Origin of the sequence: Vibrio sp. Isolate30, assembly GCF_022397975.1 — a bacterium.
GTDB lineage: Bacteria > Pseudomonadota > Gammaproteobacteria > Enterobacterales > Vibrionaceae > Vibrio > Vibrio fortis.
In genome coordinates, this window is sequence record NZ_JAKEUS010000001.1 from 287,942 (window position 1) to 749,314 (window position 461,373).

The 461,373-nt window shown below is 44.9% G+C and carries 392 protein-coding genes and 1 pseudogene (2 of these 393 only partly in view); 192 read left to right on the forward strand and 201 right to left on the reverse strand.

The window, feature by feature from the left end:
- The 6 genes from L1D60_RS01360 to L1D60_RS01385 form a co-directional block, all read right to left on the reverse strand.
- Positions 1-2,216 carry the 5' portion of a polysaccharide lyase 6 family protein gene (locus L1D60_RS01360; protein ID WP_239839382.1) on the reverse strand. The gene continues 457 nt to the left of window position 1, outside the view, so only the first 2,216 of its 2,673 coding nucleotides appear in the window; its start codon is at positions 2,214-2,216; its stop codon lies off the left edge, out of view.
- Between the two features lie 435 nt (positions 2,217-2,651).
- A complete protein-coding gene (maiA, locus tag L1D60_RS01365; RefSeq protein WP_239839383.1) occupies positions 2,652-3,341 on the reverse strand; it encodes a maleylacetoacetate isomerase in 690 nt (229 codons plus the stop codon).
- Positions 3,342-3,355: 14 nt separating this feature from the next.
- Entirely contained in the window at positions 3,356-4,393 is a 1,038-nt protein-coding gene (locus L1D60_RS01370; protein ID WP_239839384.1) for a fumarylacetoacetate hydrolase family protein, read from the reverse strand.
- A 9-nt stretch (positions 4,394-4,402) separates the two neighbouring features.
- A complete protein-coding gene (locus L1D60_RS01375; RefSeq protein ID WP_239839385.1) occupies positions 4,403-5,533 on the reverse strand; it encodes a homogentisate 1,2-dioxygenase in 1,131 nt (376 codons plus the stop codon).
- Positions 5,526-6,599 (reverse strand): 4-hydroxyphenylpyruvate dioxygenase, encoded by a 1,074-nt coding sequence (gene hppD, locus L1D60_RS01380; RefSeq protein WP_239839386.1) that lies wholly within the window; start codon positions 6,597-6,599, stop codon positions 5,526-5,528. Before hppD ends, L1D60_RS01375 begins: the two co-directional genes overlap by 8 nt.
- A 346-nt stretch (positions 6,600-6,945) precedes the next feature.
- On the reverse strand, positions 6,946-9,321 hold the full coding sequence (locus tag L1D60_RS01385) for a response regulator (protein WP_239839387.1): 2,376 nt from the start codon (positions 9,319-9,321) through the stop codon (positions 6,946-6,948).
- An 86-nt stretch (positions 9,322-9,407) separates the two neighbouring features.
- Here L1D60_RS01385 and L1D60_RS01390 point away from each other — a divergent pair, with 86 nt between their 5' ends.
- Positions 9,408-10,166: a transporter substrate-binding domain-containing protein gene (locus L1D60_RS01390; RefSeq protein WP_239839388.1), complete on the forward strand. Its 759-nt coding sequence runs from the start codon at positions 9,408-9,410 to the stop codon at positions 10,164-10,166.
- 75 nt (positions 10,167-10,241) lie between these two features.
- Here the strand turns inward: L1D60_RS01390 and L1D60_RS01395 are convergent, their stop codons facing one another.
- On the reverse strand, positions 10,242-10,790 hold the full coding sequence (locus tag L1D60_RS01395) for an NADAR family protein (RefSeq protein WP_239839389.1): 549 nt from the start codon (positions 10,788-10,790) through the stop codon (positions 10,242-10,244).
- A gap of 205 nt (positions 10,791-10,995) precedes the next feature.
- Positions 10,996-11,190 (reverse strand): hypothetical protein, encoded by a 195-nt coding sequence (locus L1D60_RS01400; RefSeq protein ID WP_032553733.1) that lies wholly within the window; start codon positions 11,188-11,190, stop codon positions 10,996-10,998.
- A gap of 363 nt (positions 11,191-11,553) precedes the next feature.
- Between L1D60_RS01400 and L1D60_RS01405 the strand changes: the two genes are divergently transcribed.
- Genes L1D60_RS01405 through L1D60_RS01415 form a run of 3 tightly spaced genes read left to right on the forward strand, consistent with a single transcriptional unit; the run spans position 11,554 to position 13,793 of the window.
- The gene (locus tag L1D60_RS01405; protein WP_239839390.1) at positions 11,554-12,378 is read left to right on the forward strand and encodes an ABC transporter ATP-binding protein; all 825 of its coding nucleotides are present in this window, start codon (positions 11,554-11,556) and stop codon (positions 12,376-12,378) included.
- Positions 12,379-12,387: 9 nt separating this feature from the next.
- A complete protein-coding gene (locus L1D60_RS01410) occupies positions 12,388-13,320 on the forward strand; it encodes an ATP-binding cassette domain-containing protein (RefSeq protein ID WP_239839391.1) in 933 nt (310 codons plus the stop codon).
- Complete coding sequence (locus L1D60_RS01415) at positions 13,317-13,793, forward strand: transcriptional regulator (protein ID WP_239839392.1); 477 nt, start codon at positions 13,317-13,319, stop codon at positions 13,791-13,793. Before L1D60_RS01410 ends, L1D60_RS01415 begins: the two co-directional genes overlap by 4 nt.
- A 384-nt stretch (positions 13,794-14,177) precedes the next feature.
- Here the strand turns inward: L1D60_RS01415 and L1D60_RS01420 are convergent, their stop codons facing one another.
- A complete protein-coding gene (locus L1D60_RS01420; protein ID WP_239839393.1) occupies positions 14,178-16,151 on the reverse strand; it encodes a replication initiator protein RctB domain-containing protein in 1,974 nt (657 codons plus the stop codon).
- A gap of 1,309 nt (positions 16,152-17,460) precedes the next feature.
- On the opposite strand from L1D60_RS01420, the gene L1D60_RS01425 reads away from it, so the two are divergent.
- The 4 genes from L1D60_RS01425 to L1D60_RS01440 all read left to right on the forward strand — a co-directional run bounded on the left by L1D60_RS01425 (position 17,461) and on the right by L1D60_RS01440 (position 23,961).
- Positions 17,461-18,678: a ParA family protein gene (locus L1D60_RS01425; RefSeq protein WP_239839394.1), complete on the forward strand. Its 1,218-nt coding sequence runs from the start codon at positions 17,461-17,463 to the stop codon at positions 18,676-18,678.
- Between the two features lie 5 nt (positions 18,679-18,683).
- Entirely contained in the window at positions 18,684-19,658 is a 975-nt protein-coding gene (locus tag L1D60_RS01430; RefSeq protein WP_239839395.1) for a ParB/RepB/Spo0J family partition protein, read from the forward strand.
- Positions 19,659-19,745: 87 nt separating this feature from the next.
- Positions 19,746-21,890, forward strand: coding sequence for a GNAT family N-acetyltransferase (locus tag L1D60_RS01435; protein WP_239839396.1), 2,145 nt, complete (start codon positions 19,746-19,748; stop codon positions 21,888-21,890).
- A gap of 394 nt (positions 21,891-22,284) precedes the next feature.
- Positions 22,285-23,961 carry a FapA family protein gene (locus L1D60_RS01440; protein ID WP_239839397.1) on the forward strand — a complete coding sequence of 559 codons (1,677 nt, stop codon included), beginning with the start codon at positions 22,285-22,287 and terminating at the stop codon, positions 23,959-23,961.
- A gap of 89 nt (positions 23,962-24,050) precedes the next feature.
- On the opposite strand, the gene L1D60_RS01445 is transcribed toward L1D60_RS01440, so the two are convergent.
- From L1D60_RS01445 to L1D60_RS01470, 6 genes are all read right to left on the reverse strand, one after another.
- On the reverse strand, positions 24,051-26,165 hold the full coding sequence (locus L1D60_RS01445; RefSeq protein ID WP_239839398.1) for a type I secretion system permease/ATPase: 2,115 nt from the start codon (positions 26,163-26,165) through the stop codon (positions 24,051-24,053).
- 15 nt (positions 26,166-26,180) lie between these two features.
- Positions 26,181-28,091, reverse strand: coding sequence for an EAL domain-containing protein (locus L1D60_RS01450; protein ID WP_239839399.1), 1,911 nt, complete (start codon positions 28,089-28,091; stop codon positions 26,181-26,183).
- A gap of 5 nt (positions 28,092-28,096) precedes the next feature.
- A complete protein-coding gene (locus tag L1D60_RS01455) occupies positions 28,097-28,768 on the reverse strand; it encodes a transglutaminase-like cysteine peptidase (protein ID WP_239839400.1) in 672 nt (223 codons plus the stop codon).
- Positions 28,769-28,830: 62 nt separating this feature from the next.
- Positions 28,831-30,222, reverse strand: a complete 1,392-nt coding sequence (locus L1D60_RS01460; protein ID WP_239839401.1) for an HlyD family type I secretion periplasmic adaptor subunit — start codon at positions 30,220-30,222, stop codon at positions 28,831-28,833.
- A 111-nt stretch (positions 30,223-30,333) separates the two neighbouring features.
- Entirely contained in the window at positions 30,334-31,623 is a 1,290-nt protein-coding gene (locus L1D60_RS01465; protein WP_239840426.1) for a response regulator, read from the reverse strand.
- 48 nt (positions 31,624-31,671) lie between these two features.
- Positions 31,672-33,489: an ATP-binding protein gene (locus L1D60_RS01470; RefSeq protein WP_239839402.1), complete on the reverse strand. Its 1,818-nt coding sequence runs from the start codon at positions 33,487-33,489 to the stop codon at positions 31,672-31,674.
- A gap of 167 nt (positions 33,490-33,656) precedes the next feature.
- Here L1D60_RS01470 and pdxH point away from each other — a divergent pair, with 167 nt between their 5' ends.
- Positions 33,657-34,292, forward strand: a complete 636-nt coding sequence (pdxH, locus tag L1D60_RS01475; protein WP_032553753.1) for a pyridoxamine 5'-phosphate oxidase — start codon at positions 33,657-33,659, stop codon at positions 34,290-34,292.
- A gap of 169 nt (positions 34,293-34,461) precedes the next feature.
- Here pdxH and L1D60_RS01480 read toward each other — a convergent pair whose 3' ends face one another.
- The 3 genes from L1D60_RS01480 to L1D60_RS01490 form a co-directional block, all read right to left on the reverse strand.
- Entirely contained in the window at positions 34,462-35,199 is a 738-nt protein-coding gene (locus L1D60_RS01480) for a helix-turn-helix transcriptional regulator (RefSeq protein ID WP_345772860.1), read from the reverse strand.
- Positions 35,200-35,642: 443 nt separating this feature from the next.
- The gene (locus L1D60_RS01485) at positions 35,643-37,472 is read right to left on the reverse strand and encodes an SUMF1/EgtB/PvdO family nonheme iron enzyme (protein ID WP_239839404.1); all 1,830 of its coding nucleotides are present in this window, start codon (positions 37,470-37,472) and stop codon (positions 35,643-35,645) included.
- A gap of 144 nt (positions 37,473-37,616) precedes the next feature.
- Entirely contained in the window at positions 37,617-38,720 is a 1,104-nt protein-coding gene (locus L1D60_RS01490) for a PEGA domain-containing protein (protein ID WP_239839405.1), read from the reverse strand.
- 469 nt (positions 38,721-39,189) lie between these two features.
- On the opposite strand from L1D60_RS01490, the gene L1D60_RS01495 reads away from it, so the two are divergent.
- The 5 genes from L1D60_RS01495 (at position 39,190) to L1D60_RS01515 (ending at position 46,407) form a co-directional block, all read left to right on the forward strand.
- Complete coding sequence (locus L1D60_RS01495) at positions 39,190-40,014, forward strand: AraC family transcriptional regulator (protein ID WP_239839406.1); 825 nt, start codon at positions 39,190-39,192, stop codon at positions 40,012-40,014.
- A gap of 185 nt (positions 40,015-40,199) precedes the next feature.
- Positions 40,200-43,349: a bifunctional proline dehydrogenase/L-glutamate gamma-semialdehyde dehydrogenase PutA gene (gene putA, locus L1D60_RS01500; protein ID WP_239839407.1), complete on the forward strand. Its 3,150-nt coding sequence runs from the start codon at positions 40,200-40,202 to the stop codon at positions 43,347-43,349.
- A gap of 11 nt (positions 43,350-43,360) precedes the next feature.
- Positions 43,361-44,065, forward strand: coding sequence for a 1-pyrroline-5-carboxylate dehydrogenase (locus tag L1D60_RS01505; RefSeq protein ID WP_239839408.1), 705 nt, complete (start codon positions 43,361-43,363; stop codon positions 44,063-44,065).
- Positions 44,066-44,175: 110 nt separating this feature from the next.
- Entirely contained in the window at positions 44,176-45,702 is a 1,527-nt protein-coding gene (gene putP, locus L1D60_RS01510; protein WP_239840427.1) for a sodium/proline symporter PutP, read from the forward strand.
- Between the two features lie 462 nt (positions 45,703-46,164).
- Positions 46,165-46,407: a hypothetical protein gene (locus L1D60_RS01515; RefSeq protein WP_239839409.1), complete on the forward strand. Its 243-nt coding sequence runs from the start codon at positions 46,165-46,167 to the stop codon at positions 46,405-46,407.
- A gap of 99 nt (positions 46,408-46,506) precedes the next feature.
- On the opposite strand, the gene L1D60_RS01520 is transcribed toward L1D60_RS01515, so the two are convergent.
- The gene (locus L1D60_RS01520) at positions 46,507-46,677 is read right to left on the reverse strand and encodes a hypothetical protein (protein ID WP_239839410.1); all 171 of its coding nucleotides are present in this window, start codon (positions 46,675-46,677) and stop codon (positions 46,507-46,509) included.
- Positions 46,678-46,960: 283 nt separating this feature from the next.
- Here L1D60_RS01520 and L1D60_RS01525 point away from each other — a divergent pair, with 283 nt between their 5' ends.
- Complete coding sequence (locus L1D60_RS01525) at positions 46,961-47,449, forward strand: Lrp/AsnC ligand binding domain-containing protein (RefSeq protein WP_239839411.1); 489 nt, start codon at positions 46,961-46,963, stop codon at positions 47,447-47,449.
- Positions 47,450-47,533: 84 nt separating this feature from the next.
- On the opposite strand, the gene L1D60_RS01530 is transcribed toward L1D60_RS01525, so the two are convergent.
- The gene (locus L1D60_RS01530) at positions 47,534-48,241 is read right to left on the reverse strand and encodes a DUF445 domain-containing protein (protein ID WP_239839412.1); all 708 of its coding nucleotides are present in this window, start codon (positions 48,239-48,241) and stop codon (positions 47,534-47,536) included.
- A gap of 204 nt (positions 48,242-48,445) precedes the next feature.
- Between L1D60_RS01530 and dmeF the strand changes: the two genes are divergently transcribed.
- Both dmeF and L1D60_RS01540 read left to right on the forward strand, forming a co-directional pair.
- Positions 48,446-49,363: a CDF family Co(II)/Ni(II) efflux transporter DmeF gene (gene dmeF / locus L1D60_RS01535; protein WP_239839413.1), complete on the forward strand. Its 918-nt coding sequence runs from the start codon at positions 48,446-48,448 to the stop codon at positions 49,361-49,363.
- 9 nt (positions 49,364-49,372) lie between these two features.
- Positions 49,373-49,789, forward strand: a complete 417-nt coding sequence (locus L1D60_RS01540) for a MarR family transcriptional regulator (RefSeq protein ID WP_239839414.1) — start codon at positions 49,373-49,375, stop codon at positions 49,787-49,789.
- 192 nt (positions 49,790-49,981) lie between these two features.
- Here L1D60_RS01540 and L1D60_RS01545 read toward each other — a convergent pair whose 3' ends face one another.
- A complete protein-coding gene (locus L1D60_RS01545; RefSeq protein ID WP_239839415.1) occupies positions 49,982-51,832 on the reverse strand; it encodes an ABC transporter ATP-binding protein in 1,851 nt (616 codons plus the stop codon).
- A 433-nt stretch (positions 51,833-52,265) separates the two neighbouring features.
- Here L1D60_RS01545 and L1D60_RS01550 point away from each other — a divergent pair, with 433 nt between their 5' ends.
- On the forward strand, positions 52,266-53,240 hold the full coding sequence (locus L1D60_RS01550; protein WP_239839416.1) for an arginine deiminase-related protein: 975 nt from the start codon (positions 52,266-52,268) through the stop codon (positions 53,238-53,240).
- Positions 53,241-53,298: 58 nt separating this feature from the next.
- Here L1D60_RS01550 and L1D60_RS01555 read toward each other — a convergent pair whose 3' ends face one another.
- From L1D60_RS01555 to L1D60_RS01575, 5 genes are all read right to left on the reverse strand, one after another.
- Complete coding sequence (locus L1D60_RS01555; protein WP_239839417.1) at positions 53,299-53,922, reverse strand: acetyltransferase; 624 nt, start codon at positions 53,920-53,922, stop codon at positions 53,299-53,301.
- A gap of 150 nt (positions 53,923-54,072) precedes the next feature.
- A complete protein-coding gene (locus L1D60_RS01560) occupies positions 54,073-55,695 on the reverse strand; it encodes a phosphoethanolamine--lipid A transferase (RefSeq protein ID WP_239839418.1) in 1,623 nt (540 codons plus the stop codon).
- A 248-nt stretch (positions 55,696-55,943) separates the two neighbouring features.
- On the reverse strand, positions 55,944-56,522 hold the full coding sequence (locus L1D60_RS01565; RefSeq protein ID WP_239839419.1) for a porin family protein: 579 nt from the start codon (positions 56,520-56,522) through the stop codon (positions 55,944-55,946).
- Positions 56,523-56,768: 246 nt separating this feature from the next.
- The gene (locus L1D60_RS01570) at positions 56,769-58,244 is read right to left on the reverse strand and encodes a Na+/H+ antiporter NhaC family protein (protein WP_239839420.1); all 1,476 of its coding nucleotides are present in this window, start codon (positions 58,242-58,244) and stop codon (positions 56,769-56,771) included.
- A gap of 17 nt (positions 58,245-58,261) precedes the next feature.
- On the reverse strand, positions 58,262-59,605 hold the full coding sequence (locus tag L1D60_RS01575; protein ID WP_239839421.1) for a glutamine synthetase family protein: 1,344 nt from the start codon (positions 59,603-59,605) through the stop codon (positions 58,262-58,264).
- 343 nt (positions 59,606-59,948) lie between these two features.
- Here L1D60_RS01575 and L1D60_RS01580 point away from each other — a divergent pair, with 343 nt between their 5' ends.
- The 9 genes from L1D60_RS01580 (at position 59,949) to L1D60_RS01620 (ending at position 69,868) form a co-directional block, all read left to right on the forward strand.
- Entirely contained in the window at positions 59,949-60,695 is a 747-nt protein-coding gene (locus L1D60_RS01580; protein ID WP_239839422.1) for a gamma-glutamyl-gamma-aminobutyrate hydrolase family protein, read from the forward strand.
- Positions 60,696-60,711: 16 nt separating this feature from the next.
- Positions 60,712-61,269 carry an HTH-type transcriptional regulator PuuR gene (puuR, locus tag L1D60_RS01585; RefSeq protein ID WP_032553788.1) on the forward strand — a complete coding sequence of 186 codons (558 nt, stop codon included), beginning with the start codon at positions 60,712-60,714 and terminating at the stop codon, positions 61,267-61,269.
- A 36-nt stretch (positions 61,270-61,305) separates the two neighbouring features.
- Positions 61,306-62,790 (forward strand): aldehyde dehydrogenase, encoded by a 1,485-nt coding sequence (locus L1D60_RS01590; RefSeq protein WP_239839423.1) that lies wholly within the window; start codon positions 61,306-61,308, stop codon positions 62,788-62,790.
- 31 nt (positions 62,791-62,821) lie between these two features.
- Positions 62,822-64,099 carry an FAD-binding oxidoreductase gene (locus L1D60_RS01595; protein WP_239839424.1) on the forward strand — a complete coding sequence of 426 codons (1,278 nt, stop codon included), beginning with the start codon at positions 62,822-62,824 and terminating at the stop codon, positions 64,097-64,099.
- A 25-nt stretch (positions 64,100-64,124) separates the two neighbouring features.
- Positions 64,125-64,991: an N-carbamoylputrescine amidase gene (gene aguB, locus L1D60_RS01600; RefSeq protein WP_239839425.1), complete on the forward strand. Its 867-nt coding sequence runs from the start codon at positions 64,125-64,127 to the stop codon at positions 64,989-64,991.
- A 9-nt stretch (positions 64,992-65,000) separates the two neighbouring features.
- On the forward strand, positions 65,001-66,083 hold the full coding sequence (gene aguA / locus L1D60_RS01605) for an agmatine deiminase (RefSeq protein ID WP_239839426.1): 1,083 nt from the start codon (positions 65,001-65,003) through the stop codon (positions 66,081-66,083).
- Positions 66,084-66,170: 87 nt separating this feature from the next.
- Positions 66,171-67,598, forward strand: coding sequence for an NAD-dependent succinate-semialdehyde dehydrogenase (locus tag L1D60_RS01610; RefSeq protein ID WP_239839427.1), 1,428 nt, complete (start codon positions 66,171-66,173; stop codon positions 67,596-67,598).
- Between the two features lie 15 nt (positions 67,599-67,613).
- Entirely contained in the window at positions 67,614-68,885 is a 1,272-nt protein-coding gene (gene gabT / locus L1D60_RS01615; RefSeq protein ID WP_239839428.1) for a 4-aminobutyrate--2-oxoglutarate transaminase, read from the forward strand.
- A gap of 326 nt (positions 68,886-69,211) precedes the next feature.
- A complete protein-coding gene (locus tag L1D60_RS01620) occupies positions 69,212-69,868 on the forward strand; it encodes a Qnr family pentapeptide repeat protein (protein ID WP_239839429.1) in 657 nt (218 codons plus the stop codon).
- Between the two features lie 55 nt (positions 69,869-69,923).
- On the opposite strand, the gene L1D60_RS01625 is transcribed toward L1D60_RS01620, so the two are convergent.
- The 6 genes from L1D60_RS01625 to L1D60_RS01650 all read right to left on the reverse strand — a co-directional run bounded on the left by L1D60_RS01625 (position 69,924) and on the right by L1D60_RS01650 (position 76,580).
- Positions 69,924-70,268, reverse strand: coding sequence for a hypothetical protein (locus L1D60_RS01625; protein ID WP_239839430.1), 345 nt, complete (start codon positions 70,266-70,268; stop codon positions 69,924-69,926).
- A 182-nt stretch (positions 70,269-70,450) separates the two neighbouring features.
- A complete protein-coding gene (locus L1D60_RS01630; RefSeq protein ID WP_239839431.1) occupies positions 70,451-71,236 on the reverse strand; it encodes an EAL domain-containing protein in 786 nt (261 codons plus the stop codon).
- A complete protein-coding gene (locus L1D60_RS01635; protein WP_239839432.1) occupies positions 71,230-73,131 on the reverse strand; it encodes a methyl-accepting chemotaxis protein in 1,902 nt (633 codons plus the stop codon). Before L1D60_RS01635 ends, L1D60_RS01630 begins: the two co-directional genes overlap by 7 nt.
- A gap of 333 nt (positions 73,132-73,464) precedes the next feature.
- Positions 73,465-75,096: a YadA C-terminal domain-containing protein gene (locus L1D60_RS01640; protein ID WP_239839433.1), complete on the reverse strand. Its 1,632-nt coding sequence runs from the start codon at positions 75,094-75,096 to the stop codon at positions 73,465-73,467.
- A 136-nt stretch (positions 75,097-75,232) separates the two neighbouring features.
- A complete protein-coding gene (locus L1D60_RS01645) occupies positions 75,233-75,703 on the reverse strand; it encodes a TetR/AcrR family transcriptional regulator (protein WP_239839434.1) in 471 nt (156 codons plus the stop codon).
- A 145-nt stretch (positions 75,704-75,848) separates the two neighbouring features.
- Positions 75,849-76,580 (reverse strand): UTRA domain-containing protein, encoded by a 732-nt coding sequence (locus L1D60_RS01650; RefSeq protein WP_239839435.1) that lies wholly within the window; start codon positions 76,578-76,580, stop codon positions 75,849-75,851.
- 211 nt (positions 76,581-76,791) lie between these two features.
- Here L1D60_RS01650 and L1D60_RS01655 point away from each other — a divergent pair, with 211 nt between their 5' ends.
- From L1D60_RS01655 to L1D60_RS01680, 6 genes are read left to right on the forward strand one after another with little or no spacing between them, the layout of a single operon-like run.
- On the forward strand, positions 76,792-77,874 hold the full coding sequence (locus L1D60_RS01655) for an ABC transporter substrate-binding protein (protein WP_239839436.1): 1,083 nt from the start codon (positions 76,792-76,794) through the stop codon (positions 77,872-77,874).
- 28 nt (positions 77,875-77,902) lie between these two features.
- Positions 77,903-78,769, forward strand: coding sequence for an alkaline phosphatase family protein (locus L1D60_RS01660; protein WP_239839437.1), 867 nt, complete (start codon positions 77,903-77,905; stop codon positions 78,767-78,769).
- On the forward strand, positions 78,766-79,668 hold the full coding sequence (locus tag L1D60_RS01665) for an ABC transporter permease (RefSeq protein WP_239839438.1): 903 nt from the start codon (positions 78,766-78,768) through the stop codon (positions 79,666-79,668). Before L1D60_RS01660 ends, L1D60_RS01665 begins: the two co-directional genes overlap by 4 nt.
- The gene (locus tag L1D60_RS01670) at positions 79,668-80,453 is read left to right on the forward strand and encodes an ABC transporter permease (RefSeq protein WP_239839439.1); all 786 of its coding nucleotides are present in this window, start codon (positions 79,668-79,670) and stop codon (positions 80,451-80,453) included. Before L1D60_RS01665 ends, L1D60_RS01670 begins: the two co-directional genes overlap by 1 nt.
- Positions 80,453-81,472 (forward strand): ABC transporter ATP-binding protein, encoded by a 1,020-nt coding sequence (locus L1D60_RS01675; protein WP_239839440.1) that lies wholly within the window; start codon positions 80,453-80,455, stop codon positions 81,470-81,472. Before L1D60_RS01670 ends, L1D60_RS01675 begins: the two co-directional genes overlap by 1 nt.
- A gap of 1 nt (position 81,473) precedes the next feature.
- Entirely contained in the window at positions 81,474-82,133 is a 660-nt protein-coding gene (locus tag L1D60_RS01680) for an HAD family hydrolase (protein ID WP_239839441.1), read from the forward strand.
- Between the two features lie 93 nt (positions 82,134-82,226).
- Here L1D60_RS01680 and L1D60_RS01685 read toward each other — a convergent pair whose 3' ends face one another.
- The gene (locus L1D60_RS01685) at positions 82,227-83,090 is read right to left on the reverse strand and encodes a MurR/RpiR family transcriptional regulator (RefSeq protein WP_017057730.1); all 864 of its coding nucleotides are present in this window, start codon (positions 83,088-83,090) and stop codon (positions 82,227-82,229) included.
- A gap of 89 nt (positions 83,091-83,179) precedes the next feature.
- Positions 83,180-84,454 (reverse strand): amino acid deaminase, encoded by a 1,275-nt coding sequence (locus L1D60_RS01690; protein ID WP_239839442.1) that lies wholly within the window; start codon positions 84,452-84,454, stop codon positions 83,180-83,182.
- Between the two features lie 176 nt (positions 84,455-84,630).
- Here L1D60_RS01690 and L1D60_RS01695 point away from each other — a divergent pair, with 176 nt between their 5' ends.
- The 15 genes from L1D60_RS01695 (at position 84,631) to L1D60_RS01765 (ending at position 103,064) form a co-directional block, all read left to right on the forward strand.
- Positions 84,631-86,064 carry a D-aminoacylase gene (locus L1D60_RS01695; protein WP_239839443.1) on the forward strand — a complete coding sequence of 478 codons (1,434 nt, stop codon included), beginning with the start codon at positions 84,631-84,633 and terminating at the stop codon, positions 86,062-86,064.
- 85 nt (positions 86,065-86,149) lie between these two features.
- On the forward strand, positions 86,150-86,542 hold the full coding sequence (locus tag L1D60_RS01700) for a RidA family protein (protein ID WP_008216122.1): 393 nt from the start codon (positions 86,150-86,152) through the stop codon (positions 86,540-86,542).
- A 206-nt stretch (positions 86,543-86,748) separates the two neighbouring features.
- Positions 86,749-88,263, forward strand: a complete 1,515-nt coding sequence (locus L1D60_RS01705) for a sodium:solute symporter family protein (protein WP_239839444.1) — start codon at positions 86,749-86,751, stop codon at positions 88,261-88,263.
- 90 nt (positions 88,264-88,353) lie between these two features.
- Positions 88,354-89,301, forward strand: coding sequence for a sugar kinase (locus L1D60_RS01710; protein ID WP_239839445.1), 948 nt, complete (start codon positions 88,354-88,356; stop codon positions 89,299-89,301).
- Positions 89,302-89,321: 20 nt separating this feature from the next.
- On the forward strand, positions 89,322-89,954 hold the full coding sequence (locus L1D60_RS01715; RefSeq protein ID WP_239839446.1) for a bifunctional 4-hydroxy-2-oxoglutarate aldolase/2-dehydro-3-deoxy-phosphogluconate aldolase: 633 nt from the start codon (positions 89,322-89,324) through the stop codon (positions 89,952-89,954).
- Positions 89,955-90,092: 138 nt separating this feature from the next.
- Positions 90,093-92,543: a family 20 glycosylhydrolase gene (locus L1D60_RS01720; RefSeq protein WP_239839447.1), complete on the forward strand. Its 2,451-nt coding sequence runs from the start codon at positions 90,093-90,095 to the stop codon at positions 92,541-92,543.
- Positions 92,544-92,780: 237 nt separating this feature from the next.
- The gene (locus L1D60_RS01725; protein ID WP_239839448.1) at positions 92,781-94,460 is read left to right on the forward strand and encodes an LruC domain-containing protein; all 1,680 of its coding nucleotides are present in this window, start codon (positions 92,781-92,783) and stop codon (positions 94,458-94,460) included.
- A gap of 10 nt (positions 94,461-94,470) precedes the next feature.
- Positions 94,471-94,911: a hypothetical protein gene (locus L1D60_RS01730; protein WP_239839449.1), complete on the forward strand. Its 441-nt coding sequence runs from the start codon at positions 94,471-94,473 to the stop codon at positions 94,909-94,911.
- A gap of 320 nt (positions 94,912-95,231) precedes the next feature.
- Entirely contained in the window at positions 95,232-95,834 is a 603-nt protein-coding gene (betI, locus tag L1D60_RS01735; protein WP_239839450.1) for a transcriptional regulator BetI, read from the forward strand.
- Positions 95,835-95,901: 67 nt separating this feature from the next.
- Positions 95,902-97,362 carry a betaine-aldehyde dehydrogenase gene (gene betB, locus L1D60_RS01740; protein ID WP_239839451.1) on the forward strand — a complete coding sequence of 487 codons (1,461 nt, stop codon included), beginning with the start codon at positions 95,902-95,904 and terminating at the stop codon, positions 97,360-97,362.
- 27 nt (positions 97,363-97,389) lie between these two features.
- Positions 97,390-99,102, forward strand: a complete 1,713-nt coding sequence (gene betA, locus L1D60_RS01745; RefSeq protein WP_239839452.1) for a choline dehydrogenase — start codon at positions 97,390-97,392, stop codon at positions 99,100-99,102.
- Between the two features lie 97 nt (positions 99,103-99,199).
- Positions 99,200-100,165, forward strand: coding sequence for a choline ABC transporter substrate-binding protein (locus L1D60_RS01750; protein WP_239839453.1), 966 nt, complete (start codon positions 99,200-99,202; stop codon positions 100,163-100,165).
- A gap of 60 nt (positions 100,166-100,225) precedes the next feature.
- Positions 100,226-101,068 carry a choline ABC transporter permease subunit gene (gene choW, locus L1D60_RS01755; RefSeq protein ID WP_239839454.1) on the forward strand — a complete coding sequence of 281 codons (843 nt, stop codon included), beginning with the start codon at positions 100,226-100,228 and terminating at the stop codon, positions 101,066-101,068.
- A 2-nt stretch (positions 101,069-101,070) separates the two neighbouring features.
- Complete coding sequence (gene choV / locus L1D60_RS01760; RefSeq protein WP_239839455.1) at positions 101,071-102,279, forward strand: choline ABC transporter ATP-binding protein; 1,209 nt, start codon at positions 101,071-101,073, stop codon at positions 102,277-102,279.
- Positions 102,280-102,566: 287 nt separating this feature from the next.
- Positions 102,567-103,064 carry a MarR family transcriptional regulator gene (locus L1D60_RS01765; RefSeq protein ID WP_239839456.1) on the forward strand — a complete coding sequence of 166 codons (498 nt, stop codon included), beginning with the start codon at positions 102,567-102,569 and terminating at the stop codon, positions 103,062-103,064.
- A 74-nt stretch (positions 103,065-103,138) separates the two neighbouring features.
- Here the strand turns inward: L1D60_RS01765 and L1D60_RS01770 are convergent, their stop codons facing one another.
- Positions 103,139-105,475 carry a bifunctional diguanylate cyclase/phosphodiesterase gene (locus L1D60_RS01770; RefSeq protein ID WP_239839457.1) on the reverse strand — a complete coding sequence of 779 codons (2,337 nt, stop codon included), beginning with the start codon at positions 105,473-105,475 and terminating at the stop codon, positions 103,139-103,141.
- A gap of 473 nt (positions 105,476-105,948) precedes the next feature.
- Between L1D60_RS01770 and L1D60_RS01775 the strand changes: the two genes are divergently transcribed.
- Complete coding sequence (locus tag L1D60_RS01775; RefSeq protein ID WP_239839458.1) at positions 105,949-107,265, forward strand: AarF/ABC1/UbiB kinase family protein; 1,317 nt, start codon at positions 105,949-105,951, stop codon at positions 107,263-107,265.
- Positions 107,266-107,348: 83 nt separating this feature from the next.
- On the opposite strand, the gene L1D60_RS01780 is transcribed toward L1D60_RS01775, so the two are convergent.
- From L1D60_RS01780 to L1D60_RS01790, 3 genes are all read right to left on the reverse strand, one after another.
- The gene (locus tag L1D60_RS01780) at positions 107,349-107,978 is read right to left on the reverse strand and encodes a bifunctional 4-hydroxy-2-oxoglutarate aldolase/2-dehydro-3-deoxy-phosphogluconate aldolase (protein ID WP_239839459.1); all 630 of its coding nucleotides are present in this window, start codon (positions 107,976-107,978) and stop codon (positions 107,349-107,351) included.
- 4 nt (positions 107,979-107,982) lie between these two features.
- Positions 107,983-108,942 carry a sugar kinase gene (locus tag L1D60_RS01785; protein WP_239839460.1) on the reverse strand — a complete coding sequence of 320 codons (960 nt, stop codon included), beginning with the start codon at positions 108,940-108,942 and terminating at the stop codon, positions 107,983-107,985.
- A gap of 113 nt (positions 108,943-109,055) precedes the next feature.
- Positions 109,056-110,489, reverse strand: coding sequence for a PTS transporter subunit EIIC (locus L1D60_RS01790; protein WP_239839461.1), 1,434 nt, complete (start codon positions 110,487-110,489; stop codon positions 109,056-109,058).
- A gap of 260 nt (positions 110,490-110,749) precedes the next feature.
- Between L1D60_RS01790 and L1D60_RS01795 the strand changes: the two genes are divergently transcribed.
- Complete coding sequence (locus L1D60_RS01795; protein ID WP_239839462.1) at positions 110,750-111,949, forward strand: enolase C-terminal domain-like protein; 1,200 nt, start codon at positions 110,750-110,752, stop codon at positions 111,947-111,949.
- A 228-nt stretch (positions 111,950-112,177) separates the two neighbouring features.
- On the opposite strand, the gene L1D60_RS01800 is transcribed toward L1D60_RS01795, so the two are convergent.
- On the reverse strand, positions 112,178-112,885 hold the full coding sequence (locus L1D60_RS01800) for a GntR family transcriptional regulator (RefSeq protein ID WP_239839463.1): 708 nt from the start codon (positions 112,883-112,885) through the stop codon (positions 112,178-112,180).
- A 187-nt stretch (positions 112,886-113,072) separates the two neighbouring features.
- On the opposite strand from L1D60_RS01800, the gene L1D60_RS01805 reads away from it, so the two are divergent.
- Complete coding sequence (locus L1D60_RS01805; RefSeq protein ID WP_239839464.1) at positions 113,073-113,618, forward strand: glutathione peroxidase; 546 nt, start codon at positions 113,073-113,075, stop codon at positions 113,616-113,618.
- 9 nt (positions 113,619-113,627) lie between these two features.
- Positions 113,628-114,074, forward strand: a complete 447-nt coding sequence (locus L1D60_RS01810) for a DUF3429 domain-containing protein (RefSeq protein WP_239839465.1) — start codon at positions 113,628-113,630, stop codon at positions 114,072-114,074.
- Positions 114,075-114,116: 42 nt separating this feature from the next.
- Here the strand turns inward: L1D60_RS01810 and L1D60_RS01815 are convergent, their stop codons facing one another.
- Positions 114,117-114,683 (reverse strand): sugar O-acetyltransferase, encoded by a 567-nt coding sequence (locus L1D60_RS01815; RefSeq protein WP_239839466.1) that lies wholly within the window; start codon positions 114,681-114,683, stop codon positions 114,117-114,119.
- Positions 114,684-114,796: 113 nt separating this feature from the next.
- Positions 114,797-115,795, reverse strand: a complete 999-nt coding sequence (gene add / locus L1D60_RS01820; RefSeq protein WP_239839467.1) for an adenosine deaminase — start codon at positions 115,793-115,795, stop codon at positions 114,797-114,799.
- 125 nt (positions 115,796-115,920) lie between these two features.
- Here add and L1D60_RS01825 point away from each other — a divergent pair, with 125 nt between their 5' ends.
- The 4 genes from L1D60_RS01825 (at position 115,921) to L1D60_RS01840 (ending at position 120,264) form a co-directional block, all read left to right on the forward strand.
- Complete coding sequence (locus L1D60_RS01825) at positions 115,921-116,856, forward strand: LysR family transcriptional regulator (RefSeq protein WP_239839468.1); 936 nt, start codon at positions 115,921-115,923, stop codon at positions 116,854-116,856.
- A gap of 124 nt (positions 116,857-116,980) precedes the next feature.
- Positions 116,981-118,447 (forward strand): glutathione synthetase, encoded by a 1,467-nt coding sequence (locus L1D60_RS01830; protein ID WP_239839469.1) that lies wholly within the window; start codon positions 116,981-116,983, stop codon positions 118,445-118,447.
- Positions 118,448-118,689: 242 nt separating this feature from the next.
- Positions 118,690-119,199, forward strand: a complete 510-nt coding sequence (locus L1D60_RS01835) for a TetR/AcrR family transcriptional regulator (protein WP_239839470.1) — start codon at positions 118,690-118,692, stop codon at positions 119,197-119,199.
- A gap of 9 nt (positions 119,200-119,208) precedes the next feature.
- Positions 119,209-120,264, forward strand: coding sequence for an alcohol dehydrogenase family protein (locus tag L1D60_RS01840; protein WP_239839471.1), 1,056 nt, complete (start codon positions 119,209-119,211; stop codon positions 120,262-120,264).
- A 106-nt stretch (positions 120,265-120,370) separates the two neighbouring features.
- Here the strand turns inward: L1D60_RS01840 and L1D60_RS01845 are convergent, their stop codons facing one another.
- A complete protein-coding gene (locus L1D60_RS01845; protein ID WP_239839472.1) occupies positions 120,371-121,453 on the reverse strand; it encodes an HDOD domain-containing protein in 1,083 nt (360 codons plus the stop codon).
- 215 nt (positions 121,454-121,668) lie between these two features.
- Between L1D60_RS01845 and L1D60_RS01850 the strand changes: the two genes are divergently transcribed.
- Positions 121,669-121,983 carry a hypothetical protein gene (locus L1D60_RS01850; RefSeq protein WP_239839473.1) on the forward strand — a complete coding sequence of 105 codons (315 nt, stop codon included), beginning with the start codon at positions 121,669-121,671 and terminating at the stop codon, positions 121,981-121,983.
- A 62-nt stretch (positions 121,984-122,045) separates the two neighbouring features.
- Here the strand turns inward: L1D60_RS01850 and L1D60_RS01855 are convergent, their stop codons facing one another.
- Complete coding sequence (locus L1D60_RS01855; protein ID WP_239839474.1) at positions 122,046-122,945, reverse strand: homocysteine S-methyltransferase family protein; 900 nt, start codon at positions 122,943-122,945, stop codon at positions 122,046-122,048.
- 184 nt (positions 122,946-123,129) lie between these two features.
- Positions 123,130-123,939: an SDR family NAD(P)-dependent oxidoreductase gene (locus tag L1D60_RS01860; RefSeq protein ID WP_239839475.1), complete on the reverse strand. Its 810-nt coding sequence runs from the start codon at positions 123,937-123,939 to the stop codon at positions 123,130-123,132.
- 231 nt (positions 123,940-124,170) lie between these two features.
- On the opposite strand from L1D60_RS01860, the gene L1D60_RS01865 reads away from it, so the two are divergent.
- On the forward strand, positions 124,171-125,550 hold the full coding sequence (locus L1D60_RS01865) for an MATE family efflux transporter (RefSeq protein WP_239839476.1): 1,380 nt from the start codon (positions 124,171-124,173) through the stop codon (positions 125,548-125,550).
- Positions 125,551-125,667: 117 nt separating this feature from the next.
- On the opposite strand, the gene L1D60_RS01870 is transcribed toward L1D60_RS01865, so the two are convergent.
- On the reverse strand, positions 125,668-126,567 hold the full coding sequence (locus L1D60_RS01870) for a DMT family transporter (RefSeq protein WP_261904976.1): 900 nt from the start codon (positions 126,565-126,567) through the stop codon (positions 125,668-125,670).
- 204 nt (positions 126,568-126,771) lie between these two features.
- On the opposite strand from L1D60_RS01870, the gene L1D60_RS01875 reads away from it, so the two are divergent.
- The 4 genes from L1D60_RS01875 to L1D60_RS01890 all read left to right on the forward strand — a co-directional run bounded on the left by L1D60_RS01875 (position 126,772) and on the right by L1D60_RS01890 (position 130,488).
- A complete protein-coding gene (locus tag L1D60_RS01875) occupies positions 126,772-127,161 on the forward strand; it encodes a VOC family protein (protein ID WP_239839477.1) in 390 nt (129 codons plus the stop codon).
- A 34-nt stretch (positions 127,162-127,195) separates the two neighbouring features.
- Positions 127,196-127,720: a hypothetical protein gene (locus L1D60_RS01880; RefSeq protein ID WP_239839478.1), complete on the forward strand. Its 525-nt coding sequence runs from the start codon at positions 127,196-127,198 to the stop codon at positions 127,718-127,720.
- A gap of 238 nt (positions 127,721-127,958) precedes the next feature.
- Positions 127,959-129,398 carry a 6-phospho-beta-glucosidase gene (locus tag L1D60_RS01885; RefSeq protein WP_239839479.1) on the forward strand — a complete coding sequence of 480 codons (1,440 nt, stop codon included), beginning with the start codon at positions 127,959-127,961 and terminating at the stop codon, positions 129,396-129,398.
- 94 nt (positions 129,399-129,492) lie between these two features.
- Positions 129,493-130,488, forward strand: a complete 996-nt coding sequence (locus tag L1D60_RS01890) for a LacI family DNA-binding transcriptional regulator (protein ID WP_239839480.1) — start codon at positions 129,493-129,495, stop codon at positions 130,486-130,488.
- A 102-nt stretch (positions 130,489-130,590) separates the two neighbouring features.
- On the opposite strand, the gene L1D60_RS01895 is transcribed toward L1D60_RS01890, so the two are convergent.
- Positions 130,591-131,580, reverse strand: coding sequence for a zinc-binding dehydrogenase (locus tag L1D60_RS01895; RefSeq protein ID WP_239839481.1), 990 nt, complete (start codon positions 131,578-131,580; stop codon positions 130,591-130,593).
- A gap of 248 nt (positions 131,581-131,828) precedes the next feature.
- Between L1D60_RS01895 and L1D60_RS01900 the strand changes: the two genes are divergently transcribed.
- A complete protein-coding gene (locus tag L1D60_RS01900; protein WP_239839482.1) occupies positions 131,829-132,389 on the forward strand; it encodes a sugar O-acetyltransferase in 561 nt (186 codons plus the stop codon).
- A gap of 59 nt (positions 132,390-132,448) precedes the next feature.
- Here the strand turns inward: L1D60_RS01900 and L1D60_RS01905 are convergent, their stop codons facing one another.
- Positions 132,449-133,636, reverse strand: a complete 1,188-nt coding sequence (locus tag L1D60_RS01905; protein WP_239839483.1) for an MFS transporter — start codon at positions 133,634-133,636, stop codon at positions 132,449-132,451.
- 164 nt (positions 133,637-133,800) lie between these two features.
- Here L1D60_RS01905 and L1D60_RS01910 point away from each other — a divergent pair, with 164 nt between their 5' ends.
- Entirely contained in the window at positions 133,801-134,682 is an 882-nt protein-coding gene (locus L1D60_RS01910; RefSeq protein ID WP_239839484.1) for a LysR family transcriptional regulator, read from the forward strand.
- A 58-nt stretch (positions 134,683-134,740) separates the two neighbouring features.
- On the opposite strand, the gene L1D60_RS01915 is transcribed toward L1D60_RS01910, so the two are convergent.
- The 5 genes from L1D60_RS01915 to L1D60_RS01935 all read right to left on the reverse strand — a co-directional run bounded on the left by L1D60_RS01915 (position 134,741) and on the right by L1D60_RS01935 (position 140,128).
- On the reverse strand, positions 134,741-135,652 hold the full coding sequence (locus L1D60_RS01915) for a LysR substrate-binding domain-containing protein (protein ID WP_239839485.1): 912 nt from the start codon (positions 135,650-135,652) through the stop codon (positions 134,741-134,743).
- Positions 135,653-135,804: 152 nt separating this feature from the next.
- Positions 135,805-136,992 carry a GGDEF domain-containing protein gene (locus L1D60_RS01920; RefSeq protein WP_239839486.1) on the reverse strand — a complete coding sequence of 396 codons (1,188 nt, stop codon included), beginning with the start codon at positions 136,990-136,992 and terminating at the stop codon, positions 135,805-135,807.
- Positions 136,993-137,057: 65 nt separating this feature from the next.
- Positions 137,058-137,816: a helix-turn-helix transcriptional regulator gene (locus L1D60_RS01925; RefSeq protein WP_239839487.1), complete on the reverse strand. Its 759-nt coding sequence runs from the start codon at positions 137,814-137,816 to the stop codon at positions 137,058-137,060.
- A 294-nt stretch (positions 137,817-138,110) separates the two neighbouring features.
- Positions 138,111-138,605, reverse strand: a complete 495-nt coding sequence (locus L1D60_RS01930) for a DUF4402 domain-containing protein (RefSeq protein WP_239839488.1) — start codon at positions 138,603-138,605, stop codon at positions 138,111-138,113.
- The gene (locus tag L1D60_RS01935) at positions 138,602-140,128 is read right to left on the reverse strand and encodes a cytochrome c peroxidase (protein ID WP_239839489.1); all 1,527 of its coding nucleotides are present in this window, start codon (positions 140,126-140,128) and stop codon (positions 138,602-138,604) included. Before L1D60_RS01935 ends, L1D60_RS01930 begins: the two co-directional genes overlap by 4 nt.
- 164 nt (positions 140,129-140,292) lie before the next feature.
- Between L1D60_RS01935 and L1D60_RS01940 the strand changes: the two genes are divergently transcribed.
- The 4 genes from L1D60_RS01940 (at position 140,293) to L1D60_RS01955 (ending at position 144,928) form a co-directional block, all read left to right on the forward strand.
- Positions 140,293-140,742, forward strand: a complete 450-nt coding sequence (locus tag L1D60_RS01940; protein WP_239839490.1) for a hypothetical protein — start codon at positions 140,293-140,295, stop codon at positions 140,740-140,742.
- An 81-nt stretch (positions 140,743-140,823) separates the two neighbouring features.
- Positions 140,824-141,339 (forward strand): hypothetical protein, encoded by a 516-nt coding sequence (locus tag L1D60_RS01945; RefSeq protein ID WP_239839491.1) that lies wholly within the window; start codon positions 140,824-140,826, stop codon positions 141,337-141,339.
- Positions 141,340-141,418: 79 nt separating this feature from the next.
- Complete coding sequence (locus L1D60_RS01950) at positions 141,419-142,231, forward strand: hypothetical protein (RefSeq protein WP_239839492.1); 813 nt, start codon at positions 141,419-141,421, stop codon at positions 142,229-142,231.
- Between the two features lie 111 nt (positions 142,232-142,342).
- Positions 142,343-144,928 (forward strand): hypothetical protein, encoded by a 2,586-nt coding sequence (locus L1D60_RS01955; protein WP_239839493.1) that lies wholly within the window; start codon positions 142,343-142,345, stop codon positions 144,926-144,928.
- Positions 144,929-145,022: 94 nt separating this feature from the next.
- Here the strand turns inward: L1D60_RS01955 and L1D60_RS01960 are convergent, their stop codons facing one another.
- The 7 genes from L1D60_RS01960 to L1D60_RS01990 all read right to left on the reverse strand — a co-directional run bounded on the left by L1D60_RS01960 (position 145,023) and on the right by L1D60_RS01990 (position 152,167).
- On the reverse strand, positions 145,023-145,664 hold the full coding sequence (locus L1D60_RS01960) for a response regulator transcription factor (RefSeq protein ID WP_239839494.1): 642 nt from the start codon (positions 145,662-145,664) through the stop codon (positions 145,023-145,025).
- Between the two features lie 220 nt (positions 145,665-145,884).
- A complete protein-coding gene (locus L1D60_RS01965) occupies positions 145,885-147,756 on the reverse strand; it encodes an alpha-amylase family glycosyl hydrolase (RefSeq protein WP_239839495.1) in 1,872 nt (623 codons plus the stop codon).
- 158 nt (positions 147,757-147,914) lie between these two features.
- Positions 147,915-149,036, reverse strand: a complete 1,122-nt coding sequence (gene ugpC, locus L1D60_RS01970; RefSeq protein WP_239839496.1) for a sn-glycerol-3-phosphate ABC transporter ATP-binding protein UgpC — start codon at positions 149,034-149,036, stop codon at positions 147,915-147,917.
- A gap of 168 nt (positions 149,037-149,204) precedes the next feature.
- Positions 149,205-149,687, reverse strand: a complete 483-nt coding sequence (locus tag L1D60_RS01975) for a glycosidase (RefSeq protein ID WP_239839497.1) — start codon at positions 149,685-149,687, stop codon at positions 149,205-149,207.
- A 26-nt stretch (positions 149,688-149,713) separates the two neighbouring features.
- Positions 149,714-150,115 carry a hypothetical protein gene (locus tag L1D60_RS01980; RefSeq protein WP_239839498.1) on the reverse strand — a complete coding sequence of 134 codons (402 nt, stop codon included), beginning with the start codon at positions 150,113-150,115 and terminating at the stop codon, positions 149,714-149,716.
- Positions 150,116-150,133: 18 nt separating this feature from the next.
- The gene (gene lpxD, locus L1D60_RS01985; protein ID WP_239839499.1) at positions 150,134-151,141 is read right to left on the reverse strand and encodes a UDP-3-O-(3-hydroxymyristoyl)glucosamine N-acyltransferase; all 1,008 of its coding nucleotides are present in this window, start codon (positions 151,139-151,141) and stop codon (positions 150,134-150,136) included.
- A gap of 21 nt (positions 151,142-151,162) precedes the next feature.
- Positions 151,163-152,167, reverse strand: a complete 1,005-nt coding sequence (locus tag L1D60_RS01990) for a porin (protein ID WP_239839500.1) — start codon at positions 152,165-152,167, stop codon at positions 151,163-151,165.
- A gap of 408 nt (positions 152,168-152,575) precedes the next feature.
- Between L1D60_RS01990 and L1D60_RS01995 the strand changes: the two genes are divergently transcribed.
- From L1D60_RS01995 to L1D60_RS02020, 6 genes are read left to right on the forward strand one after another with little or no spacing between them, the layout of a single operon-like run.
- On the forward strand, positions 152,576-153,802 hold the full coding sequence (locus L1D60_RS01995) for a maltose ABC transporter substrate-binding protein (RefSeq protein WP_239839501.1): 1,227 nt from the start codon (positions 152,576-152,578) through the stop codon (positions 153,800-153,802).
- Between the two features lie 10 nt (positions 153,803-153,812).
- Positions 153,813-155,096, forward strand: coding sequence for a sugar ABC transporter permease (locus L1D60_RS02000; protein ID WP_239839502.1), 1,284 nt, complete (start codon positions 153,813-153,815; stop codon positions 155,094-155,096).
- 1 nt (position 155,097) lies between these two features.
- Complete coding sequence (locus L1D60_RS02005; RefSeq protein ID WP_239839503.1) at positions 155,098-155,931, forward strand: sugar ABC transporter permease; 834 nt, start codon at positions 155,098-155,100, stop codon at positions 155,929-155,931.
- A gap of 17 nt (positions 155,932-155,948) precedes the next feature.
- Positions 155,949-157,724 carry a glycoside hydrolase family 13 protein gene (locus L1D60_RS02010; RefSeq protein ID WP_239839504.1) on the forward strand — a complete coding sequence of 592 codons (1,776 nt, stop codon included), beginning with the start codon at positions 155,949-155,951 and terminating at the stop codon, positions 157,722-157,724.
- Between the two features lie 5 nt (positions 157,725-157,729).
- Positions 157,730-158,647 (forward strand): ROK family protein, encoded by a 918-nt coding sequence (locus tag L1D60_RS02015; RefSeq protein ID WP_239839505.1) that lies wholly within the window; start codon positions 157,730-157,732, stop codon positions 158,645-158,647.
- A 58-nt stretch (positions 158,648-158,705) separates the two neighbouring features.
- Positions 158,706-159,500, forward strand: coding sequence for a TrmB family transcriptional regulator (locus L1D60_RS02020; protein WP_239839506.1), 795 nt, complete (start codon positions 158,706-158,708; stop codon positions 159,498-159,500).
- Positions 159,501-159,568: 68 nt separating this feature from the next.
- Here L1D60_RS02020 and L1D60_RS02025 read toward each other — a convergent pair whose 3' ends face one another.
- From L1D60_RS02025 to L1D60_RS02035, 3 genes are all read right to left on the reverse strand, one after another.
- Complete coding sequence (locus tag L1D60_RS02025) at positions 159,569-160,066, reverse strand: hypothetical protein (protein WP_239839507.1); 498 nt, start codon at positions 160,064-160,066, stop codon at positions 159,569-159,571.
- A 78-nt stretch (positions 160,067-160,144) separates the two neighbouring features.
- On the reverse strand, positions 160,145-160,609 hold the full coding sequence (locus tag L1D60_RS02030; RefSeq protein WP_239839508.1) for an ASCH domain-containing protein: 465 nt from the start codon (positions 160,607-160,609) through the stop codon (positions 160,145-160,147).
- A gap of 96 nt (positions 160,610-160,705) precedes the next feature.
- Positions 160,706-161,239 carry a dihydrofolate reductase family protein gene (locus L1D60_RS02035; RefSeq protein ID WP_239839509.1) on the reverse strand — a complete coding sequence of 178 codons (534 nt, stop codon included), beginning with the start codon at positions 161,237-161,239 and terminating at the stop codon, positions 160,706-160,708.
- Positions 161,240-161,332: 93 nt separating this feature from the next.
- Between L1D60_RS02035 and L1D60_RS02040 the strand changes: the two genes are divergently transcribed.
- The 3 genes from L1D60_RS02040 (at position 161,333) to L1D60_RS02050 (ending at position 165,497) form a co-directional block, all read left to right on the forward strand.
- The gene (locus L1D60_RS02040; protein ID WP_239839510.1) at positions 161,333-161,899 is read left to right on the forward strand and encodes a TetR/AcrR family transcriptional regulator; all 567 of its coding nucleotides are present in this window, start codon (positions 161,333-161,335) and stop codon (positions 161,897-161,899) included.
- 304 nt (positions 161,900-162,203) lie between these two features.
- Entirely contained in the window at positions 162,204-163,787 is a 1,584-nt protein-coding gene (locus tag L1D60_RS02045; RefSeq protein ID WP_239839511.1) for an ATP-binding cassette domain-containing protein, read from the forward strand.
- A gap of 177 nt (positions 163,788-163,964) precedes the next feature.
- Positions 163,965-165,497 carry a phospholipase D family protein gene (locus tag L1D60_RS02050; protein ID WP_239839512.1) on the forward strand — a complete coding sequence of 511 codons (1,533 nt, stop codon included), beginning with the start codon at positions 163,965-163,967 and terminating at the stop codon, positions 165,495-165,497.
- A gap of 103 nt (positions 165,498-165,600) precedes the next feature.
- Here L1D60_RS02050 and L1D60_RS02055 read toward each other — a convergent pair.
- The 5 genes and pseudogenes from L1D60_RS02055 to L1D60_RS02075 all read right to left on the reverse strand — a co-directional run bounded on the left by L1D60_RS02055 (position 165,601) and on the right by L1D60_RS02075 (position 172,974).
- Positions 165,601-167,783: pseudogene (locus tag L1D60_RS02055) on the reverse strand (TonB-dependent receptor).
- A gap of 335 nt (positions 167,784-168,118) precedes the next feature.
- The gene (locus tag L1D60_RS02060; RefSeq protein WP_239839513.1) at positions 168,119-169,075 is read right to left on the reverse strand and encodes a GntR family transcriptional regulator; all 957 of its coding nucleotides are present in this window, start codon (positions 169,073-169,075) and stop codon (positions 168,119-168,121) included.
- A gap of 208 nt (positions 169,076-169,283) precedes the next feature.
- A complete protein-coding gene (fhuB, locus tag L1D60_RS02065; protein ID WP_239839514.1) occupies positions 169,284-171,281 on the reverse strand; it encodes a Fe(3+)-hydroxamate ABC transporter permease FhuB in 1,998 nt (665 codons plus the stop codon).
- 17 nt (positions 171,282-171,298) lie between these two features.
- On the reverse strand, positions 171,299-172,189 hold the full coding sequence (locus tag L1D60_RS02070) for an iron-siderophore ABC transporter substrate-binding protein (RefSeq protein WP_239839515.1): 891 nt from the start codon (positions 172,187-172,189) through the stop codon (positions 171,299-171,301).
- Positions 172,190-172,206: 17 nt separating this feature from the next.
- Positions 172,207-172,974 carry an ATP-binding cassette domain-containing protein gene (locus L1D60_RS02075; protein WP_239839516.1) on the reverse strand — a complete coding sequence of 256 codons (768 nt, stop codon included), beginning with the start codon at positions 172,972-172,974 and terminating at the stop codon, positions 172,207-172,209.
- A 151-nt stretch (positions 172,975-173,125) separates the two neighbouring features.
- Between L1D60_RS02075 and L1D60_RS02080 the strand changes: the two genes are divergently transcribed.
- The 4 genes from L1D60_RS02080 to L1D60_RS02095 all read left to right on the forward strand — a co-directional run bounded on the left by L1D60_RS02080 (position 173,126) and on the right by L1D60_RS02095 (position 177,204).
- Complete coding sequence (locus tag L1D60_RS02080; protein ID WP_345772851.1) at positions 173,126-174,337, forward strand: MFS transporter; 1,212 nt, start codon at positions 173,126-173,128, stop codon at positions 174,335-174,337.
- Positions 174,338-174,864: 527 nt separating this feature from the next.
- Entirely contained in the window at positions 174,865-175,737 is an 873-nt protein-coding gene (locus L1D60_RS02085; protein ID WP_239839518.1) for a radical SAM protein, read from the forward strand.
- A gap of 175 nt (positions 175,738-175,912) precedes the next feature.
- On the forward strand, positions 175,913-176,149 hold the full coding sequence (locus tag L1D60_RS02090) for a YdcH family protein (protein WP_150869889.1): 237 nt from the start codon (positions 175,913-175,915) through the stop codon (positions 176,147-176,149).
- Positions 176,150-176,310: 161 nt separating this feature from the next.
- Positions 176,311-177,204, forward strand: coding sequence for a LysR family transcriptional regulator (locus tag L1D60_RS02095; protein WP_239839519.1), 894 nt, complete (start codon positions 176,311-176,313; stop codon positions 177,202-177,204).
- 86 nt (positions 177,205-177,290) lie between these two features.
- Here L1D60_RS02095 and L1D60_RS02100 read toward each other — a convergent pair whose 3' ends face one another.
- The 6 genes from L1D60_RS02100 to L1D60_RS02125 form a co-directional block, all read right to left on the reverse strand.
- Positions 177,291-178,100: an SDR family NAD(P)-dependent oxidoreductase gene (locus L1D60_RS02100; protein WP_239839520.1), complete on the reverse strand. Its 810-nt coding sequence runs from the start codon at positions 178,098-178,100 to the stop codon at positions 177,291-177,293.
- A 195-nt stretch (positions 178,101-178,295) separates the two neighbouring features.
- Positions 178,296-179,855: a glycerol-3-phosphate dehydrogenase gene (gene glpD / locus L1D60_RS02105; RefSeq protein ID WP_239839521.1), complete on the reverse strand. Its 1,560-nt coding sequence runs from the start codon at positions 179,853-179,855 to the stop codon at positions 178,296-178,298.
- 237 nt (positions 179,856-180,092) lie between these two features.
- Positions 180,093-180,878 (reverse strand): DeoR/GlpR family transcriptional regulator, encoded by a 786-nt coding sequence (locus L1D60_RS02110; RefSeq protein WP_239839522.1) that lies wholly within the window; start codon positions 180,876-180,878, stop codon positions 180,093-180,095.
- 202 nt (positions 180,879-181,080) lie between these two features.
- Positions 181,081-182,607 (reverse strand): glycerol kinase GlpK, encoded by a 1,527-nt coding sequence (gene glpK / locus L1D60_RS02115; protein WP_032550592.1) that lies wholly within the window; start codon positions 182,605-182,607, stop codon positions 181,081-181,083.
- Positions 182,608-182,666: 59 nt separating this feature from the next.
- Positions 182,667-183,521, reverse strand: coding sequence for an MIP/aquaporin family protein (locus tag L1D60_RS02120; RefSeq protein WP_239839523.1), 855 nt, complete (start codon positions 183,519-183,521; stop codon positions 182,667-182,669).
- A gap of 556 nt (positions 183,522-184,077) precedes the next feature.
- Positions 184,078-184,509 (reverse strand): PACE efflux transporter, encoded by a 432-nt coding sequence (locus tag L1D60_RS02125; protein ID WP_239839524.1) that lies wholly within the window; start codon positions 184,507-184,509, stop codon positions 184,078-184,080.
- Between the two features lie 121 nt (positions 184,510-184,630).
- Here L1D60_RS02125 and L1D60_RS02130 point away from each other — a divergent pair, with 121 nt between their 5' ends.
- Positions 184,631-185,512 carry a LysR family transcriptional regulator gene (locus L1D60_RS02130; RefSeq protein WP_239839525.1) on the forward strand — a complete coding sequence of 294 codons (882 nt, stop codon included), beginning with the start codon at positions 184,631-184,633 and terminating at the stop codon, positions 185,510-185,512.
- Between the two features lie 103 nt (positions 185,513-185,615).
- Here L1D60_RS02130 and arsB read toward each other — a convergent pair whose 3' ends face one another.
- From arsB to L1D60_RS02145, 3 genes are all read right to left on the reverse strand, one after another.
- Positions 185,616-186,671, reverse strand: a complete 1,056-nt coding sequence (gene arsB, locus L1D60_RS02135) for an ACR3 family arsenite efflux transporter (protein WP_239839526.1) — start codon at positions 186,669-186,671, stop codon at positions 185,616-185,618.
- A gap of 129 nt (positions 186,672-186,800) precedes the next feature.
- Positions 186,801-187,139, reverse strand: coding sequence for a winged helix-turn-helix domain-containing protein (locus L1D60_RS02140; RefSeq protein WP_239839527.1), 339 nt, complete (start codon positions 187,137-187,139; stop codon positions 186,801-186,803).
- Positions 187,140-187,274: 135 nt separating this feature from the next.
- On the reverse strand, positions 187,275-187,799 hold the full coding sequence (locus tag L1D60_RS02145) for an HPP family protein (RefSeq protein WP_239839528.1): 525 nt from the start codon (positions 187,797-187,799) through the stop codon (positions 187,275-187,277).
- 141 nt (positions 187,800-187,940) lie between these two features.
- Here L1D60_RS02145 and L1D60_RS02150 point away from each other — a divergent pair, with 141 nt between their 5' ends.
- On the forward strand, positions 187,941-188,480 hold the full coding sequence (locus tag L1D60_RS02150; RefSeq protein WP_239839529.1) for a TetR/AcrR family transcriptional regulator: 540 nt from the start codon (positions 187,941-187,943) through the stop codon (positions 188,478-188,480).
- 55 nt (positions 188,481-188,535) lie between these two features.
- Here L1D60_RS02150 and L1D60_RS02155 read toward each other — a convergent pair whose 3' ends face one another.
- Genes L1D60_RS02155 through L1D60_RS02165 form a run of 3 tightly spaced genes read right to left on the reverse strand, consistent with a single transcriptional unit; the run spans position 188,536 to position 191,981 of the window.
- Positions 188,536-190,164: a M48 family metallopeptidase gene (locus tag L1D60_RS02155; protein ID WP_239839530.1), complete on the reverse strand. Its 1,629-nt coding sequence runs from the start codon at positions 190,162-190,164 to the stop codon at positions 188,536-188,538.
- Entirely contained in the window at positions 190,164-190,541 is a 378-nt protein-coding gene (locus L1D60_RS02160; RefSeq protein ID WP_239839531.1) for a hypothetical protein, read from the reverse strand. The genes L1D60_RS02155 and L1D60_RS02160 overlap by 1 nt, the downstream gene beginning before the upstream one ends.
- A gap of 30 nt (positions 190,542-190,571) precedes the next feature.
- Complete coding sequence (locus tag L1D60_RS02165; RefSeq protein WP_239839532.1) at positions 190,572-191,981, reverse strand: CHASE2 domain-containing protein; 1,410 nt, start codon at positions 191,979-191,981, stop codon at positions 190,572-190,574.
- A 297-nt stretch (positions 191,982-192,278) separates the two neighbouring features.
- On the opposite strand from L1D60_RS02165, the gene L1D60_RS02170 reads away from it, so the two are divergent.
- Positions 192,279-193,076, forward strand: a complete 798-nt coding sequence (locus tag L1D60_RS02170) for a Cof-type HAD-IIB family hydrolase (RefSeq protein ID WP_239839533.1) — start codon at positions 192,279-192,281, stop codon at positions 193,074-193,076.
- Positions 193,077-193,158: 82 nt separating this feature from the next.
- Here the strand turns inward: L1D60_RS02170 and L1D60_RS02175 are convergent, their stop codons facing one another.
- The gene (locus L1D60_RS02175) at positions 193,159-194,361 is read right to left on the reverse strand and encodes an MFS transporter (protein WP_239839534.1); all 1,203 of its coding nucleotides are present in this window, start codon (positions 194,359-194,361) and stop codon (positions 193,159-193,161) included.
- Positions 194,362-194,445: 84 nt separating this feature from the next.
- Between L1D60_RS02175 and soxR the strand changes: the two genes are divergently transcribed.
- The 3 genes from soxR (at position 194,446) to L1D60_RS02190 (ending at position 196,985) form a co-directional block, all read left to right on the forward strand.
- Entirely contained in the window at positions 194,446-194,892 is a 447-nt protein-coding gene (gene soxR, locus L1D60_RS02180) for a redox-sensitive transcriptional activator SoxR (RefSeq protein ID WP_239839535.1), read from the forward strand.
- A gap of 134 nt (positions 194,893-195,026) precedes the next feature.
- Positions 195,027-195,677 (forward strand): DsbA family oxidoreductase, encoded by a 651-nt coding sequence (locus tag L1D60_RS02185; protein WP_239839536.1) that lies wholly within the window; start codon positions 195,027-195,029, stop codon positions 195,675-195,677.
- A 111-nt stretch (positions 195,678-195,788) separates the two neighbouring features.
- The gene (locus L1D60_RS02190) at positions 195,789-196,985 is read left to right on the forward strand and encodes a crosslink repair DNA glycosylase YcaQ family protein (RefSeq protein ID WP_239839537.1); all 1,197 of its coding nucleotides are present in this window, start codon (positions 195,789-195,791) and stop codon (positions 196,983-196,985) included.
- Here the strand turns inward: L1D60_RS02190 and L1D60_RS02195 are convergent.
- On the reverse strand, positions 196,974-197,858 hold the full coding sequence (locus tag L1D60_RS02195) for a LysR substrate-binding domain-containing protein (RefSeq protein ID WP_239839538.1): 885 nt from the start codon (positions 197,856-197,858) through the stop codon (positions 196,974-196,976). The genes L1D60_RS02190 and L1D60_RS02195 overlap by 12 nt on opposite strands.
- A 112-nt stretch (positions 197,859-197,970) precedes the next feature.
- Between L1D60_RS02195 and L1D60_RS02200 the strand changes: the two genes are divergently transcribed.
- From L1D60_RS02200 to L1D60_RS02215, 4 genes are all read left to right on the forward strand, one after another.
- Positions 197,971-198,264, forward strand: coding sequence for an antibiotic biosynthesis monooxygenase (locus L1D60_RS02200; RefSeq protein WP_239839539.1), 294 nt, complete (start codon positions 197,971-197,973; stop codon positions 198,262-198,264).
- 3 nt (positions 198,265-198,267) lie between these two features.
- A complete protein-coding gene (locus L1D60_RS02205) occupies positions 198,268-199,245 on the forward strand; it encodes a Gfo/Idh/MocA family oxidoreductase (RefSeq protein WP_239839540.1) in 978 nt (325 codons plus the stop codon).
- Positions 199,246-199,456: 211 nt separating this feature from the next.
- Complete coding sequence (locus L1D60_RS02210) at positions 199,457-199,795, forward strand: Fis family transcriptional regulator (RefSeq protein WP_239839541.1); 339 nt, start codon at positions 199,457-199,459, stop codon at positions 199,793-199,795.
- Positions 199,796-199,862: 67 nt separating this feature from the next.
- Positions 199,863-200,141, forward strand: coding sequence for a hypothetical protein (locus L1D60_RS02215; RefSeq protein ID WP_239839542.1), 279 nt, complete (start codon positions 199,863-199,865; stop codon positions 200,139-200,141).
- A gap of 5 nt (positions 200,142-200,146) precedes the next feature.
- Here L1D60_RS02215 and L1D60_RS02220 read toward each other — a convergent pair whose 3' ends face one another.
- From L1D60_RS02220 to ulaR, 3 genes are all read right to left on the reverse strand, one after another.
- Complete coding sequence (locus L1D60_RS02220; protein WP_239839543.1) at positions 200,147-200,389, reverse strand: hypothetical protein; 243 nt, start codon at positions 200,387-200,389, stop codon at positions 200,147-200,149.
- A 68-nt stretch (positions 200,390-200,457) separates the two neighbouring features.
- Positions 200,458-201,525: an L-ascorbate 6-phosphate lactonase gene (gene ulaG / locus L1D60_RS02225; RefSeq protein WP_008215922.1), complete on the reverse strand. Its 1,068-nt coding sequence runs from the start codon at positions 201,523-201,525 to the stop codon at positions 200,458-200,460.
- A gap of 122 nt (positions 201,526-201,647) precedes the next feature.
- Positions 201,648-202,403 carry an HTH-type transcriptional regulator UlaR gene (gene ulaR / locus L1D60_RS02230; RefSeq protein ID WP_239839544.1) on the reverse strand — a complete coding sequence of 252 codons (756 nt, stop codon included), beginning with the start codon at positions 202,401-202,403 and terminating at the stop codon, positions 201,648-201,650.
- A 341-nt stretch (positions 202,404-202,744) separates the two neighbouring features.
- Between ulaR and L1D60_RS02235 the strand changes: the two genes are divergently transcribed.
- From L1D60_RS02235 to L1D60_RS02260, 6 genes are all read left to right on the forward strand, one after another.
- Positions 202,745-204,577 carry a PTS ascorbate-specific subunit IIBC gene (locus tag L1D60_RS02235; RefSeq protein WP_239839545.1) on the forward strand — a complete coding sequence of 611 codons (1,833 nt, stop codon included), beginning with the start codon at positions 202,745-202,747 and terminating at the stop codon, positions 204,575-204,577.
- Between the two features lie 72 nt (positions 204,578-204,649).
- Positions 204,650-205,117, forward strand: coding sequence for a PTS sugar transporter subunit IIA (locus L1D60_RS02240; RefSeq protein WP_008215917.1), 468 nt, complete (start codon positions 204,650-204,652; stop codon positions 205,115-205,117).
- Positions 205,118-205,126: 9 nt separating this feature from the next.
- Complete coding sequence (locus L1D60_RS02245; protein WP_152469916.1) at positions 205,127-205,825, forward strand: L-ribulose-5-phosphate 4-epimerase; 699 nt, start codon at positions 205,127-205,129, stop codon at positions 205,823-205,825.
- 20 nt (positions 205,826-205,845) lie between these two features.
- A complete protein-coding gene (locus L1D60_RS02250; protein WP_239839546.1) occupies positions 205,846-206,667 on the forward strand; it encodes a pyridoxal phosphatase in 822 nt (273 codons plus the stop codon).
- 4 nt (positions 206,668-206,671) lie between these two features.
- Positions 206,672-207,319: a 3-keto-L-gulonate-6-phosphate decarboxylase UlaD gene (locus L1D60_RS02255; RefSeq protein WP_008215914.1), complete on the forward strand. Its 648-nt coding sequence runs from the start codon at positions 206,672-206,674 to the stop codon at positions 207,317-207,319.
- An 8-nt stretch (positions 207,320-207,327) separates the two neighbouring features.
- Positions 207,328-208,209 carry an L-ribulose-5-phosphate 3-epimerase gene (locus tag L1D60_RS02260; RefSeq protein ID WP_239839547.1) on the forward strand — a complete coding sequence of 294 codons (882 nt, stop codon included), beginning with the start codon at positions 207,328-207,330 and terminating at the stop codon, positions 208,207-208,209.
- Between the two features lie 110 nt (positions 208,210-208,319).
- Here the strand turns inward: L1D60_RS02260 and L1D60_RS02265 are convergent, their stop codons facing one another.
- Positions 208,320-208,529 (reverse strand): hypothetical protein, encoded by a 210-nt coding sequence (locus tag L1D60_RS02265; protein ID WP_008215911.1) that lies wholly within the window; start codon positions 208,527-208,529, stop codon positions 208,320-208,322.
- Between the two features lie 243 nt (positions 208,530-208,772).
- On the opposite strand from L1D60_RS02265, the gene L1D60_RS02270 reads away from it, so the two are divergent.
- From L1D60_RS02270 to L1D60_RS02280, 3 genes are all read left to right on the forward strand, one after another.
- Positions 208,773-209,378: a beta-phosphoglucomutase family hydrolase gene (locus L1D60_RS02270; protein WP_239839548.1), complete on the forward strand. Its 606-nt coding sequence runs from the start codon at positions 208,773-208,775 to the stop codon at positions 209,376-209,378.
- Between the two features lie 33 nt (positions 209,379-209,411).
- Positions 209,412-210,077, forward strand: a complete 666-nt coding sequence (rpe, locus tag L1D60_RS02275; RefSeq protein ID WP_239839549.1) for a ribulose-phosphate 3-epimerase — start codon at positions 209,412-209,414, stop codon at positions 210,075-210,077.
- 246 nt (positions 210,078-210,323) lie between these two features.
- Positions 210,324-210,461, forward strand: a complete 138-nt coding sequence (locus L1D60_RS02280; RefSeq protein WP_162884311.1) for a hypothetical protein — start codon at positions 210,324-210,326, stop codon at positions 210,459-210,461.
- Between the two features lie 158 nt (positions 210,462-210,619).
- Here the strand turns inward: L1D60_RS02280 and L1D60_RS02285 are convergent, their stop codons facing one another.
- From L1D60_RS02285 to yiaK, 13 genes are all read right to left on the reverse strand, one after another.
- Positions 210,620-211,831, reverse strand: a complete 1,212-nt coding sequence (locus tag L1D60_RS02285; RefSeq protein WP_239839550.1) for an MFS transporter — start codon at positions 211,829-211,831, stop codon at positions 210,620-210,622.
- Positions 211,832-211,901: 70 nt separating this feature from the next.
- Entirely contained in the window at positions 211,902-212,225 is a 324-nt protein-coding gene (locus tag L1D60_RS02290; RefSeq protein WP_239839551.1) for a hypothetical protein, read from the reverse strand.
- Between the two features lie 9 nt (positions 212,226-212,234).
- The gene (locus L1D60_RS02295) at positions 212,235-213,104 is read right to left on the reverse strand and encodes an L-ribulose-5-phosphate 3-epimerase (protein ID WP_239839552.1); all 870 of its coding nucleotides are present in this window, start codon (positions 213,102-213,104) and stop codon (positions 212,235-212,237) included.
- A 9-nt stretch (positions 213,105-213,113) separates the two neighbouring features.
- Positions 213,114-213,872, reverse strand: coding sequence for an IclR family transcriptional regulator (locus tag L1D60_RS02300; protein ID WP_239839553.1), 759 nt, complete (start codon positions 213,870-213,872; stop codon positions 213,114-213,116).
- A gap of 7 nt (positions 213,873-213,879) precedes the next feature.
- A complete protein-coding gene (locus tag L1D60_RS02305; protein ID WP_239839554.1) occupies positions 213,880-214,545 on the reverse strand; it encodes a 3-keto-L-gulonate-6-phosphate decarboxylase UlaD in 666 nt (221 codons plus the stop codon).
- Entirely contained in the window at positions 214,538-216,031 is a 1,494-nt protein-coding gene (locus L1D60_RS02310; RefSeq protein ID WP_239839555.1) for an FGGY-family carbohydrate kinase, read from the reverse strand. The genes L1D60_RS02305 and L1D60_RS02310 overlap by 8 nt, the downstream gene beginning before the upstream one ends.
- Positions 216,031-216,519, reverse strand: a complete 489-nt coding sequence (locus tag L1D60_RS02315) for a YhcH/YjgK/YiaL family protein (RefSeq protein WP_239839556.1) — start codon at positions 216,517-216,519, stop codon at positions 216,031-216,033. The genes L1D60_RS02310 and L1D60_RS02315 overlap by 1 nt, the downstream gene beginning before the upstream one ends.
- A gap of 8 nt (positions 216,520-216,527) precedes the next feature.
- A complete protein-coding gene (locus L1D60_RS02320; RefSeq protein ID WP_239839557.1) occupies positions 216,528-217,370 on the reverse strand; it encodes a Cof-type HAD-IIB family hydrolase in 843 nt (280 codons plus the stop codon).
- Between the two features lie 10 nt (positions 217,371-217,380).
- Complete coding sequence (locus L1D60_RS02325) at positions 217,381-218,073, reverse strand: L-ribulose-5-phosphate 4-epimerase (protein ID WP_239839558.1); 693 nt, start codon at positions 218,071-218,073, stop codon at positions 217,381-217,383.
- Positions 218,074-218,175: 102 nt separating this feature from the next.
- On the reverse strand, positions 218,176-219,150 hold the full coding sequence (locus L1D60_RS02330; RefSeq protein WP_171368936.1) for a DctP family TRAP transporter solute-binding subunit: 975 nt from the start codon (positions 219,148-219,150) through the stop codon (positions 218,176-218,178).
- A 21-nt stretch (positions 219,151-219,171) separates the two neighbouring features.
- Positions 219,172-220,452: a TRAP transporter large permease subunit gene (locus L1D60_RS02335; RefSeq protein WP_061032108.1), complete on the reverse strand. Its 1,281-nt coding sequence runs from the start codon at positions 220,450-220,452 to the stop codon at positions 219,172-219,174.
- On the reverse strand, positions 220,452-220,940 hold the full coding sequence (locus L1D60_RS02340) for a TRAP transporter small permease (RefSeq protein ID WP_116871241.1): 489 nt from the start codon (positions 220,938-220,940) through the stop codon (positions 220,452-220,454). Before L1D60_RS02340 ends, L1D60_RS02335 begins: the two co-directional genes overlap by 1 nt.
- A gap of 24 nt (positions 220,941-220,964) precedes the next feature.
- The gene (gene yiaK / locus L1D60_RS02345) at positions 220,965-221,966 is read right to left on the reverse strand and encodes a 3-dehydro-L-gulonate 2-dehydrogenase (RefSeq protein WP_239839559.1); all 1,002 of its coding nucleotides are present in this window, start codon (positions 221,964-221,966) and stop codon (positions 220,965-220,967) included.
- A 401-nt stretch (positions 221,967-222,367) separates the two neighbouring features.
- Between yiaK and L1D60_RS02350 the strand changes: the two genes are divergently transcribed.
- Both L1D60_RS02350 and L1D60_RS02355 read left to right on the forward strand, forming a co-directional pair.
- The gene (locus tag L1D60_RS02350) at positions 222,368-223,537 is read left to right on the forward strand and encodes a glycerate kinase (RefSeq protein ID WP_239839560.1); all 1,170 of its coding nucleotides are present in this window, start codon (positions 222,368-222,370) and stop codon (positions 223,535-223,537) included.
- 168 nt (positions 223,538-223,705) lie between these two features.
- On the forward strand, positions 223,706-224,578 hold the full coding sequence (locus L1D60_RS02355; protein ID WP_239839561.1) for a patatin family protein: 873 nt from the start codon (positions 223,706-223,708) through the stop codon (positions 224,576-224,578).
- Positions 224,579-224,640: 62 nt separating this feature from the next.
- Here L1D60_RS02355 and L1D60_RS02360 read toward each other — a convergent pair whose 3' ends face one another.
- The 3 genes from L1D60_RS02360 to L1D60_RS02370 form a co-directional block, all read right to left on the reverse strand.
- Positions 224,641-225,639, reverse strand: a complete 999-nt coding sequence (locus L1D60_RS02360) for a 2-hydroxyacid dehydrogenase (RefSeq protein WP_239839562.1) — start codon at positions 225,637-225,639, stop codon at positions 224,641-224,643.
- A gap of 123 nt (positions 225,640-225,762) precedes the next feature.
- Positions 225,763-226,545 (reverse strand): ferredoxin--NADP reductase, encoded by a 783-nt coding sequence (locus L1D60_RS02365; RefSeq protein WP_239839563.1) that lies wholly within the window; start codon positions 226,543-226,545, stop codon positions 225,763-225,765.
- A 201-nt stretch (positions 226,546-226,746) separates the two neighbouring features.
- The gene (locus L1D60_RS02370; RefSeq protein ID WP_239839564.1) at positions 226,747-227,124 is read right to left on the reverse strand and encodes a hypothetical protein; all 378 of its coding nucleotides are present in this window, start codon (positions 227,122-227,124) and stop codon (positions 226,747-226,749) included.
- Between the two features lie 422 nt (positions 227,125-227,546).
- On the opposite strand from L1D60_RS02370, the gene L1D60_RS02375 reads away from it, so the two are divergent.
- Together L1D60_RS02375 and L1D60_RS02380 are read left to right on the forward strand one after the other, a co-directional pair.
- Complete coding sequence (locus tag L1D60_RS02375; RefSeq protein WP_239839565.1) at positions 227,547-229,580, forward strand: TonB-dependent receptor; 2,034 nt, start codon at positions 227,547-227,549, stop codon at positions 229,578-229,580.
- Positions 229,581-229,802: 222 nt separating this feature from the next.
- Positions 229,803-230,690, forward strand: coding sequence for an acyltransferase (locus L1D60_RS02380; RefSeq protein WP_239839566.1), 888 nt, complete (start codon positions 229,803-229,805; stop codon positions 230,688-230,690).
- An 84-nt stretch (positions 230,691-230,774) separates the two neighbouring features.
- On the opposite strand, the gene L1D60_RS02385 is transcribed toward L1D60_RS02380, so the two are convergent.
- The 3 genes from L1D60_RS02385 to glgX form a co-directional block, all read right to left on the reverse strand.
- Entirely contained in the window at positions 230,775-231,512 is a 738-nt protein-coding gene (locus L1D60_RS02385; protein ID WP_239840429.1) for a tRNA (adenine(22)-N(1))-methyltransferase TrmK, read from the reverse strand.
- Between the two features lie 134 nt (positions 231,513-231,646).
- The gene (locus L1D60_RS02390) at positions 231,647-233,404 is read right to left on the reverse strand and encodes a diguanylate cyclase (RefSeq protein ID WP_239840430.1); all 1,758 of its coding nucleotides are present in this window, start codon (positions 233,402-233,404) and stop codon (positions 231,647-231,649) included.
- Between the two features lie 249 nt (positions 233,405-233,653).
- Positions 233,654-235,630: a glycogen debranching protein GlgX gene (gene glgX, locus L1D60_RS02395; protein WP_239839567.1), complete on the reverse strand. Its 1,977-nt coding sequence runs from the start codon at positions 235,628-235,630 to the stop codon at positions 233,654-233,656.
- A 434-nt stretch (positions 235,631-236,064) separates the two neighbouring features.
- Here glgX and L1D60_RS02400 point away from each other — a divergent pair, with 434 nt between their 5' ends.
- From L1D60_RS02400 to L1D60_RS02410, 3 genes are all read left to right on the forward strand, one after another.
- Positions 236,065-237,387, forward strand: coding sequence for a carbohydrate porin (locus L1D60_RS02400; protein WP_239839568.1), 1,323 nt, complete (start codon positions 236,065-236,067; stop codon positions 237,385-237,387).
- Positions 237,388-237,467: 80 nt separating this feature from the next.
- A complete protein-coding gene (locus L1D60_RS02405) occupies positions 237,468-238,334 on the forward strand; it encodes a MalM family protein (protein WP_239839569.1) in 867 nt (288 codons plus the stop codon).
- A gap of 62 nt (positions 238,335-238,396) precedes the next feature.
- The gene (locus tag L1D60_RS02410) at positions 238,397-239,236 is read left to right on the forward strand and encodes an alpha/beta hydrolase-fold protein (RefSeq protein WP_239839570.1); all 840 of its coding nucleotides are present in this window, start codon (positions 238,397-238,399) and stop codon (positions 239,234-239,236) included.
- Positions 239,237-239,295: 59 nt separating this feature from the next.
- On the opposite strand, the gene L1D60_RS02415 is transcribed toward L1D60_RS02410, so the two are convergent.
- The 3 genes from L1D60_RS02415 to L1D60_RS02425 form a co-directional block, all read right to left on the reverse strand.
- Positions 239,296-242,076, reverse strand: a complete 2,781-nt coding sequence (locus tag L1D60_RS02415) for an amylo-alpha-1,6-glucosidase (RefSeq protein WP_239839571.1) — start codon at positions 242,074-242,076, stop codon at positions 239,296-239,298.
- A 78-nt stretch (positions 242,077-242,154) separates the two neighbouring features.
- Positions 242,155-243,333 (reverse strand): maltose/maltodextrin ABC transporter substrate-binding protein MalE, encoded by a 1,179-nt coding sequence (gene malE, locus L1D60_RS02420; protein ID WP_239839572.1) that lies wholly within the window; start codon positions 243,331-243,333, stop codon positions 242,155-242,157.
- 367 nt (positions 243,334-243,700) lie between these two features.
- Positions 243,701-245,332 (reverse strand): alpha-glucosidase, encoded by a 1,632-nt coding sequence (locus tag L1D60_RS02425; RefSeq protein ID WP_239839573.1) that lies wholly within the window; start codon positions 245,330-245,332, stop codon positions 243,701-243,703.
- Between the two features lie 195 nt (positions 245,333-245,527).
- On the opposite strand from L1D60_RS02425, the gene L1D60_RS02430 reads away from it, so the two are divergent.
- Entirely contained in the window at positions 245,528-246,445 is a 918-nt protein-coding gene (locus tag L1D60_RS02430; protein ID WP_239839574.1) for a LysR family transcriptional regulator, read from the forward strand.
- Between the two features lie 103 nt (positions 246,446-246,548).
- On the opposite strand, the gene pulA is transcribed toward L1D60_RS02430, so the two are convergent.
- Complete coding sequence (pulA, locus tag L1D60_RS02435; protein ID WP_239839575.1) at positions 246,549-250,967, reverse strand: pullulanase-type alpha-1,6-glucosidase; 4,419 nt, start codon at positions 250,965-250,967, stop codon at positions 246,549-246,551.
- Between the two features lie 334 nt (positions 250,968-251,301).
- Complete coding sequence (locus L1D60_RS02440; RefSeq protein ID WP_239839576.1) at positions 251,302-253,071, reverse strand: alpha-amylase family protein; 1,770 nt, start codon at positions 253,069-253,071, stop codon at positions 251,302-251,304.
- A 146-nt stretch (positions 253,072-253,217) separates the two neighbouring features.
- On the opposite strand from L1D60_RS02440, the gene L1D60_RS02445 reads away from it, so the two are divergent.
- Positions 253,218-253,604: a DUF1294 domain-containing protein gene (locus L1D60_RS02445; protein ID WP_239839577.1), complete on the forward strand. Its 387-nt coding sequence runs from the start codon at positions 253,218-253,220 to the stop codon at positions 253,602-253,604.
- Between the two features lie 33 nt (positions 253,605-253,637).
- On the opposite strand, the gene L1D60_RS02450 is transcribed toward L1D60_RS02445, so the two are convergent.
- A complete protein-coding gene (locus L1D60_RS02450; RefSeq protein WP_239839578.1) occupies positions 253,638-254,222 on the reverse strand; it encodes a LysE family translocator in 585 nt (194 codons plus the stop codon).
- Between the two features lie 128 nt (positions 254,223-254,350).
- Here L1D60_RS02450 and L1D60_RS02455 point away from each other — a divergent pair, with 128 nt between their 5' ends.
- The 5 genes from L1D60_RS02455 to L1D60_RS02475 all read left to right on the forward strand — a co-directional run bounded on the left by L1D60_RS02455 (position 254,351) and on the right by L1D60_RS02475 (position 259,324).
- Positions 254,351-254,791 carry an Lrp/AsnC family transcriptional regulator gene (locus tag L1D60_RS02455; protein WP_032550543.1) on the forward strand — a complete coding sequence of 147 codons (441 nt, stop codon included), beginning with the start codon at positions 254,351-254,353 and terminating at the stop codon, positions 254,789-254,791.
- A 27-nt stretch (positions 254,792-254,818) separates the two neighbouring features.
- On the forward strand, positions 254,819-255,748 hold the full coding sequence (locus L1D60_RS02460; RefSeq protein WP_239839579.1) for a LysR family transcriptional regulator: 930 nt from the start codon (positions 254,819-254,821) through the stop codon (positions 255,746-255,748).
- Between the two features lie 563 nt (positions 255,749-256,311).
- A complete protein-coding gene (locus L1D60_RS02465) occupies positions 256,312-257,499 on the forward strand; it encodes a tetratricopeptide repeat protein (RefSeq protein WP_239840431.1) in 1,188 nt (395 codons plus the stop codon).
- Between the two features lie 280 nt (positions 257,500-257,779).
- Positions 257,780-258,100, forward strand: coding sequence for an MFS transporter (locus L1D60_RS02470; protein ID WP_239839580.1), 321 nt, complete (start codon positions 257,780-257,782; stop codon positions 258,098-258,100).
- On the forward strand, positions 258,101-259,324 hold the full coding sequence (locus L1D60_RS02475; RefSeq protein ID WP_239839581.1) for an efflux RND transporter periplasmic adaptor subunit: 1,224 nt from the start codon (positions 258,101-258,103) through the stop codon (positions 259,322-259,324).
- Positions 259,325-259,497: 173 nt separating this feature from the next.
- Here the strand turns inward: L1D60_RS02475 and L1D60_RS02480 are convergent, their stop codons facing one another.
- The 9 genes from L1D60_RS02480 to malT form a co-directional block, all read right to left on the reverse strand.
- Positions 259,498-260,514, reverse strand: coding sequence for an AraC family transcriptional regulator (locus L1D60_RS02480; RefSeq protein ID WP_345772852.1), 1,017 nt, complete (start codon positions 260,512-260,514; stop codon positions 259,498-259,500).
- Between the two features lie 407 nt (positions 260,515-260,921).
- Positions 260,922-261,455 (reverse strand): DUF4136 domain-containing protein, encoded by a 534-nt coding sequence (locus L1D60_RS02485; protein ID WP_239839582.1) that lies wholly within the window; start codon positions 261,453-261,455, stop codon positions 260,922-260,924.
- A gap of 303 nt (positions 261,456-261,758) precedes the next feature.
- On the reverse strand, positions 261,759-262,979 hold the full coding sequence (gene sstT / locus L1D60_RS02490; RefSeq protein ID WP_032550540.1) for a serine/threonine transporter SstT: 1,221 nt from the start codon (positions 262,977-262,979) through the stop codon (positions 261,759-261,761).
- A 383-nt stretch (positions 262,980-263,362) separates the two neighbouring features.
- Positions 263,363-264,430 (reverse strand): ribosome small subunit-dependent GTPase A, encoded by a 1,068-nt coding sequence (rsgA, locus tag L1D60_RS02495; protein WP_239839583.1) that lies wholly within the window; start codon positions 264,428-264,430, stop codon positions 263,363-263,365.
- A gap of 451 nt (positions 264,431-264,881) precedes the next feature.
- Positions 264,882-265,337, reverse strand: a complete 456-nt coding sequence (locus tag L1D60_RS02500; RefSeq protein WP_239839584.1) for a copper chaperone PCu(A)C — start codon at positions 265,335-265,337, stop codon at positions 264,882-264,884.
- Positions 265,338-265,392: 55 nt separating this feature from the next.
- Positions 265,393-265,983 carry an SCO family protein gene (locus tag L1D60_RS02505; RefSeq protein WP_239839585.1) on the reverse strand — a complete coding sequence of 197 codons (591 nt, stop codon included), beginning with the start codon at positions 265,981-265,983 and terminating at the stop codon, positions 265,393-265,395.
- Positions 265,980-266,417, reverse strand: a complete 438-nt coding sequence (locus L1D60_RS02510; RefSeq protein ID WP_239839586.1) for a hypothetical protein — start codon at positions 266,415-266,417, stop codon at positions 265,980-265,982. The genes L1D60_RS02505 and L1D60_RS02510 overlap by 4 nt, the downstream gene beginning before the upstream one ends.
- Before the next feature lie 213 nt (positions 266,418-266,630).
- Complete coding sequence (locus L1D60_RS02515; protein WP_239839587.1) at positions 266,631-267,551, reverse strand: DUF368 domain-containing protein; 921 nt, start codon at positions 267,549-267,551, stop codon at positions 266,631-266,633.
- 546 nt (positions 267,552-268,097) lie between these two features.
- Positions 268,098-270,806: an HTH-type transcriptional regulator MalT gene (malT, locus tag L1D60_RS02520; RefSeq protein WP_239839588.1), complete on the reverse strand. Its 2,709-nt coding sequence runs from the start codon at positions 270,804-270,806 to the stop codon at positions 268,098-268,100.
- 567 nt (positions 270,807-271,373) lie between these two features.
- Here malT and L1D60_RS02525 point away from each other — a divergent pair.
- The 3 genes from L1D60_RS02525 to glgB all read left to right on the forward strand — a co-directional run bounded on the left by L1D60_RS02525 (position 271,374) and on the right by glgB (position 278,495).
- Positions 271,374-273,827 carry a glycogen/starch/alpha-glucan phosphorylase gene (locus L1D60_RS02525; RefSeq protein WP_239839589.1) on the forward strand — a complete coding sequence of 818 codons (2,454 nt, stop codon included), beginning with the start codon at positions 271,374-271,376 and terminating at the stop codon, positions 273,825-273,827.
- A gap of 131 nt (positions 273,828-273,958) precedes the next feature.
- Complete coding sequence (gene malQ, locus L1D60_RS02530; RefSeq protein WP_239839590.1) at positions 273,959-276,139, forward strand: 4-alpha-glucanotransferase; 2,181 nt, start codon at positions 273,959-273,961, stop codon at positions 276,137-276,139.
- Between the two features lie 175 nt (positions 276,140-276,314).
- The gene (gene glgB / locus L1D60_RS02535) at positions 276,315-278,495 is read left to right on the forward strand and encodes a 1,4-alpha-glucan branching protein GlgB (RefSeq protein WP_239839591.1); all 2,181 of its coding nucleotides are present in this window, start codon (positions 276,315-276,317) and stop codon (positions 278,493-278,495) included.
- 78 nt (positions 278,496-278,573) lie between these two features.
- Here the strand turns inward: glgB and L1D60_RS02540 are convergent, their stop codons facing one another.
- The 6 genes from L1D60_RS02540 to L1D60_RS02565 form a co-directional block, all read right to left on the reverse strand.
- Positions 278,574-279,044: a TetR family transcriptional regulator gene (locus L1D60_RS02540; RefSeq protein WP_239839592.1), complete on the reverse strand. Its 471-nt coding sequence runs from the start codon at positions 279,042-279,044 to the stop codon at positions 278,574-278,576.
- A gap of 161 nt (positions 279,045-279,205) precedes the next feature.
- The gene (locus tag L1D60_RS02545; protein ID WP_239839593.1) at positions 279,206-280,045 is read right to left on the reverse strand and encodes an energy-coupling factor transporter transmembrane component T; all 840 of its coding nucleotides are present in this window, start codon (positions 280,043-280,045) and stop codon (positions 279,206-279,208) included.
- Positions 280,042-281,736: an ABC transporter ATP-binding protein gene (locus L1D60_RS02550; RefSeq protein ID WP_239839594.1), complete on the reverse strand. Its 1,695-nt coding sequence runs from the start codon at positions 281,734-281,736 to the stop codon at positions 280,042-280,044. The genes L1D60_RS02545 and L1D60_RS02550 overlap by 4 nt, the downstream gene beginning before the upstream one ends.
- Before the next feature lie 7 nt (positions 281,737-281,743).
- Positions 281,744-282,292 carry an ECF-type riboflavin transporter substrate-binding protein gene (locus L1D60_RS02555; RefSeq protein WP_239839595.1) on the reverse strand — a complete coding sequence of 183 codons (549 nt, stop codon included), beginning with the start codon at positions 282,290-282,292 and terminating at the stop codon, positions 281,744-281,746.
- 283 nt (positions 282,293-282,575) lie between these two features.
- Complete coding sequence (locus L1D60_RS02560) at positions 282,576-283,706, reverse strand: HlyD family secretion protein (protein ID WP_239839596.1); 1,131 nt, start codon at positions 283,704-283,706, stop codon at positions 282,576-282,578.
- Positions 283,706-284,104, reverse strand: coding sequence for a DUF3302 domain-containing protein (locus L1D60_RS02565; protein ID WP_239839597.1), 399 nt, complete (start codon positions 284,102-284,104; stop codon positions 283,706-283,708). Before L1D60_RS02565 ends, L1D60_RS02560 begins: the two co-directional genes overlap by 1 nt.
- A gap of 179 nt (positions 284,105-284,283) precedes the next feature.
- Here L1D60_RS02565 and L1D60_RS02570 point away from each other — a divergent pair, with 179 nt between their 5' ends.
- Positions 284,284-285,171 (forward strand): DMT family transporter, encoded by an 888-nt coding sequence (locus L1D60_RS02570; protein WP_239839598.1) that lies wholly within the window; start codon positions 284,284-284,286, stop codon positions 285,169-285,171.
- A gap of 77 nt (positions 285,172-285,248) precedes the next feature.
- Here the strand turns inward: L1D60_RS02570 and L1D60_RS02575 are convergent, their stop codons facing one another.
- The 4 genes from L1D60_RS02575 to deoD form a co-directional block, all read right to left on the reverse strand.
- Positions 285,249-286,829, reverse strand: coding sequence for a GGDEF domain-containing protein (locus tag L1D60_RS02575; RefSeq protein ID WP_239839599.1), 1,581 nt, complete (start codon positions 286,827-286,829; stop codon positions 285,249-285,251).
- A complete protein-coding gene (locus L1D60_RS02580; protein WP_239839600.1) occupies positions 286,810-288,297 on the reverse strand; it encodes a hypothetical protein in 1,488 nt (495 codons plus the stop codon). The genes L1D60_RS02575 and L1D60_RS02580 overlap by 20 nt, the downstream gene beginning before the upstream one ends.
- 190 nt (positions 288,298-288,487) lie before the next feature.
- Positions 288,488-289,957 (reverse strand): lactate dehydrogenase, encoded by a 1,470-nt coding sequence (locus L1D60_RS02585; RefSeq protein WP_239839601.1) that lies wholly within the window; start codon positions 289,955-289,957, stop codon positions 288,488-288,490.
- A gap of 81 nt (positions 289,958-290,038) precedes the next feature.
- Positions 290,039-290,749 carry a purine-nucleoside phosphorylase gene (gene deoD / locus L1D60_RS02590; RefSeq protein ID WP_032550517.1) on the reverse strand — a complete coding sequence of 237 codons (711 nt, stop codon included), beginning with the start codon at positions 290,747-290,749 and terminating at the stop codon, positions 290,039-290,041.
- Between the two features lie 342 nt (positions 290,750-291,091).
- Here deoD and L1D60_RS02595 point away from each other — a divergent pair, with 342 nt between their 5' ends.
- Complete coding sequence (locus L1D60_RS02595; RefSeq protein WP_239839602.1) at positions 291,092-292,060, forward strand: L,D-transpeptidase family protein; 969 nt, start codon at positions 291,092-291,094, stop codon at positions 292,058-292,060.
- A 118-nt stretch (positions 292,061-292,178) separates the two neighbouring features.
- Here the strand turns inward: L1D60_RS02595 and L1D60_RS02600 are convergent, their stop codons facing one another.
- Positions 292,179-292,445, reverse strand: a complete 267-nt coding sequence (locus tag L1D60_RS02600; protein WP_239839603.1) for an Lpp/OprI family alanine-zipper lipoprotein — start codon at positions 292,443-292,445, stop codon at positions 292,179-292,181.
- A gap of 362 nt (positions 292,446-292,807) precedes the next feature.
- Here L1D60_RS02600 and L1D60_RS02605 point away from each other — a divergent pair, with 362 nt between their 5' ends.
- Positions 292,808-294,139, forward strand: coding sequence for a DEAD/DEAH box helicase (locus L1D60_RS02605; RefSeq protein WP_239839604.1), 1,332 nt, complete (start codon positions 292,808-292,810; stop codon positions 294,137-294,139).
- A gap of 53 nt (positions 294,140-294,192) precedes the next feature.
- Here L1D60_RS02605 and L1D60_RS02610 read toward each other — a convergent pair whose 3' ends face one another.
- Entirely contained in the window at positions 294,193-295,440 is a 1,248-nt protein-coding gene (locus tag L1D60_RS02610) for an SGNH/GDSL hydrolase family protein (RefSeq protein WP_239839605.1), read from the reverse strand.
- Between the two features lie 464 nt (positions 295,441-295,904).
- Between L1D60_RS02610 and L1D60_RS02615 the strand changes: the two genes are divergently transcribed.
- The 7 genes from L1D60_RS02615 to L1D60_RS02645 all read left to right on the forward strand — a co-directional run bounded on the left by L1D60_RS02615 (position 295,905) and on the right by L1D60_RS02645 (position 306,450).
- A complete protein-coding gene (locus tag L1D60_RS02615) occupies positions 295,905-296,846 on the forward strand; it encodes a triacylglycerol lipase (RefSeq protein WP_239839606.1) in 942 nt (313 codons plus the stop codon).
- 28 nt (positions 296,847-296,874) lie between these two features.
- The gene (locus tag L1D60_RS02620) at positions 296,875-297,747 is read left to right on the forward strand and encodes a lipase secretion chaperone (RefSeq protein ID WP_239839607.1); all 873 of its coding nucleotides are present in this window, start codon (positions 296,875-296,877) and stop codon (positions 297,745-297,747) included.
- 183 nt (positions 297,748-297,930) lie between these two features.
- Complete coding sequence (locus L1D60_RS02625) at positions 297,931-299,943, forward strand: prolyl oligopeptidase family serine peptidase (protein WP_239839608.1); 2,013 nt, start codon at positions 297,931-297,933, stop codon at positions 299,941-299,943.
- Positions 299,944-302,088 carry a TonB-dependent hemoglobin/transferrin/lactoferrin family receptor gene (locus L1D60_RS02630; RefSeq protein WP_239839609.1) on the forward strand — a complete coding sequence of 715 codons (2,145 nt, stop codon included), beginning with the start codon at positions 299,944-299,946 and terminating at the stop codon, positions 302,086-302,088.
- A 9-nt stretch (positions 302,089-302,097) separates the two neighbouring features.
- Positions 302,098-304,416 carry a proprotein convertase P-domain-containing protein gene (locus tag L1D60_RS02635; RefSeq protein WP_239839610.1) on the forward strand — a complete coding sequence of 773 codons (2,319 nt, stop codon included), beginning with the start codon at positions 302,098-302,100 and terminating at the stop codon, positions 304,414-304,416.
- 4 nt (positions 304,417-304,420) lie between these two features.
- Positions 304,421-305,890, forward strand: coding sequence for a DUF1566 domain-containing protein (locus tag L1D60_RS02640; protein WP_239839611.1), 1,470 nt, complete (start codon positions 304,421-304,423; stop codon positions 305,888-305,890).
- A 2-nt stretch (positions 305,891-305,892) separates the two neighbouring features.
- Entirely contained in the window at positions 305,893-306,450 is a 558-nt protein-coding gene (locus L1D60_RS02645; protein ID WP_239839612.1) for a DUF1566 domain-containing protein, read from the forward strand.
- 132 nt (positions 306,451-306,582) lie between these two features.
- Here the strand turns inward: L1D60_RS02645 and L1D60_RS02650 are convergent, their stop codons facing one another.
- The gene (locus L1D60_RS02650) at positions 306,583-308,226 is read right to left on the reverse strand and encodes a methyl-accepting chemotaxis protein (RefSeq protein WP_239839613.1); all 1,644 of its coding nucleotides are present in this window, start codon (positions 308,224-308,226) and stop codon (positions 306,583-306,585) included.
- A 438-nt stretch (positions 308,227-308,664) separates the two neighbouring features.
- Between L1D60_RS02650 and L1D60_RS02655 the strand changes: the two genes are divergently transcribed.
- The 5 genes from L1D60_RS02655 to L1D60_RS02675 all read left to right on the forward strand — a co-directional run bounded on the left by L1D60_RS02655 (position 308,665) and on the right by L1D60_RS02675 (position 314,677).
- Positions 308,665-309,486 carry a phosphate ABC transporter substrate-binding protein gene (locus L1D60_RS02655; protein WP_239839614.1) on the forward strand — a complete coding sequence of 274 codons (822 nt, stop codon included), beginning with the start codon at positions 308,665-308,667 and terminating at the stop codon, positions 309,484-309,486.
- A gap of 96 nt (positions 309,487-309,582) precedes the next feature.
- Positions 309,583-310,512 (forward strand): phosphate ABC transporter permease subunit PstC, encoded by a 930-nt coding sequence (gene pstC, locus L1D60_RS02660; RefSeq protein WP_239839615.1) that lies wholly within the window; start codon positions 309,583-309,585, stop codon positions 310,510-310,512.
- Between the two features lie 16 nt (positions 310,513-310,528).
- Positions 310,529-311,392: a phosphate ABC transporter permease PstA gene (gene pstA, locus L1D60_RS02665; protein WP_239839616.1), complete on the forward strand. Its 864-nt coding sequence runs from the start codon at positions 310,529-310,531 to the stop codon at positions 311,390-311,392.
- Positions 311,393-311,499: 107 nt separating this feature from the next.
- Positions 311,500-312,249: a phosphate ABC transporter ATP-binding protein PstB gene (gene pstB / locus L1D60_RS02670; protein ID WP_032550501.1), complete on the forward strand. Its 750-nt coding sequence runs from the start codon at positions 311,500-311,502 to the stop codon at positions 312,247-312,249.
- Positions 312,250-312,532: 283 nt separating this feature from the next.
- Positions 312,533-314,677 carry a GGDEF domain-containing protein gene (locus L1D60_RS02675; RefSeq protein ID WP_239839617.1) on the forward strand — a complete coding sequence of 715 codons (2,145 nt, stop codon included), beginning with the start codon at positions 312,533-312,535 and terminating at the stop codon, positions 314,675-314,677.
- Positions 314,678-314,802: 125 nt separating this feature from the next.
- Here L1D60_RS02675 and L1D60_RS02680 read toward each other — a convergent pair whose 3' ends face one another.
- The 6 genes from L1D60_RS02680 to L1D60_RS02705 are packed head-to-tail and all read right to left on the reverse strand — an operon-like array spanning position 314,803 to position 321,727.
- A complete protein-coding gene (locus tag L1D60_RS02680) occupies positions 314,803-316,461 on the reverse strand; it encodes a BatD family protein (RefSeq protein ID WP_345772853.1) in 1,659 nt (552 codons plus the stop codon).
- The gene (locus tag L1D60_RS02685; RefSeq protein WP_239839619.1) at positions 316,455-318,407 is read right to left on the reverse strand and encodes a VWA domain-containing protein; all 1,953 of its coding nucleotides are present in this window, start codon (positions 318,405-318,407) and stop codon (positions 316,455-316,457) included. The genes L1D60_RS02680 and L1D60_RS02685 overlap by 7 nt, the downstream gene beginning before the upstream one ends.
- Positions 318,400-319,377 carry a VWA domain-containing protein gene (locus L1D60_RS02690; protein ID WP_239839620.1) on the reverse strand — a complete coding sequence of 326 codons (978 nt, stop codon included), beginning with the start codon at positions 319,375-319,377 and terminating at the stop codon, positions 318,400-318,402. The genes L1D60_RS02685 and L1D60_RS02690 overlap by 8 nt, the downstream gene beginning before the upstream one ends.
- Positions 319,374-319,841, reverse strand: coding sequence for a DUF4381 domain-containing protein (locus tag L1D60_RS02695; protein WP_239839621.1), 468 nt, complete (start codon positions 319,839-319,841; stop codon positions 319,374-319,376). Before L1D60_RS02695 ends, L1D60_RS02690 begins: the two co-directional genes overlap by 4 nt.
- Positions 319,831-320,763: a DUF58 domain-containing protein gene (locus L1D60_RS02700; protein ID WP_239839622.1), complete on the reverse strand. Its 933-nt coding sequence runs from the start codon at positions 320,761-320,763 to the stop codon at positions 319,831-319,833. Before L1D60_RS02700 ends, L1D60_RS02695 begins: the two co-directional genes overlap by 11 nt.
- Positions 320,764-320,770: 7 nt before the next feature.
- Positions 320,771-321,727, reverse strand: coding sequence for a MoxR family ATPase (locus tag L1D60_RS02705; protein WP_239839623.1), 957 nt, complete (start codon positions 321,725-321,727; stop codon positions 320,771-320,773).
- Positions 321,728-322,133: 406 nt separating this feature from the next.
- Between L1D60_RS02705 and L1D60_RS02710 the strand changes: the two genes are divergently transcribed.
- Together L1D60_RS02710 and L1D60_RS02715 are read left to right on the forward strand one after the other, a co-directional pair.
- Positions 322,134-324,050 (forward strand): methyl-accepting chemotaxis protein, encoded by a 1,917-nt coding sequence (locus tag L1D60_RS02710; protein WP_239839624.1) that lies wholly within the window; start codon positions 322,134-322,136, stop codon positions 324,048-324,050.
- A gap of 133 nt (positions 324,051-324,183) precedes the next feature.
- Positions 324,184-324,381 carry a hypothetical protein gene (locus L1D60_RS02715; RefSeq protein WP_032550492.1) on the forward strand — a complete coding sequence of 66 codons (198 nt, stop codon included), beginning with the start codon at positions 324,184-324,186 and terminating at the stop codon, positions 324,379-324,381.
- Positions 324,382-324,667: 286 nt separating this feature from the next.
- Here L1D60_RS02715 and malK read toward each other — a convergent pair whose 3' ends face one another.
- On the reverse strand, positions 324,668-325,780 hold the full coding sequence (malK, locus tag L1D60_RS02720) for a maltose/maltodextrin ABC transporter ATP-binding protein MalK (RefSeq protein ID WP_239839625.1): 1,113 nt from the start codon (positions 325,778-325,780) through the stop codon (positions 324,668-324,670).
- A 685-nt stretch (positions 325,781-326,465) separates the two neighbouring features.
- On the opposite strand from malK, the gene malE (L1D60_RS02725) reads away from it, so the two are divergent.
- The 3 genes from malE (L1D60_RS02725) (at position 326,466) to malG (ending at position 330,203) form a co-directional block, all read left to right on the forward strand.
- Complete coding sequence (gene malE / locus L1D60_RS02725) at positions 326,466-327,650, forward strand: maltose/maltodextrin ABC transporter substrate-binding protein MalE (protein ID WP_239839626.1); 1,185 nt, start codon at positions 326,466-326,468, stop codon at positions 327,648-327,650.
- Between the two features lie 79 nt (positions 327,651-327,729).
- Positions 327,730-329,301, forward strand: coding sequence for a maltose ABC transporter permease MalF (gene malF / locus L1D60_RS02730; protein WP_239839627.1), 1,572 nt, complete (start codon positions 327,730-327,732; stop codon positions 329,299-329,301).
- An 11-nt stretch (positions 329,302-329,312) separates the two neighbouring features.
- Positions 329,313-330,203 (forward strand): maltose ABC transporter permease MalG, encoded by an 891-nt coding sequence (gene malG, locus L1D60_RS02735; RefSeq protein WP_239839628.1) that lies wholly within the window; start codon positions 329,313-329,315, stop codon positions 330,201-330,203.
- Positions 330,204-330,656: 453 nt separating this feature from the next.
- On the opposite strand, the gene L1D60_RS02740 is transcribed toward malG, so the two are convergent.
- From L1D60_RS02740 to L1D60_RS02755, 4 genes are all read right to left on the reverse strand, one after another.
- Entirely contained in the window at positions 330,657-330,902 is a 246-nt protein-coding gene (locus L1D60_RS02740; RefSeq protein ID WP_239839630.1) for a hypothetical protein, read from the reverse strand.
- A gap of 168 nt (positions 330,903-331,070) precedes the next feature.
- The gene (locus L1D60_RS02745) at positions 331,071-331,565 is read right to left on the reverse strand and encodes an acyl-CoA thioesterase (protein WP_032550487.1); all 495 of its coding nucleotides are present in this window, start codon (positions 331,563-331,565) and stop codon (positions 331,071-331,073) included.
- A gap of 301 nt (positions 331,566-331,866) precedes the next feature.
- A complete protein-coding gene (locus L1D60_RS02750) occupies positions 331,867-333,489 on the reverse strand; it encodes a peptide ABC transporter substrate-binding protein (protein ID WP_239839632.1) in 1,623 nt (540 codons plus the stop codon).
- Positions 333,490-333,705: 216 nt separating this feature from the next.
- Positions 333,706-334,599 carry a DMT family transporter gene (locus L1D60_RS02755; RefSeq protein WP_239839633.1) on the reverse strand — a complete coding sequence of 298 codons (894 nt, stop codon included), beginning with the start codon at positions 334,597-334,599 and terminating at the stop codon, positions 333,706-333,708.
- A gap of 99 nt (positions 334,600-334,698) precedes the next feature.
- On the opposite strand from L1D60_RS02755, the gene L1D60_RS02760 reads away from it, so the two are divergent.
- The 3 genes from L1D60_RS02760 to L1D60_RS02770 all read left to right on the forward strand — a co-directional run bounded on the left by L1D60_RS02760 (position 334,699) and on the right by L1D60_RS02770 (position 338,360).
- Positions 334,699-335,487: a helix-turn-helix transcriptional regulator gene (locus tag L1D60_RS02760; RefSeq protein ID WP_239839634.1), complete on the forward strand. Its 789-nt coding sequence runs from the start codon at positions 334,699-334,701 to the stop codon at positions 335,485-335,487.
- 156 nt (positions 335,488-335,643) lie between these two features.
- Positions 335,644-336,885 (forward strand): anaerobic sulfatase maturase, encoded by a 1,242-nt coding sequence (locus L1D60_RS02765; RefSeq protein ID WP_239839635.1) that lies wholly within the window; start codon positions 335,644-335,646, stop codon positions 336,883-336,885.
- Positions 336,882-338,360: a sulfatase-like hydrolase/transferase gene (locus L1D60_RS02770; RefSeq protein ID WP_239839636.1), complete on the forward strand. Its 1,479-nt coding sequence runs from the start codon at positions 336,882-336,884 to the stop codon at positions 338,358-338,360. Before L1D60_RS02765 ends, L1D60_RS02770 begins: the two co-directional genes overlap by 4 nt.
- Positions 338,361-338,422: 62 nt before the next feature.
- Here L1D60_RS02770 and L1D60_RS02775 read toward each other — a convergent pair whose 3' ends face one another.
- The gene (locus L1D60_RS02775) at positions 338,423-339,094 is read right to left on the reverse strand and encodes a Crp/Fnr family transcriptional regulator (protein WP_239839637.1); all 672 of its coding nucleotides are present in this window, start codon (positions 339,092-339,094) and stop codon (positions 338,423-338,425) included.
- A 287-nt stretch (positions 339,095-339,381) separates the two neighbouring features.
- Here L1D60_RS02775 and L1D60_RS02780 point away from each other — a divergent pair, with 287 nt between their 5' ends.
- Positions 339,382-340,554, forward strand: a complete 1,173-nt coding sequence (locus L1D60_RS02780; RefSeq protein ID WP_239839638.1) for a PatB family C-S lyase — start codon at positions 339,382-339,384, stop codon at positions 340,552-340,554.
- A gap of 26 nt (positions 340,555-340,580) precedes the next feature.
- Here the strand turns inward: L1D60_RS02780 and yidZ are convergent, their stop codons facing one another.
- From yidZ to L1D60_RS02815, 7 genes are all read right to left on the reverse strand, one after another.
- Positions 340,581-341,534 (reverse strand): HTH-type transcriptional regulator YidZ, encoded by a 954-nt coding sequence (gene yidZ / locus L1D60_RS02785; RefSeq protein WP_239839639.1) that lies wholly within the window; start codon positions 341,532-341,534, stop codon positions 340,581-340,583.
- Positions 341,509-342,693 (reverse strand): MFS transporter, encoded by a 1,185-nt coding sequence (locus tag L1D60_RS02790; RefSeq protein ID WP_239839640.1) that lies wholly within the window; start codon positions 342,691-342,693, stop codon positions 341,509-341,511. Before L1D60_RS02790 ends, yidZ begins: the two co-directional genes overlap by 26 nt.
- Positions 342,694-343,457: 764 nt before the next feature.
- The gene (locus L1D60_RS02795) at positions 343,458-344,570 is read right to left on the reverse strand and encodes a lipocalin-like domain-containing protein (RefSeq protein ID WP_239839641.1); all 1,113 of its coding nucleotides are present in this window, start codon (positions 344,568-344,570) and stop codon (positions 343,458-343,460) included.
- Positions 344,570-347,068 carry an ABC transporter permease gene (locus tag L1D60_RS02800; RefSeq protein WP_239839642.1) on the reverse strand — a complete coding sequence of 833 codons (2,499 nt, stop codon included), beginning with the start codon at positions 347,066-347,068 and terminating at the stop codon, positions 344,570-344,572. Before L1D60_RS02800 ends, L1D60_RS02795 begins: the two co-directional genes overlap by 1 nt.
- A complete protein-coding gene (locus tag L1D60_RS02805) occupies positions 347,055-347,774 on the reverse strand; it encodes an ABC transporter ATP-binding protein (protein ID WP_239839643.1) in 720 nt (239 codons plus the stop codon). Before L1D60_RS02805 ends, L1D60_RS02800 begins: the two co-directional genes overlap by 14 nt.
- A gap of 213 nt (positions 347,775-347,987) precedes the next feature.
- Positions 347,988-348,608 (reverse strand): heme-binding beta-barrel domain-containing protein, encoded by a 621-nt coding sequence (locus tag L1D60_RS02810; protein WP_239839644.1) that lies wholly within the window; start codon positions 348,606-348,608, stop codon positions 347,988-347,990.
- A 189-nt stretch (positions 348,609-348,797) separates the two neighbouring features.
- Complete coding sequence (locus tag L1D60_RS02815; protein WP_239839645.1) at positions 348,798-349,181, reverse strand: hypothetical protein; 384 nt, start codon at positions 349,179-349,181, stop codon at positions 348,798-348,800.
- Positions 349,182-349,868: 687 nt separating this feature from the next.
- On the opposite strand from L1D60_RS02815, the gene L1D60_RS02820 reads away from it, so the two are divergent.
- From L1D60_RS02820 to L1D60_RS02835, 4 genes are all read left to right on the forward strand, one after another.
- Positions 349,869-350,957, forward strand: a complete 1,089-nt coding sequence (locus tag L1D60_RS02820) for a hypothetical protein (protein ID WP_239839646.1) — start codon at positions 349,869-349,871, stop codon at positions 350,955-350,957.
- Positions 350,954-352,885, forward strand: coding sequence for a DUF3857 domain-containing protein (locus tag L1D60_RS02825; protein WP_239839647.1), 1,932 nt, complete (start codon positions 350,954-350,956; stop codon positions 352,883-352,885). Before L1D60_RS02820 ends, L1D60_RS02825 begins: the two co-directional genes overlap by 4 nt.
- Before the next feature lie 325 nt (positions 352,886-353,210).
- Positions 353,211-354,596, forward strand: a complete 1,386-nt coding sequence (locus tag L1D60_RS02830) for a TldD/PmbA family protein (RefSeq protein ID WP_239839648.1) — start codon at positions 353,211-353,213, stop codon at positions 354,594-354,596.
- Positions 354,596-355,939 carry a TldD/PmbA family protein gene (locus L1D60_RS02835; RefSeq protein WP_239839649.1) on the forward strand — a complete coding sequence of 448 codons (1,344 nt, stop codon included), beginning with the start codon at positions 354,596-354,598 and terminating at the stop codon, positions 355,937-355,939. Before L1D60_RS02830 ends, L1D60_RS02835 begins: the two co-directional genes overlap by 1 nt.
- A 110-nt stretch (positions 355,940-356,049) precedes the next feature.
- Here the strand turns inward: L1D60_RS02835 and L1D60_RS02840 are convergent, their stop codons facing one another.
- Positions 356,050-356,628, reverse strand: a complete 579-nt coding sequence (locus L1D60_RS02840) for a hypothetical protein (RefSeq protein ID WP_239839650.1) — start codon at positions 356,626-356,628, stop codon at positions 356,050-356,052.
- A gap of 188 nt (positions 356,629-356,816) precedes the next feature.
- Entirely contained in the window at positions 356,817-358,415 is a 1,599-nt protein-coding gene (locus L1D60_RS02845) for an isocitrate lyase (protein ID WP_239839651.1), read from the reverse strand.
- A gap of 131 nt (positions 358,416-358,546) precedes the next feature.
- Between L1D60_RS02845 and L1D60_RS02850 the strand changes: the two genes are divergently transcribed.
- From L1D60_RS02850 to L1D60_RS02860, 3 genes are all read left to right on the forward strand, one after another.
- Entirely contained in the window at positions 358,547-359,500 is a 954-nt protein-coding gene (locus L1D60_RS02850) for a LysR family transcriptional regulator (RefSeq protein WP_239839652.1), read from the forward strand.
- Between the two features lie 115 nt (positions 359,501-359,615).
- Positions 359,616-361,802, forward strand: a complete 2,187-nt coding sequence (locus L1D60_RS02855; RefSeq protein WP_239839653.1) for a malate synthase G — start codon at positions 359,616-359,618, stop codon at positions 361,800-361,802.
- Between the two features lie 344 nt (positions 361,803-362,146).
- Positions 362,147-362,719: a malate synthase gene (locus tag L1D60_RS02860; protein ID WP_032550467.1), complete on the forward strand. Its 573-nt coding sequence runs from the start codon at positions 362,147-362,149 to the stop codon at positions 362,717-362,719.
- Between the two features lie 93 nt (positions 362,720-362,812).
- On the opposite strand, the gene L1D60_RS02865 is transcribed toward L1D60_RS02860, so the two are convergent.
- The 3 genes from L1D60_RS02865 to L1D60_RS02875 all read right to left on the reverse strand — a co-directional run bounded on the left by L1D60_RS02865 (position 362,813) and on the right by L1D60_RS02875 (position 365,501).
- Positions 362,813-363,742, reverse strand: a complete 930-nt coding sequence (locus L1D60_RS02865; RefSeq protein WP_239839654.1) for a M14 family metallocarboxypeptidase — start codon at positions 363,740-363,742, stop codon at positions 362,813-362,815.
- Between the two features lie 378 nt (positions 363,743-364,120).
- Complete coding sequence (gene pyrC / locus L1D60_RS02870) at positions 364,121-365,149, reverse strand: dihydroorotase (protein ID WP_239839655.1); 1,029 nt, start codon at positions 365,147-365,149, stop codon at positions 364,121-364,123.
- 193 nt (positions 365,150-365,342) lie between these two features.
- Positions 365,343-365,501, reverse strand: a complete 159-nt coding sequence (locus L1D60_RS02875; RefSeq protein WP_032550463.1) for a YqaE/Pmp3 family membrane protein — start codon at positions 365,499-365,501, stop codon at positions 365,343-365,345.
- Positions 365,502-365,719: 218 nt separating this feature from the next.
- Here L1D60_RS02875 and L1D60_RS02880 point away from each other — a divergent pair, with 218 nt between their 5' ends.
- Complete coding sequence (locus tag L1D60_RS02880; RefSeq protein WP_239839656.1) at positions 365,720-367,561, forward strand: hybrid-cluster NAD(P)-dependent oxidoreductase; 1,842 nt, start codon at positions 365,720-365,722, stop codon at positions 367,559-367,561.
- Positions 367,562-367,719: 158 nt separating this feature from the next.
- Here the strand turns inward: L1D60_RS02880 and nadE are convergent, their stop codons facing one another.
- Positions 367,720-368,550, reverse strand: coding sequence for an ammonia-dependent NAD(+) synthetase (gene nadE, locus L1D60_RS02885; protein ID WP_239839657.1), 831 nt, complete (start codon positions 368,548-368,550; stop codon positions 367,720-367,722).
- Positions 368,551-368,657: 107 nt separating this feature from the next.
- Between nadE and L1D60_RS02890 the strand changes: the two genes are divergently transcribed.
- Together L1D60_RS02890 and L1D60_RS02895 are read left to right on the forward strand one after the other, a co-directional pair.
- Complete coding sequence (locus L1D60_RS02890) at positions 368,658-369,179, forward strand: nicotinate-nicotinamide nucleotide adenylyltransferase (RefSeq protein WP_239839658.1); 522 nt, start codon at positions 368,658-368,660, stop codon at positions 369,177-369,179.
- Positions 369,180-369,206: 27 nt separating this feature from the next.
- Positions 369,207-369,692, forward strand: a complete 486-nt coding sequence (locus tag L1D60_RS02895; protein ID WP_239839659.1) for a hypothetical protein — start codon at positions 369,207-369,209, stop codon at positions 369,690-369,692.
- Positions 369,693-369,802: 110 nt separating this feature from the next.
- On the opposite strand, the gene L1D60_RS02900 is transcribed toward L1D60_RS02895, so the two are convergent.
- Positions 369,803-370,429, reverse strand: a complete 627-nt coding sequence (locus L1D60_RS02900) for an AraC family transcriptional regulator (RefSeq protein ID WP_239839660.1) — start codon at positions 370,427-370,429, stop codon at positions 369,803-369,805.
- 176 nt (positions 370,430-370,605) lie between these two features.
- On the opposite strand from L1D60_RS02900, the gene L1D60_RS02905 reads away from it, so the two are divergent.
- Entirely contained in the window at positions 370,606-371,712 is a 1,107-nt protein-coding gene (locus L1D60_RS02905) for a 1-acyl-sn-glycerol-3-phosphate acyltransferase (protein WP_239839661.1), read from the forward strand.
- Positions 371,713-371,825: 113 nt separating this feature from the next.
- Here the strand turns inward: L1D60_RS02905 and L1D60_RS02910 are convergent, their stop codons facing one another.
- Positions 371,826-372,425 carry a hypothetical protein gene (locus L1D60_RS02910; protein ID WP_239839662.1) on the reverse strand — a complete coding sequence of 200 codons (600 nt, stop codon included), beginning with the start codon at positions 372,423-372,425 and terminating at the stop codon, positions 371,826-371,828.
- A gap of 139 nt (positions 372,426-372,564) precedes the next feature.
- On the opposite strand from L1D60_RS02910, the gene L1D60_RS02915 reads away from it, so the two are divergent.
- Complete coding sequence (locus L1D60_RS02915) at positions 372,565-372,828, forward strand: DUF1496 domain-containing protein (protein ID WP_239840433.1); 264 nt, start codon at positions 372,565-372,567, stop codon at positions 372,826-372,828.
- Between the two features lie 29 nt (positions 372,829-372,857).
- On the opposite strand, the gene L1D60_RS02920 is transcribed toward L1D60_RS02915, so the two are convergent.
- Entirely contained in the window at positions 372,858-373,157 is a 300-nt protein-coding gene (locus L1D60_RS02920; protein ID WP_239839663.1) for a YfcZ/YiiS family protein, read from the reverse strand.
- A gap of 529 nt (positions 373,158-373,686) precedes the next feature.
- Between L1D60_RS02920 and L1D60_RS02925 the strand changes: the two genes are divergently transcribed.
- Positions 373,687-374,148 carry a TetR/AcrR family transcriptional regulator gene (locus L1D60_RS02925; protein WP_032550453.1) on the forward strand — a complete coding sequence of 154 codons (462 nt, stop codon included), beginning with the start codon at positions 373,687-373,689 and terminating at the stop codon, positions 374,146-374,148.
- Positions 374,149-374,415: 267 nt separating this feature from the next.
- On the opposite strand, the gene L1D60_RS02930 is transcribed toward L1D60_RS02925, so the two are convergent.
- From L1D60_RS02930 to L1D60_RS02955, 6 genes are all read right to left on the reverse strand, one after another.
- Positions 374,416-375,198, reverse strand: coding sequence for a heme ABC transporter ATP-binding protein (locus L1D60_RS02930; protein WP_239839664.1), 783 nt, complete (start codon positions 375,196-375,198; stop codon positions 374,416-374,418).
- Positions 375,198-376,235: an iron ABC transporter permease gene (locus L1D60_RS02935; RefSeq protein ID WP_239839665.1), complete on the reverse strand. Its 1,038-nt coding sequence runs from the start codon at positions 376,233-376,235 to the stop codon at positions 375,198-375,200. The genes L1D60_RS02930 and L1D60_RS02935 overlap by 1 nt, the downstream gene beginning before the upstream one ends.
- Before the next feature lie 35 nt (positions 376,236-376,270).
- Entirely contained in the window at positions 376,271-377,182 is a 912-nt protein-coding gene (locus tag L1D60_RS02940; RefSeq protein WP_239839666.1) for an ABC transporter substrate-binding protein, read from the reverse strand.
- Positions 377,183-377,301: 119 nt separating this feature from the next.
- The gene (locus L1D60_RS02945; RefSeq protein WP_239839667.1) at positions 377,302-377,718 is read right to left on the reverse strand and encodes a biopolymer transporter ExbD; all 417 of its coding nucleotides are present in this window, start codon (positions 377,716-377,718) and stop codon (positions 377,302-377,304) included.
- A gap of 2 nt (positions 377,719-377,720) precedes the next feature.
- Positions 377,721-378,410, reverse strand: coding sequence for a MotA/TolQ/ExbB proton channel family protein (locus tag L1D60_RS02950; RefSeq protein WP_239839668.1), 690 nt, complete (start codon positions 378,408-378,410; stop codon positions 377,721-377,723).
- Positions 378,411-378,413: 3 nt separating this feature from the next.
- Positions 378,414-379,235: an energy transducer TonB gene (locus tag L1D60_RS02955; protein WP_239840434.1), complete on the reverse strand. Its 822-nt coding sequence runs from the start codon at positions 379,233-379,235 to the stop codon at positions 378,414-378,416.
- Positions 379,236-379,396: 161 nt separating this feature from the next.
- Here L1D60_RS02955 and hutW point away from each other — a divergent pair, with 161 nt between their 5' ends.
- From hutW to L1D60_RS02975, 4 genes are all read left to right on the forward strand, one after another.
- Positions 379,397-380,806 carry a heme anaerobic degradation radical SAM methyltransferase ChuW/HutW gene (gene hutW, locus L1D60_RS02960; RefSeq protein WP_239839669.1) on the forward strand — a complete coding sequence of 470 codons (1,410 nt, stop codon included), beginning with the start codon at positions 379,397-379,399 and terminating at the stop codon, positions 380,804-380,806.
- A gap of 21 nt (positions 380,807-380,827) precedes the next feature.
- Complete coding sequence (gene hutX / locus L1D60_RS02965) at positions 380,828-381,349, forward strand: heme utilization cystosolic carrier protein HutX (protein WP_239839670.1); 522 nt, start codon at positions 380,828-380,830, stop codon at positions 381,347-381,349.
- Positions 381,350-381,465: 116 nt separating this feature from the next.
- Positions 381,466-381,996 (forward strand): heme utilization protein HutZ, encoded by a 531-nt coding sequence (gene hutZ, locus L1D60_RS02970; RefSeq protein ID WP_239839671.1) that lies wholly within the window; start codon positions 381,466-381,468, stop codon positions 381,994-381,996.
- A gap of 134 nt (positions 381,997-382,130) precedes the next feature.
- A complete protein-coding gene (locus tag L1D60_RS02975; RefSeq protein ID WP_239839672.1) occupies positions 382,131-382,667 on the forward strand; it encodes an ATP:cob(I)alamin adenosyltransferase in 537 nt (178 codons plus the stop codon).
- Between the two features lie 31 nt (positions 382,668-382,698).
- Here the strand turns inward: L1D60_RS02975 and L1D60_RS02980 are convergent, their stop codons facing one another.
- Entirely contained in the window at positions 382,699-383,625 is a 927-nt protein-coding gene (locus L1D60_RS02980) for a chemotaxis protein (RefSeq protein WP_239839673.1), read from the reverse strand.
- Between the two features lie 181 nt (positions 383,626-383,806).
- On the opposite strand from L1D60_RS02980, the gene ppiC reads away from it, so the two are divergent.
- Positions 383,807-384,085 carry a peptidylprolyl isomerase PpiC gene (ppiC, locus tag L1D60_RS02985; protein ID WP_032550441.1) on the forward strand — a complete coding sequence of 93 codons (279 nt, stop codon included), beginning with the start codon at positions 383,807-383,809 and terminating at the stop codon, positions 384,083-384,085.
- 278 nt (positions 384,086-384,363) lie between these two features.
- The gene (locus L1D60_RS02990) at positions 384,364-385,767 is read left to right on the forward strand and encodes an alpha-amylase family glycosyl hydrolase (RefSeq protein ID WP_239839674.1); all 1,404 of its coding nucleotides are present in this window, start codon (positions 384,364-384,366) and stop codon (positions 385,765-385,767) included.
- A gap of 122 nt (positions 385,768-385,889) precedes the next feature.
- Here L1D60_RS02990 and L1D60_RS02995 read toward each other — a convergent pair whose 3' ends face one another.
- The 4 genes from L1D60_RS02995 to L1D60_RS03010 form a co-directional block, all read right to left on the reverse strand.
- On the reverse strand, positions 385,890-387,761 hold the full coding sequence (locus L1D60_RS02995; protein ID WP_239839675.1) for a methyl-accepting chemotaxis protein: 1,872 nt from the start codon (positions 387,759-387,761) through the stop codon (positions 385,890-385,892).
- Between the two features lie 421 nt (positions 387,762-388,182).
- Positions 388,183-389,553: a YjiH family protein gene (locus tag L1D60_RS03000; protein WP_239839676.1), complete on the reverse strand. Its 1,371-nt coding sequence runs from the start codon at positions 389,551-389,553 to the stop codon at positions 388,183-388,185.
- A 227-nt stretch (positions 389,554-389,780) separates the two neighbouring features.
- Entirely contained in the window at positions 389,781-390,455 is a 675-nt protein-coding gene (locus L1D60_RS03005) for a YoaK family protein (RefSeq protein WP_239839677.1), read from the reverse strand.
- Positions 390,456-390,560: 105 nt separating this feature from the next.
- The gene (locus L1D60_RS03010; protein WP_084181840.1) at positions 390,561-390,980 is read right to left on the reverse strand and encodes a GFA family protein; all 420 of its coding nucleotides are present in this window, start codon (positions 390,978-390,980) and stop codon (positions 390,561-390,563) included.
- A 94-nt stretch (positions 390,981-391,074) separates the two neighbouring features.
- Here L1D60_RS03010 and L1D60_RS03015 point away from each other — a divergent pair, with 94 nt between their 5' ends.
- The 3 genes from L1D60_RS03015 (at position 391,075) to L1D60_RS03025 (ending at position 393,632) form a co-directional block, all read left to right on the forward strand.
- Complete coding sequence (locus L1D60_RS03015) at positions 391,075-391,713, forward strand: hypothetical protein (RefSeq protein WP_239839678.1); 639 nt, start codon at positions 391,075-391,077, stop codon at positions 391,711-391,713.
- A 126-nt stretch (positions 391,714-391,839) separates the two neighbouring features.
- Positions 391,840-392,139, forward strand: a complete 300-nt coding sequence (locus L1D60_RS03020; RefSeq protein ID WP_102398393.1) for an isoamylase early set domain-containing protein — start codon at positions 391,840-391,842, stop codon at positions 392,137-392,139.
- A 218-nt stretch (positions 392,140-392,357) separates the two neighbouring features.
- The gene (locus L1D60_RS03025) at positions 392,358-393,632 is read left to right on the forward strand and encodes a peptidoglycan DD-metalloendopeptidase family protein (RefSeq protein ID WP_239839679.1); all 1,275 of its coding nucleotides are present in this window, start codon (positions 392,358-392,360) and stop codon (positions 393,630-393,632) included.
- A 91-nt stretch (positions 393,633-393,723) separates the two neighbouring features.
- On the opposite strand, the gene L1D60_RS03030 is transcribed toward L1D60_RS03025, so the two are convergent.
- Both L1D60_RS03030 and L1D60_RS03035 read right to left on the reverse strand, forming a co-directional pair.
- Positions 393,724-395,607 (reverse strand): GGDEF domain-containing phosphodiesterase, encoded by a 1,884-nt coding sequence (locus tag L1D60_RS03030; protein WP_239839680.1) that lies wholly within the window; start codon positions 395,605-395,607, stop codon positions 393,724-393,726.
- A 124-nt stretch (positions 395,608-395,731) separates the two neighbouring features.
- On the reverse strand, positions 395,732-396,625 hold the full coding sequence (locus L1D60_RS03035) for a LysR family transcriptional regulator (protein WP_239839681.1): 894 nt from the start codon (positions 396,623-396,625) through the stop codon (positions 395,732-395,734).
- A 107-nt stretch (positions 396,626-396,732) separates the two neighbouring features.
- Here L1D60_RS03035 and L1D60_RS03040 point away from each other — a divergent pair, with 107 nt between their 5' ends.
- The 3 genes from L1D60_RS03040 to L1D60_RS23520 all read left to right on the forward strand — a co-directional run bounded on the left by L1D60_RS03040 (position 396,733) and on the right by L1D60_RS23520 (position 398,707).
- The gene (locus tag L1D60_RS03040) at positions 396,733-397,941 is read left to right on the forward strand and encodes a multidrug effflux MFS transporter (protein ID WP_239840436.1); all 1,209 of its coding nucleotides are present in this window, start codon (positions 396,733-396,735) and stop codon (positions 397,939-397,941) included.
- A gap of 62 nt (positions 397,942-398,003) precedes the next feature.
- Positions 398,004-398,354, forward strand: a complete 351-nt coding sequence (locus L1D60_RS03045) for a hypothetical protein (RefSeq protein ID WP_239839682.1) — start codon at positions 398,004-398,006, stop codon at positions 398,352-398,354.
- A gap of 218 nt (positions 398,355-398,572) precedes the next feature.
- On the forward strand, positions 398,573-398,707 hold the full coding sequence (locus L1D60_RS23520; RefSeq protein WP_255232076.1) for a hypothetical protein: 135 nt from the start codon (positions 398,573-398,575) through the stop codon (positions 398,705-398,707).
- 151 nt (positions 398,708-398,858) lie between these two features.
- Here the strand turns inward: L1D60_RS23520 and L1D60_RS03050 are convergent, their stop codons facing one another.
- From L1D60_RS03050 to L1D60_RS03060, 3 genes are all read right to left on the reverse strand, one after another.
- Entirely contained in the window at positions 398,859-399,476 is a 618-nt protein-coding gene (locus L1D60_RS03050; RefSeq protein WP_239839683.1) for a glutaredoxin, read from the reverse strand.
- Positions 399,477-399,618: 142 nt separating this feature from the next.
- Positions 399,619-400,494, reverse strand: a complete 876-nt coding sequence (locus tag L1D60_RS03055; protein ID WP_239839684.1) for a DMT family transporter — start codon at positions 400,492-400,494, stop codon at positions 399,619-399,621.
- Positions 400,495-400,648: 154 nt separating this feature from the next.
- On the reverse strand, positions 400,649-401,635 hold the full coding sequence (locus L1D60_RS03060) for a porin (RefSeq protein WP_239839685.1): 987 nt from the start codon (positions 401,633-401,635) through the stop codon (positions 400,649-400,651).
- A 368-nt stretch (positions 401,636-402,003) separates the two neighbouring features.
- Between L1D60_RS03060 and L1D60_RS03065 the strand changes: the two genes are divergently transcribed.
- Complete coding sequence (locus L1D60_RS03065) at positions 402,004-403,011, forward strand: succinylglutamate desuccinylase/aspartoacylase family protein (protein WP_239839686.1); 1,008 nt, start codon at positions 402,004-402,006, stop codon at positions 403,009-403,011.
- A gap of 227 nt (positions 403,012-403,238) precedes the next feature.
- Here the strand turns inward: L1D60_RS03065 and L1D60_RS03070 are convergent, their stop codons facing one another.
- From L1D60_RS03070 to L1D60_RS03085, 4 genes are all read right to left on the reverse strand, one after another.
- Entirely contained in the window at positions 403,239-403,958 is a 720-nt protein-coding gene (locus L1D60_RS03070; RefSeq protein ID WP_239839687.1) for a DsbA family protein, read from the reverse strand.
- A 67-nt stretch (positions 403,959-404,025) separates the two neighbouring features.
- Complete coding sequence (locus L1D60_RS03075) at positions 404,026-404,580, reverse strand: protein disulfide oxidoreductase (RefSeq protein WP_239839688.1); 555 nt, start codon at positions 404,578-404,580, stop codon at positions 404,026-404,028.
- 6 nt (positions 404,581-404,586) lie between these two features.
- Positions 404,587-406,599 carry a protein-disulfide reductase DsbD domain-containing protein gene (locus L1D60_RS03080; RefSeq protein ID WP_239840437.1) on the reverse strand — a complete coding sequence of 671 codons (2,013 nt, stop codon included), beginning with the start codon at positions 406,597-406,599 and terminating at the stop codon, positions 404,587-404,589.
- A gap of 816 nt (positions 406,600-407,415) precedes the next feature.
- Positions 407,416-407,664, reverse strand: a complete 249-nt coding sequence (locus L1D60_RS03085; RefSeq protein ID WP_239839689.1) for a hypothetical protein — start codon at positions 407,662-407,664, stop codon at positions 407,416-407,418.
- 231 nt (positions 407,665-407,895) lie between these two features.
- Here L1D60_RS03085 and L1D60_RS03090 point away from each other — a divergent pair, with 231 nt between their 5' ends.
- The gene (locus L1D60_RS03090; RefSeq protein WP_239839690.1) at positions 407,896-409,500 is read left to right on the forward strand and encodes a mechanosensitive ion channel family protein; all 1,605 of its coding nucleotides are present in this window, start codon (positions 407,896-407,898) and stop codon (positions 409,498-409,500) included.
- 245 nt (positions 409,501-409,745) lie between these two features.
- The gene (locus L1D60_RS03095) at positions 409,746-410,516 is read left to right on the forward strand and encodes a RecX family transcriptional regulator (protein ID WP_239840439.1); all 771 of its coding nucleotides are present in this window, start codon (positions 409,746-409,748) and stop codon (positions 410,514-410,516) included.
- On the opposite strand, the gene L1D60_RS03100 is transcribed toward L1D60_RS03095, so the two are convergent.
- On the reverse strand, positions 410,506-411,300 hold the full coding sequence (locus tag L1D60_RS03100) for a LuxR C-terminal-related transcriptional regulator (protein ID WP_239839691.1): 795 nt from the start codon (positions 411,298-411,300) through the stop codon (positions 410,506-410,508). The genes L1D60_RS03095 and L1D60_RS03100 overlap by 11 nt on opposite strands.
- 506 nt (positions 411,301-411,806) lie before the next feature.
- On the opposite strand from L1D60_RS03100, the gene L1D60_RS03105 reads away from it, so the two are divergent.
- Entirely contained in the window at positions 411,807-412,841 is a 1,035-nt protein-coding gene (locus L1D60_RS03105; RefSeq protein ID WP_239839692.1) for a porin, read from the forward strand.
- Between the two features lie 137 nt (positions 412,842-412,978).
- Positions 412,979-413,284, forward strand: coding sequence for a hypothetical protein (locus tag L1D60_RS03110; protein ID WP_239839693.1), 306 nt, complete (start codon positions 412,979-412,981; stop codon positions 413,282-413,284).
- 228 nt (positions 413,285-413,512) lie between these two features.
- On the opposite strand, the gene L1D60_RS03115 is transcribed toward L1D60_RS03110, so the two are convergent.
- Positions 413,513-415,360, reverse strand: coding sequence for a M3 family metallopeptidase (locus L1D60_RS03115; protein ID WP_239839694.1), 1,848 nt, complete (start codon positions 415,358-415,360; stop codon positions 413,513-413,515).
- A 476-nt stretch (positions 415,361-415,836) separates the two neighbouring features.
- Here L1D60_RS03115 and L1D60_RS03120 point away from each other — a divergent pair, with 476 nt between their 5' ends.
- From L1D60_RS03120 to dbpA, 3 genes are all read left to right on the forward strand, one after another.
- Positions 415,837-416,427 carry a hypothetical protein gene (locus L1D60_RS03120; protein WP_239839695.1) on the forward strand — a complete coding sequence of 197 codons (591 nt, stop codon included), beginning with the start codon at positions 415,837-415,839 and terminating at the stop codon, positions 416,425-416,427.
- A 140-nt stretch (positions 416,428-416,567) separates the two neighbouring features.
- Positions 416,568-417,476, forward strand: coding sequence for an aldo/keto reductase family oxidoreductase (locus tag L1D60_RS03125; protein ID WP_239839696.1), 909 nt, complete (start codon positions 416,568-416,570; stop codon positions 417,474-417,476).
- A 374-nt stretch (positions 417,477-417,850) separates the two neighbouring features.
- The gene (gene dbpA / locus L1D60_RS03130) at positions 417,851-419,230 is read left to right on the forward strand and encodes an ATP-dependent RNA helicase DbpA (RefSeq protein WP_239839697.1); all 1,380 of its coding nucleotides are present in this window, start codon (positions 417,851-417,853) and stop codon (positions 419,228-419,230) included.
- 75 nt (positions 419,231-419,305) lie between these two features.
- On the opposite strand, the gene L1D60_RS03135 is transcribed toward dbpA, so the two are convergent.
- Complete coding sequence (locus L1D60_RS03135; protein ID WP_032550409.1) at positions 419,306-419,479, reverse strand: hypothetical protein; 174 nt, start codon at positions 419,477-419,479, stop codon at positions 419,306-419,308.
- A 246-nt stretch (positions 419,480-419,725) separates the two neighbouring features.
- Here L1D60_RS03135 and L1D60_RS03140 point away from each other — a divergent pair, with 246 nt between their 5' ends.
- Entirely contained in the window at positions 419,726-420,565 is an 840-nt protein-coding gene (locus tag L1D60_RS03140) for a DUF6279 family lipoprotein (protein ID WP_239840440.1), read from the forward strand.
- On the opposite strand, the gene L1D60_RS03145 is transcribed toward L1D60_RS03140, so the two are convergent.
- The 4 genes from L1D60_RS03145 to L1D60_RS03160 all read right to left on the reverse strand — a co-directional run bounded on the left by L1D60_RS03145 (position 420,566) and on the right by L1D60_RS03160 (position 424,624).
- Complete coding sequence (locus L1D60_RS03145) at positions 420,566-421,198, reverse strand: 3'-5' exonuclease (RefSeq protein ID WP_239839698.1); 633 nt, start codon at positions 421,196-421,198, stop codon at positions 420,566-420,568. It abuts the gene before it with no gap.
- 34 nt (positions 421,199-421,232) lie between these two features.
- Positions 421,233-421,625, reverse strand: coding sequence for a PPC domain-containing DNA-binding protein (locus L1D60_RS03150; RefSeq protein WP_239839699.1), 393 nt, complete (start codon positions 421,623-421,625; stop codon positions 421,233-421,235).
- A 72-nt stretch (positions 421,626-421,697) separates the two neighbouring features.
- Positions 421,698-422,891 (reverse strand): DEAD/DEAH box helicase, encoded by a 1,194-nt coding sequence (locus L1D60_RS03155; RefSeq protein WP_239839700.1) that lies wholly within the window; start codon positions 422,889-422,891, stop codon positions 421,698-421,700.
- A 110-nt stretch (positions 422,892-423,001) separates the two neighbouring features.
- Positions 423,002-424,624, reverse strand: coding sequence for an NAD(P)/FAD-dependent oxidoreductase (locus L1D60_RS03160; protein ID WP_239839701.1), 1,623 nt, complete (start codon positions 424,622-424,624; stop codon positions 423,002-423,004).
- A 238-nt stretch (positions 424,625-424,862) separates the two neighbouring features.
- Between L1D60_RS03160 and fdxA the strand changes: the two genes are divergently transcribed.
- The gene (gene fdxA / locus L1D60_RS03165; RefSeq protein WP_239839702.1) at positions 424,863-425,186 is read left to right on the forward strand and encodes a ferredoxin FdxA; all 324 of its coding nucleotides are present in this window, start codon (positions 424,863-424,865) and stop codon (positions 425,184-425,186) included.
- A 103-nt stretch (positions 425,187-425,289) separates the two neighbouring features.
- Here the strand turns inward: fdxA and L1D60_RS03170 are convergent, their stop codons facing one another.
- From L1D60_RS03170 to L1D60_RS03180, 3 genes are all read right to left on the reverse strand, one after another.
- Entirely contained in the window at positions 425,290-426,024 is a 735-nt protein-coding gene (locus L1D60_RS03170; protein WP_239839703.1) for an RNA methyltransferase, read from the reverse strand.
- 148 nt (positions 426,025-426,172) lie between these two features.
- Positions 426,173-427,225, reverse strand: coding sequence for an aldo/keto reductase (locus L1D60_RS03175; RefSeq protein ID WP_275665577.1), 1,053 nt, complete (start codon positions 427,223-427,225; stop codon positions 426,173-426,175).
- Between the two features lie 291 nt (positions 427,226-427,516).
- Positions 427,517-427,657, reverse strand: a complete 141-nt coding sequence (locus L1D60_RS03180) for a hypothetical protein (protein WP_239839704.1) — start codon at positions 427,655-427,657, stop codon at positions 427,517-427,519.
- Between the two features lie 347 nt (positions 427,658-428,004).
- Between L1D60_RS03180 and pepT the strand changes: the two genes are divergently transcribed.
- The 3 genes from pepT (at position 428,005) to L1D60_RS03195 (ending at position 430,718) form a co-directional block, all read left to right on the forward strand.
- Positions 428,005-429,237 (forward strand): peptidase T, encoded by a 1,233-nt coding sequence (pepT, locus tag L1D60_RS03185; protein ID WP_239839705.1) that lies wholly within the window; start codon positions 428,005-428,007, stop codon positions 429,235-429,237.
- 78 nt (positions 429,238-429,315) lie between these two features.
- A complete protein-coding gene (locus L1D60_RS03190; RefSeq protein ID WP_239839706.1) occupies positions 429,316-429,783 on the forward strand; it encodes a DM13 domain-containing protein in 468 nt (155 codons plus the stop codon).
- A 92-nt stretch (positions 429,784-429,875) separates the two neighbouring features.
- Positions 429,876-430,718 (forward strand): mechanosensitive ion channel family protein, encoded by an 843-nt coding sequence (locus L1D60_RS03195; RefSeq protein ID WP_239839707.1) that lies wholly within the window; start codon positions 429,876-429,878, stop codon positions 430,716-430,718.
- A gap of 161 nt (positions 430,719-430,879) precedes the next feature.
- Here the strand turns inward: L1D60_RS03195 and L1D60_RS03200 are convergent, their stop codons facing one another.
- Positions 430,880-431,323 (reverse strand): cytidine/deoxycytidylate deaminase family protein, encoded by a 444-nt coding sequence (locus L1D60_RS03200; protein ID WP_239839708.1) that lies wholly within the window; start codon positions 431,321-431,323, stop codon positions 430,880-430,882.
- A 261-nt stretch (positions 431,324-431,584) separates the two neighbouring features.
- Between L1D60_RS03200 and L1D60_RS03205 the strand changes: the two genes are divergently transcribed.
- The 3 genes from L1D60_RS03205 (at position 431,585) to L1D60_RS03215 (ending at position 436,880) form a co-directional block, all read left to right on the forward strand.
- Positions 431,585-432,724 (forward strand): efflux RND transporter periplasmic adaptor subunit, encoded by a 1,140-nt coding sequence (locus tag L1D60_RS03205; RefSeq protein ID WP_239839709.1) that lies wholly within the window; start codon positions 431,585-431,587, stop codon positions 432,722-432,724.
- An 11-nt stretch (positions 432,725-432,735) separates the two neighbouring features.
- On the forward strand, positions 432,736-435,888 hold the full coding sequence (locus tag L1D60_RS03210; RefSeq protein ID WP_239839710.1) for an efflux RND transporter permease subunit: 3,153 nt from the start codon (positions 432,736-432,738) through the stop codon (positions 435,886-435,888).
- Positions 435,889-436,178: 290 nt separating this feature from the next.
- Positions 436,179-436,880 carry a MaoC family dehydratase gene (locus L1D60_RS03215; protein ID WP_239839711.1) on the forward strand — a complete coding sequence of 234 codons (702 nt, stop codon included), beginning with the start codon at positions 436,179-436,181 and terminating at the stop codon, positions 436,878-436,880.
- Positions 436,881-436,948: 68 nt separating this feature from the next.
- Here the strand turns inward: L1D60_RS03215 and L1D60_RS03220 are convergent, their stop codons facing one another.
- Positions 436,949-437,764 carry a phosphate ABC transporter substrate-binding protein gene (locus tag L1D60_RS03220; RefSeq protein ID WP_239839712.1) on the reverse strand — a complete coding sequence of 272 codons (816 nt, stop codon included), beginning with the start codon at positions 437,762-437,764 and terminating at the stop codon, positions 436,949-436,951.
- A gap of 235 nt (positions 437,765-437,999) precedes the next feature.
- Here L1D60_RS03220 and L1D60_RS03225 point away from each other — a divergent pair, with 235 nt between their 5' ends.
- Positions 438,000-438,362, forward strand: coding sequence for a DUF3024 domain-containing protein (locus tag L1D60_RS03225; protein ID WP_239839713.1), 363 nt, complete (start codon positions 438,000-438,002; stop codon positions 438,360-438,362).
- Between the two features lie 34 nt (positions 438,363-438,396).
- On the opposite strand, the gene L1D60_RS03230 is transcribed toward L1D60_RS03225, so the two are convergent.
- Positions 438,397-439,236 carry an AraC family transcriptional regulator gene (locus L1D60_RS03230; protein WP_239839714.1) on the reverse strand — a complete coding sequence of 280 codons (840 nt, stop codon included), beginning with the start codon at positions 439,234-439,236 and terminating at the stop codon, positions 438,397-438,399.
- Positions 439,237-439,408: 172 nt separating this feature from the next.
- A complete protein-coding gene (rnb, locus tag L1D60_RS03235; protein ID WP_239839715.1) occupies positions 439,409-441,415 on the reverse strand; it encodes an exoribonuclease II in 2,007 nt (668 codons plus the stop codon).
- A 388-nt stretch (positions 441,416-441,803) separates the two neighbouring features.
- Between rnb and L1D60_RS03240 the strand changes: the two genes are divergently transcribed.
- Positions 441,804-443,756: a DEAD/DEAH box helicase gene (locus L1D60_RS03240; protein ID WP_239839716.1), complete on the forward strand. Its 1,953-nt coding sequence runs from the start codon at positions 441,804-441,806 to the stop codon at positions 443,754-443,756.
- A 211-nt stretch (positions 443,757-443,967) separates the two neighbouring features.
- On the opposite strand, the gene L1D60_RS03245 is transcribed toward L1D60_RS03240, so the two are convergent.
- Complete coding sequence (locus L1D60_RS03245) at positions 443,968-445,569, reverse strand: bifunctional diguanylate cyclase/phosphodiesterase (RefSeq protein ID WP_239839717.1); 1,602 nt, start codon at positions 445,567-445,569, stop codon at positions 443,968-443,970.
- Between the two features lie 387 nt (positions 445,570-445,956).
- On the opposite strand from L1D60_RS03245, the gene L1D60_RS03250 reads away from it, so the two are divergent.
- The 3 genes from L1D60_RS03250 to L1D60_RS03260 all read left to right on the forward strand — a co-directional run bounded on the left by L1D60_RS03250 (position 445,957) and on the right by L1D60_RS03260 (position 448,293).
- Positions 445,957-447,153: an acetate/propionate family kinase gene (locus tag L1D60_RS03250; protein ID WP_239839718.1), complete on the forward strand. Its 1,197-nt coding sequence runs from the start codon at positions 445,957-445,959 to the stop codon at positions 447,151-447,153.
- 462 nt (positions 447,154-447,615) lie between these two features.
- Positions 447,616-447,753 carry a hypothetical protein gene (locus tag L1D60_RS03255; protein ID WP_239840442.1) on the forward strand — a complete coding sequence of 46 codons (138 nt, stop codon included), beginning with the start codon at positions 447,616-447,618 and terminating at the stop codon, positions 447,751-447,753.
- Positions 447,754-447,945: 192 nt separating this feature from the next.
- On the forward strand, positions 447,946-448,293 hold the full coding sequence (locus L1D60_RS03260) for a transposase (protein WP_239839719.1): 348 nt from the start codon (positions 447,946-447,948) through the stop codon (positions 448,291-448,293).
- A 235-nt stretch (positions 448,294-448,528) separates the two neighbouring features.
- Here the strand turns inward: L1D60_RS03260 and L1D60_RS03265 are convergent, their stop codons facing one another.
- Positions 448,529-450,088, reverse strand: coding sequence for a methyl-accepting chemotaxis protein (locus L1D60_RS03265; protein ID WP_239839720.1), 1,560 nt, complete (start codon positions 450,086-450,088; stop codon positions 448,529-448,531).
- A 523-nt stretch (positions 450,089-450,611) separates the two neighbouring features.
- Between L1D60_RS03265 and L1D60_RS03270 the strand changes: the two genes are divergently transcribed.
- Together L1D60_RS03270 and L1D60_RS03275 are read left to right on the forward strand one after the other, a co-directional pair.
- Positions 450,612-451,889, forward strand: a complete 1,278-nt coding sequence (locus L1D60_RS03270) for an EAL domain-containing protein (RefSeq protein ID WP_239839721.1) — start codon at positions 450,612-450,614, stop codon at positions 451,887-451,889.
- A gap of 97 nt (positions 451,890-451,986) precedes the next feature.
- Positions 451,987-452,517, forward strand: a complete 531-nt coding sequence (locus L1D60_RS03275; RefSeq protein ID WP_239839722.1) for a Crp/Fnr family transcriptional regulator — start codon at positions 451,987-451,989, stop codon at positions 452,515-452,517.
- Positions 452,518-452,591: 74 nt separating this feature from the next.
- On the opposite strand, the gene L1D60_RS03280 is transcribed toward L1D60_RS03275, so the two are convergent.
- Both L1D60_RS03280 and L1D60_RS03285 read right to left on the reverse strand, forming a co-directional pair.
- Complete coding sequence (locus tag L1D60_RS03280) at positions 452,592-453,431, reverse strand: patatin family protein (RefSeq protein WP_239839723.1); 840 nt, start codon at positions 453,429-453,431, stop codon at positions 452,592-452,594.
- A gap of 235 nt (positions 453,432-453,666) precedes the next feature.
- Positions 453,667-454,233 carry an XRE family transcriptional regulator gene (locus L1D60_RS03285; protein WP_239839724.1) on the reverse strand — a complete coding sequence of 189 codons (567 nt, stop codon included), beginning with the start codon at positions 454,231-454,233 and terminating at the stop codon, positions 453,667-453,669.
- 101 nt (positions 454,234-454,334) lie between these two features.
- On the opposite strand from L1D60_RS03285, the gene L1D60_RS03290 reads away from it, so the two are divergent.
- The 3 genes from L1D60_RS03290 (at position 454,335) to L1D60_RS03300 (ending at position 457,143) form a co-directional block, all read left to right on the forward strand.
- Entirely contained in the window at positions 454,335-455,522 is a 1,188-nt protein-coding gene (locus L1D60_RS03290; RefSeq protein WP_239839725.1) for a benzoate/H(+) symporter BenE family transporter, read from the forward strand.
- A 116-nt stretch (positions 455,523-455,638) separates the two neighbouring features.
- Entirely contained in the window at positions 455,639-456,505 is an 867-nt protein-coding gene (locus L1D60_RS03295; protein WP_239839726.1) for a lipopolysaccharide kinase InaA family protein, read from the forward strand.
- A gap of 32 nt (positions 456,506-456,537) precedes the next feature.
- Positions 456,538-457,143 carry an HAD family phosphatase gene (locus L1D60_RS03300; protein WP_239839727.1) on the forward strand — a complete coding sequence of 202 codons (606 nt, stop codon included), beginning with the start codon at positions 456,538-456,540 and terminating at the stop codon, positions 457,141-457,143.
- A gap of 41 nt (positions 457,144-457,184) precedes the next feature.
- Here L1D60_RS03300 and L1D60_RS03305 read toward each other — a convergent pair whose 3' ends face one another.
- The 3 genes from L1D60_RS03305 to L1D60_RS03315 all read right to left on the reverse strand — a co-directional run.
- Positions 457,185-458,672 carry an SgrR family transcriptional regulator gene (locus L1D60_RS03305; RefSeq protein ID WP_239839728.1) on the reverse strand — a complete coding sequence of 496 codons (1,488 nt, stop codon included), beginning with the start codon at positions 458,670-458,672 and terminating at the stop codon, positions 457,185-457,187.
- A 66-nt stretch (positions 458,673-458,738) separates the two neighbouring features.
- Positions 458,739-459,746: a Gfo/Idh/MocA family oxidoreductase gene (locus tag L1D60_RS03310; RefSeq protein WP_239839729.1), complete on the reverse strand. Its 1,008-nt coding sequence runs from the start codon at positions 459,744-459,746 to the stop codon at positions 458,739-458,741.
- A 163-nt stretch (positions 459,747-459,909) separates the two neighbouring features.
- Positions 459,910-461,373, reverse strand: the 3' portion of a protein-coding gene (locus L1D60_RS03315; protein ID WP_239839730.1) for a PAS domain-containing methyl-accepting chemotaxis protein. Its footprint extends 84 nt past the window's final position; 1,464 of the gene's 1,548 nt are visible here — the last part of the coding sequence; its start codon lies off the right edge, out of view — the gene reads right to left on this strand; the stop codon is at positions 459,910-459,912.

A 461,373-nucleotide genomic window follows, 5' to 3' on the forward strand; every position in this document is an offset into this window, starting at 1 on the left:
TCATGTGTTGATTCGCCATACTTAAAGCGGATTCGAGCGGAACCATTACTGCCTACCGCATCACTGAAGGCACTGTCACCAGAGCTCCCAACATCACCTTTTCCTTCTGAACTGCCCTCATAAACAGCCCAGACAGTGCTGGTTCCTCCATCAGCTCGCCATTGGCCTAATTGATGGTCAGCAATGTCTGCAAATACGGTAATACTCTCAGGTAAACTGAGTTTCAATGACGCAACTTTATCTTCCTGAGCAGTAAACTCTTCGCTGACCCAAGTATAATCACCAACATCTTGCCCCTGTACCGTTACTTCATCGCCTAGCGAGAGTTGATAGGCCCCCTTAACAAACGCAGAAATTGCATAGCGGGTGTTCGCTTCTAAAGCAACATCTTGGCTTACCACACTGTTAGATTGAAGCTGTAGACTGCTATCTCGAGAGAATGCTTGCTCTCCTGTCACTGTCGAAGCATTCTGATAACTCCAGTTACTAAGGCCTTCATCAAAAGCGGGATTCTGTAGTGCGACTTCTATCATTATCGCTTGAGGTTTAACTAAGCTATAACTCAATGGCCCGACATCATGGTAGCTAAGAGGTTGGTAAATCACCGAAGAGGTGAGAGATTCATCGGCACCAACGGTAGTGGTTTCACTGCGCTCTTGACCATCAAGATCAATCACTACATCACTAAACTCCCCCTTTTCATAATCAGTAATTGCATCAAGGTTAGGTGAGTTCAACGAAGGGCGATAAATCCCTTTTTGATCCTGCACCAAGTTTGCACTATAGAATTCAAAGCCAGGCTCGGTAACTTTGAGAGTATCGCTGTCAGCAAACTCTTGCCCAAACACAACATTACCCGTCACGTGTGTCGATACATCAAAACCTCGCTCCGATTGCGTCAACACTGGGCCGATAGCCATATCAACCAAGTTGTTCGCTAAATAAGCCAATTTAGGCGCTGTCGATTTGCTACCACCATCGATGTTTAAGCTATTAACGCTGTCGACAATGGTATTGTGAGCCACGTGAACATTCTCGAATTGTTGGTACCCGTTGTCACCATCACCTGCCCCATCCGAGCCCATTAGCACAATGCCGCCATGATGAGTGGTATTTTTATAGCGAACACCTTGAATGTAGTTGTTGGTCACCACATGATCGCCATCGACCAAGCGCAGGCCACCGGCAAACGGATAGTCCTGACTCAAGATGAAGTTATTACTAATGGTAGCGCCGCTGCCATGACGCGTAGTGATAGAGCCGTAGCTATTTAAGACCGTGTTGAAACTGATTGTGTTGTTGGTCCCTTTGTTTGACACCACTTCCGCTTCGCCCTGAATATTTTCAAACACGTTGCGAACAATCAATGAGTCACCGGCATACTGATGAGTATCACTCAAGCCAGTACGAATAGCTTCATAATTGTTGTCACTGCTCTGAGCGTACATCTGACCTTCCGCAGGCGCTCGGTTCGCAATATAGTTGTTATAAACAATAATGCCTTGCGCAAGTTCCGCGAGTTGGGTCTCTTCGTCCCAATCACCAGAGACCCAACGGTTAAAGGAGATCATTGGAGATGCGGTGGTTTTTCCACTTATAATACTATGATCGAGCCAATTATTCTTACCATAAATATGTACCCATTCACCCGATGTACTGTCTCCCGATGTGATGCCTTGATCAGCATCGACGTCGATGATTGCGATTTCGGTAATACGACAGTTGTGACAAAGGTTATGAGTACCAAAGCGTGTAGCAATCAGATTACTGCTGCTACTCGTCGCACCATCAAACACGAAACCTTGTAACTGTACATAACTACCACCCATCGCAATTTTTGCATTACCTGTAATCACCGCTTTACCTGGGTTTTGGGCTGCGACTTTAATCGGGCTCTCTTTTGAACCGGTACCACCATATGTAATCTCCAGGTCGACATACTCACCGTCGGCTAAACAGAGTGTGGTGCCCGCAGCCATATCCTGGGATACCGCGTTTTCGAGCTCCGACGTCGACCCAAATACTTCAGAACATTGAACAGAAGGTACCGTTAATATGTCTTCTGGCAACAGGTCTGATAATACGTCATTCGACCCTCCCGGCACTTCAGGCGGCGTGGTTTCTTCGCCATTGCCATTGGGTGTTGTTGTAGAATCTTCACTACAACCAACGCCCAGAATCAACATCAACACCACACTCAACTTAGATAACTTCATCGAACAGCTCCATTGCTTACATTGTCATTTGTATTACAATGTTACAAATAACAATAACTATCCGTGACACGATCCGCAAAGTCATTGGCTTGGTCTATTTTTCATACAAATTGTGAAGCCATCCAACTGACACTTATCTCCACTAAACGGCTCTCGAGTCCATGTCTACGAATGTACTAACAGGTACAATATGAGCGGATAAGTCTTTGTTCTAACAACAAGTTAATGGCTTTCGTTGGTGCTATACGACGCGCTTTGAATTGATAGGTGTCTTTATTGACAGAAGTGCTAACGTAGAAGTGGTTTGGGGAGAGCAAAGACCTACATTGAAGATTAGGTCATGCATCCCCCAGATAGACTGTGAATTCCGCCGGATAAAGAGTGTATTACGCCGGAATCAGGATGAATTAAGTCAGTTTCAGATCTTTATTCTCTTTATGGGGATGAAGCAGCATCCGCCTGATTCTCTGGCATAGCATCAATGAACGCAGGCAACTGGTTACACGCAGCAACGATCGAGTTAATCAGCGGATAGGGCGACATATCAAGGTCAAAGCGTAAGGCATTGTAGACTTGCGGCACTAAACAAATATCAACGATACAAGGCGAATCCGTGAGGCTATACAGAGAGTCGCCATGTACTTTTCTGTGCTTCGCCAGCTTCTCTTCTAGTGCACAGAAACCTTGGCTCATCCAATGATGAAGCCAAGCCATTTTCGCCTCGTGAGCGCACGACAACTCACCCTCCAAATACTGCAACACACGCAGATTGTTAAGAGGGTGAATTTCCATCGCAATATCCTGAGCCATCGCCAACGCTTGATAACGAAGCGGTGTTTGCTCAGGGATCAACAAGGTATCTGGACTACTCTCACACAAATAGTTTTCGTCCAAGTATTGCAAGATTGTCAGCGATTGATTGAGTTGGACGTCACCATCCACCAGCACCGGCACTAGTTCACTGGCATTGAGTTCGCGATATTGCGGAGCATGCTGCTCGCCACCATTGCGCACCAAATGCACCGACTTAGACTCATAGTTGAGTTGCTTTAGGTTCAATCCAATGCGCACTCGATAAGCCGCCGAAGAGCGCCAATACCCGTAAAGTTTGATCCTCTCACTCATTGCTTACCCTCTTACTAGGAACCTTGATACTGGACGACTTGTTGATCGATCGCACCGAAGATCGACTGCCCTTCCCTGTTTAGCATCTCCAACTTGATGGAGTCACCAAAGGTCATGAAGCGTGTTGTCGGTTGACCATCACGAATCGTCTCAATCATGCGCACCTCTGCGATACACGAATAACCTACGCCGCCTTCTTGAATAGACGTGCCATGATCTGTGCCCTGTTTATTCGAGACGGTTCCAGAGCCAATGATGGTGCCTGTCGACAACGGGCGTGTTTTCGAGGCGTGCATCACGAGCTCAGCAAAATCAAACGTCATATCAACCCCAGCATTAGGACAACCAAAAGGCTCATTGTTGTAAGTAGAGATCAGAGGTAGGTGAACTTTACTCTGTTGCCAGTCTTGACCGAGTTCATCAGGAGTCACCGCGACTGGCGAAAAAGCGGATGACGGCTTTGATTGGAAAAAGCCAAAACCCTTGGCGAGCTCAGCCGGAATCAAACCTCGCAAAGAGACATCATTCACCAGCATCAACAAACGAATCGACGCCTCTGCCTGAGATCGGCTCGCGCCCATCGGCACATCACCAGTAATCACAGCGACCTCTCCTTCAAAATCTATCCCCCACTCATCACTGGCAAACTCAATGTCGTCGCGCGGGCCAATGAAGGAGTCAGAGCCACCTTGATACATCAGTGGATCGCTCCAAAAGCTCTCTGGCATCTCAGCGCCACGCGCCTTTCTGACCAGTTCAACATGGTTAACATAAGCACTGCCATCCGCCCATTGATAAGCGCGTGGCAGCGGTGACTCGCAAGTCGCCGCCTCAAAGGGTTCGCTGCCTTCGACTCTCTGGTTATTGAGTGCTTCATACAATTCAACCAGTGACGACTCAACCTGTTGCCAATGATCCATCGCCATCTGCATCGTCGGAGCTAGATGCAAAGCATGGAAGATTTCTGTCGCAGGAACACATTGTGATAGATCTCGACTCACGACCATCAATAGCCCATCGCGAGTCCCGTTTTTCTTCGTTGCTAGTTTCATCCTTGCTCCCTACCTCTCTTGCCAACTGTAGACATATTGTTTGTTCTCTACCGCGTCTAGTTCATCAGAAAATGATAGAGCGTGGCGTGTATCAATCATGACGGCGACTTCATCTGTGAAGGTTTTCTTATGCTCCAACCCTGCTTTGAATGCCTTAGGGTGAGGGCCATGCGAAAAACCTGCAGGATGGAACGTCACCATCCCTGCTTCAATGTTGTCGCGACTGAAGAAGTCACCCGCATGGTAGAAGAGCACTTCGTCGTAATCATCGTTGTTGTGATAAAACGGCACCTTAAGTGCGCCGGGGTCGCTCTCTATCGGACGCGGCACAAAAGTACAAACCACAAACCCCGCTCCAACAAAGGTAGTGTGAGCAGATGGCGGTAAGTGGTAACGGTGCGACATTAAAGGTCGGATATCGCGCCAATTAACCTTCACAACCGCTAGGTCACCATGCCAGCCAATCGCATCTAATGGATTGAATGGATAAGTGATCACACTCGTCTGGTCATGGCGCTTCACATGCACTCGCGTCTCGTTTTCTGAGTATTGAGCCTGAAACGCCTCATCGATTGAAGGCACCTCAAGCACCGCAGGATCGAACACCGCGTGGTTACCCACCATGCCCTTCTCTGGCAAGGTATACGCCGCATCGGTGTTTTCAATCATCAAGATAAACATCGGCTCATTCGGCTCTAAACGCCAGCTGGTGGAGCGCGGGATCATCACATAGTCGCCATCTCTTACCTCTAAGTGGCCATAGTCACAATAAAGATGCGCACTGCCTTGATGGATGAACAACAACTCATCGCCATCGGCATTACGAACTAGGTGCTCCATATCGCTATCGACTCTCCACACCCGTATCTTGCAATTGGCGTTGTGTAACAGGTGTGGTACTTGCCAAGGAGATGTCTGGCTGGCGGCTTCAACACGGCTAAAATCAAAGGCTCTAGGACGCAGATCGCCCTCCCACTCCGACCAACCAGTCGGGGCATGCTGATGATGAAAATGCGCAGCAGGGCCAAAGAAGCCGCTTCGCCCCGCTTCTCGCTCATAGATTGCCTCTTTGGGAAAATCAGCGTGTGCTTGCTTCGAGCACGTACCCTCACGGTGAGGAAAAGGGATCCATTTACTCATCGGTCAATACTCCGCGTCGGATCTGATCCTCTTCAATCGATTCAAACAGCGCTTTAAAGTTACCTTCACCAAAGCCCTCGTTCCCCTTGCGCTGAATGATCTCAAAGAACACTGGTCCAATAACGGTTTGAGTAAAGATCTGGAGCAAAATGCCATCTTTCGTCGGTGCGCCATCAATTAAGATACGTAAATCTCGAAGTTGGCTGGTATTTTCGCCGTGGCCTTTTACGCGCTGGTCGACTTTCTCGTAGTAAGTGTCAGGGGTTGGCATAAAGTCCATGCCTCGGTCGCGCAGAGTAGACACCGTTTGATAGATATCATCGGTCGTCAGGGCGATGTGTTGGATCCCCTCACCGTTATATTCGCGAATGAACTCTTCAATCTGAGATTTGTCATCAGAGGACTCGTTGATTGGGATACGGATCTTGCCACACGGAGCGGTCATAGCTCGACTGACAAGACCTGTAAGCTTACCTTCAATGTCAAAGTAGCGGATCTCTCTGAAGTTCCCAATGCGCTCATAAAAGCCGGACCATAAATCCATATTGCCTTGTTTGACGTTGTGGGTCAGGTGATCAATCTCGTACAAACCCACATCTGCACCGGCTAACCTCTGATCCGCGTCATCGTAGAAGCGGAAATCGACATCATAAATACTCTGCTTTCCGTAGCGGTCAACAAAGTACAGAAGGCTCTCACCGATGCCATAAATCGCAGGGATGCTAAGCTCCATTGGACCAATGTCTGTGATGTACTCCTCTCCCCCATTGTTCAGCGCCTGTTGTAGCGCAGCACTGGCATCGTGAACGCGAAAAGCCATGCCGCACACTGACGGGCCATGTACTCTCGCAAACTCCTCAGCTTGGCTGTGAGGTTGCGCATTAACAATAAAACTGATGTCCCCTTGTCGATACAGCCACGCCTCTTTTGAGCGGTGCTTGGCAATCTCGGCAAAACCCAGTGACACAAACAGCGCCTTAAGTTGTTCTATCCCTTCATCATTAGCTGCTGTGTACTCAACGAATTCAAAACCATCCGTACCTAACGGGTTGTAGCTATCGACCATGTTTCTCTCCTTGTGAAAATTGAAGCACGCAGAACGTGCCTAACTTAAACGTGGAACAGAATTCGAAATATTGAAAATCTTCAATTAAATCAGTCAAAACGACAAGTTACCCCGAAAAATGTAAACAAGATGTTACACCCAATAGTAAGGGCTCTGAAAGTCAAACCAATCAAGCGATTGAACACTAAAAGCGTGGTTTACAAGACAGGCCAAGTGTGAATGAATTGTTACAATAGGATGATTGATTAAGTTTGTTGTCAAACGGATCAGAGCATAACGCGCACAAAAAAACGGGCCATACAAACAGTCTTGTATGACCCGTTGGTGTGTCTAGACGTGAGAAGATCTAAATGATTTGCTGCTCCACTCCATCTTTGTCTTGTGCTTGCTTTGGCTGACTCAAGAACTTCTCAGCAGCGGCCAACAGCTTATGCTGGTTAACAGGCTTGGCGATGAACTCATCCATCCCTGCCTCAAAGCAAAGGTGCTTGTCTCTTTGCACCACGTTAGCGGTTAGGGCAACAATGGGTACATGTCGCTCAGAGCCCTCTTCGATGGCACGAATCAACTTGGTTGCTTCAAAACCATCGAGTACTGGCATCTGACAATCCATAAAGACAATTTTGTAGTCCGCCTTTTGATACATCTCAACGCCGATCTTACCGTTTTCAGCAATATCTACCTCAAGCCCCAGCTTTTTGATCATCATCTTGGCGACTTGTTGATTCACTCGCGAATCTTCAACCACCAGCGCTTTGCCTTCAAATTGCGGCAGTGGTGCTTGCTCTGCTTGAGATTCTGCTTCAGGAGACGGTTGCTCAGTCGAAACAGACTTGAATGATACTTCACCTCGGTTGGCATAAGTGAAGCCCTTCTCAGAAGCGCGGTTTGAGAGGACACGGTTCACCGTCCACTTTAATTGGTTATCGTGGTAAGGACGCGCAATATACGCCACATAACCCACTTGCTTAGCTCTCTGCTCGTCCTCAAGGTGTGGATCTGCGGATATCATCACAAGGAGTGGGCACTGGTCTTTGAATCGTTGCGTTAAGGTCTCCGCTAATTGGAATCCATCAACGGATGGCATTACCTTATCAATCAATATTAAATCGTAAGGGGTATTTTTCTCTAGCGAAGCTGCCACTAATTTAACGGCCTCTTCAGCACCATCACAACTGACCGACTCGCAACCGAACGCTTTCAGTTGAGCGGAAGTAATGCGCATATTGAGCTGACTGTCGTCCACTAGCAACACCGAGACCTTGTTCATATCTACTTGGGTTTGTGTCACTTCACTGCACACATCAAAGTCAGCGGAGAAGTAGAACGAGCTGCCCTTACCTTCAATACTGTACAGTTCCAGCTTAGAGTCCATCAATGTGACAATTTTCTCACAGATCGCCAGACCAAGTCCGGTACCGCCATAGTTTCGAGTGGTACTGCCATCAGCTTGTTGGAACTTCTCAAAAATGCTGACCTGCTTATCCTCCGCAATCCCGATCCCGCTGTCTTTCACTTCAAACTTAATTCGAACCTTGTCGCTGTTTGGGGCGCCATTCAATGATGGCTCTAAGAACAAGGAGAGCGTCACATGACCTTGTTCCGTGAATTTAATGGCATTGCCGACTAAATTATTCAGCACCTGACGCAGTTGAGTTCCATCGCCTTTGATCACCGCTGGAATACGCGGGTCGGTTACCAATTGGAAATTCAACGATTTTTGTTCAGCTTTAATACGGAATGTCGACTCTACATCATCAATAATATTAGCAATCCGGAAAGGCTCTGATTGTAAGTCGAGATGCCCAGCCTCAATCTTAGAGTAATCGAGTATATCGTTGATAAGGTCTAAGAGCGTCAATGATGAAGTGTTGAGCATGCGAACATACTCTTTTTGCTCTTTGGGCATATCCATATCCGCCAACAACGATGATAAACCGATGATCCCATTCATTGGCGTGCGTATTTCATGGCTCATATTCGCCAGAAACTCACTCTTGTTTTGGTTAGCGACTTCAGCGGCTTCCTTTGCCTGCTTTAATTCTTCATATTGCTGACGAATACGTTCGATTGACTGGTTATAGCTATACTCAAGTGTGGTGATTTCATCAGAGTAGGTATGTCCAACCGGTGCTAGCTTTTGCGGGCCAGCTTTCTGGTCTTGTTCATCAATTTGAGAAGAGATGGTCATCAAACGTCGAACGACAAGGCGATAAACAACGGTCAGACACACAAGTGATAGCAGGAATACCTTCACTGCCTCAAATACGGCCAGAACCAATACTCGATCAACAAAATCATCCAGAATAAGGTTAAGGTCTGACTGCACTGTCAATGTCGCGAGCGGGTATTCTTTCCCCCCCATCTTGTAAACCATATCCCAAGTTTTGGAATAGGCTCTACCGACAATGGGTTGCCCTAACTCAGTCACAACTTGGTTATCGTCTTCAATAAGAAGATAGCTGACCGTAGGTAGCTGAAACACACTCTCTGCTTGTACTTGCAGTTGATCGCGATCCTCAACCCAAAGGCTTGAGGTTAATCCAGGAAGGTGACCCGTTTTTACTTGGTCAATTTGAGTGCTGATGTAAGAAACGCGATCTTGGTACTCAACATATAGGCTGAGCCCTGTCACAATAACAGTGAACAAAGTGCTGATAGCGATAATAATCCCGATGAGTTGTCGAGATAATCCGATATAGCGCTTTCCTTGTTTCACCATAGATAAGTTCCGTTTATTAAGTTTAGTAAATTACTATTACTCAACTAGTATAATAGTAGTCGTCCTACAAATAACCAGGGAAGGTTATGAAAAAATATCTTCTTTCAACTGCAATAGCAGCTTTATTTTCAAGTGGTTACGCGTTCTCATCCGAACCACTCCATTACTACATCATTGCAAGCCAAGCTCAACCTTTTCAAATAGAAAAAGAAGGCGGTGCGCATGAAGGCATGGTGACAGACATCGTCAAGGCCGTCTTCGAAGACAGCAACTACGACATCAACTATCACACCTACCCATTCAATCGCATGATCTCTAAGCTTGAAGCTCGAGAAAACGACAACTGGGTAACCTATGGCAGCCCAAGCTGGGGAAATATCCAAGCTGAGAACCTCTCAGACATCCCAATTTACAATGTAAAACACGCTCTACTAAGCAGCAGTAAGAAACCATTTGAGTTCAATAGCATCGACGATCTAGAAGGCAAGGCAGTGGTACTGCTGCTGGGGTTTGAATACCCAAACCTTGATCCTTATATTGCCGAAGGCAAACTCAATGAAATTCGAGTGAAAGACTATACTGCCGCCTTCCGTGTTCTGAATCGAACTCCTGGAGACACTGTGTTTGTCGAAATGGAGTCACGAATCAAGTACAACCTCAACGATCAAAACCTTGATATCAATGACTACCAGCTACAAAGGTTTGGTTCGGTAATTAATGATTACCCTATTCACCTCGCCTTTGACCCTCAAATGAAGCCTGAACTGCAATCATTTATCAATCAGCGCTTAGTAGAAATGAGAGATAATGGGCAACTTGATGATATTGTTAACAAATACCTTTAATTTACCCACATACCTTTGATCAACCTTTGTAAAAATGAAGCCTCAAGTCTCACTTGGGGCTTTTTAGTATCGTGATTAGTATTGCGCCTTGAAGCTTTCTCTTGGACGTGCAAACAACAGTGGTACAGAAAACAAATCTCGCTCACGGTGTGTTTCCATAGGCTTTAAACAGACAGGCTGAGCATTAAGCTGGCTGCGCACGCTCATCAAGATTCTACCAAGATGATTTTCCCCCTTGCCATCTCCCCCATCTCCCCAAAAGCTATCTTTGTGGGAATGCTCTTTGATCACTGAATCACCCGTATTGATAAGAAACAACGCGAAGCAAGGATTCTGTTTGAATTTCTCCGTCACGATAAAGCGCATAACGTCCACACGAATGTCATACCAATCGTCACGCACTTGCGCGTCAAAGTCACGACTCAGTGAAAAAGCTTCTGCGGGCGAGCTTGCTGTGTAAATCTGTTGCCTCAGCTTTTCACAGGTAAACTTCATTGCTTGATAATAGTGCTCGCTGGTGGCCCACACCTTATCTCCCACACGAATTGGGCAAGCCGCAAAATTTGAAAGGTAACCATTTGGATCTTCGGGCTCATAAAACAGAACCTCTTTGTGACTCGCCATTGTCTACTCCTCACCAACAGTGCATCTCAGCGCCTATCTTTTCTTTTAAAACTAGTGCTGCGTAATGGTAGTGTCAAATAGGGGGAGCTTATGATTTATGAGTCTGTGAATGGGGTTCACTAAAGTGGTAGGAATAGAGTGCAGTACAATGGAACATGAGACAGATAGAGCAGCATTGCGCTGCTCTAAAAGAACTGATCAAAGATCAATGAATCAAGCCTAATTCTCTCGCTTCTTCAAGGCTCAAACCGCTTTCTCTAATTTCTCTAAGAGCCTCAATACGACGGCGAGCTTCAGCCGATTTCATCTGTTTCTCTGGTTTTAGGGATACTTCTTCATCACCATCCCACTTGTTTGCGATATTCGTCATTTCATCATGGTTGATTGAATTAATGGACATGTTTTCCTCCGAAAAGCACCATGTAATGGACAGGTAATCTGTAGCAAATGCCATTTCTGTTGTTAAGAATTTCTGTACCGAAATGTGATGATTCCGACGCTTCATAAAGCTAATTAACAAATGCCTCATTTATACTTTGCCAAGCCGAATTTATGCCATTACATTTAAAAGATTCCCCATAAGAAATGTGGTTTGATCTAACTCTCACTTTCGTGGCCTCCCAGACGACTTGCTCCCCTGAAATTTCCTGCAAACGGATACAAATTAATTACGAGTCACTTCAATATTTCTGAGCTCTTTGCTTTCCCTATAAGTACAACATGATATTGATAATAATTATCAATATCATAACGAGCGATAACTATGTCCAGTGAACTAAAAAGCGCGCCACTGATTGAGGTAAAAAACCTCTGTGTCGACTACATCACCGACGATGGTGACTTCAATGCGGTTAAGTCTGTGAGCTTCCATATTGGCAGAGGAGAAATCTTTGGCCTTGCCGGTGAATCAGGGTGTGGCAAAAGCACCATCGCCTTTGCCATTAACCGCCTGCACAAGCCGCCTGCCTTTATTTCTGGTGGCGAGATCTTGTTTAATGGACAAGATCTATTGAAACTCTCCGATTCTCAACTCAACACATTACGCTGGAGCGAGATTGCCATGGTATTCCAAAGTGCCATGAACTCTCTAAATCCAGTATTGACCATCCAAGAGCAGTTCGCCGATGTACTTCGTCATCACAAAGGAATGAACGACGAGCAAGCTAAAGACCGCGCCGAGAAGCTGTTAGATCTGGTCAACATCCCTCGCAATCGTCTTCCTGAGTATCCTCACCAGTTCAGTGGCGGGATGCGACAACGCCTAGTTATTGCCATTGCACTAGCATTGAATCCCAAGCTAATCATAATGGACGAGCCAACAACCGCGCTTGATGTGGTAGTACAGCGGGAGATCTTGCAACAGATACACCAACTAAGAGAAGAGTTCGGTTTCTCTATCCTATTCATCACCCATGACTTGGCGCTAATGAGCCAATTGTGCGATCGCATTGCCATTATGCGCTATGGCCAGATTGTCGAAGTCAACGATGCCCATGAAATCCGTAACAACCCACAGCACGAGTACACCCAAAAGCTATGGAGTTCATTCCCAAATATTCACGAACAGTCACACGCGATTGCGAGCTAGGAGATCATGATGCAGAAACCAATTATTCAGGTTAAAAACGTCGTTAAAGAGTTCACGGTCGGTGGTGGGCTGGGCAAAGAAGAGATTTTCAGAGCACTACATGGCGTCAGCTTTGACCTCTATGCGGGGAAGACTTTGGCGCTGGTGGGTGAATCAGGTTGTGGTAAAAGCACCTGTGCAAGATTGATGACCAAGGTCTACCCTGCCACCGAAGGTGAGATTTTGTTTAATGGTCAGGACATCTCTACGCTTAAAAGCCGTAAGGAGATTCTAGATTACCGCAGCAAGGTACAAATGGTATTCCAAGACCCATTTGGCTCACTCAATCCGACTCACACCATAGAGCACCATCTAACTCGCCCGCTTAAGATTCACAAACAGGTAGACTCAAAACAAGCGCTTGAGAGCCGCCTCAAAGAGTTATTAGATCTGGTCGAGCTTCCTATCGAAACTTTGGCTAAGTACCCACATGAGCTCAGTGGAGGCCAAAGACAGCGTGTTAATCTAGCAAGAGCACTCGGTGTGGGCGCACAAGTGATTTTGGCTGACGAGCCGACCTCAATGCTCGATGTATCAATTCGTTTGGGCGTATTAAACCTCATGCAAAGAATGAAGAAGGAGCTCGGTATCGGTTTCCTTTACATCACCCACGATCTCGCGACCGCTCACTACATAGCAGAAGAGACCGCGGTCATGTACAAAGGGCAGATCGTCGAGTGGGGATCAACTCAATCGATCCTAACCAACCCACAGCACCCTTACACCAAGCTGCTGATTTCAGCAGTACCGGATCCCGATCTTCCATTTGGCGAACTGGTAAAAAATGAACCAAACTATTCAGTAGATGCCGACCTCGTACGCGAGCGGAGCAGTATTATTCAGCATCAAGTGAATCAAGTTGCTGAAAATCATTTTGTAAAACATTGGGATAGTGTTGCATGAGTGAATTAGACGCATGGTTAGAGAGCATCGAAACTTGGTATCGCTCTCGAAAGCATGATCAAGTAAGCAAACTCGAAAGTCTGATCTTAACGCCTCCAGATGCGATCTGGGGGCCGTTGATCAACGACAAGCAGAGTAAGGCGATTGCATGTTGGCTCGATGGCTGTTTACGAGTTTATACCCACTACAAACAATCCACTATCGACCAGTCAGATAAAGCCTTTCAATTCGTGATGTTTGCTTATAGTAAGCTGCAAGCGGTATCGAGTGATGCTGCGGCGGAAACAGAACTGCGCGACTGGTGCACAAAACGTATGCAACATTTATGCGTGCTTGCGCTCGAATTTGCTAACCAGCAACAAGACCCACGTTGGCAAAGCGAGTCGGAAAGATTGATCGAATCCCATGTAAAATTCATGACTCATCACCCGCATAACGGTGATCAAGTGAATCAACCGTCTTACGTTCATTGATCGCGGAAAGATGATCAAGGAAATCACGGCTAATTTCGGATCTCACTCTTGATCATGCTTTCGATACTGAGACCAGAACAACGCCCAATAATCACTTTGATGGCAAGTTTAGCCACTGATTTTTAGGCAAAAAAAAAGCGAGCTCCAGTGGAACTCGCGAAAAATCTATTCAGTATGATGTAACAAAATATGAGCCAATCTATTAATCATAAGAAAGGACAAAAGGTTGTCTATTCGGGATAAATAATAACCAGTGGCATCAAGCTCAATGTCAGTGAATTGTCAGCGTTAGGTGCGTTTACCATCAATATCCAATCAATTTCATGAAACGATTCATCGAGTCACTATTTCGCCAACTTCTAGCCTATTCAGAAGCACATCAACTTAGTGACCGATGGCCATCTCATCTAATGCTTGAAAGACGTTCTCGTCCAAGTGCCCTTCATGAATCTGCTTACACACTTTTCGTCTTACAGCCAATCCGGAGATCAAGCGTTCGATCGACAGGTGTTTGTTGGTATCACGATCGTTATACAGTTCAATGGTGCGGCTTAACGTTTCGTAAGGAATCACTTCCTCTGCCACTCTCAACCAATCAAGCTTCTCTACAAGCTCTGAGCACTCTTCTTTAATTGAAGCGTGTGAATGTCCTGTCATAGCGGAAAGAGCCGTTATACTGCGTTCTAGAGCCTCTGGAGAGGTATATCGAGAAAGAGTAATGGTGATTTCATCAGCATTGATCTCAACAGAGTGCTTTCTCAGCTTAACTCGACGCCCCAACTTGCCGCGCGGTGAAGGCGCTTTTCGCTGAATAGGCTCGAACTCTCCATCGATAATTTCTGACAGCTCTTCTAACTTCTGTTTCGACACCATTTCATTGCGCAGAGGGTTTGGCAATGTTGGCGCCATGTTGCGCTTACCCGCATTGGTGGTACGAGCACGTGAATAGCGAAGAACTTCTTCCACATTGCACTTAATATCAACCTGGTAATCGACCGTTTTATCTTTTTCGATCATTGAGGTGATCGTTAGATGGTAACCCCATAAATTGACTAAGAATGTATCGTCTTGATCGCTGACTTCACCCAATTTCCTTAATTCTCGGATCAAATCCATCGAAAAACGACGCCAATCGATGTTTCTCGCAAGTTTTTGGTTCAGTTCACTCAACAACATGCAATCGGAATGACGACGCGCCATACGGCTTCTGAAGTAAGAGTAGAGCTGGAATACCAAGGTATGCTGCTTCAGAATTTCAGGCGGAAACAGGAAGAAGTAATCGCGAGTAAGCAGTTCTTCGTAAAACGAAGGTTCCCAAACAAGAATGTACAGATTAGGTTTAATGCGAATTTCACCGTCAGCGCCCTCTGTTGGTGCCTCTTCTGACGCTGTGATAGTACGCGCTAGAAAGCGGAATCGGTCACTCTTGAAGCCCTCTGGCATATTCTCGCTCAGCCAGCGACCGGTCAGTTCATGCAATTGAAAATCGGTAAATTCGATACGATCAATACTGTCGCGAATGGAGTCGCGTGCTGGGCCACTGTCTTTCTTACCACGAAGAGAAAGAATATCCGTAATGTACAGTGGCGTTTTGTTAGGTGTTGATTTTGCATCAAGATGATAATCATCTTGGTGGTGATCATGATACTGCACCGTAAGCGTAAACAGTGCAAACAACGTCATAAGATCGTCAACAGTCATGATATTTTTCGATGATCTTGTCTCGATCACAGCTCGTGTTCCTGAGATCGAAACCATCGATTTTTGATAACTTTTACGAGTGCGTGGTGGCGCTAACGCTTGATCGATAATACCAGCCCAGTTAGTCGGTGAGACGATAAATTGATCCGCCTCGTCCTTCATCGTTGGTGGCGTATTTAAGCCGTGCTCGTTCAGCAAACGCTTATTCACTTTCGTTTGAGCCAATGCTTTAGAACGTTTCTGTTTCTCGCTCTGTTTTACGCTTTCAGTGACTAAGCTAGTTGCACCGAGTACTGAGATTAATTGATTCGGATTAACAAAGCGATGAAGCATGGTTTTTCCGGCTAGACCTTCTTCGAAGCGAACCGGGATCTGTTTGAAAAGGCCAATATTAACGGCTGCTCGTAGTCGTTGTTGAAGTGCGGCACGAGTGACTTGACCATCTGTAGCATCAATGATTTCAGTTGTGGATACATAACCATCTTTACTGCTAAAACCACGCAGGGAGATCAGATTAAGGAGCTCAACAATACTTTTGGTAACGCCCTTAAAGTGTTGATACTGCTCTATCCATTCTACTGCGCTTTCTGATACCTCAAATAAATGACCATCTTTGTGGCTTCTTGCCTTAATCAGTAATTTTTCATCTGGTTTCATTTTTGATCCGTATCACACTAGCCGTAATTTCACTATAGTTCCTGAAGAATAAAGAAAAAATGATCATAAATAAAGAGAATTTATTATCTTTTAAATAACTGATCTTTTTGATTAATCTGATCTTAATTGATTAAGTGATCTAATGATCTGGCGGCTAATACCCTTGTAAGTTGCTGAATAATAGAGATAAAAAAATATAGCACTGGAAAGCATGATCATATAACTATCGAAAACATGATCAAAGTAATTCGGAAAGCATGATCAATAAACGCCAGAACGATGATCACTAAGTTATTGTAACTATGATCATTATCGTTCCGAAAGCATGATCATTAGCACTCTACAGCTTATCCACAGAAGGGAATGAGTTCGTCGCCTATGGAACTGAATTGTGAATAGAATTCGTCACACATGATTAGGAACGATGATCATGGAAAGGGGAATTTGCTGTGGTTTTGCTCGTCATTGCCGAATATTTCGCCTTGTTTGAGGTTTAAGGACCTAATCTTCCATTCAAGCCAATCGTTGGCACTGTTGGGGAAGCATGATCACGAAATAAAGTGACATTTGTATTTCAATTATATGTTGATTGAATTTTCAGGCCAAACCTCGAAATTAGGGCTCAAACCCCAGTCTATCTACATTCTTCCGTAATTTAGACTCAGAATTACATGCTTCCGGAGCTATATACACTTGATCATTTTTCCGAAGATGGATCTTATTGAAAAGCACAATGGCTTGATCAAGAGATGGGTTAATATCCCTTGATCATGCTTCGTCGACCGTGGTTTTGTGGAACAATGAAATGGTGACTCTCCTTGATCATAGTTCCGTTCTGACAGTGCTAGATGCGTCCAATATCGCGTTTGCCACGATTTCTATTTAATTGCTCATGAAGGCTTGATTGAACTGTGACTCTATAGAATTCTGTTCAAAACCTCAAAACCTCAAAACCTCAAAACCTCAAAACCTCAAAACCTCAAAACCTCAAAACCTGTTTTTTCAATAGAAATCACATTCACCGTAATCTGTGCTTGAATTTCAATCGTTCCGAAGAAAATGCACTAAAATTCATTTACATTGTAAATTGGTGACAATGTAACATTTTAAAAGTGGCTAGTTGGGTGACGCATTATCGTGGATATTTGGGGTGATTTTTTGTTCAGCTGTCATCATTACTTAGCACACAAAACAACACAAGCAATCAATTTTATGTGATTTTACTCATAAATGGATGTTCATGTTTTTGTTGGATTTGTCCTTATTTGCTGTACAATTCTTACTAAGTTAACCATAACGGAAATTGGCAATGAAAAGAGAACAAACGATTGATAAGCTCTATCAGCTAGCCGAACAGACTCAACAAGTTCAGGCTGACAGAATTGAGATCATCTTAGAGGAGCGAAGTGATGAGCACTTTCCTCCAATGTCTAAGGCAATGATGGAGACACGCTCAGGTCTAACTCGTCGTAAACTAGACGAAGCGATCACTAAGCTTGAATCGGAAGGCCATCAGTTCACAAAAAATAACGCCAACCATTACTCGATTTCTCTTACCGAAGCACACATGCTAATGGATGCTGCTGGGGTAGCTAAGTTCCACGAACGCAAGAAACACGCAGACAATAAACCTTGGATTATTAACGTTCAGAACCAGAAGGGTGGCACGGGTAAATCAATGACAGCGGTACATTTAGCTGCTTGTCTCTCTCTTAACTTGGATAAGCGTTACCGTATCTGTTTGATTGACCTTGATCCACAAGGCTCTTTGCGTCTGTTTTTGAACCCACAAATCAGTGGTACGGAACACGACAGTATCTATTCGGCTGTTGATATCATGTTGGATAATGTGCCAGAAGGCCAAGAAGTGGATTCGGCGTTCTTACATAAAAATGTTCTACTTCCAACGCAGTACCCGAACTTGAAAACGGTGTCTGCGTTCCCTGAAGATGCGATGTTCAACGCGGAAGCATGGCAGAGTCTGTCTCAAGACCAATCTCTCGATATTGTTCGTCTATTGAAAGAGAAACTGATTGATAAAATTGCTGATGATTTTGACGTGATCATGATTGATACCGGTCCACACGTTGACCCGCTAGTATGGAATGCAATGTACGCGTCTAACGCTCTATTGATCCCATGTGCTGCTAAGCGTCTTGATTGGGCATCAACCGTTAACTTCTTCCAGCACCTACCGACGGTTTACGAAATGTTCCCGGACGATTGGAAAGGCCTTGAGTTCATTCGCTTGATGCCAACCATGTTTGAAGATGACAACAAGAAACAGGTTTCTGTATTAACAGAAATGAACTACCTGTTGAATGATCAAGTTATGATGGCAACTATTCCTCGTAGCCGCGCATTTGAAACGTGTGCCGATACTTACAGCACGGTTTTTGATTTAACGACAAGTGATTTTGAAGGCGGTAAAAAGACACTGGCTGTCGCTCAAGATGCCGTTCAAAAGAGTGCTCTCGAATTAGAGCGTGTATTACACAGTAACTGGCCTTCACTTAATCAGGGATAATCAACATGGCAATTAAAACATCTGACTTAAATGCAAAGCTATTTGGTAAAGCGAATAAGCGCCGAGTAGCGACTCCTCAAGAAGCTCAAACGGCAGCAAAAGAGCAGGCTCAAGTGATTGAACTGGCTGTTGCTGGTGAACAAATGGTGTCTTTTGAGCTTGTTCGTATTCCTGCTGACCAAGTGGCAACACAGACCGTAGTCTTTGAAGAGAATGCGCGTGAGCAATCTTTTCTTAACGAACACGCACTTTCTGACGTTTTAACCACACTGAAAGAGCGTGGACAACAATACCCAGCTGTTGGTCGCAAGAACAAAGATGGCAAGATTGAGGTTCTAGACGGTAGCCGTCGTCGTATGTCTTGTATTCTTGCGGACAAAGAGTTCCTTATCTATATCGCAGAGAACATTAACGGCGAACACGCAAAGTTCCTTTCTGACGTTGCGAATGCACACAAGCCTCTGTCTCTTTATGAGAAAGGTAAAGAGATGCAAGCTAAGTTAGACAAAGGCGAAGCTGAAGATCAAAAAGCATTGGCGAAAATGTTCCAGTGTAGTGAAGCGTTAGTGAGTGGCGCATTAAAAGCAGCCTCGCTTCCATTGGAGTTGCTACAAGCTTACCCAAATGTAAGTGACTTGGGTCGTCCAACTATCGTAAAACTTCACAAACAGTTTGGTGCTTTGAATGAAGAGCAGCAACAAAGCTTACTGACTAAATGTGATGCTACTGATGGTTTTGTTTGGCAGCGTAGCGACGCACAAGGTGTTACGCGTTTGACAAAAGATGTGACTGAAACGCTAGAGAACTGGATTTCTGAACTAGCGCCAGCACCAGCGAAAAAGGCCACACCAAAAGTTGAGTTGGTTAAAGGTCGCGCTTCTTATAGCCGTAAAGGTGCCAACCTAGCGTTGAACCTTAAAAAAGTGGATGATGCGACGATGGAAGAGATCCTCGCTTTTGTTCAATCTAAGCTTAACTAAGCTCCTAGTAAATCAATTAAAAGCCGCTTGATGCGGCTTTTTCTTTACCTGTGATAAACTGTGTTGAGATGAACGTGGACACAATTTATGACGACTCTTCCTTTCTTAACTCAACTCTCGACGATTGCCTTTCATAATAACCACCGCTACGGCGTTCTACTCGAAGGCGATGAAGCGTGGCAATCCAATGAGCTGCAGTCTTATCTCACTTATTTAAATAACTCAAACTCAGATAACTCCAATTTAGATGGCAACAAGGCGTTCGTTTTGGGTGACCTGAATATGCCCGGCGTTACTACGATTGCGTTTAATAAAGGGCAGCAGTTACTGGGCCAAGAGTGCCAAGTTTTGATTTGTGATTTTAAAGCTGGATTTGATGCAAACAGCTTTACCGCTGCGTCAGGTGCGTTAGTTGGAGGAGGGCTTCTTTTTATTATTCCACCAACAGATTGTGATACGACTTTTTCAAAAACTGATGGGGCTTTAAATAACAATCCGTTCGCCTCTTCAAGCAATAAAGCGTTGTCTGATGTTTGGCTAAAGCTTCAGTTTGATAAGCTCATCGGTTTATCTCAGCAAGCTCCGTCAAAAGAGTCGGAACCTCCCACACTAACTGACACGATATTTGCACCTGATGGCTTCGATAAATACGCGCAACAAAAGCACGCGATTGAAGCGATAGAAAAGGTCATGTTTGGTCATCGTAAACGCCCCTTAGTTCTAACGGCTGATCGCGGTCGCGGTAAAAGCTCAGCTCTGGGGATCGCTTCGGCCAATATTATGAAGTCAAAAGACTGCGTTACTATCGTCGTCACAGCGCCCAACGTTAAGGCTGTTCAACCTCTGTTTGAACACGCGCAACAGCAACTACCGAACGCTTCGATGGAGAACCGTCATACACTCGTTAGCGGCAAAAGCAGAATCGTTTTTGTTGCACCTGACGAAGTACTCAGAACTCAGCCTGATTGTGACCTTCTGTTGGTTGATGAAGCGGCTGCAATCCCACTGCCAATGTTGAAGCGTATGGTCGAGCGTTATCATCGTATGGTTTTCTCAACCACGGTGCATGGTTATGAGGGGAGTGGGCGTGGCTTTGGTATCAAGTTTGAAAAGTGGCTCTCTGAGCATCGTCCGAATTGGCGCTCATTTAAACTTGAACAACCTATACGTTGGAACGTAAACGACCCTTTGGAAGATTGGCTGTTTGAGACTTTCTTACTGGATTCTGATATCAACGTGTTGCCTAAAGATGTTGAGCTTAACTCTGATGAATTGTCCTGGCATCAATTTGATAAGCAGGTGTTACTCGGCAACCCGACAATACTGGCTCAATGTTTTGGCTTGTTAGTCAGCGCTCATTATCAAACGTCTCCCAATGATTTGATTCAACTTTTGGACAACCCAGAAATGTCACTGCATGCACTGTTTTCAAATCAGCAGTGTTTGGGTTGTGTTTTGACGGTTGAAGAGGGCGCTTTGGATGATGAGCTTATCAAAGACGTTCAACTTGGAAAGCGTCGCCCTCGCGGTCATCTGGGACCAACACTTATCGCTAATCATTTAGGACTCCATCAGGCTGGAGTTGAGAAATGCCTTAGGATCATGAGAATTGCTGTTCACCCTGATATTCAAGGTCGTGGAGTAGGGCAGCAAATGATTGGTCATTTAGTGAGGTCAAATATTGATTTTGATTATTTGGCAACGAGCTTTGGTGCGACTCACGAGCTTATCGATTTTTGGTGTAGCAACGACTTTGTCTCTGTTCATCTTGGCCATCAGCGCGATCAATCTAGCGGCTGTCATTCACTATTGATGTGCCGAGCTTTGAATGAAAACAGTCATGATTGGATTGTTCAGGGAAATCTTCACTTTGACTCGAGCTTGCGTTATCTGTTGTCGACGACATATGCGTCATTGGAGCCTTCTATCGTACGTTCATTGATTGCCTCTCAACTTGGCAATTCGTCGAGTATAGACAATTCTTCTTTGCTTGCTCACTACGTTGAGGGCGGAAATGGTTTTGACAGTGTCGGCTTTATGCTTGAGAACTTAATCTACGGCTTGGATAAATCGAGCCTTCAACAAGTGACAGACTTGTTGCTTTGGAAAGTTGTTCAGAAAAAGTCATGGAGTCAGTGTTCTGAATTGGCCAATCTTGCTGGTCGCAAGCAAACTGAATCCGCTCTTCGTCAGGATCTTGGATTGCTGCTTTCAAATTTACAGTGTAAATAGAGACAGCCTCTAATCCATCCGACTCATCGATTTACAGTGTAAACTGAACTAGGACTCAATTTACACTGTAAACTCGCTTTTCATATCGGCTGTTTTGCCCTTCCTTTGCCAACTTGAATTATTGCTGATTTGTACTAGCGGCAATAAATTCACTCCCCTGATTCTCTCTCATAGACCTACCTGACAGTGTCCACATTATCAGCCATAACTGACGGTGGTTAGATCGATTTAATGCGTTAAGTCAATAAGTTGCTAATTGAAGTGTAGTAGCTCAATATTGAGAATATGTTCAGTAAAGTGACTTATCCCTTGTTATTGAGAAAGGAATATGTTCACAAAACAGTATCTTCTATAAACTTAAATCATACTTTTTTGCTAAGGAAGTGGCAGTCGTATGTGGGACAACATAGTTACATTGTCTGAGGATGGAAAAGAAGTGATTGCGCGGTTGCAATCAGGCTTTGTCGTGGACAGCACTTTTGACCAGAAAGAATTACCGGCATCACTGGCGAAATTGGAAGCCCAGCAATTCTATCCTTTAGAAGATGAAGTTATTCGCTTTGTTAACTTAGCAAAAGAGGGCAAAGGAGAAGCATACGAAGGCGTCGCTGTAGCGCAAATGCGTAATGCCAGTATGGTTGTAGAGTTGTCTGATGATGAGATGCTTGCCAGTATTACTGTCACCGGCGCTTATGCAGGGCGAGGGCTAAGAGGCGCAGAGATTGTACACGCGCTTGCTCAGGCTCACGTAACCAAAGGCATCAATAAACTCGCACTGAAAAAGGTGCTGGTGATGAGCAACAAACTTAAGGCGGGAGAGAAGTTTACCCAAGCGGTGGCGCAAGGCAAACAGCCAGTAAAAGGCAAAGATGCAAAGTTTGAAGCTCTCGTGCCTGACATTACCCACCAAGTTCTCAAACCGCGCAGTAAAGACTCTGGCAAAATTGATATGCGCGATCTGGGTGAAACCATCACCGTCGGTGAAAACGACCCCGTGATGAGGCGAACGCCAGCGACAAAAGGCACCGCTGGTTTCACTGTTCAAGGAAAACTCCTACCTCCACTTCCGGGAAAAGATAGTCTGCTAAAACCTGGAAAAGGAACGACTATCTCATCTGACGATCCAAATCTTCTTGTCGCCAACTGCTCTGGATTACCACTCATTAAAGAACGCACCATTGAGGTTGATGAGGCCTTGTGTCTAAACAGCGTGAGTGTGGCAACGGGTCACGTGAAGTTTAAAGGCAATGTGTTTGTCTCTGGCAATATCGATCCTGGCATGGTGGTTAAGGCAACAGGCAGCGTGACTGTCGGTGGCTTTATTGAATCTGCCGAGGTGCAGGCTCAAGGGGACATCAAAGTTGCGAAAGGTATTATCGGCCATACCGTCAAAGAGGGTGAGTGCAAAAGTTGTAAAGTGCTGACTAAGGGTTCAATTGAAGCGAGCTATGCTCAGTATTCGGAGCTGCAAGCGGGTACTGATATTCGACTGTCCGTTCATAGCATGAGTAACGAGATACGTTGTGGTCATGATTTGATTGTCGTCGATGGTATGAAAAAGCATGGTACCTTGAGCGGCGGTGAAGCCAAAGTTGGAGGTAAGGTCGAATGTGTGTTCCTCGGCGTTGAGGGCGATACAGCAACCAAGGTTCACTGCTTTGCCCGTTATGATGGCTATAAGCAGAAAATGACGGAACTGAGGGACGTGTATAAGACCGCACAAGAGAAAACAATGGATGTAATTCGACAAGAATTGGAGTTCAAAAAGAGACCCAAGGCGGAGCGTACTGACGAAGAAGCTCAGCGCATAGAGTCGATGAAAGAGCAAAACAATCAAGCCATTGAGTCAACCAAACAACAAATAGATAACTTGGAAGCTGAGTTTGATACCTTACTTGAAGAGTGCACGGTAGAAGCGCATGAAAAGGTTTATACCCGCGTAACCATTCAGTATGGAGATGAGACAGTTACCACTAAGCGCACTCACGGCGGCAGCGTATTCTCGTTTAATCAATACGAGATTCAATGTTCCTTCAAAATGGAGAAAGAAGACATTGGGGAGCAGCTATAGCAATAGCACTCACTTCTTCTTACTAGAGCAAAACAAGAATAAAAAAAGGAGCCAATGGCTCCTTTTTGCGTTCTATTAAGAGAGTCTATTTAGCTGACTGCTCTTACTTTACCTTGCTTCAGATCCGACAGTACTTTGGCTTTCGGTCCGTCAGCGATGATGCAGCCTTTCTCCATTACAATCACGCGGTCTACTACATCTAACATCGACGTTTTATGCGTGATTAGGATAAGTGTTTCACTTGGCAACAGCTGATTAAGCTGGTGCTTGATGTGCATCTCTGAGCGGTTATCCATAGCACTGGTTGGTTCATCCATTAACAGTACTGGAGGACGACCTAAGAAAGCACGAGCGATAGCTACGGCTTGACGTTGACCACCTGAAAGTAATCCGCCGCCTTCACCCACTTGACGCTCTAAGCCCGCAGGGTCTTGCTGAGTAAAGTTTGTCACACCTGCTCGGTTGGCAGCATCCATGACATCACGGTCGTCTACCAATGGACGACCCAGTGTAATATTGTCACGAACTGAGCCATAGAACAGGTTACTGTCTTGCGGCACGCAGCCTATATTGCGACGTACGTCGACGTGGTGTAGTTGCTCCATATCGGTATCATCAATGCGTACATGGCCTTCTGTCGGCTTATACAGGCCCATAATGAGACGTTCTAGCGTTGTCTTCCCTGAACCAATACGACCGATGATTGCGACCTTCTCTCCTGGGGTAATGGTCAGGCTGAGATCACGCACCGAAGCGATAGGTGAGTCAGGGTAGTGGAAGGTCACTTTATCTAGAGCGATATGACCCTGAATGATAGGACGATGGATATAACGCTTACCTTCTTCTTGTTCATCAGGCATAGCCATGACTTGCTCAATCAACGTCATTGAAGACTTAGCTTGGTTGTAGCGAGTCGATAAGATAGACAGTTGAACTAATGGACCAATCGCTCGTCCGCTCAACATCGTTGCTGCAATCAAACCACCCATAGTGAGATCGCCTTCGGCAATCAAGTAAACACCAAAGATGATCATACCCACGTTGGTACTTTGCTGAACAAAACCAGCGGTGTTTTGAATGCTGTCTGTAATTCTTCGGCTCTTAATATTCCAGTTTGCCATGTGTGCAACGGCTTCTTCCCAACGGAACTGGAATTGGCTTTGCGCGCTGAAGAGTTTAACCGTTTCTAAACCCGCTAAGCTTTCGATAAGGTTCGCGTACTTTTGGGAAGCGAGGCGAGAGCCTTCTTCAATGGTACGGCGCAGCGGCCCCTGAATGATGATGGCGTAGATGACCAAAATCACTACACCAACAATTGGTACGTAAACCAGATCGCCGGCCATTAGCCAAATCAGCGTTAGGAACAGAATTGCGAAAGGGAGATCAATCAATGAGCCAATCGTAGCGGAAGTGAAGAACTCACGAATCGATTCGAATTCCTGCAAGTTCTTTGCGAAAGCACCGACGGAAGCGGGTTTAGCTTCCATACGAATCCCCAAAACTTTGCTAAATAGCTTGGATGAGATCAGGATGTCGGACTTTTTACCTGCAATGTCGATGAAGTAGCTGCGCATTAACTTAAGTAGGAGGTCGAACGTGAACACCACAAAGATACCACTCGCCAGTACCCAAAGCGTCTCAAAGGCGAGGTTGGGAACCACCTTGTCGTACACCAAGCGCGTAAACATCGGCGCGGCAATCGCAAATAGGTTTATCAGAATTGAGGCGATTAATACATCACGATAGATCTTTTTGGACTCCCAGATCGTGCCCCAGAACCAGTGGCCGTGACGTGTTTTTAGAATCTCAGGCGAGCGCTCATCGTAACGAAACTGCTTTTTAACTAAGAAGTAGCGGCCAATGAATTGTGCTTTCAACTCTTCCAAAGGAATGAGAATCGGCACCATGCCACTTTCAGCGGTGATGATTTCCGCTTCTTGTTTCTGAAAATCAATTCGGTTGAGAACGCACGCTTCACCCTGCTTGAGAAGCAGTACCGCTGGCAGAATCAGCTCTGGAATACTCTCAAGGTTTGCGCGGTTCTCCTTAGCAACTAGCCCCGCACGCTCAGCAGAGCGAGGAAACAAGAAAGGAGTAAGTTTGCCATCTGCAAGAGGCAGCCCATTAATGAGCGCCTCTGGAGAGTTTGCTAGACCGTAGTATCGGCTGACGTATATCAGCGAATTCAGTAATGGATCTTGCATTAAATACCCACCTTACTACTTATCAACGATGAAGCCTTGGAATACTTCAACGTAGTTATCTGACAATGTATCAAGCTGTGTTTGAGTCTCGATACGTGAGGCGATGGTAGTGATACCCAAGTTGTGGGCCGTTCTGGAGATCGACGTTAGGGTGAATTTCTGTTTTTCATCGTCCAAGTTGTGGGTGTAGAGGTAATCCAACTTAACGTAACCTGGACGGAACTCATTAATGTATTCCAGAGACTGGAAGTTACGACCGTAATTATCCACACCGAATACTGCGTTTGTATTGCGTATTGCAGTGCACAGCAGTGCCGTGTAGTGCGGTTCATTAACAAAACAGTTCTCAGGGATCTCAAAATGCAGCATGTGGCTGATAGACGCATTCTTGCTAAGCGTCTCACCAACCCAACGGATGAAGCTTGGCTCAGAGATGCTGCTTGCTGAGATGTTGATAGCCACAGGCGTGGTGATCTCTTTGGCATGTAGCTTCTCAATCATCTTCTCGATTACGTACTGATCGAGCTCATGGCTGGCACCGAGTTGCTCAAGCGCAAACAGGTATTGAGCAGCGCTGTAGCGAACTCCATCCTTTTCAATTGCTGAGAACACCTCTTGGTGGAAGGTTTTACCAAAGCTGTTATTGGCAGCTTGCAGACGGAAGGTGAAGAGATCGTTGATGATCGCTTCTTCAACCAGTGTACGCCACTGTTGTTTGCCCATCACTGCGCCGTGATCATCAGCAGTTATGTAGCCGTAGGTCATCTCACGGTTTGCTTTTGCTACTGAGAGTGCATTATCCACCAGCGACATGATCTCTGTGCTGGTCTTGCTTTGGCTACTGTGAGTTACACCGAGTGAGATATTCGCGCGAGCGGTTCCCGTTGGATCTGAGCCCAATCCTTGAACACAGTTAACGATGCTGTCAGCAATGAGTTTAAGTTCGCTTTCATCAATATTTGGCAAGATAAAGCCGAACTCATCTTTTGAAATACGCGCCATGGTGAGATCTGGTGATGAGATAGAGGCTTGTAGGTGCTCTGCTAAGTCGTGGACTAACGCGTCGCCTTCTTGGTAGCCCTTATCATCGTATTCGTCGGCAATAAATTGAGCCTGAAGAACCGCTAAGCCACCGACACTGGATTCGGCCAACCATTGATTAAGCTGAGACATGTAGTAAGCGCGGTTACCGAGTTGCGATACAGGATCGATATAAGCGCGCTCACGTAGACGTTGTGCTTCTTGCGCTTGGTTTTTGAAAGCCTGTTCAACCTGAGTAGACATATGGTTAATGCCATCGACAACCAGGATCAGATCTTTGGTTTTTGGTCGCGCGAGGGGTTCACCAAACTGGTTTTTCGCGATCTGGTTCATTTTAGCGATGATCAAGTCCAGTGGTTTCAAGGAGCGTTTTACGATCCATGAAATCGCCAATAAGCCAATTACAAAGATGAGAGCAAAGACGGTGGCTAAGCGAGTAAAGGATTGCCAAAGCTGTGCGTATGCCGGGCCAGGATGGCTAACAATTTCCACTTCGGCTAACTGCATCCAACCACTGGTGATAACACGACGGTCATGAATTGGTTCAAACAGATCGAGTGAAGTAAACCAGCTTGGTACAGCGCTCGGTTTTACCGGATACGAACGTAGAATATCGTCGCCACTATCAAGGAAGATAAGTCTCACGACGGAGTAGGAGCTGCCATCAAACAATGCATTGATGACTGACTCAACCGCGATCGGGTCTTTGTCCTCAAGGTAAGGAGCTAGCGCTAAACCAACGGTATTGATGGTGTTGCTTACCTCAGAGCGTTGTTGTGCCTCTAGGTGGCCTCGAGTGGTATTAAATTCGATCATAAATACTGATGTCATCAGCAATATAAAGACCGCTACCATCCCGACTACAAGCTGTTTATATAAAGTCATTGTACCTACTCATCGTAATTGATAATGGGTTTGTTTAATTTTAGAGAGCGCTCGCGCGAACGAAGATCGTTCCACAAGCTCAATCTGGATGATTTACCTGCAAGCTGTCCGTTTCCTGCTGAAGACTTCATTAGCCATAGGTTTTTACCGTTAAAGCTGTATACCGGTAGTAAGTCTCGGCGTGTTGACGCTCGCTTAATTTCTGGATTTAGGTTATCCAAAATGACTGGTTCTGCACTGGGTGTGGAGTAGTAGGCCAGCACCATGTGGAACTGGTTGAGCTCCAACGCTTTTACGTAGACCAGTCTCAGTTTTTTGTCAGGGACACCAAGCTCCAGTAGCGAGAAGTATTTGGCGATGGTGAAGTCTTCACAATCACCTGCATTACTGCCCAGAAACTCGAGCGGTGTGGCCCAGTAATCTTTCTTGCCCCACAAAACAATATCGTCGACAAAGTAGAGCTGGTTGAAGAATCGATTGACCGATTCCAGTTTTTCAGTCTCACTTTGTGTGCTAAACAGCGCGATGTTCGAGCGCCAAGTCTCGACTCGTTTAGCGGCTCGTTGCCCATAGGTTTCAGAGACCGCACTTACCCAGCGTTGCTCAGTTGTGTTCAAAGCAAATGAAGCACAAGACGATATCAGAGCGAGTAACGCAATCGCGGAACGAAGCTTCATTAGTAAACTGCCTTGTTACTGTGGCAGTCATCTGCGTTAAAAGGGGTAAACATCACACCCCCTTACTCTTTCAATGCATTGTTTTGAGCGCTAAGTATCGGCTTCAACATGTAATCTAGAACGGTTCTTTTGCCAGTAATAATGTCAACTGACGCCGTCATACCCGGAATAATCGGCAGCTCTTCATTGTGTCCAAAGCTGTACTTTTCGGTGCGCACACGCACGATGTAAAAGCTATTACCCTCTTCATCTTGAGTGGTGTCGGCACTGATGTGTTCCAGCACGCCTTCTAGGCCTCCGTACTTAGTGAAGTCATAAGCGCTGAACTTAACAATGGCGGGTAACTCTGGACGTAAAAAGGCGATGTCTTGTGGGGCGATCTTAGCCTCCACAAGCAGTGAATCTTCAGTTGGAACAATTTCGACAATATCCATACCTGGTTGGATAACACCGCCAACGGTATTGATACCTAAGGTTTTGACGGTACCTGTGACAGGGGAGATAACTACCGTTCGATTGACTCGGTCTTCCAAGCCAACAGCGGATTCGGTAAGAGCAGAGAGCTTATCTTGCGCTTGGTTTAGCTTCTCTTGCTGTTCAGAGCGGAATTTCAGTGCTGCGTCGACGCGGCTGAGCATGGACTCTTTGATGGCCGAGCGCAGTACAGGTATTTTTAGTTCGCTAGAGGTTAGCTCACGACGCGTATCGTTCACTTGGCGCTGCAGTTTAAGCAGCTCAATACGTGGCACCACACCCTCGTCAGCGAGCGGCTTGGTGATATCTAACTCTTTGCGAGCAAAGTTGTAGCTTTGACGTAGGTTGTCGACACGGGCTCTAACCTCGACTAAATCTTGTTGCTTCTGCGCGACTTGTTGTTCAAACACAGACAGTTGGTTACGTAGATTGTTAAGGTCTTGGCGGTATTCTGCTTTTTGACGTTGAATCAAGTCCGGTTGACGTTCAATAAACTGTGGTGGGAAGGCCAATTTTCCGTAGTTGAGGGTGACACTCTGTTTCCAGTTATCGACAGAGAAGTTTTCATCAATCACCACACTGGTGAGAGAGGCAGAAAGCATCAATACGCTTGCCGTAAGGTTAGCCACCTGCTGTTCGCGTTCACGGAAGTCAGAACGAAAACGCGTATCATCGATTAGGAGCAGTTGTTGACCTTTTTGTACCTGTTGACCCTCTTTTACTAAGATCTCTTTAACTAAGCCACCTTCGAGGTTTTGGACAACTTGAATTTGAGAGGAGGGAATGACTTTACCTTGGCCGACAGTTACTTTGTCAATCTCTGCCCAAGCTGCCCATCCGATCGCAGCAACAAAGAATAGAACGATAACCCACAACATTATCCGCGCGCTGGTTGGCGTGTTGAGTAACAGTGCCGCTGTTTTATCATCGACATACTCAAGTTCGGTATCGTTCAGCTTGTTGTAACTTTGTTGGCTCATAACAATCCTTGTCTGCGAAATTTAGTGCAAGCCTATTGAGTGTATTCTTACTTCTAAGAAATGTTAAGATCTTGTTCCCATAAAGCGTTGTATTTATAAATATTTAATCAACTATCGATTTTTGAAATCTGTTTTATCCAATTGGTGCTTACGCAGCTTGTCATAAAGTGTTTTACGAGAGACTTGCAGTTCTTGTTGAACCTCTTTGAGCATGCCTTGGTGACGGTGCAACGCTTCTATCAAAATGATCTGTTCAAAGTTGTCCGTTCGTTCACTTAATGAGAGCTGCTTGATTTGTGTGTCGGACGTCTCTTCGTCTTCACCATTCTGACCTTGTTCCGAATCTTCTGGCTGCTTTGCTTGTGTGAGAACTCTAAGCTCGGCCTCTTGGCGCAATTGACGCAAGTTCTCAGGCCACGGCTTGGCGATCAGCCTCTCTATGTCTTGTTTGGTGATGATCGGTGGCGGCAACTGATATCGACTCGCTGCACCTCGCGCAAAATGCTTAAACAGCGAACCGATGTCTTCGGGTCTTTTGGCGAGTGGCAACAGCTCAAATTGACGAAACTCCCCCTTAATTGTAGCGGGTACAACCGTAGATGCGATAATGATACCAGTTGCATTTGAATTGCACTCGTTTTCATGAAGCAGCGTTGATTTTACTTGCTTGAACCACTCCCATTGCTGAGACATTAATACTTCTGTTTCATGGATATAGAGAGTTCCTCCACGATGCTTTACACAGAGTTGCTTGAGAAACTCGCAAAAGGTCTCTTGATCCGATTTAGGCAGGTTGAACGCTGCGATAGGGTAGAGTTCTCCTCTTTGTTGGCTGTGCAAATCGTGGGTGTACTGCGCTGTAATGCGCTTGCCCGTTCCAATGTCCCCTTTGAAAATGATCATCGGGTCTTTGGTTATATCGAGTGTGATTAAATCACGTCTCAGCGCGACCATAGAAGGCGACTGACCAATCAGCTTAGGACCGACATGGGTCTGCATCGCTAACTCTTTACGCAGGAGGTTGTTCTCTTCAACCAGAGCCAATTTATCTGCAGCCTTGTGAATCGCAGCCATCAGAGCATCAACAACAAACGGCTTTTCAAGAAAGTCACATGCGCCCACTTTCATTGCGGTAACGGCGGTTTGGACATCACCATGTCCTGTTAGAACAATCACTTGAAAATTTGGATTGTGCTTTAAAAGCTGCTCAGTAAATTGAATGCCATCCATCACTGGCATATGTATATCGGTGATGACGACTCCCACCTGGGTCAACGGGATTTGTTTTAACGCCTCTACAGCGTTGGGGAAGCAGCGAACCTCAATGCCTTCAATGAGCATTGCTTGTTCTACGGAATCTCGAATCGCAGGTTCGTCGTCAATAAAATAGAGTGCAGGCATGGTTGTCAAAGCGACATTCCTTGTTATCAGTCATTATCATCAGCACTCTTAATCAGTGCTTGAGGTGTTATTGCATGCGTTGTGCAAGGGAATTCTTAGTGAGAATACCATGCCACAAGGCTCGCGCCGCGTTGCTGTGATGGTGCCGTGATACGCTTCAATAATCCGCTTTGAAATCGATAGACCAAGCCCTAGCCCCTCTGGTTTAGTGGTGAAGAAGGGGTCAAACAGTTGCGATAACTTTGACTCGGGTAAGCCGACACCATTGTCCCAAATATCAAGAACGCAAACTTGAGATTCGAGCCTCCACTCAAGGCCTATCTGAGGGCTAGGTTGCTGATGCAGAGCTTGGGCGGCGTTGTGAATCAAATTCACTAACACTTGCTCTAACTCGGTTGGGTGGATCGCGATCTGGATATCGTCACTGATCGAGGTCATTCTCAGTGTAATCCCGTGTTTGATCAGTAGTGCACTCAAGATCCCAGTGGCATTGTTGACCGCTTGATGAAGGTTGGCGGTGTGGTTCTCTTGTTTGGTCACTTTACGGGTAAAGACTTTTAAACGCGCGATGATGTCGGTGATGGATAAATTGAGCGCGAGCATTTTTTCCAAATTGCCTTTCACCATATCATTGTGTCCTATTTCAAGGAGCTTGAGACTGTTTTCGCTGTAAGTTCTTAAGGCGGCTAGCGGCTGATTTATCTCGTGGTTGATACTCGCGGAGAGTTCACCCAATACGGCGAGCTTGGCGGTTTGTGTCAGCTCTTGCTCGGTCTGTTTGAGTTTGCTTTGAGACTCTTGGTATTGATGTATGGTCTGCTGTAGCTGCTGATTTGATTGCTGAAGGTAGAGGGTACGCTTGTTGACCGTCTCTTCGAGCTTATGGTTGAGCGTGGTGAGCGCAACTTTAGCCTTGTAGGTTTGACGCCATGACCAAGCGATCAACAATACGAGGCTGTATATCACCAAGAATATCACGTCGATTTGCATGACTTTTTTCATCTCAGTGTCGCGGCCTTTTAGAGCAACAACTTGATATTGCTGGCTACTGGTTGCTGCGGGGTAGATGTTGAATGCGCCCATTTGACTCATTTTTTGAGACGGTAATGCGGTATTGGCTTGCGGTAGATTGAGAAAGTCGTCAATCAAGGTGATTTTATCTAGCCCATATTGACGCTGTTCGGCAATCTGTTGTTGCTGAGTGGGAGTCAACGGTTGCAGCGAGTGGTAGAGCCATTGTGGCTGGCTTGAGAGAAATACGACCTGGTTGTTGTCGAGCACCACAATGTCGAAGCCATCGCTGGTTAGTATCTCTTCAATGTTTTCTAGACTGACTTTTACCGTCAACACGCCAACAATCTCTTGTTTCACGTATAAGGGAGAAGAGAGAAAGTAGCCGCGAACGTTCGATCTCGCACCAAGCCCTACGTATTGAGAGCTGAGACCGTTGATCGCTTGCGTGAAGTAGGGGCGAAACGCAAAGTTTTCACCAACAAAGGTCTTCGGGTCTTGATAGTTACTCGATGCGACAACGGTGCCGCTATCATCGTGGATATAAATAGTGTCGGCCAAGCTTTGGCTCGCCCAGTCTTCTAGCAATAGGTTGAGTTGCTGTGCGGAAGTTTGCTCTGAAAAATACCCGAGTATGCGAGGGTCGTGACTCAAAATCGCAGGCACTTGTTTGAACTTGGCGATCTCAGAGTCGAGCTGAAGATTGGCTTTGTTCGCTGCCTCTTGCAGTTGTTCTCGAACCAGTCGCTGCTGATACTGCTCGGCCAACAAATGTGTGGCAGCAAAGCCCGCAGCGCCGAGTGACAGTGAAGCGATAACAAAAGGGGTGAAAAAACGGGATATTTTGTTGGCCAAGGTGAACTCAGAGCTGGTTGAAAGTGTATATAGATTAGCAACATGGCTACCAAAGTACCGAGATCTTGGTAACACCGAACCCAATAGCCAACACAATCAGGGAGCATGGGCTTGAATTTCCCCAAGCGAAAGCGCAGAATCACAAAAAAATGAAAAGGAGCAACGAAATGGAACTGAAAGATATTCGCCGTGAATATGCTCAGGGTGGATTAAGACGCAAAGATTTAGCGGCTGATCCAATTGACCAATTTAACCTTTGGCTTGAGCAGGCTATCGAAGCCAAACTTACCGACCCAACTGCGATGACGGTTGCTACGGTCGATAAGGACGGCCAACCTTTTCAGCGTATTGTGTTGCTTAAGAATGTCGATCAACAAGGTTTCGTTTTCTACACTAACTTAGGCAGCCGTAAAGCGCAGCAGTTAGAGCACAACAGTAAGATCAGCCTACACTTCCCTTGGCACCCACTTGAGCGCCAAGTACACATTACTGGTACCGCAGAGAAGCTGAGTGCTGTCGAGAACATGAAGTACTTCTCTTCTCGTCCAAAAGAGAGTCAACTGGCGGCAATCGCAAGTAAGCAGAGCAGCCGTATTTCGGCGCGTGGCATCTTGGAAGGTAAATACCTGGAGCTGAAACAGAAATTTGCTAAGGGTGAAATTCCAGTGCCAAGTTTCTGGGGTGGCTTCCGTGTTCGAGTTGACAGCATTGAGTTCTGGCAAGGCGGTGAGCACCGTCTGCACGATCGTTTCCTGTTCTCTCGCCAAGATAACCGCTGGGACATCGACCGACTTGCGCCATAGTTAAGCTCATCGAACAGAGTTTATTAAAACTAAATACATAAACACCGCGCTGTAACCTTAAAGGTTAGCGCGGTGTTTTTTATGGCTTTTGAGAGGAGACAGTAGAAAGAGAACAACCAATATTCATCAAGCGTTGTGAGTCATATTGGGTGCATGTTGAACATCATGACTAATTCGTCACCGTCACTTCACTGTGCAGTACCACAGAAATCTGCCTATTGAGCAAGCTTTCGGGAATCACGGACCCAAGACCTGAGTCCAATGCAAACTCAATCAATTGGCTCTTACTGTTAGCATCAAATTTTTGCTTGAGGCGTGCCACGTGTCCCTCAACCGTTTTGATCGAAATCGTCAGGATCTGTGCAATGTACTGAGGCTTCTTTCCAAATAGCAGTAAAAATAGTACTTCGGACTCACGTGAAGTGAGTTTTTTATTGAGCTTTGATTGCCTTGGCTCTGAGCCCGCAATCGAACCATCGCATTTCTTGGCACTGGTCGCTTGGCAAACCCAGTGACCCACCTCCAAAATGGCAGTGTCGGTCAGTTCTTGACCATAGAAGATGGTTCCCTGTACTTCACCGTAGTCGTCGAGCCAAGGTGTTTTGGTAAAAATATGGGCGTGCCAACGGCCATCAGGGTAAGGATGAATATCTAGAATTTTTAAAGTCTTACGTGTTTCCATCACGTATTTATCTTGCGCTCTGAAGTCCTGCGCACATTCCGTTGTTTGGCTTGGCATATCGAAGTCTGTCAAACCTGCGCAGTTTTGGCTGTCGGTTAAACCGATCAGTCGATTATAGGCCTGGTTAGCGTAAACAAAGACAGAATCAGTATCTTTGCATCCCCAGCAGCCCGGTAATTGTTCAAACAGAGAGCGTTGTATTGAGTTAAGTGTTTTCGACAAAATATTATCTCAGCTTCGGAACTAAGTTAATGATATCAGTTTCTTATAACGCTGTATCGAAAATTAGTGGGATCCGTTCGAAACGATGATCAAGGGAACGATGATCAAGGCTGGGAAGGGATCTTAGGTTGGGGGACGGGTGAAATGATATTAAGAATTGAGTCGCAAGAGCATATTTAAGGCAAAAAAAAGCCAGCCTGAAGACGGGCTGGCTAAAGACAAGTTCTGCCTTGTCGACGTGTAGAAGATTTCAGATTAATCCACGAGGGTCATGCAAATTAACCTGAGGTATCAGTGAGATACCCAGAGTGACTTACTACTCTGTCGACAAATTTACTCCTAGGAGTGCAAATGCATAAGGGGGGAATTCCCCTATAAACCAGACTCAATGCGACAAATGAGAGTTTAGAGTCCGGTTTTGTGTCACTGAGCGAGTCATCGAAGACTTATAGCTCTCGTAATACCCTAAAGCCTAGGTGATTGGCCGCGGTTGTTGGCGGAACGTACAGTTCAGTGAAGACCTTCGCCTCTTCTGGAGAGAAGCTCCACGCACCACCTTTCGCGATGCCTTTCTGGTTGGTTGTCCACTCCCAAACATTACCTACCATGTCGTAGAACCCAGTTGGAGTCGGTAAGAATGATTTCACTGGCGAGGTGCTCACGTTTGACCAAGGCGTTCCTGCCCAGCCTGTATTGGCTTTGCCTGAGTGAAATTCGTTACCCCACCAGAAGTTGGTGTCTTGGCCTGCACGTGCTGCCGCTTCCCACTCCTGTGGAGTAGGTAGACGATAGGTAAAGCCTGTTTTTTTAGATAACCAACGCGTGTAAGCCTTGGCATCGTTTTGACTGACACAGACCACAGGTGAGCTGTCAGCTTGCTTAAAGCCAGGGTTTCGCCAGTAACTATTAGACACGGCGGTGATCTCGGTATTGGCGAAGGTGTCGCAAGTGTTCATTAACTCTGCGTCTGTTTGGTAGCCAGTACTATCGATGAAGGCTTTAAAGTCTTGAACTTGGGTTGGTGTTGCCGCGAGAGCAAATGGCTTTTTGATCGTCACTTGTTTGGCATTATTCTCACCTAACAGGTAGCGACCCGCGCCAACAACAATCATTTCTGGGCTTTGGTTATCATCACCCATAGGGTCAGCAAACTTGCTGCCGACGTTGAGCTTATTTTGCTTAGCTTGTAGTACGGCTCTTAGGTTGTGATCGCGCGTGATTTTCAGCTCTTGATGGAAAGAGAGATAACCCTCTTTTTCAATCGTCACCATGTGCTGGCCTGTTGGTAACATTACTTCAACTGGAGTGCTACCGTAGTTAACACCATTGATAGTTACCTTGTCATTGTACTGGTTTGAACGAACCACCAAGTTAACCCAAGCGACCTCTTTTTGTTGGTCGTCGGCTTTCTGGTCGGTTTCTGTAAAGCAGTGAGATGATTGAATGCCAAGCAGGCGACAAGGTGTGTTCTTGTCAGGACGAGTTTCTAGGCTTGCGGTGATGTTTGCTTGGTAACGGTTTTCGGCACCAAACCCTGAGCTTGTTACTTTGTGTTGTAGAACGTGAATGTTGAGCGATGTCGATGCCAAATGCTCTTTCGCTTTTTTTGATTCTGTAGCGTTGTCGATCACACTGTTCTGGAACTGCTCGACAGCTTTTTGAAGCGCCAATGTCACCGTTTGATCCGAGCACTGCGCTAGTGTCATATCATCGCTGCAGCGGTTGGTAAAACTAACTGTTTTCTCCTCAGCTTTGGTGATTTCACCTCTGAGTCGGTCTGCTCTCGCTCGCAGTTTATCCTTGTTCAGATCTGCGATTAACGCTTCAATTGCACTCTTTTCTGTTTGGAAAGCCTCTAGCTCCATCATCAACGCTTGTTGCTTTTGCTCTGAGTCAGAAACAGCAAGTTTTCCCTCTTTTACCAATTTCCAAGCATCTTGGAACTGGTTTTGAGCGGACGATATATCGAAATCGGGCTCATCAATCATGCGAGTGTAGTCTTGCTCTAGGCTTGCCTTCGCCACGGTAAGCTTTTGCTCAGATTGTTCAAATAACTGAGTAAGACGGGCGATTTGCTGTGCTTGAATGTCAACTTGGTTCTGTTTTTCCGCAATCTTCTTCTCGACAGCCGCCAAATCGGCATGTTTGTCGAAAAGTGAGCTTTCAATGTTGATGACAGAGGCGGTGACTACGGGTGGTGTCTCTTCAGCGACAACAGCTGGAGTCATTAAACTAGGAGCAAGTGCAAACAATAGAGTGGGTAAACCTTGGCGCATGGTGGGCTACTTCATTCGTAAATGGGTGAATCAAATGTGTAAGCGAAAGCCATATTGGCTGCAGTTGAGTTGTATCACTATCAACACAATGGAGAGTTTTATATCGGCTTAGTTCTGTAATAGCACTAAGCCGATAGACAGGTTTTAGCTTTCCTTGTTTGGAAGAAGCTTAACCCAGATAGTATCGCTGCCGTTGACGGTTACTGTGCGGTTGTAAGATTCGTAACCTTGTTTTGATACAGTGACTTGGTGGCGACCGCTTGGTAGCGCAACCTGAAGAGGTGTACTGCCATACTTGATGCCGTTGATGGTCACAGAGTCATTGTATTGGTCAGAACGCACGGTCACGTTGGCCCATTGCTTATTGTTCTTGTCAGTCGCTGCCGCGTCACTGCCCGTTAAACAGTAGCGTGTTGATACGTTCAACAGGTTACATGCGGCAATGGCTTCTGGTTTTGCTTGCAACTGAGCTTGCATTTGCATGAAGTACGAGTTGTTACCAGAGAAGCCACTCTTGATCGGTTGGCTGTCTTGAACATGGATATTCAGTTGAACACCCTGTAAGTTTTGTTTCGCTAATGTGCTTTCTGTGAGCTGCTCAAGCAACTGGCTCTTGAACGTTTGAACCGCTTTTTGGTTGGTTAGGTATTTACCTTGAGCCGTACACTCACCCAGTGTCATTGTCGACGCACAAGTGGTGGTGTAGCTGGTTTCTAGAACTGCACTTTCGCGTAGTTCTGTTGCAATACGTTTTACACGTGCTTCAACTTTTAGCTCTTTTAGATTGGCCAACTCATTGTTCAGACGTGCTTGCTTTTGCTTGATTTGAGAAAGGTGAATTTCGCTCTCGTTGATCGCTTGTTGGTTGTCTAGCTGAGCCGATTGATTTTCTTTAACGGCTGCCCAAGCATCTTGGTAGCTTTTCTGAAAAGAGATGAGATCGGTTTCTGGATCTTCGAGTAGACGGCTGTATTGTTTATCGAGTGCAGACTTGGCTCTATTACGTTTTGCCTTGAGTTCTTCACCCTCACGCACCAATTTGCTGTTCTTGTTTTGTAGCTCTTTTAGTGTCTCAGTAGCCGATACTTGTGTCGCTGAAATACGCTCAATATCTGAGTTCTTGTCGGTGAGTTTTGCATCGATAGCTGAAACGGGATCGACTTGATTCAGTTCTTCAGCTGATACCGATGCAGATACCCAAAGAGGGGATAGCGCAAGCAAAAGCGCTGAAATTCGAAAGTTAGTCATAGGTCCCTGCAACTTATAGATTGAAATTGGCTCGGTGATAAAGTGTCTACTTCCTAGTTGTAAGTCACTAGTTTATTAGCAATTAACACAGTACCCGACTTTATACCGTTTTATTCCCTTGCAATCTACTCAAATAGGTAGACTTATTACTAATTTTTATAAATTGAAGGTGATTTATTTGAGCTATATACGAAAATTTTCCGTAATGCTCTATCGATGAGATTCTCAATTATGAGTCAAGCAGAGCAGGAGTGGCGGCTCATTTTACTCTGGGTACTAAAAGTTGGTTTTACACTCCCCGTAGTTTATACACTCTTGATCATCTTTCCGGAGGCATGATCACCGTGATCGCAGTAATGATCATTTGGTTATTGCGTGTGCTAAATGACTCTCATGATCATTTACAAATTCATCTTAGGCTAAAATCAGAGTATTATTCCCGATCTGTAACTATCAAAACTGTTTCGACATGCCAAAATTACCCATCATGCCCAATCTCGATCTTTCACCGCTAGGCTTATCAGGCCCTCGCCCTGCTGAGATCGTGACTCTGCCATCTCATATGGACTGTCACGAGCATCAGTATTCGCAAGTGGTGATTGGGCTAAAAGGGCAAGCCGAGTTTGAAGTCAGTGGTAAGGGCAATTTAGTCGGGCCGGGTCAAGGTTGTGTGGTAACGGCTTGCTCTGATCATGCTTTCGGTGGTGTGGTTGGACAGTCGGACATCTTGGTGTTGAATATGCCTCTGCCAAGTAATGATGACCCTTTGATGTTAGAGAAAATCAATCAGCTCGCATCGTCCAATGTTTACTTTCAATTGGATGGGCAGATCCAAAAGCTGATTCAGATGCTTGTGCAAGAGATGCAAGCGAACCCAGATGATCTGTTGCTCAGCCGCGCCTGCAATGACACTGTGATCGCACTGTTGCAGCGTCATATCTCCGAATTTGAAACGTCCGTTAAAGAGTCACGCTTTGATCTTGAAGCGCTTGATCGCTATATCGAGCAGCATTTAGCAAATAAGATCTCAGTGGCGCAATTGGCGGGTAGCGTGTTTTTAGGTGAGAGCCAGTTCCATATGCTGTTTAAAGAGCAGATGGGCATTACGCCACATCAATATGTGCTAGGTAAGCGAATTGACCGCGCTCGCCGCTTAATTGAACAAGGAAACCTTAGCCTCGGTCAGGTTGCTGAGTTGGCTGGTTTCTCTGGTCAATCCTCCTTTACCCACACTTTTTCCCGCCTTCAGGGGATGTCACCATCTCAATACAAAAAGCAAATAAGTGTTAAATAGTGAAACAAAACGGCACATTCGTTTGAAGTTTCATATGTGATGATGTTTTTGTTTTGTTAATAAAGCGAGTTTTTAGCAAAAAACTCGGAGTTTTTGACAAGTATTCCTTATATACTCTCAATACACTGCAGCCATTGTAGAAATCTCGGACGTTTTTTGTTCGGGTGTGAGATTAAGGAAAACGCATGTTTACAGCTACTGATGTGTTAAAACCAGAGTTCAACGAGCAATCGCTTGGTGAGCTGTGGTCGCTTATCTCACCATTATATATGGTGGATGAAACCCAATGGCTAGAGCAACTTCTGCCGCTAGCTACGCCTTCTGAGTCTGAAAAGCAACAAATCACGGACAAGACAACCTCGCTTATCGAAACGATTCGTGCAGACAAAACATCGATTCAAATGATCGATGCGCTGCTGCTTGAATACAGCTTAGATACGCAAGAAGGTATTTTGTTGATGTGTCTTGCAGAAGCACTAATGCGTATCCCTGATGCTGCCACTGCTGATGCATTGATTCGTGACAAGCTCAGCGTTGCTGACTGGAAATCTCACCTGAAGAACTCTGACTCTGTGTTTGTGAATGCATCCACTTGGGGTCTGATGCTAACAGGCAAGGTTGTGGGTCTTTCATCGAATGAGCAGAGCCCAGCTCAGGCGGTAAACCGTCTAGTGAACAAACTTTCAGAGCCTGTGATTCGTAAAGCGATGCACCAAGCGATGAAAGTAATGGGTCATCAGTTTGTTTTGGGTCGCAGCATTGCTGAGGCACAAAAGAACGGCAAACCAATGCGTGACAAAGGCTTTACCTATTCATACGACATGCTAGGTGAAGCTGCATTAACGACAGCTGACGCAAACAAGTACTTTAAAGATTACCTAATGGCGATTGAAGCTGTAGGTCGAGACAACTATGTTTCTCCAAAATCGAATGTTTCATCAAAATCTAGCCCAGCGCCATCTGTCTCTATCAAGCTTTCTGCACTTCACCCTCGTTACGAAGTGGCGAATGAAGAACGTGTATTGACTGAGCTGTGCGACACGCTAGAGCAGCTACTGCGCCGCGCGATTGAGCTTGATGTTGCGATTACCATTGATGCAGAAGAAGCGGACCGTTTAGAGCTGTCTCTGAAACTGTTTGAGAAGCTTTACCGCAGCGAGCTTGTGAAAGGTTGGGGTAAGTTTGGTCTGGTTATTCAAGCATACTCTAAGCGTGCACTACCGGTATTGGTTTGGTTAAACCGTTTAGCAAAAGAGCAGGGCGATCTGATCCCACTGCGTTTGGTAAAAGGTGCGTACTGGGATAGCGAGATCAAATGGTCGCAACAAGCGGGCTTTGATAACTACCCAGTTTACACACGCAAAGAAGCGACCGATGTTGCTTACTTAGCATGTGCGCGTTACCTGCTAAGCCCAAGTGTTCGTGGCAATATTTTCCCGCAGTTCGCGAGCCACAACGCGCACACCGTTTCTGCTATTGCAGTAATGGCAGACCACAAAGACTTTGAATTCCAACGCCTGCACGGTATGGGTGATTCCCTGTACAACCACGCGATGGAAGCTTACCAACAGTCAGTGCGTATCTACGCGCCAGTCGGTAGCCATAAGGATCTACTTCCTTACCTAGTACGTCGTCTACTTGAGAACGGTGCGAATAGCTCGTTTGTACACCGCTTAGTTGATGCTCGTTGCCCTGTGGCAGAGCTAACTCAACATCCAGTAGACATGCTTTTGGCGTTCGATACGTTGAACAACACTAAGATCCCACTGCCACCATCGGTATTCCCTGAGCGTAAAAACTCTTACGGTGTGAACATTGATATCGAAAGTGAAGCGCACAGTTTTGAAGAGCAAGTTAAAAGCTTCTTGGATAAACAGTGGACTGCTGGCCCGATCATCAACGGTGAAGCTCTTGCCGAAAGCATGATCAAGGCAGATCAGAATGTTGAACAAGTAACAGCGCCTTACGATCGTCGTATTAATGTGGGTCAGGTGGCTTTTGCAAACCTTGATCATGTTTCCGAAGCGATCAGTGGTGCCGATGCGGCGTTCGCAGATTGGAATGCGACTTCTGTTGAGGTTAAAGCGGCGGCTCTTGAGAAGCTGGCTGATCTGATGGAAGAGAATCTAGCTGAGCTGGTGGCAATTTGTCATCAAGAAGCGGGTAAGACGATTCACGATAGCATCGATGAAGTGCGTGAAGCAGTAGACTTTTGTCGTTACTACGCAAAACAAGCAGACAACCTACAAGAATTCGAACTGAAAGGCTTTGATGGCCAAGTTCGTTTGGCGTCTCGTCAAGGTCGTGGTGTGTTTGTATGTATCAGCCCTTGGAACTTCCCATTGGCGATCTTCCTTGGCCAAATCACAGCGGCATTGGTTGCAGGTAACACTGTGGTAGCGAAACCAGCAGAACAAACCAGCTTAATCGCTGCTCGCGCGGTCGAGTTGATGCAGCAAGCAGGTTTCCCTGCAGGCACAATTCAGCTTCTACCAGGTCGCGGTGCAGAAATCGGTAGCGCACTGACCAGCCATGATGCGATTGCAGGTGTGGCATTTACTGGCTCTACGCCAACGGCTCAACGTATCAATGTGTCATTGGCAAGCCGCACAGCTAAGCCAGTACCATTTATCGCGGAAACTGGCGGTCAGAATGCAATGATCGTCGATAGTACTGCACTTCCAGAGCAGGTCGTACGTGACGTTATTCGTTCAGCGTTCGCGTCTGCAGGTCAGCGTTGTTCTGCACTGCGTGTGCTTTACATCCAAGAGGACATTGCCGATCGCGTTGTTGCTCTTATTCAAGGTGCAATGAACGAGCTGAGTGTGGGTATCCCGCATCTGCACAAAACTGATGTTGGCCCTGTTATCGATAGCAATGCGAAACAGAAGCTCATGACTCACCTTGAGAACATGACTAACACACAGAAGCGTGTTGCTCAGTTAACGCTAAGCGATGCGTGTGAACATGGTGACTTTGTTCCACCAAGCGCTTTCGAGATCAACGATATTAGCTGCCTAACTGAAGAGCAGTTTGGCCCAGTGCTACACATTGTTCGCTACAAAGCGAGCGAGTTGGCACAAGTGGTTGAGCAGATAAACCAAACAGGCTTCGGGCTGACTATGGGTATTCATAGCCGTAACGAAACCACTTACCGTTGGATTGAAAAACACGTGCGTGTGGGTAACTGCTACATCAACCGTGACCAAGTTGGTGCGGTGGTTGGTGTGCAGCCATTCGGTGGTCAAGGTTTATCAGGAACAGGACCGAAAGCGGGTGGACCACACTACCTATACCGCTTCACCGATGTTCACTTTTCTCAAGCGCAAGCATAAGGAGCGATATCATGGTTCATCAAGTGACAGGTTTTTCCGATGCATTTCAAGCGTGGGAACAGTGGAACCTAACCGATTTTGATCACAAGAGTGCTCAAATTCTGGCATTAAAATCTGAGATCGAGAGTCAATCAGCGCCATTGGCGTCGGTGGCTGGCTATCACATCGAGCAGGCCTCTTCTCTATTAGAAAAAGAGCACCTACTCGTAGGGCCTACTGGTGAGACTAATGAGCTATACGCGGCTGGCCGTGGTGTGGCTTTGGTTATCGTTGATGAGACTCAATATTCACTGCCAAAGCTGCAAACAGCGACAGCAATGCTGACTGCAGCACTTATCGCAGGTAACAGCGTGATTGTGTGTAGTGATGATACTCAGTTCAACACCCTGATCGCGGATGCAGCAAAACAAGCGAATCTGCCATCAAACCTTGTTCAAACGACATCGTTCGATGCGTCTCAACAGCTACTAGCTTGTGACGTTCGCAGCGTGGCGTATGTGGGTAATCCACAAACTGAACAAGCGATTAATTTACAACTTGCTAAGCGAGACGGCGCTATCGTCGGTTTAGTGTCTGAAACGGATCTGACAGCAATGCATGTTGCTCACGATCCACACCTATCGTTGCGCTTTATTACCGAGCGTACACGAACCATAAATATAACAGCCGTGGGTGGTAACGCGACCTTGCTCGAGCTTGGAAGTGAAGCCCACTAACCTTCAACACCACTGATTACTGGAGGCAACTTCGGTTGCGCCAAGACATCAGGAACCCTATCTGACAAAACTTGGCCAACATTATGTTGGCTAAGTTTTATTGGCTAGGCATGGAAGGATTTTTTCTAAATGAGGACTATCAAATGATAGAAAACAGTTTTGCAATAACATCGACGTTCATTGCGTATCTAATTATGATGCTGGCAATCGGGGTTATTGCTTACAAACGTACATCTAACTCAACAGACTACTTTCTTGGTGGTCGTGCTCTAGGCCCTTGGCCTGCAGCACTTTCTGCTGGTGCGTCTGATATGAGTGGCTGGCTACTACTAGGCTTGCCGGGCTACGCATACGCAGCAGGTTTTGAAGCGTTCTGGTTGGCTGGTGGCCTACTAGTGGGTACTTGGGCTAACTGGCTAATCAGTGCTAAGCGTCTTCGTACTTACAGCATTACAACAGATGCATTGACGCTACCTGAGTTCCTATCTCGTCGTTTCAATGATACGTCTAAGCTGATCCAAACAATTTCTGCTTTCTTCATTCTTCTCTTCTTCCTTTTCTACACGAGCTCAGGCTTAGTAGCGGGCGGTAAGTTGTTTGAAACAGTATTTGGCTTAGATTACACCACAGCGGTTATCATCGGCACTGTATGTGTTGTGTCGTACACGCTATTTGGTGGCTTCCTAGCGGTATCTTGGACTGACCTTGTACAGGGTCTACTGATGTCTGCAGCACTACTTATCGTGCCAATCGCAGCGATGAACGGTGGCCTTGGTCAACTGTCTAGTGATCTGCACAACATTAACCCAGAGCTACTAACGCTGTGGAATGATGCAAAGGGTGAGCCTCTATCAGCTATCGCAATCATCTCTCTAGCGGCATGGGGTCTAGGTTACTTTGGTCAGCCACACATCCTAGCGCGTTTCAAAGCAACACGTACTAACAAAGACCTAGGCACAGCACGTCGTATCGCAGTGGTATGGACTGCACTGTCTATGGCGGGTGCGATGTTAGTTGGTTTGGTTGGTCTTATCTACGTGACCAACTCTGGTGCACCTAAACTGGATGATGGCGAGAAGATCTTTATGCTTCTTGTTAACGCAATGTTCCACCCAGTAATCGCTGGTATCCTATTGGCAGCTATCCTAGCGGCAATCATGAGTACTGCGGATTCACAACTTCTTGTATCTTCATCAGCAATGGCAGAAGACCTTTACAAGCAAGTTCTGAAGAAAGATGCGACATCTGAAGAGATCGTTCGTGTAGGTCGCTTTGCGGTAATCATCATCTCTCTTATCGCGCTATTCCTAGCGATGACGCCAGACAGCTCTGTACTTGGCCTTGTGTCTTACGCTTGGGCTGGTTTTGGTGCTGCATTTGGTCCAGCTATCGTGATGAGCCTGTACTGGTCTCGTATGAACCGTAACGGCGCTCTAGCGGGTATCGTTGTGGGTGGTGTGACTATCGTACTTTGGAAACAGTTCACGGGCGGTTGGTTCGACGTGTACGAAATCGTACCGGGCATCATCTTCTCTACGATCTCTATCGTGGTTGTAAGCCTAATTACTGGTGAGCCAGAAGAGTCTGTTAAGAAGCAACACGAGAAATTTGAAAAGCAATTAGTTGAACTAGACTAATTCTTTACACGCCAATCTATTGAAACAAAGAGTCACTTCGGTGGCTCTTTTTTTATGTCTGTACCTATCCATTGAAAAGTCATGCTGTTCTCTAAGATATGGCTTGTGAAGGTTCGTATGAACGGAGGGATGGTTTATATCTTTCGGCTCATCATTTTTTCTTAGCAGCTCAGAAGATGAATGTTCGATGTAGGTCTCAAACTAACAGAACGACAAATTAGAATTGTCTTTTCGATGACTTTCTAAACAAGTTTACATTGTAAATTATCGGCGCTTTGTGACCGAGTCTTTCATAGGGCTGAATGAATACTAAGCTCGCCTTGGTTCAAAAAACAGTTTACCGATACGGTGTTTTTTTGAACTTAGCCCTCATTTTTATAAATCATACGGTGAATGTTTGAACTGAATTGGACATGATGTGTCAATTGTCAGTAATGAGGACAAGCCGGATAGGATAAAGGTATGCCAGATCTATATTGCAAAACGTGTAAGAAAACCACTCACCACAAGTCGATCATGAAGCGTTGTGAGATCGCGCCGGAAACCTTATCAGGCCGTATGTTGTTGCTTACCTCAAAACTGTTTAGTGGCACTCAGTACTATGATATGGAAGTTCAACACTTTTGCAGAACATGTAATTGCCGAGCTGAAGATCTTCCTCAGAAAGAGAACGAAAATGTTGCTGCGCAAGTTGGGCTTGCTTAACTTTTGAACGCTCGTCTCTGAGAGAGTTACCTGATTTTAAAGACGATACGGCTACGGGAATAGCCATTAAAAAACCTCCACGAAGGAGGTTTGATGTGCTTAAGCGGCTTGCTTGAAACCTTCTGGTTCAACGGGAAAGCCATCTAATTTAACTTCCCAGCCGTAGCTTGAATATTCGTTTGCAAGTGCTTGTGCGACATCTTTAGATACGGTTGCTCGAGTCCATAAGCCAATGCCGTAAGGTTTGTATGCGATTTCTTGTGTTTTCATATATAGAGTCATCCTTTCTCTTTGTGCAATCTATTATTCACACACCCCTCAATAGATACTTTTCTCTATAGCTCAACTTATTTGTTAAAAAGGTCAATTTTATAACATTATATTAACAGCGTGAAATTGAATTTATAAGCTGTCGGTATGTGTATTTGTGTTTATATCTTTCATGTAAATATAGCGTTGTCGATCGGTTTTAAATTCTGTGAGCCGTGCTCTGCTGGTTTTGGTTAAGCATGGAATATACTCACCTTATATTGAGACTGTTTATAGAGATGTTATGCCTCAACACCAATTGGATCGTATCGATAAAGAGATACTTCGAATCTTACATATGAAGGGCCGACTGCCTGTGGTTGAACTGGCCAAGCAGGTAAACCTGACAACCTCACCATGTTCAGATCGTTTGAAGCGTTTGGAGAAAGAGGGTTATATCACAGGCTATCACGCAGAACTGTGCTCAGAGAAGCTAGGCCTTGATGTTCAGGTGTTTATTCATATCCGTCTGGATCAAACCAGCTTTTCGATTTTTGATAAGTTTGCACAGGCCGTCGAAATGATGCCTGAAATTGAAGAGTGTTATTCGCTTTCTGGTGACTTCGACACAATGATCAAAGTGCGTGTAAAAGACATGAAGGCGTACCAGTCGTTTATGTCTACCAAGCTTGGAACGCTACCGGGCGTCATTCAGACCAGGAGTGAAGTGGTTATCGAAGAGCATAAAAAGGGGTTTGGCGTAAATCCAGAATTGCTTGCCACCTTGGGCTAGACCGAATTTAAGTTATTGTCACGGAAATAAAAAATGGAAGCCACACGGCTTCCATTTTACGTTCTAAAAGAGAAGATTAACGGTTTATAGAGTAATTGCCGCTGAGATAACGCCAATCACACCACCGAAAACACCACCCCAAACGACAAGCCAGCCTAGGTGCTCTTTAATCATCTTCTGCACCATCTCTTTCACGAGTTTTGGTGTTAGTTCGCTTAGGCGCTGATCGATAATGGCTTCAATGTTTTCTTTGATTTCATCCATCATTGCTGGAGATTCAAACTGCTCTTTCAGGGCATTTTTCACCGAGTCGCTCTGTCCGATCTCAATGATTGAAGTCTGCATCTTTTCTACAAATGGTTCTTTCAATGGCTGAAGCGCTTCTGTGCCGCCGAGCATTGCCAACATTCCGCCAAATTGAGAATTGGCGATCACTTCCACCAAGGAATCGAATGCAGGGTTAAGGTCAATCTTCTTGATCACTGGCTCTAGGTTCAGCGATTGCCCACCCGCCATTTCACTACTCAAGAAGCGGTCGATGTTACTTTCAGTAAAGAACTGTTCCATCATCAACTGCTTGATTGCAGCCTTAAATTGCTCAAAGCGCGCTGGAATCACACCAGAACCATACAATCCCGGCACTTTCTCAAACAGCATGTGAATAGCAAGCCAGTTGGTAATCGCGCCAGAAAATGCGAATAAGCCTGCGTAAAGTAAGTATTGGCTAGCCGTAAAGTAGCCCGCTGCTAGCAAAGCCAAAGCTACCGCATTAGTGATAACACTCTTGTTCATAGTTGATCTCTAGATTAAGTCTTGCGCGCATTTTAAAAAAAATTAGGAGAGAAACAAATAGAAAGCATCAAGGTTGTTCATGGATTTAGGCTATTTATGGGTTTACTGGCTTGTCACGGATTATCGTTTGATCGTTGACTTTGTTTGATAGTCAAACTACATTGATAGACAAGTATTTTGATTGTCAAACTAAACGGAATAACAATGAACCCTCAAGTTAAGCATTCGCACCACTTTTCTGCGCGTAACCAAACTGGTGAGCGACGGACTTTTTATGTCTTGTTGTTAACGGTGATTACTATGGTGGTGGAGATTGGGGCAGGGACGATATATGGCTCAATGGCGCTGTTAGCAGATGGCTGGCATATGGGGACCCACGCCGCCGCGTTTTGTATTACGCTGTTCGCGTATCGTTACGCGAAGAAGCATGAAAACAGCGAACGCTTTTCATTTGGTACAGGTAAAGTCAGTGTTTTGGGTGGCTACACCAGTGCCATTGCATTAGGGATCGTAGCGTTACTGATGTTTACTGAGTCTGTACATCGTTTGTTAAACCCACAAGCCATCCAGTTTAACGAAGCGATAGCGGTGGCGATTATTGGTTTAGCCGTGAATGTGGCAAGTATGTTTTTGCTGGGTGATCATCACCATCACGACCATCACGACCATCACGACCATCACGACCATCACGACCATGACCACAGCCACCATCATCATGATCACAACCTGAGAGCCGCTTACATGCATGTGTTGGCCGATGCGCTAACCTCTTTGCTGGCGATTGTGGCGCTGCTGTTTGGTAAGTTCTATGGCTGGAATTGGTTAGATGCGATCATGGGGATGGTCGGCGCGGTTGTTATCTTAAAGTGGACCATGAACCTACTCAAACAGACGAGTCCAATCCTGCTAGATGAAAGCATTGACTCAAACTATCGTCAGCAGATTATTGAAGAGCTTGCTCCGGATGCGGAGGTGATCGATCTGCACATATGGAGAATCAGCGGCCATCACTATTCAGCCGCGATTGCGTTGCAATCTGATGGTGACTTAACGGTGAATGACTTTAGGCAACGACTGGCGAAGTTTGATAAGATTAACCATCTTACTCTTGAATTAAATTAGTCATTTGCCATGCAAAACCTTGAACACCTAAGTCAGCTTATTACCGAATTCTACGACAAGATGTCTTCTTGGGAGCAGTCGGTTGTGAAAGATACGGGTTACTCGCTCGCTCAGGTACACACTATAGAGGTGTTAGGTGTTCATGGTGCTTTGCGTATGAAAGAGCTGTCTGAGAAGCTTGGAATCACGACAGGAACGCTAACGGTTCAGATCGAAAAGTTGGTCAAAGCGGAGTTAGTTAAACGTTGTGAACACCCAACAGACAGGCGCGCTATCGTGGTTGACTTAACTGAGGCAGGGCAGGAGATTCATACTCAACATAATCAGTTGCATCTCGATCTTGTGAATGACTTAACCAGTGGGATGTCGTCGGAAGAGACACAGATTCTGACGGCGTGCTTAGAGAAAATGAATCGTAAGTTCTAGTTGATAAAAAGCTAGCCAATAAAAAAGGCTAGCCTCCCCCCGAAGTCTAGCCTTATTCCAGAACGCGCAAGCGAAGCGTCTTTGTCTGTTAGCCATAGTATATAATTACGACATAACATTCTGCTACGTCCAATTTACGTCTATCTAACAAATTAGTGTGAATCGCCCCGCATATTTAAAACTGGATACAAATTAAGCGTTGGACGCTTGTTCCAGATCATCTCCGATAAAGCCACCGGTTTGGTGATTCCACAGTTGAGCATAGATGCCATCTTGTGAAATCAACTCTTGGTGCGTGCCTTCTTCTACGATGTTGCCCTGGTCGAGTACAATCAAACGATCCATCGCTGCAATCGTCGATAAGCGGTGCGCAATCGCAATCACCGTTTTACCTTCCATCAACTCAATCAGGCTCTCTTGGATTGCCGCTTCGACCTCAGAATCGAGCGCTGAAGTTGCCTCATCCAGTACCAATAACGGTGCATTCTTAAGAAGTACACGAGAAATCGCGATACGTTGACGCTGGCCACCAGACAGCTTCACACCACGCTCACCCACTTGAGCGTCGTAACCTAAGTTGCCGAACGGGTCGGTTAAGGTTTCGATAAACTCATGTGCATGCGCCTGTTTGGTTGCTGCATACAATTCCTCATCGGTTGCATCTGGACGACCATAAAGGATGTTGTCTTTGATAGAGCGATGCAGTAGCGAGGTGTCTTGTGTCACCATACCGATGTTGCTACGCAGCGAATCTTGAGTCACTTCCGCGATCTCTTGCCCATCAATTAAGATGCGACCTTTTTCAACGTCATGGAAGCGAAGTAGTAGGTTAACCAGCGTAGACTTACCTGCACCAGAGCGACCCACTAGGCCGACTTTTTCACCCGGTTTGATATTAAGGTTGAGGTTGTTGATTACCCCTTTGTTCTCACCGTAGTTAAAGCTGACATTATCAAAGTGGATACCACCTTGTGGCACTTTCAGCGGCTCTGCATTTGGTTTGTCTTGAATCGCAATCGGCTTGGCGAGTGTCTTCATGCCATCAATCACGGTACCCAAGTTTTCAAATAGGCCACCGATCTCCCACATGATCCACTTCGACATACCATTGATACGCAGTGCCAAACTGACCGCAATAGCAATTGCACCAACGGTGATCGCATCATCTAACCATAGGTAAATTGAGATGCCTGCAATGCTGAAAACCAGTAGGTAGTTAGCAAACTCAACCCACACGTTAAAGCCAGTGACTAAACGCATTTGGCGATAAACCGTATCAAGGAAGCCTTCCATTCCCTCTTCAGCGTATTCTGTCTCACGCTTGCTGTGTGAAAACAGCTTAACCGTCGCGATGTTGGTGTAGCTGTCCACGATTCGACCTGTCATCAAAGAACGTGCGTCAGCTTGCTCTGAAGAGACGTCCTTCAGCTTAGGCACGAAATGCAGCTGAATACCGATGTAAACGAACAGCCAGATCAGCATCGGAGCCATCAATCGCCAATCGGATTCTGCGAGCATAAACAGCATGGCCGTGAAGTAGACCGTTACGTAAACAAATACGTCGACCATTTTTGTGACCGTTTCACGCACCGCGAGAGACGTCTGCATTACCTTGGTTGCGACACGTCCGGCAAAGTCATCTTGATAGAAGGAGAGACTCTGCTTAAGAAGGTAGCGGTGAGCAAGCCAACGGATCGACATTGGGTAGTTGCCCAGCAAAGTTTGGTGAAGCAAGAGTGAATACACAGCGATCATTATTGGCATGACGACCAATAGTAGAATCCCTAAACCAATCAGAGTGGATTGATTGTCCGCTAGGAAGGTCTCTTTATTGCTGGTCGATAACCAATCCACGAGCTGACCCATATAGCCGAATAGGGCAACTTCGATGATCGCGATAGTCATACTCATTAAGCCGAGGAGCAGTAACGGTTTTTCAAAGCCGCGTGTGTAATGGCGACAAAAAGCCAATATGCCGCTTGGGGGCTGTATTGGTTCGTCTTTCGGGAAGGCCTCGGTAAAGCCTTCAAATTTCTTAAACATAGATTTCCCTTAGTCAACCTCTGCATCTGTGTGCAAAGTTGTAATTATTGTGGTGATGTTACGTCACGAGTAAAACAAGTCTATGACACCGCAATAAGCGAAATCATAGTTATATTTGAATGAGTTAGGGTTGATGTGAAATGAGACGTTGACTGACTGCCGCGGAATCAACGTGTTATGCAACAGGGGTATCCTAACGCTAATTGGATTAAATTGTAACCAAAACTGACACTTAGCGTAATATTCCTGTTTGAATAGAGTGCGATAAATGAACTGAGGGTAGCGATTGATATAGTGCAGTAAAAATTAGTGAGGATCTGCCATTTGGCAGGAATTATTGAGGTTAGCTAATGAAATTATCAATAATTCAGTGAATTTTCTCGTAACAACCTGTTTACAATTGTCGGGTAAATTCCAGATAGGGACAGTTGAGATGTTAAACCTACATGAAAAATCACTACAAACAACGAATGTACAAAATGCAAACTGTGTAGTGATGGTGCCACCTAAAGAGTTTCGTTTTAACGAAGAGACTGCGCGCGACAATGAATTTCAGCAGCGCGTTAACCTGACTCAAGACGAAGTGAAGTCACAAACCATGGCTGAGTTTAAGGCGATGGTTAAAGAGCTTCGTAAAGAGGGCGTACAAGTAGTCGAGTTTGATTATCCTGAACTTGGTGTTGAAACACCGGATGCGGTTTTCCCAAATAACTGGTTTAGTACCGTTAGTGATGGCAGCTTATACACCTTCCCAATGGCGTGTGAAAACCGCCAACATGAAGTGAAGCCTAATGCTCTCATCGAAGCACTTGAAGCTTCAGGCCGCATTGTAAACCACGTGGATACACTCGAATCCTATTTGCAGCAAGGCGCTTACCTTGAAAGCACAGGTGTTATGGTGATCGACCACGTTAACAAAACTATCTATGCTGCACTCTCTCAGCGCTGTGATAGAGAAGTGTTGGAAGACTACGCTAAGCGTATCGGTTATTCACGAGTGGTATCTTTCCAAACGGCGTTGCCTTCTGGTCACCCGATTTACCATACCAATGTGATGATGGCGATTGGTGATAACTTCTGTGTTATTTGTGATGAAGTGATTCCAGAGTTTGAGCGTCGTTTTGTCGTGAAGTCTCTTGCGAAAGACAAACAAGTGATCTCTATTTCGATCGATCAGATGAACCGTTTCTGTGGCAATATCCTGCAGCTTGAAACTGTGAATGGCGATAAAGTGATTGCGATGTCTCAGTCGGCTTTTGATGCGTTCTCACCTGCGCAACGTGCTCAGTTAGCGACTCACGGAAAACTGCTGCCATTCAATGTAAAAACCATTGAAGACATTGGCGGAGGTTCGGTTCGATGCATGCTGGGTGAAGTGTTCTTACCCACGCGAGTAAATCGCCTGTAAGTTGTAAGCATAAAAAAACCACTTCACGACGAAGTGGTTTTTTTGTACCTGAATTATCTCAACGAAAGCTTTTATGCTCTATGAAATGACTAGAGCGCTGTACCACCTCTTTTGAATACACGAGTGCCGTGTGGTTGAGATTGAGCGCGCAGGTGTCTGTTGCTCCTTTGAGATTCGCGTCTTCAAGCGTTACGGTACCATCCCCATGGTTCTTACCTAATACGATTCGTCCTACGCCTGCATCATAAGTGCCTGTAATCACACCAATCGGCACGTCGATATCGTAGTCACCCAATCCATCGTTGAGGATGTGTTTGGTTGATCCAAAAATGAATCCAAGACCGTGGTTAGAGAGCGTTTTAGCGATAGTAGCACCATTGTGTGGTGTACCAGCGGTAATGATGCACGTATCAGCAAACTTGGGCTGGTAATGCTTAAAGTAGTGACGGATCAGCAAGCCGCCGAGTGAATGTCCAAAGAAGTAGACCTCATCATTTTCATCAAAACGGGCTGTGACAAATCGATTCAGTCGCTTAGAAGCCGATGGAAAGCGCAATGAGTTATAGGCAAATTTATGGGTTTGAAAGCCGCGTTTTCTGAAGTTTCTATCTAGATACTGCATGATCAATGCAGGCATATAGAGGCCGTGAATTAATATTATGTGCTTGTTTTTATTGTTCATTTCACCTCCACTTGTTTCTATGTTCAGTATATTGAGTCGTCATTGCAAACTCAATAAAAGTTGCCTTCGTTAAGAGGAGGTGAGTGAGCTTTGAGGAATAAGGAGCAGAGAGGGCCTACATGGTAAGCCCTCTGTTGATCATGATGTTAGTTAGCGACAAGGCGCAAAGATGTCTTGGTTTTCTCGATACTCTGATGTCTCAACATCCATGATGCCTAACAGTGAATCGAATAAATTGTCATGAGAAAAGTTCTGCTCTTTGGCTGCTTTTCTTAAGCATGTCTGGTTTATGCCTTTTTGCTCGGCAAACCCGTCTGACATCCATACCATCATTGGGACATGAGTTTGTTCTTTGGGTGCTAATGAGTAAGGCATACCATGCAGATAAATACCGTTCTCTCCTAAAGATTCACCATGATCAGAGATGTAGATTAAGGCGACATTATATTGGTCTTCGAGAGACTTTAAGTTGTCGATCAACTCAGATAGGAAGAAGTCGGTATATAAGATGGTATTGTCGTAGCTATTGACCACCTCTTCGTTGGTACAGTTTTCGATGTCTGCACGTGGGCAATCAGGTACAAACTTCCTATGCTCCTCTGGGTAGCGCTCGAAGTACGTTGGCCCGTGGGATCCTGAGATGTGATAAAAGAGAATATTGTCACGCTTGAGGTCTGCTGTATCTTGCGCGAAGGTTTCGAGCATTGCTGTGTCATAACAGACCTCGTTGTTACACAAAGGGTCGCTATCTTGTGGCGTTAACGTCATCTCTTTAATGTGGTGCGCCACGCTTTTATCTCCGCCATCGTGCTCGCGCCAAATGGAGTGGATACCGGCTCTAGCCATAATATCAACGACATTATCTTGGTTGTAGGCGATCTCTTTGCTGTAGTTACTGCGATTCATGTTGGAGAACATGCAAGGAACAGAAACGGCTGTCGCGGTGCCGCACGACTGAACATTTTGGAAGAAGATTGGGTTATGGGGCTTGGTATGAGCATTGGTTGCTTTGTCGTAGCCGTGGTACTGATAGTTATAGACACGCGCAGTTTCCCCTAAAACAAAGGCCACTAGGGTCGGCTTTAGATCACCTGTCTGGGCTGGTTTTAGCGTTGCATCAAGGCCAAGCTGTTTGTATGGGATCGGCTCTTTGATGTAGGTGTTGTTGATGTATTTCGTGGTGGCAGCAACGTACTCGGTTGGGATGATCATTTTTTTGATGTACGAGTGATTGCGACCAAATGAGACATAGTCTTTGTAAAAAAACGCGGCGACGAGCGCAACAACCAATAACGATCCGACTAAGCTGACTGCCTTCCACGTCAAGAAATGGCGCCATGATTGTATTTTTAGTGTGGTGCACGCTAGCAAAGCCGCGGGCACACCGCCCATAAGTACAAACCACAAAATGGAATATGCACTGATGTAACTCCCAGCTTCATGACTGTTGGTTTCGAAGACATTTTCAACCATGCCGTAGTCGACCAAAATGCCATAGTTGAACATAGCGTAACTGACTAGGCTGGATGAGATTAATAACGCAATAAAGAACCAGCGAGCAAACTTGGGCCAGTTGAATAGGTGAAAGATAAATAAGAAAGCGGCAAAAAAGAACACGGGTATTGAGAGAATAAAACCTGTGCTTTCAGATTGCGATGCGCTGATTAAGTTAAAGAGCTCGCGAGTTAAAGGGACATTGACAATCACCACATAATAGATGGCAAGAAGGAAGGGAAGAGTGTTGAGTGATAAATGCAAATGTAGCTTTTTCATGGACATATTTCCTAAATGTCATGGTCTCTTTTCGTGCATAAAGCCGTCAGAGAGGGTTCAATGATTACGCATTACCAAGGGTTGCTATCAGTTTAGACCGCAGTTTCTGTCATCCGCAAAAATGTGCTTTTGTGAGTCTATACAGCTGACTAATGACCTCTAAGTAGTCAGCTGTATAGACTTTATTGACGGGCAGACACCAGCTTAAAAACCGTGCTGCCACTCTGTGCTGGGCTATTTCTGTGGGATTAGAAGTTGTAAGAAACGCCTAAGCTGACACTGCTGAACGTGACATCATGGCTATCCATGCGCACGGTGTTGCCAGCAATGGTTATTTTGTCTTCAATGTTGACCGTATCTGCTTGAGAGATTGCACGTAATGTCAGGTTTTCCATCGGTGAATATTCAACCCCGACACCAAAATGCAGACCTGTGCCGCTGTCGTCTCCGGCAAACGCACTATCGGTCGCATTCAAGTCAACATAACTTAATCCGACCAGCACAAATGGGCGGATGCTGTTATCAAACGTATATCCAAGGTTTGCAGATGCAGAAAGCGAAGTTGGGGACATCATCTTGGTACCACTTTGCTTGTAATCAGCATAATCGGTATAGCCCAGTTCGACACCAACGATACGGTTAAACTGGTAGCCACCATAGAGAGTGTATCCAGTACCTTTGGCGTCTAAGCTGCCAGCTCCATCAGTATCAGATTTCTGAAAAGCGCCAATACCAGCACCCACGTAAGTGCCACCATCAACTTGGGCTGCGAAAACGGGTGCAGACATTAAACTTAATGCAATTAGAGCGGATGTGAATTTATTCATGACGTAAATCTCTCTACTGTTTTGTGATGTTCGTCATGTTATTAAATATGATTAATTTATAAAACCATCAGGAATGGAATCTATCCTTGCAACACATTGTTCTATAATATTGCGATTATTTTGGGGGAAAGTGACGCTAAATGTCATTAAAGTTATAAAAGTTGTTTTGATAAATAAGCTTGAGTGACAAGAGAGATCAAAAAATGCCAGTATTGCTACTGGCATTTTGTATGTTTAATTAAAGGGTTAACCGATTACTAAGAAGAAGATAGCCGTCGCGATGATACCGATCAGTGCGTATGGGAACTGAGTTGTTGCGTGCTGCATCGATGTACACCCCGAGCCTTGTGCTGACAGAACCGTTGAATCACTGAAGAAACACGAATGGCTGCCTGCCGCCGACGCGGATAGTAGTGCTGCTACCGTTAGATGCAGTGGCACACCAAGCTGTTCACCAAGTGGTAATACGATTGGCATCGCTACAGCGAATGTACCCCATGAAGATGCTGTTGCGAATACTAGCGCACCAGTGATCATGAAGATGATCGCAGGGAAGTAAGATGCAGATAAATAAGGGCTCACCGTTTCGATGACATACTGCGTTACACCCAAAGAGTCGTTAACCGATTTCAGCATGAAGCCGCCAATTACCGTAGCCAGTGGCAACAACATCACTTTGATACCGTCGTAGACTGCTTCGAACATGTCGTTCATCGAGATCAGACGCTGCACACCGTAGAAACAGATAGTAAAGATGATTGCGACAAACACACCTGCTAGTAGATCGATACCGAAGTACCAGCTTGCGGCAACCAACACCACCATTGGCAATAGGAAGTTTATGAGACCCATGGTTGGGTTTGTGTGCGCTGAGATGTCGGCGCCAAAGTCGATATCTGTTGCGCCATCTGGGCGAACTTGACCTTTTTTCGCTCGCTCTTCAGCGGCTTTCATCGCGCCTAAGTCAGGCAGTTTTTCCATTGCAACCAGAAGTACAATTGCCAATGTTACCCAGCCGTATGCCATGTAAGGAATCGCTTCGATGTACGCTTTGATGCCTTGGCCAGCTTCAGCAACGCCATTTGCTTCCAGCAGTGAACTAAAGAAGATAGCCCAAGTTGAAATCGGAACCAGAATACAGATAGGTGCAGCGGTCGAGTCCACAAGGTAAGAGAGCTTCTCACGTGAAATATTGTAGCCATCCGTGATTTTCTTCATCGAAGCGGAGATAGCAATCGCGTTCAGATAGTCATCAATGAAGATCAGAATCCCGAGGAAGAAGGTCATCAGCATAGACTGCTTACGGCTTTTCACCTTAGTCACCAGCATATCGGAGAAGCTTAAGATACTGCCCCCTTTCTCAAGAATCGCAATCAAGCCTCCCATTAGGCCACAAACAAGCACGATCCATGCGATGGTTTCGTTCATCATCACATCCATAGAGATGCCAACGATCTGCTCCACTGCTTCGGCAGGGTTCAATAGCAGCACACCAGCAATTGTGCCGCTAAATAGTGCTTCTACGGTGCGGTGTGTCGTGAGTGCGAACACCAACACCAGAGCCGTTGGAAGCAAACTCATCCACCCGTAAGCTTCTCCTTCTTGGTGGTTCAATCCAATTGAAGTGAAGAACACGAACGTCGCCACCACCAATAGGGATACCATGATGTGTTGAGTGTTGATCTTCAGCGGCGCGTCCAACGCCTTGGTTTGCGTAGTCATACGTATATTTCCTTTATTTATGCTGAGTGCAACATCCATTCGATTTCTAATGGGGTGATTTCGCGTTCAAAGTCGGCGAGTTCACTCCGTTTGCAAGCTAAATATAAATCGATAAAGTCTCTAGAGATGTACGGAGCCAGCTCACTGCGTTCTAGCTGGTCGAGTGCCTCTGACATACGCAGTGGTAGGTCAATTGCATCATCACTGAGGGCTTTAGGACATTGGTCTTTGGTATAGTTTTCACTCGCTAATACCGCGGAAAGTACTACTGCAGCGAGAATATAAGGGTTAACGTCAGCTCCTGCTATACGATGTTCTATTCGGCGATTTTTACTATCGCTGATGGGCACACGCATAGCAACACCACGATGATTTTCTCCCCAGTCGGCTTTCGTAGGTACGTAAGCGCCAGGAACAAAGCGGCGGTAAGAGTTTACGTTAGGACAAATCAATGCCATGGAGTCGGATGTTTGAGCTAGCATCGCAGCCATGGTTTGATAAAAGAGGTCACTGGTTTCGCCATCGGCTTGGCTAAAGTGATTGTTGCCGAGTGCATCCACTAAGCTAAGGTGAATGTGCATGCCATTACCGGCTTGGTCGCCAAATGGCTTAGCCATGAATGTGGCATCAAAACCGTGCTGGTGGGCAATCTGGCGGATTAGACGCTTGGCGATGATCACTTCATCACACGCTTTGAGCACATCTTTTGAGTGGTTAAAGTTAATCTCAAACTGTCCCGGAGCGGATTCCGAGAGTGCACCAGAGGTATTTAGCCCCTGTTCTTGTGCGACCTTGTTAAGGTCGGAGAGAAAATCAGCATAGTCATCGAGGCCGTCCAAGTCATACACCTCGGTATCTTTCTCGCGCGATTTTTTGGTTGGGTTAATCGCGGTTTGCAGCGCGCCCATCTCGCCACGTTTTTTGTCGATGAGGTAGAACTCAAGTTCTAAGGCAACGCATGGGTACTGATCTTTAGCGTGCAGTTTCTCGAGCATGTCTTCGACGATATTACGAATGAATAGCGGGCTTGGCTGCTCTGCTGTTTCGTCCATCATGCTCAGTAATACCTGACCGACTTCTTCTTTCGCCGTTGGCATCAGCGTATCGGCAACCGGGAAACAGATGTTATCTGGCTCGCCTAAGTCTTCACCCAGCCCTGCACTCTCCACCACATTGCCTTTGGTATCGAGAGTAATAGTAGAAAGTGGCAGCGCTACTCCTTTGCTTAACTTCTCTAGTGCACTGACCGGAATTCTTTTTCCTCTTGGTGTGGCATTAATATCGGTGAAAATGAGATCAACAAACTCGATGTTGGGCCATTTTTGTCGAAAATTTTTAACTTCCTGTAGATACAATTCCATTGAGTTCTCCAACTAGCCTCTGTACAGCAAACTTAAATCAACAAAAAATAAACAATTTAGTTGTATTGATAAGACTAAAGTCTAAGGTTTTTGTTTTATTTGCTTAAAATACAATGGTTTATTTTGATTTTCTTTCAAGTTGTAAATTTTATGAAAGATGTTTTTGTTAACTATTTTGTAACAGGTGATCGGTTTTTGCTCAATATAATGAGCAAAATTAGCTGTTTTTTTGACCAGAAAGGAGGCGTTGGTCACGATTTGGTCAGAATATCGAACATCGGTGTTGATAATTTTGTACATGGTTTGTAGTGTAAGTGTTAAATAAATCGAGCACGGAAGTAACATGTCTACACAAAGCAAACCCATTATTGGAATTGTTAGCTGCGCGAAAGAGTTGGGTGGCTATCAAATACAAGCTGTTAACGACTTCTACTTAGCGGCAGTAAAAGATTTCGGTGGGCTACCACTGATGCTAGCGCCAGATATGTCGAGTGAAGATATCGAGCGAATTCTAGAGTTGTGTGATGGCTTTTTATTTCCGGGAAGTCACTCGAATGTCGCACCACACCACTATAACGCGACGCATCAAGAAGCAAAGAAAGATGAAGCGCGAGATGAGCTCTCTTTTTCATTGCTACGCAAAGCGATTGATAAAGACATCCCTTGTTTAGGGATTTGCCGAGGCTTTCAAGAGATGAATGTGGCGTTGGGTGGTTCGTTAAATCCTGCGGTTCACGATTCAGGTTTTAATGACCATAGAGAGATCCAAGTCGACGATTTTGAAGAGAAATACGCCCCTTCTCATGCGGTATTGGTGCAAAAGCAGAGTCTATTTGAGAAATGGCTGACAGAGAATCACTGGGAAACCACCGTCTTTTTTGAAGTGAACACCCTTCATAATCAAGGTGTTGACCAACTGGCACCACAACTTCAAGTAGAGGCAAAAGCGCCTGACGGTTTGGTGGAGGCATTCAGCCTACCAGGGCAAAAATTCTTTGTTGGCGTGCAGTGGCACCCAGAATGGAAAGCAAAAACCAATCATTTCTCACAAATTTTGTTCAAAGAATTTATGATGGCTGCCTCTCTATAAGTTAGGAGCCAGATAAATGGACAATCAAGAGATTGGTAAAAATATTGTTCAGTTACGAAAAGAACATGGATTGTCACAACGAGAATTAGCCGAGCGAGCTGGCATCACACATAGTGCCATCTCCTCTATTGAGAACGCTAAGGTCAGCCCTTCAGTGAGCTCGTTGCAAAAAATAGTGAACGTTTTTTCGTTGTCGCTATCGGAGTTTTTCACCTTCGAAAAACCTGCGAGCGATGAAGTAAAAGTGGTCGTTACCCCTGATGAGTTGGTGGAAATGGGCAGTGAGTCCGTTTCAATGAAGTTAGTCACCAACGGCAGTAAAGAGCAAGTCATCGGGTTTTTAATTGAAGAGTATGCCCCACATGGCACAACCGGTGCGGCAGAAATTAAACATGAAGGCGAAGAGATCGGGACCATTCTTGAGGGTGAAATCACGCTTGAGTACAAAGACCAATCTTATGTCCTTAAACAAGGTGAGTCGTACGTCATTGATACCACTCAGCCGCACAAGTTTACAAATCACACAGACAAGGCTTGTCGAATGATAAGCGCGCATACGCCAACCACATTCTAAGTGGGCCTTGCCTTGTTGTGATAACAAGGAGAGCGTATGAAAACCCAAGAACAATGGATTGAATTACAAAACAGTCTAAACATCGAGAATCGAGCATTTATTAACGGTGAGTATACTCTTGCTATCAGCGGCCAAATGCTTGATGTCGTTAACCCAGCAACGGACGAGACGCTTACGGAGATCGCTCGTTGCCAAGAAGAAGATGTTGATCTTGCGGTAACATGCGCTCGTCAAGCCTTTCAAGCGGGTGAATGGAGCAACAGCGCCCCATCTCATCGTAAAGCGGTTCTGAGCTTGTTCGCCGATCTTATTGATGAACACTGTGAAGAGTTGGCTCTATTAGAAACGCTCGATACCGGTAAACCTATCAACCACAGTGTCTCTACAGATATACCGGGTGCCGCAGGATCTTTGCGTTGGTACGCTGAAGCGATTGATAAAGTCTACGGTGAAGTCGCGCCAACCGAAAAAGATGTTCACGCTTACATTTCTCACCAACCGATCGGTGTTGTTGCTGCAGTAGTTCCATGGAACTTTCCGTTGTGGCTAGCCTGTTGGAAGCTTGGCCCGGCGCTTGCCGCGGGTAATAGCGTTATTCTCAAACCCTCAGAAAAGTCCTCTTTGACGGCGATCTTCCTTGGCAAACTGGCTAACCAAGCCGGCCTACCACGCGGTGTATTTCAAGTGATCACCGGTTTTGGCCATGAAGCTGGAGATGCTCTTGCGAAACACGACGATGTCGATTGTATTGCCTTTACCGGTTCAACCCGCATTGCTGGTCAACTTATGGTTCGCTCTGGTGAGTCCAACCTAAAGCGTGTCTTCGCTGAAGCGGGCGGCAAGAATGCCAATATCGTTTTTGAAGACTGTGACGACCTTGACCGCGCTGCGGCAGAAACGGCGGGCGGCTGTTTCTATAACCAAGGCGAAGTGTGCGTAGCGGCGACTCGATTGCTGGTTCATGAAAGCATCAAAGATCAATTTGTTGAAAAAGTGATTGAAGCGTCTAAAGCCTTTACGCCTAAGGATCCTATGGATACCACTTGTTCTATGGGCGCGCTTATCGACCAAGGGCACAAAGCCAAGGTGTTGGAGTACATCCAACTTGGTCAAACCGAGGGGGCAACCCTGCGCTGTGGTGGTGATGTCGATGGCAAAGGTGCTTTTGTTGAGCCGACTATTCTCGACAACGTCGACAACAAAATGCGTATCGCGCAAGAAGAGATCTTTGGCCCTGTATTGTGCGTGATTCCTTTCAAAGATGAGCAAGAGGCGATCGCCATTGCTAACGATTCGAAATATGGCCTAGGTGCCGCTCTTTGGAGCAGCAATATTAATCGCGTTCACCGCGTAGCAAAGCAGCTTCAAGCGGGTTCGGTCTGGGTCAATAACTACAACGAAGGTGACATGACTGTCCCATTTGGTGGCTTCAAAATGAGTGGTAATGGTCGCGATAAATCACTGCATGCCATAGAGAAATTCACTGAAACCAAAACCACTTGGATTCGCCTACACCCTTAAGCTTGCTGACGAATAATAAAGGAATAGAACAATGAATAAGCATACGGATTCGTTTTACGCGCACTCAGTACCAAACATGCCAGATTTCCCGCAACTTCAAGACAACATCGAATGTGATGTGTGCGTGGTTGGCGCTGGTTTTTCTGGTTTATCTTCAGCGCTGCACTTGGCAGAGAAAGGCTTCAAAGTGGTAGTGCTAGAGAGTGCGAAAGTTGGTTTTGGCGCAACCGGTCGCAACGGCGGTCAGATCGTTAACAGCTACAGCCGAGATGTTGATGTGATTGAGAGCCGTTACGACCAACCCCAAGCCAAAGCACTGTGTGACATGATCTTTGAGGGTGGCGACATTATTCGCGGCCTTATTGATAAGTATGATATTGAGTGTGATCACAAACGTGGCGGCCTGTTTACGGCACTGAACAAAAAGCAACTAGCAGGCTTAGAGCACCACAAGAAAAACTGGGAGCGCTACGGTAATGATCAACTGACTCTGCTTGATGCCAATGAGGTAGAAGCGGCAGTCGGTACCCAGGTTTACACGGGTGGTCTACTCGATATGCGTGGTGGTCACATCCATCCGCTGAAATTGGCTCTTGGTGAAGCAGCAGCGTTTGTCTCTTTGGGTGGCCAAATTTTCGAACAATCTGCAGTAACGTCACTAGAAAAAGGTGTAAACCCAGTGGCAAGAACGGCACAGGGCAGCGTGAAGTGCAAATACCTTGTACTAGCAGGTAATGCTTACCTTGGTGGCCTAGCACCAAACATCAGTAACAAAGCGATTCCGTGTGGTACGCAAGTGGTGGCGACAGAACCGCTTACTGACGAGCAACTCAAGCAGGTGCTGCCAAGTGACTACTGTGTTGAAGACTGCAATTACCTATTGGATTACTTCCGCCTAAGTGCGGACAAGCGCCTATTGTTTGGTGGTGGCGTAGTGTATGGCGCACGTGACCCACAGAATATTGAAGCCTTGATTCGTCCTAAGCTAGAGAAGGTTTTCCCTCAGTTGAAAGGGATCAAGATTGATTACACTTGGACGGGCAACTTCCTTCTAACTTACTCGCGTATGCCTCAGTTTGGTGCATTCGACGACAACATTTATTACCTGCAGGGCTACAGCGGCCACGGCGTAACTTGTACTCACCTAGCAGGCAAACTATTGGCAGAAGCCTTAACCGGACATGCAGAGCGATTTGATGCCTTCGCCGCATTGAAACACTATGCCTTCCCAGGCGGCCGCCACTTCCAAATCCCATTCACAGCAGTGGGTGCAGCGTATTACAACCTAAGAGACAAACTGGCTATCTAATCCAGATACAGATAAGGAACATCGAATGAGTAGAGTAGTGAAATTTGCAGCCTTACAACTGACTAAGAGCTGGGATCTGGAAGATAACCTCAACAAAGCCAAGCAAGCGATTCGTGAAGCAGCAAGCAACGGCGCTAATGTGATTCTGCCACAGGAGCTGTTTGCAGCGCCTTACTTCTGTAAAAAGCAGGAAGCAAAGTACTTCGAATTGGCTGAAGAGACCGAGAACTGTTTACTGATTAAAGAGATGAGCGCACTGGCTAAAGAGCTAGGAGTGGTGATTCCGGTAAGCTACTTTGAAAAAGCGGGTAACACCTTTTTTAACTCCTTGGTGATGATCGATGCGGATGGCACGGTACTCGACAACTACCGAAAATCTCATATCCCAGATGGCCCGGGTTACAGTGAAAAATACTACTTCAGCCCGGGTGATACTGGCTTTAAGGTGTGGAAAACCAAGTTTGGTACCTTTGGTGCAGGCATCTGTTGGGATCAATGGTTCCCTGAATTGGCTCGTAGCCTCGCACTGCATGGCGCAGAAGCAATCTTCTACCCAACCGCCATCGGTAGCGAACCGCAAGATCCAACCCTAGATTCTCGTGACCATTGGCAACGCACAATGCAGGGCCACTCAGCGGCGAACTTGGTACCAGTGATTGCGTCAAACCGCGTAGGTACTGAAGTCGATGATGGCATTGAAACAACCTTCTACGGCTCGTCTTTCATCACTGACCATACCGGTGGCAAGCTCGCTGAAGCTCCGCGTGAAGGTGAAGCTATCATCTACGCAGAGGTAGACCTAGCTGCAACTGCGCAGGCGCGTCACTCATGGGGACTATTCCGCGACCGTCGACCAGATCTGTACGGCAGTGTAGGCAAATTGGCGGTATAAGGAGGCACTATGCAGCTATCAACCACGCCTCGACAAGATGGCTTCTACTTTCCGGCTGAGTTTCAACCGGTGAGTGAAGTGTGGCTTGCTTGGCCTGAGCGAAAAGACAATTGGCGTGAACAAGCGCTGCCTGCACAGCAGACCTTTGCTCGCATTGCCAATGCGATTTCGGAAGTAACCAAGGTGTGTGTGGCGGTTAGCTGTAAGCAGTTTGATAAAGCTCGTGCTCTGCTTCACTCCGATGTGCGATTGGTCGAGATCCCATACAACGATGCTTGGATGCGAGATATAGGCCCAACGGTCGTAGTGAACGCCCAAGGTGTTCGTCGTGGTGTCAGTTGGCAGTTTAATGCGTGGGGCGGTGACTACAACGGCCTTTACGATAACTGGCAGCAAGACGACCTAGTGGCGAGTTCGGTGTGCGACATCATCGGTCTTGACCACTATCGCGCTCCGTTTGTTCTGGAGGGTGGTGCCATTCATACCGACGGTGAAGGCACGCTTTATACAACGCAAGAGTGTTTGCTTAGTCCGGGGCGTAACCCAGAGATGAGTCAGCAAGAGATAGAAGCGAACCTCAAAGAGTATCTTGGTATCGATAAAGTCATCTGGCTTCCGAAGGGATTGTTTAACGATGAGACCGACGGTCATGTCGATAATCTGATGCACGTGATTGCGCCGGGTAAGGTGGTATTGAGCTGGACTGATGATCCAAGTGACCCACAGTTCGAACTGTCACGCCAAGCCGAACAAGCGTTGCAATCGCAAACCGATGCGCAAGGTAGACACATTGAAGTGATTCGTTTGCCGTTGCCGGGGCCTTTGCATTACAGCGAGGTTGAAGCCAGCGGTGTTGATAAGAGTGAAGGTATGGTACGTGACGCTGGAGAAAGGCTAAGTGCCTCTTATGCAAACTTTCTTATCGTAAATGAGTATGTCTTTTTACCTCTGCTCGATGATACAACCGACTCGCAGGCGATAGAGATACTGCAACAGGCAATGCCTGAGCATCAAGTGATAGGGATCCCGTCACGTGAGGTGTTATTGGGTGGTGGCAATATTCATTGTATTACCCAGCAGATCCCTGCTTAACCATCATCAATTAAAATTACTAATAGCCGCGGGTGACTGAATCAGTCAGAGAAGAGCGGCATCGTTTAGCTGTCAAAAGGAATCACCATGCAACAAATTAACAACCAAACATTGCTGTCGTTTATGGTGTCGGACCAAGAGCAGGGCATTGCTGTCACTAACCCTGCGACTGGTGAAGTGCTGGGTTATGCCCCTGTCTCTTCAGAGCAAGCCATTTTAGATGGTGTTGAGCGTGCGAGTGTCGCGCAAAAAGAGTGGGCGGCAAGGCCAGCGAAGGCTCGTGCTGCTCTATTGAATAAGTGGTATCAACTGCTACTTGAAAACAAAGAAGACCTTGGCCGTTTAATGACGCTAGAACAAGGTAAACCGCTGGCAGAAGCGCAGGGCGAAGTACTCTATGGCGCGAGCTTTATCGAATGGTTTGCCGAAGAAGCCAAGCGTACTTATGGCGAAACGATCCCTGCCCCAAGTGGTGATAAGCGTCTAGTGACCATTAAGCAGCCAATTGGTGTTGCATGTGCGATTACGCCATGGAACTTCCCAATTGCAATGATCACTCGCAAGGCTGGGCCAGCACTGGCCGCGGGTTGTAGCTTTATCGTCAAACCATCGGATTCTACACCTCTATCTGCGTTTGCTGTTGCGGAGCTGGCGTACCAAGCCGGTATTCCTCACGATGTGCTGCAGGTGACTTTGGGTGAAAGCTCTCGTCAGATCGGCGCGATTTTTACCTCTCACCCACTGATTCGTAAGTTCTCGTTCACGGGTTCTACACAAGTCGGTAGTGTTTTGATGCAGCAGAGCGCGCACGATATCAAACGCACCTCAATGGAGCTTGGTGGCAACGCGCCATTTATTGTGTTTGATGATGCAGATATTGACGCTGCTGTTGCAGGTGCGATGGCATCGAAGTTTCGTAATGCAGGTCAAACGTGTGTTTGTGCCAACCGATTCTATGTTCACAGCAAAGTCTACGATGAGTTCGTAACCAAATTTGATGCAGCGGTACAGCAGCTCAAGGTTGGCAACGGTTTAGATGAGGGCGTGAACATTGGCCCTGTGATCAGCGAGTCAGCGAAGGCGGGTATTCAAGCACTGATTGATGGCGCAATTGAACAAGGCGCGCAGCCGGTTTCAGAAGTACCGACCCTTGACGGCCTGTTCATGCAGCCGGTGGTACTAAAGAACGTCACTCATGACATGCACATTGTCTCGCAGGAGATCTTTGGCCCTGTCGCACCAGTGATTGCATTCGATAACGATGAGCAACTGATCGAGATGGCAAATGACACCATCTACGGTCTCGCATCTTACTTCTACAGCCAAAACATCCATCGCGTCTGGAAGATCGCAGAAGCGCTAGAGTACGGCATGGTCGGCATTAATGAAGGCATGATTTCTACCGAAGTGGCTCCGTTCGGTGGGGTAAAACAGTCCGGTATCGGGCGTGAAGGGGCAAAACAAGGTATCGATGAGTACATGGACATCAAATATCTCTGCTTTGGCGGCAACTAACTTAAGGACAAGACAATGACAAACCAACAACTACACCAAAGAAGAAGCCAAGTAATCGCTCAAGGTATGGGCGCACTTTATCCCCTTTACGTTGAGAAAGCAGAGAATGCCCATGTGTGGGATGTAGATGGTAATAAATACATCGACTTTGCCGCAGGGATTGCAGTAACCAATACCGGTCACTCGAATAAGCGCATCAGTGACGCTGTAAAAGCGCAGCTGGATAACTTTTCTCACACGTGTGCAATGGTGACGCCTTACGCTTCGTTCGTTGAACTGGCGGAAAAGCTGACTGAACTTGCACCTGGCGATAGCGAAAAGAAAGCGATTTTCCTAACCACGGGCGCAGAGGCAGTAGAGAACGCAGTGAAAGTCGCACGCGCTCATACTGGTCGCAGTGGCGTTATCGCATTCAAAGGTGGCTTCCACGGTCGTACAAATATGACGATGGGTCTGACAGGTAAAGTTGCGCCATACAAAGCGGGCTTTGGTCCTTTCCCGAATGAGATCTTCCATGCACCCTACCCAAATGCATTTCACGGTGTGAGCACCGAGCAGAGCCTGCAAGCCCTTGAAGACCTGTTTGCATGTGATATCGAACCATCGCGCGTAGCAGCGATCATCTTCGAACCTGTGCAAGGTGAGGGCGGTTTCTACAAAGCACCTGCTGAATTTGCACAAGGGCTACGTGAAGTGTGTGATAAGCACGGCATCATGCTCATTGCCGATGAAATTCAAACTGGCTTTGCGCGTACCGGTAAAATGTTTGCTACGGAATACCTAGGCATTGAACCAGACATGATGACGATGGCGAAAGGCATCGCAGGCGGCTTCCCTATCTCTGCTGTGGTAGGTAAAGCGGATGTGATGGACTCGGCACTGCCGGGTGGCCTTGGTGGTACATACGCAGGCTCACCACTAGGCTGTGTTGCTGGTCTTGAGGTTCTAAAAATCATCGAAGAAGAGCAGTTGTGTGCGAAAGCGATGGGCATTGGTGAAGTGGTTAATGCTCGTATGACGAAACTTCAAGAGTCTGTACCTGCAATTGGTGAAATCCGTACTACGGGTGCGATGATGGCGATTGAGTTTGCGTGTCCTGAAACGGGTAAACCTCTGCAAGATCTCACTAAAGCCGTAATCAGCAAAGCTCAAGAGAATGGGTTAATTCTGTTGTCTTGTGGCGTGAAAGCTAACGTAATTCGCCTGCTGCCACCATTGACGATCGAGTCTGAGGTTCTTAGCGAGGGTTTGGATAAGCTCGAGAAGATCATTCTTGAAGTCGCGTAACTCAAGTTATTCATTTTAATTCAGAAAGAGCACCATTGAGTGCTCTTTTTTTGTGCGGATTTACAATGTAAATGGGACTTTTCACGAGTTTACTAATGTTTGAGAGTTTTTGAGTATCGCTGCTTTCTGTACGCCTCTCTGTTTGATTAAACTTTTTTCTGCAAAGGTGCATAGGGAAATTTGAAAAACACCCAGTTAAAGACGCTTCTAGGCGCCTTAAATTGGCTATTTTGGGGTGTTTTAAATTGTTGTTTTTAAAGGTTTTTAAAATCGTGACTTGGTATCGAACCAATGTTACGTTTCGGGGACGCAAACAAGGAGCGGCCATGAAAACCAAAAACCATACTTATCATCAGCATGATTTCTCCCATCAAGATCTGAGCTATTTGGCTTTTGAGTCCTGTACTTTTTTAGAGTGCAACTTTCAAAGCGCTCAACTAAAAGAAACCACGTTTAAACACTGCCAGTTTATTGAGACTTCCGACATGGAAGGGTGTCAGTTTAACTCTGCTGATCTGAGAGATGCGAGCTTTCAAGACTGCAAATTGGCGATGGCCAACTTCAGCAATGCTAACTGCTTTGGTATTGAATTCCGGAGTTGCGATCTAAAAGGTGCGAATTTTTATCGCGCTAACTTTGCCAACTATGTGACGCAGAAAGTCTTCTTCTGCTCGGCTTATATCACAGGCTGCAATTTGTCCTATACAAACCTAGAGAGCGCCAACTTAGAGAAGTGTGAACTGTTTGAAAATCGTTGGATAGGTGCGCATTTGGTGGGAGCGTCGATGAAAGAGTCGGACTTGAGCCGCGGTGTTTTTTCAGAGGATGCTTGGACTCAATTTAGCTTTCAAGGTGCGAACCTATGCCATGTTGAGCTTGAAGGATTAAACCCGAAAAGAGTAGATATGACAGGCGTTCAAATTGCAGAGTGGCAGCAAGACCAGCTGCTTGAAGCGATGGGCATTGTTGTGATGCCTGATTAAATGTACTGCTGGCGAAACGAAAATTAGCGGCTCAAACTCTGATTTCTATCCGTAATCAGTTAGGGGCATTGTTGCGATAATCTGGCTCGGATAGGTTCTCTGCAAAGCCGATTTCACCGATGATATAGAGAGCACTGCCAATTGCATCTAGGGTTTCATTGGAGTTTCTTTCAGGCACGTTAACCACGGTGATATTACTGTAGTCGTGAGACAGTGAGGTCGCATCGGAAGGAGCGTAGCTGTTACACACGATGCTTTGACAATTATGCTGTTGCGGTGGCGCGCTTGGTGAGTTTTGAGTCGTCAGGTTTTGAATTGAATCTATATCGAATACATCTGAACCCTCTGCACTTAGTGCGTATCCCGAAAACACTAGCAATAATGATGCAATTACTCTCATCGTAAAATCCAACTCTATTCATAACCCACACCGATAATAGCGAAATCGAACTTTAATTGCACAGTGTTTTTTATAAGTTCGGTTTGATTGTCTATTGTTGGGTTGACCATTTTCTACATCATCTTAAGTTTTTGTTGTTGGCTGGAATGAAGGTTTGTGGAGCAGGGTTGTCGAGGATTCGTTTAGCGAATGGGGGAAAGCCCAAAGTTACGGGTAGGCTTTCCTAGGTAATAGCCTTGTCCCCATTCGGCACCCACTTGTTTGGCTATCTGCAGGTCGGAAGACATTTCGACGCCCTCCATTACGATCATTCGCCCATGAAGCATGAAACTCTCTTTGATGTCCGGGAGAGATTGAACAGGGTGGTTTCGAAGTTGTCGCAAAATGCTTTTGTCGAGTTTGACGATTTGTGGATTAACCTGCTGAACCCTAGGTAGGTCTGAATTTCCGGAACCGAAGTCGTCGATAGCAAGAAGGCACCCGTGACTGCGCAGCTGAGCAAGTTGCTGCTCTAATGGAATCCGTGAATCGGAAACTTGCTCAACGACTTCGATAACAAGGTTTGAAAAGTCATAACGGCTGTTGCTAGCATCATTTTGCTGTACACAATTGAACATGGTTTGCCAGACCCTTGGGTGTCGATGAAGGTACGCAATACTTGCTGGATTAAAATTGATGAACAACTTACCAGAGATCTTATCTTTGTATTTTCGATAGTTAATTGCATGTAGCGTTGCAGCGATCAGATCCATTTTTATGCGTGTGAGCCGAGATAAGTTTGAATTAAACAACTGCTCAGGAGAAATACTCTCACCTCCTGCGTCGGTGCAACGCAGGAGAGCTTCATGCCCAATCAAGGTGTGTTGATTAAGCTCATATATCGGCTGAAACACGGAAAGTACCTGATACCTTCCAAGTGAAAGCGTGTAACCTTGTTCGTCTTCAAGTAGCGATTGAATGCTTAACACTGCGGTGCCTTTGTTTCGTTCTGAAGTTTAAAGCGTTCGAGAATACGTTGCTGCTTAGCTATTTCAGCAAGCTGAGTATTCATATGCTGATTGGTCTTTTCTGTTTGGGTGATGACTTGTTGTCCGAGCTTGGTAATTTTTTGCGTATTCTTACTCACTTCAAATGACACTAAGCTTTGTTGTTCTGTCGCTGTTGCTACTTGCCCAGTGAATTCCGAGATATTACTGATATTTTCTTTTACCAAGTGCAGGGTTGTACTGGCTTGTCGCGCACACTCCACAGCATCGCTCACGTCATGTTCGCTTACTAAAATCGCCTCAGCCATCAGGCTGGTACCTGAACGAAGCTGCTGGATTTTGTTGTGGATCTCTTTCGTTGATTCTTGAGTGCGAAGAGACAACAAACGTACGTGATCTGCAACGACAGCAAAACCTCGCCCCGCTTGGCCAGCTCTAGCTGATTCAATGGTTGCATTCAACGCGAGTAGGTTAGTTTGATTCGCAATTTCACTGATGACATCAAGAATGCTACCTATGCTGTCTGTTGCGGCGATTAAGGTGTCAGATTGGTTGGACACTTTCGCCATGTTAGAAGAGAGCCTTTGAATGCACTGCTCGGTTTGGACGACGACATCCACTCCATTCAATACGTTCTTATCCGCCTCTGTGGCATTTTGAGCCGCGTGTTGAGTATGTTCAGCGGTGTCTTGCGCTGCAGCGGCCATTTGCTCTATCGCCGTCGCAAGGCTATTCAGTTCTGCGATTTGATGATTGATATGGTGATCGGTTTCGAAGGACGCAGACTGTGTCATCTCAGCGTGATTCTGTAGCGTGGTCGAGACACTTTTTGAGTCCAACATTTGTTGCTGTAGATTGGCAATAAAGTGATTAAAGTTGTGCGCCAGTTTGGCGAACTCTGTATCAGTATCCGTTTTTAAGCGCTGAGTAAGATCAGCGTCGCCAGACGCAATATTTTCAAGGGCGGCGTTCAAATCATCAATGGGTCTAAACAGATAGCGAATCGCCCAGTACAAAGACAGAATAACAAGGATGAGGGAGATACCAGTCAGACCCAGCAAGTCAGTGCTTAACTTAGTGAGGTCGGCAAAGACCTTCTGTTCATCAATGACAGCTCCGATGTACCAATCTTCCCCTTCAATTTTTTTCAAACTGACTAGGTGTTTTACGCCGTTGAGTTCTAGTTCTGTGACCCCTTGTTTTAGATGTACACCCGGAACAAATTCCGAAAAGGAGTGGCCATTGTAGTGATTGTTCGGGTGTGAGATGACCGTACCATCATTGGTCATCATAAACAGGTAGCCAGAGCCAAATAGATCGGTTTGATTAATCAGCTCTGCCAACGGTTTCAAAGAGACATCAAACACGACGTTTCCGATAAATTGGTTAGATTTATCAACCAATGAAGAGGCAACGGAAATGATCATCTGATTGGTCGACGAATCGATATAAGGTCTTGTGATTACAATGTCATTAGAGTGGCTAGCCTCTTGGTACCAAGGTCGATTTCGCACATCATAACCAGCTTCTGGGATCCAACCATCATTTGAGATCAGGGAGCCGTCGTGCTCGTAGCCAATGCCGACAGCCTGAAAACTCTTCGTGAGCGAAGGCGTTGAGATCGCCTCTAGGGCCAACTGGCGATTTGAAGCGTCAATGATATTTAAAGAGTGCGTTACGGAGTTAACGAGCTCTCTTTTTGCGCGAAGCTCATGGGTCACAGTGAAACTGATGCTTTTTGTCAGCTCATGGACACTGGTTTCCACTTGGCTTTGAAAGGTTGAATTTGTGGCTTGTTGCTGAACATAACCGACGAGTGAAGCAACGGTGACAAAGAGCAGGCTTGAAGCAATAATGATTTTTGACTGGAATTTCATGAAGTGCGATTGATTTTACAAATGGTTTAACCGCATATGATATATAGAGCAAACGTGAATAATGGTTATACCTTTTATAACTAATGGTTACATACGTCCTCTGTCCTTATCTTGTGTTAACCAATGCTATCAATGTGAATCATCACCGAATCGGGGCGCCAATATTCAAACTCATTGATTGTTCATCTAGTTAGTATCAGTTCACCAGCTGTTAGTGATCGGAGTTTCCAGTATTTAATCAATTTTGAGGTTATTTCGGAACTTTGATAGAAGTCAGTAATTACAAAAAAACCGCCCTGACGGGCGGAAACATAAGTTTTTTTAGGTGGTTACTTAGAAGACGTATTGTACACCTGCACCGCCTGAAACTTCAGAATAAGAGCCTGTAGTTACGTTAAGGGTCGCAGATGCTGACCAGTTTTCTGTAAAACTATGTGCAGCACCAAGAGCTACAGCTCCTGATTCTCCTGCGTAACCCACGCCGACACCAATGGCTGTTTGACCTTCACCAGAAAGGTATGGGCGAGCGTTGTTTACAGCATGAACACCGGCCATTACACTGTCCATTTTTTCATCTAGACGGTCAATTTCACCAAACAAAGTTTGAACGTCATTCTCGATACTAGCCATTGCAGAAGCACCTTGAGCGTATAGTTCCTTAATAGAACCGTATGCTTCTTCACCGCGCTCTTCTAGTTTTTGTGCAACTGCTTTAGCTACTTTTCCGTCCGGGATGATAACCGGATCTTCAATACTACGATGTTCTTCTATCTTCTCTTTGATTTCAGCTTTACGCGAATCAATATGATCGCGAACCTTACTCAGCTTTTCGCCTGGTAGTTTTGGTGGTGTTTCTTCACCTGGAATAGGTTCTACTGGCGTTGGTTCTCCTGGAGTAGGATCTACGATTGGACTTGTGTTGTTCTCATTATAGTGTTCAACCATAGCTGTCTTAATGATGTTTAGTTGCTCAGCATCCAACTCAGAAAGGTTGATAGAGCGTTGCTCACCAGAGACCTGATCCGTAAATGTTAGTGTTTTTGAGCCATCTTTTTGTGTTTCGATGTAAGCATTACCATTGCTATAGTTGTTCAAATGCTCATTAAACTTGGCGATATTTTCGTCGCGCATGTTTGGGTTTCCAGGCAATGGTTCTACAGGAGTAGGGCCACCCGGCACGATTGGATCTACAATCGGTGCTCCCCCAACTAGAATATCCTTTGCTATATCTTTGGCGGTATCTAGATCAAAGTTTTCATCTAACGGTAAACCTATTTTTTCGCCCGTCTCAGGGTCATTCCATACTAATACAAATTCACCATTTGCAGATTGTTGGATATGAGCATCTTTTCCGTGAAGCATTGCTTTGTTATTGAAAAGTTCTGCTTTTTGCTCGTTAGTTAGCTCAATTGGATTGATGCCAAATCCAGGATCAATAGGGTCAATAATAGTGTCGATAGGCTCAATAATCACGTCACCATGGTTGCCTTTAACGTAATCTACTGCCGCTGCTTTAAATTCATTTTTGAGCTCTTCGTTGCGGTGACCCATCTCCCATTCACCATCTTCATTCTTTCTTGCGACTGTGAAAGATGCGGTGCCATCCGGTGCAACAAGACTAATTGATCCATCAGATTCTACTAAATTCCAATCTGTACGCTTGTTGAAAGCTTGAATGAAGTTGCTACCACGTTCTTTAATTGGCTCATTGCCATAGCCAGGATCGATTGGGTCGATGACAACGTCAATAGGGTCAACACCGAACCCTGGGTCAACAGGATCGATAACAACATCAATTGGATCAACACCAAAACCAGGATCAACTGGCTCAACGATTACATCAATTGGTTCAATCACAATAGGTTGATCAATAGGCTGAATTGGGTCTGGTGAAGGAATGCTCATTTCTGCAGCTGCGTTGAAAGAAGCAGTTGCAATTAACGTAGCTAAAATAGTTTTTTTCATATTACCACCTAATAAGTACTAGTACGTATTTAATTTCTAAAAAAAGCACTTATCGTGCCAGTGCTTGAGATGAACTTTATTCGGTACTAATACGTATTGCAAGCGGTATTTTTGAGAATGTTATTATTCCATTGTTTTAATTGAATATTTTTTTGTACATCATTTCGCCAAACACTGACTTTATTGCTGTTTCAGCCTCTTCCTTTGTCATGTTTTGCTCTAATAGATGATGAATATTTACGATGGCACCACGAGAATAAGGGCTGCTACCATCCTTTATAATGTTTTCTAGGAGCATATTTACTAGTTCTTGAAAGATATGATTTTCAGGATCGTCATAAGCACTTAGCCATGACTGAACAAATGATTCTTTTGAGTGAAAATTAAGTAACGGTACTACCATTGGTAAAACCTTGCCTTGCAGTGCAGTAGCAAACATTATGTTGCTAGAGTAATAAGCTTGAATACTGCTTTTTCTCGTATTGAACTCTTTTGCCAATCTGTCATACGTAACAGCGCCCCATCCCTCTTCCAAAAAGATGGACAAAATCTTCTTATCCATGGCTTGTTTCTTTTGTGCTTTTTGCTCCGCTGTAATTCTAGCCATTGTTTTCCCTTTAAATTCAATACACAAGCATCATACGCTCATACTCTCAATTAGTTCTAGTACTAATTAAGAGTATTCTTAAATTTTATACGGATTTGATGAGTTTTAGACCGTGCATGGTTAGATGTTGGAGGATACACCAAGCTTACGCACCAATGCTATCAATGTGAATCATCACCGAATCGGGACGCCAATATTCAAACTCGCAATCCATCAGCTCGCCGTCTTGCTTGTAATTGACTCGGCAAATTTTTAGTACCGGTTGACCCTCTGAGAGATTGAGTGCTTTAGCTACGTGTGCTGGCGCTGAGGTGGGTATCACATCAAACCGTGAACGCTGGGTTTCATAGCCATAACTCTGTTTATAGATGTCGGTGAGTGACATCCGGAGATCGTTCGAGAGGATCTCTGGAAACAGATTGGCGATCAGTACATTCTCAACAAATAGCACCACTCTACCGTCGATGTAGCGCAGTCTTTCAATGACATGAATGGGAGTAATCCCCTCGACTTCTAGTGCCTTGGCGTTCTCTCCGGCCGCCATTTCAGAGCGAGTGTTGATGAGTCGAGTTTCGGCAATCCGGTTCTGGTCTCGAATCATTTGATGAAAGTGGCAGCGTGATAAGGGGTTGTAACGGATACGCTCAGACGACACAAACCAACCGCGTCGATCTTCTCGGTATATTAATCCTTCGGTTTCAAGCGAGATAAGCGCATCTTTAAGCGTGATGCGCGTAGTCGAAAAGAGTTCGCTGAGCTCTCTCTCTGAAGGGAGTTTTTGCCCCTGTTTGTAGATGCCAGACTGTATCTGTTCTCGGATACTGTGTTTGATTTTTCCTAATTGTGTTTGTGAGTGGTTGTTGCCTGGCATTCTCATCGCTGATCTAGTCCATGATTCGTTGTTGTTACCAGTATAAGTCGGCTGTTTAACAGTAATGTGACAGCTAATCCTGCTTAAATGTCGCGCTGTTGAAATAGTTTTGCCATATAAATGCATTCGAACTGTCAAGGAAGTTGTCATAAACCGTAACAATTGCCCTTTAGCATGCAAAGTGAACTTACTGACCTAGTCCAGAAGGATAGAGACAATGAAAACTTTGCTTTGCCGCTCAATCGTAACGCCATCAAAATTGATTGGTGCAACCTTGATGACAGCGACCATTTCAATGCCAGCAATGGCTACTGACACGGATTTAAATGCACTAGTAGAAGCGGCTCAAAAAGAGGGAGCAGTTTACAGTGTGGGTATGCCTGATAGTTGGGCTAACTGGAAAGACACGTGGGCTGACCTAAAGGAAAACTACGGGCTAAAGCACCAAGATACTGATATGAGCTCGGCTCAAGAGATCGCAAAATTTGAAGCGGAGAAGCGCAATGCGACTGCAGATATCGGTGATGTAGGCTTTGCGTTTGCACGCGTTGCGGTAAAGAAAGATGTGACTCAAGCATACAAGCCATCAACTTGGGACGACATTCCTGAGTGGGCTAAAGACAAAGATGGCCACTGGGCTCTGGCGTACACTGGCACTATCTCATTCATCTCAAACAATAATCTTGTGAAAAATGCACCTAAGTCTTGGAGCGATATCCTTGAGGGTGATTACAAAGTGACGGTTGGGGATGTAGGCGTTGCAGCACAGGCGAATAACGCGGTATTGGCGGCAGCGTTCGCCAATGGCGGAGATGAAACGAACCTAAAACCGGCGATCAAGTACTTCGCTGAACTCGCAAAACAGGGCCGTCTGTCATACACAGATCCAAACATGGCGAACCTAGAAAAGGGTGAAGTTGAAGTCGCGATCATGTGGGACTTCAACGCGTTGAACTACCGTGACAAGATCGACCGCGAGCGCTTCAGCGTTAACATTCCACAAGATGGTTCAGTGATCTCGGGCTACACCACCATCATCAACAAATACGCGAAAAACCCAAATGCGGCGAAACTGGCTCGCGAATACATCTTCAGCGACCAAGGTCAGATCAACCTAGCAGAAGGTTATGCGCGTCCAATCCGTACTAATGTGACTCTGCCTCAATCGGTACAAGATAAGCTCATTGCTAACGAAGAGTACGGCAATGTTCACCCTGTGTCTGACTTCTCTGCATGGGAAAAATCAGCACGTCGTCTGCCACGTCAATGGCAAGAAAGCGTTCTGATTCATCAGCAATAAGTTCCGTTTGTTAGCAAGAGAATAAGTCATGAGCAATAAGGTCATCCTTGTTGTTCTAGATGGACTGAATTATCAGGTAGCTCGTGATTGCATGGGCTACCTTAACGGTCTTCTAGAACTGAGTAACACACCAACCTGCGAAAGCGATTCGCAAAATAATCTGACGCCATCACAAGCGAAGTTACGAGCGACGCTTTATCTGATGCAGTGTGAGCTGCCTTCTATGTCACGCCCACTTTATGAGTGCATCCTAACGGGTGTCCGCCCTGTAGAGAGCGGTATTGTTAATAATCAGATTGTCCGTCTTTCCAATCATGATTCGATCTTTAGCTTGGCCAAAGCTCAGGGGAAAACTACCGCTGCGGCTGCTTATCACTGGGTGAGTGAACTGTATAACCGCGCACCATTTGATCCAGTGCGCGATCGATTTACTCACGATGAAACGCTCAATATTCAACACGGCTGTTTCTATCACTGGGATCACTACCCAGACGAGGCGCTGTTTCTTGATGCTGAGCATCTGCGTTTAACTTATCAGCCAGACTTCTTGTTGATTCATCCAATGAACATCGACGATATGGGCCACAAGTATGGCTTAGATTCGCGTCAGTATCGTAACAGTGCGCGCGGCGCCGATATCTTGCTGTCGAACTACATTAAAGGTTGGGTTGAAGAGGGTTATCAAGTCATTGTTACCAGCGATCACGGTATGAATGACGACCTTTCTCATGGTGGGATTTTGGCCGAAGAGCGTGAAGTTCCTTTCTTTGTGATTGGCGACAAATTCACTCACCAAGAGTGCCAAATTAAGCAGACTGATATCTGCGGTACCGTGTGTCAGCTCCTCAACCTAGAACACAATAAATCTTACACTCAGGAATTGTTAGCCCTATGAGCAGTCCTGCCATCACGCAAAAACCGAATTCATTAAAAGCCAATACGTCTAAGCCTGTGCAGTCTTGGTTTAAGCGCTTCAAGCCTGTGTTATGGCTAGCTCCATTTGCGCTGTTTTTCTATCTGTTCCAATTGGCGCCTATGGTTTGGGTGCTGATCAACAGTTTCTTTTATGAAGGCGAGCTGTCGCTTGAAAACTACATTGAGGTGTTTGATTCCGCCTTCATGATGCAAGCATTCAGCAACAGCCTTTGGTTATCTTTGTGGTCGAGTGTGTTCGGCCTAGCGATCGCGACACTGTTGGTTTCCTCTTTGCGCCGTGTCGATTGCAAAATTCGCGATGGGGTAATTGCTTTTACCAATATGAGCAGTAACTTTGCTGGTGTCCCGCTCTCTTTCGCTTTCATCATCATCCTTGGAACCAACGGCGCGCTCACGTTGCTGCTTAAGCAATATGGCTTGTTGGGGGATTTTGACCTGTATGGAAAGTGGGGATTGCTGGCGATCTATACCTACTTCCAGATCCCTCTGGCTGTGCTTTTGTTGTATCCGGCCTTTGATGCATTGAGCGATGACTGGCAAGCGGCTTCGGCGCTGCTTGGCGCGAAAACTTGGCAATATTGGCTCAAGGTTGGCCTTCCGGTGCTTTCTCCAGCTCTATTTGGCACCTTTATTATTCTCATCGCTAATGCGATCGGCGCGTACGCCAGTGTCTATGCACTTACTTCTGGTAACTACAACGTGATAACCATTCGAATCGCAAGTTTAGTCTCGGGCGATCTGTTCCTTGAGCCTAATCTGGCGGCGGCGATTTCAGTGATTCTGATGGTAATGTTGGCATTCATTACCGTGATCAACCAATGGCTTATCAGTAAGAGTTATGCAGGGAAAAAAAGCTAATGCAAAACGTTAATACGCGCTTTCACAAAATGGTGGTTTTCTCGATTGTTAGCATCATGCTGATTCCGATCTTAGCCACCTTTATCTATTCAATTTCATCTCGTTGGGGAGCGACCATACTGCCTGATGGCTTTACTTTAGACTGGTACATCAGCCTGTTGACAGACCCGCGTTTCTTGCAAGCCTTTGGTCGTTCGCTGTTTATCTGTATTGCGGCGCTAACATTGAGTGTGGTGCTGATTCTTCCGGCGATATTTGTGGTGTTCTACTACTTCCCTAAGCTCGATAAGCTAATGAACATCATGATCTTGCTGCCGTTTGCAGTGCCTCCAGTCGTCTCGTCGGTTGGGCTGTTGCAGCTTTATGCTGACAGTGAAATCTCGTTGATTGGCACACCTTGGATCTTGATTGGTACCTACTTCACCATCGCTCTGCCATTTATGTATCGTGCGATTGCCAATAGTTTTCAGGCGATCAATTTGCAAGACCTGATGGACGCCGCACATCTACTAGGAGCAAGCACCACCAAGGCCTTTTTGTTGATCATTCTGCCAAATCTCAAGAAGGGGTTAATGGCATCACTGTTTCTCTCGTTCTCGTTTTTATTGGGTGAGTTCGTGTTTGCCAATATCTTGGTCGGAACCCGCTACGAGACGTTACAAATCTATCTATACAACATGCGTCAAACCAGTGGCCACTTCACTTCAGCCTTGGTGATGACCTATTTCCTATTCATTTTCTTACTGACTTGGATGGCAAGTCGTTTTAGCCGTGGAGTCAAATAATGAGTTATGTAAACGCACACAATTTAACGAAAAGCTTCGGTGACAACACCGTGTTTGAAGACATTCAATTTACGATTGAAAAAGGCGAGTTTATTACCCTGCTTGGCCCCAGTGGTTGTGGTAAATCTACCTTGCTACGCAGTTTGGCGGGGCTGAATCCTGTTGATGGTGGTGAGATATGGGTTAACGGTGAAGAGATCACCCATCAAGCACCACAGCAGCGTGGTATTGGTATGGTCTTCCAATCTTACGCGCTGTTTCCAAACATGACGGTAGAGGGAAATATCGCGTTTGGCCTGAAAATGAAAAAGTTATCGGGCGATGAGATCAAACGTGAAGTGGCCAAAGTGATTGAGCTGGTGGATCTAAAAGGCAAAGAGAGTTTTTATCCACACCAATTGTCGGGTGGGCAGCGCCAGCGTGTCGCCTTGGCGAGAGCCTTAGTGGTTAAGCCTCGTATTCTGTTGTTGGATGAGCCGCTATCGGCGTTGGATGCCAAGATCCGTAAGCATCTTCGTCAGCAGATCCGTGATATTCAGAAAGAGATGGACCTGACGACCATCTTTGTTACTCACGACCAAGAAGAGGCGATGATCATGTCTGACCGCATCTTCTTGATGAACAAAGGTGAAATCGTACAAGCGGGCACACCAGAAGAGATCTACACTCAACCTGCTAATGAGTTTGTTGCCGGATTCATGGGCCACTACAACTTGGTTCAAGCGAATAAAGCCAAACAGCTTTTCGATATCGATACCGACTGGAAGGTGGCAATTCGCCCAGAGTCAATTTACGTGAAAGAGCAGGGCAGACAGTACGGAACCCACATTTCAGCACCGAAAACGGGAACCATCCGCAATCACCAACTGCTGGGCAACGTGATTCGTTACCAAGTGAATGTGGATGATTGTGAGCTGACCGTCGACCTTCTCAATCGCTCCTCTGAGCGTCTACTCGCAAACGGAAGTGAGTTAGAGTTGCTGTTTAATCTAAATGAAATTCAACCTGTGAGAGCCTAAGATGTCTAAGCCTTTGTATGTTTTTGATATGGACGAAACCCTAGTCAACGGCGATGCTGCGATGCTATGGAATGCGTTCTTAGTCGAAAAAGGTATTGTGAGTGACCCAAGCTTTATTGACGAAGATCAGCGCCTTATGGGCTTATATAGCCAAGGTGAACTCGACATGGAAGACTACCTAGCATTCGCCATGGAGCCTCTTGCTAATCTGACGACACAACAGGTGAATACGCTGGTGGAAGAGTGCGTTGAGAGCAAAATACTGCCCAAGCTGTTTACTCAAACCTTACCGCTTATTGAGCAACTTAAGCGCGATGAAATTGATATGTTGATCATCTCTGCCAGTGTAACTTTCTTGGTTGAAGTGGTCGGTAGAAAGCTAGGCATAGAGCATGCGTTAGGGATCGATCTGGTCGAGAAACAAGCGCGTTATACATCGAAGATAAAAGGTGTACCGAGTTACCGAGAAGGTAAAGTAACTCGTTTAGAGCAGTGGATTGCAAAGCAGTCTAATCGCTACACTGACATTCATTTTTACACTGACTCGATCAATGACTTACCGCTTTGTGAATATGCGGACTACACCTATCTGGTTAACCCGTGTCCACGTTTACGAGCATTAGCCGACAGGCCAAATTGGCAAATCCTCGATTGGGATTAAATTTGGCTCTCTACTTAAACAAAAACTCCGACGCTAAGTCGGAGTTTTTGTTTGTCATAGGTTCGCTTTACTAAGACGTTGTGATGGCTAGCACTAATCACCGAGAGGCTGTCGGTCGCCTCCGCCACGGTAGGAGTCTAAAGCAACCTTCAAGCGGCGCAGTTTATCGCGCGAGCGGTTTTTGTGATTGACTGCCATGCCCATTGAAAGCACATCCACTAACGCCAGCATTGCGTAGCGAGATGCCGATGGTTTGTAGATGAAATCAGTTTCCATATGCTTGATAGGTAACAAGATATCTGCAATCTGTGCTAGTGGCGTATCTTGTGGGGTAATCGCGATGATCTTAAGCCCGTATTGCTTCGCTAACTCGGCGGTTTCGGTGATAACGGGTGTAAAGCCAGTCGCGGAAATCATCACCATCACATCATTGGCATCGGCTGTTGCGGCAACCATGCGTGACATTAAGCCATCGTTGTACGACACCACCGGGTAGCCTAAACGAAACAGTCGGTGCTGCAGCTCTTGAGAGGCGATGGTTGAACCGCCACCCATGCCGATTGCGATGATCTGTCTGGCGTTGTGCAGCCAACTTACCGCAGTTTCAACGTCTTGTTCTTTAAATAGAGTGCGGTTGATGTCTAGGCTCTGCTTGATCGATTCGTAGATACCTTGATAGCCAGTTTGGTTAACCGGTTCAAGAATAAAGCGCTGGCCCACCGTTAGGGTTTGAGCAAGCTTGATCTTCATATCACGTACGTTGTTACAGCCAATCGCCTTAGCAAAACGGGTAATGGTAGCTTCACTGACTTGCGCGTTTTCAGCGAGTTCTGTAATGCTGGCTTTGGCGGCAAAATCAATGTCATCCATGATCAGCTTGGCGACTTTTTTCTCGGCATCACGAAGAGCGGGAAAACGCTCCGTTATCTGTGAAATGATATCTACTTCTAAACTCAAGAATCTTGATCCTTTGTTGATGGGGCTAAGCCTTAGCCCCGTTAGTATATCTGAATGCTTCGCTGATTCTAGCTTATTGAAAAATTGAGCTAGAAGCAGGTCTCTACCCAGTTTGTGACCTGATAGTCGTCATCGCTAATAGCAATGTAACGCCACTTATCGAAAGTCAAACACGGGTGTGAGGTTGAGAACGCAATCATGTCTCCCACTTCAATCTCTGAAGAGCCGTCCGTTTCCACAAAGGTATGTTGATCCATCACGGCTGTTGCTGTCAGGCCCTTTACTGAAATAGCTTCGCCATTGCGATATCCGCGTTCAGCAATAGGTAATCCCGCGTCGAAGGCCACATCACGCTTACCTAGCCCAATCACCAGTTTGGTTGGCTCTGCACGAGAGATAACATATGCCCAAACCTCAAGTGCTGATTCTAAATCTCCTCCCAGTTCACACGCGTAACCTTGGTTTACTTGCGCGCGCTGCAACACTTTGCTTTGAGCATCTAGGTAGATCCCAGTATCGTGAATGGCATAGCAACCTGGGCGGATGATCGCCAAGTAATCGGTTAGGTTCGCCAAGCACTCTGCCACCACATCATACCAAGCCGATCCCGCGCCAGTGATGATTGGTTGTCCCGTGATCAGTCCATCTGATTCAAGGCTTTCGACAGAGCTTAGTGCTTGCTTTAAGAAGGCACGAATATCTTGCTCGGCATTGTCGCCATGAATCACACCTTCGTACACTTCGATGCCCGCAAGAGAAAGTGCAGGCGCGTCTTGAATGGTTTGTGCAAGCTCTAGAACCTCTTGTGGTGAGCGACAGCCACAGCGCCCGCCTGGTACTCCAAACTCAATCAGAACCTTTAGCGTTTGCTCTGTATTAGCGAAGTGTTGACTCAGTTGTTGCACGTTCACTGGTGAATCGACACAGCAGTAAAAGTCGACGTCGAACTCACTAATAAGCTGTTCGATGATCGCAATATTGGTTTTACCCACCAATTGGTTAGCCATGATGATTCTTTTTGCACCCGCCATGGCTGCAATCTCTGCTTGAGCAGGTGTCGCAACAGTAATTCCCCAAGCGCCATTTTCTAACTGCTGACGAAAGAAATCAGGCGTCATTGATGTTTTACCGTGTGGTGATAATTTCACCTGATGATGATTGGCGAATGACTGCATCCAATTCAGATTATTGGTTAAGGCTGATTGTTTGATAATTGCTACCGGAAGCGAAATATCTTCATCGACCAGTCGATAAACACCGTTCTCAGTTTGTGATACTGCTCTCCCTTTTTGGCCTCTTTCAGTCAAGACGAAACAATCTTTTTGATACTTTATAACATCTTTTTGTGCAGGGTTATGTTTCATTGCTGATTCCTAACATGATTTAAGTGGTTGTTATTTAATGTTTAAATCTATCTTGTGTTTATTTTATGATAGAAACTATCACACAAATTAAAATATTATGTGTGTTTTGTCACTGAAAATAATCGGCTGGATTTTTAATATAGATCCATCAACAGAGTGGATTGAGAGAGTGAGAAATGTTGTTCGATACGATAATTAAAAATGTAGAGGTGTTCGATGGCACCGGCGAACAATCGTTTTGTGCCGATGTAGCAATCCGAGATGGAAAAATCGCCGAAATTGGCAGCATTGATCATGAAGATTGTGGCCAGTTGGTTGAGGGAGCAGGCTTAGCATTGGCTCCTGGATTTATTGATGTACACACACACGACGACACCAACGTCATTCGTTACCCAGACTGCTTACCAAAGATCAGCCAAGGTGTGACAACCGTGATTGTTGGTAACTGCGGTATCAGTGCGTCACCAACGGTTTTAGCTGGTGATCCACCAGATCCTATGAACCTTTTAGGCGCGCAGGCTGATTTCAAATACCCAACCTTTGCCGCGTATGCACAAGCGGTGGAGCAAGCACAACCTGCAGTAAACGTAGCAGCCTTGGTAGGTCACACCACGCTACGTAACCAAGTGATGGATGATCTACAACGCACTGCAACGGAAGATGAAATTGCAGAGATGCAAAACAACCTTGATTTAGCGATGGAGCAAGGCGCATTAGGTTTGAGTTCAGGCTTGGCTTACGCAAGTGCGAAACAAGCGAACGCCAATGAAGTCATGCAGTTAGCCAAAGTGCTGTCTAGCCATGGCGGCATCTATACCACGCATATGCGTACCGAATTCGAAGAGATCTTAAGCGCGATGGAAGAAGCGTTTGAAACCGGCCAATACGCAAAAGTACCGGTTGTTATCTCTCACCTTAAATGTGCAGGGGCGGGCAACTGGGGCAGGACCGTTGAAGTGCTTGATTTAATGGATAAGGTTTCAGAGCACCAAGATGTGTCTTGCGACTGCTACCCATATTCAGCGAGCTCCTCAACATTAGATTTGAAACAGGTGACGGACGATTTCGACATCTTCATCACTTGGTCTGAAGCAAAACCAGAACATGCAGGCAAAACCCTGAAGCAGATTGCTGACGAGATGAACCTACCACTGATGGATGCGGCGAAAGCACTTCAACCAGCCGGTGCGGTTTACCACTGCATGGATGAGAATGACGTAAAGCGCGTCTTGAAATACAAGCTGACCATGGTTGGTTCCGATGGTTTGCCTAATGACCCACATCCACACCCGAGATTGTGGGGTACCTTCCCGAAAGTGTTAGGCCACTACTGCCGAGATGAAAAACTGTTCTCGCTACCAGAGGCGATTCACAAAATGACGGGAATGTCGGCAGAGCGTTACAACTTGTCTGGTCGAGGCGAAATTCGCCAAGGTGCATTTGCTGATTTGGTTTTATTTGATCCAAACAATATTAAAGACACAGCAACATTTGAAAATCCTATTTCAGTTGCTCAAGGAATAGAAAGTGTATTTGTAAATGGTGAGTTAACTTACCAAAAAGGAAAAGTAAGAAATAATCGTTCTGGCGTTTTTATTTATCGTAATTAATTGAATCAACGGAAATAAAACGACGAATTAATTTAAATATATTGGAAAGCAACCAATATTATCTATAAAGAAGTGGAGTTAAAAAATGACTATTAAACGTTACGGTGTTGAAGGCGGAACAGGTACAGGCGGACAACATTTACCATTTGCACGCGCAACAGAAGCGGGTGGTTTCCTATACGTTTCTGGCCAGACACCGATGACAGATGGTGAAGTAGTTGAGGGTGGCATTATTGACCAGTCTCGCCTAGCAATCCAAAACTGTGTCGATATCATGACTGAAGCAGGCTACGGCCTAGAAGACGTAGTACACGTAAAGGTTGTACTAACGGATTCTCGTTACTTCCAATCTTTTAATAAGGTATTCAAAGAGTTCTTTGGAGCTAACCCACCGGCTCGTATCTGCATGGTGTGTGACCTAGTTGTAGACGTGAAAGTTGAAGTAGATGTGACTTGCTACCGCGCTGACCGCGTATAGTAATAACCTAATCACAATAACCTACTTAGAGAGTATTGGGGCGTAGTCATCCCTGTTATTATTCCTTAATACTCTCACCCTACATTTATAAAAATTGCTTTAATTAAAATATACAAAATAAATAAAGCAATTATATGAAATATAAAATGAATGAATCATAAATAAAAGCTCTAGAATGAGCTTAATATTTCACTGAGAGGTGTCAAATGAACAGCACTCTTTTTCTTACAGGCTTCGGCGTGTACGTATGTTTTTTAATTTGGTTAGGCTGGTTTGTCTCGCGTAATCAAAAATCTGGCGAAGATTTCTTATTAGGTGGCCGTGGCCTGCCACTATTTTTAGTACTTGGTACAACGGTAGCGACGATGGTCGGTACGGGTTCAAGTATGGGTGCGGTTGGCTTCGGCTACGCAAATGGCTGGGCTGGTGCTCTGTACGGAATTGGCGGTGCTGTTGGCATCCTATTGCTTGCGTTATGGTTTGCTCCGGTTCGTAAGCTGAACTTCATGACAATGAGTGAAGAGCTCGCGTATTACGTGGGAGCCAACCGAATCGTGAAAAACGTGGTTGGCCTACTCATCTTTATCGCGTCCATCGGCTGGTTAGGTGCACACATTTTAGGTGGCGGCATGTACCTAGCGTGGATTGCTGACATCGACCTGAACCTTGCGAAGATCATTATTGCAGCGGCATTCACTATCTACGTTGTTATCGGTGGTTACACAGCGGTTGTATGGACCGATACTATCCAAGCAATCATCCTTTTTGCTGGTTTCATCTTGATGGCGGTAATGTCTGTGAACCACATTGGTGGCATGGATAACCTTTACGCTGCGATGGACCCTGCTGCTACAAGCTTTTTAGCAATCGATAAACTAGGCATTCTGCCTGCTGTTTCTCTGGCTGTGGTTATCGGTGTTGGTGTTCTGGCAACGCCTTCATTCCGCCAACGCATTTACTCTGGTAAAGACGTTTCAACTATCCGTCGTTCATTCGTGGCTTCTGGTGTGTTGTACCTTTTCTTCTCTATCATTCCAGCAATTATTGGTATGGCGGCACACGCTATCGACCCAACGTTGGATAACCCTAACTTCTCGTTCCCTTACATTGCAGCAACGGTACTTCCAGTTGGTGTTGGCATGATTGTTCTTATCGCTGGCCTATCTGCAACCATGTCGAGCGCAAGCTCAGATGCGATTGCTGGTGTGTCTATCCTGCTGCGTGACGTATACGTGATGTTCACAGGCCGTGTACCAAACAAAGAATCAATGATGAACTACTCTCGCCTAGCTTTGGTTGTGGTGATTGGTTTTGCACTGCTGTTCGCATTGACGTCAAACGACATCATTGGCTACATCACTAAGATGATTTCAACGGTTATGTCAGGCATGTTCGTGTGCGGTATGTTGGGACGCTTCTGGAGCCGTTACAACTGGCAGGGTGCGATTGCAACACTGGTTGGCGCCTCTATCGCTTCTTTCACTGTAATGCTAAGCGCAGACCTAACAGCCTTCTGGGGCAACCCAGTGATTCCATCTTGTCTATTCGCACTAACAGCGGGTGTGGTAGTAAGCCTATGTACACCAGCTAACCAAGTGACTCCTGAAATGGCAAAAGCGATTCTTGACGACGAGCGTGCTCTGATGGAGATGGAAATGTCTGAGACTGGCGTCCTTGAAGAGGAAGCTGCACCTCAACGCCCTGCAAATCAAACAAGCTAAACCTAGTCTCCACAACGGGTTTGCCAAGTTCTGGCCCTGCTTGTCTGCAGGGCCCTTTCCCCAAATTATCTCTCTATTTTAGGATCGGCTATGCCTGCATCTTCTCATTTCAATATTGCTTTTTTTGGCGAATGTATGGTCGAAATCAGCGGCTCTCCATTAACCAAAAAGTTTGGCGGTGACACGCTAAATACTGCGCTTTACCTCTCTCGCTTAACTCAAAATAAAGACCTATCAGTGCATTACGCGACAGGTCTTGGTAGCGATGAACTGTCTCAAAATATGATTGATAGCTGGCAGTTAGAAGGTATTCAAACCAATTTCGTAGAGCGCATTGCGAACAAGCTTCCTGGTCTCTACATGGTTGAAACCGATGAGACTGGTGAACGACACTTTCACTACTGGCGCAACGACGCGGCAGTCAAATCTTACTTCCAAACTGACGATCTGAATAAGCTTGAAATCGCGCTGACAGAGAAACAAGTCGACGCGGTTTACATCAGCGGTATCAGTATCGCGATTTTAGATGACACCTCACGTGAACGCCTGTTGAAAGCCATTGGCGTATTCTCAAATCAAGGCGGTAAGGTGATTTTCGATAACAACTATCGCCCACAGCTTTGGACGACTGAGCAAGCCCAACATTGGTACGCCAAGTTATTGCCATTAGTAGACATCGCGTTGATCACCGAGGACGACGACCTACTGGTTTGGGGTAATTCTGAGAGCGTTCAACAACGTTGCCTGCGCTTGGGTTGCCAAGAGATCGTTATCAAACGTGGCTGTGAGCCATGCAAAATCGTTCAGGTAGAAAGCGGCAAGGTAGTAGAAAGCTACGTATCAGCGAGACCTGTTGCGAATGTTGTTGATACGTGCGCTGCCGGAGACTCCTTTGCGGCGGGCTATCTGGCTGCACGTTTAACTGGCGAGAGTGCTACCGAAGCAGCTGAACTTGGTCACCAACTGGCTTCTACCGTTATTCAATATTCAGGCGCCATCATTCCGGTAAGCGCTATGAACCACTTAATCAAAAAATAGAAAGATAAAGCGAAATTATTATGTCTCAAGAGATGATCAACACACTTAAGCAATTCAAAGTTATCCCTGTTATTCAAATCAACAAGGTGGAACACGCGATTCCATTAGCAAAAGTGTTAGTAGAAAACGGCCTGCCAGTCGCAGAAGTGACGTTCCGTACCGAAGCGGCAGCGGACTCGATTCGTGCGATGCGTGATGCCTACCCAGAGATGTGCATCGGTGCTGGCACGGTATTAACCCCTGAGCAGATCGACCTTGCGAAAGAGGCGGGCAGTGAGTTCATCGTAGCGCCAGGTTTGAATCCAAACACGGTTAAACGTTGCCAAGAGATCGGCATGCCAATCGTTCCTGGCGTAAATAACCCAAGCCAAGTAGAGCAAGCGTTGGAGCTCGGTCTTAACTTCTTGAAGTTCTTCCCAGCAGAAGCGTCTGGTGGCATCAACATGGTCAAATCTCTGCTAGCGCCTTACGTTGATGTGTCGTTAATGCCTACTGGCGGTATCGGCAAGCATAACGTCAATGACTACCTAGCCGTCGATCGCGTGGTGTGCTGTGGCGGTACTTGGATGGTTTCTCCAAAAATGATCGAAAACGAGCTGTGGGACGAGATTGCAGTGCTGGTTCGTGAAGCGGTTGAGCTGGTTAGCCAGTAATACGTTTGTGGGCTCGTTCGTTTTTAATAGGCGATAGGCTTTGAGCTCACGACAAACAGCAGCAGTGGCTGATGATTCTGTTTTGTGAATCGCCTCCGATAAACAAAACAGAACCCCCGTTATATAGGAAAACTAATAATGAAAAAAACTATATTGTCTCTATTAATTTCAGGTTCACTAGTATCCCCAATGGCGTTAGCAATGGCTCCGAATACCGATCTTAATTTAATGCCGTACCCACAAAAGGTTGAACTACAAGCTGGCCAAGTAAAGGTAGACGGTGACTTCAAGGTTTACATCAAAGGCTTTAATTCTGATCGCGTTGAGTACACGGCAAAACGCTTTGTCGACCGTTTGGTACGCCAAACCGGTATTCCGATTCTGAATTGGCAGGTTGATAGTGCAGACCGAGCAAATCTGATCATTGATATCGACGCAGCTCCAAAGTCTGAAATTCAAAACATCGACTCTGTAGAGTCTTACAAGATCACCACTCAGGGTGAACAAATCACGCTGAGTGCCCCAAGTCCTTATGGGGCTATTCACGGTATCGAAACCCTTTTGCAGCTCGTTGAAACGACAGCGACTGGCTACCATATCCCTGCCGTTACGATTGTTGATGAACCTCGCTTTCGGTGGCGCGGTGTTTCTTACGATACCTCTCGTCACTTTATTGAATTTGATGTGTTGATTCGTCAGCTAGATGCGATGGCTTCTGCGAAAATGAACGTGTTCCATTGGCATTTCTGGGATGATCAAGGTATCCGCATTCAAACGGAATCTTGGCCGCGTCTATGGTCAGAAACCACCGATGGTGACTACTACACCAAAGACCAAGTTCGTTACTTAGTTGAGTATGCTCGTAACCTTGGCATTCGTGTGATTCCAGAAGTCTCACTGCCGGGACACTCATCTGCTGTGGCGCATGCTTACCCACGCTTAATGTCGGGTGGCGAAGGTCAAAGCTATGACCAAGAGCGCGGTTGGGGCGTGTTTGAGCCATTGATGGACCCTCTAAACCCAGAGCTTTATGAAATGCTGGGTGACGTGTTTGATGAAGTGACCGAGCTATTCCCAGATGAGTACTTCCACATTGGTGGCGATGAGCCGAATTACTCCCAATGGATCAACAGCGAAAAGCATCAGAAATTCATCGAAGAGAACGGCATTGATGGCGAGCGCGGTTTGCAGTCTTATCTCAACGTAAAAGTTGAGAAGATGCTGGAAGAGCGTGGTAAAAAGATGACAGGTTGGGATGAGATTTGGCATAAAGATCTGCCGACGTCTATCGTGATTCAAAGCTGGCAAGGTCACGACAGTATCGGCCGTGCAGCGCAAGAGGGCTACGCAGGCATTCTCTCTACCGGCTACTACTTAGACCAGCCTCAGCCAACAAGCTACCATTACCGCAATGACCCAATGCCAACGGGAATCACGGTTGATGATAAGCTTCACAGTGGCGAGAAGTTCGTGACTTACCAATGGCAAAAGCCGCGTTCTAAAGGCAGCCCACGTAAGGGAAGGCTTACTATCATTGAAGCCAAAGACGGTACTTTCCGTGCGTTCAGTGATTACAACGGCAAGTCTCGCGAAGAGATTTATATCCTCGATTATGTGCCGGGCAAAACCTTTATCGGCCACTTCGATAACTTTATGTCGTACACGGAATTTAACCTGAACCTCAATCCAAATGGGTTCTCCGAGGGCAGCTACCAATTGATTGGTAACGTGCGCTGGCCAACGACAGGTGAAGTGATTGCAAGCAGTGATATCGAAGGCAGTGTAATCCCTGAGCCAAATGGTGGTTACCCTGCAGAGCTCACCGATAAAGAAAAAGATCTTATCTTAGGTGGCGAGATCACCATGTGGCTAGAGAACAAAGACAGCCTTACGGTAGAAAACTACCTATGGCCTCGCAGTTACGCGATCGCGGAACGTTTCTGGTCAGATGCTGAACTGACTGATGAACGCAGCATGTACAAACGTATGAAAGCGATGGACACATGGTCGGAAATCTCTGTAGGCCTACGTCACCACGCGGATGCCGATATGTTGTTGAAGCGCATTGCCAAAGGTCAAGACATCCAAGATCTGCGTGTTCTTTCAAAGTACACCGAGCCAGCACAATATTATGCTCGTAACTGGGAGAAGTGGAACTCAACAGAGCCTAAGGGCACTTTGTACAGTCAATACGAGCGCCTAAACCGCTTTGTTGATGCACTGCCAGTAGAAAGCTACGCGGTGTATGAGATGCAAGATTTGGTTAACGAAGTCGCGACAGGTAATCAACAGGCATTGGAGCAGCTTACTGAGCATTATCAGCAAGCAAAATCGGCTGCACTTGCCGCTGAAACTATCTTTGCCGCTAACGTCTCTTCGGTAGAGACTGTGGTGGTGGCAGAGAAAACGGTCGAAGTTGCCGATCTTGCGCTCACCTTGATTGCTAAAGCGAAAGCGGGTGAGCAAGTTCGAGAAGCAGACATCAACGCCTATCAAGCGATTCTGTCTGATGCTGCAAAGATCTACGATGAATCGATCATTGCGATTGTTCGTCCAACGGAGCGCTTGTTGAAACACTTAACTCAGTAATGAATCTTCTCATTTAATAGAAATGTAGCCGCCCAATTTACAGTCGGGCGGCTTTTTATTTTAACTGCCAACTATCCCCCTCCGGATTCGTCTCTTTTAGGACGTCAACTTCATTCTCAAAATGAGAAAGCTCTCTCCAATGTTGCTAACGTAATGAAATTAAAAGACTAATTTTTAGGCATCATCCTTGCTCTCTTCTACTTTACACATTTACCGTCAGTTGAGAGAGGGAACGCAATGAGAATATGGAATGCACTGGTCATGTCAGGCTGTATGATCCCCAGCCTAGCGCTTGCACTTACCACGTCAGATTTTATTTTTGAGTCAGGCGCTGACAGCTCGAATTACTCCGCAAAAGGCAAACCGAATGACACCTATTCGATAGCCGATACACTACCCCATGACACTTTAGACAATGTTTACTCAATGCTGCCCGAAGGAGCTTATGTCAACAGTGCCTTCATCGCACCAGAGCGTTACTCAAACATCGATATTGATGACGAGCTAGGTGGCGAAGCGTTTGCTTCTGCCAAGGTGACGTTTCTAAACGAAGGGGCAGGCTACCGCAATGCGTTAGGCTATTTTGTTTATGACACCAATAACCCTCCAGCGTCGATCGATGACATTACTGCCCACACCATTATCTTTCCTAACAGCTCAAAAGCGCCAGATGGTGAGATGGTCGAAGGGGATACCATAGATTTAGACGTTGAACTGACGGCGGGGCAAACCTTAGCCTTCTTCGTGATCCCTAATGGTTGGGGGTGGTCGGGTTCTTATAACAACATTGAATCACTGGGCAGTTGGGGAACGCCATTCTATAGCTACTCTGAACTCAATCCAGAAACGACAGCAAGCCTGCGAAGACATAATGTTGCCTTCATTGATACAGAGAATGAGTTCTTCGTTTTAGGTTTTGAAGATTTACACCGCACGGGGGGGGATCATGACTTCAACGACCTACTGTTTACCGTTGAAATTACACCGTTTACTGCGGTTGATGGGGTTAACACCGATGGTTCGACAGACTCTAAATATGAGCCATTAGTGCAGCAAGACAGTGACATCACCATCACATCTGTTTATCCGAGTGGCAATGAGTATGCGACGATCGCGTTCGAGGATAGATGGCCATTGATGGGCGACTACGATTTCAATGACGTGGTTTGGCGTTACCAAATAACAGAACAGTTAAACGGCCAACGTGAGCTAAAAAACATCAGCTTTGATTACACCTTACAAGCGATGGGAGCTGGATTTTCAAACGGTTATGGTATTCATCTACCGGGTGTTGATCCAAGTAATATCGCTAACGCAACCCTGATGCGTAATGGTGTAGCAGTAACGCACTCGATTGTGAAACATGGCACGAGCGATGCGGTGTTGATTGTCTCTGAAGACCTTAAAGTTGACCTTCAAAACCTAGGTGAACTTACTGAAAGTTGTACCTTCTATCGCACGCAAGTCGACTGTTTGGGGACGCAAACTGTTGGCGCACTGCAATACCAACTCTATGTCGAATTCGCCACTCCTGTACCGCGTGACATTGTTGGCTACCCTCCCTACGACTCGTTCATTTTTGCCGCTAAGTACATGTATCACGGCGACTTTACCAATGAAGCTCCTGGGTTCACTTGGCAGACTCATTTAAAACAGTTTGCGGGTACCAATGACATGAACAACGCTTTCTTCAATACTCACGATGACAAGTCGGACAATATTGCTTCATTTACTACCGAAAACAATATGCCTTGGGCGATCAACATCCGTGACGAATGGGATCACCCAATTGAATACACAGACATTTGTGAGGCTTACCTAACCTTTGATGATTGGGTGGAAGCGAGCGGTGAGAGCCATGGTGAGTGGTATAAAACCGCGGTAGAAAGTACCTCTGTATCAGCAACGGGCGAGTAAGGAGAGCGTCATGAAAACATCTATTAAATCAGTCAGCCTACTTGCGATTCTAGCCCTTACCGCATGTGGAGGTGGCGGCGGAGGTGGCGGTGGTTCAACGGCTCAACCTACTGCGACCGTTGCTGCAGAAGATATCGTCGCTTCGCGTGACTTCTCGTTTGATGTCGGTGAGAAAATCACCTTATCAATTGATTATTTAGGGGAAACCAAGGGAGCGTTACACCTCTACTCAAAAGCGGCCTTTGTAAAAGCCGATGGTGAAGCGATTCCAGATCCCGTTTCGCGCATCACGACGATCTATCCAGATCTCACCGATGAGGTTGAGCTAGAGGTCAATTCGAACTGGGACTCACTCTATGTACGCTGGGTACCGATGACCAGTAGCGAGTCAGAACAGACGTGGAGCATTTCCCTAGGAGAGCCGAGCAACAGTTATCACCTTACCTTTTAATTGATCATTGTTTCACTTCAAATCGAGCGGAGAGTACGACGTTGTACTCTCTGTTTTTGTGCATTGTCTCTTAATGTCCTCTGATTAATTATTGAACAACTCTTATCAAAAACAATCGACTAATAAACATCATACCTCAAATCTTTTGGTTATTTATTTAGAGTACTAACTGTTGGTTAACTCTTTGTTTTTATGTGATTTGTTTTGGGTTTTTGGTCTGCCTTGTAACTATTTTGTTAAAATAATCATTTGAACCCTAACTAGTTTTCTGTCATTTTATAATTAATTGAACGTTCAATAAAAAATAAAAGGACTCACAAATGCCCAAGGTTGGGATGCCAGATATCCGAAAACCACAGCTAGTACAAGCCACAATGACGGTGATCGATCGCGTCGGTTTGCACTCGGCCAGTATTGCTTTGATCAGTAAAGAAGCTGGCGTATCTACTGGAATTATCAACCACTATTTCGGTGGCAAGCATGGGCTACTTGAAGAGACGATGCGCGAGATCTTGCGCCAATTGTCAGTAACCATCACCAATGCTCTGAAAGAGCTTCCCGTCAATGCTCATCAACTAAGAATCAATGCCATCATCAACGGCAATTTCGAAGGCTACCAAGCGGAGAACAAGGTCGCGAAAACCTGGTTGGCGTTTTGGTCTTACTCAATGCATGACGCTCAGCTTAAAAGGCTGCAGCGAGTGAATGAGAAACGCCTTATTTCTCATTTGCTTATCGAGCTAAAAGCCCTTTTAGAACCTGAACAAGCTGAATTGGTGGCGCACGGTATCGCATCCTTAATTGACGGTATTTGGTTGCGTGGGACGCTCAACCCCGAAGGCATTGATGCAAGCAAAGCACGTGCAATCATTAATGATTATCTCGATAAGCAGCTGACGTTTTACGCACTGAACGTCGATTAGTACGCTAAAAATCTCATAATTTTAATGGGCCAACAGAGCCCAAACATAGACAAAGTTAGAAACTCAAATGGAAATGAACTCTTTATACATAGATGGACAAAGCGTTGCCGCGACCTCGGGGGAAACCTTTGTTAGCACTAACCCAGCTAATGGTGAGCCGATCGCGATTGTTGGCCAAGCATCTCAATCCGACCTCGATAAAGCTGTTGAATCGGCCAAGCGCGGCTTTGCTGTGTGGTCATCAATGACCGCTGTGGAACGCAGTCGTATTTTGATGAAGGCGGTAGAAATACTTAGAACACGAAATGATGACCTTGCAAAGCTTGAGGTTGCAGATACTGGCAAGCCACTGCAGGAAGCGATTGAGGTGGACGTCGCCTCTGGTGCTGACGTGATCGAGTACTACGCGGGCCTTGCACCTACACTGCAAGGTGAGCAGCAACCGCTTAGCGAAAGTCAGTTTTTCTATACCCGTCGCGAGCCTCTAGGTGTGTGCGCGGGGATTGGTGCTTGGAATTACCCAATTCAGATTGCGATGTGGAAATCTGCACCCGCATTAGCCGCGGGTAATGCAATGGTGTTCAAGCCTTCAGAAGAGACTCCGCTTACGGCGCTAAAATTGGCGGAAATCTTTACCGAAGCGGGTCTGCCTGATGGCGTGTTTAACGTTGTTCAGGGTGATTACCGAGTCGGCCAAATGCTGACTGCTCATCCAGATATTGCCAAAGTCTCTTTCACTGGTGAAACCGGTACCGGTAAAGCGGTAATGGCCGACAGCGCTAAGACCCTTAAGTCTGTCACCATGGAACTTGGCGGTAAGTCACCAATGATCATCTTTGATGATGCCAAGCTCGATGATGCAGTGTCTGCAGCCATGGTCGCTAACTTCTACACCCAAGGCGAAGTGTGTACTAACGGTACTCGTGTTTATGTTCATGAAAATATCTACCAAGAGTTTGTCGACCAACTTAAAGCACGTACTGAAAAGCTCGTAATCGGTGACCCAATGGACATCGAAACGCAAATTGGTGCGCTCATCTCCAAACAACACCTATCTAAAGTTCTTGAAGCGATTGAGATGGCTAAGCAGTCTGGCGCAACACTCCTGACTGGCGGCTATCAGGTGACGGACAACGGCCTTGCTAATGGCAACTTTGTTATTCCAACCGTATTTGTTGATTGCGACGACGACATGCCTCACGTACAGCAAGAGATCTTCGGTCCTGTGATGTCGGTGCTCAAATTTACCGATGAAGATGATGTGATTCGCCGAGCGAACGATACCCATTACGGCTTGGCAGCGGGGGTATTTACCCAAAACCTAGCGAGAGCTCACCGCGTTATTCATCAAATGCAGGCAGGGATTTGTTGGGTTAACACTTGGGGTGATTCACCAGCAGAGATGCCAGTCGGTGGTTACAAGCTTTCTGGTATTGGGCGCGAAAATGGCCCTGAAACCCTACTTCACTACACCCAAACCAAGAGCATTTTGATTGAGCTAGGTGACTACGCTAGCCCTTATGCATAACGCTTAACCCCTCACGGAGAACAGAACATGGAACAACGCTACGATTATATTATCGTCGGCGCGGGTTCGGCCGGCTGTGTGTTGGCCGATCGGCTAACTGAAAGCGGTCAACATAGCGTTTTATTGCTAGAAGCTGGTGGCACGGATAAGAGCATTTTTATCCAGATGCCGACAGCCCTTTCTTACCCGATGAACACGGAAAAGTATGCTTGGCAGTTCGAGACTCAGCAGGAGTCCGGGCTTGATGGCCGTCAACTGCATTGTCCTCGCGGCAAGGTATTAGGTGGTAGCTCGTCGATCAACGGCATGGTTTACGTGCGTGGTCACGCTTGCGACTTTGACGAGTGGGAAGAGCATGGTGCAAAGGGTTGGAACTACCAAGCGTGTCTACCTTATTTCCGCCGTGCTGAATCTTGGAATCAGGGCAGTGATGTCTATCGTGGTGGTGATGGCCCTGTTGGAACCTGTAACGGTAACGACATGGCACTGAACCCTCTTTATCAAGCATTTATTGATGCGGGTAAAGATGCGGGCTACCCAGAAACCAAAGACTACAACGGTTATCAGCAGGAAGGTTTCGGTGCTATGCATATGACGGTAGATAAAGGGGTACGAGCCTCAACATCTAACGCATATCTACGTAGAGCACTAAAGCGGTCCAACCTCACCCTTATTAGGGGCGTGGTGGTTCGAAAGGTATTGCTAGAGCAAGACTCCAAAACATGGAAAGCAACCGGTGTTGAGTTTGAAAAATCTGGCAAGGTTCAAACGGCTTCTGCATCGAAGGAAGTGATCTCTTCAGCTGGTTCTATTGGCTCTGTTCAACTACTTCAGCTATCCGGCATTGGTCCGAAAGCGGTGCTAGAAAAAGCGGGTGTAGAGCTAAAGCATGAACTCCGTGGCGTCGGTGAAAACCTACAAGACCATCTAGAAGTGTATTTCCAGTATCACTGTAATGAACCTATCACGCTCAACAGTAAATTAGGGCTCGTTAGCAAGGGCATGATTGGCGCAGAGTGGATTTTAACTCGCAAAGGATTAGGTGCGACTAACCACTTCGAATCTTGTGCCTTTATTCGCTCTCGCAAAGGTCTGAAATGGCCAAATATTCAATATCACTTTTTGCCTGCAGCGATGCGCTACGATGGGCAAGCGGCCTTTGATGGTCATGGTTTTCAAGTCCATGTTGGCCCGAACAAACCCGAAAGCCGAGGGACAGTGGCAATCACTTCAGCCGACCCACACGCGAAACCTGAAATCATTTTTAACTACATTTCGACAGAACAAGACCGTCAGGACTGGCGCGATTGTATTCGTCTGACGCGCGAAATTCTCTCTCAACCGGCGATGGATAAATTCCGTGGTGAAGAGATCCAACCGGGTGCTGATGTCACCACTGATGAAGCGATTGATGAGTGGGTAAAACAGAATGTTGAGAGTGCCTACCATCCGTCTTGTGGGTGCAAGATGGGCGCAAATGACGACCCAATGGCCGTGCTGGACGAAGAGTGCCGAGTACGTGGTGTGGCTAACTTACGCGTGGTCGATTCGTCGGTATTCCCAACCATCCCTAACGGGAACTTGAATGCGCCAACCATCATGGTTGCCGAGCGCGCCTCGGATTTCATATTGGGTAAAACGCCACTGGCTGCAACCGATGTACCCGTTTGGATTGCACCTCAATGGCAAGACACTCAGCGCGAAAACGAACCGTTAAGAGCATTAATCAACGAAAGCTAATTACATATCGAGAATCGGTCGCGCATAAAGACCGAGCAAAAAGTATGAGTCAGAAACCACATCGACGTGGTGAAAAGGAAGAATAAAAGGAATCACTATGACAATTATCCGCACCGTGACTAAAAAGACATTAGCCGCTTCGGCCATCAGTGTATTGGCGTTGAACGCACACGCTGCCGTCGAGCCTCAACAGTGTGAGAACGTGCGCTTTGCAGATGTTGGCTGGACCGACATTACGGCAACGACTGCAGTAACCACCGAGCTGCTAAAAGGACTTGGCTATCAAACTAAAACAGATCTGCTGTCTGTACCTGTTACTTACTCTTCAATGGCGAATGGCGATATTGATGTATTCCTTGGCAACTGGATGCCAACGATGGAAGGCGATATTGCTAAGTACCGCGAAGCAGGAACTGTGGAAACTGTGCGTGCCAACCTTGAAGGTGCGAAGTATACATTGGCTGTTCCAAAGTATGTTTACGATGCTGGCGTAAAGAGCTTTGCTGACCTCGCTAAGCACGCAGACAAGTTCAAAGACCGTATCTATGGCATTGAGCCTGGTAACGATGGTAACCGTCTAATCCAATCGATGATCGACTCAGATGCATTTGGCCTAAAAGACTTTAGCCTTGTTGAGTCGAGCGAAGCGGGCATGGTTTCACAAGTGTCGCGCGCGGCACGTCGCAACCAATGGATTGTTTACTTGGGTTGGGCTCCTCACCCAATGAACAGCAACGTTGAGATGGAATACCTAGACGGTGGCGATGACTTCTTTGGTCCGAACTACGGTGGCGCGAATGTCTACACAAACGTGCGCGCGAATTACTTATCTGAGTGCTCAAACGTCGGTCAGCTTCTGAAAAATCTAGAATTCTCTCTGGAGATGGAAAACGAGTTGATGGAAGCCATCCTTAACCAAAACGTTCAACCAAACAAGGCTGCTCAACAGTGGTTAAACAGCAACCCACAACAAGTGGAAGCGTGGCTTGAAAACGTCAAAACGTTGAAGGGTGAATCTGCTTCAGAAGCCGTGTCTGCTTATTTGAAACAAGTAAAAGCTTAACGTTAATTTCCAAAATGGTGAGTTGCGTTTGGCAACTCACCAAAAATCAAAGGCAATATTGTGAATTTTATTACTGAAAACAAAATCCCAGTCGGTCAATGGATGGAAGCTGGTGTTGATTGGCTAACGATCAATGCTGCGGGACTGTTTGATGCCATTTCGATTTTTCTAGAGACGGTTATTCTGTTTCTGGTGGATGTGTTTAAGTGGATGCCGCCGGCTCTGCCGATTTTAATCACCGCGGCTCTCGCGTGGTATCTACATCGTAAGATCTCTTTGGTTGTGTTTGTCGTCGCGGCCCTGCTGACCATTCTTAACCTTGGCTACTGGCAAGAAATGCTGGAAACCTTTGTCCTCGTGTTTGCGGCGACAACGATTTCCGTATTAATTGGCGTTCCAGTCGGCATCATGGCAGCCCATCGCCCTTGGCTGTACACAGTCTTAAGGCCGATTCTTGATTTAATGCAGACGGTTCCAACCTTTGTGTATCTAATCCCGACCTTGGTGTTGTTTGGTCTTGGGATTGTGCCGGGGCTCATCTCGACCATTATTTTCGCTATCGCGGCACCGATTCGCCTGACCTATTTAGGGGTAACTAAGGTGCCTGAAGAATTGGTCGAAGCGGGCAAGGCATTTGGTGCTAGCCGAATGAAACTCTTGATGAAAGTTGAGCTGCCTGCGGCTCTGCCAAGCATTATGGCTGGTGTGACTCAATGCATTATGTTGTCACTGTCTATGGTGGTGATTGCTGCATTAGTCGGGGCAGATGGTTTAGGCAAACCAGTCGTTCGCGCGCTCAATACTGTAAACATTTCTCAAGGCTTTGAAGCGGGACTCGCTATTGTTCTTGTAGCGATCATTCTTGACCGCCTATGTAAAACACCGAACCAAAAGGAGGCTTAATCATGAGTCATGACAAGCAAAGAATGGATGCGATTACCATTAAAAACCTCGATGTTGTGTTCGGTGATAATACGCAACTAGCACTTGAAAGGCTCGACCAAGGTAAGTCTCGCCAAGAGATCATCGACGAGACAGGGCAAGTGGTTGGCGTGGATAACGTTTCATTGAATATCCAAGAGGGTGAGATTTGTGTGCTGATGGGGCTTTCTGGCTCTGGCAAGTCATCCCTTTTACGCGCCGTAAATGGCTTAAACTCAATTAGCCGTGGTTCTTTAGAAGTGAAAGATGGTGACAAGCAGGTCGATCTTGCCCAGTGCGATGAAGCGACACTTCGTCAACTGCGTACTCATCGCGTATCTATGGTGTTCCAAAAGTTTGCGTTAATGCCTTGGTTGACTGTGTTGGATAACGTGGCCTTTGGTCTAGAAATGCAGGGAATGGCAAAAGATGCACGTCGAGCTAAAGCACGTGAGCAGCTAGAAATGGTTGGTCTTGCTGAGTGGGAAACCAAATTCCCACATGAGCTCTCTGGCGGTATGCAGCAGCGTGTCGGCTTAGCAAGAGCGTTCGCGATGGACACCGATATTTTGCTGATGGATGAGCCTTTCTCGGCGCTCGATCCTCTGATTCGTGCTCAGTTGCAAGATGAACTGATTTCACTGCAAAACAAACTGAATAAAACCATCTTGTTCGTAAGTCATGATTTAGATGAAGCCTTAAAAATTGGTAACAACATTGCGATCATGGAATCGGGGAAACTGATTCAACATGGCAAACCCGAAGAGATCGTATTGAAGCCAAAAACTGAATATGTGAAGGACTTTGTTGCTCACACCAACCCGCTGAATGTGCTCAAAGGGCGCTCTTTGATGCAGCCTTTAGCTGACTTAGAACAGCAAGACCAAAGCTGGAAAGTATGTACGGCAAAAGATGTGTGGATAGAAGAAGTTGAAGGTGCTCTTAGCATTAAAGGGGAGAATGACCTCAGTCTTCATAGGTGGCAACCGTCGGACGTAGACACGCTGGATATCGAGCCGTCGACTTTGGTATTGGCGAGCCCAGAGATTGGAATGCGCGATGCTATTAAACTTAAGCAGCAGAGTGACTACCCTATCTTGCTTGTTGAGGGACAACAGCTCGTGGGAATTCTAGACGATAGTGAATTCTATAGTGCGCTCACGGGTGACTTCCAGCTCAACGATGCGGCTTAACCTACCTAGCAGACAAATGAGAGAGCCGATTTAGGCTCTCTGATACGCACTTCAGCCATATACCAATCCGCCTCTTATCCTATGTGATCTCACAAAAGTGCCACGCTACATAGGTTTAGGGTTTGAGAAAAGATTGAGAATAGTAAGAACATAAGTACAATGCGGAAAAATCAATGAAATAATCCATCAATTTACAGTGTAATTTCTATCATGTTGCTCGTATGACGGCGATGATTTTTGTTGTACTGTAAAATCACTCACAGCATATAAGTACAAAGGTCTGCATCTTGGACAAACATGACGAAATACTGGTCGCTATTCGCCAAATTATTCGCGCTATCGATTTACACTCGAAGAAGCTGAGTAAAGAGTATGGTTTGACTGGCCCTCAATTGATTTTAATGAGAGCAATCCAAGAGATGGGCAATGTGACGATCAAAGAGTTATCGAATCACACCAATGTGAGTCAAGCAACCACGACCACCATCATCGATCGTTTAGAGCAAAATGGCTATGTACAGCGTGTGCGCAGTGTCGCTGACCGACGTAAGGTGCACGCCAATCTAACCGAAAAAGGCCAAGAGCTGCTAAACAGTGCGCCACCACCTCTTCAAGACAACTTTGTTAATAAATTCCAGAACCTAGAGCCGTGGGAGCAAAGCTTGTTGCTGTCTTCAATGCAGCGAATTTCTTCGATGATGAACGCTGAAGATATTGATGCAGCACCTGTATTGCAGTTAGAAGGCATTACCAATACGGTGAAAACGGACGACTCCGCTAAGTAGTCCTTTACTGATGTTTTAGACACACCTATTAAACGAAAGACCACGCATCATCGCGTGGTCTTTTTTATTGCTTGCTAGTCACTCTGGAACTTAGCTATCAGAGCTAATACGTCATCTTCCGTAACTGGGGTGCCGTAGTAGTAACCTTGCAGGTAGTTACAGCCTAAACGGGTGAGGAAGGTTTCTTGCTCCTTAGTTTCCACACCTTCAGCGACGACTTTGAGAGAGTAATTTTTGGCGAGACGATAGAGCACATTCACCATCTCTTGCTTAGATGGGTTGTTGTTTAGTATCTGGTCAACGAAGGACTTGTCGATTTTTAAGGTATCGAACGGATAGCGAATCAATTGATTGAAAGACGTAAAGCCCGTACCAAAATCATCGATGGCTAGGTCTACACCGATCTTTTTCAATTCAAACAACACATCCAATTCCGTTGTTTCGTCGGGAACAAATGCAGTTTCAGTCACTTCAAATTCGATGTTCTCCGCAGGTACTCCGGCACTGATTAGCATGCGATTAACATCGGCAGGAAATCCCGGCGACATTAACTCAAGGCTAGATATGTTAATCGCAAATTTGAGTGAACGATTTCCTCTGTCGATCAGTCGTTTTGCCGCCATTAAGCCATTGCTGATCACCCACATATCAATGTCACGAATCATGCCCGTGCGTTCGGCACAAGGGATAAACTCGTCTGGTCCAATATTCTGCTGAGCGAGCTCAGGGCAGCGCAGTAACAGTTCAAACCCACGCAAGGTTTTAGAAGATGCATTGATGATTGGCATGAATGAAAAGCTGAACCCATCTTCGTTGAGTGCTTTGATTAGGGTCTGCTCAATCAACAGCTCTTTGGCCACCACTTCTTCGAGATCGGAGTTATAGAAGTAGTGACGAGCGTCAGACTCTTTGGCGACATACATGGCTCTGTCAGCTTGGATCATCAAAGAGTCAGTAGTGAGGTTCTCGTTATGCTCATTGATTTCAACCACCCCTAGACTGATGCCAACACGGTAGCGTTGATCTCCAAGGAAAAAGTTGGATTCGAACTGCGCTTCAATGCTTTCAAGTACGCTCAAAATGTCAGAGAGTCGCGTGATACCGTAGGTGTATATCGCGAACTCATCGCCACTGAGTCGAGCAAATAGATGAGATTCAAATAGACGCCCGCGTGAGCGCTGTAGAATTTGTTGAGTGGATGAGGCAAAGCGTACAAGAAGTTCATCACCCGCATCGTGACCATAGTTGTCGTTTACCGCTTTAAACTTATCGAGGTCAATATAGATAAGATAGCTGGTACCGTGGTGTTCTTCGGATAGCAATTTTTTTAAGTTCTGCATGAAGAAAGTGCGGTTGTCGAGGCCTGTAAGTGCATCGGTTTCTACTAGAGTTTTGACGCGTTCAAACACCGATTGATAGCTTGGATCTATCTGGTCTTCTTTATTCGTTTGATTACCCTCATCGGGTTTTAGGGTGTTGAGCTCTCTGGTGTATGCCTGTAGAGGTTGTAACACTTGACGATAAAATAGAAAGTAACCGCCGCTAATCAAAAGCAGTGTAATCGCTAAGGTAACGCCGCCTATGGAGATCTTGGCTTGGTTGAGTTGGCTTTGGTAGTTCTCAGGGAAAACATGCAAAGAGGCTGAGATAAATGGGTCAGTATGTTTGAAAGCGACGCCGTCAGAATAATCCACATCCATCTTCATGGCGTGATTATCAAAGGCGTGATAGTTGGTGAGTGCGGCAACTAATGGCTCTGATTCGTGTGCGGAAAACTTGCTCCGTTCTACGCCAGTCAAGAATCGATAATCAAAAGAAAAACCGAATGGTAACTGCTCTTTTAATGTGGCTTTGAAGCTGTCGAATACCGAAATTGGTAAGATGAGAACTGCAATACGATCGGGGTAACCATCAAGGGTGTGAGCTGTGATCGCGTAGAGCTTACCATCGATGATAGAGAGCTTTTCTGAATTGTTCGGATCAGACAAATAGGTGCGGCCTGTATCAAGGAAAAGCTGGTTTGATTGGTGTTTTAAAGTTTGCACTGAACTTGCAATGAGATTGGACTGTGAATCGATGATCGCAAACGAATAGGAATTGTTGGTGTTATAGTCAAACCGCGTGCTACTTAATTGTGTATCGATTGATGCAAACGCGTCATACACTGTTCGATTCAAATCTGCGCGTTTTATAAAATTTTCTCTTTCCGCAATGTTGTTTAAGAAGGCCTTTTGATCTCTTAGCTCTTCTCCCATCTGCTTCACCACAAATTCAAGCTGTACACACCACTTACTCACGATCTGATTTTTAATTTGATGTTCGTAAGACAAGTAGTAAGCAACACCACTTGAAAAGACAATAATGAAAATAGCGGGTATAAAAATGCGTGCGGCTTTGTTCGTTAAATCCATACAACACTCCAATCTTGCCATCGTCCATCCATGGCCAATGGCTATTATGCTACCTTGCACATAGTTCAAGTTAGGTCAGATCTCCGACCTTTGCAAAGGGATTTAACAGAGAATTTAAGCCTGTGACTGAATATCACATTTCTATTGTTTAAATTTAAACGCTAATCGATAGATTTATTAATTTTCAATGCCTTACGGTGCCTGGTCTGATCGGGTAAATGAGTTTTTCATCAATGCTTTGATCCTGTTTGAAAGCAAAATTACCTCTTCTTCAGGTAGTCCCCCGCTTCAATCACCACATCGATTAACGACTGCAAGTGACTCCTTGATTTGATAGGGTATTTTATAAACGTTCCACAATTTGAGTGTGTCGCTTTTTGGGATGCGTAGAGCTCATGTAAATAATCGCTTTGGCAATCATCCAAAGCACGGTTTTGTTCGTATACAGAGCAGTTAACTATGAGAGAGTTTTTATGTCAGCAAAAGAAAGGAATATTCCAACCCACCGTATTTCTCGCTTCGGTAAGTTTGCATCTTTGGCGACTCGTGTTGCGGGTAACGTGTTAACGGAAGGAACAAAGCAGATAGTGCAGGGTAATCGCCCCAAAGCGCGAGACTTATTGCTGACACCTCAAAACATCGGACGATTGACCGAGCAGCTTGCGCACTTGCGTGGAGCAGCCATGAAGCTTGGGCAGATGTTATCGATGGATGCTGGCGATGTGCTTGAGCCTGAATTGGCAGATATCTTGAGTAGGCTTAGATCGGATGCTGATCCTCTCCCTTCTAAACAACTGAACCACGTACTGGAAAGCTCTCTGGGAGCTGATTGGAAGTCTGAATACATCGCGTTTAACTTCAAACCTATCGCCAGTGCCTCCATCGGGCAGGTGCATCAAGCGTACAGCGATGCGGGCGATAAACTGGCTGTAAAGGTGCAATACCCAGGGATTCGGAAAAGCATCGATAGCGACGTTGATAACGTTGGCACCTTGTTAAAAGTTGTCGGATTGATTCCTGAATCAGTGGATTACAAGGGCTTGTTGGAAGAAGCGAAAAAGCAGCTGCATGATGAAGCGGACTATCAACGAGAGGCACAATTCGCGATACGTTACCATCAAGCGCTGCAGGCCGATGCTCATTTTGTTGTACCCAAAGTTCATCTACCAAGTTCTTCTGATGCAGTACTTGCGATGGAGTTTATTGAGGGGAAATCGGTCGAATCGGTAGAGCATGCGTCACAGGAAACACGCAATTTTGTGATGACGAGTCTGCTTGAACTGCTGTTTAAGGAGCTATTTGAACTCAAGATGGTGCAAACCGACCCTAACTTCGCTAACTATCTCTACAACGAAAAAACCAACCAGATCGGCTTGCTCGATTTTGGAGCGACGCGAGAATACAGCGACAAATTCAGTAACGGTTATCGTCAGGTGTTTCGCTCTGTGATTGAAGGTGATGAATCCGCTCTTAACCGAGCTTTGGAAGACATTGGCTTCTTTAGCGACACCATTGTTGATAGCCAACGACAAGCGGTATTGAACCTCGTGAAAATGGCCTGTGAGCCTATGTTGGTTGAAGGTGAGTATGACTTTAAGAGCAGTGACCTTGCTAAGCGACTGCGAGAGGCGGGAACGATTTTGAGTATGGAGCAAGAGTATTGGCACACGCCTCCAGCTGACGCCTTGTTCCTTCATAGAAAGATTGGAGGCATGTATCTGCTGGCTGCGAGAATTGGCGCCAATGTTAATATCCGACGGCTGGTGGAGCCTTATCTAAACAGTCGGTAGAGGTACAAGTGAAATGGCTGTTCGTTGAATATTGAGAGTCGAGTAAAAAGGCCAGAACCTAACAGGATCTGGCCCTTCCTCATTTAGCGTTTTACTTGTTCAACAATTTCGCGGGTTAAGCGAGCAATCTCATCCCATTGTTGGTTCTCTACCAACTTCTTATCCACCATCCATGTGCCTCCACAAGCAAGCACTTCTGGCACTGCTAAATAGTTGTCGATGTTACTTGGTGTAATTCCGCCTGTTGGCATCAGTCGGATATTGCCGTATGGACCAACCAATGACTTGACCATGCTAATGCCACCAGAAGCCTCTGCAGGGAAGAATTTGAGTGTTGTTAACCCCATTTCTAAAGCAGCCTCGACGGTACTTGGGTTGTTCACTCCAGGGATGATGCCGATACCAATTTCTTGGCAAGCCTTAACTGTATTTGGGTTAAAGCCAGGTGACACGACAAAAGTCGCGCCCGCCTCTTTAGCAGCCAAAGCTTGCTCGCCATTGATGATAGTCCCAGCGCCGATAAGCATGTCAGGTTGCGCTTCGCGCAGTAGGCGAATGGCCTTAACCGCCGCGTCAGAGCGGAAAGTGATTTCAGCCGCAGGTAGGCCGTTTTCTGATAACACCTTGCCGAGTGGAATAATATCTTGCGCGTTGTCGATGGCGATAACTGGAATTACTTTTAGTGCTTTTAATTGATCGTTAATAGTTGGCATGAGTTTATTTCTCGATAAGAGTAGAAAGATTGTCTGTGACAGATTGTGGGATGATTGCCCCATGATGCTGGATGACTAACCCAGCCAGCGCGTTACCATATTGACACGCTTGTGCAACGCTTCCGCCCGTTAGGTAACGTGCAAGGAATCCGCCATTGAATGAGTCTCCCGCAGAGGTCGTATCAACCACGTTGGTGACCGGTTTTGTTAGGATAGAGACAGGATCTTGGTTTGGATTTTCGCTGATTAAGCAGCCCTCAGAGCCCATCTTAACGACCACGATTTGTACGCCGAGTTTATGCAGCCTAGCAATGGTGTCTTGGGGAGTTTTGTCTTGCCAAATCAATTGTTCGTCATCGAAGGTAACAAGTGCAATGTCGGTCGCTTGATAAGCAAGTAAGTACGCTTCTTTGGTTGCTGAGATGCTTTCCCAAAGTTTCGGGCGGTAATTGCTATCGAATGCAGTCTTAACCCCGTTGTTACGCAACTTGTCTATTTTGGCTAGCAGTTCAACTCGGTCTGAGTTAGGCAAAATAGCCAGAGAAATGCCGCTGAAAAAGACCATGTCAGCATTACTTAGCTGAGTCATTACATCCGTAAATTTTGGGTGTTGAACCATATAGCTCGCCGCGGAGTCATTGCGCCAATACAGAAAGGTGCGCTCGCCCTCATCGTCCAATTGAATTAGGTAGAGCCCTGGAGAGCGCTTTGGGTCGCCCAGTACCAAGTCGATTGATATCCCTTCATTTTGCCAACGACGGGTCATTTCTTGGCTGATTGAATCGGTGCCAAGCGCGGTTACGTAGCTAGTACGAACTTGAGAAAAAGCCACATCTTGTTTGAGGCTGCGGTTCAAATATATCGCAGCGTTCAGTGTGTCTCCGCCATAGCTTTGGAGCATGTTGCCAAAGGGCGCACCATTGAGCTCAATCATGCATTCGCCGATGATTGCGATATGGGTCATAGAATAAACCTTAGAAAGAAAAACTTAGAATGAAGGTTAGAAAAATAAAGCGTGATCATCAGGAGCGACGATCACGCTTGGCTCGTTTAACCCCACAGTGGTGAGGCAGGGGGTTACTTATTATCGAGCTTGACAAGTAGCATGGTCAGAACATAAGAGAGTGCGAATACACCTACTACACCCATCAGTGCTTGAACAAAGTTCTGAGTACCGCTAGCTAGGTAAGCAGGCAAGCTGAATACCGAAGATAGAATGTAGCTCGTTAGGTGAGTGTCGATCGTTACAGAGATAGCACCGAATACGCCCGCAGCTAGACTCGCAGTCATCATTGCTTTGGTGTACTTGGTTAGAACACCAAACAGAGCCGGCTCTGTGATACCTAAGATAGCTGTGACACTTGAACCTGCAGTAATTGAAGACTGCTCTTTAGACACATACTTACGTTGTTTGTGCCAGATAGCCATGGTTGCGCCTGCAATCGCCATGTTACCCAGACACATGATTGGCATTAGCAAGTCTTTGCCGTACAACGCGAAGTTGTTGAGGCTGATTGGCGTCATACTATGGTGGATACCAAACACAATAGTGATCGGGCGAGTTAGACCAAAGATAAAACCTGTTAGGGTAGGCGAGATCTCAAGCAGTGAGCTCATCACCCAACCAGCGCCGTTACTTAGCCAGATACCTGCAGGACCAACAAAAGAGAGTGTGATTGTTGAAGTCACGGTAAACGCAAGTAGGGGGGTAAAAACCGGTTTCGCGGAAGATGGTACTAGACGGTCAACAAGAGGAGTCACCTTAGATAGCAACCAAATCGCTAAAATAGCTGGTACGATCGCCCCGCCGTAGTTCAGCAGTTCGATAGGCACAACACCAAGCACTGTTAGTTCTGGCGCAGCGCCAGCGTCTTTAAGTAGCGTTGCTTTCTCAACCAGCAGTGGCGCTAGCATGGCTGAAGAAACTGCCAGTGCGATGTATTCATTAACCTTAAACACCTTAGCTGCAGAGAAAGAGACCAGCATAGGTAAGAAGAAAAACACAGCCACAGAGATAGAGCGGAAGAAGTACACCGTATCTGAGGTTTCAGAGATAACATTGGTCGCGATAAGCCCTGATAGCAGACCCATTAGCATACCTGCACCCGCGATAGCTGGTACCACTGGGCCAAAGATACCAGCGACAATACGCATCACGCCTTGGAACAGTTTGCCTTTTTCTATTTCGTCAGTAACAGAGTTGTCAGCTTGTTGCGTGCCTGACAGCGCGTTAAACCATTTTTCAACTTCTACGCCGATGATCACTTGAGTTTGACCTTGTTGGCTTACCATGCCTTTTACGTCTGAAATCGCTTTGACAGCATCTTCATCAGCCAAAGACTCGTCTGCCAATTTGAATCTCAATCGAGTCATACAGTGAGTGATACTCACAATGTTATCTTCACCGCCAAGAGCGGAGACTAATAACTGTATATTTTCATTAAAACTTTTCTTTTTGGGTGATGACTTTGAGTTATTAATAACAGCATCATTCTTTTCAACAATTTGCATACAACACCTGTTACTGGGAGATATTTAACTCGAGCAATCATAGCGATAAGCGTTTTTAATCCAATGGGATAAAAAGAGATCCCAATCACAATTAAATTTCTAATAATTTATTTTTTACCATTTTTCGGCAATTGGTATGTTTTGTTTGTGAAAAAAAATCACTTAACGTACCAATTATTTTTGACCAAAATTTAGCGCTTGAAATGTGGTTTTTAACACGGTTAGATAATAGGAGTTGACTAAGTTTAGGTTATTTAATTGTGAAAGAAACTATTATATCTGACGTCCAATGCGTTATTACAAAACCGGATAGACATAACCTCATTACCGTAATCGTTGAAACGAATGAGGGTGTGACTGGCTTTGGTTGTGCGACATTCCAGCAAAGACCATTAGCTGTAAAAACCATGGTTGACGAATATTTAAAACCTATTCTCATTGGGAAAAATGCCAATAATATTGAAGACTTATGGCAAATGATGATGGTCAATGCATATTGGCGCAATGGCCCTGTTATTAATAATGCGATATCTGGCGTTGATATGGCATTGTGGGATATTAAAGCAAAACTTGCTGGTATGCCGCTGCATCAACTATTTGGTGGTAAGGCTCGCGATGCTATTCCAGTGTATACACATGCAACCAGCGATACGATGGAAGGTATTTATGACCTAGTCGATTCATTTTTAGATAAAGGCTATCGTCATATCCGTTGTCAATTAGGCTTCTATGGTGGTGTACCGACACAGCTACATGCGACTCAAAACCCGACTGAAGGTTCGTATTACGACCAAGACCAGTACATGGACAATACCTTAACCATGTTTAAGTCGTTGAGAGAGAAATATGGCAATAAATTCCACATCTTACATGATGTGCACGAGCGTCTTTTCCCAAATCAAGCTATTCAGTTTGCCAAAGAAGTTGAGCAATACAAGCCTTACTTTATCGAAGATATTTTGCCGCCAAACCAAACGGAGTGGCTCGATAACATTCGCAGCCAGAGCTCGGTATCATTGGGCTTGGGTGAGCTGTTTAACAATCCTGAAGAGTGGAAATCTCTGATTGTTAATCGCCGTATTGATTTCATCCGTTGTCACGTTTCACAGATTGGTGGAATTACACCAGCTCTGAAACTGGGGCATCTATGTCAGACCTTCGGTGTGCGTATCGCATGGCACTGTCCGCCAGACATGACGCCAATCGGCGCAGCAGTAAACACTCACTTAAATGTGCACCTACATAATGCTGCCATTCAAGAGCATGTAGAGTATAACGCTAACACTCATAAAGTATTCCCGAACGCAGCAGAACCTGTTGATGGTTACCTATACGCTTCAGAGGTGGCTGGTATCGGTGTCGAAATGGATCGTGAAATGGCACAGGAATTCCCAGTGATGTACCGTCCTCACGAGTGGACACAAAGTCGACTCCCAGATGGTGCAATCCATACACCATAGCAATCACCTTCAAATCAAATAGCCACGTTCAGTGGCTATTTTTTTATGTAAAGTAAAACTGAGATTATTAGTAGTGATGATTAGTATTCGCTTTGTGAATAATTAAAGATAGTTACATTATTTATTCTATGTGTAATATTGAACAGTGTATATTAACGATTGTTATAATTCTTATTGTTATAAATTTAATGAAAATCAATTCAATTACAGAGTTAGATATTATAAAGGTTATTTCTTATCTCTATAGCTCATGCTTTCGCTATTAAATGGTGTGTGATAGGTACATTGGTAATTGATGTCGATAATATCACTGACGATAAACAGTTCACCTGAAGCCAAGAACCCACGATTGGTAATATTCATTGCTGCAGCGTTTTTCTTACAGCCAAGTAACTCAGCATCATCTTTTGATGCGTTTACTGCCTGATAAGTGGTGAGGTAGCTGTCGATTTCAAGTCCGATAGATAATGCATGCTTCTGAATGGAGCTTTCGATGATATCGGTGTTCATCTCGGGGAATATACGAACGGGTATTCTTGCTCCTTCTACTTGCACAACTTTATTGTTGATCAATCGTAGGCGTCTAATTTTCCAGATGTACTCATCATCTGTGAGTGAAAATATCTGCTGTTCATGTTGATCTGGGAGGGTTTTATTAAGCTGAAGCTTTTTGTAGGAGATCTCTTCGAAGCTGTTTTCAGTAATTGAGTTGTAAACAAGCGGTGTGCCGATAAGTGCGGTATTAACGAAGTAACCCGAACCCACTTTAGATTTGACCATGCCAATCGCTTCGAGCTTAGCCAAAGCCTTACGAATCGTAAATCGAGACAGCCCATAGATTTCAGAGAGTTCTCTTTCTGCAGGGAGCTTATGGTTGATGCTGTTCTGGCAGATCTTACTAACAATATCTTGAACAACTAATTCATACTTCTTCATTCTCAGAACCCAAAAATACTCATCATGACTAAATTATAGTTAACTAAATCAGAGACTCAGCGCACTGCGTGTGGCTCAAAATTCTAACACATAAGGTGAAACAGAATGGTGGGAAATAACGGTGGAAAGTGATCAAAAGCCGACCTTAGTGAGTAAAACTAAGACTACCAATCATTGAGATACACGGATGAATAAATATCAACTTAGCTTGGCAACACTCTGTCTGAGCGCGCTACCATTTGTGGCTAATGCGTCATCATGCCCCGATATACTAAAAGGCTCACAACGTCTCTTGAACTCTACTGATGAAGTCAATTTGTGCGAAGAGTTTCATGGCAAGACCATACTTGTGGTCAACACCGCAAGCCAATGTGGATTCACTTCTCAGTTTGGTCAGCTTGAAGCACTCCATCAAGAGTACAAAGATAAGAACTTCACCGTGGTTGGGTTCCCAAGTAACGACTTCCGACAAGACAAAGGCAGCGAGGCAGACAGTGCCAAAGTTTGTTACCTAGATTATGGGGTGACCTTTCCGATGATGGCGCGTTCTTCTATCTCAGGGCCTGAAGCTAACCCTGTGTTCAGTGAGATCAAGAAGCAAGCAGGCGTTTCTCCGCGCTGGAATTTCTACAAATACCTGATTGATAAAGAAGGTAAAGTGGTCGGGACATTCGGAAGCTCGACTTCACCCTCTAGCGCCACCTTGATAAGTGCCATTGAGCAACAATTGTAGGGAGGCAATATGTCACAAACAAGAAGCACCATGCTAAGGCTAGGGTATCTTGGCCTCATACCTTTTGCGTTCGGTCTGTTGTTGATGTTGTTAGACGCTCAATTTTTCTCTTTGGCGGGCGACCAGCTCTTTGTCAGCTACAGTGTTGTCATTCTGAGCTTTCTATCTGGTGTGTTGTGGGGAAGGGCCATTGACTACCCAGAACAAAGCTTGAGCCGCAAAGCACTATTGTTGAGTAATTTTTTTCTGTTGATTGCATGGGCTGCGTTATTGCAAGGGACAGGCAGCACCAGCTTAACCATCATCGTACTAGCAGCGGGCTATATCGCAGTCTGGTTCTCCGAACACAAGCTCAAACCCAAACCACAGAACCAACTCCCCGAAGGGTACATGGGTATGAGAGGAGTCCTAACTACTAGTGTCGTGGTGATGCATGGAGCTGCTTTGCTAAGTTAATAAAAACGGCCATCGAAATGATGGCCGTTTTTCTTGGTGTGTTTAGGTAGTTTGCTTTTCAACATCGAGCCTGCGAATCAGTTTTGCAGGCGTTCCGCCATAGAGACAATCAGGTGGTACATCGCTGTTAACTACTGAGTTGGCTGCTATCACTGAACGGGCTCCAATCGTGACGCCTTGGTTGATCACGCAGTTGCCACCAATCCAAGCGTCGTCTTCAACTGTAATAGGCTGGCAAAAGGTTTCCCATTTACGGCGGCTTCGATAATTCAATGAGTGAGAAGCGGTATAGAGCTGTGCACTTGGACCTATCATCACATTATTGCCGATCTTAATGTTCGCACCATCCAGCATCACTACATTCATATTGATGAAGGTATCGTCACCGATTTCGATGGTCTTGCCGAACTCACAATGAAAGGGAGCACGCACAATACTTTTGCCCACTTTACCAAATAGATTGGCCAGCAAGCGGTCTTGCTGAGAAGCATCGATGCTTCGGTTAAATTCAGAGAGAGCGTGCAACGCATGAGTACGCATTTGGTCGATTTCTTGATCAGCGCCATCGAAGATCTCGCCTGACAACATTTTTTCGAGTTCTGTTTTCATCTCTGTACCACTCATTAGTCAATATTGAATATAGAGTAACGACAAATAGGTAATAAAAAAGAGAAAAGCTTTCGCCTTTCTCTTCCGGATTTATTCGAGTTATTGAGCTCTAATTAGATTTGATCTGCAAAACTCATTAGGTGTTGTTTCACTTCGTCTGAAGCAAACGCGTTTTCTACAGAGTACTTGTAGATTTGTGCGTAATCTTCTTTAGTTAGGTCGAATGTTTCACATACACGCTTAACTTCGTTAGTCATGGTTGTGTTCGATACTGTGCGGTTGTCAGTGTTGATAGTTACCACGATCCCGTCTTTCTGGAACTCAGAGATAGGGTGGTCGCTGAACTTGTGAATACACTTAGTCTGAACGTTACTTGTAGGGCAAGTTTCTAGTGCAACCTGCTTCTCTTTCACGATGTTGTACGCATCTTCGTTACCTTGGATGTGAACACCGTGACCAATGCGCTCTGCATCTAGTAGCGTTACTGCGTCGTAAACGTTTTGACCGTGCCACTGCTCACCAGCGTGAACTGTCACGCGGTAGCCTTTTTCGATAGCGTATTTAGTGTACTCTGGGAATTCTGCACAGAAACCTGGCTTTTCACCGCCTGCGATATCAAATGCAACGACACCTTTGCCTAGGTAAGCTTGGCCCGCATCAATAACGTCTTTGATTGAATCTTTCGGGAACATACGAAGAACAGAAAGGATGTAGTTACCTTTAATGTCGTATTTCTCTTCTGCACGCTTCATGCCTTTTACTGCGCTCGCGATGATTGCATCAAGAGATAGGCCTTTGTTTACGTGAAGAATTGGTGCAAAACGTACTTCTAGGTATTTTACGTTTTCAAGCGCTGCATCTTCGTATAGCTCGAAAGAGATGCGCTCGATCGCTTCTTCAGTTTGCATCACTTTAAGTGGCAGGCTGAAACACGCAAGGTACTCATCCAGGTTCTTACAGTCTTCTGGCACAGTAAGAGACTCAACTACGGCATCACGGTCTGCAGGAAGCTCAATATCGTATTGCTTTGCAAGATCAATGATGGTGTCTGGACGAACGCTTCCGTCTAGGTGGCAGTGAAGATCAATCTTAGGGAGTGCTAGAAAGTTCATGAGTATTCCTTAGTTCTATTATTCTTGAGTAGTTAACTCATAGGTTATATGGGTCTAAATTACCAACTTCATGATATGATTGAAAGTGACATAAAATCATTTTTGATGTGAATCTGAGGAATATCATGGTTGATGTGAAGCGATTACTGAAATGCGATATGAATCTTTTGCTCTGCTTACACGTTTTACTTGAAGAGCGCAGTGTAAGCAAGACCGCACAACGAATGTTTCTCAGCCAATCTGCGGTGAGTAAACAACTCACAAAGCTAAGAACTCTGTTTGATGATCCCCTATTCGAGCGTGAGTCGAAAGGCCTATTTCCGACTCCTAAAGCTCTGGAGATAGCCCCGAAAGTGCATCAAATACTTCTGCAAGTAGAGCAACTTACCGTACCTGCAGATTTCGACCCACTGGGCAGTGAACGCACCTTTAACATCGATCTCGTCGAAACCGCTTATACCGCGATCTATCCTAAATTTATGCCCAATGCACTCGCTCAAGCGCCAAACATTACCATCAATAGTACAACTTGGACGGGTGAAACCTATAAACGTTTATTAAAGCGAGAGGTGGATTTTGGTATTGGTATTTTCGAGTTAGACGAGCGGGCAAGTACTCATGTTCATAGTATCCCCTCGGATCTGAATTACGTTGAATTGCTGCAAGACTATTCAGTCTGTTTGATGCGTCAGGATCACCCCGCACTGAAAGAAGAGTGGAATTTAAAGACGTTCCTCAAATACCGACATATCCAGTTGGTCACGGGTGGCGTCGGTGATTGGTTGTTACTAGAAATACTGCAAGCGAAGCAGCTTAAGATCAATAAAGCGGCCAACGTTTCTGATATAACAAGCGCCGTTAAACTCTGTAAGCAAAGTGATCTGTTGATGTGTTATCCCTACAACTCGGTAAGGGACTATATTGAAAGCGGTGAACTGGTGATGAAAGAGATTCCGATGGAGTTGGTACCTGGTGGATTGTTCTTATTGTGGCACCGTTACTACGACTCTGAGCCAAGCCACAAATGGCTCAGAGAGTTGATTATCGAACAGACTCGATAAACATCCATCACTTTGAGCGAACTCTCACTTTAAAACGAAGGGACGAAAATAATTTTACTGTTTTTCGTCTTTTGGGAATAAGCGTCGTCTTACCTTGGGTGCTCCTAGTAAGTAAAGAAACAATATGAAAACCAATACTCAATCGTTAGTTCCACAACAACTTCTGCAAGAGGCTTGCGAGTGGGCGATTATGCACGGCGTCGCGTTTCGACAACCTGATAATACAGCGCGGCACTGTCCATTCAGCATTGCGCCGATGACCATGACGCGTAAAAGCTTCGACCATTTGAAGCGTGTTGTCCCATTGATCACCAAGCTGATTAATAATGTATCGGAAGATCACGACTTCTTGCAGTCCTCTTTAAAGGACATGGCCAAAGCTGATCCATTTTTTGGCCGTTTAATGGCACTACATCGTCAAGCTCATGGCGATAACACTCAGCGACTGTTCCCCGCTCGCAGACCACTGTTGTTGATGCGGACTGATTTTATGGATGATCGAGAACATGGAGCTAAAGTTGTTGAGTTTAACGGCATTGCGGCAGGAATGGGCCCCTTTGGTCAAAAAGCCACAGAGCTGCACGAGTTTTTGCAGAACCAGTGGCCACAACATTTTTCATCGTGGTTAGAGCAACCATCGGCCATCCCAGCTGACAATAAAGGGCTTGAGCAGTTAGCACTAGGCATCGCAAATGCGGCTAATAAGATCAAACACCATTTTGATGAGTCGGGTAGACCGACGTTTTTAATGGTGGTGCAGAACAACGAAGACAATGTCTACGATCAGCATTTGTTAGAAATAGAGCTACAGAAACAGGGCGTGAGAACGGTACGTCGCACATTTGAACAATTGAGCTGTCAGCTCAGCAGTGGTGAAGGTGAGCGCTTGCTGCTCAAAGATGTTGGTGGTGTTGATGTTGTGTACTTAAGAGCAGGATACCAATATTCGGATTATTGGATGCCTGAACTCAATGAAGATGTGTGTTGCCAAACTCTTAGCCAGACTCGTCTGTTCATAGAGCAGCACTATGTGGCGATGAATGCCACCATCAGTCAACAATTGGCGACCAGTAAAACGATGCAGATGTTGTTGACCATGATGCCTTCGAGTGAATATTTGCGCTGGGGGTTAACTCTTGAAGAGGCAGAGTTGGTTCAGAGTGTGCTGGCCGATATGAAGCCCATCAGTGAAGCAACGATCGCTTGGTTCAATGAACACGCAGATAAGCAAAACTGGGTGCTGAAAAATCAAGGAGAGGGCGGCGGTCACTGTGTGTTTGGTGATGAGGTGTCGAAAAAGCTACAGCAGTTAAATCCAAATGAATACGATGCTTGGGCATTGATGCAGAGAATCTACCCTCATGAGCGCGATAAGCCAACACTGGCGGTTAGAGATTCTAAAGCCAAGTTAGTCAATGATTTAGTTAGTGAAATCGGCTTGTTTAGCATCTATTTCGAGGGGGAACCTATGACTCAAATGAACGGCTACGCAGGCTATTTGATTCGCAGCAAACCCGCCAGTGAAAACGAAGGTGGTATCCACAGTGGACAAGGGATCCTTGATTCATTGATGTTGATTGACGAGCCATAAATTACCTCTCGATGAGATCATTCAAGAAGCCAAAATCTGTGCGTGGATTTTGGCTTTTTCTTTTTTATCTCCGCCCAAATCAACATGATGTGGCGAATCTGGATTACACAATCATCGAATCGTGAACGAAACACCGCTATTGACATGGGTAGAATGATCGTTCTACTCTTGTGGGTAGAACAACCATTCTACCTTTGTGAGTGCGTTGATGTATTTCCTCTGAAACGTATCGAGATTGCTCTATGTTGAAAGAACAGATAGCCGCAGCTCTTGAAGTTGCATTTAGCCAACACGGCTTTGCTGAACCCAGTGTTGCTCAATTAAAAGCGGCATGCGGAGTGAGCCTAAGAACCTTGTACAAACATTACCCATCGAAAGAGGCAATGATTGTTGGCGCTCTTGAACATCGTCATCAGCGTTATTTGAGTTTATTGCTCGAAGAAGCCCCACAAAGTGCAGAAGGGAGCATCGAACACGTGTTCACGCGCCTTCAAAATTGGATGGAAGAGTATGCTCCACATGGTTGTTTGTCGATGAACGCCATCGCCGCGTTCCCTGATAATGAGCTGATCAACCAAGCGGTACTCAACCACAAGCATGAAGTACGTGCCTTGTTGGGGCAATTAAGCCAAAACGAAGCGTTATCAACCCCATTATTTTTATTGCATGAAGGCGTCTCTAGCGCATGGCCAGTGTTGGGCCAAGCAGCCGTTGCTTCTGCGAAAAAGACAGCTAAAGCACTGTTAAACTGAGGATTCATTATGATTTTTGATGTACCAGCAAGGATGAAAGCCGTTGAAATGTTAGGCCATGGCGGAGAAGAAATGCTGCAATATCGAGAGGATGTCTCGGTGCCAACTCCTGAGCCTAACGAAGTTCTGATTAAGGTGATGGCGGCAGGCGTCAATAATACGGATATTAACACCCGTATTGGGTGGTACTCGAAAAGCGAGGACTCTGATGATGCAAGTTGGTCCGGTGAATCCTTGAAATTTCCACGCATCCAAGGTGCGGATGTGTGCGGTATGATCGTCGCAGTGGGTGAGCAGGTGGATGTTTCACGTATTGGCGAGCGTGTGATGATTGAGCCATGCCTTACAGAAGTATACGGTCGAGATCTGCCTCAGCCTTGGTACTTTGGTTCTGAGTGTGATGGTGGTTTTGCTGAATACACTAAGGTCGCATCCAAGCACGCGTACGCGGTTCAAAGCGAGATGTCTGATATTGAGTTAGCTTCGTTTCCCTGTTCATATTCAACTGCCGAGAACATGCTTACTCGCGCGCACGTTGTTGAAGGTGACCGTGTCCTTATCTCTGGTGCTTCTGGTGGTGTGGGCTCTGCCGCGATTCAGCTGGCCAAAGCGCGCGGTGCGTATGTGATTGCGATAACTAGTCCAAGTAAAAACCAGCAGTTGCTTGAACTCGGTGCCGATGAAGTCATCCCTAGAGATGCGAATCTTGTTGAGGCATTGGGTACGAATAGTGTCAATGTGGTGATTGATTTGGTGGCCGGTGACCAGTGGCCGCAGTTTTTGGAAGTGTTAAAGCCCGGCAGTCGTTATGCCGTATCAGGCGCGATTGGCGGTGCGATGGTAGAGCTAGATGTGCGTACGCTTTATCTTAAAGACTTAAGCTTCTTTGGGTGCACAGTGCTTGAGCCTGAGGTATTTCAAAACCTGATTAATCGAATCGAGAAGCAGCAGATTCGTCCGATTGTTGCTGAGTCATTCCCGCTGGCTGATACCCACAAGGCACAACGAGAGTTTTTGAAGAAAAACCACGTGGGTAAGATTGTCTTGGAAGTTTCAGAGCGCTAAATATGAGCGGTTGACTACCTATAAAAACTTACAAAGGGGCTCAATTGAACCCCTTTGTTGATTTATTTAGCGATGATGTTTTTACTAGGGCTTTCTGCGTGATGACTTATGACGCGACGTTGAAGTCAACTGCTTCAGCTTTGATTGTCTCAACAATCGCCAATGCTCTCGGTTGTGTGATGCGTTGTTCACTCCGTTTCTCGAAAGTCTCAAGATCAATGATTCCTGACTGCAGCAACGACTGCAACTCACTCAGATAGTTGGCTTCTAACACGGTAATAGCCAATGGCGTAGCCGCAAATTTCTGCGATTCTTGATACGCGATCGCTAACAGCACCGACTCCGGCAGTTCCCAGAATTTGGCGAGCGTGTAGGTCAACTTAATCGCATAGCTATTGATTAATCGCTTAAACGCCGTGGAATTTGGTGGCACATTTGGGTCGACATGACTAAAGGCTTCCACCATTACTTGGAAGATGATCATCTTACCTAAGTTACGAATAAGTCCAACGAAATATGCCGTCGATTCGTCTTCACTCGAGACGCTATCTTTCAGCAGTTTTCTTGAATAACACGCTGTACGTAAGCTGTGATCCCAGATCTTTTCACCAAATTGTCGCCAGTAGATGTTTACTGTTGGCGAGAACTCTTTCAGGTAGGCGTTAATTACCCCCTCAATTAGGCCTTGTGAGCCCATATTCATGAAGGCGGTTTTTAGGTCTGTGACCTCTTTTTCAGAGCGGCGATAGCGCGCGCTGTTTGCAAGCTTGATCATATCAGCCGCCATGCTTGGCTCTTTATCGATCACTTTTAACAGAGCTTCTACATTGAATTCGTCACTTTTCAGCTCACTCATTAAAGTGGTGATTGAAGCAGGCATCACTGGAAGCTCAGTAAGCAGTGCCTTTGGTGACAGCAGTAGCTTTTCGATACGAGCAGCAACGAAGTCACTGAATGGATCTGACTCTGTGTTCAATCGAGATTCACCAAACAGGTAGTTAAGAAAGTCAGCATCGTGCGGACTAAGCGGCTTATCGGCTCTTAACGTGTGTTGGGGTGCTGGTGGCTGGCTAGTCTCTGAGTGTTTCTGTTGAGAGATGCTTTCAACGTTGTTGACTGATTCTGGAGAGGTTTTTAATGGTTGCCCCTTCAAAGAAGGGAATAATGCTTGCAACACTCTTTTGAACATTGAGTGGGATCCTAAAAGAAAATCATAATGCGAATCTATACCCACAATTATCTCATAGGAATTGTATAAATTAAATCAATGAGAGTCTTTGAGATTACAAACCCTTACGAATGGTTACTTAAATGTTAAGGACGGTCCGATATAGTGCGCCTGAGTGTTAATAATTAAAAAATCAATAACACCGTATTGGGATAATAATTTAGAGAGAGATTTTCATGCTTGTCTTTACAGCAGATTCACTAAACTTGGTTTTGGACTTACTGAAAACAGCCGACTATACGCAACACAACATTTACTTTAATGATGGTCAGCATCAACAACAACTGGCAGGTTTCGAGATTCAGTATGAAGATTTCGAATGCAACGGTATGTTCCAACGCCTAGAAGTTGGCTACCGCATGAAGATGGCTTCGGGAGCAGTGGTAGGATTCTGTTTCAACAATGGTGTGTTGAAAATGGAGCCAATGAAAGCTGTCGCACCGAAGCAGGATATCGGGACACCGAGCAAAATTGCAGAGTACAACTTTTAGTTTCCTACTTTAGCGCAATCCTTTTATTAAGCTGGGTCCATATGCACCCAGCTTTTTTCTTATCAGCGGGATAGACTTAACTTCCATTCGCTCAGTGCTTGAATGTGCTTTGGACCAATGCCACAACAACCTCCGATGATAGTTGCACCTAGCTCATACCAACGTTTGGCATAAACTAAATAGTCCTCTGGTGACAACTCTCGCATACATTGCAATGTATCGTTCGCTTCATGTTCACTGCTGATCGGCGCAAAGTTATTTGCATAGACACCAATCTCGATTGAGCTATCTAACTCTCTCAGTACCTGTTTCGCATCTATGATTGCTTGCTCTATCACTTCAGGAACCGAGCAGTTAAAGAGTACTGCCGCTGCATCCGATTGAACTGCCAATTTGATAGCGTGGCTGACAGCTTGTCCTGAACGTAGCATAGCCGTCGAGCCAGATTCGTCGTTAAGGCTGAACGCGTAGTAGCAAGGCTTGTTTGACTCTTTCAATACGTCATGAATTGCACTGAACTCTTCGAGGCTGCACAACGTCTCTACGATCCACAAATCCACATAGGGTGCTTGTGCATCATATAAGGTTTGTACAATGGGTTTTGCTTGCTCTGCCTTAAATAGATCGGGACGGTAGCTACCAAATGGTGGTGGGATGGCACCCGCAACCGCCACTGGGCTCTTCGCTGCACTTGCGACTGATTGAGCAAGTTTTCCAGACAGTTCTGCGAGTTCAAAGCCTTGTTCAGCAAACCCTTGTTCGCCGAGATGGAAGGGAACACATGCATAGCTATTGGTGATGATCAGCTCCGCACCTGCATCGATAAAATGTTGATGCGCTTGGGTAACAAATTGCGGGGCTTCGATAAGTGCTTGAGCACTCCAAAGTGGTTGTGAAAAAGGAGCGCCTATCTCTTTGAGCTCCCTGCCCATACCACCGTCTAATATTGTGAGTCTGTTCATAGTCATGCTCATATCCGTGACAGAAATTCTAGCGACACCATATCAGACACAATAGGCGAAAACTACGTTACGGTTGTACTCGAATTAAACTATTGCCTTCGTGACATCGAAGAATGGTGAACGGTTCATGGAAGTTGAGACAACAAAGAGGAAGGTAGCGGCACATCTGTACCGCTATGTTGAATTAGACTTTCGCTTCAATCAGGCGGTCTAGCGCCTCTACCAGTTGTTGGTTTTTGTGGTTGTCGAGAGCATCGGCGTGAGGGGGCTTAAATAGCCCGGAGTCATTATCAAAGTATTGCCCCGATACATCAGCAAATTCATCCGATAGTGCGGCTCTGCATAAGATGTCTGCACCGATGGCTAGGTCGTTGCCATCCAAGCCATAGGCCTCTTTGACCAGTTTACTGCCCAAAAACGAAGCTGGATTAACGGCAATGACCGATGGTCCATTTCCCGCGAGTGATTGAGCCAGTTCCATAGACCACATGTTAAGAGCGAGTTTGCTTTGCGCATAAATGGGGCCATGAATGTCACCAGCATTGGGGCTAGTGAGCGCATTAAGATCGACCGAAGCTTGCGCTGCTGAAGATAGGTTGATGATGCGGCCATTGGCATCGAAAAGAGGAATCAGCAAACGAGTGAGTCGGTAGGGGGAGATAGTATTGACCACGAAACGTGTGTCTAGATTGTCTTTTGTCGTTACTTCTGAAACGCGGTACACGCCCGCATTATTAATGAGAACATCTAGTTTACGGTGATTGCGGATCACCTGCTGAGCGAACTCCTCGACTTCTGCCAATACCGATAAGTCTGCAAGGTATTGTTCAATTTTCGCCTGTTTAGAGAGGCGGCTTAAGCTGGCAGCGACGCGTTCTAACTTGACGCGGTTTCGGCCGTGAATGAGTAGGTGGTGTCCTTGCTGAGCCAATTCTCGTGCGGTCTCCAAGCCAATCCCATCGGTCGCTCCTGTGATAAGAATTATTTTTTGCATTATTAACCCTTCAAAAAATAGCTGGAGTAACTTTTATAACAAAGATCACCTGCGCAAAGTTTTTGTCGTGTCACACGGTTACAGAGGAGGGTTGGTTAAATAATGCACAGATCACGAATGGTGCAAAGATTATATACAAAACGTTGAAACTCATTCAGGAATGTTGGCGCTAATCTTTCTCCGTGTGCTCCGTATACTGCATGTTGAGAAAACAGAAGAAAGAGCCCAACTATGCCGCTAAGCCTGCCAACCACTATGCGCATTGTGATTGAGAAAACCTTGCCGTTAACGGTAGGGGTTTTTGCGATCATGATGGTTCAACTTGTGGACTCGATTTTTATTGGGATGTTGGGTGTCAATGAGCTCGCAGTGCACGGTATTACTTTGCCATTTCAGGCTGCATTTACGGGCGTTCAAGTTGGAATGGGCGTTGCAGCAACCTCGATTATTTCACAGGCCGTCGGGGCGAAAAATCGACGCAAAGCGAGCTCGATGGCGACGTTGTCCGTGGGTGCTGGCATGGTCGCGACTGCGCTGCTGTGCTTTTCTTTAATTTTAGCGAGTGACTGGGTATTCCACTCGTTTATTGCTGATGTTCCTCAACAGCAATATCAATTATTGCTTGCGGTATTCAACCAGTATTGGCCTGTTTGGTTGATGAGTGCTCTGAGTGTGGCGCTGCTCTATTTGATGACTTGTATCTATCGTGCGAATGGCGATACCAAAACCACAGGCAGCATGTTTCTTGGCGCGAGCATCATTAACTTGATCCTCGATCCGATTCTGATTTTTTGGCTCGATATGGGCATTGTTGGTGCCGCGGTTGCTTCAACCTTAGGCTATCTGACGTGTTCGGTTTATATGTTGGTTAAAGTACAAGGTCGCGGTTGGTTTGGCTTATCTGATGCTAGCATCCAGCAGATAAAACAAGATGCTTCCGAGTTGGTGAGAACGGTTATTCCGACAACCATGAATCAGATTTTGCCATCAGTCAGCACTTTTTTCACCATGTGGTTAATTGCTCATATGGGCACCAGCGAAATGGCGTTTTGGAGCTTATTATCGCGCGTTGAAAGCTTTGTTCTGGTGATGTCATTGGCGTTAACTATGTCGATTCCACCAATGATTGGGCGTTATCTTGGAGCCAAACAGCACCATAAAATTCCCGGGTTGTTAAAAGCTTCTGCACAGTTCTTACTGACTTTCCATATTGTGATAGCTGTCGTCTTGGCATTAAGTAGCGGCTTACTTGCCTCCATGCTGTCGGACGAAACGACCATTCGTCACTGGTTTGAAGTCAGTTTGTTGTTCATTCCATTTAGCTTTGGTCCGCTGGGTTTGTGTATGTTAGTGGCATCTGTGTTCAATGCGCTGGGTTTGCCTAAACAGGCTTTGAATGTGTCATTTGCTCGACTTTTCATTTTCTACATTCCTGCACTATGGATAGGCGCGTCTACGGGAGAGATGATCTACGCCGTTGTCGCAGCGTCTTGCGCGAATGTCTTAGCCGGTGGTTTTGCTTGGATGCGATTACGCCGTTACGTTAAAGAGAACATCGAAACGAAAGCCACCAAAACTCCATGTCAAGGTACGTTGAGAACGGAGTGCTAAGGTATACATTTAAAGGGATGGCGTTGATTTTTTAACTTCGATTCAAACAGTGATCCAACAAAAACGGCCTCTGATATAGAGGCCGTTTTTGTATTGATGTTAATGAGTACCTATAGCTTACGAAGGCTGTTTAGCTCTGCGTCTCTTAGCAGCTTGAAGCATCGCGTAAGGAGATAAGCCCGTAACTAACATGGTGCCGATGATGACAAATACCGATCCAAAAATAGTGTTAATGCCAATATGTTCGCCCAAGAACAAGTGTCCCCACAAGATACCAAACACTGGGATCAAGAAGGTAACCGAAAGTGCTGGCGATGGTCCAAGTTCATTAATGAGGTTGAAGTAGAGTAGGTAGGCTAAACCTGTACATACTGCACCTAATAAGATCACTGAGGTAGCGATGGTTAGGTCGGGCGCTTCTCTTACTGGAATAAAGAATACAAACGGTAGCACCAGCAGTACTGATGCCCACATGCTGCCGTGTGCATTGCTGAATGCTTCTACTTTTGGTGCCGTTTTGGTGTAGTTAGAGGCGATGCCATAGCTCAGTGCTGCCCCGACAGCTGCACCAATAGGAATGATCGCTTCGCTGCCAATATTGACCGCATCCCACCCAACTAAGATACCCACACCTGCGACGCCGAGTCCAAGCCCAAGAACAACGCGTTTTTCGAGCGGGGTCTTGGTCCAAACTGCACCAATAATGGCTGCCCATATTGGAGCGGTAGAGTTAAGAATCGACAAGGTTGAGGCATTAAGCGTCTGTGCCGCGTAGGCAAACAACAGAAAAGGCAGCGCCGTATTGAACAAGCCCAGGATAAAGAAGTGCCGGGTATGCTCGGTAAACTTGAGTGTTTTCTTGAGGTAAATCGATACGATCAATAGCGTCAGTGCCGCAAAAAGCACACGAGCCTCGATTAGCATTGCGGGGCCAAGTGGTGTTGCGGCTATCCGCATGAAAAGAAAAGAGCCACCCCAAATTGAGGCGAGTATCAGTAATTTAGCGAAACTTAGCATGGCTTATGACTCAAGCGTTCAAAAAAGCGACTATGGAGCAATTACCCGTAATACACAAGCCAATGTTATAAAAATGTTGTCCAGCTCATCTTCAAATTCATCATGTTAATTTAGGAACAAAATTCCCTCATTCTGTTCTGTTTTATGTTCCGGTTTCTGGCCTTAATCTATCTATCGTTGATTTAACGATTAGGAATAGATGCCATGAAAATCGAACACATAGCGATTTGGACTAAACAACTAGAAGTACTGAAACGATTTTATGAAGATTACTTTGGTGCGACGTCTAACCAGAAATACCATAATCCAACTAAAGGTTTCTCTTCCTACTTCCTATCTTTTGATAGCGGCAGTCGTTTGGAGATCATGGAGATGGACTCGGTACCTGAATCGAAAGATGATATTTACGATCAGTTTACGGGTTTCATCCATATGGCCGTTTCACTGGGTTCAGAACAGGCAGTCGATGATTTAACCCAACGCTTGGTTAAAGATGGTTATGAGCGATTAGATGGCCCGAGAAGGACTGGCGATGGCTATTATGAGAGCTGTGTCCTCGATCCTGATGGCAATCGCTTAGAACTTACCGTTTAATGTAGGTCTTAACTGAGCGAATTGAGGTGTTTCAATGAAGAAGCGTATTTTGGCTGTGATTTTTAGTGTTGGCCTTGTGGGGTGTGCGACCTCAGAGGTAACGCAAGTAGCTGCGCCTGATACAAGGCTCGAACCATCTCAACCGATTGGCTACATTGGCTTCAAGGATCATCAAGACTGGGCTATCAAATTCAATGATTGTACGGTTTACGATCTAACCGGAGCTCAACCGTATCAATGGTTCGATCGCACTTCTGAGTCTGTAAGTTGTTATACCTTTAAGCCAAACGATGCTATTACACCTTTGGCTGTTTATTCTAATGCAAGTTTCGAAAGCGATCAGCTTACTTCGATTGACCGCTTTCAAGAGTTACAGGTGTCGGATTCTGGCTGGGGCCGTTTTCCTGTTGTCTATGAGACAAACGGCACCAATTGGTTCAGAGTCAAAGAAGGCTGGATTCACCTCACCCTGGCTGATCAAACGCTCGTACAGTTTTATCCTGGAGTTCAAGATCAATCTGGCAAGTCACAACACGACCAATATTTTCTCCAACATTAAACCCAGCTCCAACTTGCAGACAAAATGCCCCTCGCTCAGTGCGTATGGGGCATTTTTGTTTGTCTAAATGATCGATGTAGCATCATTGGGTTTCACTTAGATCAACAAAAGATCAAAAAACATATTGTTGAAACCGGTTTCAAGGTGTATCTTTTTGCTATCTTGAAATCGGTTTCAGAGTTGCAGTTGGCTCTCTAATCCTGATCTTTTTCACGAATAACTTGTAGCGAGTAATGGTATGAATAACGAATTTCCAAACGATTTTTTATGGGGCGGTGCGGTTGCAGCGCATCAGCTAGAAGGCGGCTGGGATGCAAATGGTAAGGGTGTTAGCGTTGTTGATGTATTAACGGCAGGCGCACATGGTGTACAACGTCGAATCACTGATGGCGTAATCGACGGTGAAAACTACCCAAACCAAGTGGCTGTGGACTTCTACCATCGCTACAAAGAGGACATTAAGTTATTCGCCGAGATGGGCTTTAAGTGCTTTAGAACCAGTATTGCGTGGACACGTATTTTTCCAAATGGCGATGAAGCCGAGCCGTGCGAAGCGGGATTAGCGTTTTACGATGATCTGTTTGATGAGCTTCTGAAATACGATATTCAGCCAGTTGTGACCTTGAGCCACTTTGAAATGCCTTACCATCTAGCCAAAGAATATGGCGGCTGGATGAACCGCAAAGTGATCGATTTCTTTGTTAAGTATTCGATCACAGTGATGGAGCGTTACCAGCATAAAGTGAAATACTGGATGACGTTTAACGAGATCAACAACCAGATGAACACCTCGGCGGATATCTTCGGTTGGCTGTGTTCTGGCGTGAAGTTTCCACAATGCGAAAAGCCTCAAGAAGCCATGTATCAAGCGGTTCACCACCAGTTTGTTGCGAGTGCGTTGGTGGTTAAGAAGGGGCACGAGATCAACCCAGACCTTCAGATCGGTGCAATGTGTGCGATGGTGCCTTTCTACCCTCGATCTTCAAAACCTGAAGACATCATGGTGGCACAACAAGCGATGCGCGACCGTTATTTCTTCTCGGATGTGATGGTTCGCGGCCATTATCCAAGCTACGCAAAACGTGATTGGGCAATCAAAGGCTTTAATATCAAAATGCAGCCTGAGGATGAGCAGATCTTGAAAGAAGGCAAAGCGGACTACCTCGGCTTTAGCTACTACATGTCGAACACTTTGGATTCGTCTTCTCATCAATCGACAGAAGAAGCGATGGACGGTGGTCATGAAAACTCGGTGGAGAACCCGTTTATCAAGTCGAGCGATTGGGGTTGGCCGATTGATCCAACAGGTCTGCGCTACTGCTTAGCTTCTTTGTACGAGCGTTATGAAGTGCCGCTGTTTATCGTTGAAAACGGTTTTGGTGCGGTTGATACCATCGAAGAGGATGGCAGCATCAATGACGACTACCGCATCGCTTACCTTGGCGATCACATCAAAGAGATGAAAAAAGCTGTTGCGATTGATGGCGTTGATCTCATGGGTTACACCCCTTGGGGCTGTATCGATTTGGTGTCATTCACTACAGGTGAGATGAAAAAGCGTTACGGCTTCATTTATGTCGATAAACACAATGACCAATCAGGCACACTTGAGCGCAAGCGTAAGAAGTCTTTCGAGTGGTACAAGGGCGTGATTGCATCTAATGGTGCCTCTATTTAGAATGCCTGCAATTAAACGGTAGGGATCTGTCGTTTCACTAAGCAATACAATGAGTCGGCTTAGGTCGGCTCATTTTCAATAGAAGGGTAAGTTGATGGTAACCATGCTTGACGTTGCAAACCGCGCCGGTGTTTCAAAGTCGACGGTGTCGCGTGTGTTGAACGGCAAAAATATCGTAAGACCCGACGTTGTTAAAAAGGTCTTTGATGCGATACAGGAGACGGGTTACCGACCAAACTTATTAGCTCAGCAATTGGCGACCAAGAAGACCAACTTCATCGGCTTTGTCATCACCAATGAGTTGTTCAACGGCCCTTACTTTTCTTCTTTGATGTATCACGCCGCTTCTTACAGCGAAAAATCGAATCATCAGTTGGTGATCACCGATGGTAAACACAGCGCAGAAGATGAGCGTAAAGCGATCAATTTTCTTCTCGATATGAAATGCGCGGGCATCATCATCTATCCTCAATGCTTAACGGAAAGCGAGATCGCTCAGATCATCGAAAGCACGGATATACCGATTTTGGTGCTTAACCGAGAAATGCCTTCGAAGCCTGAGCACGCGATTACCACCGATCACTACCACAGTGCTTGTGTGATGATGGAGCATGTTATTGAACAAGGTCATCAGCAAATCGCTGTGATCCGAGGTAAGGCGGGTTCATCGACCGATGAGCAGCGTTATCAAGCTTACTCAGATGTACTCACTAAGCATGGTATTGCGTTGGATGACTCGAAAGTTGTTCAAGGTGATTGGACGATGGAGAGTGGTTACCGTGCCGCGCAGGCTTTAGTGGAAAGCAAAGTAAACTTCACGGCTATCTTGTCTGAAAACGACGATATGGCGATTGGTGCGATGAAAGCGCTAACGGAGCTGGGATATTCATTACCTCAAGATATCTCTATTGTCGGCTTTGATAACAGCAAAGTGGGTGAGTTCCTCACGCCAAGCTTAACGTCCGTCAGTGTTCCACTAGAACAGATGACTCAAAAAGCCATCCTCAAGATCGTGGGAGAGTCAGAACAAGCCGATGCTATCAACACCACAGGCAGCCTTGTGATTCGAGACTCGGTGTTCAGTCGGTAAGCTTCTCGAGCTTAAAGGAGTGCCTAGAAGGTTCGCAATACGAAACGCTTCTAGGCTGGGGATGTTCGATTATGTGTAGAAAAGTGGGCAAAAGTTCTTAAGCTAATCACTGATCTTTGCAATAACTTTCCCTACGGTGCGTTGGTTTCGTATATCCAGTAGAGCGTTACCAATTTCATCGAGTGTGATCACTTTGAGGTTGGGAACGACAATGTTACCTGATTCAACTAAAGCATTAACGGCGTTGCCTGCATCGACTAAGGTTTTCATGCCTTTAGTACCATTTACATGGCCGGAGCCTAGGCTAAGCTGGTGGAAGCTGAGACCTTTAAGGAAAGCATTGTCATAGCGCTCTGGTGTAGCGATTTGAACCAACTCAACCATTTCACCTTCAAATGCCAACACATCGGCAGCGAGCTTATCGTTATCACCTCCGACACAATCCAAGGCAATATCGACCCCTTGCCCTTGTGTGAGAGCCATTATTTCGGCCACTACGTCGGCATTGCGGTAATCAATCACATGAGTCGCACCGAGTTGGCGCACAACCTCATGGTTTGCTTGGGAGCAGGTTGTAATAATGGTTTTTACACCAAGTGCTTTGGCAATTTGAATCGCAAAGCTGCCTACACCACCTGAACCACCAGTGATGAGTAAACTCTCTTTGTTGCTGGCATGAAGTTTATCCACCAAAGCGCGATAAGCCGTCCAAGCGGCACAAGGAATGGCTGCAGCAGATTCTGGTGAGATAGCAGGGTGTTTTACAAGCGTGCGGGAATCTTGAACAGCGAACTCGGCAAAACCTCCATGGGCGCGACGCATATTTCCGTGATAGAGGACTCGATCGCCAACTTGCCAATTTTCCACACGGTTACCAACCGAGACGATTTCTCCAGATACATCTAATCCACCGACAAACTGATCATTCATATCTGCGACCATGCCATGCCAAAGGTTGATTTTTGCATCTACAGGATTGAGTGCGACAGATACGACCCTAATCAGTACATCAAATTCACTTTCTAAATTGGGTGTTGGGAGTTCGGATACAGAGAATGTGTCGCTTAATTTTTGGTAGGTGATTGCCTTCATTATCGCCTCTATTCCATCTGGTATTATCATTAGAATAGCTCGCATTTAATAAAATCATAATTATTGATTGTTTGGCTTATCATTACGTTTTGTTATCTACTGATGTGGTCAATTCAGCCGATTTATTGGTTGCCCGATATCTATTTTTAACGGTCAAATTGAATCGCAAAACTGTGCGCAGCGTTGATTATTGTGTCAGTACAAGCCTCTATAATCGGCGAAAAGTTTTTGGTAAGTAGATAAAGAAAATGAAAACAGAAAAACAGAAGATGTTGGCTGGAGAGCCTTATCTCGCTTGGGATGAAGAGCTTTACGCGGAACGTATCGAGTGTCGTAAGGTTCTCCAAAAGCTCAACAACAGTATTCCGGATAGTGAAGAGTGGCGTTCTGCAATTGATACTCTTATCCCTGACTCTGAAGGTGCTTATTTAGAACCCCCATTTCGCTGCGACTATGGTTCAAACATTAAGCTGGGTAAGAACTTTTACGCCAACTTTAACTGCGTAGTGTTGGATGTTGCAGAAGTAACGATTGGTGACAATGTCCTTTTCGCTCCTAACGTACAAGTGCTAACAGCGGGTCATCCACTCGATGTGAAGAGTCGTGTTGATGAAGGCGTTGAGTTCGGTACGCCAATTACCATTGGTGATAATGCTTGGATTGGTGCAGGCGTGATCATTTGCCCTGGCGTAAACATTGGAAAGAACAGTGTGATTGGCGCAGGTAGTGTGGTGACTAAAGACATTCCAGACAATGTGGTTGCGGTCGGTAACCCATGCCGAGTGTTAAAGCCTATTGATAACGAATAGTCGAACCGTTGGATAGATAAAGCCCGAACTGAGATTCGGGCTTTATTTTATTTACTCTTTTAGATGCTAGATGGGACGGCTTGCTCAGTTTGCTTCTTGTCTAATAAGCCACTGAATCTCGTTAGTGCCAGTGCAATCAATACAATCACTGCACCAATCCAAGGTGTGTTCATCAAGCCTGACTCTGCGACAATGATACCGCCGCCCCAAGAGCCAAGCGCGATGCCAACGTTAAACGCTGCGATGTTCAAGCCTGATGCTACGTCGACGGCATCTGGCGTGTATTTCTCTGCCAGCTTAACAACGTAGACTTGCAGCCCTGGAACATTGCCAAACGCGAACGCACCCCAAACTAAAATCGTTGCCACTGATGCGTATGGGTTAACTGCAGTGAAGTTAAACACAACCAGTACCGCCGCAAGGCCAGAAAAAATAACCGTTAGCGCTTTGATTGGCCCCATTTTATCGGCCATTTTGCCACCCCAGATGTTACCGACAGCCACTGAAACACCATAGACCAACATGATTAGGCTAATCGCACTTGAGTCAAAACCAGATACGTTCTCTAGGATCGGAGCAAGGAACGTAAACGCGGTAAATGTGCCACCGTATCCCAATGCTGTGATTGCATAAACCAGTAATAATCTTGGCTGAGTTAGAACTTTTAGTTGAGCTGACAGTTTAGTCGCTGGTGGCTGTTTTAGGTTGTTTGGTACGAGTAGCGCACTACCGACCAAAGCAATCAATCCAAGCAATGCCACGATCAAGAAGGTTGCTTGCCAGCCGAACGTTTGGCCAATATATGTACCCAGTGGAACCCCAGTAACCAGCGCTACTGTTAGGCCCGTGAACATAATTGCGATTGCACTTGCGGCTTTCTCTTTTGCGACCAACCCCGTTGCGATGGTTGAACCAATAGAGAAGAACACGCCGTGAGCTAGACCCGTTAATATGCGTGCAGCGATTAAGGTGTTATAGCCAGGTGCTTGCCAAGCGAGCAAGTTACCTATCACAAACAGAGACATGATGGTGATAAGCACCAGTTTTCGATTCCATTTACCGGTAAGTGCAGTCAGCACTGGCGCACCGACAGCGACACCCAATGCATAAAGGCTAACAAGTAGACCTGCAGAGGGCAGGGATACGTTTAGATCAGTCGCCATGGTTGGTATTAAACCAACGATAACAAACTCTGTGGTTCCTATGGCAAAGGCGCTGAGCGTCAATGCGAGTAAGGCTAAAGGCATAGTTATTTCTCTCAAAAATGATGGTTTAAAATGGAGCTCATTTGATGGCTCGTTTTGTTGGCGAGGATTATGAGAGAAATATCCTTTGCCAAAAACAGTGTGATTGACAAATTACTTTTGTTATAAATGCAATAGTTGTTCTGTTGATGGCTTAGGAGATTCCCGTGTTAACGCGATCGGATGATTTAGAAATTATGCTTACTGTCGTCGATAGCGGCGGTTTTTCTGCTGCGGCGCAGACGCTCGATATTCAAGTCGCGAGAGTCTCTCGAAGTATTAGCAAGATAGAGAGTCAGCTAGGTGTTTCCCTGTTCAACCGCACTACGCGACGCGTAGAGTTAACCGAAGAGGGGCGACAGTTTGTTGATTCTATTCGAGCGGGTTTAAGAATCATTCAGGAGGCAGAAGAGGAGATCGTTTCACGTGGGGAGTTGCCTAAAGGTCGGCTTAGGGTCGATGCAGCCAGCCCGTTCGTGTTCCATCAATTAGTGCCGTTAGTGAGTGACTTCAATGAAGCGTATCCAGATATTGAGCTAGAACTGACTTCCAACGAAGGGTTTGTTGACTTAATTGAGAAGCGAACCGATGTAGCAATACGCATTGGTCGGTTAACAGATTCCACACTGCATGCTCGTCCATTGGGAAAAAGCGCCCTATATATGGTCGCCTCTCCTAGCTACTTAAGTAAGCGTGGTATTCCACAAAGTGCAGAAGAGTTGTCCAGCCATCAAACCGTGGGTTTCACGGGCGCTAAGGTGCTTAACCATTGGCCACTTCCTAATCAAGGCTATGTTGAACCAACCATCACGGCTAGCAATGGAGAAACAGTGCGTCAATTGGTATTGGCAGGAAATGGTATCGCTTGTTTGTCTGGGTTCATGATACAGAGAGATATTTCAGAAGGGCGCTTAATCCCTGTATTAGAGGGTGTAAAGCTAAGAGACACAGAGCGAGAGAGAGTGAACGCAGTCTTCTACAAATCTTCATCAGTCTCCAAACGTATCTCAGCGTTTATTGATTTTATTCAACCAAGACTAAGCCTCTAATAATAAACTAGAAGAGTCATTAGCCGCCCGAAATCTGGAGCAAGGAGTGTTAGCTCATTTAGCTACAATAGCTTGCTTCAGAAATCAGATCTCTTAGCCAGCGATGCCCTATGTCATCGTGTTGAGCTGGATGCCAAAACATCGCGACTTTTATACTTTCTGAAATGAACTCACAGGGTAGGAGTTTTAAATCTGAACATTGAAGGTATTTATTAAGTAACCGCTTCGGGAACAAACCAACATGGTGGCTATTTTCAATAATACTCATCATTTCAACGATGCTGTTCGCGCTCCAAGCCACATCTCGTTGTTTCAGGATACTCTCATAGTCCAACCCTTTGCCATGCAAGTAGGCTTGATTTTGATTGGACGTTGTATGCACGACATGTTTTTCTGACAAAAATTGCTCAAGCGATACAGTTGGGTTCGTTAGGCGAGGGTGATTTACGTGGCATAGCACACATATCTCTTCTCTTAAGATCTCTTGCGACTTGAGCTCTGGGTATTGCCCATGCTCAATATCTATCGATAAATCATAGTGATTTCTCAGCAATGAACTCATGTCGTTGTTAGGCAGGTTTGAGTCTGCTTTAACTTTAATATTGGGAGCGTGAGCGAATATACGGTTTGAAACGGCCGGTAATATACTGAGCCCCAAGACAGATACCGTTGAAATCATGAACTTCCGAGAGCTAGTTTCTGCATTGAAGTTTGAAAGAGGTGGAGCTGTGAGTTTGATTTGATGAACGGCGGCGGACAGTTGGGGATAAATACTATTTGCTAGCTTGCTAGGTGAAACACCATGACTTTCACGAAAGAAAAGAGGGTCATCAAATAGAACTTTAAGCTTGTGGAGGCTCTGACTAACAGCGGGCTGGCTCATGTTTAAACGATGAGCGGCTTTACTAAGGCTTTGCTCTTCCATAACAGCAACGAAGATGGGTATTAGATTGAAATCTGAGTGCTTCATAAGTCGATTTAGATTTGAGGCTATGAACAAATATCTTGGACTTTGTACACCAGTCAGTGGCTAGTGGGAGTACCATTTAGTCGAGAGTATTACAATTTTGACTCTGTTTTGTAGACTTTGCAGTCATTTATACAAAGTCTATGTGGCTAAGCCTAAATGTAACTCTGTACTAAGTTTCGCCCTTGTCTCTTGGCTTGGTAAAGCATCTCATCTGCAATTGATACGACTTCTTCAATAGGTTGATTAGGTAACATTACTGCGAGTCCTAATGATGCGGATATCCCTCCCTTAGACATGATATGAAGCCGTTCATCTTCGGCAATTTTTTCTCTCAGCCTCTCGGCTAATTTCTTAGTATCAGACAGTGTTTGAGATTTAACGATGACAATGAACTCATCGCCGCCAATGCGGTAGCATTCGTCATTGCTTCGCACATTATCAGCCAAAATGCTTGCGACTCTGATTAGGATATCGTCTCCGGTTGGGTGGCCATATTGATCATTGATATCTTTAAAATGATCGAGGTCGATAACAATCACGCAGATACACGCATGTTTAAGGTGGTCGTGTTTTAATCTTACGTTCGCCGATTGTAAGTAAGCTCGATTCTTAAGCCCAGTCAAGGAGTCTGAAGCCAGCTCTATGTTGGTATTGTGTTGATATTGTGCAAACGTCGCTAAGAGAATATAGCTAGCAAGAAGAAGTAATAGGATCTCTACCAAGCTTTGCAGCTCATTTTTTAGCTCGATAGCCGAACTGGTCATGTCATCGAAGATGAGAACATTTCCATTGAAAGCTGGTAACGGTACTTTAATCAAATGAAAGTACCGATCTTTCTGCGAGTCTAATTTGTATAAATCGAGTGAAAGCAGGGATACAGGAGTTACTTTGAGTTGTATTGTTTTTTCTGATTGAGGCGAGAATGAAGAAGAAAAGACAACGTGAATGGGTTTTCCAGAAAGTAAGTAATATTGATTTTTTTGGTCTTGAAGTATGATGCTTTGTGCATTTGAAGGGGGAATTTTTTCAAAATAATAATTTAATTTGAAGCGACTTTCTAGATCTTGTAGAAAGTCTTTACTTACCTTCCCTGCGTTAGGTTCTTTACTTTCTAAAAACGTGAATTTCTCAAGGTCAGCAAGAAGATTCTTAAAAAAAGAGAGGTTGTAATCGATATTGTTTATAATGAGGTTTGAGATTAAATCCTCTCTTTTCTCTTTTTCAATTTCGATTGTTCTTACTAAACTATGAATACTATTGTAGTGGAATAACAGTATTAGTAAGCTTAGTGAAGATATCAGTATGTTCCTTTTTATAATCAGAAAGTTAAGAATATTCATGATGGTTTATCCTTTAACCATTAATTAACTGACAACTTAAATTCGATTAAACTTTTTTGCTGACTTTAAGAATAAACTCCTCGGCTATGACAATTTATTGTCCATTGAGCTTGAGAGAATCTCGATATCAGTTGGTTTTGACTATGGCAGTGAGTCTTATGAAGAATACTCTTGATTTGAGTTCGTACGGTTTCCTTTGATACGTTTCTAATGCTGGATATCTCTGGCCCAGTGAATCCTTTTATCAATAACTCTAAAACGTTGAATTCTGATTTGGTTAACGTTGAAGTAATATCTACATTCTTAGGCTCGGAGTACTTTTTCCAGTAATGCAACATAGTGTTGTGGGCAACCCATGAGTTGGACCAGGCTGTCATAATATTAGCTACCAGTTGTAGGTGCTTAGTCTGATGTTCAGATAATGATTCAACGCTGTGAAAGATAGCTACCATTCTATGTTCGTAGTTTAGGGGAGAAAATATAGAATATTTACTCAGTTTATTAGTGATTATTGACAGCTTTTCGTGGTCAAATATTCGATTCTCCAAAACATTGTCATAGGTAAAGTGCAAAATGTTTTTCTCATGGCACATGGCGGCGTCAAGATAGCTTTCAATGCTCTCCGATATTCTTTTGCTAATGGATATTCTCTTTGAAATACTCTCCAAACTTTCAAAAACGATGTCCTTCCCTTCGGACAAAATGATTAGGCTCACATGTTCAACGCCAACTTTTTCTAACCCTTCACGAACTTCACTTTCCAGTTCGTTCGGAAGATAGGAGATGTTTGGATTTGTAAATTCATTATTATTTTTCTTAGCCATACAGTAGCCAACACTTGTTTTAATTATATTGATATCATACGTCTTTATATTAATTCATTTTGTTAGATTACTATCATCACCCTATTGGGTGAAATTTAAATAAAATTTAACAAAGTGATGAATTAAATGATTGAGATCAAATTACATTCGATTTCTTACTTTTTATGATTAACTATAAATAATTTTTAAGCAATGCTATATCCCTAATATCAGATATAAGTTGGACGATCAGTTTGATTTTGCCATGATAAGGCAACACATTATTTTAGGCTTTGTTTTAAATGAAAGCTTAAACTATCGACGATCAGTATAACGGACTGAAATTGAGAAGTGACTTTCGATACCTCCTATATTTTTGAGTGAGTACCACTCAATGGTCGCTCCTATTTTTATGTCTTTGCAACCAGATACAGGTAGTTGCCCCTTCCAGTTGTCTAAATTGCTAGTGAAGTCTCCTATGGAGAGCGAGCTTGCTTTGGATGACTTCAAACTAACGTAAGTTGGCAGTTCAAGTAGGAAGCCTTGGTTAGGTTCGCCACATAAATAGAACATGGCTGGCTTAATGCGCTCCAATGCTCTTATGTTTCTTTCGGTGACTTGCCCTGATGGGGAGATGGTAATCGTACCTTTTTGATTTCCACCTCTAATTAGCTTGCCAAAATCGAAGCTTTCAACTTGTTTTAATTGAAGTCTCTTTAACTGACGGCCTTCCGTATTAATAGACGCACATGAATCAGATATCAGTCCGAAAAAAGAGAAACACGCGAGCAATGTATTCATGGTTTTCATAATAACTCTCCTGACTCGTTGACGGCTCTAAGCATGTTTTCATCAGGATCATTGATGACTGAGGAGTCGTAAAGCCAAGGGGTCATACACTCTTTATTTAAGATACATGGATCGGTCAGTGTATGCAGGAACGCTTCTATGTCTTCAATTTCGTCGTTAGTAAGAGTGATCGAAATAGGGTGCTGCAGTTCAAATGTTTGACGTGCAGAGAGTGACTTTTGGGTGTGTTCTTTAGCTAGGGGGTAGAGGTCCATACAGCTCGCTAAGCGAGATAGTTGGTCGCTTTGACACCATTTATATTCTTGAAAGTAAGTAAAGAATGATGGCAACGGATCCGCAGAATACTGAATAACTTCTTTTAGCGTGTTGAAACTTCCAGCGTGACCATAAGGTGCTGTTTGGGCAACGTTAAGCAGGGTTGGGGTACGGAACTTGTAGATGTCTTCAATATCATTTGTTACTCGGTATCTTCCAAAGTCATCGGTATTTCCATTACTGTCTGCAACGCCATCCCCCTTTCCATGACCAATTTGTGGGAAGCCTAGCGGGTGGAGCTTTTCATCGGAAAATAAAAGGCCACTATGACAACTCACGCAGTGTGCACCTCCATTTTGTTTTTCTGCATAGAAGAGAATTGCCCCGCGCTTTTGCTGTGTTGTGAGTGCAGATATGTCCCCTTTTAAGTAGGCAAACCATGGGTTATCAACAAACAGCATTGTTCGTTGGAATGCACTGAGGGCTAATTGGATATTTTCAGGGGTGATAATTTCACTGGCGCTTGCTGATGGTTGGTTGAAGACCGTACGAAACATATCGGGCCAATGGCTGAATGCAAGCTGAGGGTCACCATCATCTGGGGCGTCAGCTAACCGCTTGGCAAGGTGTTTTCGTAGTTCATCATTCGATGCCGTTTGTTTAAAATATCCGCGCATCTCCTCTGCAGATGTCACAGGGAACGCGGCTTGGGCGAATAGCAGCTCGTCACCGGCGCTGAGATCAGGTTGACCATCGGGTGTATTAATTTGTTTTAGCCCAGAGTTGTGGACAACTTCAACCCGTCCGTCCCAGAACAGAGTTTTTTCCCAAAGCGCGATATTGAAAACGGTCAGTGCATTTCTAGGGACTGTTGGTGCCGAATGATCAGTCGTTGTTCTTCCTAAGCCTAACAGATTGGGTAGTTCTGCTCCGACACCTACAGACAGGTTTAAATTATCCCCACCTCCAAGTAACGGATGGTGGCAGGTTACACAAGCGCTATCTTCTTCTCCACCCAGGGACTTGCTATAAAACAGTGTTTTCCCCAACTGTGCTAATGGAGAATCTATGTTGGGAACGGATAAATTACTTAAAGAGGTAAGAGAAAGCTCATTTTTTTCTATGAGTGTTCTTAACTGTATGTCTTCATTATTTTCCGGTTCTCTATCTGAGCATCCAGATATAAAAAACAATATAGAATAAAAGACGATGAAATAACAAAAGTATTTCTTTGAATTCATTTCTAACACTGCGATTGAACTAACCATAGCGGGACCTTAACGTAAGATAGTTGCCACGCTTTAACTCTAATTAATTCTAGCTATTTTAAATCACCCGAAAAGGGTGATGAAAATTTAGTGGATGATTTCATAATTCCTAATGTCAACAGTTTGATTGACATAACAATAAGTCGGAAATAAGGAAATTTATTATGAAAACTAAATATATCGTTGTCAGTATGGGTTTGGCTTTAGCTTCTTCTTCTTTTGTCGCTAACGCTGATTGGGATTCATCAAGCGCAGATGCAACAGTGACTGCAGATGTGTTAAACCAACTTACAGTGACAGCACCAACAAATGGTAATAATGGTGTACTGGGTAAAGTGCTGATCGATACACAAACTAAAGCGCAGTTAGACTTCAACGTTGAAGCGACGAAAGGTTATGAGCTTCAGTTCCAAGCCATTGTTCTAGATGGTTGTAAGGGTACTGGCGATGCTATGGGAGAAGATGGTGCCGTTGTGCTTGATAATCCAAATGCCTATAACATGACTCCTACGCAAGATGACTTCATTGAACCCGTTCACTATACATACCATTCGCCTAAAGTAGCTAAAATTGGTGCAGAATGTATGGTTAATTTGGCTGCAACATATATGTGATGACAAAGTTATTGACATTAATAGCGCGAGATTACGTGACATTGTACGTGAATAAGCGCAGATAACATTAAGGATAGTGTTATGAAAAAATTATTAATTGCTATAGCCGTTGCATCATCAATTCCTATGCTTGCAATTGCTGAAGATAATGCTGACTGTGAAGTAGGTGGCGATGTTTTAAACCCTATTTCGTTAACTGAAAGCCAAGCAGCTTCGTTTGGTAAGTTTCCAGTTTCAAGTAAAGATCGTCATATCACTTTAAGTACTGACGGGAAAGTATATGAGGGTCTTTGGTTCTTGAAATCTGTGCCTGCAATTGGCTCTGTACCGGGTCAATTTAAGTACAAAGGAACGAAAGGACAGCGTTCTCAAATTGATATGGGTGCATTCGCGAGTTGTACTGGTGGTATTGCTACATCTGAGGTGGCAGCAATATATCGTGCCCCTGTTGAAGGTGAAGAGTGGTGGAAATGGCCTTGGGAATATAACGGTGAGAAAGAAGAGTTCTCATTCCCGGTTGGTGTCACCATGCGTATCGAAGGTGGCAAAACAGGTCATATTAGCTGCAGCTACACGCTAACGGCAAAATATATTTAATCTATAAAAGGAGCTTCAAACTACTGAAGCTCCAATTTTATTATTTATAACTCTATATTACGCATATTAAGGAAGTATTATGTTTAATAATTACGTAGTTATTTTGTTTCTATTCTGCTTTACAAACTTTAGTCATGCTGGTGTCAGCTTAAGTCACTACCGAATAGAATTTGAGCCCAATCAGAGATTACAACATTTATATTTATTTAACCCAAGTGAGGAAGCCCAGACTTATCGTATTAGTTTTGTAGACATGGAGATGAAGCCAGATGGCAGATTAGAAGAATCCGAGGGTGTTATAAATTCAGCCCAAAAATATGTAAGGATATCGCCAAGGCAGATAAAAATTGCACCGAATGGAAATCAAACCATTAAACTGCTCGCTAGAAATAGCCACAGATTAGACGTAGGAGAGCTAAGAAGTCACCTATTGTTAACTGAGGTTCCAAAAGAGACCTCTAACGATATAAATCAAGCCTTAAAAAACAGTTTGGGTGATGATGAAGTAAGTGTTGGGCTGCAGATGACAACGTCTTTATCTATTCCTGTCTTCGTTCGAAAAGTCCCATCAACCAATACCCGAGTAGCTTTAGATTCGTATTCTTTTGTTAAACAAGACAATCAGTTGTCATTAAACATGCAATTCAATCGATACGGTAATACGAGCGTGTATTCTGACATCGATGTTTATGCTGGTAATAATAGCGAGCCTATTGCGATGCTTAGAAGTATGGGCTTTTACTATCCACTACCTCAACGCATGGTTAACTTAAATTTGGATAACTGGGATGGTCATAGCCCTTTGAAATTGGTTGTTAAAAGACATGGCACTGAGCAGGTCTTTGTTAGTGAGGATCTGAGTTTAGTGTCCGCTCTCGCTGCTATACATTGATCAGCGGGGTGGGTAGCCATGAGATGTTTTTGGGCGGAAGTGATTAATTATAAGCAGAGATCACTTTTCGCTCTTTTTTCAAGGTTGTTAGCTCTCATTACGTTGTGGCTCATGTACATCACATCAGCTCAAGCGATCACAAACGAGTTGATAGATGATGAACCTATTATTTTGGAGCTACACCTTGCAAGAAGAGTGTTAAACGAAGCTGTTCTGGTTTATCCAAGAGAGGGAACATTGCTAGTCCCATTGGGTGAACTATCTCGCTCTCTGAAGTTAGCTATTGACGTTGATCCTGGGGCAGGTGTTGCAGAAGGTTGGTTTGTTCGAGAAGACCAAACCTTTGCGCTAAACCTTACACGCAATGAAGTGATAGTTAATGGTGATACGTCTACTCTATTAGAATCGGATTACTTGCAAGAGTTTGATGATATTTACATAAACAAGACTCTGATTGAAAAGTGGTTTCCAATCGATTTGGATTTAAAACTGTCTGATTTGACTCTCTATGTAAATTCAAGAACTCCACTTCCCTTAGAGCAACAAATAGAGCGTGAAAAAAGAGCTAGAAATCTGAGTAACAACAGCACCAATCAGGCGACATATCCTCTTGTTGAAGGAGAGTATCAGTGGTTGTCTTTCCCGTTAATGGATATCACGCTCGATACCTACCTTGACTCAGACAATCGTTGGGATACAGATTACAGTGTGTTTGCTAGCGGTGATTTAGCAAAATTAACGAGTGAGTTTTATCTCGCAGGTTCGATCTCAGAAGGAAGTGTAACAAGTAGTCGCTGGTCTTTAGGCCGACGCCATCCAGAAGATACCGGGATTCTAGGGACGACTGAGTTTCAGATTGGTGATGTCTTTACACCCAGTATAGAGCATCTGAGTAGTAGTTCTGAAGGAAGAGGGGTGTATTTAGCGAACACCGATTTGTCTAGCGCGACAGAGTTCGATAGAACGACTTTACGTGGCCCATTAACGACAGGCTGGGAAGTTGAGCTGTATGTAAATAATCAGTTGATAAGCATGCAGACAGCGAACGATCGAAGTGATGGCTTGTATGAGTTTTCCGACGTTAATTTATTATTTGGTCGGAATGAGATAAAACTTATTTTCTATGGTCCAGAAGGGCAGCAACAGGAACAGGTTGATGCTATCTATATTGGTTCAGAGCAGCTGAGTCCAGGAAAATGGTCTTATCAAGTCGGTGCGAATCAAGCCGATGTACCTGTTATTGATTTAACCAGCGTTGATCAATATTCCGATCCAAATGGTCAGTTGCATTTCAGTACACGGTTTGAATATGGCGTTAGCCAGAATCTGACTATGAATCTTGGCTATGTCTCGCTCTATGATCAAGATGACAGCTTGCGGCTGAATATGTTCAGTATTGGCGCAACGGGAGGGTTCTGGGGGCTATACAATCAAGTTAATTGGTTGATAGACAACGACCGAAACAACGGCTTGGACTGGCAACTCCAAACTCGCTTGTTCTCGACCAACATTAACCTTAAACACTTAGAGTTGTGGGGATTAGATACACAAGATTTGCCCCGCGATGTTTATGAGTATGCGCGCCAATCGGAAATTCGACTAGACGATAGCTTCGGTCCTCTAGGGCTCAGTTTGACCGTTGATCGTGAAGAGTTAAAACAGAGAACAGATCCGGACTATGCAAAAGACCAATATCGCGTAGAGCAACGGACCTCACTTTCGACAAGCTATTTTCAAACCTCTAACACTCTTAATTATGAGTTGTATTATTCGCGTGAGAGTCAATTTAGTGGGGATATTGCGTTGACTAAGCGTTTGTTTGACTGGACCTTCAGAACATCGGTTGACTATGACATAGAGCCCGAAAGCAACATCACTAGCTACAGCCTTGATGCAAGTTGGCGTTCACCCAATGGATACAGTGTTGGTATCGATACTAACTATGATACGGAGAGTGAAACTACAGACTACGGCTTCCGTGTTAGTAAACGATATCAGAATATTGACTTTGGTATTGAAGCTAATGGTGATGACGAAGGCGACTACGATGTACATCTTTCAATGGCGTTTAGTCTGGGTTATGTCGATAAAACCGATCATCTATATGTCCGCTCGGACACGTTAGCGACAACAGGAGGAGTAGAGGTACGAGCTTTTAACGATTCAAATGGCAATGGAGTATTTGATTCTGGCGAGCAACTGATTTCGGATATTGCGTTCAACAATGGCGACGTCACCGAACGTGGGGTGCTGTTGATGACGGATCTGAGCACCACCGAAAGCAAAAACATCTTTATTGATGATCAAAAAATGCAAGATCCTTATCTATACCCAATGATTGAGGGACTGAGTGCCTTAGGACGTCCCGGTATTATCCAAACTTTTGACTATCCTTTTATTGCCACTGGAGAAGTGGATGGTGATGCCTATTTGTTCAAGAATGGGGAGTTTCAGCCGATCGCTGGAGCAAAACTTCAACTGGTTGATCAGAAAGGACGAGTCGTCAGTGAGCGAACCTCTGAATATGATGGCTTTTTCTTTATGGATAAAGTCCCTTTAGGTGACTATCGATTAAGGGTTGACCCAGAGCAGGTTCAACGCCTCAATCTAAAGCCAATCCCCGAACATCAAATATCTCTAAAGAACTCTGGTGATTTTGTAGGGCCAATTCGAATAGAGCTTATTGTTAACAACTGATCGTCGAGATTTTTTATTAAGCGCTTCTGCCTAGTTCAATGGAGCAGAGGACAAAGGCAGTCCGTGATGAAATTTTGATACCCCGCTAAACTCGTTATAGCTGAGATACTTTATTGATAAATGCATGCCGAGAATGGCAATCTGTTTTCATCATGATGTTCTTAATATGAGTTTTCACGGTATTAAGGCTAATAAACATGTGTGAGGCGATTTGCTTGTTACTATATCCATGCAATAGATGGTGCATGACTGCTTGCTCTTTTTTTGTAAGATCGAAATTTTCCGAGACAGATTGAATAAACTCTTGATGGTAGTAATGATCAATCGTGTTGATGATAAAGGAGTCTAAGGCTCGACGTGGGAACCATAAACCTCCATCCAGTGCAATATCGATGGCTTTCATCAAGTCATTGTTTGTGCAGCCACAATTTAATACACCTCGCCAACCATGTTGCAAGTGTTGGATAAGTACTTCAACCTGACTACTAGGGCTATCGACCAAGAGGCAGATATCATTTGAGCAATTCTTATTTGGGTACTGTTTTAGGAATTGCACTGCTGAGCTATCGTGCACGAGATAGAGATGCTGATAACGGTCTTTCGTGCAATTTGCAGCCTGGTAAGGAGGCTTATTTTGATAGCAAAGGCATATATGTTGCGTGATATCAGTTTCTTGAAGTGGTGTGAATCCAAGGATATGAAATACGATGTGATCTACTGGCGTTGTAATTTCCATATTAACTCGCTGACGTTTGTCGTTTAGTTCATTTACATACTTCGTTCCATATCATCATATTTTTATGTAACAATGTTCACATCACCCACTCGGGTGACAGTTTAGAAAGATGGTGAGTTAAATTGCGCTAGATCAATTTACATACAATAAAAAATCCCGCACAAAAGTGCAGGATTTTAGTGGTGTAACATCCGCTATGACATTAAGTCATCAATAGGGATCAGTTTTTAGTATGTAGAACAATGACTTCATTCTGATCAAGGTTGAATGTCGCACTGCCATTTGCAACCACGACTTGGTCGCCACCTAGTACGTTGTCGTATGTACCGTTTGCTAAACCAAGGTTGATGGCGTTGACTGAAGTAGAGTTGCCTAAGTTCATCGCTACTACAACGACATCGTCGCCTGCGTTACGCTCATAAACCAGTACATCGTTACTTATCCAGCGCTCAATGTAAGAACCTTGTTGGATTGCAAAGCTCTCTTTACGTAGTTTGCTGAGCTTTTTGATCATTTGATATGCCGGTGTTGTTTTATCGAAACTTGGCATCATTTCACGGTTGTATGGGTCATTACCTTGCTGACCAAACCCATTGGTTGTGAAGTTTGCTGCGTAGTGCTCGGTACCATAGTAGATACATGGAATACCACGAGATGTCATGATCAAAGCCAAACCCAGCTCAACACGATCTTGAGCGAATGGGATACTTTGACGACCACCCCATTTGTCTTTACCTGGACCAAAGTTAGTCGCATCAGAACGCAGTACAGTAGATAGACGAGGTGCATCATGGTTATCTAAAAAGATGACCTGCCAATCACTACTTGTGAACTTCTGGTCTCTCAGCTTCATGTAGTTGTTAATAGCGTACATGCCTGTACCGTTATGGTTTAGCAGCGCGTTTTCGATGGTATTTCTTAAACCAAAATCGAGCAGAGCAGAGCCTGATGTGTTCGCGAAGTCGATAGACGCAAAGTTTGAACCGGTCGCATCTGCACCGGAATCCATCCACTCACCAAAGAAGTAGAAGTCTTTTCCTTGGCTCTGTTTGGCATAGGCATTGATTTGACCAGTAAAGTCTTGGATAAACTCTTTGTCCATATGCTTCACCGCATCAATGCGGATAGCGTCAACGCCTAAATCAACCCAGAACTTGGCACCGTCAATCAGGTATTGACGTGCTGGGCCGTCTTTTCTTTGGTCAAAGTCGGTTAGGTTGAATAAAGTCTTGTTACGAACCGCCCATGCATCATCCCATTCCCAGTTTTGGCCGTTAGCGGCGATTGCGCCGTTGCGGTGGTAATAGCCGCTGCTGTCGTTGTTGTAGTCGGCAAGACGAACGCCATTTTTATAAAGAGCGCCATATTCCCCTTCATCATCTGGGTTAGAGTGGTTAGGCGCATAGTCCAGCACGAGCTTCATGCCGTAGCTGTCCATTTTCGCTTTTAGCGCTTTAAAGTCGTCAACCGTACCTAAGTGTTCATCAACCTTAAAGAAATCACGTCCCCAGTAACCGTGATAGCCAGCGCCGCCACGACTGTCTGGTACGTTAATGTTATCCGCTGGTGGCGTGATCCAAATAGCAGTGATGCCCATATCATGCAGGTAATCCAGCTTTGCAGTGAGACCTTTTAAGTCGCCGCCGAAGTACTTTTTGAAATCTGACTTGTCAGCCGAGTACATGTTGGCACCAGTGGACGTATTATTGGTTGAGTCGCCATCATGGAAGCGGTCAAGAAATACGAAGTACATGGTTTCATCACGCATATCGAACGGAAGCTTTTCATGGACAATAACGGTGTTGGTGTCGTCGTAAAAGTTGATTTCATAGGTTTTGTTCGGATCGACAACATAGTTATTGATCGGGTAGTTCTCTGACCAATCACCAAAACGATCGACTTTAAAACTCGGTGGGTTATTCGCATCGCCAGTATTGAACTTCTTAACAATTTGCCAGTGGTTCGGTTTGATCTTTACCATGGATTCGGATTGCCAATCATTGGCAGTGCCACGGAAATACGCTTGATTCCAATCTGCAGCGGCAGGTAAAGAAGCGAGCAATACTGAAAGAAGTACTATTTTGTTCTTCATGTTATCGTCCTGTTTCACTTATTAGATAAATTTAGGGTGCACAAAGCCGATCCAGATATTCTCTGAATTAGGCTTAATTATTGGGTTTTAATTTTTTGAAAATATAAGCCACCCCAACACATCAAATAAGAGGCAGCTTTTGTTTAGCGATTAGGCACTTACAGCGTTAGGTTCTGCTCTGTTTCTGCATCGAAAATATGGCAGAAAGCAGAATCAAAATTAAAGCGAATATTCTTACCAATATCTGATGTGGATATAGTTTGGTTATTAACTCGCGCCACCACCTCATTTTCACCAATTCTGAAGTAGAGGTATTTTTCATTACCTAAGTTCTCTACAACGGTGAGTTCACCGTCGTGTACATTGATTGTCTCGTCATCGCTTGCGAGATTGATGTGTTCCGGGCGAATCCCCAGACATACGGGTTTATCTATGTGATTCAGAAGTTTTTGTTGCTTGTCTTTTGGAATGATAATGCGCGCGCCTGGAGCGAGCTCAACATAAACATCTTCGCCCAGTTGACATAGCTTGGTGTTGATAAGGTTCATCGCAGGAGAACCAATAAAACCAGCGACAAACTTGTTTTCTGGGTAGTTGTATAAGTTGGCTGGCGTATCCACTTGCATGATGTTGCCTTGGTTGAGAACGCAGATACGATCGCCCAACGTTAACGCTTCTGTTTGGTCATGCGTTACGTAGATCATGGTCGCTGGATTGCCTTCTTCTTTCAACGATTGGTGCAACTGTGCAATCTTAACGCGCATAGAAACACGCAGTTTGGCGTCTAAGTTAGATAAAGGCTCATCGAATAGAAAAACATCGGGCTTACGTACAATAGCACGACCTACTGCAACACGCTGACGCTGACCACCTGACATCTCTTTGGGTTTGCGGTAAAGCAAGTCCGTAATCTCAAGCTTTTCAGCGGCTTCTTCAACGCGCTTTTTGATCTCGTCTTTTGGTCGCTTCTGCATTTTGAGGCCAAAAGCCATGTTGTCGAATACGGTTTTGTGCGGATAAAGGGCGTAGTTTTGAAACACCATCGCGATGCCACGATCTTTCGGAGGGAGATCATTCACTACTTTGCTGCCGATACGAATATCACCACCAGAGATGCTCTCTAGGCCCGCAATCATTCGCAAAGTTGTTGATTTTGCGCAGCCTGATGGGCCGACAAATACCATGAACTCACCTTCATGAATGTCTAGATCAATGCCATGCACAGCTTTGAAGCCATTGTCATACTCTTTTTCTACTTTGCGTAGGCTAACTGTTGCCATTTGATACTCCGCATAGGGTTATACAATCAAGTGATGTAGCATATTGATTCACATGATTTTATTAGATTAAAACTGTTGATTCAGAAAGGCGTTTTCGGCTGACAGCGACTTGCTCAATGAACAGAGATAGAGAGCGAATATGGGCGATTCGCTCCCTCAATTTTGTAATTACTTACACGCTTTTAGCAGAGCTCGGACTGGCTTTTTGTCTTGTCCGATTTCAATGCTCCATAGGTACTTTCCATCCTCAGGAATAGCAACGGTGGTGTTCTTTGCGAAGCCGCCTCGTTTGAGCTCTTTCTCGTACCCTGCAACCATCTCTTTACCTGCAGCAGTAAATTGTGGATTCCAGCTCATGGTGGCAAATTGTAGGCTGACATTACCGGCCTTCTCTTCACTCACAACTTGGTAGATACCGTTGCCTTTGTGAGACATTTGACGGTTTTCCATGTGCATCCATTGGCCATCAGGGAATGTACCAACAACATAGAGTGACGGTTTAATCGGGCCACGCTCTTCAACACTTGGTAGGTTACAGTTAGCAAAAGGACCGGTAGCCATAGCTTGTGCACCTTCGGTGCTGTCTGATGTGCTAGCACATCCCATGAGTGCTGATGAGAGCAGGGCAGTAAGCAGCAAAGTACGTTTCATCGTCAATTTCCTTTATCTTATTCGCGTTATATTGTTAAGTTTCGACTGGTTTCATAATCGAAAATATGACCAAAATAGGTATCGAAATTAATGCGAAAAGACTTTCCGATATCACTTTGGCGAATTAATTTTTTTGTTCTGAATAGTATTTCTTTATGACCAATGGCTAACAGGATTTCAAAGCTGTTATCGGTCTTTCTATAATCGATGAGTTGACCGTTGATAGTATTAAGCTGCTCGTTGTCTTCTGCTAAATAGACAAAATCAGGTCGAATACCAAAATAAACTTTTTCATCGATGTATGAGGACAGGCACGCTTGCTGCTGCTCGGGTATATTCAATGATGTACCCGGTTCGAGCTCGATATACAGTTCTTTGGTATTTGATCTAATGTAAGCATCGACCATGTTCATGGCTCTGTCCGTCATTGCTAATTCTCGCTAACGTTACAAGCTAAACAAACGTGCGATAAACCCCTTCGATTTGGTCGGAGTCTCCGCTTTATCTGGGTTTGATTTTTTGTTGGTTAGCTTGTTGAGTGTTGCCAGGTTTTTGTAGTAGCTGCGAGCATCCTTTGCTGGGTATCCGAAGATATCGCTATGTGCAGGGAAAGAGTGGCTCACGCCTGATTTTGCTTTGATGACCGAGTTCTTTCCGATGGTTAGGTGCCCAGCGGTGCCTGCTTGACCATGCACGATAACGTTGTCTTCCAACGTTGTGTGTCCAGCGAAGCCTGTTTGCGATACCAATAGGCAATGCTGACCAATTTTACAGTCATGGCCAATTTGAACTAAGTTATCGATTTTGGTACCTCGACCAATTACGGTATTACCCAGCGTGCCTCGGTCGATGGTGTTGTTGCATCCAATTTCTACGTCGTCTTCGATAATGACGCGGCCAATACTCTCTACGCGCTGGTATCGAGTTTGTTTACCTGTCATATATTCAAAGCTGTAGTTGCCAATGGAGTTGTTCGAATCAATCGTGACATTGTTGCCGATGATGGTGCCTTCTTTGATCACGGTATTGGCATGGATTGCCACGTTGTCGCCAATGGTGACGCCATTCATGATCTTCACACCAGGCATAAAGTGGCAGTTGTCTCCGATTTGACAGTGCTTACCAATGTATACATCTGGGATATCAGAAGTGTTGCCTTGATCAAACAGTTGGTACTTATGCACTTTGTAAAAGCGCATCAGTTGGTTGAGTTTATCGGCATCCAATTCATCAATAACGATTTTGGTTTTTGCCGATGACTCAAGAATCGCTCGTGGTCCAATAATCACATCCGCTAAAGTTTCAGAAATGCCTTTGAGATCGGATTTGGCAAATACAATCGCAAGCCCACCTTTTTCATCGCTTGAAACCGGACGAATCAACGATATTTCTACCGTGTTATCACCAACGATTTCTCCACCAACGACCTGAGCTATTTCTGAAACTTTGAGCATATTATTCGACCTATCAATTAGTTAGAAGCGATATAGAGCTTGTAAGAATAGTGTGTTCTGTTCAACTACTTTTTCGTCACCAGCCAATTGTGCAGAGTTCGACGTCTCAGTATCTTTCGCCCATTCGTATTCCGCTTTCATCAACCAGTCTTCACCCACGGCTTGTTCGTAGCCGATGGTCGCTTTACGAATGTCTTTGAAGTAGTCGTCGTTGCTGCCGATGCCGTTGGTTTCGTTTTCACCGATACGAGCTCGAACATACATGGTGCCGGCATCATCAAAGCTGTATTGAACAATCGGTTCCACATACTTCTCAGTGAAATCGCTGACTTTAGTGCCGTTTCTCTCGTTCTCTTTGATTTGGTAGAAGAACTCAACACCCAGCTCCCAGTTACCTAAGCGCTTGTATGGTTTGAACAGTAGGCTATAGCCTTCCTCTTTAGTTTTGCCCCACTCACTCTTATCTTCATCATTTAGTAGATACTCGAGGTTAGAGTAGAAACCCGCACCGAAGTCATTGCTCCAGTAGGTGAGGTAAGGTCTAAAGCTGTGTTCAACCGTAGTATGTCGTAAACCACTTGTACCCGATGTGCTGTAGATCTGACTGCGTGAGTATTCGATGTCATAAACCGTACCTACTCCCCAGCCTGAACCAAAGTTGAAGCCTTTATCAAGAGACAGTAGGTGAATGTAACCATCTTCAGTTTCGCTGTATCCCGATTGCTCTTTTTTACGATCTTCCAGCTTAAAAGCGTAAAGGGTCGAGAAGTTCCACTTTGAGTTTCGGTAGAACAGGCTCACCACTTCATGTGTACGCGTCTGCTCAGTTATTTCAGCTGCGCCCCACAGAGCCCAGTTAGTCGTCGTTTTGTATTCATACTCAACAGACGATCCAACATGCCCACCAAAGTTCAAAGCGTCATCAAAAAAGGTGTCTTCAGGAGCAAAGCCTCGATCGCTAGCAAAAGCAGTGGTACTCACAAGCAAGGTGTTGGCTATCACTACAGACAATAATGTTCGTTTCACAGTATTTCCTTATTATTCCGGCATTGGATTTATTTCGATAATTCTGGCCATGAATTTAGTAGTTCACGTTGAACGCCTAATTATTGTTCTTTATTTATTTTTATTTTTCTTCCCATAGAAATTGGTTATGTGATCTCGCTCACTCTCATGGGTGGATTTTATTGATCATCATCACGAATAGTATTGTTTTCATCGATATAGCTATCAGAATGAGCTTATTTCTTGCTGTTAAGCCTGATTCAGACTGGTGTTATATATAATCATGCGTATGGTTAGTAATTACGCATTTATGGTGATCTAAGTCACAAAGGTGGTTCTGATTTGAACAAATCGTATTGACTTGTTTAGGGCGAGATATAACCTAGTAGTATCTTATGGACTACTAAATTTAACTTGTGCGGTGTGAGTATGAAAGAAAAGCTATTTAGAACAACGCTATTGGCCTCGCTATTGATGTCTGGGTTGGCTAGCGCTGAAGAGATAACACCAGAGAAGGGTGCCGAACTACTCATTTGGACGGATAAAACGACCGTTGAATACATGGAGTATGCAGCAGACTCTTTTAACCAAGAGTTCGGCTACGATGTCGACTTTTCGTTTCGTGGACTCGCACCTATCGATTCTGCTTCTCGTTTAATTCAGGACGGTGGCTCAGCTCGAGTGGCTGATGTGGCAGAAATTGAGCACGATTTGCTGGGACGTTTGGTTGTTGCGGGTGGTGCTATGGAGAACCTGGTTTCTTCAGAGCGCATTGATAGCACGTTTATGCAAAATGCCATCAGCGCTTCTAAGTCTGAAGGTGTGAGCTACGGTTTTCCTGTTAGTTTTGCCACTACAGCACTTTTCTATAACAAAGACTTGCTTCCGAAAGCTCCAGAGAGTTTTGAGGAGATTATTGAGTTTTCGGAATCATTCAATAATAAGCAAGAACACAAGTATGCATTGCTTTGGGATATCCAAAACTACTACGAGTCGCGCATGTTTGTAACTTTGTATGGTGCATATGAGTTTGGTAACAACGGCACCGACGCGAAAGATATCGGCATTGACTCAGAGGAAGCTCAAAAAGGGTTAGAGGCAATGAAGAGCTTGCGCGTAGCAAACAGTTCTAACCCAATTGATATGCGTAACCCGCAAGTTCGCCGTGGTCTCTTTGGCGAGGGCAAGGTGGCAGCGATTATTGATGGCCCATGGGCGATTCAAGGTTACAAAGATTCTGGTGTGAATTTTGGTGTGGTACCAATGCCAAAACTGGAAGGCCAACAGCCACGCACCTTCTCAACCGTTCGACTTGCAGTGGTCTCTTCTTACACCGAGTATCCAAAAGCGGCTCAATTGTTCGCCGACTACCTATCAACAGAAACCATGCTGAAGAAGCGTTACCAAATGACCCAATCGATTCCACCCGTTCAATCGGTGATGGAAGAGATCATTGTTAATGCGGATGAAGCGACTTACGCGATCATCACTCAAGGTTTCTACTCTGATGCGATGCCTTCATTACCGGAGATGGGCTTTATTTGGTCACCAATGGCCAGCGCAATTACCGACTTGTGGGTAAATGATAAGTCACCAAAAGCTGTTCTTGACCGCGCTCGTTCAATTATTGCTGAACAGATTGAACTACAAGAGTAGAAGAGGATCTATGTTGTTATCTGAGACTAAGGCAGCTCCTAAGTTGCCTGCTGCTCTCCTTATCATGGGGAGCACACAGATCTTAAAGGGACACTGGTTGAAAGGCGGGATTTTTCTCGCCATCCAACTGATTACGTTGCTTATTTTCCCTGAAATTGTGGAGTCGTTAAAAGGCCTTGTGACTTTGGGTGACGTTGCTCAAGTACGTAAAGGCTTTACCATCACACAAGGCGATAACTCAATCTTTATGTTGGTTGAGGGTGTGATTGCGCTGCTCTACTCATTCTTGTTTATCTGCTTGTACGTGTCGAATGTGCGCGATGCACAACTGACTCAGCCGTCAAAACTGTCTCTTAGTGAACAACTGAAAGATATCTATGATCGCAAGTTTGCGTTCATTATGTTGTCGCCTACGTTTATCGCAAGCATCGCATTCATCATCATGCCGATCATTATTACGGTGATGGTGTCTTTTACCAACTATTCAGCACCACATCATATCCCGCCGAAGAACTTAGTCGATTGGGTTGGGTTTAAGAACTTCTTTGCGCTGTTTGAGTTGAAGATCTGGTCGAGTACCTTCTTCGGTGTCGCTTCATGGACAGTAATGTGGGCATTCTTCGCAACGGTCTGTACTTGTGGCTTCGGCTTTTTGTTGGCGCTGGCACTGCAGAACAAGAAGATAAAGGCGAAAAAAGCGTGGCGCTTTGTCTTCATTCTTCCTTATGCGATTCCTGCTTTTGTCACTCTCTTGATGTTCCGCTTGTTACTTAACGGCATTGGCCCAGTGAATGCAGCGCTGAACAGCTGGGGCTTTGATTCTGTCGCTTTCTTGTCTGATCCCTTCATTGCCAAGATTACAGTGATTGCGGTGAGTGTTTGGGTCGGGGCACCTTACTTCATGCTGCTGATTGCAGGGGCATTAACCAATATTCCTGAAGACCTATACGAAGCAAGTGAAGTGGATGGCGCGAGCAAGTTTCAACAGTTCTGGGAAATCACCTTGCCGATGGTGCTTCACCAAGTTGCGCCATCTTTAGTGATGACGTTTGCCCATAACTTCAACAACTTCGGAGCGATTTTCCTACTGACCGAGGGTGGACCAATCAACCCTGAATATCGCTTTGCAGGGCACACCGATATCTTGATTACTTGGATCTACAAACTGACTCTCGACTTCCAGCAATATCAAATCGCGTCAGTTATCTCAATTGTGATCTTCTTGTTCTTGTCGGTTATCGCGATTTGGCAATTCCGCCGCATGAACTCATTTAAAGACGATGTAGGTATGTAAGATGGATAAGTTTATTGGCAAAGTTGGGACCGTAATTGTTTATCTGTTCTTAACGGCAAATGCACTGCTGGTTCTTGGCCCGGTTATTTGGACAGTGCTTGCATCGTTCAAGGTCGGTAACAACCTTTTCAGCTCTTCGTTTACGGGCATTGAGTTTACTTTGGATCACTACCGCGCGCTGTTCACCGATACGCCGTATTTTGAGTGGTACAAAAACACGTTTTTCTTGGCAACCGCCAACATGATTATCTCCTTGGTTGTGGTCACACTCTCGGCGTTTATCTTCTCTCGTTACCGTTTCAACGGTAAGCGAAACATCATGATGAGCATCTTGGTACTTCAGATGTTCCCGGCTTTCCTATCGATGACAGCGATCTACATTCTGCTCTCAAAAATGGGGCTGATTGATACCTACGCTGGGCTGTTGTTTGTTTATGTCACAGGCTCTCTACCATTCATGATCTGGCTGGTTAAGGGTTACTTCGATGCGATTCCAACATCGCTTGATGAAGCAGCGAAGATTGATGGTGCAGGGCATATGACCATCTTCTTGGAGATCATCCTTCCTCTTGCCAAGCCTATCTTGGTGTTTGTTGGCTTGGTGTCGTTCACAGGCCCTTGGATGGACTTCATATTGCCAACCCTGATTTTAAGAAGTGAAGAGAAGATGACACTGGCTATCGGTATCTTTAGCTGGATCTCATCGAACTCAGCAGAAAACTTCACTTTGTTTGCAGCAGGTTCTCTATTGGTAGCCGTGCCAATCACCTTGTTGTTTGTTGCAACACAAAAACACATTACAACCGGCCTCGTCAGCGGTGCAGTAAAAGAATAAAAAGCTAGGAATACATAATGATTACAAAAAGTGCGCTTACACACTCGGCAAAGAGTGCGGATAGTTACGCCTACGATAATGAGACATTGCATCTGAGATTACGTAGCGCGAAAGGCGAAATTGAGCGTGTCGCTCTATGGATAGGTGACCCTTACCACTGGGCTGAAGGCGGTTTAGATGGCGGTAACTTGGGTGGCAGTGACGCTCACGGTTGGGTTGGGGGTAACGAAGTCCCGATGAGCCACGAGGGTGAAACGGAGCACCACGATCATTGGTTTGCGGCTTTCAAGCCACCTAAGCGTCGTAGCCGATATGGCTTCATCCTTTATGGTAAAGATGGTGAGAAAATCTTGTTTGGTGAGAAGCGTTGTGCAGACCTTTCGGATCCAAGCAAAGCAGAAGTGGAGCTGAGCAATCTCAGTAACTTTTTCTGTTTCCCATACATCAACCCGCGCGACGTTTTAAAAACGCCAGACTGGGTGAGAGATACGATTTGGTATCAGATTTTCCCAGAACGTTTTGCCAACGGTAGACCGGATATTTCGCCGGCTAACGTACAGCCGTGGGGAACAGAACCAAAATCCGATAACTTCATGGGCGGTGATTTATGGGGCGTGATTGAGAAGCTCGATTACTTGCAAGACTTAGGCGTGAATGGCTTGTACTTGTGCCCAATCTTTACCGCCAATGCCAACCACAAATATGACACAGTTGATTACTACAACGTTGACCCTCACTTCGGTGGCAACGAGGCGTTTAAAGCATTAGTTGAAGCGGCTCATCAGCGTGGCATGAAGGTGATGTTGGATGCGGTCTTTAATCATATCGGCGCTCAATCACCACTTTGGTTAGATGTTGTCGAGAAAGGTGAAAAATCCAAATACGCCGATTGGTTCTGGGTCAATCAGTTTCCGGTCTACCCTGATACGCCCAAAGATCAGTGGGACTTCTGGAACCTAAACTACGAAACCTTCGGCAATGTGGCAGAGATGCCAAAACTCAACACAGAGAACGAAGAGTGTCGTGCTTATCTACTTGATGTTGCACGCTATTGGGTTGAAGAGTTCAAGATTGATGGCTGGCGCTTAGATGTGGCAAACGAAGTCGACCATGCCTTTTGGCGTGACTTTCGCACCGTTATCAAAGGCATCAATCCGGATTGCTATATTCTGGGTGAGATTTGGCACGAAGGGATGCCTTGGCTACGAGGTGACCAGTACGATTCATTGATGAATTACCCATTAACTCAAGCGATTACCGACTACTTTGCTCTGTCTGCGATGGATAAAGATGGCTTTAAAAACGCGGTTAATACGTCGTATCTGGCTTATCCGAGAAACGTTAATGAAGCGATGTTTAACCTGCTCGATAGCCACGACACGACACGTATTTTATCTCTGTGTCAGGGTGATAAGCGTCGAGCCAAGTTAGCTTACTTGTTCATGTTCACTCAGGTGGGCGCACCATGTATTTACTACGGTGGTGAAATTGGCATGGATGGCGGGCGTAGCATGGGCAGCGAAAATAACCGCAAGTGTATGGAGTGGGATGAAAGCAACCACGACTTAGACTTTAAGCGCTTTATTCAGCAACTTATCGCCATGAGAAAGAACAACCCAGAGTTTAATCAGCCAAACCTGGAGTGGGTTCCAGTACAAGATGAAAACTGTATCGCGTACCGACGCTCTGATTATTTGTTCATTCTCAACAACAGTGACCAATCTAAGTTGGTTGAGTTGGACGGGCAAGTTTATGCGCTTGATGCGTTTGGTTACGTGATTGAGAAAGCGTAACGCACATGAGTGACTCTGTTGTTATGGGGATCTCTATTGATCCCCAATCCATCCATTCTGTTACGAACACCTCCTCAGGGCGAGAAGTGTATCGTAATGTCCAAAACTGTCCGGATGACTCACCCAAATTATTGGAGTGCTTGAAGCAGTTAGTCTCAAGTACGGTTTGGCGATTCGGGAAGATAACAACAGTCGTCATTAGTGTATGTGAGCACCTACATACCTTTCGTGGCAGCAGTAACAATAGGTTGTCACTCGTAAATGCAGCTCAGCTAGCCATAGACTTAAGCAACCATTTTGGCTTTGATTGCTCGATAGTGAATGCTTCACAAGCGGGCTTCGCTTCGGATAGCAACTTGCTTAATGCTGTCGACGGCGCGGCTTTGAGTGTGTCGCTCGATGTAGGCTGTAGCTTAAGTTTCTATAAAAATGGCAAGTGGTCTACACAATCACTGTGTCGCCATTGGGCGCACTCACCACTGCCAGATTTTCAGTGGCTGATTGATGGTTTGACGCCGGTATGTCGCTGCGGTCGAGAGGCGTGTATCGAGCAGTTTTTATCGATAGAAGGCATTGAGCGTCAATATCACCAGGTGGTGCTTCAAGACAAATCCTTGGCGGATATCTTCTCAGGTGTGGAGGAGGCAGATACCCATTCGACTCGGGTGTACCGAGCCTTTATCGATCAGTTGGCGCGTAGCTTATTGTCGCCGATTGAGGAGTTAGCGCCCAAGCAGCTCGTTCTTTCTGGATTCGCAACCGCATACCCTTCGCTCAACAAAGAGCTCAAGGTTGCCTTGTCTCGGTATCACTCATCAGAATCGCTACCTGTCATTATTCAAAACTCACAGGATAGCTTTGTATTTGCCTACGGTGCGGCTCTCATGGCAATAAAAAATAACAACAATCATTTACGCTCATAGTTGCAGTAATGGTAATCTTAGCAGGAAGAAAGTATTGAATAGTTTCAGAGGACAACCCGTGTCAGAGTTAGTGATCAAATTAATGGATTTTGGATTCACCAAAACCGATGCACTTGTTTACATTAATTTGCTTAAGAATGGTCGTGCGAGTGGGTATAAGATTGCTAAAGAGATCGCTCTTTCTCGCTCATCAGTCTACTCATCGATTGATAATCTATATACCAATGGCTACATCTTTATGTCTGATGGCGATACCAAAGAGTATGAAGCCAAGTCACCAGAGTTGATCTTTAGCCAAATCGAAAAAAAGACCGTTGAAAATATCAATATTCTCAAGACTGAACTATCAAAGATGATGCTTCAAGAAGAGAAGGAGTTCGTCTACAACCTAACTGGGTTCGAAAACCTTCTTCAGAAAGCGAAAGAGATCATCAATCAAGCGAATTTAGAAATTTACCTCAATACGGATTTCAATTTAAACCTGTTCGAAAAAGAGTTGTGTGACGCGATTGAACGTGGTGTTCGAGTGATAGGCTTTTCGTTCAATAAGATGGCTAAGCCACACGAAAAAATTGAGCTCTACTCGCGTTCTGAGAACGAAGAGACAGAATACCCTTCACACCGATTTATGTGTGTTGCCGATATGAAGTTGGCACTGATGTTCTCTCACCGTGAAGAAACTCTAGGCTTGTATTCGAATAACCGACTGATTGTTAAGATGATTGCTGAGCATATTCACAGCGATATTTATCTTACTGAATATGAGCGCCTAGAGCCTGAAAAGCGAGTTCGTGTTAATACCATCCACGAACAACACAACTCGATGGTTCTGGATGACCTAAAGAAACAATAATTGAAAAGCCGCGTATCCACGCGGCTTTTTTGGCAAGGTATTTTAGGACGAGATACTGATTTAAGCGGCTAAAACCCACCTGCCCATGCATCGAAGTCGTCGATGTTTTGCAGCTCTTCTTTGCTTCTGGGTGCAGGGTAGTAGGGTAGGGCTAACCTAACTTCTGAAGGCTGCAGTTCCCAGTCTGGCGTCATTTTCAGGCGTTTCAATTCGCCTTCTAGTCTAACGAACATGTAGTAACCATCGGCGTGCGTATTGGCATAACTGGCAACGGTGGCGATTTCGCCACTTGGAAGCTTCACATCACGGCCAAGAGGATAGAGTTGATGAAGGGCAAAGCTCACCTTAGGATCTTGCAGCTTACCTTGCTTGAATCGCTCCAAACCAATGGCGGTGGAGGTGGTACGAGGCTTCCATCCCGTGAGAAACAGACCGCTTAACGTATCTTTGAATGGCTTACCTTTGCGAGTGCCTTCATTGCTGATGAACTGAACCAACAGTGAATCTCCGGATTCTTCCAGTATTTCAAGAAATTGTTCACCAGTTCGATCGACAAGAAGCTTCATAAGGGCAGTACCATTTGAGAGATGTGCTCCAAATGGTACTGATAAAATAGCGAATTTAACAGTGTGTCGTGTTGTTATTTATTGATATACCACATGGAAACGCTCAAGAACCAACATCATATCTTGCTGAGGTTCAATCTTGAGCTCATCACACTCTTTCGAAAAGAAATTCCAATGCGCTTCTCTCCACCATTCTAAAGACAGGTCACCTTCACCTTCTGCCTTGGCAAATTCTGCGGTTACTGCGTTGTAAGGGCATTGAGTAACGGTGTCTATTTCAATAATGCAGATCGGATTGCCATGCCAATCGGTCACCACTTGCAGGTGACCAACGGTAGGCATCGGCTCTTCTCCAGATTCATACCAATAGGCCATGCTGCAAGTTGCGGTTTTCTTACCCTGCTTAATAAGTTCTGCGCACAAATTGGCATTGTATTCGTCGCCGCAGAAATAGTCGGAGCTGAAAGAGTGGTACTTGAGACGTGTCTGTTCTGAGAGCGAATTGAGAAATTTGTCTAAATAGCGTTGTGATTTGTCGTCCATGAGAGCCCACTGGTTTGAGGTGAATACGTTATGTATGATTTCACGTAGAGTACCACAACTCAGTTAGGCTCAAATAACCTTACTTACTTCAGAGTGTTAGCGCTTTCTGATGAACTGGCTTTGTACAATTTTCCCCAAATAAGTCTCACTGTTTTTCAACTCAAAATGGAGGGGAGATGTAAGCTCACCAAACAGTGGAGAGCCACCACCAAGTAGAATAGGAATGGTGGTGATGATCATCTCATCAATCAGATCTTCTTTTAAGAAGCTCTGAATCGTCACACCGCCATCAATGTAAAGATCCTTTAATCCCTGTTTATTGAGATCGCTGACGATGGTGCTGAGATCTCCTTTCACCAAGAACACTTTACCCTCAAGTTCAGCAGGCACTTCCGTTAGTGTGTTGCTAAGTACATACACAGGCTTGGTATAAGGCCAGTCAATGCCAAAACTCAGAACGATGTCCATTGTATTACGGCCCATAACGAGAGCGTCCACACGTTCCATTAGCGCGTTATAACCTAAGTCATCATTGTTTGGGTTAGGAACGGATTGTAGCCAATCTAGGCCACCTTCTTTGTCTGCGATATACCCATCAAGGCTGGTTGCAATAAACACGATGTTCGACATCTTTTACTCCAAATCTAGGCCAGAGCTTGGCTTCTTGTTAAAGATAAATTAAAATATTCTACAGTGTAGAATTAAAGTTTATGGAGAGATCCCATGAGTGTCAAGGATCAAAAACGTGGTCGTCCAAAAGTGGGGGATCGTCAGCTCAGTGCCGAGGGGATTTTAGCTACGGCCAAAGTGATGATGCGAGAAGGCGGCAAGATCCCGAGCATTCGTGCGCTCGCGACCCAACTGGGTGTGGATGCAATGGCCATCTATCACTACTTCAAAAACAAGAGTGAGCTGCTTGAAGCGATTACAGTCTCACTGATGCAAGAGATCGTGGAGCCTGATGAGCAGCTTGATTGGAAAGACAACATTTATCGACTGAGTACCAGTTACTTAACGATTCTAAATGATCACCCAGGGCTGCTAGAGACGCTCCTAACGATGAAGTCATTAAGCCCAGTAGAGGTATTTAGCCAACGATTTGAAGCATCGATAGCATCTCTTAATTTATCGGAAGAACAGAGAAACACCGGGCGAGATTTGTTGGTCGACTATCTTCACGGCTACGCACTGGCGCTGAACTGTAACCCAGACCGAACCGAGTTAACCGCCGAGATGATAGAGAAACCAATAGAGCTTTATTACTTAGCTTTGTTGGCTCTAAACAAATAGTCATTTCTGCAATCACTGCTTTGCTTGTACTAGGCTTGCTTTTTGTCTTTAAAGTGGTGAAAATGTAACCATCATTTCTCGAGGAGTTTACGCCAATATGAATCACTAAACCTGTTATCCACTTATTACATTTTTTTGGATTTACAGGGTTAGTAGGCGTAGCTCACTGTCGTCATATCTATCAAACCGTTATATAACTCACGATCGTTTTTAAACGATGGATTTGCTTAGAGTTACTGCATTTATCGGTTCACATTCGTAACGTGCTGCTGCGGCTGATGTCCCTGTTTACAGGAGGCAATACATGCCATATTTACAAGCAAGTAATATCAGCCATCAATTTAGTAATGGCGACGTCATTTTTGAAAATCTCTCATGTGTTATGACCGACTCTCGTGTTGGCCTTATCGGGTCAAATGGTGCGGGTAAGTCGTTGCTCGCAGCTATGCTATTGAAACTGACAGCGCCCTATGAAGGAACAGTGTCAGAGCCAAAAAGCTTCGTCTTTTATCAACAACAAACAGAGCATCGTTTTAATGATGGCGAAACCATCGCGGAGTTCTTAGGTGTATCTAAAATATTGAGTGCGTTAAAGAAAGTTGCGTCTGGGGATTGTGACCCATATTGGTTTGAAGTAGTTGGGGACAATTGGAATTTAGAGCAGCACTTGAAAGATGATTTGTTGCGTTTGGGTTTACCTACACAACCGGATTTTTTATGCGAGCAGCTTAGTGGCGGTCAACGAGCAAAATTACTGTTGTGGCAAGCGTTTGATAGTGAGTGTGAGCTCTTAGTGCTAGATGAACCTTCAAACCATTTAGATTACGAGTCAAAGCAATGGCTTATGGATGCCATGCAGCACTTCAATGGAGGGATCTTGTTGATCAGCCACGATCGAGAGTTGCTGAGAAACATGAATGAGATCTGGGAGTTATCAACCTTAGGCTTACGAACTTTTGGCGGTAATTATGACGATTACGCAGCGCAAAACGAAGCGGAGCAAAAGGCGGTAGAGCGTCAACTCAATCACAATCTCAAACAGCAGAAGTTGCTAGAAAAGCAAGCGCAGCGTAATCGCGAGAAAGCAGAACAGAGAGCAGCGCAAGGAGCCAAACAACGAAAAAATGGAAGTCAGCCAAAAATCTTGATGGATGCCAAGAAAGGGAAAGCGACCGCGAATATGGCGAATCGCCTAAGAAATGAGAATTTGCGGCGCACGCATTTAGACGATAAAGCGCAACGCTTAGAAGCTAGATACGCGAAAAGCCAATCTCAATCTCTGTATTTGGGACAGAGCGATGTACGAAGCAAAAAGGTGCTGTCTGTAATTAATGGCAGGCTACCGTTTTCTGAGCATGATCCAATCACCTTTCAGCTTTACTCTAATAGTAAACTTTATCTTGAAGGGAAAAATGGCATCGGGAAATCAACCTTGTTGAACGTACTGCGTGGAAAACAATCTTTAGTCGATGGTGAGTTACAAGTTAGCGCCCCGGTGTGTTATCTCGATCAGCATTTTGGCGCGATTAATCTCGACCTCTCAATGCTTGATAACCTGACTCAAGCGTGTCCTAACTTGAGTATGAGTGAGGCTCGGACTTTGCTCGCCGGCATTGGTTTTCGTCGTGACAGTGTTCATCGCAGTGCTCAAGTTCTTAGCGGTGGAGAAAAGATGAAGTTGGCGATGCTCATGGTGAGTCATCAAGTCAACCAACCTATTTTGTTGCTCGATGAACCCGATAACCATCTCGATATAGAGTCGAAAGTCATACTGGCGAAGGCGCTCGCGCAGTATCAAGGAGGGTATATTCTGGTGAGTCATGACCTAGACTTTGTTCACGAATCTGGTGTTGAGCAAACTCTGAGATTGAGTGCTCTTCATACCTAGCAATGCTTCAAAAGCCCGCTGAAACAGTGGGAGCTGAGATATTGGCTCCCATTTATTGCGCAATCAGTGGGGGAAAGTGGAAAGTTTGGTATATATTTCATTAATAAGGACTTATAAACTTGGTCTCCCCTGAACCGTCAGGACTTGTAGATCAACCACCACTAAGGAATGGAATTAATGCTTGCGCGCAAACGCATCAGTCTCTCTTTGTTACTCATTGCTACGCTAGGTGGCTGTTCTTCGTTACCAGAACAAGTAAATCATGCTCAAGAACCGGTTGTGGCACCACAGCAAGGTGTGCTTTGGAATGTGAGTCATCAACATCCAGCACAGCCGAATGAAATTGGCCATAGTGCGGTACTTATCCAAGAAGCGGGTTGGGATGCTTTGGCTCAACGTATCGCGCTGGTGGAGAGTGCTGAACATAGCATCGATATTCAGTACTACATTTGGAACTCCGATAATACAGGAGGCTACCTTGCTAGCCGTTTGTTAGCGGCGGCTGAAAGAGGCGTAAAAGTGCGTGTGATGCTTGATGACATCAACCTCAACGAACGCGAAGCACTGCTCAATGCCTTAGATGCTCACCCCAATGTAGAGATCCGTATTTTTAACCCGACACCAAGTCGTAGTGGTTTTTCAAAGTGGTTTAGCTTTCTATCCGATTTCTCGCGTTTGAACCGACGCATGCACAATAAATCGTTCACAGTCGATGGCGTATTCTCAGCTGTTGGCGGACGTAATATTGGTGATGAGTATTTTGATTACTCTGATGAGATTAACTTCCGAGATAGGGATGTGTTGGTTCGAGGCGAGGTTGTCACAGAGATCCAAAGCAGCTTTGTCGAGTACTGGAACAGTCAATGGTCTTACCCAGTTGAGATGCTAGGTGATGCCGATTCTACCGACCTCTCTCTTCTGGATCAGGCCGTACTGCCTCGTTATAAAAATTATCCAGATCTGCCTATCGGGCAAGAAGCATCTCAGCGTTTCTTAAGTGAGTTGGCGCCACAGATGACATGGGTTGAGGCACACTTTGTTTATGATCGCCCAATCCCTGTCGATGCAGGTGAAACCAACCAGCCAAAAGAAACGGCAGTGATACTAGGTGAGCTGGCAGAGCAGTCAAAGAAGGAAATTTTGCTCGAGTCGGCCTACTTGGTGTTTGATGACGGTCAGCTTGAAGAGTGGCAGATGTTGAATAATCAAGGTGTTGAGATTAAAGCGTTGACCAACTCGATGGCTTCAAATGATTTGGTCACTAACCACTCTGCCTATGCGGGAAGACGCCAAGATATGCTTGAGCATGGCATTGAGCTGTTTGAGCTGCGACCAGATTCTGGACTTTGTGAGGTATCCACTAAAGATGCAGATAAATGTGCGCCGAAAACCGCTTATGGTCTGCACGCTAAGTCGGTGGTGTTTGATAATCGTGTCGCGAGCATTGGATCGTTCAATTTTAATCTACGCTCAACGTACCTAAATACGGAATCGGTACTGTTAATAGACAGCCCTGAAGTGGCAACGCAATTGGCGGACACGATCAACGAGGCGATGGATATTAACAACAGCTGGCGCTTAGACTTGGAAGACGGCGATGTACGTTGGTACTCCAGTGATCAAAGTTGGGATAAAGAGCCAGAAACCGGCAAATGGGAGCGAGCGCAATCTGGATTCTTGCAGTTGCTACCTATAGAAAAATATTTATAGCGACAATATGCTTGAATAGAAATGAATGTAACAAAGGCTCCTTCTGTAGGAGCCTTTTTCATTGTTTAGATAGTTAACTTAGAACTGAGTTTTTATCGTTAACTTAGAACTTAACCTGGTAGTTCAAAGTGTAAGTACGACCGCGGCCACGGTAGTCATAAGCGGCTGATTCATAGTGTGTTGCGTAAAGAATCTGCGCACGTTGACCCCAAATCGTGGTGTAGTCTTTGTTAAGCAGGTTTTGAATACCGAAACCTAGACTGCCCACTGGTAGTTGGTAAGTACCAACAAGGTCGAAGACAGTGTAACCATTGAGTTTGTTATCGCTGTCATCTTCATAGTCAAACATGGTTTGGCTTTGAACCTTCAAAGATAGATCTGCTTCGTACCAGCCTGCCCAAGCGTTCGCTTTTGATGTGCTCGCTTCACCTGCAGATTGATCTTCCCAGCCGTTATCGCCTTTCACTTCGGAAATAACGTAGTGGCCAGATGCACCCAGCTGAACGTTCTCATGTACCCAGTAAGAAGCAAGCGCCTCTAAGCCATAAACACGTTTCTTGTCGTCGATCTCTTCGATTAACAATGTGTTTTTGTTGTACTTAACATTCTTATCAGACTGAGAGTAGTAAGCCGCTGATTGCAAGCTTAGGTCGCCAGTGTCTAGGCGGTAGCCGAGTTCAAAGCTGTTGGTCTTGATACCTGACATCTTAGAGTCATTCACATTGATGCTGTCATTAAGCGTCCAATGATCGCCGACCAAGGTGTAGTTGCCTTGACCGTAGTACTTAGCGGGATCGGCGAGATCAAAGCCTTGTGAGAAGTTAGCCCAAACTTGTGAGTCACTGTTTAGGTGATATACCGTGCCTAAGTTGAAAAGACCCACACCGTAATCCGTTTCACCGCCAGGAACTGCGTCTGCGCTAGTACCATTACCTGCAGCGATCTGTTTTTGCTGTTGGTAGCCAACGAAGTCATCAATCGTGTTCTTCATGTATTGGTAACGGAAGCCACCTTCTACAGACCAATCATTCGTGATGTCGAAGCCTGCTTGAACAAATCCCGCGATAGACGCGACTTCAACGCCCGGATAGCGTCCGACTTCAGCGAAAGTCTTGTTGATGAGGTTACCCGAATTGTTAGCAATGGTCGGATCGTAAAGCGCTTGGTTGCTTTCGAGCGTGTCTTGGTAAGCGTCCTTTCGAGCGTGTCTTGGTAAGCGTCCACACCATAAACGATGTTGAAGCGACCGAAGTCTTTCGCCAATGCCGCTTTTAGAGAGAGCACATCAGTGATTTGCTGACCAGAAGATTGAAAATAAGGTGTATAAGTTTGGTCTTCTTTACGATATGACGCTTCAGCAATTAGCTGGTGGCCAAGGAACTGCTCATCAATGTATGACGCACTCAGCATGATACGCTCGGTGCCATGTTCTCTATCTGAATCAAAACCTTTGCGAACGTCAACGAAGTCACGCCCAACAATGTATAAGCCATATGGAGAGTCTTGTTGGCTGTCGTAATACTGAGCTAGGAAGTTGAGCTTTTTTGTCTCTGAGACATTAACGCCAACAGTCGTTAGGAAATCGAGCGTTTTATTGAATTGCAGAGATCCTTGAGAAATATCCGGTGTAACGATATCGCCATTCGCGTCAAAGAAACCTTGAGTTTCAGTGTAGATAACAGACGAACGTGCTTGAACAGTTTCATTGCCGCCCGAGATCGATTGTCCAACTTTGTAGTCAAAATCTTCGCCCGAGTTGAAGCCTGATGTACCGCCAACAAAGGATTCAAACTCAATCTCTTCACCATCTGCTTTTTTGGTGATGATATTAATTACACCGCCGGAAGCACCAGCACCGTAGATTGATGTTGCGCCGGATAGCACTTCGATACGTTCAATATTGAATGGATCGATAGAGTCGAGGTGGCGGCTGATTTGACGTGAAGATTGCAGGGACACGCCATCAATCATCACTAGCATTTTTCTACCACGTAAGTTTTGACCGTAGTTAGTACGAGCACCGCTGCTCACATCCAGAGATGGGATCGCACTTGCTAGGATTTCGCCTAAGGACTTACCGCCTCGGTATTCCTGCTCGATCTGTTGTGGTTCGATGTACCAAACTGTACCTGGAATATCGCTAATGGCTTTTGGGGTGCGGCTAGATACAACTACCATTTTCTCGTCGGTGGTGTGATCTTGCGCTTGGGCTGTGAATACGGAACTTACCGCCGCTACTGCTAGAGCGACTGTGGAAAGTTTGAAACTTCCTTTTTCGGTTTTCATTTTATTCTCTGCAATTATCAATGAAAGGCTGCACACATTTCTTTGGCGTGATGACTTTATTTTTATTGTTTTTATTGAGAATCAAGTGGTTGAACTTAGACCAAGCGCATGCTTGCTTTTTGTTTTTGATTCTAAATAAGAATCATTATTATTGTGTTTTTGTTGCGAAAAAACAATATGCAAATGCGATTTATTTTCAAATGCAACAATAGACGAGTAGGCATGAGCCAGTTCTTGAGATACTAAAACTGTATTAAGTTTATGATTTTAATTGTTATTTTTTGGGTTTTACAAAGAAGAGAGGAGGGCGACATAATGCAGTGCCGCCCTGTTGATTAATTGTTTTTTAGAGAAATACTGTTGATGATCTGCTCTCGTTGCTCTTGAGATACATTCATCACGTCTTGGTAGGTACGCTTCATAACTCGAACGTCATTTTCAAGTAACTGAGCGAGCTTCTCCGAAGCTGCTTGGTTATTCCCTTCTAAAACGAGATCCATGATGTCTAGACGTCGTTGGCATGAGCGGCTGACAGAAGACTGGATGTGCATAGAGACTAAATCGGTCGCCTTACGCAGTCGGTTTTGCTGCTGCATCATACCGAGCAAAAATCGGTTTCCTGAACTTGCGGCGAGAATTTCATGGAAGTCGGCACTGAGCGTGAAAAGCTGGCTAGCGGTGATGGAGTCTGGATTATTGATTGCTTGAATATGGCGCTCACGACACTTCTCAAACGCGTCACGTTTTAGCTTCCACGTCGGTTCAAGCAGGCCAGCTGGCTCAAAAATCAAACGGCATCGGTAACTTTCGGCATGCCTTTCAAGAGAGTTGAGTACCCCATCTAACTGCCATTTGTAGCCAGGGCTGCGTCGGAAAATGGCATCGCTTTCTAACAGTCTGAGGACAGATTGTATCTCGCCACGATTGGCACCATAGCGTTGCTGGAGTTCATTTTCCGAAAACGAATCGCTGATCTCGCCGAAAAAGATATCCATCAGCAATCTCAGGTAAAGCTGCTCTTGGCGGGCTTGCTCTTGGTTGCTTTGCTCTGCAGTTTCGATATCACAAGCATCGATCTGCAGCACAAACCCCTTGTATGGAACGGATTTGGCCACACCTTGATCGGACAAGTGTTTGAGCACAGCTCGCATCGGAGTACGAGAGACCTCGAACTGCTGAGCAAGCGATGATTCATTCAAACTGCTGCCTGCAATGGCGTTTTCTTCTTTGAGTCGTGTTATCACTTTGAAGAGGAGATCTCGTTGAAGTCGTGTGATTGCTGATGTGTCCATATCGTCCAAGATTGTTCTGGGTACCGTTACACCAACGTAACTTATTACACCCAAGGTAAATGGTTGTGCTCATGGTAAACAGAAACACGAGCGAATACCATAAATTGTGTTTTTGTTGCAGAAATACGACGTGTTGCTTTTAAAAGAAAAGCCCAGTGATTCATTAACCACTGGGCTTGTTTGGTGAGTATTGTATTGTGAAAAGAGTTTAGCGTCTCATCAGGTAGAGGAAGTAACCACCACCAATCAGAGATGCGAGCAGCCCTGCTGGAAATTGCCAAGGGAACCAAAGGGTTCTGCCGATCCAATCTGCGCAAACCATGATGATTGCCCCCAACAATGCCGCGGTCAGCATCTGCGGTACCGCGCGATATTGGTGCAGCGAGCGTGCCATATGCGGTGCGAGCAATCCGATAAAACTCAAAGGGCCGATGACAATCGTACATAGTGTGGTGAGTGCCGCAACGAGCAGTAACAGAACTAGGCGCACTAAGGTCGTGTTCATGCCCAAACTGGTGGTGGTGACTTCGCCCAAATTAATCAGTTCTATCCAGCGATTCAGTGAGATAGCGAGTGAACCAACCATCAACACACCGAACGCGAGAAGTACAACATCATTCTCAGCAACGAGATAGGTAGAACCGGATAACCAAGTCAGCAGTGCGGTGGCGTTCTCGTTACCAGAGCTCATTGCGATTCTGAGCAGAGCATCCAATCCGGCACTCAATGCAATACCGGTTAGTAAGGTTTGAGTGGGTGCAAAGTTATGTTTTCGGCCCATCAACCAGACAATACCGGTCACCGATGCAGCCCCCAATGTGCCTAGTATCATCTGTTGTTCACGCCCAATAGCACCGCCGATGAGAGTGCCTAGCACCAGTGCCAAAGCCGCGCCTGAACTGATGCCGAGGACTTCGGGACTTGCCATTGGGTTGTTTGATATTCGTTGGATGATGGTTCCGGCAAACGCCAATCCAATACCTGCGAACAATGCAACAAGCACTCTTGGTAAGCGAAGCTCAAGCAGAGATGAATCTAACTCTAAGCTCCAACCAAGCTGGTTTCGTCCGAGTGAGATTGAAACCATACACACCAAGATAAGCACCAACAACATGGCAACTAACACTTTGCTGATGGCGATATGTTTGAAATGTTCGACATGCTCACTGCGGCTTTTCAGCTCTGAGTTCAGCTTAGTGCGTTGCAATAACCAGAGTAGAAACGGCGCACCAAGCAGAGCTGTCATAGCTCCGGTGGGTAGCAGCTCACCACCGACACCGGAAAATGGTTGGATTAACAGATCAACCGTTAACAAGGTAACACCACCGATCACTCCACTGGTCAGGATCTGTTTTGCTAGCGCTCGCACTCCTAACATGCGCGTAATCGCAGGAGCAACAATACCGATAAACCCAATAATTCCAACTTCGCTAACCACAGCTGCGGTGATAAAAATCGATAAGGATAAGCACAGTAGTTTGATCTGTTTGATGTTCACGCCCAGTGATGTGGCGACGTTATCGCCAAACTGCAGTGATGCCAACGGGCGCTGAAGTAGCAGGAGTAGTAAGGTTGGAATGCAGACCAGCGGAAGAAGAATCTGAGCACTCGACCAGTCGTTTTGATTGAGGACGCCAGCTCCCCAGACAAACAAACTAGTGAGCTTCTGTTCGTTCAACATCAGCAACATGGTATTGAGTGAACCCAAAAACAAGCTCACGACCATGCCTGATAACACCATGTGCAGAGGTGAATAACCGCGTGTCGAGCTCAATAAGAAAACTAACCCAGTGGCTAAGCAGCCTCCGATAAATGCCGGTAAAAAGTTTGGTAAAGCAAGACTTGCAGGCAGCAATAGAATACCCAACACCATGCCCAATTCTGCACCCGCCGCCACGCCGAGCGTTGTCGGAGAAGCAATTGGGTTTCGCAATACAAACTGCATTACGCAACCTGCGACTGCAAGAGCAAATCCGCAAATCAGAGCGACAGTCAAACGGGGCAGATAGGTTAAGTTGGTGATGATGTGCTGATAGTTTGATGCGTCATACCTAAATAGCGTATCCCCAATCAGCCCCAGACCTTGGGAGTATGGTGCGGTGATCTCAAGCAGTGAACCAATAATTAAAATCGCAATGACGAATAGCCCTGCTGTTTTGAGTTTTAATACGCCTGCCTTTGGCGTTAAAGTGTTGGTTGTGATCATGGTTGCTGATTTGACGGTTAGTTGGTCAACTGCTCGGTGATGTGGTCACTAAACCTTTGAGCGGCAATCAGTCCACCAAATGTCCAAATTGCAGGCAGTTCATAAACCGAATCATTGCGAGTGAAAGCCATAGCTTGCCAAAGTGGAGAGCCGGTTAGCTTGTTGCGTTCGTTGTCGGTAAGCGGACCAAATATCATCACGTTGGCGTTTTGATGTTCTGCGATTTTTTCGATTCCCGCGGTGCTAAAGCCCCAAAGGTTTGTTTGTTCATTCCAGTCGTTGTTCAGACCCATAGCATGGATCGTGTCTTGAGCCAGAGAGCCTGTACTGTGAATACGCAGTGTTTTGTCATTGATGAAACGAGTGAAAAGTAGCGGTTTTTCAGCGTTTCCTGCCACATTAACTTGCTTACCATTGGCATTTAGCCTCCGCTCAGTGGCGGTGATGACCTCTTGGGCTTGCGCTTCACGGTCAAACAATTGGCCGAGCGAGCGCGTTACCGATTTCGCAGACTCAAGCGGCTGTTTTTCTTCGCTGTAGATGCTGTAAACCAGCACCGGTGCAATTTTGTTGAGCTGCTCATACGCAGCCGCCATGTGCTTGCTCATTAAAATAACATCAGGTTTTAACTTGGTGAGCAGCTCTAGGTTTGGTTCTCGGCGGGAACCGACATCGACCGCACCCTCGTTGAGTTGAGGTTCTACTACCCATTGTTGATAGCCTTTTGCATCAGCAATGCCTTCCAGTTCAATGCCCAAGCTCAGTACTGTCTCTGATAGCGCCCAGTCTAGAGCGATGACTTTTTGGGGGGTAGTTTCAAAGTGGGCGGTTCCCATTTCATGAGTCAGTTCTAATGCGTGTGCGTTGAACACCAAGGCGGACAAGAGAAGCGTAACGATTTTTTTCACAACAGAATCCTTTTTGTTTAGGGAATGTAGCTGATCGGTTGACCGGTTACTGGGTGATTGAAGAGTGCGAGCTCCATTCCATAGATCTTGGTGAGCGTCTCTGGGGTCATCATCTGTTGAGGTGTACCAGACGCAATGACCTTGCCAGAGTGGAGTGCAATCAGATGGTCGCTGAACTTGGCCGCCATGTTCACATCATGCAGCACCATGATGACCGTCAGGCTCAATGACTGATTAAGCTCACGAATCAATGCTAAGAGCTCATGCTGGTGGGCAACATCGAGTGCCGATGTGGGTTCATCAAGCAAGATGCATTGACTCTGTTGGGCTAACAACATCGCGACCCAAGCTCGTTGCCTCTCGCCTCCGGAAAGCGTGGCGACGAATCGTTGAGAAAATTCGCTTAGGCCCACTTTTTCAATCGCTTCATCGACGATCGCGTAGTCATCTTTGCTGTAACGCCCAAAAGCGCCTTTCCAAGGGTAGCGACCAAAGCAAACCAACTCGCGCACCGTGACACCATCGGTGATTGGTGGGTGCTGTGGTAGGTAAGCGACTTGGTGTGCAAACTCAAGGTGGTTGAACGATGAAAGTGGCTTTTGATTAAAGGAAACTTGCCCTTGAGTCGGGCTATTTTGACGGCTTAATAACTTAATTAAAGTCGACTTTCCGCACCCATTATGGCCGAGTAATGTCGTGACTTTATTAGGCTCAAAATTCAAGCTCGTTGGAGAAAGAATTGTCTTACCGTCGATTTCAAATGATGCATTGGTAAGCTGATACATAATGAAATATGAAGTTGAGTTATAGGGAAAGAGCCGTTAATGTTAGCATATTGAAATTAAAATGATAATTATTCACATAATCAATAATAATAAATTCTGAACTGGCGTTTTTCATTTCGAGTTTATTTGCTCTTATTTACGCCCTTAAATTATGCTCGCAATAAATAATAAAAAGTTTCACCTAATGTCGATTGGCCTTATTTCCGCCCTGATGGGAATTGGGCAAAACGGCTTGCTTGTATCACTGCCTTTTCTGGTTGAACGGTCTGCTTTTGATCTGCCTACCTGGTCTGCTTTGATTGCTGTGGGCAGCTTGCTCTTTCTTCCTTCAGCCCCATTTTGGGGGCGATATAGCGATAAACATGGTCCAAATAGAGTAGTTATCCAAGCATTAGTCGGGATGACCATAAGTTTTCTGTTGCTTGCGGTGTTCTCTATGGTGAGCCTATCAGGGAATATTAATGTAACGTTATGTTTTTTAGGGCTAATTGTCGCAAGGGTTATTTATGGGTGCACAGTGTCGGGAATGGTACCCGCGAGCCAGCATTGGGCAATAATATTGTGTGGTGAACAACACCGTTTAAAGGCAATAACTGCAGTCAGTATTGGATTAAGTAGTGGGCGATTGTTAGGTCCTGTTGTTTCTATTTTAGCGCTCAAGTTGAACCCTTTTGCTCCGTTATTCTTGATGGTTTTGTTGCCATTTATCGCCCTTATTCTCGCGTTAATATTACCTATTCCTACCGTCGATTCTTCTCCTTCTTATAATAAGAAAAGCCAACCTTGGTTACCGAATAAAAGCTTATCTCCGTACCTTATTAGTGGGTTGTTACTTTGTGCGTCGGTCGCACTGTTGCAATACAGTTTATCGCCTTTGATCTATTCATTTACTGAATGGCCCTCTGAGAAGCTCAGCGATGCTATCGGTGTACTATTGAGCATTAGTGCCGCAATGACACTGTTTTCACAGGTGTGGATTGTGAAAAAAGAGAAAGTGACGACTCGAATGATGTATTGGGTTGGCTCAATCGCCTTTCTGGTCGGCATGTCGTTGTTCACCATTCCCCAGTTATTGATTTTTGGATTGGCGATGGCGGTTACGTCCGTTGGCGCTGCGTTACTGGTCCCTGCTTACACAGCGTCAGCAACAGATAAGTGGAGCTGCTCGCCGGGGGCAGTGGCTGGTTATATCTCTATGTCTCACACCATAGGTTATGGAGTCGCGGCAATGTTGGCGTTTAGCGTGGTGATTGAGCCGCTTTACCCTATCTATCTCTGTATCTTTTTTTCGATAGTGATTGTCGCTTTGGCATATTGGACAAGAGCAAAGAAAACACAATCAGTGAGCGAAAGTTCGGCCTAACTTTGACTTAAATGCCTTGCGCCATAAGTTATCTCTTTTGGTGTGAGCCTGTTTAGCTTCAGTAGAGGCGAATAAATGAGTTCATTTTTTGTATCCCCATCTTCAGTTTTTCTTGGTGCGATGAAAGTTTTTCCATTCTCGCTAGGTCGGTTATAGATGGAGTCTATGAATTGTATTTTTTATCAAGCTCTATCGAATGATTATGGAGGTCAAATTATGAAATGGTTGTTTCTATCTTTAACTATACTGTTTGCTGCTGGGTGTCAGTCGACCGCGTCGTCTTCGACAGAAGATGGCAGCGTTTGGGAGCATACAGGTGGTTGCGACAACTAACTTTTCTTTGCTCTTTTCTGTCGCAACGAAATAAATACCCTCGCTTTCTGTTGGGGGTATTTTATTTAAAATCTATAAACTGATTCCATATCAGCATCTATTATCAATTTAATTCCTCATTGTTAGACTTCTCCACAACAAAACAGCGCTCCGCCAATTGGCGACATTTAGAGCGCGTAACTGGAGACACCACTATGCAATATGAGGGAAAAATCTATCGCCCTTGGATTGAGGCTCGCAGCATCCTGATTCAAACCACACTTGGATGCAGCATTAATACCTGTACGTTTTGTAGCATGTTTGATGATAAGCGCTTTAAGGTGCGCGATATCGAAGATGTGTTCAAAGATATTGAAGAAGCGCGTCAGATCTACCCATACGTAGAGTCGATTTTCTTGACGGATGGCAATGTCATGGCAGCGCGCACCGATTACTTGTTGAAGGTACTAAACAATCTCAAGCATACTTTTCCAGAGAGCCAAAGAATCTCTCTGTATAGTGGACTGAACGATTTTCGTCGTAAGAGTGTCGCGGAGCTGAAAGAGCTCAAAAGTGCGGGTCTTGATATGGCTTATTGCGGCTTAGAATCCGGCGATCCAGTGGTACTAGACCGCATTAAAAAACGCATGAGCCAAGAGCAAGCGATTGAAGGCATGGCGATGGCCAAAGAGGCCGGAATCGAAGTGCTGTTGTCGTTCATCTTTGGCCTAGGTGGTCGTGAACGCTCGAAAGAGCATATCATCGAGACCACTCGAATTTTGAACATCACCAAGCCGGAACACATTGCGCCAATGGCCCTTGCGATTCAACCGGGAACCGTGATGGAGCAAGAGGTCAAAGACGGTACGTTCGTTATGCCGACGCAATTACAAATCCTTGAAGAAGAGAAATATCTACTCGAAAACTTAGAGATAGATACCTTCTACTGGGGCGATCACGGCAACAATATTGTTCCTCAAAAAGGGTATCTGTTGGATTCTCGTGAGCAATTTTTAGCACGCATAAATCATGCTATCGACAGCAACCCAATGGCAGCAGAAAACATCATTCAAACCTATTCTTGGTAATGACAAATGGCGGGAGCAAGGTAGTTGCTCTCGTCTAATTTAAATACTATTTGTGTCTAAATATTGTTCGATGCTGTGTGCTGGATCTCATCGTTTTTGGTACTCAGTTGCTAAGGTATTTATGACACATTCTCTAATTTCAGCCTGAAGGCTCTACAAAAGGAAAGAGGTCTCTATGCTAGGTGAAAACCACTCTCTTGTTCATGAATTTCCAGAAATGAAAGATAAAATTGCTCAGCTTGCGGAGGATAACGAAAACTTTGCGACTGACATGAAAACCTACAACGACTTAGATAAAGAGATTCGTAAATTAGAGCTAAACGGCTCGCCGATTGAAGATGGTCAAATGCACCAAATGAAGCACGACCGTTCAGTGCTTAAAGACTCGCTTTATGCGCGACTCACCGCCTAACTAAATTAGTTACAAAGCAAACACTATGACTAAGCTCCTTCGGGAGCTTTTTTTGTGTCTGAAGTAGCAGAACTTGTACGGTATAGAGATTGTATTACTTTAGAAACCAAGCATAATGTTTAGTATTAAATTATGACTTTCAAGGTTTTGTTGGTAATCAGATGAATATTGAACACCTGAAATTGTTTGTTCGCTTAGCTTCAACCCATAACATCAGTATGGCTGGTCAAGAGTTGGGTCTTTCCCCTGCGGTGGCAAGTTCGCACATTAGCAAGCTCGAAGACAATTTGGGTGTGCGCCTTGTGCATCGTACCACCCGCAAAGTCTCTTTGACCGAAGAAGGGCAGGCGTTTCTGCCACATGCGGAAGAAGTGTTATCGAGTGTCGATGCCGCTCGCTCGGCAATTGGGGTCGGCAGTGACTCTCCAACCGGTACGCTTAGAGTCACTGCGTCGGCATCATTTGGTCGCTTGCACTTAGTTCCTGCGTTGGCAGGGTTCATGGAAGCTTATCCTGGGCTGAAGGTTGATCTGAGATTATCCGACACTGTGGTGGACATGGTTGAGGGTGGGTTCGATATTGCGATTCGTATATCTGAGCTTAAAGACTCTTCATTGATCGCACGAAAGCTTGCGCCTGATGATCGTATTATCTGTGCATCTCCAGATTACTTAATCAAATATGGTAAGCCAGTCACTCCGCAAGACTTAAACGATCATCGATGTATCAGTTTGATCGGGTTAGAGAGTTGGACATTCCAGACAGAAACTGGGCCTGTTACTGTAAAAGCGAATGGTCCATTTCGTACCGACAACGGTGAAGCCCTAAGAGATGCAGCCATTGGTGGGATTGGCCTCGCGATTGCCTCAACATGGTGTGTTTACGATAAGCTAAAAAGTGGTGAGCTTGTTCGCGTGTTAGACGACTACCCGCTTACCTCTGAGCCATCTATTTGGGCCGTCTATCCTAGCTCGCGTCTATTGGCTCCGAAAGTCCGTGCCTTTATCGATTACTTCTCTGAACATTATGGAACCCCACCTTATTGGGATTTGTAACCTCAGAGCGATAGTCAACATGTTAAAAAGCCCGCACTGACTTTAATGCAGTGCGGGCTTTGTTGTATTTGTAAGTAGAAAATTGTTTACGCTAACTTTTCTGAAAGCGTGCGCTCAATTGACTCTACCACCAGTTGCGATTTATTGCCTCGAGTGGCATCTGGGTGTGGGTTAGCAAATACGCCATTGTCATTATCGAAATATTTGCCATGAGCCTCGGCAAACTCGTCTGACAGCGATGCGCGCACTAAGATATCTGAACCAATACTTAAGTCGCCCCCTGCAATCCCGTAAGCATCTTTCACCATTTTACTCCCTAGCAGTGATGCTGGATTTACCGCGACCACCATTGGTCGTTCACCTGCCAGTTCGTTGGTCATTTCACGAGTCCACATGGTGATAGCAAGTTTACTTTGTGCGTAAGCCTCGCCGTCTGACAGCGGTTTACGACCTTCTAACGCATCAATGCTGACCGGTGCTTGAGCAGCAGAAGACAGGTTCACGACGCGGCTTGAGCTACCCAACAGTGATAATAAGCGCTTGGTCAGGTGGTAAGGCGCTAGGGTGTTTACCACAAAACGCACATCTAAATTATCGCTGGTGACTGGGGTTGACGTATTGAAGACACCCGCATTGTTGATCAGCACATCGAGTCTAGATTGCTCAGCCAGTACTTTGCTTGCTAATGCTTCGACGTCTGCCAATACCGATAAGTCTGCCACATAACTTTCAATTGTTGCGGAATTTGAAATACTCGCGAGCTTTTGTTCAACGTCTTTTAGTTTTTGCGGATTACGACCGTGCAACAGAACGTGATGACCTTGTTCAACGAGTGTTTTGGCTGTTTCGAAGCCGATGCCATCAGTAGCGCCCGTAATCAGAATAACTTTTTGCATGGTATCTATTCCTTATTGAAACGCTGAATGAGCAAGCGTTTATGTGTTTGGTTTCGTTGGAATAAAGCATAGCAAGGTTTTGAAAGGGTGATAATTAACAGGCTGGTGAAAACACTCTTTAGATTTTGTTGAAAATAAAAAAGCTTAGTCGAGGGATGACTAAGCTTTTTGGTTACTTGAATTGTTCAGGAGCAATTAGCTTACTTGAGAAAAACTCACTACCTTCTGCTCAAGTGTGGTCTTTAAATAATCGGCCACCATTTGCTGTTCCTCTTGGCTCATGTAGAGTCCAAGTTTGGTACGACGCCACAGCATGTCTTCTGAAGTCTGAGACATCTCTTGCGTAATGAGGTAGTCGATTTCACGCTGGTAGACACCGTGTGCTTCTGAAGAAAACTTCTTACCAAGATCCTCTTCACAAGTCGCACCTGCTAACAGATCCCACGTCTGCGTACCAAACTGCGTGATGTAACGAAGCAGTAGCCCTTTTGAAGCCCAAGGGTACTTAGAGTTCATCATCTCAGCCAGCTGTTCACGGCTACAGCTAAAGTTACCACCCGGTAGCGTATCGGTTGCTGTCCATGCTGGACCCATATTCGATAAGAATGGTTCTAATTTCTTCAATGCCGCTTCACCAAGCTTACGGTAAGTGGTGAGTTTGCCACCAAATACAGACAGTAATGGTGCTTGGTCAAGTTCAGCATCAAGCTCAAGAGTGTAGTCACGCGTGATCGCTTGTGGAGAGTCAGACTCATCATCACACAATGGTCTCACACCGCTGTATGTCCAAACCACATCCTCAGTCGATATTTGCTTAACAAAGTGCTGATTTACGATGTCGATTAGGTAATCCACTTCATCGTCCGAGATCGCTACTTCGCGAGGATCGCCTTTGTACTCAACATCTGTTGTGCCGATGATCGAGAACTTATCTAGGTAAGGGATCATAAAGACAATACGATTATCTTTGTTTTGAAGAATATACGCTTGAGGTTCGTCGTGAATACGAGGAACGACAATGTGCGAACCTTTGATCAGGCGAATATTACGCGGTGACTCCTGCTCAAGGCCATCATCAAAGAACTGTTTCACCCAAGGACCAGCCGCATTGACTAGCGCTTTCGCTTTACGTTCGAATGTTTGGTCAGTCATCACATCACGAATCGTTACGACCCATACACCGCATTCTCTGCGTGCTGCTTCTACGCGACAGTAGTTGCGTGTTTCAGCGCCATTCTCTTTTGCTGCGAGTACGTTGAGCAGTACCATTCGAGCATCATCAACCCAACAGTCTGAGTATTCGAAGCCGATTTTCATTTCAGGTTTCAATAAGCCTGATTGCGCTAGGTTGACTGTCTTACTTGCTGGAAGTGTGGTTCGTTTACCCAAATTATCGTAAAGGAATAGGCCACAGCGAATCATCCACGCTGGGCGCAAGAATGGGCGATGTGGTAAACGAAAACGCATAGGTTGTGCGATGTGCGGCGCTTTTCTTAGTAGAACTTCACGTTCTGCGAGCGCTTCTGATACCAAACGAAACTCGTAGTGTTCTAGGTAGCGTAAGCCACCGTGAATTAGTTTTGAACTTGCAGAGGATGTAGCAGAAGCGTAGTCATTCGCTTCGTATAAGCCTACTGTTAGACCACGTCCAGCTGCATCAGCTGCGATACCTGCGCCATTAATACCACCACCGATAACGATCAAATCTAAAGTGGAGGTTGAACCATTATTTGTATTATGTTGTTGAGCACTCATGATTTTGACCTCTTGGTGAGCGAACGAGCATTTTTGAAACTCATTGAATCCTACTTTAACTTTCGTTTGTGGTCACTATTTATTTTCGTTTATGAGCGTTTAATGTGATTTGAACATAAAAAAACCTCTATCCGATATCGAATAGAGGTTTTTATTAACAATTGATTAAAGTGTAGACTGGTTTTTTGCGTAAGCGAACATATTTGAGTGCAAATGATAAATTCGCGAAATCAATGCCTATTCTGAAGGTGCAGAGCGAGTTTCAATCACTTCCAATGGGATTTCAGCTTCTTTAAGAATGGTGTGAATCTCTTCAGGTGGCTGCTGGTTGGTGAAAACCATATGCGCCTGGTTAATATTGCCCAATTTCACCATTGCGTTACGACCGAACTTAGAGTGGTCCACTGCAATGAAGATACTGCGGCTGTTCTCAATAATGGCTTGTTTTACTCGTACTTCGTGATAATCAAAATCGAGCAGTGAGCCGTCGAAGTCGATGCCACTGATCCCTAAGATGCCAAAGTCCAAGCGGAACTGTTTCACGAAATCGAGTGTCGCTTCGCCCATGATTCCGCCGTCTTTATTGCGAACTTCCCCGCCCGCTAGAATCACTTTGATTTCAGGGTTAGCCAGTAGAATGGTCGCGACATTGATGTTGTTCGTTACAACGCGCAGCTGCTTGTGGTTTTTATTCAGCGCTCGAGCGACAGCTTCCGGTGTGGTACCAATATCGATGAACAGCGTCGCGCCATCAGGAATGTGTTTGACTACCTCGTCGGCAATGATGTCTTTTTCGTTGAAATTAAGCGTCTTACGAGTGTTGTAAGAGGTGTTTTCCGAGCTGAGAGGGATGGTGGCACCACCGTGATAACGGCGGATTTTGTTGCTGTCTGCGAGCTCATTGAGGTCGCGTCGAATGGTTTGCGGGCTTACATCAAACTTCTCGACCAGTTCGTCGGTGCTGACGTATCCCTGTGTTTTCACCAGATCGACAATCTGCTGGTGCCTTGGTATCTGTTTCACTTACTGCTCCCTTGTGCCTAGAATGTGTTCTAGAACACCACTTTCGAAAATATATACTCGCTCTATTGTGCGCGAATTGGCGCGATGTGAGAAGTTTCGATGCTGAGTTATCGGGGCTAAAACGCAAAAAGAGCACGACATGCGTGCTCTTTTGGAGTTTCGTTTGGTGATTTTGGTTAAATCACACCCGATTTATAACGAATTAATCTTCGTTTTCTTCATCGTCGTGAAGTTCAGACCATACTTGTGCACACTTGATAGCACGTTTCCAGCCTTTGTAGCGACGGTTACGCTTCTCTTCATCATGGTGAGGTTCGAATGTGCGATCAAGAACCGCTTTGTCTTGAAGCTCGTCGATGCTGTCCCAGAAGCCGACGGCAAGACCTGCAAGGTAAGCTGCACCTAGTGCTGTTACTTCGGTGACTTCAGGACGGTGAACTTCTGTATCCAGAACGTCAGATTGGAACTGCATTAAGAAGTTGTTCGCTACCGCACCACCATCAACACGTAGGTTCGCTAGTTTGATGCCTGAATCCGCTTGCATTGCGTCCAGTACGTCGCGAGTTTGGTAAGCGATGCCTTCCAGTGTCGCACGAATGATGTGGTTCGAGTTAACGCCACGAGTAAGGCCAACAATCGTACCGCGAGCGTAAGCATCCCAGTATGGCGCGCCTAGACCGGTAAATGCAGGAACAACGTAAACACCGTTTGATGTATCTACTTTTGTTGCGAAGTACTCAGAGTCTTTTGCATCAGCGAGTAGCTTCATTTCATCACGCAGCCATTGGATAGATGCGCCACCCATGAATACAGCCCCTTCCAGTGCGTAAGCTGGTTCGCCTTTCGGGCCACAAGCTAGTGTCGTCAGTAGGCCGTTTTTCGACGTTACTTTCTCTTGGCCTGTGTTCATTAGAAGGAAACAACCCGTACCGTAAGTGTTCTTCGCTTGACCCGCTTCTACACACATTTGACCGTAAAGTGCTGCTTGTTGGTCACCTGCGATACCAGCGATTGGAATACGAGTACCACCTTTACCACCTAGGTTAGTTTGGCCGTAAACCTCAGAAGAGCGTTTCACTTCAGGCATCATTGAAGCAGGAATACCCATCTCGTCTAGTAGCTTGCTGTCCCAACATAGGTCATTGATGTTAAACAGCATGGTACGTGATGCGTTAGTGTAATCCGTTACGTGAACGCGGCCTTGAGTCATCTTCCAAACTAGCCAAGTATCCACTGTACCAAACAGTAGCTTACCTGCTTCAGCGTCTTCGCGAGCGCCTTCAACGTTGTCTAGAATCCATTTTACTTTGGTACCCGAGAAGTACGGGTCAAGGACTAGGCCCGTATTGTCACGTACGTAATCTTCTAGGCCACGTGCTTTTAGATCTTCACAGATGTCAGCGGTACGACGACATTGCCATACGATTGCGTTGTAAACTGGTTTGCCTGTCTCTTTGTTCCAAACAATCGTTGTTTCACGTTGGTTGGTGATACCGATACCAGCAAGCTCGTCACTGCGGATACCAGCTTTCGCTAGTGCTTCTACTAGAGTTGAGCTTTGTGTTGCCCAAATCTCCATTGGATCGTGCTCTACCCAGCCTGCTTTTGGATAGATTTGAGTAAACTCTCGTTGAGAAGAGCTAACAATGTTCGCATCATGGTCGAGGATAACAGCGCGAGAGCTTGTTGTGCCTTGGTCTAGCGCTACAATGTATTTTTGCTCGGTCATGGTAAGAATCCTTTTTGTTTCGTTATTTATATTTTAGTAAATGTTGGAAGGCTTAGGAGTTAAGCACGAGCTTGTTCAGCTTCTTCTTCTGTTTCACATTGATTCGGGATAGTACAACCTTGGCCCGTTGCTGGTAGGTATGCGGCGATAGCTTTCGGGTATAACCAGCCACCAAAACACGCACCTGCAATTGGAGCAAGAATTGGAACAATAAAGTAAGGGATGTCACGAGCACCGCTCAGTGCGTAGTCCCAACCTGCAAAGTAAGCAAATAGTTTAGGACCAAAGTCACGCGCTGGGTTCATCGCGAAACCGGTTAGTGGACCTAAAGAGCCACCAATTACAGCAATCAGAATACCGATAAGTAGTGGGTTCATTGCACCGCGAGAAGCACCGTTGTTCTCATCGCCAAGCGCAAGAATGGCAAACATTAGAACAGCCGTAATCACGAATTCCACAGCAAAAGCGCCAAAGAAAGAGAGGGAAGCGTGTGGGTAAGTCGAGAAAATACCAGCTGTTGCAAGTGCATCTTGGCTGCTACGTACAAAGTTGTTTGCGATTTCGTAATCGGTAAACAAGTTGCTGTACAAAGTATATACCAGTGCCGCTGAGCAGAATGCACCAAGCAGTTGAGAGATGATGTAAGGCACAACCTTCGCCTTATCAAATCCATGGAACATAGCCAGTGCGATGGTGACTGCAGGGTTAATGTGCGCACCAGATACGCCAGCAGTGCAGTAAATCGCGATGGTCACGCCGAAGCCCCATACAATACTGATCTCCCATTGGCCAAATGTTGCACCGGTTAGTACGAGTGCGGCTACACAGCCCACACCGAAGAAAATGAGTAGTCCTGTCCCTATAAATTCTGCTAAGCATTCGCCGAATAAAGAGGGGTGTTTTTTTATTGTCATTGTTCGAGTCCTTGTTAGTTTGCTTGTCTAGCACGTGTATTGTGCATATATTTGCGAACTCGAAAACAAACGAACATTAAAAGTGAGCGTTTGAGCATGAATTTGTTAATGAAACGCGGTTTTATTGTTAATTAGCGCAACTTTGATCACAAATGAAACTCATATGAAAGAAGGCGGGTTGTTTCGATGATCGTTTTAGTGAGTGTTTCGAATGTTTACTCGCGGCTAAAACTACTCGTATGCGTTGCAATGCACAACTGGTACGACAAGCCGAGAGTTTGATTTTGTGACGCTGCTGCCTTGATGGCCGAAATGTAATCAAACACCTGTTTAAATTGCATCCAAGGACAGTTGTACTGAACAGAATGCTCTAAATGTGATGTGGTACTGCTCTTTGTTTTATTATTGTTACTTTTTATCGTCGGGGCTTGTTGTTAACAATCGAATTACAAAAGTGGGGTATTGTCGGAGCAAAGCAGTCGTATTTATCTCCTTTTTACGACTGCTTCTTTTCAGTTAGCCCCTTTTTCCTCTCTTATTTCTCCGTTGTATATTCTTATGCCAGAGCTTTTACTTTGCCTTTGCTAACCAGAAGATCACGAGCTGAATCGTAAGCCCAGTTAAAGCCAATCGCATACACCACGAAGAAAATGACTAAGCCAATATCCATGATAAGCACGGTGAGAAAGTCGAGTTTAAGTACCCACATCAACACAGGTAGCGTGACGCTCATTAATCCGAGTTCAAAGCCAAGCCCATGTAATAGGCGCGTTTTTTTAGTTCGCTTGCTGCGATCAGCCCCAAACACTTTGTCGTAGCCGTAGTTGTATACATAGTTCCAGGCCATTGCGATTAGTGACATCGCAAGCGCGAGTCCTGTCATTTTTCCTGCACCATTACCTGTGATGTAGGTGGCAAGCCCAGCCATCAATACCAAGGCAACTAACTCAAACAGCACCATGTGTAAGATTCGTTCTTTGTGTGACATGTTGTTCTCTCTTTTCTTTTCAATTGGGCTTTTGTCCCGTTTCAATGCTGGCAATAATATCGATTATGTTGATAATAAAAAGATGGTAACTATCACTATTGGTGATGATAGGTGAGGTGGCATGTACAACATAGAACAACTCAAAATGTTCGCGTATGCGGTGGAGCTAGGATCATTTTCTGCCAGTGCACGTAGGCTTGGTAAAGTCCAATCAGCGGTGAGTCAAGGCATAGGTAATTTAGAGATCGACTTTAATACCACGCTGTTTGACCGTTCAACGCGAAAGCCGACGCTCACTCGTGAAGGTGAGCAGATATACAAGCAAGTGAAAGCGATCATCATGCAGGTCGAAGACTTGAACGTGATGGTTAATGCCATTAATGATCAACAAGAGGGGTTGATCAGAATCGCACTCGATGATTCGCTGCTCGTTCCGAACTTGTCGCGAATATTGAAAGAGTTCAGTTCGCACTTTCCCGCCACAGAGGTTGAGCTGATCGCTTGTACCACCACAGAAGTGAACCCGTTTGTACAACAAGAGAAAGCGGATATCGGCATAATGTTTACTGACTTGGCGTTTGATGTAGGCTCCGAGCCCTGTTTTATTGGTCACCTACCGTTTGTGGCGGTCTGCCATCCCAATCATCCCCTTGCGTGTGTTCCAGAAGCGAAGTTGCCTGATCTGCTTCCACATCGTCAGTTGATGTTGCGGGGCGATAAGGGAAAATTGATGGACCAATTTCCTTTAATTGCGGGGAAAGTGTGGTGGTCGAATAGCTTCATTGTGATTAAAGAGGTGTTGTTAGGCAGTGACATCGGTTGGGCATACCTACCAGAGCACATAGTCAGAGATGAGATAGATAAGAAGCAGCTGGTGGAAATCAACATCGCCTTTGATCATAAGACTTGGTCGCCTCCGGTGGATTTGATTCTATCAAAGACTAAAAACAAAGGGCCCGCGCTTAAATGGTTGGAGCATGGTTTGAAGAGTTTGCTCGATTAAATGTCTGTGCAGCTCTTCAATGATGTTCGGAAACTAAAAAGGCTCATACCTTTCGGAATGAGCCTTTGGTTTTCTGTATCAACGATGATTGGGTGCGCTCATACTAGTTAAGCGTTTTGACTGTTTGACCTGAGTAATACTTGTCTTTCATTTTTAGAGCGACGTTAACTAGGTAAATAAGTACAGGTACTTCGATCAGCGGGCCAATAACGCCTGCGAATGCTTGGTCTGAGTTAATGCCAAATACTGCGATAGAGACTGCAATCGCTAACTCAAAGTTATTACCCGTTGCTGTGAAAGCGATCGATGCGTTCTTATCGTAATCAATGCCCATTTTCTTACCCATGAAGAAGCTGATAAAGAACATCACAGTGAAATAAATCGTCAGTGGGATAGCAATCAGCAAAACATCCATTGGCAGTTCAACAATCATCTCACCTTTCAGGCTGAACATAAGGACAATCGTCGCTAGTAGGGCAATCAAAGTCATTGGAGAAATGCGTGGAATGAAAACGTCTGTGTACCACTGCTCACCTTTCATCGAAACTAAGATCTTACGACTTAAAAAGCCAGCTAAGAACGGGATTCCCAAGTAGATGAGTACACTATGGGCAATATCAATCATCGAGATATCAACCATCATTCCCTCGTAACCAAACACAGGTGGCAATACGCTGATGAACAACCAAGCCATAAAGCTGTAACTCACGACTTGGAAAGCACTGTTGAGGGCAACTAAAGCTGCACCGTACTCTTTGTTACCGCCACCGATGTCGTTCCAAACCAACACCATTGCCACACAACGTGCAAGGCCGATTAAAATAACGCCGACCATGTATCCTGGGTGATCACCCAAGAAAGTAATGGCTAGAACAAACATCAAGATTGGACCAACGATCCAGTTCATAATGAGTGACAGTTTGATCGCTTGCTTGTCTTTAACCACGGTACCTAACAGGCTGTAATTGACCTTAGCCAGTGGCGGATACATCATCAATATAAGGCCAACAGCCAATGGAATATTGGTGCTGCCAACCGACATCGACTCATTCCATTGCTCTATCTGTGGGAACATAATACCTAGCAGTACACCTAGCCCCATGGCGATGAAGATCCAGAGTGTTAAGTAGCGATCAAGAAAACTCAACTTGGGTTTCATACTATTCTCTCTTTTTATCGTTAATCGTCGAAAAACGATTGGTTAAGGTAAAAAAACACACTAAAGAAAACAGACCTTACTCTGGCCTATCGCTTAGTGTGATGGTTTTGTTCTTGCCAATAATGGCGGTTACTTCAAAATGTTATTAAAGATAGATTCAAAGCGTTCAATATTGTTACGGTCAATGCGGTAACACATCTTTGGTGGGATGGATTCCGCTGTAATAAAGCCACTGGCTTTCAGAATTCTCAAGTGTTCAGAAACCGTCGATTGAGCAAGACCTAACTCGCTAACTAAGTCACTATTTAAACAGCCACCTGCCTTCTCTAAAGCAGAGAGAATACTCAAAATACGTACTCTTGCAGGGTGCGCAAGTGCTTTGGCTAGGGTTGCCATCTCTTGTTCTGCTTCACCGTTACCTGGTGGTAGTGTGCCGCAGTTACCCTTCGCTTCGCATTGTGCTGTCATAGTGGTGCTTCGCTTACTACTAATCGTTAAAAGACGATTAATAGTAAGGCGATTTGTTTGGTCGGTCAAATTTATCTTGTTTGGCTGAATACTTAGCTATTGGTGACTATATTTTTTTATCAATAAATCATAGCGCTAGAGGTTTTTACCTCCAACCCAGTAGAGTGGCCATGAATGAGTTTTACTACTGTTATTTAGCAGAGTGCCAATAAAAACCAGAGCCAAACTACCACTCAATACTGGTGTGATCAGAAACATCCAATCTATATTCGCTGTGCCAGCAAGTGCTATCACAATCGGGTTAGCACCTGCAGGAGGGTGCACTGCTCGGAAATGCTGCATTAGCATGATGGCCGTCCCGACAGCAATCGCCATAACGAGGTAAGAGTCACCAAACATAAACAGCGCTGATAACCCTACAGCGGCTGAAATAAAGTGACCGAGTACAATGTTTCTTGGCTGAGCGAGTGGTGATGTGGGTACCGCAAACAACAGCACACATGTGGCGCCAAATGGTGCCATTAACCAAGGTATCCCTGAATATTCGGCAAGCAGAGACAAAACTAAAATTCCCGCTGTTCCACCTATGAAGCCTTTAAATTTCTGCAAAGTGTCAGCTTTTGGGGGCAGCATTCCTCCACCCGACAGTCGATTTCTCATACTTATTTCCTCGATTAAGGTAGTTTGATATTAAAAGTGTACAGATCTGTACCGTTTGATTGGAATGATACAGATCTGTACACTTCTTGCAATGGCATATTTCAAGTAGTGTTTTAAAACACATCTAACGAGTTGAAAGTAATGAGCAAAAAAGATCTTATTCTGGATGTGGCAGAGTCTCTTTTTAATCGACTTGGCTACACCGCGGTAGGCGTTGACATGATTCGTGATGAGGCGGGGGTCTCAAAGACCTCGATGTATCGTCATTTTGGTTCTAAAACCAAGCTCATTGAATCGGTATTAGCAAGACGCCACCAAAGGTTTGAGCAAAGTTTAGAGGAGTATATTTCTCAAGCTCAGGATTTTGAGGGTAAGCTGTCTGCTCTTTTGGATTGGCATTTCGATTGGTTCGCGCAAGATGACTTTAAGGGGTGTATGTTCATGCATGCACTTGCCGAGTTTAAGGAGTCAGAAACTGAGATTACGGCTTTGTCTCGGCAACATAAAATCTGGATTAAAAACCTTGTTCATCGGGTTATCAACTCCTCATCAAGCAACGATCCTCGCTCAGAAATGATGATGGTATTTTTGGAAGGCCTGATTGTAAGAAGTGAGTTTGAAAGATTGGAAGCCGATAAACAGCAGTACCATAAAACTTGGTTGATGTTAGCGGGTTGCTGATTTATAGGCAGTAAAAACACCAACACGAGCGTTCTCATGTTGGTGTTTTTACTAATTAGAGTTCAACCAAATCAGTAAGTGAGCTAAACGAATTCATTAAACTGTTACCAGACTTTTTGCTTTGTGGTATTTCCACTCCAGCACTGCTGTGGCATTGCGCTACGATATTGCTCTCGCTGAGTCCTTTACATTTAGTGAGAAGGTTAGCCACTTCAGATTCATTTCCTAGGGCTTTATGTGCCGCTATGTACTCCGGCAAGAATGGCACTTGAGTACCGATAACTTGTTCACCTTTGGTCAAAAGTTTGAGTGAATTAGCTGGCTTTTTCTGTTCGCGATAAGATTGTGCCGCTAAGGTAAAGGTTTGAATTGATGCATAATCCCAGTTCTTAATCAGAGCAAGGTTTTGCAATGCTTTCGCATCTTGATTTTGCGCTTTACGCACACCATAAAAGGCCAGTCTCGGGTAAGCATGATTTTTTGTTGGTCCCGATACGGCTTTTCTCGCAAGCGTTTCAGCGGTTTTGATATCACCAAATTCAAGCGCTTTGAAGGCTTCCGATGCATGCCAATAGTTTTCTTGAATCTGTTGGCCTTTGCCTTTTTTCACCACTTGTTCAAACTCACCAGGCGACATCTTTCGCTTACGTTCTTTACGATATTCTCGTTTTATGTAGGCGGATAAGTCTTTCTTACGGTCCATTGGAGAGGCGTGTCTAGCAGAGAAACTTTGTAGCAGTTGTGTGCCGGCTTCATTGGCGGCCAAATAACCTAAGTTACTCCATTTGTTATCACTAGATAGGTGTTTACCTGCGTCACTCGCCAATGTGACAAAGCTCTGAAACTCTTGTTTCTTGGCTTTGAGTTGAGCTTCTGTGAATTTGTGACTGCTCTCTAGACGCTCCAACACTGGAGAAAATGCACGTGGGCTGTATCCGGCCTTAACCAACAAGTCCATACCGAGCAAATCGGCTTCGTCTTCATCACTACGGCTCATTGAGGAGCTAATAACATCGCGGCTTAGCCTGTTGATAGTCAAACCGGCTCGATAAGAGTCTTGAATCAGGCTCTTGGTCGAATCCTTGTTCTGACTCGTGACTTTGTAGCCGTTAGCGGTCTTTTCCGTTTTCATATCGGTAATGAGGGCGGTACTCATTGCGATATTGGCGGTTTTACTGACCAAGGCGCTCTGTTTTGCAAAGTACTCATTGGTGGCGTTGTGCTCTAAAAGAATATGAGAAAGTTCATGAGCAATAATGAAAGCAAGCTCGTCTTCCGACTCCGCATCTGCTAATACGCCTTGAGTAATGACAATGGTATTGGGTGTTGCGTAGGCTGAATAGTTCCGATCAGACGACACCATGATAGAGATCTCTTTATCTATCGGTTTGTCCCATTGTTTGAGGATCTTAGCTAATAAGCCATCAAGGTATTTGTTGACGTAAGGGTTGGCGATAAGATCTTTATCCGCTGCGGCTCGAGTATTGACGATGTTCTTAAACTCTTGACTCGCGGCAGCGTTAGTAGCAGCGGTTTTGCTTGCAGGCGAATTGGTTTCGCCGAGGTGTTGGTCGATAAACTTTCCATCAAAGGACTCATACTTGCTACCCATGATATTGTTGATACTGTCTACCGCACAGCCAGACAGTATGAGGGGAGCGGCAATCCAAAGTAGTTTTTTCATTAGTTACACCCCTCACCAAGACCCAATGTTGCGTAAGTACCGCTGTCGCTTTTTGCGCTGATTTTTTGAGTGCTACACACAACGCTCGCCACCGCCGTCTTATTCAACTGAACTTCAATTTGGTCAAACCATTTTTCTTGGCCGTTGATTTTTACCATTACCATTTGTTCTTCTTGGTCATAGTTTTCCACTACTAGGCCAGTCTTTTTAGGGTCCGGTAGGGTATTCTTTGGGACATCTGCGCAACTGTTGTCCTTGTCGCAAACCCAAACATTATCGACTAAAAAATCGATAACCTTGACTTGCTCTTGCGCCATAGCAGCCGATGATGCAAGACCAAAACTTAAGCCCATAACTAACATTGATAGCGATTTCATAAATGTTCCTTATTTACTGAATGTTTTTGTTTATTGTGTGTTTCTTAGTTTATGTTTTGTGTTTTTTGCGAATAGACAGACCCTCTCTTTGTAAGATTGGAGTTTTGGTCTGAAAGCTTCAAAAATGAAGAAGAAAAAGATGGGTAAGTCGATGAATATTATTAGGATTAACCCATACCAGTTAGGCGCGCCTACATTGAGTACGAAGTGAGATATCGCGACAGAAAGCGCGATCACCGCGATAATGATCAGCATAGGTACGAAGGCACCCCATAGCTTTTGTCGCTCATCGAAATGTTGCGTCTCTTGTTGCTCCAAAAAGTTGAAGCGAAACCAAATCACAAGAAACAACACGATGGTTTGAACTGATATTTCGACCATGTCAGCGATGCTTAGGTTGAATAAACCTGCGTCGTCAGGCGACCGCCAATACTCGCCGTCGAGCGTGACCAAGTTATCGAGAGCCATAGCATGAAAGTAGACGCCCGGAAGCGTGCCATGAACGGGCGATACCACGAGGTCAACACCGCCAGTCACGTGGTAACCAACCAATACCATTTTTCCTTGAATGGCTTGCTTTAGTTCGGGAGAGCCAGCTGCGCCTGGAGCACTCAGCTTAGAGGCCGCGATGGTAAGAAAAGGTGGACAACGTTTTCGAAGTGCACTGTCGACATCATCTTGGTCTTGGATACCTTGTGTCAGGCTAACGATGAGTAACTCCTTGAGTTGTTGCCACTGACTGAGGGTTCCATCACCGCAACTCATCCCTAACGGAAAGAATTTTTCTTGGTTTGGTGCATGTTTATTACTCCATTGGACGATAACGGAATCATCAAGATCGTCCATTTGTGTTTCATCGCAGCCAGGGGCGCGGCTGCACCAATCTTTATACATTGCAGCGGCAACAGTGTTCATCTTTTTGCCATTCCAAGGAACAGAAAGAGGGTAATAGCGACCTTCTCCACTCCATGATACGGCAGCGAGCTCAGAAACATTGGCGATTTTATGTCTTAGTGATTCAGGGTCATTGAGACGAGCCTCTGTATCGTAATTGGTATTACTGGCCATAAATATGGGGAACTTTTGGCGGTCTAAGGTCGTTAACCAACGGTTGAGATTATCGGAGTGTTCATGGTGTTGAAGAATGTCATAGAACATTGATTGTGGTTCAAACCGAGAAATGGTTTTGAGCAATCGAGCAAGGTTCCGATAACTGACTGGATATGTGTTGGTTTGATCGATGTATTGGTCATCGATCAATACCACGACGATTTCATCGGAAACCGATTCACTAAAAAATGGAGACCATAGCCTAAGTATGTGGTCTTCATAATGATCTTCTGCAGAATTACGAATACCCAACGGATCAACAATAAAGACAAGTAAAATTAGACCAGTAGTAATAAGTGCTTTGGAAAATATTTCTAAACTAAAAGACATCAAATGCTGACCGTCGATAACCTATAGGCAAATTGTTGGTGAACAACCTGTTGCAAATTTGTTCAAAAATAACACTACAAGATGATGCTTTATGGGAGCGGTATCACAAATGAGACTGGCATTTATTAATGAAACAATAAGTTAATGATAAGTCCCATTTTGAGTGGAAATTATTGATTTAACTGTCAGTTGAAATATGTGTTTGAGACAAGAAATCGCGCCTCATCTTGAGATATACTCTCGCTCTTGGTTCGCTACTGCGGGCAGAAAACAATAATTTTAGGGTAAGTTTTGAAGATGCCACACCACAACATTAAATTTATCGCTGCTGATATGGACGGCACTCTACTCAATGAGCACGGTAAGCTCGATCCTGCATTCTTTGATCTTTATGAAAAGCTAGAAGCGCAAGACATTATGTTTGCTGCGGCTTCCGGTCGTCAGTACTACAGCTTAATGGAGACTTTCGCTCCGATTAAAGATCGCATGATGTTCGTTGCTGAAAATGGCACATTAGTGATGCACAAAGGTGAAGAACTTTACAGCTGCACGATCGACAAAGCGTCAATTCAATCCATCATTAAAGAAGCACGTAAAATTGAAGGTGCTCACTTGGTGCTTTGTGGTAAGAAGTCGGCGTATATTGAAACGCAAGATGAGCAAGCGACCACCGAGTTTGCTAAGTACTACCACCGCTGCGAATACGTAGAAGATTTGCTAACGGTTGACGATGAGTTTATCAAAGTGGCCATTTGTCATTTTGAAGGTTCTCAGGAGTTTGTGAACCCTTCGATTAACGAAAAATTTGGTCAAGATTTTCAAGTCGTAGTCAGTGCTAAAATCTGGCTGGATGTGATGAATGCAGAAGCATCCAAAGGTGCGGCGATCAAACATCTTCAGAATACTTTGGGCTTCACATTCGAGCAGACGATGAGCTTTGGTGATTACCTTAACGATTACGAGATGCTAAAAGAGAGTTACCACTCTTACGCAATGGATAATGCGCATCCACAATTAAAAGAGATTGCGCGTTTTAGTGCGCCGAGCAATAAAGAAGCGGGTGTTTTCCAGGTGATTGAAAAGCTTCTTAGCTAATCCGTCCCAACTTCTCTTATTTCATCGCAAACCAGCTCATTCGTATGAGCTGGTTTTTTGTTTGCGTGTTTTTAATTAGCGATTAAACACATTGATTAGAGAGTGTGCATTCTGGGCTAATCTGCTTAACGAGTTGTGTCATCCAAAGTGCTGCGGCTAGTACAATGATGCCAGCAATTACAAACCCGTACACAATCGCATCGGCTGAGGCTAAGAAAGCAATGAGCACGTAACTCAAGCTTTGCGTCATAGTAGCGAATAAGGTTAGGCCACCATCAACACGTCCTCGATGAGCCATATTCACAGAATGGTGCATCCAGTTGGTTCGTGCAATTCGATTGAGCGCGTTGAAGGCACCAAGAGCTAGGGTTAGTGCGATGATGTAAATAGGGTCACTGAGTTGGCCAATCGCCACCAAGGTCATACCAATGACGATCATCGACACTTGCATAATGGTTTGATGAGAAATCATTTTAAGGATTTTAGGTATCAATAAACCAATAATTAAGGCTCCAACTCCTAAAGCTATGTTGTAAAGGGCTAACCAATCACCTGTAATTTCGATTTCAGAGAACCAAATAGGGACTAGACGGCTGAGAAAGGTGAGGACTGGATAAGAGAGACACGACGCCATCAAAAAGGCAAAGAAAGAGGGTGATTGAACAACGAGTGTCTTTATCTCTACGAGTTGCTGCTTGAATGGTGTGCGAACGGATGATTTGATACGGCGCTGATAAGGGGTTAGCAGGTAGCTAAAGGTTGCCAATAAAGACGCGACACCTGCAAACAATCCAAACTCTATAATGCTCCATTTTTCCAATAGAATGACACCCAGCGCTCCTGCCCCTAATGTCGTAGATTGCATCACAATTTCTTGGTAGCTCGAGATCTTTGCGTATTCGGTTTGGTCATAGTTTTCTTGCGTAAATGCGTTATTGGTATGCCAAGCCAAGTTACTTGATACCCAAAAGATCAATTGCGCTGCTCCTAACACCCAAAGGCTGCCCCAACCGATAACGTAGATCAAAGCGACCAAAAATGCCGTCATGAATTGAATCACTTGCATCCACACCAATATGTTTTTACGTGAATGTCTGTCGATCAAAGCTGAGAAATAGGGCGTTGAACAGAAGGTTGTTAAAGTACAAGCCAATGCGGTGAGCGCAACAAACTCACCTTGACCGGGCTGACTGAGCATCAGCCAAGGTAGTGCTAGCATAAAAAGACCTGAGCTGATGCCATCAAAGAATCGTCCTGCAAGATAAGGTGGGGTTTTACTTTTCATACTCTGTCCATGTAATTGTGTTCGTTTTGAGCTACTCTAATTCCTAAAGTTAACTTGAGGTCAAACGGTTTTAGGAGAAAGTTTATGCATATGACAGTCGGGCAGGTAGCCAAGCGAGCTGGTGTCAGTGTTCCAACGTTGCATTTCTATGAGAAGAAAGGGCTAATCACTAGTACTCGAGATCAAGGCAATCGCCGCCAGTTTGACCGACAAATCTTGCGTAGAATTGCCGTGATCAAAGCGGCGCAAAATATTGGTTTATCGCTGCAAGAGATCATTGATGCTCTAGCAACCCTGCCCACTCATCGAGCACCTAAGAAAGAAGAGTGGGAACAGCTCGCGTTGGATTGGAACAAACAGTTAGAGGCAAAAATTCAAAGTTTAAAGAAGCTTCAAAATGAATTAAGTGGCTGTATTCATTGTGGATGTTTATCGATGGAGAAGTGCAAGCTATATAACCCAGATGACACGAAAGGGGTGCACGAAGCCGGTGGTAGCTTGATTCAAGGTAGGCCAGAGTCTGGTAATTGACCTTGCTGTCGACCAATATTGGCGGAAGGTCAGATCTATATAAGCTAGAACTAATTTATTATTGAACGACTGTTCATGTTTGGCTATATTAGTTCAACCAGAACAACTGTACACAGAGTACTAAGTGATAAATGATGAGTAATAAAATCCAGTTAGATGTGGTTTCCGATGTCATGTGCCCTTGGTGCGTAGTTGGATATAAAAATTTGGAAAAAGCGATTCAAGAGCTTGGGCTAGAACAGAATATTGAACTGCAATGGCAGCCTTTTGAGCTAAATCCAGATATGCCGCAAGAGGGTGAAAATCTTCGTGATCATCTGATGCGTAAGTATCAAATCACCGCAGAGCAGAGTCAGCAAAACCGTTTAAATATCGCTGAACGTGGTAAAGAGGTTGGGTTTACGTTCGACTTTTACGACGATATGAGAATGGTGAATTCTCGCCATCTACACGTACTGCTTGAGTATGCTAGTGAGCATGGCAAACAAACTGAGTTGAAACTGCGCTTTTTTACCGCGCACTTTAGCGAACAGAAAGATCTTTCAGACCTTAGCGTAGTAAAATCCGAGCTAGAGCAAGTTGGGTTAGACGCTGAAAAAGCCCTAGAGCGTTTGGAGCAGGCATCTCATATCGAACAGGTTGAAGCGCAAGAGTTCCAATGGCAAAGGCTGGGTATCTCATCGGTGCCAACCGTAGTGATCAATCGCACCAGTGCTGTAACGGGCGCGCAAACGGTTGAAACCTATAAGCAGATTCTGTTAGAAGAGTTAGAGCAAGCGTCGTAGATATCTCCCTTGCTTCTCCAGTGTGTTTGCTGTTTTGTGACTGTGTCGTTTTACAGCAAACATGCGAATCGATAGGCTTCTGTCATTCCCTTCATCAATCACAGGATCTCTATGGAGTCACTGTCGCTTGCTCAAGCCCGAAAGATCATTCTGCACTCTCAGTTATTGCCACCTAAGCAGATTAAACAACCCTCCAAAGCAGTCACTTTGTCGGCAATAGAGCAGCTTGGTTACATTCAAATTGACACCATCTCTGTGATTCAACGTGCTCACCACCATACGTTGTGGAACCGGAATGCTCGTTACCACCCCAAGGATCTTGATGCGCTACTCGATCAGAAACAGGTATTCGAATATTGGTCACATGCCGCTGCCTATCTACCAATGCGTGACTATCGTTACAGTCTGTATCGCAAAAACGCTTTCAGAACTGGGCAGTTGAAACACTGGTATAGAAAAGACCAAACACTGATGGATGGTGTACTTAAGCGAATTGAGCAAGAAGGGCCTCTAATGGCCAAGGACTTTGAAGGCGAACGTGCTAACAAAGGTGGTTGGGGTGGAAAACCCGCCAAGCAAGCATTGGAAACCTTATTCATGCAGGGTGACCTAATGGTGCCTAAGCGGGTCAATTTTCACAAGGTTTACGACTTAACCGAGCGTGTTATCCCAAGTCATATTGATACCAGTGTTCCGAGTGATTTCGAATATGCTCGGTATCTTATCGTCCAATATTTAGAGGCGAATGGGGTAGGGCTTGTTTCTGAGATGAGCTATCTGCTGAAAAACGTAAAGCCGTTGCTTAATCAAACACTGCATCAGATGCTGGAAGAGGGGGAAGTAGTAGAAGTCGCCATAGGGCAGCAGAATTACTACATGCTTCCTCACTCGTTTGAGTTATTAAAGCGTCCGCTAAGTCGCAGCAAACTCAAGATTTTGTCGCCATTTGATAATCTGTTGATTCAAAGAAAGCGAATGACTGCACTGTTTGATTTCGACTACTTGATTGAATGCTACGTGCCAGAGGCGAAGCGTCAGTATGGCTACTTTAGTTTGCCAATACTGTGGCAGGGTGAGTTGGTGGCGCGCATGGATTGTAAGGTGGAAAGGAAGAAAGGCTGCCTTAATATCAATAACTTGGTATTAGAGGGCAAGCTACAACAACAGGATGCCTTTATAGAGGCACTGATCCAAGAGTTGTCTCACTTTATGGCGTTCAATCAAAGTCATTACTGCGTTGTTCACAAGACTTCACCTGCCACACTTCGTCAACCCTTGGCTGAGCGTTTAAAGCGGCTATTTGATTAGTGCCAGTTCACTCAATATGAAGTCGACAAAGGTTCGATTTTTGAGCGATAGCTGCTTGGTTTTGTATAGTAGGTGTATGGGTTTTGGCTTAGGCGCTTGTCCAACTAAGATCTCTTTGAGTGTGCCTTTCTCTAACTCGTCTTTGACTAAAATTCGTGGCTGCAACAGCACTCCAACGCCTTGCAGTGCGGCATAGCGCAGCACATCCCCATTGTTAGACGTTAAACGGATATGTTCCGACGTTCCCGACTGAGTGGCCGTTTGTCTGGTTTGACTATCACCACGGCTAGAGTAGCTAAATCCTAGGGAGGGGTGTTTTGTGAGATCGTCCAGTGACTCGATCTTAGGGTGATGTTCTAGATAGCAAGGCGAAACGCAATAAATCATCTCATAATGGCCTAAGTGACGAGCGACCAAACTGGAGTCTGTAAGGTCACCGATACGCACGATCAAATCAATATCAGAAGAGTAGGGATCGACCAGATCATTATTGAGCATGAGCTCGACGTTGATACTTGGGTGTTGGCTCAAGAATTTAGCAATGATGGGAGCCAAAACCTTATTTCCATAGGTAATTGGGCTGTTAATTTTAACGGTGCCCTGTGGCCTATTTTCGAGAGTTTGGATCAGGTTTTCCGCATTGCTGATATCTTCCAATATCCGTTTACACTCGCGGTAGTAGAGTTGCCCTGAGTCAGTCAGCGACTGCTTGCGTGTGGTTCGGTGCAAGAGCTGAGTGTTAAGACCGGTCTCTAGTGAATGGATATGTTTGCTGATCATAGTGGCGGAAAGTGCAAAGTGATCAGCCGCGCGCCGAAAACTGCCTTGCTCCACGACGTAAGCGAACACCTTCATACTGGTGAGTTTATCCATATTTCGACCTTATTAAACACTCTAGGTTTACAAATAATAAACGAAAGATGAGTTTATCAATTATTAAGGGGTAATTATATTGAGGATGAATTAAAACTGTGGAAAGACAAGAATGACTAATCCAATCTTCGTGACGGCGGAACTAAGAATAAAGCCAAACATTGAGCGTGCTGTTGCCATCGAGGCCATCGAACAATTCTGTGTAGACATGCAAGGTGAAGCGGGTTGCCTGCAGGCTATTGCAACCTATGATGAAAAGCAGAGTGATCGCGTTATATTGCTTGAGCAGTACGTCGATCGTGAAGCTATTAACCAACACTTTGGTATGCCTCATACACAGGCGTTTATCGAGCGTGATATTGCGGAATTAGTGCAAACATTTGAAACTCAAAAGCAGGAGCAGTAAGCGATGAAATGGGGAATCCTAGGGACTAGCTTTATTTCGGGCGTAATGGCAGATGCAATCAAAGGTGATGCTAAAAGCGAGTTGTATGCAGTTGCTGGGCGTACAGAGAAAACACTGAACGAGTTTGCCGCGCAGTATCGGCCAACTCTAACCTTCAATAGCTATGATGCGCTGATTGACGATGAGTCGGTCGATATTATCTACATCGCTTTACCTAACCACGTTCACCACGAATACGTAATCAAAGCCGCTCAAAACGGCAAAGCGATTCTGTGTGAAAAATCGTTGTCGGTTGATATGGAAAAAACCGAGCAAGCTCTGCAAGCGGTGAAAGAAGCGGGTGTGTTCTTTGCTGAAGGCTTGATGTACCTAAACCATCCACTGATCGCCAAGCTTCACCAAGAGCTGGCAACCGGCGAAATCGGTGAAATACGCTCAATTCAAGGTTCATACGTGGCGGCGATTGACCAGTTTGTGAACCCTGAGAGCAAAGGCGCATTGTACAACTTAGGTTGTTACCCTATGTCACTGATTCACTCCGTCGCACAACACCAGTTTGGTGAGTGTGTATTTGATGACGTGCAGATCTCAGCAATCGGCCGACGCGGTCATGATGGTAACATTTGTGAATCATCAGCCTTGATACGCTTTAATGACACTTTCACTGCGCAAATCCACACTGCTGAAGACCACGGCTTAAAGCATGGCTTTACGGTTTTAGGCAGTAAAGGCTGTATCACGCTCGACACCAATCCGTGGCTACCGACTGAAGAAAACACGTTCACGGTTGAGATCTATGAGACGTCGACACGTGAAGTGAAAGTTGAAGCGCAAGGCGATGGATTCCACTACCAAGTTCGAAACATTCGTCATGCTGTCGAGCGAGGTGAAAAACAACTCACAGCGCCAATGGCTACTCATCAAGCTTCTCACGTAATCATGAAGTTACTGACTGATTGGGAACAAGCGGCAAGCGCTTAATCTGCATCTAAGTTGTCGACTCATGTTGAATGATCTCGCGGAGATATTATCAATAGAGCATGAGTCGATATTAATTATTCTTCTCTAACGTCCTTTCTACAATCTCCTATAAACCCTTTGCATTCGAAACAGCCAAAGGGTTCAATACAGCTTAAGAAATTAAAGTTGCAAAAACCTTATGTTTTAAGGTGTTAAATAGGGATTCCGCTTCATGCGCAAATCAGATAAGAAGATCGAAAATCAAATCAGAGACGTGCTGACCGATGTTTGTGAAGGCACTTTGAAAGGCTATGACGGTTTTCTTTGGGTGACTCATACGGTCAACTTCTCTTCTTTTCCCCAGAGCCTAAAAATTGTCTGTGTATTCGATACTAATCAAGACAGAACGAACTTTTTAGAAGGTGGTGGTCAACAAAAGGTGGCTGCGGTGGTTCAAAGTGCATTCAATCTGGTTGGGATTAAATTGAAGAATCCTGATAAGCACATGAGTTACGACACTCAAGAAAATTGCGACCGTGATCATCAAGGCAAATGGAACTTGCGACTTTAGTTCTGAGGGCTCTTCAATCATCCCGCTGTATTGTGCATAAAGGCTATAAATGGAAAAAAATCAAAACATGTTTAGTAAGAGCGTATTACTCGGTACGCTCGGAGAACTCTCATGGCTAGCACTATGTCTGCTTGCAGGAGGTGTCGTTTGGTTTGTTTGGATGATGTGGGGAGTCAATGTTGTTCCTTTTGACGATCCTTACCTTTCCGATGCTGAGTATCAGCACTTAATTGAGCAGGAAACTCAGATGATTAACGCCGGCCTATGGGTAGGCAAGCTCTATATTGCAAGCGTGGTGACGTTTTTCACTGTTCGGATTGTAAAAGTGTTTCGAGCAAAAAAGTAAAAAAACTATAAGGAATGGATACGAACATCAGAGCATCGAAACCCAATCGACTGAGCAGCATTCATTAGCGCAGTTTGCGTTTTGAACACTCTGGGTTTAGCGGCTTTTCCAGATTCAAGGAAGCTTTGCACCCCCCATTTATTGCTCTTGACCAAAAGATAATAACCACTCTTCTCTGGTGATACGACACCAACGGCTTCATTTAAGTCGCCTTGCTCAAAGTGGTGCTTAAATTCACGTAACAACATATCAATCTCACTATCTGATAACTAAAAAAGGGAGCGAATCGCTCCCTCGTCCATATGGTATTTAATGATTACAGGAATGCGCGGTAAGGCAGTTCTGGATCATTCTTGAAGATGTCAGCAAAGCCACGGAAGTGCTGGTAGTGCATGCGACCTTTGTCTGTTGGGTAAGTGTACTTACCACCCACTTGCCAGAAGAAAGGTGCGAAGCCGTATTGAAGACGCTCTTTCTTCATGTTCCATAGCATCTCGATTTCACGAGGATCGTTTTGGAAGTTTGCCCAAATGTCATGGTGGAATGGAACCACCACTTCACAGTTCAGAGATTCAGCAGCACGAAGGATATCTGAAGACGTCATTTTATCAGTCACGCCACGTGGGTTCTCACCGTAAGAAAGCAGTGCTACATCGATTTTGTGGTCGTTACCGTGCTTCGCGTAGTAGTTCGAGTAGTGAGAGTCACCTGAGTGGTAAACAGAGCCGCCAGTTGTTTCTACCAAGTAGTTCACAGCGCGGTCATCCATGCCATCCAGAATGTCTTTATCGATAGAAGACGTACCTTCTGGAAGAGTGACAAGCGCTGTACGGTCGAATGCGTCTAGAACCTTGATGTTTACGTCTTTAATGCGAATCTCGTCACCAACTTTAGCAATAACACAACGATCTTCTGGCACACCCCATTTCATCCATAAATCAACACACGCTTTAGGACCAATGAATTTCACGTGATCACCACAGTTTTGTAGAACTGCCGCTGCAACGTTGATGTCGATGTGGTCACCATGGTCATGTGATGCCATTACCGCATCAATTTCTTTAATCGCAAATGGGTCTAGCGGGAAGATAGCAGTACGTAGGTTTGGTTGAAGCGCTTCAACACCACCCATACGCATCATTTGGTGTTGGTTTTTCATTTTTTGAACCGCTTGTGTCTTCTTACCAGTACCACACCAGAAGTCCATTGATAGGTTTGCGCCTTCTTCAGATTTTAACCAGATACCTGTACAGCCAAGCCACCACATAGAGAACGTGCCTGGTTCAACTACAGTTTGTTCAATCTCTTCATTTAACCATGTGCCCCACTCTGGGAATGTATTTAGGATCCAAGATTCGCGAGTGATTTCGTTTACATTGCTCATGATAATACCTTTTATTTCAATAACTTGATTAATTTTGGATGTAGGGGGCCGAGCGCCTTAATTTGGACTAAGGCACTGAGCTGAAATTTATTATTATTTGAGGGCGGGTTAGCCCATTAGATTTACACTAAGATGACTTGCGTCCCTTGAGCTTCAATCTTTTTAACCACGTCTGGGTTGGCATCTTTACCGGTGATTACGATGTCTATTTGCTTGGCATCGCAAAACAGCATTCCGGTCCTTTGTCCAACTTTAGAGCTGTCTACCACAACGACTAACTTGTCGACTTGTTCTAACATTTGTTGCTCGGCAACGGCGGTTAGCATGTCGGCTTTGTAGAGACCCGCATCAGTTAACCCTTTACCAGACGTAAACATCCAGTTCCCGGCATAGCCACCCAATGAGTTTGGTGCTGGGTTTAAAAAGATGTTCTGTGCCTTGTTGTATTGGCCACCAATGATGATCACGTCGTCATGATCTTCGTTGATCAGGTAGCTAGCGAGTGGGAAATAGTTCGTGACGATCTGAACGTCTTCTCCACACAGCTGCTGACCCAGCAGGAAAGCGGTTGAACCACAGTTGATGACGACGGTGTCACCCGCCTGACAAAGCTCGGCAGCGGCATGCGCTATTTGAGATTTCTCTTCATAAAACTCAGTACTGTTGATATTGAGCGGTGACCACTTTCTTTTTTGGTTTTCTATTCTTTCGGCGCCATTTCGTACCTTTCGAAGTCTGCCTAACTCATCTAATTTTGCGATATCACGTCTAGCTGTTGCCGGTGAAACTCCAAAATTATCAATAATATGAGAGACGTTAATCGTCTGCATGTCTTCTAGTAACGACAAGATGCCGTTGTGTCTTTGCACTTCGTTCATATTTATCACTCTATTTGTCTCTGTGACAACTTTATGATTACTTTTGATTTGTTTTGATTCTAATAATCACATTGATGATTGTCAAATATCCCAACTTACAAAACAAGACTTTAATCACAATCTATTTTAAGTTGTTGTTTTTAATGGCTTTATTGTTTTTGTGTGTGATCCGGCGCTCAATTAACCACATTGTTGGGGTGGATAATTGACATAAATCAAAGTAATCATAAGTGAGCATTGAATGATTACTTTTGATTGTTAAAGTTTATCTCGTGAGCAAAACAAGACATCACTGAAACCTACAAATCATTAAAAATACAAATTATATCAGGGGTAAAGATATGGAGTTCTTATACGATATCTTCTATATTTTTTACAGTCAGGTTATGACCAAAGCACCTTTGCTGCTTGGTATCGTAACTTGTCTCGGTTACATTCTTCTCAAACGTGACGCAACAACCGTTATCTCCGGTTCAATCAAAACCATAGTTGGTTTTATGATTGTGCAAGTGGGTGCGGGAACACTGGTAGCAGGCTTCAAACCTGTTATTGAAAAGATGAGTGAAATTCATGGATTGACAGGCTCGGTAATCGACCCTTACACCTCCATGATGGCCACCATGGAAACCATGGGTGATAATTACTCTTGGGTTGGGTACGCAGTCCTTATGGCACTGGGCATCAACATTCTTTTGGTTGCCTTCCGCAGAATTACGGGTATCCGCACCATCATGCTTACGGGACATATCATGTTCCAACAAGCTGGCTTGATTGCTGTTTTCTACTTCGTGCTTGGCGCGGGTATGTGGGAAACCATCATCTACTCTGCAATTCTGATGGCTCTATACTGGGGCATCTCTTCCAACATCATGTTCAAGCCTACACAAGAAGTGACAGGCGGCGCAGGCTTCTCGATTGGTCACCAACAGCAGTTTGCATCTTGGGTTGCAACGAAAGTTGCTCCGAAGTTGGGTGACAAGAACGACAGTGTAGACCACATCAACCTACCGAAATGGTTACACATCTTCCACGACAGTATTGCTGCGACTACGTTAGTCATGACGGCATTCTTCGGCATCATTCTTCTCTCTTTCGGTCTTGATAACCTTCAAGAGATGGCAGGTAGCACGCACTGGCTTATCTACATCTTCGAAACGGGTCTGAAATTCGCAGTAGCGATTCAAGTAATCGTAACCGGTGTACGTATGTTCGTTGCCGAGCTTTCTGAAGCGTTTAACGGTATTTCTCAACGTCTCATCCCGAATGCAGTTCTTGCGATTGACTGTGCGGCTATCTACGCATACTCACCAAACGCAATGGTGTTCGGTTTCCTTTGGGGGGCAGTGGGTCAATTCACAGCAGTATTGGCGATGTTGGCTTTCGATGCGCCAATCATGATTATCCCTGGCTTCATTCCAATGTTCTTCTCTAACGCAACGATTGGTGTGTTCGCTAACCACTTCGGCGGCTGGAAAGCGGTGATGAAGATCTGTTTCGTGATGGGCATTATCGAGGTGGTTGGTTCAGCTTGGGCGATTCACATCTTCGCGCAATCAGGTACTGAGTTTAACGGCTGGATGGGTATGGCTGACTGGGCTCTCGTATTCCCACCAATCATGCAAGGTATCTCTAGCTCTAGCATGTTCTTCTTTGTTGTGGTCGCACTAGCGGGTGTTTACATGTACTTCGCATCGAAAGCACTGCGTGCTGAAGAAGACGGCGAAGCGCAACAAGCGCAAACCATGACAGCAGTAACACCAGAAGGCGTAGAAGTTGAGGTTGAAGCGCCTAACTCTCAAACACCTAAGTCAGAAGCGCCAGTAAAATCTCAAGTGGTGGCTGAGGCTCCACAAGCGAGCGGCGCCACGGAACAGAAACCAGTACGAGTTCTCGTGTGCTGTGGCTCTGGCCAAGGTTCTTCAATGATGTGTTCTAAGAAGATTAAAGAGTTCTTAGATAAGAAAGGGGTTCCGGCAACCACATTCAATAGTGCAATCACAGACTACAAATCACACTTAGGCTCATTCGACATTATCGTTACTTCGGTTGCGCTGGCTGAAAAGATTACCAACTTACCGGAAGGTAAACAGCAGCTAGCAGTGAAGAACATGATCATGGTGAAAACCTTTGGTGATGAGCTGATTTCACTTATCGAAAACAACTTCCACAAATAATTGAACTAGCCCAGCGGAAAAGCGGCTGGGCTAATAAAAATACTAATAACAAAATACTAAGTGAGCAAAACAATGAACTTGAAAGAATCTCTGATTACCAACAACTCAATTCAACTTAATGCAAAAGCAACCGACTGGCAGTCGGCTATCAAAATCGGTACTGATGCACTGGTTAAAGCAGGTGTGGCTGAAGAACGCTACTACGATGCGATCATCAAAGCGATTTCCGCTGAAGGCCCATACATCTGTATTCACGATGCATTCGCTCTACCACACTGCCGCCCAGAAGATGGCGTAATCAAAACAGGCTTTGCGTTAACGGTCTTAGAAACCCCAATTCTTTTTGATGATGTAGACGAGCCAGTCGATGTGCTGATCACCTTGGCAGGTAAAGATTCAGAAGAGCACATCGAAGGCACGATGCAGGTCGCGAACCTAATCGAGTTTGATGAAGATTTCTCAAAACTACGTGCATGTAAAACACCGCAAGATGTGGCGAACCTGATTGATATGGCACTTGCACAAGCAGAAGCGGCTTAAGGAGTCGATATGTCCAAATATAGCCAATTGAAACAACGTGTTTTAGAAGCGAACTTGCAGCTTCCTAAGTACGGCTTAGTGACCTTTACCTGGGGCAATGTTTCTGAGTTTGACCGTGAAAATGGCGTGATAGCGATTAAACCTTCAGGTGTTGAATACAGTGACATGACGGCTGACGACATGGTGGTAGTGGATTTAGAGGGCAACATCATTGAAGGCAAGCTGAATCCTTCAAGTGATACAGCTACTCACCTGGAGCTCTACAAAGCGTTCCCAGACATCGGCGGTATTGTTCATACCCACTCTCGCAGTGCAACGATTTGGGCGCAGGCGGGCATAGATATTCCAGCTCTGGGCACGACACATGCTGACTATTTCTATGGTGATATTCCGTGTACTCGCAAGCTCTCGAACAGCGAAATTGCTGACCAGTATGAGAAAAACACTGGCTTGGTGATCATCGAAGAGTTTATTCAGCGTCGTATCGACCCGATGGCAGTACCGAGTGTGATTGTGGCGGGGCATGCGCCTTTCTCTTGGGGCAAAGATGCCAAAGACGCCGTACATAACGCAGTGGTGCTAGAGGAAGTGTCGGCCATGGCATTGGCTACACGCTCGCTGAACAGTGGCATCAAGATTCAGCCGGAGCTATCAGACAAACATTACCTACGTAAGCACGGTGAAAATGCTTACTACGGGCAGCAATAAGTGTGATGTGAGGAGGGGCGATGTATCAAGTATTGGCGTTAGACCTTGATGGAACCGTGTTGACCGATGATCACACCATCCATCCTGAAGTGAAAAAAGCGATCCAAGAGGCCAAGCAACATTGCCATGTGATGATCGTGACTGGTAGGCATCACACCGCAGCAAGGCCTTATTACTATGAGTTAGGGCTAGACACTCCAATTATCTGCTGCAACGGGACCTATGTGTATGACTACCAAACAGAGACCGTTTTAACTCAGAACGCAATTGAGCATGAGCATGCTCTGACGTTCATCGACCTAGCACAGGAACACAAGCTCAAGATGGTGATGTACATCACCGATGCGATGACGTACTCCAACTACAACCCATTCGCCTACATGTTGGCGTTGGAAGAGTGGGCTGAGCAAGCACCAGAGCATCACAAGCCAAATATCTATCGTGTGGATTCATTCTCAGAAACGGCGAAGAACACCGAGTTTGTGTGGAAGTTTGTGGTGGAAGGTGAACAAGAATCGGTTGACCGCTTGATGCAAACGTCTTGGGTCAAAGACCACTTTAACGGCGAACGTTCGTGGTCGAACCGAATCGACTTTGCCGCCAAGGGCAATAGTAAAGGCCGACGCCTTGCTGAATACGTGAATGAACTGGGGTTTCTGCCCTCCCAAGTGATTGCCGTTGGTGACAATCACAATGACATATCAATGCTTCAATACGCAGGCTTAGGCGTAGCGATGTTTAATGCTGACGACACCGTCAAATCGAACGCTCAAGCTGTATGCAAAACAGATAACAATCAAGATGGCCTTGCCTATCTAATACGTGAACAAATTAAAGGATAAAACCATGACTAAACCAATGATTCAAATCGCCCTAGACCAAACTAACCTGCCTGCTGCTATTGAAGTGGCGAACAACGTAGAGAGCTACGTAGATGTTATTGAAGTGGGGACTATCCTTGCGTTCGCTGAAGGCATGAAGGCGGTTTCGACACTGCGTAAAAACCATCCTGACCATATCTTAGTGTGTGACATGAAAACCACAGATGGTGGCGCAATTCTGGCTCGTATGGCATTTGAAGCCGGTGCTGACTGGATTACGGTTTCAGCAGCAGCGCATATTGCAACCATTGATGCGTGTAAAAAAGTCGCTGATGAATTTAATGGCGAAATTCAAATCGAGATCTACGGTAACTGGACAATGGAAGATGCTCAAGCATGGGTTGATTTAGGTATTACACAAGCGATCTACCACCGTTCTCGTGATGCTGAGTTGGCGGGCGTGGGCTGGACAGAAGCGGACTTAGTGAAGATGCGTGCTCTGTCTGAGCTGGGTATCGAGCTTTCTATCACTGGTGGCATCGTGCCTGAAGATTTGTACCTATTTGAAGGCATTAAAGCGAAAACCTTCATTGCTGGCCGCGCGCTGGCGGGTGAAAAAGGCCAAGAAACCGCAGAAGCGCTGAAAGAGCAAATCAACCGATACTGGAACTAGGAGGCGTTATGTACCAAAACTTAACGCGCCATCGTGCCGGGCTTTATGAAAAAGCTCTGCCGAATGACTTAAGTTGGGAAGAGAAGCTAAAAACGACGAAAGAGTTAGGCTTTGATTTTCTTGAAATTTCGGTCGATGAATCCGATGAAAGACGCAGCCGTTTAGACTGGGGCGATGAAGAGGTCTATGGCTTACGCCGCTTGTGTGAAGAGCATCAAGTGCCGCTACAGTCGATGTGTTTGAGTGCACACCGCAAGTTCCCATTTGGCTCAGCCGATCCGAAAGTGCGAGAGCAAGCCGTTATCCATATGGAAAAGGCCATTACGCTTGCGTACAAGTTGGGGATTCGCACCATTCAGCTCGCAGGTTATGACGTGTATTACGAGCCTGCAGACAAAGCGACACATCTGCGTTTTATAGAAGGCATGAAGCTCTCGGCACAACTGGCGGAGCGCGCTGGGGTGATGTTAGCGGTTGAAATCATGGACACGGATTACCTGAACTCGTTAAGCAAGTTTGAAGTGTTGAGCCGTGAGATTGATTCGCCTTATTTCACTGCGTATCCAGATGTAGGCAATATCTCGGGTTGGAATTATGACATCGTGACGGAGCTTAAGTTGAGTAAGCCGCGCATTACTCAGATTCACCTTAAAGACACGTATCGCGTCACTCCTGAATACAAAGGGCAGTTCCGTGATTTAGTGATTGGCGAAGGAGAAGTCGATTTCAATGCGATCTTCAAAACATTGAAAGAAACGGAGTGCGTAGTACCACTTGTGATCGAAATGTGGGCGCAAGATGAACACTGGAAAGAGAACATTTTGAAAGCGCAGGTTCGCTTAAACGAAGTTTGTCGTCAAACGGGTGTTATGCCTTTGTTTGGTCATTAACGAAACGTTGGGTTAGAAGTTTAATGCTCTATTCTGACCTAACATGTGCAACATATAACCCCCTATATGTTGCACATTCGGGCAGGCAGAAAGTCGACTTTAAATTGGACTTAAATGGCGACAGTAATGTGGTCGCGTCCTACTTTTGCCATCTCCATCAAAACCTCAGTGTGGTACTTCTTCTTCACGGTAACGTGAGTACCAATTTCACTGGCAATCTTTACGATTTCTAGTGCGTCTGTTGGGTGTAGAGAAGAGTCTTTTGCGATTTCGATGTTTACGCCTAGTTTGACTAGTTCAATTGCGTCGGTTGAATGCATGGTCTTTTTCCAAAATTGAATTTTGGTGGACTATATCACTTTCATTTTATTCAACTCTATACGCATTCCTCAAAAACGGATATCGATCCGATCAAAATAGGATTTCAAGAGTAAAAGCACTCATTGTTTACCACTGCAAAAACTATTTACCGTATTGGTGGCGGAGATCATATTCACAACAAGAATTGATAGTTCCGGTGCGCTGTTCTTATTATGATAAGTGGTAAAAGGATTGAAAAAGTCATGCCGAATTTAGACAAATATAAAGGAATTATCTTTGACTTAGATGGTACCTTGGTTAATTCCATGGTTGCCCACGCTCATGCTTGGGAATTGACCTGCAGTAAGTTCAACATCCCTTATGACAAAGAGTGGTTGGATCAACTGGGCGGCATGCCATCACGAAAAGTCACGCTTGAGATCATGAAGCGATATGACTTATCTCTTGACCCACAACTGGTCACCAAAGACAAAATTGCAAACTTCGAAGCAATTGAGCACAAGGGCAACGTATTACCTGAAACCTACGCCATATTAGAGCGTTATTATCAGCTCAAGAAAGTGGGTATTGGTACGGGCGCACAAGCTAAGCATGCTAAAGCCATTCTAGATACCACCGACATTCCTTCAATGATCACTGCGCTCGTGACCTCCGATGATGTCGATAATCACAAGCCTCATCCCGATACGTTTTTGAAAGTCGCGCAGCAACTTGATGTATTACCAAGTGATTGTGTTGTTTTTGAAGACACACTCATAGGACAGCAAGCGGCGAGCAGTGCCGGGATGGACTGTTTTATGGTGGAAGAGGGTGTCGTCACCACGTTCATACCTGCCAACAACGAATAACTCAAATATACAATAATGACCTCAAGGAACCCTATGAAAGATTACCTTATCGCGCCTTCCATTCTGTCTGCTGATCTTGCTCGTTTAGGCGAAGATGTTGCAAATGTCATTGCAGCTGGTGCTGATGTGATTCACTTTGACGTAATGGATAACCATTATGTACCTAACTTAACCTTTGGTGCTCCGGTGCTAAAGGCTCTGCGTGATTACGGTATTACTGCTCCCATTGATGTCCATTTAATGGCAAAACCCGTTGATTCAATGATCCCGGATTTTGCAAAAGCAGGGGCGAGTATGATTACTTTCCATGTTGAGGCGTCTGAACACGTTGACCGTACGCTACAGCTGATCAAAGAGTGTGGCTGCAAAGCGGGTGTAGTGCTGAACCCTGCAACACCGCTAAGCCATTTGGATTACATCATGGATAAAGTGGATCTTATCTTAGTGATGTCTGTGAATCCTGGCTTTGGAGGCCAATCGTTTATTCCTGCTACGCTAGATAAACTGCGTGAAATTAGACGACGTATCAACCAATCGGGGCGCACAATTCGTTTGGAAGTAGATGGTGGAGTGAAAGTAAATAACATAAAAGAGATTGCTGATGCTGGTGCTGACATGTTTGTTGCTGGGTCGGCGATTTTTGATAGTGAAGACTATCAGCAGACGATTAACGCGATGAGAGCGGAATTGGCTAAGTAGCGCCAACAAAGGCTCGACAACTAGCAGGCTTGGTTTCTTCTTGGTTCAAAGGGGGCTCCAAGCCTTTTTTGTATCTCCCAATCTAGAGAAAATATTGTCTAGAAGAGCCTTAAGGTGTGGTTAGCTTATCTTTAGCGTGACCAAACTAACGATTTACCATTGTGTAATAAAAATACAGAAATTGTTGACTTCAATCACATTTAGGAGGAAAATTAGCCATAGATCACACAACAACGAGAACGAACAATGAATGCTACAGTAATCACAAACGAAAGCAGCAAAACATTAGTAAAACCTTCTGTAATGAATGAAGTTCTTTTCTTTGCAAAGTCTACGGCAATTATGGGTGCAATCATCCTACTTGTTGCTTCTGCTTGGGTTTAATCTCAACAGATAAACACTAGCTAAGTGTGATCAGGGGTGATGCAATATCACCTACTGATACAACTTAGTTCAAGCTCAATTCAACCTCTCCTTACTTCCCTTATACTTCCTTCAGCAGTCATACTGATCTTTATCTCTTCGTTATATGTAAACGTTATTTAAGCGATTGATTTAGCTTGGTGCTTCACCACTGACCAATACAATACGACCATACCGATATAAGCCAGCGCTGGCGCAACATAGCTCATACTTAGCGTAAATGCGTCAATTAAGCTCGCTTGTACAAAAGGCAATGCAATTCCACCAATAGAACACATGATCAGAATCGCGGCTCCTTGTGAGCTCTGTTTGCCAGCTGCTTGAAGCGCTTGAGCGTAAATGATCGGATAAAGTGTCGAGTTGCAAAGGCCGACGACCAGCAGTAAATAGCCTGTCCAAAGGTGATCAAGCAGCAATGCGGTGATACTGATAACAATAGCAACCAAGCATGAACACAAAAACAGAGTGTGTGAGTTCAGGCGTTGGCCAAACTTGGCAAACAACAAACGGCCAATAAACATAAATACCCAATACGCAGCAATGATCTGGGTGGCTGAGATAAGCCCTAAATCACCATACTTTGCGTCTGCCAAATAGGTAATAGTGAAAGTACCAAAGCTCACTTCAACCCCAATGTAGAACAGAAGAACCAGAGCCAATTTTAGGAAAGAACGATTTTTCAATAACGTAAGTAACCCACGCCAGAAGCCGGTTAGCTGCTTCGGTTTAATATCAGGGACATCAATGCGCTGAAAGAATACGAGCAAACCAAGGAAAAAGATCGCGATCATTAGAAAGAGAATGGAAACTTGCTCAGCTGTACTGTTAATTTGATAACTTGTCGCTATTACTACTACCGCACTCAGCACCAAAGGCCCTAGCACTGTTCCTATCGAGTTAGATGCTGTTGCGATGCTCTGTCTAATCACGCTTTTATCGGGTGTTGAAAGCAGAGACACATAAGGTGAGCTGACGACTTGAATGGCAGAAAGCCCCGATGCCATTAACAAGATACCAAGTAAGGTAAGCGTTAAGTCTTGTGAGCGAACTAAATAAGCCATCACCAAGCAGCCTAATACACACCAAAGCAAACAGACTTTTAATGTGCGGCGATAGCCGATTTTTGCCATTACGAATGACGTTGGAAGCGAGACGGTCACTCGAGTGATGAAAAACGCCATCGGAAACAGCATTGCCATTTTATAGTCGAGAGCAAAAGCTTCTTTGTAGTAGGGAATGAGTGAATTGCTTGAGACGGTGATTAGCCCCCAGATAAAAAATATTAGAGACAGCAAAACCAGAGGGGCATCTTTTAACGGGAATACTTTCATAGTGATTCCTTATAAATAGCGACAAAAAAGCAGAAGATGATCTTCTGCTTTTGATTTAAGTTACTAACAATTAGTCACGCACAAAATTAATGTGGTGCACATGAATATTGTATTTTTCGATGATCACCTTAGTGGCGTGCATGCTTCTAATGCGAGCGTCAGAGTCGAGGGCTTCCGCCATTGCTGACTCACTTTCGTAGCTGTGCTGCATCATAAGTAGCAGGTGTTTATGGCTTTCTGCTTCAATCGCTTCAGGTCTATTAAGCGTTAAACCCTGATTATTCGGAAAAGTACGAATGATCGGTGCGACTTCACTTTCCATGTATTGGTAGAAGTCTTGTTTTTGCTCTTCGGTTAAATCAGCTTCGAAAAATGCGGTGCGAAAAATAGTCATGGTCGCTCCTTATAGCTCAAAGCCAGATTGGTTGGCGATCGATTTCAAGGTTGCTTTCGCTTGTTTGATGTCTTCTAACCAGTGGTCATTTTGAGCCCACATTTCGATCACTAATGGTGCGCTGTAGTCAATGTCTGCCAAGGTCTTGAAAATCGCAGGGAAGTCGACTTGGCCTTCACCAATCACAAGGTCTCGGAACTGACCTTTGCAGGTTTCCGAAACGCGCAGTGTATCTTTTAGATGCACTTGCACTAGGTGGTCACGGCTCAGTTTCAGCTCAGTACAAACATCGTAATTCCAACCAGAGATATTGCCGACATCTGGGTAGGCCATGAAGTAAGGAGATGGAATCTCACGTTTTAGGACTTCAAACTTGCTTAGCGAGTTGAGGTAAGGCGTATCCATGATCTCAACGCCCAGCATGATGCCAGCGCGCTCTGCCATTTTCGTTGCTTGCTTCATGCCATCGATAAAGCGTGCATGTGTTTCAGCTGATTGCGGTTCGTAATACACGTCGTAGCCCGCCATTTGAATACAGCGGATGCCTAGTTTGTATGCAAGAGAGATCGCTTTCTCCATGATGATGAAAGACTCTGTGCGAATCGCTTCATCCATAGAACCGAATGGGAATTTACGGTGTGCGCTTAGACACATTGATTGGAAAGGCATTTGATGCTTTTCACATAGGCGGCGAAGCTCGTAAATTTCTTCGTCTGACCAATCGAGACGTGCACGACGCTCGTCGGTCTCATCGACAGAGATTTCGACAAAGTCGAAGCCTGCGTCTTTAGCATAAATAAAACGTTCTTCCCAAGTGAGAGAAGCTGGCATTGCTTTCTCGTAAATACCTAATCTGAATTTGTTTTTAGAATCAAACATTCTTTTTCCTTAAAAGAGTTGTTGTTCTATACGCGCCGTGATGTCTTGGATTTTGTTGGCAATTTCTTCATAGCCTAACGCTTTCATTTTTGGCGTTAGTGAAGAGACACTTACCGCGTATACAGGGGATTTGTTCTTGTCGAAAATAGGAACAGCAACACAAGAAATGCCCGCTTCGTTCTCTTCATCGTCCAGCGCATAACCGCGAGCTTTGATCTTGTCGAGAACATCGAAAAACTGAGATTTATCGAGAATCGTATTCTCAGTTAATGGCTTCATGGTGCTGACATTGCGCTGCCAGTAGGTTTCACGCACAGCGTCAGAGCTGAACGCTAGGTAGCATTTACCAGCGGCAGAGCAGTACATAGGAGAGTGCAAACCGACGTATGTGCGAGTACGAAACGCGGAATTTACCGGTTCAAACTTATCTTTGAAGATGATGTTATCAGCGTCAAAAGAGAGAAAGTTCACCGTCTCATTCACATCGTCGAGCAGTTCAGAGAGGTAAGGCTTAACAGTGCCAGTCACGTCAGAGTTGATGGCGGCATGCCCTAGCTGAACTAACTTCATTGTTAAGCGATACTCTTTACCTGAGCACATTTGAGCAACATAACCAGAGGCTTCAAACGTTGCCAAAATACGGTGGACAGAAGACTTGTTGATGCCTGTCCCTTCAGACACTTTCTGTAGTGAAACGCCATTAGGATAATTCCCAAGGAATTCCAGAACAGTCAGTGCTTTCGACAACGATTTAATTTGCTCACTCATAAATGTGCTACCAGTGTTTACCTATTTCAGTATGGAAATTTTCAGCAATATCACGTCCATTACTTCCGGCTAAAGCTCGGCCAGCAATAAATGATTTTGCAGTCAGATTCTTAAACAAATGCAGATCGTCAGGCACAATACCACCAGTGATGGATAGTTCAATTCCTATATCCGATAATTTTTGCATTTTTATCAAATCTTCTTCTGTCCAGCTCACTCCAGCAAGCTCGGCATCACGAGAACGGTGGTAAATTGCTTGTGTAATACCCATATCGACCCATGCGCGTGCGTCATCCATTGTCCAGTGGCCGTACAGTTCAATTTGTACTTCGCCGTTAAATTCATCGGTGACTTTCTTCGCTGAGCGGATAGTCTCAATGTGAGCGGCTGCGCTAACGGTTACCCAGTTTGCACCGGCTTCCATTGCTAGGCGGGTTAAAATGGCGCTCGCATCAGTGATTTTCATGTCACACACGATAGTGTGGTTTGGGTACTTTTCTCGCAGGATTCTTACGCTGTCTACGCCGTGAGCAAAGGCCAGAATCGTCCCGACTTCAATCACGTCGAGCTTGTCTGCGACATGCTCAATAGACGCGAGTGCGGTATCAATATCCGTTGCATCAAGCGCCATTTGTAATAAAGGCTTAGATGGTTTTAGTAAGGACTTAGTCATCCATTTCTTCCTCAAATTGTTTAAACAACTGAACCAGTCGTTGGTAGTGCTTGTATTTTTTCTGATATTTTTCGTAGTTTGTTGGGTTCGGCTCAACGCGAGAGGCTGAGTGAGTTACGCTTTGCGTGCACTCCGCGAGAGAAGCAAACTCACCAGCGCCAACCATAGCCATCATGGCTGCGCCAAGTGAGCCTGTTTCATCTACGTCGGAGACTTCAACCGTCATTCCTGTAAGGTCTGCCAGCATTTGCATCCAAACCGGGCTAGAGGCAGGACCGCCAGTCACTTTCAACACATCAGCTTTCGGGAAACGCTGGCGCATACGTTCAAGATGAAGGTTATGGCAGAATAGAATGCCTTCCCAAATCGCTTGAACTAGATGGGCTTTGGTGTGGTGAGACTGTAATCCGTAGAAGCCAGATTTAAGCCCTAAGCCTTGGTTTGAACCATAAAGGAATGGCACGAAGTAGACCGAACTAGATGCCGGGTCTAATGCGTCGACTAATGCTTGATTCTGAATGTGGTCGAGCTTGCCATCTTCACCAAGGTAGTCGGCAAACCACTCATAGTTACCTGCTGAGGTTGGGCTTGCCTCATGAATGATGTATTCCCCATCGACCGCATAGTGGCCATAAACAAAGTTGTACGTCTCTTGAGTGACTTGTTTGGAAATACCCGAGGTGACCGCCCAAGTGCCCATCACATAATTCAAGGTGTCTTCTGATGAATTGATACCAGAGCAGATGGCTGTTGAAACCACATCAAATAGGCCACCAAAGACTGGAGTGCCTAGTGCAAGGCCTGTCTCTTCAGCGATAGCGGCTGTAATTTTGCCCGCTTGCTGTTGAGGTTTTACTACCGGTGGCAACGCGTCCCAGATCTCTTCAATACCAAAGGTTGTCAGCAATGCTTTATCGTACTCGCCAGTAATGGAGTTGAAGAAGTTGCTCTCTGAAATGTTGGTCAGCTCAGCCGCAACTTCACCCGTTAAGCGATAACGTAGGTAGTCGTGCGACATCATGACCGCTCCGATTTGGTCGTAGCGCTGACGGTCGTTCTCTTTGATCCAGCGAATGATCGATACTGGGTGACCTGTCCACAGAGTCTGCAACGTGGTTGGGTAGATCTCTTGTGCTTTGCCTTGCTCTAACCACTCTTTAACAATAGGTAGCGAGCGAGAGTCTGACGACATGATGCCGTGGCCCAAGTTTTTGCCCTGTTTGTCCAGCAAGTAGACACCTTTACCTTGCGCTGAAATGCTTAAGCCTTTGATGGCTGTTGGCTCAACCTGCGTGGTTTCAAGTAGCTGTTTAATCACGGCTACAGCGTTGCCCCACAGCGCGTCTAGGTCGCGTTCTACCCAACCTTGCTTTTCGTTAATGACACTCGCTGAGACACGTGACAAACCTTGCTGTTCGCCTTTGGCATTGAAAAGCGCAGCTTTCATAAAGGTACCGCCAGAATCAATTCCGATGTAGTAATTCATTATTTGGCATCCAATAAATCATTGTGAATTTTTACCACCAACTTTCTAACAAGCGAGCTGTCGTCATTTTCAATGTTGGTGATATGAACGGTATCGGGTGTGAAAAGATAGAACTGTTGCGGTTTGGCATGGATAAAGTTCAGTTCAACCCCTTCGAATTCATAAAACTGCAGATCTCTCTGTTCGTTGTAAGGTTCTGCGAGCTTGTGGTCGCCAGTGTCTTTAGACCATGCCATGATTTCGGAACCTTTAAGTACAATTTGTAGATCTGAGTAGTGCTTGTGTACTTCTGGCTTAAAGCATCCGAGCGGCTCTTTTTGATATTCCAGTACAACGAACCAAGCTTGGTCTGCATCAAAACCAGGTAAGGTATGGCGCCCAATCGCTAGAGCATCAGTATCCAAGCTATTGATATGCTCCAGTACATTTTGAACAGCGACTGGGTAGCTACGGGTAAATTTAGAAGGTTGAGTATTTCCGACTAGCATAAAATTCTCTATTTAAATAAGCGGCTTAAAAGTTCTGCGAGCCTTGTCTTGTCATCGTTATTTTTGTCTGTGACAAGGTCTGCGGTGTTTTTAACGGTGTCGTCGGCATTGTGCATGGCTATACCGAGACCAGCGGCTTGCAGCATTGAGATATCATTGTGGTTATCACCGACAGCGACACATTCTTCAAGGCTAATGCCTAGTGGCTCTATGTAACGAGTAAGCGCATTGCCTTTGCTGTTTCCTTTCGCTGCGAAATCGACGCGATCAATCCAAGAGCGCTCGCCATTAAAGTGGTCTTGGACAAAGGGAAGTTTGGCAAATTGGTCGACTTCTCCCTCGACGACAAACTTCCAAACGAACTCAGACGCAGTGGCTTCATGATGGAAGTTGTCTACTTTCTGTATGTTCGGACGTTTCGCTGGTGGAAAAGTCTTTGACCATTCAAGTAGCGCTTCCATGTATTCGATAGGGCGACTTTTTGAGTAGAGCATGGCGTCACGCACATACATCACCATCTTGAGATCATGCGCTTGAGAAAGCGTGATAAATTCAGCAGCCATCTGTTTGTCGATGGCATTTTCTTTAAGAACGGTATTGGTTTGGTAATCAAAGATATAAGTACCGTTACAGCAAATGATTGGCGTCGATAAACCCAACTGGTCGTAGTAAGGTTTAGCAGCAACATGGTGACGGCCGGTCACTATCACCACATGTGTGTCTTGCGCGATGCTTTTGATTGCGTCGATTAACTCTTGGCTGATGGTGTGTTGAGAGTTGAGCACTGTTCCATCGAGATCGAGAGCTAGAAGCTTATGTTTACCAGACTTGAGCGGTGATGACGTATGCATGTGCGAGGCCTTACTTCTGTCCGTAGTACGAGTTTTTGCCGTGTTTGCGGTTGTAGTGTTTATCTAGCAGTTCTGGTTGAATCGCGACCTCTGGGCTGATTGAGCGAGTTGCGGTTGCCATAGCTGCGATTTCTTCCATCACCACAGCGTTATGGACAGCATCTGAACTATCTTTACCCCAAGTAAACGGTGCGTGACCGGCAATGATCGCGCCAGGCATTGCTTGCGGATCAATATCGCGTTGGTTGAACTCTTCGATGATCACAAGACCAGTGTTTTTTTCGTAATCAGATTCAATTTCTGCTTTGGTAAGGAGTCGAGTACAAGGTACATCGCCGTAGAAGTAGTCAGCATGTGTGGTACCTAGCGCTGGAATGTCTCGGCCTGCTTGCGCCCAAATCGTCGCGTTGCGAGAGTGCGTATGAACAATGCCGCCAATTGATGGAAACGCTTTGTAGAGTTCAATGTGAGTCGCGGTATCGCTAGATGGGTTCATTGTCCCTTCAACACGATTGCCTTCAAGGTCGACAATCACAATGTCGTCTGCCGTCATTACATCGTATTCAACGCCAGAGGGTTTAATCGCAATGACACCACGCTCGCGGTCGATTTCAGAGACGTTACCCCAAGTGAAGGTCACAAGGCCATATTTAGGAAGTTGTAAGTTAGCTGCGAGAACGCGTTCTTTTAATTCTTGGTACATAGTGATTTGCCAATGTTCAATAAGTAGAAATCAGAAGGATGGAAATTAAGGCTGCCTCAGTGGGTAGACTGGACAGCCTTCATCGGTTGATGTGCTTTAGGTTTACTTAGCTGCAACCTTGATCTTGTTGATCATCACATCACCGTTTTTCTCAATGTATGCGTTCCATACGGGTTGAATCGCTTCTTGGAAGGCTTTGCCATCAACGTCGCGGTTAACTTGCATACCGTTTGCTTCAAGCTGAGATATCATTTGCTCCTCTTTCTCTACGCTTAGCTTACGTTGCATTGCGACTGCTTCAGCCGATACTTCTTCGATGATTTTTTGCTCTTCAGCACTTAGTTTGTTGAACTTGCGTAGGTTCATTGTCAGAACCAATGGTGAGTATGCGTGCTGTGTCAGGCTTAGGTACTTTTGTACTTCATCAAACTTGAACGACAGCGTTACTGGAATTGGGTGGTCCTGTGAATCAACAACGCCCGTTTCAAGTGCTGTGTATAGCTCAGAAACTGGTAGCTGTTGTGGGTTAGCACCTAGCTCGTTGAACATATCGTTCAGTGCTTTAGAGCCGTTTACACGCATTTGCAGACCTTCAACATCAGAAGGAACACGAATAGGTTTTTCGTTGTTGGTCATGTTGCGGTAACCGTTCTCTGGGAAACCAAGACCTTTCAGACCGAATTTCTCGAACTTAGTTAGCACTTCTTTACCCGGCTCACCGTCCAGTACTTTGTATGCCGTTTGGCGGTCTGGGAACATGAACGGCAGAGTGAAAGCTGCTGACTCAGGCATCAGGCCGTTGTAGTTGTTCAAACCAACCATCGTTAAATCAACGATGCCAGCACGAGAACCGTCGATCATCTGCTTATCACTACCTAGCTGACCTTGAGGGTATACGTTGACTTTGATTTCGCCATTTGAACGAGCTTCTACTTCTTTCTTAAAGAAAAGAGATAGATCTTGTTGCAGGTCAGACTCAGGTGCAGCGTGTGCAAGCTTTAGAGTTGTTGCAGCAAACGTGTTAGCGCTCATCGCGATGGTTGAAGCAAGTAGAGTCATTTTTAGTAGGGTTTTCATTATTATTTTCTCCGTCGAGGATTAACCAATGACATACGACATTGGCACAGTGATAATGCTAGGGAAGATGACAAACAGTGTGAGTAGGGCCATGTATGCAGCAATGAAGGGTAGTACGCCTTTCACAGCAGTCGACATTGGCACTCGAGCTACACCACACACTACGTTCAGTACGGTGCCTACTGGAGGCGTAATCAGACCAATTGAACAGTTGATAACGAACAATAGGCCAAAGTAAGTTGGGTCGATTCCAGCCATTTTGATAACAGGCATCAGTAGCGGAACCAGAATTAGAATGGTCGGGCTTAAATCCATCACCATGCCAACACACAGAACAAGCAGCATGATTACGGCCATTAGTAGTCGAGGACTATCGACCAGTGGACCTAACATTTCAGCAAGCTGTTGTGGTAATTGAGCGACAGTAATTAGCCAAGCTGCCACCATGGCACAGCCAACCAAGAACATAACCATTGCGGTAGAGCGGCCAGCATTAAGTACAATGTGGTAGAAGCTCTTTAGCGTTAGCTCTTTATAAACAAACGTTGAGATGAAGATTGCGTACGCTGCTGCGACAACCGCCGCTTCTGTGGGAGTAAAGATACCGAAGCGGATACCCACAATGATGATGACAGGCAAGAATAGAGCCCAGATACCATCTTTAAGTGCTGCGCGTTTTTCTGCTTTGGTTGCGCGCTCAGAGGTTGCTAAGTTCTCTTTGCGAACCGTCATGCGCCACACAAACATCAATGTCATACCCATCAATAGGCCAGGAACAATACCGCCTAGGAAAAGGTTTTTAATCGAAATACCGCCAGCAACACCAACTAAGATAAGTGGAATTGAAGGTGGGATAACTGGTGCGATGATGCCACCTGAAGCGAGCAGACCCATTGATGGTGCTTCTGGGTATTTAGCTGCTTTCATCATTGGGTAAAGGATACTTACCAATGCTGCTGCATCTGCTACTGCTGAGCCGGAAAGACCGGCAAGTAGAACCGAAGTCATGATGGCTACGTAACCTAAGCCACCTTGGCGGTGACCAACATACGTAGTAGCTAGTCGAACAATACGTTGTGACAAGCCACCCGACGCCATTACTTCACCGGCAATTAGGAAGAATGGGATTGCGAGTAGCGTAAAGCTGTCGACACCATTAATTAAAGACTGCGCAAGAATGTCCGCACTAAAGAAATCCATGTGCAGCATCAGTGCCATTGAAGACAATAGCAGTGCAAACGCAACAGGAAGACCAAGTAAGATTGAGACAATCAATACCGATAAGAAAATGGCTAACGTCATTATTCTTTCTCCTCTTCTAAGCTATCTAGTTGCCAGTCAGGGTTAAAGATTCGAACAAACGCAATCACACCCATTAACACGCCTGACACCACGCCAGCTAAATAAAATAATGCTGAAGGAAGCCCTGTAAGTTGAGAAATATCTGACCAGTTAGACATCATTTGACGGTATGAACCGATGTAAAGCATGCCGACTGAAACCAGTACTACCACCCAACAAATTCGTCTTAGTACGGGCACTGCTTTAGGAAAAAGTCGTTCAGAAAATTCCGCAACAGCGAGGTGCTCACCTCGGCGCAGCACAACGGCTGCACCGAGCATCACAATCCATACAAGACCAAGGCGAGATAGTTCTACAGAGGGACGAAGACCAGAGGAAAAGCCGTAACGCAGCACTACGTTTGTGAAGACCAGTACAATCATACAAGTCAGAATAACGGCCATGATGACGTCGATACTTTTCCAAATACTCTTAAATACACTTTGCATAAAGCTTTCCCCACCTCAGGCGAATTACAGAGACGTAATTTGGTCCCAGATTCCATCGTTGATTTCAATACCGCCAGCCGCTGCGTGCTTGTCGATGAAGTTCTGAATCTCAGAACCTGCAATCATTACTGAACCTGTTTCTGCTGGCTCTGACGCCAGTACGTAGTCACGGATACGCTTCATCTCTTGTGCGTATTGGCCCTCACCCATTGTTTTGCTGAGGTCAATTGCGATAAGGAATTGTGAAACGCCGAATTCGCCGCCCATGTCTTCTGTTAGGGCTGGAACTGAGTTACCACCAGTGATAGCAGTTAGCATCATGTCTAGCACGATTGCCATTGAAGAGCCTTTCCAGAAGCCCATTGGCAGTAGACGTTTATTTTCCCAAAGCACATGTGGGTCTTTGGTTAGGTTGCCTTCGTTGTCGAAGCCACCCACAACAGGAAGTTCTTTGTCTGCAAGTACGAAGTTTTGCAGTTGGCCATATGAGAATTGTGTCATTGAGCAGTCAACCACGACTGGTGGATCGCCTGCGATCGCCATGATCAGAGGGTTAGAACCAACGCGGTGATCTTTACCACCCCAAGCTGGCATCACTGCGATAGAGTTTGTTGATGCAATACCTGCAAAGCCTTCACGAGCCATTTTCAGAACGTATGCACCGCCACGCATCCAGTGGTTCGAGTTACGCATACCCACCATGCCGATACCGTAGTCACGAGCCAATTCCATTGCACGTTCAGCACAGAGAAGACCGTTCAGTACGCCTGGGCCAAAATTACAATCCCATTGCTCAAGTGCACCCATGCTGTTCACGCATTCTGGCTCTGCGTTAAGCTTGATTTGACCTTTGTCTACTTGATCAATGAACACTGGGAAACGGTTAATACCATGTGAATAAGTACCTTCATTAGCCATTTCAACAAAACCCGCGGCAAGCTTGGTTGCCATCTCTGGTTTCATGTCTCGAGCTAGTAGGATTCGTTCATATTCTTGTTGTAGTTTTTCAGTGGATACTAAAGGCATCTCTGTTCTCCGATAAAGTAAATTCCATAATGCGGAATGAATTATTGTTGAGATTCCAAATTAATACTGTGAGCAAAGTGGCGCTTTATTTTCTTATTAAGTTTTTCTCTAATAACTGTTAACGAGTTAAAAAATGAAATAAAAAGATCTTTGGATTCCGTAATTCGGAACAAAAAGCGTGTCCTCTATCAGGTTTTGATGAATAATTTGGTTGAATTGGGCGTCTTAATGGCGGCAAAAGTGCCAAATAGTGAGTTGACAGCAAACGGTAGTTTTACTGAAGAGGTGAATTGGTGGCTGATTTTCGAGATCCCTGACCGGTTTGCTATGCTCGGAGAGCTTAATGTTTCCTCTTCTATATAGTAACGTTGTTGAGTATCGAATTATTAGAGTGCCTCCCAATGAAAATAGTTATTGCACCAGACTCATTCAAAGAGTCCTTAGACGCTGCTTCTGTGGCAACATGTATTGAAAATGGGTTTCGGGATGTCTTTCCTGACGCGGAATATGTTGCGCTGCCACTGGCGGATGGTGGAGAAGGTACCGTGGATGTTCTTCTGCAGGGATTGTCGGGCGAAAAGTACACCTCCGAAGTGATGGGCCCGCTTGGCAATACAGTCCGTGCGCAATGGGCAATGTTAGAGCCTTCACACAGTAACCCAAAGCGCACTGCTTTAATTGAGATTGCTGCGGCATCTGGTTTGGACTTGGTAACGCCAGAGCAGCGTAACCCAATGCTCGCGACGTCGTTTGGTACTGGGCAGTTGATGCTTGAGGCGATTGAACAAGGTGTGGAGTCAATCATTCTTGGTTTGGGCGGTAGTGCGACCAATGATGGTGGTGCTGGTATTGTTCAAGCGCTGGGTGGCAAACTACTGGATGAGCAGGGCAACGACATTGCGCTGGGTGGATTTGCTCTGTCTCAGTTAGCAACGATTGACCTTTCATACCTAGACGAGCGCTTACGAAACATTGATCTGACAGTCGCTTGTGATGTGGCAAACCCACTGTGTGGTGAAAATGGAGCGAGTCATATCTTTGGTCCACAGAAAGGGGCGTCACCTGAACAAGTAACAACGCTAGATTCCGCACTTCATCATTTCGCGACCGTCGCGATGCAACAACATCCCACTATTGCAAAAAGCGACACCTTAGAAACGTCTGGTTATGGTGCAGCGGGTGGCACGCCAATGGGGCTGAGCCTGCTGTTTGCAATGCAATTAAAGCCGGGTATTGAGATGGTGTTAGACACACTTAACGCCGATGAAGTGTTAAAAGGTGCTTCTCTGGTTATTACCGGCGAGGGGCAGATGGATAACCAAACTCTACAAGGGAAAACGCCTTATGGTATTGCCCTTCGCGCTCAAAAGCAGGGCGTACCTACGATAGGTATCGCAGGGTCGTTAGGCAGCGAAGTTGATGAGCTTTATTCGGCCATGACGTCTCTTTTTGGAACGGTGCGGTCACCGCAACCTCTTAGCCAAGTTCTCGAAGAGGCAGAAGCTAACCTTACCCGCACGGCTAGGAATATTGCTGCGACATTAAAATTAGGTCACTCCATCCTAAGCTAATATCCTTAATCAATTAGCTAAACTTGATATTACCGCTGGTGGTTATTCCGGCGGTATCTTCAATGATAGATTTCACCTATCGAATCTATAAATTTATCCCATTATCATTTGTAGCCAGTGAGTCTTACTATTTCTGCATCAGTTTTAAAGTAGTAATAGAGTAGATAGATGAGTAAGAAAGCACTGATTGTAGAAGGCGGCGCAATGCGCGGTATTTTCGCGGCGGGTGTATTAGATGCATTCATGGCGGAAGAGTTTAAACCGTACGATTTTGCAATCGGTGTGTCAGCCGGCGTCTCTAACCTGATCGGTTACTTGTCGCATGCCCCTCGTCGCAGCCTCGATGTCATCACTACCATGGCGACAGACAAAGCATTCTTTAATCCAGCTCGCTTTGCCAAAGGCGGCAACTTGGTGGATGTGAAATGGTTGTGGGAAGAGTCCAACTTACGTTATCCACTGGATTACAGCCGACTGTTTGGTGGCATTCCGTTTTACGCTGCGGTAACGAACGTAGAGACAGGTAATGCTAACTACTACCAAATCCAACCAGAAAATCTATCCAATGTCGTAGAGGCGACCACTGCATTGCCGATCGCTTATCGCGAAACACCGTGTTTTTCAGGAGGCTGTTATACCGATGGTGGCGTAGCGGATTCTATTCCAGTCAGAGAAGCCTATCGTCGCGGCGCGCGTGATATTACAGTGATTTTGTCGCACCCGTTGAGTTATCAAATGAAGCCGCAAAAGTATCAGTGGGTGATCAAAAAGCTGCTTTCCAAATACCCAAACATTGCAGAATCGATGGCAGTGCGAGCGGAAAACTACAACCAATCTCTCGAGTTTATTCGTAACCCACCAAAGGATGCGAAAATCAAAGTGATCGCCCCACCAGAGAACTTCGGAGTAAAAAGGTTGACCATGGATCAGTCAATATTGAGTGACGGGTACCAAATGGGTATCGATGCAGGTAATGAACATTTAGCGATTCGAAATGGAATCCATGGCTTGGATACTGAGAACTGCCACTTCTGTATTTAGTCGTCGATTTCTAACCACGAGCCTGTGTATTAGGCTCGTGGTAATGAGTTGGCGCTGATTACTTACAATTCAATAAGTTCGTTGCCACTTTTCTCATTGCCAAAGTAAGCGGTAATGCTACCGAGAGTAGTGTTGGCAATATTTGCTAAGGCATCTTTTGTCAGAAACGCTTGATGGCCTGTAAATAGCACGTTGTGACAAGCGGATAAACGGCGGAACACGTCGTCGACAATCACATCGTTAGATTTGTCTTGGAAGAACAGCTCTTTCTCATTGTCATATACATCAAGGCCTAATGCGCCAATCTTACTCTGTTTTAGCGCCTCAATAGCAGCCGTTGAATCAAGTAACTCACCACGGCTAGTGTTTACGATCATCACCCCATCTTTCATTTTGCTAAACGCTTGGGCGTCAAGTAGGTGGTAGTTCTCTTTACTCATCGGGCAGTGCAGAGAAATCACATCTGAGTTTTGGTAAAGCTCATCCAGCTCAACGTATTTTGCACCTAACTCTTCAGCAAGTGGGTTAGGGTATGGGTCGTAACATAGGATGTTCATTCCCAAACCTTTGAGGATGCGCATTGTTGCTAGGCCAATTTTACCGGAACCAATCACGCCAACGGTTTTTCCATAGAAGTTGAAACCAACCAGACCTTCAAGTGAGAAGTTTGCATCACGGGTGCGTTGATACGCTTTGTGCAGTTTGCGGTTCAGACACATCATCATCCCGACTGTGTGCTCAGCCACTGACTCTGGTGAGTAAGCAGGAACGCGAACGACCTGAAGGCCAAGCTCTTTTGCTGCCTCTAGGTCTACTTTGTCAAAACCTGCACAGCGCATTGCAATTAGCTTGGTACCACCTTGAGCCAATACTTCGAGAACGTCACGAGACAAGTCATCGTTTACAAAAGCACAAACCGCTTCGCAGTCGTGAGCCATTTTTGCGGTTGTGGTTGTTAGGCGGAAATCGTGGAAATGAAACTCGGCTTGGAGTTCTCCCTTCGCCAATGTAAATGATTTTTCGTCGTATGATTTTGAGCTAAAAAAAGCAATGTTGAGCATGGCTTCCTCTCTTACCTTAAACATCAATAATAAGTATCAAAATGAGCAATTTACGCAGTGTGCGCCACTTTAGATGTGTTGTCTATCATGATTAGTCATTGTTTTCATTATGGTTATTTCATTCTACCAGTAGTTTTCGCTGCTGAACTGTCCGGGCTTACGACGTAGGTGTTTTTCTAATCCAAGTTGATTTAAGGCTGCACTGGCGTCACGAACCATTTCTGGATTGCCGCAAAGATAGAAGAAACTACGCTCTTTATTGACAGTGACAGACGTGGCTTGCTCAAGGTCGCCTCCAAGTAACAAACTTGGGATTCGTCCGCGCAAAGCTCCGGTAACGGATTCTCTTGAAATAATTGGCACATAATGGAGTGCTCCTTGAAAGTGTTGGATGAATGTTTGAATGCGCTCTTGATAAGTCAGATCAGCCTGAGTTCTCACCGCGTGCACTAGGACAAGGTGTTCAAATGGCAGAGCGGACTTCTGTAATTGCAGTTGTTGTAGAAGTGAGAGAAAGGGACCGATTGCTGTGCCTGTTGACAGCATCCATAGGTCTTTGGTGGTCGCTGGAATCTCTTCGAGAGTCATAAACCCACTTGGATCTCGTCCAACAAATACCTCATCGCCTTGCTGCAGTTGGTGGAGCTTGGGTGAAAGCTGACCATCTGAATCTTTAACGATTAAAAACTCCAAATGCTGATAGCCATTTTGGTGTGATGGGGCGTTTACCATCGAGTAGGCACGTCGAACCAACTCCTCTTGTTCAGTCACAAGCCCCAACTTGGTAAATTGCCCTGCGATGTAATGCGAAACGGGTGCTTTTACTTCAAGTGAGAAAAGCTGGTGGTTCCAATCTGTTCTCGCGGTCACGGTCCCTGAAACTAAGCCATGCGGAATTTCTGTCATAGTCTTGTTCTCCTATTGAGTGCCTCTATACCAAGGCTCTAATAAGCATAATCAAAGAGTCTGACTTAATATTAGCAGGTTACGTGCCAATAATGAGAATTGTTATCATATGGGGTTGGGGAGATAAGTTGGTTGGAAAAATGAGTATATATGACTCATTAATAATTGAGTCTTTAGGGTGTTATTGTGTCTATATGACTCTTATATCTTCGAATCTCTGATCGCTTTAGCTAACTTCTTCGAACCTTGAGTGCAAATTAGGTCATCAAGGCGGATCGTTTTGTTTGGCGTTTTAGAATTGAAGGGTTTGGTTTTGGTTGCGATTTTACAGCTGGGGCAAGCAGGGTTAGTGAGTATCGATCTGGGTTGCTTAAAGACAATGTGATTGCAGCTAGGGCAAAGCAGTGAAATCTTAGTGGTTTGATTTTGGTAGTGGTAGCTGTCGGTAAATTGATAGCCAAACTCTATAGCCACTTGTTCGATTTCACGCTGAGATTTGGCGCTTCTTCTAATAACGGGTTTGATCGAAAGTAAGTATTGTTCAAAGTCAGAATCAGAGAGCTGGTATAGAGTTTTCATGAGCGTGTTTCGATAGCGATAACGGTGTTTGAATTAGGACGTTGAGTATCATAACAAGAGGGTTTGTTGTCTGGCGTAATGGCGTGTAAGCGAGGTAAGGGAAGTTAAGCCAAAGAGTTTTGGCAAAATAATTCACATAGAAAAGGCACAACTGATTTGAATGAGATAATGGTTCTGTATTCACTTAGTTTTCAGTATCTATGCAAAAAGCCACCAGTTTGATGCTGGTGGCTACCTATTTCTAGGACTTTTCGAAATATTCAGTTCAATAAACAAGAGTTCAGTGAACTTTGATGAATACTATATTCTGCACTTATAAAAATAAAGAATAGAAAAGTAAAGAATGTAAATGAGATGAATTATCATTCGCATCGTGTATTATGCACCGCTCTTGTTGTTGTTTATAAAATATAAGTACCATTATGAAACTGAAGTCACTTTCTGCAGCGGTTATTGTTGCACTCGCCTCTTTTTCTGCCCAATCAGCAGATGAAACCATTGTTGTTGTCGGTTCTGCCCTAGATCAACACGTTCAGACTGAGATCAACTCAGAGACTCTAGAACAGAAACAAGCGTCAGATATCAAAGATGTTCTAAATACCATGCCGAGCGTAACGGTTGATGGTAACGCGCGTTACTCTCGTAAAGTCTTCATCCGTGGTATGGAAGATAAATTCTCAGTCGTAACCATTGATGGTGCACGTCAAGAAGGTCAGCTGTTTCACCACTCGGGCGATCAAACCTTTGACCCTGCAATGCTGAAATCAGCGGAAATTACCCTAGGCGGCAACTCTGTACTTTCTGGTGCAGGTGCGATTAACGGCTCATTCAGCTACGAAACAAAAGATCCGAGTGACTTACTGCGTGGTGATGAAACAGTTGGCGCACGCGTTAAAACGGGCTACCAAACGGCTTACGAGCGTTTCACAACTAACGTGGCGGTTTACGCGAAACTGAACGACAAGCTTCAGTTCATGGGTATCGCTAACTACTTTGAAGACGGTGACTTACATATCCCAGGTGAGGACGATGTTACATCTAAGCAAGGTGAACTAAAGTCTGGTTTGGCTAAAGTGGTATTTATTCCAAATGACGCGAACGAATTTAAGCTGACGTTCAATAAATACGAAGATGGTGGTAAGCGTCAGTTATCAGGCGAAAAAGCAGGTGCGCTATATGCAGATAATGAGCACAACTATCATGCAATCAGCCGTGACACAGTGACATTGAACCACCACTATGACAACGGCAGTGATCTTGTAAACCTAAAGACAGACCTATACTACAATCGCCAGTACATGGACCGTGACGCTCTAACTGAAGATTACGGTAATTGGGACAATTCATCAGGCAGTTGGGTGTTTACTAAAGACGGCGAACTGTCTATTCCAGATCGTGAATACAATGTGACGACCATTGGGGGTGATATCCGCAACATCTCATGGGTAGGTGAGCACGAGCTGACTTATGGTGTTGAAGGTTATAAAGCGAAACAGTGGATTGATTCTGGTCTCGGTACTTACACATCTGGCTCAAAAGCGGGTGAAACTAAGAACTACGACATGGATGGTGGCACGGTTACCGCTTATGGTATCTATGCTCAAGACGCTTTTGAAATCAGTGACTTCCGCTTTGTTACCGGTCTTCGCTATGACATTCATAAGCTAGGTGGTGTGTTCTCTGGTAAGTATGATCAGCTATCACCTAAGTTCCAAGGTGAGCATCAAACAACAGATAACCTAAGACTGCGTGTGGGTTACGGCCGTCTATTCAAAGGTGCAGCTCTTCCTGAAACGCTAACCATGAAAGCTGCGAGTGATGTAAAGCAAGCCGATACCAAAGCAATGACAGGTAACAACTACGAAGCGGGCTTCGATTACGACCTGTCTGATTTGTTGGCAGCGGATCATGCAATTCTAGGTTTCACTGCGTACCAGTACGATCTTGATAACCAGATGCACCCAACCAAAAACAACACAACGTTGATAAACCAGTACGATGTTGAAGTATGGGGTGTCGAAACCGTGTTTACGTACAGCATCGATGACTTCGCTCTGTATGCGAACCACTCATTCTCTGACGGTGATCAAACCAGCTTGAAAGATGGCACTACAAGCCACATGAACAAAACCGGCATCCACAACATTAAAACGGGCTTTAATTACAGCCTGTCTAATGAGCTAGTGTTTGGTTGGGATGCGCGTTTCGTACCGGGTAATGATTATACGGACGCAAAAGGCGTGAAGATTGAGCGTGCTGGCTTCGGTACTCACAATATTTGGGCGGCTTACGTGCCAGATTTTGCGAAAGATCTATCGGTTAACCTTGCTGTCGATAACCTATTCGATAAGAAGTACGCAGAGCACACGGGCTTTGGTATCTCTTGGGGGTCTGAGAAGTACACCAGCTACGAAGCCGGTCGTAACTTCAAAGCGTCTGTTGCTTACAGCTTCTAAAAAAACAGAAACTGCCTAGAACAAACCTCGCAATACGCGGGGTTTGTTTTTTTGAGTTCATTATTTTGCCGACGGTGCGGTCAAATCATTTAAACTTAACTCCTATGACCACCTGTTCAAATGTGTCATAAATATTTCAATCGGTAGATAGAGGTGCAATGAAAAAGGTATAATATCCGCTCCTGTTTTATACCGAATCTTGTTAAGTTACTGTTTATCAATATGTTAGATATCCTCCGTTTAGTCATCAGTGTTACCTTGGTGACTATCAACACTGCCGTCATAACGGTGCTGATCTCATTGTTCGCCCTGATCAAACTGCTCATTCCTTTACCCCAAGTGACCACTTTTTCAAACCGTTGTTCTGATGCGGTATTTTGGCTATGGGCTACGGTGAATCTCGGCATCCTGTCTTCAATGAATCGTATAGACTGGCAAATTGAGGGAGGTGAGGAACTGTCAAAAGAGCAGTGGTATTTGATGATGTCGAATCATCGCAGTTGGGCAGACATCGTGGTTTTGGCCTCTGTTATGAAAGACAGAATGCCAATGCCGAAGTTCTTTCTAAAGCATGATCTTCTCTACGTCCCTTTTGTTGGTTTGGCATGTTGGGGTTTAGATATGCCATTTATGAGAAGACACTCGCGCGAGTTTTTGCTGAAACATCCAGAGCGTCGTAATGACGACTTCAATGCGATTCAGAAGTCTTGTCAGAAGTTTCAAAATAACCCGACGACGGTGGTGAACTTCGTGGAAGGCACGCGAGTAAATGCGGGTAAATTGGCGACAGTGAAAACACCTTACCAACATCTACTGAAGCCCAAAACGGGTGGCGTGGCATTTGCCCTTTCTAATATGGGCCACATGCTCAATGGGGTCGTTGATGTAACACTGGCTTATCCAGAGAATCAAGAATCACCATTTGAAGATATGCTTAAAGGCAAGATGACTAAGATTGTTGTGCGAATCAAAGTGCACCCGATGGATGAAAACCTAGATGGTAACTACTTCGAAGATAAAGCCTTCAAGCGCCGTTTCCACGGTTGGCTCAATGGTACCTGGGAAGAGAAAGACCAGTACCTTGATGGCGTGTATACCAGTAAGCAATAGTCAATATTATTGATAGCTAAATACGAGAAAGCCGATTGATTCCAATCGGCTTTTTCTTTGTTTTCCGTATCTGGCTCTCGTGACTTAAACGGCTTGATAGTGCTCTATGATATGGGCAACGGAGTTAGGTTTACCTTGTTTCTCCAACCCATAAGAAATGCGTTGGTAGTGTGCCAACGTACGTTGTTTATATTGTTCGATAACACGCTTATCTTGTTCGCTATTCGCTAGCCAAATCTTGTTGCCGACTGCTGATACCTTATCGCTTGGCGAGTAAGTGTGTGCTAACTCACTACAATTTGGTTGATAAGAAACATGCAATATTTCGTAAAAACGTCGGTTCTCTTCTACGAGCTTTTCATCGATCATCGAGAAATCACCTTTCCCGAGATATTCACGCAACTCAAACAGTTGATGTACCGGACACAGCAGAAAATCAAAGGACATATTCGGGTTATTTGAAATGACCGCCTCGATTAACGTTTGGGTTAGTTCTCCCCCGACACCTGCAATCACAACCAAGTGTCGTTCGCTGTACTGATTAAGCGGCAACTGACTGACATCCATGCAGTGCACATGCCAGTGCTGTGAGATGTGATTATCTCGGTTTGCCAACTGATCAGGAGAAAAATGTTGAGTAAGGGTTGCTTCGAGCTCCGCCATTAGATCAGGAACAATATCGACAAAATGGATGTGTTCCGCTTTTTGCGCCATCAACAGGTGTATACCGAGATGACCGTGATCGCAGCAGCAATCCCATATGTGGTCATAGGGTTGGGTGATTAGATCACTGATTGATTGAAGTCGATGGCTAAGCTTTATCATGAATGGTATCTGTCTATTGAGCGAACTGTTTTCTTCGAGGTGAACGAACTAGGTGGAAGGGCATTGTAGTCGGTTTTAGAAAAAACAAAAGCACCGAACGAGGTGCTTTTGTGTTTGCTTGTTTTACCAATCTATGCGGCGGCAATAGAGACAGGATCAGTGACCGATTGAGTTTTGAAATAGCCCTCAACGCGGTTTCTACCAAGTTGTTGAGCAATCACTTTGGCTTGTTCGGCGAGCGCTAATGCAGATTCCGATTCCCCTTCCAGTGAAGAAAACCCAATGCTGACATTGGTTGAAAGATCAATATCTGGTGTTCTTAGGGGATCCGAAGCAATGCTTGCCCTACATTGGTCTAGTTGGAGCTTTGCGTCATTTTCATCGTTGGCCTTAAACAGAATCGCAAACTCCTTTCCACCAATACGCGCTAAGCTCAAACTCTTGGGTTTTGGAAAATGGGAGCGAATCGCTTCTGCCGTGTGTTTGATTAAACGATCCCCAATGGCGTCGCCATACGCGTTGTTAAGATGCTCGAAATGGTCAATGTCCAAAAGAGCAACAAACGTATCCGGCTCATTGAGATGAGACGACAAGGCGGTATTGAAGTTATTCTTGTTGTCGAGTTGGGTCATGAGGTCTTTGCAACTGAGTTGATGATGCAGCAACAGGTTCGCTAAAGAGGTTTCGGCTGCTCGTCTAATCATTCGCAGAATAGAACGATTAATTGGTAGCGCACTATTAATGTAGAGTACGGCTAACAGCTGATTGCGTGAATGCAGTGGGATACAGTAGTGGCGCTGAGTGATTTTAAGGCTACGAGCGAGTGAGTCAGCATATTGGCCATTTCGATAGATCAAACTGCTAGGTTGAAAGTTCTGTGCCAGTGTTTGGTTGGTGTGAACTACGCTCTTGTTTCCATGGTAATCAAGTGTGCTAAAAGTATGGTTGTTGGAGTCGTAAAGACAAAATTGAATGCCGCTGTTGTAGCTGAAGCTGCCAACGACGGATTTGAGTTGGCGTTTGAAACTCGCAATATCGTCCACCTGATTAAGCAATGAAAGTGCGTGGTTAAGTCGATGAATCAGATAGTTAGCGACGACCCAAAGCAGTAGCAACGACCCAAGAATAATTGCGGTTAAGGTAAACTGATGGGAGTTTGTGAGTATATCTTGACGATCGGTACCTGCAATAAACACCCAGTTGAAGCTGTTGTTCGCGTCATAAACTGAGACTTTAAAGTGGTCTTGATAGTAGTACTCATGTTGGCCAGATGTCTCGCCTTGCGAGAGCTGATGACTGATCCCTGCGTGGTAACTGACGGATTTAGTCCCAATGCGCGTTGGATCAGGGTGGAATATCAGCCTTTCCGTTGCGCGGTCGATGACAAACAGATACCCATTGCTCAATGTTTTTAAGTCACGTAAGCCTTGAGTGGTGTGCAGTAGGTCGAATTCAATCCATATCTCTTGGGGACGATCTGAAATGGTGTGTTTGACAGCAAATACCCAGCGACCATCGGTTTTCTGGTATACCGACGAGATATAAAAATCGTCCGTTATGCTATCAATTTTGCTCCATTTGAGTTGATTGAGTGTAGATGAAGGCAGCGATAAACCACGACTCGAAAAGTACTGATGCGTGTCTAAATGGTATAAAACGATATCGGAGAAGTTCGGGGTGCGTTTGAGGATGTTCTCGCTCAAATTGATGAAAGCGCTCTTTGAGGCGGTGTGTCCCTGTTTTAAGCTGGTTTCGAGGAGGTAAAGTTTGCCAAAAGTCGCTTCGATATTGGAACGGATGATAGAGTTACCAATCCGGATATTCGATGCGGATTGCTCTCTTGCAGACTCCTCCATCCGCTCGAGTTGCGCAGCCGCTAAATAGATCATTCCCCCTGTTAGTATGATGATATAAGGTTTGAAAAGACGAATTAATGTTTTAGGTAAAGCCATGATATCCAAAGACGTTATAGATTCATTTTTATAGTGGCAGCATACTAAACAGTTTTCTTAATCACATCAATGCAAATGATTCCATATAAATAAAACGAATTTGTGATATTCACCGAATAAAAAAACCAGCTATAAACATAGCTGGTTTTTATATAAATCGGTCTTATATTGAGCGAAAGACTAGGGTTAATCGCAATTCTCTTTGTCAGGCGCAGTAAAGTGCAAAATAGCCATTGAAGTGGGTGAGAGCAGCATTTCACCTTCAGCAGAGCCCGGTTTCACATTGTGAGAGCTGGTATCACAAATTGTTACCCAGTTCTGTTCTCTATCGCATGGCAATTTGAAGCGGGCAGGGGCATTGGTTTGGTTGATCAGGTAGATCATTTCATCACCATCGTCACCGATACCCAGGTGGAGAGCTACCGAACTCAGACGGTTCCAGTCATCATGCTCCATTAGCGTGCCATCAACACGACTCCAAAAGATTCGGTTAGAGTTACGCTGTTCTCCGCTAAAAGCTTTTATGAACGGCACCATATACTCTTGGCGAGCTGCGACCATATCAGACAACCACTGCTTGAAGTCGGATTTTCGCTCACTCGGCTCCCAGTTTAACCAGCTTGTCTCACTGTCTTGGCAATATGCGTTGTTGTTGCCCTTTTGGGTATGAGAGAGCACATCGGCCGTTAATACATGCGGAATACCAAACGCGAACAGCAAGCTCGACATGAAGTTGCGTTTCTGCTTTTCACGGGTATCGATGACCAAAGGGTTTTCAGTCTCACCTTCAACACCGTAGTTTTCAGAACGGTTGTCACCGTGGCCATCACGGTTGTTTTCTCCATTCTCTTCATTGTGTTTATGCTTGTATGAAACAAGATCTTGCATGGTGAAGCCATCATGGTAAGTGATGTAATTCACTGTGAGTTTGTATGGCCAATGAGCTGCACTGTAGATGTCACGAGACCCCATAAGGCGCGTTGCAAACTCTTTTAAGTAACCTTGATCACCGCGCCAGAAGCTGCGAGTGATATCGCGTAGTTTGTCGTTACATTCATTCCAACCAAGTGGGAAATTACCAACTTGATAACCGTTCGGTCCAATGTCCCATGGTTCAGCAATCAGTTTGGTCTCTTTTAATACTGGGTCTTGAGCTACCGCTTTGAAGAAGGCGGCATCAGGGCTGTATTGATCGCCTTGGCGGCCCAAGGTCGCGGCTAGGTCGAAGCGGAAACCATCCACCTTAAATTCCGTTACCCAGTAGCGTAGCGTATCCATCACTAAGTTGAGTGATGCTTGATAAGTCAGGTCAACGGTATTACCACAGCCAGTAAAGTTTGCGTAGTGACAGCCGTGCTTGATGTAATGACGGTGATCGAGTGCTTTTAGGTTAAAGGTGCAGCTACCTTCACCTCCCTCAGCTGTGTGGTTGTAGACCACATCAAGGATCACTTCAATCCCGTTACGGTGAAGTTCTCGGATAGCGGTTTTAAGCTCTGTCACGGCGTCTTTTTCTGCGTAACGAGGGTCTGGTGCCATAAATAGGTATGGGTTGTAACCCCAGTAGTTTACTTTACCCATATCTAGAAGATGCGGTTCGTGCATGCAGGCAGCTATCGGTAAAAGTTGCAGAGAGTTGATGTTCTGTTCTTTATAAAAGGCGAGCATCTCTGGGCTAACCAGACCCATGTAGCGGCCCTTATCGCTGCTTTCTACTTCTGGATGAAGGTTGGTGAGGCCTTTTACGTGAGTTTCGAATAAGACGGTTTCTTCGCGGCAAATCTTAGGACCTTCGATACCTTGCCAATCAAATTTGTCGTCTGTCACGACACACTTTGCCATACCGAAACTCTTTTCCGGCGTATAAGGTGTTTGATAGTGCAATGGTTCACTTAATGCCTTGCCATAAGGGTCAGAGAGAAGCAGAGAGCCCTCTTCTGTTTCAGCAATGAAGCCATACTTTTGACCTGCAGACACACCTTCAATAAACGTGTACTTAATGCCGGCGTATTCGTTTTCTAATTTATAAGTGACAAATTCATCGTTCTCATCAAAGAGAGCGAGAGAGAGATTTGGACAGTCAGGGGAATAAATAGAGAAGTTACAGCCAGTGTCATCTAGGGTTGCACCGAGTGGATATGGGCGTCCGAGCGTTCTAGTCATTGCTTTATTTCTTATTCGTTAAACAGCTTTGGTGAACTATTAGTAAAAAGCTTTGTCTCTGTAAGGTCAAGCAACTTCAAGAAGAATTTATTGTTAAAAAAATAATTTACCGATTAAGTTCAAACAATATATTTGAGCTGGATCTCATTTGATATGAATAATTAGATCTGTGTGCTGTCTACTCCTCCTAGATTAAGTGATCTAACTCTTCTAAACACCGTTCTGTATAATTTCTACTCCCTTCTCATCCCCCTTAATTTAGTTAGGGGTGGAGGAAGTCAAACTAGTGCGCCCCCCTTAATATTGACCCCGTTGAAACGAATCAGGGGAAACCCTAAACCTCTCTATCTTACGTCCGCCATTACTGCCTTTGGCTGTCGCAAGAGAGCAAAAATATAAAACCTAAAAATAAATCGTCCTTAATGGAGTTAAGAATGAAAAAAGTAAGTTTGATTGCTGCTGCAGTGACTACAGCACTAATGGCTGGCGCGGCATACGCTGAGAGTGAAGTTGCACTTGATGTAACAAGTGGTGACTCGGCAATGGAAGTAGAGGTGAAAAACCCTACTGACGTAATTGCTGATGGCTGGGAAATTCACGGTTACATGTCTTCTAATGTTCGCGTTGTTGACGGTAAAACAGTTGATACTGAATTTGGTAAACCAGACTACAAAACTGCAGGTACTCACGGTAAGAGTACTAACCAAGTTGAGTTTGTAGTTAAGAAGCACTCTGAATACCAAAACGGTGTATGGGCGGACTACGTTCTACGTACTGAATATGGTAACGGTAACTCTTACGCTTACACTTCTTCTGGTAGCCAAAAAGACAACACGACTGCACAGTTTGAAGTAAAAGAAGCGTTTGTTGAGCTAGGTGGCATTCTTGGCGAAGACACGTCTATCTGGGGTGGTCAACGTTTCCTAAACCGTGCAGCAGGTATTCTTTCTGGTGAGTTCTGGAAACAATCTTCTGGTATCGGTGCGGGTATCCAAACTAAACTAGGCGGCAACACTGCGGGTATCGCTTACATGATGGCAGATACTGACGACTCAATTAACAATGGTGCAGATCGTGCAACTCTATCTTCTCTAGACCTATACTACTACGGTGTAGATGCTGGTATCGGTTCTCTAGACTTTGACTTAAAATACGGTCAGCAAGCGCTAGACGGCGAGAATGATGATGGCTTCGGTGCTTCTGTAACATTGAACACTAGCTACTACGGCCTAGACGGTTGGACACAGAACGCGATTGCTTACGGTAAAGGTGTAATGCAAAACCGTGGTGTTAACTTCGGTGGTTGGTCTGGCGGTGATGATAACGCTGAATCTCTATTCCTAACTTCTTACGGTGTGCTTAACATTTCTGAGCGTATTCAATTAGGTACAGAAGTGACTTACTTCACAGCTCTTGACCAATTGTTTACTGCTGAAGGTCTAACTCGTTACATCGTAGCAGCTCGTCCTTCTTACAAACTAAATGACAATGTTCGTCTAGAAGCAACTGCATCTTACGGTCATGAAGAAGGCGATGAGGGTTACTGGGGCCGCACTGGTGATGCTGTTGAAAGCAACATCATCAACCTAGAAGTTGCAACGGCATTCACAGCGAACTCTGACTACTTCGGTCGCCCACAAGTAAAGCCTTACATCAGCTACATCAAAGCTGACGATGAAGCGAGTGCAGCACTAATCGGCATCGAGAATGGTAAAGACCAATTTGTATTTGGTGTTCACACTGAAATCTGGTTCTAAACCATTTATAGTAAAGGGCAGCCAGTTGGCTGCCTTTTTCCGTTTCCCCCTACTAACAACCAATAGTGAGAGAGATTACAATGACAAATAAAAGCTCCATGTTAGCCGTTTTACTAGGTGCCTTGCTAAGCGGTTGTGCTTCAGATGCTCAAGTACAAACAGAATTAACGCCCCCAACTAACGCAGAAGTATGCTGCAGCGATTTTTCGCAATTTCCATACGCTCAACTCAATGATAATGAAGAATTAAAATTTGATATCGACTTAGGCTCGCCGGTCGGTACATTTACAACAGGTAACAGCCATTTTGCTGCGTTTCGATTCAGCGATCGTTCTGCAGAGATGCTAGTGACGCTGTCTAGCTTGATGATTGATGATTCGGTGTTTGCACCTGAAGCGATACTGCTGGATGAAAATTTTCAACCAGTGAAAACATTGAAGTTTGAAGACTTTAAAGTTCGCGCATCAGATGCCTTTACACGTACAAGCTATATTGAGCGCTTGCGTATTGATGCAAGCAAAACACCATTTTTGGTTGTCTACACCCCAGCTGATGAGCTCGGCAAACAGATAAAAGTTGACCATCCTGCCAAGGTGCGTGCTAAAGAGTTTGGTGAAGTGATGCCGATGGTGACTGATCCGGTTTATACCAATCAACTTGGTGGTCGCCTAGAGCTAGAAGTAGAGACGCTTAAGCTTCGCCCTTACCGCGCTCAACCTGTTGTAGCGCCTGCTGCATTAGCTGCCGCGCCAGTCGTTGCTGAAACGAAAAAGTCGACAACGCAAATCCGAGTTCAGCAAGAAACTCAAGATTTCTACATCTCTGCGATTCAAAATGCAGTGAAATCGGGCGATGTGCCGAAAGCGCTAAGCTTGCTAGATGAGGCAAAAGCACTGAATGTCGAAGGGGCACAAGAAGCCTTTGTACGAGCAGTCAACGCCAAATAATTAAATACAGATAGCGCCTAATACGGGCGCTATTTTTTTGTCTAGAGTTAACGGTTTTTGGTATGACACAAATAGAACAAGACGACCTACTATTAATAGAGGCGTTCCCCATGCCTCAGTTGAAGCGCACGCGCACCTTACGAATTTACCTCCCTTACGATTACAAAACATCCGATAAACGTTATCCAGTGCTCTATATGCACGACGGTCAAAATGTGTTTGATGAGATCACGGCGACTTACGGCATGTGTTGGCAGGCGAAAACGACACTGGATGAAATGCAACAGCAAGGTGAAACGGATGGCATCATTTTAGTGGCCATCGACAGTAGTGACGAGCTCGATAAGATGGGGCGTTACAATGAGTATTCTCCTTGGAAAGCCACGAGCCAGATCAGTGAGTTTGGTATTCCAGACGAATTCTGCGAGTTTGGTGGTGAAGGGGATAACTACGTCGACTTTATTGTGGATACATTAAAGCCATACATTGATCTCAATTACCGAACGCAACCGCAACGTAGCACGACGTATTTGGCTGGGAGCTCAATGGGAGGGCTGATCAGTTTATATGGTGGTGGAAAACACCAACATGCTTTTGGCGCGCTTGGCGTGTTCTCCCCTGCGTTTTGGTTTAACCACGGCGAATATTTCAATTATGCCTCTGGCTTGGAGTTTGAACTTCCCGTTAAGATTTATATGGATATGGGGACAAATGAAAAACGAGACGATACGAATGTCGACTTTGCTAAAGTGTATTTAGATGGCTCTCGTTCTATAAATGAGCTTTTATTAAATAAAGACAATGTCTCGCTTATTTATATGGAAGCAGAAGGGCATGAACATAATGAAATCGCTTGGGCGAAACGCTTTCCCGATTTTATTCGATTTATTGTGAACCATTAAGAAAAAGCCTGAACAATATAGTATTATAAAACACTTGTTCAGGCTTTTTTTATTTCTTATTAATCTTTAGCTACTGCTAACTCCTGATTTTCCCTTTTACCGCGCAAATAGTCTTGATTCAGAATACTATTATGGGCAATGGAAAACTCTGGCATCGCAAATTCAAGCCCTTCTAATAATTCATAATTTGGTTGATTATGAATAGTGATCACCGTCTTAGCGTTGTTTGCTGTGACTTCGCCACTCTCTTGGTTGATCGTGATCTCTAGATCGATCGCAAGTGGAGACCGAATTTCTGCGTATTGGCTATTATTGATATCTAAGGTTAAAACCAGTTCGATATCAGACATCGCTTCAGACTCTTCACTCGATGTGAAAGTGTAACGTGCGACCTCATCGTTTAATGAATAACTCAGGACAACTTGTTTGTTTTTCCCATAAGGTAGCGATGCATCAAATTGCGTCCACTGCTGAGGCAGCTTAGGTGCAATATTAATGCGGTTATCCAGCAGTTGAGGGCGGTAGCCTAGGTAATCTTGCTGAGCGTTTCTCGCGTACTCTGATACCGACCATGCCTGTGCAAAGGTGCCAGATTCAACCAATTTGCTGTTGTCATGTTGGTAAGCATCTAAGTTTTCACTCATAGTGCCACGGCAACCTTGATTCAGGATCTGCTTGGCAAGGTTCTTAGACAGTTGGTAGCTAAAGTCTTGTTGCTTGTATCGAGTTAACGCCGTGACGGTAAAGCCGGCATTCCAGCCCCAGATCGTTCCATTGTGATAGGCTGCATCTTTATGATATTGGCTTTGATTGTCATGATAAGGGTGGAAGTCTACATGTTGTTGCTGCAAAGAACAGATACCCCAAGGGAACAGCAACTTATCGACTGCATTTTTGACGATCTGTTGCTCAATGTCTGGCGTAGTCAGAGATTCTTGCTGCGGAATTGATATGGTCATTAGTTGGTTTGGCCTAACGCTATAGTCAGGCTTATCGCCATCGGTTAGGTGATCCGCTAAACAACGTTGCTCTGAGTTCCAAAATTGACTGATAAAGCTCTGTTTGACTTGGGCTGCACGCGCTTGCCAGTGCTTTTTGCTCTCATCATCGTCACCAACCAGCTCCGCTAAGGCCATCGCACAATGCAGGCTCTCAAACCAAAGTGCTTGAATATCGTTGGCTTTTGGCCCTCTTGGTGACCATGGGATCGCACCGTCGATTTTAGCATCCATCCAGGTATCAGGGTGGCGGTGGCTCATCAGTCCATCTTGCGCAAGGTAGTGTTTTTCAACCCCGGAGATAAAACGCTTTAAAGCTGGATAGATGGCTTTAGCAAAAGCTTCATCGCCGGAATAGTTAATGTACTCCAGTGCCTCGCGAATCATCCACGGCGTGCCATCTGTGGTGTTATAGATGATATTGGTTTTACTAGTGACTCGGTTTGGAATTCGGCCAAAGTTAACCGAAGACTCATCGGTCATCTGCATTGCGGCAAAGTTCTCAATAATGGCTTTCGCTTCTTCGAAAAAACCGTTAACTAAACTGGTACCAGATAGCGCGATAAAAGTATCCCGTCCCCAACAATCTTTAAACCAAGGTAAACCAGCCCAAATACCCGTACCAAATTCGTGACTGACAAAAGTGCGACTGGCTAAACGCGCCCACATCACCGCTTTGTTGTATTCAACATCATTGGTCCACAAGTAGTTGTTACATAAGAAGTGATAGATCGATTGTTGATGACTGACGAGTGCACTTTTTTCCGCTGCGTTCTTAGCCATGTTTTGAGCGTCGGAAAGCTGATGAGCAAAACTCAAATACACCACTAACTCTGTTTGTTCTTCCTGGGTTGAGAACAGAAGGTTAAGGTTATTTGAAGAGAGATGCATGGGCTCTGCAATGGTACGGGCATGCTGTGCTGAAAGTTCCTGAATGTGTACCGGGTGATTGGCAATCAGCGAGACAAACTTAGGGCACCCTTCAGGACAAATTTGGTCATCCAACTCTAGGATAATGTGATCGGCGGATTGATGAACCTGAACATAGTGACTTGGGATATTGAGCTCAGGTAGCAGACTTAATGTCTGTTGCGTATCGCTTTTTACGGAAAGGGCGATCTGTCTTTTCTGTTGCATCAAGCTTAAGCAATCTTGGCTCGATGAGTAGTGATGTTCCAGCCCGTAAGGCATCAAAGACGCTTGTTTAGCTTGAGTTTTGTCATTGATAACCTGATTGATGAAGCTAGCAAAACCTCCAAACAGCCAACCTTGATGATGGCGATATTTGCCGCTGTTTACAAAAGTGTGGGTGGTGCCGTGATAGTAGCCATCAACGTTGTCGCCAAACACGAAAGTAAACGGGGTTGCCTCGGTAATTGCGAGTTGTGCAAATAGTTCATCGGCTTCTAACGCAAAGCTAGGCTTTTTCCACTCTAGTTGCTGAGCTTCGGTCGCCTTCAATGCAATATCAATAGTCGGTCTATCTGTCTCTGCTTCTGACTTCTGCTCACCTTGTTCTATGGTCATGGCAGGTGTGCCGGATGTGAAATCAATGGTCACTGTATAGTGGCCTGCGGCTTGTGGTGTGAATAGAAGATCGTTACCAATGCCTTGAGTGTTAACGAGTGATAACGCTTCTTCTAGGGAACATACTGTGGCTTTGGTTGAGTGGCCTGATAATGTCCATTGCTTGGTGCCATCGAGGTCCGAGATTTTGAAGCGGTATTGATCTGTCGAGAGGCATAACGTGGCTTGAAGCGTATGGTCGTCGATTACTGAAAGTGGGGTGTCGAGTCCCCAGCCATTAAATGTACCTTTTAGGTAGAGTGTTGGGATTTGCATAGAATGAAGGTTCCAAAACAAAAAAAGGCACAGCAAACTGCTGTGCCAAAGGACATAGGATATTAATTATGGAATGGTTTACTTAGTAATTTGTTTTGCTGCTGTGTCTAGTGCTTCGCGCACGGTTTGTTTGCCTTGCATAGCGTTATCAATCGCCGCGCCCTCAGCGAACCAGTAAGCGGTCATTTGTGGGATGTTTGGCATGATTTCACCGTTTTCTGCGTTAGTCATTGTCGACTTGATACGCTCGTCACTCTCAAGAATTTTTTGGAATGACTTTAGCGTTACCGCACCAAGAGGCTTGTCATCGTTCATGATTTTTAGCGCTTCGTCTTGGAATAGGTAGTTTTCTAAGAACTCAACTGCTAGGTCTGTGTTCGGGCTCGAAGCGTTGATACCTGCACTTAGGATACCTACGAATGGGTTACCTTTACCGCCGTTCAGTGTTGGCAGTTCAGCAACGCCGTAGTTTACGCCTAGTTTGTCTAGGTTACCCCAAGACCAAGGACCATTGATGGTCATCGCGACTTCACCTTTCGTGAACTCAGCTTCTGACACAGAGTAATCCATGTTTGGATCAACAACGCCTTGGTTAACCATGTCCACTAGGAATTGTAGGCCTCGAACACCCGCAGCGTTGTTCACGCCAGTGCTTTTCGCATCGTAGCCAGTTGCTGTTTTCTCAAATGCAAATGCACCACCTGCTGAGATCATTGGCCATGTGAAGTAGGCGTTTTTCACGTCCCACATGATGGCTTTTTTGTTCTGCTTCGCCATCTCTTTTTGAATGCTAGCAAGCTCTTCCCAAGTTTTTGGCGGCGTTGGTAGTAGGTCTTTGTTGTAAATAAGAGAAGGTGCTTCGATAGCTAATGGGTAACCCACCACTTTGCCGTTTACTGTTACGGCATCCCAGCTGAAGTCTACAAGCTTATCTTTAAACTCTTTGCTTGGGTTTAGCTCGTGAAGTAGGCCAGCTTCCGCGTAACCACCAAAACGGTCGTGTGCCCAGAAAATGATGTCTGGACCGCCACCTGTTGCAGCGTGTTGCTGGAATTTTGCTTCTAGAGAATCAGGGTATTGAACTTTAATCGCAACACCTGTGTCTTCTTCAAATTGTTTACCGATTTCAGCAAGGCCAGCATAGCTCTTGTCGCCGTTGATCCAGATTGTGATTTCGCCTTCTTCCATTGCAATAGCCGGTGCATTACATAGAGCAGCAAGAGTACAGATTGAAAGTGTTTTTAATAGAGGTTTCATAGTCTTGTTCCATATTAAGAAGGTTATCCGTAACGGGAAACGCTTCTACCAGTTCTTATTATCTGCTGAAAATAATATCGACTAATTTAGCCTTTGAGAAATAGGTAAATGCACGCTTGATATAGTAAAAAACTATAGCAAAACTGATATGGCGCTGTTTTACAGGGAATAGCCATGGTTTTGTGAAGTGGCGCGTATAGAGAAATGTGAAGGCGGGCTCAAACTATTTTGGCCTGATGAGGCCCCTAAAAAGCTAAGCGTTAGGTTGCTTAGGTTGAGATGGGGAAGGTTGCGTAGAATAGATGAATTTGGGCAATAAAAAAGGCAAGGAGAACCTTGCCTTTGGTGTGTTGAGATCAACGCATGGTTACAGTTTTACAGCGAATGATTCATACGGTGCCAGCTCAAGTTTGGCTGACAGCTCAGTGACCGATTGATAGTTATTGATTAGACAATCAAGTGTCTGAGTTTGGTACTGCTCAGGCATATCCAGTGTTAGGTTGTCGTTTGAGAAGTTACAAACTACAAACAGCTTTTCGCCATCCAGTTCTCTGACGTAGGCAAAGACTTGGTCATGCTCTTCAAATACCGGAGTGAATGAACCATAAACGATAGCAGGGTGTGCTTTGCGTAGCTCAATTAGTTTTTGGTAATGGAAGAAGATTGAGTTTGGATCGCTTAGTGCACTCTCTACGTTAATTTCTGGGAAATTCGGGTTAAGTTCGATCCAAGGCGTCCCTTCGGTAAATCCACCATTAGGTTTGTTGTCCCAGTGCATCGGCGTTCTAGCGTTGTCACGGCTGTTCTCGTGAATCGCGCCCATCATGTGTTCATGGGTTACGCCCGCTTCTGTTTTTACTTTGTAGAAGTTGTGAGTCTCGATGTCTTTGTATTGTTCTAACGTATCGAAAGCAACGTTGGTCATGCCGATCTCTTCACCTTGGTAGATGTAAGGTGTCCCTTTTAGGAAGTGCAGACACGTCGCGAGCATTTTCGCTGACTCAATGCGATACTGCTTGTCGTCACCATACTTAGAGACTAAGCGCGGCAAGTCGTGGTTGTTCCAAAATAGCGAGTTCCAGCCATCGTCAGCCAGTTCTACCTGCCACTTGGTGAGTACGTTCTTGAATTCACGCAGGTCGAGCGGGATTGGGTTCCACTTGTCACCGTTTTCCCATGTAAGAGTGATGTGCTCAAACTGGAACACCATTGAAAGCTCGTCGCGATCTTGTGCGCTGTATAGCTTGGCAATTTCTGGTGTTGCGCCCCAAGTTTCACCAACCGTAAGCAGGTCTTTACTACCAAAAGTCGCTTGATTCATCTGCTTCAATAGCGAGTGAAGACGGGGACCGTTGCCAGTAATGCCTTTATCAATCTCCTTACCAATCAGATCAATAACATCAAGACGGAAGCCCCCAATACCTAGGTCAATCCACCAGTTCATCATTTGGTGGACTTCCTCTTGTACTTTAGGGTTTTCCCAGTTTAGGTCAGGCTGACGTTTTGAGAATAGATGGAAGTAGTACTGCTCCGTTTGCTCGTCCCACTGCCATGCGCTGCCTCCAAAAATCGATTGTTGGTCATCTGGTGCGCTACCGTCTGGCTTTGCATCACGCCAGATGTAGTAGTCACGGTACGGATTGTCTTTTGAAGAGCGAGCCTGTTCGAACCAACGATGTTCATCAGATGTGTGGTTAACCACAAGATCCATGACAATCTTAATATCACGTTTCTTCGCTTCATCCATTAAACGCTTCATGTCTTCCATGCTACCGAACTCTTCAGCGATCGCTTGGTAGTCTGAAATGTCATAACCGTTATCATCCATTGGAGATTGATAAACCGGTGATAACCAAATGACATTAATACCAAGTAGTTTCAGGTAATCCAGTTTACTGATGATGCCGTTTAGGTCACCAATACCGTCGTTGTTCGAGTCTAAAAAGCTGCGAGGGTAGATTTGGTAGACTACCGCGTCATGCCACCATTTTTGTTCCATTGTACGATCTCACTTATTCATTTCACTCTCGCCACTATAGAGATTTCGCTTGCCTGTGGGAAATAGTGAGAATAGTGCTCTCTATAGAAAAATCCTATATCATTAACATTTGAGGCGTGATCCAGTCTTAGGGCATTAAAACTGTTGAATTTCTAACCTCGCATTTTGTGATCCGATGCAAATTAAGAGAAGACGATGAACAAACTCTACCGATATTTTTTGATGGTTGCGCATACAGGCAGCATTAAAGGCGCTGCGGAAAAGCTCAATATCAGTCAACCATCGCTCACCGCTGCGATCAAGAAACTTGAGAATGATATCGGTGTGCCAATCTTTATTCGAAAGTCAAAAGGGGTCGAGCTTACCGAGTACGGGTTACTTTTTCGTGAACACGCGCAAGAGCAACAGGAGAAGCACCTTTCGTTGATGCACCGCTTTACTGATATGCAGCAGCGCCAGCTCGGTAAGTTAAAGCTGGGAACAGGTGAGGCATGGTGGGAACAGTTTGTTCGAGATGCAGTAGCAACCTACAAAGAGCAAGAGCCATCGGGGTCACTTCATCTTGAGTTCGGCAATAACCTCTCTTTGATGCACCACTTGGTTCAAGGCGATATCGATCTGTTTGTTGGTCACGAAATCTATGGTTTGCATGAACGATGCAAGGTGACCTTTTACCCGCTATTTAGGGATAAAGAAGCGATGTTTGTCAGATCGGGTCATCCGTTGTTGGCTCGTAAGAAGTTGAACTTTGATGCCTTAGAAAAAGAGTCTGAAAACTACCCTATCTTGAGGGTAACCCCAGACCATTCAAGGCATAATTCGGTGTTAAGTGATCATATTAATTCTCAAATCATGACCAAAGAGAGCGAACATTTGGGTCGAGATATATACGATGTGGACTCTCTATCGGCCAGTATCGATCTGTTGAAAATGACCGATGCGGTTATGCCATACAGTCACACTATGTGCCAGTGGATGGAACAGCAGGGTGTTGAAACTCTGTTGGTGAACAACGAACGTCTTGGTAATGTTGGGTTGTATGCTAAGCAGGGCGTGAAAGATAAAAAGATCGAAGCGTTTATCGAGATTCTACAGCAACACTCTTACTCATGAACCTGTGTTTCAATGAACCTGAGCTTCGAATCTTGCTTTTAAACGAGTAGAAAAAGAAAACGCTGACCTAAGTCAGCGTTTTTTGTTGGTTCTCAGCGAGCGGTTATTTAGCCGCTGCGATAGTCACCTGTTTCGAGATGATATCGAATGTCACTGTGTAGGTGCCTTCATTTGCAGGCGTAAAGGCAAGGTTGCCACCATTGTCAGTAACGGCAAGTGAACCTTCCGCAACCACGATATCGCTGTAGCCGTGTTCACACTGTCCCCAATCGCCACAAGTAAACTTGAACTGAAGCTCTTGGTTTGCAGCCAGCTCTGCAGTGGTGAAGCTCACCATTGTTGCGTCTTGCGCATCCGTGGTCATCTTCTGTGCATCGTCGTGGCCCCAGTTACCTGATAGGGTACCTGGAATGTACCAAGTTTTTCCTTTGTAGCTTTCGGATAGCTTAGCATCAACAATCACTGGTTTTTCTACATCTGAGGCATCTAGCGAAAACTCATACATACCCATATCAGTGAAGTTTGAAGGGCAATCCTTACCATCACAGCTAATTTCCGAGGCCCAGTCACCGTGTGTGAATTTGTAACCAGTATCAGACGCTAAACCTAACTCAATAGTGTACAAACCACTGTTGGTGTATGGCACTTCAATAGCCGCAGGATCCCAGCTTGCTTGCTCGAAGCCGCCAGCAATGTACACCTTAGTTTTACCAAACGGTGGTAAGTCTGCTTTCTTCTCTGCAACTGGAAGACCTAGGCCGCGTTCAGAACCTCGTGGTTGAACGAATACTGCGGTAGACCAAGCTGGTACTGAGAACTTGCCTTCAGTGAATGATGCATTTCCTGCAATACCGTTATCTTCGTGTGCAGCACTCAGTTCAAAGCCAGACAGAACAATTGGCTTGCTTTCGTGGTCAACGAAATCACCGACTGTTTGTGTCTCTGGGGTTGCATTGATGATAACGACAATTGCATCCACTGAGCTGTCGATATCGGCGGTTTGGGTACTGCCGTTATCGATGGTCATTGCAATTACACCCGTTGTTTGGCCTTTACCCGTATTACGGAAGTCAACACGGTTGATGATCTCTTGCGCACTTGGCAGCGTCATTAGATCCGAAGCCGAACGAAGCGTTAACAACTCTTTGTAATTGTTGTACATGCGCTCCATATGCTGAGCTTGAGGCTGAGAGTTTACATCGGCTGTTGCGCGAGCGATCTGGTCGTAATTACCTGCGTCTTTGTCTTTTGCTGGCAGACCCTTGTTCCAGTTACTGTCAGCAAGAGTGAAGTCAACAAGGTTGTACCAATCACCGTAGTCGTACGAGTCACGTTGCATCGATTTTGAACGCAATAGCTCGCCACCCATATGATTGAACGGCATCGCCTGACCGAGTAGTACTGTAGACATACCAATGGTCTGCATTTGAACACGTACATCTACGCTAGCATCTTCCGATACCTTGTACATGTTGATGTCCCAGAACGTTTGGTTATCGTGTTTTGATACGTAGTTCTGTACTTCCCATGGTTGCTCTGCGTAACCCGCTTCTTGACCGTTATAGTCGATTGAAGAACCCACTTGCGTGTTGCCTTCGAAGTCGACCATCTTGAAGTCTTTCAAGTTACCCGCCATGCCCAAGCGAGTCAGATCGATTTGGTGCAGTGCGCGTTCTAACTCAACATCAGAAACATTGCCTTCATCATCGGCCATCAGCTCATTTGGCAGTGTTGCCGCGCCCGTTGCGAAGCCTTGGGTTTTACGAATCGCGTCACCTCCATCGAATGGGCTACCACCACGTACTGCATCACGTAGGCGGTCCGAGAACGAGCCAATACCTGTACCACCAAGGTTAGGTTGTGTCGCTTGAACAAAGCGGCGGTTGTTTTCAACTTCACCAAAGTTCCAACCTTCACCGTAGAAGTAAACCTCAGGGTTCACCTCACGAGCTGCTGCAAGTGTTTGTTGCATTTGAGACAGTGGGTGGTGGCCCATTAAGTCCCAACGGAATGCATCAATCTTGTATGCTTCAACCCAAGTTTGAATCGAGTCATCGATTAATTTGGCAAACATTGCATGTTCAGGTGCGGTGTTCTCACAACATGTTGATGTTTCGACTAAACCTGAATCTGGAACCAAACGCTGGTAGTAGAGTGGAACGACCTTATCGAGAACGGATTTGTCGTTCATGCCAGAAGCGTTGGTGTGGTTGTATACAACGTCCACTACGACATTCATACCGACATCTTCTTTCACAGATTTCACCATTTCACGGAACTCAAGGATACGTGTGGTGCCTTCTGCATCGGTTGCATACGAGCCTTCAGGAACTGTGTAATGGAATGGGTCGTAGCCCCAGTTGTATGAATCGACAGAACGTACATACTCGTTCAGCCCTTCAATAACTGCATTGTCTTTGGTGTCCGTCGCTTTTAGGTCTTCGAACGCTTCTGCAATTGTTCCACCACTTGTGCAGTAATCACTGTAACGTTTGTCGTTTTTGATCGATTCGTTCAATGAACACAACTTGCTAAATGGTTCGTCGATGTTGGCGACTTGGTCTGGATCTTCGTTGATGGTTGCGATGTCAAACACAGGCATTAAGTGTAGGTGAGTCATGCCCGCATCACTAAGCTCTTTGAGGTGGTTCACTGGCGCTGAGTTTTGCTCAGTGAAGGCTAAGTATTTGCCTTTGTTGTCAGTGCTTTTATCGCGAGCTGAGAAGTCACGAACGTGTGATTCGTAGATCACCATATTCGCCAGATCACCGTTATCAGGATCTTGTGAGTGAGGGGTTTCTAAACTATCCCAACCTGCTGGCTTAAGTTCATCGGAATCAAGATCGACGGCTTGGCTGTAGAAAGAGTTCATCGACAAGCTGACAGAGTATGGGTCTGTCACTTCGTAGCTGTAACCTTTCTGCTCTCTTGGTTGGAACACTTTCATCGCGTAGCGGTAGAATTTGTTATCAACCGTGTCTGTTTCGACTTCAACACTCCAACTACCTGACGCTGTGTCTTCTGTCATAGTGTGGCGCGCTGCCTCAGATTTATCGCTGTTGTAAACAACAAGCTCAACTTCAGATGCCGTTGGTGCCCATAAGCGGAATGTTACGCCATCATCACCATAGATTGGGCCATAGTCGAGTTCAGTAGCGGATTCAGCAAAAATAGCATCAAGAGCACCTGCATACTGCACGGCGGTAGACGAACGAAGTGCTGCGGCTTCTCCCTCTGCACCATCAGATGATGCGAGTGCGATTAAACTGCCTTTCATAAGAGAAGCTAATGATAGGTCTGTAGGCAGTTGTGGCAGTTCAAATGCTGGGTAGTCAGCTAAGTGAGGGAACTTGGTTTTTTGCTCGTCAGTGAGTGTAGTTGTGGTCAGTTTGATTGATGCACCGCTAACAACACCCTCTTCAGATACTTGATATTCGCCGTTAGAGCTGAACATGATCTGAACTTGGTCAGCGCCTTTACCAGCACCCCACACCAGCGTCTTATCATCAATTAGAATTGCACCGACACTATCGATAGTGAATTCTGAAGATGGGCCTGCAACCTCAAAGGCTTCGCCTCGTGTCGCGTACGCTTTCGCACTACCCGACATGTAAGTCACTGCTGGGTTATCTGCTTGGCCAGAAATGTCGATAACTAGGTCGGCACCAATCAGTTTATCTTTGTTGGCGTTACGGAAAATAAGGTTGAAACATTGGCTAGCGTCATCGGTAACTGGAACGTACCAAACTGGGCCAAATTCATCGGAGTCATCCGGCGTTACGCTAGTGTCTTCCCAATCTTCGTTGAAGTAATCTGGATTACCCGCTGCACATTTAGAATCATTCCAAATGTGTAGGTTTAGGTTACCGTAGCCATTCTTATCTGCACCTTCTTCTTTTTTATCGCCTAGAGGATCATAAAGATGAACGGCGAAATGGTCAGCTGGTGGTGTAGGCAGTTCACCTGGTGGCTTAGCTTCAGGGAGTTTTACGTCGGTGCCCGTTTGGTCAAGCCCGTGGCCTTTAAGCATAGTATCTTGACGTGAACCAGACACTTTGTCGCCTTCGTGGGTGACACCGACAGACTTACCAGCGTCTGCAGCATCTAAGCTAATGCTGGCTTGATCTGATGTCCCATCCGTGATTTTGCAACTTCCTGTTGCTTCACTTGCAGCAACAAGCCACATAGGCCCAAATTTGTCAGACGAGGTTGCGGTGAAAGATTTGTCACCACAAACAAGAGTCCATTGGCTAAAGTCTGCCGTGCTATTGGACATTCTCGCAATGTTCGATGTGGTATCGGCAATGTAGCTTAAGGAGATCTGGTCTGCACTTGGAGTCGGTGCTGCGCTTGGTAGGTCGACACTCGGTGCAAGCTCGACTTCACCCGGTACTGACGTTCCCGGTGTTGGTGCAGTGTAGTTACTTTCGTCGTCATCTCCACAAGCACTTAAAGCACCAGCAGCCAGGATTGGCAACATAGCTTTTGCAAGGGTAGAGAGTTTAAAGTTTTTTGTATTCACGTGTGATATCCATATTAGTTTTATTCTCGATGAATATCCTAATGTTGAATATGGTGATCTATTTGTGAGCCTTATAAATAAAGTTATTTAAAATGCGGAAATTAAAAGTAATTAGTGTAAGAATCACATTTTGTATTAGGTCAAACGATAATTAATTGGATCGACAACACATAAAATTAGTGATTATTTAAAAAGGGCGTAGAGGGGAGGATGAGTAAATAGGATGAGAACTCAGCCTAATTATTGTGAGATTACCAGCGCTTTATTTGCAACTTAATAATCATTAAAAAAAAAGAGCCGTTTGGCTCTTTTATAATGGGTCATAAATATAAAGTTATTTGAGTTTCAAAACCCAAGCTAATGCGGCCAGTGGCTGCAACTCACAACTGAAATAGCCAATACCATTATCGACGGTGAGAGATTGCGTTTCCAAACCTTCAATTTTCTCTTCCAAAGAGTAAGTCCCATCGACTAAATTCATTTCTGAGATATGCTCAGCTGGGATGGTCACTTTAATCGACTCATTGCCTTGCGCCGCAAAACGACTGGTCGCGATAATTAGCTCACTCGCGTCATATCTTAAAAAGGCGTGGCTAGCGTCAGAGAGCTCGCCGTTGGCAAACAGATCGACGTACTCGCCAGTCAGTGAAGAGTGCTCTAATGTGAAGTTCATGACGCGCTTATAGAAATGACGTAATGCGGTTTCGTTCTCATTCAAGAGCCCGCCATCAAATTTGCCGCTGTTCATCCATTTCTGGTGTTGCGGAACGCCAATGTAATCGAAGATCGAAGTGCGTGATGGCTGTCCAAACCCTGCGTTCTCCGCTCCAGCTTCACCGACTTCTTGACCGAAATAAAGCATAGTCGGAGAGCTGCTGATTAGAGCACTCACTAACATTGCTGGCCTTGCTTTGTCTGGATTGCCAGCAAACTCGGGAGAGGCGATTCGCTGCTCATCATGGTTGTCTAAGAAGTGCAGCATATGATGCTCAATATCCTGCATCTTGTTTTGGATATCATGGATAATCGCAGTTGAGGCTTTGCCCTGCATGATCGCTTTTAGGCCGTCATAGAGGTCGACTTTGTCGTAGAGATAATCCATTTTTCCGAGGCGAATGTAATCACGGTATAGATCTGGTTGGTAGACTTCTGCCATCAGGAATGCATCGGATTTACGCATTTTAATTGACGAGTTCAGGTAGCTCCAAAACTCGACAGGTACCATCTCCGCCATATCGTAGCGGAAGCCGTCAACGCCTTTCGCAATCCAATAAAGTGCGATATCACGAAACTTAACCCAAGAGCTAGGTACATCAAATTGCTGCCAGTAATGATAGTGCTCGACGTAATCTTTATCTTCATAGCCTAGAGGGAGTTCAGGGAAGTCTTTGCTGCCGTCTGGCTTAATGCCGTAGTTAATTTTTACTGTTTCATACCAGTCGTCAAAGTTCGGTTTAGCCAAGCGCGAACCATTTCCCGTCCATTTAGCGGGCTTTTCTATGAATGGTGTCTCTAGGCTAGGGTGCGCTTCTCCACCAAGTGGTGTGAAGGCTGGCTCGATGTCTGGGAGCTCAAATTGTGAGCCAGGGATATAGTAGAAGTTATTCTCTCGGTGGTATTCAACACTGGTGTCGTCATTGGCACCGAAGTCTTCCACACCTACAGGATTATGACTACCGCGATATTGGCGTGCGACGTGGTTTGGTACGATATCAATGATAACTTGCAACCCATTGTCGTGGCTGCGTTTAATAAGAGCTTCAAACTCTTCGACACGTTTCTCTGGGTCATCAGCCAAGTCTGGGTTGACGGAGTAGTAGTCCTTTACTGCATAAGGAGAACCCGCTCGGCCTTTTACTACGCTTGGGTGATCTGGGGTAATTCCCGCTTCTTGGTAGTCGTTGATCACCGCATGATGAGGAACGCCGGTATACCAAATGTGGGTGATGCCAAGGTCTTTAATTTCAGAGAGTGCTTTATCGGTGAAATCACTGAATTTGCCGACACCGTTCTCTTCAATCGTGCCCCAAGGTTTATTATTGGTATTTTGGTTGCCAAACAGACGTGTAAAGACTTGATAGATGGTATGTTTTTTATTGTACATGGTTATAATTCCTTAACTTCCATCATGTTATGTAGGGATGAGGCAAGTAGGCTAGCGCAAATAACTGCCCAATTACTCATCCTTTTAATAAGAATTCAGGGCGTAGTTATTAAGCTTCGTGAGCTGCTGCGCAAAAGGGGATAACCTTGTCATCATCATTGAAAATCGTCTTTACTTATCTCTTTGTTGTGAGCCTATCGAGCGCATTTTATTCAAGCTCAAAGCTGATGCTTTTAAGTTATATATTGATGAGCATTATTACTTATTTAACTTACGCAAAAGATAAGCGTGCGGCAATAAAAGGGGAGTGGCGCGTACCGGAAAATACACTACATTTTCTTGAATTATGTGGTGGTTGGTTAGGTGCGTTGATAGCCCAGCAGCAGTTTCGACATAAGACTCAAAAACAGCCTTTTAAAACGGTGTTTATTATCTGCAGTGGCCTTAATGTTTTGGGGTTTGTGTGGACATTAACGCCTCACGGACAGTCTATTCTGGGACCGCTTCAAGAGGCGCTATCGAGGTTGTTTTAGGTTAGGTTTGGAATAATTTAAAGAAATCTGCGCTTAGATCATTGGTACGGTCGAAACCAACAGCAACAGAGCCATCGCGTAATTGAAGCCTTTAATGCGCAAAGGGGTCGTTAACCAATGCTGTAGCTGTTTCCCTGCTGCGGTCCAAAATGTCACCGATGGCAGATTCGCAAGTGTAAAGATGGCAGCGATGATCGCGAGCTCAACCCAAGAGCTTCCAGTGCTATAAACGGAAATCGCCGTTAATGCCATCGACCAACCTTTCGGATTAACCCACTGAAAGCTTGCCGCCGCTAGAAATGACATCGGTTTGTAGCTCTCTTTCTCTTCTGCTTTGCCGCTGTTTGCAATCTTAATCGCCAAATAAACAAGGTAAGCCAAGCTTAGGTATTTCAATACTTGGTGAATAACAGGGAAGCTGTGGAACAAACCCATTAAACCAAAGCCGACCAACAATAGCATAATGGCAAAGCCGAGGGCGATACCGAGCATATGGGGAATGGTTTTGGTGAATCCCACGTTTGCACCCGAAGTCATCAACATGATGTTGTTTGGTCCTGGTGTGAAGGTCGAGACAAACGCAAATAACGCGAGTGCAGTAAGTTGTTCAAAAGGCATGGCGTTGTTCCTAAATAGTGAAAATTACAGTTGTGTCTGACCGGTCACGATTCATACTAAGTGGAAAGTCGGGCAATTATGTGCTTTTATTCGAGTTAAATTCACCAAATGCACAATTAAATTCAGCTATGGATAGATTTGACGAAAGGATATTGCTTGAGCTTAAAGCGGACGGCAGAGTCTCCAATATTGAGCTATCTGAACGCATCGGTTTGTCTCCGTCTGCGACTCTGCGCCGCGTTCAGGAATTAGAGAAACAAGGTGTCATTCAGGGCTATCGTGCAGTGCTTGATAACACTTTGATGGGCGTTGGCTTTATCGCGTATGTGTCGATTGGCTTATCAAGCCACAGTAAAGCAGCGCAGCAAGAGTTTGAAGATCACGTCAGCTTGGAAAAAGAGGTAGTCGAATGCCACAACATTACTGGTGCGAATGAATACCTTTTGCGGGTGGAAACTCAAGATCTTCCAAGTTATAAGAAGTTTCACGCTGACGTGCTGGGTGAGTGCCCTCAAGTACAGTCCATCACAACCATGGTGGTGATGGATACGCCGAAAGATGAACGATAACCGAATCTATTTTCTAGAGAGAGCCATGTGTTAAATACTAACCAATTACTTCTATTCCTCGATGTCGTTCAGCAAGGATCGTTTACCAAAGCGGCAACGTTGCATGATATGGACAACTCGTCACTGTCGAAGCAGATCAAGCGTTTGGAAGCTGACCTCGGTGTACAGTTGCTCAATCGATCGACACGATCATTTTCTTTAACCTCGGCTGGTGAAGAGATCTTAGCGCAAGCCCGTGTCCTGCAAGATACCTTGAATCAGATTCAGGGGATTGCTGATTCGTACCAGTCAGAACCCAAAGGGGTGCTGCGAATTACCTCACCAATCTATTTCGGCCAGCAGTATTTGCAGCCGATCGTGACTCAGTTTATGCGTCGCTATCCTGATGTTCAGATTGTGCTCTCTTTGGACGATAAGATTGCCAATATCATCGCGGGTAAGATCGATATCGCTTTTCGTTTCAGTAAGTTGGTTGAATCGAACCTTATCGCCAAGAAAATCGCGGACAGTCATTTTATGCTGGTGGCATCTCACGACTTTGTTGCCGAGCATGGTGAACCTCAAACACCACAGGATCTATTGTCGCTGCCGGCGATTATTTATACCAATGGTGACATGACACTCGATCAGCTGCGTATAAGTGAACAACCCAATGGTGACACCTTCCAAGTGCTTTCACTGCAGGGTAATTACAAGGTGAGTGATGTACGTACGATAGTGTCCGGTGTGAGTGATGGTCTAGGCTATGGGTTGTTGGATCAGTCTAATCTGCACGCACCAATGAAAGAGCTTGGACTCGTCCAATTACTGCCTGAGTATCGGATTTCAACGGAAGAGACCGCTATTTATGCCGTTTATCCACATAGAAAGCAGACAAAACTGGTCAAGGAGTTCATCAGTAGTGTTCAAGAGTACATAGGCTCGCCGACGATCTGGGAAAGAATGCAGAGCGAATAGCCACAATGTTGCTGAAACGATCAATTTGAGCGGTTCGAGGGATAGGCTTCGAGCCGATTTTTTATATTTGCCGTTTATGAGTGGTTTTGAGGTGTCGATTTACAATGTAAAACTGAGCAAAAATGAGGCGTAATCAGACGAATAAAGATGACGCAGTTAACCTGTAAGTTACGGTGTCACTTTTGGGTGTTGGTGTTATCGAATAAAACTAGCAGATTGCCGATAAGCGAAACGATAGCGCAGTAACACTTTCGCGAAGCTGAATAGGGAAAAGTGCCGGGAGTGGGTATGATGGATGAAAGCAACCAACGGTGGTGTGGTTATTGTGAGTGGCTTTACCTAGCCAACAATTTACGATGGAATCAATATCACGCCACCTAACAGCATTTCATTCTTAAAGAATCGGTTTAGCTTCTTATGGCATAAGAATCTTGAGATACTAAACTCACTATGGCTAATGAATAGATACGTTTTTTTAGTCCGCCAACCTTCATTTATCGGCTAGTATCGAAATTAAAATAAACACTAGTTGAACAACAAACAGTTGAGACGTTATGAGCACAATGGGCATCGCTATCGGTGCAACCGCACTTTCTCTGATTTTGGTCGTCATTTGGCTGATCTCTTTATCTTTGAGAAAGCAGCGACTAGAGCAGGAGCGCAAGGCTAGAGAAGTCGCTTATCGAAAGGCGATAGAGAAGGCGCGCCTGCAAGAGAAGAAAGATCGTCTTTTTAAAGCCGAGACTGGTCATATTCCTTCAATTCTCTATCTGGCTAAAGAGGCAGAACGCACCAATATTAAAGAAGCTCTCTATTGGTACGAGAAAGCGGCTCAGCAAGACAACGTCAACGGTATGTATGGCATCGTAAGACTGAGTATGAAGCGTAAGGAAGACCTGATCTTAAGAGAGCAGGCAAACTTTTGGCAGTTAGCGATAGCTGCGCTAGATAACGATTCCGACGCCAAATTCAATATGGGGCAAGCTCTGATTCACGGCCGTGGCACCACTAAGAATATTCCCAAAGGTTACGCTCTTATTGAGGAGGCAGCCACAAGTGGACATACCGACGCCATGTTGTTCATGGGCGATTGGTGTCTTGACCAAGATAATGCTGATTACTCTCCAGAGAATGCGGTGGAGTGGTTTCGAATGGCCGCGGATAAGCACGATCTCAATGGTAAAATTAAGCTAGGTTTGAGCTATTTGAACGGTTTGGGCGTGGAGAAAAACCACGGGCAAGGCTGCTATTGGTTAGAGAGAGCAGCAGAGAAGAATAATACTGAAGCTATGTTCCATGCTGGTGAAGCTTGGATAGATCATGGAGAGCACGGCAATGCGATCGCTTACATCTGGTTGTTCCTGTCTGCTCACTTTGGCTATGAGCCTGCAAAAGCGCTGCGCGACAAAGTAGGCGCTAACCTTGGTGTTGACTCAATAGTTGGATTGCAGTCGTTAACTAAGCCTATTATGACTAAGTTGTCTCAAGAAGCGGTAACTAAGCATTCGGTGATCAAGGCGCTTAATAAGCTCTATAAACGCAAAGTTCCTGTGCCTAAGAAAACCGAAGAGGGCGTTGAGGTGATGCCAGAAGAGGTTATCGAAGAAAGTTCAGCGTCAGAGTCAAAACGAACAACAGATGCGGGGGATTACACGCAAGTTCCGTTTGATGCCTCAACCAGTAAGCCTAGTGATAGCGCTGCTGGCCTTGATTTCAGTCAGTCAACCGTCCAACCCAATTGGAAAAGTTAACTCAAGCATCAAATGATAGGCGACGGAGTCATCAATTAGAAAATCAGCGTTGTGAGTTTGAAAATGAAAGGGGTAGCCATTGGCTACCCCTTTTTGATCTTAACTTAGGGACTTGTGTTTAAACGGATATGAGTACCTGCTTGAAATTCAGATACACGTCACACCTAGCTAGGTAATATGTGTCGAAAACCACCGTTAATTGACGTGGATTACCTGATTACCCTATAGCAGGCGAGGTCGGTATATCTTGTTTTGGTCTTAATTTACGAGAGTAAGAGCAATGAGTTTAATCAGTATCCCTTATGTAGAGACCACTGCAGATACCGCTTTGCATATAGCAGCCGCAATCGTGCTGATCAGTACCATCGCTGCTGGTCTGTATGGCTTTTGGAAGCTTCATGAGATCCCTATCCAAAAGGCTCATCAGACCGACCACCATCAAATAGGATTGATTACCGCACTAACCTGGATTGGCTTTATTTGGCACTGGGTATGGGTGCTCGCCATTATCATTGCTTTTGTAGATTTTGAAAAAGCCATTATCCGATTACGTGATTTATGGAACTCTCCGACTCAAGTTAACAAATCAGAGGATGTCTAGATGTTAGAAGGTTTAGCGGTTTGGTGTTTATTCATCTATCTATTAAGGCTTGTAGGTATGCCTTGGAATGCGGGAACTAAAGCATTCGCATATCTAGGAGGTAGCGGTTGGCTGTTGTTTGTGTGGGTCGGACTCATCAACTATACACCGATGGATTTGTCTGGTGGTTCTGTGGTTCAGTCTCCTCATATTCAGCTCCGCCCAACTTCGACTAATGTGTCGGGCAAGGTCGACCAGATTTACATCACCCCAAATCAACGTATTGAGAAAGGGCAGTTAATCTATGAGATTGAAGACGAGCCTTATCAAATTGCTTATGAGCAAGCGAAGATTTCTCGTAACTCTGCCGGTGTCGCGGTGAGTACTGCGACAGAAGAAGTAAAAATTGCTGAATCGAGCTATCAAGCGGCGTTGCATGATTTCGAAATGACGCAGAGTGAGCTCCTGACGGCACAGTCTAATCGAGACTTACAGAAGAGAACGTTGAAGCGTTATCTTGAACAAAATCGAGTCGTGCGTAACACGATCACGGAAAGTATGATTGATAATCAGCAAACGGTAGTTGATTCTGCGGTACATACTGTGGCCAAGCTTGAATCACAGCTTAGCAAGAAGAAATCTGATGTAGAGAAAGCTAAGCTGCAAATAACCAAAGCGGAACTCTTGGTTGAGTCTCGTCAATCGGACTATAGCGAAGCTCTGCAGAGAGTGAATAAGGCGAAATGGGATCTTGATAGCACCAAGATCTATGCACCGACAGACGGCTTTGTGACTAACTTTATTCTTCGCGAAGGGCAGCTTGTTTCTAAAGTTCCACGTTTACAGATGTACACCAATGAAAAGTACGTGTTGATGCGTGTGAATCACCAAGCTATTAGAAATGTTAAACCGGGTCAATTGGCTGAATTTACTACTCCAGTTTACCCGGGGAAAGTGTTCACAGCTGAGGTTGAAGGTATTGTTGAAGCAACAGGTGAAGCGCAAAGTAACTTGCTTGGCTTTGACCAGAATGTCCGCTCTACCACAGGTAAGAACCTACAAAACAAACACCACTTTGTTAGGTTGAAAGTCGTTGAGCCAGAAGGCTACGATGTACCAGTTGGTTCGGTTGGTCTAGCTTGGATAAGTGGAGAAAAGCCAACAGAGCTGATGGCGTTTCTTGATGTAATACGTGGAATTATTTTACGTATGAAGTCGCAGCTCTACTACTTCTACTCTTTCTAACAGAGAGTTGGACTCAGAACCTGCGATCTCGTTGAGCGTTACCCTAATTACAGTAATGCAACGCCGACGGCAGCTCTCGCAATCGTGTTGTTAAGATGACAATTAGAGAGAACGAAATCAGCTAGGTTAACTTTCACATCCGCAAAGTGGCGACACTCTGCGGATGTTTTATTTTATTCCAATGACTTGAGATATTGTTTCGGTGTCATGCCTCGATGCTTCTTAAACATATGCGTAAAGCTATCGAGATGGTTATACCCTAAACTGCTTGCCACTTCTTCGACGGGTATTGATTGGCTTAGCATTTTGACCGCTTTGTTACTTAAGACAAAACCACACATTTCGGTAAAGTTGTGGCCATATTTATGGAACCTACGTTGAAACTGCTGAATTGATAGGCCTAACAGGCTCGATACTCTTTCGAGTGTCGGTAAACCAAAATGACATGAGTAGTTGATGGCTTCATAAACTAGCTTAGTGTCATCGCTAGGATCGGGCATGTCTAAACATCGGTCCAAATCTTCAAAATTCAGCGAAAAGGTTTGCTTGGTATCTTGATTATCAGCCAAGTTTGCCAAGCGTAAACTGGAATGAAACCAGATCTCTGTTTGATGATGATTCCACGCAACATCACAGCCAAAATAGTCTTGATATAGCTTCTCATCCGCACGCTCTCCTGAAAGCAGTACGCGCATCGGCGCAAAATCGGCTCCTAGGTATTTTTTCAATATTTTTGACATCAAAACAGCAACTCTAATGCTGTCATGAACATCTAAGTGCTTCGCATTGTATTGATTGTTGTAAGTCCATTTGATGATAGAACCTGCAGGCGCGGCAACCCAAAAAGCACCCGATTGAATGCACCCCATACCGTAGTTTACTTTTCTGATTGTCGACATTAAGTCATGACCAGAGAACATCCACTGTCCTAAGCCACCCAAATCTTCGACCCGAAAATGACGTATAGCTTCGAGCATAAAGTTGGGATTTTTTGTATAGCACTCGAGTTCTTCATAAAGCTTAAAGACCTCAGAAATGGGCAACAGATTCATGGTGTGATTAAACGCGGATCGGGGAATCGTCTGGGGAGAAGTTTGATCTGAATAATATTGACTACATACGTTGTAATACAAGTTCATCAGGCTGTTTACTCTAATAAAGTAAGTCTTGTTGATCGTCATCTTATTCATTCAAACCTATGTAGATTAGGTCATAAACTTAGCATAAATGACGTGATTTAACGAGTTGGAAGGGCTCTCACTATGTTCGCTAAACGCCTCTATTGGCAAATTTGTGAGTTAATATTGGGTAATAATAGCGTTTAAAGACAGTGGCCATTTGGGGTATCAAGATAGGCATCAAGAATTTTCAGAAATGGTGAGATATTGGACGCCAACGACGGAGAAATAGTCAAATGTCTGAGCAAGCATAATTGGAATGGGAGAGAGGGAAAGTTCATACTAGTAAAGTACTGGCTAAGCGATTAACCGCTTCGTCGTATTGCGATTGATTTGCCTTCTTCCTTGAAGGCATAGGCTTTCCTATAGTTTAACTGGTTGAGTAGGGTTTAGGGAAACACTCACCTAGACGTCTTCATTCATCTGTACGAAGGGTACTGTTGAAACATTTCAGCGATTTCTTCGTGAATCAGTTCGTTACGTTCCTCAGAACTCATTGACTGAGTTAGTTTTCGGCTTGAGTTCGCAGTCCATACAACAATGTTTGTTCTATCGTCGATTAGCTCGACAACTAGGTGGCCATAGGTTTGTTTCTGATAACTTTGTGGCGTAGCCATCATCCCATGGACATTGTTTCGACTATAGCCAATACCAAAGGAAGAGCCAGATGAAATAACTTCTGACTCTTGCAGAAGTTGATAGCGAACATATAGGTCACCGCCGTCTTCGACAAGTTCTACGTCAGTACGATCCATTTCCTTGACGATCGCATTTTCAATTCTGATTGAGTCGATACTAATTGGCGTTTTATTCTTTGCTTCATTCGTTATTTTAAGTGAACCAAAATCATAGGTTTTATACTGAGAGAAATCGGTTTGGCTATCAAAGTCGGTATTTATTGTAGAGCAGGCTGCTAGAGGGATCGTCAGTAGTATGGTTGTTAGACGAAGCATTTTCTATCTCCTAGGAAGGTGGTTTGAAATGAATATCTCTTCTTAAGGTGAGTATACTTGTCTGGTATTTGAGGCTTCTTTTTCGCTATATTCAGTCATATTTATGATAAAAGTGACGTGATTCATCGGATTTGATTTTTTGATGTAGAGGTAATGACATTGGACGGGATCGTTCTGCAGTTACCACGAAGGTAAAAAGGTTGTTGTGTTTGACGTCTTATTGAAAGGTAGCTCGACAGAGGAATCTGTTCCCAATAAAAAAGGGTAGCGCGTGGCTACCCTTTCTTGCATTTGCAAATCAGATTATGCGTCTGATTTTTGCTGTTCAGCTTTACATACAGCGGCAGTGAATACCACGTCTGTAGAGCTGTTAAGCGCTGTCTCAGCTGAATCTTGAATCACACCGATGATGAAGCCTACCGCTACAACTTGCATCGCTACGTCGTTTGAGATGCCAAATAGGCCACATGCTAGTGGAATCAGTAGTAATGAACCACCCGCAACACCAGAAGCGCCACATGCAGACACTGCAGCAACAAGGCTTAGCAGGATTGCAGTAAAGATATCGATTTGGATACCCATAGTGTGCACTGCAGCTAGCGTTAGAACAGTAATCGTGATTGCTGCACCAGCCATGTTGATGGTTGCACCTAGCGGGATAGATACAGAGTAAGTATCTTCGTCTAGGTTAAGCTTCTTACATAGGTTCATGTTTACTGGGATGTTTGCTGCACTTGAACGAGTGAAGAATGCCGTTACACCAGATTCACGTAGACACTGAAGAACAAGCGGGTAAGGGTTCTGCTTAGTCTTAACAAATACGATGATTGGGTTGATAACCAGCGCGATGATCAGCATAGAGCTTAGTAGTACAGCCAGCAGTTGACCGTAGCTTGCTAGCGCTTCGAAACCCGTTGTTGCAAACGTTGCAGATACCAGGCCGAAAATACCGAAAGGTGCTAGACGAATAATGAAGCGAACGATGTGTGAAACACTGTGGCTTAGGTCTTCGAATACCGCTTTGGTTGTCGCTGAAGCGTGGTGTAGAGCAAGACCCAGACCGATCGCCCATGCAAGGATACCGATGTAGTTTGCGTTCATCAGTGCGTTTACTGGGTTATCAACCAGTTTGAATAGCAGTGTTTGTAGAACTTCTGTGATGCCTTGAGGTGGGTTTGCACCCTCAGCACCGGCAACTAGCGTAAGCGTTGTTGGGAACATAAAGCTCAGAACAACCGCTGTTAGCGCAGCAGAGAAAGTACCAATCAAGTAAAGCACGATGATTGGACGCATATGAGTATGCTGACCTTTCTTTTGGTTAGCGATAGAAGCAGCAACAAGAATGAATACTAAAATTGGGGCTACAGCTTTTAACGCACCTACGAACAGACTACCTAGTAGACCTGCATCTTGAGCCGCCGAAGGCGAGAACATGGCGAGAACGACACCGAATACAATACCTGCAAGGATCTGTAGAACAAGATTTCCACGAGCGATGCGGGCGAACATGTTGTGATTTTGCATAAATTACCTGCAATTGTTAACTTATTATAGTGATATTTCTTTTATAAAATGGAACCATTTCGAACTATACACTAGTCGAATGGGCGGTCATATTAGCTTGATTAATCTCAGTGTCTAGGATTAGTTTCATTTTGGTGTAATTGTTTGCGCTGTGTGGGTGTTTTGGCCCTAATTGTTAAATTTATGTATGTTATATAAGATATAAATCTTTACAAATGTGGATATGTAGTTGATGTGTCTGCGCTTGTGATTGGCAAGGAATGGTTATGCAAACTATGTATGCAGAATTGATATCTTGGATGTAAAAATGCTGCCGAGTGATTGCTCACCGGCAGCATACTTTGCTTAGTCTTGCCTATTGATTTAATGAATAAATATACTTATTAATCATCAAACTGTTTTCGATAACGACCCTCGTTTTGCACACTGCGATACATCTTAGTCAGTTGCTTATAGCTCGCTCGTTTCTCTGCCAACGTCGCGCTATTTCTAGCTTGCTCTCGAAGTAGTTTTTGGTAATTGTTAAACCGACGCTCAGTTAACTCTCCACTCTTCAATGCGCGTTGGATCTCGCATCCTGGCTCTGATTGATGTTGGCAATCTGAGAAACGACAATTCATGGCAAGCTCTTCGATGTCAGCGAAGGTTTCACTAACGCCTTCAGCGCACTCAGAGAGTTGTATCTCTCGCATTCCCGGAGTGTCGATCAACAAACCCCCGTCTTTCAGAAGATGAAGCGAACGTGATGTGGTTGTGTGTCGACCTTTACTGTCGTCTTCACGAATCCCGCCTGTTGCTTGAGCTTGTTCAGCCATTAAAGAGTTGACGATTGTCGACTTGCCTACACCTGAAGAGCCCATTAGAGCGACTGTCGCACCAGAGGCACACCATGGCGCTAGAGCTTGAACTGATTCCAAATCAAGGCCGTTGACTGTTTCAATCACGAGTAACGGATCTAGGCTTTGAACTTGGCTCACTTTTGTTTCTGCATCATCACACAAATCTTTTTTGGTTAAAACGACGACAGGTTCAACCTTTGCTTCATTGGCGAGCGCTAGATAACGCTCAATGCGGCTTAGGTTAAAATCGTGATTCAAAGAAACGACGATGAACACAGTTGTCACGTTGGCCGAGATCAACTGCTCTGCGACTCGAGTCCCAGATGCTTTTCGGCTGAATAGTGATTGGCGCTCCAATAGTCGCTCAAACTGTTGATTTGGCTTGAGAATCACCCAGTCGCCAACCGTCATAGCGGGTAGGGCGTGGTGAATCGCTAGGTGGATCTCTCCCTGCTCAGAGGCAAGGGTATAGCCACTCCGGTGATGTGCGATCACTCGTGCTGCGAAGTTTTCTTGCTCGTAATCTTCAAGTGTTAGTTGTTGTTGAAAAATAGGTTTCCATCCAAGTTGTGCGATTGAGATTGGATCGGAAAATGCGTTTTTAGAATTCATTGCTATACCTCGACATACAATTCGCGACTGTTGGCGTTATTGCGATGTCAAAAAATGAGAATATGGGTCGAATTCAATAGATAGGACCCCGGGTATTGTGCTTGTCTGTAGCGCAAACCGGGTAAAAGAAGGTGGTAATAGATTTTCAGCTTAGTGCGAATTATGTTTACACTGTGCTGGATAACAAGTTACAGGTACAGATGAAGTAACTTATTGTTTCGTAAGGGAAGTAAGTTGTTGTTGCCTTACGAGTAGTACGCTTCTTTTACTACGGGCGCTAGTGGGTTCATTACAATCATCGACGTTCTCCTTGGTGAGTTATTGGTTGCCGTAAGTACAACGTCTCGTTGTACCAATCGACTTATATTTGCTTGGCGACTGTAACAAAAAACCATGACAACGAGAAGCTGTCATGGTTAATTATTATGCGAAATTGAACTGAAACTCTAATTTAATGATGAGTGTGGTCCATTTTCTTCATGCCATTCATCACTTTTTTGACTGGGACTTCTACGGTTTGAGCGTCGCCATTCGCGTAGTTGAGAGTCAGGGTGATGTTTTGTCCTTCTTCAAGGCGAGAAGCTAAATCAAATAACATGATGTGTAAGCTTCCCGGCTTAAGCTCTGTACTGCCCTGTGCCGGTATTTGAATACTTTCAACCTGACGCATTTTCATGACCTCACCTTCCATGATTACATCATGCAGTTCTACTTTCCCAGCTGCCGGTGTAGAGGCGGAAATCAGCGTGCGAGTTTCATCGCTGTGATTCATCAGAGTAGTAAAAATGGCACTATTTACAGCGGAAGGTGGCATTGCGCGTGCGTAGGCGTCATGAATCATAACGTCACTGGCTTGAGCAACTGAAGAAAGCAGCATACCTGCTAATGCGAGGGCTTTTAGTTTCATTATTCTCGGTTCCCTAAACAATCTAATTGAATCGGTTAACGGCTATCGCTAGGCGTTATAGCTTTTTGATTGCATCAACAATCGGTGCTGGCGTAAGTGTATGTGGAACCTTAGAAATCAAGGTGCCATCAGGCTTTAAAAAGTAGAAGTAAGAGCTGTGATCAAGCGTGTATTCAAGTTCTGAGCCTTCTAATTCTGACTTACGGAAAATCACGCCGTAGTTATGAGCCAGCGCTGTTGTGATATCAAGAGGGCCGCTTAATCCTTCCATATTCGGGTGGAAGTATTGTGCGTATTCATAAGATGCTTCTGCAGCATCACGTTCTGGGTCTAAAGAGATAAACATCGGGCGAACGTTCGCGACTTCTTCTTCAGATAGCTGATTGAGCGCTCCTGCTAACATGGCCAGTGACGTTGGGCAAACGTCTGGGCAGCGTGTAAAGCCAAAGTACACAATGCGCACTCGAGCATCACTTTCGTCGAAGATCTCTACGGGTTGGTTGTCTTTACCAAACAGAGTAGTTGCCGAGATCTGTTGCTCTTTCTCTAGCTGCATTTGAGCTTTACTCTGTTCATCAAGGTAGGTTTTGACCCCGAACCCGAGTACGAACGCAACGACTAATGCGAGTGACCAGTTTTTACTCATCTTTCCATCCTTATTGCTGGGTGTACCGTATTATTCCCGTCGGTTAATTCGCCGAGCCACGTCATTTTATCCATGGTGCATACAGGTAAAATTACTTGACCTTGGAAGGTATTCCCTTCGGTGCGTGTTAATTGAAACCTTGCTGTTCCCATCTCCATTTCTAAACCACTGAGTGACAATTGAAGTTGGTCGGAACTAGTGCCATCCCAAGTGACAGTTAGGGTTGCGGGAACCAGAGGCTGAGCCGTATCGTGCTCAAACACCATGGTGACAGAATCTTGATCGCACTCCTGTGTGCTCAACATGCAGTATTGACTGATGTCACGCTCGGTGTGCGTATCTAAAGTGTGGTTTACTTGTTCGAGTAGTTGTGGGCCAAAGAAGCCGGCAAGCAGTGCTGCGCTTACCATCGCAACCTTTAGTGCTGGGTGCATAAGGGCTCTCATCATTCCTTTTATTGTTGAGCGATGGTATCACAAAGGTCAGTACGTGCTTGTATCAAAAAACAATTTTGTGCGGAGGGTAGAAGCTTTGTCAGGCTCTAATTTGCGGCTAGGTTAATGAACTTTGCCTATTTGCCTAATACAAAAAAGCGAAGCTGGGTGCTTCGCTTTTGGTGAATAGGTTACATGCGAACTTAAGTTCTATTAGTGACTGTTGCGCTCTGCAAATTTCTCTAGACCGAGCACTAAAGCAATTGCAGCAAGCATCATAATAACAGCCAGAACAAGCTGTGATGGTTGCGATGTTACCGCTTCGAAATCAAATGGCGACAAGTTTTCTTGAATCAGTGGTACCTGTTCACCTTTAGAGTTGGTGCGCCAACTGATGGTCTCTTTCCAAGGCCAGATCTTAGGTAGCGTGCCAATCATTAAGCCTGTTAGGAACACTAAGGTTACATCTCTGAATGAGCGTAACAGCCAAGAAAGAACATGAGAGAAGCTCAAAAGACCAATCACACATCCAGAAAGAAACAGCAGCAGGATGTCGATTTGGAACCCTTTTACCGCAGCAAGCACAGGTGTGTACATGCCGATGAGTAGCAAAATGAAACTGCCCGAGATCCCAGGTAGGATCATGGCACAGATTGCAATTGCACCGGCTAGCATGACATTAATGCTGGTTGGTTCCATGTGTAGTGGTTTAAGTACAGTGATGCTGTAGGCAAACGCAACACCAAGTAATAGGAATAAACCACGTATTACGTCGCGCTTTTCAACTTGCTTGAGAATATGGAACACAGAGACCAATATCAGACCGAAGAAGAAAGACCAAAGTGGTACAGGGTGAGCGACCAGTAACCAAGAGATGAGTTTCGCTAAGGTTGCAATGCTGGTGAACACACCACCAAATAGAGCGATTAAGAAGAAGCCATTGATATGATTGAATGCAGCTTTAAAGCCATCGCGTTTCCAAATGCCTAAAACGCTCGGGTTGATTCGACGAATGCTTTCTAAAAGCGTGTCATAAATGCCAGTAATAAAGGCAATGGTGCCACCCGATACACCAGGTACAACGTCTGCTGCACCCATCGCCATGCCTTTAAAAAAAGTACTTAAGTAGTTCATTTGTCTCTGAGAGTTAATAATGGTTTGCTGCAGTATACAAACTTTGGTGTAAAAAAAGTATGAATATGAAATCAGGGACGTCACTTTAATTATTTAGTCATTTAACAAGGGTAGGCTGTGTCATCAAATTCATTCTGGGAATCGAATTTATAGGCTTATCCACTGATGTTGAATCGCAATATTACGTAATTAAATGAAATTGATTTCTTATGCGGATTGCGTTGCTTTGCATTATGCAATTGCAATTTGCATATTTAGAATCGTTTATGGTGCTTTTTTTGCGATATCCTCCCAAAAAATCGACCTTTTAAAGTTGGCACGCATCCTGCTTAATACCAGGTGACCCTTCTTAAGCCGAGGGTCACCTAGCCAACTGACGTTGTTAGTGAACCTGAATTTTGTTCACACATATATAGAGCCAATCGCGTATATTGCGGTTGGCTATTTTTTTGTCTGCAAGTCAGTATTGTCTGTTGTATAAGCAAAAAAAAAGCTAGCCACCAACGGCGACTAGCTGTTCCTTTCCTTCGAAATCTCGAATCTTCTTTAGTATCCCATTAACTGTAATAAGTTCTCAGCGGTACTGATCGCCTCTTTACGGTTAGCGATATTTAATTTCTGATACAAGTTACGAATGTGGGTCTTGATGGTTGTACCCGCCACATCGAGCTCTTGTGCAATTTGCTCGTTGCTAAAGCCCGAGTAGATAAGCCCGAGTACTTGCCATTCACGCTGTGTTAGTGGGCTGGTGCGTACAAGCTCAGGAATGTTAGGGTGATTGACCAAGTTCTCTACAAAGTCTTCATCGAAGTGTACAGAGCGGCTTCGCTGTGTGGTTGAGATATCTTTCATGATTTGTTGAGCACGGTGTCGCTCTAGATCGCCTAGACCTGGTTTGTTACTCAGCTTATCAAGGATATGACCAATCGTTGAGCCATCAACAAGGAAGTTGCCGACCATACCCGTTTGGTTCGTCATGTGCAGTGCTTCCTCAAGCAGCACACGTGCGCTCTCTTCGTCGTTGGTTTGAATGCGCAGCACAGCTTCAACAATTAGGTTGCGGTTGGTATCTGTCACTAGGTGAGAGCGTTTTGCTTCGCTCTTCAAGAATACTAACGCTTCTTCCGCCTCTTCAAACTGCTCCAACATAATGTGCGCACGTACGATGTTGCGCCATTGCAGCTGGCAGAAGTGGTTGCTAGCTGATTCAGGACGAACTGCAACGTTTAACCAATCTTGAATCGAATCTTTATCACCTTTTACCTGCCAGAATAGCAGCAGAGAAAGAGAGGCATTGGCTGTCCAATCTACGTGGTAAGTGGACTGGCGCAGAAGGTGCTGAATCTGGTCGATAAACTTGGCAGCTTTATCAATTTCACCGCGGCTGAGTGCAATGCGAGCTAACATCGAGTAGCTGTGAAGATGCTTACTTGGTGAGTGGTGACCTAGAATATCTAAGCCTTTGTAACAGCACTCTTCAGCTTCGTCTAAACGGTTCCAACACCAACAGATCTGAGCTCGGACGCGCAACAGGAATTCGTGCAGTGGTACGTACTGCAACTGATGCTCTTCGATAAGCTTGAAGGCGCTGTCTTGCAGTTCGAATGCTGCTTGAACATAACCTTGCGCAATCAAGATCTCGCTCTGTTGCAAGATTGCCCAGAGTGCTTGATGGTAAACCTGATACTGGCGCGCCAGTTTTTCGGTTTGCTGCATCATAGGCAATGCGCGGCTTAGGTTACCCATTACGTGGTTAACTTCACCAACAACTGAAGTCGCAACAATACGGCTGCGATAGACGGTGGTATTGAGTTGGCTCAGTGCTAACTCTGCGAGTTCTAGTGCTTTTTCAGGTTCATTGCTGTTGATCGCTACCTGTGCTCGTAGCGCGTTGTATTGACCTTGCTGTTGAGTGTCGAGCTCAATATTACGTGCTTGATATTGAGACTCCGCTTCTTCTAACAGCGTACCAACTTGATCATAGCGATGTTGGCTTTGTGCCAACCAAGCTCGTAGCATTGAAAGCTTAGGATCGCTGTAAAGCTGATCTGGTGTGAGTTGCTTGATCGCCATTTCCAATGAAGACAGTTCACCTTGGTTGAACATCTGCCAACCGTGAGTGCCAAGGATCTGTACAATGAGTTCGGCATTATTGGCTCTTTGTGCATGGCGAAGGGCTTGGTGAGGCGTGTTCTGTTTGAGCCAAGCATGAGCTGCGGCGTTGTGCAGTTCAGCCTCTTGCTGTGGAATGCGTGCTTGACGCTCGTGCGCCAAAAACTCACCGAATAGATTGTGGAAGCGGTACCAGTTTTTCTCGCCCTCTAGTGGGTAGATAAACAGCCCAAATCGGTTGAGTGATTCAATCATACCTAGAGCATCTTCACGCTGCGTGAGCGCACAAACTAACTCGTCATTGAAGTGATCCAGCACCGAGCACTGCATTAAGAAGTGGCGAGTCTCTTTGTCTAAGAGGTCAAATACTTCTTCTACTAAATAGTCCCAAAGATGAGCATGATTAAAATGAGAAACCGACTCTGCTGATTGAGCGAGGGTGCGTTTTTGATGTTGCGCTTGCAGGGCAATTAGCTGAAGCGCAGAAGGCCAGCCCTCAACATAGGCGCAGATACTGCCTGCCGTAGTGTCATCGACACCGTCAGTAACACGTTGATTAAAGAAGCGGGTGGTTTCTTCAGTATCGAATGCCAATGAATCGTTACCCAATTCAATCATTAGGTCGCGCACACGTAAGTTTGCTGTACCGAGTGGTGGCGTACCGCGGCTTGTCACAACAAGCGTTAGGTTATCTGGCATGTGTTTTAAGAAGAAGCGCATGGCTTCATGCACATCGTCATTATTAACGAGATGATAGTCGTCAAGTACAAGGAAGCACTCATGGTGGAAGTTTGCCATCTCTGCGAATACTTCGCTCAATAAGGAGTGAAGCGATGAGAATTGACGCTTTTCCGCTAACTTCTGAGCGTTAGGACAAGCATTTTGTGTCGCCTTGTTGAGAGACTGAAGCAGGTAGTTGATGAAACGGAAGGCATCATTGTCGCTGTCGTCAATGCTGTACCAACCTACATTGGGTTTATCAACTAGCCACTGAGCCGCCATGGTAGTTTTTCCATAGCCAGCAGGGGAGCGGAATAATACGAGCTTATAGCAGTCGGCATTTTGCAGCAGATCTAATACGCGTGGTCTTAAGATTGCGTTGTGTAATCGCCCTGGGCGAGTCAGTTTAGACGGGATCCACATGTCGAAGGTTACCTATTCCATGGCCCTTGTCTTTATAAGAAGAGTCGATTGCGTCTAACCGACCATCAAAACAAAAGCCGTTATGAATTAATTCTGAAGCTATGTTACGTGAAGAAAAATGGCCCAGACCATGATCAGCCTCAGAAACCTTGCACTGTGGCATATTTTGACCCAACTACGCCCTTTAATTGTGACTTTAATCACTAAATGGGGTGGTTTGTGATCGTGATGTTGCTCGTTTCTACACATGAATTTGTGAAAAAGATGAGAACGTGAAAAATATTTCGTGATCTAAATATCAGAACTCGCAAGAAAGTGAAAATAGGTAAACAAAAAATTCATCATTCAAAGTTAAGTTATGGAACGGGGGCTTGTGATCATAATCACTCCAATTTTTTATTCTGGAGCTGAACATGAGATTTGGATCACTAACCCAACGTCAGTACGCCCCCTACGCCCTTTCATCTACTCCTAGTCATCCGTTAGGCCGGGATGATGTTTAGTTAATTGTGACCATGCACGATATGTCACAGATGAATTAGAACAAATAAAAGCGAGATTTCTGAAATGAAAGCAACTCAGCAAAAAACTTTTGATAAAGTGTCGTTCCAAGAAAGTGTTAAGAAACACCTATCTGCAACCTACGCAACTACAGTAGAAACAGCGGATAGCCGCGCATGGTACCTAGCAATGGGTCGTGCTTTAGCAGAACTTACTACATTTGATCTGCTTGCTACTGAAAACGATGAGAAGATTAAGAACGCTAAGAGCGTTAACTACCTATCTCTAGAGTTCCTGATTGGTCGTCTAACAGGTAACAACCTGATTAGCATGGGTCTTTACGAGCAAATCACTCACGCAATGGAAGAGCTAGGTCAAAACCTAACTGACCTTCTAGAAGAAGAGCGTGACCCATCACTAGGTAACGGTGGTCTAGGTCGTCTAGCTGCATGTTTCATGGACTCTTGTGCAGCACAAGAATTCCCAACAGTAGGTTACGGCCTACACTACGAGTACGGCCTATTTAAGCAATCTTTCGAAGATGGCCGTCAAAAAGAAGCACCAGATGCATGGCGTGGCGTTGAAGGCTACCCATGGGAAGTGGCTCGTCCAGAGCTTGCACAACACATCGGTTTCTACGGTCACGTTGAAGTAGAGTATGTAGACGGTCGCGAAGTACGTACTTGGGTTCCAGGTATGGAAGTAAAAGCAATGCCTTGGGATCTACCTATCGTAGGTTACGAGTCAGACACGGTTTACCCACTACGTCTTTGGGAATGTCAGGCTATTGCACCATTCTCACTAGCAAGCTTCAACAACGGTGATTACTTCGAAGCACAACACGCGCTAATCGATGCTGGTAACATCACTAAGGTTCTATACCCGAACGACAACCACGAAAAAGGTAAGACTCTTCGTCTAATGCAGCAGTACTTCCACTCTGCAGCGTCTGTTCGCGATATCCTACGTCGTCACGAAGCTGCAGGTTTTGCTCTAGCAGATCTACCTAAGCAAGAGACTATCCAGCTTAACGATACGCACCCAACAATCGCTATCCCTGAGCTAATGCGCATTCTTATCGATGAGAAAGGTCTAGATTGGGATACTGCTTGGGACATCAGTGCAAACACGTTCGCATACACGAACCACACACTACTTCCTGAAGCTCTAGAGACTTGGTCTGAGTCGCTAATCCAGCGCCTACTTCCACGTCACATGGAGATCATTTTCGAAATCAACCACCGCTTCCTACAAGAAGTTCGTAAGATGTGGCCTGGTGACGGTGAGAAGCAAGCGAAGCTTTCTATCATCCAAGAAGGTTTCCACCGCATGGTTCGCATGGCAAACCTATGTGTAATCGGCTCTTACAAAGTAAACGGTGTAGCCGCGCTTCACTCACAGCTAGTTAAGAAAGATCTATTCCCTGAGTTCAACGAGATCTTCCCAGGTAAACTGACTAACGTGACAAACGGTATCACGCCACGTCGTTGGTTGAAGTTCTGTAACCCAGGTCTATCTAAGCTTATTACAGACAAGATTGGTTCTGAGTGGCCAGCGAAACTAGAGCAGCTTGAAGGCATCGCTCAGTACGCAACAGACGCGAAATTCCAAAAAGAATTCATGGCTGTTAAGAAAGAAAACAAACAGCGTCTTGCTGATTGGGTTCAAGAGAACATGGGTATCGAGCTAGATACTAACGCTATCTTCGACGTACAGATCAAGCGTCTGCACGAGTACAAGCGTCAGCACCTAGACTTGCTACACATCCTATCTCTATACCACCGTATCCTGAACGAACCTGGTTTTGAGTGTGAGCCACGTGTATGTTTCTTTGCAGCGAAAGCAGCTCCGGGTTACCACCTAGCGAAAGAAATCATCTTCGCGGTGAACAAGATTGCAGAGAAGATCAACAACGATCCTCGTATCGGTAACAAGCTGAAAGTGGTATTCATCCCTGACTACCGTGTAAGCATGGCGGAAATCATCATCCCAGCGGCAGACGTTTCTCAACAAATCTCACTTGCGGGTAAAGAAGCTTCTGGTACAGGTAACATGAAGATGGCTCTAAACGGCGCTCTAACTATCGGTACGATGGATGGTGCAAACGTAGAGATTCGTGAAGAAGTTGGCGAAGAAAACATCTACATCTTCGGCCTAGACGTTGATGGTGTTCAAGCGGTGAAAGCGCAAGGTTACAACCCTTACGATTACTACCACGCAGATCCACTACTGAAAGCGTCACTTGACCTACTAACGGGTGAAGAGTTCACTCCAGGTCAACCAGGTCTACTACGTGCAACGTTTGATAGCCTACTAGATGGCGGTGACCCATACCTATGTCTAGCGGACTTCGCATCTTACGTGAAAGCACATGAAGACATGGACAAGCAATACAAAGACCAAGCGGGCTGGGCTAAGAAAGCCATCCTAAACACCGCGTTGGTTGGTAAGTTCACATCAGACCGCTCAATCCGCGACTACGTGAACAACATTTGGAAACTAGAAGCGGTTAAACGTTAATAGAACCCAAAAAAAGCCAAGGCAGTTTCTGCCTTGGCTCAATTAGTTGGCTCAAAGCTAAATTGAAATAAATAAACTTAGATAAATAACCCTACAAAATTGAAAGCGTTAGCGCGTTTTCGGAGATAGCGATGAAAGAACAAAGCGTATTAAAACAAGTCGCAGAAATGGCAAACCTTGCCGACAGTTACGTAAGTGCGTGGGGCGATGAAGCACAAGTATCTGACGAAACATTAACTCGTCTATTGGCTTCATTGGGCTACGACATAAGCAGCGACGACGCTCTGCTTAAATCTGCAGAGAAAAAACACAAGAAAGATGTATTAGACCCAGTTCTTGTCTTGCGCGATGGTGAGCCTGTAGAGGTTGCACTAAATCTAGGTGTGAGTGCTCGTGAAAGTGAGTTCAGCTGGCGTTTAGAGACAGAGCAAGGAGAGGTACTTGAAGGCTATCTTCAATCTCAAGTTGTACGAGACGAACGTGCAGAGGGTGGCCCTTTAGTGTTTGCATTGCCAAACGATTTGGCATGGGGTTATCACAAACTAGTCGTTAGCCGTAAGCGCCGTAAAAAGCCTTATGAGATGACACTTATCATCACGCCAAAAGCGTGTTACAAGCAGAATCCAATTGAGGAAGGTAAGAAGCTTTGGGGCCCAAGTGTCCAGCTTTACACACTTCGTACTCAGCACAACTGGGGTATTGGTGACTTTGGTGATCTAAAGCAACTTGTCGCTGATATCGCTTCACGTGGTGGTGACTTCGTAGGTCTTAACCCAATTCACTCTCTGTTCCCTGCAAACCCAGAAGGTGCGAGCCCATACAGCCCATCTTCACGCCGTTGGTTGAACATTCTATACATCGACGTGAGCTCAGTGCCTGAATTCGCGTTGAGCGCAGAAGCACAACAAACGGTAGGCAGTGCAGAGTTCCAACAGCGCCTACAGAAAGCACGCGATGCGCATTGGGTAAACTACACAGAAGTGTCTGAGCTGAAGATGAGCATTCTTCCGCTGCTATTCACTGAATTCAAACATCGCCACCTAGATAAAAACAGCGACCGCGCACAAGCATTCCTAGCGTTCGTTGAAGAGGGCGGTGATAGTCTAATGCACCAAGCAGCATTCGATGCACTGCACGCAGAGCTTCACGCAGAAGATTCAAACATGTGGGGCTGGCCTGTATTCCCAGAGAAATACCGTACATTTGAAAGCCCAGCGACTCAAAAGTTCATCAAAGACAATATTGAGAAAGTACATCTATACATGTACCTGCAATGGCTAGCAGATTGCCAGATCAATGATGCACAATCTTTGGCAGAAGAGAAGGGCATGGCTGTTGGTCTTTACCGTGACCTTGCGGTAGGTGTTGCTGACTCTGGTAGCGAAACGTGGGCGGATGAAGGCAATCTAGTTATGGATGCGAGCATTGGTGCTCCACCAGATATTCTAGGTCCACTTGGTCAAAACTGGGGTCTACCACCACTAAACCCAGAAGTACTTCAAGCAACGGGCTACGATGCATACATCAAGCTACTGCGCGCTAATATGAAGCACTGTGGTGCACTGCGTATTGACCACGTATTAGGTCTACTACGTCTGTGGTGGATTCCAAAAGGTGAAGACGCAACGCAAGGCGCGTACATCTACTACCCTGTGCAAGATATGCTAGCAATTCTGGCGCTTGAATCTCACCGTTATCAGTGTTCTGTGATTGGTGAAGACTTGGGTACTGTGCCTGATGAGATCGTAGACATTCTTGCCGATGCAGGCGTTCACTCATACAAGGTATTCTTCTTCGAAACATCTGAAGAAGATGGTGGTTTCATCTCACCAAAACATTACGCATCACAATCTATGGCGGCACTGTGTACGCACGATATGCCGACGCTACGTGGCTTCTGGCACTGTGATGACCTGAAGATGGGACAAGAGATTGGTCTATATCCAAATCAAGAGCAGCTGAATGGCTTGTTTGATGACCGTCTAGAGTGCAAGCAAGGTATCCTAGACTCTGTGGCATGGCATGGTTTTCTACCAGAAGGTGTAGGCCGTGACGCAAGCCAAGTTCCAATGGATTCTTACTTAGCTGAGGCACTACAACTGCACGTTGCGGCAGGCTCTTCAACACTACTGAGTGTTCAGCTTGAAGACTGGCTAGAGATGGATCAGCCTGTAAACATTCCAGGTACGGTTGATGAGTACCCGAACTGGCGTCGTAAGTTGTCGATGAACCTTGATGAGATTTTTGCTCATGATGGTGTTAATCGTATCGCTTCTCGCCTGACCGAAGTTCGTGAGAAAGCGGGTAACTAATATGCTTGAGTGGCCCGAGAATACTGAGATTTTTGCTTGTTGCATAAGAAACTATAATCTTGGTCACTCAAACGTTTTCGTACGTCAGGTACAATAGATCGTCGTTATATTGCCCGCATCCATAGCGGGCATTTTTATTTTATATTTTTTGGATGTTTGGTTAGGGAGAAAGGTTTTGGAAATGAGTTCAATTTCAAAGCAAGAACAAATATATACCCAACTATCACAGGCTTCGTTTGCAGACCCATTCTCATGTTTAGGTCCATATATTCCTTCTGATGAAGGTGCATTGCGTGTATGGATTCCGGGAGCAGATAAAGTTGAGCTGATTGTTGGCGACGAACCTCGCGTTGAGTTAGTGCGAGAGGGCGACAGTGGCTTTGTCCTAAAGCAAGAGCGCGATTTGCGTTTCACACACTACAAATTGGCTGTTGATTGGGCTGGCGTAGAACAGATCTTAGATGACCCTTATCAATACCACGAGCTGTATGCGAGCTACGAAGCGCTGCATACGCCAAAAGACATGTACCATCATATGGGTGCTCAGTTTATTACGTTAGAGCGTGATGGTGACTCAATCTCTGGTACACGATTCCTAGTTTACGCACCTCACGCGTCAGCGGTTAGCTTGGTGGGTAATTTCAACTCTTGGGATGGCCGACGTCACCCAATGCAACGTCTTGATTATGGTATTTGGGGGCTATTCATCCCTGAACTAGAAGAAGGCGCACAGTACAAATTCGAGCTGAAAGGTCCAAATGGCGAAGGTCTACCGCATAAAGCAGACCCTTGGGGCTTCTATTCTGAGCAGTACCCATCGTTCTCTTCGGTGACTTACGATCACGCACGTTATGAGTGGCAAGATGCGAAATGGCAAAGCCGCCCAGTAACTGAAAAACGCAAAGAAGCATTGTCGTTCTACGAACTGCATGCGGGTTCTTGGAAGCGTGATGCGAACGGTGATTTCTTAAACTACCGTGACCTCGCAAAAGAACTGATTCCATACCTAACTGACCTTGGTTACACCCACGTTGAATTGATGCCTGTATCAGAGCACCCGTTCTACGGTTCTTGGGGCTATCAACCAGTGGGTCTATTTGCGCCAACGAGCCGTTTTGGTTCTCCGGATGATTTCAAATACTTTGTTGATCAGTGTCACCAAGCTGGCTTAGGCGTGGTGTTGGATTGGGTTCCTGCCCATTTCCCAAGTGATGATCACGGCCTAGCAAACTTCGATGGTACGCCTCTGTTCCACGATCCAGATCCACGCCGTGGCTGGCACCAAGACTGGAACTCTTACATTTACGATCTTGGTCGTGAGCATGTACGTCGTTTCCTAGTTTCTAATGCGCTGTATTGGTTTGAGCAATTCCACATTGACGGTATTCGTGTGGACGCTGTCGCGTCGATGCTTTACCTAGATTACTCACGTAGTCATGACCAATGGGTACCAAATGTTGACGGTGGCAATGAGAACTACGATGCCATCGCGACATTGAAGTGGATGAACGAAGAGGTGTACAAACACTTCCCGAACGCAATGACTATTGCGGAAGAGTCCACCGCATTCCCAGGTGTATCTGCTCCGACATTCATGGGCGGGTTAGGCTTTGGCTTTAAGTGGAACATGGGTTGGATGCATGACAGCTTGTCTTACATTCAAGAAGATCCAATCAACCGTAAGTATCACCACGATACGATTACTTTCCCACTCGTTTATGCGCACAGCGAAAACTACGTGTTGTCACTGTCTCATGATGAAGTGGTTTACGGTAAAGGCTCTATCCACAACAAGATGCCAGGTGATGAGTGGCAGCAAACGGCTAACCTGCGCGCTTACATGGGATACATGTATGCACAACCGGGTAAGAAGCTTAACTTTATGGGTGCTGAGTTTGGTCAGACTGCAGAATGGAATCACGACGACCAACTGCAATGGTTCCTATTGGACTACGAGCGCCACCAAGGTGTTCAACAGCTAACCAAAGACCTTAATCATCTATACCGTGATGAAGCGGCGATGCACGATTTGGACTTTGATCCTCGTGGCTTCGAGTGGCGTCTTCAAGACTCTGCAGAGGCAAGTATTTTAGCTCATGAACGTATCAGTGAATCTGGTGAACGCGTATTGGTGGTTTCAAACTTTACGCCAGTACCGCACGAGCACTTCCGCCTAGGTGTACCTGTTCAGGGTCAATACCGCCTGTTATTGAATACCGATGACGCTAAATACAACGGTAGTGGTTTTGAAGTGAAAGAGGTTGCGGAAATCGAAGCCGTTCAGAGTGAAGGGCTGGATACCTCGATTGAGCTGAGACTTCCACCACTAGCGACGGTTTTCTATAAGTTGAGCTAGGGTCTGAAGATCTTTAACTAAGATTGAAAGCAAAATGGGAGCCTCGAGGCTCCCATTTTTATGTCTACTTAACTCGCTTTAGCTTGGTCTAAAGTTGGTCATTTTCAGTAAAGAACGACCAATTACCGTCTCAATTACTTGTCTTGCATTACTTCCAAAGCTCTCGACTGCTTTCTGGCGCAGTTCTCCGTCCGCTTGTAAGTTGAAACCCTCAGGTTGCTCTGTTTGCGAGGCGTGAAAGAAGATCAGTTTCATGACACTTTGAAATTGTGGTTCTTCTAACGCTTTATCCCATGACTCGTAAAAGGCATTCTCGCTCGAAAAATTAAGGGGCTGCAAAAGAATAGGCAGAATATGCCCATGCAGAGCTGCTCTAATAGCGCGAGTTGATGGAAAGTAGCCTTGCAGGGTAGTGAGGCTTACACCAATCTCTTTAGCAATACGAGCATATGTGAGAGATTCATGCCCTTCTGCCAAGAATAGCTCTAGAACGATTTTGTTGTATTTCTTCTGGTTTTCGAGTTTCTGTTGTTGTGTTATACGTGCCATACGGTATTGGGATACTGTTCTGAATTTAGAGTATGGTAATCTGATAACGCAATTATCGCAATTATGAAACAAATAATTCATATTAATTTTCATAAAAAAATAAGTTTCAAAAATAGTGTAATAAAAAAGCCGCTTGATGAAAGCGGCTTTGCAAATGCGATCTAGAACGGATACCAGAATAATTGGGGTTCCAATATTCGCTTAGTGATGGCGAGAGCGACAATCAATACGATGACAACCAGCGTAATGAAGTCCGCTCTTTTTAGCGGTGCTGAGCTATACCAAGTACGTGACTTATGACGTCCGAAGCCGCGTAGAGTCATCGCGTTAGAAATCTCATCAGCACGGTCCAAACTCGAGAAGATGAGCGGCCCTAAGATCTTAGCAACGTTTTTAATACGAGCTACAAGTGGCGCTTTCTTTGACAGTTCAACGCCTCGCGCTTGTTGTGCGTGCATGATATTAACGAAGTCTTTTTTCACTTCTGGTAAATAACGAAGTGTAAGACTGACAGCATAAGCAATCTTGTATGGCACACCAATTCGGTTGAGACTTGCTGCAAACTCGGTAGGGTGAGTTGTAAATACAAAGATCAACGCAATCGGAAACATACTCATGTATTTCAGAGTGACTGTGATGAGATAAAACAGTGTCTCTTGGCTTAGAGAGTAGTTACCTGGCAAAGTAAGCAGAATATGCTCACTGCCGATTAGCTCGGTACCTTGTTGAGGTGCAAGCAAGTACATGAACAACGCATTCAAACTCAATACACTGACAGTACCAATCAACAGTGGTTTATAAACGCTCACAGGTACGCGCGTCATTTTAAGTAGCAGTAAACCAGTTGTAATCAGCGCTACGATTAAGCGCAGATCAAACGTTGTCAATACAACGGTTACCCATGCTAAAAACAGAGCAAACTTGGTGATGCCATTCAGTGCGTGCAGCGGTGATTTGGTATCAATGTAGTTAATACCAAATTTGATTTTCGAGGCATTCATAGTGCGCTTCTCTCGTAGTCGATGAAGTACTGCATAAATGCATTGGTGTCTTCGATTTTCATCATTGTCGCGAGTTCGTAAATGCTGGTGGTACACAAGTTAGCACGGTCTAATAACGAAGGCTGGCTAAAGACTTCAGTCATAGGTGCATTGGCAATAAGCTTGCTATCCGCAATAACAATAGAGCGAGTGGTGTACTCAAGCACAAGGTGCATGTCGTGAGAGATGATCACCACGGTAATACCTAGCTCTTTGTTTAACTTTTGGATAAACGCCAACATAGAAGTGTAGTTACGATAATCTTGGCCAGCTGTTGGCTCATCAAGAATCAACAATTTTGGCTCTAGCACAAGAATGGCAGCGATAGTGACACGCTTTTTCTGACCGTAGCTTAGGGCTTCGATTGGCCAATGACGGAACTTACTCAGCCCGCAAAGCTCAAGTACCGATTCAACTTTCTCTTTTATGGTTGCTTCATCAATACCACGATTACGCAGGCCAAAAGCGACTTCATCGAAAATCATATGATGTGAAATCATATGATTTGGGTTTTGCATTACGACGCCGACTTTCTGGCTACGCTCAAAAATAGAGAGCGTACTCAGGTCTTCGCCATTAAGGTAGGCAGAACCAGAATCAGCCTCAATCACACCCATGATCAACTTGGTAATGGTCGATTTACCAGAGCCGTTCTTACCTAAGATCGAAACAAACTCGCCTTGACCGATTTTAAAGCTGACATCCTCAAGCGCGTTTTTTTCGCCATCGTAAGAATACGTCAGGCCATGCACTTCAAGTAACGGCGTGTATTGTTTTTCAGCTTGTGCTGGTGGACGCTGGTTAAACCAACCCTGCACGGTTGGTCTAAACGCTTTGTAATTCAAAGACTTTAAGTCCGAAAGCGTGTCTTTGGCTGAAAGCGGTACTTGAGCAGCTTTTAGCGCTGAAAGGTACAGCGGCTCACGAATGCCGTGCTTTTCGAGCAGACCGGATGCAAGCAGCTCATCAGGTGTTGAGTCAGAAATGATCTCACCTTGGTTCATTAAGATGACGCGATCGACATGGCGATGCAGCACATCTTCAAGACGATGCTCGATAATAATGACGGTTTTGTTCGTTTCACGATGCAGTTGGTCGATGATCTCAATAGTCGCCTTACCCGTTTTAGGGTCTAGGCTCGCTAGAGGTTCATCAAAAAGCAGCGTGTCGACTTCATCAACTAAAATTCCGGCCAAAGAAACACGCTGTTTCTGACCACCAGACAGGTCATGAGGTGAGCGATCAAGCATGTCCGCTAGATCAACCATCTTAGCGGTCGATTTCACTAACGGGTACATGTCGATGCTCGACATCAGTTGGTTCTCTAGTGCAAAGGCAATGTCTTCACCAATGCTTAGGCCAACGAACTGGCTATCGGTATCTTGAAGTACGGTACCAACTTGTTCGGTAAAGTCGTGCATGGAAAAGCTAGCACTGTCTTGGCCAGCAATCTCTAGTTTACCGGTGGTTTCGCCTTTAATTGCGTGTGGGATTAAGCCATTTAAACATTGACCAAGGGTAGATTTACCACTACCACTTGGTCCAATAATGACGATTTTCTCTCCTTTCTCTATCCTTAGATTGATATTCTTTAGCGTCGGCTTATCCAGCGACTCATATCTAAAAGAGAAGTTCGAAAATTCGATAGTCATTAAACGCTTATGCCTCTGTTAGGTTACGGCTTTGCTTATTGCGCTTTGCAACAGATTTTAGAATTAGGAAGCCTACAACAGCGATAAGTACAGTGTTACCTGCTGCAATGATAGAGAGTTGCGTAAAGACTTTAGTGAACGGTTCTGCGTAAAGAATCGTGTCTAAGAATGCTGAACAGCCGTAGCCTACAACGTTACCGGCTAAGGCTAAAATGACGAAAAGAGCGAAATCTTTCATTGGAAGTTCGCCTTGCGCAAGGCGGTTTTTAGTCATTGCTGGGAACAGGCCAATGACCATACCCACGATACCTGAGCCCAATACCCAAGTCAGCCAAACGCCCCAACCAGCGAAAAGGTCAGTAACCCAGTGACCGATAAAGCCGACAAGGAAGCCTACGATAGGGCCAAATAGAACAGAGAACAGCGCAAGCACTGCCATTGCTGGCTTTAGAGTGGTGTTTGCAAAGACAGGCACACCAAACATAGGTAGACCACCAATACCATATAGGGCAGCGCCGATGGCAATGACGACGACAGTTTTCGCTGAAAAGTTCATAGATAACCTCAAATGAAAAAATTTGCTTTATAAAGAGCGTGTATTCGCCATTGAATTATAAGTTGTCTTAGAGACGATTTTTTAGGCAAATATAAAAATAAGGCGCGCATTATACAGTAGAAATACTCTATAAGGAAAGATAAGTGTCTGGATGTCTAAACAAGTTAAGCAGCTTGGTTAAAGAGTGATTAATATGCGCTGAATTTAGACCCAATACGAAAAAAGCCAGACAGTGTCTGGCTTTTGCATTCGCGATGATTGGATGTGGGAACTACCGCTTAGATTAATGATCTAGGTAGAGGTAGTTCTGCCAGCTCTTCATTCGAATGAGCACCTTACGCATCACCGAAACATGAGTGAAACTGTCGGAATACACCGCAACTTCAACCGCCGTACCCATTGGAAGGTGGTACTCCGACAGATCGTCGGTAATCGTCATTTTGGCAAACACGCGTCCAGAGGTTCTTACTGCATTTGTACCCAGTAATGTGCCTCGAGCTTGTATTTGGCTTTCTCCTATTGCAGGAATAACTTCATCAATACGTCCTTTAAATATCTTCCCTGGTAGCGCTCTGAATAGGAACTCAGCCTCAAACCCCGGGTGCAGTCGCTGCAAAGAGTTTTGGCGAAATGCAGCTATGTAATATTTGTCTTCAGTATGAATAAACGTCATCACTGGTGATAGCGGTAGTGGAACGGCCATAACACCTGGACGCAGCGCAACTTGAGTAACATAACCATCTGTTGGTGCTCTTACTACGGTCTGTTCTAAGTCAAATTGAGCCTTACGTAAATCGGCTAATAGCCCCGCAACCGCCGTATTCTCACCACCAATCTCTGAATTTAGTGCAATTTGAGCTTGCTGCTGGTTGGCTTCAGCAACTTTTAGGGTCGCTTCAGCTGCTTTGTAAGCCTGACGTTTAGTATCCAATTGTTGCTCAGTAAAGGCACCGCTTTTGTAGCCTCTTTCGTAACGAGAAAACTCTCGTTGGGCTTTATCTCTTTCAGCGATAGCTTTGATTTTTGCCGCTTCAGATTCTGCGAGTTGGGATTCAAGCCCTAAAGCGCCTTGGCTCGCTTCTTTTACTTTCGCTTCTAGCTTAGCCACTTCAGCTTCAAATGGGACAGGGTCTATCTTGAAAAGAATATCGCCTTGTTTAAGAGGAGTGTTAGGTTTTACTGGAACCTCAATCACTTTTCCTCGTACACCAGACACAATAGGTGTTGTTGAATAAACCTGATTACCGAGCTGTGTGAAAGGGTGGTTGTAGTTCATTAATAGAATCAATGTACCTACGATGACAACACCACCAAGAACAGCCGTGGGTACCGTCCATTTGTTTAGAGGGATATTGAACACTTTGAAAATCGTGATACAAAGTGCCGCATAGGTCATTATCAGTAGTAAATCCATTACTTAACCTCCTGAACTTGAGACTTATCTTGGTTTGAAACTTCAGGTGATGCTTGCGTGCCAACGGCTTCTTTTAGTGCAGTGACTTCTTTTTGAAGAGCGGCGACTTGATCGATTAACGTATCGACGCGGTGGTGAGTATCGTGCTGTTCTTCTTCTAATTTAGCGAAGCCCCAGCCACGGTCTGTGCGCCACAAGGTTGCCCAAATCCAAAGAAATGGCCAAATGGTGTGAAGTGTGAATAGACTAACCCAACCGGAAACGTGAATGGCATCTTGATGAGGGTGATTACGCTCTTTAGCGATTTCATAAGGGATATCATGAATCACAATGATTCCGTAAAAAATGACTAGTGCAACAAAAATTAATAAGCCGAGTGCGAAATAGTCTAAAAACATAACAGGTCCTTGTAATGTTATTAATGAGTTATCAGTATAGTACGCTATCGCACAAGTAATTGTTATAAAAATGATTTGTTTGTATATGATTTTTAGAACGGACACCGATAAAACATAGATTCTCACTATCAATTTCACTTGTTAGTGTTTATTTACTTTCTGGAGGCGAAGAAGAGCCAATGAGCTATATAGGTGAAGTAGCTGCGATTGGAGCGGCCATTGTTTGGGCTGGCGCTACGTGGATTTATAGTCAATTCAGTCACCGTTTTTCAGCGATGCAGCTCAACATAGTCAAAGGTGTACTCGCTTCGGTGATGATGATGCTTGTTATCCCTATGATGCCTATGCCCGAACTTAACATAGAGACGAATCATATATTGGTGTTAGCGATATCAGGGATTATTGGTATCGCGATAGGCGACAGCGCTTATTTTGCTGCACTTAAGAGGATAGGGGCGAATAAGACGTTACTGCTAGAGTCGCTCGCACCTCCCCTGTCTGGCGTATTGGCTTTGATGTTACTCGGTGCTGCGCTATCAATACAGAGCTGGCTCGGAGTGATAATCACCACGCTGGCCGTGACCTTTGTTGTGTTTCAGCCTAGCCAAAAAGAAGAGCGTGTTGATTGGAGTGGCGTTGGCTACGGTTTATTGGCAAGTGTTTGTCAGGCATCTGGCGTGGTTATTTCACACTATGCGTTGGTCGCTGGTGATATTCCGCCGTTACTCGGGGCGTTGATCCGGTTAGCGGTTGGGTTTTTTGCGGTGATAGTAATGATTCGATTTTTCGAACCCAAACCATTTTCTAGCATGCTCAAGCATTTGAAACAGATGGGTAAGAAAGACAAAGCTTGGTTATTGGGAGCGATTTTTGTGGGGACGTTTCTTGCGCTTTGGCTTCAACAAGTCGCGCTTAAGCATGCCAATCCAGCGATTGCTCAAACGCTGATCGCGACCAGTCCCGTATTTATCCTGGTGATCTATGCCATTAAAGGGGAGTCAATATCCAAGCAGAGTTTGGTCGGAACATTGGCTGCTGTGGGGGGCATATCTCTGTTCTTTCTCTAGAGTTGAGACAAAAATAGAGAGGCAGCGACCTCTCTATTTTTATAACAATAACGGCAAAGCGAGCGTGTTGAAAAAGGCTATTCAGTACAGACTTGGTTTCGTCCATTTGCTTTTGCTCTGTAGAGCGCCTTATCCGCACGATAGAAGGTACGTTGCGTGTTTTCACCATCACGATGTAAGGTAATACCTACGCTGACGGTTAAACCGCGTTCACCCAGTATTTCATGCCAGCCAAATTGGAAGATACGCTCTCGATAATTCTCTGCGTGCATCGCAGCTTGTGCCTGAGTGGCGTTTTCCAGAATAACCAAGAACTCTTCGCCGCCAAATCGGACACAAGACGCGCCACGGAATTTAAAGTAGCCAGCTAATTCCTGAGCCACGCTGACGATCGCTTTATCGCCAACTAGGTGACTCAGCTCGTCGTTGATCGATTTGAAGTGGTCGATATCGACAACCAAGAGAGCAAACGACGTATTGTGGATAAGCAGGTCTTTAAGTTTTACATCCAACCAACGGCGGTTGTGTAAACCTGTGAGTGGGTCGGTAAACACGTCTTGTTGCAGTTGAGCTACGGTATTCTTATGTTGCTCAGTCGTTTCTTTAAGCTCTTTATTCTCTTGCTCAGACAAGATGAGTTTGAGTTGCAGTTCAAAACGCGATAAACGACGAAGTTGGCTTGCACCGAGTTCACTGATTGGGATCTGTTTCATCAGATCTGTTTCGATGCGATAGCCTTTCTTTTCATGTTCTAGCGCTTCTTTGTAGTGCCCTTGACGCATACAAACTTCACTCATTGAATCGTAGAACCGCTTAGCGAGTACAGGCGATGAGTAGCTTTTCACTCTTTTGCTAGTGCTTTCAAGAATCATACTCGCGTAGTCTTGCTTATTGATGATGGTTAAGCAGTGTGCAAGCTCCAAGCGGATCATGGTGGCTAACCAACTTGCTTGGGTATTGGTTGCTGTGTGTTGTACAGAAGAAATACAGCGCAAGGCATCGTGGTGTTTTTTCTGCGCTCGATAGACTTTGGCTTGATAAAGCGAAATTTGTGCCGTCAGCAGTTTATTGCTCACCAGTATGCTGAGCTCTTCACATTCGCGAAGGAGATCACTGGCTGCTGTGATTCGGTTGAGATGAAGAAAGCTTGCAACCATGTGAAGCTTAAACTTTAGACGGAGTAGGCGACTACTTATGGCATGATCGATACTGCTGATCTTTTGGTAGTAACGAAGCGCACGGTTATGATCTCCATAGGCATCGCATAGGTTACCCATGCCTAAAATTGCCATGACATATTCGTCGATGTGCCCATGTTCAACGGCAATGTTAGAAGAGCTAATAAACTCATTCAGCGCTGCAGTGTAATCTCCGGTTTCGACTAAGCGATTACTGAGACTGGTTTTGACCGTTAGTATGTCTTCAACATCATTAGGCAAGGTTAGCAGGTTGAGCGCTTCGCGCAGCTCATCAATACTGATTTGATTCTGTTGCAGCTCTGCACGGTATTCAGAGCTAATAATGTAGCAGTGTGCTTGTTCTTGTTGTGTAGTCGCGATGTGCTGGCGAATGTGGTTCCAGAAAATGATCGCCTCTTCACCAGAAACCGAAGAGGGGTCCAAGCCTGCGTCCGTGATCTTATTTAATAACGTTTCCATCAGCCTCTTTCTCAGCTTCGTCTTCTTCTAACTGTTCTAAGGTGAACGGGAAGGTCAAGATGTCATGAAGTGTAACAACAGGAGGAGCACCTTTTAGTCCCTTCCTGTGCCAAGGGTAGATGTTAAGCATGGTCGTGATCTTGTCAAAGATCGCCTGTGCCGCATTCCCTTTTTCGGCCAGCATCAGCGCAACTCGTTCACCGCTTAAACGCGAGATGAAATCTTCTTGGTTACAGAAGGTATGAGCAAGTTCGGTGCACACTTCGAGATAGTTAGGGTCATCATGCTGGAACATAATGATGCTATGGTTTGAGCGTTTAAGCTCAGTCTTAAACAGCACCAATTGTTCCCACCAAAAAGTCTCTGAAACCACGTGAGAAAACTGTTTCTCAGGGTCGTATTCGTATTGACCGCGAATTCTGTTAATCAACTTACGAGCTCGTTGCTCTAGTTGGCGTTTTGAACTGCGCGCTTTGTCTAAGCCTACACGGGTGGTTTGTTCGCGAAGCATATTGGTCGAATATTGACGATATTTTTTAAAGGCAATCAGTGCTGTTTGATAATCTTGATTCTCTTCTGCGACCAGAGATTGTTGGTAGCAGATTTGGCTAAGCAGCTCACCGTTATCGAATTCGTTGGCCGACTGCTCTGCGTGAGTTAACAGTTCAGACGCTTGGTGTGGTCTCTTTCTCAATAACTCTAAACGGGCACGGCTAATGAAAGAGTGTGCTTTCATCCAAACTAGGTTGTGCTCAACCGCGAGCTTGTGCGCCTTGGCGGTTGCTTGTTCCGCATCATCGAGACGCTCAAGTCCAAGTAAGGCTAATCCTCTAAAATCCCATACCTCGGCGTGCCAGGTGTTATCTGGGTGATCTTTCAGTGCTTCTTCTGCACCGTCGAGCACTGAGAGCATCTCAACATAATTGTTGAGTAGGTAGTAATCCCACGCTAATAAGATCCTCGCCTTGCCTTCAAGCCAGCCAATTCGGCTATTATTTGCCACCTTAACTGCAAGCTGATGGGTAGAACGTGCGAGCTTGTACTCATGCGTGATACGCCAGATATTACCAAGTCCAATCAGACATTCGATTTGAATTTCGAGTTCATCGACCAACGCAGACTGTTCGAGTGCGTTAATCCAGTATTGTTGAGCAGAGTAGTATTTGGCTTGCCCCCAGAATTGGAGCGCATGAAGATGGAGAATTTCAGGAAGAAAGAGATCAGTATCGAGTCGATTTTGGCGCTTATAGGCCTCTTTTATGTACTTTAGGCCCTTGCGGTAATCCATAAGATTCCAGCAGCAGCGAGACATCAGCATCAGTGACTGAATCGCCCCCTCTTCAAACAAAACCTGTTCAGCTCTCACCAGGCATTGCTCAGCCACCTCAAAGACGACGGCGGGTTCTGAGTCTATACGCTTTTTGAGTTTTTCAAGCTCTGTTTCAATTAGATACTGGTTTTTGTCCAAGGCATAAGTCCATTATTATCGAACATACTGATAACACCATCATTATAAGTGTGTGATTTAGGATAAGCACTAATTATCTAACGAAGAGGTGATACCAAGTAATGATCTTTTCGATTAATGAGTACTACCTCATGTTATTACTTGGTATTCAACTACTTCTAGCATATTCAGCTAGATGACTATCTTCGCCTTACGACAGTAGCTGCTTCAAGGTGAGAGGTTGTTCAGCGACGCCTAAGCGTTGTGCCGCGGTTAGCCCCTCTTTATCTTGGTAGCACAAATTATGCCAAGCTCTGAAAATATCGAGCAGAGGAAGGATACCACCAGGACGCAGCTTACGTCTTGGTTCATTAATGAAACCGTCAAACAGGACTTGGAATCGCTGTTGGTAAAATTTGGTTTGCTTAAGAGATGCGTGCTCAAACCAATGTTCTGGTTGAGTTTGGTTACCAGCCAAGTAACAGATCCCTTTTTGCTTGTCACCTTGACTAGCGATCGCCCAACGGTCTCGCCACCAACTCATGTGGACAATGTCGATCTTCTCAAATCCTAAACTATCGTCCCATGCTGCATCTTCCTCAACATACATCAAGTCGACGTTGTTGTTTTGGATTCGTGGTAAGCAGACGCTCAATGCCGCTGATCGCAATAGCGGATCTTGAGGTAGGTAAATAGATACAGGTTTGCTCTCATCACACATATCTAATACGTGAAGGAAGTGAGCATAAGAGGTATAAGGTGGACGAACTAAAGCCCCTTTAGATGGATAGCTGAAGGAGGTGAGGTTACCCATTGGATCTTCGACGTTACCACGAGCAAGAATCACTTGATATTGCTGCTCAATGCGCTTTTTTAGATCGTCAGACGAGGTTGGTAACTCTAAGTTAGCCTCAGACGAGTGTTCTTTGGAAACGAATCGAGCGACGGAGTCGTAAGGGTTATGATCAATATTGCCAACAGGCTCTTCATTTTGAGAGTAGTTGACGTGTTGACAAAGAATATAGCCGGAATGCGCTTCGCCCGTAGCAATCCACACCACGCCATTATTACTGTGTGGCTGTAATCGCTGATAATGGGAAGCAAATTGGTAATCCTTCGCGTGATTAACCCAACGCGCATCGATCATTGCAAGCTTGCGACGGCAGCGGCTAGCAATATGATCCACGTGATCGTAGAAAGTTTTTGGGTTGATCTCTAGTTTTCTACAGATTTCACGTACGGAATAACCCATGAACAATAAGCCCATGAGATTTTCTTGAAACTGGAGTTTTTTGTTGGATCCTGACCACTTATCAACAAACGTCGATTGGCAATCTTTACAGCGATAGCGTTGTCTATCTCCGCTGTAGCCAAAAGCGTGATACAGATGTTTATGAGTGTGAACAGAAAGCCCAAAGTTGTCGCAGTCATCATTGCGACACGCAGGAAGGCCGTCACTATGGAGGTGACGAAGCCGATGAAGTTCATTCAAAACTTCATGGTTATTAAGTAAGGGGGGGAAAGCTCCACATTCACGACAAACCATCGCTGGACGCTTTGGGTTTGCATGTTGCAAAACATATCGTTTTGCATCGCTCAAGCCAAAGTTGTCACACGCCAATGTTTTACAAAAGTTGAGTTGTAAACCGTCCGCGTCTTTTGGCAGCTCGTCGTTGGACACGATCGCCCCCTCGGGATTATTTGGGCAGCCAAGCGAACCTGGCTGCGGGGTATTGCTTTTCAATGTATCGTTTATCAAGGATTAGATGTTGATAGCTGTCTCTAGAGCTACTTTCATCATATCGTTGAACGATTTTTGACGCTCTTCAGAGCTTAGTTTTTCACCACGGATGATGTGGTCAGAAACTGTTAGGATAGTCAGTGCTTTTGCGCCTAGGTCAGCAGCAACGCCGTAGATACCAGCAGCCTCCATATCAACACCTAGGATGCCTAGTTTTTCCATCTTCTCGAAGATGTCAGCTTCAGGAGTGTAGAATAGGTCAGCAGAGAATACGTTACCTACTTTTACTGGTACTTCTTGAGCACGCGCTTGGTTTACAGCTTCTTCTAGAAGACCGAAATCAGCGATTGCTGCGAAGTCGTGGTCGTTAAAACGAATGCGGTTAACTTTAGAGTCAGTTGATGCACCCATACCGATAACAACGTCCATTAGTTTAACGTCGTCACGTACTGCGCCACAGCTACCAACACGGATAACATTTTTTACACCGTACTCAGCAATAAGTTCGTGAACGTAGATGCAGCATGAAGGGATACCCATACCGTGGCCCATTACAGAAACTTTCTTACCTTTGTAAGTGCCTGTGTAGCCGAACATGTTACGAACATCACAAACTTGCTTCACGTCATCAAGGAATGTTTCAGCGATGTATTTTGCGCGAAGTGGGTCACCCGGCATCAGTACAGTTTCAGCGAAATCACCAGCTTGTGCGTTAATATGAGGTGTAGCCATTGTCGTTCTCCAAATTTATAGCGGTAATTATAGGAACAGAATTTTTAATTACCGTTTCTGTTGAATTGAATTCGTTTCGATGAGGCAATATTAGCGAGTTAAAATGGGATTCCTTGAGAGGCGGGTCACAAAAAGAGGCGTTTACAACAATTGTTCGATCGTTGATAACTAAATTTGTTGAAACCGCAAAGGCAATCGATTTTGCCAAGCTGATATCTGTTGAATTGAAGAGGGAAGCATCAACTATGGTGCGATTCGTATGCGAAACAGAGTTTAAGAGCATTGTCGAGACAAGGATTCAGCATTAATCTAAAATGATAATAATAAAAAATAGGGTTATTTATGTTGTACCGCTCAAGCTCAACGCTTCTTAACGTAGTAAAAAAACGAATAATTAAAAAACGTATTGCCATTTCTTCGTTGCTGGCGACTAGCCTTTATTCTGCCTTTAGTTTTGGCGCAACGTTTGAATTGCCGCCGAGTGATAGCCGTGTTGTTGGTCGAATTCAACATCATGAAGTGGTGGCAGGAGAAACATTAGCTTTGATTGCAAAGCAGTATGATATTGGCTTTTTGTCTCTGATGGCGGCAAATAAAGGGGTCGATCCATTTCTGCCAGCAGAAGGTTATGTGCTGAGCATTCCCAGTCGCTTTATTCTCCCTGACACTCCGCGCCAAGGGGTTGTTATCAATTTAGCCGAATTAAGGCTTTACTATTTTGAACCAGTGAAGAACCTTGTTCATGTGTTCCCCGTTGGCATTGGGCGAGTAGGACGAGACACACCAGAAATGGTCACAACGATTAGTCAAAAACGACCAAACCCGACGTGGACGCCACCTAAATCTATTCGTGAAGAATACTTGAGCAAAGGCATTGAGCTCCCACCAGTCGTACCAGCAGGGCCAGAGAACCCTTTAGGTGATTACGCTTTGAGGCTGGCTTATGGCGCTGGAGATTACCTTATCCACGGCACTAACAAAGACTTTGGGATTGGCCTTCGTGTCAGCTCGGGTTGTATTCGAATGGAGCCGAAAGACATTGAATGGTTGTTCGATAAGGTTAATAAAGGTGAGAAGGTCGCCATCATCAACGAACCTATTAAGGTGGCATTAGAGCCAGATAGGAGTGTGTTCGTAGAAGCGCATGAGCCTTTGACACGTAGTGATGGTTCTAAAAAGCCGTTAACGATCCCCATTGAACTAAAATGGTGGTTAGACGAAGCCGATGTATCTAATTCGAAAGCCAAATCTGTAATTTTCGCTCAGAATGGTGTGCCTGTAGAGATAGCGCCTCCCACTCAGCAATGGTAGCTCTAGGCACTGTTATCTGAATTTGAACGAACGCATTTAGTTTGTTCTCTCCAATAGGTTCGAGACAAACAAAAGCGCCACTGCAAAAGCAGTGGCGCACAACTCATTGGTACATAAATTATTTAGTGTACGAGCTTGCGATATTGTCGATACGCTCATTAGCACGCATCGCTTCTTCTTTCGCTGCCATCGCCGCGTCGTTAGCTTCTTGAGCTTTCATTTCTGCGTCTGATTTTTCATTCTTAAGTGCTTCAACTTCACTGCTTAGTTGAGCTACTTGGTTTGATAGCTGTTCCATCTCCGACATTGCCGCCTCTTCTGGATCTGAAGAACAACCTGCCAATACGAACACAGAGGCTGCAGCTGCGATTAACACCTTATTCATAAGAACTCCTTGCTTATTGATCATCAAAAGATGCGCTATACATTCTTAATCATATAGTCGCTTCAACATTGATTGTAGCGACTAATTACTCAAGCGCAAAAGTGATCCTACGAAAAATTGCCAAATTATTGAGGTAATTAGCAAGGTGTCACACTGATTCTCAAAAGTGAGAACGATAAAACCCTCGAAGATAAGAGGTTGATATCTGTATGATGCTTCACACTAATTTACCGCATGTATACTCGAAGACTCAGTAAAAAGCCGGATAAATTTTATGTGATCTCTATCCTTGTAAAGGGGTTTCGCGGTATCATGTCGCGTTAAAATATTTTTATTCAATACCATCAAGACTGGAGAGTCCTTTGCACTTTAAAGATTTAGGCTTAGATAACCGCTTACTGAAGAACTTAAAACATTACGACTTTAAGAAAGCGACAGAGATCCAATCGAAAGCGATCCCTGTTGCTATTGCCGGTAAGGATCTATTGGCTTCATCAAAAACGGGATCAGGTAAAACATTGGCATTTGTACTGCCGATGATTCACAAGGCATTAAAAACAAAAGCGTTTTCTGCTCGTGATCCTCGTGGTGTAATCTTGGCTCCTACTCGTGAACTTGCTAAGCAGGTGTATGGCGAATTACGCAGTATGCTTGGTGGTTTATCTTACGAGGCGACACTGATCTTAGGTGGTGAAAACTTTAACGACCAAGTTAAAGCACTTCGTAAATACCCTCGCTTTATTGTTGCGACTCCTGGCCGTTTAGCTGACCACCTAGAACACCGCTCGTTGTTCCTAGATGGTGTTGAAACGCTGATCCTTGATGAAGCTGACCGTATGCTTGATTTAGGTTTCGCTCCAGAATTGCGCCGCATCGCTAATGCAGCGAAACACCGCCGTCGTCAAACCTTGATGTTCTCTGCAACACTTGATCACGCCGAAGTGAACGACATTGCAAATGAGATGCTAGACGCCCCTAAGCGTATTGCGATCGGTGTTTCAAATGAGCAGCACCTTGATATCACACAGAAGTTCTACCTATGTGACCACCTAGACCATAAAGAGGCGATCTTAGACCGCGTTCTGGAAGAGGCTGAGTACCGTCAGGTTATGATCTTCACGGCAACTCGTGCTGATACTGATCGTCTTACCGAAAAGCTGAACGAGAAGAAGCTAAAAGCTGTCGCATTGAGTGGTAACCTAAACCAAACGCAACGTAATGCTATCATGAGCCAGTTCGAGCGTGCGGTTTACAAGATTCTGGTCACTACAGATGTGGCTTCTCGTGGTATTGATATTCCAAACGTGAGCCACGTAATTAACTTTGATATGCCTAAGCACACGGAAGAGTATGTTCACCGTGTTGGTCGTACCGGCCGTGCGGGTAATAAAGGTGATGCGATCTCTTTGGTTGGTCCAAAAGATTGGGATAGCTTCAAGCGTGTTGAGCTTTATCTACAGCAAGATCTTAACTTCTCAGTTCTTGAAGGACTAAAAGGTAAGTTCAAAGGCATCAAGCCTCGCAAACCAGCTCTCAAGAAGGGCGGTCCTGCTAAAAAAGCGGGTAAACCTCAAGCGAAGAAGACAGCGAAGAAACCAGTTAAGCGCGATAAGAGCTTCCACCAGAATGTGGCTGTGGGTGATTCAGTCTTCATCCCTAAAAAGAAAGTCGCACCTAAAGTCGACGACGAATAAATATGAAAACCGCCGGAATGGCGGTTTTCTTTTATTTGCACAGTCGGATATCTTTAAAAGTCGAAGGTCGACATTGAATTCATCAGTATATGCGTTGCGATGTATTTATGAGTTGCTGTGGTTGGGTGTGTCACGCCCCAAAATATATAGCTATCAGAACCATAGGTTGCACAGTCGTTGGTCAGACTATGGCTGTATAGGTAGTCTTGAGATGCACTACGATTAATATCTAGGCAGGCATCTTTTGCGTTTCTAAACCCGTGTTTTTGTGGGGCGCTGGTGATGCTAGAGAATAGAGCGTGCGCATCAAATAGGATCACGTTGTCACCTTTGCTTTGATAGTACTCTGCTTGTTCTTTGATGAACTGGTTGAACGCCAGAATCTTGCCACGAACTGTCTCGATTTCTTGGGCCGTTGAGTACTTAAACTGAGGGGCTTTGGTCGCATCTGGTAGGGTGAACAACAGAATGTTTTTTGCGCCAGCGTCGGTCAGGCGAATCAGTGCGCTACTAAAGTCAGCTTTGACATCAGCCACTTCACGTCCGTAATTCATAAAGTCATTTAACCCAAACTCTAATGTGAATAGCGTGTTCTCTGGGCGATAATTTTTCGCCATCTTCATGTAAGTCAGGTACGAAGTGACCTGATCATAGACACCAGTAAGAGCGACATATTGATTGGTTCCTGCTGCGCCACCCACAGCCCAGTTATAGAGTGGAACGCCCTTAGCGTTAGCCAAGTATTCAGTCCAAACAAAGCCGTTAGAGAAGTGACCCAAGAACCAAGAATTAGGGTTAGGGAAAATCCATTGTGACCCATTAAATAGGTTCCCCGTGTCTGAAAGACTATCGCCAAAAGCAACTATTCGGTTGATTTGGTTCGCTTGAAAGCCGTGATCGTTGGTCCAGATAGAATGGTTGTAAGAGAAGCGGTTGTCAGCGGCAAAGTAGGTGATGTTGGCTTTGTCGTGCTGAACATCCAAGGTGTCTACACAACGCTGCTTGATCTCTTGTTGTGGAGTCTCGCTATAGAACATATTTTTAAAGGAGATCGATGACCACCAGTAACCGTCAATTGTGTAATAGTCTCCGTTTTCTTTTCTAGCCCACTCCCAGTCGGTTGCTGGTGAATCATGGCTTGCGTCTGTTCGATACCAACACCTAACGTAGGTATAGGTGGAGGCTAATTGTGTTTGTGCGACTTGAGCTGACGTGATTGCTTCTGGAGTCATACTATTGTCTTGTGCGGAGGCGGCACCAAATGGCATCAATAGAGCCAAAACTAACGTTGTCTTTTTCATATATAGGTTCTTTCAATCGATTGTTAGAAGTTGAATAGACCAGTTATCAGTATCAGTTATTGAAAACTGGTCAGACCTATATCTCGTAGTGATGCGTTTTGGTCAATCCATTTGATTTTATAATTTTCTTTATCTGGTACTAAGATCCATTTTTCAACGTAAAACCGCTCAAAATTTGTCCTTTGTTTATTCCCCAAAACTTCATCTCAATCACTCTAGATTTTCCATACTTCGCCTAAATCAATTAAAAACAACAAGTTAAATGGGTGGCGTTTATTGAGTTAAGATGAAGGTAGAGACATGATCATAACGATTTGTGGCTGTGTGAATGTATTACTGATGTTTAATTTAGATGTTGAATGGTGGCTATTGCTCACGATTTCTAATTTATAAATTTCTACTTTTTGAATTCCTCTCCTAGCTTTTAAACTCATCCGAGGTCTAATTAGTTAAGGAGAAAGACGTTGAAAAAGATGATGCTGATGGCAGCTCTGTGCATGGGAAGTGCCAGTGTGAACGCTGGAACGAGTACCGCACCACTGGAACATTCAGGGTACACACAAACTCAGTACCCAATTGTGTTGGTGCATGGGTTATTTGGTTTCGATACCTTGGCCGGTGTGGACTATTTTTACGGTATTCCTGAATCGCTAGCCAAAGATGGAGCTAACGTTTACGTCGCACAGGTGTCTGCGACAAACAGTTCTGAAGTGAGAGGCGAGCAGCTTCTTGCGCAAGTAGAAACCATTATCGCGGTTACTGGCGCAGAGAAGGTTAATTTGGTTGGTCATAGCCATGGCGGCCCGACTGCAAGGTATGTTGGCTCCGTGAGGCCAGATCTCGTGGCGTCAGTGACCAGTGTCGGTGGGGTTCATAAAGGCTCTAAAGTCGCTGATTTGGTGAGAGGGAATGTCGCCGAGGGATCAATAACCGAGTCGATTGCCGTCAAATTGGCTGGTGGCCTTACAACATTGATTAACTTACTGTCAGGCGGGAGCGATCTTGAGCAAGATGGGCTCGCTTCATTAGAAGCTCTGACCACAGAAGGTTCTCTAGCATTTAACCAGCATTATCCAGAGGGTGTCCCTACATCAGCGTGTGGAGACGGAGAGTGGCAAGCTAGCAATGGTGTCTATTACTACTCTTGGACTGGATCGTCGACCTTCACCAATCTACTTGACCCAACCGATGGGGCGATGACGATTTTAGGCTTGGCGTTTGATGGCCCTAGTGATGGTTTGGTTGGGACTTGCAGTGCGCATTTAGGTCGAGTGATTGGTGACAATTACAAAATGAATCACTTGGATGAAATCAATGGGACGCTAGGGATCCACCACCTTTTTGAAACAGACCCTGTCACTCTCTATCGTCAACACGCCAATCGTCTCAAGCTTGCCGGCTTATAAAGCCAGTTAGTATTAAAGGAGTTACTCAATGAAAAAGACCACACTGTTACTGATATCGATGCTCGCTGTAGGAAGTTTCAGTGCGGTCTTTTACCAAGACCAGTCGCGAGCGCAAGTCGTATCGGCAAAGCAACTCAAGAGTGAGTCTCAAAGTGATACCGAAATCGACCAAAGTTCCGCCAAAGATACGATGGACTATTTCATGGCGGCAATGGTTGATGTTGACCTCAACCAAGTCATAGAAAATGTCTCAGATTTCAATAATATCGAACCTAATAGCGTGATAGATGACCAATTGTTCGAAAAATATTTGGAGTACAAATCGGCGCTAGAGAAAATAGATTTCTCGAATAATTATTCTAATTTAAGCATTGAAGATCTCACCGAGTTACACGAGTTGTTGATGGAGCAGCAAGCTTATTACTTCACAGCGAGTGAACAAGAGTTACTGTTTGCACATGAAAATAGAATGCGTGAACTCGCTATTGAAAAGCTGAAATTGAGACAGGAATATACTGACCCTATTGAATTTGAAAAGCAGTGGCTAGAGACGCTGACTCTTCAACCTGAGTATGTTCAACAAACGCAGAAAAACACCCTAACCTTAACTCAGCTCACGCATACAAATGGTTTGGATAATCAGCAACAATACCTTAATCGAGTCGAGATTGTCGGCGAAACTGCAGCACAACGGTTAACTGCGTTAGACGCTGAGCGTGCGCAATTTGATAACGACTTTAAACAGTTTATCAATCAAAGAGAGACGATACTTGATAATCCCAATTTGAGTGCTGATCAGCAGGCACAGGAAGTTGCTTTGTTGAGAAACGACCTATTTACTGAACAACAAATAAAACGCGTGGAAGCACTAGAGCGAATTCATGATAGTGAAAAAAACTGAAGTGTTCGCTTAACACGCTGAAAATGAATAGTTAGACAGAACAATAAACCAGTAAACCCAGCCCATTGAGCACAATAATTGAGATTCATATCACCAAATTGTGAAAATGATAATTGATCTCATTACCATTTGGGTGCAGTATACGCGAAATTTATTAAATTGGCGTATGGATTTATTGGGTTTATGAAAACGTGTTGCCTGCTTGTTTTAGCAACTTTAGTTTCAGGAAGCGTGACTGCTGCGGATCAGTTCTCTTGGTTGAGAGACGATTCTAGAAGCAGTGAGCGCGTATTGGGTTATCTTGAGAAACAGAATGAGACGACCGGCGCGTATCAGAAGACCTTACAGAGTGAAATCAACTCGCTGCAATCCATGTGGCGAGAGAACCGACCGCAACGTTCAGAGAAGCCTTGGCGAGAAATCAATGGCGTAGAATATGCTTGGAATGACTACACATTGTTGTCGCGCGCACCAAGCAGTGTTGGTGTGACAACTGTCATTTTTGATGCCAAACATCACGCTGATCAACACGAGTATTACCAAATTGGTGGTTGGAAACTAAGCCCTGACAATTCCTTACTCGCTATTGCAGAAGATCTTGATGGTTCTGAACAGTATCAAATCAGTATTGTTGAGCTAGCGACCAATAAAATCACGCACCTTATCACTGGTGTTGAGCCATCTATCGTTTGGTCGAATGATGGGAAATCGCTGTATTTGGTAAAACAGGAGCCAAAGACACAGCGATCACATACCTTGATCAATAAGTCATTGAAAAGCGGAGTTGAGACATCGCTTTTTCAAGAACATGATAATGTTTGGCTGCTTTCAACATACCTAACAAGCGATAGAAATTTCGCCGTTGTCCAGAGCAACAGCGACAACAGCAGTGAACAACGCTTTCTCGATCTTAACACTGGTGAGTTATCACCACCTATTCAACAGCGCCAAGAAGGCATTGAATACTATGCAGATCGTTTTGCCGATCATGTGTATATCAATAGCAATCACCAACGCAAAAATTTCCAGATCTATCGTGTGAGTCGTTCTGATTTAATGAACATAGAGGCTTGGCATTTATTTGGTGATTTTGAAACGGGTGAGGCAATCAACAACTTTCACCTATTCCGTTCAGGTGTCGTGGTTCAAACCAATCTGCAAGGTAAGCAAAAACTGCACGTCTTTGATGAAAGCGACAAGCTGATAAAGATTGAAAACGTTGCTCGTGAAGGTGGCGTCGCTTGGGTAAGCCAAGTGGGAGACTACAACAGCAATAAGCTACATATCCGAAGTATGTCTATGATCCAACCGGGCCTTTGGGAACGCTTTAATACGCTAACGGCAACTCGTGAATCGATTGGGCAAGATGTCTATCCAAATTATCAAGCAGAGTTGTACGTTACTCAAACTTTGAATGTTGAGAATGATGGACATGCTGTCCCAGTGACGCTCGCTTACCGAAAAGATCTCCTGAACAAGCTGAGTCCGGTAGTTCTATATGGGTATGGCTCATATGGAGTCACAATGAAGCCATACTTTATGCCACAAACCATCAGTCTACTCGACCGTGGTGTCATCTACGCTGTTGCTCATGTCAGAGGCGGAGGTTTTAAAGGTGAACAATGGTATCTCGCTGGTAAAGGCCTAAACAAATCGAACAGTATCGCTGATTTCGTTGCTGCAGCTAGAGCACTTCAAAATTTTCAACAAGGCGAACGAGCTATCTTGGCAATGGGGTCAAGTGCTGGCGGCACCTTAGTGGCTGGAGCCTTAAATGAAGCGCCCGAAGTATTTGCTGGCGCCTCCCTTAAGGTCCCATTTGTTGATGTGATCAACAGTATGTCAGATGAGACGTTGCCGCTAACTGCTCAGCAGTATGCCGAGTGGGGTGACCCTCATCAAGAGTCTGAACTTTTAGCAATGAAAGCCTATGACCCATATTTCAATCTTTCCAAAGCCGACTATCCACCTGTTTTAATCAGTGTTGGCCTAAATGATCGACGGGTTCCCTATTGGGAAGGCGCTAAATATCAAGCCAAGTTGAAATCTTTGACGACAGGAAGTGGCCCTTATTTGCTGTCTACCAATTTTAGTCAAGGTCATTCGAGTGACAGGCGGCAGTCTTTATCACAACAAGCGTTTGAATACGCATTCCTATTATCACTTACGCATAAAAATACTAAAGCGGAGCAGTAAATGAAGCTTTCACCCCTATCAGCGGCAGTACTGAGTGTACTTGCTGCCAACGTCGTGTACGCCGAATCCGAGGTTTTTCAGTTTGAAGAGGTCGTGGTTACCGCGAATAAAATCGAACAACCCCTATCTGAAGTGGCTGGTTCCGTTGCTGTTATCGATGGTGAACAGATCGAAAAAAACGGCGCGACCGAGCTTTACGATGCAATCAGAAATGAACCGGGTGTTAGCGTGAGTGGCGGGGCAGGTCGACCTCAAAACATTACTATCCGTGGTATGTCAGGCAACCGCATTGCGATTGTTAAAGATGGCATTAGAACGTCAGACGGCTTTGGTGCAAATGCCCTAAACGACAAGGTAGGGCGTAACTCATTTGATATGTCTGATCTCGAAAGCATTGAAATTGTTAAAGGCGCGAGCTCATCTATCTATGGTTCTGGTGCGATCGGTGGTGTGGTTGTGTTTAAGACCAAGCTACCAGGCGATTACCTAAAAGACAAAGACTTTTATAGCGATGTGTCAGGTACTTATACCGGTATAAGCAATAAATATCGAGGTGCAACGAAACTTGCTTTTCGCTCGGGAAATGTTGAGAGCTTAGTCAGCCTAGCCTATTGGGAAGGTGAAGAAACACGTAATTTCGATCAAGACTTATATAACCGTGAAATCGACGGAGTAAGCGGTGCTTACACACTGAACTACTGGGTGGAAGATGACTTAATGCTGAAAGGTCGAGTCGAGTACTACAAAGATAATCAGAGCCGATTGGAAGGACTCGCTAAGATTCAAAAAGATGGTAGTTGGGTTACTCAGAGCTTCAACCAGCAAACATATACTGAAACGGTAACTGCGTATGTGGGGGCTGAGTATTTGCCTTTGAATTCTTGGTTTGAAGAGCTTGATACTAAGTTGTACTGGCGCGAGATGGTGGCCGATGAAGCCTTAAATGTGCTGATCTCGCAAGATCAGAACAACGTGCCTGTGCAACGCAGATTGATTGATGATCGCCATTTCACAGACCAATTAATTGGTTTAAATGCGGACTTTATCTCTTCATTTCAACAAGGGAATGCAAGCCACAGCTTAGCGTATGGCGCGAGTTTAGAAAGTGCACTCTATGAACGCCCTAGCTCAAGTTCGACAATCGATTGGAATGGCTTGAAAGTCGAAAACAAGAAGCCTTTTTCACCTGCTCGTACTTACAATTTTGCGGCACATGTTCGAGATGTTATGGAGATAGACAAATGGACACTGACGACCGGCGTACGATTTGACTTAGAGCAGATAACCCCTGAATCGGAAAATCAGATTCAAGGTTATGAAGTGAAAGATAGAACTAGCAGCGCCGTATCACCAAGTCTATCTGTGGCTTATCAATTGACGGATTCATTGAACACGTACTTGTCATACAACCGTGGTTTCAGAGCGCCTAGCTATGACAAGATTTACGGTTTTCAAAATCATGACTTTGTGCCAATTACGCCCTTCGTAATCATACCTAACGAAGATCTTGAAGCTGAGACGAGTGATTCATTCGAGCTAGGCAGTAAGTTTGACGATGGAAGTACTCTTTTATACACGTCTGTTTTTTATCAGAAGTTTAAGAACTTCATTGATGTCAAACAGATCTCGTTCGCTCCTGATCCAAGCAACAATGGAAACTACTACAAGCAATATCAGAATGTGAGCGGTGTTGAAACATACGGCTTTGAAGCATCGGTAGGACAGCGTTTAAGTGAGTTTTGGAGTGTGACTGCGCAGGTTGGTTTTGTTGATGGTGAAGACAATAACGGTGAAAAAGTGCGTACGTTAACCCCTTGGGAGGGCAGTGCTCAGCTACGTTACGACAACCAAGCGTTATCCGCTTATACCATGTTGAATTGGGCACAAGCGATGGATAAGGTGCCGGAGTGCGAAACAGATATTGGCCTTGCAACGGATTGTGCGACAACAGCAGGTTGGGCGACCGTAGATATGGGGGTGAGTTATTCGTGGAGCTTTGGCTTAGACCTTTCTGCCAATGTCATCAACCTATTTGATAAGGAATACATCCGTTACCAAGATGTCGCAGGCATCATGGACGAAAACAAGCACTACTCTACAGAGCCAGGGCGTTACTTCACTGTAAATGCTCGATACGAGTTTTAAGGCGGATTTATGAAAAAGAGATCGCTTTACCTCGCAATGTTACTGGCATCTACTCCGAGCTTAGCTGCGGAGTGGGACTACCCTGTAGGTAACGTTTCAGTTTCTAATTCTCAAGAAGCACTGGCGTACTTGGAGCAAGCATACCCAGAGGCTGGCTCGTTAAAATTTAGGTACCAAAAACAGTCTAAGCTTGGCCATCACTACAATTTTGATGTCCTGGTTGCGGGGGAGTACAAACAGCAGCGTACGATAGTACTTTCCACTAACAGTGACGATCAGGTTTCTAGAATATTCAGAAGCTTGGAAGATACAGTGCTACTTAGTGGTCAACCGACGACAGCCGCTGAGCTTGAAGCTCCACGACAGTTAGAAGCAGAGCGTGCGCCAGAACTGAGCAGCGGCCAACTTGTGCCAGCTAAGGTAAAGGTATTTAGCCCAGATTTAAGAACGATGGATCGCAGCGCACCTCCCGAAACACTGCTTACTGATATCACTCAGTATCAGAATGCGCCGCAGTACGTTGAAGCTAACGTTGATGTTCTCGACCACGCTGATGGCATCTATTTAAGTAACTCTCGTGTATCTCAGGTCGATGCAATCGCTTTAGTGGCTTATGATCCTGACTCGGGTGAGGTTGTGTCCCGTGACACATCGGGCTTTCTTACACCTGAAGGTATTACAAGATTCGATAAAATCGAAGATCTTCAGCAAGTAGGGTGGCAAGACAATCGTTTCCCACAGTTGATGGCATTTACTCACCTTGACCAATCACTTCGCTACATCGAAGGGCTTGGCTTTTCTCTATTTGAACAACCACTAGAGTTCGATGGGCGTGGGTTATCCGCTGATAACTCTACTTATTACTACGGTCCAAAAGCCACTCTGTTTGGGATTGCGGGCGGTTCACCTGATGCCCTTGATGCAGATGTGATTTTGCATGAGCTTGGCCATGGAATCCATTATCAGATTGTTCGCGACTGGGCTTATGGCCATACCGGAGCAATTGGTGAAGGATTTGGTGACTACTGGGCGGGGTCGTTTAGCTTCAGAGCGCAGTATGAAGATGCCCAAAATCAAGGACAAGAGTTTGAAATTGATACTGTCTTCAACTGGGATGGTTACTTTGGTGTAAGAAAGACGACGCGTAGCCTTTGGAATCAAAAAGCGCGCTACTTTAGACAAGCTGAGTATCGTGCGCACGAAAGTGTCGCAGGTGAATTGGGCGATGAACTGTGGTCGACACCCTTGTTTCAGGCTCTAAAAGTCGGTGTAGAGCGTTACGGGCACGCTGCGTTTCAAGAGTTCGATTCTATCGTTCTTGAATCAATGTACGGTGTTGGTCGTGGCGTCAAGATGCATGACCTAGCAGAGAGCATGTTGTTTGTTGCTGAAGCGCTTTATCCAGCGCGAGACTATGCGCAAATGTTGAAAGAAAAATTTGATGTGCATAACTTGATCATTGAGCCATTCTCGGTCGAGACGAAGGGCCGATACGCTCACCCAGAGCAATCCTTAGATATCGAGCTACATCCAACATTGCGTCAGCCTCAATGGAGTGGACATATTGATATCGACGGTCTGAGTCAGCCTTTTGATAGTGCCACAACTGCAAGTCTCGCCATTCAAGCAACGTTGCCTACAGGTAAAGTGTGCGGAACTGCTATTCCTTTAAATACAACCATCGACTACCAGTACTCAGCTTCGCTGAAACAGCAGAATTGGCAGCATGATATGACGATCGTTTATGGCTTGCCTTCTTTCTCCACGCCAATCAAAGAGGTGAATGGTTACTTACCGGATAGCCGTCAGAGTTCGAACAATCAGCCTATTGTTGGTTTCAAAACTTTTAACTTCACGGTAGAAGGCTCTGGGCGAACCGTTGGTGAGAATTTTGGCCTGTATCTGGATATTGACCACTCAAGGTTGAGTGACTTGGTAATTAGTCTCGTCTCTCCACGAGGAACAAAGGTCGATTTAATCAATCACCAATCAACAACGTTCGACGGTTTTGATGGGTATTTCACGTTTAAACACGACTCGGTCTTAGGTGAGTTTAAAAATGAACCCATGAATGGTACGTGGCGACTTGAAGTGGGTGATTACGTTGAAAGTGAAACAGGGCAACTTAATCGCTGGGTAATCGGCAATATCTCTCATTACGAATGTGGTGACGCTGCAGCTAAGGAACAAGGTTCATCCAGCAGTTCTGGTGGCTCGATATCACCATTCATTCTCTTATTTGCAGCTCTGCTCTCGTTCGGCAGGGCTGCGAACATGCGTACTTTGTCTCTTCTGACAATGCTCTTTAAAAACAAAACAAGAAGATAACTCTATGAAACCACAATTGACTATTTTGGCCATCTCTTTGGCTCTTGCGGGCTGTGGTGGCTCAAGTGGCGATACCTCTGCGCCAACCTATACAACAGCAGGAAAGATCACGGCACAGAATGTGAACCTTGAAAGTAAGGTTTGTTCTGACTTAAACCAAAGCTTTACTTGTGATGCTGGTGAGCCGACTGTTACGGCTGATAGTAACGGCGAATTTAGTTTGACGAGTACGCAGAAATCCATTCTTTCTTTACCCCTTTTGGTTGAAGTCGATACCGGTGTCGCAGCAACAAGGTCGGATGGTAGCTCATCATCAGTGGCCTATATCGCCGCACCTGGTATTCAAAAAACGTCAGGCAATGAAATTAATGGTATCAGCTCCTTGATTGCGGGCTATATGGGCGATGGTTTCACGTTGGATCAAGCTAATGTGAAATTGAAAGCTCAACTAGCGAAAAAAGGGATAACCATTAATTGTGCACTTGAAGACCAACTGTCGGCGACGGAGCTTGCTAGTTTGGAACAAAATGTTGTCTCAACTTTAAAGCTGTTCGATAGCAGTAATCGCGCGTACATGTTAGCTCAGTTTAGCGCTAGCTTTGATGATGCTTCCGCTGATTATGTGGCGGGTGTATTAGATGCAAATACAGTGTCTACTTTTGTACAAAATCTTGAAGATGAAGTGAAAGCAGGTACAACACTGAATGATACGGGCGCAACCCTTTATTTTTCAGATACTGATAACATACAAGATGTTCAAGATAGACCTGACTCCTTTCCTGGACAAGATGCTGAGTACGGCTTTGATAAGACCGAAGTAAATACGAATACAGGTAACGGCTTTAAATTCGTAAAGCTTGATTCAAAAGGTGTGGCACTTGTAGATGATGCGACTGAATGGTCATGTGTACTCGATGAGCGCAGCGGCTTGATTTGGGAATCTAAGACAGAAGATGCCAGATCCCTACAATTTAAAGACCGACAGCTGGCACTGGAAATTCCAGGGGTAGTGACGCCTTACGAATTGGATATCGCTGAAGCAACCTGTCAAACCCGGGGTGACAGCATATGTACCACGCAGGATTATGTTGAGCACATCAACTCAATCAGCCTCTGTGGTAAAACAGATTGGCGTTTACCGACGTTTCACGAGTTCTATAACTTACTGGACTTTGGCGAGACAGAGAAAAATGAAAAGGGCGCGGTGTATGGCCTGACTTACAAGTATTTCCCACATCAAACATCTGGTGGTAACTACACATCCATAGGTGCGGTATGGAATCAATCCATCGTTTACAACCAATACAGCCCTAGTGCTGTTGAAGGTGGTTTTTACTACAACGAGATCGGAACATTAGGAGGGGAGCGTGGCTACATCAGTGCGTTAGAGATCTACTCTGGAGATGTTGATTCTTCTGAAAATTCTGATTCTTACTTATTCCCTGCTCGTCTCGTTTCAGTTCAAGGTAAATAGCGATGAAAAAACTAATCACAACTGCCCTAATTGGTCTATTTTCGGCGGGTGCGTTCGCACAGGAGTGTAGCCTCGATATCACTAAGACGGCTGCTAACAGTCGTTATGTCACCAACAGTAACGGCACTTTTACTGATCAGCTTACAGGCTTGACGTGGATGCGTTGCCAAGTAGGTAAAACTTGGAATAGTTCTTCTAGCTCTTGTACTGGCACTGCAGAAAGGTATTTCTGGCAAAGTGCATTAACAATGGTTGAGTCAGTCAATGACGTAAACGGAAACCATGCACTGCATAAGTTTGCGGGTCAAGATAAATGGCGCATGCCAAACATTAAAGAGTTAGTGTCGCTTAAAGAGGTAGCGTGTCACTCGCCAGCAGTTAGCACTAAGGTTTTTGGAGACTCTATGAGTTATGAAGTCGGTGACTTGGCAGCATATATCTGGAGCGCGACTTCTGCTGGAAATGGGGAGAGCATCATGGCGTTTGAAACCTTCAATGGAGAAGTCTTACCATACAATGCAGCTCAGTTTGAATATAGTGTTCTTCTAGTTGCAGAGTAGCTGAAAGCTAGACGCCTTCGCCAATAGAAACGAAGAGGCCGTGGTAGATACCACGGCCTCTTTTTAGATTTTGTTAGCGATCTATAACGTATTGATTAGGAAGTTCACTGACTTCTCAAATCTATAAAGTATCTAAACCTTAAAGTAATTCAGCGCCTGCTTCTGTCTCTCTGATAGCCCAGACAGCTCATGAGCAGCAGCGGCTGATTGAGTAATACCGGTTACATTTTGGCTTACCAATTCGTAAATGGTGCTCAAGTTGGTGTTGATATCCGCCGTTACTTGTTTTTGCTCTTCAGATGCAGTCGCAACTTGTGTATTGATGCTGTTTAGATCAGCAATCGCGTTGCTGATGTCGCTTAGAGAGCCGCTTACCTTAGTGGCAAGCGCGTGGTTATCTTCAAGCATAGCTAGGCTGGAGTGCATGCTCTCATTCGCTTGACCCGATTGAGTCTGTAGCTCTTCAATAATCACTTGGATCTCTTTGGTCGACTCTTGAGTACGAGCGGCAAGCATACGAACCTCATCTGCAACTACTGCAAAGCCACGCCCACTTTCACCGGCACGTGCTGCTTCGATGGCTGCGTTGAGTGCCAATAGATTAGTTTGCTCAGAGATGCTTTCGATTACTTCGATCACTTTACCAATCTGCTCTGATTGATCCTTCAAAGAAGTAACAACGTCGGCCGCTTTGTTTAATTGGTCTGCCATCTTTTCGCTTGCTCGCGTGCTCTCTTCAAACATGCTCAAGCTTTGGCTTGTTAGCTGGCTAGCTTGGCTTGAAGCACTGTCTGCGTCTTGCGCGTTGCTCGATACCTCTGCCGCTGTTGATTCTAATTGGTTAACCGCAGAAGCGACTTGTTCGACTTCTTGCTTCTCTTGATCTGAGTTAACGCTCGATTGTGTCATTACGGCAGCAAGCTCTGTCGATGCTGAAGCGACCTCGATACTAATTCGAGACAACGAGCCTACTGTTTCACGAAGTTGATCTACAGTTTGGTTAACATCTTGAGCTAGGTGAGTGATTTCATTATTGCCCTCAGCTTTTGCTTTCACCAATAGGTTGCCTTTAGCCACTTCGCGCATGGTTTCTTGCAGCTCGCGAATTGGTTTCACAATCACACCAGCTAGAGTCCAGCTAATGATAAGTGCAATTGAGAGAATGACAATAAGGCCGATTTTCGCTGAAGTTAGGGTGGTGTCGTGTTTTGCACCATTGTTCTCGACTTCTTGCAAAGCGATGTGGTTCAGCTTTTTAGATAGGGCATTAATGGCTTTTACCATTTCATTGCCAGCGTGGCGATATTGATCAGTCGCTACCTGATACTGAGTATCAAAGTCGGCCGGTGGGAAGCCATTACTGTGTTTAAGTTGCAGAAGCGGCAGCATTGTTGTTCGTGAAAAGTCGACATAGTGGCCCATGGCCTTACGCATTGCCGCAACTTCATCTTGTAGGCCTGGCACGGTATTAAGAGAGTTAAGCAATTGCGTATTATCGTCACGTTTTTGATTCAATGTATCGATAAGAGTACGTACATCGTCAGGGTTAAACAGGCTGTAAATCGCTTTGATACGCATACCGTAACTATTGTCGACGATGTCACTAAGTTCTTCTTTATGAACAATCAGATTGTCTGTGGCTTTTGATACATCTTGGAAAGCTTCCTCAAGCTTTTCTCCACCAATAATGACACCGGCAAGTAGTAGAACGACGGAGAAAAGTACGGGTAGTAGCACTTGCATTTTAATGGATAAGCCACTGAGTAACTGGCGCATGAATAGGTCCTCTTGGTAATGCGTAATTGAGAATTGTTCTTATTTGTTATTGTTGAGATTGAATTCTAACTAATGAGACTGATACTTCAATCAATAAAAGATTACATTTTGTTATGTGCGAGCCATGTTGAATTACATTTGGTAATTAATGTGCTGATTATTCACTCACTTATGGTGTGGTTTTTTGTGAGCTGTGCGACATGTTACAGAAGAGCTTTCAAGAATTGTAGGTTTAATTGATCGAGTTGTTAATAAAGTAATGTTTTTAGAACAATGAGTTAGAAGAGAGGCGTGGAAGGTTAAGGGTAAGAAAAATCAGAAAATTGCAGTTGTCATATAGGCTTCAATTTACTGAAACACAACTGTCATATTCGAAACTTAAAGTGAGCACCGTTCAAGTAAAACACAACGGCAATAACGCCACTTAAGGAAATTGTGATGAAAAAGACAGTTATCGGTGCAATGGCACTACTAGGCGCACTAACAGTGAATACAGCTTCAGCTAAAGAAACTATCTCTGTAGTTGGCTCTAACAGTGCTTCTCCACTGGTTGAAGTTTTTGCAGAAACATACATGAATAAAGGTGAAGAAGTCTTCATCGAAATTCAAGCTCCTGGTTCATCTGCAGGCATCAAAGCAGCAAAAAATGGAAGTGCTGACCTGGGTATCTCTTCTCGTGACCTAAAAGCTGAAGAAAAAACAGCAGACCTAAAAGAGCTAGTTATTGCTCGTGACGGTATCGCGGTTGTAGTTAACCCAAGCAACGAAGTATCTGCACTAACTGCAGACCAAATTACAGCAATCTACAAAGGCGAAATCTCTAACTGGAAAGACGTTGGCGGCGCTGACAAGCCTATCGTAGCAATCACTCGTGATACAGCTTCTGGTACACGTGGTGCATTTGAAGACATCCTAAAACTTAAGAAGAAGATTGGTGACAAGAAAGTATCAGCAATCTCTCAACGCGCTCAAGTTGCTAACGGTAACGGTGCTCTTAAAGTATCTGTAGCAAGCAACCCATACGCAATCGGCTACATCTCTCTAGGTACAGTAGACAACTCTGTTCAAGCTCTAACTATCGACGGCGCAGCAGCAACTGTTGATAACGTTAAGAACGGTTCATACAAAGTAGCTCGTCCTTTCCTAGTTCTTTACAAAGATGGTGCTCCATCTGCTGAAACTCAGAAGTTCCTAGACTGGATGGTAGCTGACGAAGCTCAAGCTATCTCAGCTAAGAAAGGTTACATCACTGTAAACTAATCTGAATTTAATCAAGACTTTAATTATTGCTCAGCCTGCCTTTAGGCTGAGCCTTTTCTTTCAGCTTTGTTGTCCACAGAGCATGAGATTTTAAATATGACCATCGCACATAGTGAAAAGCTTATGAATACTGAAGCTACACAAGTTAATAAGCCGAGCCTACGTACTAAAAAGCGTATCGACTGGAAAGAACGTATCTTCCACGGTTTATTCTTAACGAGTGCTGTAATCGGCATCGTTTCACTGGCAGTAATCGCTTATTTTATCGTTGCAGAGAGTATTCCTGCATTCCAAGAGGCTGGCGTTTCTGGCATCGTTCTCGGTGTAGATTGGCTACCACCAGCGCTATTCGGTGTTGCAACAATGATTGTTGCTTCTATCGTTTCAACATTAGGCGCGGTAGTGGTTGGTGTACCAGTCGGTGTTTTGACCGCTATCTTTATCGCTGAAATCGCACCAAAACGCTTGGCTGATATTATCCGTCCTGCGGTTGAGCTTTTAGCAGGTATTCCTTCAGTGGTATACGGCTTCTTTGGCCTTGTCATTATCGTTCCAATGATTCAGAACATCTTCTCAGTACCAGCGGGTAACACTATCCTAGCGGGTATCATTGTTCTGGGTATCATGATTCTACCAACCGTTATCACAGTATCGGAGACGTCAATTCGCGCGGTACCTCGTACCTACAAAGAAGGCTCTCTTGCGCTTGGTGCTTCTAAGATCTTTACCATCTTCAAACTTCTCGTTCCTGCCGCTCGCTCGGGCATCATGACAGGTGTGATTCTGGGTATCGGTCGTGCACTTGGTGAAACCATGGCGATCATCATGGTTATGGGTAACGCCCCAGCGATGCCAGAAGGCATTTTAGACTCTGCTCGTACACTAACAGCAAACATCGCGATTGAAATGTCATACGCAAGTGGTGTTCATGCTAACGCTCTGTACGCAACGGGTGTGGTACTTCTAGTGTTCATCATGATGCTAAATGGTGCTCTACTTTATCTAAACCGCGAAAAAGCTAAGTAAGCGGAAGGTGGAAAAAATGGATCGTGTAAAATTAAAACAGTCTCGCCAGAATAAAGACAACATCTTAAATGCCTTTATTTGGGGAGCGGCGGCTGTCACAGTCGGTTTCCTATTTTGGATCATTTGGTACATCCTTTCTAACGGCCTACAGCACGTAGATTGGAACTTCATCACAGATAACTACACACGTACAGGTACTGAACACGGTATCTTCCCAATGATCGTTGCAACCATCTATATGGTTATCGCATCGATTGCGGTGGCAGCGCCACTGGGCATCATGACGGCAATCTACCTAACGGAATATGCGAAAGTGGGTAGCCGTTTAGTGAAAGTTATTCGATTCTGTACAGAGTCACTAGCGGGTATTCCATCGATCATCTTTGGTCTGTTTGGTATGACTTTCTTCGTATCGATTCTTGGTCTTGGCTTCTCCATTCTATCGGGTGCTCTGACACTAAGTATCCTGATTCTTCCTGTAATCATCCGTACTACAGAAGAAGCATTGATGGCGGTACCACAAACATACCGCGAAGGCTCATACGGCCTTGGCGCTTCGAAAATCTACACTATCTGGCGCTTAATCTTGCCTAGCGCGATGCCAGGTATCTTAACTTCGGTCATTCTTAGTATTGGTCGTGTAATCGGTGAATCTGCGCCTGTTTTCTTAACAGCAGGTATGGTGGCACGTATTCCAGAATCTCTAATGGATTCAGGTCGTACCCTAACGGTTCACTTATATAAGCTAACTACCGAGCTGTTCACCATTGATGAGTGGAATCAAGCTTACGGTACAGCGACAGTCCTGATTGTGCTTGTTCTTCTGATCAACATGGTCACAAAACTAATTGCAAGACGCTTTAACACAGCAACGTACTAACGATTCCGGGTATTGAACAAAGAGACGCCCTAGTACAGGGCTCCACGGTGAACCCATTGATAAAGCATCAAGTTAGACACGAATTTAAGAATTTAGAGATTAAGAACATGAACAAATTTGATATTGAAAACCTAGATCTGTTTTACGGCGAAAACCAAGCACTAAAATCTATCAACCTACCAATCCCAACGCGCCAAGTGACGGCTCTGATTGGTCCATCGGGTTGTGGTAAATCAACACTGCTACGCTGCCTGAATCGCATGAACGACCTTATCGAAGGCGTGACGATTAAGGGTAAGTTGGATATGGATGGTACGAACATCTATGGTGACATCGACGTTGCAGACCTACGTATCCGTGTTGGTATGGTTTTCCAAAAGCCGAACCCATTCCCAATGAGCATCTACGAGAACGTGGCATACGGCCTACGCGCTCAAGGTATTAAAGATAAAAAGCACATTGATGAAGTGGTCGAGCGTTCACTGCGTGGTGCAGCACTTTGGGATGAAGTGAAAGATCGTTTGAAGTCTCACGCATTTGGTCTGTCTGGTGGTCAGCAACAACGTCTATGTATTGCTCGTACTATCGCAATGGAACCTGATGTGATTCTTATGGACGAACCAACGTCAGCACTTGATCCAATTGCCACACACAAGATCGAAGAGTTGATGGAAGATCTGAAGAAGAACTACACCATTGTTATCGTAACGCACTCGATGCAACAAGCTCGTCGTATCTCTGACCGCACCGCATTCTTCCTTATGGGTGAACTGGTTGAACACGATGACACTCAAGTTATTTTCAGTGACCCGAAAGACGATCGTACTAAGGGTTATGTAAATGGTGACTTCGGTTAACTGTAACCATTGCCATCACCGCGCTTAATTTACTGGCATATCACTACAATAATAAGCGATGGACTTTTGCCCCACATTTGTGGGGCTTTTTTGTGTTACGAAGAAAGTGAATTTGTCGATGAATTTTTGGGCACAAAATCCCATTTTTGTAGCGCTTCTCAAGCTTGTGATAAAGGAAAATAGGAAATTGCGAGCCGCTTAACATCTCATTTTCACTTACATTGATTGCATATTAAGGCTTAGGTATTTTTGCTACACTCTTACAACCATTGGATGGAAAGTCGTGCCAGTAAAAGCCTTTGCAAAACAAATATCTTCCACTCGCGACCACCGTCTTTTGGCTGACTCTTTGTTCGAATATTTGTCTCATTTATTAGACCCTCAAGGCATTGGGATTTTTGTCGAACCTGCATCCACCTCTACTCGCACACCTATGTACCAGTGCGGTGATCTTTCTTGCTTAAATAGCTACCCCGCAACTTTTTGGTCTTGGGTTTCTCAGTTTGATACTGCTGACGGAGTACTTCCGATGGCCATCAACACCTGTAATTGGGACCACTTCGATGTGTTGGGCGGCGAATCCTTCATACTTATGCTAGACAACTGTCCGAGTTGTCGAACGTATCTGATCATTCAAAACTGTGCCGCTGAAAAGGTTAATCAAACCTTCAGCGATGGCTTCGATGTGTTGCAACTGGCTGCGGCAAGGTGGCAGTGCATACGTGCGGAAAAGAATGCCACCATAGAGATTAAGAACCGAGACACGCGTGAAGCGCAATATCTCGACGAAATTAAGTTAAGAGAGCAGTTCGTAGAAAACATGAAGTTGGTGCATCAAGTCGCACTAGACCTCTCTAATCCAGACTCATTAGATGCTCTTTATAAGGCGTCTGTGGAAGCAGTGAGAGATCGTTTAGGCTTTGACCGAGCAATCTTCATGTTGTTAGATATGAAAAAGCGCTGTTTTAGCGGGACTTATGGCACCGATGAGAACGGCAAAACCAACAGTGAGCACCATACTCAGTACGATCTTCATCAACTAGAAAGTGAATACATTGAAGCGCTCTCTGACGACCATACCAACCTAGTGATCATCGAGCAGGCACCGCTTTATACCGCAGGCCAAGTGGTTGGACAGGGGTGGAATGGCATGTTGATCCTCAGAGAAGGGGACAAACCTGTCGGTTGGATTGCCATGGATAACTATATCAATCGTGCGCCGATAACAGGTTATCAAAAGCAGATGCTGGAATCTTTTGGCTCGTTACTTTCTCAGATTTATATTCGTAAACGGCAAGAGCAGAATATTCGCATGCTGCACTCGAGCATGGTGGAACTCTCTCGTTGCGACAACGTTAGTGCCGTCTGTAAATCTGCGGTGAGCTTCGCTATTAAGCATCTTGGCATTGACCGTTTAGCCGTTTTCTTGACCGACAAAGAGTGCTCTTACATGCAGGGCACCTGGGGTACCGATATTCAAGGTAACATTGTCGACGAATCTTACTATCACTCCGATCTTGTTGAGCGTGACATTGTCGCGGCAGCACGTTCACGCCCTAATGAAGTAGCTTTTGAAGAGTCTGTTCCTATCTACCATGACTACAATATCGTTGGAGTAGGTTGGACGGCGATGACACTGTTAACCAGCAATACTGGCGTACCAATTGCCTTTATTGCAGCCGATAACTTGTTGACCCGCAGCTCATTGACCTCCCAGCTTCGAGAAGTGATTCGTATCTTTGCGTCTAGTTTAGCGGAGGTGCTGCAACGAACCATGGCGCAGGAAGAGTTGAAAGAGCTGAATGAGCGGCTAGAGGAAGAGGTGAAAAAGCGCACCTTAGAGTTGCAGTTGGCTAATGAGCAATTAGATGTCATATCTAAATTGGATCCATTAACGCGCTTAGGCAATCGACGTATGCTGGCACAGGTATTAGACAACTTAAATTCAACTCACTTTGAACCAAGCAGGCCAAATGAAAAGGTGGTGTTTGGACTGATTCTGCTCGACCTAGATCATTTCGGTTTATACAACAGTGTTTATGGTCATACAGAAGGGGATTCAGCGCTGCGCTCGGTCGGAAAGATTTTAAGCGACCATATACTGCACGAGAACGACACTTTTTGTCGTATTGGCGGCGAAGAGTTCATGTTGTTGATGGTTGATACCAGCGACAGTGAAACCAAACAGCGCGCCGACAGTATCAGGCGCTGTATTGAGGAGGCGCAGATCCCTCATAGTGAAAGTTCAACCAGTGATTACCTGACCGCCTCAGTAGGGTTCGCTTCTTTGAGTGCCAGCTTGGATTGTCTTGACTTCGACTTACTCTATGACATGGCTGATAAGGCGCTGTATCAAGCCAAAGACCGAGGGCGAAACCGTGTGGTATCGGCATTTGAGAACAGCCAGATTGAGGCGACATTTTATTAACTAAGCACCGTGCGTCTGTAGACTGTGATTCTATACAAAAGCCCCTGAGTTCCTTTCGAACTCAGGGGCTTCGTCTTGTCAGGGCTCCGTGGTATAGAGTCTGAGTTTAAGCTTGGGACAAGGGCTTACAGTGGTGCAAGTTGTTCACTCGCCTTTTTAACTCGGCTCTGATTAGCAGCGTTGATGGCCTCAATGGCACCCTTTGACGACCAACCAGCTCCCCCATCTGCTTGTGGACCAAAGAGGTGTTGGTTGAGCTGGTCGATTTCTTTTCTCACAGTATTAAGGTGCTGCTGCGGAAGATCGGGATTCTCTTTGTGCCATTGGCTTAGCTTGGCATTTGCCATTAGCGCATCCTTTCTCTGAATCGCGTCGATTAGCTCAGCTTGCGTATCATCTTTGTTGATGACCTTTGGTGTTACTGTGTTTGTCGTACCTCGTTTGCGCCACAAAGTCAGAGCAATCACCGAGGTGATGAGCCATAAAACGGCAAAAAGCGCCGTTAGGTAAGGCCAGATACCTGGTTCTTGAGTCGTTATAACTTCGACGTTATTTGGTTTATCTGTTGATACTGGAACTTGTGCTGGCGCGACGTTGTTACCAGTGACGTTTAAGGTTAACCCGTTAATCTGGCTAGTGGCTTTCTTTTTCGTTTCGGTATTAAACCAAGTTTGTTCTAATCCTGGAAGCTCGACTGTTCCTGAGGATTTTGGAATCAATACTTGTTTGTAGACAACAAGATTGTCTCCTGCATCTGTTTTACCAAATTGAGGTTTTTCTTCATAAACGCGAACACTGTTTGGGTATTCGATATTCACGCTCGGTAGCTGATGAGCTTTGATGCCTTTAGCGCTGACAGTAATGGTGCGAGTTAGTGCATCGCCCGCTTCAAGTTCTAGCTGTTCAGGGGAGCGAGTAAGCCTGGTATCGTTGATGCTCCAAACTTGGTTGATACTTAAATCAGCTGTTGGTAGCCAATTCCCTTGAGCATCACCCGGAATCGATAGTACCTCTACCGGTAGCGTTTGAACGGGAGTATCGAGTTGGAATAAACGCGTTTTGTTCGAGTTATTGGCTGAGTAAACTACGGCACCTGTTAGTTTTGGCCCGCGCAGCTCAAATGTGCCCGCTGTATCGGACGATATCTCAAAGCTCTGTTGAACAACCGTTACTTCTTTGCCGTGGTAGACATCTTGGTACTGCTTTGACTCACCAATAGGTTCAACTTTTAGGCTCGAAGAGCTTGGTGGATCAATTCGCGGATCCTGTAAGCGTCTCGGGTCGGCCTTGATGATCAATTTTACGTCCAAAATTGCCACTTCACCGACATAGAGAGAGTCTCTATTTAGGTCGAGCTTGAACTCAGCCATCTGATCTTGTGTCGGTGCGGCTTTGTTCTGCGCAACATTGATCTGAATCGGTTGAGTCTGTGCCCCTTCGATATCAAAGGCTGGAATGGTGAGCTTACCCAATCGCAATGGTGCCAATGTGATGGTCCACTCACTTGAAACGGTGCGACTGCCGTTAATGATGCGAATCGAAGAGCCAAAGTTAGGTCTGCCGATGTAAAAATCGCTTTCGAGGGCGCTTAAGTCAAGAGCGTCTGAGCTGACTTTTTCATCGGTTGAAACTCTTAATAGAAATACTTCGTCTTTGGTGACTTGATTCTCGCTAACACTTGCAACCGCTGTTGCTGCGTAGGCGGTATGGCTACTGACAATACTGATGAGTAGGGTGAACAGTAGCGTCAAAAATGGTTTATGAATACGTTGCATGGTTACCACTTTTTCGATGGGTTATTCGGGGCGCCTTGTTCTTGCGCTTGTAACATCATTTGAGCTCGAAGCAGACGACTTGGGTCGCGAACGCTCTCCACTTGTTCTAGCTTCCTGCGGTCTGGATCTTGTGATGCATCTGACGGCTGAGCCTGTGCCATTTGAGGCGAGCCTTCGGAGTCTGAATCTTGCTGTTGGGCAGAGGTTGGTGTTGTTGGCGTGCCTGAGCCTTGTTCTTTATCCCCTTCACCTGCTTTAGGTTGGTTAGCATTGCTACTGCTCGGTTGAGCTGATGCCTGTTCAGGTGTTGAAGGTGTTTGGCTGTCACCAGTATTTTTAGGTGTTTGCTCATTTTGGCCAGATGATTGCTGAGATTGTTCATGAGTAGAATCTGATTGCTGCTCTGATTGACCTGATGAGCTTGACGAGCTCTCGCTATTCTGGCCACTTTGACCTTGCTGACCTTGCTGACCTTGCTGACCTTGCTGACCTTGCTGACCTTGCTGACCTTGCTGACCTTGCTGATTCGCTTGATCTTGTGATTGGTCCTGAGCATCATCTTGCTGTTGCTGTTGCTGTTGCTGTTGCTGTTGCTGTTGCTGTTGCTGTTGCTGTTGCTGTTGCTGTTGCTGTTGCTCCAGAAGTTCAAGATTACTCTTCGCAAAGGCGTGGTCAGGGTTCTGTTCAAGAATGCGCTTGTATTCTTCGATTGCGGGTTCGAATTTACCTTGTTGCGCTAGAGCATTTGCGTGGTTGTAGCGCGCACGCTCTGTATCTAAAGTAGATAGCGTGTTTTCCGCATCTTGGTACTGTCCCGCTTGATATTGCGCGACACCTTTCCATTCAGGATCAGTAAACAGCTCTGCTGCTTTCTCAAAGTCGCCCTGTTCATAGTATTGATGGGCTATCTGATCATCTGTACGCCAAGGGTTAGCGAATGCTGGATTTGGTTGAGTAGCCAATAACGCAAAGCCTATTACGCTCCAAATTACGCCCGGTCGGAACAGACCTAAAGCAGGGAATAAAATCAACGGTAGTAGCCAAAACCCTTGATTGACTCTGCTTGTCACCCCTTGCGTCGTCTTCTCAACTTCAGCGGCTAGACTATGAGATTCAATAAACTGAGTGATTGTCTCTATGTCTGAGTTGTCAGCTTGCACCAAAGCAAACGCACCTTGGTTAGATTGGCTGATTGAACGCATGTTGCCGATGTCGCTTTTGGCGATTACGGTTTGACCTGAATCTTGAGTGAGCATGGAACCATTGCTCATCGTAATCGGCGAACCCGCTTTGCTACCAACGGCTAAAACCGACAAACGCCATGGCGTACCAGAGAGAAGTTCATTAATCGCACGTTTTTCATTGTTATCAATGTCGTCAGCGATCAAGATCAGGTCCCCCTGAGAGACGTTGGCACGTTGCAGCATCTCGATACTTCGCTCGACCGCCTTGGCGGCATCAGCACCTTGATAAGGCATAATATCTGGAGATAGGTTAGGAACCAGGTTTGCGATGGTCGCGCTGTCGGTGGTGAGAGGGCTGACTGTATAAGCATCACCAGCGTATGCGATCATGCCGGTCACACCTTCACGCCATTGTGAAAGCATATCCAACGCCTTGTAACGCGCTTGGGTTAAGCGGTTAGGTTTCACGTCGGTGGCGTACATAGACATCGACATATCCATGATCAAAACTCGCGTTTGAGTCTTCTCAAAACTAGGGCGCTCACTAGTACTGAAGCTTGGTCCAGCAAGTGCGATGATGGTAATCATCCACCAAACAGAGAAAAGCGACAATTTACGGCGTGAGTTAACGGATTTCGCTGGGTCGAGGTACTGCGCGATATGTGGCGCGAGCAATCCCTGTTTTTGATTGCGACGCGCTAGGAATCTAATCACGGGCAGTGCAAACAAAGCAAATAACCAAGCGGGATAGATGAAGGTAAAGTTAGACATTGTTTCTCCTAATGACTAACAAAATCAGGGATAAAGCGACGGCAATGGAAAGGGGCCAATGGAACCATTCCTGCTGTGGTCGCCAAACTTTAGTCGCTCCTGATATCGGCTCTAGACTATTAATGGTGTCGTAAATGGTCGCAAGATCTTGGCTGTCACGGGCACGGAAATACTGTCCTCCGGTACGCTCAGCAATCGCCATTAACGTTTTCTCATCAAGGTCTTCCGCGGTGTTTACTTTACGCGACATAAAGAATTCTTTAACAACCATCTCACCGGCACCTACGCCGACAGTGTAAATCGTGGTGTCGAATTTTTTGGCAATATCAGCGGCTTCAAGAGGGTCAAGAACCCCAGCTGTATTGCTGCCATCACTCAACAGAATCATCACTCGTTGCGGCGCATCACTATCGACAAATGTTTTAGTGGCAAGTCCGATGCCATCACCAATCGCCGTTTGGGTGCCAATCAACCTTAAAACTGCTTGATTAAGCTGTTGGCTGAGTGTGCTTCTGTCGAGTGTGAGAGGTGTTTGCAAGTAGGCGTGATCAGCAAACAGCACTAACCCAACACGATCTCCTTTGCGTTTATCAATGAAGTCACTCAGTACATGTTTTACGGCCGATAAACGATCGATGTACTCGCCATTAAACGCCATATCTTCTTTACTCATTGAGTAAGAGAGGTCGACAACCAGCATCAAGTCGCGGTGCTTAGGCTGAAACTCTACCGGTTCACCGAACCAAACCGGCCTTGCGCTCGCCGTGACTAAGAGAACCCATATAAGTGTGGCTAGAATCTTAGGTAGCCGAGTACTCGGTGCTTTACCGCTCGTGTCACTGGGTAAAAAAGGCAGAGTCAGTGTGTCTGTCGGCTTAGCGGCAGGCGCCAAACGATGAACAATCAGCGGTATCGGCAGCAGCAAAAACATCCACCACCACACAAATTCAATATTCAATAAACCATTCATAATTGAACTCTCTTCGGTGGCAATGCATGGCGAACCCAATAGGTGCAGTCATCGACGAGAGCCTTACGAGTAGACAGGTCAATGGCTGTGTGTTCACTCTGGTACAAAGATTGTTGCCAAGCCTCGCTATGGTCGATAAAGCGTGGTGATTTTAATTGCGAATCGAGAAACTGATACCACTGCTCACCTTGTATAGAAGCGACCGCCTCTCTTGGAAAGTAGCTGATGGCTGCTTGGCGAACCGTTGCCAGTGCTTCAGCTGGCGATATATCCGGATTGTTAGTCAATTTCGCGAGTGCAATTTTCTGAATCACTCGATCTTGCTGATGTTTCTGGTAGAGCTTTACCGCAACGATAAGAATCGCAATAACAACCACGATAAGACACCACCAGCCCCATGCGAACGGCCACCAATGTGGAGCGTCAGGTGTAATAACAGGGCTGAGTTCTAATTTAGGCGTCATTCTTACCCCCTGAAATTTGACTCATTAAGGGCTCTGAGCTGGTGATAGAACTGCGAGGAATCGCAAGGCGCAAGCAAAGATCTTTGATCTGCTGCTGGTGCTCCTCAAAAGCGCTTTTTAGTTTGTTCTTCTCTGCTTTCGAAGAGAAGTTAAACCATTGAGTTCGCTGTCCATCACTCACATGTTTCATGCCTTTAAATAGAGTATCCCCTTGCTCTAAAGGGTCGTAGAAATGAACGAAGCGTATCCGGTTATGCTGACGCATTTGATTCAATAGTGAGTAGTCACTATCTTTGCATCGACTGAAATCACTTAAGAAAATGATGTCGCTGCCTTTAGGGCTGAGCCTGTTCAATGATTTGAGCGCCATTGAAAAATCGGTCTGACAAGCAGATTTGGACGATTGTACAGATTGGTTATTGGTGGCAATCAGCTGTTGCAAGATACGCAGTGGGGCATGATGGCTAGAGCTCGGCTTTATTTCTGTCAGTTTCTGACCATCATCAATAACTGCACCTATACGGTCTTTACTGGCAATAGTAAGCCAGCAGAGTTGACTCGCTAAGTGTGCAAGTTGCACCGATTTCAAGAGCAGCGTAGAACCAAACATCATGCTATTCGACATATCCAAATAGAGAATTACCGGTTGCTCGCGCTCTTCTGAGAAAATCTTGGTGTGCGTTTTACCCGTACGAGCCGTGACTCGCCAATCAATGCTACGAATGTCATCACCCGCTTGGTATTGACGGACCTCTGAAAAGTTCATACCTCGGCCTTTGCTGCGACTTTCATGTTGTCCATTGAGCTGTGACCAAAGGCTCTTTGCGGGAGGTAGCCAGCGAACCGTTTGAGCTTTGTATTGCAAAAGCTCATCTAGGTTGAGTAACACACCGTTACTGTGCTGAGGGAGTTGCTGATTCATGTTAAAACTACGCGCTACCAACAAGAGAGATAAGGTGAGTAATCACCTGATTTGGTGAGATACCTTCAGCTTGCGCATGGTAACTACGCAATAGGCGATGGCGAAGTACCGGGAAAGCCATCGTCTGCACATCTTCTGGTGTTACGTAGTCACGACCTGATAACCAAGCATGAGCTCGCGCGCAGCGGTCGAGTGCAATAGTCGCTCGAGGGCTGACACCCATTTCTAGCCACTGGGCTAGCTGTGGGCTGTACTTCTCTGGCTGGCGTGTTGCCATCACCAGTCGCACAATATATTGCTCAATGCTTTCAGCCATGTGTACATTGAGTACTTCTTGTCGTGCTTCGAACACTGATTGTTGCGGTAAAGGTTCTGGCTGAACGGGAGCTTGCCCCTGTGCTTCTCCGCGATTCAATCGAAGGATCGCCAGCTCGCTCTCCATATCTGGATACTCGACATCCAAATGCAGTAAGAATCGGTCTAGCTGAGCTTCAGGGAGTGGGTAAGTTCCCTCTTGTTCAATCGGGTTCTGTGTTGCCATCACCAAAAAAAGTTCTGGTAATGGGTAGGTTTTACGCCCCGCTGTGACCTGTTTTTCCGCCATTGCTTCAAGCATTGCGGCTTGCACTTTGGCGGGTGCACGGTTGATCTCATCGGCAAGAATCAGTGAATTGAAGATTGGCCCAGCTTGAAACGTAAAGTCGCCAGTTTCTGGGCGAAAAATATCCGTTCCCGTCAAATCAGCAGGTAACAGGTCTGGGGTGAATTGAATTCGGTGGAAATCGCCTTCAACGCAGTCGGCCAGTGACTTCACCGCTCGAGTCTTTGCTAGTCCTGGGGGGCCTTCGACCAATATATGACCATCCGCGAGTAGGGCGACCATGAGCTGCTTAACCAGCTCTTGCTGGCCTATGATCTGAGACTCTAAATATGTTTTAAGGGTAGTGAAGGCATTTGAGTGCATGACGTTGTCTCGAGGTATCTTCTAAAAGTTGAAATTTTCTGTTCAGTGACAGTGTATTAGCTACTTGGTTCGGAAATCTAGCCAAAAGTTCCGTTGAATTTTTGGATCTAAGTTTGATGGTATTTAATTGTCTATTTTGCGTGCAGTTTTGTTCAGCGATTGAAGGCGGTTATTTGAGTCGGTGCAAAAAATTAGAAATTAATTATTAAATGAGTAATTAATTTTCCTGCTTATATCGAGGTATTTGGCGGCGCTTTTAAAGATTTTTGTGCTTTTTTATCAAAGAGAATCGTTTGCGGTCATACTATTCGTCGTATCAATAGTGGCCTTAGCAATGGTTAAAGTATTTGATACTGTGGTCGATATAGAAGCGTTACAGTTTTCCGGCCAATTTAGGGGCACAAACATGTTCAAATTAAATTCAATGAGTATTAAGCAAAAAGTGGTTGCAGGGATCACCTTTGCAGTACTAGCGTCAACCGTGATTGTTGGAGCAATGGCACAGCGCCAAGCTAGAGATGTATTAAGTCATCGATTGATTGATATCGAATTACCGGGCTTGCTCGAGCGTATCAATGGCGAAGTTGACCGAGAAGTGTCGCAGCTATTATTGGCGGCGGAGCAAGTAGCATCTAATGAATTCATTGCCGACGCGATTGCAACAACCGATCGCGACCCAAACATTGAAGCAAAACTCGTTAAACAACTGAATAACGTTCGTAATCAATATCAATTAAACGACGCGTCAGTTGCCAACCGAGATACAGCTTACTACTGGAACCAGAACGGATTCCTGCGTCAGCTAAACCAACAACAAGACGGTTGGTTCTTTGGCTTTACTCAATCGGGTCAGCCGACCATGGTGAGCATGTTCCAAGAAGCGAATGGTGAAGTGAAGATGTTCGCCAACTATCAGCAGCCTAATGGCACAGCAATGTCTGGCTTGTCTAAATCTATGGATGACATGGTGAGCTTGTTGAACAGCTTCAAAATTGAAAACACCGGTTTTGTCTTTTTAACTGACAGCCAGGGTGATGTACAAATTCACCGTGACAGAGCGCGCAGCGATTCATCTTTACAGCAGTTATATGGTGCACAAGCGAGCCAACTGTTGAATAAGTCTGGCTTTAACTTGATTACTACAGAATACCAAGGTCAAGAACTGTTTGTGGCGAGCCTTTATGTTTCATCAATGGATTGGTTCGTTATCGGTGTGGTGCCAACGTCAGAAGTGTTTGCTGAGCTTGATGCAACGGCACAGAAGATGCTGATCATGACAGTCGTTGTTGCTCTAGCATTTATCTTCATGGGCTTCTTGCTAGCCAATAGCATCACCAAACCAATCAAGCTTCTTTCTGAGCGTTTCACTGATCTGGGTAAAGGCGATGGTGACCTATCACAACGTATTGAAGTGAAAGGTAACGATGAGATTGCACAACTGTCGGCAGGTTTTAATGGTTTCATTGAGAAGATTCACTTGTCGATGAAAGAGGTGTGTGAAACCAGTCAAGCGCTTCAAGTTGCGGCTGAAAGCGTATCAAGTAAAGCGCACATCACTCATGACAACAGCCAAGAGCAGCGTGACCAAACCATTCAAGTGGTAGCGGCAATCAACCAGATGGGTATGACCATCAGTGAGATCGCTTCTAACGCAGCAACAGCAGCAGAAACAGCAACACACGCGTCTGACAATACTGAAGTTGGTCGTGAAGTGGTTAACAAAGCGAAAGATGCGATCAGCCGATTGGCGCAAGACATCGAGAGCACTGGTCAAGTGATTGAGCAGCTAGCGTCAACCACACAAGACATCGGTTCTATTCTGGGTGTGATTCGTGACATCTCTGAGCAGACTAACCTACTGGCACTTAATGCTGCGATTGAAGCGGCGCGTGCTGGTGAACAAGGTCGTGGTTTTGCGGTAGTGGCGGACGAGGTTCGTAACCTAGCAAGCCGTACTGCAGATTCAACGGAAGAGATTCAAAAGATGATCAACCAGTTGCAGAGCGATGCTAAAGATGCGGTGACTGCAATGAGCGCTGGTAAGATCATTACGATGGAAGGCGTGACAGCTTCTGATGAAGCGGTTGAAGTGCTAGGCGGTATCTCAGATCGAATCCTAGATATCACAGATCGTAATACTCAGGTAGCCACCGCGACTGAAGAGCAGTCAACCGTGGTTCACACCATCAACCAGAATATTGAAGAGATTAACGCGATCAACGAAGTGACGACTGGAACGGCAGAGCAACTGGCTGATGCTAGCCAAGAATTGCGTTCGCTCTCTTCTCGTCTCGATAAGATGGTTGGCTCATTTAAGCTTTAAGCTTTTAGTTTTAAAATAACTATTTGCGTATCGGCCTTGTCTTGGTTTTACAGGGCAGGGCCAAAGCACCTAGCATCATTGCCTAGAAATGAGTAAAATTGTCTGAGTATTAATGTTTAGGTAAGAAAAAATCATGAGCGATTTTGAAAAAGAACTTGAGCTAATGTCTCAAGAGATGGGCGACGAGCCAGAAGTGAAACTACCGTCACTAGAAGAGCAAAAGGCCGTTGTTGCGGAGCTTAAGCGTCTAGAAGCGGAAGGTAAACTAACACCAGAAGTACTAGAAGAGCACTTCGGTAAGTTCAACCAAAAGAACACGCCAATCCATTAACCTGGTCGGTGTACGGGGAAAGCCCCGATGAATGATAAAGGTCTAGCGAACGCTGGGCCTTTTTTGTAGTCGCTGATTTAGATCATTGATGGCGTCGTGTCAGTAGATCTGGTAACTCGAAGATGAACACCAAACATGAACATTAGTGCAGACTATTGTTCAATAGACCTCAGAAACAAGTTCCTCATAACACTTCTTTGCTCAAGATAAAAAAAATCCCTCTCGAGGAGGGATTTTGACAGGGCAATTTATTCTTAGAAACAGAGCTCGAATTTGAGGTCGAGGCTTACTCTGTACCTTTCTCTACGTGTAGACGACGACACGCTTTACCATCGCTGTGAAATAGGTGACAGCGGTGCGCTGGGATACCGATAGCAAGCTTATCGCCTACTTCTACGTCTAGCGTATCTGGTTGACGGAAAATAACGTCAGCATCCGCGCTCTCTAGGTTTAGGTAAACTTGAGTTTCGTTGCCTAGCTTCTCAACAATCATCACTTCGCCTTCGATGGTTGCATCGCCGTTCTCAGCAGACAGCAAGTGCTCAGGGCGAACACCCAGTGACATACGGTCGCCAACGTTAACGGTTGTGCCATCTACAGGTACCCAGAAAGTCATGCCGTTTGAAAGTTGAACCATCACACGCTCAGACTCTACAGCTTCAATGTGTACAGACATGAAGTTCATCTTAGGTGAACCGATGAAGCCTGCAACGAAGCGGTTTTGAGGGTAGTGGTATAGGTCAAGAGGCTTACCTACTTGAGATACGTAACCGCCATCAAGCACAACGATTTTATCTGCCATCGTCATTGCTTCTACTTGGTCGTGCGTTACGTAAATCATGGTACAGCCAAGCTGACGTTGTAGCTTTGTGATTTGAGAACGCATTTGAACACGAAGCGCCGCATCTAGGTTAGATAGAGGCTCATCTAGTAGGAATACGTTTGGTTGAGAAACCAGAGTACGACCGATAGCAACACGTTGACGTTGACCACCAGAAAGCGCTTTTGGTTGACGCTCTAGTAGGTGGCCTAGCTGAAGGATTTCAGCGGCATGCTCAACACGTTTGTCGATCTCAGCCTTGTCCGCTTTCGCTAGTTTAAGACCAAAAGACATGTTGTCGTATAGGTTAAGGTGAGGATATAGAGCGTAAGATTGGAATACCATGCCCACGCCGCGCTTAGATGGCTCAACGTCGTTCATACGTTCGTCGCCAATGTATAAATCACCTGAAGTGATATCTTCTAGACCTGCGATACAGCGTAATAGTGTCGATTTACCACAACCTGATGGTCCAACGAATACTACAAACTCACCTTCGTTGATCTCTAAGTTTACGTCCTTAGAAATCTGTACATCACCATATGATTTATAAACGTTTTTTAACGTGACACTCGCCATCTAGCTCGTCCTCGATCGATCAAATTTTAAAATTTACTGCTTATCATTATAAGAGATTATTGGGTCAGCAGTAACTGTAGGAATTGGTAAGTATTGAGTGTGTAAGAAAAAACGGGTGTGTTTGGTGGCTTCAACAAATTGTCAATCCAACCAAACACACCCTCATAGCCAAGCAGATGTCTCTTTCCCCCACATCCAGCTAAACCTCCCCCGTGATTCCATCACTGGTTTAGCTTGATGCTTAATTTAAGACAAAAGCGGGCAATGCAAGCCAACAAGTATGTTCGGTCTTTATAAGAGCAACAAACAATTGCCGGTAAAGGGTTCTTACTATCCACTCTTGGATGACTGCAGTTTCGGTGAATCCAAGAAAGAGTACATCCTCCTAATGCAAAATTAACTAGGGGGAGTAGGAGGGGAGGAGTAGATATAAAGGGTGAAAGGGAATAAGCGATCCACTTCAAATAAATTCATTGGATAACGGTGATATTGATCACGGTGCTTACGCGTTTTGTGATTTCGCTCTCTAATCCGACCCGATGGCGATCACGAATTTAAGCCATAATAGCTGGGGCGTAGTGGCTAGGATGATGAGCTTAAGACGGTTTTTTCAGATCATATCTATCGAAAACTGGCTCGTCTTAAATGAATGCGCCCTACGTATAAATATAAAAAGGATATTAACATGAAAAACGCTCTAAGCGCTGTAGCTCTAGGTACAATAGTTGCTCTGGGTTCTTTCGGTGCAAACGCTGCTATCGAAGAAGGTCAACTAACTATCTGGGTAGGTGGTGATAAAGCTTACGAAGGCATGGCAGAAGTAGGTAAACGCTTTGAAGAAGATACAGGCGTAAAAGTTACTGTTGCTTTCCCTGACAAACTAGAAGAGAAGTTCTCTCAAGTTGCAGCTGCAGGTGATGGCCCAGACATGATTTTCTACGCACACGACCGTTTCGGTGGTTTTGCAGAAGCAGGTCTTCTTGTGGATATCAAACCTTCTAAAGAAACAAAAGAAGGCATCGTAGACTTCGCATGGGACGCAGTGTCTTACGAAGGTAAAACAATTGCATACCCAGTAGCGGTTGAGTCAGTTTCTCTAATCTACAACAAAGCACTTATCAAAACGCCACCTAAGTCTTGGGAAGAGATCCCAGCACTTAACGCTGAGCTACAAAAAGACGGCAAGAAAGCGATCATGTGGCCTCTACGTGGCGGCGCATACTTCACATGGCCTCTACTTGCTGCTGACGGCGGTTACGCATTCAAGCAAGGCGCTGAAGGCTACGACATCAAAGACGCTGGTGTAGCAACAAAAGGCGTTCAAAAGTCTCTTGGCTTCATCGAGAAGATGGTTAAAGACAAAGTGATCTCTGCTGACATGGACTACTCTGTAGCAGAATCTGAGTTCGTTGCAGGTAACGTTGCAATGACAATCAACGGTCCTTGGGGCTGGGCAAACATCGAGAAATCTGGCGTAGATTACGGTGTTGCAACGCTACCTAAGTTCAACGGTAAAGCATCTAAACCTTTCGTTGGTGTATGGGCTGGTGGTATTAGCACTGCGTCTCCAAACCGTGATCTAGCGGTTGAGTTCATGGAGAACTACCTACTGACTGACGAAGGTCTTAAGAGCCTAAACGACGACAAACCACTAGGTGCTGTAGCGCTTAACTCTTTCCAACGTCAACTAGACAGCGACACTCGTATCGCAGCAACAATGGACAACGCGATGAACGGCGAAATCATGCCTAACATCCCTCAGTTCACAACGTTCTGGTACAGCATGGAAGAGGCAATTGGTAACGTAGTTGACGGTCGTCAAACTGTAGACCAAGCTCTTAAAGCTGCTGAAACACGCATGACTAAATAATATCGACGAAACACCCTTTTAAGGAGGGGGCAACCCCTCCTTACTTTTCTATTTTTATATATCGCTAGCAGGTTCCTCTATGCAGTCAGTTCAAGGTACAGATGCTATTCCAGCACCAACAAGCCTTCCAGGAAGTAAAAGCGTCTTCATTAAGTGGGGATTGCTTGGTAGCGTCGGCTTAATCAATGGCTACGCTACAATCCTAATGTATTCTCGCGGTGAGCTCGCATTCGCGTTGCTTACAGTGATCCTAACGGCTTTAGCTCTTTACGTTTTCGGTAGCAAGAAAACTTACGCACACCGTTACATCTACCCTGGTATTGCCGGAATGATTCTTTTCATTCTCTTCCCTTTGGCATATACCGTCGGTCTTGCGTTCACTAACTACAGTGCAAAAAACCAACTTTCGCTTGAGCGTACACAAACTGTCCTCATGGACCGTACGTTCCAAAGCGGTGACAGCTTCCCATTCACTCTGTACAAAACAGATAATGGCCACCAAATCGTGGTTAAAGATGGTGAGCAACTTCTCGCGACTGAAGAGTTCTCGTTAGACGGCCTGAACGTCAGCGATATGGATCTGAAAGCGATCGACTCTGCTCAAGGCGAAAAAGAGAAGATCAAAACCATCATCCAAAATCGTACTGCAATCAGTGCTGTTGATTTCCACCTACCATCAGGTGAAGACATCCGCATGAGCGGCCTACGTAAGTTTGCTGCTGTGGTTCCGCTATACACAATGCAAGACGATGGCGAAACGCTATACAACAACGAAACGGGTGAAACTCTAAAACCAAATATGGAAGTGGGTTTCTACCAGCCAGTTGATGAAAACGGTGCATTCGTTGGTAACACCATCTCTCCGGGCTTCGTAGTTGAAATCGGTACGGCTAACTTTGAGCGTGTTTGGAAAGACGAAGGCATCAAAGAACCGTTTATCAGTATCTTTATTTGGACGGTTGTATTCTCGATTTGTACTGTAGCCTTCACTCTGGCGATTGGTTTGATTCTTGCGAACATCGTACAGTGGGAAGAGCTGAAAGGCCGTGCAGTTTACCGTGTTCTACTGATTCTGCCTTACGCAGTACCAGCGTTTATCTCAATCCTTATCTTTAAAGGTTTGTTCAACCAGAGCTTTGGTGAAATCAACATGGTGCTAGAGAGCATCTTCGGTCTGAAGCCGAACTGGTTCTCTGATCCAATCCTAGCGAAGACGATGGTGCTTATCGTAAACACATGGCTAGGTTTCCCTTACATGATGATCCTATGTATGGGTCTGTTGAAAGCGATTCCTGATGACCTATACGAAGCGTCTGCGATTGATGGTGCGAACTTCATCGATAACTTCAAGCGCATTACCTTCCCGTTGATGATTAAGCCACTAACACCGCTACTGATTGCAGCATTCGCATTTAACTTCAACAACTTCGTAATGATTCAGCTGTTGACGAACGGTGGTCCAAACATGATTGGTACTTCTGAACCAGCGGGTTACACAGACTTGCTTGTAAGCTACACGTACCGAATCGCGTTTGAAGGCGGCGGTGGTCAAGACTTCGGTCTAGCAAGTGCAATCGCAACGCTTATCTTCCTACTAGTAGGTGCCCTAGCGTTACTAAACCTTCGTTTCACTAAACTGTCTCAAGATTAAGGAGCACGACAATGGCTATGGTACAAGGTAAAAGCCTAAAATACCGAGTGTGGGCAACGCATATTGCGCTGTGGTGCTTCCTAGCACTGATTATCTTCCCACTATTGATGATCATCGCGATCTCATTCCGTGAAGGTAACTTTGCAACAGGTAGCTTGATTCCAGAGAACCCATCACTGGAGCACTGGAAACTGGCACTGGGTATCCCAGTAACGAATGCCGATGGTTCGGTAACACCGCCTCCATTCCCAGTACTAACTTGGTTATGGAACTCAGTAAAAGTTGCTGGTATCACATCAATCTTGATTGTGGCACTGTCTACAACATCGGCTTACGCATTTGCTCGTATGCGCTTTAAAGGCAAAGAGACAATTCTAAAAGCGATGATGATTTTCCAGATGTTCCCAGCAGTATTGGCACTGGTTGCAATCTACGCGCTATTCGACAAACTGGGTCAGTACATTCCTTTCCTAGGCTTGAATACGCACGGTGGTCTTATCTTCTCTTACCTTGGGGGTATCGCACTGCACGTTTGGACAATCAAAGGTTACTTTGAAACAATTGATAACTCTCTAGAGGAAGCGGCAGCACTAGACGGTGCAACGCCATGGCAAGCATTCCGATTGGTACTACTACCACTGTCTGTGCCAATTCTAGCGGTAGTATTTATCCTATCGTTCATCGGGGTTGTTGGTGAGGTTCCGGTTGCGTCTATCCTGCTTTCAGATGTGAACTCTTACACACTAGCGGTTGGCATGCAGCAGTACCTATACCCACAAAACTACCTATGGGGTGACTTTGCGGCAGCAGCAGTACTATCAGCTCTTCCAATTACAATTGTCTTCCTACTAGCACAACGTTGGTTAGTTGGTGGTTTGACGGCAGGTGGTGTAAAAGGATAAGCTAGAGCTTATAAGAAAGACAAAGAGCGACCGCAAGGTCGCTCTATATTGGCATTTTTATTACATCATTTGGTTTGGCCGCCGATCAGTAATAAAAATAACCCTCAGGTTACGCATAGCTGGCTACTAATCAGGTTCCTTACGCTATTCAATGATTAGTGGTTTTTGTAACTCTAACCCAAGTATTTACTTGGGTTTTTTTATACCTGTTAGAAATCACATCTCTAATGACTAGTCACATCCTCTGTAGCGAGTCACAGAGCCAGTATAAGTAGGGAAAAGGGAATTGATACTTTGGTCAAAGCCTGCTGCGTGAGACTTCAATGAAAGTAATGCAACAATGATTCGTGTTGCATAAAAACTGTATGGCAAGGCAATTTTGAGATAAAGCGAGCTAGAGGAATAGGTGCTTATCAATAGTTCGCTATTTATAACTTGCTGAAATGTATTGGGTTAAAGTTCTCTATTGGAAGGAGCGCAACCTAGGTGTTGTAGTAATACGTAGATACTCTCTTGGTCTAATGCGACGCGTCTGAAGAGGTCTGCGAAGGTGTTATCACCGCCAAAACACGCTTGGATATAATGGTTAATCTCTTCGTTGTTATAGCCTTCTACATACAGGGTCCTGACCCATTGATACTCAACCGCTTTTAGGTTGTTAAGGGTTGATTCACTCAAAGTAGTGCGCGTGACGCTCAAGAGTTGCTCCAGAAATACGTTGGTGTCCATGTAAGATGGCAGTATTTAAGCAGAGCTAAATGACGACTTTATTACAGTTATAATATTTTACAGCTTGGATAGTTATGGAAGATGTAAGTTGAGGAAGGGGAGTCACGCACTTAAGAGTAAAGTGCGTAACCTTAAGAATTACTTCAAGTATTTAACGTGCGCTTCCATCTCTTCACCGATTTCTTTGCGCATGTTCATTAAGCGAACAGCAGAGTCTCGCAGTTCGATGTCTTCTTGAGTCTCTGGTACCCATTCTGGCACTTTGGTTGGTAAGCCATTTTCATCAACCGCAACCATGATAACAATACAGTGAGTCGTGAGACGGTTGTTGAGTTCTTTAGGATCACTTGCTTGAACATCAATAGCGATATGCATTGATGAAGACCCCGTGTAGATGACTTTTGCGCTAACTTCGACCAAGTTACCCACGTGAATTGGCGCTACAAATCGGATACCACCTGCGTAGGCGGTGATACAGTATTTGCCACTCCAACCTGCCGAACACGCATAGGCCGCTAAGTCGATCCATTTCATCACGGCACCACCGTGAACTTTACCACCAAAGTTGACATCTCCGGGCTCAGCTAAAAAGCGCAAAGTTACGTCGCGTTTTCCATTTTGACTACTGCTCATCTCTAGTCCTTTTAATTATTATCTTGGGCTGCAACAACTATGTTACTAACCAATAACATATACTTTAGTCGTAGGAATTAAAAGTAGAGTTTGCGGGTTGAGCGGGGAAATATTGGGGAGATAGGTATTGTTAGAATTAACTGATACAGATATGAAAAAACACCGAGTTTTGAGCTCGGTGTTTTTCATATTGGGGCTAATATCCTAGCCTCTCGTTTTGTATGCCAACTGACCGTTGAGTATTTGGTCAATTGAAGTCTATATTATATCGAATGGTGTATTATTACTAGCCATCTATTGGTTATTTTTCGATAAAATATAGGTCTTTCGCGTAGATGTTTCCTTTAGGATTATTAACCGGTAGACCTTTCAAAGAGTTACGTACCAAACGAGTGTGGTTGTAGTGATAAAGAGGAATGACTACAGCTGAATCGTTGAGTAACTCCTCAGCTTGTTGGTATACCTTGAAACGCTCATCTTGCTGGGTAATCTGGCTCGCTTGCTGCATCAGTTTATCGAATTCTGGGTTACAGAATCCGCTTTCATTAGAGGTGTGACCGCAAGTAAAGCCTTCAAGCAACGCAGAGGGCTCTGGATAATCACCAAACGCCCAAGAGCGTGCTAATTGGTAGTCACCAGAACTTTTTGCCGATACATAGGCTTTCCATTCCATGTTTTCTAGTTCGACCTTCACCCCTAAAGGCTTCCACATTGAGGCGATAGCAAGCGCGATCTTCTTGTGGTTCTCGCTAGTGTTGTAAGTCAACGTAAACTCAAGTGGATTATCTTCGGTATATCCGGCTTCTTGTAGAAGTTGTTTGGCTTTGCTCAACCTTTGGTTTGCGTCTAACTGCTTAAAATCTGCTTTTGGTGCTTGGTAGTTTGGAATGTTGCTTGGTGTCACGCTGTACGCTTCTGGCTCACCTTGCCCTGTGATCTTATCAACTAAGATCTCGCGGTTCACCGCCATGCTTAATGCTTGACGAACTTTTACATTATCGAAAGGAGCTTGGCGCGTGTTAAACGAATACACATAGGAGCCGAGCAGAGCTTGGGCCTTGATTTGCTCTGGACTCTCTTTAATCAGCTTCTGGTAATACTCAAGCTGGACACGGTTGGTCATATCAATTTCGCCGGATTGATAACGAATTAACTCTGCATTTTGAGACGATAAACCAAGGTAAGTTACGCCGTTGATCACGGTCGCACTGTTGTTCCAGTACTTAGGATTACGCTCGACTTTAACATACTCGTTTGGTACCCATTCTGAGAGCGTATAGGCCCCATTCGTTGCGATATTTTCTGCACGTGTCCAACGATCACCTTTCTCTTTAACCAGTTCACTTGGAACGGGGAAGAAGGTTTTAATACTCATTAAGCTCATGAAGTAGGGAGTAGGTTTACTTAAGCTGATTTCGACAGTCAGTGGGCTGAGAGCTTTAATTCCCAGTTCTGAAGGGGCTTTGTCGCCAGCGATGATCTCCTCTGCATTAACCACATTAGCTGTTTTGAACACAAAGCTAGTGTTATTGCCTGTCTTTGGGTTGACTGCACGTTGCCACGCAAATACGAAGTCATCAGCTGTAACGGGTGAGCCATTTGACCACTGAAGTCCTTTTTTCAGAGTAAAGGTGACGGTTTTGCCGTCATTGCTGAAATACCAATCTTGAGCTTGTCCTGGGATGATTTGTCCGTCGCGATTCTCAATCACGAAGCCTTCGAACATGTCATTGACGATAATATCTCCCGGCATGCCCGAGTTAACAAACGTTGGATCTAATGTGTTGGGCTCTGCACCATTCCCGCGAACAAAATATTGCTCGTCGGCGAGTAAGGTATCTGATGGAACCTGTGCAGCGATAACAGAAGTAGAACCTAAAGCTAATAGAGTAGGGAGGACGATAGATAGGGGTGATTTAGTCATTGTAATTCCTTTACGACTTAAACAGAACTTTATGCATTAAAAAGGAATAATTACAATATTGCAACAAATAGTAGGGTTATTAATCATTGATAACAGTATGGAGTTCTAGGCTAAATAAGAGAGAAAAAGCGAAACAAACGCTGCGGCTCATTTCGCTTCTGAAGGTAAGTATATTGGAGCTACATTCGCCTCAACTTGAAGCCTGAGTGTTGAATGCTAACCCTGCTGAGGAATAGCCGCTTTGACCACTTGCTTCCTTTTGATTTGCGCCATGATCACCCCAGAGATCACCATGATGCCGCCCATGAAGTGGTAGTCATGTACTGTCTCGCCAAGCCAAGTTGCAGCGAGAACGACAGCAACAACTGGTAGTAGGTTCATAAACATAGCACTAGAGTCGGCTCCAATTGCGTCGATAGCTTTTACCCACATCCAAGGTGCCAATACCGACGCAGCGATTGCGGCATAAGCGATGAGTGGCAGTGACGCTTGAGAAGGCATAAGTTGCTCACTGGTCAACCATAATGGCGTTAACATCGCGACTGCAAATAGGCCCTGCATGTAGATCACCACCCAGTTGCTTACAGGCATCTTCCAACGTTTAAGTAGTACGCAGTAAGAGGCGTAGACGAAGGCTGCAATCAACATGTAGCCATCACCTTGGGTAAGTTCTTGGTGCAAGAAAAACAGTGGGTCGCCTTTACCTAGCATGAAGGCTAAGCCAGACAACGACAGCACACCACCGACAATACTCAGCCCTGAAATCGACTTGTGCAGCAGTGGAACACTTAAAAATACGCTGATCAACGGTACCAATGAGGTGATCAATGCCATGTTTGACGCGCTGGTGGTGAGTCCTGCGTAGTAACCGAGAGATTGGTTCAACACCATTCCTAATAAAGCCAGAAAGGCTAGCTTAGCAAGGTTAGGCTTAATCGCCGGCCACTGTTTAATGGCGCTCGGCAGACAAAAAGGTGTAAGAAGAAGCATGGCGACAAACCAACGGAAAAAACTCATTGCGCTTGGTTCGATAACACTCGCCGCCATCTTATTCACAATGGCATTGGCACCCCAAATACAAACAGTAAAAAATGGCAGAAGATATGACATGTGAATTCCATCGCAAAATGAGTTGATGTGCATAGTTTGACAGGTCGTTACACTAACAGATATCTTTAAAAAGACATCGAACGCGATAGGAAGACAAGTTTGAAAAAACACACAAGAAACCTTCACCCGTCCTTATCAATTGATAAGGCACCATCCAACGTATTTATGAATTTCGAAGCGTTTCTATCTAATACTGAAACCCGAGTTCATAGCCACCCTTGGGGACAAGTACAGCTAATCAGTGGTGGAATTCTGGAAATGGAAGCCGAAGGAACACGTTTCTTAGCGCCACCTCATCTCGCCATTTGGGTGCCTGCTGGCGTAATGCACTGCAGTTACAATCGCAAACCATTAGATTACTGCTCACTGAATATCGCACCAGAGCTAACACAACATCTGCCAGAAAAGACCAGCCTGATAAAGATCACGCCGATCGTGTCGTCGATCATTGATGATTTTCGCGAGAGAAACATCAATGTGGCTGAGAGCGAGCCAGACAAACGACTAGTTCAAGTATTGCTTGATCAACTAGCAGAGCGACAAGTCGAACATCACTTCTTGCCGTCCACAGATAACAAATATCTAGCTCCAATCCTAGCGGCGATTGAAGAGAATCCAACCGATGAGATTTCCCTCAAAGATTGGGCGGAGCGTGTTCACACTACAGAACGTACTTTGTCACGCCATTGCCAAAGTGAATTGGGGATGAGTTTCACCGAATGGCGATTGCGGGTTCGTTATCTCTATTCGATGGACTTGCTCCGTAATGGCCAATCAGTAAAAGAGGTCGCTCTGACTTTAGGTTATAACCAAGCTAGTCCTTTCATTTCTATGTTTAAGAAGTACTCAGGACAAACACCAGAGCAGTATAAGAATCGACTGCTGTAGGGAACTAATTAAACCAAGCTCTGCACAATAAATGTCAGCTCGTATAGCGTGATCTAGCCCAGATTTTTATTACCTTGGCTGCGCTTAGGACATATGTCCTATTTGCTCTATCAATGACTTTTTATCATTGGCTCCAGATTAAATAGGAGTCGATGTATGAGCGCAGTCACAGGGTGCCACGTAATGGCAAAGCCAAGCAGTTCAAAGTGCAATATTGATTGCACGTACTGCTTCTATTTAGAAAAACAGCACCTATACCCTGATCAGGGCAAAACGGCTTATATGAGTGACGAGACACTGTCGCGTTACATACAGCAGCAGATTGAAGCACAACCTACAGAGCAAGTCGTCTTCGCTTGGCAGGGGGGCGAGCCCACTCTGCTAGGGCTATCTTTTTTTGAGAGAGCAATAGAGCTACAACGTCTCTATGGTGCGGGGAAAAAGATCGTCAACACACTCCAAACCAATGGCTTATTGCTTGATGAGCAATGGTGTCAGTTCTTTCATAAGCATCAATTTTTAATCGGAATCTCGATTGATGGCCCTCTAGCCATCCATGATAGATATCGTCGCACCCGTAGTGACAAGCCAACCCATCACTTGGTTGAAAAAGCGATTACTCTACTAAAGCAGCACCAAGTTGAATTTAATACTTTGACCGTAGTGAACCACGAGAGCGTCGAGTATCCCGAAGTTATCTATGACTACCTGAAAAACTTAGGCAGTCAGCACATGCAATTTATTCCTCTTGTCGAGCGCAAAGCCACAGAAACAACCAGCGACGGCCTTACTCTTTTGCACCCTGGAAGAGCGGAGTCGAGTCAAGTGACCGATTGGAGTGTTGATGGTGAAAAGTTTGGGCTGTTTATGTCGACCATCTTTCATCACTGGGTAAGAAAAGATATTGGAACTGTTTGGATACAGTGGTTTGAAAATACATTTGCGCTAACAGCCGGTCAGGAATCTCAAACCTGCGTATTTGCACCCACCTGTGGTAACGCCTTTGCACTAGAAGCCAACGGTGATATTTACGCTTGCGATCATTACGTCTATCCAGAATTTAAGCTCGGAAATATCCACTCAACCTCGATTAGCACCATCAACCAATCTATCGAAAGTCATGAATTTGGACAGAGCAAACAAACAAACCTGTCGAACGATTGCCTGAATTGCCCCTATTTGAGTTTATGTAATGGTGGCTGCCCTAAGCACCGTTTTGGCCTATCGTCAGCGGCAAAACCCGAGCAGAACTACCTTTGTCGCGGATACAAAACCTTCTATCGCTATAGCCAACCTTACTTTCAATTAATGAAAAAACTGCATGAGTCGGGTTATCCAACCACAGCGCTCATGGACATCATAAAAAGAAAAGAGCAACCTCTCGGAGTGAAACAATGAAGTTCAAACTTAACCCCCTCACCAGTGCATTTGCTTTAGGAGCGATGACATTGGCTAACGTGGCTGTTGCCAATCAAGAACCAGAACAGCCCAACATTATCGTGATCATGGCAGACGACTTAGGGCAATGGGCAACTGGGTTACAAAACAAAGAGTACATCGACACCCCAAACCTCGATTATCTTGCTGAGACAGGGGTTAGATTTGAAAATGGGATGACACCTGCGCCGGTAAGTAGTGCTGCGAGGGCGTCATTTCATACCGGTAAAATGCCATCTCAACACGGTGTTTATGACTTCTTAGCGGAGAATCCAGAGTTTGATGCCAATTGGCTCGATGGCGAAAAACTGCTGTCAGAACGCATGCAAGATCTTGGTTATCGAACTGCTCTCATCGGTAAATGGCATGCCACGACAGACAGTAAAGATCCGATTCGCGGTTTTGATCGCTGGCTAAGCTACGATGCACTCGAAGCCGGTTGGAAAAACCAATACCTTCACAGTGGTACCGTGCTGTTTTCAAGTGATGGCAAAAATGTTGAGCATACTGGAGTTCAAGCTCAATACCTAACGAAAGAGACGGTGAAGTTCATTGATCAGCCGAGCGATAAACCGTTCTTCGTTAGCCTAAACTATGTGGAACCACACTTTCCGTTCGAAGATTTGCCAGAACGTTTAGTGGAGAAGTATCGTCCAATCGCCCATAAAGTGGTGGCATTTGGTGGTAACTCTGCTCTGGATAATATGAGTGATTATACGCTTACTCCCGGTAACCACGAAGAGACCCTAGCCCAGTATTTAGCGGCTGTCTCTCTGTTGGATGATCAGGTCGGTCAGCTTCTTGATAGCCTTGAAGGTAGAGGGTTACTTGATAACACCATGATCGCCTTTGTTTCTGATCATGGCTTGTTGATGGGCCAATATGGCTTATACGGCAAGGTGAACGCGAGCTTCCCATACAACTACTATGAAGAGACGGTTAGGATCCCATTCATCATTAAAGGTCCTAAGTCCATGGTTCGCACTAAACAAGTTCGTGGCGAGTTCGTTGATCTGCTTGATCTACATGCAACGATTCTAGACGCTGCAAGTGCTGGCAAACCTTACGACTATAGCTACGGCCCGGGGAAATCCTTGCTTGCAATGATGAAAGGTGAGCGAGTGAGAGATTGGAAAGAGTACCAAATTGCAGAACGTGGCAACTCACGCATGATCACTAATGGACGTTGGAAATTGGTTCGTTACTACGCAAAAGACGGTTCACCACAAGACAATTGGTATGACTTGGCTAACCCGATGGGAGAACGTTACTTATCTGAGCCACCTCAAGCGGCACTTCAAAACAAAATGAGCGATGAACTAGAAGCATTTTTCGATAAATATTCAACCGAAGAGCATGATGGTTTGAATGTTTGGAAGATGGCCTACCCTAACTTCACGTCTGAAAACATTCTTAAGCATCAACGCTGGAACTAAAGGGTTCTTATAGATCTCGCGCAAGTTTTTAATACCAATAGAGCGACCTCAATGGTGTCGCTCTATTTTTCTACTTCTTCTAATCGAATTTGCTCAAGTATCGAAACACTTAACACTTCCAAGTAGCCGCGATGAACACGAATTGCGCCACGTTCAGACAGTTGTTTCAAAATACGATTGTAAACTCTTAGGCTAGTACCAAGCCTTTCACACTCAAGATTCTTATTCGCAGTATAAGGTCGACCAGATGATTGAGCCTCATGTTCGAGCAAGTCATCGACAACGCAGTAGGTTATTGAGTGTAGTATGTTACGTGTCATCCTCTCGACAGATAGATACCATTTCGACGTGAGGTGTTTGAATGTGCTGGCGGCAAGCTCTGGCGTCTCGCACACCAATTGCTGAAAAGCACTGCCATTAACAATATAAGCTTGGGCTTCAGATTCTAAAACAACGGAGTAGAAGCATACTTTGCCAGAAAATAGCTCCATAAGTCCAAGAAAACCATTGTGCTTGTAGCAGCCCAACTGATAGCGCCGTCCTCCTTCAGAAGTTCGATACAGTGACACTTCTCCTTGGCATATAAACAAGATGTCTTCTATCTCGTCACCCTGATGCAAGATGGTTTTGCCACTAGGTAGTATCGTAGAGCGCAGGTTCAACTTGTTCTCATTGCTTTGTAATAATTGCAGTAGCTCATCTGAATGATAGATATCCTGCTGGGTAACTAGCATCTATAACCTCAAACCGTTTACGAATTCAGATGATGTTAACGTGCGGTCGTTCGGGATACTAGTGACAAGACTCTCATTGGCTTAATTTTGACTGCGGCAGCCTTGGTGAAAATTCTTTGAGCAATTCAATATACGTCTCATAGTGGGTGTATCGACGCAACACAGTTTCGCAAATACAAGCTTCAAACGTTTTCACATGATTCTAAGAAAAAATAGAAATAATTTGCGTCTTTTTCCATGTTGTAGCGTCTTATAGGTAGAAAACTAGAAACTAACAGAGAGAAACGATGTTTAAAGCCATTCCAGATAACCAAAACGCCCTTGATAAATTCATCAAGCACGACAGCAAAATGCTCAAACAAGTCTATGGTTCGGATGACGTTACCCCATATTGGATTGCCGATATGGCTTTTCCTATCGCGACACCAATTACGCAAGCGATACAGGGCTTGGTAAGTCGCGAAACTTACTCCTATGAGTTTGATTCTGAAACAATCTTTAAAGAGATTGCGCTTTGGAACCAGAAACGTCACGGCTTGGAGTTAGATCCAGCCAAGTTTGTGCAAGTGCCAGGTGTATTAAGTGCCATTGCTCTTTTGATTCGTGAATTTACGGAAAAAGGTGAGGGTGTCCTTATCCAAACTCCTGTCTATCACCAGTTCCGCCGCTTGATCGAGTCGGCAGGTAGAACCGCGGTCAACAATACGCTTAAGATTGAACAAGATCGTTATGTCATGGATTTTGATGCGTTTGAGGAACAACTTCGTGACGGTAACGTGAAGATGGTTCTATTGTGTAACCCTCACAATCCTGTTGGTCGAGTATGGACACAGCAAGAGCTGGCTCGAATGGTTGAGATAGCAGAGAAATACCAGACCTTGATCGTGAGTGATGAAGTGCATGCAGATATCATTTTTGATGGCGCGAAGTTTACCAGCCTGGCTGAGTTCGATTATGAGAAGAGCGTGACCATCATTGGCTCTCCCGCTAAAAACTTCGGCCTGAATAGCATCTCCAATGGTTACATTTACGCGGCTAATAACGACCTGAAAGAGCAAATCAACGCGACAGTCGAATCCATGGCGCTGAGTCACGGCAACGCTTTTACAACGTATGCGACGATCGCGGCTTACCAACAAGGCGAAGAATGGTTTGAACTGTTTCTTCAATACACACAAGCGAGTCGCGACTGGATCATTGAGTTCATGGCAGAACACCTACCGCAAGTTAAGGTATTCAAGCCACAAGGCACTAACCAGATTTGGTTTGATTTTACAGGATTGGGTCTAGAGGCTGAGCAACTTAAGTCACTGCTTGTGAACGACGCGAAACTGGCATTAACTCCAGGTACTTGGTTTGGTGAACCCGATCAGAACTTTTATCGCATGAACTTTGCTGCACCATTAGAGCAAATAAAAGCCTCGCTACAATCATTGCGCGAGGCTGTGAACAGGGTCTAGTGTGCAGGAAAAGGTCCCAGTTAGAGTTAGTTCGTCATTAAGTTTCTGAGTGTCTCTTTGAGCCAAACAAGCTTAGGGTTATAAGCATTACGCTTATGCCACATCATGGTGAATGGGATCGTCAGTTTTTCTAACTGTTCACCCGCTAGCGGTAGCGGCAGTGCGACTAAATTGGGATGAAGTTGCTTGATATAATCTTCACAATAGCCGGGAGAGGTTGTCAGCATTTGATGCTCCGGTTGCGCTGCCATATAAAGAGCTTGCTCAAAGCTAGATAGGGTCAACCCAACATTTCGGGTTCTCCTTATCTCTTTCAGAACTTCATCAAGAGCCCATGTTTCGCTTTTCTCCCACACGATGTTGATGTGGGTGTATTTGAGGAAGGTATCGAGCGTCCATTCTTCTTTTAGAGCAGGATGATCGTCTCGCAGAAACACCTTAGGTTCGTCGTTGAACAATACTTCAAAGTCGATAGAGTAGGGCATCAAATCCAGGGATTCTTTTGACCTCGGGTGAGTTTCTCGCCCCGTGAACGCAATATCAGCCTCACCACGAATTAGAGCATCTATTGAATCGTAGTCCCAATTGCTGGTCTTAATGCTCGCATTGGGATAACTCTGATCAATTTTGAGTAGTAGGTCGTTCAAAAACGTGAGCAGTAAGGGAGACTCGATATGGAGATCGAAGTGCACCTTATTGTTTGCCGCTTCACTGCGTTTATCCATTAGCTGATGGCTTTTCTGCAACCAGTCTGACAGGTCTTGTTCCATACTCTCGACTAGAGGCGTAGGTGCTAACCCTTTTGGTGTTTTTACAAACAGCGGATCATCAAACCAATCCCTTAGTTTATTTAAAGACTTACTCACGGTAGACGGCGTAACGTTGAGTTTTTTCGCCGTCATAGACACGCTACGCTCTTGCACAAGCAATTGCAGCGTGAAAAGTAAGTTGAGATCAAGACGGTTGAGAGCTTTCTTCATAGTGACGATTCGTTGTTTGTATTCGTTCTAATAGTAATAGAGCGCAACTGGCGATACTACCTAAGACTAAGATAAAGATTAGAATATTCAATGCATTAATACCTAACGCTCCCATTAGCCAGATATACGCCGCAGAGAAAGAGACATGGCTAATACCAAGTAGTGAGCTAGCGACCCCTGCACGTTGGCTAAATGGCGCTAAAGCCTGACTCATTGTTACTCCAAAGCCCAGAGAGAAGCCAATACATAAGGCGACGAACGATGCGAGGTAATAAGGTGTAGCAAGGTGTAGTTGAGAAGAGAACAACAACCCTGTTGCCGCAGTCGCAAACAGAAGTTGTGAGCTAACGATAAGGGTTTTCTGATTCACATTATTCAAGATAAATGGCGTACAAAAGGAGGTGAGCATACCTGCCAATGCGGTGTATGCCATGACTGATGAGTAACCGCCACGATCCATTTCTAGCGTCCCCATGATCACCATCGGTGATACGTTCACATAACTAAGTATTGTGGCAACGCCTAATGTCGTAATAACCAGTCTTCTTAAGAAATAGCCATTGATAAAAGACTCGGAGGTCTTTTCTAGATTGGCGTTAGATCGTTCTTTAGTTAAGGTTTCACGCAGCACAAAGGTGGCGAGAACGCATACCACTACACCAATCGCTGCCATTACTGTAAATAGGGTTTGCCACGGAGAGTAGAGCATGATCATGTGGCCAACCACTGGTGCAATCACTGGGATAATACAGGTGATGCCATTGAGCATAGAGAGCACTTTTGCTCGGGCTTGATCATCCAGTACATCTCGAAGAATTGCAAAGGCGACCACATAACAAGCCCCAGCCCCAACTCCTTGGAAGAACCGACCAGTTAAAAATACTGAGATTTGTTCGGTACTGCCCGCGAACAGAGATGCCGCAATAAAGATCAAAGCCCCGATAATGATGACAGGCTTTCTTCCCAGTTGGTCCGCCACTTTGCCTGCCAATAACATGGTGCTAGCCATACCTGCTAAATAAATCGAAAACGCGGTATGCAGCTGTGATTCGGTCGCATTCAGATCCGCCGCGATTTGCGGTAACCCAACTAAATACAGATCAATGGCAGTTGGGTAGAGCAGTACAAAGCTAAAACTACACAGTAAGAAACGGATCATAACAACCTCTAAACTCGAAAAGATGGCGTGAGTTTAAAGAGTGCAGCAGGCAACAAGCGAGTGAACAACACGACAACAGGCATGTCGTGTATGGACATTGGTGACTTGGGGGAAAGTCACTAGGGGGCGATGATTTATATGAATCAACACCCTTGGCGCTTTATAGGGTTGATTTCTTGATGCTTAATTATTTGCGGGTTTTATAAATTTTGATCCATGTATCATTGTGTCTAATATTAAGTCCTTGTTTTTAGTTAAAAACCACTTGTAGAATTCTGTTTAAGCATTATTGGGTAGAAATGGAGCCATATGAAAGTCTTTTTCTCAGTATTACTGGCAACTCTGCTATTTGTGGGGATTGGTGATTTGATAAATGATATCTCCAATGATCGAGGATGGTTTTTCTTAGCTGTAGGCATAGTCATTTTTCTAGTCGTTTTCGGATCTCGTTTTGATGTTTGTTTGAGATCGAGTTCCTCTGATTGGAGTGACTTCGATAGTAGTGAAGGGGGAGATACTGGTGGGGGTGACTAACTTATCTCAGAAGGAATGACTGCTGATAGCAGTTGGTTCCAGTGATGCTATCGAAGTTTATCAGCGAGAGTCCGGTCATTTTTACATGTGGTAGTGATATATCGTAATGATTAATAAAATTATGTTGAATTTGCTCTTGGCTGGTGTTGTTACAAGTTCCTCTGGAGTTTCAAGTGGAGAGTTCAGGTTGACAAACAAGTGTGAGAACTGAAAACAGTATCTAATTTCACTCAATACCCCGTCAGTTCCATATACCCACTTCCAGAATGGGAGCCTTGGATGATGACAGGGCCTTCCCAGTATGGGACGGACAGCGGCATTTTTGCGTTGGGATTGAGTGCCGAAACGGTAAGTTCAATTTCGTGGTTTGGAATCGAGATTGTCCACTCTGTTGGGTAGTCTCGGTTATCGATTTCCGTATATTTCTGCACACGCATTTCAATCGCATCTTGCGCAATTGATGTGCCTGAACCGTCTTTATGCATTAAGCGTGCATTGGAGTAACTTGCGCTCCCCGTTTCAGAGTCGCGCAGTTGGAATACCACTAAACTGGTTTCATCATTAAGCCTTAATGCAAACCAATCCCACCCCTGTTGTGAATCAAGTAAGAACTGCGAGCTCCACTCCCTATCTATCCAACCTTTTCCTGAGACTTGATGCGTGTTGCCATCAATGATTACTTCACCAGAAACATCAATAAAGGGTTGGCTGTAGTAGTACGAAGCCACCTGCCCATCGGTACTTTTTACACTGTAGCCCTGCTTGCCTTGCTTTTGATAAGGCGCACGACTGGTGAGAGTAAGCGAGTAGCCGAATTGTTCGGAGCTTGCATTCAACGTGGCAGGGAAAAGATCATCGGTCGACGATGTCCATTGCCAATCATCAAGATAAACCCGAAATGGTGAAGCATCGACACCTGCTAATGCTGCGTGGTCACGAGACCATTTTTCATCTGCGTAGTGCTTTTTCTGAGTAGTAACAGCACTGTGCGCCATGTAGATCTGGTTGCTTTGCCATTGTGTTTTTTTAGCTTCATTTGAATTGGATGGCGGAGCAGCGGCAAAGCGAAATTGGGTCCACTGCACTCCGAGTGCTTGGCCATCTTCACCGGTTAAATTGGCGGTTAAGTACCACCATTCATGGCGAAAATCGGGATGGGCTTGGTGGTCTGCGGGGAAGTTGATTTCAACGCCTTCAAGAACGGGAGTGAACAGGTTGTCTTGTAATTGGTCGCTTTCAGCACTTCCTAATAGTGTCCCCATGGTTTGAGGTTGCGACTCTTCACAACCAAGGAGTGCCAGAGCGATCAGTGCAAAAGTGCTGAGTTTGATGGTTTGAATCATTATAGAACCTCACTTTGCAAGCTGGAGACGACAGGTTTACTGACTAAACGCCAAAGTGGTATTAGGGTGGCAATCACGGCGACCACAATCGTAACGCCAGCTATGTTCAGCGCATCACTCCAATTCCATAGGTAGTTTAAGCTCCACCCAAAAGCGCGCAATGTAACAATATCGGTGAGTACATAACCGACCAAAGCCCCTAATGGTAAGGCGATAACAAGAGTAAAACTGACTAGCGCGGCAATTTGCCCAATCACCATCGCCATCAGTTTTTTACGATTCACACCAAGTGCATATAGCCTTGCAATCGCGGCTTTGCGCGCATCGAGCAACATAAAACAGGCAGTGAACAGGCCGATTACAGCGACCATCAATGTGACACCGTTTAACGCTCGGGTGATGGCAAAGGTTTGGGAGAATATATCCAAGGCGATAGATTTGATCTGCGCTTGATCGTAGACCTGACTTGGGTGCAGGTTCAGTTCTTTACGTAACTGTTCATAAACCAACTCTGGATTGCCAGACACTTTAATACCAAGGCTGGTGGGCAAGTCGGTAAAACCGCTTTCTCGCCACAGTTGCGGCGCTATGAGTATTTCTCCATTTGGGGAGCCGTAATCATGGAAAACAGCGCCGACTATAAGTTCTTTGTTTGGAATCGCGTCGAGCTTAAATTCACTCGCAAGTGACAACCTAAGTTTAACTGCAGTCGGTTCGCTGATGGCAACGACTTCACCTTGATAAAAGCGCGGCCAAAAGTCATCAAGCCGAGATTGAAACACCATGGTCTGCTCTAGAGTGTCTTTGTCTTTGGTGCCGAGCAAAATAGGTAAGCCATATAGGTTGTCGTCGACGTAATACTGCTTATAAACGGTTTGGACGTTCTCAAATTGCTCAAGAGCTTTCTCAACATTGGCGATCTCTCCCAGAGATGGGCTGACATAGATGTCGGCATGAAGCCGCTGTTCAAGCCACTGTTTGAGTGTCGATTCAAAGCTGCCGACTAGGGTGTTCATCCCCATATTGGCGGTCACAGCGAGCAGCAGTGCCATCATCGCCAGAGAAAGAGGCGAAATAAGCTCTCGCAGTTCGGCAAATAAATACTGTATTAGCCCGGAACGTGTGCGCTGTTCAAACCAAACCGCCAATATCATCAGTGTTTTTGGAAGGTATAAAGGAATCGACACGACTAAAAGCCCCAACCATACCATAGTGAAACGATGATGTTCGCTAAGCCAAAGCCCCGCTAATGCTAAAATGGTGAGTAGTACGCCAGCAATGAACAGTTGGTTTTCATTGGATGAATCTGGCGCTTGGTAATAGCCACCATGAGAAGAGAGCGGTTGCTGCACTCGTTGTTTAAAATGCTGCCAGCATGCAAGCAGTGTCGCAGCCAAGGTGAGTAGTAGAGCTTGAGCCCACCACTGCCATTGCCACGTTCCTGGGAGTAACGTCGCGCCATAGAGTTGTTCTAAGGTAAGCGCAACCGTTGGGTGTAGCCAATGGCTAAGCTGCATACCCAAAACAAAGCCGATTGAGGCACCAATGGTCACTAAGATTGTGAGCTCGATGAGCAAGGCTGAGAATACCAGAGTGGGTGCTATTCCCGCTTGCTGAATTTGCACGAGCAGTCGATTACGTTTGAGTAAGCTATATTTCACGCCGTTATAGGCGATGAACAGTCCGACCAGAAATGCGAGCAAACTCATTGCCGTTAGATTGAGATGAAAGCTGTCGGTCAGAGAGCCCAAATCGGTGCTTTGGTTATTGGTGATCCATTGCCCTTGATCGCCAACGTACTTTTGCCAATTGGTTTGAGTGTCATTCCCTAAATCGAAAATGGCGATGTAACTGAGTTGACCTGGTTTATTAAGCAACGTTTGCGCAAATCCAATGTCCATCAACATTCGGCTACCGAGCTGCCACTCGTCGGGTAAAACCACCACCTGAGTTTTAATGTCGTCCAAAATCAGCGTATCGAGTTCGCCGATATTTTGGTATTGCGACTGGCTCATCATCACGAGTGGTTTGTTGGCTAAGAGTTCTGGTAGCGGCAGCAAGCTATCGAATAGAGAAACGTTCTGATCATTGTCTGATGCGTAACGAGAGCGGGATGTGATCGCGGTGATCAGTTCACTGCCTTGTATCGACCAACGGCGCCCTTGTTCATCTCTCACCCTGCCTTCAATTACAGGCAATGCCGCGCTCAACCCTTGTTGTCTGAGAGTGAAGTAGACTAACTCCGGTATGTAGTTTTGCCCTGCTGGTGGAATAATCAGATTCTGCGCTTGCGCACTGAGTTGTTCAGTGGATTCGGCATAACTGCGCTTGGCGTTGAGGTTGATGGCTTGTACTGCAACAAATAGGGTTACTGCCAATACAATGCCAATCAAAATCGCTGCAGCTTGAAGTGGCGCTTGCCGATAGTGGGCAGCGAACAGGTTCAGCGTAAGCTTGGTATGGCTGAACTTGAAAGAGTTGATCCTAGCGTGCTCCATGTGACACGTCGCTTAGGTTTTGTGGACGTACTATCCGATCATTGTACAACTCACTATTTTCAAGTCGTAATCGCGTCTGCATAAATTCGGCGCAGTCATTGCTGTGGGTGACCAACAGAACTGCAGTGTTACCTTGTATCGTGATTTTACTTAATAGTTTCATCACTTCGATACCGGCTTTTTGGTCGAGGTTGCCGGTTGGCTCATCGGCCAATAGCAGCTTGGGTCGATGTGCCAGTGCGCGCGCGATCGCCACTCGTTGCTGTTGCCCGCCGGACAGCGCAGATACATGCCGTTCGAGCAGTTGGTTGATGCCAAGTGTCTCGACCAAATAGTCACACCAGTCATTCCATTTTTGCTGATTCAAATGCAGCGGAAAGGCGATGTTCTGTTTCACATTCAGGGGCGTTAATAGGTTGAACTGTTGGAAGATCACGCCGAGTTTTTGATGACGAAATTGGCTCCAGTGTGGATCTTTCCAATGGTTGGTGTTGTCGCCATCGAGCCATAGCTCACCAGAGGATAGCGGCTCAAACCCAGCAATCATGTTCAGTAGCGTGCTTTTTCCGCTACCACTGGCTCCTGTTAAAGCGACACTGGAACCTGTCTGTAGCGTAAAGTTGACGTTCTCTAATACCTGATGATTCTCTTTGCCATCAATAAAGCTTTTACTGACACATTTGAGTGCGACGAGTGGGCTTTCCATTACCTCTCCTAGGGGCTTGTTTTAGCAGTAACGCTCACAAATTGGGTTACTTAAAATCTTAGCTCACAAACAGAGAGAAGGAAGCGATTTCGTTCGAATTATTAATAACTTGCTATTAGAAATAGGCTCAGAAAGGAATAGAAAAACGCCCAAAGCAGATGAGCATTGGGCGTTAAACTTGTTGTGGATGGGTTATTTGGAGGCTCGCCCTTTTTATTCCACCTTAACTAGGGTGCTTGAGTCAGTGTGAGCGAACACATTGTCATAGATCTCCAAGCCAGTGGTTTGAGAGTAGGTGATTTGCTCATCCGAAATTACGATATTCATAGTGAAATCGGTGGTCTTCGCGTTGTCGGTCATATATTCAGATTCTGCGATACCGCGCTTCGAAGATACCAGCGTCATGTTGTCACCTGCAGGCCCTTCTGCAGTTACACAAGTGGTTCTTGGTACGCAAAAAGAGTTGTAGACGATTTGATTCTTCTGGTCGTAAATGAAGTAACCACGCTGATCATGGAACTTAGAGTCGTCTGCTTTTCTGAATACCTCTTGCTTGTAGTACAGCGCAACAAGGTACTGATCACTGGCGTTGGTTGCATCTGCCGCAACTTCAAATGTCATCACTTCATAAAACGGTGTCACTGCGGGACCTCCTGCGCCAACCTCTGTGCCTTTCTGGCCGGGTGAAACATCAACGCCAGCGGCATCGATGGATTTCCATGTACCAACCAGTTTCGCAAGTGGGCCAAAGTCCATACCGTTGATGGTCGAATGGTCAGCGAATACAGGTGTTGAGACTGCGGTAGCTATAGCAAGAGCTAAAACTTTTTTCATGACTGCTTCCTTATATTTTTATTATTAAACCTTTATAAAAATAAGGTTATTTAGAAGCTGGTTTATTAACTCAGATCAGTATTGCTGGCTGTTATTAAAGCAAGTTGTAACCTTATGTATCAGTTAGTTAGCGTTAGTGAATTAGTCATACCATTGCGTGCATTTTGCTCTAGTAATGTGTGGAAGTGTCTAAAAATCTTGAACTAAAGTTGGTGTTTGAGAGCGAAAGAGTTTGGTGAACAGAGATTTGTATCGCCAACCGATTGATAATAGATGCTGCGCCAGTCTTTTGTTCTCGATGATTGCGACTTCAATGCCTCGGTAGTGGTAGGGCGAACGCTTTACATAGTCGATGAACGCGGTAAGTACGCCTTGACTCCGGACAGAAGGAGAGAAGTAGACCGCCACAATGCTGAATCGTTGGCTTCCTACGGGGCAGCGAACAAAGCAATGACCAAACTCGGTCTGAATGGTTTCAGAAAACTCAGGAAATGGTCGAGATTGGCACATCTGAGAAAGACTATCGTACTCAGCACAAAGTTGGCTCAGAAGGTGTTTAGCATCATCATTCATACAGGCTACTCCGGATTTGGCTTCGCTGTTTTTCTGATGATTATTTTACCGCTGATTACTGGCGCAAATGCGGTATAAAGCGTCGCCTATTTTGTTCCGAGTTTTGGCTTTGTGTATCGAGAAAAAGGCTATGAAAGAGATGAGGCTTACATGACTTTGGGATTCGCTGAGCCCTGTTTCTCGTAGTGACGACGCTCTTTGGGAAGTCTTTTAAATCTGTTGAACTAAGGACGATATCCAACTTTAGCGGATCAAGTTTTCGCTTACCTTTCTGGTTTTTACACCCGGTGTAAAGAATTTAGCTTTTAGTAACTTAATAAATCGAAGTGTTTTTCCTCGTGACTTTATCCCTCCACCCAATGACTTCGCGCCTCTATATTTGTAGTTGCTGGTTGTATCAAAATAGTCAACGACTTATTGAGAGAGCTGTTTACTCTTTTGGCTAGCTACCTTCATAACGTCTTTGATGTTCGTTTTGTAAAATTATCACAACTATCAATTATTATTTCTGCTTTTCATTCATGTTTCAATGCATCCCTGTTAGTATTCTCGGTTTATAAAACATAAATATAATAACTACTTAGCATGGGTATCTATTTATCTAATAGATGATGCAATGTCTTTAGAATCATCATTAATCGTTGATTGTGATGTTTTGGCTTAAAAATAAAATATGGATTTTTACAAATGCAAGAAACCACCAATATGCCTTGCGACGAAACACAAAATGTCTCTCCACCTAGCGAACAAAAGCCAAAAAAAATAATGGCTTCTTATCCGAGAAAACCGTTCTTAGATGCGCTCTTGTTTTTCTGCACCTTTGGCCTCTATTCCAGTTTCTGGTTCTACCGTCGCGTTAAAGAAATCAAGCTTATATCTAGAGCTGATTTTAAACCTTGGTTATGGATATTCGTTCCTTATTTTGCCATCGTGCAGTTTTTCGCGTTTCGAAACTTAGGTAAGGCGCTGAGTGATTTAGAAGATGATCGCACTGAGTCGAGGGTTAAAACCATATATGAATTGGGTTGTCTTGGATTCATACTAACAACGCTGTACTTCACTGGGACTTCCAAATGGGTAACCCCAGCATGGCTAGAATTTGCTGTATACGTACTTACTGCTATCTCGTTTGGCGCTATCGCTTACCGTGTAAACGCCTACAAGAAGCAGATTGAAGGTATTGAATTCACAGGAAAAGAGCGCGGTTTCAACCCATTAGAGTGGATGATTGTTTTGTTAATGACGCCGGCAGTGTCGGGTATATTTGCCTTTTCTATCCTCTCCCCATTAATGGTGGAGAAGTTGGATAGTTTCTCTAATGGAAGTGTATTTGTACAAGAAAATCATGACTATAAGTTGATGTTTCATGGGAAAGGGTGGCAACAAGTGGAAGTCGGTACGTATTCTGATGGTACCGCATTAGCTGAATTTGAAAGTGAAGATTTTGATGCTTACTTTACGGTTTTTGAAAATGGGAAGTTTACGACTAACGACGTTAATGATCATATTCAATGGCGTCGCCAGTGGTTCAGAGAGCAAATTGGGAACTCTAGCTGTAGGGAAGATCGCCGCTTTATAGGCGACGAATTTGTCGTAAAGATTGAAGTTATCTGTGTTGAAGATACCTTTAAGCCTAACGCTGCTGGTTTTTTAGCATTAATTCACTCACAAGATAAGACATATGAGTTGCTTGGCGTGCTCTCCCAACCTGAGTTGTCGTTTAATCGTAGAAAGCCTCAATTTGAAGCGATGATCAGGGAGTTTACACTACAATGAGACTGAATCAGTTATTGGCATTAGCCTTCGCAACTTTGTCAAATATATCAATCATTCAAGCTGACGATTTATCTAATGTTAGATGGGAGCTTTCTCAAGATAGCCTGAAAGACGCTCTATTGTTGATCCCTCAGGACAATCAATATTCCGAGATGGTACAGCTGCTCAGGGATATAGAGTTTGATGTTCAGACAGAACAAGTTATCGAACAAAGAACCGTAGTCAATTATTTCCCTCGATTTGTCGATACTGAGTCATATGGCACGATGAGTTTGTATTTCGATCCGAATTATCAACAAGTGGTTATTCAGGCTGCGGCATCGGTTTCTCCTGTTGGTGTTGTAAAACAGATCTCACCTTCACAAGTCCAGTTGTTGAACACTGGTAGTTACAACACATTTTCGAGTCAAAAGGAACTCGCGTTGGCTATTCCAGGCCTAGAGGAAGGAAGTGTTGCGGTACTAAAATATCAGGTTGTTACTCAGCGTTCGATGATGGAACATGATTGGGCTGAAGAGTTATTTACTCAACAAAATTACCCAATTGCTGCGTATAAACTCAATGTAAGTTGGAGTAATGAATCTCCGATATTCTGGTCCAAAGACACTGAAGCTGTTGAATGTGAACAGTTGAATAACACCCTCGACTGTCAGGGGTTGGAGCTTCCTGCCTTTGAGGGAGACTATCAAGTATTGTGGCGTGACGGCATTAACCGTGTTTCGGTGGGCTCGCTGAATTCTTGGCAAGATATAGCAGATTTAGCGTCAACAAGGATGGCGGCAGCTTCGACAGACCAAACTGGTTTGGATAGCCTCTTTTTAAGGCTAACATTAGGAGCGAAAAGTACGGATGAAAAGATAGAGCGTATTTTGGCGTTCGTCTCTCGAGATATTCGATATGTTTCGCGCTCTGAGTTCGGCCATGCAATGACGCCTCATGATATTGCAGAGACGATAGAAAATCGATTTGGCGACTGCAAAGATAAATCTACTTTGCTTTTGAGTCTGTTAAAGAAACTCAATTTAGAGCCAGAATTAGTATTGGTAGCGACAAACCGAAATGACCCTGAAAGAGTTATCATACCAAGTATGTTGGCATTTAATCATGTCATAGTCTGTTTTGAATATGATGGTCAACGTTATTGCGTTGATCCAACAGACTCTCAAACTCACTGGCAATATACGCCTGCATGGGTACAAGGGAAAGTCTCATTGCCATTAACAGCGCATACGCAACTTGAGCCGGTGCAAAAAAGCCCTTATCGCTGGAAAATACATACTCAAACAAAGATTGCGTTTGATGAGTTTGGTGGACAAAAAGAGATTCAGAAGCGCAGGTATGTTGGTGAATATGCCGCCGCTGTACGATCTAATTTGTTTGAATTGAATCATGATGACCGTTTGAATAAATTGACCGATGAATATCACGAAGTCGTTTCATCAATAGGTAAGCCAGAGTTTCGTGTTGAGAATATTGATGCTATGACTGAAGGTTCTGTTATTCATTCCGACGCCACTCTAGAACCGTTTTTAGTTGTTGGAGAAGAACTGAACTATGGAGAGTCTGATGCTTGGATTGAGCGTGAGCTGTCAGAGCTAAAGATGTTTAATGAGCAATATCCTGCGCTTTTCCAAGGCGTAAATATCACCTCGACCATCAATTATGATACCAATGATGTATGGGAAATTACTGATGTGCCGCCAACGTTAGAATTGAGTCATCCATTAGGCTCGTTGATACGTCAAGTAACTCTTGTGTCACCCACAGAGCTTTCTATCAAAACCGAACTCAAAGTTGAGTCGCGAATGATTGAACCAGAAGAGCGAGAGAACTTTAATAGAATGCTGAGTGTATTTTCAGAGCAGTCGTTTATAAAGTTTTATGGTAAAGCTAAAACTGCCTCAAAATCCACAGACGTTAAATCGTAACGAGTTATAACATTGACTTTAATAATCCATATAAAACGCTGCTTAGTCAGCGATTTATTTTTTGGACTCAGTCTATCTAGATTGATGTGAAAAAGGTTTGGAAACGTTGGGGTTAGTATTCGCAAAGTTTTACACCCGGTGTAAAGAATTTAGCTTTTCGTAACTTAATAAATTCGGCTTTGTTTAGAGCATATACTGCAAATAATGTTAAAATTTAACGCATTGCCAACATGTCCTCAGTGCTGTAACTAACTGAATTCCATACTGATGAAGTGCTGATGTGTAGTCTAGGTTGGCTAGGAATATCAACGAGCAAGGAGATTTCATGCTTAATTCTGTAACAGCGAAAGCGGTGATCGATCACGCTCTCTTTTTAGGGGCGGATTTCGCGGAGCTATTCGTTGAACACCACCAAACCAGCAGCGTGCAAATTGCGTCTGGTGAAGTGGACAAGGTTAACTCGGGCATCGATTTTGGTATCGGTATCCGTCTATTCTTCGGTCATAAAGTCCTTTACGGTTATACCAATAGCACCGATGAGAATGAACTTAAACGCGTAACATCACTGCTTGCGGCAAAAGATAAACGTGAGCAAATCGCTTCTGCAGGTGCTCTGAATCTGAACCGTTACCCAGTGCAGCATGGTTGTCGTATGCCACTGAGCAAAGACGTGAATCTCGATTCAAAAATTGCTTTTTTACTTCAAGCGGATAAAGCCGCTCGTGCTGAAAGTGAGTACATCAGCCAGTTTATCGGTAGTGCGCTTCAACGCGAACAGCAAGTCTCTATCTTCAACTCTGAAGGCCTTCACGTAGATGATACTCGTCACTACATTCGCGTATCAGGTAATACCGTTGCACAAAAAGGCACAGAGCAATCGTCGGGTATGGAAGGACCGGGAGCACTTGCTGGCTGGGAGTTTAGTGAGCAGTTAGATGCTAAAGAGCTTGGTCAAAGCATTGCACAGCAAGCCCTAATTAAACTGGGTGCGGATGTTTGTCCGTCTGGTGAAATGCCCGTAGTGATTGGTAATGGCTTTGGTGGGGTAATCTTCCACGAAGCGTGTGGCCACTTACTAGAGACGACTTCTGTGGCTAAGAAGGCGTCGGTATTCCATGACCAAATGGGTGAAATGATTGCACATACTGCGGTAAATGCAGTGGATGATGGCACCATGACCAATGAGTGGGGCTCTATTCATGTTGATGACGAAGGCATGCCAACACAACGCACTCAATTGATTAAAGACGGTAAGCTGACGAGCTTTATGGTCGACAAAATGGGTGGCATGAAAACTGGCTATGAGCCAACAGGCTCGGGCCGTCGTCAAAACTACAAGTTTGCACCTACGTCTCGTATGCGTAATACCTTCATTGAAGAGGGTGAACACACTCTTGATGAGATGTTCGCAGGCATTGAACGCGGTATCTACGCGAAAAAGCTCGGCGGTGGTTCGGTTCAGCCGGGCACGGGTGAGTTTAACTTTGCGGTCCGCGAAGCGTATTTGATTGAAAATGGTAAAGTCACCAAACCGTTGAAGACGGCGACTTTGATTAGTACTGGTCCTAAAGTGCTAAAAGAGATCAGCATGGTCGGGCAAGATATGGCGTTAGCACCGGGCATGTGTGGTTCGGTGAGTGGTTCGGTACCGACTACGGTTGGTCAACCTACGTTGAAGGTCGATAACATTCTAGTAGGAGGCGGGAACTAATGAGCCAAGAACAACAACTTCTTAATGCTGTTGAATACGTACTTTCCGAAGCAAAACGCCAAGGTGCCGAAGCTGACGTTATCGTTAACAGCAGCAATAGCTTTTCGCTAAAAGCCAACCAAGGTCAGCTTGATGAGTACAAAGTGAGTTCTAGCCAAGTTCTGGGTGTACGCGTGGTGAAAGACGCTCGTGTGGCGACCAGTTACTCCGAGTCTCTAGAACAACCAAGTCTAGATCTACTGCTGACGAACGCATTACAAAGTGCTCGTTTTTCTAAGCAGGATGAACATCAAACCATCAGTTGTGTCAACAGCACCATTACCACGGATGTGGCTGAAATTGCTCAGCAAGATACGGCTTCGGTTGATGAAAAAATCGAACTCTCATTGGCGCTTGAACAGGGTGTGATTAGTCAGCCTCACGCGAAGAGCTCTCCTTACAATGGTTACAGCGATGGTGAATCTCAATTAATCATTGCTAACACTCAAGGTTCGCTGTGTAAGCATTTCGAGCGTTCATTTAACTGTTATGCGTACACATTGTTTGAGAAAGATGGCAAGCAGTCGATGGCGGGTAAAATGTCAGTCGGTCGTCGCTTCAATGAGCTGAAACCCGAGTACTGTATTGAACAAGGTTACAATTTAGCGCGTGACCTGCTTGACGGTGCGCCTGTCGCGACGGGAAACTACTCAGCGATCTTCAACATTAATGCACTTAGCAGTTTGTTTGGCGCATTTGGCTCTGCATTCTCTGGCGTGAGCGCTATGAAAGGTATTACGCCACTTGGTGATAAGCTTGGTCAAGGTATCGCAAGCGAACTGCTGTCATTCACTGATAAAGCGTATATGCCGAATGGCATGGCGATTGCGAGCTTTGATAGTGAAGGTTTTGCAACTCAAGATAATGCGATTATTGTTGATGGTCAGCTAAATACGCTACTTCACAACAGCCAAACGGCAAGTTACTTAGGTGCAACATCGACCGCGAGTGCAGCGCGTGGTGCGAAGTCTAGCTTGGATGTATCTGCTAACCACCGTGTGATTGCAACGGGTCAAAGCAGCGCAGCAGAAGTGAAAGCGGGCGAGTACTTGGAGCTGGTGGAATTGCAAGGTGTTCACTCTGGAGCGGATGCGGTAAGCGGCGACTTCTCATTTGGTGCGAGTGGTTTCTTGTGTCGAGATGGTGAACGAGTCCAGCCTGTGCGTGGTATTACGGTGGCAGGTAACTTCTACAAGATGCTTCAAGAGATTGATGCGGTCGGTAATAGCCAACTAAGCAATGACAGCCGAACCTTCTTTGCACCCGATGTTCGTTTTGCGCGCCTAAGCATTGGTGGTAAATAGCATCGGCGGCTGATTGCAATTGAGCTAAATGGTATAGCAAACATAAAATGACAAAGAGGACTCAATGAGTCCTCTTTTAAAATCGTTACTAGTCGATGCCACCTGAGAGATCAGTCAGCCATTGCTGGTTCAAGCACTTCGTTGATACATGCACGGCTGATGTCTTCATCGATATACGCCATCCCGAGTTTGTTTAGGTAGTCCATTCTGTCTGCTGAGCGAAGCTCGATATCTGGTCCTTCAATGCCGCACTCTTGATATACCTGAGCCAAGTGCGCCATAAAGTTCTCGCCAATGCTCATCATCAACAGGCTCATTGCGCCCACGTCCGGTCTTACTTTGACTCGTTGTTTTTCTGATAAGTTGACCGCTAGTACGATAGGTTGTTCATCACCTTCAAAACGCACGCTGCGTTCGCGCACCGTTTGTTGCGCCCAGTAGTAAGCCAGTTCTTTACTTTGAGTCAGGAACACCGGCTCAGTTGATTCTGTGTAGTTATTGCCAATCGTGGCCATGGTTTTCTGTGCTGCTTCATTGAGTGCTTTATCTCCAGAGCGTTTAAGCCCTTGCCCTTTAATGGAAGCAAGCAAGGCTGACGAGGTTCCGTGATACCAAATATCACCGGTTGCAAAGCCATCGTCAGTTAGCAGTTCTTTTGCATCTTGTAAGTAGGTAGGTACAGAATTCATAGGCACTCTCAACAACATGAATGGTATTAGTTTAGCCAGAAAAGCGAGATGAAGCAGTGGTGTATCACGCAGTTCTGGCTTTTGAAAATATCGCAATTTGTTTGTTACCAAGCTTTCGGGGGATAAAAGCTTAGTAAGATGAGCTTCCCCTCTCACCAGGAGAAGAAGAGAGGAAGCTCGTTAAGCGATTAGTCAAATTGGTGCGAAGTATTCAACTCACCTGCAGCTTTCAGCGCGTTCTCACCCGCGAAGTACTCTTTGTGGTCATCACCCATATCTGAACCAGACATGTTTTGGTGTTTAACACATGCGATGCCTTGGCGAATCTCTTTACGCTGAACGTTAGCAACGTAGCCCAGCATACCTTGGTCACCGAAGTACTCTTTCGCTAGGTTATCTGTTGATAGCGCAGCCGTGTGGTACGTTGGTAGCGTGATTAGGTGGTGGAAAATACCGGCTTCACGAGACGCATCTGCTTGGAATGTACGGATTTTGTCATCAGCACGCTTAGACAGCTCAGTTTCGTCGTATTCAGCGCTCATTAGGCTTGCGCGGTCGTATGCAGAAACGTCTTCACCTGCTTCAACCATCGCATCGTATGCTTGTTGACGGAAGTTTAGCGTCCAGTTGAACGATGGAGAGTTGTTGTATACCAGTTTCGCATTAGGGTGTACTGCACGAACGCCATCCATCATCTCTTTGATTTGACCAATGTGTGGTTTCTCAGTCTCAATCCAAAGTAGGTCAGCACCAGCGTTGATTGCTTCAATACAGTCAAATACACAGCGATCTTCACCAGTACCTTGACGGAATTGGTATAGGCCTGAAGGTAGACGCTTAGGACGAACAAGCTTGCCGTCACGGTTGAAGCAAACGTCGCCTTGCTTCATATCTGCTACTTCGATCTCTTCTACATCTAGGTAAGAGTTATAGATATCGCCTTGGTCACCTGGCTCTTTCACTACTGCGATCTCTTTTGTTAGACCTGCACCTTGTGAGTCAGTACGTGCAACGATGATGCCGTTGTCGATACCTAGCTCTAGGAAAGCGTAACGAAGTGCGCGTAGTTTTGCGTGGAAGTCCGCGTGAGGTACGGTTACTTTACCGTCTTGGTGACCACATTGCTTCTCATCTGCTACTTGGTTTTCGATCTGTAGACAACAAGCGCCCGCTTCAATCATTTGCTTAGCCATTAGGTAAGTCGCTTCTGCGTTACCGAAACCTGCATCGATATCCGCGATGATTGGCACAACGTGTGTTACATGGTTGTCGATTTTATCTTGAATAGAATCTTGTAGATCAACGTCACCTGCTTCACGCGCTGCGTCTAGTTCACGGAACAGACCACCTAGTTCACGAGCATCTGCTTGGCGTAGGAAGGTGTATAGCTCTTCAACTAGACCTGCAACTGTTGTTTTCTCGTGCATTGACTGGTCTGGAAGAGGACCGAATTCTGAACGTAGTGCCGCAACCATCCAACCAGAAAGGTATAGGTAACGACGATCTGTTTTACCGCCAAAGTGCTTTTTAATTGAAATCAGTTTCTGTTGACCGATAAAACCATGCCAGCAACCCAATGATTGAGTGTATTGAGAGCTGTCTTTGTCATAAGCCTCCATATCTGCACGCATAATGTCTGCCGTGTATTGCGCAATGTCTAGACCGGTTTTGAATTTATTTTGAGCACGCATACGAGCAGCAGATTCAGGGTTGATAGCATCCCATGGAGCACCAGCAGCACGTTTTGCAACTTCGATCATTTCGATATCTTGTGTGATTTGCGACATAACTATTCCTTAGTTTCACGTGGGGTATGTTTGCCAAATTTGGCTTGGATTAAAACTTTGCTATGGACAAAGAATAATCACACATGTGATAATTTTGTTAATTTATAGTTATTATATTCGGTATTTTTTATATGAATATTGCTCGTATAGACCTTAATCTACTTGTGTATTTAGACATGTTATTGCGAGAGCGAAATGTAACTCGCGCAGCCAAACAATTGGGTATTACTCAGCCAGCCATGAGTAATGGACTTCGTCGATTACGCGATCTTTTAGAGGACCCATTATTGGTGAGAACCAGTGAAGGGATGATACCCACAGAGCGCGCTCAAAAGCTTCAGCCATTGATTCGAAATATTTTGGCTAATGTAGAGAAGACATTGCAGCCAACCACCGAATTTCGGGCGGAGGACAGCGAACGCGTGTTTCGAATCATGGCGAGCGACTACGCAGAATCGACCATTATTCAGCCATTATTAAGAAGGCTGAGTGAGATCGCGCCGAAGATTCGTCTTGATATTATGACGCCCAGTGACGTGAGTTATCAGGACGTAGAGCAGGGCACCGTTGATATTATTATCAACCGTTTTGACAACATCCCTCAGTCGTTCCATCAGATGAGCCTTTGGCACGACGGGTTCTCCTGTTTGTTCAGTTGTGACAACCCAATTGCCGATGACTTTAGCCTTTTGTCGTATTTAAAAGCTCAGCATATTTGGGTAAGCAAAACAGGAATGGGTACCGGGGTCGGGATCAACCCAAGTGAAGCACAGAAATTAGGGTGGATAGATGAGGCACTGATGCGCATCGGTAAAACGAGAAACATTACCGTGTTTACGCGACATTATTTATCCGCGATTCTCTTCGCCCAACAAAAAAATCTGATTCTGACGATTCCAACAAAGGCAGCTCAGCTACAAAGAAACAACCCCAATTTGCTGATCAAGCCTGCGCCATTTGCTATCGAACCTTTCGAAGTGAAGATGGCATGGAGTCCATTATTACAGAGTAATCCCGACCATCAGTGGATGCGTCGTTTGATTAAAAGTGTCGCGAGTGAGATAGAGAGCGGCGTAACAGGATAGCCCGTTATACGGGTATTTTTTCTATGAATATTCACTATAAATGGCATAAATTAGCTAAATTTTGGTCAGTTACGTAGTTTATTAAGTAGTCATCGGTTAATTTGAGAGAGATTTTATGAGCAGTCGTATTCAACAGGGAAGCTTGAACATTGATAGCACCCTCTACCAGTTAATTAATGAACAGGTCATTCCGGGAACCGGTATTAATGCCGAAGATTTTTGGCAATCATTTGCTGATATCCTCAAAGACCTTGCCCCAAAAAACAGAGAGCTATTGATCAAGCGAGAAGACTTGCAGCATCAAATTGATGTGTGGCACCAAGAGCGTGCGGGTCAAACGTTGGATCCAGTTGAGTACAAAGAGTTCTTGCAGCAGATTGGTTACCTAGTACCAGAAGGTGACGATTTTGAAGTTACCACAGCGAGCGTAGAGCCAGAGATCGCGACTCAAGCGGGCCCACAATTGGTTGTGCCTATTATGAACGCACGTTTTGCGCTTAATGCGGCAAATGCTCGTTGGGGCAGTTTGTACGATGCCCTTTATGGCACAGACGTCATCAGTGAAGACGATGGTGCAGAGAAAGGCGGCAGTTTCAATCCAGTACGCGGCGCAAAAGTAGTCGCTTATGCTCGTGAATTTCTAGACGAAGCGGCACCACTTAATGGCGTATCCCACAAAGACGTCACCAAATACAGCATCAGTAATGTCAGCATTGGCAATACGCTGACCGCGACCCTAGAAAACGGCGAAGAAGTTACGCTTATCGAACAGGGGCAATTTATCGGCTACCGAGGCGATGCAAGCGCTCCTTCTTGTATTCTTCTTAAGCACAATAATTTACATATCGAAATCCAAATCGACCCAAGCGCCCCTATCGGCAGTGTCGATGCCGCTGGTGTTAAAGACGTTCTGGTAGAAGCCGCACTTACAACCATTATGGACTGTGAAGACTCCGTTGCAGCGGTAGATGGTGAAGACAAAGCGCTAGCTTATCGAAACTGGTTAGGCTTGATGAAAGGTGACTTGCAAGAGTCACTGGAAAAGAATGGAAAGACAATAGTTCGTAGCCTAAACCCAGATCGCCAATACACAAGTGTCAGCGGTGGTGAGATCTCTTTGAAAGGCCGAAGCATGCTGTTTGTGCGTAATGTTGGGCACCTAATGACTAACCCAGCAATCATCGACGAAAACGGTAATGAAGTACCAGAAGGCATCATGGATGGCATGATTACTTCGCTTATCGCAATGCATGATTTGAAGGGCAACAGCCCATACCAAAACTCGACTGCCAATAGCATTAACATCGTAAAACCTAAGATGCATGGCCCTGAAGAGGTGGCGTTTACCAATGAGTTGTTTGGTCGAATTGAAGATGCCCTAGGTCTTGAGCGTTTCACGATTAAAGTGGGCATTATGGATGAGGAGCGCCGTACCTCGGTTAACTTGAAAGAGTGTATCCGCGCCGCGAAAGACCGTGTGGTGTTCATCAATACTGGTTTCCTAGATCGCACCGGTGATGAGATCCACACTAGTATGGAAGCAGGCCCATTTGCTCCAAAAGCACAATTGAAAACCATGACTTGGATTGGCGCGTACGAAGATCAAAACGTCGATCTCGGTTTAGCGTGTGGCCTACAAGGCAAGGCGCAAATTGGTAAAGGCATGTGGCCAGAGCCAGACAACATGGCCAAGATGATGGAAGCTAAATTAGGTCATCCTAAAGCGGGTGCGAACACAGCATGGGTTCCATCACCGACTGCAGCAACACTGCATGCACTTCATTACCACCAAGTGAGCGTACCGAGTCGTCAAAAAGAACTCCGTGAGCGTGTAAGAGCGAATGTCGACGACATCCTAACGATTCCATTACTAGGTAACCAAAAGCTGACTGCTCAAGATATCCAAAACGAACTGGACAACAACACCCAAGGTATTTTGGGTTACGTAGTTCGCTGGATTGACCAAGGTGTTGGTTGTTCTAAGGTGCCAGACATCAACGATGTTGGCTTGATGGAAGACCGTGCAACACTGCGTATCTCAAGTCAGCACATTGCAAACTGGATTCGTCACGGTATCTGTGATGAGGCGCAAGTGATGGCCACAATGAAGCGCATGGCTGCAGTGGTTGATGAGCAAAACGCAGGTGATCCAAATTACCGCAACATGGCGGATGATTTTGAAAACAGCATTGCGTTCTCAGCTGCTTGTCAGTTGGTTTTTGAAGGTTGTGCTCAGCCGAGTGGTTACACTGAACCTGTCCTTCACGCGATGCGCTTGAAGTTAAAGGAATCGACCAGATAACAGAAATCTAATAAAACGAATTTCACAAAAAAAGTGAAACTGTAAAATCCCTGTTATTTACCAAGCCCAAGGTGCCGCACTTATTAGTGCGGCTTTTTTTGTTTTTAATTTCAGTGATATAGGAAGGGTTTTGAATCAGTTTTAGGTTCTCTGATTAGGATGATCTCGCGCTGTAAAATTGACAAAATCTGTAAAATTAACACTGTGAAGTTTTTGTTGTGAAATTGTTTCTAAAATCGATGTAGTCTTTAGTTACTGCAAAACACAACGCAATAATCAATTAAAAACGGGTCGATTAAGCTTTTTGATCTAGATGGAATTTAAAGCCGTACGAGGGAAAGACTATGAACATGCTTACATTGGATAAAACAGAACTTCACAGAAACCATTCTACCTTTATCGCTGAAGCTGTCTTTGCTGTCGAAATGGTTAAAGCGGATAAACAGATGGAAAAGCAACGCATGGCGAAGCAACTGCTAGACACGCTTTTCCCTCTAGAGAGTGGTTCGCATGAAGATGCAGTTAGCTATGAGATCGATTACCGTCACGTGCAAGTTTACTTTAAGAATGGTGAACACACTGGCCTGAAAAGAGCGAAGCACTTTGTGGCTTACGCAGGCGACAAATCTAAGCCTTCAGCAATCCTGTTCCGTGACGAAAGCGGCACACACGTAGAGGTTACCATTGGTGCTCGTGCCGGCACTGGTCGTCTAGAACTTGTAAATATCGAAGATATTCAGCTAGAAACATGCACCACATTTGGTCAAACGGAAGAGAGCTACTCTTCAGGCATCAGACACTGGGTTAGCTTGGTACAAGGTGATGAGAAAGGCCGACCAACTGCGTGCAGTGAAGACAAAGAGTACACAGCAAAAAACGGCGATGATTACAGCCTAGGTTTTAGTTTCGCACTGTAAGGTGACTTTAGCGATAAGGCATAATCCTGAATAGCAGATACAAAAAAGAGCGACAGCATCTGATGCGAGTCGCTCTTTTATTTATAGGGTACGTTAAGCGCTTAGCTCATGCTTAATCACATACTCCAAGCCACCCACAATTGCCGCAACTTGAGCATCATTACACTCTTCGTCAGTCACTTTGTCACTATCTGGGTAAACCTCGGTTGTTGTACCGTACTTGCAGTTGGTTACGCCGCCACATAGACCAAGCTCTTTCATTGGGTAGTTGATCACGCCGTATTGAGTCACCTCTGAACCGATGATCTTACCGTCGGCATCCGCAGGCGCGATGTGTGTAACTTTCTCTACAGAAGCGATAACTGCTGCTTGGAAGTCAGGCTGCGGGTTTTCTGTGTCACCCACTGTGTAGAAGCCATCTGGAATCATACCTTCGATGTATTCAAGGCCATCGCGCGCAGCTAGAGCAGGGCGGAACTCGGTCTCATCAGAGTCTGTTGTTTCATGAAGATCAATGTGCATCAGTACTTCTTGTGGAAGCGAAGCAACGAGTGCGCGCAAGTTCGCTGACTCTTCTGCTGGCGTATTGTCGTAGAAAGAGCGGTTTGGATCGACAGCGTTTGGATTCCAACGGTTAATCACTTCGTAGCCCCATGGGCTCACACAAGGTGCAATAACGATGTTGAAGTACTGGCTGTAGTGTTCTGCTTGTGTATCTGCGAACTTCAGCGCGCCATGAACACCGCTGGTTTCGTAACCATGAACACCACCTGTCACTAATACTGTTGGCTTGTTCTCATCCCAAGCTTTGGTCTTGATTGCGAATAGAGGGAAACGCGTTTCGTCATAGCTGAGTGCGCCGTATTGCTCTAAGTCGAAACGCTCAGCCAGAGCTTTGATTTTTGGCACGACTTCTTGTTGATATTCACGCTTGATTGTTTGGCTTTCACGCCATTGTCGACGTTCAGCTTCGCCCCATTTTTGTCCAGCAATACCGATAGGGTAAGTTGAAGAGGTGTGCATATCCATGTCCTATTAATTGAGCTAAGTATGTGTGGAGGATAAAGTGCAATAAGCAGTAAAACAATCAATTAGAAGGATGTTGATGAACAATTGACATAAAAGGCTTATTCTACCCGCAGAGTTTGGAAAGGGAGTGATTCCCAAAGGAAATATGATGCTAATTCTTATTCGTCTTTTAAAGCTTGCGGTTATATGTGCGATATTTTTTACTGCATTCGATTTGATTGAATATGGCCAAATTGAATGGGTAGGTCGGTTACTTAGTCGTATCTAGACCAGTCTAATCTAGCTTCAATAAAAATGCCGCTGACAGAAAGTTAGCGGCATTTTTGATTCTTTTTTAGTCGTCCCTTTGGGTGGGGATAGACGTCGAGGTGATTACTTTACTGTCCAAGCAATCGTCTCACCGCCACGGATTGGCACAACGATGTCTGAACCAAACGGCATCGTTTCTGCCACGTTCCACTCCTCTTTAGTAAGAGTTACGGTGTCAGTGTTGCGAGGTACACCGTAGAAGTCTGGGCCGTTGTGGCTTGCAAATGCTTCTAGGTTTTCAAGCTTACCTTCTTGCTCAAATACCTCTGCATAAAGCTCTACTGCAGCGTGTGCTGTGTATGAACCCGCACAGCCACATGCTGATTCCTTCGCGCCTTTTGCGTGAGGAGCTGAGTCTGTACCTAGGAAGAACTTCTTGCTACCGCTTGTTGCTGCTTCAATGAGCGCTTGCTGGTGGGTGTTGCGCTTAAGAATAGGTAGGCAGTAGAAGTGTGGTTTGATGCCACCAACCAACATGTGGTTGCGGTTGTAGAGTAGGTGGTGTGCTGTGATGGTTGCAGCAACGTTTTCGTTGGCGTTCTTCACGAATGTTGCAGCATCAGCCGTTGTGATGTGCTCTAGGACAATCTTAAGATTCGGGAAGTCATTGACGATAGGTGCCAATACTGTGTCTAGGAACTCTTTCTCACGGTCAAAAATATCAACGTCGTGAGTCGTCACTTCACCGTGTACAAGCAGTAACATGCCGACTTCTTGCATTGTTTCTAGTACGTGGTAGATGTTCTTCGCAGACGTCACACCTGAATCAGAGTTTGTTGTTGCGCCAGCTGGGTAAAGTTTCGCAGCAACAACGGCACCTGATGCTTTCGCTTTGCGAATTTCGTCAGGAGTGGTGTTGTCGGTTAGGTAAAGTGCCATCAGTGGCTCGAATTGCTCACTTGGCTTTTCTGCCATGATACGCTCACGGTAAGCCAGCGCCATTTCTGTATCAGTTACAGGTGGGACAGTGTTTGGCATGATTAACGCTCGACCATTGTAACGGCTGATATCGCGAACTGTATCTTTCAGAACTTCGCCATCGCGTAGATGAACGTGCCAGTCGTCAGGACGAGTAATCGTAAGTTGTGTCATTGAAAGCTCCCACCAATTGAAATGTTATGTAGTTGGAGCCTAAACGAAGCGAAATCTGTGAAAGCAATCGCTTACGTTTAGGCGACAGGATGATAGTGGAAAAGCCGTTTTATTTCATCCTGTTTTTGCTACTTCATTGGTAGAAGCTTCGATCTCTAAGACTAAAAGTAATAATTGTATTAAATATGTTCGATTATCGAGTCGCAACCCATAACCCATGGATCATCCCCGGCACCCAGAAGAAAATCGTAAGCACAATGTTGATCAAGAGGTCTTTGCCTGCGCCGCGCGCGACAAACACACCTAGCGGTGGAAGAAGAACACATAGGATGATGACGAGTAGTTTATTCATGATAATTCCTTTTTATTCAATGAAGTTCTAGAGGTCTCACCTTGCAGGTTACTCTGAAGCTGCAAGGTCTCTATTTTTATAACACGACCAATGGTTAAAAGTATATTTAGCTCACTTCTCAATATAATAGCTGAGTATCAAGTGTTTAGTGCGAGTCAGTTCCTAAAACTATGTGCATTTGTTAGCATTGTTAAAAATCTAATAACATTGGAGTCGTTATGTCAAAGTCCTCGGAAGTGCAAAGTCCTTATCTCTCGCAGGTGAATGTTTACCCTGTTAAATCAGTTGGCGGGATTTCACTATCAAGTGCATGGGTAGAGAAACAAGGTCTGAGTTTTGACCGACGTTTTATGTTGGCGTTGGCAGATGGATCAATGGTGACGGCTCGTAAGTACCCACAAATGGTGAAAGTGTCATCTAGTTTGCAACCTGATGGCTTGATTTTCACTTGTGAGGGTAGGCCTGCTCTGCGTTTGAAATACAGCGAGTTCAAAATGCAGGAGACACCGGCAACGGTTTGGAAAGACAATTTCATGGCTTACACCACAAATGATGCTGCTGATGATTGGTTCAGCGACGTTCTTGGACAACGTGTCGAGTTACTGTTTACTGGTGAGCAGTCTAACCGTGTGCGTGAGAAACTTGGTCATAACGTAAGCTTTGCCGATGGTTACCCGCTTCTTATTATTAGCGAAGCATCATTAGAAGAGCTAAACCGCCGTAGCCCAGAGCTACATACCATGGACCAATTTCGCACTAACTTAGTGGTGTCGAATACGGAAGCCTTTGGAGAAGATGGTTGGAAACGAATTCGAATCGGTGAAGTCGAGTTTGAAGCGGTGAAGCCTTGCCAGCGCTGCATCTTAACCACGGTTGATGTGGATAAAGGTGAGTTTCGACCTTCTAAGGAGCCACTGAATACCTTCTCTCAATTCCGAGCTGATGAGACTGGGGGCGTTTTCTTTGGCCAGAATCTTGTCGCGAAAAATGAAGGTGTGATTAAAGCAGGCGATAAGATTGAAGTGCTTGAGACCAAGCCTAAAGAACAGTATGAAGATACGTGGGTTGAGTCACTGCACTTAACATGTGTTGAACGTGAAGAGATCGCACGAGACTTCACCACATTTTGGTTAGAGCCTGCGAAAGGTGACAAGGTCTTACCTAGTTATCAGCCGGGTCAGCATCTTCCGATTGAAATGACTATCGATGGCGAAAAAGTTTCGCGTCGCTATACGTTGTCTTCTAGTCCATCACGAGCGGGTCGTCTCGCTATCTCGGTGAAACGTGTCGATGATGGTCGAATCTCAAACTGGTTAAATGATCATTTCCAGGTCGGAGATATGCTAGTGGCGCAAAACCCAGACGGCGCTTTCTATCTCGAAGAGAATCCAAGTCACCCACTATTGCTGCTTTCTGCGGGCAGCGGTGTCACGCCTATGCTTTCGATGCTGCGTTACCTTTCTGACCACAACCAAGTGGACGATGTGGTGTTCTATCATCAATGCAGCAGTGAGTTGGACATTCCTTATCAACAAGAGATTCAAGAGATTGCCGATAAGCATCCAGGCCTGAAAGTGATTTACTCACTAAGTCAGCCTGCCAAAGATTGGCAAGGATTGTCTGGGCGCTTGAGTGTTTCTCACATCGCGAAAATCGACGATCTTCATCGACGCCAAGCATTTGTGTGTGGCCCAGACGGTTTCATGGAGAACGCCAAAAAGATGCTGATTCAAATGGGATTGAACCCACAGCATTACCATCAAGAAGCATTTGGTGTTAATCAAGCGACTGAAGAAGCGGTGAAAACCCTACAGTTGAGTGTGAATGGTTACCTGTTTGAAGGCAACAACCAAGGTACTCTGCTTGACCAAGCAGAAGCCGCGGGTGTTTCAATTGCGTCAAGCTGTCGAGCTGGATTCTGCGGGGCATGTAAGGTGACTCTAGAGTCGGGGCAAGTGCATCAACCTGATGTTCCAGCGCTGCAAGATCATGAGCGTAACATGGGGCAAGTATTGGCGTGTTGCTGTGTACCACAAACTGATATTGAAGTTGTCGATTAAGTTGATGGCTTAGCCGAGAAAGGCCAGTAGACGTTAGTAATAAAACGAAATAGTAACAAAACGAAATGAAAAGGCCGACGGTGAACTCACCGTCGGCCTTTTGCTTAGCTAATCTCGTGTTTTATAGGTGCGCGATTTATTACGCCAGTAGCCAGAGTTTAGTCGTAGATCGTTGGGATCGGTTGACGTTTGTGCTGGGTCGCTTGGTAGATGCTTACTAGACGATCAGAAACCTCTTTAGATACTTCTTTGCCTTCAAGGAAGTCATCAATTTGGTCGTAAGTTAGGTTAAGTGCATCTTCGTCCGCTTTTTGTGGATCGAGTTCTTCTAGATCAGCTGTCGGTACCTTCTTAACCAGCAGCTCTGGTGCACCCAGTGTCGCTGCAAGTTCACGAACTTGGCGCTTGCTTAGGCCAAACAGTGGTGCAAGGTCACATGCGCCATCACCATGCTTAGTGTAGAAACCTGTGATGTTTTCTGCTGAGTGGTCAGTACCGATGACCAAGCCACCTACATAGCCCGCAATTTCGTATTGAGCAATCATACGAGCACGCGCTTTTACGTTGCCTTTCACAAAGTCAATCTTAGCTGAATCTGTTGGGAGTAGACCTGTGCCTTCAAGCGCAACATGAGACGCAGCATGCAGGCCATCAACGCCCGATTTAATGTTTACTGAAACAGATTGAGATGGCTGGATGAAAGAGAGAGCTAGCTGCGCTTCATCTTCGTCTTTTTGCTCACCGTAAGGTAGGCGAACTGCAATAAACTGGTAATCGTTGCTGTTGCTTGATTCGTTAAGGCTGTCTACTGCTAGCTGAGCGAGACGTCCACATGTTGTTGAGTCAACACCACCGCTGATACCCAGTACAAGCGACTTACATCCTGATTGTTGTAATTTGGTTTTGATGAACTCTACGCGACGATCTACTTCAAATTGAGCGTCAATTGATGGGAGAACGCGCATTTCATCACGAATTAACTGTTCCATTCGTATTCCTTTCCTGCAAGCAAATTGAAATCTAGTGTTATCATACCGAAATCAAGAGAGATAAAAACCTCTTTACACAGTGAGATAAAAGAAGGCAGCAACAAGCGATGGAAAAAATAGCGGTTTTTGGTAGTGCGTTTAACCCACCAAGTTTAGGGCATAAAAGTGTCATTGAATCTTTGGTGCACTTCGACCGAATTTTATTGGTACCCAGCATTGCCCACGCATGGGGGAAAACCATGTTGGACTATGATATTCGATGTCAGCTTGTTGAGGCATTTATCAATGACTTGGCTATTGAGCAAGTTGAACTATCTTTAGTAGAGCAAAGTTTGTACACCCCCGGTGAGAGCGTCACAACGTACGCGGTATTAGAAAAGCTTCAAGAATCTCATCCAACGGCCGATATAACTTTTGTCATCGGGCCGGATAACTTCTTTAAGTTCTCGTCTTTTTATAAGTCAGACGAGATCACTGAGCGTTGGTCTGTGATGGCTTGCCCAGAAAAAGTAAAGGTTCGTAGCACCGATATCCGCAAAGCGATAACAAATGGTGATGACTTTACAAATTTGAGTACAAAGTCAGTTACAAATATCTTGCAAGACGGCGGGCTGTATAAGACAATGTAGTCCTTAATCCTAAGAGGTCAGAGCACTATGCTAAAAAGAGCACTCTTAACGACAAGCTTCGTCGTTACCTTCAGCCTGCACGCGCATGCTGAGTGTGATCTATTCAGCCTAGACTCGATCATGTTTGACTCAGATGAGCAGACAACATGCCTCAACTTTTCAGACAGCCTTGAATCTTTCAGTCAACGAATGCTGAGCCTGAGTGGTTTCAGCGATGAAACGGAAGCATCTACAAATGACTACTGGTCTGATTGGGTACTGAAAACTAAAGACTCACCTATCATCACCCAAAGTATTAGCTCAAATTATGTTGGTTTGGGTATGTGGTTCCCTGAAGATCTCGAAGACAAAAAGTACGACATGACCACAGAAGAGTGGATCCTAAACCATGGCTTGCAGTTGAGTATTGGCTTTGGTGAGAAGTCAGTGGGTGAGCCTCGTATGCGTTTCGATTATCGTTGGCACGATGCCAGGGAAGCCGACATGATGATGCAGATCGAGTTCCCGTTCTAACATAGCGCATCTCAAGCAAGATATAGGCTGTAGAAAATCAATTCGAATTAAAAAAGCCGCGACACTCATTGTGTTCGCGGCTTTTTGTTGTTCTGGCTAATTGTTTCAGTTTATAGCGTATCGCCAAACACAAGCATACACAGCTGCTCAAATTCTTCGGTTTGACCTGAGAACAACTCATCGATCACTTTCTCTTTCTTCTGGCCAGATTGCATGCGCTTTTTCGCTTCACGCATTACCATCACAAGCGTCTGTTCTTGAGAAAGCGGCGAGTCTTCAATATTCCAGCTATTGAAGCGCTGAGATAATTCGCTTTCACACAGCAGTGGCTTAAAGGTCAACACCTCTTGCTTAACGACCGCTAGCAGCTCTTTGAAGGTAGGGGATGCGTTGTTAGTATCTTTGTTTTTAACAGCCAACGTTGCCAGTTTATCGAGCAGCGCTTGAGACAATGGCGTTTGGTTAACGTAGCCCGCTTGCTTAGGGAAGGCATCGGTTAGGCGCACTGAAAAGTCGACGCGTGCGATTCGCGTGTTTGGAAAGTAGGTGAGGGAAGTTAAGCAATCAAACGGGATCCAAAGGCTCTGGCCTGGCTCAATTGCGTGTTCCTGTTTACCAATCTTAATCAAAACTAATCCGCTTGCGACGGATACAAGGCTATGTTTTACCACTTTTTTTCTAGGAGTGATTTCTAGGTGGGAGTAGTAAGCCGATGTGTATTCGATAGCGAAGTTCATAGAAGGTCCTTAGTTTTGCGGCCGCTAAGATTACCGTTAATTTTAACGTATGCCAACAATAATGCAGGTAAATCCGATGTTTCTGGTCTGACCTTGTCAAAAGTATGGGCTCTGTAGCTGCGAGAAAGCAAAACAATGCGTAGAATGAGCCAGCTTTTTATTAGATGTAGTGAAAAATGACCTCTCAGACTGATCCATATATTGATATCCGTCCTTATAATGACGACGAAATTCCTGCGGCACTCGATCGCCTAATCAATGATGAAGAATTCATCAGCGCGATCCTAAACTATCGTTTCTCGAATCACGCAGCTTGGTTCCAAGCAATCATGAGCCCAATCTTGCGTGTTTACCTAAAAATGAAGTGGAGCAAGCTGCAGAGCGTAGAAGCGATTCAGATCGAAGTGAAAAAGTACCTTCGTGATACCTTAGCGAATACCACTAAAGGTGTGACTTACACTGGGCTTGAGTCGTTAGATCAAAATCAGTCTTACTTGTTTGTCTCTAACCACCGCGATATCGCCATGGATCCGGCTTTGGTTAACTATGCACTGCATCAGCAAAACCACAACACATGCCGTATTGCGATTGGTGATAACCTGCTTAAGAAGCCATGCGCGACTGAACTTATGCGTTTGAACAAGAGCTTTATTGTTAAGCGCTCGCTTAAAGGGCCGCGTGAGATGATGAAAGCGCTTGGTCAACTCTCTTCTTATATCAAGCACTCTCTAGATACTGGAAACTCTATCTGGATTGCGCAGAAAGAGGGACGTGCGAAAGATGGCAACGACTTCACTGATCCAGCAATCCTTAAGATGTTCCACGTTGAAGGACGTAAACAGAAAGTCGCATTCGCCGAGTATGTGAAATCGCTGAAAATCGTTCCGGTTGCGATCTCTTACGAGAATGATCCATGTGATACTGCTAAAGCGCTTGAACTGTTTGAAAAAGACGTCAATGGTTCATATGAAAAAGGTGAATTTGAAGATATCGAAAGCATCATTCAAGGTATTGTTGGCAATAAAGGCCATGTACATGTTGGCTTTGGTTCAGTGATTGAACAAGATTTTGAAACACCTGAAGCATTGGCTGAAGAGATTGACCGTCAGATCCATGAGAACTATAAGTTGTTCCCAGTTAATCTGCTTGCAGCAGACAAAGAAGACGATAGCATCACTGACGCAGTAAAACGTGAGTTTGAAGAGAAACTGTCAAGCATTCCTCAAGGCGCTCATCAGTATCTGATCAATAGTTATGCTAACCCGGTAAAGAACGTCGGCTAATTTAGTCTCTTAATTTAACGACTAGCTTAACGACGAACTTGTGAAATATAAAAAGGAGCGTGATGCTCCTTTTTTGATCGCTTTACATAACAATCCGTCATACTGGAACCAGTTTAGCGGGCTACGGCGCCCCCCAAGTTCAGTGTCGTTGGCCACTTGCTAATAACATTACCACCAAGATAGATATTGCCATTCACTGTCATCACGTCGGGAAACTGCGTAATCGCAGAGCCACCAATATAAAGGTTACCTTCAACCACGATACCATTTGGTAATTCGGCCAATGGGGTTCGGATTAAGCTCAAGTCGCCTTTTACACGGAAGCCATTTGGCAACTTCTTTAGGGGGGTATCGGTGAAGTTGATAAACCCACCAACCTTGACTCCTTTCGGCCAATTTTGAATCTGACTACCAAGTAAGTTGGCATAGCCTTTGATGGAAGTGCCTGATGGTACACGACTGAGTAAGCTGTTGGCGGCTTGTAGGCTACCACCGATTTCTAGCCCTTTGGGCAGTCGTTTTATCGAAGTTTTCTCTATATTTAAATTACCTTTGACGATCAGCCCACTTGGTAACTCTGTATACGGCTTATTGCGTAGATAGAGATTTCCGTAATTGTCGAGATGATTCAATATTTGATAGTGATCGAGGGGCTGGGAATAACTATTTGATATGGTGAGTAAGCACGCAAGCAATGTGACAATTCTGAGCATAATGGCGATCTTCTAACAGGGTTGTGCTTACTATATCGGAATTTGCATACGAGCCCAGAAATATTGCCGATAATTGTTAATTTTAGCTAATTAAAAAGAGAGCGAAATATAAGTGAAAAGATTAAATGCAATTAAAGTCATATCTTTGACAGTAATCGCGGGTCTATTTGGGAATAACGCAAACGTTTATGCCGACAATATTATTTCGGTACCAGCGAAAAAAGCCGTGATTGTTTCACAAAAGAATACGCACCCAAGGGTCTGTTATTATGACGACAAGGCATACAGCTTAGGGGCTGTGTTAGAAATATCTGGTGTTGTGATTCAGTGTGCTGAGCAGAATGATTTTGAGTCAAATGGAGCACTTTCCTGGAAAACTCTCGAAAAAAAAGACGAGCAATAGGCTCGTCTTTAACAATTGAGTAGGGCGCGTTATCGAGCGATTGAACGAGTTTTTAGTTCAAAAATAATCTTCTCTGCGCTTACTTCGAACTTAAAACGTGTACGTAGTTCGTTGCTTTCTTCTGTTAGATCCGTTGATTCAAACTCAACGCTGCTTGAAACTTGTTTAGCTAAATCAATGTACTTAGCTAGCTCTGCTTCCATTGCTTCTTTCGAGTTACCGTAGATTACAACTTCCGCTACATCGTCGCCTTCTTTAATGATGAAACCCATTTCGCCTGCACAACCGCAAGCTTCGCATACATCATTAGTGCCAACATCTTGGTTCATAAATAATCCTCTTACAAAATCTGCGGTTATTTTACCGAGCAATTTGATCTGTATCTACAAAAATTAAATCCTTTGGCCTATCTTGCATTGGTATGCTATGTTGTTTGTTGAGGAAAACAATGAGCATGGCGTTTTATAAATATGAATATGGGTGTGATCAAGCTCATATTTTTCTGAAAATTAGTGTCATTAATTTGTCAGAATATCATTCAGTTAGTTGCACCCTGAATGATTTTATAAGAGTATCTATCGCTTGATAGGTATTTATATAATGAATTTATTGTTTCGCATTTCATATTCTAAGCGGTTATTTTAAAACACTGCTTTAGAACGGTAAGGTGATTTCCGAAGACGAATTAAACAAAGTGCGCAAAGACGCAACACTGTAAAATTGGTCGTACAGAGTATTGTCGTGCTTTTAGGCGTAAATACTTGCGAAAAATCGCCTTACTCACATAATGCTGATAACGATTTTCATTCTGACTTCATTTGATGAGTTAGATGGATTTACAAAAAGAAGAGCCTGAATATGCCAAAGCGTAGTAAAGAAGATACAGAAATCACTATCCAGAAAATCATGGATGCCGTAGTTGACCAGCTACTAAGACTGGGTTACGACAAAATGTCATACACGACGTTGAGTCAACAAACGGGTGTTTCTCGTACTGGTATTAGCCACCACTTTCCAAAGAAGACAGATTTTACGGCAGCGCTTGATGGTCGTATCTTCAAAATGTTCATGGAACACATTGATTTTGAAAATGGTCTAGATGCATTTTCTGATAGCTGGATTAAAGCCCTGGAAGATGCTGAGTTCCTAGCAATCTTACGCCTGCTATTCCACCATATCGTTACTTCAGAAAGCGCACACGAGTTCGCAGCAAACGGTATTGATCGTCTATACAAACTGACTGAAACTCAGTTTGGTGACACAAGCGGTAAAGAACTAGAATGGTTAATTGGTAAGTCTCTGATTCAAATGAGCAAATAATCCATTGAAAGAAAAGCTTCTCATTAGGAGCTTTTTTTGTGCCTGCTGTTTCATGGTCTACAATCCTTTGGCTCTTATGTTTGACCTAAAGACAATGAGGTAACCACGTTAAAAAGTAATGAATTTGGCACATCTAATCGTTCGATTTTTTGTGAATCTTTAGCAAGAACACCTATTGTTGATTTGGACAATAGCTTAAATGGCCGTGAACGGCGTTTTAAGCCTTTAGAAACTAAAAAGAGCACCATGAGGTGCTCTTTTTGTTTTTTAGCCAGCAGGATGGACTTGAGGGAAGCTCATCGTTGGATGTTTTTCAACGATACTTCGATATCCATAGACGTCTTCAATCATCTCAGGTTTTAGTGCCTCCCACGGCGTCCCATCACAGACGAGCTGTCCATCTTTCAGAACCACTAAACGATCCGAATATTGCGCCGCGAGGTTTAAGTCATGGAGCACTACAATCACCGCTGCGTTTTGCTCGTCAGCCATCTTACGGGCGATTTTTAACGTGTTGTGTTGATGAGCAAGATCAAGAGCTGAGGTTGGCTCATCGAGCATCAATACACATTGATCACCTGAATGGTGCAGTTGAGTTAACACGCGAGCTAAGTGCACACGCTGCTTCTCACCGCCTGAAAGCGATGGGTACAGACGTTGAGCTAAATGAGAGACATCTGCAGCCTCCATTTTCTCTTGCGCGATTCTAGTCAGTGTTCGGTTGGGTTCTTGCAGTGGAATGCCACCAAGCTCAACTACTTCGTTCGCGAGGAATGGGAACGTGAGCGTACTGTGCTGTGGGAGCATGGCTAAATGCTTGGCCAGCGTACCCGGTGACCATAGTGATCTGTCTCGACCAAAGTAATTGATGTGACCTTGGCTTTCAATCTCTTGGCATAACGCCTTGAGTAATGTGCTTTTTCCAGCACCATTTGGGCCAAGAAGTGTGGTGACTTTACCTGCTTCGATCTCGATAGAGACATTATCTAGAATAACTTTACTGCCAAACTTTACATGAATGTCGCTGGCTTTTAAGGCTGGGGAGTGCATTACAAAATTCTCCCTTTTTGTTGGAACAGTAGATAGAGGAAAAATGGTGCGCCGATGATCGCGGTGACAATGCCAACCGGTAGTTCGGCAGGTGCTAGTACCACGCGTGAAAACATATCCGCAGCGGTCAGTAATAGCGCGCCCAATACTGCTGATAATGGAAGTAAGATGCGGTGATCTGGACCTGCGAGCATGCGACCCAAATGAGGAATTACTAGGCCAATGAATCCAATCATACCCGATAGGCTTACCGTAATACCCACACCTGCTGCCGTCAGCAAGATCAACTGGCGTTTGAGCTTTTGAACGGGAATACCTAAGTGTTGTGCTTCTGATTCACCTAGGAGTAGGGCGTTTAGCGACATAGCTTGGCGATAAAACAAGATAAACAGTACAACCAAGGTAACAAGGGCCAAAATAATCCCTGACCATTTAGCTCCTGCCAATGACCCCATCGACCATAAAGAAAGATCCCTAAGCATTTGATCATCAGCGATGAAGTTTAAAAAGCCAATACCAGCACCTGACAGGGCACTAATCGCGACGCCTGCCAATAGCATGATGGTCACGGAAGTACCGAACTTGCCTGTACCCAGCTTATAAACTAAAAGTGTCGTTAATGCGCCGCCAAGGAAAGCAAATACAGGAACCGCAGCAAAGTTCATGAAACCTGGGTAGTTAAGGCTCAATTCAGAAAATAGAACGATTGCCAACGCCGCACCTAATGCAGCACCTGCAGAAACACCAATGATCCCCGGCTCTGCTAATGGGTTTCTGAACAGCCCCTGCATAACAGCGCCACATAGCGCCAATATTGCACCAATCACCATACAGAGAATGGTTCGAGGCAGTCGGATCTCTTGAATCACGAGGTTGATATGAGGAGCAAGTTCGTTGTTTGGGATAAACAAGCTAGCCGCACTGTCACTCAAGCTAATGTTCATTGGCCCAACAGTAATCGAAAACAAGGCAATGAAGACTAAGGCGATACCAAAGCCTGTCATTGAGGTTTTTAAAGGGACGGTTCTTAACAGCATAATGAGAGCCTTAAACTAAACGCACAATCAGTAAATTAATTCGGGTAAAAACGTGCGTTTAAGCGTTTTGCTTCGGCAAGACTTGCTAAGCCAAGACCGCCTACCAGTGCGCTACCGTTAACGGTAATGATTTGTTTGTTCATGCCTGCTGGGGTTGCGGCGAGCATTGGTAGCGATTTGAGAATGGCATCTGCACCGCCCATCTTTTGGTAACTACGACCACTGACAAGAATGATATCTGGCTGCATCTCCACCATAGACTCCATAGATAGTGGTTTGTATGAAGTTAAGCTATCCGCGGCTGGGTTAATACCACCCGCAAGCTCGATGATCGCGTTTGGAGAGGTCTCACTGCCCGCAACATTCGCTGGGCGACCTTCGTGAAGTAATAAGAACAGCACTTTTTTAGCTTCATTTTGAGGAACTTGGTTAGCTTCAAGCGCAGCGATTTTCTTATTCACGCTCTCTTTTACCGCTTTAGAGTTCTCTTCTGTATGCGTGATCTCTGCGATTTGGTCGATACGCTTAAGTAGGCCCTCTACGCTTGCTTCTGTGTTAACAATTTCAACATCAACCCCTGCAGATTTGAGTTGTGAAATTGCGGTATCTGGACCCATTTCATCAGAGCCGATTAGAGTGGTAGGTTGCAGAGCAATAAGCCCTTCTGCTGATAGATTACGGTGGTAGCCAATTTTAGGAAGTTTGTCTGATTGCGGGAAACGGCTGGTAACATCAATTGCGACCAGTTGATCTTCGGCGCCAAGTGCCAACACGAGTTCCGTGACTGCACTACCGGCACTGATAATGCGTTGTTGGTGCGCATCGTCGGCCGCAATCGCTGAATGAGTTGCGAGGGAGAAGCCTAAAAGCGCTGCCATCGAAAGTAGCCCCTTCTTAAGCGGCTTTTTAATTGAATGATTGTGATTGAGCTCTTTAATTGTATTCATAATTCTATTCTTATTGTCTGTTTTTGTCGGTTCGCATATATGGCCGACATGATTTGAAATCTTTACGAGGCGTAGATTGGTGCCTACGCCTTTGAGGTTTGCCGCCTAATGTCGGCTGCTTATTCGCCTTCAGTCAGTAGTTGCGTTGCTGGGATACCGTTGTCCTGTAGGAAGGAGAGCAACTTAACGAGGTTCTGCACATCTGCGGTTTTATCCGCACCTATGATGATTGGCTTTTTGCTGTCACCAGAACCGACTTCTTCAAGTAACGCTAACTTAAAGTTCTCCCAATCAATGTACTCTTTGCCATTGATTGCCCAGTAAGGTTCGCGGTTAAGCAGGTTTACGCTGATCGAGTCTTTATGCACCTCAGACACATTGCTGCTGTCATTACTTGGTAACTCAACGTCTAACGACTCCAACTTCACGGAAGCGGTAAGAAGCAAGAACACCATCACGATAAAGATAATGTCCAAAAGTGGCGTCAGATCAGGCGCTAAGCTTGATGCATTGTGATTCTGAGAGACTTTGATCATGACTAGCGCGCACCTTCCGTTGCAGCAGTCTGCTGAGATGACGTAATTTGAGTGGTGGTTGGTTGCATCGACATGCCTTCTAACCACACGTTGACGTAGTTCAGTGTGTGCTCCAATTTCGCCAATACTCTGTCGGCCCATAAACCAAGCAGTTGTGCACCGGAAATGGCGGGAAGAGCGATGATCAAACCAGCTGCGGTGGTGCGCATCGCAAGGCCAAGTCCATCAGCTAGGTCATTCGGGGTGATACTGCCCGTTGTCGCAGCGACGCCTTTAAACATTTCAATGAGACCGAGAACGGTACCCAGTAGGCCGATCAGTGGGCTGATCACGCCAATCAAACCAAGCAGTCTTAAACCTGCATGTAGCTGGTGGCGTTTCTCTTGAAGCCAAATACCTGCGGCATCTTCGCGCAGTCCCTTTGAAAAAGAGTGGTGAGCCAGTACCATCGAAACGCCTTTGTAGAGCAGAGGTCGCTTGTTGGACAGGTCAGCGGCTAGCGTTTCAATCTGGCGAGTATCTGTTGGTTCGATCTGGTGAAGCTCTTTACGAATAGCGCGGCGTCCAACACCGATACTCAGCATCACTTGGAAAATACGCTCAACGATGATCATGGCAGTAAGTGCTGAGCAGATAAGCAAAGGCCACGTCATTAGGCCGAGTTGCTCTTGTAAATAACTGATTTGTTGCATGTGTTAGTCCAACTTAAAACGAACAGGTACTTGTACACGGTGAGCGATTGCTCGACCATTTACGGTGTGTGGTGAGAATTTCCATTTTTTGATCGCATCAAGTGCAGCCTTATCAAGAAGTAGGGCACCTGAAGAATTCACTAATGCTTGCTTAACTTGCTTGCCGTCTTCATCAAGCCAGATTTCATAAGTAGCAACCCCTTCTACGCCTCTGCGTCTTGCTTGCCTAGGGTATTTAGGCGGTGTCGGACGCGCACTGAAGGTGGGTTTGGTCACTAGTACAGGTTCTATATTTGTAAGGCCTTGGTTTACCGCTTGAGGCTGAGCTTCATTGTGCTCTCTACGCTCTACTTTTTTCTCGGCTATCTTCTTATCGGGCTGTGGTTTAACAGGCTCAGGTTTCTTTTCCACCACTTTCTTTTCGACTGGTTTTTTCTGTACGGGCTTTTTCTTTGCCTGTTTTTTTACTGGTGGTTTCGGCTCAGTTTTTTTGACGAGCTCTTTTTTGGGCTCAGGTTTTGGTTTGTTAGTGATCGCTTCTTTTTTCGGCTTAACCTTTTTCGGTTCTGCTACTGGAGGTGGTGTCGGTTCTACAGGCGCCTCTGTAATTTCAGGTTCAGGAGTGACTTCAGATTCAACGGGTTCGGTAACCGTTTCTTCACGTTGAACGGATGTAGGACGTTGAGGCTTGAAATTGAGCGCAACGGTTTTAGATTCTGCGCCCGCTGGCATAGCAAATACCTTTGATTCTTGCGCGACAAACAATAACGCAGCATGAATCACCAATGAGGCTCCCCCCGCTATGACATACCTTGGAACGTTCACAATTAACCCTTCACCTAAACGAAAATCTGGCACCGATTATTGCTTAGAATCTAAATAAGATCAATTATCAATTGCATTATCATTTCAGGCTATTTATGATTCTCTCAGTTTTTAGCGAATAGTCTTCCAAGCTTTGCTCGGTAAGCGTTTAGGTAATTTATATGACTTTCAATATTTATAAATTTGACGAATCTGTTTTGGGTGTTTCAACACCGGATCCGTTGCGTTTTGCGTTTGCGAAAAAGCACTCTGCACATGCTGGTGGAAGTTCGACGCCGATTGCTCAAGATAAGAAGTTGAATTTATTCGATGAATTGATGCTGACGGAAGGCAAAAAGCAGGATAAACGTTGTCTGTATATTCACATTCCCTTTTGCAGAGTGCGTTGTACTTTTTGTAATTTCTTCCAAAACGCAGCCAGTCGCAAGCTTGTTGACGACTATTTCGAAGCTCTGCTTTGTGAATTAAAACAAAAAGCAAAAACGCCTTGGGCACAGTCTGGGCTTTTTCATGCGGTTTACATTGGTGGTGGTACACCGACCGATTTGTCAGCACTGCAAGTCGAGCAACTCGGTAAGGCAATTCGTGAACACTTCCCATTAGCAAACGATGTTGAAATGACCCTAGAGGGACGAATTAACCGTTTTAGTGATGAGATGTTTGATCGTGCACTAGAAGGTGGTTTCAACCGATTCTCTTTTGGTATTCAAAGCTTCAATACCAAGGTGCGTCGCAGCGCAAAAAGGTTAGACGACCGCGAAGTGGTTCTCGAGAGAATCAGCTCGTTGAGTAAAACCGAACAAGCCCCAATCGTACTTGACCTACTTTACGGATTGCCACACCAAACCATGGATGTGTTCGAGCAAGACTTACACGATTACATGTCGACAGGCGCTCACGGTATCGACCTATACCAACTGATCGTAGGTGGTGATGCGCCAATGTTGAACTTGGTTGATAAAGGCAAAATTCCGCCTCCTGCGACAACTCCTGATAAAGCAAGTATGTATTTGGCTGGCGTGGAGTTCATGGAAAAGCACAAGGTGAAGAAACTGAGTGTCAACCATTGGGCCCGCGATAATCGCGAACGCAGCATCTATAACAGTTTAGCTAAGACATATGCCGAAGTACTGCCTATCGGTTGTGGTGCCGGTGGTAACGTAGGTGGTCACGGCATCATGCAGCACCGAACGCTAGAGACTTACATGGATTCGGTTAAACGTGGCGAACTTCCAATCGCCATGATGACGAAGCAAAGCGAACTTGAACCTATCTTCTCTTCACTTAAAGCGGGTTTTGATTCTGGAGTGGTACGCAGAAGCTTATTGCCTACCTTCATGGGACAAGACACGTTTGACTATTTAAAACCTCTGTTTTCGCATTGGCAAAATAACGAACTGGTCCAATTATCTGAAGACTACTTAACTTTAACCAATGCGGGCAGCTTCTGGGCTGTGACATTAGCGCAAAGCGTTATTCAAATTTTGAATGCGGAGTACTTTGAAGCGAATCCACAAGCAAGACCTTCGCGTCCTGCTCATCACCCACATGCTGTAAAGAAACACGCATAATTAATAATGGAAATGAATTCAATGACAGATACAACGGTAGATATGATCGAAACACTAGAGCAAAGCGTGGCTCGTATTCTTGAAGAAGAGCCTAAGCTACTACCTACAGCGATTGCAGAAAAGTTAAATGTGACCGAAGCGGAAGTTGTGGCTGCATTCCCAGGCGACATGTCTGTAATGCTAGATGGTTCTCGCGTTCAAGAGATCCTTGAGGGCTTGGTTGGCTGGGGCCCAGTAACGACGATCGTTCATTCGTTTGGTTCAATCTTTGAAGTTAAGGCGCCTTTCCCTAAAGGTAAAGTGGCTCGTGGTTACTACAACCTGATGGGCAAAGAGGGTGAGCTACACGGTCACCTTAAATTAGACAACGTGAAACATGTGGCGTTGGTGAGTAAACCATTCATGGGGCGTGAGAGTCACTACTTTGGTTTCTTCAGCGAAACTGGCGAAAACGTCTTTAAGATCTACCTAGGTCGTGACGAAAAACGTGAGCTTATTGCTGATCAAGTAGAACGCTTCAACGCGTTAAAGGCGCAAGGCTAACCCCAAAGTTTCGCGACTTGAGATGAACAACGATTAGAGCGAACCAAGGGGAAACAACAGTGTTTCTCCTTGGCTAAAAATATAATAATTTAGAGAAAGTAAATAAAGGAATCACCATGGAACAGCAAGTAAAACAAGAACGTCTTCAAGGTCGTTTAGGTCCTGAAATCAAAGAGTTCCGTCAAGAGCGTCGTACGCTGCAACTGGCTACTGTTGATGAAGAAGGTCGTCCAAACGTAAGCTACGCGCCGTTTGTTCAAAACCAAGAGGGCTATTTTGTTTTAATTTCTGATATCGCACGTCACGCTCGCAACTTGAAAGCGAACCCGAACGTCTCATTGATGATGATTGAAGACGAAGAGAGCTCAAAACAGCTTTATGCTCGTAAGCGTTTGACGTTTGATGCAACGGCATCCGTTGTTGAGCGTGAGAGTGAGCTTTGGACGCAAGTTATAGGGCAAATGAAGGAGCGCTTTGGTGAGATCATTGATGGTTTAAGCCAGCTTCAAGACTTCTCACTGTTTAACCTTAAAGCAGAAAACGGCTTGTTCGTTAAAGGCTTTGGTCAAGCATACCAAGTGTCAGGCGATGATCTAGTGGACTTCGTTCACCTACAAGAAGGTCACAAAAAAGTATCGAACGAATAAACTAGATTCGTTCTTTGATGAATGGCTCTCGCGTCTTGTGAGGGCCTTTTTTATGCGCCCAAGGTTGTGTTTATGTTTGCTTTTACCAAGGTAATATCTAATAGTGTGCGCGAGATACCTATTAGGAGCATTAAGTGAAACCAGTAAGCCGAGATTGGGATGAATTCTGTTATCCGTTTATTTACGAAGAGAGTCCTGCGTGTGATTTTGAGATCCTCTCCGACGAGCTGTGCTGTCGTATTGGCTTAATTCTCACCATGGATCTTGAGCCGCAAGTTCGAGACGTTTTAACTCGCTTGCAGCCAAATGTTTATCATTTGAATGGTTCGGTTCGAGGGAAGCTGGCGATCACTGAACGAGAGCTGAGTGAGCTCAAGGCCGACTATCATGCGATACGCGAACGCTTAGAGGGTGGATTCTCTGGATTTGTATTGCCAGGAGGTTGCCGAGTTGCGAGCGAGCTGCATTTGGCGCGTTGCCAAGCAAAGAAAGTGGTGAGAGCGCTGGTGGCAGTCGAACACAGTGGTAAAAAGTCACCGGCTGATATCTTATTCAAATACGCCAACTTAGTTGCCAACACTTTGTATGCGTTGACGTCACTAACAAACTTTATCGAAGGTGTAGAAGAGGTGGAGTTTGTGAGCAAAAGCTACCCGATGCCGAAGAAGTAAAGCTCAAGATAGCGGTGAGGTTCTCTCACCGTTAAATCGTAACTTGTTGCTTTTTAGGCGTATTTTCTAGTGATTTTGCGCCTTTTAGCATCGCTTCAATCAATTCACCTGCATTGAACTTTTCTAGCGCCTCATGCGCACCGACTTGTCGCGCTCTATCAACACAGATCTCACTCGACAGCGAAGTATGCAAAATACAGTAAGCGTGGCGCAGTGAATCATCATTTTGTACTTCAAACGCCAGTTCATAGCCATCAAGCCCCGGCATCTCAATATCACTCACAAGAAGGTCTATCGCTTGCCCGCGTTGTGCTTGATCGTGCATCATTTTCAACGCGTCCATACCGTTATTACAGATGCTATAAGGAATATTGATACTATCAAGCGCGTCCGAGAGCTGCTTTCTGGCGATGAGTGAGTCATCAACCAAAAGAATGTTGAGGGCCTTCAGTCGTTCACGTTCGATGTCAGTCAACATTGGGATCTGAGCATTCTCATATTCAGGGTAGATTTTTGACAGTAGCAACTCAACATCCAGCATTTGTACGATGCGATCTTCATAGCGCGTAATACCAGTGACAAAAACATTTCGGCCGACGCTCGGTGGCGGTGATTCAATGCTTCGCCAATCACACTCGATGATCTTGTCGATAGAGCGAACTAAGAATGCAACGACGGTTCTTAAGCAGTCTGTGACGATCAAAACACAGCTTTGATACTCTTGCGGTGAAATCGGTCGAAAGCCGACCGCTACCGACATATCAATCACAGGAACGGTGAGGTCACGTATGGTGACAGTGCCGATAACATGGTGGTGAGAGTAGGGCAGTTGAGTCATTGGCTGAAAGGGAACGATCTCTCTTACTTTCAACGTGCCGATAGCAAAACTCTGAGTCAAAGATAGCTTAAACATAAGCATCCCCTGAGACTGGCTCGCCTTACTGATCGTTTTCGCCATTGTTGTCTCCTGATTTCGTCGTTGTTTTTTTATTTATAAAAAGCAATGTAAATGGAATCACGCACTGCGGCAAGGGACTTAATCAATTTTACCGTTGTTTTGGGCTTAGCCGAGCTTAATGGAGTGAAGATTGGTCAGTCTTGAGTTAAAATCCCCGCATCGCAACACAATGAGAAAGATCATGGCAAGAACCGCAGCAGCGCTTCATATTTTAGTGAAGCATAAAGAACAGGCAGAAGACATCATTAAGCAGCTGAAAAAAGGTGCTAAATTTCAGACTCTTGCTAAGAAGTATTCAACCTGCCCATCAGGCAAAAAAGGCGGCGACTTAGGTGAGTTCAAAAAGGGCCAAATGGTGCCTCAGTTCGACAAAGTGTGCTTTACCGGAGAAACATTAGTACCACACTTGGTGAAAACCAAATTTGGTTGGCATGTAGTGAAAGTACTGTATCGTACCTAGTGATTAAGCATGTAGTGGAATATAAAGGAGCGTAAATACGCTCCTTTTTTGATACTTGAAGCCAGTTTTCCTTAAATATGGTGGAGTTCTTCATCCCAGATGTTATGCGATATTTTTGGCTACGCCCTGATTTATCCCCCTAAGCCTTAGCTAGGTAGGAGGATGGAATTCTTAGGCATGGCAATATAATTAACGCCATTCTTAGAGAGAATGTATCTGCAACCTTCGTCTTTTACTCTGTAGTTTAAGGTTGCGACTGAGTTTGGTAGGAGAACCATATGGAGAGTTCAGCAATGTTAAACCAACCAGCCACGGATGTTATTTTACACGCCTTCGATTGGCGTTATGCCGACATCGCGGATAACGCTGCACTGATTCAAGAGCTAGGCTATAAATCAGTATTGGTTTCACCAGCAATGAAGTCGCTACGTAGCGATAAGAACAAACCACAACAGAAACCAACCCAATGGTGGCAGCGCTACCAACCCCAAGATTATCGTGTCATCGACAACCAGTTGGGTGACACAAAAGACTTTGCTGCAATGGTTGATATCCTTAGGCAGCATGGCTTAAGAACTTATGTCGATGTGGTATTTAACCATATGGCGAATGAGTCGAGCATTCGCAGCGACCTGACGTACCCAAATCAAAACGATCTTAACGATTACCAACAAGCGCCAGAATATTACGAGTCGATTCGATTGTTCGGTGATTTGTCGAAGCCACTATTTGATGAGAACGATTTTGTTGAAGCATTCGGCATTAAGAACTGGCGTGATAAATGGGAAGTGCAGAACGGTCGTATTACTGGTGGCCCAACTGATCCAGGCTTACCAACCTTGTTAGACAACGAAAACGTTGTTGAGCAACAGCGCAGTTACTTGAAAGCATTGAAAGCCATGGGTGTCAAAGGCTTCCGTATTGATGCGGCTAAGCATATGACTCTAGCGCATCTGCGTAAGGTATGGACAGACGATATTTGCGAGCAAATGCATATCTTTGGGGAGATCATCACTGATGGCGGTGCAACTGAAGAAGAGTACGAGCTGTTTCTAGAGCCATATCTTAAGCATACTCGCTTAGGAGCTTACGATTTCCCGCTATTCAATACTATCTTCAAGGCTTTTGACAAGAAGGGAAGCTTTAAGTCGTTGATCAACCCATACTGTTTTGGTCAGGCTCTCTCGAATACGCGAGCGATCACTTTTGCCGTGACTCACGATATCCCGAACAACGACGTATTTCTTGAATACGTGATGGATGAAGATGCTGAGAAACTGGCCACCGCATTCATTTTAGGGCGCGATGGTGGTGTGCCTTTGATATATAGCGAGCTTGATACGAGTGGTATCAAAGACCGTGATGGTAAGCCACGTTGGTTCAAGGATTGGAAAGCGCCATACATGCGTGGAATGATTCAGTTCCACAACTCTACTCATGGTGAAACAATGCGTGTTGTTGAAGCGAATGATGATCTATTAGTGTTCGTTCGTGGCGACAAAGGCATTGTGGTGATTAACAAGTCTAAGCGCAGTAAAACAGCCAATCTGACTTGGTGTGGCTCTGTAACTGATACCCTCTCAGGTAAAGTGTTTGAGAGTGATGAGAAGACACTAACACTGAAAGTGGAAGCCAACAGCTGCTTGATGTTACTGGCCAACCCTGAGAGTGAATCGGCTTAGTTGAGTTCTAATTAAGTAACTAGGGCAGGGCAATTCGTATTAAAAAGGCCAGTTTGATATTCAAACTGGCCTTTGCTTTTTCAGTCATTAATAGCGATTAAGCTATTGAACACTAACGCGAGTTACACGACGAACTTGTTCAGCAACTCATCTTGTTGGCGAACGTTATCTGTTTGTACTTGCATTGCTTCGTTTGCCTGCTGTGCTGATTCAGATACCTGAGTTGATAGGTCTTTGATCTTCACCGTGTTGTTGTTGATCTCTTCTGCTACTAGGCTTTGCTCTTCAGCCGCTGATGCGATTTGAATGTTCATATCAGAGATACGTTGAATTGCATCACGGATACGGTCAAGTGCCGAGTTCGCTTCTTGAGCACGCTCTACTGCATCTGTTGCAGTGTCTTTACTCTGATTCATTGCGTTCGATACTGAGCTTGCGCCAGCTTGAAGCTGTTCAATCATGTTGCGAATCTCAGTAGTCGACTCTTGTGTACGCTGCGCCAGGGTACGAACTTCGTCTGCAACAACCGCAAAACCACGACCAGATTCACCTGCACGAGCTGCTTCGATAGCTGCGTTCAGTGCTAGTAGGTTAGTTTGGTCAGCAATGTCGTTGATTACTTTCAAGATCGTTTCGATGTTTGCAGTCGCAGACTCAAGTACTTCAACTTCAGCTACCGCTTGGTCAATACGAGAAGATAGGTTGTCAATGGCTTGCGTAGTATCGCTTACCACTGAAGTACCATCTAGTGTCGCTTCATCGGCTTCACGAGCTGCTGCTGCCGCGCCTTGGGCGTTGTTTGCCACTTCGGTCGCCGTTACGGCCATCTCGTTCATTGCGGTTGCGAGCTGTTCAAGTTCTTGAAGCTGTGTGCTCATCGCGTGTGCAGACTCTTCTGCACCTTGAACCGTGATTTCAGTACCGCGCTTGATTTCAACACCAATCGCTTTCGATTGAATAATCTGTTTCTGAAGATTCTCAGTGAAGGTATTGAAGCCTTTCGCAAGTTCAGAGAACTCTTGGTCTGTGTTGGTATCTAGGCGCTTAGTTAGGTCACCTTGACCGCTTGCCACATCATTGATCGCTTGGTTTAGTGCGTCTAGTGGACGCATTAGTACACGAATCAGCACGGTTAGTGCGATAACGCTCAGAACAACAGCAATCAAAGAGTAGATGATCGAGCTGCTTTTCAGTTCAGAAACCGTTTGGAAAGCAATTTCTTCGTCGAGAATCGCACCCACATACCAGTATTCACTTGGAATAGGCGTAAAGCTTACTAGGAACGACTTACCGTCAATTTCAATAGTCTGCGAACCTTCGCGAATAGAAGCTTGTGGTAGGTAGCTTGAAAGCTTCTCACCATTGTTCTTCGCTTCTGGGTGCGCGATGGTCGTGCCGTCAGCAGTAACTAGGAATAGGTAACCAGCGTCAAACAAGTTCACCTTATTCACGAGTGTCGCTAAGTTGGTCAGTTCTAAGTCGTAGAACATACCTGCTGTGAATTGGCCATTATCTTTAACGGGTGTACCCACAGAGATAATGACTTTTTTGCTTGATGCATCTACATATGGGGCTGTTACAACAAGAGAGTTTTTAGATTTAGCATCAATGTACCAAGGACGAACACGAGGGTCGTAGTCTGGACCTGCGTCCCAACCGTCATCATTCTCGATAACAAAACCATTCGCTTCATAACCAAAGCCTACAGCGAGAAAGCTGCTCTTTAGTTTTGGTTTTTCTAAGATAGTTTTTACGTAGTCACGATCTTGCGGTGCAATTTCGATAACTTCAGTTGTCGATTGGGCAAGTGCTTTTTTGGCCGTCATTTCAGATATAACGGTATTTTTCACACCTGCAACCATCTCCTTGAGGCTGGCGTTGACATGACTCTCAACCGCTCCTCGAACAGTGTATAGCTGCTGAATAGACAGTAGTGATACTGTGACTAGCAGTAAGGCCGATGATGCTGCGACCACCTTATGGCTAAATTTCATTGAGTATTCCCCTTCTCACAGGCTTTGCGAAGACCAAATTAACTATTGTTTTTATTGTTCTATATATATCGGCAAATAAATTCCTTACTTGAAGATATTTTCACAAAAAAGATTACAAAACCACAACAAAATAAACAACATAAAATTCCGTATGTTGTTTATTTATATATTTCCCATTAAAGTTCATAGACTTGTATTGAAAGCATATTAATCGTTTGCGCACCTATGATGCATAAGGCTTGGGCTCTTGTTGAATGTCGGTTGAACAGTGGGTTACTCAGATATTTTTAATACTTATCAATATAATTTAATTTATAAATGATGTGAGTGCTTAAATAATATACAAGGGGTTTTATATAGGTGGGGAAATAAAAAAGCCTCACATTAAGTGAGGCTTTGAATATCTTTGCATCAAGCGTAATTAAAATATCAAATGCGCTACGCCTGCGATAACTGGAAGGGTAATCAATGTACGAAGAATGAAGATGATAAACAGTTCAAAAATGTTAACTGGGATCTTACTTCCAAGTAGCAATGCACCAACCTCTGACATGTAGATAAGCTGTGTTACCGACATCGCTGCAATCACGAAACGTGTCATTTCGTTATCAATAGAGGCAGCAAGAATGGCAGGGATAAACATATCCGCAAAACCAACAACGATAGTTTCAGATGCAGCAACCGCTTCTGGTACACCTAGTAGCTCTAGGAACGGAATGAAAGGTTGACCCAAAATAGCAAAGATAGACGTGTACTCAGCGATGATCAGAGCAATGGTACCTAGACCCATTACAACTGGAAGTACGCCAAACACCATATCTACTGCGTTGCGAACACCTTCACCAAAGACACCTTTAGCTGACTTTACTTGAGATGCTTTGCTAACAGCTAGCTCAAGACCCCAAGAAAACGTGCTGTGACCCGCTGGGATAGCGTCAGCATCTTCTTGTGGTTTAGAACCATCAATAAATGTGTCTTTTTTCATGCTTAATGGTGGTAAGCGAGGAATCACAACCGCAGCAACAAAACCAGCTAGACAGATCGCAGCATAGAAAGGTAGGAACAGGTGCTCTAGTTCTACCTGCGCGATAACCACAAGGCTGAATGTAATAGAAACTGCTGAGAATGTAGTACCAACTACCGCAGCTTCACGCTGAGTGTAGAATTTGTTTTCGTACTGCTTGCTGGTTAATAAGATACCAACACTGCCGTCACCCAACCAAGATGCCATACAATCGATCGCACTACGGCCTGGTAGGTTGAAGATCGGGCGCATCACTTTACTTAATAGTGTGCCAAATAGCTCTAGTAGACCGAAGTTAAGAAGCAGTGGAAGCAGAAGACCCGCAAAGATGAAAACAGAGAATAGCGTTGGCAGTAGGCCTTCAAGTACTAGTCCACCTGTATTCTCTTCCCATACTGCCATTGGACCAACTTGGAAGAAGGTCATCACTGCAGCTGCACCACCGATAACACGTACTGCTAGCCATAATGGAGAAGGGTTGAATAGGCCGTTTAAGAATGGGCTAGATTGAATAAACGCAGGCTTGAAAAGTTTAGTGCAAATGGACGCGAGCGCCATGAACGCAACAATCGCAGTGATTGCAGGTACCAACACATCACCAAATACGGCTTGGATGGACTTTGCAAGGATTGCAACTGGAATGGTTAGGTCACCTTCATAGCTGATAGGCGCCATGAATAAGAATAAACCGATGAGCGATGGGATTAAGAAAATCCAGAAACTGCTTTTTGATTTTTCAGTATTTGCAGTGTTCATGTTGTTAGACATTGTATAGTTCTCGTATATCTACTCGTAAAAAGCCACATCCTTGGCATTTTTATGCACTAAACATCCGTATTCTTTCATTGGCGGCAAGACTACATAGTATTATGTGAACTTGCAATACTATTCATCGTAGATCGGTAAATATTCACCACCTGCATGCTGCCATTGACAGAAAGTCTAGTATAAAGTTTCGCAGATGTTACTTTTGTTTTCGTTATGTTGCTAGTTTTTTATAAAATATCTAGCTTATTCGTTTGGCGGTAGAGGTATAGCCAGTAGACAAACGCGATCACAAAGGCAAAAGAAGCTGGAAAGGCTAATGCAGTAATCTCGAATTTTTGAAATAGGCAAGCGCCCACCAAACCGCCTGATAAGAAGCCGATGACGATAAAAAGTAGCAGCTTGGCCTTACGGCGATCGAAGGGCGTACCTTTTAAGCGTGCACCAATCATAATACCAAGGTCAGTAATAATACCGCTCATGTGGGTAGTGCGAATGATGGCGCCACTATAAGTCGTGATCATTGCATTTTGTAGTCCACACGCCGCTGACGCGAAGTATTGACCATAAGCATAGCCGTTAAGTAGTGCCCACAACGCTGTAAATAGCAGTGCCCCTTCAATACAGAGTGCGACACCATAACGTCGCCCTAGCTTGAGCGCTTGATTTTCTATAAAGAATCCACTGAATGCTGCACCTAGCATAAAGCTGACAATGATCAGAATTAGGTGCCAAGAGATTAACGATGGGGTGAGTAGGCTACTACCCAGCAGTGAGATGGTGCCAGAGAGGTGTGAAATCGCTTGATGTTGGAACCCAAGCAGGCCAATTGCGTTAACACTGCCCGCTAGCCCGGCAAGTAAAAGTGCACCATATTCAATCCAGCGAGGGAGTTTAGAGATCATGTGCGTGGCCTGATGAAGAAAAGAAGGGGCGGATTATAACGCTAGCAAAATCTAACGCTAGCGTTGTCCACAGAGAGAGTTTGATCTTAGGCAATCAATAGCGATTTAGTTAAAGCGTTCCATTTCACAATCAAACTTCACCCAGCCGTGTTTGCGCTCTTCATAAACGGAAAAGCTTGGAATAGGGAAATCCCGCTCTTTGAATAGACCAAGGGGGACAATGAGAGCATCCGGAGCACCTGTAGTTTGCAATAACATGGTAGTGCCGCATTTTGGACAGAATTGATAGTGAACTTCGTTGCCACTATCGCTAATGCGCGAAAAGCTGGTGACTTCTCCACTTAGGGTCACTTGTTCGCTGGCAAATCGAGCCTGCACGCCAAACACACTGCCGGTTCTCTTTTGGCATTCGTAGCAGTGGCATACCGCCGTTCTAAGTGGTTCACCACGGCAAACTAAGCTGGTAGCACCACAACGACATTCACAACTTCTTACAGCTTTCTCATTCGCACTGTTTGTATTCATGCACAACTCGCTTTCTGGTTAAGCTCATATTGCTAATTATACTAAAGCCATTTAAGGTCTGCACAAGTCGATGAAAATCAAAGAATAGAAGTTCATGAAAAAGAAAATTTTACCGATTCCGCTGATCCTGCTAATCCCGATAGTGATGCTGGTGGTTGTGATTGTAGCGGGGCTATATCGCTTTAGTTTGACCGATGAGGAGATACTAGCCAAGTTCCCTTCGTCTCAGGTGAGCTACGATCCTGTGGTTGAACTGGTGTTTGACCTAAAGGCCACAAACCCTTGGACGATTAAAGTGCCGGAAACCCAAGCATTCGCTTTTATTGACGAGTATATGGACTCCAAGCACATCGCTTCTGGTCGATATGATTCAGGTGCAGAGCGCGGAACCGTGCAAGTCGCGACCGATAAGATCGTCGCTTTTACCATTGAACAACACCAAATGTTTGTCGCACCAATGTGGGTTTCTAACCAAGGCTCTGGCGTGTTTCATTACTTGGCCCTGTTTAAGTTTGATAAAACGCGTAGCCGAGTCGTATTAGTCGATGAGCTGTTATTGGGTGATCGTATTCAATTAGAAACGTTGGACGTTACTGATGCTGAAGCGCGAAATAGCTATCAGGGTTTGGTGAGCTTCAATCAACATAGTACCCAGCAATCTTACTCAGAGGCTCCTGACGAGAAAGTGATGTTGAGCTTTAGAGTAAATAAGCAATCAATTGAACTGCATTAAAGGTTTTAATAGTGCATTGTTTTGTTGTTTATGTGAGCCAAATTACATATTATCTTAGATAGTTGACTGAAATTTAGACACAAAATTGGTTTTGTGTTGGACAATTTTTACAAATGGAGCTTGCGAATGATTAACAAACGCTTTTTTAAAACCAAAGATGAAGTAGAAGTGACCTTTGAGCTAGAGGCTCAAGAAGCGAATTCAGTGTCTATTGTCGCTGATTTCTTGGACTGGAAGGCTACGCCGATGAAGAAACTGGCAAAAGGAAAGGTCTACAAGTTCAAAACACGTCTACCAAAGGATGGGGAGTTTCAATTCCGCTACCTAGTGGATGATCAACAATGGGTTAATGATGCCAATGCTGATCGCTATATCCCGAATGAGTTTGGCGAAGATAACTGCTTAGTGTCGACGGCAAACGCATAGCCGCGATTGACTCTTTAAACTGGATGATAAAGCAGAGGCAGTAATGTCTCTGCTTTTTTATTTCCGCAGTGAATAGATACTGGAGAGTTCGGCGACAATAACTCAATGACTTAGCATGATCGAGTAAGATTGCGGTCATATTATGACAATGTATTGATGATTTATGCGTTTGAAAAGCATATCCTATGGTCTTTATATCGTAGAAAGACCTGTTTACCGTGTATTCAAAACTATTTTCATCTCCGTTTGCTGCGCTTTCGCCCGTAAAAAAGATAACCATTTTGGGATTGCCCGTATTCGCCTTAATTGGCGTGGCGATCAATTCATCTCAGTCGAGTTTAACGGGAACCATTGAACTCAACTTACCAGACTCAACCGTGATTGAGTCAATCCTCTCTCCATCACACAACGTGATTGAGCCACCGACATTCGAGTATCAGATTCAAACTGGCGATAGTTTGAGTGGTATCTTCACTCAATTAGGTTTCTCTTATCAGTCGATGATGAGTGTTATGGAGACGGACTTAAACTATTTAGCACTTGATACGCTTCAGCCAGGTAACCAACTGCGTTTTTGGCGTAATGAAGAGACAAACAACCTTGAGAAGATGGAGTTAAGCTTCAACGTCGCTGATAAGGTTGTATATCGTCGACTTGAAGATGGCAGTTATGAGTTTGAAGATATCTCGATTCCTGGTGAGTGGAAGCAAAAGCCAATGGTTGGTGCTATTCACGGAAGCTTCTCGACATCGGCAAACAAACTTGGTTTGAGCAGCGTTGAGATTGACCAAGTGGTTTCGTTATTGAAAGACAAGCTTAACTTCAGTCGTGACTTACGCGCGGGTGATACCTTTGAGGTATTACAACGTGCTCAGTATGTGGACGGCGTTGCAACAGGCAAGCGTGAAATCGAAGCGGTGAAGATCGTTAATCGAGGTCGTTTAGTCTCCGCTTATCTTCATAGTGACGGCCAATATTATGATGCCAAAGGCGACAGCCTACAGAGAGCTTTCCAGCGCTACCCAGTAAGCCGAAACTGGCGTTTAAGCTCGAGTTTTAACCCGAAACGCCTGCACCCAGTAACAGGTCGTGTCTCACCTCATAACGGCACCGACTTCGCGACACCAATTGGTACGCCAGTGCAATCGACGGGTGATGGTACTGTTATCATGACGCGCAAGCACCCATACGCGGGTAACTATGTTGTGATTCAACACAGTAGCACTTACAAAACGCGCTACTTGCATTTGAGTAAGATTTTGGTGCGTAAAGGCCAGCAAGTTTCGCGTGGTCAGCGTATTGGACTCTCGGGTAAAACAGGTCGTGTTACTGGTCCTCACCTTCACTATGAATTGATTGAACGTGGCCGCCCAGTAGACGCAATGAAAGCGAATATCCCGATGGCAAACTCGGTGCCTAAGAAAGAGAAAGCCGAGTTCTTTGCTTTGCGTGATAAAGCCGATGCATTGTTAGCGGATCAGGCTAGCCTTTAGGTCAGCATGAAACTCAAAAATAAGCCGTGAATAATGAGTTATTCACGGCTTATTTTTATGGGCCTAGGATCGGCTTCTAGTGTGTTGTTTGTCACCTTTCGTTTTCTAGCTGCGATTCAATTTCACCTCTATCAACAGTGAGTTCGATTTTTGATCTACCCTGTATCTTGGCGATCATGTCACGTGCGGGCAGAGGGCAAGAGAAGAGAAAGCCTTGTATCTTATCGCACCCCATCGTATGCAACTTTTCGAGCTGTTCTTTATGCTCGACCCCTTCAGCCACTAAAGATACACCTAGTCGATTCGCCAGTTGAACGATGAGCCAAACGACACTCTCTGCGGTGTCACTGGTCAGTAGTCCCTTAATAAAGGTTGCATCGATCTTGATGCAATCAATGGGGTAGCTGTGAATGTAATTCAAACTAGAGTACCCAGTACCAAAATCATCGAGTGCGATGGTAAAGCCTTGTTGCCGCATAGTACTGAGTACGTTCTTGGTCTCTTCGGTTGGGGATAGTAATACGGTCTCTGTCAGTTCAATAACAAAGTCACGTTTATCGAAACGAAAATGTTTGATCATCTTGGTTAAGTAGTTGAGATAGCGTTGGCTGTCATGCAGTTCGTGGGCTGAGCAGTTGATGCCGAGCTTTACCGGATAACCAAGATCATTTTCTAAAAGCGCTTTTGCTCTACAGGCGAGCTCTATAACTCTTTCGCCTAGCTCAACGATCAGCCCCGACTCTTCAGCCACTTCGATAAACTCAACAGGGGATATATTGCCGTGTTTGTTCGTGTGCCAACGAGCGAGCACTTCAAAGTAATCCCACCGTTGGGATTGCTCACTTACTATCGGTTGAACTACAACAGTTAAACCTTGTTCTGAACGTGGGTCGATGGGCTGAGAAAGCTCGGTTTTTAATGCGGCGACCAGTTCTGCTTTACGATGATAAGCCGCACTGAGGTGTGTGTCGTAGCACTTAACACGGGTATTCGCAGCCTGCTTACACGCTTTCAAAGCAAGGCTGGTATTAAAAATGAGTTGCTCGATATCTTTCATCCCATCTTGTGAGCGGGCGAGCCCAATACTGATGTTGAAGTCGAGTTGCAGTGTCGTACCGATACGGCTGTGTTTGAGTTCCCTCAATATGGCGTCGCAAACACTGAAAGGGTCTGAGTGATAGGTAATGAAGGCAAATTCATTGCCAGCTGTTCGGAATGTTAGGTTCTTCTCAGGCACTACTGCTTTGAGAATGTCTGCCAATTTCTGTAGTACCTTGTCGCCAATGTAGTTGCCATGCATGTCGTTGATGGCTTTGAAGCTGTCGATATCAAGAATTGCCAAGGTGAAAGGAGGGTGACTTTGCTGAGTAATCGACTCTAATGTGTCCGCCAAACATGAGCGATTGAGTAGGCCAGTAAGACTGTCGTGAGAGACTTCATAACTGAGCTGGTGGACGAGCTGCTCTGATCGATCGTTGAACCACATCTCTCTCAGGGTATGAGTCATGATATTGGCAAAGATCTGATGATGTTGAATCACCTGTTGTTGAAGGTTGTTATCTAAAGGTTCCTTAAAAGATGACAGTAATACTCCCATCACTTCACCGCTTGGTGTTTTGGTTGGTATTGCCAATAAATGATTAGTTTTAACGACTTGGGTAAAAGCTTCCGACGGCAATAGGTTAACGATATGTCTTGCAGCATTGCTATCTGGGTGACGATGACGAACAGCTTCTTGATAGAGCTGGCGATGCAAAGGATTAATTCTGTCGTGATTTATACGATGATCGTGGGCAATGATCATCGGTGATATTTGATCGGGAAAGTACTTACGTTCAACCAAGCTAGTGTAGTCGGTGTCGTAAGCACTATGTAGACTCAAAACGGCAGATTCGAGAAGGTCTAAGCCATCTAATTCTAGAAGTTGACCGACAGTTTTGAGCTCAATTTCAGTGCGTTTATGGGCGTATATCATATGCACCCCCTAGCCATTTGCTTATTAAATTTAGTATATGCACATTGATTAGTATGGCGCTTATTGATTAGATTTCAAATATCGTTGAGAACTTTTCTCACTCATCGTTCAACATGACCAAGGGTTAGTAGAGCGGGCTTCCCTCTTGTCTTAATCGCTCTTTTAAGTGGTCTAAAAAGAGTGTGGTCAACGTATGGGAGTAGTCGAGACTAGGGTAGTAAGCATAAACCATCAGTTCATCCGCGGTTACGTCTGGGAGAATACGAACCAAGTTACCCTGTTTAAGTTCCTCTTTGATGATGGTGCCGTTGGTTAATAGAATACCAATGCCTCGCTTCGCTGCATGAAAGAGAGCTTCTGGGTTAGTCGTCGCAAAGTTTCCTCTAAGCGTTATCCGCTTACCAGTGGCGAGTCTTACCTCTCGATCAGGGCGTTCTCCCCACACCAAGGAATTATGTTTCCCTAACTCTGAAACGTCTTGTGGGGTGCCGTGCTTTTCTAGATAGTTTGGGGCTGCATAAAAGCCCGCCTTATGTTCAAAGAGAGGTGACTTTTTGAAAGCAAGTGAGTTGAGTTGCTCCAACTCGCGGCTAATCACGAGATCTAGGCTAAGCTCAGGGACTTGGCCAGGTGTTGTGGTGATCAGTTGAACCTTAATATCTGGGTATTTTTCTAAGAAATCATCAAGATACTGCACTAGAAATTTGGAGCCAACTGCAATGGTGGCGCCGATTTTCAGCAGACCTGCAGGGGTTTGGTTAACGGAACGTGTCTCGTCTACGATAGATTGCCAGTTTTCCAACTGTGCCTTTGAGCGCGTGTAAAACAGTGCGCCCGCTTCTGTCTGGCTAATAGAGCGAGTTGTGCGCTTTAGCAGCTGTGTGCCAATGCGAGCTTCTAGCCAATTAACGCGCTTACTTATTGCTGAGCTGGTGGTATTTAGCGCCCTTGCTGCACCATTGAAACTGCCTTCTTCGACTACTTTTATGTAGCTCTTAACGTTAAGAATCCAATCCATATTCATTCCCATTAGGACTTAATCTAATTCCAAAGTGGCTAATTATCATCGCGTAGCTTTGAATGTAGACTCATTATATGAATAAAATTGAATCAAAAGGAACGATATTGAACGCATCTGACTTCAAAAAGACGCCACTGCTCCTTGCAATGATGATCATTGCGACCGGGCAAGTGGGTGTGAGTATTTACTTGCCATCACTGCCACTGATTTCATCGGATCTGAATATTTCTCAGGTCGATGTTCAACTTCTTGTTACGCTCTTCTTGGTGGGTTTTGGTGCATCTCAGCTCTTTTACGGTCCTATGTCAGATGCAGTCGGTCGCCGGCCGATATTTTTACTTGGTCAAGGCGTTTATCTGATTGGTACAGTGATCTGTTTTACCTTTTCCGACAGTGTTGGCGCATTGGAGTTTGGTCGTCTATTACAGGGCTTAGGTGCTGGTAGTGCTTCGGTACTGGGTCGTAGCGTGCTAAGAGACAGCTACGATGGAGGCCAACTGACCAAAGCACTCTCTTATATTTCGCTAACGGCTTCTATTATCCCAATCATTGCCCCTGTATTTGGCGGGTGGATAGCATTTCACTTGGGTTGGGAATCGGTATTTCTGTTTGTTTTGATTTATTTATCAGCCATCTATACCTTGGGCTACTTTGTGCTGCCAGAGACCTTGCCTTATGGCAAAAGCCGATTTGAATGGAAAAGGGTGATTAGGAACTATGGAAGCTTGTTGTTGAATCGCCAAGTCGTCGGCAGCGCGAGCTATAACTGGGTGAGTTATCTTGCAAGCCTAGTGACCTTGTCTCTGTTCCCATTTTTGATGCAAGAGCAACTCGGATTGAGTGCGGCCGACTATGGTTCACTCATGATAGTCCCTTCCGCAGGGTTGATGATGGGGAGCGTATTACTGAATATCTTCAATAAACGTTTTTCAACGACGCAATTAATGGCAACTGCAATAACGATCATTTTTGCAGCAGGTACGTGGTTGCTGGTGAGTGAACTAACGATCTTTAATCTTGTATGGGCCTTTACTTGGTTAGCCATTGCACAAGGTATCTCTTTTCCTTTATCGATCAGCATGCTTCTTGAGCCTCATAAAAAACAAGCGGGTGCCGTTTCTGCACTTTCTGGTTCCATCCAGATGTGCTTGGCCGGGTTATTAGGCGGCTACTTAGTTGAAACTTGGGTAACGACTCACGTTCAGCTCGGCTGGTTTTATATTGCATCAGGCAGTGTGATGGGCTTGGTGTTGTTTGCTTCGAACAAGCGCCGTATTGAGAAGAGCAGTGGTTCAAAGCAGTATGCATCGTAATGATTGAGTTTAGCGACGCTGTTTCTTACAATGTGCGAGTTCATTTAATAGGTAAATAAATCATGCAGCATAAAGAATTCGAAACATTGGTAAAGGCTATCTGTGATCTTGAGACACTTCCTCAAGCTCTGGAACTGCTAAAGAGCAGCGAAGAGGCTGAAGTCGCGGAAGCCGCAGCATCATTGAGCGGTCAATTTGCGCTGGCTGAAGTAGAAAATGAGAAGCGTATTTACCATGTGACTCAGCAAGAAAATGAGCAGGGTGAAGAGCAAGAGTATGTTGAGCATGTAATGAATGAAGGTGACGATCTGATTAAATTCGCTGCGTGGTTCTTTGATTCGATGTTTGGTGTTAAGCAGAAAGAAACTTACCAAACAGCGGGCAAAACATACCGTCAACCTAAACGTAGCTAATCGACTCGATATTAACTGGCCTATTTATAAGGCTAGATGACAGCTTAATTGGTTCCTGTATGAGCTCTACTTCGGTAGAGCTTTTTTGTGTCCGTTGTCGACTCTAGGTTACATCTTGTAAATTAATTACTAAAAAATGTGATTTAAGTCTTGTTTTTGGGGTTGTTAGGTGTAAAATTGCCACATAAAGAAAATTTATTACATGTATGGTGATTATTATGAGTTACGAATTAGGCAATGTTTACGTGGGTCATATTGTAGCGAAAAACATGATGCACGAAGCGCTACATGGCAAACCAAAACAGAAGAAAATTTCATTCGTTAAACGAATGATGAAGAAAATGGCAAACTAGTCATTGTTCTAAAGGATTTTAAAAGGGCTTAAGCGAAATGCTTAAGCCCTTTTTCGTACTCAACATAACATCAGTTTTAATGAAATCACTGTTGATACGTCTCTTTGTGGATGGACACAAAATTCTGAGCGATGATTTTCGATACTAAACCTTAGCCATTGGATTGGTTAGAAAGATCCACTACGTTGTTTGGAATGGTATCTAGTCCTTTCTCTTTCATCCAAGCTTCTAGATTATCAGCACCACCAATGTATTGACCGTCTAGCCAAATTTGTGGAACGGTGACTGGTGTTTTTTGTCCGATATGTGCCTTAACTTCTGGGATCATTCGGTACAGTGCTGCGCTGTCTTTTACTACATCGTGATACTGGTATTCGACGCCAGCTTCATCAAGCATTTTCTTAGCTTTTACACAGAAAGGGCAGGTTGCTTTACCATAAACGATGTTGCCTTTAAGGGTATCGCGCTCAGTCCACTCTTTGATAACAGACTGCACTAATACACCTCGGTTTAGAGCTTCACCTTGGCTAACAACTTTTCCTTCTACGACTAAGATCGGAGCATGCCAAGCGCCATACTTCAACGGCTCCCACCAATGAGACAACCAATCTTTTACCTCTAACTCTACGTCGACATCAGATAATTCATTATCGAAGGTATCCTGTAGAATATCTTTGGTCAGGGTACACTCACCACAAGGGATATTGACTTTAAATGGTCCCCAGCTTCCGCCCCAGCGATATAAGGTAATTTTAATTGGTTTGCTCATAGTGACATCCTCGTTTAAATCTCTTGTAAATATAGAACGATAAGCTCTAATTTTTCTTTCAAAGAAATTTAAATTTATCTTCACTTCCTAATTGATACGCAGTTTTCGGAGTAACAAAGAAGTAAAACAGTGTAAGACGAAATTAACGCTCTTTCTTGGTTTCCCAATGGGTAATGAAAGCAACAGAAGCGATGATGATCGCCGCGCCAAGCCAGAGACGCCCTGGTGGTACCCAGCTAAATACAATCCAACCGGCGAGCACATTCAAAGGCAGTTTCGCGTGATCAAAAGGTTGAACGAATGACGCGTCTGCAACCGAATACGCTTTTACAATCGCCCATTGTGCGAGCGCGGTGAGCACGCCAATAACAACAAGGATCGCCCAGATGTTAAAGCCACTCGGCATTTGCCATTCAGGGGCTGCCAACAACATGTTAAATGGTGTAATGAGTAACAACAGGTACACCACCATAGTAGAAGGGCTATCGTCAGATGAGAGCTTTTTCACCATCAGTGAGTAACATGCCCAGAAAAATGCGGCGCCTACCGGCAATAGCGTTGCCCAGCTAAAGTCATCCGCCCATGGTTCGAGGATGATCATCGCGCCAGCAAAACCAGCAAGAGTCGCGCCCCAGCGTGCTTTACCAACATTCTCTTTTAAGAATAAACCTGAACCCACTGTCGCAAATAGTGGAGAAGTCATGAGAAGTGCAATGCCTTGCCAAATCGGTACTGGGTATGCGAGCGCCCATATCCACAACTGAATACCAATAACCGATAAGAACACACGAGCGATGTGCATTTTTAGGTTGTTGGTCTGTAGAGCTCTGCGGATCCCGAGTGTTTGCAAATAAGGAAGAATTGCAAAGAATGCGATGGCGTATTGAATAACAGCAACTGTCGTGGAGGCGAGTCCAAAATGGATACTGGCGATTTGGGTTAAGCTGTTAATGATTGCGAATGCAAGGCCAGCGGTAAGCATCCAGCTTGCGCCTTGAATCGGGTGATGTTGAGACATAATGTTTCTAGTTCATTGATGTGGTTTACGTATGATACGTATTTAGAACAATGAAACCAGAAAAAGAGTTGATGAAGTTGGTCGAAATAATTGAAGGAAACAAAAAAAGCTGAGTAATTACTCAGCTTTTATAGATTCTGTCTAGGATACTAGATTAGAAATCGTAGCGTACACCTAGGCGAAGCGTGTCTTCACCTTCAGTTACAACACCTGCAGTCTTAACTTCGTCTAGACCATTTAGGTAGTACGATAGGTAAGTACGGAAGTTGCTGTTGAACTTGTAGTAACCAGCCAATTCAATACCGTCTACCGCATCAACTTTAGTGCCGTTTGCTAGTTCATTCTCTTGGTATGTGTATACCGCTGCTGCAGAGATTTGTTTAGTGAACTTGTATTGCGCCGCAAATTCCATAGCCGTGAACGACTCTTCGTCAGTCAGCGTTGCTTTGTCGTTTAGGTCACCCATTGAGTAAGTTGCTGCAAGGTATAGGCTGTCTAAAGAGTAAGCAACACCCGCTAGAATTTGGTTTGCGCTACCTGCGCCAGCACCCAAATCTTCAGCTGCGTAAGTTAGACCAAGATCTAGACCGATAGGCAGTGAGTAAACACCAGAGATACCGTAACCATCAGAATCTTTTGCGCTGTTTGTTTTGTAAGTTGCTTCTAGTTGAAGTGCATCAAAGCCACCGCGGTATGCAAATACGCCGTCTTCTTTGTCAGAAGCTGAATCGATCACTTGCTGAACACCAGAGAACTCAGTGATATCGGTGAAATCTGAAACGATAACCGATGCCATGTCTTGACGACCGAAAGAGATAGCTTGGCCATCAAAGTCAACGCCAGCGTACATGTAACGGTTTTTGAATGTGCTGTCGCCAGAGCCTTGCTCTGCTTCATAGAAGCCAAACGCAGTTGCTGTATCAGTTAATTGCGTTTCACCTTTTAGGTTTAGACGAAAGCGAGTTTTGTCTTCCATTGAGCCTTCAACTTCTGCACCACCTGAACCGATGAAGTCACCACGGAATTCCGCGCGACCACCGATTTTAAGTTCGGTGCCGTCAGAGCTGTAAACTGTTGCTGCTAGAGATGAACCTGAAACTAGTGCTGCTACCACTGCAGAAGCTAGAACTGCCTTTTTCATAATCACTTACCTTGTATTGTAAATTCCGTGAGCGTAGTGCTCGTTCTTTTCGAGATGGGGTTAATTTAGAGCAGACAAATTAAGCTTTCATTTCTGAGAAATTACATTTTCGTGAATAGGGAACTTTTTATTAGTTATTAATTTCATTGCACTTTTGTTTCATTTTTATTTTTGATAGTGAATGAATAGTCGATTATTGGCCTGTTTTTGACTTTTTATTCGTTTGTAACGAAAGGAGGAAATTGAAGGGTAACTTATTGTTATGACTCAATTCATTCATGGAATTAAAGGTTGTCCTGAGGATCGATTAGGTTATGATTCAACCTGTGGTAAACGGATTAAATTAAGCGCAATGGCGGGGAAACCGAATGAAAACAGAGTACTTAGGAGATGTATTACAAGGAAGACAGGTAATTACCTCTCTTAATGTTGATGATCTCCCAGTTGGAGAGCACCAGTTTTGGTTTCAAGTGACCAGTGATGGGCTTGGTCAGCCTAAGAATATGCCTGTGTCTGTTTTCAAAGGGAGCCAAGACGGGCCCAAGTTGATGATAACTGCGGGTATTCATGGTGATGAGCTGAATGGTGTGCTTGCCGCGCAACAGATCATTCGTGAGCTTGTCGGTAAAACGTTGAAAGGAACGGTGACGATTGTACCGACCGTTAACCTACCGGGCCTGTTGAATCATAGCCGTGACTTTGTGTCCTCGGATCCCGGTTCGTGCCCTGCTAACTTAAACCGACTATTTCCTGGTGATGCTCATGGTTTGGCGGCCGAAAGATTTGTGGCATCGTTATGGGAGCATTTATTGAAGCGCAATGCCACGTTTGCTGTTGATCTTCATACCCAAACTCGTGGTGCGGTTTACCCACTATATGTATTCGCAGATTATCGTATCGAAAAGTGTGTTGAAATGGCACGCCTAATGAGACCTGATTGTGTTCTAAATGATCCCGGTGATCCTGGTATTTTGGAAACGGTTTGGAACCGAAGTGGTATTCCAAGCATTACCGTTGAGGTGGGAATGGGTAAAGTGACCCAGCCAGAAATGATTCAGCGTGCGGTGGATGGCGTATTCAATATCCTCAGTTACTACGACATGTTGGATGAAAGCCGCGAAGCTTCTTCCTTACCTGATATCGATTGGGTCGCAGGTGACAGTGTTGTCTCCATACGAGCGGATATTGGTGGTTTTGTACTGCCTCAAGTGACGCTGTTACAGCAGGTTACCGCTGGTGATCTGTTAGCCATCCAATATGACGCGTTTGGCAATGAATGTCGTCGCTATTTATCACCTTCGAAAGGGCACGTATTGAGTTACAACGTGGATGCGCTTCGAGAGCCTGGTGCTTTAGTTGCGCGTTTACTGTATTAGATGAAACAGCACCGATAAATCATAGATAAAAAAAACCGAGCAGAGCTCGGTTAAAGGACAGTGGCCATAGAGTAGGCATGTTTGTTGAGCTCTTTGTCTCAACACTCTCTAAGTTAGTCGCAGTAAATGAAATTTATGTGGACTAATGATGACACTTTGAAACCACTTTAATTTCATTGAGATGACGAAAAATGGAAGCGTAATTCGCTTCCATTTTTTATGCTGACTTAAAACGCTTGGTCTACGACGTCTTTAAGCCTGTCATAAGGCATGTATCCAGGAAGAAGCTGACCATTAATGATCATTGTCGGTGTCCCAGTTAAACCCAACGCTGAAAATGTTTGATGGTTGGTTGTAAGAACAGAATCCAGCTCAGGTGTCGACTTCAACAGGTCTTCTGTGCCTGTTCTTTTCGCTACCGCTTCCAAAGAACGAGTGGTATGTAAGCCGCTCTTTGCTACAAGGAGATCATGAACTTCACTATACGCTTCTGGCTTTTGTTGCCACACATTCATCGCGTAGAGTGCAGAGTTGGTGTCAATTTTATCGAGTTTCTGCTGCTTGAATGACATGTAAACATTAATCACTTTAATGTCGTTATTCTCTTCGACGAGTTGACCTAATGCCTTCTCTAGACGTTTACAGTAAGGACAGTTGTAGTCAGTAAAGTTGATGATGATGTTTTTGCTGTCTGGATTTCCCATGATTGGATGAGCAGGGTTGTTGTAAAGCCAATCATGACTGTTAGCTTGTGCCTTTTCTGCTTGCTCCTTACCCGCTAGATATTGCTGTAAGCTGGTATGTAGGCCAGAAATGGTTTCTGGATTCTCTTTCAGAAAGGTGTTGATCTCTTCCAGTTGTTGCTCTTGTTGAGAGCTTAATGCTGCGAGTGCTGTGGTAGAAAATAAAGCACTAAGGATAACGCCAGCCAGTAGATGTTTCTTCATTATTGATTCTCTATTTGAGGCCACTCTTCATGTCTAGTCAGAGTGGCGTTGTTATCAGTTAGGTGGTTTACGCCAAGGCCGCGCGTAACCAAATTCCCAGAGGTGTGGTGACACCCGTTGTAATACTTTTGATTTCTCCATCTTTGATGATGGCAATGGTCGGCGTGACGCTGATTGCCCAATCACGGCCAATGTGACCGTTAGTATCGTTGAGCACACCAAAGCTGTAGTCCTTAGCTTGTATATAGCGCGAAACTCGCTCGTTGGAGCCGGAAGACAAAGAGACAGAGACGACATTGTGAGATTTCGCTAACCAATCGACACTTGGACTGACGAACTTACACGCGCCACACCAAGTTGCCCAGAAGTAGACAATCACAGGTTCCCCTTGCTTACTCAGCTCTAGGAGATCGATTTGTTCTCCTTGAATTGTCGTTCCCACCATAGGTAACGCATCACCTTTAGGCATAGACTGTGCGCGATAGAAATCCATTGCTGCAGAGATAATGCCGACAATAAGTAGGATGGATAGCAGCTCTTTGCTCCAGCGTTTAATACGTTGACTGATTCCGCCTTTCTTTTCAGCGAGTTGTTCCGTTTCATTGGTTTTGGGTTGAGCCATAATTGTTTACCTCGCAGATTCGATAGTATTAACCACCGTGTCGCTATTTAAGATGACCGGCAGTGCGATACCTTTTGGTGCATCAGGGCCGTAAACAATATTGAATGGAACACCGTAGCGACCGTTACTTTGCAAATAGTCCGTAACGCGGTCACTTGGCGTGGTCCAATCGCCTTTCATCAGCACCATGTCTTGTTGTTGGAGGTGAGCATAGACAGGATCTTGCAAGATCACGCCTACCTTGTTCGCTTTACAGGTGATACACCACTCGGCGGTGACATCGACAAATACCGTTTTACCTTGAGCGACCAAGGCTGGAATTTGTTTAGCATCGAGCGGCTGCCATGGAAGATCGTCAATGATAGGGGTTCTCCAGCGCTCTGCCGTCATGCTTCCGGCAATTAAGCCGACACCAGACAGTACAGTTGTGATCGCTAAGAGAGGCGCCATTACTTTACGTCCAAGTTTCATTCCTACCCAAATCAATACAGCGATGAACATCGTCGTGCAAAGAACAATGGTCGGAAATAACCCGATAAATGGCTTAAGCAGGCTAGCTAACCAAAGGCTGGTTACAAACATCATGAAACCAAACAATAGCTTCACTTTATTCATCCAGGTGCCAGGCTTAGGTAGGAGTCGTGTCAAACTTGGGAACAGAGCAAATACCAACCAAGGGGAGCTCATCCCTAAACCAAGTGCTAAGAAAATAGCCCAAAGTTCGACGTAGCTGGCGCCTAAAGCATAGGCAACCGCCGTCCCTAAGAAAGGAGCACTACAAGGTGTCGCCAGCAGCGTAGCAAACATGCCTTGCACAAAATGACCCGAGTGCGAATTGTCGCCCTGTGTCGCCATCCATGTACTCATTCCTGAGGGGAGTTGAAGCTCAAACAAACTAAGTAGGTTGAGTGAAAACAGTAGGGTAATGATTAACATCAATGCGATGAACCAAACACTCTGAAATTGGATGCCCCAACCAACGGCATTGCCGCCCAGTTTGAGTAACGTCATCCCCGTCGCAAGTAGGGCAAATGAAGTCATCACCCCTAGTGCTGACGCTATAAACGAGATCCGAATGTGGTTATTTGATGCCCCTTGATTCTGGACAATGCTGTTGAGTTTCATCCCAAGCACTGGCAGCACACACGGCATAATGTTGAGAATCAATCCTCCAATCAGCGCAAACCCAACCATGACCCAGAAGCCTTGGGTTGTGTTTTCATACGCAATAGGCTGAGCGCCGATGGTAGCAGACAACTCTTCTGCGAAGCTGGTATCCGAGATGGTTACGTTAACGACACGCTCCGTAAGGTCGACTTCACCCAACCAATTTGAAACGTCAAATACTGCGGTTAGGGTGTTGTTTGTGATATGCAGAGCTGGCTGAGCAAAAAAGTCATCGATGACAGATTCACCATCAATCAAAACTTGCGGTTTGTCCCATGCCTGATCATTGTCGAGCTGAACCACAAGCTGCTGATTGGTTTTGTCCCAGAACAACTGCTCGTTCGATACGTGGTAAGCAGACTTAGGCGCACGACTCATGCCTTGGTTGAACAAGAACATTGCCTGTTCATCAAGAGCGAGTGATTGACCATCAATAGGTAGCTCAATTGCGTAATCGTGAAGCACGCAGATGGTTGTACATGATGGGAACGTCAACTTGGCGCGAAACAGTGCGGGTTGACTCGGGTCTTTTAGCGTTAACGTCACCGGGAAGCTAACGTGCTTTTTGTACCCGAGCGTCATCACACCCAGTTGCTCGTAGTATTTTGGAATGGGCCAATGCCACTCGACAGATTCGATATTACTCGACTCTGACCAGTCCCAGCTCGGCGGAATACCACCTTCACCTGGGCTGCGCCAATAGGTCTTCCAGTCTTCAGAAAGCTCAACATCAAGGACAGTTTGAATGACCTTTCCGTCGTTTGATTGTTCGCCTGTCGACATCATCCGCATTTTTACGGGTGGGTGCTCAGGTGCGCTGATCCAGCCTGTGCTTTGAGCATAAGCAGCCATTGGCAACAGTATTAATAACGTAGCCAGAAATTTTACGCATATGCGAGTAGCGGCTGCTAAACGATCAGCAACGCTATGGGTTCGTGTGCTGTACACAAATGTATCTCCAAAAAGTAAATAAAAAGGGTGAGAGGCCCTCTATCTACTCTCTAAATATACAATGCTCTAAGTGAATGCGGTGCTTAACCGTTCTTGCTGCTCGATCGTGATTCGCTGGAATCCGAGAGGATCTCGGTGCGCTAACAAGTGCAATAACAAGTAAAAAAGCGAGAGGAAGAACCCATCCTGTCAGTGGTGCTGAAAAAGACGGTAGGTTTTTGGAGAGACTACAACTGCTTTTATCAGGAGAGGTCAAAGGCTGAGAAGCCTCGGGTCCAAAAACATTGTTATAAAGCGACTGCACTTCTGAAGAAGTTTCAACAGAAGATGAAGCTTGGGTGGCATTAGTAATAGAAGGTACAGGCTGTGGGAATGTTTTACCTTTAGATATACCAACAGCCAAGCAAGTCATGATGACTAGCCCGGTAAGTATTAAAGCCCAAAGTGAGCGCTGCTGGGTCTGATGGTAGTTGGGTAAAACAGACAGTGTAGATTCCTGCACATTATAAAATAGTGTGCACTAGGGTAGTGAATAAATGAATTGCCGACAAGTCATAATCGCGTTAAAGCTGAGAACAAATGTAACAAGTTGAATGGGTTTGACTGGTGTAGGGCAAAGAGTAACCACGAATGGAGAACAAGCTTAAAAGCGAACGATACAAAAAAAGCCAACCCTTAGGCTGGCTTTCGATTTTTAATGTGTCGATTTTTGATGAATTAATGAGTGCGGCGAGGGCCGTTACGCACTAAATCTTTACCCGTTTCGAAAATCTCATCGGTGATCCAGCGAGAAAGAAGGAGTTGGTGACTGCTATTGAATACAGCAACGAAGTGACGACCGTCTGAATTGTTGGTTGCCATACCAACGCCTTCAACACCCTCTAGGCCTAGACCGCCAGACTCAACGGCAATCAGAAACTTCTCTAGTTCTTCCAAAGAATCAATAATATCAAGTTCGTTATTCATCTTTATTACTCGTTATTTTACGGTTTAGCGACTTCCATTATAGCTTGTTATAGAGCCGCATTTTTTGTTGGTCGCTACTCTACAGGTCATCCGCGTAGAATGAAACTCTCAAATTTTTGAACTCTCTTGGAATTCTGTGCGAGATTTGAATTATTTCTATTTAAACAATTGTTATTCATATTCTTTTTACTATTCTTTAAAGTGGTTTTCGGTCTTTATTAGAGGTTAAGGATGATGAATTTTTGGCGATATCTATTGTTGATGTTGGCACTGGTAACGTCTGTGAGTTTTGCAGAAAGCATCGAGAAAATATCAGAAACTCAAGATCAGTTAATGGTGGAATTAAGTGAGCTACAATCCGCTCATGAGGCTGAGAAGCCTTTTCTAGAAGATATTTTAAGGCGTAAGAACCAAGGATTACGTGATGAGCTTTTCACTCAGTTATCTTCCGACAATAAGGTGCTGGTGGACAAAGTACTTGGGCAACAAGTAACGATGCTTGAGCAACTTCTGGAAATGAACGAAGTTAAGATCGTCACTCTGAGTAAGGAGAATAGAACGACAGAGGGTGAAGCGAAAAAGAGCATTGAGCTGCGCGTCCAGAAACGTATCGGCATGATGGATGATTACTATCGTCAGTTGGCGAAAACGCTCACTTGGTCAAGCGATCGTGGTATTGATGTCGCTGCATCTAAAGAGAAGCTTAAAATGGCGCTCGTTGCGCGCTCCGAATATCTGACTAATGCCATTTTATACACAGATACTCAGCGTCAAGATTTAGAAAAACGTCTCGCCTTTGTTGGTGACGAAGAAAAGGCGACTATAACCAGCGAGTTGGAACGTTTTAGTGAGCGTACGAGTGTGATGGTCGCCAGCCTTGAAGAGACCATCTCTCTGATGGAGCCTTACGGGGTCGATGTGACATCATTCAAGCGCGTATTACTGGCAACAACCGGTGACATTAACGCCGATGTATTGGAGTGGAATGTTGCTCGTGACTTGCTAGAAGGCTGGGTGAGAAGCTTTGGTTCGTGGGCATTTGAGAATACACCATCGTTTGTGGTTAAGTTTGCGCTGTTTCTGGGGATTCTCTACGCAACCAGTCTGTTAGCAAAAGTTGCTCGTAAAACCGTTCGAAAGAGTGTCTCTCACTCTAAGATGGACTTTAGTGTCTTGATGCAGGACTTCTTTGTCTCGATCGCATCAAAAGCGGTGGTGTTCATCGGCTTGCTGATTGCGCTATCTCAGATTGGTATTGAGCTCGCACCACTACTGACCGGTTTTGGTGTTGCGGGTGTGATCATCGGTTTTGCATTACAAGATACGCTCTCTAATTTCGCGTCGGGTCTTATGATCCTTATCTACCGCCCATATGATGTAGGCGATATGGTCAAAGTGGCTGGGGTGCAAGGTACAGTTAAAGACATGAGCTTGGTGTCGACGACAGTGCAGACCATCGATAACCAACGTTTAGTCATTCCGAATAATAAAATCTGGGGCGATGTGATTAACAACATTACCGCGGAGCGGGTTCGTCGTGTAGATATGGTGTTTGGTATTGGCTATTCCGATGATATCGACAAAGCGAAGGCGGTATTGAATGACATCATTATCACTCATCCTAAAGTGCTGAAAAAACCAGAGCATATGATCAAGCTTCATACATTGAATACTTCATCGGTTGATTTCGTGGTAAGACCTTGGGTTAAAACCGACGATTACTGGGATGTTTACTGGGATGTGACCGAAACCGTGAAGAAACGATTCGACGAGGAAGGTATTACCATTCCATTCCCTCAGCGCGATGTGCACATCTATAATCATGAACAGAGCTAGTATAATCACGAACAGAGTTAGACGGTTAACTTGGTCGTTAGATTGAGCTACTGACAGTAAGAGAGAAAATAGACGCTTGTACAGCGTCTATTTTTTTGTTCCACATATCTTTAAACGCGCATTAAATCTCTGTGATGTCGAATAATTCGGTATCATGACCACAGACTGAAATAGCGAAGAATAGCGACATGGATAACCCAGACCAGAAACCACGAATCAGAAAAGCGACCCGCATTGAGAGTGTCATGAACTCTGCGATGTGGCACCTCACTCAGCGAGATATGACTGAACATGAACTTATCTCTAAGCTAAAGGTAAAAACGGATAACCAAGAGTGGATTGATGAAGTTCTGCAGCGACTTCGTGATTTTGGGTATTTGAAATCGAATCAGGATTTCGCTGAACAGTTTGTCGAACAGTCCTTTTTTGGCGAGTTCGGGTCGTCCTATATTCTCGAAAAATTGAAGAAGAAAGGACTAAAAGAATCAGAGATTTATGATGCTATCCATAAAGTCAAAGCTGACAAGAATATCGATGAGCAGGGGCTACTCAATGAGCGGATCAATAGCTATTACACTGAGTTTAATATCAGCAGAGAAAAGCTGGTTGCGACCTTGCAGAAGCGAGGATTTAGCTATCAACAGGTCAAGATTGCCATTGATCAGCATCCAAGTAGTTCGAATCTGAAAACCAATATTCAAATCAAGGCAGAAAAGGCTGATTTAGAAAAAGAGGTTTTAAAGTACGCGCGTAAAGGCAAAGGGCTAACTGCCATCAAACAAGAGCTCAAGCAACGTCAGATTGATACTGATGGTATCAACGAACTCATCGATAGGCTGATCAATGAAGAGCAACTGGACTTCTATTCAAGCTGTTTAGAACAACTTCAAAAGAAGTCTTACGACGTGAATGATCATAAAGAGCGAGCAAAGGCATACGCTATGCTCTCTCGTAAAGGTTTCTCTTCAGATGAAATTAAATTCGCACTCTCCGAGGTTGATGGCTCTAACGAATAGCGCAAGAGTTTTCGACAATGCCGAGCCCGTTTCTCAATGCGAATTGAGTCAACTCGATATGATTATCTAGGCCAAGTAATCCGAGCATTCGGTACTTATGAGACTCAATGGTTCGTGGGCTCAAATGGAGCTTCTCGGCACACTCTTTGGCGCTATGGCCCTGAGCGATTAATGCTAGCACTCGGGATTGTTTCTTCGATAACAAAAGCAGCTTGTCACTGTCGTCTTGCAGGCAAGTTTCACTCTGTTTCAATGAACGCGCCAACGTTGAGTGCTGCCAGTAACAGAGCCAGATCTCACAAATCAATTTAAGACGTTGTATGTCGTCTTGAGCGAGCTTTCTTGAGGGATCGTGGAAGTTGCTAAATGATAGTGCCCCCCAACGCTGTCCAAAAAGTTGCAATGGGATAATGCAGTGCCATCTTCCCCCTTCATTATGCAGCTGCTTCAAAACAAAGTTGCCGCTGTTGGCCATCTCATGCTCGTTGAACGTGAGATAAGTTTTGGGTGTTTTGAGTAATTTGAGGTACTCATGGTGATTACCACCCACAAACAAGTTCTTATTGATGGACGGGATATGTTGCTTAGATACAGAGCAAGTTTTGCCTTCTTCTAGACAAACCATAGAGTTTGGAAACAGAGTCAGTCTATCGATGTCAAACCAATCAAGCACGTCGAAACCAGCCTCTGACCAAGCACGATTAAAATTGGAAGGGTCACAGTTAATTAGCGCAGACGATTGCTCCATAACTAATTGTTCGAAGCTCTTTTTGTTTGTATCCATGTGTATACCGGGTATAGCCATATCAATTTCAAGAGAGTACTCAGTGATAATGTACACTGTTCAATTGGCGTATTTATAACACGCGGCGATTTATAAAAAAACAGCATAAATGCAAAGCAGTAAATGTACTGCATAAATCTTAGGTTAACTTTTTAAGGCAAACTATTTACCTAACTATAGTTTGTATCCAACTTAGATCATCAAAAAGTGACCTTTTTGACGCTGTCTTTTCGACAATTACGAGGTGTGTTTACGTAGTGGTTGAGGTTTTGAAAACTAATAATATTCGTAATATGAATAACAGCATCGACATCGCATTTACACTCAGTTTCGGAATTAAAATGTAACCTAAGCTCGATATATAGAGTTCAAATAAAATTCAGGGGAATTATGAAATGCCGTAAATTTACGGTACCTCGCTGAATGAAATTTAATGAGAATGGCGCCACACCAAAAGTCTTGCTGATAAAAGACTTAACAAACACAACATATAGGTAGTGGTCACCATGAAAAAAACACTCATTGCTCTTGCGATTGCAAGCATCTCTAGCTCTGCGTTTGCGGTAAGCACAAGCAGCCAAAATAGCCAAAACGAAGAAATGTTCGCGTTTAATCCAATGCACAAAGATCAGTTCTCAGTATCTGGTTCTTTCGGTGTGGGTGGTTACTACGATACAGGTTCAAAAGCATTCTATGACGATTGGGCAACAGGCCTAACTCTGGCTCTTAATTACCGCAATAACCGCGTTGTGGCTTACGTAGAAACAGACCTAATGCTTAACTACACAACAGACAACAATGTTGCGAATGCTGACGCTGCAACTTCTGGTTGGGTTAACGGCATCGACACTGGTCCTGCAACGCACGTTGATAAAGCATGGATCGGTTTTGATACTGGCTACGGTATCGCGTCTTTCGGTTGGGAGAACGACACAGCTCTAGATAAAGTTGATGGCGCTGGCGATACAACTTATGAGTTCGGTGCTTCTGCTGGTGATGCATCAGATGCGTTCAACGTAGTTAAGTTCCAAGGTGCAACCAACGGTTTTGCTTACGCTATCTCTTACTTCGAGACTGAAGACGATCACAACGATGCAGACAAAGGCGTGAATGGTTACATCGGCCTTGAGCAAGAAGTATTCAGCGTATACGCAGGTTACGAAACTCGTGATGATGAGAAAGACTATGAAGTTTACTCTCTATCAGGCAACATGAAGCTAGGCTCAATGAAACTTGGTCTAAACTCTTGGATTGATCAGAACGACGAGATGAAGAACACTGGTTTCTACTTCTCTGGTGGCTACACGCTATCTGAAGACCTAACAATCGCTGCAGGTTACGCGTTCAACACGAACGAAGAAGACAGCCTATCGGATGTTGACTCTTCTTACATCAACGTTGCTGCAATGTACCGCATCTCTGATAACGCCGACATGGGTATCGATATCAAACAAGACTTTGAAGGCGCTCGTATCGCAGGCACAAATAATCAATACGATGAGGAAACTCACGTATTTGCAGCGGCTTACTACTACTTCTAAGTTCGTTAATCAGAGAAAGCTTGCCCGGTCTTTCTCTGGCTATTCTCGTGCTTAATAAGCTATCCACTGTTTACAATAAATCGCCACTTCTTTATCGAGGTGGCTTTTTTGCGTCTCTATAATTCTGAGAGTGACCAATGATCAAAAGCATAACAGCGCAGGGGGTGATTTATGGAAACCCTACACTGTTTACCTGCAATCCAAATCGTGAAGGCAAATATGAGCTGGCCCGCAAAGTAGGGCGAGTACCTGGCTCACGCCCACAAGACCTTCAAAACAAGGTATATGTAGATTCACTTGAAGCAGCCTATGAGCTGCTCAAAACAAAGCACTATTACATTGTGTTGTCAGGAAAGGTGTATGGTATTCACCGTAAGTCGTTAAGAAACATTGATTCGGTTGAAATCACTTACCATGAAGATGAATTAATGACACTAGCCTAGTTTATTGTATCTGCGAAGTTGCGCTGTGCCGTCCCTTTTTAGCGCGATAGGAACAACAATCAATCTCAGCATTGGTTGTGTGTTGTTCTCACGCCACTCATTTCGGCAACTGCAAACGTAGAACCACAATAAATAAGCCGCTCTATTTAGATTCTGTTCGATTAGAACTCTAATAGAGCGGCTTTTTTGGATGATATGTGGCGAATGTTACCGCTTCATATACATTGATTAAGCGTGGTATTTGTCGGCTATATAGCCTTCAAACGCTTCTAGCATCATTTCGTCTGACTTTTGGTTGTTAGCGATCTCAAAGGCGCCATCAACAATACTAATTTGAGCGTTGAGGCTGCTAGCCGATGCTCTCTCTCGTGTCGAAAGTGCAGCAATCTTATCTTGCTCGATTTGCCAAGCTTGAGCGCTGGTTAAATTACACGCGTCGGCTAGGTATTTAGCATTAAAGCCTTCTCCAGTAAGACGCTCGATGGTGGTGTTGTGATTAACACGGTTTCCATCATGCCAGTAATGCTTAGCAAGCAAAGGTCCAATCTCTGGGTTATCGGTTAGGTAGCCAAGTTTGTCAGTGAAGTAAGCGCGCGTTTGATAAACCGCCATGTGTGCCAGTAAGTAACCTTGGTAAGCACAGGCTGCTTCGTCAGAAAGTAGGTGAGGGATCGCCATCAATGGGCGAGGGCTTGATTCTAACCCTAGGATTTCCTTCTCAGTACGACGAGCAAGTTGAGTGATGTTTTCCGGCGTTAACTCGCTGTCTTCGAGCTGGTAAAGTGCACGTTCAAAGTACGGAACAACCAAAATACAGCGTTCTTGATAAGCCTTGAACGGTTGTTTGCTGTCGATCATCGCTTTGATCAAAGAATCCGGAACAGGCTCGCCTTTTGCGTTCAGTGCATATTGCTTCAGCCAGTCTGCGTCATCCAGTAGGCTGTCACAGAACATCGACTGAGTTTCTGCATAAGCCATTGAGGTTGGAGAAAACTCTTGTGAGAAGCAAGGTGCGTTCATCTTCACATTGGCGAAGTGCGCAGCATGTCCTCCCTCATGGAAAAGCGTATTGATACCATCGAAACCGCTGCCCACTTGATCGGGTTTGGCGTTACTGGTGAAGTTGACTTGTGCAGGCACCCATTGATCTTGGTCGTAAAAAGAGGGCGTAGGGCCGTGACAAAAACCATTTGGGTATTTGCCTTTTCTATCGAGTAAATCGAGCTTAAGTGTCGCCTGGGAATACTCGATATTAAGACGCCCAAAAGATTCTACCCAACGTCTAAGTGATTGTGAAAAAGGCACGTATGGGTCTAGCTCATTCATCACATCACCTGCAAAAGAGTAGGTGAAGTTATGACCTGCGAGCGCAGATTCGCCTTTTTCTTTTGCCAAGTTATTAAGGCTGTTTAGGTGGCTGTCTCGAGTGCGAACCTCGAAGTCAGCCAAAATGGCAAACAGCTCTTCGGTCGTCATTTGTTCGGTTTTCACAACTGAGTAGTCGAAGTAGTTATTAAAACCGAGCGAACGAGCGAATGCATTTCTCTGTTGGATCAGCTCAATGAAACCGTTGCCCAGCAACCACTGTTCAAGGTCAAGTAAGGCTTGGTGAGCAGAGCGACGAACAGCTTCACTAGCACTATTTCGAATAGAAGAACCCAGCACAGGTAACGAGCCTTCTACTTGTTCACCTTCTTCATTGGTGTAGGTCATGGTGTGGTTCTGTTTTTTCTCAAACAGTTCGGCTTCAAACGCAATTAATTCAGATTTAAATTTTTGCGCATCCTCACCCTCTATCGCATGAGCTTTGAACGTGGCTAACCAACCTTGAAGGCCTGTTACGGTCGCACTTTTCTCTTCGTCATTTTGGGTTTGATTCGCTTTATTCAGCTGCGCTTCAACCTCAGCAATTTTGTCTGCATTGCTGAGAAATTGAGTCCATGCTGTTTGTGCGCGCGTTGACCCATCATGGTCGTCGCTAATGCCCATGTACGTATCCCAAAAGAAAGCTTCTTTCTCCTGATGAACAGCTAGGTAGTCTTTGTTCAGCTGGTTGAGGTATTGAGTTGGGTTCATGTTATTCCCTTAATTGATATCCTGATTCGTGTGGCGATCTATCAATGTCACTAGCCCTCGATAATCTATTTTTCGACATCGCGATTTGATCATCGAAGAAGTCATAGCTTAAGGCCATTTAGTAAAGTCATTGATATTTAGGAGGTTATTCCTAGGCCACAATGGTGCAAATCATACTTGAACGAGTTACACGGCACAGTGATGTCTATTCCTAAATGGTCATTTATTTGCTCAATTTTAGAAAGTTATTCGTTCTTTTGGTGAAGATTAAGTCGCTACGTGTATGTTGAAATTAAATATATAGAATGATACCCTGTTTGTGTAATGGTTCTCAACGTGATGGATTACGTTATTTAAGCAAAGTGATTTTCTCTGACGGGCATGCATGCCCGTTTTTTTTGCTTCCAATTTAGCGATTCGTACTTAATTTACTTGTATGTACGTATAATCGAAGATTCTATGACAAGGATTTCTTCATGAAACTCATTTCGAACTTTTGCCTCTCTTTTATCCTTCTATTTAGTTTTTCGGCTTTAGCCAGTGAGTCTTGGTGGTTTCGCACCGTGTTTAGCAATGAAATAAGCGCTCCAGATGCCGCGAGTTTAGTACATGATGCTGAACTGTTTGACTGCGGTGACGAAGAAGGAACGCTGCTGTGTAGTGATGAGACAAACTACTATGATCTAAAGGTGTTTGTTGAACTCGCGTTGATGGAGGGAAAGGTGTCATTAACCCGACTCTCTTTACCTAATACCAAGTTGAATGACACCAAGGCTCAACTCTATTTGCGTAAAGACGGATTACAGCTGAAATCGGCAACCATAAACGGCATTACTTTTGATGTTTTGAAAGAACTTGAGTTAGCCAAGCTGCGAGGTGAGAGCCCGCAAAGTGTCGACCAAGCACTGGTTACTTTTCTGAACACAACGCCTTCTTCGGGCTCTGCATTAATTAGTAGTAAATCCATGGTTTGGTATTGGCCAGAGAATGAATCGGCAGTGGTAATGATGCGACATGAAGAACAAGAAATTGTCATCGAGCTGACTAGAAATATGGTTAATCTGTAAACATCATTGGCCTTGTTCTGGGCTGTTTTTGTAAGAAGTTCACATTTTTGTAGTGGAGCTTATCGGCGATGGCTTTATTAATTTGAGGCTATAATTAAATAAGCATAGGATACGGTTATTACTGATATAGGAGATAACCCATGGTTGCAAAAGTAACAATCGCGCCACAAGGCCCAGATTTTTCTGAGCTGGTTCAAGGATACTGGCGTATGGCTGAATGGGGCATGACTCCTCAACAGCGTCTCACTTTTCTTAAACAGCATATCGACTTAGGCATTACCACAGTAGACCATGCAGATATTTATGGGAACTACCAATGTGAGAAGCTGTTCGGCGAAGCGCTCGCTTTAGAGCCAAGTGTTCGTGAACAGATTCAGATCGTCACTAAGTGCGACATTAATCTGTGTGGGGATCATACTCCAGACCGCAAAATCAATCATTACGACACCAGTGCCCAGCATATTTATCAGTCGGTGAATAACTCATTAGAACGTCTCGGTGTTGATGAGATTGACGTTTTGTTGATTCACCGCCCAGACGCATTGATGGATGCGGATGAAGTCGCTGAGGCATTCAGTGAGCTCTATAAGATCGGTAAGGTGAAGCACTTTGGTGTGTCAAATTTCACGCCTCGCCAATTGGAGCTTTTACAATCACGTTTGGGTAAGCCTTTAGTAACCAACCAAGTAGAGATCAATCCACTGAACTTTGAAGTGGCTCATGATGGCACACTCGATCAATTGCAGATGAACCGTATTCGTCCAATGGCATGGTCGTGTCTCGCTGGTGGAGAACTGTTTACAGGCAATAGCGAACAAGCAGTTAGAGTTCGCAATGAGCTGGAAGCGATTCGTAAAGAGATTGGTGCTGCGAATATCGATCAAGTGATCTATGCATGGGTTCGCCGTCTACCATCAAAACCATTGCCTATTATCGGCTCAGGAAAAATTGAGCGCGTTCAAACGGCGATTGATGCGTTGAGCATCGAGTTGACACGAGAGCAGTGGTATCGAGTTTGGGTAGCCTCGAAAGGTCACGGTGTGCCTTAGATTGACACTTAACCCTGTACAATAAAACAAGCCAGCTGCGAAAGCTGGCTTTTTCGTTATGGCGTTAGAAAGAAATCTTGGTGCAGCCACAGCGGCAATAGCTCCAATAATGACAATAATTATAATCAGTTCTAATAGTGTAAACCCGTTACTAAGAGATTTATGTTTAATTTACCAATGCCTGTTGGATTAATATTCTGATTTATCAACTAAGAATGATGTACGATAACGCATTGAGGCGCTGAGTGTGTCTTAAATTTGAGATGCATTCACTCTCTTTATTAATGAGTAAATTAACAATGGCTACTATTGAGTGGAATATTTTCTAAAAACACTCATAATGCACTCTGTTTTTCATTAGCTGGAATTGTCCTGTGACCACTGCAAAATTCTCTTCAATTGCCCTAAAACCAGAACTTATTCAAACTCTGGACTCTTTGGGTTATACCGAAATGACACCTATCCAAGCACTGAGCTTGCCTTCTATCCTTGGTGGTAAAGATGTCATCGGCCAAGGCAAAACGGGTTCAGGCAAAACTGCTGCCTTTGGTTTAGGTGTGCTGCAAAACCTTCGTGTTAAGCGCTTCCGAGTTCAATCATTGGTGTTATGCCCAACGCGTGAATTGGCTGACCAAGTGGCGAAAGAGATTCGTACACTGGCGCGTGGTATCCATAACATCAAAGTACTCACGCTTTGTGGTGGAATGCCAATGGGGCCACAAATTGGTTCTTTAGAGCATGGTGCGCACATTCTTGTGGGTACACCTGGTCGTATTCTTGATCACCTTGATCGTGGTCGTATCGATCTATCTGAACTGAACACATTGGTTTTGGATGAAGCTGATCGTATGCTAGAGATGGGCTTCCAAGATGCGATTGATGCGGTGATCGATGCAGCGCCGAAACAGCGTCAAACATTGCTGTTTAGTGCGACGTTCCCGAAACAGATCAAGTCTATTGCTGATCGTATTATGAATAACCCAGAAATGGTGAAAGTAGAGTCGACGCACGATCACTCAAGTATCCAGCAGCATTTCTATAAGCTTGAAGGCACAGAAGCGCGTGATGATGCACTAGAGCTGTTGCTTCTTCATCACCAACCAGAGTCTGCGGTTGTTTTCTGTAATACAAAGAAAGAAGTTCAGAACGTAACCGATGAGCTCGCACATCGTGGTTTCAGTGTAATTGAACTGCATGGCGATATGGAGCAACGCGAACGTGATCAGGCGTTGGTTCAGTTCTCAAACAAAAGTATCTCGATTCTAGTGGCAACAGACGTAGCGGCTCGTGGTCTTGATGTTGATAACCTAGATGCTGTATTCAACTTTGAGTTGTCTCGCGACCCTGAAGTTCACGTACACCGAATTGGTCGTACTGGCCGTGCAGGCAGTAAAGGTGTTGCTTGTAGCTTCTTTAGTGAAAAAGAGATGTACCGTGTTGCTCAAATCGATGAGTACATGGATATGCCGATTGAGCCATCTGAATTACCGGAAAAACCGGTTGCGAAGCCATATTACTCAAATATGGTGACGATTCAGATTGATGGCGGTAAGAAGGCGAAGTTACGTGCGGGTGACATCCTAGGTGCACTAACAGGCCAAGGTGGTATTGAGGGTAAGTCGGTAGGTAAGATTAACCTTTTCCCAATGCGTGCGTATGTGGCTGTTGAAAAGTCGGTGGCTAAGAAAGCGTTGCGTAAGATTGAATCTGGAAAGATGAAGGGAAGACAGTTCCGAGCTCGAATTCTTAAGTAATTCGAACGCCAAAGTTCTTATGACGCCCTAACGGCACTCTGATTTCAAAGTGCCGTTAAGACTATCCACACAGCTCTATTCATCTGGGCGAATAGAATAGAGATCATTGATATGCTTACCCTCACCAAGATACCAGTTCATAGCTTCCTGACGATTGTTCGCTAATATCCTTACTGTGGTTATTTTTCCATCTTCAAAATAGCAAAGCTCATATTCTATCTCGCTCGAATAATGAGGAATAGCGGCCATAGATTGCCTCCCAAATACTAACCTGCGATATTTTATGCAAATATCATACCTTTTTGTATGTATAGTTGCTTATCAAGTGGTCAATAAATTACGAAATTCATCACTGCCAACAATTATTTTATTTTAATCATTTACCCAAATAGAGAACTTGGCAAGTTCATCTCTCAATTTCTTTATAAATCCCACCAAATGAAGCACAACAATCTAAACTTTCTGTGAGTCAATGTTATGGATAGAGTAGCTTGTATGAAATTTCATCGATATTTGGCGGTAATATTGGTAAGCCTTGCCACATTCGGATGTGCGACTAAGTTTGCATACAACAATATTGATTGGTTTATTATCTCGTATATTGACGATCTAGTGCCGCTGAGTTCAACGCAAGAATCTGAGCTTGAGAATCGATTGGAAGGGCTACAGCAGTGGCATAAATCCACTCAACTGCCTTTATATATTCGCCAAATCAATAACATTCAGGCGCAAAAGCGGCAAACGATCACCGCTGATTTTATTGGGCAGCAGGGTAATGAAATTAGAACGCATATTCGAACTGTTGTGACGAAATTTTCGCCAGATATATACGCGTTGAGTTTACAGTTGTCGCCAGAACAGGATCAAGAATTCTTAAAAAACTTCAAAGCGAAACAACAGGAATATTATGATGAGCGTTTGTCATTAGATGATAAACAAGCGCGTGAATTCTATTCGGAGCGACTGAAAAAAAGAATGGAACGTTGGTTAGGAGAAATAAACTCAGAACAGAATACCATCATTAAAAACTGGGCTGACGAGTGGGTAAATACTAATCAAGATTGGTTCCAATACCAGAAGAATACTTATCAAGCCGTATCAGATTTGGTGGAGAAAAAAGTCGACTTGCCGTTTGTGCAAATGACGATGATGCAATTGTTGCTCGACAACGCCTCCTATTATCCAGATACGCTTCCTCAGAAGCTTAAAACCAATAATCAAATATCGGCCAAATATCTGGTACAAATAGCCAAGACGAGTAGTGACACTCAATGGCAGCATTTCATGGATGAACTGGGCACTCTTAAATCGACTTTGATCGATTTGCAAAAGTAATTAATGCCTATATATGTCTTGCTTCTCTAACAGTTGTCGTACCGCTGCTTTGCTTGTTTTCGAGATTTTCTGCATTAGGGCAAAGTCTGGGTTGGTGATACCGTGATGAGAGTGAAGCTCTTCTAACATCACTAGCCACAGTTTGGCTGTCATCTCCGAGTCTGCTAACGCTCGGTGAAAGGTACCATCGTTTTCGATCTGCTTGTATCGTACTAGATCGCCTAGCTTATGTGTTGGTGCATCTTGGATTAAACGGCGCGCGATCAACATCGAGCACGCGAATTGCCCATCATAACCTTTACTAACCAGCTCAAGCTCGGCATCTAAAAAACGCTTATCAAAAGAGGCGTTGTGTGCCACCAAATGGCTGCCTTGGATAAAGTCTGCGAACTCACTCATAACCTCTTCACAGCTTGGTGCAAGCCTTAACATGTTATTGGTAATGCCTGTGTAGCCCTCAATAAAACTGCTGACTCGAAAACCTGGGTTCATCAACTGCTGAAACGTATCGACGACTTCGCCGTTTACTAACTTAACAGCACCAATTTCAATAGCGCGGTCGCCCATGTTGGGAGACAGACCTGTGGTCTCGAAGTCGAGTACGATAACTGAGTGGGCAGAAGGAGATGGCATAGTAATTCCTGATGAAAGTGGCTTAGCGACAATTTTATTTGATGACAAGTTCGGTATATCCGGTCGACTCGTCATGTTCGCGCGTAAATGTGAGATCTGGGTAGGTGTGCAAGATAAGCTCAGCGGTGGTTGCGATGATTGTGCCTTCCAGTAGGTGCCCGCCAATGACTTTACCTGTTTCATCTGCGAGTGAAATATGAATGTGCTGGTGGTCGGGCGTCAGAGTCCCCATTACTGACACAATCTCAAACGGTGCTTCGATTTCAAGAGTATGGTCAGCGTTGGCTAAACGAAGGCGGATAGAGGACACACAGCCAACACAAGAGGCAATCGAGCCTGCTGAAATTTGGTGTTGTTTGACTAAACTTTGAATTGCTTGTTTGAGATCTTGGCCTCTGGTCAGCCTTACGGCAATTGGAGTGATCATATTGCTTCCTTACCTTCACGCGAGAAGAAAAAAAAAGCGAAGTCTTATGACCTCGCTTCGTTACAGAATGCGTTACTTCTGTTGTTCTCTTTTGTGCTTAGGTACGAAGTTAAGCACAGAAATTGGTACTGGTTTACGAGGCTCAAACCCTTCAATCACACGACGCTCAATCAAATGGCCGAGACGCTTCTCGATGATACAAAGATTTTTAAAGTCATCTTTGGAAAGGAATGAAATCGCCTCACCGGATGCATCTGCACGTCCAGTACGACCGATACGGTGTACATAGTCATCTGCCGGGAACGGCAAGTCGTAGTTGACTACGCGAGTCAGGTTGTCGATATCGATACCACGAGCAGCGACACCTGTTGCCACAAGGAACTGTACTTTTCCTTTCTTGAAGTCTGCTAGGACTTTTTCACGAATCGCTTGGCTGCGGCCACTGTGGAATGACTCTGCGTGAATACCACGTTTCTCCAACTGAGAAACCAGTTTGGCTGCACCGTGTTTAGTCTCGATGAAGATTAACGCTTGTTCCCAATTTCCTTCCTGAATCATATGGCTCAAGAGTGCTGATTTGCGGTCTTTATCGACCGTCACTAGCCACTGTTCGATGTTGGCTTTTGATGCTGCGTGCTTAGCAATTGAGATCTCTTCCGCTTCTTGAATAGCGCTCTTAGCAAGGTCACGAACGGGGTTAGATAAGGTAGCTGAGAACAGCAAGTTTTGTACGTCTTGAGGAAGGCGTGCAATGATTTTGTTGATGTCTTCAATGAAGCCCATGTCTAGCATGCGGTCTGCTTCATCAAGTACTAATACTTCTACTTCTTCAAAGTACACGGCTTTTTGACCGTACATGTCGATCAAGCGACCTGGGGTCGCAACCAAGATATCAACACCTTCAATTAGGCGTTCTTTTTGGTGCTTGTATTCAACACCACCGTACATTGCTAATGAGGTCAGGTTTAGGTGCTTTGCATACTTTTTGATATTGCGATCAACCTGAACCGCTAGTTCACGCGTTGGTGCAAGGATCACGGCACGAATACGTTTTTTACGCTGAGTTGTCCCTTTACTTAACATCTCCAAAATCGGCAACACAAAACTCGCGGTTTTACCGGTACCGGTTTGCGCTGCAGCGATAAGGTTACGACCAGAAAAAACAATAGGAATTGCTTTTTCTTGGATTGATGTCGGCTTGTCGTAGCCGAGTGCATTAACGGCTTTAACAATAGGGGAGCTTAATCCAAGTTTGGAAAATGGCATAGGAGCCTCTGTATTTATGAAAATAGAGTCATCGAACGACTTTATTTTAACTGAATCTGGAAAAATAAAAGGGCTCAGCGAGCCCTTTTATCGAAATAGTAAGCTGGCGATTAAGCGTTCTCGTTAGACGCCTGTTCAGCCATAGATAAAGCCAGCGCTTCTGCTGCTTTAATACCATCAATGCCTGCTGACAAGATACCACCTGCGTAACCTGCACCTTCACCGGCCGGGAAGAAGCCTTTGAGGTTGATGCTTTGGTAATCTTTACCACGTTTGATGCAAACCGGAGACGATGTACGAGTCTCAACACCTGTTAGTAGGCCGTCTGCACTAGCAAAGCCTTTGATCTTCTTATCGAACGCTGGGATTGCTTCACGAATAGCTTCGATAGCAAAGTCTGGCAGTGCTTTAGAAATATCAGTTAGGTGGATACCCGGAGTGAATGATGGTTGAACGTCACCCAGCTCACTCGGATCACGACCTTTCAAGAAGTCACCGATTTTCTGTGCTGGTGCATCGTAGTTTTCACCACCTAGAATGTATGCACCGGTCTCCAATTCACGTTGGAAACGGATGCCAGCTAGTGGGTCACCTGGGTAATCGCGTTCAGGGTCAATACCTACAACGATCGCACTGTTTGCGTTGCGCTCGGCACGTGAATATTGGCTCATGCCGTTGGTAACAACGCGGCCTTCTTCAGAAGTAGCGGCAACCACAGTACCACCCGGACACATACAGAAGCTGTAAACCGTGCGACCATTCTTACAGTGGTGAACCAGTTTGTAGTCCGCAGCGCCAAGAATTGGGTTACCAGCGTTAGGACCGAAACGCGCTTCATCAATCATTGATTGTTTGTGCTCGATACGGAAACCGACAGAGAATGGCTTCGCTTCCATGTAAACACCGCGTTCGTGCAGCATTTCGAATGTATCACGAGCACTGTGACCAACCGCTAGGATAACGTGGCGAGACTTAATCTCTTCACCGTTAGATAGCGTTAGACCTGTGATTTGACCATCTTCCATGTGGATGTCATCAACACGTGTGCTGAAACGAATTTCGCCACCAAGTTCGATGATCTTCGCACGCATCTTTTCGATCATGGTAACCAGTTTAAAGGTACCGATGTGCGGCTTACTTACGTATAGGATTTCTTCTGGAGCACCAGCTGCAACAAACTCTTCGATCACTTTACGACCGTAGTGTTTTGGATCTTTTACTTGGCTGTATAGCTTACCGTCAGAGAACGTACCAGCACCGCCTTCACCGAACTGTACGTTTGATTCTGTGTTCAGCGTACGCTTGCGCCAGAAACCAAAAGTATCTTTAGTTCGTTCACGTACTTCTTTACCACGCTCAACAACGATAGGTTTGAAACCGCTTTGCGCTAGGATAAGTGCAGAGAATAGGCCACATGGACCAAAACCAATAACAACAGGGCGCTCAGTTAGATTCTCAGGAGCTTGAGCAACAAACTTGTAAGCCATGTCTGGCGTTACTTTTACATGAGGGTCGCTCACGAACTCTTCGAGTAGCGCTTCTTCGTTCTCTACCGCGACATCAAGTGTGTAGATAAGAAGGATCTTTGTTTTTTTACGAGCATCGTAGCCACGTTTAAAGATATTAAAAGAGATAACCTGATCAGCAGTGATGCCCAGTTTCGCTTCAATCGCGTCTTGGATCTCATGCTCTTCATGGTCGAGTGGAAGTTTAATTTCGGTTAAACGTATCATGTATAGATGTCTCGTTTTATAGGTGTCTTAGCTTGGCACTGCGGATCTCATCATAGTCGTTGAGAGAGTGCTTCGCTCACAATGGCGCGCATTTTACGAGAAATTGAATTCTCTGTCATAATAAATTGAAAGCAGAAGCGAATTTGGGGTGAGATTCCCTTGAGATAATATTGAATTTTGCTTTGGGATGAGTATTATCCCCATTCCTCAATTTTGACTAACTTAAGAGCAGAGCATCATGGCATTTGTCGTCGGCGATAACTGTATCCAATGTAAATACACTGACTGTGTGGCTGTGTGTCCCGCAGACGCATTTCATGAAGGTCCAAACTTCATGGTAATCAACCCGATTGAGTGTATTGACTGTGGCCTATGTGTGCCGGAATGTGATGCCCAAGCCATCTATCAAGAAGATGAAGTGCCTGAAGATCAGCAGATCTACATTGAGTTGAATGCCGAATTGGCAGAGCTGTGGCCCGTTCAGACTGAAGTGAAACCTGCAATGGATGAAGCTGAAAAGTGGAATGGCGTGCCAGATAAGCTAGGTATGTTAGAGAAATAGAAAACAGAATGATTTAGAGGGTTGGTATGAAAATGCCAACCCTTTTTGTTATCTCATGATACGAGATACGAGATACGAGATACGAGGACGTCGTTGAGTTAAATTAACTATGCTGGCGACGCATGTTGTCGAGGATAATCCCTGTCGCCATCGCGACATTCAAAGACTCTGCACCACCAAAAGCTGGAATGGTGATTTTGTCCGTTACGAATTTTGCTGCGTGCTCACGAATGCCGTGAGACTCACTGCCCATCAATAGAATGCCGTTGGCCGCAAACTCTGTGCGGTGAACGCTCTCGCCTTCAAGGAATGCCCCGTAAACCGGCAGGTTCGCTTGCTCAAGATAGCTTGGCAAGTCAGTTTGGCTAACTTGAACTCGACCAAAACTGCCCATAGTCGCGCTGATAGTTTTCGGGTTGTACGGATCTGCACAATCACTGCTCGCAATAATGTGCTTAATGCCATACCAATCGGCAACACGAATAATGGTACCAAGGTTACCCGGATCTGAAACGCCGTCGAGTGCGATCATCAATCCACTTGCTTTAGGTAGTTCAAAAGACGGGATTTCAACCACAGCAATAGCGGCATTGTTGCTGACCAGTGTGCTTGCTTTGGTCAGATCATCTAAAGATGCTTCGACACAATCAAACCCTTTCAATGCTGCTTGGTTGTGAGCCAGAAACTCAGCCGTTGCAAACACGTTCTTCACAACAAGGTCGCTATCCATAAGCTCAAGTACGTTTTTTTCACCTTGAACAAGGAATAGACCATGTGCTTTACGTTGTTTCTTTTGACCTAAAGCGCGCAGGAGTTTTAATTGGTTTTTTGAAATCATGTTTTTGTCCTAGATATAAGCCCGCGCATTATAGAGCAAAGGTTGGGGAAGACAAAGTGGGAGAGCCGCTTGCGTACTATTTAAAATCAAAAAGCGCACCTTTCGATGCGCTTTTTATGTCACTTAGCCATGTATGGTGAATACTGGATTAGTACGGTACTGGGTAACGTCTAAATACGGTATTGATGTCAGACAGTACTTCTTCGGAAAGTGGTTTACTGAATGCCGCCACATTCTCTTTCAGCTGGTCTAGGTTGGTTGCACCAATAATCGTCGACGTTACGCCATCAACTTGGTTACACCACGCCAGAGCAAGTTGACTTGGGGTGAACCCGTGGGTCTTGGCAACTTCGACGTACTCTTTGACTGCAGAGTTGGCTATTTCAGTGTCACGGAAAATACCTTTGCGTTGCATGTAAGTCCAACGACTGCCTGCAGGGCGAGCGCCATCAATGTATTTGCCGCTAAGCATACCCGCAGCAAGTGGGGACCACGGTAGGTATGCAATGTCTTCGTGAACGCAGTTTTCAATTAAGTACGGCCAATCTTTAGCATGCAGGAGGCTGAACTCATTTTGAATCGATACCATACGAGGTAGGTCATGCTTATCACTGAGTTTCAGGTAAGTATTGATGCCCCAAGTCGTGTCGTCTGATAGACCGCAGTGGCGAATCTTACCGGCTTTAATGCAGCTCGCTAGCGCTTGTAAGATCTCAAGCATCTGATTTTCGTGCTCTTGGCGGTCAACATCGCTAAATGAAATATGTCCCGGGAAGTGCTTACCGAAATGCGGTGTAGTGCGATTTGGCCAGTGCAGTTGGTAGAGGTCGATATAATCTGTGTTGAGTCGCTTCAGTGATGTGTCGACCGCAGCAATAACGGCTTCTCCAGTAATAGGGCCGCCACCGCGAACCCAAGGCAGACCAGCTCCTGCAATCTTGGTCGCGATGATCAACTCACCACGGCGTTGTGGGTTACGTGATAACCAGTCGCCAATAATCTCTTCTGTCTTTCCGTAAGTTTCTGGGGATGGCGGTACCGCATACATCTCTGCGGTATCGATGAAGTTTATCCCTTGGCTCAGGGCGTACTCGATCTGTTGGTCGGCTTGCTGTTGAGTATTTTGCAGGCCCCATGTCATGCTACCAAGGCAGATACGAGAAACAGGAATTTGGCTGCTTCCTAACTTTGAATATTCCATTGGTTACTGGATTCCTATTGTTATACGTCCACCGCAGATGAGAGTTTTGACGAAAAAAATAGCGGGTGGCGTGAGTTGGAATACAAATTAGTAACATAAAAAAGCACGTTGGGGTACGGTTTTTCACGAAGGAGAGAGTAGTTGAATGAATAGCAGAGCGAACACGCGTGAGCGTAAATTAACTTAGATAAAAGGTGTCAAGATTGGACCTGTAGATAGAGAAACTAACGCCCTGCAGGGAGGTATCAGGGCGTGATACGGCTCTAAGTGGATGATCGACTTGGACCTATTTTAGTCTTCCGCGTTCATTCCACCTTGTTGCTGAACCTGTCTTAAAGCTTCCAGTCTTTGAGATTCTTTGTCTGTCGATGCCGTTTTAACTTGTTCCTCAGTCGCTTGAGGAGCAAAAACAAAGTACTTATTGATAGTCATAATCGAACCCTCATGTAACGTATGACATAGTTTGCTCGAAGGATAAACTGTGATCATCATCCGTTTTGTTCTTTTTTTAGGCTGAGAGCAGAGGGCGTAGAATGCGAACAAAACGACCGTTTATCATCCTCTTGCAATAAGTAACTGACGAAACCCTCTAATTTCAAGTATAGGAAGCCCAGATCATTTCGCAGAAAAATGATTTAGAGCAAATTACTCATCCTTTAGGGGCGTAAGATGAGCGTTCACACATCAACGCTTCAAGACTATCTTTCTCAAATCTTAGTCTATTCGAATCATAATTATGTTGATGAATCAGTTAGTTAAATCCATGGTGAGAACAAGTTATGGAACAGTTAGTTGAACGTTTTCTTAAGTACGTGACCTTTGATACCCAGTCGAATCCTTCGAATGCACAGTGCCCGAGTTCTAGTGGGCAAATGACCTTTGCTGAGGCACTTAAAGAAGAGTTGATTGCATTAGGGTTGAGTGATGTGAGCCTAGATAGTAATGGTTACTTAATGGCGAAACTGCCGTCGAATGTTGATTTTCCAGTACCTGCGATTGGTTTTGTCGCGCATATGGATACCGCCCCTGATGCATCTGGAGCTAATGTAAAACCTCAAGTCATTTGTGATTATCAAGGTGGTGTGGTGCAACTGGGTAGTAGCGGAGAATGTTTAGACCCAGAGCAATACCCCGATCTCAACGCGTTGCGTGGCCACGATTTAATTACGACTGACGGCACGACGCTACTGGGTGCTGACAATAAGGCGGGGATTGCTGAGATTATTTCTGCAATCGCGTTTCTTAAAGCTAACCCTGAGCTAAAGCACGGCGATATTTGCATTGGCTTTACTCCCGATGAGGAGATTGGACGTGGCGCAGACTTGTTCAATGTTGAAAAGTTTGGTGCTGAGTGGGCTTACACCATTGATGGTGGTCCAGTAGGTGAGCTGGAGTTTGAGAACTTTAACGCCTCGAGTGCTGATGTTATCTGCCACGGGGTGAACGTGCACCCGGGGACAGCGAAAGGCAAGATGGTCAATGCGATGAACATCGCCGCACAATTCCAACTTATGATGCCAGCAGAAGAGACGCCTGAATGCACTGAAGGTTATGAAGGTTTCTACCATCTCAAATCAGCTGAGATGGGTGTCGCGCGTTCAGAGCTTGGTTACATTATTCGTGATTTTGAGCGTGAGGGCGTAGAGCAGCGTAAAGCGTTCATGCAGCAAAAAGTCGATGAGCTAAATAGCCGTTTAGAGAAAGGCCGCGTGGAGCTGGTTTTAACTGACAGCTATTTCAATATGAAAGAGATGGTGGAACCACATCAGCACATTATTGAGTTGGCAAAACAGGCGATGATCACGTGCGACGTAGAGCCGATGATCAAGCCAATTCGAGGCGGTACGGATGGCGCGCGGCTCTCGTTCATGGGGCTACCATGTCCGAATATTTTCACGGGTGGCTACAATTTCCACGGCATCCATGAATTCATCACGGTTCAGGGTATGGAGCTTGCTGTGAAAGTGATCGTAGAGCTATCTCAAAGTACCGCGACACATTATCAAAAATAAGACGAGAATTAGTGCTTTATCCCTTTGTATTTTAGAGAGTATTCATTAATACTTTCTATAAATATAAGGGAGTAAGCGATGAAAAAGTTGATTCTACTTTGCACCCACCTTGCTGTGGGTGCTTTTGGTTTTGGGCTAGGGGTTTACGCTCTACCCATTTTGATTGAGCCCGAGTCACCGTCGGTTAACTCAGTGCAAGCCGTGACTGAAAAAGCAGTTTTGAGTGGTGAATTCACCAAAGATCGTCAAGACAGTGATTTTCTTCATTGGGGAGAAGGGATCGTCTCGATTACCGAGGATGCGATTGCCTTTGAGGGTGAGCTTGCTCCGGGGCCAGATTATAAACTCTATTTATCGCCGACTTACGTTGAGACAGAAGCTGCATTCAATGAGCTCAAGTCAACAATGTTAAAAGTGGGCGATGTGAAAACCTTTGATCGTTTTATGCTCTCTTTGCCACAAGAGACAGATCTCACTCAATACAATACGGTTGTGATTTGGTGTGAAACTTTTGGCGAGTTTATTACTTCTGCAAAGATAAAATGATAGCCTAAAAGAAGCTGTTAATAACTCATAAAACGCCTATTAAATGGGCGTTTTTATTAGGTAAAGTCATCATCATTCCAAAGGAAGTTGTAATGGAAAAAATGTGGCAAGTGATTGATTTCTTGTTGGCACACAAAGGTTTGTTCAGTGCACTAATCATCGCTGTTGTTTTAATTATTCGCCGAATCACACTATCTCAAATCCGAGGCGATGTTGCTTTTCTCTCTGAAGACCAGCGTAATTGGATGTCCCGCACCAAGAATGGCACCTTCGCTATCATTGTGGTCACTCTGTTCATTCTTTGGCAGTCAGAAATCAGTGAGTTTGCACTGTCGTTAACGGCGATTGCAGTGGCGATTGTGGTCGCATCAAAGGAGATCATTCTCTGTTTTACGGGGTCTATCCAAAGGGCAAGTTCGCGCTCTTTTCGTATTGGTGACTGGATTGAAGTCGGCAAGATCAGTGGTGAGGTCATTGAACACAACTTGATGGCGACTGTGATTCAAGAGATCGATCTATACCACGGGCAGTACCATTACACAGGCAAAACAGCTACGTTGCCAAACAGCATGTTTTTTACTTATCCGGTAAAGAACCTTAACTTCATGAAGCGATACGTTTACCACGACTTTTCTATTGTGGTGAAAGAGTTCGTTAACTTATACCCACTGATCCCAGGGTTGATTAAGCAGATTGAGGCGCACAGTGAAGACTTTATTGAAGTTGCTCGTCGTTACAATGCCGTTATCGAGCGTCATGCTGGAGTCGATCTTCCTGGTTCAGAACCGCATATTCATGTAACGAGCGGAGCGACAGGGGAGCAAGTCGTGCACTTCATGATTTTCTGCCCTACAGAACAAGCTTCTCATCTAGAACAGGAAATCCGCCGCGACTTTATGGAGAGCTATGCTCAAGCTTTCCCAGAAAAAGAGTAATTGTTGGCACTGTTAAACAGGTCGTAACTATTTAACACGTCGTAACTGTTAAACAAGTCGTAGCTAATAAATAGTAGAAAGCCGATAACAGAGACCCTGTTATCGGCTTTTTGTATGTGTGCATTGAGCGATATAAACGAATGAGCGCGCTCAGTATTGGGTTAATCCAGTTCTTCGACTGGTAACCAATCTACTTTTACGCCTGCTTGTTCGAACATATCTTGGCTTACTTTGATCTTATCGCCCCAACGCGACAGAAAGTCTTCACTCTGTGCAGGACAGTGAACCGCAGCAATGCCCGTTTGAATGATCTTCGCGGCGCAGTTTGGACACGGAAAGTGTGTCACCCAGATTTCACAACCGTCTAGATCTCGCTTAGCAAAAAGAATCGCATTCTCTTCTGCGTGCAGTGTCTTCAGATACTTCATCTCACGATCATCGGTGTCGGCACTGTCTGACACACCATGTGGGTATCCATTAAAGCCAACGGAAACAATACGGTTGTGTTTGGTAATTACGGCACCAACTTGAGTCGAGGGATCTTTGCTCCATGAGCCGACCAACTCTGCCATTTGGTAAAAACGCTTAGCCCATTTTGAAATCATGTACATTACCTTAACGATATATAAGACATATTTTAGATATGAAGAGTGATCATGGTAGACAATATCCTGTCAGACTAAAAGCCTAAGCCTAAGATTTTCAGGAAAAATGTAGCGTAAATGTAAGCCATTTATGTGCATCAAGTTTCTATTTACATGCTGAAACATTTTGCCTGGTAATAATTGATATTCCTCGGACAATCGTCGCAATTGTGTTACGTAAATTTTTATACTGTTCTATTTTTAACTAGCGACGGTATACCAATGCGTAAAAAGCTACTCCTGACCGCTCTGGCCAGCTCTATGATCCTTGTCGGCTGTGGGCAAGATGCCCAAAATGCCCAACAAGCGCCTTTACCTCTCGTAGCAGTACAGGATGTTAATGTTATTCCTCACCAACAAAGCAAGTCTTATATCGGTCGTATTGAAGCTGTGGAAGATACAGCGATTACGGCTCAGGTATCAGGTTACCTTCAAAACCGTCATTTTAAAGAAGGACAAATGGTTGAGAAAGGTCAGCTGCTTTACACCATCGAGCCTTCTTCGTTTGAAGCACAAGTAGCGAGTGCTAAAGCATCCGTTGCTCAAGCCAATGCTAACCTTAAGAAAGCAGAACTTGATTTCAATCGTGGTAAAAACCTGCTTCCAAAAGGCAGTATTTCTCAGTCTGAATTCGATGCACTCACAGCCGCGCTGTTAGGTGCACAAGCACAACTTGAAGCAAATCAAGCTCAGCTCAACTCAGCGAACGTGCAACTTTCACATACTCGCATTGAAGCGCCATTTGCAGGTCGTATTAGTGATAGCAAAGTAAGTACGGGTGACCTTGTTTCGCCATCTTCTGGTGTACTAACCACCTTAGTGAGCCTAGACCCAGTACATGCCGCGTTCAGTATCAGTGAACGTGAACGTTTAGCGCTAGGGATGGATCGTATCGAAGGCGATGGCAGCAGCGATACCGACCGAGTGGAAGTGCAAATTATCTTAGAAAACGGTGAAGCGTTTGAGCACCTAGGTAAGCTTGATTTCTTAGGTAACCGAATCAATCTCAATACCGGCACTATCGCAATGCGTGCGATTGCTGACAACCCACATCAACAGCTACTTCCAGGTCAACACGTACGTGTAAACCTTCGTGACAAGCAAGAAATCGACGTAGTGACTATCCCACGCCGCGCAGTTCAGACTGACCTTGAAGGGGATTTCGTGATGGTGCTTGTGGAAGGTGAAGGTGCGCCTGTCGCTGAGCGTCGCAATATCGACATGGGTCGCCAAGTTGAAGGTGGCGTGATTGTGCATTCTGGTCTTGAAAAGGACGATGCGATCATCACACAAGGCCTGCAGCGCGTTAGAAATGGAATGTCAGTGCGTATTCAGCCTTCAGCTTCTGAGAAAGCGGAGTAAGGGGCACAAGTATGCTAAGTCGTTTCTTTATTCAAAGGCCTAAGTTTGCCCTTGTTATCTCAATTATTCTGACGCTGGCGGGGGCTATTTCATTGGCTATTCTGCCAGTGGCAGAGTATCCAAAAATCAGCCCGCCATCGGTGAGTGTTTCTGCATTCTATACAGGTGCGAGTGCTGAGGTTGTGGAACAGGCGATAGCCGACCCCATAGAGACCTCAGTCAACGGTGTAGAAGACATGATCTACATGTCGTCAAAGAGTGCGAATGATGGTTCATACAACCTAAACGTCACCTTTGATGTGGGTACTGACCCAGATATGGCTCAGGTAAACGTTCAGAACCGTGTTGCTCAAATTGAGTCAAAGCTGCCACAAGAAGTAAGAATGGTTGGCGTTACGGTGAAAAAACGTTCTCCAGACTTATTGATGGTACTGAACTTTTACTCACCAAACGGTAAGTACGATGACCAGTTCCTGATCAACTACGTTAACCTCAACATCAAAGACCAACTGGCTCGTGTTAGTGGTATCAGTGAAGTAAACGTATTGGGTGGCGGTGAATACGCGATGCGTGTTTGGTTAGACCCTGAAAAAATGGCTAACCTAAATCTGACTACAACCGATGTTTATGCGGCGTTGGCTGAGCAGAACGTTCAGGTAGCTGCAGGTCGTATCGGTGCCGCGCCATACAACAATCCTCAAGAAGTTCAGTTTAACTTGGTGACCAAAGGTCGCTTAGAGACGGCTGATGAGTTTGAGAATGTTGTTCTTCGTGCTAGCCAAGACGGTTCAACAGTTTATCTGAAAGATGTTGCTCGTATCGAGCTGGGTAAGAAATTCTACGATGGTAACGGTAAATACCGTGGTCAAGATGCTTCTATCGTGACGTTGTCACTACAGTCGGATGCGAACGCACTTGAAAGTGGTAAAGCGGTTATGGCGATGTTAGAAAATCTTAGCCATAACTTCCCAGACGGTGTTGCCTACGAGGCGAGTTACGATACGACAGTGTTCGTTGCTGAATCGATCAAAGGCGTAGTTAAAACGCTTATTGAAGCTATCTTGTTGGTAATCGCGGTAACTTACCTTTTCTTGGGTAGTGCGCGTGCCACCTTGATCCCTGTTGTGGCTATTCCGGTATCCTTGATTGGTACCTTTGCCGTAATGCAGATGACTGGCTTTACCATCAACACGGTAACCCTGTTTGGTTTGATCCTCGCGATTGGTATCGTGGTGGATGATGCGATTCTGGTTATTGAAAACGTTGATACCACCATGGCCAAAGATCCATCGATCTCTCCTCGTAAAGCAACACTGATCGCGATGAAAGAGGTAACCGGACCAATCATCACCTCTACCTTAGTATTGCTTGCGGTATTTATCCCTGTAGCCATGCTTCCGGGTATCACCGGCATTATGTATCGCCAGTTCGCACTGACTATCTGTATCGCGGTTGTGATTTCATCTATCAACGCACTAACGCTATCTCCTGCACTTTGTTCTCTGGTTCTCAAGCAGGGCGGTGGCAACACAGCGCGCTGGTACCAAGCATTCAACCGTGGTTTAGAAAGCGTGACCAAGAAGTACGGTCAAGTAGCAGGCTTCCTTGTTAAGAAAGGCGTGCTGCTATTTACCTTCTTCGTGGTAGCACTGGCAGCGGTAACTTACTTCTCAAAGACAACATCAACAGCGTTCGTTCCTCAGGAAGATAAGGGTATCTTACTGGTCAACGTGCAACTACCCGATGCCGCTTCTCTGTCTCGTACAGAGGAAGTGACAGAGCACTTGTTGGAAATGGTTGAGCAAGAACCAGGTGTTGATGGTGTGACGCTAGTAAACGGCTATGCCTTCATGACGGGTGCATCTGCATCAAATGGTGCTTCGCTGTTTATCAAGTTGCACGATTGGGATATGCGTAATGCACTTGATGGAGAGCACTCAGCACAAGCGATCTCTCAGCGAATCAACGGTCGTGCTGCGATGGAACTGCCACAAGCGGTAGTGTTTGCGATGGGACCTCCGGCGGTTCCGGGTATGGGTGCAGCGTCTGGCTTTGAGTTTGTGCTTGAAGACACCTTGGGCCGTAGCCGAAGCGATCTTGCGATGGTAATGGACGATGTTATTCAGAAAGCCAATCAGCAGCCTGAGATCGCACGTACCTTCAGTACCTTCCGTGCTAACGTACCGCATTACTACGTCGACATCGACCGTGAAAAAGCGCAGCAGCTAGGTATTCCTCTGTCTGAAATCTTCCAAACACTGCAAGGTAACCTGGGTTCTCTGTACGTGAATGACTTCACCATGTTTGGTAAGAACTTCCGCGTAACCATGCAAGCCGACAGTGACCACCGAAGCAGCATGGAAGATTTGCAACGTTTCCACGTTCGTTCTTCATCAGGCGAGATGATCCCTCTTAGCACATTGGTGACGCATGAGCAGATCTTTGAACCTGATGTAGCGTGGCGTTACAACATGTACCGCAGTGCAGTGATTCAAGGTCAGCCGGCTCCGGGTTACTCCAGTGGTGACGCGATTGCTGCAATGGAACGTGTTGCTGCCGAAGTTCTTCCTCAAGGCTACCAGTACGAATGGACAGGCATGGCGTATCAAGAAGTACTTGCGGGCAACCAAGCAATCTTTGCGTTTGCATTGGCTCTGATCTTCATCTACTTGTTCATGGTTGCTCAATATGAGAGTTGGACGATCCCTGTGGCGATCATACTGGTGGTACCGGTAGCGACATTAGGCTCATTCTTGGCGCTTAATTTAACAGGGACACCACTCAACTTGTACGCGCAGATAGGTTTGGTTCTGCTCATAGCGCTGGCAGCGAAAAACGCAATCTTGATTGTGGAATTCGCTAAGGTCGAGCGCGAAGATAAAGATGTACCTATCGACGATGCGGCGGTGAAAGGTGGTACCTTACGTTTCCGTGCGGTAAACATGACCTCTTGGTCGTTTATCTTGGGTATCTTCCCACTTATCTTCGCGGCGGGCGCTGGTCACGTGAGTCAAAACTCTCTCGGTATTTCACTGATTGGTGGTCTGTTATGTGTGTTATTAGCAGGTACCTTCCTCATCCCAGGTTTCTACGCATTCGTTCAGCGTAGACGTGAGAAAGCCCATGGCGGGAATACCAAACTTATTCCGCTAGATGATGAATAACGCTATTTGAGATTAACCACATGAAATAAAAGGCTTAGCTTCTGCTAGGCCTTTTTATATCCAAACGGAATATAAATCCAGCTCTATATACTATTTATAGAAACATATCGTTGAGTTTGTACTCTAAAGTAGATCTTCTAATAAAATAGTGTTTTTTAAATAAGTGGCTGATATATAATGAAATACTTGCTTTCGGTGAACGTGTGTATGCTCGAAAATGTTTGCACAATATTGTGAAGTGATTCAAAATTACCGAGTTATATTTCGTTCTTTTGTGCATTGAGGTTCTTATGAAGGTCATTGATTTATTTAAACACCGTAGTGATAGTGTTTCGCCACAACACTCAGAGTTTATGCAATGGATGTCTCCAACTCTAAGAGAGTACTGGGGCGACTTTCTGAACCGCACGCAAAACAGCCACTTCTTTGCATGGGTACGTGATCACCATAAACCTGCTGTAAATGAAGATGCGCCGATCACGCCAGTAGAAGTAGTACCGATTGAAAAACCAATTGAGCTAAAGCCTGAAGCTCAAGCTGTATACGATGAGCTTTCTGCACAGATCGGTGAAGTGATCCACACGGGTGATTGGATTCATGTTGGCCAAGACCGCATCAACCAGTTTGGTGAAGTGACAGAAGATATGCAGTGGATCCATACGAATCCTGAAAAAGCGGAATCTGACTCGCCATTCAAAACAACCATCGCACACGGTTTCTTGACTCTATCTCTACTACCGCGTCTAACCGATAGCGTTGATCCTGATAAGTCACAGTTCCCGACGGCAAAAATGGTGGTTAATATTGGTTTAAACCAAGTACGTTTCCCATACCCAGTGAAATCAGGTAACAACGTGCGCGCGAAGAGTACTCTGACGAAAGTAACACCAATTCGTAAAGGTCTTGAGATTGAACGTGAGATTCGTGTCGAGATCGAAGGCGTACGCCGCCCAGGTGCTGTGGTTGTTTCAGTGATTCAACTGCACTTCTAAACCAGAATTAGTTTTTAAGAATAAAAAGAGAGAGCCTTGAGCTCTCTCTTTTTCGTTTGGGATTCAGATTATTTCACTCGAGTGTATCCGTACTCTTCGATCAGGTCTTGACCCCGTTTTGAGCTAACGAACTTAACAAAGTCTTTGCTTTCTTCTGAAACCGACTCTCTCTTGTAAAGGATCAAGAATGGGCGAGCCAGTTCATAACTGTGATTTGCGATGTTTTTAGAGGTTGGTTCTACGCCATTGAATGAGATAGCCTTGATTGAGCGGTCGATTGAACCGACAGACACGAAACCAATCGCATGTGGGTTGTGGTTAACAATGGTTTTTACCATGCTGTTGCTGTTCACAACCAAGTTGTTTGGGTTGATGTCTGAGACCATTCGGTCGTTAATGATCTTAGTTAGACCCATTAGGCTTTCAAAGCTATAGCGAGACCCTGACGACGCTTCGCGAGTGACCACTGCGATAGGCTGGTCTGCGCCACCAATCTCTTTCCAGTTAGTGATCTTACCCTTGTAGATATTAAATAGCTGTTCGCGTGTGATGTTTGCCAGTCCATTTGAACGGTTAACCACAACAGCCAAACCATCGTAAGCGATAGGCTTAACGGCTAAATCATCAGTTTGCTCTTGGTCGGTTAGACGACGTGAACTCATCCCTAAATCCGAAACACCCTTGTTCACCATAGTAATGCCCGCAGTCGAGCCTATGCCTTGAACAGCGATATAGTTGTCAGCATGGGTTTTATTATACTCTTCGGCCAACACATCCATAACACGAGCTACAGAGGTCGAGCCTGAGATTGTGGTTTCTTGCGCTAGAACGGTTTGAGAAGACAAAGCGAATGACAAAAGAGAGGCAAGAGCGACTCGTAACATATACAACTCCTAGTAGATTACATTTGCCGCCTATCATAGGTAGCAAATATGACATTTTTGTGAAACTCCATGCGGTTGAATTATGGCAGTCTCACGTACATTTCATAAATGCCTGCTCACATTTCATAAATGCCTGCTCACATTTCATAAAGTCTTGTTCGCTAAACGAAGAGTTCAGTCCTAAGCTCTAATGAGGATTGTTCGCCAGACGAATTGGTGTCAAGGAGGGACGTGGATGTCGGTAGTACAGATAGAGCTTAGTCGACTTCTACATGGTGCAGAAAAGCTATGCACCTCACGCAACCAAAGTTTGCCCGTTGAGCTAGGAAAATCACTGTTTGAAGAGTGCGAGGGCGGTGTGGTTTTTTCAAAAGCTCACTACCTACTCGATTCATCTCATAGCGACTACACCGATGATGTTGCGAGGGTAGTATTCAGCCCGACCGATGCTATTTGGCTGGTGGAAGTGCCATTAGATGAAGGCTCGCAAGGAGATGTGGTGTTATGGGGGCCTTATCCTTATCTATCTCGTTCAAAGGATTTGGAATCTATTCTCCACGAAATAGAAAAAGACCCAAAAGCTTACTTCTGGGTCTAGTCGTTACTGCAATTGTTTCTCTTTTTAAATCGACTTATCTTGCTTTAATTTCAACGCCGGTACTCATTGCGTGGCTTTGCGCGATGAGTGCACGAAAGTCTTTGGGTGTTTTTCCATGATAGTTTTTAAATGCGGTACTGAAGTGTGCGGCACTTTTAAAACCCGACTCGTAAGCAATTTGGGTGATTGACTTAGTGGAGGTTCTAAGCTGCGTTGCAGCATGAGCAATTCGCTTGATCTTTAATAGATTTGAGAATGAGAGGTCTTCTGCTGACAAACGGCGTTTTAGAGTCGCTGGAGACATACCCATATAGCTCGCCAGCGTATCTAGCGAGATATTGTTCTCGATATTCTGTTCAATATAGTTAATCACCTTCTGTGTCACTGTCAGCTTTGAGGCTCTGCCAATGACAGCAAGAAGGGAAGGGTGTGCTTCGACCATTAAAGACAGCAGAGCGAGGCTCAACTGGGTGACTGCGTAGTCATTTTGAGTCGACTCACTAGCCAGTGCTAAGAGCATGTCTTTAAGCTGAGTGAGATTATGGTCGTCGGCATTGAACTTGATGTATTTTTCTGGTGGTCGTACGGACTCGAGATCACCAAATTGATTGATAAATTTTTGAAAAATTGAAAGGTCGAAATCTAAACAGATGGCGTTGAACTCGCCATGTTCGGTATGGACTGAAACGTCTTGTATTTCACCTGAATTGTAGAGCGCAAATTCACCAGCTTGGAGAGAGGCCTGAGTACCATCGGGTAATGCAAAAGAGATACTGCCTTGACGAACGATAAATATACCATTTCTCGAGGCGGGGTACCGTTCTCGTTTCCTGGGAGTGAAATTTCTAAATTGAGTGACATTGATTGATGGCATATACACTTCTTTGACGTTCTGATTGCTTAAATGCTTCCTCACTGAACCTAATATGCATTAAGTTACTTAGTGTTATATAGCAATAATAGCTTGTTTTGTTGTTATTTTTAGCGAGACGACAATAAAAAAGGCGCTAATTATTAGCGCCTTTAGAAGAGTTGTTCAATAAGGATTAGCTTGCTTGTTCGCTCGCTTCTTCCTCTTTGCTTGGTTGGTCAGCAAAGACTTGAGTTGGCTTAGCGACTAAGCTGCGGTTTTCTTGGTTAACCTCAGAGAGAACGACTTCTAATACGTCTCCCAGTCTGTATACCATTTCTTTATCGATAGATACAGTACCCATATCACCATTGCACTCAATTCTTTCTTTATTATCAAGAATGAGAGAGCCTGGAATGAACGCCGCTGCGCCGTTCTCTAGTAGGCGTACACGCATACCTGCACGGTTGATGTCGAAGATCTCGGCTTGGAAACGCGTTTCTTCCGCTGGTGCATTGGCAAGTGTACGAGCATATAGCCAATCGCCAACGTTACGTTCTGCCATACCGTGGTGACGGCGATGCAACGCCAGCTCTTCACCGACAGTTTCGTCTGGTGTTTGAATTGGTGCTTTGCCCAGAATGTGTGCTTTCAACATACGGTGGTTAATCATGTCGCCGTATTTACGGATTGGAGATGTCCAAGTCGCGTAAATATCTAGACCCATCGCATAATGCGGAGCAGGCTCATTGCTTATCTCGCTGTACGCTTGGAACTTACGAATACGGTTGTCGTAGTAGTTGCTCTCAAGTGAACCTAACCAACGGCGCAGAGCTGCAAAGCCTTCAAGTGATGCGATTTGCTCTTCTGTATAAGGTGTTTCTGCTTGTGGGTTTACCAGTTCAAGCACGTCTGCCAGTTTGTCTGCCTTGAAGCCAGCATGACAGTTAAATACACCTTTGTTGAAGCTCTCTTTTAGCACACGACCAGCACAGATATTCGCGCTAATCATTGCTTCTTCAACCAGTTTGTTCGCACTACGGCGCATGTCAGCGTGAATCGCAACGACGTCGTTATCTTCACTCAGTTCAAAGCGGTAGTCAGGACGGTCTGGGAATACGACAGCATTTGCTGAGCGCCAAGCAGAGCGAGCCTTAGCAAACTCATGAAGGTCAGTAACAATTGCTGCGATCTCTTCGCTTGGTTGCCACTTCTCTGATGCCCCAGTTTCTAACCAGTCAGACACGTTGTCGTATGCCAGGCGAGCGTGAGACTTGATGTTAGCCGCGAAGAACTTAATGTCATCGCCAATAACACCGTCTTTCGATACCGTCACAGTACAGCAAAGTGCTGGGCGCTCTTCGTTTTCGATTAGCGAGCATAGGTTGTCTGCAAGGTCGCGTGGCAGCATTGGAATGTTACGGCCCGGTAGATAAATCGTGAAACCACGATCGCGTGCGACCTTATCCATTTCGTCGTCAGGTGAGATGTAAGCTGTTGGATCCGCAATCGCAATCGTCAGTTCAAAATCGCCATTCTCATTTTTCTTCGCGTACAGCGCATCATCCATATCTTTGGTGCTTTCACCATCGATGGTAACGAATGGTACGTGCGTCATGTCGATACGCTCTAAGTCAGCGTCATCGTTTATCTGCCAGTTGTCGATGCCTTCAGGCTCACTGTTCGGTAGATCGTTTTGAGCAAGCGTTACCCACCAAGGTGCGATTTTGTCATCAGCATCGGTGATCTTCTCAGAGATCTGTGCGAGGAAGCCGTTATCGCCTTTTAATGGGTGTTGGATGATGTGAGCAACAACCCAATCGCCTTCTTTTAGCGTTTCTGGGTTTAGACCCTTCTTCGCTTTGGCTTTTAGTTGTAGCTTTTTGAGCTGTGGGTGATCGGGTACAACGTTAAGGCGGCCTTTGAAAAGCTTAACGCGAGCGATAAATCGAGTAAGACCTTGTTCTACTAGCTCTTCTGGCTCTGCGACTTCACGTTCTTTTTCAGTACGGATGATCGCGACCACTTTGTCACCGTGAATACACTTCTTCATGTACGGTGGCGGGATGAAGTAGCTAGTTTTGCTATCTACTTCTAGAAAACCAAAGCCTTTTTCTGTTGCTTTGATTGTACCTTCCTTTTTAGGAAGTGTTTCTTGGATTTGCTGTTTTAGCTGAGCGAGTAGAGGGTTATCTTGAAACATCTTACTTTTATCTTACGAGAACAATTGAGCACACTATAATCATTGCGAGGCCTGATTACTACTTAAAGCACATGACAGTGCAAATTAAATGGTGACAAAGAATATGAGTGACTTTGCACGATAAGTCCCCATTTGAATGGGTTAACGTCAAATTTTGATGACAAGATAGCCAAAAAATCAGTAAATCAGAAAAATATGTGATGTATTTCAATTTTTTCTGGCTTTTTTTATGCATTTAAGGAATAATCCGCCTCCCTTAGACGTCCCTAATGGCTTGATGCGTTTTATTACTGCTTCGCAACTGAACGGAATCAGTATCTGATAGGATCAGTATTGGAATTGGTAGAGCTCCCGGGACCTTTTGTTTACTTAATATAGTGGGATCCCAATGTCCGAATCTGTAATTCAATTTAATGAATTAGCACTTAACGAAAACATCCTTTCAGCTCTTGATAGCATGGGTTTCGTATCTCCAACTCCAATCCAAGCGGCAGCAATTCCTCTTCTTCTTGAAGGTAAAGACGCACTAGGTAAAGCACAGACAGGTACTGGTAAAACAGCAGCTTTCTCTCTGCCTCTACTGAACAAAATCAACCTAAACCAACACAAACCACAAGCAATCATCATGGCTCCTACTCGTGAGCTAGCGATCCAAGTTGCTGCAGAAATCAAAAACCTTGGTCGTGATATCAAAGGCCTTAAGGTTATCGAAATCTACGGTGGTGCTTCAATCGTTGACCAAATGCGCGCTCTAAGCCGCGGTGCTCACATTGTTGTTGGTACTCCGGGTCGTGTTAAAGACTTACTAACTCGTGACCGTCTACACCTAGATGAAGCACACACATTTGTTCTTGATGAAGCAGATGAAATGCTAAAAATGGGCTTCGTAGATGACGTTACTTGGATCCTTGAGCAAGCTCCAGAATCTGCACAACGTGTACTATTCTCTGCAACTATGCCTCCAATGGTTAAGACAATCGTTGACCGTTACCTACGTAATCCTGCGAAAGTTGACGTTGCTGGTACTAACCACACAGTTGACAAAGTAGCGCAGAACTTCTGGGTTGTTAAAGGTGTAGAGAAAGACGAAGCAATGTCTCGTCTTCTTGAAACTGAAGAGACTGACGCGTCAATCGTATTCGTACGTACTCGTCAAGACACTGAGCGTCTAGCTGACTGGCTATCTGCACGTGGCTTCAAAGCTGCTGCTCTGCACGGTGATATTCCTCAGTCTCTACGTGAGCGTACTGTTGATCACATCAAAGAAGGTGTTATCGATATCCTAGTAGCAACTGACGTTGTTGCACGTGGTCTTGACGTTCCACGTATTACTCACGTATTCAACTACGACATCCCATTCGATGTTGAGTCTTACATCCACCGTATCGGTCGTACTGGCCGTGCTGGACGTAAAGGTAAAGCGATCCTTCTAGTTCGCACTAACCAAATTCGTATGCTTCGCACTATCGAGCGTGTAACTAAGTCATCAATGGAAGAAATCCAACTTCCTCTACGTGACAAAGTAGCAGAAGCTCGTCTAGCTAAACTAGGTGCTGAGCTTGAAGCTGAGAAAGAGCACAAGTCTCTAGAAAACTTCGCTGAGCTAGTTGCTAAGCTACAAGAAAACCTAGAGATCGATCCAACGACTCTTGCTGCAATGCTTCTTAAGCGCCAACAAGGCAAGCGTCCACTGTTCTACATTGGCGAAGACCCAATGATCGCTGCTATCGAGCGCGATAAGAACCGTCGTAAAGAGCGTCGTGAAAACCGCGATCGTGACGGTGGCCGTGGTGGTCGTGACTTCAGCAACCAAGACTGGGATACATACCAGCTTCAAGTTGGTCGCGAGCAAGGCGTTCAAGTTAAAGACATCGTTGGTGCTCTAGCAAACGAACTAGGCCTAACCAAAGGTTCTATCGGTGCTATCAAGCTTGACCAAGGTTCAACTTACGTTCAACTGCCAAAAGCAATGAACTCTGAAACTGCGGGTAAACTAAGCAAGCTACGCATTCGTCAAAAAGAAGCTGGTGCTGTTGTTGTTGATTTCAACGACTTCCGTGAGCCTCGCCGTGGCGGTGGTCGTGATGGCAACCGTGGCGGTCGTGATGGTGGTCGCGGTGGTTACCGTGGCAACCGTGATGGTAACCGCGAAGGCGGTCGTGGTGGCTACCGTGGTAACCGTGACGGCAACCGCGATGGTAACCGTGAAGGCGGCCGTGATGGCGAGCGTCGTTTCGACCGTAACCGTGGTGGCGACCACCGTGGTAACTACCGTGGCGAACGTGGTCATGGTAACGGTAATGGCGGCCGTGGTCGTCGCAATGACCGTGGCGAAGGTTAATCTTAACGATTACCAAGTCTAATTAAGAAGAAGCCGAGCATCTAGCTCGGCTTTTTTGTGCGTGTTACTTTGTCTAATTCGAAGCGAATATTAATGCTTCACTATTTGCACTGTTCGTTAAAAGATAGAAAAATAATCTCGCATCTCGCATCTCGCATCTCGCATCTCGCATCTCGCATCTCGCATCTCGCATCTCGCATCTCGCATCTCGTTAGAAGGCGAGGGGAAGCTTATCACTCGAATGGAACTGTTGTGTCCAATTGATAATACTTGGAAGCGGCTTTGGAGGACTGTACAGATAGCCTTGAATCAGATCGCAGTTCATCGCCATTAAAGTATCTAGCGTCTCTCTGTTTTCGACACCCTCAACAATCACATCAAATTTTAACCCATGTGCCAGCGCAATGGACGTTTCGACGATGGTTCTATTCTTTTCATTGTGAACGATGTCTTGGATAAAGCTGCGGTCGATCTTGATTTGATCTATTGGTAATTCACTCAAGCGAGCCAGTGAAGAGTAGCCGGTGCCGAAATCATCCAAACTAATGCGATAGCCTAACTGTTTAATACGTTCTAAGCGGGATTGGCTATTTGGGATATCACGAATGGCGGCCGTTTCTGTAATCTCAATCACTATGCTTTTCGTGATACTTGGGTTCGCAGCAGACGCCTGCGCAAGTAACTTAAAGACCTTGCCGCCGATTATGTCTTTTGCTGACAAGTTAATGTGAATAGGCACAGATATGTTTTGAGCCTGAAAGCGTTCAAGATCCTCAAATACCTGTTTAATTACCCACAACGTAATGTCAGTGATTTTATTGCTCTGTTCTGCGATAGGAATAAACTGAGCAGGAGAGATAAACTCGCCCGAATCTGACTGCCAGCGAATCAGAGCCTCAAACTCGATGACTTGCTCAGTTCGAGGGCAAACAATCGGTTGGTAGTAGAGCTTGAACTGGTTGTCGTCCAATGCATGCTGTATCTGACTAGCAATAGAGAGGTTTTGTCTCGCCCCCTCTATCATGGTTGGTTGATAAGAGATAAGGCTTAATCCTTGGCTCTTTGCTTGATACATACTGATGTCGGCAAAGTTCAGCAACTGCGCCATATCTTTCGCATCGCTTGGATAGTGACTAGAGCCAAATACCACGCTCGTTGATACCTCGAACTGCCCGACGATGAACAGCTCTTTTAAGGCGAGTTCAATGTAACTGACAAGCTGGTTTAGTTCGAACTGAGAGTTACGATTGGTGATGACTACAAATTCATCCCCTCCCAAGCGAGTGAGCAGTTCATCAGACTTGGTTAGTTTTTGAATTCGTTGCCCTAGCTGAATAAGCAGTTGATCACCGCAGTGATGCCCAAGTGCATCATTCACTTGTTTGAAGTTCACCACATCAAACATCAAAACCGTAAAAGGTGAGTGTTGCTCAATGCGGCTAGACATTTCTTGTAGGCAATAGCTCCTATTGGGTAAGCCAGTAAGAAGGTCATGACGGGCGTTGTAGTGCTCCTCAATGGCTTTCTGATTGAGTTCGGTAATAGAAGCTAGGCTAAAGCGTACGACGGTAACCACAAAGACACTGCCAAAGAACAGGATCAGAGAAACACCCACCACCAGTGAGTCGATGCTGTCCAATACTAAAAGCGCATCTAAAAACAGACTATAGCCGATAACAAAACCGACGATCAGCCCTGATAAAAGCTTCCACCCTCTTTTCTCTGTGATGTGGCAAATCTTATGCGCAAAAACCAGTCCAATGCCTAGAATGATGATACCTAGGGTGACTAATGCAGCAGCAAAAATAGACAAGAGTTACGTTCCTTGTATCGTCATTTTAATTATACAGTTTATTGTCCTGTAATTTAATTGTAGACCATATGTAGCATTGAGTACATATATTGTACATCTATGTGGTGGATTAATGGTCGATTCAGATTAAAGATGTCAATAAGAGACAAAATATTTTTGAGCGCAAAGTCTATAATTTATAGATATATACATCTGGTTGAATTCAACTATTTTTTAATTTTCAGGCGTAAAAGAAATGAATTGATGACTAGGATCAACTAATTTGTGTTAATTTAGTTAAATATTCAAAACAAAAGTTGAAAGATTCAAAAATTATTGAATAATGGGCTTAAATAAAATTGAAGTAAAAGCTTCATCAAATTCGTACTGAAACAGGATCCATATCCAATGTCTAATTCGTTTGTTCTGGTTATTAACTCAGGTAGTTCTTCTCTTAAATTCGCTGTTATCGATTCAGTAACAGGTGATGCAGTTGTTAGTGGCTTAGGCGAGTGTTTTGGCCTTCCAGAAGCGGTAATTAGTTGGAAACATAATGGTGAGAAAGTTGAAGAAGCGATTACGGCTCCTGACAACCACCACCAACATGCAATTACTCGTATCGTTGCACTAATGGAAACACTTGGTTTCTCTAGCGATCTTGTTGCTGTTGGTCACCGCATCGTTCACGGTGGCGAGAAATTTACTTCTACGGTTCGTATTAACGATGAAGTACTGGCTGAAATCGAAAGCCTGTCTGACCTAGCGCCACTGCACAACCCAGCAGGTGCAAAAGGCATTGAAGCTTCTATGCAAGCTTTCCCTCACCTTCCTCAGTTTGCTGTATTTGACACAGCGTTCCACCAAACAATGCCGCAAAAAGCATTTACTGGTGCGATTTCTGGTGAGCTTTACAAAGAATACGGTATCCGTCGCTACGGCTTCCACGGTACAAGCCACTACTTTGTTAGCCGTGAAGCTGCAAAAATGCTGAACAAACCCGTTGAAGAAGCGAGCTTCATCTCTGTTCACCTAGGTAACGGTGCGTCAGTTTGTGCGATTGAAAACGGTAAATCAGTAGATACATCTATGGGCTTTACGCCACTAGCGGGTCTAATGATGGGTACTCGTTCTGGTGACCTAGACCCAGGTGTTATCGAGTTCCTAATCAAGAAAGGTTGGACGACTGAAAAAGTATTCGACACACTAAACAAGAAGTCTGGTTTCCTTGGCGTATCTGGCCTAACTTCTGATGCACGCGGCATCCTAGAAGCGATGGAGAACGGTCACGAAGGCGCGAAGCTAGCGTTTGAAGTGTTCACTTACCGTGTTGCAAAATACATCGGTTCTTACATGATCCCTCTGAGCAACCTAGATGCAGTAATCTTCACTGGTGGTATCGGTGAGAACTCTCTACCAATCCGTCGCGAGATTCTAGCGAACCTGAAACTTCTAGGTTTTGTTGAAGACGAGAAGGGTAACGAAGATGCACGCTTTGGCGCAGCAGGCGTTATCGCGAAGTCTGAGCTTCTAGACGCAGTAGCAATGGTTATCCCAACCAATGAAGAATTCGTGATTGCTAAGCAGTCAGTAGAACTTCTAGATTAATTCATATTCAATGATTTAAGGCCAATCCTTTTAAAGGGTTGGCCTTTTTTATATTTAAAAACATATAGTTAATCAAGGTAAGTAAAGGAATACAAACGAAGGAGAGATGGATCAGCTAGGTAAGGTGAGACTGCAACAAAGTTTGTAGAAATGGATAATGCTAGTAATCGATGTTGCTATCTTCAAATTCGGTATCATCATCTACCACAATGAAAAAACTAAACATGAACATGATCTTCTCTTAACGCAGCATTTCATCTCGCACATTTGGAGAGTGATCAGAAATCCAAGCGTACTAGAGCTAGATTAGAGCATAAAAGAAAACTGGAGAAGAATTAAGGTGAGAAACGAACCTCTATTTGCCCTGCTTTGATGGAACTATCTCATGATCGAACAGAGTTTGTTCTGATACCTGAGCACACAAAAGTTTTGAAACGCATGATAGAGATGAAGCTCAATGGAATGGGGGGTTTGATGATCGCAAAACCACTAAATGAAGAAGGTACTCTCAACTTTAATGGCAAACCTTGGCAACTAAAGTTAGTAGAAAAGTATCTGAAAATGGAGCGGTTGATTGGTTCGTTTCAAAGAGTTGAGTAAGTCAGAAATGAGACTGGAGCCATCCAAAAACTACCAATCAGACTCATAGAAAAGAACTAATATTCAGCAGTTATCGATGGTGATACGTTTTTACGACTTAAAAAGTCTATTAAGCAAAATGGTAGACGACAAACAGGAGCGTATAAGAATCTATTTATTAATATGCTTTACTGTCCGACATGTGGTTCAGCGATGAGTTATTTCAAACCAAATCGCGGAAAGACAAAAATTCGTTGTAGAAAACAAATTGATGGTAGGTGCTGTAATCAAAGAGCATTGCGCTACGATGTGTTGGAAGAACGCTTGATACAAGCACTTCCAAGGCTAGATTACGCAAGACCAACAGTGTTAGTCAAGTTGATCGTTGAGACCGCATTGAATGATGAGCTTGGTAAGCATCTTGGCTACGAAAAACACTCCCCAAAACCCAGATCTCGTAATGAGTATGCCAGAAAGCTAATTGTCATTGATGGTGGTGAAGTGCCGATAGATGTTCCTGGTGACCGTGAAACAAGTTTTGAACCAAAATTAGTTTGCTAGCATCAAACTCGCGTCCAGTCGATGGATGAAAAAACCTTAAGTCTCTATGCGAAAGAAATGACGACGCGAGAAAATAGTTGCTACATCAAGAGAATATATGATGCGGACTTCTCGCCAATTCTTATATCTAGAATCTAGCCCAGAAATAATCTGACAGGCACCGAGTCGAAAGTGGATAACTGTCAGATTAAATCTGAATGTATATATAAGTTAATAATTTATATGTATAAATAGACTAAACCTTAAACGATCCTACAAGGTTGCCAATATTCTCTGACAGATCTGTCAAATTCAAGCTGGACACCTCTAGATGTTCACTCGCGTCAAGTGAAGTCCTCACAGACTGACTTACCGAATCCATATTCATGTTGATTTCATTTGCCACGATGGACTGTTGTTCAGTAGCTGCGGCCACTTGAGTATTTAAATCAAGTATAGTGGCAACTTGTATAGCAATTTTAGAAATTGCTTGGCGTGTCAACTCTGATTCAGACGCACTTAGTTCGATAATTTCTCTACTATGATTCATCGAGATTACAGCGTTTTGGGCTTCATCCTGTAACTGACGTATCATTGCATCTATCTCATCGGTTGATTGTGCTGTCTTACTAGCAAGGTTGCGAACTTCGTCAGCAACAACAGCGAAACCTCGGCCTGCATCGCCAGCTCTAGCTGCTTCAATAGCAGCATTTAAAGCTAACAAGTTAGTTTGGTCAGATATACCACGGATGACTTCTACAATACCCCCTATGGAGTCTGTCTTATTTGCAAGGCTTGTGATTACACTAGATGTTAAGTTCATATCGTTTTCAAGTCTAGCTATGCCATGTTGTGTTTTTTCTAGCATGTCAGTTCCGATTTGCGCTTCATTATTGACCATTTCAACTGCGTTGGCTGCACTAGATGCATTTGAAGCAATGTCATTGACTGTCGCAATCATTTCGTTCAATGAAGTAGCGACCAGTATAGTTTGATCGTTCTGTGCTTGACCTCTTGTTAGTGCACGCTGCGATTCCTCGTGCAAATCATTCGCGCATTTATGGAGTTCGGTTCCCATATCAATAACTTGGCTAATTATTTCATGTACTTTTTCGACGAATATGTTGAAAGAGGATGATATTTGCGAGATTTCATCTTTGCCATTGGAAGGAAGTCGTACTGTTAGATCACCATCTCCATTTGAGATATCTTTTAACGCAAGGTTGAGTAGAGATAATGGCTCCATTAATTTATTCAGTGAGAACGACAATAATATAATACAAATTGCAGACATTCCCATCATGCTAGTCAACTGATAAATCATTATACCTTTAGTTGCATCTTTAACTTCAGTTTCAGGGATGCCTATGTCTAATGCTCCAAACAACTTGCCGTTAACATAGATTGGCGTCATTATGTCATAGACCCAAACTTGTTGAATATCAGCATACCATTTAGAGTGTTGTTTTACTCCCTGGCTTGCTCCATCAATAGTATAAACGTCGTTATAAACTTTACCTATCTTGTGCTCATCACTATGAGCTATAGCTTTTACACTACGGTCGATAATTACAGCGTAGCTAACGTCTGTGCGTTGTTTCAATTGTTCAACTAGAGCTTGTATATCCGAAGTTGGATTAGATGAATTCTCGAGTATATAGCTAACATTATCAGCGATTAATTCGGCTTGTGTTTTAGATTCGTGAAGAATGATATCGTCTATTTTTTCACTAGAAATAAAATACGTGACTCCCATGCTTGCAATGGCTGCTAAAGTAAACATGGTACATACTGCTAGTAATATTGTTTTTTTCATTTAATTGTCTCGGTATAAATGTGACTTATTGCATAGGTGTATGATTATGCAATACTCCCTCGAGCCAAAATCCGTTTGATGTGAATAATAATGGTCTAATAAAATTTGTTAGAATTTTCGATGTAAATCAAAGGGGGTACTTTACACAATGGGAATCGAAAAAACAATTATCTAGTGAATGAATTGCACTAGGGGTATAAATTACTCATAATAATAGGTTGCTGTAGGTTTACAGATTAATGATATTTACTGAGTAAAATTAAAAGTTATGAAAAAATATTTCAATTTGAGCGGGGATTACTCATGTAGAAATAAGTCAAGGATAGATTTTATATGTTTGTTAATGGTGTTTGTATTATTTTCTTTTATTTCAATCCAGTCCGACATTGATTTGGTTGAAAATATATATTTCCTCACAAGAGAGTATGAAGAGTGGGAGATAGATGAGATTATATTTGTTCTTGTGTGGGCATCAATATTCACTACACTTTATTCTTATCGACGTTTTTGTGATGTAGCACTAATGTCTAAGAAAAGTGAATGGGAAGTTAACAATGATGTTTTGACGGGAGTGAAAAGCAGGAAGTACATATTGGGTTTTATCGATTATTTAGAAAGTAATTTCGATAAAATCGATATTGCCGTATCTTTTGTGAGCTTAAATGATTTTAAAATGATAAACAGTTATTATGGTCATGCGTATGGAGATGATTTGCTCAAGAATGTTGCTAATAGACTATTATCTATAATCGACAGTAATGGCGTCATAGCTCGTCTGGGTGGAGATGAATTTTTAATTATTTATTATAACCTAAAAGATAGATTGGAATGGAAAAGAAATATACAATTGATAAGCTCATCTCTAAATGAACCATATTTAATAAGAAACAAGAAAATTTCTATCACTCATAGCCATGGAGCTGCCTCATTTCCAGAATGTGGACATACTATCCATGAAACTATTAGTTCAGCTAACTACGCGATGCTTCAGTCTAAGGTGAGTAAATATAACTTTCCTACCATTGTCGATATCGATTTATATAATGAAATTCTTCTTAAAAAAGAGATTGAAAAAAAGATAGTGAGTTCTTTTATAAATAACGAGCTATATATTGTTTTTCAGCCAATTGTTGAAATGGATGACATGGAAATCATTGGTTATGAAGCATTGGTACGTTGTAGTATCGATTCATGCATGGTAAACCCAGAGTTGGTTGTTGAAACATTGGAGAAAAATGGCTTATCAGAAGATTTTCTTCGATGGCTAATATTTAAATCTTCTCAAGAGAGCAAAGATTTTTTAGGTTGCAATCAGTACCTTTCAATAAATATAACTACAAGTCAGATACTTTCTTCCAGTTTCATTTCTCTTATGGATGAAGTAAGTGAAAAGCTGTTCTGTCAAAAAATTAGACTTGAGATAACAGAGCATACTGCGATATCAGATTATGATAAGCTATCTGAAATAATCCTGTATCTAGATAAAATTAATATAGCTCTAATGATAGATGACTTTGGGACCGGTTACTCCTCGATGGATAGGCTGAACCAGCTTGATGTTAAAGCGGTTAAGATCGACAGGACATTTTTAGATATTTCAAGCGTAAAAAGTAAAACAATACTAAAATCAATATTTGATGTGGCTACAGAATTAAAAATGGAAGTGATCTTAGAGGGTGTTGAGACCAAGGAGCAATTATTTTATTTAGCAAATTTCCCAGGACTTAAGGTTCAAGGTTATTACTTTCAAGCACCAGCAACAAAGAATGATATTTTGAAATTCTTGTCTGATTATAAATAGAATTAGGAAGCCTTCTCAAGTCTAAACTTACAGATCACCTGAAACCCTGAACGAAAAATATGGTTTTAGCGATCAATTAGCAACCAAACTAAGGGCTATGGGAAGGATAAAAACGGTAAAAAAAGGGAGCTTTGTCGTTTTTAAAGAGCAGACTGTTGATTTCTTAACTTTCCCACTCGAAGGTCGTTTTAGTTTAAGTTCGTCTTGTGCTGAACGCGCCAATAGTGTGTTTAGTATAATCACGCCTGGGACGGCTTTGAATGAAGTACAGTTGTTACTTCGGGAAGTTAGTTTAACTGACATATTGGCTACAAAAAACTCGGTGGTTTTGCAGCTGCCATTCTCTGCTTGTGAAGTGCTTTTGAAGGAATCTATCGAGTTTTCTAACTTTCTTGGTGTCTCTTTGGCTAAAAAACAACGAGTCTTTTATACGTTGTTTCAGCTTAGGGCGATGAAATCGAATCCAGAGAAAGTTTACCGCGCTCTGAAGCTAATAGCAGATATATCTGACAACGGCATTGCTACAATCAACTTGATCAGCCTTGCTTCATTATTGTACATGTCGCGAAATACGGTAAGTAAAGAAATCAAGAGCTTGATTGAGCAAGGAGGGCTTGAAGAGGTTTAGGATGGTTATCGTGTATGTCATCGCTAAATTGTCATTACATGTTGAAAAGCGAGCCAAGTGCTCGCTTTTTCATTTTAGACATTTTGAACTGCTTTTTTCGCTACTCTCAACCCCATTTGATACCCAGCTTCTAACTTGTCTTTATCGGTAGTTAGCCTGCCTACTTCGAAGGCGTCATCAGGGGCAATGACCTCAATAGGACAGTCAGGCGGAGGGCTCTTAATGAACGCTAGGGTCTGATTGTATTGATCGGCGCGACTGATCATTGCTTCAGCAAGCTGAGGCGTCTTTTTCATGAGCTTACGAAGTAACCAAGCCGATCTAGGCGGGCGCTTTTCATAACCTTGTTTTTGGGAGAGGATCACCGTGATCTTTTTGGCACCTCGATTATATGCTTCAATGACGGGAATTGAGTCGACCACACCGCCATCAATCATTTTTCGACCATTGATGGTCAGTGGCGTGCGATAAGCCATAGGTACAGAGCAAGACGCTTTAAGCAGATCTTCAAGGTTCTTTTCGTCCCCTTGAGTATAAACAGCCGTTCCATTATCAACATCGGTGGTCACTACATGAAAGGGGAGTGGCTGCTTGTTGAAGGCTTGCATGTCATAAGGGTAGTTCTCTGCGATATGATCCCATAACCAATCCAGCTCTAATAGGTGGCCACCTTTGGCAAACCTTTTAAAGTCAATAAACTCTGGTCGGCAAGAGTAATCAGATATGATTGTGTGGGTACGACCACGTTGATTCGATAACCAAGAGGCTATGTTGGTCGAGCCAGCCGATACGCCGATGCAGAAATCAAAAGGGTTGTAATTGTGGTCTAAAAAGCCGTCCAATACACCAGCAGCAAAGATGCCTCGCATTGCCCCACCTTCTACGACGAGGGCATGTTTCATTTCCTGTGTCATGGTTCGTTTATTCCCTAACGTTTTATAATTATCTTCCTTCAATCCACTCTTATTGGCGGAGTATTAGCTCTATTATTACTAAATTAGCGTTCTGATGTGTAGAGGCAATAGTCAAAAGAACCGAAATAAACGGCTGTTTCAGTTAGATAGAATTCAGACAAGGAACAGGCAAGCGAGCGCTTAACTCGCTTTCTATTGGGGAACATAAGGAGAGCTACTGTGGGGTAGAGTGCTGTTACTGCATGCTATCAGGGTAATGGATAACGTTATGAAATACCGCGTTGTCTTTACCGATGTTTTTGTAGCCATGTATCTGATTAGCATTAAAGCGCACAGCTTGACCCGCTTGCAATGAATGCCACTCTCCATCAAAAAAGACAGCCATCTCTCCTGAAATACACAAGATATGTTCGGTAACACCCAAATTATGTGGGTCAGACTTATGTTGATACTCAGGTGCCAAAGTAAGTTCGAAGATCTCAAAGCCTAACGCTGGCTCGAAGGGGAACAATAAACTAACAAAAAAGCCGACATTGTACTCTTCACGCCTCAATTCGTTGGCATCTCTAAATAGACTTGTGAGTTCATTGTTCGAACTAGCAGTAATAAAGCTTGAAAATGAAACTTCGAAACCAGACGCTATTTGCCATAGTTTTGCCACGGTAGGGCTAGACTCTCCACGCTCAATTTGCCCGAGCATCGCCTTACTAACCCCAGTTGCCTGTGCTGTTTTATCTAAGCTCCAACCCTTTTCTTGTCGCAGGCGCTTTAGGTTTTCGCCCACTTTTATTTCTGATTGCATATTTTCTCAACAAAAATTTTTGATAAACAACTTGTGCGTTATAGCGCACGAGTGCTAGATTGATTCTATGGACGTTATAACGCACATAGGGAGAGATTAACATGACTAAGCTAAAACTTTCGCATGTCACCACCGGTTTTATTGCCGTCTTCATTGGTTATGCGAGCGCGGCGGCGATAATTTACCAAGCTGCAATGAGTGCTGGGGCAACACAGCAACAAGTGGCGTCATGGTTCTGGGCGCTCGGAGTAGGAATGGGGGTTACAACAATATTACTTTCGTTCTTTTACAAGAAACCGATAGTAACCGCTTGGTCGACTCCCGGAGCTGCATTACTGATTACATCCCTAGATGGTTTGACGATGAATCAAGCCGTTGCTGTATTCTTGTTCAGTTCGCTTTTGATTACTTTTGTAGGGCTCGCTGGGGTATTCGAAAGAGTACTCAAGCAGATACCGACAGCGCTCGCGTCTGCAATGCTTGCGGGTATTTTGCTTCAATTTGGTTTGGGTATGTTCGCATCTCTGACTGTTGAAGTAGAGATAGTAGTGGTGATGCTAGCTATGTTTGTTTTGGCGAGATCTTGGCTAGGAAACCTGTTGATCCCAGGTATTTTTGTGGTCGCTTTGATGATGTGTATCGGTATGGGGAAGCTCGATGTCAGTGAGGTTTCCTTAAGCTTGACAGTACCTGTTGTCATCGTTCCCGATTTTGAATTGTTCTCCTTGATCAGCGTAGGGGTTCCCTTGTTTATCGTGACAATGGCATCTCAAAATCTGCCGGGGTTCGCTGTATTGAAAGCCAATGGTTACCAAGTCGACTCGTCGAAAGTGATTACAACAACAGGGGTTACAGGATTGTTGTTAGCGCCTTTGGGTGGTTTTGCTTTCAACCTTGCGGCGATCACGGGGGCAATCTGTATGGGGCCTAATGCCGATGAAGATCCTAAAACTCGATATATGGCTGGGATATCTATGGGCGTGTTTTATCTTTTAGCTGCCATCCTCGGAATGTCATTGGTTTCTCTGTTCAGTGCTGTACCTACAGCGATTGTTATTGCAATAGCGGGGCTGGCAGTGATGCCGACGCTATTAAATTGCTTGACGGTATCAATGGCTGACAGTCGATATCGAGAGCCTGCGTTGTTTACCTTTTTGTTCACGGCTTCAGGGATCAGCCTAATGGGTATTGGCAGTGCATTTTGGGGTATTTGTATCGGGTTATTGTTTTGCTGGGTACAGGATTACAAATCTAAGTCTTTCAACGTAGATAGCACATCATCCACATAGTCAACCTTGACCCACTATTTGACTACGACTAATGGAGAAGTGAATCTTGAGGTGAAACGTGATGGTATAGGACAACCTTTCGAGCCTGATCTATTCACTAATTTAGGATTCCCAACGTGGCTATAACGATTGAACATCCAGAGTGGCTAGCGAAGTTTTGTAGTCAAATGCTTAATGCAACTTACCCAAACACAGATAAGACAATATCGCTCGGGTCTTTGACAAGTATTGAAATGCCAGAGTCCCAAAATATGACTGCTTCCGATGCGGCTACTGAGCCACATCGGCATCAGTTCTGTTTTGATTCAGAGCTGGGGCGAGTCAGAACCAAATACTCGGAGACTCTGATTGATACCTTGATGTTGCAACGAGAAGCGCTGTGGTTGTCTCGTCTCAATAGCCAAGGGTTATCCTCCCAGCGCTGCCTCGATTTCTATCGAGATGGTACGCGTGCCGCATTGCTGACTAACTACATTGAGGGACAGTCGCTTTCAGAGTTCATACAGCGCAATCAAACCAGTGATGTTGCCTTGGTTGCGAACATCATTGAACAGTTGTTGAGTGAGCTAGAAGAGTTACATAGACGCGGATATGTGCATGGAGATATCAAACCTTCCAATATTCTGCTATCGGAACAAAGAATTGTCTCTTTCATTGATTTCTCGAATGCCCGCCGCGTCGGAGATAGTTGGCAAGAACGAGGTATAGAGCAGTATTCACCGAGCTATCGCTATCCGAAGAACGCGTCTTCCCAACTGCGTCACCGTGAAGCGCATCCTGTTTGTGATAGCTACGCAAGTCTGATCACTATCGCGCTGTTAATCGGCGCTCCTGCAAGCAACCTTCCTGTTGATCTAGACAGTTCTCAAGCGATTGATTTCTTTCTAGGTTTGTCACAACACGAAACTTGGTTGTTACTGCCTAAATTAACTCAAGAGAGTGTCCAATCTCACATCGATAGCGTGATTAAAGATTTACTCTAGAGGTTACTAGAGGTACTTATAAGGAGTTTAGAGTGATCAAAAATGTAGTGTTTGATGTCGGAAATGTGTTGGTTCGATGGGCTCCGTTGGAAATTGCTCGCCTGACTTTTGGGGACATTGAAGAGTTAGAGCAGAGTGCTCGAGCAGTGTTTCAATCTGAGATTTGGTTAGAGCTAAACAAAGGGTATCTTTCTGAGCAAGAGGCCAAGCAGCGCTATCAAGATACGATTGGCTTGTCTGAATTAGAATGTGACAAACTGTTCTATTACGTTAAGCAGACACAGCTCCTAATATACGGCTCTGTTGATCTGCTTGAGCGCATTAAGCTAGCGGGATATCACGTCTATGCGCTAACAGATAATGTACATGAAATAGTGGCATACCTTAAAAAGACCTATGATTTTTGGCCGCTCTTTGAAGGTGCAACGGTCTCTGCTGAGCTTGGCTTACTCAAACCTCAACCTGAAATTTATCAATCTCTGCTCTCAACTAATAAATTGAAAGCGGAAGAAACAGTTTTTCTCGATGATATGCCTTACAACATAGAAGGGGCTCAAAAAGAAGGTATGGCGGCTATTCAGTTCAAAGACGCACATCAATGTGAACAGGAGTTAAAAGCGATGGGTTTGGATTTTTAATTTAGGTAAATATCGCCTTAGCCAAGCCAACGTGTTTATCATCAATGCTTGTGACTTAGCCAGGCCTTGGTTAGGTCACACCATCCGAACCCATTCACCTGTACATCATTAAGTCGCTTGGAAACCTCTAAGGCGAAAGGATCTCCGGTAAAAACCGTCATAACTTGGTCTTCGATTAACTTAGCTTTCAACGAGTCCAACAGTTGGTGCGCTTGTTTAAAGTTTCGGGTCGCTCGGATTTCATCTAATTGATTTGAGATGCCCTTGCAGTACTCCTCATCGATGTTGAACTGTGAGAATGGAATGCGTGATAAAAGACGTAGCCACGAACTGAAATTATCGTTCTCATCAATAATGCTGCATAGTAGCGCACCTTGAGCTGCCTTGTAGTCCCCATAATCACATGAAATAAGGCCACTAGACTGATTGCTCAGCTGTTGAGCAATTTTTTGTGATTCAGAGGTATCTTCAACGGTCAGCTCTCTCAATGGTTGATATGACACTATCGGCTGAAATAGCAAAAACATCGCGGGTTTCGACTGGTATTCGGTCGTTGTTATTTCTGGCGTTGAGACTCGAATTTCATTGTGAGCACAAACTTTACTTTTCGCCCAGTCGGGGTAAAACCATAACTCAATTTGGTCCAAGATCGCTTGTTGGTGGCAGTAGCTACTATAACGACTCAACCGCAGCATATTGGCAGAAAATACATCTAGCTTTAATGCTCCTGAGCCAATTGTGTGCTGGGTAGTACCGTGTTTGAAAATTGATGCTTCGGCTTGCGCGAGCAGTTTCGGTAAGTGCCAGTCGGCTTTATGGAGTGTTATCTCAACCGCATCCGGATAAGGTGAGTGAATGTGGGCAATATGTTGATAGCAACTACGCCATTGAGGTCGATTCGCTAGTTGTTGTAATGAGTTGACGACATGCTGCCCCACTAGAGGTTGCCCATCATGAAAAGTGACGCCAGTACGCAGCTGAAAATACCAGACTGTCGCATTTTCATTGGGTTGCCAATGATAGGCGAGATCTCCCGTTACCATCCCTTCATGGATGTGGCTTAAACGCTGATACAGATGGTGAACCAAAAATCGTTCAGTTCGGCGAAACACTTTATGTGGGTGCAGTGGTTCTATTTTTCTATGGAAAGGGAGGTAAACACGTTGTTTGTTGCTCTGCTCATTACGGCTAAGAAAGGCCTGCAATGCTTCACCCGGCTCTCGAGATCCAAAGCTCAAGAGCTCCAATAGTTCATCGACTTTTCCTTCATTAGCGATTGGTTCGGCCAGAGAGTGACACGCATCTATAGGCTCGACTAACAGCTCAATTGTGGCTTTTTTATTTCTTCCAACAGATGCCTGCCATTTGATCCAACCAGCGGAAGTCATCACTTTTATCAACGTAGAGACATGTCGTTCGCTAACTACCCATAGTTCGGCTAGTTGGTTTACCTGACATGATGATTGTCCCGGACCTAAGAAACGAAAGAGGAGTTCATACAGTTCTAACTTTCTTTTTAAATTCTTCATGTTGTTACTTGTTTGTTCATGTCAGGGTTTGTTGGTTCATGCCTGTGCTTAGCGTTAATGACTTAGCTAGCGGTTCTTATTCGGTGAGTGAGTCAGATGACTAAACCCGCAATCTATCAGAACTGTTTCTAGTGTATTGATCACTTGTTGAGAAATTTCTGGCCTCAGTAGTTTAGACGCTCGCTGTTGTTCTTGTAGCAACGTAGAAAAATGGTCGATTTCATATTCGAAGCCATTTCCTGATACTGGTATATCAATGAGTTTGGATTGACCGTTATGCTCAATTTCAATACGTTGTGGGTTCCACCACTTTTCGCATATTTTTATCGTTATCCCGTCACCAGTTAACACCGCATCGCGTTGAAGGTTTCGTGTTATTGAAGCCCTGATCTTCCCGGACACGCTACCAGTAAACGTGAAACAAGCATCGGTATCGACAGCACAATGTTGAATGCCTTGCGTTAACTGTACTAAAGGTGGATTAGGGATAGTGCCGAGAGTGTTGCATAAATCGTAGTAAAGCCATAGCCCATATACCCCAACATCAAGCGAAGCACCACCGCACAGCTCCGAGTTGAAGATAAACAAGCTTGGGTCATAGTCGTGCTGATTGCCAAACCCCGCTTCAATATGAAGTCGCTGAATGTTCTGCTCTACCAAATACGTTTTCAACTCTACATAAGCAGGGAAGGTGACGGTTTTCATCGCTTCTAGCAACAGTACATTGTGTTTCTTTGCCAGTGCGCTCATTTCCAACCAATCACCAAGTTGTGTAAAAGCGGGCTTCTCGACTAATACATGCTTGTTGTACTTGATAAACAGTTCTGCAAGGGGTTTGTGGTAAGGGTGAACGGTAGCGATGTATACAGCATCAACCTCAGGGTCCTCGGCCATGTGTTGATAAGATTCATAGCTATGGTTAGCGCCGTGTTGTTGGCAAAACAGATTTGCTCTTTCCACGTCTCTGGCTGCAACCGCATATAGCTCGGCCTTAGAGCTATGTTGGGTAACTGCCACCGCAAAACGATGCGCGATGTTGCCTAAACCTGCGATTCCCCATTTGATTTTATGCATTGATTGGACCTCTATGTAGTTGACCCAAAGAGCATAACGAATGAGCTGGCGGGGAAATAGAGCACAAAAAATGAAGGTTGTTCATTATTTCCTAGATATGTATAGGAAATATAAAGAGCTGGCGCCAATTGCGACACCAGCCCTAAGTCATTTGAAGGTTATCTTAGTGGTTAAACTGATTCACTAGGCGTTTTAGGCTTTGTAGGTGGGTTGCGAGGGATTCTGCACGTCTCACGGATGTTGAAGAAAGCTCGCGCGTTTCAATAATCGCTTGCTTGACTCGAACAACATGGTCATTGATACCATGCGTTACTTGTACCTGTTCCTCTATCGCTTGAGAGGTTTGAGCACTTTGCTCGTTGATCGATATAAGATCTTGAACAATCGCTTCAAAAGACGCTCTGCTTTGTTGAGACTTCTCGACACAGACTTCGGAAGAGTGAATGCCTTCCTCGATAAAGCGGCCAGTTTGATTTACGGTGTTCTGTAAGATCTCAATACGCGAGCGAATCTCTTCAACTGAAGAGCTCGTCTTGCCAGAAAGGGCTCTAACTTCATCGGCAACAACGGCGAATCCACGCCCTTGTTCACCTGCTCGCGCCGCTTCTATTGCTGCATTGAGCGCCAGAAGGTTTGTCTGTTCAGCGATACCTTGAATCATAGACAGAATCGCTTCAATACCATCTACGTCGTTGTACAATTGCTCAAGTGCGGATTTAGAGCCAGTTAAGTGTTCGCTAAGCTCATGGACAGTTTGAGCAGCTTCTTCAACAGTAGACGCTCCTTGCTGAGCTTGATCTTGTGCGTTAATTGCAAAGTCCGCGCTCTGTTTGGCTTGGTGGGCGACTTCATCTATTGATGCCAACATCTGCTCCGCAGAAACGGCCATTGCGTCGGTAGCGAGATCTTGTTCTCCCAACTCATGATCAATACTTTGGCGATTCGCAAGCTCTTGTTTGGCTGAATCTATCAGGTCGGTAGATGTTTCTGAAGCTCGAGATGTAACAGCGCGTAGTTCCGCGCTCTTCATCTGCATGGCAAGTTCGATTGGAGATAAATCATCACAATAGCCCGTATATGGCTTTTCCATGATCGGATTATGGTAGTGATTTTCCGCCAGTTTATGGATCGTCGAGAGACGCTGCTTAAACATGACAGCACAGCCTGCTTGAGCTAAAACAGTGGCCAGCAAAGCGAAAGCAACTATGGTTGTCGGAACAATACCGAATAAGAGTGCTAGCCCTAACAGCGCTTGCAGACCGAGCAGTACGTAAGAGGTGAGAAGCCAGCGCATTCTGCGCACTTTAACCTTTCCCGCATGCATTTGAGCATACAGGGCTTTGGCTCGCTCAATTTGGCTGTCGGTTGGTTGCGTTCGCACGGATTGGTATTCGTGGACAGAGCCGTCAGCGTTACGAATCGGTGTAACAAATGCAGAGACCCAATAATGACCCCTATCTTTACACTTGTTCTTCACCAAACCCATCCAGCTGTTCCCCGATTGGATGTACTCCCACAGCTGAGCAAATGCCGCCTTTGGCATGTCTTTATGGCGAATAAGGTTGTGAGGTTGACCTAACAACTCTTGTTCGTTGTAGCCAGCAACATGGTAAAAGTCTTCATTACA

Excerpts from the sequence above, each read along its gene's own strand:
- maiA (WP_239839383.1), bottom strand. The coding sequence starts at position 3,341 with ATGAGTGAGAGGATCAAACTTTACGGGTATTGGCGCTCTTCGGCGGCT.
- L1D60_RS01370 (WP_239839384.1), bottom strand. The coding sequence starts at position 4,393 with ATGAAACTAGCAACGAAGAAAAACGGGACTCGCGATGGGCTATTGATG.
- L1D60_RS01375 (WP_239839385.1), bottom strand. The coding sequence starts at position 5,533 with ATGAGTAAATGGATCCCTTTTCCTCACCGTGAGGGTACGTGCTCGAAG.
- hppD (WP_239839386.1), bottom strand. The coding sequence starts at position 6,599 with ATGGTCGATAGCTACAACCCGTTAGGTACGGATGGTTTTGAATTCGTT.
- L1D60_RS01385 (WP_239839387.1), bottom strand. The coding sequence starts at position 9,321 with ATGGTGAAACAAGGAAAGCGCTATATCGGATTATCTCGACAACTCATC.
- L1D60_RS01390 (WP_239839388.1), top strand. The coding sequence starts at position 9,408 with ATGAAAAAATATCTTCTTTCAACTGCAATAGCAGCTTTATTTTCAAGT.
- L1D60_RS01395 (WP_239839389.1), bottom strand. The coding sequence starts at position 10,790 with ATGGCGAGTCACAAAGAGGTTCTGTTTTATGAGCCCGAAGATCCAAAT.
- L1D60_RS01400 (WP_032553733.1), bottom strand. The coding sequence starts at position 11,190 with ATGTCCATTAATTCAATCAACCATGATGAAATGACGAATATCGCAAAC.
- L1D60_RS01405 (WP_239839390.1), top strand. The coding sequence starts at position 11,554 with ATGTCCAGTGAACTAAAAAGCGCGCCACTGATTGAGGTAAAAAACCTC.
- L1D60_RS01410 (WP_239839391.1), top strand. The coding sequence starts at position 12,388 with ATGCAGAAACCAATTATTCAGGTTAAAAACGTCGTTAAAGAGTTCACG.
- L1D60_RS01415 (WP_239839392.1), top strand. The coding sequence starts at position 13,317 with ATGAGTGAATTAGACGCATGGTTAGAGAGCATCGAAACTTGGTATCGC.
- L1D60_RS01420 (WP_239839393.1), bottom strand. The coding sequence starts at position 16,151 with ATGAAACCAGATGAAAAATTACTGATTAAGGCAAGAAGCCACAAAGAT.
- L1D60_RS01425 (WP_239839394.1), top strand. The coding sequence starts at position 17,461 with ATGAAAAGAGAACAAACGATTGATAAGCTCTATCAGCTAGCCGAACAG.
- L1D60_RS01430 (WP_239839395.1), top strand. The coding sequence starts at position 18,684 with ATGGCAATTAAAACATCTGACTTAAATGCAAAGCTATTTGGTAAAGCG.
- L1D60_RS01435 (WP_239839396.1), top strand. The coding sequence starts at position 19,746 with ATGACGACTCTTCCTTTCTTAACTCAACTCTCGACGATTGCCTTTCAT.
- L1D60_RS01440 (WP_239839397.1), top strand. The coding sequence starts at position 22,285 with ATGTGGGACAACATAGTTACATTGTCTGAGGATGGAAAAGAAGTGATT.
- L1D60_RS01445 (WP_239839398.1), bottom strand. The coding sequence starts at position 26,165 with ATGCAAGATCCATTACTGAATTCGCTGATATACGTCAGCCGATACTAC.
- L1D60_RS01450 (WP_239839399.1), bottom strand. The coding sequence starts at position 28,091 with ATGACTTTATATAAACAGCTTGTAGTCGGGATGGTAGCGGTCTTTATA.
- L1D60_RS01455 (WP_239839400.1), bottom strand. The coding sequence starts at position 28,768 with ATGAAGCTTCGTTCCGCGATTGCGTTACTCGCTCTGATATCGTCTTGT.
- L1D60_RS01460 (WP_239839401.1), bottom strand. The coding sequence starts at position 30,222 with ATGAGCCAACAAAGTTACAACAAGCTGAACGATACCGAACTTGAGTAT.
- L1D60_RS01465 (WP_239840426.1), bottom strand. The coding sequence starts at position 31,623 with ATGCCTGCACTCTATTTTATTGACGACGAACCTGCGATTCGAGATTCC.
- pdxH (WP_032553753.1), top strand. The coding sequence starts at position 33,657 with ATGGAACTGAAAGATATTCGCCGTGAATATGCTCAGGGTGGATTAAGA.
- L1D60_RS01485 (WP_239839404.1), bottom strand. The coding sequence starts at position 37,472 with ATGCGCCAAGGTTTACCCACTCTATTGTTTGCACTTGCTCCTAGTTTA.
- L1D60_RS01490 (WP_239839405.1), bottom strand. The coding sequence starts at position 38,720 with ATGACTAACTTTCGAATTTCAGCGCTTTTGCTTGCGCTATCCCCTCTT.
- L1D60_RS01495 (WP_239839406.1), top strand. The coding sequence starts at position 39,190 with ATGCCAAAATTACCCATCATGCCCAATCTCGATCTTTCACCGCTAGGC.
- putA (WP_239839407.1), top strand. The coding sequence starts at position 40,200 with ATGTTTACAGCTACTGATGTGTTAAAACCAGAGTTCAACGAGCAATCG.
- L1D60_RS01505 (WP_239839408.1), top strand. The coding sequence starts at position 43,361 with ATGGTTCATCAAGTGACAGGTTTTTCCGATGCATTTCAAGCGTGGGAA.
- putP (WP_239840427.1), top strand. The coding sequence starts at position 44,176 with ATGGAAGGATTTTTTCTAAATGAGGACTATCAAATGATAGAAAACAGT.
- L1D60_RS01515 (WP_239839409.1), top strand. The coding sequence starts at position 46,165 with ATGCCAGATCTATATTGCAAAACGTGTAAGAAAACCACTCACCACAAG.
- L1D60_RS01520 (WP_239839410.1), bottom strand. The coding sequence starts at position 46,677 with ATGAAAACACAAGAAATCGCATACAAACCTTACGGCATTGGCTTATGG.
- L1D60_RS01525 (WP_239839411.1), top strand. The coding sequence starts at position 46,961 with ATGCCTCAACACCAATTGGATCGTATCGATAAAGAGATACTTCGAATC.
- L1D60_RS01530 (WP_239839412.1), bottom strand. The coding sequence starts at position 48,241 with ATGAACAAGAGTGTTATCACTAATGCGGTAGCTTTGGCTTTGCTAGCA.
- dmeF (WP_239839413.1), top strand. The coding sequence starts at position 48,446 with ATGAACCCTCAAGTTAAGCATTCGCACCACTTTTCTGCGCGTAACCAA.
- L1D60_RS01540 (WP_239839414.1), top strand. The coding sequence starts at position 49,373 with ATGCAAAACCTTGAACACCTAAGTCAGCTTATTACCGAATTCTACGAC.
- L1D60_RS01545 (WP_239839415.1), bottom strand. The coding sequence starts at position 51,832 with ATGTTTAAGAAATTTGAAGGCTTTACCGAGGCCTTCCCGAAAGACGAA.
- L1D60_RS01550 (WP_239839416.1), top strand. The coding sequence starts at position 52,266 with ATGTTAAACCTACATGAAAAATCACTACAAACAACGAATGTACAAAAT.
- L1D60_RS01555 (WP_239839417.1), bottom strand. The coding sequence starts at position 53,922 with ATGAACAATAAAAACAAGCACATAATATTAATTCACGGCCTCTATATG.
- L1D60_RS01560 (WP_239839418.1), bottom strand. The coding sequence starts at position 55,695 with ATGAAAAAGCTACATTTGCATTTATCACTCAACACTCTTCCCTTCCTT.
- L1D60_RS01565 (WP_239839419.1), bottom strand. The coding sequence starts at position 56,522 with ATGAATAAATTCACATCCGCTCTAATTGCATTAAGTTTAATGTCTGCA.
- L1D60_RS01570 (WP_239839420.1), bottom strand. The coding sequence starts at position 58,244 with ATGACTACGCAAACCAAGGCGTTGGACGCGCCGCTGAAGATCAACACT.
- L1D60_RS01575 (WP_239839421.1), bottom strand. The coding sequence starts at position 59,605 with ATGGAATTGTATCTACAGGAAGTTAAAAATTTTCGACAAAAATGGCCC.
- L1D60_RS01580 (WP_239839422.1), top strand. The coding sequence starts at position 59,949 with ATGTCTACACAAAGCAAACCCATTATTGGAATTGTTAGCTGCGCGAAA.
- puuR (WP_032553788.1), top strand. The coding sequence starts at position 60,712 with ATGGACAATCAAGAGATTGGTAAAAATATTGTTCAGTTACGAAAAGAA.
- L1D60_RS01590 (WP_239839423.1), top strand. The coding sequence starts at position 61,306 with ATGAAAACCCAAGAACAATGGATTGAATTACAAAACAGTCTAAACATC.
- L1D60_RS01595 (WP_239839424.1), top strand. The coding sequence starts at position 62,822 with ATGAATAAGCATACGGATTCGTTTTACGCGCACTCAGTACCAAACATG.
- aguB (WP_239839425.1), top strand. The coding sequence starts at position 64,125 with ATGAGTAGAGTAGTGAAATTTGCAGCCTTACAACTGACTAAGAGCTGG.
- aguA (WP_239839426.1), top strand. The coding sequence starts at position 65,001 with ATGCAGCTATCAACCACGCCTCGACAAGATGGCTTCTACTTTCCGGCT.
- L1D60_RS01610 (WP_239839427.1), top strand. The coding sequence starts at position 66,171 with ATGCAACAAATTAACAACCAAACATTGCTGTCGTTTATGGTGTCGGAC.
- gabT (WP_239839428.1), top strand. The coding sequence starts at position 67,614 with ATGACAAACCAACAACTACACCAAAGAAGAAGCCAAGTAATCGCTCAA.
- L1D60_RS01620 (WP_239839429.1), top strand. The coding sequence starts at position 69,212 with ATGAAAACCAAAAACCATACTTATCATCAGCATGATTTCTCCCATCAA.
- L1D60_RS01625 (WP_239839430.1), bottom strand. The coding sequence starts at position 70,268 with ATGAGAGTAATTGCATCATTATTGCTAGTGTTTTCGGGATACGCACTA.
- L1D60_RS01635 (WP_239839432.1), bottom strand. The coding sequence starts at position 73,131 with ATGAAATTCCAGTCAAAAATCATTATTGCTTCAAGCCTGCTCTTTGTC.
- L1D60_RS01640 (WP_239839433.1), bottom strand. The coding sequence starts at position 75,096 with ATGAAAAAAACTATTTTAGCTACGTTAATTGCAACTGCTTCTTTCAAC.
- L1D60_RS01645 (WP_239839434.1), bottom strand. The coding sequence starts at position 75,703 with ATGGCTAGAATTACAGCGGAGCAAAAAGCACAAAAGAAACAAGCCATG.
- L1D60_RS01650 (WP_239839435.1), bottom strand. The coding sequence starts at position 76,580 with ATGAGAATGCCAGGCAACAACCACTCACAAACACAATTAGGAAAAATC.
- L1D60_RS01655 (WP_239839436.1), top strand. The coding sequence starts at position 76,792 with ATGAAAACTTTGCTTTGCCGCTCAATCGTAACGCCATCAAAATTGATT.
- L1D60_RS01660 (WP_239839437.1), top strand. The coding sequence starts at position 77,903 with ATGAGCAATAAGGTCATCCTTGTTGTTCTAGATGGACTGAATTATCAG.
- L1D60_RS01665 (WP_239839438.1), top strand. The coding sequence starts at position 78,766 with ATGAGCAGTCCTGCCATCACGCAAAAACCGAATTCATTAAAAGCCAAT.
- L1D60_RS01670 (WP_239839439.1), top strand. The coding sequence starts at position 79,668 with ATGCAAAACGTTAATACGCGCTTTCACAAAATGGTGGTTTTCTCGATT.
- L1D60_RS01675 (WP_239839440.1), top strand. The coding sequence starts at position 80,453 with ATGAGTTATGTAAACGCACACAATTTAACGAAAAGCTTCGGTGACAAC.
- L1D60_RS01680 (WP_239839441.1), top strand. The coding sequence starts at position 81,474 with ATGTCTAAGCCTTTGTATGTTTTTGATATGGACGAAACCCTAGTCAAC.
- L1D60_RS01690 (WP_239839442.1), bottom strand. The coding sequence starts at position 84,454 with ATGAAACATAACCCTGCACAAAAAGATGTTATAAAGTATCAAAAAGAT.
- L1D60_RS01695 (WP_239839443.1), top strand. The coding sequence starts at position 84,631 with ATGTTGTTCGATACGATAATTAAAAATGTAGAGGTGTTCGATGGCACC.
- L1D60_RS01700 (WP_008216122.1), top strand. The coding sequence starts at position 86,150 with ATGACTATTAAACGTTACGGTGTTGAAGGCGGAACAGGTACAGGCGGA.
- L1D60_RS01705 (WP_239839444.1), top strand. The coding sequence starts at position 86,749 with ATGAACAGCACTCTTTTTCTTACAGGCTTCGGCGTGTACGTATGTTTT.
- L1D60_RS01710 (WP_239839445.1), top strand. The coding sequence starts at position 88,354 with ATGCCTGCATCTTCTCATTTCAATATTGCTTTTTTTGGCGAATGTATG.
- L1D60_RS01715 (WP_239839446.1), top strand. The coding sequence starts at position 89,322 with ATGTCTCAAGAGATGATCAACACACTTAAGCAATTCAAAGTTATCCCT.
- L1D60_RS01720 (WP_239839447.1), top strand. The coding sequence starts at position 90,093 with ATGAAAAAAACTATATTGTCTCTATTAATTTCAGGTTCACTAGTATCC.
- L1D60_RS01725 (WP_239839448.1), top strand. The coding sequence starts at position 92,781 with ATGAGAATATGGAATGCACTGGTCATGTCAGGCTGTATGATCCCCAGC.
- L1D60_RS01730 (WP_239839449.1), top strand. The coding sequence starts at position 94,471 with ATGAAAACATCTATTAAATCAGTCAGCCTACTTGCGATTCTAGCCCTT.
- betI (WP_239839450.1), top strand. The coding sequence starts at position 95,232 with ATGCCCAAGGTTGGGATGCCAGATATCCGAAAACCACAGCTAGTACAA.
- betB (WP_239839451.1), top strand. The coding sequence starts at position 95,902 with ATGGAAATGAACTCTTTATACATAGATGGACAAAGCGTTGCCGCGACC.
- betA (WP_239839452.1), top strand. The coding sequence starts at position 97,390 with ATGGAACAACGCTACGATTATATTATCGTCGGCGCGGGTTCGGCCGGC.
- L1D60_RS01750 (WP_239839453.1), top strand. The coding sequence starts at position 99,200 with ATGACAATTATCCGCACCGTGACTAAAAAGACATTAGCCGCTTCGGCC.
- choV (WP_239839455.1), top strand. The coding sequence starts at position 101,071 with ATGAGTCATGACAAGCAAAGAATGGATGCGATTACCATTAAAAACCTC.
- L1D60_RS01770 (WP_239839457.1), bottom strand. The coding sequence starts at position 105,475 with ATGGATTTAACGAACAAAGCCGCACGCATTTTTATACCCGCTATTTTC.
- L1D60_RS01775 (WP_239839458.1), top strand. The coding sequence starts at position 105,949 with ATGTCAGCAAAAGAAAGGAATATTCCAACCCACCGTATTTCTCGCTTC.
- L1D60_RS01780 (WP_239839459.1), bottom strand. The coding sequence starts at position 107,978 with ATGCCAACTATTAACGATCAATTAAAAGCACTAAAAGTAATTCCAGTT.
- L1D60_RS01785 (WP_239839460.1), bottom strand. The coding sequence starts at position 108,942 with ATGACCCATATCGCAATCATCGGCGAATGCATGATTGAGCTCAATGGT.
- L1D60_RS01790 (WP_239839461.1), bottom strand. The coding sequence starts at position 110,489 with ATGCAAATTGTTGAAAAGAATGATGCTGTTATTAATAACTCAAAGTCA.
- L1D60_RS01800 (WP_239839463.1), bottom strand. The coding sequence starts at position 112,885 with ATGAAGAAGTATGAATTAGTTGTTCAAGATATTGTTAGTAAGATCTGC.
- L1D60_RS01805 (WP_239839464.1), top strand. The coding sequence starts at position 113,073 with ATGAATAAATATCAACTTAGCTTGGCAACACTCTGTCTGAGCGCGCTA.
- L1D60_RS01810 (WP_239839465.1), top strand. The coding sequence starts at position 113,628 with ATGTCACAAACAAGAAGCACCATGCTAAGGCTAGGGTATCTTGGCCTC.
- L1D60_RS01815 (WP_239839466.1), bottom strand. The coding sequence starts at position 114,683 with ATGAAAACAGAACTCGAAAAAATGTTGTCAGGCGAGATCTTCGATGGC.
- add (WP_239839467.1), bottom strand. The coding sequence starts at position 115,795 with ATGAACTTTCTAGCACTCCCTAAGATTGATCTTCACTGCCACCTAGAC.
- L1D60_RS01825 (WP_239839468.1), top strand. The coding sequence starts at position 115,921 with ATGGTTGATGTGAAGCGATTACTGAAATGCGATATGAATCTTTTGCTC.
- L1D60_RS01830 (WP_239839469.1), top strand. The coding sequence starts at position 116,981 with ATGAAAACCAATACTCAATCGTTAGTTCCACAACAACTTCTGCAAGAG.
- L1D60_RS01835 (WP_239839470.1), top strand. The coding sequence starts at position 118,690 with ATGTTGAAAGAACAGATAGCCGCAGCTCTTGAAGTTGCATTTAGCCAA.
- L1D60_RS01840 (WP_239839471.1), top strand. The coding sequence starts at position 119,209 with ATGATTTTTGATGTACCAGCAAGGATGAAAGCCGTTGAAATGTTAGGC.
- L1D60_RS01845 (WP_239839472.1), bottom strand. The coding sequence starts at position 121,453 with ATGTTCAAAAGAGTGTTGCAAGCATTATTCCCTTCTTTGAAGGGGCAA.
- L1D60_RS01850 (WP_239839473.1), top strand. The coding sequence starts at position 121,669 with ATGCTTGTCTTTACAGCAGATTCACTAAACTTGGTTTTGGACTTACTG.
- L1D60_RS01855 (WP_239839474.1), bottom strand. The coding sequence starts at position 122,945 with ATGAACAGACTCACAATATTAGACGGTGGTATGGGCAGGGAGCTCAAA.
- L1D60_RS01860 (WP_239839475.1), bottom strand. The coding sequence starts at position 123,939 with ATGCAAAAAATAATTCTTATCACAGGAGCGACCGATGGGATTGGCTTG.
- L1D60_RS01865 (WP_239839476.1), top strand. The coding sequence starts at position 124,171 with ATGCCGCTAAGCCTGCCAACCACTATGCGCATTGTGATTGAGAAAACC.
- L1D60_RS01870 (WP_261904976.1), bottom strand. The coding sequence starts at position 126,567 with ATGCTAAGTTTCGCTAAATTACTGATACTCGCCTCAATTTGGGGTGGC.
- L1D60_RS01875 (WP_239839477.1), top strand. The coding sequence starts at position 126,772 with ATGAAAATCGAACACATAGCGATTTGGACTAAACAACTAGAAGTACTG.
- L1D60_RS01880 (WP_239839478.1), top strand. The coding sequence starts at position 127,196 with ATGAAGAAGCGTATTTTGGCTGTGATTTTTAGTGTTGGCCTTGTGGGG.
- L1D60_RS01885 (WP_239839479.1), top strand. The coding sequence starts at position 127,959 with ATGAATAACGAATTTCCAAACGATTTTTTATGGGGCGGTGCGGTTGCA.
- L1D60_RS01890 (WP_239839480.1), top strand. The coding sequence starts at position 129,493 with ATGGTAACCATGCTTGACGTTGCAAACCGCGCCGGTGTTTCAAAGTCG.
- L1D60_RS01895 (WP_239839481.1), bottom strand. The coding sequence starts at position 131,580 with ATGAAGGCAATCACCTACCAAAAATTAAGCGACACATTCTCTGTATCC.
- L1D60_RS01900 (WP_239839482.1), top strand. The coding sequence starts at position 131,829 with ATGAAAACAGAAAAACAGAAGATGTTGGCTGGAGAGCCTTATCTCGCT.
- L1D60_RS01905 (WP_239839483.1), bottom strand. The coding sequence starts at position 133,636 with ATGCCTTTAGCCTTACTCGCATTGACGCTCAGCGCCTTTGCCATAGGA.
- L1D60_RS01915 (WP_239839485.1), bottom strand. The coding sequence starts at position 135,652 with ATGAAGCACTCAGATTTCAATCTAATACCCATCTTCGTTGCTGTTATG.
- L1D60_RS01920 (WP_239839486.1), bottom strand. The coding sequence starts at position 136,992 with ATGAATATTCTTAACTTTCTGATTATAAAAAGGAACATACTGATATCT.
- L1D60_RS01925 (WP_239839487.1), bottom strand. The coding sequence starts at position 137,816 with ATGGCTAAGAAAAATAATAATGAATTTACAAATCCAAACATCTCCTAT.
- L1D60_RS01930 (WP_239839488.1), bottom strand. The coding sequence starts at position 138,605 with ATGAAAACCATGAATACATTGCTCGCGTGTTTCTCTTTTTTCGGACTG.
- L1D60_RS01935 (WP_239839489.1), bottom strand. The coding sequence starts at position 140,128 with ATGGTTAGTTCAATCGCAGTGTTAGAAATGAATTCAAAGAAATACTTT.
- L1D60_RS01940 (WP_239839490.1), top strand. The coding sequence starts at position 140,293 with ATGAAAACTAAATATATCGTTGTCAGTATGGGTTTGGCTTTAGCTTCT.
- L1D60_RS01945 (WP_239839491.1), top strand. The coding sequence starts at position 140,824 with ATGAAAAAATTATTAATTGCTATAGCCGTTGCATCATCAATTCCTATG.
- L1D60_RS01950 (WP_239839492.1), top strand. The coding sequence starts at position 141,419 with ATGTTTAATAATTACGTAGTTATTTTGTTTCTATTCTGCTTTACAAAC.
- L1D60_RS01955 (WP_239839493.1), top strand. The coding sequence starts at position 142,343 with ATGTACATCACATCAGCTCAAGCGATCACAAACGAGTTGATAGATGAT.
- L1D60_RS01960 (WP_239839494.1), bottom strand. The coding sequence starts at position 145,664 with ATGGAAATTACAACGCCAGTAGATCACATCGTATTTCATATCCTTGGA.
- L1D60_RS01965 (WP_239839495.1), bottom strand. The coding sequence starts at position 147,756 with ATGAAGAACAAAATAGTACTTCTTTCAGTATTGCTCGCTTCTTTACCT.
- ugpC (WP_239839496.1), bottom strand. The coding sequence starts at position 149,036 with ATGGCAACAGTTAGCCTACGCAAAGTAGAAAAAGAGTATGACAATGGC.
- L1D60_RS01975 (WP_239839497.1), bottom strand. The coding sequence starts at position 149,687 with ATGAAACGTACTTTGCTGCTTACTGCCCTGCTCTCATCAGCACTCATG.
- L1D60_RS01980 (WP_239839498.1), bottom strand. The coding sequence starts at position 150,115 with ATGACGGACAGAGCCATGAACATGGTCGATGCTTACATTAGATCAAAT.
- lpxD (WP_239839499.1), bottom strand. The coding sequence starts at position 151,141 with ATGCTCAAAGTTTCAGAAATAGCTCAGGTCGTTGGTGGAGAAATCGTT.
- L1D60_RS01995 (WP_239839501.1), top strand. The coding sequence starts at position 152,576 with ATGAAAGAAAAGCTATTTAGAACAACGCTATTGGCCTCGCTATTGATG.
- L1D60_RS02000 (WP_239839502.1), top strand. The coding sequence starts at position 153,813 with ATGTTGTTATCTGAGACTAAGGCAGCTCCTAAGTTGCCTGCTGCTCTC.
- L1D60_RS02005 (WP_239839503.1), top strand. The coding sequence starts at position 155,098 with ATGGATAAGTTTATTGGCAAAGTTGGGACCGTAATTGTTTATCTGTTC.
- L1D60_RS02010 (WP_239839504.1), top strand. The coding sequence starts at position 155,949 with ATGATTACAAAAAGTGCGCTTACACACTCGGCAAAGAGTGCGGATAGT.
- L1D60_RS02015 (WP_239839505.1), top strand. The coding sequence starts at position 157,730 with ATGAGTGACTCTGTTGTTATGGGGATCTCTATTGATCCCCAATCCATC.
- L1D60_RS02025 (WP_239839507.1), bottom strand. The coding sequence starts at position 160,066 with ATGAAGCTTCTTGTCGATCGAACTGGTGAACAATTTCTTGAAATACTG.
- L1D60_RS02030 (WP_239839508.1), bottom strand. The coding sequence starts at position 160,609 with ATGGACGACAAATCACAACGCTATTTAGACAAATTTCTCAATTCGCTC.
- L1D60_RS02035 (WP_239839509.1), bottom strand. The coding sequence starts at position 161,239 with ATGTCGAACATCGTGTTTATTGCAACCAGCCTTGATGGGTATATCGCA.
- L1D60_RS02040 (WP_239839510.1), top strand. The coding sequence starts at position 161,333 with ATGAGTGTCAAGGATCAAAAACGTGGTCGTCCAAAAGTGGGGGATCGT.
- L1D60_RS02045 (WP_239839511.1), top strand. The coding sequence starts at position 162,204 with ATGCCATATTTACAAGCAAGTAATATCAGCCATCAATTTAGTAATGGC.
- L1D60_RS02050 (WP_239839512.1), top strand. The coding sequence starts at position 163,965 with ATGCTTGCGCGCAAACGCATCAGTCTCTCTTTGTTACTCATTGCTACG.
- L1D60_RS02060 (WP_239839513.1), bottom strand. The coding sequence starts at position 169,075 with ATGGACACATCAGCAATCACACGACTTCAACGAGATCTCCTCTTCAAA.
- fhuB (WP_239839514.1), bottom strand. The coding sequence starts at position 171,281 with ATGATCACAACCAACACTTTAACGCCAAAGGCAGGCGTATTAAAACTC.
- L1D60_RS02075 (WP_239839516.1), bottom strand. The coding sequence starts at position 172,974 with ATGTATCAGCTTACCAATGCATCATTTGAAATCGACGGTAAGACAATT.
- L1D60_RS02080 (WP_345772851.1), top strand. The coding sequence starts at position 173,126 with ATGCTCGCAATAAATAATAAAAAGTTTCACCTAATGTCGATTGGCCTT.
- L1D60_RS02085 (WP_239839518.1), top strand. The coding sequence starts at position 174,865 with ATGCAATATGAGGGAAAAATCTATCGCCCTTGGATTGAGGCTCGCAGC.
- L1D60_RS02090 (WP_150869889.1), top strand. The coding sequence starts at position 175,913 with ATGCTAGGTGAAAACCACTCTCTTGTTCATGAATTTCCAGAAATGAAA.
- L1D60_RS02095 (WP_239839519.1), top strand. The coding sequence starts at position 176,311 with ATGAATATTGAACACCTGAAATTGTTTGTTCGCTTAGCTTCAACCCAT.
- L1D60_RS02100 (WP_239839520.1), bottom strand. The coding sequence starts at position 178,100 with ATGCAAAAAGTTATTCTGATTACGGGCGCTACTGATGGCATCGGCTTC.
- glpD (WP_239839521.1), bottom strand. The coding sequence starts at position 179,855 with ATGAGTGCTCAACAACATAATACAAATAATGGTTCAACCTCCACTTTA.
- glpK (WP_032550592.1), bottom strand. The coding sequence starts at position 182,607 with ATGACCGAGCAAAAATACATTGTAGCGCTAGACCAAGGCACAACAAGC.
- L1D60_RS02120 (WP_239839523.1), bottom strand. The coding sequence starts at position 183,521 with ATGACAATAAAAAAACACCCCTCTTTATTCGGCGAATGCTTAGCAGAA.
- L1D60_RS02125 (WP_239839524.1), bottom strand. The coding sequence starts at position 184,509 with ATGTCACACAAAGAACGAATCTTACACATGGTGCTGTTTGAGTTAGTT.
- L1D60_RS02130 (WP_239839525.1), top strand. The coding sequence starts at position 184,631 with ATGTACAACATAGAACAACTCAAAATGTTCGCGTATGCGGTGGAGCTA.
- arsB (WP_239839526.1), bottom strand. The coding sequence starts at position 186,671 with ATGAAACCCAAGTTGAGTTTTCTTGATCGCTACTTAACACTCTGGATC.
- L1D60_RS02140 (WP_239839527.1), bottom strand. The coding sequence starts at position 187,139 with ATGACAGCACAATGCGAAGCGAAGGGTAACTGCGGCACACTACCACCA.
- L1D60_RS02145 (WP_239839528.1), bottom strand. The coding sequence starts at position 187,799 with ATGAGAAATCGACTGTCGGGTGGAGGAATGCTGCCCCCAAAAGCTGAC.
- L1D60_RS02150 (WP_239839529.1), top strand. The coding sequence starts at position 187,941 with ATGAGCAAAAAAGATCTTATTCTGGATGTGGCAGAGTCTCTTTTTAAT.
- L1D60_RS02155 (WP_239839530.1), bottom strand. The coding sequence starts at position 190,164 with ATGAAAAAACTACTTTGGATTGCCGCTCCCCTCATACTGTCTGGCTGT.
- L1D60_RS02160 (WP_239839531.1), bottom strand. The coding sequence starts at position 190,541 with ATGAAATCGCTATCAATGTTAGTTATGGGCTTAAGTTTTGGTCTTGCA.
- L1D60_RS02165 (WP_239839532.1), bottom strand. The coding sequence starts at position 191,981 with ATGTCTTTTAGTTTAGAAATATTTTCCAAAGCACTTATTACTACTGGT.
- L1D60_RS02170 (WP_239839533.1), top strand. The coding sequence starts at position 192,279 with ATGCCACACCACAACATTAAATTTATCGCTGCTGATATGGACGGCACT.
- L1D60_RS02175 (WP_239839534.1), bottom strand. The coding sequence starts at position 194,361 with ATGAAAAGTAAAACCCCACCTTATCTTGCAGGACGATTCTTTGATGGC.
- soxR (WP_239839535.1), top strand. The coding sequence starts at position 194,446 with ATGCATATGACAGTCGGGCAGGTAGCCAAGCGAGCTGGTGTCAGTGTT.
- L1D60_RS02185 (WP_239839536.1), top strand. The coding sequence starts at position 195,027 with ATGAGTAATAAAATCCAGTTAGATGTGGTTTCCGATGTCATGTGCCCT.
- L1D60_RS02190 (WP_239839537.1), top strand. The coding sequence starts at position 195,789 with ATGGAGTCACTGTCGCTTGCTCAAGCCCGAAAGATCATTCTGCACTCT.
- L1D60_RS02195 (WP_239839538.1), bottom strand. The coding sequence starts at position 197,858 with ATGGATAAACTCACCAGTATGAAGGTGTTCGCTTACGTCGTGGAGCAA.
- L1D60_RS02200 (WP_239839539.1), top strand. The coding sequence starts at position 197,971 with ATGACTAATCCAATCTTCGTGACGGCGGAACTAAGAATAAAGCCAAAC.
- L1D60_RS02205 (WP_239839540.1), top strand. The coding sequence starts at position 198,268 with ATGAAATGGGGAATCCTAGGGACTAGCTTTATTTCGGGCGTAATGGCA.
- L1D60_RS02210 (WP_239839541.1), top strand. The coding sequence starts at position 199,457 with ATGCGCAAATCAGATAAGAAGATCGAAAATCAAATCAGAGACGTGCTG.
- L1D60_RS02215 (WP_239839542.1), top strand. The coding sequence starts at position 199,863 with ATGTTTAGTAAGAGCGTATTACTCGGTACGCTCGGAGAACTCTCATGG.
- L1D60_RS02220 (WP_239839543.1), bottom strand. The coding sequence starts at position 200,389 with ATGTTGTTACGTGAATTTAAGCACCACTTTGAGCAAGGCGACTTAAAT.
- ulaG (WP_008215922.1), bottom strand. The coding sequence starts at position 201,525 with ATGAGCAATGTAAACGAAATCACTCGCGAATCTTGGATCCTAAATACA.
- ulaR (WP_239839544.1), bottom strand. The coding sequence starts at position 202,403 with ATGAACGAAGTGCAAAGACACAACGGCATCTTGTCGTTACTAGAAGAC.
- L1D60_RS02235 (WP_239839545.1), top strand. The coding sequence starts at position 202,745 with ATGGAGTTCTTATACGATATCTTCTATATTTTTTACAGTCAGGTTATG.
- L1D60_RS02240 (WP_008215917.1), top strand. The coding sequence starts at position 204,650 with ATGAACTTGAAAGAATCTCTGATTACCAACAACTCAATTCAACTTAAT.
- L1D60_RS02245 (WP_152469916.1), top strand. The coding sequence starts at position 205,127 with ATGTCCAAATATAGCCAATTGAAACAACGTGTTTTAGAAGCGAACTTG.
- L1D60_RS02250 (WP_239839546.1), top strand. The coding sequence starts at position 205,846 with ATGTATCAAGTATTGGCGTTAGACCTTGATGGAACCGTGTTGACCGAT.
- L1D60_RS02255 (WP_008215914.1), top strand. The coding sequence starts at position 206,672 with ATGACTAAACCAATGATTCAAATCGCCCTAGACCAAACTAACCTGCCT.
- L1D60_RS02260 (WP_239839547.1), top strand. The coding sequence starts at position 207,328 with ATGTACCAAAACTTAACGCGCCATCGTGCCGGGCTTTATGAAAAAGCT.
- L1D60_RS02265 (WP_008215911.1), bottom strand. The coding sequence starts at position 208,529 with ATGCATTCAACCGACGCAATTGAACTAGTCAAACTAGGCGTAAACATC.
- L1D60_RS02270 (WP_239839548.1), top strand. The coding sequence starts at position 208,773 with ATGCCGAATTTAGACAAATATAAAGGAATTATCTTTGACTTAGATGGT.
- rpe (WP_239839549.1), top strand. The coding sequence starts at position 209,412 with ATGAAAGATTACCTTATCGCGCCTTCCATTCTGTCTGCTGATCTTGCT.
- L1D60_RS02280 (WP_162884311.1), top strand. The coding sequence starts at position 210,324 with ATGAATGCTACAGTAATCACAAACGAAAGCAGCAAAACATTAGTAAAA.
- L1D60_RS02285 (WP_239839550.1), bottom strand. The coding sequence starts at position 211,831 with ATGAAAGTATTCCCGTTAAAAGATGCCCCTCTGGTTTTGCTGTCTCTA.
- L1D60_RS02290 (WP_239839551.1), bottom strand. The coding sequence starts at position 212,225 with ATGACTATTTTTCGCACCGCATTTTTCGAAGCTGATTTAACCGAAGAG.
- L1D60_RS02295 (WP_239839552.1), bottom strand. The coding sequence starts at position 213,104 with ATGTTTGATTCTAAAAACAAATTCAGATTAGGTATTTACGAGAAAGCA.
- L1D60_RS02300 (WP_239839553.1), bottom strand. The coding sequence starts at position 213,872 with ATGAGTGAGCAAATTAAATCGTTGTCGAAAGCACTGACTGTTCTGGAA.
- L1D60_RS02305 (WP_239839554.1), bottom strand. The coding sequence starts at position 214,545 with ATGACTAAGTCCTTACTAAAACCATCTAAGCCTTTATTACAAATGGCG.
- L1D60_RS02310 (WP_239839555.1), bottom strand. The coding sequence starts at position 216,031 with ATGAATTACTACATCGGAATTGATTCTGGCGGTACCTTTATGAAAGCT.
- L1D60_RS02315 (WP_239839556.1), bottom strand. The coding sequence starts at position 216,519 with ATGCTAGTCGGAAATACTCAACCTTCTAAATTTACCCGTAGCTACCCA.
- L1D60_RS02320 (WP_239839557.1), bottom strand. The coding sequence starts at position 217,370 with ATGCATACGTCATCACCGCTCAAGTCTGGTAAACATAAGCTTCTAGCT.
- L1D60_RS02325 (WP_239839558.1), bottom strand. The coding sequence starts at position 218,073 with ATGTACCAAGAATTAAAAGAACGCGTTCTCGCAGCTAACTTACAACTT.
- L1D60_RS02330 (WP_171368936.1), bottom strand. The coding sequence starts at position 219,150 with ATGAAAACCCTACTAAAAATGACTCTACTTGCTTCAACCATCGCGATG.
- L1D60_RS02335 (WP_061032108.1), bottom strand. The coding sequence starts at position 220,452 with ATGACGTTAGCCATTTTCTTATCGGTATTGATTGTCTCAATCTTACTT.
- L1D60_RS02340 (WP_116871241.1), bottom strand. The coding sequence starts at position 220,940 with ATGCAAAGTGTATTTAAGAGTATTTGGAAAAGTATCGACGTCATCATG.
- yiaK (WP_239839559.1), bottom strand. The coding sequence starts at position 221,966 with ATGCCTTTAGTATCCACTGAAAAACTACAACAAGAATATGAACGAATC.
- L1D60_RS02350 (WP_239839560.1), top strand. The coding sequence starts at position 222,368 with ATGAAAATAGTTATTGCACCAGACTCATTCAAAGAGTCCTTAGACGCT.
- L1D60_RS02355 (WP_239839561.1), top strand. The coding sequence starts at position 223,706 with ATGAGTAAGAAAGCACTGATTGTAGAAGGCGGCGCAATGCGCGGTATT.
- L1D60_RS02360 (WP_239839562.1), bottom strand. The coding sequence starts at position 225,639 with ATGCTCAACATTGCTTTTTTTAGCTCAAAATCATACGACGAAAAATCA.
- L1D60_RS02365 (WP_239839563.1), bottom strand. The coding sequence starts at position 226,545 with ATGACAGAAATTCCGCATGGCTTAGTTTCAGGGACCGTGACCGCGAGA.
- L1D60_RS02370 (WP_239839564.1), bottom strand. The coding sequence starts at position 227,124 with ATGAAAACTCTATACCAGCTCTCTGATTCTGACTTTGAACAATACTTA.
- L1D60_RS02375 (WP_239839565.1), top strand. The coding sequence starts at position 227,547 with ATGAAACTGAAGTCACTTTCTGCAGCGGTTATTGTTGCACTCGCCTCT.
- L1D60_RS02380 (WP_239839566.1), top strand. The coding sequence starts at position 229,803 with ATGTTAGATATCCTCCGTTTAGTCATCAGTGTTACCTTGGTGACTATC.
- L1D60_RS02390 (WP_239840430.1), bottom strand. The coding sequence starts at position 233,404 with ATGATCTATTTAGCGGCTGCGCAACTCGAGCGGATGGAGGAGTCTGCA.
- glgX (WP_239839567.1), bottom strand. The coding sequence starts at position 235,630 with ATGACTAGAACGCTCGGACGCCCATATCCACTCGGTGCAACCCTAGAT.
- L1D60_RS02400 (WP_239839568.1), top strand. The coding sequence starts at position 236,065 with ATGAAAAAAGTAAGTTTGATTGCTGCTGCAGTGACTACAGCACTAATG.
- L1D60_RS02405 (WP_239839569.1), top strand. The coding sequence starts at position 237,468 with ATGACAAATAAAAGCTCCATGTTAGCCGTTTTACTAGGTGCCTTGCTA.
- L1D60_RS02410 (WP_239839570.1), top strand. The coding sequence starts at position 238,397 with ATGACACAAATAGAACAAGACGACCTACTATTAATAGAGGCGTTCCCC.
- L1D60_RS02415 (WP_239839571.1), bottom strand. The coding sequence starts at position 242,076 with ATGCAAATCCCAACACTCTACCTAAAAGGTACATTTAATGGCTGGGGA.
- malE (WP_239839572.1), bottom strand. The coding sequence starts at position 243,333 with ATGAAACCTCTATTAAAAACACTTTCAATCTGTACTCTTGCTGCTCTA.
- L1D60_RS02425 (WP_239839573.1), bottom strand. The coding sequence starts at position 245,332 with ATGGAACAAAAATGGTGGCATGACGCGGTAGTCTACCAAATCTACCCT.
- L1D60_RS02430 (WP_239839574.1), top strand. The coding sequence starts at position 245,528 with ATGAACAAACTCTACCGATATTTTTTGATGGTTGCGCATACAGGCAGC.
- L1D60_RS02440 (WP_239839576.1), bottom strand. The coding sequence starts at position 253,071 with ATGTACAATAAAAAACATACCATCTATCAAGTCTTTACACGTCTGTTT.
- L1D60_RS02450 (WP_239839578.1), bottom strand. The coding sequence starts at position 254,222 with ATGCCTTTTGAACAACTTACTGCACTCGCGTTATTTGCGTTTGTCTCG.
- L1D60_RS02455 (WP_032550543.1), top strand. The coding sequence starts at position 254,351 with ATGGATAGATTTGACGAAAGGATATTGCTTGAGCTTAAAGCGGACGGC.
- L1D60_RS02465 (WP_239840431.1), top strand. The coding sequence starts at position 256,312 with ATGGGCATCGCTATCGGTGCAACCGCACTTTCTCTGATTTTGGTCGTC.
- L1D60_RS02470 (WP_239839580.1), top strand. The coding sequence starts at position 257,780 with ATGAGTTTAATCAGTATCCCTTATGTAGAGACCACTGCAGATACCGCT.
- L1D60_RS02475 (WP_239839581.1), top strand. The coding sequence starts at position 258,101 with ATGTTAGAAGGTTTAGCGGTTTGGTGTTTATTCATCTATCTATTAAGG.
- L1D60_RS02480 (WP_345772852.1), bottom strand. The coding sequence starts at position 260,514 with ATGAATAAGATGACGATCAACAAGACTTACTTTATTAGAGTAAACAGC.
- L1D60_RS02485 (WP_239839582.1), bottom strand. The coding sequence starts at position 261,455 with ATGCTTCGTCTAACAACCATACTACTGACGATCCCTCTAGCAGCCTGC.
- sstT (WP_032550540.1), bottom strand. The coding sequence starts at position 262,979 with ATGCAAAATCACAACATGTTCGCCCGCATCGCTCGTGGAAATCTTGTT.
- rsgA (WP_239839583.1), bottom strand. The coding sequence starts at position 264,430 with ATGAATTCTAAAAACGCATTTTCCGATCCAATCTCAATCGCACAACTT.
- L1D60_RS02500 (WP_239839584.1), bottom strand. The coding sequence starts at position 265,337 with ATGAAACTAAAAGCCCTCGCATTAGCAGGTATGCTGCTTTCTTCAGTT.
- L1D60_RS02505 (WP_239839585.1), bottom strand. The coding sequence starts at position 265,983 with ATGAGTAAAAACTGGTCACTCGCATTAGTCGTTGCGTTCGTACTCGGG.
- L1D60_RS02510 (WP_239839586.1), bottom strand. The coding sequence starts at position 266,417 with ATGCACCCAGCACTAAAGGTTGCGATGGTAAGCGCAGCACTGCTTGCC.
- L1D60_RS02515 (WP_239839587.1), bottom strand. The coding sequence starts at position 267,551 with ATGAACTACTTAAGTACTTTTTTTAAAGGCATGGCGATGGGTGCAGCA.
- malT (WP_239839588.1), bottom strand. The coding sequence starts at position 270,806 with ATGTGGATCCCGTCTAAACTGACTCGCCCAGGGCGATTACACAACGCA.
- L1D60_RS02525 (WP_239839589.1), top strand. The coding sequence starts at position 271,374 with ATGAAAGCAACTCAGCAAAAAACTTTTGATAAAGTGTCGTTCCAAGAA.
- malQ (WP_239839590.1), top strand. The coding sequence starts at position 273,959 with ATGAAAGAACAAAGCGTATTAAAACAAGTCGCAGAAATGGCAAACCTT.
- L1D60_RS02540 (WP_239839592.1), bottom strand. The coding sequence starts at position 279,044 with ATGGCACGTATAACACAACAACAGAAACTCGAAAACCAGAAGAAATAC.
- L1D60_RS02545 (WP_239839593.1), bottom strand. The coding sequence starts at position 280,045 with ATGAATGCCTCGAAAATCAAATTTGGTATTAACTACATTGATACCAAA.
- L1D60_RS02550 (WP_239839594.1), bottom strand. The coding sequence starts at position 281,736 with ATGACTATCGAATTTTCGAACTTCTCTTTTAGATATGAGTCGCTGGAT.
- L1D60_RS02555 (WP_239839595.1), bottom strand. The coding sequence starts at position 282,292 with ATGAACTTTTCAGCGAAAACTGTCGTCGTCATTGCCATCGGCGCTGCC.
- L1D60_RS02560 (WP_239839596.1), bottom strand. The coding sequence starts at position 283,706 with ATGGATTTACTACTGATAATGACCTATGCGGCACTTTGTATCACGATT.
- L1D60_RS02565 (WP_239839597.1), bottom strand. The coding sequence starts at position 284,104 with ATGTTTTTAGACTATTTCGCACTCGGCTTATTAATTTTTGTTGCACTA.
- L1D60_RS02570 (WP_239839598.1), top strand. The coding sequence starts at position 284,284 with ATGAGCTATATAGGTGAAGTAGCTGCGATTGGAGCGGCCATTGTTTGG.
- L1D60_RS02575 (WP_239839599.1), bottom strand. The coding sequence starts at position 286,829 with ATGGAAACGTTATTAAATAAGATCACGGACGCAGGCTTGGACCCCTCT.
- deoD (WP_032550517.1), bottom strand. The coding sequence starts at position 290,749 with ATGGCTACACCTCATATTAACGCACAAGCTGGTGATTTCGCTGAAACT.
- L1D60_RS02595 (WP_239839602.1), top strand. The coding sequence starts at position 291,092 with ATGTTGTACCGCTCAAGCTCAACGCTTCTTAACGTAGTAAAAAAACGA.
- L1D60_RS02600 (WP_239839603.1), bottom strand. The coding sequence starts at position 292,445 with ATGAATAAGGTGTTAATCGCAGCTGCAGCCTCTGTGTTCGTATTGGCA.
- L1D60_RS02610 (WP_239839605.1), bottom strand. The coding sequence starts at position 295,440 with ATGAAAAAGACAACGTTAGTTTTGGCTCTATTGATGCCATTTGGTGCC.
- L1D60_RS02620 (WP_239839607.1), top strand. The coding sequence starts at position 296,875 with ATGAAAAAGACCACACTGTTACTGATATCGATGCTCGCTGTAGGAAGT.
- L1D60_RS02625 (WP_239839608.1), top strand. The coding sequence starts at position 297,931 with ATGAAAACGTGTTGCCTGCTTGTTTTAGCAACTTTAGTTTCAGGAAGC.
- L1D60_RS02630 (WP_239839609.1), top strand. The coding sequence starts at position 299,944 with ATGAAGCTTTCACCCCTATCAGCGGCAGTACTGAGTGTACTTGCTGCC.
- L1D60_RS02635 (WP_239839610.1), top strand. The coding sequence starts at position 302,098 with ATGAAAAAGAGATCGCTTTACCTCGCAATGTTACTGGCATCTACTCCG.
- L1D60_RS02640 (WP_239839611.1), top strand. The coding sequence starts at position 304,421 with ATGAAACCACAATTGACTATTTTGGCCATCTCTTTGGCTCTTGCGGGC.
- L1D60_RS02645 (WP_239839612.1), top strand. The coding sequence starts at position 305,893 with ATGAAAAAACTAATCACAACTGCCCTAATTGGTCTATTTTCGGCGGGT.
- L1D60_RS02650 (WP_239839613.1), bottom strand. The coding sequence starts at position 308,226 with ATGCGCCAGTTACTCAGTGGCTTATCCATTAAAATGCAAGTGCTACTA.
- L1D60_RS02655 (WP_239839614.1), top strand. The coding sequence starts at position 308,665 with ATGAAAAAGACAGTTATCGGTGCAATGGCACTACTAGGCGCACTAACA.
- pstC (WP_239839615.1), top strand. The coding sequence starts at position 309,583 with ATGACCATCGCACATAGTGAAAAGCTTATGAATACTGAAGCTACACAA.
- pstA (WP_239839616.1), top strand. The coding sequence starts at position 310,529 with ATGGATCGTGTAAAATTAAAACAGTCTCGCCAGAATAAAGACAACATC.
- pstB (WP_032550501.1), top strand. The coding sequence starts at position 311,500 with ATGAACAAATTTGATATTGAAAACCTAGATCTGTTTTACGGCGAAAAC.
- L1D60_RS02685 (WP_239839619.1), bottom strand. The coding sequence starts at position 318,407 with ATGTCTAACTTTACCTTCATCTATCCCGCTTGGTTATTTGCTTTGTTT.
- L1D60_RS02690 (WP_239839620.1), bottom strand. The coding sequence starts at position 319,377 with ATGAATGGTTTATTGAATATTGAATTTGTGTGGTGGTGGATGTTTTTG.
- L1D60_RS02695 (WP_239839621.1), bottom strand. The coding sequence starts at position 319,841 with ATGACGCCTAAATTAGAACTCAGCCCTGTTATTACACCTGACGCTCCA.
- L1D60_RS02700 (WP_239839622.1), bottom strand. The coding sequence starts at position 320,763 with ATGAATCAGCAACTCCCTCAGCACAGTAACGGTGTGTTACTCAACCTA.
- L1D60_RS02705 (WP_239839623.1), bottom strand. The coding sequence starts at position 321,727 with ATGCACTCAAATGCCTTCACTACCCTTAAAACATATTTAGAGTCTCAG.
- L1D60_RS02710 (WP_239839624.1), top strand. The coding sequence starts at position 322,134 with ATGTTCAAATTAAATTCAATGAGTATTAAGCAAAAAGTGGTTGCAGGG.
- L1D60_RS02715 (WP_032550492.1), top strand. The coding sequence starts at position 324,184 with ATGAGCGATTTTGAAAAAGAACTTGAGCTAATGTCTCAAGAGATGGGC.
- malK (WP_239839625.1), bottom strand. The coding sequence starts at position 325,780 with ATGGCGAGTGTCACGTTAAAAAACGTTTATAAATCATATGGTGATGTA.
- malE (WP_239839626.1), top strand. The coding sequence starts at position 326,466 with ATGAAAAACGCTCTAAGCGCTGTAGCTCTAGGTACAATAGTTGCTCTG.
- malF (WP_239839627.1), top strand. The coding sequence starts at position 327,730 with ATGCAGTCAGTTCAAGGTACAGATGCTATTCCAGCACCAACAAGCCTT.
- malG (WP_239839628.1), top strand. The coding sequence starts at position 329,313 with ATGGCTATGGTACAAGGTAAAAGCCTAAAATACCGAGTGTGGGCAACG.
- L1D60_RS02745 (WP_032550487.1), bottom strand. The coding sequence starts at position 331,565 with ATGAGCAGTAGTCAAAATGGAAAACGCGACGTAACTTTGCGCTTTTTA.
- L1D60_RS02750 (WP_239839632.1), bottom strand. The coding sequence starts at position 333,489 with ATGACTAAATCACCCCTATCTATCGTCCTCCCTACTCTATTAGCTTTA.
- L1D60_RS02755 (WP_239839633.1), bottom strand. The coding sequence starts at position 334,599 with ATGTCATATCTTCTGCCATTTTTTACTGTTTGTATTTGGGGTGCCAAT.
- L1D60_RS02765 (WP_239839635.1), top strand. The coding sequence starts at position 335,644 with ATGAGCGCAGTCACAGGGTGCCACGTAATGGCAAAGCCAAGCAGTTCA.
- L1D60_RS02770 (WP_239839636.1), top strand. The coding sequence starts at position 336,882 with ATGAAGTTCAAACTTAACCCCCTCACCAGTGCATTTGCTTTAGGAGCG.
- L1D60_RS02775 (WP_239839637.1), bottom strand. The coding sequence starts at position 339,094 with ATGCTAGTTACCCAGCAGGATATCTATCATTCAGATGAGCTACTGCAA.
- L1D60_RS02780 (WP_239839638.1), top strand. The coding sequence starts at position 339,382 with ATGTTTAAAGCCATTCCAGATAACCAAAACGCCCTTGATAAATTCATC.
- yidZ (WP_239839639.1), bottom strand. The coding sequence starts at position 341,534 with ATGAAGAAAGCTCTCAACCGTCTTGATCTCAACTTACTTTTCACGCTG.
- L1D60_RS02790 (WP_239839640.1), bottom strand. The coding sequence starts at position 342,693 with ATGATCCGTTTCTTACTGTGTAGTTTTAGCTTTGTACTGCTCTACCCA.
- L1D60_RS02795 (WP_239839641.1), bottom strand. The coding sequence starts at position 344,570 with ATGATTCAAACCATCAAACTCAGCACTTTTGCACTGATCGCTCTGGCA.
- L1D60_RS02800 (WP_239839642.1), bottom strand. The coding sequence starts at position 347,068 with ATGGAGCACGCTAGGATCAACTCTTTCAAGTTCAGCCATACCAAGCTT.
- L1D60_RS02805 (WP_239839643.1), bottom strand. The coding sequence starts at position 347,774 with ATGGAAAGCCCACTCGTCGCACTCAAATGTGTCAGTAAAAGCTTTATT.
- L1D60_RS02810 (WP_239839644.1), bottom strand. The coding sequence starts at position 348,608 with ATGAAAAAAGTTTTAGCTCTTGCTATAGCTACCGCAGTCTCAACACCT.
- L1D60_RS02815 (WP_239839645.1), bottom strand. The coding sequence starts at position 349,181 with ATGAATGATGATGCTAAACACCTTCTGAGCCAACTTTGTGCTGAGTAC.
- L1D60_RS02820 (WP_239839646.1), top strand. The coding sequence starts at position 349,869 with ATGCAAGAAACCACCAATATGCCTTGCGACGAAACACAAAATGTCTCT.
- L1D60_RS02825 (WP_239839647.1), top strand. The coding sequence starts at position 350,954 with ATGAGACTGAATCAGTTATTGGCATTAGCCTTCGCAACTTTGTCAAAT.
- L1D60_RS02830 (WP_239839648.1), top strand. The coding sequence starts at position 353,211 with ATGCTTAATTCTGTAACAGCGAAAGCGGTGATCGATCACGCTCTCTTT.
- L1D60_RS02835 (WP_239839649.1), top strand. The coding sequence starts at position 354,596 with ATGAGCCAAGAACAACAACTTCTTAATGCTGTTGAATACGTACTTTCC.
- L1D60_RS02840 (WP_239839650.1), bottom strand. The coding sequence starts at position 356,628 with ATGAATTCTGTACCTACCTACTTACAAGATGCAAAAGAACTGCTAACT.
- L1D60_RS02845 (WP_239839651.1), bottom strand. The coding sequence starts at position 358,415 with ATGTCGCAAATCACACAAGATATCGAAATGATCGAAGTTGCAAAACGT.
- L1D60_RS02850 (WP_239839652.1), top strand. The coding sequence starts at position 358,547 with ATGAATATTGCTCGTATAGACCTTAATCTACTTGTGTATTTAGACATG.
- L1D60_RS02855 (WP_239839653.1), top strand. The coding sequence starts at position 359,616 with ATGAGCAGTCGTATTCAACAGGGAAGCTTGAACATTGATAGCACCCTC.
- L1D60_RS02860 (WP_032550467.1), top strand. The coding sequence starts at position 362,147 with ATGAACATGCTTACATTGGATAAAACAGAACTTCACAGAAACCATTCT.
- L1D60_RS02865 (WP_239839654.1), bottom strand. The coding sequence starts at position 363,742 with ATGCACACCTCTTCAACTTACCCTATCGGTATTGCTGGACAAAAATGG.
- pyrC (WP_239839655.1), bottom strand. The coding sequence starts at position 365,149 with ATGACACAACTTACGATTACTCGTCCTGACGACTGGCACGTTCATCTA.
- L1D60_RS02875 (WP_032550463.1), bottom strand. The coding sequence starts at position 365,501 with ATGAATAAACTACTCGTCATCATCCTATGTGTTCTTCTTCCACCGCTA.
- L1D60_RS02880 (WP_239839656.1), top strand. The coding sequence starts at position 365,720 with ATGTCAAAGTCCTCGGAAGTGCAAAGTCCTTATCTCTCGCAGGTGAAT.
- nadE (WP_239839657.1), bottom strand. The coding sequence starts at position 368,550 with ATGGAACAGTTAATTCGTGATGAAATGCGCGTTCTCCCATCAATTGAC.
- L1D60_RS02890 (WP_239839658.1), top strand. The coding sequence starts at position 368,658 with ATGGAAAAAATAGCGGTTTTTGGTAGTGCGTTTAACCCACCAAGTTTA.
- L1D60_RS02895 (WP_239839659.1), top strand. The coding sequence starts at position 369,207 with ATGCTAAAAAGAGCACTCTTAACGACAAGCTTCGTCGTTACCTTCAGC.
- L1D60_RS02900 (WP_239839660.1), bottom strand. The coding sequence starts at position 370,429 with ATGAACTTCGCTATCGAATACACATCGGCTTACTACTCCCACCTAGAA.
- L1D60_RS02905 (WP_239839661.1), top strand. The coding sequence starts at position 370,606 with ATGACCTCTCAGACTGATCCATATATTGATATCCGTCCTTATAATGAC.
- L1D60_RS02910 (WP_239839662.1), bottom strand. The coding sequence starts at position 372,425 with ATGCTCAGAATTGTCACATTGCTTGCGTGCTTACTCACCATATCAAAT.
- L1D60_RS02920 (WP_239839663.1), bottom strand. The coding sequence starts at position 373,157 with ATGAACCAAGATGTTGGCACTAATGATGTATGCGAAGCTTGCGGTTGT.
- L1D60_RS02925 (WP_032550453.1), top strand. The coding sequence starts at position 373,687 with ATGCCAAAGCGTAGTAAAGAAGATACAGAAATCACTATCCAGAAAATC.
- L1D60_RS02930 (WP_239839664.1), bottom strand. The coding sequence starts at position 375,198 with ATGCACTCCCCAGCCTTAAAAGCCAGCGACATTCATGTAAAGTTTGGC.
- L1D60_RS02935 (WP_239839665.1), bottom strand. The coding sequence starts at position 376,235 with ATGCTGTTAAGAACCGTCCCTTTAAAAACCTCAATGACAGGCTTTGGT.
- L1D60_RS02940 (WP_239839666.1), bottom strand. The coding sequence starts at position 377,182 with ATGAATACAATTAAAGAGCTCAATCACAATCATTCAATTAAAAAGCCG.
- L1D60_RS02945 (WP_239839667.1), bottom strand. The coding sequence starts at position 377,718 with ATGATCAAAGTCTCTCAGAATCACAATGCATCAAGCTTAGCGCCTGAT.
- L1D60_RS02950 (WP_239839668.1), bottom strand. The coding sequence starts at position 378,410 with ATGCAACAAATCAGTTATTTACAAGAGCAACTCGGCCTAATGACGTGG.
- hutW (WP_239839669.1), top strand. The coding sequence starts at position 379,397 with ATGACTTTCAATATTTATAAATTTGACGAATCTGTTTTGGGTGTTTCA.
- hutX (WP_239839670.1), top strand. The coding sequence starts at position 380,828 with ATGACAGATACAACGGTAGATATGATCGAAACACTAGAGCAAAGCGTG.
- hutZ (WP_239839671.1), top strand. The coding sequence starts at position 381,466 with ATGGAACAGCAAGTAAAACAAGAACGTCTTCAAGGTCGTTTAGGTCCT.
- L1D60_RS02980 (WP_239839673.1), bottom strand. The coding sequence starts at position 383,625 with ATGGCGAAAACGATCAGTAAGGCGAGCCAGTCTCAGGGGATGCTTATG.
- ppiC (WP_032550441.1), top strand. The coding sequence starts at position 383,807 with ATGGCAAGAACCGCAGCAGCGCTTCATATTTTAGTGAAGCATAAAGAA.
- L1D60_RS02990 (WP_239839674.1), top strand. The coding sequence starts at position 384,364 with ATGGAGAGTTCAGCAATGTTAAACCAACCAGCCACGGATGTTATTTTA.
- L1D60_RS02995 (WP_239839675.1), bottom strand. The coding sequence starts at position 387,761 with ATGAAATTTAGCCATAAGGTGGTCGCAGCATCATCGGCCTTACTGCTA.
- L1D60_RS03000 (WP_239839676.1), bottom strand. The coding sequence starts at position 389,553 with ATGTCTAACAACATGAACACTGCAAATACTGAAAAATCAAAAAGCAGT.
- L1D60_RS03005 (WP_239839677.1), bottom strand. The coding sequence starts at position 390,455 with ATGATCTCTAAACTCCCTCGCTGGATTGAATATGGTGCACTTTTACTT.
- L1D60_RS03010 (WP_084181840.1), bottom strand. The coding sequence starts at position 390,980 with ATGAATACAAACAGTGCGAATGAGAAAGCTGTAAGAAGTTGTGAATGT.
- L1D60_RS03015 (WP_239839678.1), top strand. The coding sequence starts at position 391,075 with ATGAAAAAGAAAATTTTACCGATTCCGCTGATCCTGCTAATCCCGATA.
- L1D60_RS03020 (WP_102398393.1), top strand. The coding sequence starts at position 391,840 with ATGATTAACAAACGCTTTTTTAAAACCAAAGATGAAGTAGAAGTGACC.
- L1D60_RS03030 (WP_239839680.1), bottom strand. The coding sequence starts at position 395,607 with ATGATATACGCCCATAAACGCACTGAAATTGAGCTCAAAACTGTCGGT.
- L1D60_RS03035 (WP_239839681.1), bottom strand. The coding sequence starts at position 396,625 with ATGGATTGGATTCTTAACGTTAAGAGCTACATAAAAGTAGTCGAAGAA.
- L1D60_RS03045 (WP_239839682.1), top strand. The coding sequence starts at position 398,004 with ATGCAGCATAAAGAATTCGAAACATTGGTAAAGGCTATCTGTGATCTT.
- L1D60_RS23520 (WP_255232076.1), top strand. The coding sequence starts at position 398,573 with ATGAGTTACGAATTAGGCAATGTTTACGTGGGTCATATTGTAGCGAAA.
- L1D60_RS03050 (WP_239839683.1), bottom strand. The coding sequence starts at position 399,476 with ATGAGCAAACCAATTAAAATTACCTTATATCGCTGGGGCGGAAGCTGG.
- L1D60_RS03055 (WP_239839684.1), bottom strand. The coding sequence starts at position 400,494 with ATGTCTCAACATCACCCGATTCAAGGCGCAAGCTGGATGCTTACCGCT.
- L1D60_RS03060 (WP_239839685.1), bottom strand. The coding sequence starts at position 401,635 with ATGAAAAAGGCAGTTCTAGCTTCTGCAGTGGTAGCAGCACTAGTTTCA.
- L1D60_RS03065 (WP_239839686.1), top strand. The coding sequence starts at position 402,004 with ATGAAAACAGAGTACTTAGGAGATGTATTACAAGGAAGACAGGTAATT.
- L1D60_RS03070 (WP_239839687.1), bottom strand. The coding sequence starts at position 403,958 with ATGAAGAAACATCTACTGGCTGGCGTTATCCTTAGTGCTTTATTTTCT.
- L1D60_RS03075 (WP_239839688.1), bottom strand. The coding sequence starts at position 404,580 with ATGGCTCAACCCAAAACCAATGAAACGGAACAACTCGCTGAAAAGAAA.
- L1D60_RS03080 (WP_239840437.1), bottom strand. The coding sequence starts at position 406,599 with ATGGCTGCTTATGCTCAAAGCACAGGCTGGATCAGCGCACCTGAGCAC.
- L1D60_RS03085 (WP_239839689.1), bottom strand. The coding sequence starts at position 407,664 with ATGAATAACGAACTTGATATTATTGATTCTTTGGAAGAACTAGAGAAG.
- L1D60_RS03090 (WP_239839690.1), top strand. The coding sequence starts at position 407,896 with ATGATGAATTTTTGGCGATATCTATTGTTGATGTTGGCACTGGTAACG.
- L1D60_RS03095 (WP_239840439.1), top strand. The coding sequence starts at position 409,746 with ATGAACTCTGCGATGTGGCACCTCACTCAGCGAGATATGACTGAACAT.
- L1D60_RS03100 (WP_239839691.1), bottom strand. The coding sequence starts at position 411,300 with ATGGATACAAACAAAAAGAGCTTCGAACAATTAGTTATGGAGCAATCG.
- L1D60_RS03105 (WP_239839692.1), top strand. The coding sequence starts at position 411,807 with ATGAAAAAAACACTCATTGCTCTTGCGATTGCAAGCATCTCTAGCTCT.
- L1D60_RS03110 (WP_239839693.1), top strand. The coding sequence starts at position 412,979 with ATGATCAAAAGCATAACAGCGCAGGGGGTGATTTATGGAAACCCTACA.
- L1D60_RS03115 (WP_239839694.1), bottom strand. The coding sequence starts at position 415,360 with ATGAACCCAACTCAATACCTCAACCAGCTGAACAAAGACTACCTAGCT.
- L1D60_RS03120 (WP_239839695.1), top strand. The coding sequence starts at position 415,837 with ATGAAACTCATTTCGAACTTTTGCCTCTCTTTTATCCTTCTATTTAGT.
- L1D60_RS03125 (WP_239839696.1), top strand. The coding sequence starts at position 416,568 with ATGGTTGCAAAAGTAACAATCGCGCCACAAGGCCCAGATTTTTCTGAG.
- L1D60_RS03135 (WP_032550409.1), bottom strand. The coding sequence starts at position 419,479 with ATGGCCGCTATTCCTCATTATTCGAGCGAGATAGAATATGAGCTTTGC.
- L1D60_RS03140 (WP_239840440.1), top strand. The coding sequence starts at position 419,726 with ATGAAATTTCATCGATATTTGGCGGTAATATTGGTAAGCCTTGCCACA.
- L1D60_RS03145 (WP_239839698.1), bottom strand. The coding sequence starts at position 421,198 with ATGCCATCTCCTTCTGCCCACTCAGTTATCGTACTCGACTTCGAGACC.
- L1D60_RS03150 (WP_239839699.1), bottom strand. The coding sequence starts at position 421,625 with ATGATCACTCCAATTGCCGTAAGGCTGACCAGAGGCCAAGATCTCAAA.
- L1D60_RS03155 (WP_239839700.1), bottom strand. The coding sequence starts at position 422,891 with ATGCCATTTTCCAAACTTGGATTAAGCTCCCCTATTGTTAAAGCCGTT.
- L1D60_RS03160 (WP_239839701.1), bottom strand. The coding sequence starts at position 424,624 with ATGATACGTTTAACCGAAATTAAACTTCCACTCGACCATGAAGAGCAT.
- fdxA (WP_239839702.1), top strand. The coding sequence starts at position 424,863 with ATGGCATTTGTCGTCGGCGATAACTGTATCCAATGTAAATACACTGAC.
- L1D60_RS03170 (WP_239839703.1), bottom strand. The coding sequence starts at position 426,024 with ATGATTTCAAAAAACCAATTAAAACTCCTGCGCGCTTTAGGTCAAAAG.
- L1D60_RS03175 (WP_275665577.1), bottom strand. The coding sequence starts at position 427,225 with ATGGAATATTCAAAGTTAGGAAGCAGCCAAATTCCTGTTTCTCGTATC.
- L1D60_RS03180 (WP_239839704.1), bottom strand. The coding sequence starts at position 427,657 with ATGACTATCAATAAGTACTTTGTTTTTGCTCCTCAAGCGACTGAGGAA.
- pepT (WP_239839705.1), top strand. The coding sequence starts at position 428,005 with ATGGAACAGTTAGTTGAACGTTTTCTTAAGTACGTGACCTTTGATACC.
- L1D60_RS03190 (WP_239839706.1), top strand. The coding sequence starts at position 429,316 with ATGAAAAAGTTGATTCTACTTTGCACCCACCTTGCTGTGGGTGCTTTT.
- L1D60_RS03195 (WP_239839707.1), top strand. The coding sequence starts at position 429,876 with ATGGAAAAAATGTGGCAAGTGATTGATTTCTTGTTGGCACACAAAGGT.
- L1D60_RS03200 (WP_239839708.1), bottom strand. The coding sequence starts at position 431,323 with ATGATTTCAAAATGGGCTAAGCGTTTTTACCAAATGGCAGAGTTGGTC.
- L1D60_RS03205 (WP_239839709.1), top strand. The coding sequence starts at position 431,585 with ATGCGTAAAAAGCTACTCCTGACCGCTCTGGCCAGCTCTATGATCCTT.
- L1D60_RS03210 (WP_239839710.1), top strand. The coding sequence starts at position 432,736 with ATGCTAAGTCGTTTCTTTATTCAAAGGCCTAAGTTTGCCCTTGTTATC.
- L1D60_RS03215 (WP_239839711.1), top strand. The coding sequence starts at position 436,179 with ATGAAGGTCATTGATTTATTTAAACACCGTAGTGATAGTGTTTCGCCA.
- L1D60_RS03220 (WP_239839712.1), bottom strand. The coding sequence starts at position 437,764 with ATGTTACGAGTCGCTCTTGCCTCTCTTTTGTCATTCGCTTTGTCTTCT.
- L1D60_RS03225 (WP_239839713.1), top strand. The coding sequence starts at position 438,000 with ATGTCGGTAGTACAGATAGAGCTTAGTCGACTTCTACATGGTGCAGAA.
- L1D60_RS03230 (WP_239839714.1), bottom strand. The coding sequence starts at position 439,236 with ATGCCATCAATCAATGTCACTCAATTTAGAAATTTCACTCCCAGGAAA.
- rnb (WP_239839715.1), bottom strand. The coding sequence starts at position 441,415 with ATGTTTCAAGATAACCCTCTACTCGCTCAGCTAAAACAGCAAATCCAA.
- L1D60_RS03240 (WP_239839716.1), top strand. The coding sequence starts at position 441,804 with ATGTCCGAATCTGTAATTCAATTTAATGAATTAGCACTTAACGAAAAC.
- L1D60_RS03250 (WP_239839718.1), top strand. The coding sequence starts at position 445,957 with ATGTCTAATTCGTTTGTTCTGGTTATTAACTCAGGTAGTTCTTCTCTT.
- L1D60_RS03255 (WP_239840442.1), top strand. The coding sequence starts at position 447,616 with ATGGGGGGTTTGATGATCGCAAAACCACTAAATGAAGAAGGTACTCTC.
- L1D60_RS03260 (WP_239839719.1), top strand. The coding sequence starts at position 447,946 with ATGAGTTATTTCAAACCAAATCGCGGAAAGACAAAAATTCGTTGTAGA.
- L1D60_RS03265 (WP_239839720.1), bottom strand. The coding sequence starts at position 450,088 with ATGAAAAAAACAATATTACTAGCAGTATGTACCATGTTTACTTTAGCA.
- L1D60_RS03270 (WP_239839721.1), top strand. The coding sequence starts at position 450,612 with ATGTCTAAGAAAAGTGAATGGGAAGTTAACAATGATGTTTTGACGGGA.
- L1D60_RS03275 (WP_239839722.1), top strand. The coding sequence starts at position 451,987 with ATGGGAAGGATAAAAACGGTAAAAAAAGGGAGCTTTGTCGTTTTTAAA.
- L1D60_RS03280 (WP_239839723.1), bottom strand. The coding sequence starts at position 453,431 with ATGACACAGGAAATGAAACATGCCCTCGTCGTAGAAGGTGGGGCAATG.
- L1D60_RS03285 (WP_239839724.1), bottom strand. The coding sequence starts at position 454,233 with ATGCAATCAGAAATAAAAGTGGGCGAAAACCTAAAGCGCCTGCGACAA.
- L1D60_RS03290 (WP_239839725.1), top strand. The coding sequence starts at position 454,335 with ATGACTAAGCTAAAACTTTCGCATGTCACCACCGGTTTTATTGCCGTC.
- L1D60_RS03305 (WP_239839728.1), bottom strand. The coding sequence starts at position 458,672 with ATGAAGAATTTAAAAAGAAAGTTAGAACTGTATGAACTCCTCTTTCGT.
- L1D60_RS03310 (WP_239839729.1), bottom strand. The coding sequence starts at position 459,746 with ATGCATAAAATCAAATGGGGAATCGCAGGTTTAGGCAACATCGCGCAT.